Annotated in this window: 355 protein-coding genes, 6 tRNA genes and 1 pseudogene (1 of these 362 only partly in view); 250 read left to right on the top strand and 112 right to left on the bottom strand. The window is 72.4% G+C overall.

All coding sequences use genetic code 11. The features are described from left to right. Positions 1–302 carry the start of a TetR family transcriptional regulator gene (locus tag ACIOJE_RS00945; protein WP_400772504.1) on the bottom strand. 499 nt of this gene lie to the left of the window's left edge, so only the first 302 of its 801 coding nucleotides appear in the window; its start codon is at positions 300–302; the stop codon falls past the left edge of the window. Positions 303–485: 183 nt separating this feature from the next. Here ACIOJE_RS00945 and ACIOJE_RS00950 point away from each other — a divergent pair, with 183 nt between their 5' ends. Next, entirely contained in the window at positions 486–1,061 is a 576-nt protein-coding gene (locus tag ACIOJE_RS00950) for a GNAT family N-acetyltransferase (RefSeq protein WP_400772506.1), read from the top strand. A 34-nt stretch (positions 1,062–1,095) separates the two neighbouring features. Here the strand turns inward: ACIOJE_RS00950 and ACIOJE_RS00955 are convergent, their stop codons facing one another. Together ACIOJE_RS00955 and ACIOJE_RS00960 are read right to left on the bottom strand one after the other, a co-directional pair. Then, a complete protein-coding gene (locus ACIOJE_RS00955; protein WP_400772508.1) occupies positions 1,096–1,575 on the bottom strand; it encodes a macro domain-containing protein in 480 nt (159 codons plus the stop codon). A 9-nt stretch (positions 1,576–1,584) separates the two neighbouring features. Continuing rightward, positions 1,585–2,844, bottom strand: a complete 1,260-nt coding sequence (locus ACIOJE_RS00960; RefSeq protein ID WP_400772510.1) for an MFS transporter — start codon at positions 2,842–2,844, stop codon at positions 1,585–1,587. A 128-nt stretch (positions 2,845–2,972) separates the two neighbouring features. Between ACIOJE_RS00960 and ACIOJE_RS00965 the strand changes: the two genes are divergently transcribed. Further along, positions 2,973–3,932 carry a LysR family transcriptional regulator gene (locus ACIOJE_RS00965; RefSeq protein WP_400772511.1) on the top strand — a complete coding sequence of 320 codons (960 nt, stop codon included), beginning with the start codon at positions 2,973–2,975 and terminating at the stop codon, positions 3,930–3,932. 195 nt (positions 3,933–4,127) lie between these two features. Here ACIOJE_RS00965 and ACIOJE_RS00970 read toward each other — a convergent pair whose 3' ends face one another. Further along, positions 4,128–4,736, bottom strand: coding sequence for a YceI family protein (locus ACIOJE_RS00970; protein WP_400772512.1), 609 nt, complete (start codon positions 4,734–4,736; stop codon positions 4,128–4,130). A gap of 219 nt (positions 4,737–4,955) precedes the next feature. Between ACIOJE_RS00970 and ACIOJE_RS00975 the strand changes: the two genes are divergently transcribed. From ACIOJE_RS00975 to ACIOJE_RS01005, 7 genes are all read left to right on the top strand, one after another. Then, positions 4,956–8,168, top strand: a complete 3,213-nt coding sequence (locus tag ACIOJE_RS00975) for an SNF2-related protein (RefSeq protein ID WP_400772514.1) — start codon at positions 4,956–4,958, stop codon at positions 8,166–8,168. Beyond that, positions 8,165–8,464, top strand: a complete 300-nt coding sequence (locus ACIOJE_RS00980; protein ID WP_400772516.1) for a hypothetical protein — start codon at positions 8,165–8,167, stop codon at positions 8,462–8,464. Before ACIOJE_RS00975 ends, ACIOJE_RS00980 begins: the two co-directional genes overlap by 4 nt. 71 nt (positions 8,465–8,535) lie before the next feature. Further along, positions 8,536–9,429, top strand: coding sequence for an RNA polymerase sigma-70 factor (locus ACIOJE_RS00985; protein WP_280675615.1), 894 nt, complete (start codon positions 8,536–8,538; stop codon positions 9,427–9,429). Positions 9,430–9,463: 34 nt separating this feature from the next. Further along, positions 9,464–10,576 (top strand): MerR family transcriptional regulator, encoded by a 1,113-nt coding sequence (locus tag ACIOJE_RS00990; RefSeq protein WP_400772518.1) that lies wholly within the window; start codon positions 9,464–9,466, stop codon positions 10,574–10,576. 88 nt (positions 10,577–10,664) lie between these two features. After that, positions 10,665–11,129, top strand: coding sequence for a helix-turn-helix transcriptional regulator (locus ACIOJE_RS00995; protein ID WP_280675610.1), 465 nt, complete (start codon positions 10,665–10,667; stop codon positions 11,127–11,129). Positions 11,130–11,131: 2 nt separating this feature from the next. Next, positions 11,132–11,677, top strand: coding sequence for a hypothetical protein (locus ACIOJE_RS01000; RefSeq protein ID WP_400772520.1), 546 nt, complete (start codon positions 11,132–11,134; stop codon positions 11,675–11,677). 139 nt (positions 11,678–11,816) lie between these two features. Beyond that, positions 11,817–12,149 (top strand): DUF2516 family protein, encoded by a 333-nt coding sequence (locus ACIOJE_RS01005; RefSeq protein ID WP_400772808.1) that lies wholly within the window; start codon positions 11,817–11,819, stop codon positions 12,147–12,149. Positions 12,150–12,228: 79 nt separating this feature from the next. Here ACIOJE_RS01005 and ACIOJE_RS01010 read toward each other — a convergent pair whose 3' ends face one another. Next, the gene (locus ACIOJE_RS01010) at positions 12,229–13,701 is read right to left on the bottom strand and encodes a PP2C family protein-serine/threonine phosphatase (RefSeq protein ID WP_400772522.1); all 1,473 of its coding nucleotides are present in this window, start codon (positions 13,699–13,701) and stop codon (positions 12,229–12,231) included. A gap of 235 nt (positions 13,702–13,936) precedes the next feature. On the opposite strand from ACIOJE_RS01010, the gene ACIOJE_RS01015 reads away from it, so the two are divergent. Next, positions 13,937–14,500, top strand: coding sequence for an O-acetyl-ADP-ribose deacetylase (locus ACIOJE_RS01015; protein WP_280675604.1), 564 nt, complete (start codon positions 13,937–13,939; stop codon positions 14,498–14,500). A gap of 184 nt (positions 14,501–14,684) precedes the next feature. Here ACIOJE_RS01015 and ACIOJE_RS01020 read toward each other — a convergent pair whose 3' ends face one another. Continuing rightward, a complete protein-coding gene (locus ACIOJE_RS01020) occupies positions 14,685–15,515 on the bottom strand; it encodes a class I SAM-dependent methyltransferase (protein WP_400669210.1) in 831 nt (276 codons plus the stop codon). A gap of 215 nt (positions 15,516–15,730) precedes the next feature. Here ACIOJE_RS01020 and mshA point away from each other — a divergent pair, with 215 nt between their 5' ends. Together mshA and ACIOJE_RS01030 are read left to right on the top strand one after the other, a co-directional pair. Further along, a complete protein-coding gene (mshA, locus tag ACIOJE_RS01025) occupies positions 15,731–17,104 on the top strand; it encodes a D-inositol-3-phosphate glycosyltransferase (RefSeq protein ID WP_400772525.1) in 1,374 nt (457 codons plus the stop codon). 95 nt (positions 17,105–17,199) lie between these two features. Next, entirely contained in the window at positions 17,200–17,712 is a 513-nt protein-coding gene (locus ACIOJE_RS01030; RefSeq protein WP_400772527.1) for a YbjN domain-containing protein, read from the top strand. A 55-nt stretch (positions 17,713–17,767) separates the two neighbouring features. Here the strand turns inward: ACIOJE_RS01030 and ACIOJE_RS01035 are convergent, their stop codons facing one another. After that, positions 17,768–19,090 carry an MDR family MFS transporter gene (locus tag ACIOJE_RS01035; protein WP_400772529.1) on the bottom strand — a complete coding sequence of 441 codons (1,323 nt, stop codon included), beginning with the start codon at positions 19,088–19,090 and terminating at the stop codon, positions 17,768–17,770. Between the two features lie 150 nt (positions 19,091–19,240). Between ACIOJE_RS01035 and ACIOJE_RS01040 the strand changes: the two genes are divergently transcribed. After that, on the top strand, positions 19,241–19,999 hold the full coding sequence (locus tag ACIOJE_RS01040; protein ID WP_400772531.1) for a phosphoglyceromutase: 759 nt from the start codon (positions 19,241–19,243) through the stop codon (positions 19,997–19,999). Between the two features lie 273 nt (positions 20,000–20,272). Further along, positions 20,273–20,860: a lytic polysaccharide monooxygenase gene (locus ACIOJE_RS01045; RefSeq protein ID WP_400772533.1), complete on the top strand. Its 588-nt coding sequence runs from the start codon at positions 20,273–20,275 to the stop codon at positions 20,858–20,860. A gap of 109 nt (positions 20,861–20,969) precedes the next feature. Here ACIOJE_RS01045 and ACIOJE_RS01050 read toward each other — a convergent pair whose 3' ends face one another. Next, positions 20,970–21,149, bottom strand: coding sequence for a hypothetical protein (locus tag ACIOJE_RS01050; RefSeq protein WP_280675592.1), 180 nt, complete (start codon positions 21,147–21,149; stop codon positions 20,970–20,972). Between the two features lie 268 nt (positions 21,150–21,417). Next, positions 21,418–22,098: a phosphate signaling complex protein PhoU gene (phoU, locus tag ACIOJE_RS01055; protein ID WP_280675590.1), complete on the bottom strand. Its 681-nt coding sequence runs from the start codon at positions 22,096–22,098 to the stop codon at positions 21,418–21,420. Between the two features lie 307 nt (positions 22,099–22,405). Between phoU and ACIOJE_RS01060 the strand changes: the two genes are divergently transcribed. Both ACIOJE_RS01060 and ACIOJE_RS01065 read left to right on the top strand, forming a co-directional pair. Continuing rightward, the gene (locus ACIOJE_RS01060; RefSeq protein ID WP_400772535.1) at positions 22,406–23,779 is read left to right on the top strand and encodes a sensor histidine kinase; all 1,374 of its coding nucleotides are present in this window, start codon (positions 22,406–22,408) and stop codon (positions 23,777–23,779) included. Between the two features lie 2 nt (positions 23,780–23,781). Beyond that, a complete protein-coding gene (locus tag ACIOJE_RS01065; protein WP_031069385.1) occupies positions 23,782–24,477 on the top strand; it encodes a response regulator transcription factor in 696 nt (231 codons plus the stop codon). A 109-nt stretch (positions 24,478–24,586) separates the two neighbouring features. Here ACIOJE_RS01065 and ACIOJE_RS01070 read toward each other — a convergent pair whose 3' ends face one another. After that, positions 24,587–25,261, bottom strand: coding sequence for a DUF461 domain-containing protein (locus ACIOJE_RS01070; RefSeq protein WP_400772538.1), 675 nt, complete (start codon positions 25,259–25,261; stop codon positions 24,587–24,589). A gap of 427 nt (positions 25,262–25,688) precedes the next feature. Here ACIOJE_RS01070 and ACIOJE_RS01075 point away from each other — a divergent pair, with 427 nt between their 5' ends. The 7 genes from ACIOJE_RS01075 (at position 25,689) to ACIOJE_RS01105 (ending at position 32,967) form a co-directional block, all read left to right on the top strand. After that, the gene (locus tag ACIOJE_RS01075; RefSeq protein ID WP_030244332.1) at positions 25,689–26,171 is read left to right on the top strand and encodes a CarD family transcriptional regulator; all 483 of its coding nucleotides are present in this window, start codon (positions 25,689–25,691) and stop codon (positions 26,169–26,171) included. Positions 26,172–26,489: 318 nt separating this feature from the next. After that, positions 26,490–27,215 (top strand): 2-C-methyl-D-erythritol 4-phosphate cytidylyltransferase, encoded by a 726-nt coding sequence (gene ispD, locus ACIOJE_RS01080; protein ID WP_400669190.1) that lies wholly within the window; start codon positions 26,490–26,492, stop codon positions 27,213–27,215. Beyond that, positions 27,205–27,750 carry a 2-C-methyl-D-erythritol 2,4-cyclodiphosphate synthase gene (gene ispF / locus ACIOJE_RS01085; RefSeq protein WP_400772540.1) on the top strand — a complete coding sequence of 182 codons (546 nt, stop codon included), beginning with the start codon at positions 27,205–27,207 and terminating at the stop codon, positions 27,748–27,750. Before ispD ends, ispF begins: the two co-directional genes overlap by 11 nt. A 224-nt stretch (positions 27,751–27,974) precedes the next feature. Continuing rightward, complete coding sequence (locus ACIOJE_RS01090; protein ID WP_280675580.1) at positions 27,975–28,370, top strand: PPOX class F420-dependent oxidoreductase; 396 nt, start codon at positions 27,975–27,977, stop codon at positions 28,368–28,370. Between the two features lie 112 nt (positions 28,371–28,482). Further along, positions 28,483–29,892 (top strand): cysteine--tRNA ligase, encoded by a 1,410-nt coding sequence (cysS, locus tag ACIOJE_RS01095; protein ID WP_400772541.1) that lies wholly within the window; start codon positions 28,483–28,485, stop codon positions 29,890–29,892. Positions 29,893–30,027: 135 nt separating this feature from the next. Further along, on the top strand, positions 30,028–31,020 hold the full coding sequence (rlmB, locus tag ACIOJE_RS01100; RefSeq protein ID WP_280675576.1) for a 23S rRNA (guanosine(2251)-2'-O)-methyltransferase RlmB: 993 nt from the start codon (positions 30,028–30,030) through the stop codon (positions 31,018–31,020). 351 nt (positions 31,021–31,371) lie between these two features. Then, entirely contained in the window at positions 31,372–32,967 is a 1,596-nt protein-coding gene (locus ACIOJE_RS01105; RefSeq protein ID WP_400772542.1) for a DoxX family membrane protein, read from the top strand. A gap of 131 nt (positions 32,968–33,098) precedes the next feature. Here ACIOJE_RS01105 and ACIOJE_RS01110 read toward each other — a convergent pair whose 3' ends face one another. From ACIOJE_RS01110 to ACIOJE_RS01120, 3 genes are all read right to left on the bottom strand, one after another. After that, positions 33,099–33,890, bottom strand: coding sequence for an NDP-sugar synthase (locus ACIOJE_RS01110; protein ID WP_400669179.1), 792 nt, complete (start codon positions 33,888–33,890; stop codon positions 33,099–33,101). 123 nt (positions 33,891–34,013) lie between these two features. Further along, positions 34,014–34,493: a hypothetical protein gene (locus ACIOJE_RS01115; RefSeq protein WP_280675570.1), complete on the bottom strand. Its 480-nt coding sequence runs from the start codon at positions 34,491–34,493 to the stop codon at positions 34,014–34,016. A gap of 182 nt (positions 34,494–34,675) precedes the next feature. Continuing rightward, positions 34,676–35,767: a sn-glycerol-3-phosphate ABC transporter ATP-binding protein UgpC gene (locus tag ACIOJE_RS01120; RefSeq protein ID WP_280675568.1), complete on the bottom strand. Its 1,092-nt coding sequence runs from the start codon at positions 35,765–35,767 to the stop codon at positions 34,676–34,678. Positions 35,768–36,051: 284 nt separating this feature from the next. On the opposite strand from ACIOJE_RS01120, the gene ACIOJE_RS01125 reads away from it, so the two are divergent. Beyond that, positions 36,052–36,125: transfer RNA gene (locus ACIOJE_RS01125), tRNA-Thr, on the top strand. A gap of 234 nt (positions 36,126–36,359) precedes the next feature. Here the strand turns inward: ACIOJE_RS01125 and ACIOJE_RS01130 are convergent. The 5 genes from ACIOJE_RS01130 to ACIOJE_RS01150 form a co-directional block, all read right to left on the bottom strand. Then, positions 36,360–36,956 carry a hypothetical protein gene (locus ACIOJE_RS01130; RefSeq protein ID WP_400772544.1) on the bottom strand — a complete coding sequence of 199 codons (597 nt, stop codon included), beginning with the start codon at positions 36,954–36,956 and terminating at the stop codon, positions 36,360–36,362. A gap of 220 nt (positions 36,957–37,176) precedes the next feature. Continuing rightward, on the bottom strand, positions 37,177–38,073 hold the full coding sequence (locus tag ACIOJE_RS01135; RefSeq protein WP_280675564.1) for an aldo/keto reductase: 897 nt from the start codon (positions 38,071–38,073) through the stop codon (positions 37,177–37,179). Continuing rightward, positions 38,070–39,257, bottom strand: coding sequence for a cupin domain-containing protein (locus ACIOJE_RS01140; protein ID WP_280675562.1), 1,188 nt, complete (start codon positions 39,255–39,257; stop codon positions 38,070–38,072). The genes ACIOJE_RS01135 and ACIOJE_RS01140 overlap by 4 nt, the downstream gene beginning before the upstream one ends. A gap of 13 nt (positions 39,258–39,270) precedes the next feature. Beyond that, positions 39,271–39,411, bottom strand: a complete 141-nt coding sequence (locus tag ACIOJE_RS01145) for a hypothetical protein (protein ID WP_280675560.1) — start codon at positions 39,409–39,411, stop codon at positions 39,271–39,273. Between the two features lie 181 nt (positions 39,412–39,592). Further along, positions 39,593–40,087 carry an ATP-binding protein gene (locus ACIOJE_RS01150; protein WP_280675558.1) on the bottom strand — a complete coding sequence of 165 codons (495 nt, stop codon included), beginning with the start codon at positions 40,085–40,087 and terminating at the stop codon, positions 39,593–39,595. A 203-nt stretch (positions 40,088–40,290) separates the two neighbouring features. Between ACIOJE_RS01150 and ACIOJE_RS01155 the strand changes: the two genes are divergently transcribed. Together ACIOJE_RS01155 and ACIOJE_RS01160 are read left to right on the top strand one after the other, a co-directional pair. Beyond that, positions 40,291–41,604, top strand: coding sequence for a helix-turn-helix transcriptional regulator (locus tag ACIOJE_RS01155; RefSeq protein WP_400772546.1), 1,314 nt, complete (start codon positions 40,291–40,293; stop codon positions 41,602–41,604). Next, positions 41,601–42,419: a class I SAM-dependent methyltransferase gene (locus tag ACIOJE_RS01160; protein WP_400772548.1), complete on the top strand. Its 819-nt coding sequence runs from the start codon at positions 41,601–41,603 to the stop codon at positions 42,417–42,419. Before ACIOJE_RS01155 ends, ACIOJE_RS01160 begins: the two co-directional genes overlap by 4 nt. A gap of 48 nt (positions 42,420–42,467) precedes the next feature. On the opposite strand, the gene ACIOJE_RS01165 is transcribed toward ACIOJE_RS01160, so the two are convergent. After that, positions 42,468–43,619 (bottom strand): hypothetical protein, encoded by a 1,152-nt coding sequence (locus ACIOJE_RS01165; protein WP_400772550.1) that lies wholly within the window; start codon positions 43,617–43,619, stop codon positions 42,468–42,470. Between the two features lie 636 nt (positions 43,620–44,255). Further along, a complete protein-coding gene (locus tag ACIOJE_RS01170) occupies positions 44,256–45,041 on the bottom strand; it encodes a hypothetical protein (protein WP_400772551.1) in 786 nt (261 codons plus the stop codon). A 203-nt stretch (positions 45,042–45,244) separates the two neighbouring features. Between ACIOJE_RS01170 and ACIOJE_RS01175 the strand changes: the two genes are divergently transcribed. From ACIOJE_RS01175 to ACIOJE_RS01185, 3 genes are all read left to right on the top strand, one after another. Continuing rightward, entirely contained in the window at positions 45,245–46,549 is a 1,305-nt protein-coding gene (locus ACIOJE_RS01175; RefSeq protein ID WP_400772553.1) for an MFS transporter, read from the top strand. Between the two features lie 280 nt (positions 46,550–46,829). Continuing rightward, the gene (locus tag ACIOJE_RS01180; RefSeq protein ID WP_280675546.1) at positions 46,830–47,063 is read left to right on the top strand and encodes a hypothetical protein; all 234 of its coding nucleotides are present in this window, start codon (positions 46,830–46,832) and stop codon (positions 47,061–47,063) included. A gap of 137 nt (positions 47,064–47,200) precedes the next feature. After that, positions 47,201–47,746: a methylated-DNA--[protein]-cysteine S-methyltransferase gene (locus ACIOJE_RS01185; RefSeq protein ID WP_400772555.1), complete on the top strand. Its 546-nt coding sequence runs from the start codon at positions 47,201–47,203 to the stop codon at positions 47,744–47,746. Between the two features lie 91 nt (positions 47,747–47,837). Here ACIOJE_RS01185 and ACIOJE_RS01190 read toward each other — a convergent pair whose 3' ends face one another. Then, complete coding sequence (locus tag ACIOJE_RS01190; RefSeq protein ID WP_400772557.1) at positions 47,838–48,917, bottom strand: ATP-grasp domain-containing protein; 1,080 nt, start codon at positions 48,915–48,917, stop codon at positions 47,838–47,840. A 377-nt stretch (positions 48,918–49,294) separates the two neighbouring features. Between ACIOJE_RS01190 and ACIOJE_RS01195 the strand changes: the two genes are divergently transcribed. After that, on the top strand, positions 49,295–50,716 hold the full coding sequence (locus tag ACIOJE_RS01195) for a family 2B encapsulin nanocompartment shell protein (protein WP_280675541.1): 1,422 nt from the start codon (positions 49,295–49,297) through the stop codon (positions 50,714–50,716). A 270-nt stretch (positions 50,717–50,986) separates the two neighbouring features. After that, positions 50,987–52,036, top strand: coding sequence for a family 2 encapsulin nanocompartment cargo protein polyprenyl transferase (locus ACIOJE_RS01200; protein ID WP_400772559.1), 1,050 nt, complete (start codon positions 50,987–50,989; stop codon positions 52,034–52,036). A gap of 178 nt (positions 52,037–52,214) precedes the next feature. On the opposite strand, the gene ACIOJE_RS01205 is transcribed toward ACIOJE_RS01200, so the two are convergent. Continuing rightward, a complete protein-coding gene (locus tag ACIOJE_RS01205) occupies positions 52,215–53,255 on the bottom strand; it encodes an NAD-dependent epimerase/dehydratase family protein (protein WP_400772561.1) in 1,041 nt (346 codons plus the stop codon). A gap of 262 nt (positions 53,256–53,517) precedes the next feature. Here ACIOJE_RS01205 and ACIOJE_RS01210 point away from each other — a divergent pair, with 262 nt between their 5' ends. Further along, positions 53,518–54,621, top strand: a complete 1,104-nt coding sequence (locus ACIOJE_RS01210; RefSeq protein WP_400772563.1) for a DUF1254 domain-containing protein — start codon at positions 53,518–53,520, stop codon at positions 54,619–54,621. Beyond that, a complete protein-coding gene (locus ACIOJE_RS01215) occupies positions 54,618–55,952 on the top strand; it encodes a DUF1254 domain-containing protein (protein ID WP_280675528.1) in 1,335 nt (444 codons plus the stop codon). Before ACIOJE_RS01210 ends, ACIOJE_RS01215 begins: the two co-directional genes overlap by 4 nt. 31 nt (positions 55,953–55,983) lie before the next feature. Here the strand turns inward: ACIOJE_RS01215 and ACIOJE_RS01220 are convergent, their stop codons facing one another. Beyond that, on the bottom strand, positions 55,984–57,891 hold the full coding sequence (locus ACIOJE_RS01220) for a hypothetical protein (RefSeq protein WP_400772565.1): 1,908 nt from the start codon (positions 57,889–57,891) through the stop codon (positions 55,984–55,986). Positions 57,892–58,039: 148 nt separating this feature from the next. Here ACIOJE_RS01220 and radA point away from each other — a divergent pair, with 148 nt between their 5' ends. Beyond that, complete coding sequence (gene radA / locus ACIOJE_RS01225) at positions 58,040–59,539, top strand: DNA repair protein RadA (protein ID WP_400772567.1); 1,500 nt, start codon at positions 58,040–58,042, stop codon at positions 59,537–59,539. Positions 59,540–59,740: 201 nt separating this feature from the next. Next, positions 59,741–60,799, top strand: a complete 1,059-nt coding sequence (gene disA, locus ACIOJE_RS01230) for a DNA integrity scanning diadenylate cyclase DisA (RefSeq protein ID WP_063351299.1) — start codon at positions 59,741–59,743, stop codon at positions 60,797–60,799. 129 nt (positions 60,800–60,928) lie between these two features. Here disA and ACIOJE_RS01235 read toward each other — a convergent pair whose 3' ends face one another. Continuing rightward, positions 60,929–61,795 (bottom strand): hypothetical protein, encoded by an 867-nt coding sequence (locus ACIOJE_RS01235; protein WP_400772569.1) that lies wholly within the window; start codon positions 61,793–61,795, stop codon positions 60,929–60,931. A 288-nt stretch (positions 61,796–62,083) separates the two neighbouring features. Here ACIOJE_RS01235 and ACIOJE_RS01240 point away from each other — a divergent pair, with 288 nt between their 5' ends. Beyond that, positions 62,084–62,959 carry an A/G-specific adenine glycosylase gene (locus tag ACIOJE_RS01240; protein ID WP_400772809.1) on the top strand — a complete coding sequence of 292 codons (876 nt, stop codon included), beginning with the start codon at positions 62,084–62,086 and terminating at the stop codon, positions 62,957–62,959. A gap of 107 nt (positions 62,960–63,066) precedes the next feature. Here ACIOJE_RS01240 and ACIOJE_RS01245 read toward each other — a convergent pair whose 3' ends face one another. Beyond that, entirely contained in the window at positions 63,067–64,671 is a 1,605-nt protein-coding gene (locus ACIOJE_RS01245; RefSeq protein WP_280675520.1) for an MDR family MFS transporter, read from the bottom strand. A 207-nt stretch (positions 64,672–64,878) separates the two neighbouring features. Here ACIOJE_RS01245 and ACIOJE_RS01250 point away from each other — a divergent pair, with 207 nt between their 5' ends. Further along, positions 64,879–65,523, top strand: coding sequence for a TetR/AcrR family transcriptional regulator (locus ACIOJE_RS01250; protein ID WP_400772571.1), 645 nt, complete (start codon positions 64,879–64,881; stop codon positions 65,521–65,523). A gap of 10 nt (positions 65,524–65,533) precedes the next feature. On the opposite strand, the gene ACIOJE_RS01255 is transcribed toward ACIOJE_RS01250, so the two are convergent. After that, the gene (locus ACIOJE_RS01255) at positions 65,534–66,454 is read right to left on the bottom strand and encodes a M23 family metallopeptidase (protein ID WP_400772572.1); all 921 of its coding nucleotides are present in this window, start codon (positions 66,452–66,454) and stop codon (positions 65,534–65,536) included. A gap of 359 nt (positions 66,455–66,813) precedes the next feature. Between ACIOJE_RS01255 and ACIOJE_RS01260 the strand changes: the two genes are divergently transcribed. Next, a complete protein-coding gene (locus ACIOJE_RS01260) occupies positions 66,814–67,986 on the top strand; it encodes a threonine aldolase family protein (RefSeq protein ID WP_400772574.1) in 1,173 nt (390 codons plus the stop codon). Positions 67,987–68,082: 96 nt separating this feature from the next. Here the strand turns inward: ACIOJE_RS01260 and ACIOJE_RS01265 are convergent, their stop codons facing one another. The 15 genes from ACIOJE_RS01265 to ACIOJE_RS01335 all read right to left on the bottom strand — a co-directional run bounded on the left by ACIOJE_RS01265 (position 68,083) and on the right by ACIOJE_RS01335 (position 86,203). After that, positions 68,083–70,440, bottom strand: a complete 2,358-nt coding sequence (locus ACIOJE_RS01265) for an immune inhibitor A domain-containing protein (RefSeq protein WP_400772576.1) — start codon at positions 70,438–70,440, stop codon at positions 68,083–68,085. A 342-nt stretch (positions 70,441–70,782) separates the two neighbouring features. Beyond that, positions 70,783–73,302, bottom strand: a complete 2,520-nt coding sequence (locus ACIOJE_RS01270; protein ID WP_280675510.1) for an ATP-dependent Clp protease ATP-binding subunit — start codon at positions 73,300–73,302, stop codon at positions 70,783–70,785. A gap of 646 nt (positions 73,303–73,948) precedes the next feature. Next, positions 73,949–74,299: an Lsr2 family protein gene (locus ACIOJE_RS01275; protein WP_280675508.1), complete on the bottom strand. Its 351-nt coding sequence runs from the start codon at positions 74,297–74,299 to the stop codon at positions 73,949–73,951. Positions 74,300–74,391: 92 nt separating this feature from the next. Further along, positions 74,392–74,928: an amino-acid N-acetyltransferase gene (locus ACIOJE_RS01280; protein WP_280675506.1), complete on the bottom strand. Its 537-nt coding sequence runs from the start codon at positions 74,926–74,928 to the stop codon at positions 74,392–74,394. A gap of 10 nt (positions 74,929–74,938) precedes the next feature. After that, the gene (locus ACIOJE_RS01285; protein WP_280675801.1) at positions 74,939–75,376 is read right to left on the bottom strand and encodes a BlaI/MecI/CopY family transcriptional regulator; all 438 of its coding nucleotides are present in this window, start codon (positions 75,374–75,376) and stop codon (positions 74,939–74,941) included. A 264-nt stretch (positions 75,377–75,640) separates the two neighbouring features. Then, complete coding sequence (lysX, locus tag ACIOJE_RS01290; RefSeq protein WP_280675504.1) at positions 75,641–77,197, bottom strand: bifunctional lysylphosphatidylglycerol synthetase/lysine--tRNA ligase LysX; 1,557 nt, start codon at positions 77,195–77,197, stop codon at positions 75,641–75,643. 95 nt (positions 77,198–77,292) lie between these two features. Further along, positions 77,293–78,033, bottom strand: a complete 741-nt coding sequence (locus ACIOJE_RS01295; protein ID WP_280675502.1) for a hypothetical protein — start codon at positions 78,031–78,033, stop codon at positions 77,293–77,295. A 124-nt stretch (positions 78,034–78,157) separates the two neighbouring features. Continuing rightward, a complete protein-coding gene (locus tag ACIOJE_RS01300) occupies positions 78,158–78,946 on the bottom strand; it encodes a type III pantothenate kinase (RefSeq protein WP_280675500.1) in 789 nt (262 codons plus the stop codon). A 29-nt stretch (positions 78,947–78,975) separates the two neighbouring features. After that, positions 78,976–79,947 (bottom strand): carboxylating nicotinate-nucleotide diphosphorylase, encoded by a 972-nt coding sequence (gene nadC, locus ACIOJE_RS01305; protein ID WP_280675498.1) that lies wholly within the window; start codon positions 79,945–79,947, stop codon positions 78,976–78,978. 4 nt (positions 79,948–79,951) lie between these two features. After that, positions 79,952–81,625 carry an L-aspartate oxidase gene (locus ACIOJE_RS01310; protein ID WP_400772579.1) on the bottom strand — a complete coding sequence of 558 codons (1,674 nt, stop codon included), beginning with the start codon at positions 81,623–81,625 and terminating at the stop codon, positions 79,952–79,954. Positions 81,626–81,641: 16 nt separating this feature from the next. After that, positions 81,642–82,091, bottom strand: coding sequence for an aspartate 1-decarboxylase (gene panD / locus ACIOJE_RS01315; RefSeq protein WP_400772580.1), 450 nt, complete (start codon positions 82,089–82,091; stop codon positions 81,642–81,644). Positions 82,092–82,166: 75 nt separating this feature from the next. Continuing rightward, complete coding sequence (gene panC / locus ACIOJE_RS01320; RefSeq protein ID WP_400772582.1) at positions 82,167–83,072, bottom strand: pantoate--beta-alanine ligase; 906 nt, start codon at positions 83,070–83,072, stop codon at positions 82,167–82,169. Between the two features lie 145 nt (positions 83,073–83,217). Beyond that, on the bottom strand, positions 83,218–84,084 hold the full coding sequence (locus ACIOJE_RS01325) for a Rossmann-like and DUF2520 domain-containing protein (RefSeq protein WP_280675799.1): 867 nt from the start codon (positions 84,082–84,084) through the stop codon (positions 83,218–83,220). A gap of 199 nt (positions 84,085–84,283) precedes the next feature. Then, positions 84,284–84,973, bottom strand: a complete 690-nt coding sequence (locus tag ACIOJE_RS01330; RefSeq protein WP_400772584.1) for a response regulator — start codon at positions 84,971–84,973, stop codon at positions 84,284–84,286. 39 nt (positions 84,974–85,012) lie between these two features. Continuing rightward, the gene (locus ACIOJE_RS01335; RefSeq protein ID WP_400772811.1) at positions 85,013–86,203 is read right to left on the bottom strand and encodes a sensor histidine kinase; all 1,191 of its coding nucleotides are present in this window, start codon (positions 86,201–86,203) and stop codon (positions 85,013–85,015) included. A 164-nt stretch (positions 86,204–86,367) separates the two neighbouring features. On the opposite strand from ACIOJE_RS01335, the gene ACIOJE_RS01340 reads away from it, so the two are divergent. Together ACIOJE_RS01340 and ACIOJE_RS01345 are read left to right on the top strand one after the other, a co-directional pair. Continuing rightward, positions 86,368–87,384, top strand: coding sequence for an SAM-dependent methyltransferase (locus ACIOJE_RS01340; protein WP_400772586.1), 1,017 nt, complete (start codon positions 86,368–86,370; stop codon positions 87,382–87,384). Beyond that, positions 87,381–88,550 carry an NADH-quinone oxidoreductase subunit D gene (locus tag ACIOJE_RS01345; RefSeq protein ID WP_280675484.1) on the top strand — a complete coding sequence of 390 codons (1,170 nt, stop codon included), beginning with the start codon at positions 87,381–87,383 and terminating at the stop codon, positions 88,548–88,550. The genes ACIOJE_RS01340 and ACIOJE_RS01345 overlap by 4 nt, the downstream gene beginning before the upstream one ends. Positions 88,551–88,629: 79 nt before the next feature. Here ACIOJE_RS01345 and ACIOJE_RS01350 read toward each other — a convergent pair whose 3' ends face one another. Continuing rightward, positions 88,630–89,466 carry a hypothetical protein gene (locus tag ACIOJE_RS01350; RefSeq protein WP_280675797.1) on the bottom strand — a complete coding sequence of 279 codons (837 nt, stop codon included), beginning with the start codon at positions 89,464–89,466 and terminating at the stop codon, positions 88,630–88,632. A 462-nt stretch (positions 89,467–89,928) separates the two neighbouring features. Here ACIOJE_RS01350 and ACIOJE_RS01355 point away from each other — a divergent pair, with 462 nt between their 5' ends. From ACIOJE_RS01355 to ACIOJE_RS01380, 6 genes are all read left to right on the top strand, one after another. Then, a complete protein-coding gene (locus tag ACIOJE_RS01355) occupies positions 89,929–90,780 on the top strand; it encodes a glycerophosphodiester phosphodiesterase (protein WP_400772588.1) in 852 nt (283 codons plus the stop codon). A gap of 145 nt (positions 90,781–90,925) precedes the next feature. After that, on the top strand, positions 90,926–91,888 hold the full coding sequence (locus ACIOJE_RS01360) for a Ppx/GppA phosphatase family protein (RefSeq protein WP_280675480.1): 963 nt from the start codon (positions 90,926–90,928) through the stop codon (positions 91,886–91,888). A gap of 673 nt (positions 91,889–92,561) precedes the next feature. Then, entirely contained in the window at positions 92,562–93,365 is an 804-nt protein-coding gene (locus tag ACIOJE_RS01365; protein ID WP_280675795.1) for a sugar phosphate isomerase/epimerase, read from the top strand. Positions 93,366–93,411: 46 nt separating this feature from the next. After that, positions 93,412–94,179: a class I SAM-dependent methyltransferase gene (locus tag ACIOJE_RS01370; RefSeq protein ID WP_280675478.1), complete on the top strand. Its 768-nt coding sequence runs from the start codon at positions 93,412–93,414 to the stop codon at positions 94,177–94,179. 207 nt (positions 94,180–94,386) lie between these two features. Further along, positions 94,387–96,231, top strand: coding sequence for a dihydroxy-acid dehydratase (gene ilvD / locus ACIOJE_RS01375; RefSeq protein ID WP_400772591.1), 1,845 nt, complete (start codon positions 94,387–94,389; stop codon positions 96,229–96,231). Positions 96,232–96,367: 136 nt separating this feature from the next. Then, on the top strand, positions 96,368–96,898 hold the full coding sequence (locus ACIOJE_RS01380) for a hypothetical protein (protein WP_280675474.1): 531 nt from the start codon (positions 96,368–96,370) through the stop codon (positions 96,896–96,898). Between the two features lie 4 nt (positions 96,899–96,902). Here ACIOJE_RS01380 and ACIOJE_RS01385 read toward each other — a convergent pair whose 3' ends face one another. Both ACIOJE_RS01385 and ACIOJE_RS01390 read right to left on the bottom strand, forming a co-directional pair. Continuing rightward, positions 96,903–98,267, bottom strand: coding sequence for a hypothetical protein (locus ACIOJE_RS01385; protein WP_400772593.1), 1,365 nt, complete (start codon positions 98,265–98,267; stop codon positions 96,903–96,905). Between the two features lie 124 nt (positions 98,268–98,391). Beyond that, the gene (locus ACIOJE_RS01390) at positions 98,392–98,841 is read right to left on the bottom strand and encodes a hypothetical protein (protein ID WP_280675471.1); all 450 of its coding nucleotides are present in this window, start codon (positions 98,839–98,841) and stop codon (positions 98,392–98,394) included. Positions 98,842–99,025: 184 nt separating this feature from the next. Here ACIOJE_RS01390 and proC point away from each other — a divergent pair, with 184 nt between their 5' ends. From proC to ACIOJE_RS01405, 3 genes are all read left to right on the top strand, one after another. After that, positions 99,026–99,853, top strand: coding sequence for a pyrroline-5-carboxylate reductase (gene proC / locus ACIOJE_RS01395; protein ID WP_280675469.1), 828 nt, complete (start codon positions 99,026–99,028; stop codon positions 99,851–99,853). Positions 99,854–99,875: 22 nt separating this feature from the next. Continuing rightward, a complete protein-coding gene (locus tag ACIOJE_RS01400; RefSeq protein WP_400772594.1) occupies positions 99,876–100,526 on the top strand; it encodes an HAD family hydrolase in 651 nt (216 codons plus the stop codon). Between the two features lie 109 nt (positions 100,527–100,635). After that, on the top strand, positions 100,636–101,835 hold the full coding sequence (locus tag ACIOJE_RS01405) for an MFS transporter (protein ID WP_400772595.1): 1,200 nt from the start codon (positions 100,636–100,638) through the stop codon (positions 101,833–101,835). A 39-nt stretch (positions 101,836–101,874) separates the two neighbouring features. Here the strand turns inward: ACIOJE_RS01405 and ACIOJE_RS01410 are convergent, their stop codons facing one another. After that, positions 101,875–102,387: a hypothetical protein gene (locus ACIOJE_RS01410; protein ID WP_400772597.1), complete on the bottom strand. Its 513-nt coding sequence runs from the start codon at positions 102,385–102,387 to the stop codon at positions 101,875–101,877. A gap of 120 nt (positions 102,388–102,507) precedes the next feature. Here ACIOJE_RS01410 and ACIOJE_RS01415 point away from each other — a divergent pair, with 120 nt between their 5' ends. The 5 genes from ACIOJE_RS01415 (at position 102,508) to ACIOJE_RS01435 (ending at position 106,704) form a co-directional block, all read left to right on the top strand. Continuing rightward, complete coding sequence (locus tag ACIOJE_RS01415) at positions 102,508–103,704, top strand: acetoin utilization protein AcuC (protein WP_280675461.1); 1,197 nt, start codon at positions 102,508–102,510, stop codon at positions 103,702–103,704. A gap of 225 nt (positions 103,705–103,929) precedes the next feature. Next, entirely contained in the window at positions 103,930–104,139 is a 210-nt protein-coding gene (locus ACIOJE_RS01420; protein ID WP_063351305.1) for a helix-turn-helix domain-containing protein, read from the top strand. A 188-nt stretch (positions 104,140–104,327) separates the two neighbouring features. Further along, positions 104,328–104,426 carry a 30S ribosomal protein bS22 gene (locus tag ACIOJE_RS01425; protein ID WP_003948845.1) on the top strand — a complete coding sequence of 33 codons (99 nt, stop codon included), beginning with the start codon at positions 104,328–104,330 and terminating at the stop codon, positions 104,424–104,426. A gap of 150 nt (positions 104,427–104,576) precedes the next feature. Further along, the gene (locus ACIOJE_RS01430) at positions 104,577–105,689 is read left to right on the top strand and encodes an NAD-dependent epimerase/dehydratase family protein (protein WP_280675793.1); all 1,113 of its coding nucleotides are present in this window, start codon (positions 104,577–104,579) and stop codon (positions 105,687–105,689) included. A gap of 7 nt (positions 105,690–105,696) precedes the next feature. Beyond that, complete coding sequence (locus tag ACIOJE_RS01435; protein WP_280675457.1) at positions 105,697–106,704, top strand: lysophospholipid acyltransferase family protein; 1,008 nt, start codon at positions 105,697–105,699, stop codon at positions 106,702–106,704. 86 nt (positions 106,705–106,790) lie between these two features. On the opposite strand, the gene ACIOJE_RS01440 is transcribed toward ACIOJE_RS01435, so the two are convergent. The 3 genes from ACIOJE_RS01440 to ACIOJE_RS01450 form a co-directional block, all read right to left on the bottom strand. Further along, positions 106,791–108,107 carry a DUF5667 domain-containing protein gene (locus tag ACIOJE_RS01440; RefSeq protein ID WP_400772598.1) on the bottom strand — a complete coding sequence of 439 codons (1,317 nt, stop codon included), beginning with the start codon at positions 108,105–108,107 and terminating at the stop codon, positions 106,791–106,793. 270 nt (positions 108,108–108,377) lie between these two features. Continuing rightward, complete coding sequence (locus tag ACIOJE_RS01445) at positions 108,378–109,256, bottom strand: ECF subfamily RNA polymerase sigma factor, BldN family (protein WP_400772600.1); 879 nt, start codon at positions 109,254–109,256, stop codon at positions 108,378–108,380. Positions 109,257–109,743: 487 nt separating this feature from the next. After that, entirely contained in the window at positions 109,744–110,763 is a 1,020-nt protein-coding gene (locus ACIOJE_RS01450) for an HAD family hydrolase (RefSeq protein ID WP_400772601.1), read from the bottom strand. A gap of 119 nt (positions 110,764–110,882) precedes the next feature. Here ACIOJE_RS01450 and ACIOJE_RS01455 point away from each other — a divergent pair, with 119 nt between their 5' ends. The 7 genes from ACIOJE_RS01455 to hemB all read left to right on the top strand — a co-directional run bounded on the left by ACIOJE_RS01455 (position 110,883) and on the right by hemB (position 118,210). Next, positions 110,883–111,167 (top strand): glutaredoxin family protein, encoded by a 285-nt coding sequence (locus ACIOJE_RS01455; RefSeq protein WP_280675451.1) that lies wholly within the window; start codon positions 110,883–110,885, stop codon positions 111,165–111,167. Positions 111,168–111,329: 162 nt separating this feature from the next. Beyond that, complete coding sequence (locus ACIOJE_RS01460) at positions 111,330–112,076, top strand: 3'-5' exonuclease (RefSeq protein ID WP_280675449.1); 747 nt, start codon at positions 111,330–111,332, stop codon at positions 112,074–112,076. Between the two features lie 107 nt (positions 112,077–112,183). Continuing rightward, a complete protein-coding gene (locus ACIOJE_RS01465) occupies positions 112,184–113,071 on the top strand; it encodes a redox-sensing transcriptional repressor Rex (RefSeq protein WP_280675789.1) in 888 nt (295 codons plus the stop codon). Positions 113,072–113,102: 31 nt separating this feature from the next. Continuing rightward, complete coding sequence (locus ACIOJE_RS01470) at positions 113,103–114,464, top strand: glutamyl-tRNA reductase (RefSeq protein WP_280675447.1); 1,362 nt, start codon at positions 113,103–113,105, stop codon at positions 114,462–114,464. A 41-nt stretch (positions 114,465–114,505) separates the two neighbouring features. Continuing rightward, a complete protein-coding gene (hemC, locus tag ACIOJE_RS01475) occupies positions 114,506–115,516 on the top strand; it encodes a hydroxymethylbilane synthase (RefSeq protein WP_400772604.1) in 1,011 nt (336 codons plus the stop codon). Beyond that, positions 115,513–117,162 carry a bifunctional uroporphyrinogen-III C-methyltransferase/uroporphyrinogen-III synthase gene (locus tag ACIOJE_RS01480; protein ID WP_280675443.1) on the top strand — a complete coding sequence of 550 codons (1,650 nt, stop codon included), beginning with the start codon at positions 115,513–115,515 and terminating at the stop codon, positions 117,160–117,162. Before hemC ends, ACIOJE_RS01480 begins: the two co-directional genes overlap by 4 nt. A 67-nt stretch (positions 117,163–117,229) precedes the next feature. Continuing rightward, positions 117,230–118,210: a porphobilinogen synthase gene (hemB, locus tag ACIOJE_RS01485; protein WP_280675441.1), complete on the top strand. Its 981-nt coding sequence runs from the start codon at positions 117,230–117,232 to the stop codon at positions 118,208–118,210. Between the two features lie 61 nt (positions 118,211–118,271). Here hemB and ACIOJE_RS01490 read toward each other — a convergent pair whose 3' ends face one another. The 3 genes from ACIOJE_RS01490 to ACIOJE_RS01500 all read right to left on the bottom strand — a co-directional run bounded on the left by ACIOJE_RS01490 (position 118,272) and on the right by ACIOJE_RS01500 (position 119,523). Beyond that, positions 118,272–118,538 carry a hypothetical protein gene (locus ACIOJE_RS01490; protein WP_280675439.1) on the bottom strand — a complete coding sequence of 89 codons (267 nt, stop codon included), beginning with the start codon at positions 118,536–118,538 and terminating at the stop codon, positions 118,272–118,274. Between the two features lie 221 nt (positions 118,539–118,759). After that, positions 118,760–119,104: a rodlet layer protein gene (locus ACIOJE_RS01495; RefSeq protein ID WP_280675438.1), complete on the bottom strand. Its 345-nt coding sequence runs from the start codon at positions 119,102–119,104 to the stop codon at positions 118,760–118,762. Between the two features lie 74 nt (positions 119,105–119,178). Next, a complete protein-coding gene (locus tag ACIOJE_RS01500) occupies positions 119,179–119,523 on the bottom strand; it encodes a rodlet layer protein (RefSeq protein WP_280675437.1) in 345 nt (114 codons plus the stop codon). Between the two features lie 302 nt (positions 119,524–119,825). Here ACIOJE_RS01500 and ACIOJE_RS01505 point away from each other — a divergent pair, with 302 nt between their 5' ends. Next, positions 119,826–120,482, top strand: coding sequence for a hypothetical protein (locus ACIOJE_RS01505; RefSeq protein WP_400772607.1), 657 nt, complete (start codon positions 119,826–119,828; stop codon positions 120,480–120,482). A 78-nt stretch (positions 120,483–120,560) separates the two neighbouring features. Here ACIOJE_RS01505 and ACIOJE_RS01510 read toward each other — a convergent pair whose 3' ends face one another. From ACIOJE_RS01510 to ACIOJE_RS01525, 4 genes are all read right to left on the bottom strand, one after another. After that, on the bottom strand, positions 120,561–120,941 hold the full coding sequence (locus tag ACIOJE_RS01510; protein ID WP_280675434.1) for a hypothetical protein: 381 nt from the start codon (positions 120,939–120,941) through the stop codon (positions 120,561–120,563). A 120-nt stretch (positions 120,942–121,061) separates the two neighbouring features. Further along, positions 121,062–121,331: a chaplin gene (locus ACIOJE_RS01515; protein ID WP_280675432.1), complete on the bottom strand. Its 270-nt coding sequence runs from the start codon at positions 121,329–121,331 to the stop codon at positions 121,062–121,064. 108 nt (positions 121,332–121,439) lie between these two features. Continuing rightward, on the bottom strand, positions 121,440–121,682 hold the full coding sequence (locus tag ACIOJE_RS01520; protein ID WP_400772608.1) for a chaplin: 243 nt from the start codon (positions 121,680–121,682) through the stop codon (positions 121,440–121,442). A 233-nt stretch (positions 121,683–121,915) separates the two neighbouring features. Beyond that, complete coding sequence (locus tag ACIOJE_RS01525) at positions 121,916–122,167, bottom strand: chaplin (protein ID WP_280675428.1); 252 nt, start codon at positions 122,165–122,167, stop codon at positions 121,916–121,918. Positions 122,168–122,393: 226 nt separating this feature from the next. On the opposite strand from ACIOJE_RS01525, the gene ACIOJE_RS01530 reads away from it, so the two are divergent. The 5 genes from ACIOJE_RS01530 (at position 122,394) to ACIOJE_RS01550 (ending at position 128,102) form a co-directional block, all read left to right on the top strand. After that, positions 122,394–122,633, top strand: coding sequence for a chaplin (locus tag ACIOJE_RS01530; protein ID WP_280675425.1), 240 nt, complete (start codon positions 122,394–122,396; stop codon positions 122,631–122,633). Positions 122,634–122,868: 235 nt separating this feature from the next. Further along, positions 122,869–124,545 carry an RICIN domain-containing protein gene (locus ACIOJE_RS01535; protein WP_280675424.1) on the top strand — a complete coding sequence of 559 codons (1,677 nt, stop codon included), beginning with the start codon at positions 122,869–122,871 and terminating at the stop codon, positions 124,543–124,545. Positions 124,546–124,734: 189 nt separating this feature from the next. Next, positions 124,735–126,015, top strand: a complete 1,281-nt coding sequence (locus ACIOJE_RS01540) for a glycosyltransferase family 39 protein (protein WP_280675422.1) — start codon at positions 124,735–124,737, stop codon at positions 126,013–126,015. 62 nt (positions 126,016–126,077) lie between these two features. Next, the gene (locus tag ACIOJE_RS01545) at positions 126,078–126,566 is read left to right on the top strand and encodes a MarR family winged helix-turn-helix transcriptional regulator (protein WP_400772610.1); all 489 of its coding nucleotides are present in this window, start codon (positions 126,078–126,080) and stop codon (positions 126,564–126,566) included. A gap of 93 nt (positions 126,567–126,659) precedes the next feature. Continuing rightward, positions 126,660–128,102 (top strand): MFS transporter, encoded by a 1,443-nt coding sequence (locus ACIOJE_RS01550; protein ID WP_400772611.1) that lies wholly within the window; start codon positions 126,660–126,662, stop codon positions 128,100–128,102. An 82-nt stretch (positions 128,103–128,184) separates the two neighbouring features. On the opposite strand, the gene ACIOJE_RS01555 is transcribed toward ACIOJE_RS01550, so the two are convergent. After that, on the bottom strand, positions 128,185–128,814 hold the full coding sequence (locus ACIOJE_RS01555; protein WP_400668801.1) for a hypothetical protein: 630 nt from the start codon (positions 128,812–128,814) through the stop codon (positions 128,185–128,187). 292 nt (positions 128,815–129,106) lie between these two features. On the opposite strand from ACIOJE_RS01555, the gene hemL reads away from it, so the two are divergent. The 7 genes from hemL (at position 129,107) to ACIOJE_RS01590 (ending at position 136,124) form a co-directional block, all read left to right on the top strand. Further along, on the top strand, positions 129,107–130,435 hold the full coding sequence (hemL, locus tag ACIOJE_RS01560) for a glutamate-1-semialdehyde 2,1-aminomutase (RefSeq protein ID WP_400772613.1): 1,329 nt from the start codon (positions 129,107–129,109) through the stop codon (positions 130,433–130,435). A gap of 65 nt (positions 130,436–130,500) precedes the next feature. After that, on the top strand, positions 130,501–131,148 hold the full coding sequence (locus ACIOJE_RS01565; protein WP_400772813.1) for a histidine phosphatase family protein: 648 nt from the start codon (positions 130,501–130,503) through the stop codon (positions 131,146–131,148). Between the two features lie 176 nt (positions 131,149–131,324). Beyond that, on the top strand, positions 131,325–131,933 hold the full coding sequence (locus tag ACIOJE_RS01570; protein WP_280675410.1) for a TlpA disulfide reductase family protein: 609 nt from the start codon (positions 131,325–131,327) through the stop codon (positions 131,931–131,933). 35 nt (positions 131,934–131,968) lie between these two features. Further along, the gene (locus ACIOJE_RS01575; protein WP_280675787.1) at positions 131,969–132,703 is read left to right on the top strand and encodes a cytochrome c biogenesis CcdA family protein; all 735 of its coding nucleotides are present in this window, start codon (positions 131,969–131,971) and stop codon (positions 132,701–132,703) included. 2 nt (positions 132,704–132,705) lie between these two features. After that, on the top strand, positions 132,706–134,463 hold the full coding sequence (locus ACIOJE_RS01580; RefSeq protein WP_400772615.1) for a cytochrome c biogenesis protein ResB: 1,758 nt from the start codon (positions 132,706–132,708) through the stop codon (positions 134,461–134,463). 3 nt (positions 134,464–134,466) lie between these two features. Then, a complete protein-coding gene (gene ccsB / locus ACIOJE_RS01585; RefSeq protein ID WP_280675406.1) occupies positions 134,467–135,597 on the top strand; it encodes a c-type cytochrome biogenesis protein CcsB in 1,131 nt (376 codons plus the stop codon). A 122-nt stretch (positions 135,598–135,719) separates the two neighbouring features. After that, positions 135,720–136,124, top strand: coding sequence for a hypothetical protein (locus tag ACIOJE_RS01590; RefSeq protein WP_280675403.1), 405 nt, complete (start codon positions 135,720–135,722; stop codon positions 136,122–136,124). A 26-nt stretch (positions 136,125–136,150) separates the two neighbouring features. Here ACIOJE_RS01590 and ACIOJE_RS01595 read toward each other — a convergent pair whose 3' ends face one another. Next, positions 136,151–137,233: a ScbA/BarX family gamma-butyrolactone biosynthesis protein gene (locus ACIOJE_RS01595; protein WP_280675401.1), complete on the bottom strand. Its 1,083-nt coding sequence runs from the start codon at positions 137,231–137,233 to the stop codon at positions 136,151–136,153. A gap of 350 nt (positions 137,234–137,583) precedes the next feature. Between ACIOJE_RS01595 and ACIOJE_RS01600 the strand changes: the two genes are divergently transcribed. Then, positions 137,584–138,210, top strand: coding sequence for a ScbR family autoregulator-binding transcription factor (locus ACIOJE_RS01600; RefSeq protein WP_280675399.1), 627 nt, complete (start codon positions 137,584–137,586; stop codon positions 138,208–138,210). Positions 138,211–138,223: 13 nt separating this feature from the next. Here ACIOJE_RS01600 and ACIOJE_RS01605 read toward each other — a convergent pair whose 3' ends face one another. The 4 genes from ACIOJE_RS01605 to ACIOJE_RS01620 all read right to left on the bottom strand — a co-directional run bounded on the left by ACIOJE_RS01605 (position 138,224) and on the right by ACIOJE_RS01620 (position 141,821). Further along, positions 138,224–138,841 carry a ScbR family autoregulator-binding transcription factor gene (locus ACIOJE_RS01605; RefSeq protein WP_400772618.1) on the bottom strand — a complete coding sequence of 206 codons (618 nt, stop codon included), beginning with the start codon at positions 138,839–138,841 and terminating at the stop codon, positions 138,224–138,226. Between the two features lie 228 nt (positions 138,842–139,069). Then, a complete protein-coding gene (locus ACIOJE_RS01610) occupies positions 139,070–139,279 on the bottom strand; it encodes an acyl-CoA carboxylase subunit epsilon (protein WP_280675395.1) in 210 nt (69 codons plus the stop codon). 81 nt (positions 139,280–139,360) lie between these two features. Continuing rightward, positions 139,361–140,962 carry an acyl-CoA carboxylase subunit beta gene (locus ACIOJE_RS01615; RefSeq protein WP_280675393.1) on the bottom strand — a complete coding sequence of 534 codons (1,602 nt, stop codon included), beginning with the start codon at positions 140,960–140,962 and terminating at the stop codon, positions 139,361–139,363. A 451-nt stretch (positions 140,963–141,413) separates the two neighbouring features. After that, entirely contained in the window at positions 141,414–141,821 is a 408-nt protein-coding gene (locus tag ACIOJE_RS01620) for a PLD nuclease N-terminal domain-containing protein (RefSeq protein ID WP_280675391.1), read from the bottom strand. Positions 141,822–141,912: 91 nt separating this feature from the next. On the opposite strand from ACIOJE_RS01620, the gene ACIOJE_RS01625 reads away from it, so the two are divergent. The 3 genes from ACIOJE_RS01625 (at position 141,913) to ACIOJE_RS01635 (ending at position 144,959) form a co-directional block, all read left to right on the top strand. Beyond that, entirely contained in the window at positions 141,913–143,370 is a 1,458-nt protein-coding gene (locus ACIOJE_RS01625) for a menaquinone biosynthesis decarboxylase (RefSeq protein ID WP_280675389.1), read from the top strand. Further along, the gene (gene mqnP / locus ACIOJE_RS01630) at positions 143,367–144,263 is read left to right on the top strand and encodes a menaquinone biosynthesis prenyltransferase MqnP (RefSeq protein ID WP_400772621.1); all 897 of its coding nucleotides are present in this window, start codon (positions 143,367–143,369) and stop codon (positions 144,261–144,263) included. The genes ACIOJE_RS01625 and mqnP overlap by 4 nt, the downstream gene beginning before the upstream one ends. 174 nt (positions 144,264–144,437) lie before the next feature. Next, complete coding sequence (locus tag ACIOJE_RS01635; RefSeq protein WP_280675385.1) at positions 144,438–144,959, top strand: diadenosine tetraphosphate hydrolase; 522 nt, start codon at positions 144,438–144,440, stop codon at positions 144,957–144,959. A gap of 29 nt (positions 144,960–144,988) precedes the next feature. Here the strand turns inward: ACIOJE_RS01635 and ACIOJE_RS01640 are convergent, their stop codons facing one another. From ACIOJE_RS01640 to ACIOJE_RS01660, 5 genes are all read right to left on the bottom strand, one after another. After that, entirely contained in the window at positions 144,989–145,246 is a 258-nt protein-coding gene (locus ACIOJE_RS01640; protein WP_400772623.1) for a hypothetical protein, read from the bottom strand. Beyond that, positions 145,243–145,593: a hypothetical protein gene (locus ACIOJE_RS01645; protein ID WP_280675381.1), complete on the bottom strand. Its 351-nt coding sequence runs from the start codon at positions 145,591–145,593 to the stop codon at positions 145,243–145,245. The genes ACIOJE_RS01640 and ACIOJE_RS01645 overlap by 4 nt, the downstream gene beginning before the upstream one ends. A 50-nt stretch (positions 145,594–145,643) precedes the next feature. After that, complete coding sequence (locus tag ACIOJE_RS01650; protein WP_280675378.1) at positions 145,644–145,781, bottom strand: hypothetical protein; 138 nt, start codon at positions 145,779–145,781, stop codon at positions 145,644–145,646. Between the two features lie 91 nt (positions 145,782–145,872). Continuing rightward, positions 145,873–146,367: a hemopexin repeat-containing protein gene (locus tag ACIOJE_RS01655; protein ID WP_400772626.1), complete on the bottom strand. Its 495-nt coding sequence runs from the start codon at positions 146,365–146,367 to the stop codon at positions 145,873–145,875. Positions 146,368–146,558: 191 nt separating this feature from the next. Next, positions 146,559–147,356: a hypothetical protein gene (locus tag ACIOJE_RS01660; protein WP_400772628.1), complete on the bottom strand. Its 798-nt coding sequence runs from the start codon at positions 147,354–147,356 to the stop codon at positions 146,559–146,561. 245 nt (positions 147,357–147,601) lie between these two features. Here ACIOJE_RS01660 and ACIOJE_RS01665 point away from each other — a divergent pair, with 245 nt between their 5' ends. Beyond that, positions 147,602–148,456, top strand: a complete 855-nt coding sequence (locus ACIOJE_RS01665) for a hypothetical protein (protein WP_400772629.1) — start codon at positions 147,602–147,604, stop codon at positions 148,454–148,456. A 72-nt stretch (positions 148,457–148,528) separates the two neighbouring features. On the opposite strand, the gene gcvH is transcribed toward ACIOJE_RS01665, so the two are convergent. From gcvH to ACIOJE_RS01680, 3 genes are all read right to left on the bottom strand, one after another. Next, positions 148,529–148,924 (bottom strand): glycine cleavage system protein GcvH, encoded by a 396-nt coding sequence (gcvH, locus tag ACIOJE_RS01670; RefSeq protein ID WP_280675371.1) that lies wholly within the window; start codon positions 148,922–148,924, stop codon positions 148,529–148,531. Between the two features lie 116 nt (positions 148,925–149,040). Further along, positions 149,041–149,796, bottom strand: coding sequence for an alpha/beta hydrolase (locus ACIOJE_RS01675; protein ID WP_280675369.1), 756 nt, complete (start codon positions 149,794–149,796; stop codon positions 149,041–149,043). Positions 149,797–150,020: 224 nt separating this feature from the next. Beyond that, a complete protein-coding gene (locus ACIOJE_RS01680; RefSeq protein ID WP_400772632.1) occupies positions 150,021–151,247 on the bottom strand; it encodes an FAD-dependent oxidoreductase in 1,227 nt (408 codons plus the stop codon). 99 nt (positions 151,248–151,346) lie between these two features. Between ACIOJE_RS01680 and ACIOJE_RS01685 the strand changes: the two genes are divergently transcribed. From ACIOJE_RS01685 to ACIOJE_RS01695, 3 genes are all read left to right on the top strand, one after another. After that, positions 151,347–152,120 carry a TetR/AcrR family transcriptional regulator gene (locus ACIOJE_RS01685; protein WP_400772633.1) on the top strand — a complete coding sequence of 258 codons (774 nt, stop codon included), beginning with the start codon at positions 151,347–151,349 and terminating at the stop codon, positions 152,118–152,120. 93 nt (positions 152,121–152,213) lie between these two features. Next, positions 152,214–152,561 (top strand): DoxX family protein, encoded by a 348-nt coding sequence (locus tag ACIOJE_RS01690; RefSeq protein WP_280675361.1) that lies wholly within the window; start codon positions 152,214–152,216, stop codon positions 152,559–152,561. A 57-nt stretch (positions 152,562–152,618) separates the two neighbouring features. Next, positions 152,619–152,987, top strand: coding sequence for a VOC family protein (locus ACIOJE_RS01695; protein ID WP_280675359.1), 369 nt, complete (start codon positions 152,619–152,621; stop codon positions 152,985–152,987). A gap of 38 nt (positions 152,988–153,025) precedes the next feature. Here ACIOJE_RS01695 and ACIOJE_RS01700 read toward each other — a convergent pair whose 3' ends face one another. Beyond that, complete coding sequence (locus tag ACIOJE_RS01700) at positions 153,026–153,742, bottom strand: MOSC domain-containing protein (protein ID WP_400772634.1); 717 nt, start codon at positions 153,740–153,742, stop codon at positions 153,026–153,028. Positions 153,743–153,814: 72 nt separating this feature from the next. Further along, positions 153,815–154,558, bottom strand: a complete 744-nt coding sequence (locus ACIOJE_RS01705) for a cyclase family protein (protein WP_400772635.1) — start codon at positions 154,556–154,558, stop codon at positions 153,815–153,817. Positions 154,559–154,624: 66 nt separating this feature from the next. Between ACIOJE_RS01705 and ACIOJE_RS01710 the strand changes: the two genes are divergently transcribed. The 6 genes from ACIOJE_RS01710 to ACIOJE_RS01735 all read left to right on the top strand — a co-directional run bounded on the left by ACIOJE_RS01710 (position 154,625) and on the right by ACIOJE_RS01735 (position 160,548). Beyond that, positions 154,625–155,299, top strand: a complete 675-nt coding sequence (locus ACIOJE_RS01710) for a UbiX family flavin prenyltransferase (RefSeq protein WP_280675353.1) — start codon at positions 154,625–154,627, stop codon at positions 155,297–155,299. A gap of 119 nt (positions 155,300–155,418) precedes the next feature. Then, entirely contained in the window at positions 155,419–155,877 is a 459-nt protein-coding gene (locus ACIOJE_RS01715) for an Lrp/AsnC family transcriptional regulator (protein ID WP_030232219.1), read from the top strand. Positions 155,878–155,881: 4 nt separating this feature from the next. Next, a complete protein-coding gene (locus ACIOJE_RS01720; protein ID WP_280675348.1) occupies positions 155,882–156,850 on the top strand; it encodes a threonine/serine dehydratase in 969 nt (322 codons plus the stop codon). Positions 156,851–156,895: 45 nt separating this feature from the next. Continuing rightward, positions 156,896–158,059 carry an aminofutalosine synthase MqnE gene (mqnE, locus tag ACIOJE_RS01725; protein ID WP_280675346.1) on the top strand — a complete coding sequence of 388 codons (1,164 nt, stop codon included), beginning with the start codon at positions 156,896–156,898 and terminating at the stop codon, positions 158,057–158,059. A gap of 112 nt (positions 158,060–158,171) precedes the next feature. Further along, positions 158,172–159,398 (top strand): L,D-transpeptidase family protein, encoded by a 1,227-nt coding sequence (locus ACIOJE_RS01730; protein WP_400772636.1) that lies wholly within the window; start codon positions 158,172–158,174, stop codon positions 159,396–159,398. Positions 159,399–159,603: 205 nt separating this feature from the next. Further along, positions 159,604–160,548, top strand: coding sequence for a beta-ketoacyl-ACP synthase III (locus ACIOJE_RS01735; protein WP_280675342.1), 945 nt, complete (start codon positions 159,604–159,606; stop codon positions 160,546–160,548). Between the two features lie 227 nt (positions 160,549–160,775). Here ACIOJE_RS01735 and ACIOJE_RS01740 read toward each other — a convergent pair whose 3' ends face one another. Continuing rightward, positions 160,776–161,423 (bottom strand): TetR family transcriptional regulator, encoded by a 648-nt coding sequence (locus tag ACIOJE_RS01740; RefSeq protein ID WP_030055725.1) that lies wholly within the window; start codon positions 161,421–161,423, stop codon positions 160,776–160,778. Between the two features lie 435 nt (positions 161,424–161,858). Between ACIOJE_RS01740 and ACIOJE_RS01745 the strand changes: the two genes are divergently transcribed. Then, positions 161,859–164,273 (top strand): PQQ-binding-like beta-propeller repeat protein, encoded by a 2,415-nt coding sequence (locus ACIOJE_RS01745; RefSeq protein WP_400772638.1) that lies wholly within the window; start codon positions 161,859–161,861, stop codon positions 164,271–164,273. A 115-nt stretch (positions 164,274–164,388) separates the two neighbouring features. On the opposite strand, the gene galE is transcribed toward ACIOJE_RS01745, so the two are convergent. Beyond that, complete coding sequence (galE, locus tag ACIOJE_RS01750) at positions 164,389–165,375, bottom strand: UDP-glucose 4-epimerase GalE (protein WP_280675335.1); 987 nt, start codon at positions 165,373–165,375, stop codon at positions 164,389–164,391. A 189-nt stretch (positions 165,376–165,564) separates the two neighbouring features. Between galE and ACIOJE_RS01755 the strand changes: the two genes are divergently transcribed. Continuing rightward, on the top strand, positions 165,565–166,713 hold the full coding sequence (locus ACIOJE_RS01755; RefSeq protein WP_400772640.1) for a S1C family serine protease: 1,149 nt from the start codon (positions 165,565–165,567) through the stop codon (positions 166,711–166,713). A gap of 141 nt (positions 166,714–166,854) precedes the next feature. On the opposite strand, the gene ACIOJE_RS01760 is transcribed toward ACIOJE_RS01755, so the two are convergent. Further along, a complete protein-coding gene (locus tag ACIOJE_RS01760; RefSeq protein ID WP_280675783.1) occupies positions 166,855–168,024 on the bottom strand; it encodes a sensor histidine kinase in 1,170 nt (389 codons plus the stop codon). A 429-nt stretch (positions 168,025–168,453) separates the two neighbouring features. Here ACIOJE_RS01760 and ACIOJE_RS01765 point away from each other — a divergent pair, with 429 nt between their 5' ends. The 11 genes from ACIOJE_RS01765 to htpX all read left to right on the top strand — a co-directional run bounded on the left by ACIOJE_RS01765 (position 168,454) and on the right by htpX (position 179,623). Then, positions 168,454–168,795 carry an NADH-quinone oxidoreductase subunit A gene (locus tag ACIOJE_RS01765; protein ID WP_371522778.1) on the top strand — a complete coding sequence of 114 codons (342 nt, stop codon included), beginning with the start codon at positions 168,454–168,456 and terminating at the stop codon, positions 168,793–168,795. Next, positions 168,786–169,421, top strand: a complete 636-nt coding sequence (locus ACIOJE_RS01770) for an NADH-quinone oxidoreductase subunit B family protein (protein WP_280675331.1) — start codon at positions 168,786–168,788, stop codon at positions 169,419–169,421. Before ACIOJE_RS01765 ends, ACIOJE_RS01770 begins: the two co-directional genes overlap by 10 nt. After that, entirely contained in the window at positions 169,418–170,602 is a 1,185-nt protein-coding gene (locus ACIOJE_RS01775) for an NADH-quinone oxidoreductase subunit C (protein WP_400772642.1), read from the top strand. Before ACIOJE_RS01770 ends, ACIOJE_RS01775 begins: the two co-directional genes overlap by 4 nt. Further along, positions 170,599–171,558, top strand: coding sequence for an NADH-quinone oxidoreductase subunit NuoH (nuoH, locus tag ACIOJE_RS01780; protein ID WP_400772644.1), 960 nt, complete (start codon positions 170,599–170,601; stop codon positions 171,556–171,558). Before ACIOJE_RS01775 ends, nuoH begins: the two co-directional genes overlap by 4 nt. A 73-nt stretch (positions 171,559–171,631) precedes the next feature. Further along, the gene (locus ACIOJE_RS01785; protein ID WP_280675328.1) at positions 171,632–172,189 is read left to right on the top strand and encodes an NADH-quinone oxidoreductase subunit I; all 558 of its coding nucleotides are present in this window, start codon (positions 171,632–171,634) and stop codon (positions 172,187–172,189) included. Continuing rightward, entirely contained in the window at positions 172,186–172,923 is a 738-nt protein-coding gene (locus tag ACIOJE_RS01790) for an NADH-quinone oxidoreductase subunit J (RefSeq protein WP_400772645.1), read from the top strand. Before ACIOJE_RS01785 ends, ACIOJE_RS01790 begins: the two co-directional genes overlap by 4 nt. Continuing rightward, the gene (gene nuoK / locus ACIOJE_RS01795; RefSeq protein ID WP_280675324.1) at positions 172,923–173,294 is read left to right on the top strand and encodes an NADH-quinone oxidoreductase subunit NuoK; all 372 of its coding nucleotides are present in this window, start codon (positions 172,923–172,925) and stop codon (positions 173,292–173,294) included. Before ACIOJE_RS01790 ends, nuoK begins: the two co-directional genes overlap by 1 nt. After that, positions 173,291–175,330 carry an NADH-quinone oxidoreductase subunit L gene (locus ACIOJE_RS01800; protein ID WP_400772647.1) on the top strand — a complete coding sequence of 680 codons (2,040 nt, stop codon included), beginning with the start codon at positions 173,291–173,293 and terminating at the stop codon, positions 175,328–175,330. Before nuoK ends, ACIOJE_RS01800 begins: the two co-directional genes overlap by 4 nt. 62 nt (positions 175,331–175,392) lie before the next feature. Next, positions 175,393–176,973: an NADH-quinone oxidoreductase subunit M gene (locus ACIOJE_RS01805; RefSeq protein ID WP_280675320.1), complete on the top strand. Its 1,581-nt coding sequence runs from the start codon at positions 175,393–175,395 to the stop codon at positions 176,971–176,973. A 56-nt stretch (positions 176,974–177,029) separates the two neighbouring features. Next, positions 177,030–178,577, top strand: a complete 1,548-nt coding sequence (locus ACIOJE_RS01810) for an NADH-quinone oxidoreductase subunit N (RefSeq protein ID WP_400772649.1) — start codon at positions 177,030–177,032, stop codon at positions 178,575–178,577. Between the two features lie 182 nt (positions 178,578–178,759). Further along, complete coding sequence (gene htpX / locus ACIOJE_RS01815; RefSeq protein ID WP_400772651.1) at positions 178,760–179,623, top strand: zinc metalloprotease HtpX; 864 nt, start codon at positions 178,760–178,762, stop codon at positions 179,621–179,623. Between the two features lie 33 nt (positions 179,624–179,656). Here htpX and ACIOJE_RS01820 read toward each other — a convergent pair whose 3' ends face one another. Then, positions 179,657–181,108, bottom strand: a complete 1,452-nt coding sequence (locus tag ACIOJE_RS01820) for a PLP-dependent aminotransferase family protein (RefSeq protein WP_400772653.1) — start codon at positions 181,106–181,108, stop codon at positions 179,657–179,659. 28 nt (positions 181,109–181,136) lie between these two features. Between ACIOJE_RS01820 and ACIOJE_RS01825 the strand changes: the two genes are divergently transcribed. Then, the gene (locus ACIOJE_RS01825) at positions 181,137–182,012 is read left to right on the top strand and encodes a DMT family transporter (RefSeq protein WP_400772655.1); all 876 of its coding nucleotides are present in this window, start codon (positions 181,137–181,139) and stop codon (positions 182,010–182,012) included. A gap of 31 nt (positions 182,013–182,043) precedes the next feature. Here the strand turns inward: ACIOJE_RS01825 and ACIOJE_RS01830 are convergent, their stop codons facing one another. Further along, positions 182,044–182,508 (bottom strand): hypothetical protein, encoded by a 465-nt coding sequence (locus ACIOJE_RS01830; RefSeq protein ID WP_400772657.1) that lies wholly within the window; start codon positions 182,506–182,508, stop codon positions 182,044–182,046. A 263-nt stretch (positions 182,509–182,771) separates the two neighbouring features. Here ACIOJE_RS01830 and ctaD point away from each other — a divergent pair, with 263 nt between their 5' ends. The 3 genes from ctaD (at position 182,772) to ACIOJE_RS01845 (ending at position 185,962) form a co-directional block, all read left to right on the top strand. Further along, positions 182,772–184,430, top strand: coding sequence for a cytochrome c oxidase subunit I (gene ctaD, locus ACIOJE_RS01835; RefSeq protein WP_400772815.1), 1,659 nt, complete (start codon positions 182,772–182,774; stop codon positions 184,428–184,430). A 149-nt stretch (positions 184,431–184,579) separates the two neighbouring features. Beyond that, positions 184,580–185,005, top strand: coding sequence for a BlaI/MecI/CopY family transcriptional regulator (locus tag ACIOJE_RS01840; RefSeq protein ID WP_280675309.1), 426 nt, complete (start codon positions 184,580–184,582; stop codon positions 185,003–185,005). 3 nt (positions 185,006–185,008) lie between these two features. Then, on the top strand, positions 185,009–185,962 hold the full coding sequence (locus ACIOJE_RS01845; protein WP_280675307.1) for a M48 family metalloprotease: 954 nt from the start codon (positions 185,009–185,011) through the stop codon (positions 185,960–185,962). Between the two features lie 76 nt (positions 185,963–186,038). Here the strand turns inward: ACIOJE_RS01845 and ACIOJE_RS01850 are convergent, their stop codons facing one another. After that, entirely contained in the window at positions 186,039–186,740 is a 702-nt protein-coding gene (locus tag ACIOJE_RS01850; RefSeq protein ID WP_400772659.1) for an FMN-dependent NADH-azoreductase, read from the bottom strand. Between the two features lie 73 nt (positions 186,741–186,813). On the opposite strand from ACIOJE_RS01850, the gene ACIOJE_RS01855 reads away from it, so the two are divergent. After that, entirely contained in the window at positions 186,814–187,722 is a 909-nt protein-coding gene (locus tag ACIOJE_RS01855; RefSeq protein WP_400772661.1) for a sigma-70 family RNA polymerase sigma factor, read from the top strand. A 281-nt stretch (positions 187,723–188,003) separates the two neighbouring features. On the opposite strand, the gene mug is transcribed toward ACIOJE_RS01855, so the two are convergent. From mug to ACIOJE_RS01880, 5 genes are all read right to left on the bottom strand, one after another. Further along, entirely contained in the window at positions 188,004–188,570 is a 567-nt protein-coding gene (gene mug / locus ACIOJE_RS01860; protein WP_280675299.1) for a G/U mismatch-specific DNA glycosylase, read from the bottom strand. Then, positions 188,543–189,565, bottom strand: a complete 1,023-nt coding sequence (locus ACIOJE_RS01865; protein ID WP_280675297.1) for a phosphatase PAP2 family protein — start codon at positions 189,563–189,565, stop codon at positions 188,543–188,545. The genes mug and ACIOJE_RS01865 overlap by 28 nt, the downstream gene beginning before the upstream one ends. A 143-nt stretch (positions 189,566–189,708) precedes the next feature. Continuing rightward, the gene (locus ACIOJE_RS01870) at positions 189,709–190,788 is read right to left on the bottom strand and encodes an aminopeptidase P family protein (RefSeq protein WP_400772817.1); all 1,080 of its coding nucleotides are present in this window, start codon (positions 190,786–190,788) and stop codon (positions 189,709–189,711) included. 84 nt (positions 190,789–190,872) lie between these two features. Then, positions 190,873–192,225 (bottom strand): dipeptidase, encoded by a 1,353-nt coding sequence (locus tag ACIOJE_RS01875; RefSeq protein ID WP_400772664.1) that lies wholly within the window; start codon positions 192,223–192,225, stop codon positions 190,873–190,875. Positions 192,226–192,699: 474 nt separating this feature from the next. Continuing rightward, entirely contained in the window at positions 192,700–194,052 is a 1,353-nt protein-coding gene (locus ACIOJE_RS01880) for an MFS transporter (RefSeq protein ID WP_400772666.1), read from the bottom strand. A gap of 172 nt (positions 194,053–194,224) precedes the next feature. On the opposite strand from ACIOJE_RS01880, the gene ACIOJE_RS01885 reads away from it, so the two are divergent. Beyond that, entirely contained in the window at positions 194,225–194,878 is a 654-nt protein-coding gene (locus ACIOJE_RS01885) for an ArsR/SmtB family transcription factor (RefSeq protein ID WP_400772668.1), read from the top strand. Positions 194,879–194,920: 42 nt separating this feature from the next. Continuing rightward, complete coding sequence (locus tag ACIOJE_RS01890) at positions 194,921–195,412, top strand: hypothetical protein (protein ID WP_400772670.1); 492 nt, start codon at positions 194,921–194,923, stop codon at positions 195,410–195,412. Positions 195,413–195,683: 271 nt separating this feature from the next. On the opposite strand, the gene ACIOJE_RS01895 is transcribed toward ACIOJE_RS01890, so the two are convergent. Next, positions 195,684–197,033 (bottom strand): hypothetical protein, encoded by a 1,350-nt coding sequence (locus tag ACIOJE_RS01895; protein ID WP_400772672.1) that lies wholly within the window; start codon positions 197,031–197,033, stop codon positions 195,684–195,686. Positions 197,034–197,249: 216 nt separating this feature from the next. Between ACIOJE_RS01895 and ACIOJE_RS01900 the strand changes: the two genes are divergently transcribed. Both ACIOJE_RS01900 and ACIOJE_RS01905 read left to right on the top strand, forming a co-directional pair. Continuing rightward, positions 197,250–197,405: a hypothetical protein gene (locus tag ACIOJE_RS01900; protein WP_400772674.1), complete on the top strand. Its 156-nt coding sequence runs from the start codon at positions 197,250–197,252 to the stop codon at positions 197,403–197,405. Positions 197,406–197,506: 101 nt separating this feature from the next. After that, on the top strand, positions 197,507–198,571 hold the full coding sequence (locus tag ACIOJE_RS01905) for a hypothetical protein (protein ID WP_400772676.1): 1,065 nt from the start codon (positions 197,507–197,509) through the stop codon (positions 198,569–198,571). A gap of 110 nt (positions 198,572–198,681) precedes the next feature. Here ACIOJE_RS01905 and ACIOJE_RS01910 read toward each other — a convergent pair whose 3' ends face one another. Then, on the bottom strand, positions 198,682–199,638 hold the full coding sequence (locus ACIOJE_RS01910) for a hypothetical protein (RefSeq protein ID WP_400772678.1): 957 nt from the start codon (positions 199,636–199,638) through the stop codon (positions 198,682–198,684). A 187-nt stretch (positions 199,639–199,825) separates the two neighbouring features. Further along, entirely contained in the window at positions 199,826–200,299 is a 474-nt protein-coding gene (locus ACIOJE_RS01915) for an NUDIX domain-containing protein (protein WP_400772680.1), read from the bottom strand. Between the two features lie 285 nt (positions 200,300–200,584). Here ACIOJE_RS01915 and ACIOJE_RS01920 point away from each other — a divergent pair, with 285 nt between their 5' ends. The 4 genes from ACIOJE_RS01920 to ACIOJE_RS01935 all read left to right on the top strand — a co-directional run bounded on the left by ACIOJE_RS01920 (position 200,585) and on the right by ACIOJE_RS01935 (position 204,545). Then, positions 200,585–201,244, top strand: coding sequence for a phytanoyl-CoA dioxygenase family protein (locus ACIOJE_RS01920; RefSeq protein ID WP_400772682.1), 660 nt, complete (start codon positions 200,585–200,587; stop codon positions 201,242–201,244). Between the two features lie 64 nt (positions 201,245–201,308). Continuing rightward, positions 201,309–201,953 (top strand): L-threonylcarbamoyladenylate synthase, encoded by a 645-nt coding sequence (locus ACIOJE_RS01925; protein WP_400772684.1) that lies wholly within the window; start codon positions 201,309–201,311, stop codon positions 201,951–201,953. A 364-nt stretch (positions 201,954–202,317) separates the two neighbouring features. Beyond that, positions 202,318–202,689: a tyrosine-type recombinase/integrase gene (locus ACIOJE_RS01930; protein WP_400772686.1), complete on the top strand. Its 372-nt coding sequence runs from the start codon at positions 202,318–202,320 to the stop codon at positions 202,687–202,689. A gap of 488 nt (positions 202,690–203,177) precedes the next feature. Then, positions 203,178–204,545, top strand: coding sequence for an NACHT domain-containing protein (locus tag ACIOJE_RS01935; protein WP_400772688.1), 1,368 nt, complete (start codon positions 203,178–203,180; stop codon positions 204,543–204,545). Positions 204,546–204,565: 20 nt separating this feature from the next. Here ACIOJE_RS01935 and ACIOJE_RS01940 read toward each other — a convergent pair whose 3' ends face one another. Further along, on the bottom strand, positions 204,566–205,207 hold the full coding sequence (locus tag ACIOJE_RS01940; protein ID WP_400772689.1) for a hypothetical protein: 642 nt from the start codon (positions 205,205–205,207) through the stop codon (positions 204,566–204,568). Between the two features lie 130 nt (positions 205,208–205,337). Next, on the bottom strand, positions 205,338–205,826 hold the full coding sequence (locus ACIOJE_RS01945; RefSeq protein WP_063348915.1) for a YajQ family cyclic di-GMP-binding protein: 489 nt from the start codon (positions 205,824–205,826) through the stop codon (positions 205,338–205,340). A 217-nt stretch (positions 205,827–206,043) separates the two neighbouring features. Here ACIOJE_RS01945 and ACIOJE_RS01950 point away from each other — a divergent pair. The 10 genes from ACIOJE_RS01950 to ACIOJE_RS01995 all read left to right on the top strand — a co-directional run bounded on the left by ACIOJE_RS01950 (position 206,044) and on the right by ACIOJE_RS01995 (position 219,033). Further along, positions 206,044–206,124: transfer RNA gene (locus ACIOJE_RS01950), tRNA-Tyr, on the top strand. 435 nt (positions 206,125–206,559) lie between these two features. Next, positions 206,560–208,392 carry an APC family permease gene (locus tag ACIOJE_RS01955; RefSeq protein ID WP_400772690.1) on the top strand — a complete coding sequence of 611 codons (1,833 nt, stop codon included), beginning with the start codon at positions 206,560–206,562 and terminating at the stop codon, positions 208,390–208,392. A 389-nt stretch (positions 208,393–208,781) separates the two neighbouring features. Then, a complete protein-coding gene (locus tag ACIOJE_RS01960; RefSeq protein WP_400772819.1) occupies positions 208,782–210,779 on the top strand; it encodes an APC family permease in 1,998 nt (665 codons plus the stop codon). A 250-nt stretch (positions 210,780–211,029) separates the two neighbouring features. Then, a complete protein-coding gene (locus ACIOJE_RS01965; RefSeq protein WP_400772692.1) occupies positions 211,030–211,173 on the top strand; it encodes a hypothetical protein in 144 nt (47 codons plus the stop codon). Next, complete coding sequence (gene kdpF / locus ACIOJE_RS01970) at positions 211,170–211,259, top strand: K(+)-transporting ATPase subunit F (RefSeq protein ID WP_037971201.1); 90 nt, start codon at positions 211,170–211,172, stop codon at positions 211,257–211,259. The genes ACIOJE_RS01965 and kdpF overlap by 4 nt, the downstream gene beginning before the upstream one ends. Before the next feature lies 1 nt (position 211,260). Beyond that, entirely contained in the window at positions 211,261–212,925 is a 1,665-nt protein-coding gene (gene kdpA, locus ACIOJE_RS01975) for a potassium-transporting ATPase subunit KdpA (protein ID WP_400672167.1), read from the top strand. Next, a complete protein-coding gene (gene kdpB, locus ACIOJE_RS01980; RefSeq protein ID WP_400772694.1) occupies positions 212,925–215,039 on the top strand; it encodes a potassium-transporting ATPase subunit KdpB in 2,115 nt (704 codons plus the stop codon). The genes kdpA and kdpB overlap by 1 nt, the downstream gene beginning before the upstream one ends. 14 nt (positions 215,040–215,053) lie before the next feature. Then, complete coding sequence (gene kdpC / locus ACIOJE_RS01985; protein WP_280675244.1) at positions 215,054–215,683, top strand: potassium-transporting ATPase subunit KdpC; 630 nt, start codon at positions 215,054–215,056, stop codon at positions 215,681–215,683. 139 nt (positions 215,684–215,822) lie between these two features. Further along, positions 215,823–218,366 carry an ATP-binding protein gene (locus ACIOJE_RS01990; protein WP_400772696.1) on the top strand — a complete coding sequence of 848 codons (2,544 nt, stop codon included), beginning with the start codon at positions 215,823–215,825 and terminating at the stop codon, positions 218,364–218,366. After that, complete coding sequence (locus tag ACIOJE_RS01995) at positions 218,359–219,033, top strand: response regulator (protein WP_280675239.1); 675 nt, start codon at positions 218,359–218,361, stop codon at positions 219,031–219,033. Before ACIOJE_RS01990 ends, ACIOJE_RS01995 begins: the two co-directional genes overlap by 8 nt. Positions 219,034–219,287: 254 nt before the next feature. On the opposite strand, the gene ACIOJE_RS02000 is transcribed toward ACIOJE_RS01995, so the two are convergent. Continuing rightward, positions 219,288–220,559, bottom strand: a complete 1,272-nt coding sequence (locus ACIOJE_RS02000; RefSeq protein WP_400772698.1) for a hydrolase — start codon at positions 220,557–220,559, stop codon at positions 219,288–219,290. 286 nt (positions 220,560–220,845) lie between these two features. On the opposite strand from ACIOJE_RS02000, the gene ACIOJE_RS02005 reads away from it, so the two are divergent. The 8 genes from ACIOJE_RS02005 (at position 220,846) to ACIOJE_RS02040 (ending at position 225,814) form a co-directional block, all read left to right on the top strand. Further along, positions 220,846–220,918, top strand: a tRNA-Thr gene (locus ACIOJE_RS02005). A 43-nt stretch (positions 220,919–220,961) separates the two neighbouring features. Beyond that, positions 220,962–221,034 (top strand) — tRNA-Met (locus ACIOJE_RS02010). Positions 221,035–221,117: 83 nt separating this feature from the next. After that, positions 221,118–221,282, top strand: a complete 165-nt coding sequence (gene rpmG / locus ACIOJE_RS02015) for a 50S ribosomal protein L33 (protein ID WP_006604855.1) — start codon at positions 221,118–221,120, stop codon at positions 221,280–221,282. Positions 221,283–221,439: 157 nt separating this feature from the next. Next, positions 221,440–221,898, top strand: a complete 459-nt coding sequence (locus ACIOJE_RS02020) for a MaoC family dehydratase N-terminal domain-containing protein (protein ID WP_280675236.1) — start codon at positions 221,440–221,442, stop codon at positions 221,896–221,898. A 5-nt stretch (positions 221,899–221,903) separates the two neighbouring features. Further along, positions 221,904–222,326 carry a MaoC family dehydratase gene (locus ACIOJE_RS02025; RefSeq protein WP_280675234.1) on the top strand — a complete coding sequence of 141 codons (423 nt, stop codon included), beginning with the start codon at positions 221,904–221,906 and terminating at the stop codon, positions 222,324–222,326. Positions 222,327–222,440: 114 nt separating this feature from the next. Next, positions 222,441–223,040 (top strand): TetR/AcrR family transcriptional regulator, encoded by a 600-nt coding sequence (locus tag ACIOJE_RS02030; RefSeq protein ID WP_280675772.1) that lies wholly within the window; start codon positions 222,441–222,443, stop codon positions 223,038–223,040. Between the two features lie 210 nt (positions 223,041–223,250). Continuing rightward, positions 223,251–224,702: an MFS transporter gene (locus tag ACIOJE_RS02035; RefSeq protein ID WP_400772821.1), complete on the top strand. Its 1,452-nt coding sequence runs from the start codon at positions 223,251–223,253 to the stop codon at positions 224,700–224,702. 59 nt (positions 224,703–224,761) lie between these two features. After that, the gene (locus ACIOJE_RS02040) at positions 224,762–225,814 is read left to right on the top strand and encodes a UDP-N-acetylmuramate dehydrogenase (RefSeq protein ID WP_400772823.1); all 1,053 of its coding nucleotides are present in this window, start codon (positions 224,762–224,764) and stop codon (positions 225,812–225,814) included. Here the strand turns inward: ACIOJE_RS02040 and ACIOJE_RS02045 are convergent. After that, positions 225,811–226,884 (bottom strand): adenosine deaminase, encoded by a 1,074-nt coding sequence (locus tag ACIOJE_RS02045; protein ID WP_400772700.1) that lies wholly within the window; start codon positions 226,882–226,884, stop codon positions 225,811–225,813. The two genes, ACIOJE_RS02040 and ACIOJE_RS02045, sit on opposite strands and share 4 nt — an antisense overlap. Positions 226,885–226,992: 108 nt before the next feature. After that, positions 226,993–228,240, bottom strand: a complete 1,248-nt coding sequence (locus ACIOJE_RS02050) for a pyridoxal phosphate-dependent aminotransferase (RefSeq protein ID WP_280675226.1) — start codon at positions 228,238–228,240, stop codon at positions 226,993–226,995. A 284-nt stretch (positions 228,241–228,524) separates the two neighbouring features. Here ACIOJE_RS02050 and ACIOJE_RS02055 point away from each other — a divergent pair. From ACIOJE_RS02055 to ACIOJE_RS02160, 22 genes and pseudogenes are all read left to right on the top strand, one after another. Further along, a tRNA-Trp gene (locus ACIOJE_RS02055) sits at positions 228,525–228,597 on the top strand. A 147-nt stretch (positions 228,598–228,744) separates the two neighbouring features. Beyond that, the gene (gene secE, locus ACIOJE_RS02060; RefSeq protein WP_400772702.1) at positions 228,745–229,104 is read left to right on the top strand and encodes a preprotein translocase subunit SecE; all 360 of its coding nucleotides are present in this window, start codon (positions 228,745–228,747) and stop codon (positions 229,102–229,104) included. A gap of 211 nt (positions 229,105–229,315) precedes the next feature. Further along, positions 229,316–230,224, top strand: coding sequence for a transcription termination/antitermination protein NusG (gene nusG / locus ACIOJE_RS02065; protein WP_400772703.1), 909 nt, complete (start codon positions 229,316–229,318; stop codon positions 230,222–230,224). 165 nt (positions 230,225–230,389) lie between these two features. Continuing rightward, positions 230,390–230,824 carry a 50S ribosomal protein L11 gene (gene rplK, locus ACIOJE_RS02070; RefSeq protein WP_280675220.1) on the top strand — a complete coding sequence of 145 codons (435 nt, stop codon included), beginning with the start codon at positions 230,390–230,392 and terminating at the stop codon, positions 230,822–230,824. A 77-nt stretch (positions 230,825–230,901) separates the two neighbouring features. Then, the gene (gene rplA, locus ACIOJE_RS02075; protein WP_280675218.1) at positions 230,902–231,624 is read left to right on the top strand and encodes a 50S ribosomal protein L1; all 723 of its coding nucleotides are present in this window, start codon (positions 230,902–230,904) and stop codon (positions 231,622–231,624) included. Between the two features lie 170 nt (positions 231,625–231,794). After that, the gene (locus ACIOJE_RS02080) at positions 231,795–232,580 is read left to right on the top strand and encodes a hypothetical protein (protein ID WP_280675216.1); all 786 of its coding nucleotides are present in this window, start codon (positions 231,795–231,797) and stop codon (positions 232,578–232,580) included. Positions 232,581–232,705: 125 nt separating this feature from the next. Further along, a complete protein-coding gene (locus tag ACIOJE_RS02085) occupies positions 232,706–233,545 on the top strand; it encodes a hypothetical protein (RefSeq protein WP_400772706.1) in 840 nt (279 codons plus the stop codon). Between the two features lie 113 nt (positions 233,546–233,658). Continuing rightward, positions 233,659–234,039: a hypothetical protein gene (locus ACIOJE_RS02090; RefSeq protein WP_400772708.1), complete on the top strand. Its 381-nt coding sequence runs from the start codon at positions 233,659–233,661 to the stop codon at positions 234,037–234,039. 73 nt (positions 234,040–234,112) lie between these two features. Next, entirely contained in the window at positions 234,113–234,988 is an 876-nt protein-coding gene (locus ACIOJE_RS02095; protein WP_280675212.1) for a hypothetical protein, read from the top strand. A gap of 359 nt (positions 234,989–235,347) precedes the next feature. Next, positions 235,348–235,911 (top strand): 50S ribosomal protein L10, encoded by a 564-nt coding sequence (gene rplJ, locus ACIOJE_RS02100; protein ID WP_063348937.1) that lies wholly within the window; start codon positions 235,348–235,350, stop codon positions 235,909–235,911. Positions 235,912–235,999: 88 nt separating this feature from the next. Then, on the top strand, positions 236,000–236,383 hold the full coding sequence (gene rplL, locus ACIOJE_RS02105; RefSeq protein WP_280675210.1) for a 50S ribosomal protein L7/L12: 384 nt from the start codon (positions 236,000–236,002) through the stop codon (positions 236,381–236,383). A gap of 701 nt (positions 236,384–237,084) precedes the next feature. Next, positions 237,085–240,561, top strand: coding sequence for a DNA-directed RNA polymerase subunit beta (rpoB, locus tag ACIOJE_RS02110; RefSeq protein ID WP_400772709.1), 3,477 nt, complete (start codon positions 237,085–237,087; stop codon positions 240,559–240,561). A gap of 98 nt (positions 240,562–240,659) precedes the next feature. Then, complete coding sequence (locus ACIOJE_RS02115; protein ID WP_280675206.1) at positions 240,660–244,553, top strand: DNA-directed RNA polymerase subunit beta'; 3,894 nt, start codon at positions 240,660–240,662, stop codon at positions 244,551–244,553. A 144-nt stretch (positions 244,554–244,697) separates the two neighbouring features. Beyond that, positions 244,698–244,771, top strand: a tRNA-Met gene (locus tag ACIOJE_RS02120). A gap of 169 nt (positions 244,772–244,940) precedes the next feature. Continuing rightward, positions 244,941–245,615 carry a DUF4097 family beta strand repeat-containing protein gene (locus ACIOJE_RS02125; RefSeq protein WP_400772712.1) on the top strand — a complete coding sequence of 225 codons (675 nt, stop codon included), beginning with the start codon at positions 244,941–244,943 and terminating at the stop codon, positions 245,613–245,615. 82 nt (positions 245,616–245,697) lie between these two features. Continuing rightward, entirely contained in the window at positions 245,698–246,885 is a 1,188-nt protein-coding gene (locus ACIOJE_RS02130; RefSeq protein WP_280675202.1) for a sensor histidine kinase, read from the top strand. Continuing rightward, positions 246,882–247,562, top strand: coding sequence for a response regulator (locus tag ACIOJE_RS02135; protein WP_400772714.1), 681 nt, complete (start codon positions 246,882–246,884; stop codon positions 247,560–247,562). Before ACIOJE_RS02130 ends, ACIOJE_RS02135 begins: the two co-directional genes overlap by 4 nt. A 139-nt stretch (positions 247,563–247,701) precedes the next feature. After that, on the top strand, positions 247,702–248,340 hold the full coding sequence (locus tag ACIOJE_RS02140) for a hypothetical protein (RefSeq protein ID WP_400772716.1): 639 nt from the start codon (positions 247,702–247,704) through the stop codon (positions 248,338–248,340). A gap of 166 nt (positions 248,341–248,506) precedes the next feature. Beyond that, entirely contained in the window at positions 248,507–249,247 is a 741-nt protein-coding gene (locus tag ACIOJE_RS02145; RefSeq protein ID WP_400772717.1) for an SIR2 family NAD-dependent protein deacylase, read from the top strand. 162 nt (positions 249,248–249,409) lie between these two features. After that, a complete protein-coding gene (locus ACIOJE_RS02150; RefSeq protein WP_280675194.1) occupies positions 249,410–250,624 on the top strand; it encodes a cytochrome P450 in 1,215 nt (404 codons plus the stop codon). A gap of 29 nt (positions 250,625–250,653) precedes the next feature. Further along, positions 250,654–250,797: pseudogene (locus ACIOJE_RS02155) on the top strand (ADP-ribosylglycohydrolase family protein); the annotation flags it as partial. 46 nt (positions 250,798–250,843) lie between these two features. Then, positions 250,844–252,169 (top strand): serpin family protein, encoded by a 1,326-nt coding sequence (locus ACIOJE_RS02160; protein WP_400772719.1) that lies wholly within the window; start codon positions 250,844–250,846, stop codon positions 252,167–252,169. Here ACIOJE_RS02160 and ACIOJE_RS02165 read toward each other — a convergent pair whose 3' ends face one another. From ACIOJE_RS02165 to ACIOJE_RS02180, 4 genes are all read right to left on the bottom strand, one after another. Beyond that, positions 252,170–253,282, bottom strand: a complete 1,113-nt coding sequence (locus tag ACIOJE_RS02165; RefSeq protein ID WP_280675190.1) for an ADP-ribosylglycohydrolase family protein — start codon at positions 253,280–253,282, stop codon at positions 252,170–252,172. Between the two features lie 132 nt (positions 253,283–253,414). After that, the gene (locus tag ACIOJE_RS02170; protein WP_280675188.1) at positions 253,415–254,695 is read right to left on the bottom strand and encodes a DUF2786 domain-containing protein; all 1,281 of its coding nucleotides are present in this window, start codon (positions 254,693–254,695) and stop codon (positions 253,415–253,417) included. 101 nt (positions 254,696–254,796) lie between these two features. Continuing rightward, positions 254,797–256,431, bottom strand: coding sequence for a transporter (locus tag ACIOJE_RS02175; RefSeq protein WP_280675186.1), 1,635 nt, complete (start codon positions 256,429–256,431; stop codon positions 254,797–254,799). Beyond that, entirely contained in the window at positions 256,428–257,324 is an 897-nt protein-coding gene (locus ACIOJE_RS02180; RefSeq protein ID WP_400772722.1) for an ABC transporter ATP-binding protein, read from the bottom strand. The genes ACIOJE_RS02175 and ACIOJE_RS02180 overlap by 4 nt, the downstream gene beginning before the upstream one ends. 244 nt (positions 257,325–257,568) lie before the next feature. On the opposite strand from ACIOJE_RS02180, the gene ACIOJE_RS02185 reads away from it, so the two are divergent. From ACIOJE_RS02185 to ACIOJE_RS02220, 8 genes are all read left to right on the top strand, one after another. Continuing rightward, positions 257,569–258,126 (top strand): DUF1707 and DUF4190 domain-containing protein, encoded by a 558-nt coding sequence (locus ACIOJE_RS02185; RefSeq protein ID WP_400772724.1) that lies wholly within the window; start codon positions 257,569–257,571, stop codon positions 258,124–258,126. Positions 258,127–258,571: 445 nt separating this feature from the next. Continuing rightward, positions 258,572–258,943: a 30S ribosomal protein S12 gene (gene rpsL, locus ACIOJE_RS02190; RefSeq protein WP_014144289.1), complete on the top strand. Its 372-nt coding sequence runs from the start codon at positions 258,572–258,574 to the stop codon at positions 258,941–258,943. A 2-nt stretch (positions 258,944–258,945) separates the two neighbouring features. Then, complete coding sequence (gene rpsG, locus ACIOJE_RS02195; protein WP_030055803.1) at positions 258,946–259,416, top strand: 30S ribosomal protein S7; 471 nt, start codon at positions 258,946–258,948, stop codon at positions 259,414–259,416. Positions 259,417–259,455: 39 nt separating this feature from the next. After that, complete coding sequence (fusA, locus tag ACIOJE_RS02200) at positions 259,456–261,561, top strand: elongation factor G (protein ID WP_280675179.1); 2,106 nt, start codon at positions 259,456–259,458, stop codon at positions 261,559–261,561. Between the two features lie 234 nt (positions 261,562–261,795). Beyond that, positions 261,796–262,989, top strand: coding sequence for an elongation factor Tu (tuf, locus tag ACIOJE_RS02205; RefSeq protein WP_280675177.1), 1,194 nt, complete (start codon positions 261,796–261,798; stop codon positions 262,987–262,989). A 190-nt stretch (positions 262,990–263,179) separates the two neighbouring features. Then, on the top strand, positions 263,180–265,234 hold the full coding sequence (locus ACIOJE_RS02210) for a hypothetical protein (protein WP_400772726.1): 2,055 nt from the start codon (positions 263,180–263,182) through the stop codon (positions 265,232–265,234). 212 nt (positions 265,235–265,446) lie between these two features. Then, positions 265,447–266,403: a glycosyltransferase family 2 protein gene (locus ACIOJE_RS02215; RefSeq protein ID WP_400772728.1), complete on the top strand. Its 957-nt coding sequence runs from the start codon at positions 265,447–265,449 to the stop codon at positions 266,401–266,403. Then, entirely contained in the window at positions 266,403–266,837 is a 435-nt protein-coding gene (locus ACIOJE_RS02220) for a GtrA family protein (RefSeq protein WP_400772730.1), read from the top strand. The genes ACIOJE_RS02215 and ACIOJE_RS02220 overlap by 1 nt, the downstream gene beginning before the upstream one ends. 112 nt (positions 266,838–266,949) lie before the next feature. Here the strand turns inward: ACIOJE_RS02220 and rfbC are convergent, their stop codons facing one another. Together rfbC and rfbA are read right to left on the bottom strand one after the other, a co-directional pair. Continuing rightward, a complete protein-coding gene (gene rfbC / locus ACIOJE_RS02225; RefSeq protein ID WP_400772824.1) occupies positions 266,950–267,552 on the bottom strand; it encodes a dTDP-4-dehydrorhamnose 3,5-epimerase in 603 nt (200 codons plus the stop codon). A gap of 2 nt (positions 267,553–267,554) precedes the next feature. Next, positions 267,555–268,430, bottom strand: coding sequence for a glucose-1-phosphate thymidylyltransferase RfbA (gene rfbA / locus ACIOJE_RS02230; RefSeq protein ID WP_280675167.1), 876 nt, complete (start codon positions 268,428–268,430; stop codon positions 267,555–267,557). A gap of 83 nt (positions 268,431–268,513) precedes the next feature. On the opposite strand from rfbA, the gene rfbB reads away from it, so the two are divergent. The 6 genes from rfbB (at position 268,514) to ACIOJE_RS02260 (ending at position 273,818) form a co-directional block, all read left to right on the top strand. Beyond that, positions 268,514–269,491: a dTDP-glucose 4,6-dehydratase gene (gene rfbB, locus ACIOJE_RS02235; protein WP_280675165.1), complete on the top strand. Its 978-nt coding sequence runs from the start codon at positions 268,514–268,516 to the stop codon at positions 269,489–269,491. Then, positions 269,488–270,423 (top strand): dTDP-4-dehydrorhamnose reductase, encoded by a 936-nt coding sequence (gene rfbD / locus ACIOJE_RS02240; protein WP_400772732.1) that lies wholly within the window; start codon positions 269,488–269,490, stop codon positions 270,421–270,423. Before rfbB ends, rfbD begins: the two co-directional genes overlap by 4 nt. Continuing rightward, on the top strand, positions 270,420–271,757 hold the full coding sequence (locus tag ACIOJE_RS02245; RefSeq protein WP_280675162.1) for a hypothetical protein: 1,338 nt from the start codon (positions 270,420–270,422) through the stop codon (positions 271,755–271,757). The genes rfbD and ACIOJE_RS02245 overlap by 4 nt, the downstream gene beginning before the upstream one ends. Positions 271,758–271,825: 68 nt before the next feature. Then, the gene (locus ACIOJE_RS02250) at positions 271,826–272,515 is read left to right on the top strand and encodes a glycosyltransferase family 2 protein (RefSeq protein WP_280675159.1); all 690 of its coding nucleotides are present in this window, start codon (positions 271,826–271,828) and stop codon (positions 272,513–272,515) included. Then, positions 272,512–272,910, top strand: coding sequence for a DUF2304 domain-containing protein (locus ACIOJE_RS02255; protein ID WP_280675157.1), 399 nt, complete (start codon positions 272,512–272,514; stop codon positions 272,908–272,910). The genes ACIOJE_RS02250 and ACIOJE_RS02255 overlap by 4 nt, the downstream gene beginning before the upstream one ends. A gap of 5 nt (positions 272,911–272,915) precedes the next feature. Further along, positions 272,916–273,818 (top strand): glycosyltransferase family 2 protein, encoded by a 903-nt coding sequence (locus ACIOJE_RS02260; RefSeq protein ID WP_400772734.1) that lies wholly within the window; start codon positions 272,916–272,918, stop codon positions 273,816–273,818. Positions 273,819–273,914: 96 nt separating this feature from the next. Here ACIOJE_RS02260 and ACIOJE_RS02265 read toward each other — a convergent pair whose 3' ends face one another. Then, the gene (locus tag ACIOJE_RS02265; protein WP_400772735.1) at positions 273,915–275,672 is read right to left on the bottom strand and encodes a hypothetical protein; all 1,758 of its coding nucleotides are present in this window, start codon (positions 275,670–275,672) and stop codon (positions 273,915–273,917) included. A 391-nt stretch (positions 275,673–276,063) separates the two neighbouring features. Between ACIOJE_RS02265 and ACIOJE_RS02270 the strand changes: the two genes are divergently transcribed. From ACIOJE_RS02270 to glmM, 37 genes are all read left to right on the top strand, one after another. After that, on the top strand, positions 276,064–277,863 hold the full coding sequence (locus tag ACIOJE_RS02270; protein ID WP_280675150.1) for a hypothetical protein: 1,800 nt from the start codon (positions 276,064–276,066) through the stop codon (positions 277,861–277,863). Between the two features lie 390 nt (positions 277,864–278,253). Continuing rightward, the gene (rpsJ, locus tag ACIOJE_RS02275; protein WP_012785157.1) at positions 278,254–278,562 is read left to right on the top strand and encodes a 30S ribosomal protein S10; all 309 of its coding nucleotides are present in this window, start codon (positions 278,254–278,256) and stop codon (positions 278,560–278,562) included. A 14-nt stretch (positions 278,563–278,576) separates the two neighbouring features. Then, complete coding sequence (rplC, locus tag ACIOJE_RS02280; RefSeq protein ID WP_280675148.1) at positions 278,577–279,224, top strand: 50S ribosomal protein L3; 648 nt, start codon at positions 278,577–278,579, stop codon at positions 279,222–279,224. 4 nt (positions 279,225–279,228) lie between these two features. Beyond that, positions 279,229–279,906, top strand: coding sequence for a 50S ribosomal protein L4 (rplD, locus tag ACIOJE_RS02285; protein WP_280675146.1), 678 nt, complete (start codon positions 279,229–279,231; stop codon positions 279,904–279,906). Further along, on the top strand, positions 279,906–280,226 hold the full coding sequence (gene rplW, locus ACIOJE_RS02290) for a 50S ribosomal protein L23 (RefSeq protein WP_063348967.1): 321 nt from the start codon (positions 279,906–279,908) through the stop codon (positions 280,224–280,226). The genes rplD and rplW overlap by 1 nt, the downstream gene beginning before the upstream one ends. A 43-nt stretch (positions 280,227–280,269) precedes the next feature. Next, positions 280,270–281,106 carry a 50S ribosomal protein L2 gene (rplB, locus tag ACIOJE_RS02295; RefSeq protein ID WP_280675144.1) on the top strand — a complete coding sequence of 279 codons (837 nt, stop codon included), beginning with the start codon at positions 280,270–280,272 and terminating at the stop codon, positions 281,104–281,106. 11 nt (positions 281,107–281,117) lie between these two features. Beyond that, positions 281,118–281,399, top strand: coding sequence for a 30S ribosomal protein S19 (rpsS, locus tag ACIOJE_RS02300; RefSeq protein WP_030055821.1), 282 nt, complete (start codon positions 281,118–281,120; stop codon positions 281,397–281,399). 50 nt (positions 281,400–281,449) lie between these two features. After that, entirely contained in the window at positions 281,450–281,797 is a 348-nt protein-coding gene (gene rplV, locus ACIOJE_RS02305) for a 50S ribosomal protein L22 (RefSeq protein WP_030055822.1), read from the top strand. Continuing rightward, a complete protein-coding gene (gene rpsC / locus ACIOJE_RS02310) occupies positions 281,797–282,621 on the top strand; it encodes a 30S ribosomal protein S3 (protein ID WP_188306763.1) in 825 nt (274 codons plus the stop codon). Before rplV ends, rpsC begins: the two co-directional genes overlap by 1 nt. 5 nt (positions 282,622–282,626) lie before the next feature. Then, positions 282,627–283,046, top strand: coding sequence for a 50S ribosomal protein L16 (gene rplP, locus ACIOJE_RS02315; protein WP_030055824.1), 420 nt, complete (start codon positions 282,627–282,629; stop codon positions 283,044–283,046). Further along, positions 283,046–283,270, top strand: a complete 225-nt coding sequence (rpmC, locus tag ACIOJE_RS02320; RefSeq protein WP_063348970.1) for a 50S ribosomal protein L29 — start codon at positions 283,046–283,048, stop codon at positions 283,268–283,270. Before rplP ends, rpmC begins: the two co-directional genes overlap by 1 nt. Continuing rightward, positions 283,270–283,542: a 30S ribosomal protein S17 gene (rpsQ, locus tag ACIOJE_RS02325; protein WP_110670527.1), complete on the top strand. Its 273-nt coding sequence runs from the start codon at positions 283,270–283,272 to the stop codon at positions 283,540–283,542. Before rpmC ends, rpsQ begins: the two co-directional genes overlap by 1 nt. Positions 283,543–283,644: 102 nt before the next feature. Next, positions 283,645–284,016: a 50S ribosomal protein L14 gene (gene rplN, locus ACIOJE_RS02330; RefSeq protein ID WP_030393301.1), complete on the top strand. Its 372-nt coding sequence runs from the start codon at positions 283,645–283,647 to the stop codon at positions 284,014–284,016. A 15-nt stretch (positions 284,017–284,031) separates the two neighbouring features. Beyond that, positions 284,032–284,343 (top strand): 50S ribosomal protein L24, encoded by a 312-nt coding sequence (rplX, locus tag ACIOJE_RS02335; protein ID WP_030055828.1) that lies wholly within the window; start codon positions 284,032–284,034, stop codon positions 284,341–284,343. Beyond that, the gene (gene rplE, locus ACIOJE_RS02340; protein ID WP_030300393.1) at positions 284,343–284,912 is read left to right on the top strand and encodes a 50S ribosomal protein L5; all 570 of its coding nucleotides are present in this window, start codon (positions 284,343–284,345) and stop codon (positions 284,910–284,912) included. The genes rplX and rplE overlap by 1 nt, the downstream gene beginning before the upstream one ends. 4 nt (positions 284,913–284,916) lie before the next feature. Beyond that, positions 284,917–285,102: a type Z 30S ribosomal protein S14 gene (locus tag ACIOJE_RS02345; protein WP_030055830.1), complete on the top strand. Its 186-nt coding sequence runs from the start codon at positions 284,917–284,919 to the stop codon at positions 285,100–285,102. Positions 285,103–285,373: 271 nt separating this feature from the next. Continuing rightward, positions 285,374–285,781, top strand: coding sequence for a 30S ribosomal protein S8 (rpsH, locus tag ACIOJE_RS02350; protein ID WP_031063036.1), 408 nt, complete (start codon positions 285,374–285,376; stop codon positions 285,779–285,781). Between the two features lie 22 nt (positions 285,782–285,803). Beyond that, entirely contained in the window at positions 285,804–286,343 is a 540-nt protein-coding gene (rplF, locus tag ACIOJE_RS02355; protein ID WP_280675127.1) for a 50S ribosomal protein L6, read from the top strand. A gap of 3 nt (positions 286,344–286,346) precedes the next feature. Further along, positions 286,347–286,730 carry a 50S ribosomal protein L18 gene (gene rplR, locus ACIOJE_RS02360; protein ID WP_030232494.1) on the top strand — a complete coding sequence of 128 codons (384 nt, stop codon included), beginning with the start codon at positions 286,347–286,349 and terminating at the stop codon, positions 286,728–286,730. Between the two features lie 48 nt (positions 286,731–286,778). Then, positions 286,779–287,402: a 30S ribosomal protein S5 gene (gene rpsE / locus ACIOJE_RS02365; protein ID WP_030055834.1), complete on the top strand. Its 624-nt coding sequence runs from the start codon at positions 286,779–286,781 to the stop codon at positions 287,400–287,402. Further along, positions 287,402–287,584: a 50S ribosomal protein L30 gene (gene rpmD, locus ACIOJE_RS02370; protein WP_030055835.1), complete on the top strand. Its 183-nt coding sequence runs from the start codon at positions 287,402–287,404 to the stop codon at positions 287,582–287,584. The genes rpsE and rpmD overlap by 1 nt, the downstream gene beginning before the upstream one ends. Positions 287,585–287,586: 2 nt before the next feature. Further along, the gene (gene rplO, locus ACIOJE_RS02375) at positions 287,587–288,039 is read left to right on the top strand and encodes a 50S ribosomal protein L15 (RefSeq protein ID WP_255752515.1); all 453 of its coding nucleotides are present in this window, start codon (positions 287,587–287,589) and stop codon (positions 288,037–288,039) included. A 306-nt stretch (positions 288,040–288,345) separates the two neighbouring features. Further along, on the top strand, positions 288,346–289,656 hold the full coding sequence (gene secY, locus ACIOJE_RS02380) for a preprotein translocase subunit SecY (protein WP_280675123.1): 1,311 nt from the start codon (positions 288,346–288,348) through the stop codon (positions 289,654–289,656). Further along, positions 289,656–290,309 (top strand): adenylate kinase, encoded by a 654-nt coding sequence (locus tag ACIOJE_RS02385; RefSeq protein WP_280675121.1) that lies wholly within the window; start codon positions 289,656–289,658, stop codon positions 290,307–290,309. Before secY ends, ACIOJE_RS02385 begins: the two co-directional genes overlap by 1 nt. Positions 290,310–290,417: 108 nt before the next feature. Then, complete coding sequence (gene map, locus ACIOJE_RS02390) at positions 290,418–291,257, top strand: type I methionyl aminopeptidase (RefSeq protein WP_280675119.1); 840 nt, start codon at positions 290,418–290,420, stop codon at positions 291,255–291,257. A gap of 139 nt (positions 291,258–291,396) precedes the next feature. Continuing rightward, positions 291,397–291,822 (top strand): large conductance mechanosensitive channel protein MscL, encoded by a 426-nt coding sequence (gene mscL / locus ACIOJE_RS02395; RefSeq protein ID WP_400772740.1) that lies wholly within the window; start codon positions 291,397–291,399, stop codon positions 291,820–291,822. Between the two features lie 194 nt (positions 291,823–292,016). Next, positions 292,017–292,238, top strand: coding sequence for a translation initiation factor IF-1 (gene infA, locus ACIOJE_RS02400; protein WP_003956442.1), 222 nt, complete (start codon positions 292,017–292,019; stop codon positions 292,236–292,238). Between the two features lie 32 nt (positions 292,239–292,270). Beyond that, a complete protein-coding gene (gene rpmJ / locus ACIOJE_RS02405; protein ID WP_003956441.1) occupies positions 292,271–292,384 on the top strand; it encodes a 50S ribosomal protein L36 in 114 nt (37 codons plus the stop codon). A 178-nt stretch (positions 292,385–292,562) separates the two neighbouring features. Further along, positions 292,563–292,943 (top strand): 30S ribosomal protein S13, encoded by a 381-nt coding sequence (gene rpsM / locus ACIOJE_RS02410; RefSeq protein ID WP_148644398.1) that lies wholly within the window; start codon positions 292,563–292,565, stop codon positions 292,941–292,943. A gap of 72 nt (positions 292,944–293,015) precedes the next feature. Then, entirely contained in the window at positions 293,016–293,423 is a 408-nt protein-coding gene (gene rpsK / locus ACIOJE_RS02415; RefSeq protein WP_014136257.1) for a 30S ribosomal protein S11, read from the top strand. 145 nt (positions 293,424–293,568) lie between these two features. Continuing rightward, positions 293,569–294,591, top strand: coding sequence for a DNA-directed RNA polymerase subunit alpha (locus tag ACIOJE_RS02420; protein WP_030055844.1), 1,023 nt, complete (start codon positions 293,569–293,571; stop codon positions 294,589–294,591). A 127-nt stretch (positions 294,592–294,718) separates the two neighbouring features. Further along, entirely contained in the window at positions 294,719–295,198 is a 480-nt protein-coding gene (rplQ, locus tag ACIOJE_RS02425; protein ID WP_359897505.1) for a 50S ribosomal protein L17, read from the top strand. A 92-nt stretch (positions 295,199–295,290) separates the two neighbouring features. Next, on the top strand, positions 295,291–296,202 hold the full coding sequence (truA, locus tag ACIOJE_RS02430; RefSeq protein WP_280675108.1) for a tRNA pseudouridine(38-40) synthase TruA: 912 nt from the start codon (positions 295,291–295,293) through the stop codon (positions 296,200–296,202). A 41-nt stretch (positions 296,203–296,243) separates the two neighbouring features. Continuing rightward, positions 296,244–297,902, top strand: a complete 1,659-nt coding sequence (locus ACIOJE_RS02435; RefSeq protein ID WP_400772741.1) for an ABC-F family ATP-binding cassette domain-containing protein — start codon at positions 296,244–296,246, stop codon at positions 297,900–297,902. 245 nt (positions 297,903–298,147) lie between these two features. After that, positions 298,148–298,591: a 50S ribosomal protein L13 gene (rplM, locus tag ACIOJE_RS02440; protein ID WP_030055846.1), complete on the top strand. Its 444-nt coding sequence runs from the start codon at positions 298,148–298,150 to the stop codon at positions 298,589–298,591. 33 nt (positions 298,592–298,624) lie between these two features. Beyond that, complete coding sequence (gene rpsI, locus ACIOJE_RS02445) at positions 298,625–299,146, top strand: 30S ribosomal protein S9 (RefSeq protein WP_400772826.1); 522 nt, start codon at positions 298,625–298,627, stop codon at positions 299,144–299,146. A gap of 164 nt (positions 299,147–299,310) precedes the next feature. Next, positions 299,311–300,675: a phosphoglucosamine mutase gene (glmM, locus tag ACIOJE_RS02450; RefSeq protein WP_400772743.1), complete on the top strand. Its 1,365-nt coding sequence runs from the start codon at positions 299,311–299,313 to the stop codon at positions 300,673–300,675. An 85-nt stretch (positions 300,676–300,760) separates the two neighbouring features. Here the strand turns inward: glmM and coaA are convergent, their stop codons facing one another. Then, a complete protein-coding gene (gene coaA / locus ACIOJE_RS02455; protein ID WP_280675098.1) occupies positions 300,761–301,756 on the bottom strand; it encodes a type I pantothenate kinase in 996 nt (331 codons plus the stop codon). 99 nt (positions 301,757–301,855) lie between these two features. On the opposite strand from coaA, the gene glmS reads away from it, so the two are divergent. The 6 genes from glmS to ACIOJE_RS02485 all read left to right on the top strand — a co-directional run bounded on the left by glmS (position 301,856) and on the right by ACIOJE_RS02485 (position 308,806). Next, positions 301,856–303,712 carry a glutamine--fructose-6-phosphate transaminase (isomerizing) gene (glmS, locus tag ACIOJE_RS02460; RefSeq protein ID WP_280675096.1) on the top strand — a complete coding sequence of 619 codons (1,857 nt, stop codon included), beginning with the start codon at positions 301,856–301,858 and terminating at the stop codon, positions 303,710–303,712. A gap of 145 nt (positions 303,713–303,857) precedes the next feature. Continuing rightward, positions 303,858–305,333, top strand: a complete 1,476-nt coding sequence (locus ACIOJE_RS02465; protein WP_400772746.1) for an NAD(P)H-hydrate dehydratase — start codon at positions 303,858–303,860, stop codon at positions 305,331–305,333. Between the two features lie 172 nt (positions 305,334–305,505). Beyond that, positions 305,506–306,705 (top strand): alanine racemase, encoded by a 1,200-nt coding sequence (gene alr, locus ACIOJE_RS02470; RefSeq protein WP_400772748.1) that lies wholly within the window; start codon positions 305,506–305,508, stop codon positions 306,703–306,705. Continuing rightward, positions 306,702–307,901 carry an alpha/beta fold hydrolase gene (locus tag ACIOJE_RS02475; protein ID WP_400772749.1) on the top strand — a complete coding sequence of 400 codons (1,200 nt, stop codon included), beginning with the start codon at positions 306,702–306,704 and terminating at the stop codon, positions 307,899–307,901. The genes alr and ACIOJE_RS02475 overlap by 4 nt, the downstream gene beginning before the upstream one ends. Positions 307,902–308,007: 106 nt before the next feature. Beyond that, positions 308,008–308,505 (top strand): tRNA (adenosine(37)-N6)-threonylcarbamoyltransferase complex ATPase subunit type 1 TsaE, encoded by a 498-nt coding sequence (gene tsaE, locus ACIOJE_RS02480; protein WP_280675087.1) that lies wholly within the window; start codon positions 308,008–308,010, stop codon positions 308,503–308,505. A 106-nt stretch (positions 308,506–308,611) separates the two neighbouring features. Continuing rightward, positions 308,612–308,806, top strand: coding sequence for a hypothetical protein (locus ACIOJE_RS02485; protein WP_280675085.1), 195 nt, complete (start codon positions 308,612–308,614; stop codon positions 308,804–308,806). Positions 308,807–308,839: 33 nt separating this feature from the next. On the opposite strand, the gene ACIOJE_RS02490 is transcribed toward ACIOJE_RS02485, so the two are convergent. Then, on the bottom strand, positions 308,840–309,409 hold the full coding sequence (locus ACIOJE_RS02490; RefSeq protein WP_280675764.1) for a hypothetical protein: 570 nt from the start codon (positions 309,407–309,409) through the stop codon (positions 308,840–308,842). Between the two features lie 154 nt (positions 309,410–309,563). Between ACIOJE_RS02490 and tsaB the strand changes: the two genes are divergently transcribed. The 5 genes from tsaB to ACIOJE_RS02515 all read left to right on the top strand — a co-directional run bounded on the left by tsaB (position 309,564) and on the right by ACIOJE_RS02515 (position 313,062). Next, positions 309,564–310,220 (top strand): tRNA (adenosine(37)-N6)-threonylcarbamoyltransferase complex dimerization subunit type 1 TsaB, encoded by a 657-nt coding sequence (tsaB, locus tag ACIOJE_RS02495; RefSeq protein ID WP_400772752.1) that lies wholly within the window; start codon positions 309,564–309,566, stop codon positions 310,218–310,220. 23 nt (positions 310,221–310,243) lie between these two features. Beyond that, a complete protein-coding gene (gene rimI / locus ACIOJE_RS02500; RefSeq protein WP_280675762.1) occupies positions 310,244–310,723 on the top strand; it encodes a ribosomal protein S18-alanine N-acetyltransferase in 480 nt (159 codons plus the stop codon). Beyond that, positions 310,716–311,807, top strand: a complete 1,092-nt coding sequence (tsaD, locus tag ACIOJE_RS02505; RefSeq protein ID WP_280675081.1) for a tRNA (adenosine(37)-N6)-threonylcarbamoyltransferase complex transferase subunit TsaD — start codon at positions 310,716–310,718, stop codon at positions 311,805–311,807. The genes rimI and tsaD overlap by 8 nt, the downstream gene beginning before the upstream one ends. 11 nt (positions 311,808–311,818) lie before the next feature. Then, positions 311,819–312,064 (top strand): hypothetical protein, encoded by a 246-nt coding sequence (locus tag ACIOJE_RS02510; protein WP_400772753.1) that lies wholly within the window; start codon positions 311,819–311,821, stop codon positions 312,062–312,064. Between the two features lie 80 nt (positions 312,065–312,144). Beyond that, positions 312,145–313,062 carry a polysaccharide deacetylase family protein gene (locus ACIOJE_RS02515; protein WP_280675078.1) on the top strand — a complete coding sequence of 306 codons (918 nt, stop codon included), beginning with the start codon at positions 312,145–312,147 and terminating at the stop codon, positions 313,060–313,062. A gap of 17 nt (positions 313,063–313,079) precedes the next feature. Here ACIOJE_RS02515 and ACIOJE_RS02520 read toward each other — a convergent pair whose 3' ends face one another. Beyond that, positions 313,080–314,267 (bottom strand): SAM-dependent methyltransferase, encoded by a 1,188-nt coding sequence (locus ACIOJE_RS02520; protein WP_400772827.1) that lies wholly within the window; start codon positions 314,265–314,267, stop codon positions 313,080–313,082. A gap of 279 nt (positions 314,268–314,546) precedes the next feature. Here ACIOJE_RS02520 and groES point away from each other — a divergent pair, with 279 nt between their 5' ends. The 3 genes from groES (at position 314,547) to ACIOJE_RS02535 (ending at position 317,726) form a co-directional block, all read left to right on the top strand. After that, positions 314,547–314,852 (top strand): co-chaperone GroES, encoded by a 306-nt coding sequence (gene groES, locus ACIOJE_RS02525; RefSeq protein ID WP_014136232.1) that lies wholly within the window; start codon positions 314,547–314,549, stop codon positions 314,850–314,852. Positions 314,853–314,968: 116 nt separating this feature from the next. After that, positions 314,969–316,600 carry a chaperonin GroEL gene (gene groL, locus ACIOJE_RS02530; RefSeq protein WP_280675075.1) on the top strand — a complete coding sequence of 544 codons (1,632 nt, stop codon included), beginning with the start codon at positions 314,969–314,971 and terminating at the stop codon, positions 316,598–316,600. 130 nt (positions 316,601–316,730) lie between these two features. Beyond that, complete coding sequence (locus ACIOJE_RS02535) at positions 316,731–317,726, top strand: LysR family transcriptional regulator (RefSeq protein WP_280675073.1); 996 nt, start codon at positions 316,731–316,733, stop codon at positions 317,724–317,726. 159 nt (positions 317,727–317,885) lie between these two features. On the opposite strand, the gene ACIOJE_RS02540 is transcribed toward ACIOJE_RS02535, so the two are convergent. Continuing rightward, a complete protein-coding gene (locus ACIOJE_RS02540; protein WP_280675071.1) occupies positions 317,886–318,212 on the bottom strand; it encodes a WhiB family transcriptional regulator in 327 nt (108 codons plus the stop codon). A 561-nt stretch (positions 318,213–318,773) separates the two neighbouring features. Here ACIOJE_RS02540 and ACIOJE_RS02545 point away from each other — a divergent pair. The 4 genes from ACIOJE_RS02545 to ACIOJE_RS02560 all read left to right on the top strand — a co-directional run bounded on the left by ACIOJE_RS02545 (position 318,774) and on the right by ACIOJE_RS02560 (position 323,513). Beyond that, a complete protein-coding gene (locus ACIOJE_RS02545; protein WP_014136228.1) occupies positions 318,774–319,385 on the top strand; it encodes a response regulator transcription factor in 612 nt (203 codons plus the stop codon). Positions 319,386–319,723: 338 nt separating this feature from the next. After that, the gene (locus tag ACIOJE_RS02550; RefSeq protein WP_280675069.1) at positions 319,724–320,440 is read left to right on the top strand and encodes a sigma-70 family RNA polymerase sigma factor; all 717 of its coding nucleotides are present in this window, start codon (positions 319,724–319,726) and stop codon (positions 320,438–320,440) included. Between the two features lie 250 nt (positions 320,441–320,690). Beyond that, positions 320,691–322,193 carry an IMP dehydrogenase gene (gene guaB / locus ACIOJE_RS02555; RefSeq protein WP_280675067.1) on the top strand — a complete coding sequence of 501 codons (1,503 nt, stop codon included), beginning with the start codon at positions 320,691–320,693 and terminating at the stop codon, positions 322,191–322,193. Positions 322,194–322,385: 192 nt separating this feature from the next. Further along, the gene (locus ACIOJE_RS02560; RefSeq protein WP_280675065.1) at positions 322,386–323,513 is read left to right on the top strand and encodes a GuaB3 family IMP dehydrogenase-related protein; all 1,128 of its coding nucleotides are present in this window, start codon (positions 322,386–322,388) and stop codon (positions 323,511–323,513) included. Positions 323,514–323,571: 58 nt separating this feature from the next. Here ACIOJE_RS02560 and ACIOJE_RS02565 read toward each other — a convergent pair whose 3' ends face one another. Next, positions 323,572–324,135 (bottom strand): hypothetical protein, encoded by a 564-nt coding sequence (locus ACIOJE_RS02565; RefSeq protein ID WP_280675063.1) that lies wholly within the window; start codon positions 324,133–324,135, stop codon positions 323,572–323,574. Between the two features lie 255 nt (positions 324,136–324,390). Here ACIOJE_RS02565 and ACIOJE_RS02570 point away from each other — a divergent pair, with 255 nt between their 5' ends. Continuing rightward, positions 324,391–326,352 carry a serine/threonine-protein kinase gene (locus tag ACIOJE_RS02570; protein WP_400772756.1) on the top strand — a complete coding sequence of 654 codons (1,962 nt, stop codon included), beginning with the start codon at positions 324,391–324,393 and terminating at the stop codon, positions 326,350–326,352. Positions 326,353–326,395: 43 nt separating this feature from the next. On the opposite strand, the gene ACIOJE_RS02575 is transcribed toward ACIOJE_RS02570, so the two are convergent. After that, a complete protein-coding gene (locus ACIOJE_RS02575) occupies positions 326,396–326,938 on the bottom strand; it encodes an SHOCT domain-containing protein (protein WP_400772758.1) in 543 nt (180 codons plus the stop codon). Positions 326,939–326,995: 57 nt separating this feature from the next. On the opposite strand from ACIOJE_RS02575, the gene ACIOJE_RS02580 reads away from it, so the two are divergent. From ACIOJE_RS02580 to ACIOJE_RS02610, 7 genes are all read left to right on the top strand, one after another. After that, the gene (locus ACIOJE_RS02580) at positions 326,996–328,117 is read left to right on the top strand and encodes a protein kinase (RefSeq protein ID WP_400772760.1); all 1,122 of its coding nucleotides are present in this window, start codon (positions 326,996–326,998) and stop codon (positions 328,115–328,117) included. Positions 328,118–328,278: 161 nt separating this feature from the next. Further along, entirely contained in the window at positions 328,279–330,030 is a 1,752-nt protein-coding gene (locus ACIOJE_RS02585; protein ID WP_280675056.1) for a serine/threonine-protein kinase, read from the top strand. A 109-nt stretch (positions 330,031–330,139) separates the two neighbouring features. Then, positions 330,140–331,771 carry a succinic semialdehyde dehydrogenase gene (locus ACIOJE_RS02590; RefSeq protein ID WP_280675054.1) on the top strand — a complete coding sequence of 544 codons (1,632 nt, stop codon included), beginning with the start codon at positions 330,140–330,142 and terminating at the stop codon, positions 331,769–331,771. A 139-nt stretch (positions 331,772–331,910) separates the two neighbouring features. Beyond that, positions 331,911–333,716: a GMC family oxidoreductase gene (locus tag ACIOJE_RS02595; RefSeq protein WP_280675052.1), complete on the top strand. Its 1,806-nt coding sequence runs from the start codon at positions 331,911–331,913 to the stop codon at positions 333,714–333,716. A 218-nt stretch (positions 333,717–333,934) separates the two neighbouring features. Beyond that, a complete protein-coding gene (locus ACIOJE_RS02600; RefSeq protein ID WP_400772764.1) occupies positions 333,935–335,611 on the top strand; it encodes a hypothetical protein in 1,677 nt (558 codons plus the stop codon). Between the two features lie 1,093 nt (positions 335,612–336,704). Next, positions 336,705–338,300: a glutamine-hydrolyzing GMP synthase gene (gene guaA, locus ACIOJE_RS02605; protein ID WP_280675048.1), complete on the top strand. Its 1,596-nt coding sequence runs from the start codon at positions 336,705–336,707 to the stop codon at positions 338,298–338,300. A 227-nt stretch (positions 338,301–338,527) separates the two neighbouring features. Beyond that, a complete protein-coding gene (locus ACIOJE_RS02610) occupies positions 338,528–339,613 on the top strand; it encodes a Rieske 2Fe-2S domain-containing protein (protein ID WP_400772766.1) in 1,086 nt (361 codons plus the stop codon). Between the two features lie 53 nt (positions 339,614–339,666). Here ACIOJE_RS02610 and ACIOJE_RS02615 read toward each other — a convergent pair whose 3' ends face one another. After that, complete coding sequence (locus ACIOJE_RS02615; protein ID WP_400772768.1) at positions 339,667–339,876, bottom strand: hypothetical protein; 210 nt, start codon at positions 339,874–339,876, stop codon at positions 339,667–339,669. Continuing rightward, positions 339,873–341,309: a PspC domain-containing protein gene (locus ACIOJE_RS02620; RefSeq protein WP_400772770.1), complete on the bottom strand. Its 1,437-nt coding sequence runs from the start codon at positions 341,307–341,309 to the stop codon at positions 339,873–339,875. Before ACIOJE_RS02620 ends, ACIOJE_RS02615 begins: the two co-directional genes overlap by 4 nt. A gap of 134 nt (positions 341,310–341,443) precedes the next feature. On the opposite strand from ACIOJE_RS02620, the gene ACIOJE_RS02625 reads away from it, so the two are divergent. From ACIOJE_RS02625 to pcrA, 3 genes are all read left to right on the top strand, one after another. After that, positions 341,444–342,907, top strand: a complete 1,464-nt coding sequence (locus tag ACIOJE_RS02625) for a PspC domain-containing protein (protein WP_400772771.1) — start codon at positions 341,444–341,446, stop codon at positions 342,905–342,907. After that, positions 342,900–343,604 carry a response regulator transcription factor gene (locus ACIOJE_RS02630; RefSeq protein WP_280675039.1) on the top strand — a complete coding sequence of 235 codons (705 nt, stop codon included), beginning with the start codon at positions 342,900–342,902 and terminating at the stop codon, positions 343,602–343,604. Before ACIOJE_RS02625 ends, ACIOJE_RS02630 begins: the two co-directional genes overlap by 8 nt. A 114-nt stretch (positions 343,605–343,718) precedes the next feature. Then, a complete protein-coding gene (gene pcrA, locus ACIOJE_RS02635) occupies positions 343,719–346,340 on the top strand; it encodes a DNA helicase PcrA (RefSeq protein WP_400772773.1) in 2,622 nt (873 codons plus the stop codon). 12 nt (positions 346,341–346,352) lie between these two features. Here pcrA and ACIOJE_RS02640 read toward each other — a convergent pair whose 3' ends face one another. Further along, positions 346,353–347,159, bottom strand: a complete 807-nt coding sequence (locus ACIOJE_RS02640) for a M23 family metallopeptidase (protein ID WP_280675035.1) — start codon at positions 347,157–347,159, stop codon at positions 346,353–346,355. Between the two features lie 359 nt (positions 347,160–347,518). Between ACIOJE_RS02640 and ACIOJE_RS02645 the strand changes: the two genes are divergently transcribed. Continuing rightward, entirely contained in the window at positions 347,519–347,926 is a 408-nt protein-coding gene (locus ACIOJE_RS02645) for a cobalamin B12-binding domain-containing protein (protein ID WP_280675033.1), read from the top strand. Positions 347,927–348,033: 107 nt separating this feature from the next. Here the strand turns inward: ACIOJE_RS02645 and ACIOJE_RS02650 are convergent, their stop codons facing one another. Further along, positions 348,034–349,632: a DUF5691 domain-containing protein gene (locus ACIOJE_RS02650; RefSeq protein ID WP_400772775.1), complete on the bottom strand. Its 1,599-nt coding sequence runs from the start codon at positions 349,630–349,632 to the stop codon at positions 348,034–348,036. A gap of 36 nt (positions 349,633–349,668) precedes the next feature. Then, positions 349,669–350,967 carry an SWIM zinc finger family protein gene (locus ACIOJE_RS02655; protein WP_400772777.1) on the bottom strand — a complete coding sequence of 433 codons (1,299 nt, stop codon included), beginning with the start codon at positions 350,965–350,967 and terminating at the stop codon, positions 349,669–349,671. A 201-nt stretch (positions 350,968–351,168) separates the two neighbouring features. Here ACIOJE_RS02655 and ACIOJE_RS02660 point away from each other — a divergent pair, with 201 nt between their 5' ends. The 5 genes from ACIOJE_RS02660 (at position 351,169) to sucD (ending at position 358,387) form a co-directional block, all read left to right on the top strand. Beyond that, positions 351,169–352,251, top strand: coding sequence for an AAA family ATPase (locus ACIOJE_RS02660; RefSeq protein ID WP_400772778.1), 1,083 nt, complete (start codon positions 351,169–351,171; stop codon positions 352,249–352,251). A 126-nt stretch (positions 352,252–352,377) separates the two neighbouring features. Next, entirely contained in the window at positions 352,378–354,741 is a 2,364-nt protein-coding gene (locus ACIOJE_RS02665; RefSeq protein WP_400772780.1) for a DUF5682 family protein, read from the top strand. 101 nt (positions 354,742–354,842) lie between these two features. Further along, positions 354,843–356,006 (top strand): VWA domain-containing protein, encoded by a 1,164-nt coding sequence (locus tag ACIOJE_RS02670; RefSeq protein WP_400772782.1) that lies wholly within the window; start codon positions 354,843–354,845, stop codon positions 356,004–356,006. A gap of 304 nt (positions 356,007–356,310) precedes the next feature. Beyond that, positions 356,311–357,483 carry an ADP-forming succinate--CoA ligase subunit beta gene (sucC, locus tag ACIOJE_RS02675; RefSeq protein ID WP_280675021.1) on the top strand — a complete coding sequence of 391 codons (1,173 nt, stop codon included), beginning with the start codon at positions 356,311–356,313 and terminating at the stop codon, positions 357,481–357,483. Between the two features lie 19 nt (positions 357,484–357,502). Further along, positions 357,503–358,387: a succinate--CoA ligase subunit alpha gene (gene sucD, locus ACIOJE_RS02680; protein WP_400772784.1), complete on the top strand. Its 885-nt coding sequence runs from the start codon at positions 357,503–357,505 to the stop codon at positions 358,385–358,387. Positions 358,388–358,457: 70 nt separating this feature from the next. On the opposite strand, the gene ACIOJE_RS02685 is transcribed toward sucD, so the two are convergent. Beyond that, positions 358,458–359,891 carry a hypothetical protein gene (locus tag ACIOJE_RS02685; protein ID WP_400772786.1) on the bottom strand — a complete coding sequence of 478 codons (1,434 nt, stop codon included), beginning with the start codon at positions 359,889–359,891 and terminating at the stop codon, positions 358,458–358,460. 132 nt (positions 359,892–360,023) lie between these two features. Between ACIOJE_RS02685 and ACIOJE_RS02690 the strand changes: the two genes are divergently transcribed. Further along, positions 360,024–361,529, top strand: coding sequence for a DUF6350 family protein (locus ACIOJE_RS02690; RefSeq protein ID WP_400772788.1), 1,506 nt, complete (start codon positions 360,024–360,026; stop codon positions 361,527–361,529). Between the two features lie 218 nt (positions 361,530–361,747). Further along, positions 361,748–363,298 carry a ricin-type beta-trefoil lectin domain protein gene (locus tag ACIOJE_RS02695; protein WP_400772790.1) on the top strand — a complete coding sequence of 517 codons (1,551 nt, stop codon included), beginning with the start codon at positions 361,748–361,750 and terminating at the stop codon, positions 363,296–363,298. 181 nt (positions 363,299–363,479) lie between these two features. Here ACIOJE_RS02695 and ACIOJE_RS02700 read toward each other — a convergent pair whose 3' ends face one another. Beyond that, complete coding sequence (locus tag ACIOJE_RS02700; protein WP_400772791.1) at positions 363,480–364,115, bottom strand: hypothetical protein; 636 nt, start codon at positions 364,113–364,115, stop codon at positions 363,480–363,482. 367 nt (positions 364,116–364,482) lie between these two features. On the opposite strand from ACIOJE_RS02700, the gene purN reads away from it, so the two are divergent. Then, entirely contained in the window at positions 364,483–365,148 is a 666-nt protein-coding gene (purN, locus tag ACIOJE_RS02705) for a phosphoribosylglycinamide formyltransferase (RefSeq protein WP_400772793.1), read from the top strand. A 69-nt stretch (positions 365,149–365,217) separates the two neighbouring features. Further along, positions 365,218–366,795: a bifunctional phosphoribosylaminoimidazolecarboxamide formyltransferase/IMP cyclohydrolase gene (purH, locus tag ACIOJE_RS02710; protein WP_400772795.1), complete on the top strand. Its 1,578-nt coding sequence runs from the start codon at positions 365,218–365,220 to the stop codon at positions 366,793–366,795. A 131-nt stretch (positions 366,796–366,926) separates the two neighbouring features. Here the strand turns inward: purH and ACIOJE_RS02715 are convergent, their stop codons facing one another. Then, positions 366,927–367,550: a hypothetical protein gene (locus ACIOJE_RS02715; RefSeq protein ID WP_280675006.1), complete on the bottom strand. Its 624-nt coding sequence runs from the start codon at positions 367,548–367,550 to the stop codon at positions 366,927–366,929. A 484-nt stretch (positions 367,551–368,034) separates the two neighbouring features. On the opposite strand from ACIOJE_RS02715, the gene ACIOJE_RS02720 reads away from it, so the two are divergent. The 6 genes from ACIOJE_RS02720 to ACIOJE_RS02745 all read left to right on the top strand — a co-directional run bounded on the left by ACIOJE_RS02720 (position 368,035) and on the right by ACIOJE_RS02745 (position 373,602). After that, positions 368,035–368,889, top strand: coding sequence for a bifunctional methylenetetrahydrofolate dehydrogenase/methenyltetrahydrofolate cyclohydrolase (locus ACIOJE_RS02720; RefSeq protein ID WP_280675004.1), 855 nt, complete (start codon positions 368,035–368,037; stop codon positions 368,887–368,889). A gap of 35 nt (positions 368,890–368,924) precedes the next feature. Then, positions 368,925–369,350: a DUF3017 domain-containing protein gene (locus ACIOJE_RS02725; RefSeq protein ID WP_280675002.1), complete on the top strand. Its 426-nt coding sequence runs from the start codon at positions 368,925–368,927 to the stop codon at positions 369,348–369,350. A 204-nt stretch (positions 369,351–369,554) separates the two neighbouring features. Continuing rightward, complete coding sequence (locus ACIOJE_RS02730; protein WP_280675000.1) at positions 369,555–370,547, top strand: malate dehydrogenase; 993 nt, start codon at positions 369,555–369,557, stop codon at positions 370,545–370,547. A gap of 107 nt (positions 370,548–370,654) precedes the next feature. Beyond that, a complete protein-coding gene (locus tag ACIOJE_RS02735) occupies positions 370,655–371,980 on the top strand; it encodes a hemolysin family protein (RefSeq protein ID WP_280674998.1) in 1,326 nt (441 codons plus the stop codon). 75 nt (positions 371,981–372,055) lie between these two features. Continuing rightward, the gene (gene trpS, locus ACIOJE_RS02740; RefSeq protein ID WP_280675756.1) at positions 372,056–373,051 is read left to right on the top strand and encodes a tryptophan--tRNA ligase; all 996 of its coding nucleotides are present in this window, start codon (positions 372,056–372,058) and stop codon (positions 373,049–373,051) included. After that, complete coding sequence (locus ACIOJE_RS02745; RefSeq protein WP_280674996.1) at positions 373,048–373,602, top strand: 2'-5' RNA ligase family protein; 555 nt, start codon at positions 373,048–373,050, stop codon at positions 373,600–373,602. Before trpS ends, ACIOJE_RS02745 begins: the two co-directional genes overlap by 4 nt. 1 nt (position 373,603) lies before the next feature. Here ACIOJE_RS02745 and ACIOJE_RS02750 read toward each other — a convergent pair whose 3' ends face one another. Then, positions 373,604–376,114, bottom strand: a complete 2,511-nt coding sequence (locus ACIOJE_RS02750; protein WP_400772798.1) for a CDP-glycerol glycerophosphotransferase family protein — start codon at positions 376,112–376,114, stop codon at positions 373,604–373,606. Positions 376,115–376,474 lie beyond the last annotated feature (360 nt).

The raw sequence follows: 376,474 nt of genomic DNA on the forward strand, positions 1-376,474 counted from the left end.
TACGTCATTCGGTCATAGAATCCTTGAATCAAGAATTCCTTCGCCGAAAAATAATAGTAAGCATTTCCGACCGAAACGCCTGCCTCGGTGGCGATCGCGCGCATGGTGGTCTTCTCGTAGCCGCGCTCCTGGAACAGGCGCATGGCCGTCTCCAGGATCAGGGCCCGGGTCTGCTCGCTCTTGTCGGTCTTCGGTTGTGCCCGGCCGCCGGGCAGGGGCCCGCTTTCGGTGCCGGGTGCGGCCGTGGGCTCGGCCGCACCGCTCGTGCCGTCCGTTCGGTTCGTCGCTGCCAGGTCGTCCACGGGGACGAGCCTAACCGGAGACGAGGCTCCAGCCCGTGTCGGTGGATGTGGCACCGGGCGTCCCCTCCACGCCCGGTGCCGCACCCACCGCCCCCATGATTTCGAACACGTTCAAAGGCGTGGCAGAACTGTAGAGGCTTCGATTGAACATGTTCAACTCCAATGATGTGGGAGGCTCGTCACATGATCAGTTCCGTGCGGACCACCATCCGGCGCGGCGGCGCGCAGGACGCCGCGGCCGTCGCCGACCTGCACGCCCGCAGTTGGCGCACCACCTACCGCGGGATCGTCCCCGATGAGGCGCTCGGCGACGGGCTGCCGGTCCAGCGGCGCGAGCTGTGGGAGCTGCGCCTGACCGTCGACTACGGCGATCCGGCCGCCGAGCCCGAACTGCTGATCGCCGAACAGGCCGGGGAGATGGTCGGGTTCGTCTACCTCGTCCCGCAGCCGGACGGCCGGGTGCTGGTCGACAACCTGCACGTCCGCCCCGGCCGGACCGGCGGCGGCATCGGCCGCGCGTTGTTCGCCACGGCCCGCGCCCACGTCGCCGAACGTCATCCCGGGGCCGAGTTGTACCTGGAGGTGCTGCGCGGCAACACCCGCGCGGTCGCCTTCTACGAGCGCGAGGGCGGCGTGCGGACGGGTGCGCAGGAGGGTGTGTTCCCGGGCGGGTACGTGCTGCCCGAGTACGTGTACAGCTGGCCCGCCGAGCGCCGTGCGACGGACCCGGTGGGCGGAGCGGGCCGGGCGTCCGCCTAGGGCCTGCTGTCAGACCCCCGGTCCGCGACCGGCCCTAGTCGTGGTCGTAGACCGTCACCGACACCCCCCGCGCCACCAGCCGTGCGGCCACCAGCGGTTCGACCCGCTCCCAGCGGCCGCCGGCCAGCCCACAGCCGATCCGCGGCATGTGGACGGAGGCGCCGAGCTCCGCTGCCCGGTCACCCAGCGCGGCCAGCGCGGTGTCGATCGCCTCGTACCGGACCGGCACCCCGGTGGAGCGCCCCGTCCGGATGCCGCGCTGGCCGACCAGGTTGGCCACCCAGACGTACGGTTCGACCTGCACCACCTGCAGGGCGCCGAGACCGAAGTCGTTCCCCGCCCGCTCCCGGTGCCAGCGCCGGAACGCGGCCTCGGGCTCGGGCCAGCGTCTGGACAGCGCGAGCACGAAGCCCTTGCCCCAGCCGCCGAGGTCGTTGCAGACATGCGCGATCACCTTCACGCCCTTGCCCCGGGGCGCGGTGGCATCGCCTCGGACATAGGTGATTTCCGCCATGCCCGAACGCTAGACCGAGGTACTGACAGCCCGCTCGGCATTTTCCGCCGGGGCCCGCCGGGCGGGCGCGAGCGAACGGCGCCCGGCCAGGGCGATCAGCAGGGCGAGCACGGCCGCGGCGGCCGGCAGCACATAGCCGGTACCGGGGGCGGTGTGCTCGGCGACCGCGCCGGCGAGCGCCGCACCGCCCGAGATGCCGACCACGATGCCGGACACCGCGACCGCCATCCCCTCGTTGAACTGCCGCTGCGGCAACAGCTCCTGGACCAGTGTCATCCCGGTCACCATGGTCGGCGCGGTGGCCGTGCCGGCCGCGAACAGCACCGCCCCGAGCAGGCCGAGCCCGGCCCCGCCCAGTCCGGCGGCGAGCGGCAGCAGCAGCACGCCGGCCATCGCCGCCGTCCCGCACAGGAAGCGCAGGCCGGGCGCCCGACGCGGCGTCAGCAGCCCGAACAGCAGCCCCGCCGCGCAGGATCCGGCCGCGACCAGTGCCAGCAGCCCGCCGGCGGCGGCCTTGTGCCCGAGCGTGTCGGCGTACGCCACGGTGGTGATCTCGGTCGAGCCGAAGACCATGCCGGTGGCGAGGAAGGTGAGCAGCAGCACGCGCAGTCCGGGTACCCGCAGTGGCGAGCCGTGGCGGTCGCGCGCCGAGCGGGCGGGCAGCGGCGGTTCGGTGCGCCGTTGGGCCGCGAACAGCAGGGCGCCGGTGGTGCCGAGCGTCCCGGCGGCGAGCAGCCCGGCCTCCGGGGTGACCGCTGTGCAGAGCGCCATCGCGAGGACGGGCCCGGCCATGAAACAGAGCTCGTCCAGTGCTTGTTCGAGGGAGTTGGCCAGGTGCCGGGCGGCCGGGTCGGCCCGGTACAGGTGCGCCCAGCGGGCCCGGGCCATGCCGCCGAGGTTGGGCGCGGCCGCGCAGGCGGCCCAGCAGGCGTAGAGCGTCCAGTCGGGGGCGCCGAGCCGGACGCAGAGCAGCAGGGCGGCGAGCGGGGCGGCGTTGTAGAGCGCGGCCGGTACGGCCACCCGCGCCTGCCCGTACCGGTCCACCAGCCGCCCGAGCAGCGGCATCCCGATCGCGCCGGTGACCAGCCCGGTCGCCGAGACGGTGCCGGCCAGCGCGTACGAACCGCGCCGCTCGGCGAGCAGCACGACCAGCGAGACGCCGTTCATCGACAGCGCGAGCCGGCCGAGCAGCCCGGCGAGGGTGAAGGCGGCGGCGCCGGGGGCCGCGAACAGCCGCCGGTAGGAGGCGAAGAGGGCGCGCGAGGGCATCGGGCTCCTGGGGAGGGTGAAGGGGAAGGCCCCCAGCCTCGCCGCGTTGCCCGGTGGCCGTCCAACACCTGTTCCGCCGCATTCACAACAGGATGTTGTCGGAACGGCGTGTTGTTAATCTGCCGCCCATGCCCCGCGACCTGCACCCCCGCCTGCTCCGCGGCTTCGTCGCGACCGCCGAGACCCTGCACTTCGGCCGGGCCGCCGGGCGGCTGCACGTCGCCCAGCAGGCGCTCAGCCGGGACATCCGGACCCTGGAGGGGCTGCTCGGCGACGCACTGTTCACCCGTACCACCCGCAGCGTCGAACTCACCCCGGCCGGGCTGCGGTTGCTGCCCCGGGCACGCCGGCTCCTCGCCCTGCACGACGAGATCCTGGCGGGCGCCGCCCGGCCGCTGCTGCTGGACCTGAACAGCGACGTCACCGGCCCGGACCTCACCGCCGACCGGGTGCTCGAACGGGCCCGCGCCGCCTGGCCGGAGGGGGAACTGCTGGCCCGCTTCCACGGTGGCCTCACCGCGGCGGCCGCCGAACTGCTGGCGCACCGGCTGGACGTGTCCTTCGGCCGGTACGCGGGCCTGCCCGCCCAGCTGCGCGACCAACTCGCCCAGCGTCCGGTCCGGTTGGAGCGGATCTCGGTGATGATGGCGGACACCCACCCGCTGGCCGGCCGCCCCGCGCTGCGTCTCGCCGAGCTGGCCGGGCACCCCGTCGACGTCTGCGCCGGCAACCCGGCCACCACCGAGTGGACCGACCTCGGCGTCCGCCTGCTGCGCGAGCACGGCCTGACACCGGCCGCGCCGTACGTCCCGCCGGTGGGCGTGGACGAGACGGCCCGCTACCTCGCCCGGCACGGCGACCCGATGCTGACCACAGTCGGCGGGCCGAGGATCCCGGGGGTGGTGAACCTGCCGCTGGTGGAGCCGGTGCCGCTGAGCCTGGTCAGCCTGGTGCACCGGCCCGGTGAGCGCCACCCGGGGCTGGCCGCGCTGGTCGCCGCGGCCACCGGGCTCGGTGCGGCCGAGGGCTGGTTGCACCGGCCGTCGGGGAGCTGGCTGCCGGTGGCGGACGCGGCGCTGCTCGGCTGATCGGCGCGGTCGGCCGGCGAGGGTGCTGAGGGCCCCGGTGCGCGGAGCACGGGTGCCCAGGGTCTGGAAACGCGGCCCCCGGGGCGTGCGGGCGGACATGGCACCGCCCCTGCCGTCGGGGGTCGGCAGGGGCGGTGGGCGCGCGGACCGGGCCGTACGGCGGGTCCCGCTGGGGTGGCAGCCGTGGACGGCCGGTCAGGCCGCCTTGACGGCGGAGATGTCGAAGCTGAGCTTGACCTTCTCGCCGATCAGCACGCCGCCGGTCTCCAGAGCCGCGTTGTAGGTCAGGCCGAAGGCGGTGCGGTCGAGGACGGCGCTGCCCTCGAAGCCGACCCGCTCGGCGCCGTAGGCGTCGGTGGCGCTGCCGGTGTACTCCAGGTCCAGGACGACCGGGCGGGTGGTGTCCTTGATGGTCAGCTCGCCGTGCATCCGGTACGTGTCGCCGTGCCGGCGCTCGGCCGAGGTGCTGCGGAAGCGGATCTCCGGGTAGGCCTCGGCGGCGAAGAAGTCGCCGGTGCGCAGGTGCTCGTCGCGCTGGGCCTGGTTGGTGTCGATGCTGGCGACCTTGATCACCAGGTCGGCGGAGGAGTTGCCCGGGGTGGTGCCGTCCAGGTGCAGCTTGCCGTCGTACTCGGTGAAGCGGCCCTTCACGTTCGTCACCATGGCGTGACGGACCGAGAAGGCGACCTCGCTGTGCGTGGTGTCGATGGTCCAGTCGCCGGTCAGGTGGGCGAGGTCCGGGCCCGCCGGGGTCGCGACGGCGGTGGCGGGGGTGGCGGTCTTGGTGCGGTTGAAAAGGCCCATGGCTCCTCCTCGGGTTCGAAGCCATTTGTTTAGGCTTCAACTTGTTGGCTCCAGCGTAAGGCTCTTTCGTTCAAGTTTCAACCACAACCGCTGGGCGTGTTCCGCGGTGTTTTCGGGGGCGTGTTCCGGGGGCGTGTTCCGGACCGTTCGACGGACCCGCCCTGTCGGAGCGCCCGGTTAGGCTGCGAAGGACGGTTCCGCCGACCGGAAGGCCCCCACATGTTCGTCCTGCACGCGCTCTGGCGGGCGGACGGACGGCTGGCCCTCTGGGCCGAGGACGCCCGCGCCCACCCCGGCGCCACCGGATCGCGCCCCGACCGGTCGGCCCCGCGCGCCCACCCCTACGCCTGCCCGGCCGGCGAACTGGCCGCCGTGCTCGGCGGCATCGGGCCCGGCCTCGGCTGGCTCGCCGGCCAGGCCCCCGAGCGCTGGGCCACCCTGCTGCTGCCCACCGTCGGTGCGCTGCCCGCGCCCTCACCCGATCTGCCGGTCACCCCGGCGCGGGGCGCGGCCGTCCTGGCGCCCTGGCGGGTGCCGGCGCTGCTCTTCGACGCCGGGGCGGCCGCCCAGCTGCTCGGCGAGGTCTTCGACCCGTACTGGGCCGTCACCAGCACCGACCTGCCCGGCGCCGGGCGCGCCGAGGTCGTCCAGGGGCCCTCGCTGCGCTGGCTCACCGGCGTGCACGACCTCGCCTGGCGGACGGTCGGCCGGGGCCGGGTGCTGCCACTGCCGGTCCTGACGGACGGCCGCCCGCAGGCCCGCTGGCGGCCCGACCTCACCCCGGCCGCCCGTCGGGAGGCCGCCGAGCTGGCGGCCGGCTGCCCGCCCGTCCTGCTGGGGGAGTGGCCGGCCGGCGGCGGCACCGGCGAGGCCCTGCTGGACGCCGCGCTGGGAGCGCTGGTGGATGCCGAGGCCCGGGCCGCGCTGGTCGGCGCGCCCCCACTGGTCCCGGGCGGCGAGACCCGTGCCGCCGAGACCCGTGCCGCCGAGACCCGTGGCGCCGGAACCGTCGGCGCCGGAACCGAGGGCTCCCGAACCCGTCGTGCCGCCGAGCGCTGGCTGCACGCCCTGACCACCCCGGACGGCGGCCTCACCGACGTCCCCTCTGACGGCTTCGCCGAACTGCGCCGCCGGATCGCCGCCTGGTACGCCGCCGCCGAACCCACCGCGCCCGCGCTCCGGCTCTGCTTCCGCCTGCTGGAGCCGCTCGGGCCCGCCCCGGACGACCCCGAGGGCAGGCCCTCCGACGACGCCTGGCAGCTGGAGTTCCTGCTCCAGGCCGTCGACGAGCCCTCCCTGCTGGTCCGCGCCGCCGACCTGCACGAAGGCGGCGCCGCCCGCGCCGCGCTGGCCCGCAAGGCGCCGGACCCGGCCGATGTCCTGGTCTCCGAACTCGCCCGCGCCGCCCACCGCTGGCCGGCCCTGGACGGCCTGCGGCACCGCTCCCGCCCGGCCGCCCTCCCGCTCGACCGGGCCGGGGCGCTGGACTTCCTGCGCACCGCCGCGCCGGCCCTCGCCGAGGGCGGCTTCGGTGTGCTGCTGCCCGCCTGGTGGCGCCGCCGGCCCCGGCTCGGCCTCACCCTGCGGGCCACCACCCCGCCCGCGCCCGGCATGCTCGCCGTCACCGCCCAGGTGGACCGGGACGCCGTGGTCGCCTTCCGCTGGCAGGCCGCGCTCGGCCCGGACGGCGCGCCGCTCACCGAACAGGAGCTGGCCGAACTCGCCGCCGCCAAGCAGGGGCTGGTCCGGGTCCGCGGCACCTGGCTGGAGGCCGACCCGGCGCAGATCGCCGCCGCGCTCGCCTTCCTCGCCGACCGGCGCGACGGCGTGCTGGCCACCGCCGATCTGCTGCGGCTGGCCCTCGACCCGGAGGCGACCGTCGCCGGGCTGCCCGTCACCGGCGTCCGCGCGGACGGCCCGCTCGGCGACCTGCTCGCCGGGCGCGCCGCCCCGGCCCCCGCCCCCGCGCTGCCACCGGACTTCCGGGCCACCCTGCGCCCGTACCAGGAACGGGGCCTGGCCTGGCTGCGGTCGATGAGCGGGCTCGGCCTCGGGGCCGTGCTGGCCGACGACATGGGCCTCGGCAAGACCGTCCAGACCCTCGCCCTGCTGGCCGTCGAGCAGGCCGAGGGAGCGGTCGGCCCCACCCTGCTGGTCTGCCCGATGTCCCTGGTCGGCAACTGGCAGCGGGAGACCGAGCGCTTCGCCCCCGCCCTGCGGTGGCACGTCCACCACGGCTCCGGCCGGCTCGGCGCCGACCGACTCGCCGACGCCGTACGGGAGGTGGACCTCGTCATCACCACCTACGGGCTGGTCCAGCGGGACCTCGCCGCGCTGCGCGCGATCCGCTGGCGCCGGGTGGTCGCCGACGAGGCGCAGCACGTCAAGAACGCCGGCACCGCCCAGTCCCGGGCCGTCCGCGCCCTGCCCGTCACCCGCCACCGGATCGCCCTGACCGGCACCCCGGTGGAGAACCGGCTCGCCGAACTGCACGCCGTCCTCGACTTCGCCAACCCCGGCCTGCTCGGCCCGGCCGAACGCTTCAAGGAGCGCTACGCGATCCCGGTCGAACTGCACCGCAGCCCCGAACGCACCGCCGAACTCCAGCGCCGCACCGCCCCGTTCGTGCTGCGCCGGCTCAAGTCCGACCCGGCGGTGGCCGCCGAGCTGCCGGCCAAGCAGGAGATGACGGTCTGGTGCAGCCTCACCGCCGAGCAGGCCGGCCTCTACCAGGCCGTGGTGGCCGACCTGCTGCAGCGGGTCGAGGGCATCCGGGGCGTGGAGCGGCGCGGCACGGTGCTGGCCGCGATCGGCAAACTCAAGCAGGTGTGCAACCACCCGGCCCAACTGCTGCACGACGGATCGGCGTTGGGCGAGCGTTCGGGCAAGGTCGCCCGGTTGGCGGAGCTGCTGGAGGAGGCGCTGGCCGAGGGCGACCGGACGCTGGTCTTCACCCAGTACGCCGAGTTCGGCGAGATGCTCCGCCCGTACCTGGCCCGCCGGCTCGGCGAGGAGGTGCTCTACCTGCACGGCGGCGTCCCCCGGGGTCGCCGCGAGGAGATGGTGGAGCGCTTCCAATCCCCGGACGGGCCACGGGTGTTCCTGCTCTCGCTGCGGGCCGGTGGCACCGGTCTCAACCTGACCGCCGCCAACCAGGTGATCCACCTGGACCGTTGGTGGAACCCGGCGGTCGAGGAGCAGGCCACCGACCGCGCGTTCCGGATCGGCCAGCGCCGGGACGTCCAGGTCCGCCGCCTGGTCTGCGTCGGCACTGTCGAGGAGCGGATCGACGAACTCCTCGCCGCCAAGCGCGCGTTGGCCGAGGCGGTGGTGGGGGAGGGGGAGCGCTGGCTCACCGACCTGCCGGTCGAGGCCCTGCGCGAACTGGTCGCGCTCACCCGCGAGGACGCCGTCGCGGAGGAGGACGCATGACGGACGGACGGCGCATGACGGACGGACGACCCGTGCCCGACGACGGCCGCACACCCGACGGCGACCACGCCCCCGCCGTGACCACTCCCGCCGTGAACGCCCCTGCGGTGAACACCCCCGTCGTGAACGTCGCCGCCTACTGGGGTGGCGACTTCACCCTGCGCCCGGCCCCGCCCGAGCCGGCGGACGACCCCGACGAGCCCTCGCCGCACCGCCTCGGCCGCTCCGGCGTCACCGTGCGCGGCCGCGACCTGGCCGCCCTGCTCGCCCCCGCCTACGAGGCCTTCCGCAGCTGACGCGATGGGTGCAGCTGATGCGGCTGACGCGCCCCCAGCCGCGCCGATGCCCGTGCGGTAGCGTCGGAACGGTGACCGACATCCTCAGCGCCCCCGGCCTCGACGACTTCGAGCGGCACCGCCGGATGATCTTCGGCATCGCCTACCGGATGCTCGGCAGCATCGCCGACGCCGAGGACCTGGTCCAGGACACCTGGCTGCGCTGGAGCCAGGTCACCGGTCCGGTCGCCAACCCGGGCGGCTACCTGGCCCGGACGGTCACCAACCTCGCGCTCAACCGGCTCGACTCGGCCGCCGTCCGCCGTGAGGCCTATGTCGGCCCGTGGCTGCCCGAACCGCTGGTCGTCGAGCCGGACGCGACCGGCGACGTCGAGCGCGCCGAGACCGTCTCGCTCGCCCTGCTGGTGGTGCTGGAGAGCCTGTCCCCGCTGGAGCGGGCCGTCTTCGTGCTCAAGGAGGCCTTCGGCTTCTCCTACCGGGAGATCGCCGAGGCGCTGGAGCGCACCGAGGCCGCGTGCCGGCAGGTCGGCAGCCGGGCCAAGGCGCACGTCCAGGCCCGCCGGCCGCGCTACGACGCCCCGCCGGAGCTGCGCCGCCGCGCCACCGACGAGTTCCTCGCGGCCTGCGTCGGCGGCGACCTCAACCGGATGCTGGAGCTGCTCGCCCCCGACGTCACCGCCTGGACCGACGGCGGCGGCGTGGTCCGCGCCGCCCTGCGCCCGGTCACCGGCGCCGGCAACGTCGCCCGCTTCCTGCTCGGGGTGCTCGACCAGCTGGGCGAGGGCGTCGCAGCCCGGCCGGTCCTGGTCAACGGCCAGCCCGGGGTGCTGCTCACCCTGGACGGCGCGGTCGACGCCGTCTCGGTGTTCGACTTCGTGGAGGAGCCCGACGGCCGGCTCCGGATCGCGGAGCTGCGCACCGTCCGCAACCCGACGAAGCTCACCCACCTCACCGGCCGGGCTTGACCCTCGACCTGGTCGAGCCCGCAGAGTCACCGGCATGGAGAGCGAGCTGCACAGCATCGGCGAACTGGCCCGCGCCAGCGGCCTGGGCGTCGGCACCCTGCGCTACTACGACGGCGCCGAGGTGCTCACCCCCGCCTGGGTCGACCCGCAGACCGGCTACCGCTGGTACCGGCCCGGGCAACTCGCCGACGCCCGCCTGCTGGCCCGGCTGCGCCGGGTCGGCCTGCCACTGGCCGACATCCGCGCCGTGCTCGGCGCGGTGCCCGGCTCCGGCCAGGCCCGGCGGGTGCTCGACTCGCACCTGCGCCGGCTGGAGGACGGCCTCGCCGACGCCCGCCGCGAGCTCTCCCTGATCCGCGTGATGATCGACCAGAGGGAGCAACCGATGACCACCACCCCCGCCGAACTCCGCTGCACCGTCCCGGCCGAGGAGCTGGCCGCCGCCTTGGACGCGGTCCGCTTCGCGGTCGGCGTCGACCCCGAAGTCCCCTCGCTCGCCGGGGTGCTGTTCGAGCCGGACGGCCCGGTGCTGCGCCTGGTCGCCACCGACCGCTACCGGATGGCGCTCGCCGAGGTGCCCGCCGCCGAGGTTCCTGCCACCGCGGTGCCCGACCGACCGGTCGGCGGCACGATCGTCCCGACCGCCCTGGTGGACGCCCTGCGCGCGCTGCTCGGCGCGGGCACGCCCGAGGTCGCGCTGACCCTCGGCGGCGGCCTGGTCCGGGCCGAGACCGGCGGCCACCGGATCGAGGGCGCCGCCCTGGACTTCGACTACCCCGACTACCGGGCGCTGACCCGGCTCGACCCCGGGCACCGGATCGACCTGTCCGCCGCCGAACTGCGCGGCGCCGTCGAGAACGGCGTCACCCGCACCCTGCCCTCCGGCCCGAACGGCGCCGACTGCCCGGTCACCGTCCTCACCCTGGCGGCGGACGGCCGCCTCGCGGTCGCCGGCCCCGAGCCCACGCCCGGCGACCTGAGGGTGGCGGTCAACCGCGACTACCTCCTGGACGCCCTGCGGGCCGGCCGCCCCGAGCAGCTGGTGCTCGAACTCGGCGGCCCGATCGCCCCCTTGGCGATCCGCACCCCGGGCCGGGCCGGCACCTACTCCCTCCTGATGCCGGTCCGCGCACCCGAACTCACCTGATCCCCCGGTCGGGGCTCGGGCCGCCGCGCCGTTTGCTGCTGCTAGCGTCCTGCTTGCATGTGCAAGCGGGATGTTGCAGGCTGCTGGCATGGCCTCACTGAACGTCGGCTCGCTGGGCGAGTACATCCGCGAGCAGCGCCGCAACGCGCAGTACTCCCTGCGCCAGCTGGCGGAGGCCGCAGGCGTGTCCAACCCGTACCTCAGCCAGATCGAGCGCGGGTTGCGCAAGCCGAGCGCGGAGATCCTGCAGCAGATCGCGAAGGCGCTGCGGATCTCGGCGGAGACGCTGTACGTCCAGGCCGGGATCCTGGAGGAGCGGCGCGGTGAGGGCCTGGAGCTGCGGGCCTCGATCCTGGCCGATCCGCTGATCAACGAGCAGCAGAAGCAGGCGCTGCTCGCGGTCTACGACGCCTTCCTCAAGGAGAACGCCGCCCTGCGGGGTCCGGTGGCCGAGGGTGCGCCCGCGGCCGGTGCCGGTACCGGCGTTCCACCAGCCTCCGGCCCGACGACCGACGGCTCAGCCACCCAGAACACCCACCGGGAGGACCGGTAACCATGCCGATCACCGACGAGATCAAGAAGACCCTCAGCGACCCGACCCCGCTGTACGCCATCGCCGGCGCCGGGGATCTCGCGTACGAGAAGCTGCGCGAGGTGCCGGGCCGGGTGGAGGCGCTCGCCGCGGACCGCAAGGGCGCGCAGGAGAAGGCCACCGCCCGGTTCCAGGAGGCGCAGACGAAGCTGGTCGAGGCGCAGGCCAAGGTCGCCGAGACCGTCACGACGCTCCCCACCGACCTCAGGGCGCTGCAGGAGCGGGCCCAGGGTTTCGCCCTCCAGCAGGTCGGCCGCGCGGTCGAGCTGGCGGTGAAGGCCAAGGAGACGTACGACGAGCTGGCCGAGCGCGGCAAGGTCGTGGTGGACCGGGCCCGTCCGGGCGTGCCCGGCGAGACCGCGCCGCCGGCCGAGGTGCCGGAGTCGCTCGCGGCCGAGCTGGTCGAGGCCGAGCTGATCGAGGACGACGCCGACACCGGCGACGCGGGCACCCAGGGCGCCCCGAAGAAGGCCGCCCGCGCCCGGAAGGGCCCCGACCGCGCGGAGTGAGTGAAGGCGCGCCGGACGGGCACATCCGGTGACCGCGGAACGTTGACACGGAGCGGACGGCCCGCCGTGCCAGGATGGGCGGCGGCCGGTGCGCCGGAGCCGAGAGACAGAGGAGAGCACGATGGGCGGAGTGGCCCAGATTCTGGACTTGGCCTACCTGAACCCGATCTGGTGGCTGTCCGTGGCCATCCTGGGTTTCAAGCTGTTCGCCCTGCTCGACGCGGTCACCCGCCGTGAGGACGCCTACCGGGCGGCGGACAAGAAGACCAAGCCGTTCTGGCTGACAATCCTGGCGATCGCCTTCGGCTGGGACCTGTTGTTCGGGGTGAACTTCTTCACCGGCATCGGGACGCTCGCCGGGCTCGTCGCGTCGATCGTCTACATGGTGGACGTGCGTCCGGCGATCCGGGCGCTCACCGGCGGTGGCGGCCGCGGCGGTCGCAGCAACACCGGCCCGTACGGGCCCTGGTAGGCCGAACGATCCGACAACACCACGGCCCGGGCGGGGAGTTCACCCGCCCGGGCCGTGTCGTGTCCGGCACCCGGCCGGCTCAGCCGAGGATCAGCTGCACCGGGTTGCGCTCCAGCAGCAGCACCGCGACGTCGTCCGTCAGCGCGCCGCCGTTCAGCTCCTCGACCTCGGCGATGGCGCTGTCGACGAGCCGGCCCCGGGTGAGCCCGGCGGACTGGTGGTCGCCGATGAGGTCGGCCAGCCCGTCCTGGCCGAGGCGGCGGGAACCGGCCCCGACCCGGCCCTCGATCAGTCCGTCGGTGTAGAGCAACAGTCGCCAGCCGGGCTGGAGTTCGAGCTGGTGGGCGGGCCAGGCGGCCTGCCCGTCGTAGCACGGCAGCAGGCCGAGCGCCGGCCCGGCGAGGTCGGCGGGCAGGGTGACCGGCGGGTGGTCGCGGCCGAGCAGCAGCGGCGCCGGGTGCCCGGCCAGGTAGAGGCGGGCCTGCTCGCCGGCGCCGAGCGAGCCGAGGTCGCCGCTGGCGCCGCCGGGTTCGATGACGAGCATGCAGAGCGTCGCGAAGATCTCGTCGCTGCGCCGCTCGTGTTCCAGCACGTGCTGGAGGGTGGTCAGCAGGGCCTCGCCGGTGAGTCCGGCGAAGACGAGGGTGCGCCACGCTATCCGGAGGGCGACGCCGAGCGCGGCCTCGTCCGGGCCGTGGCCGCAGACGTCGCCGATCACGACGTGGACGGTGCCGTCGTCGGTGCGGACGGCGTCGTAGAAGTCGCCGCCGAGCAGGGCGCGGCGGCGGCCCGGGCGGTAGCGCCGGGTGAAGGAGAGGCCGGCGCCGTCGAGCAGTGGGGTGGGCAGCAGGTGGCGCTGGAGGCGGGCGTTCTCCTGGCCGCGCAGTTCGGCCTCGACCAGGCGGCGCTGGGACTCGTCGGCGCGCTTGCGCTCGACGGCGTAGCGCAGGGCGCGGGCCAGCAGCGGGCCGTCCGTCTCGTGCTTGATCAGGAAGTCCTGGGCGCCGGCCGCGACGGCGGCCGCGCCGAGTTCGGCCCCGGCGGCGTCGGTGAGCACCACGACGGCGGTGTGCGGGGCCCGGCGGAGCAACTCGTGCAGGCCCTCCAGGCCGTCGGAGTCGTCGGACGGGTGCGGCAGGTCGGCGGGCGCGGCGAGGTCGAGCAGCACGCAGCTGAACTCGCTGCCGCGGGAGCGCCCGCGCCGGGGGCCGTGCGAGGGCACGGCGAGCAGTTCGCCGGCCTGTTCCAGGCCGCGGGCCCAGTGGATCTCGATCGAGGTGCCGCTGTCGGCGACCGCGGCCTTGATCAGCTGGGCGTCGGAGGCGTCGTCCTCGATCACCAGCAGTTTGAGCGGCGCGGTGCCGCCGGCGGCGGGTGCGTCGGCCGCGGCCGGGAGGTTTCCGGTCCGGGGCCGGGGGTGAGGTATCGGGGGAGCGGTCGTCGCCGAGCCGGTCGCGTGCGGGCGGTTGCGGGCATGGCCAACGGGGGCACCGTGATGGGTGCCCGACAGGCTCGCGGCACCAGGTGCCCGCCCGTCTCCCGTTGCGGGCATCGGTGGTTCCTCCCTTTCCCCGAGTGCGTAACGGTCAGCGTCCGTCCGCAGTGCCCGCCTGGCACCGTGCGCCGGGGAACTTCTCGCGACCATAACGTGATCTCCGGGGATTTCTCTGGCCGACCGGCGCCGTTGTGGCTTTTGCCACGCCGGTGGCGGTGCGGTGATCGGACTCGGACGACGACTGTCATCCCGTCCCGGCGGCTGCCGGGCGGGGAGAGGAACGGGACGGGCGATGGTGACACGGATCACCCTGGTCGAGGGTGACATCACGGAACAGCAGGTGGACGCCGTGGTGAATGCCGCGAACTCCTCTCTGCTGGGCGGCGGCGGGGTGGACGGTGCGATCCATCGCAAGGGCGGGCCGCGGATCCTGGAGGAGTGCCGACGGCTGCGCGCCTCGCACTGGGGCGGGGGGCTGCCCACCGGGCGCTCGGTGGCGACGACGGCCGGACGGCTGCCGGCCCGGTGGGTGGTGCACACCGTCGGGCCGGTGTACCTGGCGGAGGAGTACGAGGAGCGGGCGGAGCTGCTGGCCTCCTGCTATCGCGAGTCGCTGCGCACGGCGGCGGAGCTGGGCGCGCGCACGGTGGCGTTCCCGGCGGTGTCGGCCGGGGTGTACGGCTGGCCGCCGGCGGACGCGGCCCGGATCGCGCTCGGCACCGTCGCGGAGGTGCTGGACGGCGGCGACGCGCAGGCGGGCGCGGAGCTGGCGGAGGTGCGGTTCGTGCTGTTCGGGGCGGAGATGTGCGGCGTGTTCGAACGGGCCTTGCGGGAGCTGCTCGGGCAGGGCGGGTGACGGCGGAGAAGGGCGAGCTGGGCAGGGCTGGGGCCGAGCGGCGGCGGTGGCGCCGTTCGGTGGCGTCCATCGTGGCGTGACGGGACGTCAACACGCCAGGGGTATTCGATAACTCGTTCGAGTGAATGCGCCGGGTCGCTCACCGCGCCGGCTCGCTCACCCGCGCCGGACCCCGCGACCCGGGCTACGGCGCGAGCGCCGCCCAGGGCACCGTGACCTCGCCCTGCCGCCACCGCCCGCGCGCGTCCACCAGCGGCCAGTCACCCGCCAGCGCCGTGCAGGCCGCCACCCAGCGCTGCCGCGCCCCGAACGCCCCGTACGGCGCGGCCGCCGCCCAGGCCCGGTCGAAGTCGGCGAGGAAGGCGTGTACCGGCCGGCCCGGCACGTTGTGGTGGATCAGCGCCTTCGGCAGCCGTTCGGCCAGGTCGGAGGGCTGGCCGAGGCCGCCCAGCCGGGCCGCGAAGGTCACCGTCCGGGGCCCCTCCGGGCCGAGCGCGACCCAGACGTGCCGTCGCCCGATCTCGTCGCAGGTCCCCTCGACCAGCAGCCCGTCCGGGGCCAGCCGGGCGCAGAGCCGCTGCCACACCCCGGCCACCGCCGACTCGTCGTACTGCCGCAGTACGTTGGCGGCCCGGATCAGCTGGGCCGGCGTGCCGCCGTCCAGCGGCACCTCGAAGCCGCCGCGCCGGAAGGTGAGCAGCGGCGGATCGGCGTACGGCAGCGCGGCCGCGACCCGCTCCGGCTCGATCTCGATCCCGACCACCCGGACGTCCGGGCGCACCGCGCGCAGCCGCCCGGCCAGCTCGACGGCCGTCCACGGCGCGGCGCCGTACCCGAGGTCGACCGCCACCGGCGGGCGCCCGGCGGTGCGCAGCGCGCGGCCGAGGGTGTGGGCGATCCAGCGGTCCATCCGCCGCAGCCGGTTGGTGTTGGTGGTGCCCCGGGTGACCGTCCCCACCGGCCGTCCGGTCCGCCCACGGGAGGACGCGGTCGCGGAGTCGAAGGAGGCAGCCATGCCTGGAAGGGTAGTCGGGCCGCTGCCGGCACCGCTGTGACCTGGGACGTCACCCCGCCCGGCATCTCGTCCGCCGGACCGGGAATGCCGGGCGCCGCCCAGGCGGTTGGCACTCTGGCGGTGATGTGTGCCCGGGACGGGGCAGCGCACACCGGACAACGGGCGGCCCGTGCGCGGGCCGCCGAGACGGGCCGCACAGAGGAGGCTTCAGCCAGGTGATCCAGCACCCCGTCCGTTCGGTACGCCGTGCCCAGCCCGCCCCGCCCGCGCGAGGCCGGCTGCAGTCGCTCGTGCCGGGCCGCCGCCGCCCGCGCCGGATAGCGATGCTGAGCGTCCACACCTCGCCGCTGCACCAGCCCGGCACCGGGGACGCCGGCGGGATGAACGTCTACATCGTCGAGCTGGCCAAGCGCCTGGCCGCGCTCAACATCGAGGTCGAGGTGTTCACCCGGGCGATCTGCTCGGACGACGCCCCCACCGTCGAGCTGGCCCCGGGCGTGCTGGTGCGGCACGTCACCGCCGGGCCGTACGAGGGCCTGGTGAAGGAGGACCTGCCGGCCCAGCTGTGCGCCTTCACCCACGGGGTGCTGCGGACCGAGGCGGGCCACCGCCCCGGCCACTACGACCTGGTGCACTCGCACTACTGGCTCTCCGGGCAGGTCGGCTGGCTGGCCGCGCAGCGCTGGGGGGTGCCGCTGGTGCACACCATGCACACCATGGCGAAGGTGAAGAACGCCGCGCTGGCCGAGGGCGACACGCCCGAGCCCGCAGCCCGGGTGATCGGCGAGACCCAGGTGGTCGAGGCGGCCGACCGGCTGATCGCCAACACCACCGAGGAGGCCGCCGAGCTGGCGCTGCACTACGCCGCCCGGCCGGACCAGCTGGCCGTCGTCCACCCCGGCGTCAACCTGGACGTCTTCCGCCCCGGCGGGTCGTCGGCGCGGGCCGCCGCCCGAGCCCGGCTGGGTCTGCCGCAGGACGCGGCGGTGCTGCTGTTCGCGGGCCGGATCCAGCCGCTGAAGGCCCCGGACGTGCTGCTGCGGGCGGTCGCCGAACTGCTGGCGCGCCGCCCGGAGTTGCGCGAGCACCTGGTGGTGCCGGTGGTCGGCGGCCCCTCCGGCACCGGGCTGGCCCGGCCGGAGAGCCTGCACAAGCTCGCCGCCCAGCTGGGCATCGGCGACGTGGTGCGGTTCCACCCGCCGGTCGGCCAGGCCGAGCTCGCGCAGTGGTACCGCGCGGCGACGGCCCTGGTGATGCCCTCGTACAGCGAGTCCTTCGGGCTGGTCGCGCTGGAGGCGCAGGCCTGCGGCACCCCGGTGGTGGCGGCCGCGGTCGGTGGTCTGCCGGTCGCGGTGCGGGACGGCGAGACCGGCACGCTGGTGCCCGGCCACGAGCCGGCGGCGTGGGCGCACGCGCTGGAGCCGTACGTCACCGACCCGGGCCTGGTCGCCCGGCGCGGCGAGGCGGCGGCCCGGCACGCGGGCGGGTTCGGCTGGGACACCGCCGCCGCGACCACCGCCGAGGTGTACGCGGGCAGCCTGGCCCGCCCGGCCGGCCGACTGGCCACCGCCCGGCGGCGACTGGCCTGACCGCCGCCCCGGACGATCCCCAGGGCCGGGCGCCGATGCCGGGGGCGCGTCACCGCTGGTGCGCGCCCCCGGTACCGCCGAGTAACGTCACCCCCATGGCAATCCGCACCAAGGACGAGGCCCTGACCCTCCTGCGCACCGCCCTGGACGACGCCGGAGCGGCCTGGGAGCCGGCCACCACCGACCCGTACACGCTGGTGGCGACGCTTCCGGGCACCCGCAAGCTGAGCACCACCTGCGCGCTGCGGGTCGGCGACCACACCCTGTCGGTGAACGCCTTCGTGATCCGCCGCCCGGACGAGAACCACGAGGCCGTCTACCGCTGGCTGCTGGAGCGCAACACCCGGCTGTACGGCGTCGCGTACGCGATCGACCCGCTCGGCGACGTCTACCTGGCCGGCCGCCTGCCGCTGGAGGCGCTCACCCCGGACGCCGTGGACCGGCTGCTCGGGACGGTCCTGGAGAGCGCCGACGAGCCGTTCAACACCCTGCTGGAGCTGGGTTTCGCCTCGGCGATCCGGCGCGAGTGGGAGTGGCGTACCAAGCGCGGGGAGTCCACCCGCAACCTGGCCGCCTTCGCCCACCTGGCCGCCCCCGCGGCCGACTGATCCGCGGCCGACCGACCGGGGCCGTCCGGCCGCGGTCGGCGGGCTGTCCCCGGTGTCAGGCGCCCGCCGGGGCCTTCCCCTCCACGGCGGGCACGGCCACCTCGGCGGCGGGCACCGCCACCTCCACGGCCTCCACGGCTTCGAACGGACCGCCGTCCGCCGCGGCCCCGGTGCGCCGCCCCAGCACCGCGTATCCGGCGGCGGCGACCGTGCCGCACACCCCGCACGCGCCCCACAGCACCCCGCCACCGGCGTGGTCCAGCACCACACCGCCCACGGCCGGGCCGAGGAACAAGGCGAGCGACCAGGAGAGCGAGTAGACGCCCTGGTAGCGGCCGCGCGCATGGGTCGGCGACAGTTCGGCGACCAGGCCCATCAGGGTCGGCGTGTAGAGGATCTCCCCGACCGTCCAGACCGCCACGGTGAGGGCGTAGAGCCACGCGGACGACCCGGCCAGGGCCGTCATCCCGAATCCCCAGCCGATGAGCAGCGCGGCCGCCGCCAGCATGGCCGTCCGGCTGCGGCCCTCGACCCACCGGGTGAGCGGGATCTGCAGCAGCACGATCAGCAGCCCGTTCAGGCCGATGACCAGGCCGTACTGGGAGGACGTGATTCCCTGCTCGCCCATGTCCACGGGGAGTGTGGTGGAGGCCTGCTGCATCACCAGGGCGAGCAGCAGGGTGAGCCCGACCACCGACATGAAGCGGCGGTCGCGGATCACCGTGACGAGGCCGACCGCCGGGGCGTCGGCATGTGCGGCCGGGGTATCGGGCTTGGTCTCCGGGATCTTGACGAAGATCACCACCGCGCAGAGCAGGGTGGAGACCGCGTCCAGCAGGAACAGCGTGAGGTAGCCCTGGGTGGCGATCAGGCCGGCGACGGCCGAGGAGAGGCCGAAGCCCAGATTGATCGCCCAGAAGTTCAGCGAGTAGGCGCGGACCCGGTCGGCGGCCGGGACGATGTCCGCGATGATCGCCGAGATGGCCGGGCGGGTGGCGTTGTTGCAGAAGCCGACCAGGAAGGCCACCACGGCGATCGAGACCTGGCCGTCCGTGAAGCCGAGCACGGCGGTGAACAGGGCGGTGCCGAGCTGGGCGCCGACCAGGGTCGGCCGGCGCCCGATCCGGTCGGTCAGCACGCCCGCGACGATCGACGAGACCGCCGCGCCGAGGCCGAACAGGGAGGCGACCAGGCCCGCGTAGGAGGCCGAGTACCCCCGGCTGCTGGTGAGGTAGAGCGCCAGGAAGGTGACCACGAAGGCGCCGAGCCGGTTGACCAGCGTCGAGACCCAGAGCCACCAGAACTGCCGTGGCAACCCGCCCGCCGTCTCCTGCACCATTCTTCGGATCCGGGGGTTGGTGACCAGCGTGAAGAGCATGTGGGGGGCTCCCGGGGGTGGGCGTCCGCTGAGCGGCATGGGCAGGTCCGGCCAGCCGACGCTTGTAAGTGGTGGATAAGCGGAGCACACATTACCCACGGGCAGAAGGTCCCGACCAGCGGTTTTCGGGCCTCCACTAAGCTGGGGGCCATGGCTGACACGACGTACCGACTCATCCTGCTCCGCCACGGCGAGAGCCAGTGGAACCAGAAGAACCTGTTCACCGGTTGGGTCGACGTCGACCTCAACGAGAAGGGTGAGAAGGAGGCCGCGCGCGGTGGCGAGCTCCTCGCCGCCGAGGGTCTGCTCCCCGATGTGCTGCACACCTCGCTGCTGCGTCGCGCGATCCGCACCTCGCAGATCGCCCTGGACAAGGCCGACCGCCACTGGATCCCGGTCAACCGCAGCTGGCGCCTGAACGAGCGGCACTACGGCGCACTCCAGGGCAAGGACAAGGCCCAGACCCTGGCCGAGTTCGGCGAGGAGCAGTTCCAGCTGTGGCGCCGCTCGTACGACACCCCGCCGCCGGTGCTGGCCGATGACGCCGAGTACTCGCAGGCCGGTGACGCCCGCTACGCGGAGATCCCGAGCGAGCTGCGTCCGCGCACCGAGTGCCTGAAGGACGTCGTCGAGCGGATGCTCCCGTACTGGTACGACGCCATCGTCCCGGACCTCGCCGCCGGCAAGACCGTCCTGGTCACCGCCCACGGCAACAGCCTGCGCGCGCTGGTCAAGCACCTCGACGGCATCTCCGACGAGGCCATCGCGGGCCTGAACATCCCGACCGGCATCCCGCTGGTGTACGAGCTCGACGCCGACTTCAAGCCCGTCGCCACGGGCGGCCGCTACCTCGACGCGGAGGCCGCCGCCGCCGCCATCGAGGCGGTCAAGAACCAGGGCAAGAAGTAGGCCGCTTGCCGCTACGGCCCCTCACCAGCGCTTTCGGTGCCGGTGGGGGGCCTTCGCGTGTCCACCCCACCCCTGCTTCAACTGGCCCGCCTGGTCGATGAGTTGACGGCCACGAGAATGGTTCAGACCATTGACGGGTGGCGGTGTCGGCTCCTACCGTGAGGTCACCGGACTGGCGCAGGCATGCCAAGGATCCCCCTGTCCCGGCCGCCGTACCCCACGCGCGCGTCTGCGCCCCGGCGCACTCTCCATCCACCCCCACGGAGGAGCACCATGCGCACACGCCACATCGTCGGGGCGGCGGTCGCCGCGCTCGCGATACCGCTCACCTTCGCGCTCCCGGCGCAGTCCCACGGGTACATCTCGACGCCGCCCAGCCGGGCCGCCCTGTGCGGCGCGGAGGTCGTCACCGACTGCGGTGAGATCCAGTGGGAGCCGCAGAGCGTCGAGGGCCCGAAGGGCTTCCCGGCCGCCGGCCCGTCCGACGGCACCATCTGCGCCGGCGGGAACTCGCGCTTCGCCGAACTGGACGACCCGCGCGGCGGCGCCTGGCCGACCACGCCGGTGACGGCGGGGCAGCAGCTCACCTTCACCTGGACGTTCACCGCCCGGCATGCGACCACGAGCTTCACGTACTACCTGACCAAGCCGGGCTACGACGCCAGTCAGCCGATCACCCGGTCGAGCCTGGAGCTGACGCCGTTCCTGACCGTCCCCTACAACGGCCGTCAGGTGCCGAGCACGGTCAGCCACACCGCGACCGTCCCGAGCGGGCGGACCGGCCACCAGGTGGTCGTCTCGGTGTGGGAGATCGCCGACACCGGGAACGCCTTCTACTCCTGCACCGACGTCCAGTTCTGACGGATCCCGCCGGGCTCACGGCCGGCGGAAGACCGGGGTGCACGCCCGTCTCCCGCGGCGGCCGTGCACCCCGGAACCCCCGGGGCCGCCGCCCTCGCGGCGGCCCGGCTCAGTGGCCGCCGCAGCAGCCGCCGTCCGCGCCGCCGCACTGGCAGGGCGCGCCGGACTGGCAGCCGCAGCCGCAGCCCGGGCCACAGCCGCAGCCGGCCGCGAGGACGGGCAGCAGCTTCGGGGAGGGCGGCGCGACGGTGTCGTGTGCCGGTGTCGGTCGGGTCGGGTTGGCCTTCATCGTGCTGAACCCTCCTTGTGACGGGCACACTTCGGTGCCTACAGCTTCGAGTGAAGCCGCCGATCGGAGGGAGCGTCAACAGGCGCGCAGTGGTGGGGCGTACGGGACATCGTGCGCCCCCACCACCCCCGTCACGGGTTTACCCGCCCTCGGAGTGAGCGGCCGCCCCTCGGAGCCCCATGCTCCGGGAGTCCCGGGACTCCCGGGACTCCCGAGGCCCGGAGACCCCGAAGCCCCGACCGGGCGACCGCACCGCACCGGCGGGAGGTCACTCCGCCGCCGCGGCCTCCGAGGCGGCCACGAACTCGGCCACGTGCTCGCCCGTCACCAGGTACACCACGCGCTTGGCGACCGACACCGCGTGGTCCGCGAAGCGCTCGTAGTAGCGGCCGACCAGGGTGATGTCGACGGCCGTCTCGATGCCGTGGTGCCAGCGGTCGTCGATCAGGTGCGACAGCAGCTCGCGGTGCAGGGTGTCGATCGCGTCGTCGTCCTGCTCCATCTCCAGGGCCTTGTCGACGTCCTTGGTGGCGATCACCAGACCGGCCTTGGCCACCAGGCGCTGGGCGAGCTGGCCCATCTCCAGGACGGTGGAGTGGAGGTCGCCGGGGACGGCGGAGTCGGGGTAGCGCATCCGCGCGACCTTGGCGACGTGCCGGGCGAGGTCGCCGCAGCGCTCCAGGTCGGAGCTCATCCGCAGCGAGGTGACGACGATGCGCAGGTCGGTGGCGACCGGCTGCTGGCGGGCGAGCAGGTCGATGGCGCGGTTCTCCAGCTCGTGGTGGAGATCGTTGATCTTCTGGTCGGCGGCGATCACGCTCTCCGCCAGCGCCAGGTCCGCGTCGAGGAGTGCGGTGGTCGCCCGGCCCAGTGCCGAGCCGACCAGCCGGGCCATCTCGACCAGGCTGTCGCCGATCGCATCGAGTTCCTCGTGGTACGCGTCGCGCATGCTCTCTCCTCAGTAGCTGTGTCGGTGGCGGTGCCGACCGGCCGGCCCGTCCGACCGTCGTTCCGGTGTTCGGGTGACCGCTGCTGGTGGCGCGAATCGTACGCGCACACCTGAGGCGGCGGCCGGTGGTCCGGCCCGCCACCCACTCCCACACGGGCTGCATGGCCAACCCTGCGCCGTCCGGGCGACGGTGCACGGCCGGTGTGGTGAATCGGCGGCCACGTGGAGGTGAATTCTCGGCAACGCGTGGCCGATGCCTTGATCGGCCCCTTGGGGAGTGCCCTGGCCATGCGCTTACGCTGGCCACATGGACGTGAACGTGGCCGCCGCCGCTGCCTGCGCCATAGCCGGGCTCGGCGTCGGCCTCACGGCCTCCATCGCCTTCCGCTGGAGCGAGCGCGAGCAGGCCAGGGGCAGGCACAGTGGCACCAACAGCAGACACCACGGTCGGCAACAGGGATTGGGCGCCGGCACCCCGGAGCCCCCGCTGCCGCCGGGGGTGGACACCGTACTCTCCGTCCTCCGCTCCTGCGCGATCGTGCTGGGCGAGGGCGACGAGGTGGTCAAGGCCAGCTCCGCGGCGTACGCGATGGGCCTGGTACGCGGCGGCGCGGTCGCCGTGGACCAGATGCTCTCGCTGGCCCGCGCCACCCGCCGGGACGGCGAGATCCGCCAGGTCGAACTGGAGGTGCCCCGCCCCGGCGTGGCCCGTGCGGGCGAGCCGCTCGCGGTCTCCGTCCGGGTCGCCCCGCTGGGCTCCCGGCTGGTGCTGGTGCTGGTCGAGGACCAGACCGAGCGCCGCCGGGTGGAGGCCGTCCGCCGGGACTTCGTGGCCAACGTCAGCCACGAGCTGAAGACCCCGGTCGGCGCCCTGTCGCTGCTCTCCGAGGCGGTCGCCGACGCGGCCGACGACCCGGAGGCGGTGCAGCGCTTCGCCGGCCGGATGCAGATCGAGGCGACCAGGCTGGCCAGCCTGGTCCAGGAGATCATCGACCTCTCCCGGGTGCAGGACGACCGGCTGATGGTGGACCCCGAGCCGGTCGCGGTGGACGAGCTGATCGCCGAGGCGATCGACCGCTGCCGCCAGCAGGCCGCCGCCAAGCAGATCCTGATCACGGCCGGCGGCATCGCCGGCCTCTACCTGCACGGCAACCGCGGCCAGCTCGCCGCGGCCCTGGGCAACCTGGTCGAGAACGCCGTCAACTACAGCACGCCCCGCACCAGGGTGGCGATCGCCACCCGCCGGATCTCCAGCGCCGCGGCGCTCGGGGAGGCGGACGGCGAGCTGATCGAGATCTCCGTCACCGACCAGGGCATCGGCATCTCCGAGAAGGACCGCGAGCGCGTCTTCGAGCGCTTCTACCGGGTCGACCCGGCCCGCTCCCGGGCGACCGGCGGAACCGGCCTCGGCCTCTCCATCGTCAAGCACGTCGCCGCCTCGCACGGCGGCACGGTCTCGGTGTGGAGCGTCGAGGGCCAGGGTTCGACCTTCACCATCCGCCTGCCGGCCGGGCAGGCGCCCGAGGCCGAGGACACCGACGACCTCGACCGTGACCGGCACGCCCAGACCCTCACCACGGACCGGACGGCCACCACGGGCCGCGCGGACCGTTCGCTCCCCACGGGGGAGCGGGAACACCCCCTGTCAGACACAACCCCCCAGCTTGCCCCGGAGGCCTGATCGTGACCCGAGTACTGGTGGTCGAGGACGAGGAGTCGTTCAGCGACGCCCTCTCGTACATGCTTCGCAAGGAGGGCTTCGAGGTGGCCGTCGCCGCCACCGGCCCCGACGCACTGGAGCAGTTCGAACGCAACGGCGCCGACCTCGTCCTGCTCGACCTGATGCTGCCGGGCCTGCCGGGTACCGAGGTCTGCCGCCAGCTGCGGGTGCGCTCCAACGTCCCGGTGATCATGGTCACCGCCAAGGACAGCGAGATCGATAAGGTGGTCGGCCTGGAGATAGGTGCGGACGACTACGTCACCAAGCCCTACTCCACCCGTGAACTGGTCGCCCGGATCCGCGCGGTGCTGCGCCGCCGCGGCGAGGACGGCGGCGCCGGCGACAACGGCGGCGGCCCGGGCGCCCTGGAGGCGGGCCCGGTCCGGATGGACGTGGACCGGCACGTGGTGACCGTGGACGGCGCCAAGGTCGACCTGCCGCTGAAGGAGTTCGACCTGCTGGAGATGCTGCTGCGCAACGCGGGCCGGGTGCTCACCCGCATGCAGCTGATCGACCGGGTCTGGGGCGCGGACTACGTCGGCGACACCAAGACCCTGGACGTCCACGTGAAGCGCCTGCGGGCCAAGATCGAGCCGGACCCGGGCGCCCCGCGCTACCTGGTCACGGTCCGTGGCCTGGGCTACAAGTTCGAGCCGTAAACCGCGGCCGCGGACAGACGCGGAAGGCCCCCGCCGGCAGTTGCCGGAGGGGGCCTTCGCGTTGCGTCCGACGGGCCCGGGAGGGGCCCGCCGGACGCGGGGTGGCGCGTCAGTGGGCGCCGGCGGACGCAGTGGCGCCCGCGGGGGTGGTGGCGGCACCGGACGGCGTGGCCGCACCGGTGGTGGCCGGGGCGGCCGGGGTGGTGCTGCCGGTGACCGGGGCGGTCGCGGCGGGGGTGGCGCCCTTGGTGGGCACGGCGGCCGGGGTCGCCGTCGGGCCGAAGCCCTGGTAGAGGCCCTTGTTGGGGCTCACACCGGCCTGGGCGTCGACCTTCTGACCGTCCTTGAAGGTGAACGAGGCCGGGACGAAGCCGCCGACCTGGACACCGACCGAGGCGACCTTGGCGGACGGGTTGCCGGCGCCGCCGATCGCCACGGCGCCGCCGGCCGGGACGACGATGGTGGACAGCGGGGCGCCCGCCGCGTCGGTGAACGCGGCGGTGGCACCGTTTCCGACGGTGATGGACTGCAGCTCAGCCGGGGTGCTGCCGGTGTTGGAGATGTTGACGGTCACGGTGGCGGGACCGGTGTGCTCGCCCGAGGACTCGTCCCCGGTGACGACCACGATGTTGTTCAGCCGGAGGTTCGTTCCGAGGGTTGCCGCCGCGTTGTCGGGCTTGACCTGCAGCGTGTCCGGCGTGTTGCCGGCGGCGCAGGAAGACAGCGAGGCGATGGCGATGGCGGCGATGGCGGCGATGCTGCCGCGTCGAAGGCTGCGGCTCACGGCGGCGGCTTCTCCTAAGTCACGTGTCGGTAGGTCAGGTCTCAGATTATCGACCTCACTTATGCGGTCCTCACGGGGTGGTCCCCGTGTCGCACTCCTGAGGCCCGTGGGGCGGCCGTCCGGCCGCATCCGTGGCGTGTCCAGATCACTCTCGGGACAGACTTCGACCAAGATCGAATAACGATGTGGATACGGCCCGATAAACGGTGAAAGCCCAAGATCCAATCACGGTTTCGCGGGTGTTGCACAAGGTTTCGCTGAGCGCCGGAACGGCCTCCGACCTGCGGGAAGCCTCTCTCGAACATCGGTCGCAGCACGTCATGGGGGTCCTTGTCAAGCCCCGAGACCGGCCCTGACCTGCGAAAACGCCCTTCGGGTGCGCCGAAAAGCGTGTTATTCTGGAAAGCCACGGAAGGGGTCCTGTCACATGACGTTCAAGGTTGGCGACACGGTGGTCTACCCCCATCACGGGGCTGCGCTGATCGAGGCCATCGAAATTCGCCAGATCAAAGGTGTGGACAAGACCTACCTGGTGCTCAAGGTGCAGCAGGGAGACCTGACGCTCCGCGTGCCCGCCGAGAACGCGGAGTTCGTCGGCGTGCGCGATGTAGTCGGCCAGGAGGGTCTGGACCGGGTCTTCGAGGTGCTGCGCGCACCGTACACCGAAGAGCCGACCAACTGGTCCCGTCGCTACAAGGCGAACCTGGAGAAGCTCGCCTCGGGTGACGTTATCAAGGTCGCCGAGGTTGTGCGCGACCTCTGGCGTCGTGAGCGCGAGCGCGGTCTGTCGGCCGGCGAGAAGCGGATGCTCGCGAAGGCGCGCCAGATCCTCGTCAGCGAGCTCGCGCTGGCGGAGAACACCAACGAGGACAAGGCGGAGACGCTGCTCGACGAGGTGCTTGCCTCGTAGTGCAGTCGGGCTACCGCCCACCGCTCACAGCGCCCGGTGTCGGCGCGCCGCTCCCAGGACGAAGCGTCCGGGGGTGGTGCAGTGGCACTTCGGGCGCTGAGGCGTGTCCGGACGACGCCCCCGGCCTGAGCCGGTCCAGGCCCACAGGACCACTCCGCCCCGCAAGACGCCTTGCAAGACCGATTCTGCGGGTTGTGCGGCGGACGGTGGACCGTGGTTCTTCGGAAGGGGCCCGTTGCGCCCGCCGGGCACGCCAAGGCCATACCCACTTCGCCGAAGGAGTGAAACCTGAACGCCGCAGCAGCAGTCGCAGCAGCAGTGGTGCCCGCCGCCGGACGCGGTGAGCGGCTGGGGCCCGGCGCCCCGAAGGCCCTGCGGGAACTGGGCGGTGTGCCGCTCCTGGTGCACGCCGTGCGGGCGCTGGCCCGCAGCCGGGCGGTCGGCCTGGTCGTGGTCGCCGCGCCCGCCGACGGGGTGGCCGAGGTGGTCGCCCTGCTGGACAGCCACGGGCTGGACGACAAGGACATCCGGGTGGTGGCCGGTGGCGCGACCCGCCAGGAGTCGGTCCGGCTCGGCCTGGCCGCGATCCCGGCCGAGGTGGAGGTCGTCCTGGTGCACGACGCGGCCCGCCCGCTCGTCCCGGTCGAGGTGGTGGACGCCGTGGCGGCCGCCGTCCGGGCCGGAGCCGAGGCGGTGGTGCCGGCGGTGCCGCTGGCCGACACGGTGAAGCGGGTCGAGCCGAGCCCGGGTCGCCCCGAGCCGGTGCTCGACACGCCCGACCGGTCCACCCTGCGTGCGGTGCAGACCCCGCAGGGCTTCGACCGGGCCACCCTGGTCGAGGTGCACGCCAAGGCCCTGGCCGAGGAGGCCGCGGGCGCCGCCGACACGCCGTCGGTCACCGACGACGCCGGCCTGGTGGAGCGCTACGGCGGCCGGGTCGTCGTGGTGCCCGGCCACGAGGAGGCGTTCAAGGTCACCCGTCCGCTGGACCTCGTGCTCGCCGAGGCCGTACTCGCCCGCCGGAGGGCCTCCGATGCCTACTGATCCGCTGTCCACTGACGTGTCGGCCACCGAGTCGCCCGCTCCTGAGCCGTCGGCTCCCGCACTGCCGCGCATCGGCATCGGCACCGACGTGCACGCCTTCGAGGCCGGTCGCCCGCTCTGGGTGGCCGGACTGGAGTGGCCGGACGCCGAGTTCGGGCTCTCCGGGCACTCGGACGCCGACGTCGCCGCGCACGCCGCCTGCGACGCGCTGTTCTCGGCCGCCGGAATCGGCGACCTGGGCGCGCACTTCGGCACCGACCGGCCGGAGTGGGCCGGCGCGTCCGGAGTGAAGCTGCTCGGCGAGGCGGCCCGGCTGGTGCGTGCGGCGGGCTTCGAGATCGGCAACATCGCGGTCCAGGTGATCGGCGTCCGGCCGAAGATCGGCAAGCGGCGGGCCGAGGCGCAGGCCGCGCTGTCGGACGCGGCCGGTGCGCCGGTGTCGGTGTCCGGCACCACCACCGACGGCCTGGGCCTGACCGGCCGGGCCGAGGGGCTGGCCGCGATCGCCACCGCCCTGGTGTACGAACGGCGTTGAGCCCGTCGGTCCGGGGCGGGCCGGAGGCCGGCCGGGACGGTCCGGTGCGGGGCCGGCGCCGGTCCGGTGCGAGGTCGGTGCGAGGTCGGGAATTAATCCACGGTGACGGGTGTTCAGGAGCCGGTGTCAGGGCCCGGATCGATACGGTTCGGTGCGGGCCCGGGCGCAGGCTCCGCCTGGCAGTGGCCCGACCTCCGACCCGACCGACCGGAAGAAGGTCTCCGATGACCACCCAACTCTCCGACCGCGCCAAGGCCTTGATCGACGGCAAGAGCTTCGCCGTGGTCTCCACCATCCAGCCCGACGGCAGCCCCCAGTCCTCGGTGGTCTGGGTGGAGCGCGACGGCGAGGACATCCTGTTCTCCACCGTCGAGGGCCGTCGCAAGCACCTCAACCTGCTGAAGGACCCGCGCATCTCGCTCGTGGTCAACCCGCCGGAGAGCCCGTACGAGTACCTGGAGGTGCGCGGCTCGGCCACCCTCACCACCGAGGGCGGCCGCGAGTTGATCAACCGGTTGGCCGCCAAGTACCGCGGTGAGGACGTCTACACCTTCGACGGACCGGAGGACGTGCGGGTGATCGTCCGGCTCACCCCGCGCAAGGTGGCCGGCGGCATCTGACCCCGGAGGAGCGGGTGCCTCCGACCGGACGCGGCGGGGAAACGCCCTTGTCGCGGTATTGACATTCGGGAATGTCGCGGGGCACCCCCTCCTGCCCACTACGCTTGACGCTGTGAGCATTCGCCTGTACGACACCAGCACCCGCCAGGTACGCGACTTCGTCCCGCTTGTACCGGGCTGTGTCTCGATCTACCTGTGCGGCGCTACCGTCCAGTCGGCGCCTCATATCGGGCACATCCGGTCCGGGCTCAACTTCGACATCATGCAGCGGTGGTTCGCCTACCGCGGCTACCAGGTGACCTTCGCCCGGAACGTCACCGACATCGACGACAAGGTGATCGCCAAGGAGCGCGAGCTCGGCACCCCGTGGTGGCAGATCGCCTACGAGAACGAGCGCGCCTTCAACGACGGCTACACCGCGCTCGGCTGCCTGCCGCCGACCGTCGAGCCGCGGGCCACCGGGCACATCCCCGAGATGGTCGAGATGATGCAGGGGCTCATCGCGAAGGGCCACGCCTACGCGGCGGACGGCAGCGTCTACTTCGACGTGAAGTCGTACCCCGACTACCTCGCGCTCTCCAACCAGAAGCTGGCCGACCTGCGCCAGCCCTCGGCCGAGGGCGAGACCGGCAAGCGCGACCACCGCGACTTCGCGATGTGGAAGGCCGCCAAGCCGGGCGAGCCGAGCTGGGAGACCCCGTGGGGCCGCGGCCGTCCCGGCTGGCACCTGGAGTGCTCGGCGATGGCCCACAAGTACCTCGGCCCGGCCTTCGACATCCACGGCGGCGGGCTGGACCTGATCTTCCCGCACCACGAGAACGAGATCGCCCAGTCCAAGGCCTACGGCGACGACTTCGCCAACTTCTGGGTGCACAACGCCTGGGTCACCATGGCCGGCGAGAAGATGAGCAAGTCGCTGGGCAACTCGGTGCTGGTCTCCGAGATGGTCCAGCGGTGGCGGCCGATCGTGCTCCGCTACTACCTGGGCGCCCCGCACTACCGCTCGATGATCGAGTACAGCGAGGAGTCGCTGCGTGAGGCCGAGGCCGGTTTCGGCCGGATCGAGGGCTTCATCCAGCGCACCATCGAGCGCTGCGGGACGGTCGACGCCGCACCCGAGGTGCCGCCGGCCTTCGCCGAGGCGATGGACGACGACCTGGGCGTGCCGCAGGCGTTGGCCGTCGTGCACACCGCCGTCCGCCAGGGCAACAGCGCCCTGAACGCGGACGACAAGGAGAACGCGGTGGCGCGACTCGCCGAGGTCCGTGCGATGCTCGGAGTGTTGGGTCTCGACCCGCTCGACCCGCAGTGGGCCGGGACGGAGCGCGGCGAGGCTGGGACACTGAAGAGCATGCACGGTGTGGTCGACTCGCTGGTCCGCCTGGTCCTGGACCAGCGGCAGGCGGCGCGGCAGCGTAAGGACTTCGCCACCGCGGATGCCATCCGCGACCAGCTCGGCCTCGCCGGGCTGGTGATCGAGGACACCCCGTCCGGCCCGCGCTGGACGATCAACAGCCAGTAACCCCATCTGACGATCGGGGTGAGGGTGGGCCGTACCGGACCGGTGCGGCCCTCCCGCATGACGTAGCGCATGCCGTCGGCCGCCGCCGGACAGAACGGGGCGGCCGGGCATGCCGAACAGACAGGATGTACAGCCATGGCCGGCAACAGTGCGCGCAGGAACCGCCGCAACCCCGGATCGAAGAAGGGCGCGTCTGTCGGTACCGGCGGGCACAGCCGCAAGGCGCTCCAGGGCAAGGGCCCGACCCCGCCCGGGGAGGAGCGCAAGGGCCACCCGAAGCAGCGCGCCGCCAACGCCGCGATCAAGCGCGAGCGGGACGCCAAGGCCCGCGCCGGCATGCGCCGGTCCGGCGGTGGCGGGCGCGGCGGCCGCGGCGGCGCGGGTGCCGCCGAGCTGGTCTTCGGCCGCAACTCGGTGGTCGAGGCCCTGAAGGGCGACGTGCCGGCCACCGCGCTGTACGTCATGCAGTTCATCGACACCGACGACCGCGTCCGCGAGGCCTTCCAGGCCGCCAACGACCGTGGCATCCCGCTGATGGAGGCCCCGCGCCCGCAGCTGGACCAGATGACCGGCGGGCTCAACCACCAGGGCCTGGTGCTCCAGGTCCCGCCGTACGAGTACGCGCACCCCGAGGACCTGCTGGGCGAGGCCGCCGACGCCGGCCAGGACGCGCTGATCATCGCGCTGGACGGTGTCACCGACTCGCGCAACCTCGGCGCCGTGGTCCGCTCCGCCGCCGCCTTCGGCGCACACGGCGTGGTCATCCCCGAGCGCCGCGCGGCCGGCATGACCGCCGGTGCCTGGAAGACCTCCTCCGGCGCCGCCGCCCGGCTGCCCGTCGCCCGGGCCACCAACCTCACCCGCACCCTGGAGGCCTACCAGAAGGCCGGCCTGATGGTGGTCGGCCTGGCCGCCGACGGCGAGGCCGAGCTGGGCGACCTGGAGCTGCTGACCGGCCCGGTGGTGATCGTCGCGGGCAGCGAGGGCAAGGGCCTGTCCCGGCTGGTCTCGGAGACCTGCGACATGCGGGTGCGGATCCCGATGTCCGGGCTGACCGAGTCGCTGAACGCCGGTGTCGCGGCGGGCATCGTGCTGTACGAGGCCGCGCGGCTGCGGGCCAAGCGCTGATCCCTGGCGCACCGGCGGCCGCCGCAGCACGGGCCGCCGCCGGAGCGCGGGTCGCCGCCGGGGGCGCAGGCCGTTGCCGCAGCACGGGTCGCCGCCGCAGCACACGCGGTGGCCGGTGCGCAGGGGATCTTCTGAATTCTCCGCAGTCCGAGTGAAAAGCGATCGGGCCCGACCGGGCTCGATCGCTTTTCTCATGATCATTTCAAGCAGGCGCCGGACATCCACTCGGGAGAGTGTCCTAAGCGGCCGTCACCCGGTTAGACGGGCGTGGACACCAGAACACCTCGGCGCCCCCTGTTCGGCGGCGGCAGCACCGGGATAGACGCGGGCCCCGGCCTTGACACGGTCAAGGTGCCGTCCGACCCCGCGCGCCTCAGCAACACGCAGGCGAGCTTCCGGCTCCGGCTCGGCGCCCCGGTGCCGCCGCTGATCGAGGCCCCGGCCGGACTGCTGTCCACCGGTGCCGCGTTCGGCGACCCGTACGCGAACCAGGGCCTGATCCGCCGTCCGCTGGTCACCCCGCAGGTCGTCGTGCCCGCCTCCGCCGTCCCGGCGATGGCGGGGGCCGCCGGGGGCGGTGCGCCGCGCCGCAAGGGCCGGGTCACCGCCGTCACCTGGACCGGGCAGGCGCCCCCCGGGGACCTCGCGGCCACCCAGCTGCTGGAGGCCGTCCGGCTCACCGGTTCCGCCTCCGGGGGCGTCGGCCTGGCCGAGTCGGACACCCGGGTGATCCCGACCTACTCGGGTGCCCGGACCGTCCCGCGCCAGCCCCGGACGGGTGCCGGCACCGCCACCTACGCGGGCGTCGGCCCGGTCGGCGCGCCGCAGGGCTGGACCCCGAGCGGCGAGCTGCCCGAGGTCTCCGCGACGGCCGCCGAGGGTCGGCAGGCCTGGTACCCCGGACGCCGGGTCGACCTCGGCCTGGTCCTGTTGCCGCTGCGCGCCGTCCTCGGCTCGCTGTCCGTCTACGCCGGGTTCAGCAAGCTCTGCGACCCGGTGTACTTCGACGGCGGCGAGCGCGGCTCGATGATGCGCTGGCTCGCCTCGCTGCACCCCTGGAAGGTCGCCGAGCCGCTGCTGGCCTTCGCCATGGCGCACCCGGTCGGTGCCGGCCTGGCGGTGTCGTTCACCGAGATCGTGGTCGGTGTGCTGACCGTCCTCGGCCTCTGGCAGCGGCTCGCAGCCGGGGCGGCGATGCTGCTCTCCGCCGCGCTGCTGTTCACCGTCAGCTGGCGGGCCGTACCGGTCTACGACACGCCCGACCTGATCTTCCTGGCGGCCTGGAGCCCGCTGCTGATCGCCGGCGCGCCGTTCGCCTCCCTGGACGGGCGGCTCAGCCTGGAGGCCTGGCGGCGGTACGGCGCGGACGCGCCCGCCGCGCTGCGCCGACGGGTGCTGCGCCGCGGCACGGTGGTCACCACGGTCGTCGTCGGGCTGACCCTGCTGCTCGGCTCGATGCTCGGCGCGGCGGTGCGCACCGGCGCCCGGCCGCACCAGGCGCCGGCCCGTCCGGCCACCGACTACGGCACGCCGGTCTGGCCGGGCGGCGCCCCGACCGGCACCCCGGGCGGCCAGGGCTCGTCCACCTCGCCCTCGCCCGCCGCCCCGCGACCGGCCACCCCCACACCGAGCCCGACCGCTCCGCCCTCCTCCGCCCCGGCTTCCCGGCCGACCGGTCCGACGCCGAGCGGCAAGGGGCACTCCACCAAGGCGGAGAGCGGGGCCGGTGCGAGCCCGGCCGCGTCGTCCGCCGGCGCGCCGCCGGCCGGCTCCTCGCCCGCCCAGCGCAGCACCCCGGCCCCCGGCGGCTCGGGGACGGCGTCCAAGCCGAGCCCGAGCTCCGGGGCGGGCTCCGGGCTGCTCGGCGGGGTGCTGGGCAGCGCCCCGCTGGCCGACCTGTCCGGCGGCGCCCGCTCCTCCCGCCCGGGGGCGCCTACGTCCACCTGAGGGGTCTGACGGTTCGCGGACGCGGTCGGCCGGGTGCTCCATGGCGGAGCACCCGGCCGATTGCCGTTGCCGCTCGCTGCTGCTGCTCGTGCCTCGAGGGGTTGCTGCTTTGCCGTTCGTGCCCGGGGGCGTCACTGCGGGGCGCGGCCGGCCCCGGCGGCGAGCTCCTTGGCGGCCTCGGTGAGGTCCTTCGCGGTGTCGATGGCGCGCCAGTACACGCCCTGCGGCAGCTGGTAGCCCGCCAGCCGCTTGCTGCGCGCCAGTTGCGGGAACGTGGTGCGTTCGTGGTCGCCCACGTCCGGCAGCAGCTCGGCGAACTCCGGGCTGAAGACGTACAGCCCGGCGTTGATCAGGAACGGCGAGGGCGGTGCCTCGATGAAGTCCAGCACGTTGCCGAACTGGTCGGTCTCCACCGCCCCCCACGGGATCCGCGGCCGGGCCAGCGCGAGCGTCGCGACGGCGTCCCGCTCGTGGTGGAAGGCGGCCATGTCGCGCAGGCTGAACCGGGTCCAGATGTCGCCGTTGGTGGCGTACCAGGGCTCGTCCGGGCGGGGCAGCGCCTTGGCCGCGTACTTGAGGCCGCCGCCGCGCCCGAGCGGCTCCTCCTCGACCACCGTGCGGACGCGCAGCGGCAGGTCCGCCTTGTCGAGCCACTCCTCCAGCACGTCGGCGAGGTGCCCGCAGGAGACCACCACGTCGGTGACGCCCTCGGAGGCCAGCCAGGCCAGCTGGTGGCCGAGGATCGGCGTGCCCGTTCCCGGGATCTCGACCAGCGGCTTGGGGCGGTCGTCCGTGTAGGGCCGCAGCCGCGAGCCCTGGCCGCCGGCCAGGATCACGGCCTGGGTGACGGGCGTCGTGGTCGGCCGGGGCGGATGGGGCGGCGGGGACGTGAGGTCGGCGGTGGGGCCGGAGTCAGCGGTCATGCCTGAACAATAAGGCGCCCACCGGGCCGGTCGGCCGGAGCCGTGGACGCCGGTGGGGGCCGCCGGTTGAGGTCGCGGGGGTCGGCCGGATCCGCCGCGGGGCAGCCCGAGCCGCTGACGTCGTCAGCCGGCGATGCCCGCCGCGAACGACCCGTCGCAGACCGGGCGGGCGAACGACCGGGCCCGCTGCACGTCGCCCTGGTACTTGCGCACCGCGGCCTTGCCCAGCTCGGTGGCGAGCGAGGTGCAGTACGGCGTCAGCGACGGCTGCTCGCGCATCGAGCGCTCCAGCAGGTCCAGCGCGGCGGACGGGTTCTTCGCCCGCAGCTCGTCCAGCAGCACCACCCGCAGCGACTCCTGCGGGGCGAGCCCGTCCGAGGACGTGCCCGCGGCCGCGTTGGTGGCGGTGTTGGGGGCGGCGTTGGTGGTGGCGGAACGCCCGATCCCGGCACCGTCACCGCTGGACGCCGCCACGACCTGCTGGTCGAGGCCGGTCGGCGGGGCCCACGGCACCCGGGTCACGGCGAGGGTGCCGGTGGTCACCAGGACGACCGGCAGGGTCAGGGCGACGGTCTGGCCGATACGGCGCACAAGCTGCTTCACCCTCAGGAGAGTAGCGGTGGGTGCGGGTGTGATCGCCCTCCGTTACACCATCGAGTGACACCGTGTCCGGTTTCGTCCCCACACCGTGTTGACGCGGGGGTGTACGGACGGAGCCCGCCGGACCGGGAGTGGTCCGACGGGCTCCGCGTGGTGGCTCGCCCGGACGACCGGGCACGCCGTGCTCAGCTGCTCAGGCGGGCACCCGAGCTGGTGGAGAACACGTGGGTCTCGTTGGCGATCGGCACGACGTGGATCGTCTCGCCGCGGGCCGGGATCTGCCGGCCGTGCACGCGGACGACCAGCTCCTTGTCCTCGCCGCCGATCTTGGTGGTGCCGTACACGAAGCCGTCCGAGCCGAGCTCCTCGACCACGTTCACGGTCACCGCGACGCCCTCGATGCCGCCCGCCGGGACGATCTCGAAGTGCTCCGGGCGGATGCCGACGGTCACCGACTTGTCGGTGCCGGCGCCGGCCAGGTCGTCACGCGAGACGTTGACCACCGAGCCGCCGAACTTCACGCCGCCGTCCACCAGCGGCACCTCGACCAGGTTCATCGCCGGCGAGCCGATGAAGCCGGCCACGAACAGGTTGGCGGGCTTGTCGTACATGTTGCGCGGGGTGTCGACCTGCTGCAGCACGCCACCCTTGAGCACCGCGACCCGGTCGCCCATGGTGAGCGCCTCGGTCTGGTCGTGGGTGACGTACACCGTGGTGATGCCCAGGCGGCGCTGCAGGCCGGCGATCTGGGTACGGGTCGAGACGCGCAGCTTGGCGTCCAGGTTCGACAGCGGCTCGTCCATCAGGAAGACCTGCGGCTGGCGCACGATCGCGCGGCCCATCGCGACACGCTGGCGCTGACCGCCCGACAGCGCCTTCGGCTTGCGGTCCAGGTACTCCGTCAGGTCGAGGATCTTCGCGGCCTCCTCGACCTTGGTGCGGATCTCCGCCTTGTTCACGCCGGCGATCTTGAGCGCGAAGCCCATGTTCTCGGCGACGGTCATGTGCGGGTACAGCGCGTAGTTCTGGAACACCATGGCGATGTCCCGGTCCTTCGGCGGCAGGTGTGTGACGTCCCGGTCGCCGATCCGAATGGAGCCGCTGTTGACGTCCTCCAGACCGGCCAGCATGCGCAGGCTGGTCGACTTGCCGCAGCCCGACGGGCCGACCAGCACGAGGAACTCGCCGTCCGCGATCTCCAGGTCCAGCGCGTCCACCGAGGGCTTGTCCGCCCCGGGGTAGACACGGGTCGCCTGCTCGTACGTGACAGAAGCCATGGTCGTACTCTCCTCCACCGGCAGGAACGTGCCGGACGATCCGAGTAAAGGGGGATTCGTTCGTCTCCATCAGCCCGCCCAGTGGTCTGAACCACCACACGAACCGACTTCCGGCGACGCTACCTGCGCTTCCGCGGCTTGTCAGCCCCCAGCCCGCCCGATTTCGGCATCGGTTCCATCACGCCCACCCCACTCCACCAACCCCCGGATATCCCCACACCCCACCACCCCGGCCCGGTAGACTGCCCCCGGTGCCGCCGTGATCCATCGCGGACGGTCACCGTGCCTCCTTAGCTCAGCTGGCCAGAGCACCGCTCTTGTAAAGCGGGGGTCGTCGGTTCGAACCCGACAGGGGGCTCTCGTTTCCACCCTAGATGAGCTGCAGTTTTGGCCTTCTGGGGGGCTTCGTCACCGGCCTCGGACGTCTCGTCCGGGGCCGTTTGCGTGAGCGGATAGCCCGGTGGGCTGGGGGAAGTTGTGGGGTAAGGAGTCCTTACCCCGGCCCACGCCCCTTGGGGCGGAGCACGTTGTCGCGTTGGATATCCAAAGGGCTACCCAACGCGCCGCCCTCGACCAGGGGGCCGAGGGCCGGTCATCTGGTGATCGCGGAGAGCCGCCTTCGCAGGGGCTCCTCCAGGTCGAGGTTGTCCCCTCGAGTAGTGGTCTGCAGCAGTTCAGTGATGACGACCAGTTCGGCGAACTGCCCGGCCGGCGTGTCGAGGATATGGGCGAGTTGGTGACGGACCTGGGCGGCGGTGTCCGGCACGAGGAGGCTGTACGAGTGCAACAGCGCCGCGTCGTACCCGGCAGGCGCGGTGCCCCAGCCTTCCCAGTCGAGGACCGTGAGGGTTGGGCCCGTGAGGTTGGCCCAGTGCAGGTCACCGTGGGCCGTCGTCCAGGTGGGCACTGCGGTGTCGATCGGGATGCCCAGGTACTGGGGCATGGCGCGGTCCAGGTATTCCTGCCGGACCGCCACCCGGTTGCTGGGAACGGTGGCAATGGCGTCGAGGGCGGTGCTGAGCCCGTCCCACCAGGCGTCGTCCAGATCGGGCGCTTCCCGGAGGATCGGCTCGTGGGTAGTGATGGTAGAGGTGGCGATTTTGTCGTACAGCTCCGCCAGGTAGCCGTGCCCGTCCTCGGTCCAGGTACGCCGCTCCCGCAGGCGCGGCCTGGGTACCGCAGGAGGCATGAGCCGTTCTGCCTCCTGCGGTCCCTCCCAGAGCTTCCCGCCGGCCCTGTCGGCCGGGGCGGACACCAGGCGGAGCCAGAGCTCGCCGGACGCCGTGGCAACCGGCCGGCTGAGGGTGCGCCCTCGCCAGCCCCATGTCTCGCGTGAGCCTATCGCCGTCGCGTCGAGCGTCGCTGCTGCTGTGGTGTGCATTCCGCGCATCCGCCTGGCGGTGTCCGGCTCAGGTTCCGAGTACATCAACGACCCTTCGGAGTACGTCCGGAGACAACGGCGGTTGGCCGACGGCTTCGGCGGCCCGCATCCAGTGTTCCGGGTTTCCCGTCGACAGGAGCACGCGCTTCACCCCTGGGGCTGAAGCAACGACTGCGAGGGCGGTCTCGGCAGGGGTCTTGCCAGGGGTGATCAGCTCGGACAGTTCCGGGGGTACCAGGCCAGGGATCTCGCCGCCGTGGAGCGGGGCGGAGGCGAACACCTCCAGTCCCGCAGCCAGGGCATCGGCCAGCGGGCCGTGTCCGTCGAGAGCCTGGGCGACGGGCGCAAGGTGGACGAGGGAGACCGGGAGCTGGATGGCCCACAGGTGATGATCCGGTCCGCCGGCCTTGGTCGCGAGTTCGATCAGCGTGGGTACGTCGAAGAGCCCGCTACTGAAGCCGCGCCAAGTCGCCACTCCGTAGGCGCTGATGATCTGTTGGCTGCACGCCTCCTCCAGGGCCAGGAAGGCGTTGGAGAGCCGGCCGGTGATCTCGCCGTCCGGGCAGGAGTGCTCGGGGTTGTGCACGAACACCAGGTCGGGTACCCGGCCGAGCATGAGCCTGCTCCGCGCGAGCTGCCAGGTGATGTAGTCCGGGGTGAGACAGTGCCCGCCCTCGGCGTCCGCCGGGGACAGGGCACCGGCTCGCACACCGATGTGCCCGGCGCCGGCCGGGACGAAGCCCACCTTGGTGGAGACGCACAGATCGGGGTAGGCAGCCAGAACCACGGCGAGCGACATCTCCGCCCGGCCGACTGCGTAGTTGGGCGCTGTGTCCACCCAGCCCGCACCACTGGAGGCGGCCATCAGCGCGGCCTCGGCCACATCGAGGCAGCGGTAGGTGCCAAGGCCCAGCCGGGCAGTCATCGTGGGCCTCCGACCGCGGCGGCCTGGCCGTCGACCAGCTCCGTCACGACAGCGGCCGCCTGGCCGAGAGTGATGTGTGCGGCCTGCGCGAGATCGGCCAGCCGGTGAGGTTCCCCGTCGGCGAGGAGCGCGAGCATCGGCTCGGCCTTGGCGGCAAACGTCCACTCCTCACCTCCGGCGGTAAACCGGACGGTGCCGTCGGGCATGGCCGCGAGCGCGGGCCGCGTGGTGACCAGGTGTACCTGCAGGTCGGCATCCGGTGGGGCCGCCGTGATGTGGGGCAGCGACGGTGCGAGCCGGGCTCGCTCGGTGGCGTCGCGAGCGGAGGAGAAGCGGGTGAGCAGGTCGTCGCTCTCCAGCTCGGTCGCGATGAGCTTGCCGATCGTGTCGAGGAAGGCGCGCTGCTCCTTGGCGGCCGCGAGGCGTGGGACATCCGCTCGGACGGCCTCGTGGGCACGCAGCATCTCCGACAGCCAGGTGATCAGATCGGCGCCGGTTGTGCTCTGCAGCCCGCACGTGACGTGCAGCGAGTGCTGGCCCTCGGAGGCGGCGACGGCGTGCCACCAGCCCCGAGGCAGATAGAGCACATCGCCGGCGGTGAGGACCAGATCGGCAAGGGGCTCTTCCGGCGGCGGCTCCGGTGTCTCGACGTCGCGGTGCATCGGCACCGTGCGGGTGGGGCCGTAGATACGCCAGCGCTTCGCGCCGTCGAGCTGGACGACAACCACGTCGTGATCGTCCCAGTGGACGCCGAAGCCTTCGATGCCGGTCCAGGAGGCGTACAGGTTGGCCTGCACGCCGGTCCGCAGCCGGCGCTCCAGCTGGCCGGCCAGAGCACCGATTCCGGGGTGCAGTTCGTCAACGGCGTCCAGGACCAGCGTGGCGCCCTCGGCGAGACGCTGGTGCAATTCGGAGGGTTGGAGCTGGTGCCAGATGGTGTTGCGCCGGGTGGTAATCGGCCGGGAGTACGTGTGCGCGGGCAGCTGCTCCCCGTTGGTGGCGAGTCGCAGGCGAGGGGGTTCGAACCGGTGGTGGGTCAGGATGGCGTTGAGGTCATCCCAGCTCATGAGTCCAGCGAGTGACGCGGCTTCACCGCGTGCGACCTTGAAGCTGCGGCCGAGCGTCTGGGCGAGGAAGTCATCCCCGCCCAGATGCTCAACCACCGAGAAGTGCTCGGCGGTCATCGTGATGCAGCCGTCAGTCGTTGGTGTCGGTACGGCCGGTGGAGCCGCCGTCCGACCCCTGCTCGCCGCGCGAGCGGGCCGCGGTGACCTTCGCACGGGCGACCAGCAGGCCGTCGCCCTCCAGGTCGGTGTTGGCCGTCAGGTTCTCGGGCATGAAGCACTCCTTCGGTTTCATGGGGCGGGCCGACTGCCCGGCCCCGTAGTGGGTGCAGCGATGGATCCGTTGCCAGGGCAAGCCGTTGGCAAGGAACCTCAGGTGCTTGTGCCGCGTGGCTGTTGACCAGCGCGGCCACCTGCATCCCCCCAAGCCCGCGTCGGGGCGGGAGGAAGTCTTGTCAGGCACTGGTCGGGACGACGTCCCGTGCCTCCGGGGCCGCGGCCCTCACCAGCACGGTGAGTCGCTCGTCGCCCGAGACGGCGGCGGTGGTGCCGACCTCGAACCAGATCCGTTTGCCAGCGGGGTCCGGCTCGGCGCCCCAGTTCGTCGCGAGCGCTGCCACCAGGAACAGCCCGCGCCCGTCGGTGGCGTCGAGATCGATCCGGCCGGCAGCCGGGAGTTCGTGGCCGACGTCCGTCACCTCGACGCGCAGCCGTTCACCGTCCCAGGACACGCACACGACGCACGGGGCGTGGGTGTGGGACACGGCGTTGGTGATCAGCTCGCTGGACAGCAACTCGACATCGCGGAGCGCGTCCTCGGCCAGCGGCAGGTCCCAACCGCGCACGGTCCGTATCACCCGCCGCCGGGCGTCCGGCACGGCCTCGGCAGTGGGTAGCACGCGAAAGCCGAACGGGGCGGGCGGAGTGGCTTGGCGAGTGGCGACGGACATGAGCGCGGACCTTTCACCGGGACGAGGTCGGCAGCGGGCCGATTCGCGCCGGGATTCACCCGGCAGGTATCTACGGAACCGTCTCCAACGCCGGTGAACCAGAGCAGAATTGAAGCGGCAACGAGGCATCCGTGCTGCAAACCTGGGCATGACCAGGCCTGTTATGGCTACAGACGAACTGACGTACTTCTGGAGGACGCGGGATGGCATCCAGGAGGTCCCGGCTGATACAGCGCAGGGAGGCTGTCGGCCACACCCAGGAATCCCTGGCTGAAGCCCTCGACGTGGACCGTACGACCGTGGGGCGATGGGAGAGCGGTAGGGGTGCCCCACAACCCTGGATGCGGCCGAAGCTCGCCCGCGCTCTGGAACTCTCGGTCGATCAGTTGGCCGACCTGCTGGCAGCACCCCCTGCAGTCGCCGAAGTAGTTCCACCGCCCAGCAGCGTCGGCGACGCCTCGACTCCCGTGCCTGCCCGGCGCACGGACCACGACAACGATCTCATAGTGGCGGTGGCAGCCGACTCGGCAGAGTCCGCGCTCTTCCTTCGCTTCGCGAGCGCCTCCAACGTGGACGACATGCTGCTCGAACAGATCGACGCGGACATCGCGAGGCTGGCAGGGGACTACGTGAGCAAGCCGGTGTCCGAGCTCTTTCACGACATCGGAACCCTCCGGCGAGGAGTGTTCGACTTACTCCAAGGCCGCCAACACCCTTACCAGACAAGCCATCTCTACCTGCAGGCCGGACGCCTCTGTGGCCTGGCCACCCATGTCGCCCTCGACCTCGGCCAGTACGCAGCTGCGGCTACCCATTCGCGAACGGCCTGGCGCTGCGCGGAGTCAGCCGGCCACAACGGTCTCCGGGCCTGGATCCGATCCGTCCAGTCCCTGATCGCCTACTGGCAGCAGGACCACCGCCAGGCCGCCGAGCTGGCCAGAGCCGGACTGCCGTACGCGGACAGCGGGACGATCGCCGCCCGCCTGCTCAGCCTCGAAGCACGGGCCACCGCCGCGCTCGGCGACAGCGCGAGCGCGCTACGGGCCGTGGAAGCGGCCGCGGTGGCGCGGAGCACAGCAGCCGCCGTGGATCTTCCCGGCGTGTTCACGTTTCCCGAGGCCAAGCAGTGGACCTACGCCGGCACCGCCCTCCTGGCCTTGGGCAGCCGGTCGTATGTGAACCGCGCCATCGAGGCGTCCTCCAGGGCCATCGCCTTGTATCAGTCCGCACCGCGGCAGGAGCAGTCCTCCGGTGACCTGCTGGCCGCCCGCCTCGACCTCGCCAACGCCCACCTCGCCCACGGCGATCTCGACGGCGTGCAGGAGAAGCTCTCGGTGGTGCTGGACGCTGCGCCGGACCGGCGAACAGCGAGCATCTCTGCCCGACTTCGGGCCCTGAGCACTCGTCTCGCCGAGCCCGCCCACGCAGGCTCCCCGATCGTCCTGAGCCTCCGTGAGAATGTCAGAGAAGCCTGCTCCCGACCCGCACTCACGAACCCGCCGGAGCTGCCACAGTGACGAGCAACACCGCACAGCAGGACGCCGCAGTCGCCGACAAGACGATCCTCGCGAACAGGGCCTACGCCGACGGACGCCACCTGGCCGCCCGCCAGTCCATCTACCGGTGGCAACAGCCGCAGTACGACCTGCCCGGGATCGTCGTCGAGGAGCTGGCCAACACCAGCGGCACCGTCATCGACGTCGGCTGCGGCAACGGCAAGTTCGTCAGCCGTCTGCACAGGGACCGCCCAGACCTTCAGGTCGTCGGGATGGACATCTCAGCGGGCATCCTCGCCGACGTCGAGAAGCCAGTCCTGGTGGCCGACGCCCAGGCCCTGCCCTTCGCCGGCGACAGCACCGACGCCGTGTTGGCCCTGCACATGCTGTACCACGTTGGCGACATTGAGGCGACTATCGAGGAGTTGGCCCGAGTCCTCCGTCCTGGTGGCGTACTAATGGTCTCGACCAACAGCGATATGGATAAGCGAGAACTCGGTCAACTCTGGGCCAGGGCTGCAGGCGAGGTACTGGGCATCCCCGAAGGACCAGCGCGAGTCTCCCTCAGTTCACGCTTCTCGCTGGAAAAAGCTCCGAGCTACCTTCGGGCGGCGTTCAAGGAGATCCGCGTTCGGGGATTGCCAGGCACCATTGACGTGACTGACCCGGCGCCGATTATCGCGCACCTAGCTTCCTATGAAGCGTGGGCCGAGCAGTGTGGTGTCCCTTTTCGTGAGACGGTCGACCGGGCCGCAGAGATCGCCGCTGGCGCCATCAAGGCGGACGGCTCATTCAAGATCACGTGCCGTGGTGGCATCCTGACTTGCAGGCGGTAAGGGGCCATGTCGGCAAAATGACATGGCGATTCCCTGGCGCCATTGCGATTATTCTGACTCATCCGGCCTCTTCCAAGGCGGAAAGAGTAGTCGTTCAAATGCTTTCTTTGCATCGCGGATGAAGTTGGCGTGGTTTTGGTAGTCGTAGTGCCACGCTTTGCCGCCTCTGCCTGTGCGGTGCCCGTATAGATTGTTCCAATCTCGACGCAGAGACTGCCAAGTGGCCCCGTCTGCTGGCTCGATAAAATGAGCCAGTCCGGTCGGGCCTGCCTGCAGTGGACGGCCTGTCCTGCCAGTCCGCCGCGGATGGTCGACGCGGGAGGCTACGTGCGGCCCGATATGTTGGGCGAGTCGGTAGTGCTTCTCTGACAGTGATTTGATAGGGCCTGAATGGAGCCGGGCCTTGAGTCGACTGTAAATGTCTGCCACTTGGTCGGGCGTGAGGAATGGATCAAGGGTCATTGTGACGCGGCTGCAAGCGGCTGTCGCGCCATGGCGAATAGATGCGGATCCCGTGTAAACGAACACCTCGGGTTGTCGTCCTGTGAGTACGAAGGTTGCCGCCTCTGATTGGCGCCACTGGTAGGCGCCCGCAATGTCCATGGAAATCTTGGCAAGATCCCCCAGTGTCCAACGAGAGTCCACCGTCAGAGCCAACTCGCGGTGGTTCGCAATGTACCAGAGATCGACGACGGGGTTTTCGCTTGGTCGGCGCGCAGTAAGAAGGGCCTCGATGTGTCGGGTTCCGTTGCTGTCGGAGGAATCGGCATTGAAGTGATCCATTATCCACTGATTCACGTCTTCCGGTGGGAGGAGTTGAAAGTCGGGGTAGTCGCCTCGCCCTGCTATCCAGGCTTCGTACTCTGGCGTGTCTTGGGGGACCAAATAGGAGCGGCGAAACCACTCCACCTTGGAGTCACTGTTTGCCCAGGCCGCGTAGATGGCAGAGAGTGCATCGATCCTCGCTGAAGCAGAAACCGTGGTTGGCCGCATCGATGGGGTTGGACCGTCCGCCCGAGTGGCAGGAGTGTGCCCGTATATGGCCATTCTCTGCTTGATGGCTGTGACAAGCTCCCGGCGGACCGCCGCACGGTCGGTGCGCTGGCTCATCGCCTCTCCGTCTCCGGCGAGGTCCTCCCACATGGCGTCGGACATCCGCCAACCCAATGCCTTCTCGACATCAGCACGGAGGTTTGTCATCTTGGCTCCCCTCAAGATGACAAACCATCCTAGGCCCGTCGACCGAAGAACGGGTGGGTAAGGAGATGTCGTGGGAATGGCCGCAGATCTGGTCTGCATGCACATGGCTGCAGGAGGGCAGTGGCTTCTCGGTGCAGTGGTTGTCACACCGGTGGCGCTCATCTGCGGCACCATCGTCATCTTGGTTCTATCGGTAGCCCGAAGCCATCGGCTTCTTGCTGTCAAGGCGCTGGCACCGGTGTTGGTGGCCCTCGTTGAACGGATCAGAAGGCAGCGTGGGGGAGCTCGCCCCAGGATTCGTGACTGACCATGGTGCTGTCGTAGGCCAGAGCGCACAACGTCGCGGGCGGACGTCCCTTCCTCGGTAGCGGGTCTGCGAGTTCTCTGCGTGAGCGGACGGGGCGGCAGGGGCCATCTGGAGGCGGATCACGTAATCGGCCGTGTGGCGCTGACCTGCAGGTTCAGCGCCACACGACATCAGGCGTCACACCCCGTCATGATCCGAGTTCGTCTTGTAAAGCGGGGGTAGTCGGTTCGAACCCGACAGGGGGCTCTGTGTGAGGAGTGGTTGGTGGGAGTGCCCCGGGTCGGGTCAGTCCGGGGCGTTTTCGTTGGTGGGCCGGGCCGGTGGCGTCTTCAGTGGGGTGGGCGGAGCTGGCGCAGGGTCCAGCCGGGGGTGTGGGTGGTGAAGAGTTCGGCGGCGCGGCGGTAGGAGAGGCGGGCGCGGCCGGTGTGGGGGCAGCGGTCGGTGGTGGGGGTGCCGGCGGGGGCGCGGCGGTCGGTGAGGAAGAGCGGGCCGGTGGTGCGACCGGCGGTGAGCAGGGGGAGTAGGCGGGCGGTGCCGGTCTGCCAGTGGACGGCGGCGCGGCCGGGCCGGGGGAGGGTGCGGCGGCAGGGCAGGTCGAGGTCGTCGATGTTCAGCGCGAGGACGGTTTCGATGGCGGCGCCGGACTCGTGGAGCAGGTGCCAGAGCGCCTGTTCGCGCAGGGGTGCGCGGAGGGCGAAGAGGGCGCGGAGGTCGTCGGGGGTCAGGGGGGTGGTGGCCGGTTCGGGCCGTGAGCGGGGGTGCAGGTCGGTGGTCGGGTCTCCGTCGAGCCAGTGTTGGGCCCGCCACCAGGCCACGGCGGCGCGCAGGGTGGAGAGTTCGCGGTTGAGCGTGCGCGGGTCGGTGTCGGCGCTGCGGCGGTCGGCGGCGGCGCGCAGGCGGTGGGCGGCGTCCGGGTGGTCGAGCAGGGCGAGGGGGAGGACGGGCGGCCGGGCGCGCCGCCGTTCGGGGCCGGTGGGGGCGGGGCGGTCGGCGAGGGCCCAGGCCCAGGTGTTCAGGGCGATCCGATAGATCCGGCGGGAGCCCTCGGCGAGCCCGGAGTCGGCCAGGTAGCGCTCGACGGCGACGGCGTACTCGACCGGGGGAAGCTCTGCCATGTCGGGACTCATTCCGCAGTAAATCGGCTGGGATCGGCCACCCAGAGCATACTCATCAGGTGCAGTAAATCGCAGGTGAATGGCCATGAATGGTGATGTTTACTGCGGCAGTTGGCGCGGTCGGAAATATTGAGGCCAAAAGGCTCAACTTTTCCCCGGAAACCCTTGAACGCCACTCCCGCCCGGAGGCAGACTTGCCGCCCATGGCAGTGGATACGGAACGGATCCCGGCCCGCCGGAGGCGGCTGGGAGACCGGCTCGCCGTGCTGGGCGAGCGCGACTTCACATGGTTCTTCGTCGGCTACTCGACCTCCCTCCTCGGCTCCTCGATGGCGCCGGTGGCGGTGGCCTTCGCGGTGCTCGACGGCGGTGGCAGCGGGACCGACCTGGGGTGGGTGATGGCGGCCCGGATCCTGCCGGTGGTGCTGGTGCTGCTGGCCGGCGGGGTGATCGCGGACCGGTTCGGCAGCCGCCGGGTGATGCTGGGCTCGGACGTCGTGCGCGGGCTCGTCCAGGCGGTGTTCGCCGCGCTGCTGGTGGCCGGGCGGGCGCCGCTCTGGGCGATGGTCGTGCTGGTGGCCTTGTGGGGGCTCGGCGAAGGGCTGTTCCTGCCGGCCCTCGGGGCGATCGTGCCCGACCTGGTGAGTCGGAAGGAGCTCCTGGCGGATGCGAACTCCCTGCTGGGGCTGTCCCGTTCGGTGACCACGGTGGCCGGGCCCACGGTGGCCGGTCTGGTGACGGCGGCTCAGGGTCCGGCGGCGGTGCTGCTGGTCGACGCGGTGACGTACGGCGTCGGCGCGTTCGCCCTGGCCAGGCTCAGGCTGCCCGCGCGGGTGGCGAACGCGGACGGCGGTGAGGAGTCGATGCTCGCCGACCTGCGGGCGGGCTGGTCGGAGTTCGCCTCCCGGCCGTGGTTCTGGATCACCACGGCGCACATGGGGCTGTTCAACCTGCTGGTCTGGGCGCCCTTCCTGGTCCTCGGCCCGCTCACCGCGCGGCAGGAGCTCGGCGGCGCCCGCGCCTGGGGCCTCGTGATGGGTGTGTACGGCGTCGGTGCGGTGCTGGGCGGGCTGTTGATGCTCGGGCGCCGGCCCGGCCGACCGCTCGTGGTGGCCACCGTGGCCACGCTGGGTTGGGCGTTGCCCTCCGGCGCGCTGGCGGCCGGCGCGCCGCTGCCGTGGGTGGTTGCCGGCGCGCTGGTGGCGGGCGGCGGTTCGGCGGTCTGCGGGACGTTGTTCAGCACGACGATGCAGCACTGGGTACCGCCGGAGGTGCTCGGCCGGGTCAACTCCTTCGGGGCGCTGGGCGCGTTCGTCCTGGGACCGCTCGGGCTGGCCGCGGCCGGTCCGGTGGCCGGTCGGATCGGGGTGGAGAAGGTCCTGCTGCTCGGCGTGGTCTGGCAACTCGCCTCCTGCGCCGTGGTGTTGGCGGTTCCGGCGGTACGGAACCGCCGCTGGGAGGGGGACGGTGGCCGGGAGGGCGAACATCACGGCGAGCGGGAGCGTTGACCGGACGGGCGAGCGCCCCAGGAAGCAGGACGGGCGAGCGTCCCAGGAAGGGCGAGCGTCCCAGGGAGAGGGGCGGCCGCGGCGAGGCCCGCCCCCGACCCGCCCCCCGAACGGCTCCGGGGCGCACCCCCGGCCCCCGGTGCGGCCCACCGCGCACCGGCCCCGGCCGGCCCCGGAGCGCTGCCCCGCCCGGCCGCCGCACCCCCACAGCCCTGTGGCGGGCACGGCGGCCGGGCCGGTCGTACCGTGGAGGGTGCGGGGGTGGACGGAGGAGGTTGCCATGCCCGGTTCGCTCACCATCAGCCACCACGAGTCCGCGGTCACCCTGGACCACACGGACGCCGAGCGCCTCGCCACCGTACTGGCGGAGCTGGCGTACCTGCTGGAGATCCCGGGGCCGAACCGGATCAACGACGCCCAGCTCACCCTGCTGTGCGAGGGCCGGGCGCCGGACCGCGCCGAGCTGTCGCACTGGTCCCGGGCGCTCGCGGCCGAGCTGAAGGGGCGGCTCTGACGGCCCCGGTGCCGGGCGAGGCCGACGAGGCGCCGCCCCGCCCGCCGTACGATGGCGCGCGGGGCGGACGGGTCGCGAACGCCCTGCGGGCGCCGGGATGGCCGGCGGCCGGCCCGGCGGAGGGTGGGGGCCCGAGCGTGCCGCAGTCCTGGTCGATGTCCTGGCTGACCGTGGAGACACCGCTACCCAGCGGTCCGATGCACATCGCCGTGACGCCGCTGGGCGTGGCGGCGGCCGGGTACGGCGGCCGGGACGGCGAGCTGCCGCCGTGCACCGACGCGTCGAAGACCGCCGCTGTCCGGGAGCGGATCGGCGCCTATCTGGCGGGCCGCAGCCACGAGTTGGGCCTGCCGATCGACTGGAGCCTGAGCTCCGGGCCGCACCGCACCGTGCTGCGCACGCTCTGGCAGGAGGTGCCGTACGGCCGGACCATCACCTACGGCGAACTGGCCGCCCGTAGCGGGGTGTTCGAGGACGTGGCCGAGCCCGGCCTGGCGGCGCGGACGGTCGGCCAGATGATGGCCGCCAACCCCGTCGCCCTGCTGGTGCCCTGCCACCGGGTGGTGGCGGCGGACGGGATCGGCGGCTTCGGCGGCGGCCGGGTGGGGATCGACGTGAAGCGCTGGCTGCTCATCCTGGAGGGGGTGCTGGAGCCGACCCTCGACTGGAACGGCCCGCTGTAGCGGCAGCCCGGGCGGGCGCTGCCAGGCAAGGCCCGCGGTCGTGCCCGCCCGGGCCGCCGCTGCCACCCGAGACCGGCCGTAGCGCCCCCGGCTACCGCTGCCGCACCAGGGAGACCACGCTCGGCGCCCGGCGCGGCCGCACCGGCTGGATGCCCGAGACCAGCGTGTACTCGACGCCGTGCACGTCCGGCTCCACCCCCGTGGGCTCCGGCCGTTCACCGAGCGCCAGCCGTACGGCCTCCCAGGGCAGGTTGAGGCCGCACAACCGCAGTTGGTGCAGCCCGGCGGCGGGCCGGGTGTTGACGTCGATCACCACCGGCCGCCCGGCCAGTTCGCGGAACTGGACGTTGGACAGGTACGCCATCCCGCTCGCCCGGACCAGCTGCCGGACCGGCTCCAGGTACCGCGCGTCGGTGGTGAAGCCCCGGCGCCGGCCCTCCTTGGTGCGGCCGACCACGGTGAGCGGGCGGCCGTCCCGGTCGGCGAGGCAGTCCACCGAGACCTCCGGCCCGTCCAGGTAGGGCATCACCAGCAGGTCGACCGGGTCGATCCCGGCATTCCCCGGACCCGGTCGGGCGGACAGGGCGGCGGCCACCTGCTCGACCTGGACCCGGTGGTCCCAGCCGTTCAGCCGCCGAGGCCCGTACGGCTCCCGGGTGAGCACCCGGAAGCCCGCTCCGCCCGCGCCGGTGGTGGGCTTGAGGCAGGCGGTGTGCCCGGCGGCCTCGATCCGGTTGATGGCGTCGAGCAGTTCGTCGGCGGTGCGGACCCGCCACCAGGGCGGGGTGGGCAGCCCGGCGGCGGCGATCGCGCGGTAGCCGTCGGCCTTGCTGGCGTACGTGGCGATCGCGGTGGCGGGGGGACAGAGCAGGGTGGTGCCGATCGCCTCGAACTCGGGCCCGGCGAGGGCGATGGCGAGTTGGTGGAGCTGCGGCAGGAAGACGGTTATGGAGTGCCGGGCGCAGTAGTCGAGCGCGTAGCCGACGTAGGCGTCGGCGGGCAGGTCGGCGGGTTCCAGGGTGCCGTGGTCGGCGGCGGCGAGCATCGGGGAGTCGGGGTCGGCGTGGGTCGCGTGGACCGTCACCGGGCGCGGGGCGGTGCGGAGTTGTTCGATGAAGAAGATGTTCTCGGCGTAGGTGCGGTTGAACCAGACGCGTGCGGGAGCTGTCAAGACTGCCTCCCCGGGCATGGAGTGACGGAAGGTCAGGGTCCGGTCCCGGCCGTGCTCGTCAACTGGCCTGGCGGCCCTGTGGGGTGGCACCTTAGCGGCCGGTTCCTCGGGCCTGGGCGGGAGGGGCATCGCGCGCGAGGGTGTCCGGAGGCGACCTCGGAGGGGGCGTCGATGGGGGAGGATGGGAGGCGACGCTCCGATGAGTTCGATTAATCAGTCGAACAAATATCGATCGGGTGATCCAGTCGTACTATTTGTTCGGCTATTCCGACCACTCGAATGAGTGATTGCGGCATACCGCCGAATGGGCGCACCATGAAGCTGCAACATGAATGTGCAAGGCGACACTTTCATCGGGCATGCGAAGGGCTCCCCTTATGTCGACCGAAACCAATGCCGGTGTTCCCGCCCCGGGCGGGCAGCCCGAGATCCGGCAGCAGCAGAGTCTGAGCACGGCGGGTGCGCGCAACCTCGCCACGACCACCAAGTCCGCGCCGCAGATGCAGGGCATCAGCCCGCGCTGGCTGCTCAGGATGCTGCCCTGGGTGCAGGTTTCCGGCGGTACCTACCGGGTCAACCGCCGCCTGCGCTACTCGGTCGGCCGAGGTCGGGTGAGCTTCGTCAAGACCGGTGCCGAGGTGCGGATCGTCCCGCCGACGCTCGCCGAGGTGCCGGTGCTGCGCGGCTTCCAGGACGAGGCCGTCCTGGAGGAGCTGGCCGGGCGCTTCGTGCAGCGGGAGTTCTCCGCCGGCGATGTGCTGGTCTCGGCCGGGACGGCGATCGACGAGGTCTTCGTCATCGCGCACGGCAAGCTCGACCGGATCGGCACCGGCAAGTACGGCGAGGAGACGGTGGTCGGCACCCTCGCCGACGGCGACCACCTCGGTGACGAGGCCCTCCAGCAGGAGGACGGCGCCTGGCCGTACACCGTCCGGGCCGCCACCTCCGGCACCGTGATGGCGCTCTCCTGGCCCGCCTTCCAGGAGCTCCACGACCGCTCCGAGGCGCTGCAGCTCCAGGTCATCGAGTACCTGAACGGCTTCCAGCAGGCGCAGAACAAGCACGGCGAGGCCGCGATCGACCTCTCCGCCGGCCACCAGGGCGAGTACGAGCTGCCCGGCGCCTTCGTGGACTACGAGCTCAGGCCCCGCGAGTACGAGCTGAGCGTCGCCCAGACCATCCTCAAGGTGCACTCCCGCGTCGCCGACCTCTACAGCCAGCCGATGAACCAGACCGAGCACCAGCTCCGGCTGACCATCGAGGCGCTGCGCGAGCGCCAGGAGCACGAGCTCGTCAACAACCCCGAGTTCGGCCTGCTGGAGAACGCCGCGTACGACCAGCGGATCCAGACCCACTCCGGCCCGCCCACCCCGGACGACATGGACGAGCTGCTCAGCCGCCGCCGCAGCACCAAGATGTTCCTCGCCCACCCCAAGGCCATCGCCGCCTTCGGCCGGGAGTGCAGCAAGCGCGGCCTCGTCCCGGGCACGGTCGAGGTCGAGGGCAGGCACGTCACCGCCTGGCGCGGGGTGCCGGTCTTCCCGTGCAACAAGATCCCGGTCATCGGCGGGAGCACCACCTCGATCATCGCGATGCGCGTCGGCGAGGACAACCAGGGCGTCGTCGGCCTGCACCAGACCGGAATTCCGGACGAATACCAGCCCAGCCTTTCGGTGCGGTTCATGGGAATCGACGACAAGGCCATCATTTCTTATCTGGTCAGCGCCTACTACTCCGCCGCGATTCTGGTGCCGGATGCGGTCGGTGTCCTGGAGAACGTGGACGTCGCGCAGCGCTAGGGCCGGACGGCCACGCAGCACCAGAGCCCGACAGCCGAGCAGTGCTGGAGCCGGACGGCCACGCAGCACCAGAAACCGGGCAGTCACCAGAACCCGGCAGTCGCCAGGACCGACCGGGCCGGTCGGAATCGAAGCCGCGCCGCCCGGCCGGGGAGCCCACACCCCGGCCGGGCGGCGTGCCGCGGCACGTCCGGAAGCCGGGCCGGCCATCCCACGGCCGGCACCTCACACCAGGCCGCCTCACGGCAGGCCGACAGGGGGAGAAGACCCATGACGAGTCCCACGCTGGAGCGGGATCACAAAGAGGGGCACGAGGCGGCGGACGTCCTCGCCCGGGCCCGCACCCTGGTCGACCCGGTCCTGCGGGCCGCCGTCGACTCGCTGCCGGGCGCGATGCGCAAGGTCGCCGGCTACCACTTCGGCTGGTGGGAGGCGGACGGCTCGCCCGCCGAGGCGCCCTCCGGCAAGGCGATCCGGCCGGCTATGGTCCTCGCCGCCACCCAGGCGCTCGGCGGTACGCCCGCCACGGCCACCGCCGCGGCCGCCGCCGTCGAGCTGGTGCACAACTTCACCCTGCTCCACGACGACGTCATCGACCGGGACGGGACGCGCCGCCACCGGCCCACCGCCTGGCGGGTGTTCGGCACCACCGAGGCCATCCTGGCCGGAGACGCCATGCACTCGCTGGCGCTGCGCCTGCTCGCCGAGGACGACCACCCGGCCGCCCGGAGCTCCGTACGCCGGCTCACCGACTGCGTGGTCGAGCTGTGTGAGGGCCAGCAGATCGACTGCGCCTTCGAGCAGCGCAGCGACGTCTCGCTCGCCGAGTGCCTGGCGATGGCGGAGGCGAAGACCGGCTCCCTGCTCGGTGCCGCCTGCGCGATGGGCGCCCTGTACGGCGGCGGGGCGGAGGAGGCCGCGCAGGCGATGGACGGCTTCGGCCGGGAGATCGGGCTGGCGTTCCAGCTGATCGACGACCTGATCGGGATCTGGGGCGATCCGGCGGTGACCGGTAAGCCGGTGGGTGCGGACCTGGTCGCCCGGAAGAAGTCGCTGCCGGTGGTCGCGGCGCTGGGCTCCGGCACCCCGGAGGGGGACCGGCTCGCCGCGCTGTACGCCCTCGAACGCCCGCTCAGTCCGGAGGAGTTGGCGCACTGCGCGGCGGCCGTCGAGGGCGCCGGCGGGCGCGGCTGGGCGCAGGGCGAGTCCTGCGAACGGATGGCCGCGGCGATGGCGCAGCTGGCCACGGCCGTTCCGGAGCCGTCCGCGGCCGACGAACTGCTGGCGCTCGCCGAGCTGGTGACCCGCCGCACCCACTGACCGGGCTCGTCGGGAGTGGGAAGTCGGCCGGCCCGACGTCCCACTCCGCAGGCGTCCGCCCCGCACCGGTGGACAGCCCTCAGGCGTCCGCCCCCGCACCTGCGGCCAGGCCGCAGGCGCCTGCCCCGCGCCTACGGCCAGGCCCCACCCGTGCCCGTCGAGCACCCGCCACCGGCCCTCAGTCGAACGCGGCCAACAGCCGCTGCTCCTTGGCCGGTTCGATGCCCTGCCGCACCTGGGCCTCCGTGCGCCCCTTCCGCCCCTCGGCGTCGGTGTCCTCGGCCGGGCCGCGGGTGCGCAGCCACTCCCAGGTGTCCCGCGCGGTCTCGGCGAACGGGCGGCAGTGCAGCCCGGCCGCCTCGGCCCGGGTGGTGTCGGCGAGCCAGACGCCCGCCATCTCGGGCAGGTCCGGTGCCCAGAGCGGGAGTTCGGTCCACGGGTCGACCTTGTCCGGCCCGTCGGCGAGCAGCGGCGCGTCCTCGACCCAGGCCAGGCGGGTGTCCGCGGCGCCGGCGATCTCCCGGCAGGTCTCCAGCCACTCCCCGAAGGTGAGCCGTCCGGGCGGCGCCGTGGTGATGTAGCGGCCCGCCGTCCGGGCGGTCAGCAGGTCGAGCCCGAAGGCGGCGAAGTCCCGGACGTCGATCACCTGCATGGTCCGCTCCGGGTCGCCAGGGGCCAGCACCTTCCCGCCGCGGGCCATCCGCTCCAGCCACCAGGGCAGCCGGCCGCCGTTCTCGTACGGTCCGATGAGCAGCCCGCTGTTGAGGACCAGCGACCGCTCGGCGCCGAAGTCCTCCAGCACCGCGCGCTCGCAGCCGGCCTTGAGGTGGGTGCCGAGCGGCTGGTCGGGCGGGGTGTCGGCGGGGCAGGGGTGCAGCGGCGAGTCCTCGGCGATGGTCCGGGCGGGCCAGTCGGTGAAGGCGTGCACGGAGGAGACGAGGGTGTAGTGGTGGGCGCGTTCGCGCAGCAGCCGGGCGGAGATCGCGGCCTGGGCGGGTTGTTGGGCGGAGGTGTCGACGACGGCGTCCCAGGTGCGGCCGTCGACCAGCCGGGCGAGGTCGTCGGCGCGGTCGCGGTCGCCCCGGACGGCCTCGACGCCGGCCAGGTCGTCGGCGCTGCGGCCGCGGTTGAAGGTGGTCACCTCGTGGCCTCGGGCGAGCGCCTCGGAGGCGTAGGCCCGTCCGAGGAAGGACGAACCGCCGAGCAGAAGGATCTTCATACCGGTCACCCTCTCCCGGCCGCCCCGGTCGCATGCCCGGATTCGCGCTGAGCAGAGCGGACGCCCGGGTATCGGCGGCAACGTCCGGCGTCCTGGCCGACGCCCCGCGCACCGGTCGACCCGACCCCGGCTCCCGGACGGTGGACCATTCGACATGCTGACCAGCCCCACCCCGCATAGCATCCCCTATGTACTGGTATGTCCTGGATTCCGGTGCGCTCCGGCGCCGCCGGCCTTCCGTGCACTGGGGAGAGCGACGAGCATGGCCAACCCGGCACTCGTGGACCCGGCCACCATCCGCGCGACCACCGCCGAGGCCTGGGTCCGCGGCTACCCGATCCTGCAGAACTACCGCACCCTGTACGCACAGGCGCTGGACGACGCGGACCCGGGGTACGTCGGCGGCTTCGGCGTCTTCCGCCACCGCCCGCCGCCGCCCAGCCCGGCCGCTCCCGGCATCCCCACCCCCGGCGGGGCCACCGCCGAGAGCGACACCGCGTACTCCCGGGCCTGGCTCGACCTGCGCACCGAACCGTGGGTGCTGTCCGTCCCGGCCGTGGACCGCCCCTACGTCCTCCCGCTGCACGAACTCGACACCGTGTACGCCGGGTTCATCGGCACCCGGACCACCGGCCGGGAGGCCGGCGACCACCTGGTGGCAGGCCCGGACTGGCGCGGCGAGGCCCCGCCCGGCGTCCGGGGCGTGATCCGCACCGCCACCCGGCTGGTCGGCATCCTCGGTCGCACCCGCCTCGCCGACCGCACCCCGGCGGACGTCGCCGACCTGAAGACCGCCCAGCAGCAGTACCGGCTGCGCCCGCTGCACGAGTACGCCGGAACCCCGGCGCCCGACCCCGCACCGGAGCCGGTCTGGCCGGTCTGGCGAGCCGAGGTGCTGGACACCGTCGAGTTCCTCGGCTTCCTCGACTTCCTGTTCGGCTTCTTCCCGCTCCGCGGGGCCGTCGAGCTGCCGCCCGCCGAGATCGACCTGCGCGGCCGCCTCACCGACCTCGGCATCGACGGGCGCGGCGAGTTCGAGCCCGCCACGCTGCCGATCGAGGTCCGCGCCGAGATCGAGCGCGGCATCGCCGACGGCCGCGCGCGGCTGGAGCGGGCCGCCGCCGGACCGGGCGCCCCGGCCGGGTTCTGGGGCACCCGTGAGCAGATCGGCGCGGACTTCCTCAGCCAGGCCCTGGGCGCGCGGCTGGGTCTCTACGCGCTGCCCACCGAGGAGTCCCGGCACGGCGGTTCGGCGGCGGACGGCACGAACGGCCCGGACCGCGGGGGCACCACAGGCAGTGCGGGCACCACAGGCAGCGCGGACCACACGGAGCCCGCGACGACCGGACGAAGGACACCCCGATGAACCAGCCCGAGCTGGAGGCCCTGGCCGCCGACGCCTACGTCTACGGCTACCCGCTCGTCGCCGGCCTCACCATGGTCGAGCGCTTCGCCCGGGGCGGCCTGGGCACCCTGCCGGCGGCGTCGTTCAACCACTTCAGCCACGCCACCCGGCTGGCCGGGCCCAAGGACCACTTCGTCTCGGTCAACAACGACACCGTCTACTCGATCGCCCAGCTCGACCTCTCCGAGGGCCCGCAGGTGCTGCGGGTCCCGGACACCGCCGGGGCCTACTACGTGCTGCAGGTCGTCGGCGCCTGGACGGACAACGTCGCCTACATCGGCAGCCGCGCCACCGGCACCGGTGCGCAGACCTGGCTGATCGTCCCGCCCGGCTGGCATGGCACCCCGCCCGACCCGACCCGGGTGATCGAGGCGCCGTCCACGGTGGCCACCATCGTCGGCCGCTTCGCCTGCAACGGCCCGGACGACCTCCCCCGGGTCAAGGCCCTCCAGAAGCGCCTCACCCTGGAGCCACTGGAGCCCGGCGGGCTGGTCGCCGGACTGCCCGAGCCCGACCCCGAGGTGCCCGAGCGGCTGGCCTTCTTCGAACGGCTGCGGGTCTGGATGCAGGCCTTCCCGCCGGCCGGCCCGGACGTCGAGTACCAGCAGCGCTTCGCCCCGCTCGGCCTGCTCGACGAGGGCATCTCGCCGTACCGCGCGACCACCGCCGACTGGACCCTCACGCTGGCCAAGGGCCTGGCCGCCGGCCGCGAACGGGTCGAGGACGCCACCCGCCCGCCCGAGGAGCACCCGCCCGGCGAGTGGCGCTCGGCGCTCCACCTGTTCGACTACAACATCGACCACCTGGGCCCCGGCACCCTGGACGACCCCGAGTGGCGCATCCCCGACCGCCGCGCCGGGTACCTCAGCCGGGCCGGTGCCGCCCGGGCCGGCCTCTGGGGCAACCACGCGTACGAGGCCTCGTACGCGACGACCTACGACGACTCCGACGGCCGCCCGCTCACCGGCGCGCACAGCTACACGCTGCGGTTCGACCAGCCGCCGCCCGTCGAGGCGTTCTGGTCCGTCACGATGTACGCACTGCCGGACTACTACCTGGTGGACAACCCGATCGGGCGCTACTCGATCGGCGACCGGACCCCGGGCCTGGTGTACGGCGAGGACGGCTCGCTCACGCTGACGCTCCAGCACGAGCAGCCCGAGGACGCGGTGGCGGCAGCCAACTGGCTGCCCACGCCGGTCGGCGAGTTCCGGCCGATCATCCGGCTCTACCACCCGAAGCCGGCCGTGCTGGACGGCAGTTACCGGGTGCCGCCGATCGACCGGAGCTGACCGCCGCCCGGCGCCCACCAGCGCCACCCGCTCAGTGCGCCGCCGGGGACGCGGTGCCCGTCGGGACGGCCGTGGAGGTGCCCGAGGACGGCGGCGAGGACGGGTGCGCGGACGCCGACGAGGACGGCGACGGCGACGGTGATGCCGACGACGACGGCCCGGCGGACGAGGACGAGGACGAGGGCGACCCCGACGGCGTCGCCGTGCCCGTGCCCGACGGGTGCGGCGTACCACCCGGCGTCGGACCCGCCGTGGCCGTCGCCGGGCCCGACGCCGTGGCCGTCGGCGACGCGCCCGACGCGCCCGGGTCGGCGGGGGAGGAGGCCGACCCGCCCCGGTTGTGCGGGCCGCCCTCCAGGGTGACCACCGCCTGCGAGGGCGGCAGCGCGATCCGCGCCGTCCAGTGCGTCGTGGGTGCGAGGTCCTCGTCCACGGTGACGATCACGGTGATCCGCTGGCCCGGCGCGAGGGTGCCGCAGTCGCGGCTGAGCCGCAGCCAGCCGGTGTCCGTCGTGGCGTGCCAACGGATCTCAGTGGTACCGGAGTTGGTGAGGGTGAGGACGGTCCGGCTGCCGTACTCGGCGGCTTCGACGGTGAGCAGCCCGGCCGGAGCCGGGTTGGCGACGCCCGGGCCGGCCCCGGGCGCGGAGGCCCGCCCGACCGTGGGGACCGGGGCGGCGACCAGGGTCGGACTGCTGATCGGGGTCGCGCCCCGGGCCGGCACCGGCACCACCGGCCCCAGGATGGTCAGCCGCGGAAAGCCGGGAAGCAACGTTTCTGCACCGGCCTCCTCGGCACTCACCGCCCCCGCACCCGCCAGCTCCATCCCCGGCATCCCCGGCATCCCCGGCGCCCCCGACAGCCCCGTGCCCGCCGGGGCACCCGCCGCCGGCCGCCGGCCGTCCGGCTGTCCCGCCTCCTCCACCCGCACCGTGGACACCGCGGCCGCCGCCCCCGGCCCGTCGCCCCGGTGCCCCGCCCACAGCGCGACCACCGGCGCCGCCAGGACGGCCGCGAGCACCCCGGTGGTCACCACCCGCCGCCGCACCGCCAGGGCCCGGCCCGCGTCTGGAGCCCGGTGCCGGGGGAAGCCGCTCTGGTCGAACCGCAGCCCCGGCTCGGCCGCCGGCACCGCCCCCGCCCGCCGCACCGCCCCGACCGCCGACGGCAGGTACGTCACCGCCCCCGCGTCCGAGGACGCCGCGGAGGACGCCACGGAGGGCACCGCGGCCGGGGCGGGCGCCGCCAGCAGCGGCAGCCCGGACCTCCCCGCCGAGCCCTCCGCCGCCTCGCCGGCCACCCGCTCCGCCGTCCCCCGGCAGGTCGGGCAGTCCACCACGTGCTGCACCAGCTCCCGACGCAGCGCCGGGCCCAGCACCCGGTCCCGCCAGGACTCCGCCCCGGCCCCGCCGAGCCGGTCCAGTTCCGGGCAGCTGCGCACACCGAGCACCAGCAGGGCCGCCCTGGTCCGGGCGACCTCCGCCCCGGCGGCGCCGAGCAGCGCCCGGGTCCGCTCGAACGGCAGGCCCAGCACCGCCGCCACCTCGTGCGGGGTCAGCCGGTGCCGGACGGACAGTTCCAGCGCCTCGCGCTGCTCCGGATCGGTGCCGGCCGCCTCCGGCCAGGCGAGCGAGGCCAGCTCGCGCCGCCGCCGGGCCGTCTCGGCCTCGGTCGGCTCCGCCGTGGTCTCCCGCCCGGCGCCGTCCGAGAGCCGCCGCAGGCAGCAGTGCCGGGCCAGCGAGAACAGCCAGGCCCGGACCAGCCCGGGCTCGGCCAGCCGGGCGCCGTGCTGCCGCGCCAGCTCGCGGACCTCGCGCAGGGCGCTGGCGGCCGCGTCGTGCTCGCACAGCACCGAGAGACAGTAGGTGAACAGGCCGTCCACCTGCCGGTCGTACGCCGCGAGCACGGCGGCCGGCGGCCCTTCAGTACGCGTTGTCACCCGTCCGACGGTAGAGACGGCGGGCGGCGCACCCCGGCCGTTCGCCGCGCATGTACTTCTTTCGGGTAACAGCATCGTCCATCTGTGTGGACGCCGCCGGCGCCCGGCCCGTCCGGTCTTGTCGGACCCAGGCACTACGGTGGGCCACATGGCTGCCCGTTCCAAGACCACCGCCAAGCCGCGCCCGGCGTACCGCTGCACCGAGTGCGGCAACCAGCTGCCCAAGTGGGTCGGCCGCTGCCCGGAGTGCAACGCCTGGGGCACCGTCGAGGAGTACGGCGCGGTGCCGATCCGGACGACCGCCGCGGGCCCGGTCAGCGCGCCCGCGCGCCCGATCGCCCAGGTGGACGGCCAGGTCGCGACGGCCCGTTCGACGGGTGTGCCGGAGCTGGACCGGGTGCTCGGGGGCGGGCTGGTCCCCGGCGCGGTGGTCCTGCTGGCCGGCGAGCCCGGCGTCGGCAAGTCCACCCTGCTGCTGGACGTCGCGGCCAAGGCGGCCAGCGAGCGGCACCGCACGCTCTACGTCACCGGCGAGGAGTCGGCCGGTCAGGTCCGGCTGCGCGCCGACCGGATCAACGCCCTCTCCGAGCACCTCTACCTCGCCGCCGAGTCCGACCTCGGCGCCGTGCTCGGGCACGTCGAGGCGGTCAACCCCGGCCTGCTGATCCTGGACTCGGTGCAGACCATCGCCTCCGCCGAGCTGGACGGCGCCCCCGGCGGCCCGGCCCAGGTCCGTGAGGTGGCGGCCGCGCTGATCCGGGCCTCCAAGGAGCGCGGGATGGCGACGCTGCTGGTCGGCCACGTCACCAAGGACGGCCAGATCGCCGGCCCGCGCCTGCTGGAGCACCTGGTGGACGTGGTGCTCAGCTTCGAGGGGGACCGGCACGCCCGGCTGCGGCTCATCCGCGGGGTCAAGAACCGCTACGGCGCCACCGACGAGGTCGGCTGCTTCGAGCTGCACGACGAGGGCATCGTCGGCCTGGCCGATCCGTCCGGCCTCTTCCTGACCAGGCGTGACAAGCCCGTCCCCGGCACCTGCCTCACCGTCACCCTGGAGGGCAAGCGGCCGCTGGTGGCGGAGGTGCAGGCGCTGATGGTGGATTCGCAGATCCCGTCCCCGCGGCGCACCACCTCGGGCCTGGAGTCGCCCCGGATCGCGATGATCCTGGCCGTGGTCGAGCGGCACGGCGGGGTGAAGCTCGGCAAGCAGGACATCTACACCGCGACGGTGGGCGGGGTGAAGCTGAGCGAGCCGTCCGCCGATCTCGCGGTCGCGCTCGCGGTGGCCAGCTCCTCCTCGGACACCCCGCTGCCCAGCAACCTGGTGGCGATCGGCGAGGTCGGCCTGGCGGGCGAGGTACGGCGGGTGACGGGGGTGCAGCGGCGGCTCGCCGAGGCGCACCGGTTGGGCTTCACCCACGCCCTGGTGCCGCCGGATCCGGGCAAGGTGCCGTCGGGCATGAAGGTGGTCGAGGTGGCCGACATCGGCGAGGCGCTGCGGGCCATCCCGGGTCGCCGCCGGGCCGCCGCCAAGCCGCGTGCTGAGGCACCGTCGGCGCCGCCGGCCCCGCGCGCGGCCCGGGTCATCGCGCACCCGGAGGAGCTGATGGAGGGCTGGGAGCCGCTCGACTCCGACGAACTGCGCTGACCCAAGCCCTGTCGATGCCGCACGCAGTTAGACTTTCCCCAGTCTCATTGGCCAGAGGGCAGTACCGAGCGGTACTGAGCGACAGAGCAACAGACCGCGGACCGGCGCACGGCGCGAGGCGCGCGGCACGGGGTCGACCGGAGGAGTCACGTGGCAGCCAGCGACCGGGGGGCGGACAAGGCCTCCCGTGAGGAGGCCCTGCTGCGGGCCTCCCTCAGTGCCATCGCGCCCGGCACGGGGCTGCGCGACGGCCTGGAGCGGGTGCTCCGGGCCAACACCGGCGGCCTGATCGTGCTCGGTTTCGACAAGACCGTCGAGTCGATCTGCACCGGCGGTTTCGTCCTGGACGTCGAGTTCACCGCGACCCGGCTGCGCGAGCTGTGCAAGCTCGACGGCGCGGTGGTGCTGGACAAGGACATCACCAAGATCGTCCGGGCCGGCGTGCACCTGATGCCGGACTCCACCATCCCCACCGACGAGACCGGCACCCGCCACCGCACCGCCGAGCGGGTCAACCGGCAGACCGGCTTCCCGGTGGTGGCGGTCTCGCACTCGATGCGGCTGATCGCGATGTACGTCAACGGCACCCGCCGGGTGCTGGAGGACTCGACCACCGTCCTGTCCCGCGCCAACCAGGCGCTGGCCACCCTGGAGCGCTACAAGCTGCGCCTGGACGAGGTGGCCGGCACGCTGTCCGCGCTGGAGATCGAGGACCTGGTGACGGTCCGGGACGTCACCGCCGTGGCCCAGCGGCTGGAGATGGTCCGGCTGATCGCCACCGAGATCGCCGGCTACGTGCTGGAGCTCGGCATCGACGGCCGACTGCTCTCGCTCCAGCTGGACGAGCTGATCGCGGGCGTGGAGCCGGAGCGCGAACTGGTCGCCCGGGACTACTTCCCGGAGCGGGCCGCCAAGAAGGGCCGGACGGTCAACGAGGTGCTGGCCGACCTGGAGGCGCTCACCCACGCCGAGCTGCTGGACCTTCAGACGGTCGCCAAGGCGCTCGGCTACTCGGGCTCCCCGGAGTCGCTGGACTCCGCGGTCTCGCCTCGCGGCTACCGGCTGCTGGCGAAGATCCCGCGCCTGCCCAACACGGTGATAGAGCGCCTGGTCGAGCACTTCGGGGGCCTGCAGAAGCTGCTCGCCGCCAGCATCGACGACCTGCAGACGGTCGAGGGCGTCGGCGAGACCCGGGCCCGCTCGGTCCGCGAGGGCCTGTCCCGCCTTGCCGAATCGTCCATCCTGGAGCGCTACGTCTGATCCGTCGCGCCACCGCGACGCCCCCCAAGCGCTCCCCCGGGGGCCGTCGCGCATCCCGGGCGGGCCCGGAAGACGCCGAAGCCCCCGACCGCAGCGCGGTCGGAGGCTTCGAAGCGGGTTGAGGAGGGCTCAGCTCTCCAGGCGGATCGAGGAACGCGCAGAGACCTGGCCGCCGGAGAGGCCGGTGAGGTCGGCGACCACCAGGTAGGTGCCCGCCGCGGGGGGCGTCGGGTCGGCGGTGGCGCACTGCGGCTTGCTGCGGCTGCGGTCCCAGGTGAAGGTCTCGGTCAGCCCGTTGTTGGCCGGGATCTGCACCCAGCTGCTGCCGCGGTCGGCCGGGCAGTCGCCGGAGGACCAGACCCGGTCGCCGTTGCTGGCGGTCACGGTGATCGCCGAGGCCGTCCGGCCCAGGTCCACCCGGCAGTTGGCGCCGGAGGCGTTCTTCACGGTGAGCGAGAGCCGCGGCTTGTCCTTGGGCTGGTACGAATTCTGTGCGCTGGCCAGTTCCAGGGTGACCTGGGAGGAGACACAGACCGGAAGCGCCATCACCTCGGGCGTGTTCACCACCGGGGCGCCGCCGGAACCACCGGAGCCACCCGCGCCACCCGAACCGCCGGCCGCCGCGCCGTTGCCCGTGCCACCGCCGGTGGCGGGAGCCGGGTTGGGGGCGCCGCCGGTGCCGCCGGTGCTGAGGCTGACCTCGCCGCCGCCGGATCCGGCCACCGGGCCTCCGCCGGTGCCGCCGCCGGGGCGCGCCGCGGGGCCGCTCGGGGACGCGCCGGGCGTGATGGACTGGGCGGGGGTCGGGGTCGGGGACTGGGGCGGAACGGCCTGCGCGGCCTTGCCTTGTGAGCCGCCGTCACCGCCTCCGCCCTGATCGGTCATCAGCCAGGCGATCAGGGCGACGACCGCCGCGACGGCGGCGAGCACGACGACGCGCCGACGCCAGTAGATCGAGGCCGGCAGCGGTCCCACGGGTTGACGCAGAGAGGGCACGCCCAAACTCTACGAGACTGTGTGTGCTGCATGACTCACCAACACCGCACAGTCGCCCCTTCCTTCACATGATCCGCCATTTGCGCCGTTCGAGGGAGCCCCGAAACGGTGATTTCGGCAGATCCACCGGCCGGTTCGCGGGCCGATCCGCCGGAAGATCCGGAGCATGCTCCTCCGATTCGTTCGAGTCCATCGGCATGGGAGGATCGGAGGGCCATGGCTGCCATCACCGTCACCCCCGCCCCCGTCTCCCCGGCAGGCGCCGCGCCGGACGCCGTCCGGCCGCCGATGCCCCTGCCGCTGCTGCACGCGACCGTCCTCGACTGGTACGAGGCCGGAAAGCGCGACCTCCCCTGGCGGACGCCCGCGGCCACGCCCTGGGCGATCATGGTGAGCGAGTTCATGCTCCAGCAGACCCCGGTGAAGCGGGTGCTGCCCGCCTGGGAGGCGTGGCTGACCCGCTGGCCCACCCCGGCCGACCTCGCGGCCGACGCGCCCGGCGAGGCGGTCCGGATGTGGGGCCGGCTCGGCTACCCGCGCCGTGCGCTGCGGCTGCACGCCGCCGCGGTGGCGATCACCGCGGACCACGGCGGCGAGGTGCCGGACGACCACGCCACCCTGCTGTCACTGCCCGGGGTGGGGGAGTACACGGCCGCCGCCGTCGCCTCCTTCGCCTTCCGCCAGCGGCACGTGGTGCTGGACACCAACGTCCGCCGGGTGTTCGCCCGCGCGGTGTCCGGCGTCGAGTACCCGGCCCAGGCCACCACCGCCGCCGAGCGCCGGACGGCGACCGCGCTGCTGCCCGACGACGCCGAGACCGCGGCCACCTGGGCGGTCGGCGTGATGGAGCTGGGCGCGCTGGTCTGCACCGCGCGCGGCCCGGAGTGCGGGGACTGCCCGCTGTTCGCCCACTGCGCCTGGCAGCGGGCCGGCCGCCCGCCGTACGAGGGCCCGGCCCGGCGCGGCCAGTCCTACGAGGGGACGGACCGCCAGGTGCGCGGCAAGCTGCTCGCGGTGCTGCGGGAGGCGCACGACCCGGTGCCGCAGGCCCGGCTGGACGCGGTCTGGCCGGACGCGGTGCAGCGGGCCCGGGCACTGGACGGCCTGGTCGCGGACGGCCTGGTGGAGCCCGTCGAACAGGGCGTCTACCGGCTGCCCCAGTAGCCGGACCGCCCCGGTAGCCGCACTGCCCCGACAATCAACGACGGTACGACGAAGGCGCCCCCGGAAGCGGTCTTCCGGGGGCGCCGTACGTCAGCGGAAGCGCCGGGTCAGACGGCCGCCGCCTCCAGCGAGGCCTCGGCCGACTTGTCCGCCTTGCCCGCGCCGGCACCGCGCAGCGGCACCTCGCGCATGAACACCGCCGCGGCGATCGCGACCACGGCCACGCCCGCGCCCCACAGGAACACGGTGTGCATGCCGTTGGACACCGCGTGGTGGTAGGCGTCCTGGATGTTCTCGGGGAGCTTGCGCAGGTCGGCCGGGCTCATCTGGCCCGGGTCCTTCATGCCGCCGCCGCCCGCCGCCGCGTGGTCGCCGAGCCGCTCCTTCATGGTGTCGGTGACCCGGTTGTTGAACAGGGCGCCGAACAGCGCGACACCGAAGGAACCGCCGATGGTGCGGAACAGGGTGGCGGTCGAGCTGGCCACGCCCATGTCCTTGAGCTCGACGCTGTTCTGCGCGACCAGCATGGTGATCTGCATCAGGAAGCCCATGCCGGCGCCGAGCACGACCATCCAGCAGGCGGAGGTGAAGCTGCTGGTCGTGGTGCCCATGGTGGAGAGCAGCACCATGCCGACGGCCATCACGATGGTGCCGATGATCGGGTAGATCCGGTACTTGCCGGTCTTGGTGACGGCCTGGCCGACCACCAGCGAGACGACCAGCATGCCGAACATCATCGGCATCAGCAGCAGACCGGAGTTGGTGGCCGAGGCGCCCTGGACGACCTGCTGGTAGAGCGGCAGGAACACGGTCGCGCCGAACATCACGAAGCCGACGATGAAGCCGATCACCGAGACCAGGGTGAAGTTCAGGTTCTTGAACAGGCTCAGCGGCAGCATCGGCTCCTGCACCCGCTGCTCGACGTAGCAGAAGGCGATCAGCGTCGCGGCGGCGAGCGCGGCGAGGCCCAGGATCTGCTTGGAGCCCCAGTCGTACTGCTGGCCGCCCCAGGTGGTGATCAGGACGAGCGAGGTGATGCCGGTGGTGAGCAGGATGGCGCCCAGGTAGTCGATCCGGGCCTTGTTGCGGACCTTCGGCAGCTTCAGGGTGACGACGACCACGGCGAGCGCGATCACGCCGAGCGGCAGGTTGATGTAGAAGGTCCAGTGCCAGCTCAGGTGGTCGGTGATGAAGCCGCCGACCAGCGGGCCGCCGATGGTGGCGAGCGCCATGACCGCGGCGAACATGCCCTGGTACTTGCCGCGGTCGCGCGGCGGGACCAGCGCGCCCATGATCGACATGACGCCGACCATCAGGCCGCCGGCGCCCAGGCCCTGGAGGGCGCGGAAGCCGATCAGCTCGTTCATGTTCTGCGACAGGCCGGACAGTGCCGAGCCCACCAGGAAGATCACGATCGAGGTGAGGAAGGTGCCCTTGCGGCCGTAGAGGTCGCCGAGCTTGCCCCAGATCGGGGTGGAGGCGGCGGTGGCCAGGGTGTACGAGGTGACCACCCAGGACAGGTGCTCGGCGCCGCCGAGGTCGCCGACGATGGTCGGCATCGCGGTGCCGACGATCAGGTTGTCGAGCATGGCCAGCAGCATGGTGACGACCAGGCCGACCATGACGAGGCGGATTTCGCGGGGTGACCGCGGCTGCTCCTCCTCGGCTGTCTTCTCCTCCGGTACCGGGCCGGTGGTCTTGGACTCTGACATGAGGTGGTGTCTCCCGGAGGGGTGTTTCGGACGGGCGGAGGCCGCGCAATGATGCACTTACTTGTCGCCCGGCTAGTTTGCGGGCCGTCGGCACGGTAAGTTGTTTCCTAGCCGGTCGTCAAGCCAGTTTCCCGCCCGGCTGCCTGGGCAGGGAGAATAGGCCCGGGGCGGACGCCACCGGGGTCCGCAGCAGTCATCGACGCAGTCATGAGGCAGGCCATGGGCACTCCGCACAGCCCCCGCAGCGACACGCGGGCTCGCATCATCGAGGTGTCCCTGGAGCTCTTCTCCGAGCAGGGCTACGAGCAGACCTCGCTGCGGGAGATCGCCGACCGCCTCGGTGTCACCAAGGCCGCGCTCTACTACCACTTCAAGACCAAGGACGACATCGTCCTGGGCATCGTCGAGCGGATGGCCGCGCCGATCGACGAGACCATCGAGTGGGGCCGGCAGCAGTCCTGGAGCCCCGGCATGCGCGACGAGCTGATCCGCCGCTTCGCGGACGGGATGGCCGAGCGGGCCCCACTGCTGCGCTTCTTCCACGAGAACCAGCCCGCGCTGCGCGACTCCCCGGCCGGGCTGGCGTTCCGGAACCGCATGGTCACGATGATCCAGCTGGTGCACGGGCCGGAGGCGGACTTCCGGGAGCGGCTGCGCGCCACGATGGCGCTGTTCACCGTCCACTCGGCGATGTTCCTGCTCAAGCAGGACACCTCGGGCTGCGGCCACGGTGACAGCGTCTGGGGCGAGCCGTTGCAGGCGGCCACCCTGGCGGAGGCGATCGGGGCGGCCCGGGAGGTCGCGCTGGAGATCGGCGGCCGGATCAGCCACCCGGCCCCCGCCCACTCCTGAGCGGACGGGCTCAGAAGTCGGTGACGCCGTGCCCCGCGAGGTACGCGATCGGGTTGACCACCGCGCCGTAGCGGTTGCTGGTGCGGATCTCGAAGTGCAGGTGGGGCCCGGTCGAGTTGCCGGTGCTCCCGGACCGCCCGATCTGCTCGCCCGCCGACACCTGGTCGCCCTTCGAGACGCCGAGCGAGGACAGGTGCGCGTACTGCGCGTAGTGCCCGTCCGCCAGTCGCAGCACCACCTCCTTGCCGTACGAGCCGTCCCAGCCGGCCGACACCACGGTCGCGTTCCCGACCGCCAGCAGCGGCGTGCCCGGGTCGACCGCGAAGTCCACCCCGGTGTGGTACCCGGCCGCGTACTCGGAGTTGGGCACCCCGTACGGATTGCTGGTCGGCGCGTCCGGCACCGGGGCCGACCACTCGGGCGCCGGTGCGGGTGCGGGGGCCGGCTGCGCTTCGGGCTCCGGCGCGGGGGCCCCGGGCGGCGGGGCGGCGGTCGGCAGCTCGACCGGCAGCAGGTTGGCGGCCACCGCCACGAACTCCTGCGCCGAGTCGCCGTCGTTCGGGAGCCGGTACGGGCTCGGCCCCGCCACCTGGACCATCCCCGGGCTGGGCACGGCGGCCTGCGGCGCGGTGAAGGCCGAACTGCCGGGGGTGGTGGGCAGGACGGTCTGCGCCGAGGCGCGGCCCGGCGCGGCCACCAGCAGGGCGCCGGCGAGCAGCGCCGCGGCCGCTCCGGCGGAGACCACCGCGCGGTCGCGCTCGGCCTGCGGCAGGCCACCGGGCAGCGGGTGCCGGGGCGTGGCGAGCACGCGCAGCGGCGCGGCGTGGGTGCGGACGGCATGGCCGAGCCGGGGCTGCCAGGCCGCCGCCCGGGCCGCCGTACGGGCGGCGAGTCGGTGCAGGGCCGACCTCGCGGGCGGGACAGGGGACATCGGTAGCCGTACCTCACGGTCGTACGAGGGCAGCACGAAGGGCCCGTTCGGGCGCGTGCTGAGCGGGGGACCACTCAGGTGTAACCGTCACCGAGCGGACGCCCAAACGGCGTGACCTACTACGGCGTGTAGTCAGTGTCGCGCCGGAGATTCAAGCTGACGGAGTAACGATCACGAAATCCGATCGTCCGCCACCGGCTCGGGGGGCCGCCCGCCCCGGTGGCCCGGCTACTACCGCCGGTCGTACCTCGCCGGGCCGGTGTGACCAGTGCCACGGCCCGCCGGGGTTTGGCCCGGCCGCCCGGCTTTCCGCCGTCCGCCCCGCTGACCTGGCGGGCCCGCTGCGGGACCATCGACGCATGTATGACAACAGGAGTGAAGACCTCGACGGCAATGACCGCCCGAACCTACCGGACCGCCGCTTCGCCGCCCTGCGCGGCTGCGAGCGGATCCTGTCCGGCGACCGGCCGCAGAGCATGCGCGAACGCCTCGCCGCCCTCGCGGGGGAGGGCGGCGACCACGATCTGGACCAGCGCCCGGACCACTACGGCGACGGCGTGGTCCGCACCCTGGAACGCCGGGTCGCCGAACTGCTCGGCGCCGAGGACGCGGCCTTCTTCCCCACCGGCACGATGGCCCAGCAGGTCGCCCTGCGGATCCACGCCGAGGCGGCCGGGCTGCGCACCGTCGCCACCCACCCGCAGGCCCACACCGACCAGCACGAGCGGCACGCGCTCGGCGTGCTGACCGGCCTGCGCAGCGTCTGGCCGACCACGGCCCCGCGCCAGCCCACCGCCGCGGAGCTGCGTTCCTTCGACGAGCCGTACGCCGCGCTCAGCCTGGAGCTGCCGCTGCGCGAGGCCGGGTTCGTGCTGCCCGACTGGGCGGAGCTGGCGGCCCTGTCCGGGGTGGTCCGGGAGGAGTGCGGCGCCGCCCTGCACCTGGACGGCGCGCGGATCTGGGAGTCGGTGTTCCGCCTCGGCCACTCGCTGCCGGAGATCACCGCGCTGGCCGACTCGGTCTACGTCTCCTTCTACAAGACGCTCGGCGGCATCAGCGGCGCCGCGCTGGCCGGCTCGGGGGGCTTCGTCCGCACCGCCAAGGCCTGGCGGCACCGGTACGGCGGCCAGCTCTACCAGCAGTGGCCGGCGGCACTCGCCGCGCTGGCCGGTCTGGACGGCCAACTCCCGCTGCTGGAGCGGTACGTGGCGCACGCCAGGACGGTCGCCGAGGCGCTGGAGGCGGCCTTCGCGGCGGTGCCCGGCGCCCGGGTGCACCCGGCCCCGCCGCACACCCACCAGTTCCAGGTCTGGTTGCCGTACGCCGCCGAGGAGTTGGACGAGGCCGGGCTCGGGCTGGCCGAGGAGACCGGGGTCGGCCTGTTCGGCGGCTGGCGAGAGCGCGATCTGCCGGGCCTGGCGATGACCGAGGTCACGGTGACCGCGTCCGCGCTGGACTGGACGGCGGCCGACGTCGTCGAGGCGGCCGCCGCCTTCCTGGACCGGTTGCCCGCCCGCGGCGCCAAGGCCTGACGAAGCGGCCGGCCCGCCCCCGCGCGATGCGGGGACGGGCCGGCCGTGGCGGGTTGGAACCGCCTGGTCACAGGTTGATCGTCAGTGCTCGACCGATCAGTTGTCGACCGGGCGGACCCGGATCCAGGTCTCCAGGTAGTTCGAGGACTCGTTCTCGACCTCGATGCTGGTACCCGTCTTCGGGACGATCACGCTGCTGTACGGGTTGTCGCTGGACCAGTACTCCTTCAGGTCCGAGAACTCGTCGACGCCCTTGGCCTTCGGGATGACCGTCTCGACGCCGTTCTTGTGCAGCGACAGCGCGCTGACCTTGCGCGAGCCGAAGGTCGAGTCGTAGCCCTGCATGCGCGGACGCATCAGGGTGCCGTCGCTCCACTTCAGCGGGGTCGGGTGCGAGTCGATCGGCAGGATCAGACCGTGGCCCTTGTGGGCGCTGACGTTGTTGTTGGGCTGCGACTCGTCCCAGAACCAGATCAGCAGACCGGGCTGGTACGGGTAGTACTCGACCCACTTCGGCCGGCTGTTGCCCCAGCCGAAGTTGTACGGGCCGGTCTTCAGGGTCTGGTCGAAGGAGACGTACTGGCGGTTCTCCGCGATGTAGTACTGCCCGTAGTCCTTGGTGTAGCTGCCGGCGAAGCGGGTGAAGCCCTTGGCCACCCAGCCGTTGTCACCGTTCTCGACGTCGTCGCTGAAGATCGTCGAACCGTCGGCGGTCACCGAGATGTCGTCGACGGCGAAGCCGCGGTAGTGCAGGCCCGAGTCGGTGGTGTTGTGGAAGCGGACCTTGACGGCCTTGCCGGCGTAGGCGTCCAGCGGGAAGGACAGGTCGCCCCAGGCGGCGGTGAGGCCGGACAGGGCCGCGCGGCCGCTGGCATCCTTCGGGAGCGGCTGGCCGTTCCAGGTACCGTCCAGGGCGGTCCAGTTGCTGCCGCCGTCGGTGGAGACCTCGGCGAAGGCGTAGTCGAAGTTCGCCTCCAGCTCGTACCAGGCCTTGGCGTTCAGGCTGGCCTTGGTCTTGCCGGTCAGGTCGACGTCCCGGGTGAGCGTGACGTTCAGGTTGTCGGCACTGCCGCTCCACCACTCGCTCTTGCCCGAGGCGGGCTTGTTGATGTCGGTGGGGATGGTCTTCTTCGGCAGCTCGACGACCAGCGCCTGCGGGAGGCTGCTGTTGTACTCGACCGGGCCGATGTGGTGGGTCGATTCGGTGCCGGCCTTGGCCTTGTCGAACTTCAGCCAGCCGAGCTTGAGCTTGCTCCAGGCGTCGAGGTCGTTCGGCATGTCGCCGATGGCGCCCTTGCCCTCGCCGAGCCAGGAACCGGAGGACATCAGCGACCAGAAGCCGACCGAGTTGTCGACGCCCGTGCCGGCGGTGTCGTAGAGGTCCGGCAGACCGAGGTCGTGGCCGTACTCGTGGGCGAAGACGCCGAGGCCGCCGTTCTCCGGCTGCATCGTGTAGTCGCCGATCCAGAGGCCGGAGTCGCCGACCTGGACGCCGCCGAGCTTGTTGTCGGCCGGGCCCGCCTGGCCGTTCAGGTTGCCGTAGGCGTACGAGCGGTGCGCCCACAGGGCCTTGCTGCCCTGCTTGCCGCCGCCGGCCGACTTGTCCTCACCGGCGTGCACGATCTGGAAGTGGTCGATGTACCCGTCGGGCTGGTTGAAGTTCCCGTCGTTGTGCGAACCGTAGCGGTCCCACTGGTCGTACGACGCCAGGGTGGCCTTGACCTGCTCCTTGGTCTGCCCCTTGGCCAGCTGGTCCTTGTACCAGATGTCCACGGCGTCGCGGATCAGGTCCTGGGCGCTGTCGCAGACGTTGGAGCCGCAGTAGTCCGAGCCGTACCGGGCCTCGTTCCACGGCACCCGCACCCAGTCCGAGACCACGCCGTCGACCGAGTAGCGGCCCGAGGACTGCTTCTCGTAGAAGGTCTTCAGCGAGGGCTTGTCCTTGGCGAAGTACAGGTCCTGGAAGTGCTGCTGGTTGTAGTCGGCCTGCCAGGCGGTCGAGTTGTCGTTGGCGCGGTCCGGCTTCTCGATCTCGTTGTGCTTCGGGCCGGGCTCACCGCCGTACATGACCTTGCCGTCGGCGGTCTTGGTGGTGTTGTCCACCTGGTCGCCGAAGTCGACCAGGATGGTGAAGATCTTGTCCGTGCGCTCGCGGCCGAGCTCCACGTACTTGTCCTTGCCCAGCTTGATGCTGGTGCTGCCGTTGTGGTTCTCGACCTGGGCGGTGCCGGCGATCAGCTGCTCGGTGGCGGCCTTCTGCTCGGCCTCGACCTTCTCGGTCAGCGGGCCCGGCAGGTTGTGCTCGATGTTGGCGGACTGGACGGCGTCGGCCGGGTCCCGGGGCGCGGGAGCCGAGCCTGCCGCGACGGCGGTGGCCGGGAACAGGCCCGCGCCGAGCGTGACTATGACCGCCGCGGCCGTGGCAGCCCCAGCGGTTCTCCTGATGTTCTTCAACGTTGTGACGTCCTCCCCGACCGGGGCCAGCTCTTGGCCAAAGCCCGGCAAACCAAAATGAAAGACAGGTGGACGTCATTTGATACAAGCGTGGACAGAAAAGATAGACCTTGACCATGACATGGCCACGGCGCTATCCTCCGCAACTCCCCATCAGCTGACCATATGTCAACAGGATGTCCGTTAAAGCTTACCGAGAAATGGGACGTACCCATACCAGCCAGCCTCCGACGGCACCCGCCCCCGCCTGCGGGAACCCCGGATCGGGGCGACCGGAACGCACCGAGCCCCCGGCGCGGACGCCGGGGGCTCGGTGGCTGTGAAGTTGTCTGTTAAATGTTGTTACTTCGTCAGGTCCGGACCTGACGAGGCAACCGCGGCCGGGGTGTCCGCGACGGCCGACTTCTCCTCACCGCGGAAGGTGAACTTGGCCTCCTTGCCCTCACCCTCGACGTCGACGACGACGATGTGGCCGGCCCGCAGCTCGCCGAAGAGGATCTTCTCGGAGAGGTGGTCCTCGATCTCGCGCTGGATCGTGCGGCGCAGCGGACGGGCACCCAGGATCGGGTCGTAGCCGCGCTTGGCCAGCAGCTTCTTGGCCTCGACGCTGAGCTCCAGGCCCATGTCCCGGTCCTTGAGCCGCTCGTCCACCTTGTCGATCATCAGGTCGACGATCTGGATGATGTCGTCCTCGGACAGCTGGTGGAACACCACGATGTCGTCGACGCGGTTCAGGAACTCGGGGCGGAAGTGCTGCTTGAGCTCGTCGCCGACCTTCGCCTTCATCCGCTCGTACCCGCTCTGGGTGTCACCCGTGGCCGCGAAGCCCAGGTTGAAGCCCTTGGAGATGTCCCGGGTGCCGAGGTTGGTCGTCATGATGATGACGGTGTTCTTGAAGTCGACCACGCGGCCCTGGGAGTCGGTCAGGCGACCGTCCTCCAGGATCTGCAGCAGCGAGTTGAAGATGTCCGGGTGGGCCTTCTCGACCTCGTCGAAGAGGACGACCGAGAACGGCTTGCGGCGGACCTTCTCGGTCAGCTGGCCGCCCTCCTCGTAGCCCACGTAGCCGGGGGGCGAACCGAAGAGCCGCGAGACGGTGTGCTTCTCGGAGAACTCGGACATGTCGAGCGCGATCAGCGCGTCCTCGTCCCCGAAGAGGAACTCGGCGAGCGTCTTGGACAGCTCGGTCTTACCGACACCGGACGGGCCGGCGAAGATGAACGAGCCGCCGGGGCGCTTCGGGTCCTTGAGGCCCGCACGGGTGCGCCGGATAGCCTGGGAGAGCGCCTTGATGGCGTCCTTCTGGCCGATGACGCGCTTGTGCAGCTCGTCCTCCATGCGCAGCAGACGCGAGGTCTCCTCCTCGGTCAGCTTGAAGACCGGGATGCCGGTGGCGGTGGCCAGGACCTCGGCGATGAGCTCCTCGTTGACCTCCGCGACGACGTCCATGTCGCCGGCCTTCCACTCCTTCTCGCGCTTGGCCTTGGCCTGCAGGAGCTGCTTCTCGTCGTCGCGCAGGGACGCGGCCTTCTCGAAGTCCTGCGCGTCGATCGCGCTCTCCTTCTCGCGGCGCACGTCGGCGATCTTCTCGTCGAACTCGCGCAGGTCCGGCGGCGCGGTCATCCGACGGATCCGCATTCGCGAGCCGGCCTCGTCGATCAGGTCGATCGCCTTGTCCGGCAGGAAGCGGTCCGAGATGTACCGGTCGGCCAGGGTGGCGGCGGCGACCAGCGCGGCGTCCGTGATGGAGACCCGGTGGTGGGCCTCGTAGCGGTCGCGCAGACCCTTGAGGATCTCGATGGTGTGCGGCAGCGACGGCTCGGCGACCTGGATCGGCTGGAAGCGGCGCTCCAGCGCGGCGTCCTTCTCCAGGTGCTTGCGGTACTCGTCCAGGGTGGTGGCACCGATGGTCTGCAGCTCGCCGCGGGCCAGCATGGGCTTGAGGATGCTGGCGGCGTCGATGGCGCCCTCGGCGGCGCCCGCGCCGACCAGGGTGTGCAGCTCGTCGATGAACAGGATGATGTCGCCGCGGGTGCGGATCTCCTTGAGCACCTTCTTCAGGCGCTCCTCGAAGTCACCGCGGTAGCGCGAGCCGGCCACCAGGGCGCCCAGGTCCAGCGTGTAGAGCTGCTTGTCCTTGAGCGTCTCCGGGACCTCGCCCTTGACGATCGCCTGCGCCAGGCCCTCGACCACGGCGGTCTTGCCCACACCGGGCTCGCCGATCAGGACCGGGTTGTTCTTGGTGCGGCGGGACAGCACCTGCATGACCCGCTCGATCTCCTTCTCGCGCCCGATGACCGGGTCGAGCTTGGCCTCGCGGGCGGCCTGGGTGAGGTTGCGGCCGAACTGGTCCAGGACCAGCGAGGTCGACGGGGTGCCCTCGGCGGGACCGCCGGCCGTGGCCGACTCCTTGCCGCCGCCGGTCTGGTAGCCGGAGAGCAGCTGGATGACCTGCTGGCGCACCCGGTTGAGGTCGGCACCCAGCTTGACCAGGACCTGGGCGGCGACGCCCTCGCCCTCGCGGATCAGGCCGAGCAGGATGTGCTCGGTGCCGATGTAGTTGTGGCCGAGCTGCAGCGCCTCCCGGAGCGACAGCTCCAGGACCTTCTTCGCCCGGGGGGTGAAGGGAATGTGACCGGACGGGGCCTGCTGGCCCTGGCCGATGATCTCCTCGACCTGCTGGCGTACGGCCTCAAGAGAAATCCCGAGGCTCTCCAGGGCCTTTGCGGCGACGCCCTCGCCCTCGTGGATCAGACCCAGGAGGATGTGCTCGGTGCCGATGTAGTTGTGGTTGAGCATCCGGGCTTCTTCCTGAGCCAGGACGACAACCCGCCGCGCGCGGTCGGTGAACCTCTCGAACATCGTTTATCGCTCCTCAGAGCGGTCGGGCAGTTCGGGGTCGGTCCCCGCCCTGTCCTTCCGCATGCTAGTCCCGCTCAGCGGCGCGGCCCACGGATTCACTCCCCGGTACGGGAGCGAGATGCTGCGCGACCAACCGACACCAATCCCAACCTGATGCTGGGAAACGGTGTTCCCACAGGTGGCCCGGATGCACCGGATACCGCTACGCCATCGGCGAACAAGAACCGCCGGGACGGAGCCGGGCCGTCTCCGGCCGGTCACGCATACTGCCCCTGGACAGGTCGACGAACCCGTCCACCTGCATTCATACCCGGTATCGGGGCGGTTCTCGCGCAGTTTCCGCGGTGGCGGTGTTCGCCTGGCGAGAAGTCGCGCCGCGGGAACGGCCGTTCAGTGCGGCCGGTGCGGCCGGTGCGGCCGGTACGCCACCCGGTGGTGTCGGCGTTACCGCTCCGCCTCTACAGCGTTGCACGGGTCGTGATTGTTCCGCCGCCCGGACGCCCCCCGGTCCCGGCGGCCCCGCGCCCCTGCGGGTGCGCGCCGCGGGGCGCGGAGGAGAGTCCTCCGCGCCCCGCGCGTGTGTCGTCGGCGCCCTGTGCGGCCGCCGGGGCCCCGCGCCCGCTCCGGCGTTCCGGTGGCGCCGGGGTCAGGACGCGTTGGCGTCCTCGTAGGCCTGGCGCACGTTGCTCGGCACCCGGCCGCGGTCGTTGACCTCCATGCCCTGCTCCTTGGCCCACGCGCGGATCTTCGCGGTGTCCGGCGCGCTGCCCGAGGGGCGCGGCGCGGTGCCGCGGCCCGGGCGCCGGGCGCCTGCGAGCCGGCCGCTCTGCTTGCGGCCCTTCTCCACGTACGGCGCCAGCAGACCGCGAAGCTTGTCCGCGTTGGCGCTCTTCAGGTCGATCTCGTAGGCAACGCCGTCGAGCGCGAACGTCACCGTCTCGTCCGCCGAACCGCCGTCGAGATCGTCTTCAAGAATGACCTGCACCCTCTGTGCCACGGGCTTCCCTTTCCGCTAAACGACCCATTGCCTAAGGAAAGGAAAGCGCCTTTCTCCGGAAAACACAAACCCTTGACCGGCGCGGGAGCGGTTCAGAGGTGCAGCAGCATGCGCGAGTTGCCCAGTGTGTTGGGCTTCACCCGCTCCAGGTCAAGGAACTCCGCGACACCTTCATCGTACGAGCGGAGAAGTTCCTCATAGACATCCGTAGCGATCGCCGCCGGGTCTGTCGTACCATCATCGGTTTCCTGAAGCTCACCGATCTCGACGAAACCGTGTTTCGCGAAGAACGGCACCTCGAACGTCAAGCAGAAAATCCGACGGACGCCGAGCCAGCGCGCCGTCTGCAGCAGCTTGTCCAGCAGCAGATGCCCGACCCCGAAGCCCCGGCAGGACGGGTCGACCGCGAGCGTGCGGACCTCGGCGAGGTCCTCCCACATCACGTGCAGGGCGCCGCAGGCCACCACCGTGCCGGTGTCGTCGCGTTCCGCGACCCAGAACTCCTGGACGGATTCGAACAGTGTGACTGTGGGCTTGTCGAGCAGAATGCCGTCGCGTGCGTAGGCGTCGATGAGCCCGCGCACGGCCCGCACGTCCGTGGTCCGCGCACGGCGGATGGTGACCTCCATGGCGGGGACGTTATCGCGTCGCGCCCGGCGCGGTCTCCCCGGTATCCGGCCCCGGCTCCGCGGAATCGGCGGGCGGCGGATCGGGCGGGAACAGAGCGGAGACCCGCAAGGCGTCCCGGAGTGCCTCGCGCTGCCCGGGGGACATCAGGCCGAAGAAGTGCACCAGGGCCGCCGCCGGATTGTCACTGGTGGCCCACGCGTCGTTCATCAGCGCCGCGGTGTACGCCTCGCGGGACGAGACCGGTTCATATCGATAGGCCCGGCCGACCCGCTCACGGCGCAGCCAGCCCTTTCTGTGGAGCTTGTCCAGGACGGTCATCACGGTGGTGTACGCGATTTCGCGTTCCGACCGCAGATCCAGGAGAACCTCGCGAACCGTCACCGGTCGGTTCCACCGCCACACCCGGGTCATGATGGCGTTCTCAAGTTCGCCGAGTTGCCGGACCATAGTGCGGCCAGGATAGGGAGTGAATGGGGCAAATCTTGTGAAGTGCGCCAAACCGGCGCGCCGCCACCCCCGGAATCGGGAATGGCGGCGCACCGTTCGTTCGGGCGGCTGACGGCGTCAGTCGCGGGTTCGCTCGCGGGTCAGTCGAGGTCTTCCTTGGCCTTCTGGGCTCCGCCCTGGCTGCGGATGATGGCCCGCACCAGGAATCCGAAGCCGATCGCCATGACCAGCGGCGGCACGATCGCGCTGACGTAGTCCATCAGGTCACTCCTCCTCGGTCTTCTCCGCCGTCACGGCGGAAGCCTTCGCCTCCGGCTTCACCAGCGGGAAGAGCACGGTCTCCCGGATGTTCTTGCCGGTCAGCAGCATGATCAGGCGGTCCACCCCGAGGCCGAGGCCACCGGTCGGCGGCATCGCGTACTCCAGGGCCCGCAGGAAGTCCTCGTCGATCTGCATCGCCTCGACGTCGCCGCCGGCCGCCAGCAGGGACTGCGCGGTCAGGCGGGCGCGCTGCTCGACCGGGTCGACCAGCTCGGAGTAGGCGGTGCCGATCTCGGTCCCGAAGATCACCAGGTCCCACTTCTCGGCCACGCCCGGCACCGAGCGGTGCTGGCGGGTCAGCGGGGAGACCTCGGTCGGGTAGTCCTTGATGAAGGTCGGCCGGACGGCGTTCTCCTCCAGCAGGCGCTCGACCATCTCCAGCACGATCTGGCCGTGGCCCCAGTCCTTCTCGAACGGGATGCCGTGGTCGAAGGCCAGCTTGCGCAGCTCCTCGACGCCGGTCTCCGGAGTGACCTCGACGCCCAGGTGGGCGGAGATGCCCGGGTAGACGGAGACCTCCTCCCACGGCTCGGCCAGGTCGATCTCGTGCTCCACGCCGTGCGCGTCCACGCCCTTGATGACCGTGGTGCCCAGCGCGTCCCGGGCCGCGTTCACGATCGTCTCGCGGATCAGCTCGGCCTGGGTGTCGTAGTCGCCGTACGCCTCGTACGACTCCAGCGAGGTGAACTCCGGGTTGTGGGTGGAGTCCGCGCCCTCGTTGCGGAAGTTGCGGTTGATCTCGAAGACCTTCTCGGCGCCGCCGACCACCAGCCGCTTGAGGTACAGCTCGGGGGCGATGCGCAGGTAGAGGTCGATGTCGTACGCGTTGATGTGCGTCTTGAACGGGCGCGCGTTGGCGCCGCCGTGCACCGGCTGCAGCATCGGGGTCTCGACCTCGATGTAGCCGCGGTCCTCGTAGGTGCGGCGGATCGAGCGGACCACCTTGCTGCGCAGGTGCAGGATCTCGCGGGCCTCGGGGTTGACGATCAGGTCGACGTACCGCTGGCGGACCCGGGCCTCCGGGTCGGTCAGGCCCTTGTGCTTGTCCGGCAGCGGGCGCAGGCACTTGGCGGTGAGCTCCCAGCGGTCCACCATCACCGACAGCTCGCCGCGCTTGGAGGTGATCACCTCGCCCTCGACGCCGACCTGGTCGCCCAGGTCGATGTCCGCCTTCCAGGCCGCCAGCCGCTCCGCGCCCAGCTTGTCCAGGGAGAACATCACCTGGAGGTCGCCGGTGCCGTCGCGCAGCGTGGCGAAGCAGAGCTTGCCGCCGGTGCGGGAGAGGATCACCCGGCCGGCGACGCCGGCCCGCTCGCCGGTCGCGGTGTCGGGCTCCAGGTCCGGGTGCTTGGCGCGCAGGTCAGCGATGGTGCTGGTCCGGGGGAAGCCGACCGGGTAGGGGTCGACACCGGCCGCCCGAAGCCGGTCCAGCTTCTCGCGCCGGACGCGCATCTGCTCGGGAAGGTCGTCGGTCGCGGGGATGGGGCTCTGATCGCTCACCCCACAAGGGTAGCCAGCCACACACCGTGCTCCGCCACGGGATAACGCAAGAGGGGAGACCGCGTCGGCGGTCTCCCCTCACGGGCGGGGGCGGCTCAGCCCGTGCCGGTGGCGAGTTCGATGTCGTCGGGGGCCGGGGTGGCGGGGGGCGTGGGGTGGGTGGGGGGCTTGGGGCGGCGGCCGAAGAGTTCGGCCGGGGTGGGCATCCGGCGCGTCCGGGGCGGGGTCTGGGGGGCGGCGGGCCGCTCGGCGGGGGAGTCGGTGCTGCTCATCGTGATCCGTCCTCCAAGAGGGGTGGGGAAACTGCTCGGGGGTGCGGCGGGGCTCGGTACGGCGACGAGGTGGCGGTGCTGCCCGGTGGTGAGGGCGAGCCGCTCGCGGACGGCGGCCTCGGCCAGCGCGTGGCAACGGCCGGCCAGCCGGGAGCGGCGGGCGCGTTCGCTGTGGCCGCAGGGCTGGCGGGTCAGCCCGCGCAGCGCGGTGAGGTCCTCGGGGCCGGGCAGGTAGCCGTCGGTCACGGCCTCCTCCAGACGCTCCAGGTAGCCGGGGGCGCTGCCGGGCAGGGCGGCCCGGTAGCGCCCGAGGTCGGCGAGCAGGAAGGCGCGCAGTCGGCCGCCCTCCTGGACGGCCTCGTCGATCGCCTCGGTCAGACGCAGCGCGTCCTGGACGTCCTCCGCCCACAGCTCGGCGCCCGGACCGGCGAACACCGGACGGTCGGGCCCCTGGAGGTGGACGGGGACGGCGGGGTGGAGGGCTTGGGCGAGGGCGCGGCGCAGCACGCGGACTTCGTCGGCGCTGAAGGCCATGCCGCCGCGCGATCCGTGTGGCGTAGGCATGGGCTGACACTACGTGAGGAATATCCGATTTGTCGGTAACGTCGCGCCGACGCCCCGCGTTCGGCCCGGTGGAATCGGCCGCCGGAGTGGGAGGACGTCCTGGGGCGGGGGTCCTGAGGCCTGCTCAGGTGGTGGGGCGGTTGCGCTCGTAGACCAGGCGCAGGCCGATCAGGGTGAGCCAGGGCTCGTGGACGTCGATGGTGGTGGCCTCGCCGAGGACCAGCGGGGCCAGGCCGCCGGTGGCGATCACCTGGACGTCGTCCGGGTCCTTGGCGAGTTCCTTGGCCATCCGGTCGACCAGGCCGTCGACCTGGCCCGCGAAGCCGTACAGGATGCCGGACTGCATGCCCTCGACGGTGTTCTTGCCGATCACGTTGCGCGGCCGGGCCAGCTCGATCTTGCGCAGCTGGGCGCCGCGGACGCCGAGCGCCTCCACCGAGATCTCGATGCCGGGGGCGATCGCGCCGCCCACGTAGTCGCCGCGGGCGTTGACGGCGTCGAAGGTGGTGGCGGTGCCGAAGTCGACCACGATGCACGGGCCGCCGTACAGGTGGTTGGCGGCCAGCGCGTTCACGATCCGGTCGGCGCCGACCTCCTTGGGGTTGTCCATCAGGACGTGCACCCCGGTCTTCACGCCGGGCTCCACGATCACCGCGGGGACGTCGCCGTAGTAGCGGCGGGTCACCTCGCGGAGCTCGTGGAGCACGGCGGGAACGGACGAGCAGATCGCCAGGCCCTCCACCGAGGCCTCCCGCACCGCGGTGTGGTTGCCCATCAACCCCTGCAGCAGCACCGCCAGTTCATCGGCCGTGCGGCGCGGGTCGGTGGAGATCCGCCAGTGTTCGACCACTTCCTCGCCGTCGAACAGGCCGAGCGTGGTCTGGGTGTTGCCGACGTCGATGGTGAGGAGCATGGGGCGCTTTCTGCGAGTCGGGACGAAGGTCAGGCGCGCAGGTCGAGGCCGATGTCCAGGATCGGCGCGGAGTGGGTGAGCGCGCCCACGGCCAGGTAGTCGACACCAGTCTGGGCGACCTCGCGCGCGGTGGCCAGGGTCAGACCGCCGGAGGCCTCCAGCTTCGCCCGCCCGGACACCAGCTCGACGGCCTCCTTGAGCTGCGCGACGGGGAAGTTGTCCAGCAGGATCAGGTCGGCGCCGGCCTCCAGCACCGGCGGGATCTGCTCCAGGGTGTCGACCTCGACCTCGACCGGCAGGTCGGGGTAGGCGGCCTTGACGGCCCGGAACGCCTCGGCCACGCCGCCGGCCGCGACCACGTGGTTGTCCTTGACCAGGGCGGCGTCGGACAGCGCCATCCGGTGGTTGGCGCCGCCGCCGCAGCGCACCGCGAACTTCTCCAGCGAGCGCAGGCCCGGGGTGGTCTTGCGGGTGTCCCGGACGACGGCGCCGGTGCCCTCCAGGGCGTCCGCCCAGGCGCGGGTCGCGGTGGCGATGCCGGACAGGTGGCAGAGCAGGTTGAGCGCGCTGCGCTCGGCGGTGAGCAGGTCGCGGGTGCGGGAGCGGACCGAGAGCAGCACCTGGCCGGCCTCGACCCGGTCGCCGTCCTGGACGTGCCGCTCGACCTCGAACTCCTCCTCGCAGACCAGCGAGACGACCGCCTCGGCGACCCGCAGGCCGGCCACCACGCCGGCCTGGCGGGCGGTGAAGTCGGCGGTGGCGACGGCCTCGGCGGGCACGGTGGCCACCGAGGTGACGTCCTCGCCGCCGGCCAGGTCCTCGGCCAGCGCCAGGGTGGCGATGTCCTCGACCTCGATCGGGTCCAGTCCGGCCTGCTCCAGCAGCTCGGCCAGCTGCGGGTCCAGGCCGGTCTCGTAGCCCTCGCCGTCCCCGCAGGCGCAGCCGTCGCCGCAGCCGCCCTGGTCGTCGGCCAGGGGGAGTTCCTCGTGGGAGTGGGTCATGGTTCTACTGCTCCTCAGGGGTGCTGACGGGGTCGCCGGAGGCGGTGAGGGTGGTGATCAGGTGGCGCCGCCAGTGGGCGTCGTCGCGCTCGGGGAAGTCCTCGCGCCAGTGGCAGCCGCGGGTCTCCTCGCGCTGCGCGGCGGCCGCGACCAGCGCGGTGGCGACCAGCAGCAGGTTGGCGGCCTCCCAGGTCTCCACCCGGGGGTCGGCCGGCTTCTCCTCGGCCACGTGGAAGTGGGCCTGCTCGGCGAGCAGGGCCAGCCCGGCGGCGGTGTCGGCCATCGAGGCGGCCGAGCGCACCACGCCCGCGCCGCGCGACATCAGCCGCTGGATCTCGGCCCGGGCCTCGGACGGCGGCAGCGGCACCGCCTGCGCGGCCCGCGCCGTGGCGACGTCCACCGTGCGCTCGGGCAGCTCGCCGGCCGTGTGCCGGCCGGCCAGGTCGGCGGCGATCCGCTCGGCGAAGACCAGGCCCTCCAGCAGCGAGTTGGAGGCCAGCCGGTTGGCGCCGTGCACCCCGGTGCAGGCGACCTCGCCGCAGGCGTACAGGCCCGGAACGCTGGTGCGGCCCCGAGGGTCGGTGCGGATGCCGCCGGAGGCGTGGTGGGCGGCCGGGGCGACCGGGATCGGTTCGGTGACCGGGTCGATGCCGTGCGCGCGGCAGGAGGCGAGGATGGTGGGGAAGCGGTGCTCCCACATCTCGGCGCCGAAGTGCCGCCCGTCCAGGTACATGTGCTCGGCGCCCTGCTCCTGCATGCGCCGGGTGATCGCCTTGGCGACGATGTCGCGCGGGGCCAGCTCGGCCAGCTCGTGCTGCCCGACCATGAAGCGGACGCCGTCCGCGTCGACCAGGTGGGCGCCCTCGCCGCGGACCGCCTCGGAGACCAGCGGCTGCTGGCCCTCGGCGTCCGGGCCGAGCCAGAGCACGGTGGGGTGGAACTGGACGAACTCCAGGTCGGTGACGGCGGCGCCGGCCCGCAGGGCCAGGGCCACGCCGTCGCCGGTGGAGACCGCCGGGTTGGTGGTGGCGGAGAAGACCTGGCCCATGCCGCCGGTGGCGAGCACCACCGCGCGGGCCCGGACGGCGCCGACGCCGTCGCGCTGGCCCTCGCCCATCACGTGCAGGGTCAGCCCGGCGGCGTGGCCCTCGGCGTCGGTCAGCAGGTCGAGGACGAGCGCGTGCTCGATCAGCTCGATGTCGGGGTCGGTGCGGACGGCGGAGACCAGGGCGCGCGATATCTCGGCGCCGGTCGCGTCCCCGCCCGCGTGGACGATCCGGCGGCGGTGGTGGCCGCCCTCGCGGGTCAGCAGGATCTCGCCGTCCTCGCCCCGGTCGAACAGGGCGCCGGTGGCGATCAGCCGGCGGACGGCGTCCGGGCCCTCGGTGACCAGGGTGCGGACGGCCTCCTCGTCACAGACCCCGGCGCCGGCCACCAGGGTGTCGTCCAGGTGCTGCTCGGGGGAGTCCCCCTCGCCCAGGGCGGCCGCGATGCCGCCCTGGGCCCAGCGGGTCGAGCCCTCGTCCAGCATCGCCTTGGTGACCACCATGGCCCGCAGGCCGGCCTTGCGGACGTTGAGGGCGACGGTGAGACCGGCCACCCCGGAGCCGACCACGACCACGTCGGTGGTGGCGGTCCAGCCGGGGGCGGGGGCGGTGAGGCGATGCGTGGCGGACATGACGTCAGTGGCTCCTTCAGCGCGCGGCGGTCGGGGCCGCGCCGTTGCCGTCACCGTACGCCTTGTCGCCGCGGAGCAGTCCGGTGCCCTCCGAGGCCTCGGCCGGGTCGCCGCCCAGGCCGGTGATCCGGTTCCGCTCGTCCACGAAGACGATCCGCGGCTCGTAGCCCTTGGCCTCGGCCGTGTCCATCTGCCCGTAGGCGATGAGTATGACGAGGTCGCCGGGGTGGACCAGACGGGCGGCGGCGCCGTTGATGCCGATCACGCCGGAGCCGCGCGGGCCGGCGATGGTGTAGGTCTCCAGCCGGGCGCCGTTGTTGATGTCGACGATGTGGACCAGCTCGCCGGGGAGCAGGTCGGCGGCGTCGAGCAGGTCCTCGTCCACCGTGACCGAGCCGACGTAGTGCAGGTCGGCCTGGGTCACGGTGGCCCGGTGGATCTTGGACTTGAGCATGGTGCGGAGCATGGGGTCACGCCTCCTGTGAGTGCATGCCTGGGGGAACGAGCTGCCGGACGACGGTGGGGACGGGGTCCTGGCGGACTAGCGGACGATGATGCGGACGTTGTCGATCAGGCGGGTGGTGCCCACCGTCGCGGCGACGGCCAGCACCGCCTCGCCCTGGAAGTCCTCCGCCGCCTCGGTGAAGGCGTGCGGGTCGATCAAGGCGAGGTAGTCAAGGGTGACACCCCCGGCCGCGTCCAGGACCGCCGAGGCGGCCTCGCGGACGGCCTTGGGGCCCTGGGCGGCCGCGTCCCGGCCGGCGAACAGGGCCTTGGAGAGGGCGAGGGCCTGCTCGCGCTCCTCGGCGGAGAGGTAGCGGTTGCGCGAGGAGCGCGCCAGCCCGTCCTCCTCGCGGGCGGTCGGCACCCCGACGATCTCGACGTCGAAGTCCAGGTCGGCGACCATCCGCTGGATGACCGCCAGCTGCTGGGCGTCCTTCTCGCCGAAGAAGGCGAAGTCCGGGTCGGTGATGTGCAGCAGCTTGGCCACCACCGTCAGCACGCCGTCGAAGTGGCCGGGGCGGGTGGCGCCCTCGAAGCGTTCGCCCATCGGGCCGGCCGACAGGCGCACCTGCGGCTCGCCGTTCGGGTACACCTCGTCGACGGAGGGCGCGAACACCACGTCGGCGCCGTTCTCCTCGGCCAGCCGCACGTCCTCGTCCAGGGAGCGCGGGTAGCGCTCCAGGTCCTCGGCCGGGCCGAACTGCAGCGGGTTGACGAAGACCGTCACCGCCACCCGGCCGTCCTGGCCGACCTGCTTGCGGGCGGCCCGGATCAGGGCGGCGTGGCCCTCGTGCAGCGCGCCCATGGTCATCACGACGGCGTTGTCGACCGGTCGCTCGTCCGGCCAGAACGCGGCCTCGAAGTCGTCCACGGTGTGGGTGACGACGGCCCGGTGGACCTTCGGCGCCCGCTGGGGCTTGCTTCGCTGGGCCTTGCCCGCCATTCCTGCACTCCTTCGCTCATCGGCTGCGCGAGGTTCCGCCGCCTTGTTGCGCTCCGTCCCGTGCGGTGACGCACCGGGCAGGGCTTGTCCGTCATGAGGCCGCTCCGGCGGCCGGGTGGGAAGCCCGGTCTCGGCCGGGGCGGAGTCACTGGCGTTTCTCCTCGTCGAGGGCGTCCAGCACGGCGGCCGCGGAGTCGGTCGAGAGGGTTCCGTTCGCCACCGCCCGCTGGGCGGTGGCGCGGGCCATCGCCCGGTAGGCCGCCGGGATGTCCGGGGACACCGTACTGAGCTGCGCCAGGTGGCGCCGTACGGTCCCCGCGTCGCCCCGGGCGACCGGTCCGGTGAGGGCCGCGTCGCCGGAGCGCAGGCTGTTGTCCAGGGCGGCGCCGAGCAGCGGGCCGAGCAGCCGGCCGGGCTCGGCGACGCCGGCGGTGCGCAGCAGGTCCATCGCCTGCGCGACCAGGGTGACCAGGTGGTTCGCGCCGTGCGCGAGGGCCGTGTGGTAGAGCGGGCGGACGTCCTCCGGCACCCACTCCGGCTCGCCGCCCATCTCCACCACCAGCGCCTCGGCGACCGGCCGCAGCTCCTCGGGGGCGGTCACCCCGAACGGGCAGCCGGCCAGCCGGTCCAGGTCGACGGAGGTGCCGGTGAAGGTCATCGCCGGGTGCAGCGCCAGCGGCAGTGCCCCGGCCAGGGTGGCGGGCTCCAGGATGCCGACGCCGTGCGCGCCGGAGGTGTGCACCAGCAGCTGCCCGGGACGGACGGCGCCGGTCGCGGCGAGGCCGGCCACCAGGTCGGCCAGCGCGTCGTCCGGCACGGTGAGCAGCACCAGGTCGGCGGCGGCCAGCACCTGCGGCGGGGTGACGATCCGCACCCCGGGCAGCAGCGCCTCGGCGCGGCGGCGGGAGGTGGTGGACACCCCGGAGGCGGCGACCACGGTGTGCCCGGCGAGGCGCAGGGCGGCGCCCAGCGCCGGGCCGACCCGGCCGGTGCCGACCACGCCGACGGCCAGCCGGGCCGGGCGGTTGCCGGGGTCGCCCGGGTCGCCGAAGCCGTCGGCGAGCGGGGCGAAGTCGCCGTAGGCGGCGCGGTCGGCACTGTCGGACGTGTTCACGGCCCGGCCCTCGTCCTTAACTCCTCGTTCCGGTCCTCTTCGGGTACCGGACGTACCGCGCCATTCTACGGGCGCTCAGCCGGTCCTCGACGGGTGCTCAGTCCGTCGCCCCGGCCCGGATCAGCCCGGCCTCGTAGGCGAGCACCACGGCCTGGACCCGGTCGCGCAGGCCGAGCTTGGCCAGGATCCGGCCGACGTGGGTCTTCACGGTGGCCTCGGAGAGCACCAGCCGGGCCGCGATCTCGCCGTTCGACAGACCCTGGGCGACCAGCAGGAACACCTCCCGCTCGCGCTCGGTCAGCGGGCCGAGGACGTCCTGGCCGGGTGCGTTCTGCGGGGTGGGCAGCACCTCGGCGAAGCGGTCGATCATGCGGCGGGTGGTGGTCGGCGCGACCACGGCGTCCCCGCCGTGCACCGCGCGGATCGCGGCCACCAGCTCGGTCGGCGGCACGTCCTTGAGCAGGAAGCCGCTGGCGCCGGCCTTGAGCGCGGCGAAGGCGTACTCGTCCAGGTCGAAGGTGGTCAGGATGAGCACGTGCGGGGCGTCGGGCAGCGGGCTGCCGTCCTCGGCCAGGCAGATCCGGCGGGTGGTCTGCACCCCGTCCAGGCGCGGCATCCGGACGTCCATCAGGATCACGTCCACCTGGGTGTGCCGCAGCCGTTCCAGGGCCTGGGCGCCGTCGCCCGCCTCGGCGGCGATCTCGATGTCGCCCTGCGACTGCAGGATCATCCGGAATCCGGTGCGCAGCAGTTCCTGGTCGTCGACGAGCATCACGCGGATGGTCAAGGTGGCTCCTTCGGGGGGCGTCGGGGCGACGGAGGGGGGTTAGTGGGCCGCCTTGAGCGGCAGGACGGCGCGGATCCGGAAGCCGCCGCCGGGGCGGGGGCCCACGTCGAGGCTGCCGCTGACCATGCCGACCCGCTCGCGCATGCCGATCAGGCCGTGGCCGAGGCCGTCCACACCGCCGGTGGCCAGTTGCTCGTCGGTGCTGCCGCGGCCGTCGTCCTCGACCAGGACGGCCAGCTCGCGCTCGCCGAAGTCGACCGCGACCCGGGCGTGCACGTCGGGGCCGCCGTGCTTGCGGACGTTGGTCAGCGCCTCCTGGACGATCCGGTAGACCGTCAGCTCGACGCCGCGCGGCAGCTCGCGCGGATGCCCGGAGGTCGCGTAGTCCACCTGCAGCCCGGCCGTGCGGACCTGCTCCAGCAGCTCGGGCAGCTCCTCGACGCCCGGCTGCGGCACGTACTCCTCGGCGGTGTCGGCGGTGCGCAGCACGCCCAGCAGACGGCGCATCTCGACCAGCGCCTGCCGGCCGGTGGACGCGATGGTGCTGAGCGCCTCCTTCGCCTGCTGCGGCGAGTTGTCCAGCACGTACGCGGCGCCGTCGGCCTGGACGATCATCACCGAGACGTTGTGCGCGACGACGTCGTGCAGCTCGCGGGCGATCCGGGCGCGCTCGGCGGCGACCGCCACCTTGGCCTGGGCGTCCCGCTCGCGCTCCAGCCGGGCGGCGCGGTCCTCCAGCTCGGTCAGGTAGGCGCGGCGCACCCTGGTCAGCCGGCCCCACGCCCAGCACAGGATGAACGGGGTGGTCATCAGCAGTGCGTAGACCGCCGCCTCGCTGAAGGTGTACGGGCGGGTGTGGAAGTCCCCGTTGCCGCTGGGGACGGTCTTCTCCGGGTGGATCCGCCAGAACGCCAGCGGCCCGGCGGCCAGCCCGGCGACCAGCGCCAGCCGGGACGTCCACTTCTGGCCGAAGGCGGCGCCGGTGTAGGCGAAGACCAGGTAGGCGAGGGAGGAGGCGGCCGGGTCGACGTCGGCGGCCACCTGGCCCAGTCCCACCCCGGTGGCGGCGGCCACGGTGACGTCGGGGAAGCGTCGGCGGACGACCATCAGGGCCGGCAGCAGCACCGCGATCAGGATCTGCGCGTCGAAGCGCCAGCCCTCGGGGAAGTTGTCGTTCGGCAGCAGGCCGAGGAACAGCACGATCGCTGCCCAGGCGGCGTCGACCACCATGGGGTGACGGCGGAGCCAGGCGTTGAGTCGATGCACAACTCCAGCGTAGGCAGTCACGCGGTGTGCCCAGGTCCGCCGGTAGGGCGATCCGTCCTACTCCGTAGGTCGGAGACGCACCGTACCGGTGGGGAGGGCCCGCCCGGCTCCGGGTAGCGTCGCGCGCTATGACTTGGATGCGGTGGGCGCCCGCCATGGCACAGGCCCTGTACGACCCGGACGGCGGCTTCTACCGCAGGCCGGAGGGCCCCGCCGGGCACTTCCGCACCTCGGTGCACGCCTCGCGACGGTTCGCCCGTGCGGTGGCCGGACTGCTGCTGGAGGTTGACGCGGCCCTCGGCCGTCCGGAGGAGCTGGCCTTCGTCGACGTCGGGGCCGGGCGCGGGGAGCTGCTCACCGGGGTGCTGGCCGAACTGCCCGCCGGGGTGCTGGCGCGGCTGCGCCCGTACGGCGTGGAGATCGCCGACCGCCCAGCGGGCCTGCCGTCCACAGCCCTGTGGACGGACGAGGTGCCGCGGGGCCTCACCGGGCTGCTGTTCGCCAACGAATGGCTGGACAACGTGCCGCTGGACGCGGGCGAGGTGGACGAGGAGGGGGTGCTGCGCTACCGGGAGGTGGACACCGCGACCGGCGAGGAGCGGCTCGGCGAGCCGGTCTCGGCGGCCGACGCGGCCTGGGCCGGGCGCTGGTGGCCGGCCCGCGAGCCCGGGGACCTGGTCGAGTTCGGCGCCCCCCGGGACGCCGCCTGGGCGCGGGCCGTCGCCGGGCTGGACCGCGGCCTGGCCGTCGCCGTCGACTACGGGCACACCGCCGACCGGCGCCCGCCGTTCGGCACCCTCGCCGGTTTCCGGGACGGCCGAGAGGTGGCCCCGGTGCCGGACGGCTCCTGCGACGTCACCGCGCACGTCGCCCTCGACTCCGCCGCCGTGTCCGGCCTCCACAGCCTGTGGACAACCCAGCGGGACGCGCTGCGCGCCCTCGGCGTGAGCGGCGCCCGGCCGCCGCTCGCGCTCGCCTCCACCGACCCGGCCGGCTACCTGCGGGCGCTCGGCGGCGCCGGCGAGGGCGCCGAGCTGACCGACCCGGCCGGACTCGGCGGCTTCGGCTGGCTCGTCCAGGCCGTCCGTACTCCGGTACCGGAAAGCTTGGAATCCATGCCGGGATGGCAGACTCTGACCTCATGAGGGAGACCACGGTCGGCATCGGGGCGGGAGCCGAGAACTTCACCGGCGAGGCGGGCACCACCGACATGGTGCTCAACATCGGCCCGCAGCACCCCGCCACGCACGGCGTGCTGCGGCTGCGGCTGGTGCTCGACGGCGAGCGGATCATCACCGCCGAGCCGGTGATCGGCTACATGCACCGGGGCGCGGAGAAGCTGTTCGAGGCCCGCGACTACCGGCAGATCATCATGCTGGCCAACCGGCACGACTGGCTCTCCGCCTTCGGCAACGAACTCGGCGTCGTGCTCGGCGTCGAGCGGATGCTCGGCATGGAGGTCCCCGAGCGGGCAGTGTGGATCCGCACCCTGCTCGCCGAACTCAACCGGGTGCTCAACCACCTGATGTTCCTCGGCTCCTACCCGCTGGAACTCGGCGGCATCACCCCGATCTTCCACGCCTTCACCGGCCGCGAGGACCTCCAGCACGTCATGGAGGAGGCCTCCGGCGGCCGGATGCACTACATGTTCAACCGGGTCGGCGGCCTCAAGGAGGACCTCCCGGCCGGCTGGCTCGGCCGCGTCCGCACCGCCGTCGCCACCGTCCGCTCCCAACTGCCGGTCTTCGAGGACCTCGTCCTCGGCAACGAGATCTTCCGCGCCCGCACCGCCGGCGTCGGCGTCCTCACCCGGGCGCAGGCCGAGGCGTACGGCGTCAGCGGCCCGATCGCCCGCGCCAGCGGCCTCGACCTCGACCTGCGCCGCGACGAGCCCTACCTCGCGTACGACTCCGACGAACTGCGGCAGGTGCTCACCGTGGTCACCCGCGAGGAGGGCGACTGCCTGGCCCGCTTCGAGTGCCTGCTGGAGCAGACGAGCAACTCGCTGGACCTCGCGGAGGCCTGCCTCGACAAGCTCGCCACCCTGCCGCCCGGCCCGGTCAACCAGCGGCTGCCCAAGGTGCTCAAGGCCCCCGAGGGCAGCACCTACTCCTGGACCGAGAACCCGCTCGGCATCAACGGCTACTACCTGGTCTCGCGCGGCGACAAGACGCCGTGGCGGCTCAAGCTGCGCTCGGCGTCCTTCAACAACGTCCAGGCGCTGACCGAGCTGCTGCCCGGGACGCTGGTCGCGGACATGGTGGCGATCCTCGGGTCGATGTTCTTCGTGGTCGGGGACATCGACAAGTAGCCGACACGGAGCAGCCGGGCCCGGTTCGGGCCCGGCTGCTCCCGGGTTGTGCGTGGGCTGTTGCGGTCCGTTGGTGGGGTCAGGCCTTCTTGGGCCGCTTGACCGGGTCCGCCGGGTGCGGGGCCACCTTGCGGTCGCCCTTGGTGGCGATCCGCTCCGCGCACAGGCCGGCCAGCACGTCGTACGCGGCCCTGCCCATCAGCTCGGTCAGCTCGGGGCGGTAGCTGACGTACACCGGGTCCGGCCCCTGGTGCGCCGCCGGGCTGCCGGTGCACCACCAGTGCAGGTCGTGGCCGCCCGGGCCCCAGCCGCGGCGGTCGTACTCGCCGATCGAGACCTGCAGGTAGCGGGTGTCGTCAGGCCGGTCGATCCAGTCGTAGGTGCGGCGGATCGGCAGCTGCCAGCAGACGTCCGGCTTCGTCTCCAGCGGCTCCCGGCCCTCCTTGAGCGCCAGCGCGTGCAGGGCGCAGCCGGCGCCGCCCGCGAAACCGGGGCTGTTCACGAAGATGCAGGCGCCGCCCACCCGGCGGGTCTGGCGGTCGCCGTCCTCGTCGAGCATGGTGACGCCGCCGTCGGAGGTGATCCGGCCCTTGGCGTCGGTGCCGTGCGCGAAGTTCTCCCACAGCTCGGGGGTCAGCCGCGCCGCGTGCCCGAGGACGCGCTTCTCGTCGTCCTCGTCCGAGTAGTGCGCGCCCAGCGTGCAGCAGCCGTCCGACTCGCCGCGGCCCTCGCGGATGCCGTGGCAGCCCTGGCCGAAGACGCACGACCAGCGGGAGGTCAGCCAGGTGAGGTCACAGCGGAACACCTGCTCCTCGTCGTCGGGGTCGGCGAACTCGACCCAGGCCCGCGGGAAGTCGAGCGGGACCTCGTCGCGCGGGATCCCGCCGAGCGGGGCCGCGCCGCGCAGGGTCGGCATCGCCAGGTCGACGGGGGCGGGGGAGGCCTTGGACTTCTTCTTGGACGTTTCTGCTGGTGCCACCCGGCAAGGGTAGAGCCTTCGGGGCGCTGCCGACCGCCCGCGGCCGGGGCGTTTACGGCGATTCGGCCGGGCCGGCTCCGGCGGAGCCGGCCCGGGCGGTCGACGCCTTGCAGCGGGCGCTACTCGGCGGCGGACGGGACGGTCTTCGACGACCCGGAGCACTGGTGGGCCGTCATCGTCGAGCAGCCGGGGGACGGACCGCCGTGAGCCGGGTGCCGCGACCCGTCCGGGTGATGTGGGGTGCGGCGCGGAGACGATGGCCGGCCGGGTCGGCGCAGGGTGAGGGGAACCGGGCGGCACTGCCGGGCGGTCAGATCGGTTTGATGATCCCGTACTGACTCGTATGTGATTCCTCCGACACCGAAGCAGGAACCGAAGCAGGAGCTGGAGCACCGAGCCGTGACCGCCTCGCCCCGCGCCGCCCAGACGGCCGTCCTCGCCGCCCTCGCGGTCCTGGCCGCCGGGTGCGCCTCCGCACCCGCGCTGCGGGCCCGGTCGGCCGCCGCCCCGCCGCTGTGCGACACCCCGGTGGTGGTGGGCCACCGGGGTGCCCCGCGCAACGCCCCCGAGAACACCATGGCCTCCTTCGAGACCGCCCTCGACCAGGGCGCCGACTGGCTGGAGACCGACGTCCAGACCACCCGGGACGGCGTCCCGGTGCTGATGCACGACCCCACGGTGGACCGCACCACCAACGGCAAGGGCGCCATCGGCGACCTGACCGCCGTCCAGATCGCCGCCCTGCGGGTGACCGTCGGCCCCGGCCCCGCCGAGCCCGTCCCGACCCTGCAGGAACTGCTCAAGCGCCTCTCCGACAGCAACGCCACCCTGCTGATGGAGATCAAGTGGCAGCGCGCCGAGGACGTCACCCGGATCGCCCGGATCGCCGCCGCCAGCAGCGCCCGGGTCGTCCTCTACTCGTTCTCGGCCGAGCACCTGCGCCAGGCCCACGCCGCCGCGCCCGCGCTGCCGGTCGTGCTGATCCAGGGCTCCGCGATCGCCGAGGACCCGGGCGACCTGCCGCTGCGCGGCATCGCCCTGGACGCGGCGCTGGCCAGCGCCTCCCGGATCGCCGCCGAGCGCAAGGCGGGCCGCGAGGTGTACGTCTGGACGCTCGACGACGAGGAGTCCTGGCAGTTGATGTCCGCCCGGGGCGCCGACGGCCTGATCACCGACACCCCCGGCCCGGCCCGCCGCTGGGTGGACGCCAACTGCCGTACCGAGCGCCGGGCCGGTCCGCGCGGCCACTGAGACGCACGGGTACGGCCGGTGAAACGGGCGGTACGGCCGGTGAAAGGGACGGCACGAGCGGCGAAGCGCACGGTACCGGCGGGACCAGCGTGAATACCGTCGTGACCGGTCTCGCCCGGGGCCGGATCGCGTAGCGTGGAGAGTTATGCGACTCGGTGTACTCGACGTAGGTTCCAACACGGTCCACTTCCTCGTGGTGGACGCCCATCCGGGTGCCGCCCCGTTGCCCGCGTACTCGCACAAGGCCGAACTGCGCCTGGCCGAGCTGCTGGACGACGACGGCGCGATAAGCGGGGCCGGCATCGAGCGGCTGGTCGGCCACGTCGCCTCGTCGCTGCGGGTCGCGGAGGACAAGGGCGTCGTCGACATCCTGCCGTTCGCCACCTCCGCCATCCGGGAGGCCGTCAACGGCGAGGAGGTGCTGCGCCGGGTCGCGGCGGAGACCGGGGTGGAGCTGCGGGTGCTGTCCGGGCAGGACGAGGCCCGGCTCACCTTCCTGGCCGTCCGCCGCTGGTTCGGCTGGTCCTCCGGCCGACTGCTCAACCTGGACATCGGCGGCGGCTCGCTGGAGATCGCCTGCGGCCTGGACGAGCAGCCCGACGTCGCCTGCTCGCTGCCGCTGGGCGCCGGCCGGCTCACCGCGCGCTGGCTGCCCGGTGACGTCGCCGACCCGGACGAACTGCGCGAGCTGAGGCGCCACATCCGCGCCGAGATCGCCACCGTCGTCGGCGAGGTCGCCCGGCTCGGCCCGCCGCAGCACGCGGTCGCCACCTCCAAGACCTTCAAGCAGCTGGCCCGGATGACCGGCGCCTCCCCCGCCGACGCCGGCCCGTACACCGACCGTCGGCTCACCCGCACCGGGCTGTCCGCCTGGCTGCCCCGGCTGTCCTCGATGACCGTCGACGAGCGGGCGCAGATCCCCGGCGTCTCCGAGGGCCGCGCCAAGCAGCTGCTGGCCGGGGCGCTGGTCGCGGACGCCGCGATGGACCTGTTCGGCCTCGACGAGCTGGACGTCTGCCCGTGGGCGCTGCGCGAGGGCATCATCCTGCGCCGCCTGGACGCCATGGACAGCCCCGCCGACCGCCGCCACCCGGCGCTCACGCCGTAAGGCCTGTCTGCACGTCGCCACGCAGGCGGGCGTTTGAGGACCGGCCCTGGGGCCGTGGGGGTCCGTCCGGGGGCTCCGGCCGGGGTCGCCCGGGATCCGTCCCCGTTCGGGGCGCGGTCCGCTTACGCTGTCTCCCGTGGTGCAACCAGCGGGTGAGGACGGGACGCGGGAGGGCCGCGCTCCCGGGGACGGGCAGCCGCGGCCGGACAGCCCGCGCCGCAAGCTGGGCAAGGCGGTCAAGGGCGCCACCGGGGCGCAGGCCGCCAAGGTCGCCAAGGCGGCCCAGCGCACCGGGCGGAAGGCCACCGCACGGAAGGCCGCCGAGAAGCCGGCCGAACCCGCAGCGAAGCGGCCCGCGCCGACCGACCCCGGCGCCAAGAAGGCCGCGTCCGCCGAGCGCGCACCGGAGAAGGCCGCGTCCGCCGAGCGCGCACCGGAGAAGCGCGCACCGGAGAAGCCCGCGCCGAAGCCGAAGAGGCCCGGCACGAAGCGGCCCGGAACGCGGAAGGCCGCCGCGACCGCCGCCCCCCGGGAGACCCGTACGGCCCGGGCCGCCGGCGCCGCCAAGGCCGCCGTCCAGTCGGTCCGCTCGGTCAAGGCCGCCCGGCGCGACGCCGCCCGCCCGCCGCTGCTGCGCACCACCGACCGGCTGGTGCTGCCCTCCCACCCGGCCCTGCACATCCCCGACACCAAGGTGGTCCTCTCCACCGCCTCGGTGTACCCGGCGAGCACCGCCGTCGCCTTCGAGCTGGCCGCCAAGCTCGGCTACGACGGGGTCGAGGTGATGGTCTGGAACGACCCGGTCAGCCAGGACGTCGAGGCCCTGCGCCGGCTGTCCGACGCCCACCAGCTGCCGATCCTGGCCGTGCACGCGCCCTGCCTGCTGATCACCCAGCGGGTGTGGACCACCGACCCGTGGACCAAGCTGGTCCGGGCCCGGGCGGCGGCCGAGAAGCTCGGCGCGAGCGCCGTCGTCGTGCACCCGCCGTTCCGCTGGCAGCGCCAGTACGCCCGGGACTTCGTGACGGGCATCAACCGGATGGCGGGCGAGACCGACGTCCGGTTCGCGGTCGAGAACATGTACCCGTGGCGCTACCGCGACCGCGAGGTGCTGGCCTACGCGCCGGGCTGGGACGTCACCGAGGAGGAGTACCGGCACTTCACCATCGACCTCTCGCACGTCGCCACCTCCCGGATCGACGCGTTCGAGATGGTCGAGCGGATGGGTGACCGGCTCGCCCACATCCACCTCGCCGACGGCAGCGGCTCCGGCAAGGACGAGCACCTGATCCCGGGCCGCGGCAAGCAGCCCTGCGCCGAACTGCTGGAACACCTGGCCCGGACCGGCTTCGACGGCCACGTGGTGCTGGAGGTCAACACCCGCCGCGCCGCGTCCCCCGCCGAACGCGAGGCCGATCTGGCCGAGGCACTGGCCTTCACCCGCTTGCACCTGGCCACCCCCTCGCGCGTACGCTGAGGAGCCGTGCCCGGCTGGGCGCGAACTTCCTTGCGGAGGGGGATAGATGACGGACGAGCAGGACTTCCGGAAGATCGCCGAGAGCTTCGGCGGGGTCGCCCCCGAGTACGACCGGGGCCGCCCCGGCTACCCGGACGAGCTGTTCGACGCGCTGGAGCGGCTGTCCGGTCGCGGCCTCAAGAACGTCCGGGTGCTGGACGTCGGCGCGGGCACCGGCATCGCCAGCCGGCTGCTGGCCGCGCGCGGCGCCGACGTCGTCGCGGTCGAGCCCAACGCGGGCATGGCCGCCCAGTTCCTGGCCTCCTCGCCGGGCCTGCCGCTGGTCCGGGCCGGCGGCGACGACCTGCCCTTCCACGACGACTCCGCCGACCTGGTCACCTACGCCCAGTCCTTCCACTGGACCCACCCCGAACGGGCCGTCCCCGAGGCGATCCGGGTGCTGCGGCCCGGCGGCGCCCTCGCCACCTGGTGGAACGTGCACGACGAGACCGTGCCCTGGCTCCGGGCCCGGGTCGAGCGGCTGAGCGCCGCGCTGCCCGGCTACCACGGCTACGGCCGGATCGCCGAATTCATCGGCCAGCTCGCCCCGGCCGGACTGACGGTCGACCGCGCGGTGCTGCGCTGGGAGCGGCGGATCACCGTCGAGCACGTGCTCACCGACCTCGTCTCCCGCTCGTTCATGGCCTCCCTCAGCCCCGCGGAGCGCGAGCCGGTGCTGGTCGCCGAGCGGGCGGCGATGACCGCCGAGTTCCCCGACGGCTGGGTGGTCGAGCCCTACGTCCTGGAGCTGGCGGTGGGGATCGCCCCGGCCTGACCCGATGGCACGGACGGCCCGCGCGTCCGGCCCGCGCCGGACGCGCACCCGCCCGTCCGGCCGGCACCGCCGACGGCCCGCCCGCCTGCCCGCATCGCGGACGGGCCGTCCGCCGCCTGGACGGCGGGCGTAGGCTCGGTAGCCACAGCGGCCCCCGCACCTCCTACCAGCGGGGCGCCGGCGAGAGCCCCGAAGGAGTGGAGCACAGTGCCCGAGCTGAGGTCCCGTACGGTCACCCACGGTCGCAACATGGCAGGCGCCCGGGCGCTTCTCCGGGCCGCCGGCGTAGCCCGTGAGGACTTCGGCAAGCCGATCATCGCGGTCGCCAACTCCTTCACCGAGTTCGTCCCCGGCCACACCCACCTGCAGCCGGTCGGCCGGATCGTCTCCGAGGCGATCAAGCAGGCGGGCGGCATCCCGCGCGAGTTCAACACCATCGCGGTCGACGACGGCATCGCGATGGGCCACGACGGCATGCTCTACTCGCTGCCCTCGCGCGACCTGATCGCCGACTCGGTCGAGTACATGGTCAACGCGCACTGCGCCGACGCGCTGATCTGCATCTCCAACTGCGACAAGATCACCCCCGGCATGCTGATGGCCGCGCTGCGCCTGAACATCCCGACCGTCTTCGTCTCCGGCGGGCCGATGGAGGCCGGCAAGGCCACCCTGGTCGACGGCACCGTGCGCAAGCTCGACCTGATCGACGCGATCTCCCAGGCGGCCAACGAGAACGTCTCCGACGAGGACATCGCGATCATCGAGGAGAACGCCTGCCCCACCTGCGGCTCGTGCTCCGGCATGTTCACCGCCAACTCGATGAACTGCCTCACCGAGGCCATCGGCCTCTCGCTGCCCGGCAACGGCTCCGTCCTCGCCACCCACACCGCCCGCCGCGCCCTGTACGAGCGGGCCGGGCGGACCGTCGTGGAGATCGCCGACCGGTACTACGGCCAGGACGACGCCTCGATGCTGCCCCGCGCGATCGCCACCCGCGCGGCCTTCGAGAACGCCATGGCCCTGGACATCGCCATGGGCGGCTCGACCAACACCATCCTGCACCTGCTCGCCGCCGCCCAGGAGGCCGAGCTGGACTTCGACCTGCGGGCCATCGACGCCATCTCCCGCAAGGTGCCCTGCCTGTCCAAGGTCGCGCCCAACGGCTCGTACTACATGGAGGACGTGCACCGGGCCGGCGGCATCCCCGCCATCCTCGGCGAGCTGTACCGCGGCGGGCTGCTCAACGAGGACGTCCACACCGTCCACGCCGACTCGCTCGCCGGGTGGCTCAAGACCTGGGACGTGCGCGGCGGTTCGCCCTCCGCCGAGGCCGTCGAGCTGTGGCACGCCGCACCCGGCTGCGTCCGCTCCGCCGAGGCCTTCTCCCAGTCCGAGCGCTGGGAGTCGCTGGACACCGACGCCGCCAAGGGCTGCATCCGCAGCGTCGAGCACGCCTACTCGGTCGAGGGCGGCCTCGCCGTCCTGCACGGCAACCTCGCCGAGGACGGCTGCATCGTGAAGACCGCCGGCGTCGACGAGTCGATCTGGACCTTCAGCGGCCCGGCGGTGGTCTGCGAGTCCCAGGAGGACGCCGTCGAGGCGATCCTGGCCAAGCGGATCAAGGAGGGCGACGTCGTCGTCATCCGCTACGAGGGCCCCAAGGGCGGCCCGGGCATGCAGGAGATGCTCTACCCGACCTCCTTCCTCAAGGGCCGCGGCCTCGGCAAGTCCTGCGCCCTGATCACCGACGGCCGCTTCTCCGGCGGCACCTCCGGCCTGTCCATCGGCCACGCCTCCCCGGAGGCCGCCTCCGGCGGCACCATCGCGCTGGTCGAGGACGGCGACACCATCGCCATCGACATCCCCGGCCGGACGATCTCCCTGGAGGTGCCCGCCGAGGTCCTGGCCGAGCGCCGCCGCGCCCTGGAGGCCGGGACCGGCTACCGCCCGAAGAACCGGGACCGCCAGGTCAGCCAGGCCCTGCGCGCCTACGCCGCGATGGCCACCTCCGCCGACAAGGGCGCCGTCCGCGACGTCACCAAGCTCGGCTGAGACCCACCGCGCAGCCGCAGGACACCCGCGGCGCACCCGCACCACCGGAGGAGCCGTCCCGCAGGCCGGGACGGCTCCTCCGTCGTACGCGGACGGCTCCTCCGTCGGACCGCGGCCCCGGGTGATAATCGTCCTCGTGAGCGAGCAGCCCCCCACCCCCGCAGCCAAGCCCGTCGGCGCCCCCGAGCCCGAGCCGATCCGCTGGTTCGGCACCAGTTGGGTGAACCGGGACAGCGGCTACTGGCCGCGCCGCGTCGCCGTGTCGGCCGGCGCCCTGGTCACGGCCGCCGCCGCCGTGTTCGTGCTGCGCCTCGGCGTTGAGGGCGTCGCCCTCTCCGACAACGGCGGCTACCTCAACGCGCTGCTGACCGCCGCCATCGTGGTCTGCTCGATGATGGCCGTGCGGCGCAGCTGGAAGGTGTTCACCGAGGGCAAGGACCAGCTGACCGGCTGGATGGCCGAGGACCGCTCGCTCGGTGCGGTCTGGATCATCGGCGGGGCCGGCGCCCTGCTCACCTACTTCGTCCGCAGCCTCGTGGAGGCCCCCGGCGAGGCGCTCAAGCGCTCCGCGTACGAGCGGGCCGTCGCCCAGTGCGAGAAGCGCCAGGCGGGCCGCAGCGGCCGGCCCGACGCCAAGGCGCCGGGCCGGGGCAAGCGCAAGCGCTGACCGGTCAGTAGCGGCTGACCGAGCCGCACTCCCCGCCGTCGGTCGACAGGTCCTCGCGGCGGTCGTACGGATCGGTCGCGGGGCCGGTCGGCCGGGTGCCCGGGGCTTCGGGCCGGTCCGTGGCGAACTGGTCGAACTGCGGGTGGTAGTAGCCGTCGTAGACGCCGCAGGCCGCGTTGGCGGAGTCCGATCCGCCGCCCTCGCCGAACACGAGCCTCTTCGGGTCCACCCGGTAACGGGCCGGGTCGTAGAAGCGGAAGGTGTCGACCCGGCGCACGACCGTGCGCGTGGTCCAGGTGTCCCCGGCCACGTCGTCCGCCGGCACCAGCAGGCCCACCGGCTTGGCCGTGCCGTCCTGGGGCGCGGCCGGCCTCGTCGGCTGCGGCACGCCCGCCGGTGGCGGGGGCGACGCGGCCCGCTTGGCGGCGTCCGGCCCGGGGCGCAGCGGGTACACGTAGCTGAAGTCGGTGTGCACCAGGACGCCCTTGTCCCCGTCGCCCTCGACGGTGATCCGGCCCTGCACCTTGACCACGTCGCCCACCAGGATCGCCTCGCGCTGGTCGAAGCGGCTGAACCAGCTGGTCGGGTCGGTGTCCTTGGACGGGTTCGTCAGCGCCTTGGTCGCACGGTCCCGCTCCTCCCGGTCCAGCAGCGCCAGGGCGGCGTCCGGCCGGCCGCCCGCCAGCACCTTCGGGTCCAGGTTGGCGGCGATCAGGTAGTTCTTGACCGACTGCAGTTGGGCGGCCACCTGGTCGGCGGAGAAGACGCCGATGGGCCGGGCGTCCGGGAGGACGAAGGCCTCGGTGCCGTTCGGCCAGCCCTCGGCGGGCGAACCGGCCCACGGGTGGTCCACGGTCGGCTGCTGGTCGTCGACCTTGGGCGGCGCGGTGGTCGGCTTGGCCGTCTCGGGCGCGACGGTGGGCACGGGGGTGTGGGCCGCGCTGCCACTGTCGCCGTGGCGGCCGGCGTACCAGCTGCGCAGCCCGTCGATGTTCAGCGCCGCGAGCAGCACCGCGATGGTCAGCGCGACGTACAGCGGCGCGCGCCACTCCAGCCGGCGGCGCGGGCGCGGGTTGCCCCAGGGGTCGACCGGCTGGGCCTTCGGCTTCCGGCCGAACCGGCGCCCGGCCTTCGCCGGGCCGTCGTTGACCGAGCGGCGGCCGCCCGGGTCGACCGGCGGGGTGTGCTTCCACCGGGCGGCCAGCATGCGGGTGCGCCCGGACTGTTCCTGGACGGTCGCGCCCCTGACGAACTCCTCGTCCAGGACGAGGTCGGCGAACGGGTCCTTCCCGCCCGCTTCGGACGGGTCGGACCCGCCCGGCTCACGGCCCGCTGCGGGGCGTGGTTCCGGATCTTCGGCTATCGGCATCGCGCCAGTATGCCGACGGGGTGTGACGATTCGTCGATCGGGGGCACACCTTGTGGTGAACCCGTGCGCAGGGCGCGGTGATCCGTCCTGATCCGTCCTGGTCCGGGCTGGTTCGCCGGGTCGCTCAGCCCTTGTCGCGGGCCTGCTTCACCGACCCCACGACCCCGGCGACGGCCAGCAGGATGCCGGCCGGCAGCAGCGCCAGGAAGAACGCGCCGAACAGGCCCGCGTCCCCGAGCAGCAGCTGCGCCAGCATGTCCAGCACCAGCAGCCCGCCGGCCGCCGGGAGGGCCGACTGCCACGGGTGCTCGTTCGCCCAGCGGCGCAGCCGCCGGTCGGAGGTGTCGCGGCGCAGCTGCCCGCCCAGGGTGCCGACCAGGAAGAAGAAGAACAGGGCCCAGCCGGCCGGTCCGGCCAGCATGCTCAGCGACCAGCTCCCGGTGATCGCGTCGATCCCCAAGGCGGTCGCCCCCACCACCGCACCGACCCCCGCGGCCGTCCGCCACGGGCCCACCGTCGCCGAGGCGGCGGCGAGTTGCCGGTTCTCACGTCGGGACATTTCGTCGTGTGCCATGACTCCACGGTGCTCCCACGCGGCGTCGGAGGCCATAGGGGAGAACCCCGAGATTCTCCCTAGGGACGAGACCGGACGGCCGGACGCGTGGAGGGGGCGCGCCCGTCGCCCACGGGCTGGACGGTCCCGGCGGGTGCCCCCGCGCGGTGCGAGGATGGCCGCAGTACCGAGGTAAGGAGCGGCCATGGGCGCCAGCGCAGCACACGGACAGAAGATCGCCTTCCTGGGCACCGGCAAGATCGGCGAGGCCCTGCTCTCCGGTCTGCTGCGGGCCGGCAAGGATCCGGCGGACGTCCTGGTGACCGCCCGCCGCCCCGAGCGCGCCGCCGAACTCGCCGCCCGCTACGGCGTGGTGGCCGCCTCCAACGCCGAGGCCGCCAAGCTCGCCGACACCCTGATCCTCGCCGTCAAGCCGCAGGACATGGGCACCCTGCTGGAGGAGCTGGCCCCGCACGTCGGCGCGGACCGGCTGGTGATCTCGGCCGCGGCCGGCATCCCCACCGCCTGGTTCGAGGAGCGGCTGGCGGCCGGCACCCCGGTGGTCCGGGTGATGCCCAACACGCCCGTCCTGGTGGACGAGGGGATGAGCGTCATCTCCGGCGGCTCGCACGCCACCGAGGAGCACCTGGAGCGCGCCGAGGAGATCTTCAGCTCGGTCGGCAAGGCGCTGCGGCTGCCCGAGGCCCAGCAGGACGCGGCCACCGCGCTCTCCGGCTCCGGCCCGGCCTACTTCTACTTCCTGGTCGAGGCGATGACCGACGCCGGCATCCTGCTCGGCCTGCCCCGGCAGGTGGCGCACGACCTGATCGTGCAGTCCGCGATCGGCGCCTCGGTGATGCTGCGCGACTCCGGCGAGCACCCGGTGAAGCTGCGCGAGGCCGTCACCTCGCCGGCCGGCACCACCATCGCGGCCATCCGCGAGCTGGAGAACCACGGGGTGCGGGCCGCGCTGCTGGGCGCCCTGGAGGCGGCCCGGGACCGCTCCAGGGAGCTGGCCTCCGGGGGCAGGTAGCCCACTCGGTAGGCTCGGCGGCATGGCCTACGACCTGGTGATCTTCGACAACGACGGCGTCCTGGTGGACAGCGAGCCGCTCTCCAACCGGGTGCTGGCCGAGTACCTGACCGAACTCGGCTACCCGACCACGATCGAGGACTCCTACCGGGACTTCATGGGCTGCGCCGCCCACCGCATCCACGACGTGATCGCCGAGCGGTACGACGGCGCGACGCTGCCGGAGGGCTTCGACGAGCTGTTCCACGGCCGGGTCTTCGACGCGTTCGGCGCCGAGCTGACGGCCGTCCGGGGCGCGGAGCAGCTGCTGAAGGAACTGCGGCAGCGCTCCGTGCCCTCCTGCCTGGCCTCCTCGGCGCACCACGTGTGGATCCGCACCGCGCTCGACGTCACCGGCCTGCGCGGGTACGTCGCCGAGGAGCGGATCTTCAGCGCCCAGGACGTCGGCGTGGGCAAGCCCGCGCCGGACCTCTTCCTGCACGCCGCCCACACCCTCGGCGTCGACCCGGCCCGCTGCCTGGTCGTCGAGGACAGCCCCAACGGCGTGCTGGCCGCCCGGGCCGCGGGCATGGACGTGTACGGCTACACCGCGCTCACCGACCCGGCGAAGCTGACCGCCGCCGGGGCCACCGGGCTGATAGCCGACCTCGCCGAGGTCTCCGCCCTGCTCTGACCCCGCACCCCGGGGCCCCGGAAAACCCCTGCGCAACCCCTCCCGCAATCGCGGTGCACCGCCTACGCTCTCGCCAACATCGTCGTACCGGCCAGTAGCGAGGTCCGCCATGAGTGCCGCGTCACCCGCGATCCCCCCGCCCGGCCTGCGCGCCGGGCGGGCCGCGCTCGCCGTCAGCTTCCTGCTCCAGGGCACCACCTTCGCGCTGCTGGTCACCTGCATCCCGGAGATCCAGCACCGGTACGGGTTGAGCGACGCGCTGCTGCCGCTGTTCCTGGCCGCGGTGCCGATCCTCGCCGGGGTCGGCTCGATCACCTCCGAGCAACTGGTCAAGCGCACCGGTGCGCGGGCCGTGCTGCGGGTCGTCCAGCCGCTCGTCTGCCTCAGCCTCGCGGGCGTCGGACTCGGCGACACGCTCTGGCAACTGGCCCTCGCGCTCGGCGCGTTCGGGCTGCTGGTGGGTGCGTTGGACGCGAGTATGAACATGCTCGGGGTGGGCCTGCAGCACCGCTACGGCCGCTCGATCATGATCGGCTTCCACGCCGCGTTCAGCCTCGGCGGCATCCTCGGCGCGGCCCTCGCCGGCCTCGGCTCGCACTACGACCTCGGCCTGCCGGTGCTGTTCGGCACGGCCGCGGCGGTGATCGCCCCGCTGGCCCTGCTGACCGGGACCCGCTTCGCCGGCCCGGCCGAACTCGGGGACGCCGTCCGGGAGGCCGCCGAGGCCGCCGCCCGGTCCATCCCCTGGCGGCCGCTGCTGCCGCTCTGCCTGGCGATGGTCTTCGCCTACATCGCGGACTCCTCGGTCTCCAACTACAGCGTCAAGTACCTCACCGACGGCCTGGGCAGCCCCGAGGACCTCGCCAAGCTCTCCTACCTCGGCTACATGGTCGCGATGCTGCTCGGCCGCGCCCTGGGCGACCGCGCGGTGCAGCGCTTCGGCGCCGTCCCGGTGGTGCGGGCCGGCGCCGGGCTGGCCGCGCTCGGCTTCGCGCTGGCCGCCGTCGCGCCCGCCGCCTGGGCGGGCATCGCCGGGTTCACCGTGCTCGGCTTCGGCATCTGCGCGATCATCCCGCAGGTGTTCGCGGCCGGGGGCCGGCTCTTCCCGGCCGACTCGGACGCCGCCGTGGCCCGGCTCAACCTCTTCAACTACGTGGGCTTCCTGATCGGTTCGCCGCTGGTCGGGGCGATCGCGGACGCGAGCTCCTACCGCTGGGCGCTGCTCGCCCCGATGCTGCTGGTGCTCGCCGTCCTGCCGCTGGCGGACCGCTTCGCCCCGGCGCCCGTGCTCGCTCCCGCCGCCGTGTGACGGCCGCGAGCACGGGCGCCGCTCGAACGGGTTCGGAGGTCAGCCGATGACGGTGGCCAGCTCGGGCAGGCCGTTGGCCCACAGCTGGTCCTTGGCGCCGCTCGCCTGGTCGTACTCGTAGTAGACGTACGGCGCCCAGTTCAGGGTGTACGGCCCGGTCCAGGTCGGGGCCGAGGTGATCTGGACGGTGAGCGCGACGGTGCGGGTCTCGCCGGGGGCGATCGGCGCCCGGAAGTGGAAGTTCGCGTTGTTCCCGTTGACGGCGCAGTCGGTGGAGTCGCCGGAGCACCCGGTGACCGTGAACGCGCCGGCCTCCTGGTTGGCGGGCCAGATCGGCTGGATGAACTCGTAGGCGAAGTAGATGTCGGTGCTCTCGGTGTTGGTGAGAGACAGCGTCAGGGTCAGCTGATCACCCGGCGCCGCCGTCTTCCGGTCGACGGCGAACGAGGATCCGCTGACCGCGGCGGAGGCCGGCTGGGCGGCAAAGAGCAGGCCAAGTCCCAGTAATGCGGCGAGAATGACACCAAGGCGTTGCACGCTGAATGGCTTCATGGCGGAGAGGATATGGAGGCGTGAAGGTTCTGTCTGCAGGGCCTTCCCGGCCGCCGCCCGGCCCGCCCCCGGCGCGCCCTGGCGGAGGCCCGGCAGCCGCCACCCGCTACGGTGGAGGCCATGCCCGAAGCCGAGCGTGACACCCCCTGCGGCCTGCACCTCTTCTGGGACGAGGCCGTCACCGCCTACGACTTCGGCCCCGGCCACCCGATGGACCCGACCCGGCTGGCGCTCACCATGCGCCTGGTCGAGACCCTCGGGCTGGACGCCGGGCCCGGGGTGACCGTCCGGGCCGCGCCGCCGGCCGGCGAGTCCACCCTGCGGCTGGTGCACACCCGGGAGTACGTGGAGGCGGTCAAGCACGCCGCGGCCCACCCCGACGAGTCGGACCCCCGGCACGGGCTCGGCACCGACGACAACTGGTCCTTCCCCGCCGTCCATTCGGCCTCCGCGCTGATCGCCGGCCAGTCCGTGGCCGCCGCCGAGGCGGTCTGGCGCGGCGAGACCCCGCACGCCGTGAACTTCGCCGGCGGACTGCACCACGCGATGCCTGACAAGGCCTCCGGCTTCTGCGTCTACAACGACCCCGCGCTGGCCGTCGCCCGGCTGCTCGAACTCGGCGCCGAGCGGGTCGCCTACGTCGACGTGGACGTCCACCACGGCGACGGCGTCCAGCAGGCGTTCTGGAACGACCCCCGGGTGCTCACGATCTCGCTCCACGAGCACCCCGCCACGCTCTTCCCGCAGACCGGCTGGCCCACCGAGACCGGCGGCCCGGACGCCCCCGGCACCGCCGCCAACCTGCCGCTGCCGGCCGGCACCGGCGACGCCGGCTGGCTGCGCGCCTTCCACGCCGTGGTGCCCGAACTGCTCGCCGCCTTCCGCCCGCAGGTCCTGGTCACCCAGCACGGCGCCGACACCCACCTGGAGGACCCGCTCGCCCACCTCGCCGTCACCGTGGACGCCCAGCGGCTGATCGCCGAGGAACTGCACGACCTCGCCCACCGGCTCACCGGCGGCCGCTGGATCGCCACCGGCGGGGGCGGCTACGCCATCGTGGACGTCGTCCCGCGGACCTGGACCCACCTGGTCGCCACCGCCGCCGGACGGCCCGTCGACCCGGCCACCGAGACCCCCGAGCCCTGGCGCGCCGAGGTCTACCGCCGCACCCGCCAACCCGCCCCGCTGCGGATGACCGACGGCGCCCGGCCGGTCTGGCGCGACTTCGACGCGGGTTACGATCCGGCCGACCGACTCGATCAGGCCATCCTCGCCACCCGCCGCGCGGTGTTCCCCCACTTCGGCCTACTGGCCTGAAACCGGCCCCCCGGGCCGGGCGCGGCGGGGCGGTGCGTACGCCGACTCCGGCGATCCGCCGAGTGACTACGTACTGCAACAGTCCTATCTCTCACCGTACGAGGACTGCACCTCCCCTCTTCCCACTGGTACCACCCATAACTACTCTGGGGATACACGTGTGCCGGTGGAGTCACCGGAGGGGAAGCCGGTGCCTTGCACACGGGTAAGGGTCGGGTGATGGTCATGAGTTCCGGCGAGCGCCCCCTGCAGGAAGTCGTCTTCCTGACCGTGGCGGAGGTTGCCTCGGTCATGCGGGTGTCCAAGATGACGGTGTACCGCCTGGTGCACAGTGGAGAGCTGCCGGCCATCCGGGTCGGGCGGTCCTTCCGGGTGCCCCAGCAGGCGGTCCACGAGTACCTCAAGGAGTCCTACGTGCGGCTTGAGAGCGCGTAGCTCCGGGCGGGCAGGGGTGGGGTCCGCACGTGGATCCCGCCCCTGTTTGCCGCAGATTCTCCGCGAGTTTCCCGGTCGCGGGGAGCACGATTACGGCCCAGGCGTCGGTGACGGTAGGCTAGGCCGTCCGTCAGTCGTATGGACTCCGTCTCTCACGGGCGAGAGTCTCAGTGAGCGAGGGTTGTTCCGTGGGCTCTGTCATCAAGAAGCGTCGCAAGCGTATGGCCAAGAAGAAGCACCGCAAGCTTCTGAAGCGGACTCGCGTTCAGCGTCGCAACAAGAAGTAAGCGTCCCCGGGCCGCGCCTGGCGCGCCCAGCGCTTCCACCGCCCGTCCAGGCCCTCGCGGCCTGGGCGGGCGGTGTCGTTTCACGGCCCGGTACGGCGGCGCGGTACGGTGCACGCAGGCCGCTCGGGTCAAGGGAATGGGGTGCACACCGTGGGCGTGGTCGTGCTCGTCACCGGCGTGGCACGCCATCTCGGTGCCCGCTTCGCCGCCGAGGTCCGCCGCCGTCCGGGCGTGGACCTGGTGGTCGGCGTGGACGTGCAGCCGCCCCGGCTGCCGGTCGAGGAGCCGGACGGCCCGGCCGCCGAGTACCGCTTCCAGCAGCTCGACCTGCGCCGCCCGGCGGTCTCCCGGGTGATCGCCGAGCACCGGGTCGACACCGTGGTCCACCTCAGCGTCAGCGCCACCGGGCTGGGCTCCACCAACCGCTCCGCGGTGAAGGAGTCCAACGTCATCGGCACCATGCAGTTGCTCGGCGCCTGCCAGAAGGCGCCCGGAGTGCGCCGGCTGGTGGTGAAGTCGACCACCGGCGTCTACGGCTCCGCGCCCCGCGACCCCGCGGTGTTCACCGAACGGATCCAGCCGAAGAACCCGCCCGGCGGCGGCTTCGCCAAGGACGCGGCGGAGGTCGAGGGCTACGTCCGCGGCTTCGCCCGGCGCCGTCCGGACGTCGCGGTGACGGTCCTGCGCTTCGCCAACATCGTCGGCCCGGGCGCGGACACCCCGCTCAGCGAGTACTTCGCGCTGCCCGTGCTGCCGACCGTGCTCGGCTACGACCCGCGGCTGCAGTTCGTGCACGAGGACGACGCCGTCGCCGTGCTCTGCCGGGCCGCCGGCGAGGCCGAGCCGGGCACCGCCAACACCGGGACCTTCAACGTGGCCGGGGAGGGCGTCCTGCTGCTCTCCCAGTGCGCCCGCCGGCTCGGCCGTCCCACGCTGCCGCTGCTGCTGCCCGCGGTCAGCTGGATGGCCGGGCTGGCCCGGCAGACCCGGCTGGTGGACGTCTCGCCGGAGCAGCTGCGGCTGCTCACCCACGGCCGGGTGGTGGACACCACCCGGCTGCGCGAGATCTTCGGCTACCGTCCGGCGTTCACCACCCCGGAGGCCTTCGCCGACTTCGCCGCCGCGCAGGGGTCCGGCCTGCTGCCACCCGAGCGGTTGGCCGCCGTCACCGACCGGCTGGCCGCCCTGCTCGGCCCGGAGCGGGCCCCGGCCGCCGACGCCCGCACCGCCCTTACCGACCGCCCCCGCCGACCGAGGAGCTGAACCCGCGATGAGTGCCGCAGCCGAGAACGCGCCGGGCGAGGCCAGGGTCATCCCGATCGAGTCCGCCCCCAGCTGGACCTCGCCCGACCGCCCCGGGCTGGCCGACCGGCTCGCCGACGCCGTCGGCGTGGCGCTGTCCGGGCAGCTCGGACCGGCGACCACCCGGGTGTTCGGCAAGGGCTGGGAGGGCCGGGCCGCGGACGGGCTGGCCTTCCTGCGCCGCCGGATCACCGGCGACTACGAGGTGGACGAGTTCGGCTTCGACCGGGAGCTCACCGAGGAGGTGCTGCTCTCGCTGCTGCGCCCGCTGGCCGAGAAGTACTTCCGGATCGAGGTGCGCGGGATCGAGAACATCCCGGCCGAGGGCGGCGCGCTGATCGTCGCCAACCACTCCGGGACGGTCCCGCTGGACGCCCTGATGACCCAGGTCGCGATCCACGACCACCACCCGCACCACCGGCACCTGCGGATGCTCGCCGCCGACCTGGTGTTCGTGCTGCCGGGCGTGAACGAGCTGGCCCGCAAGGCCGGCCACACGCTGGCCTGCAACGAGGACGCCCAGGCGCTGCTGGAGCGCGGTGAGGTGGTCGGCGTCTGGCCGGAGGGCTTCAAGGGGATCGGCAAGCCGTTCGCCGAGCGGTACAAGCTCCAGCGGTTCGGGCGCGGCGGGTTCGTCTCCTCGGCGCTGCGGGCGCGGGTGCCGATCGTGCCGTGCTCGATCGTCGGTGCCGAGGAGACCTACCCGATGATCGGCAACGTGAAGACACTGGCCCGGCTGCTGGGCCTGCCGTACGTGCCGATCACGCCGACCTTCCCGTGGCTGGGGCCGTTGGGCGTGTTGCCGCTGCCGACCAAGTGGACCATCCAGTTCGGGGAGCCGATCGCCACCGACGGGTACCCGTCGGAGGCGGCGGACGATCCGATGCTGGTCTTCGACCTGGCCGACGAGGTGCGCGAGACGATCCAGCACACGCTCTACAAGCTGCTGATGCAGCGGCGTTCGGTGTTCTTCTAGCGCTCGTCAGACGCGCCCTGGCCCTCGTCCGGCCGGAACGACGAAGAGCCCCGGCGTGGATCGCCGGGGCCCTCGACCTCGTCCGGTCAGCCGCCGAGGATCCGCAGCCCGGGCAGCAGGCCCGGGATCAGCGGGGGCACGTCGACGCCCTGCGGCTGGCCGCCGGGCGGGGCGCTGGGCGTGCCGGACGGCGGCCGCGGCGCCTGCTGCTGCGGGGCCGGCTCGGCGCTCGGCGAGGCCTTGGCCCCGGTGAGCCCGCTGGTGAGGTCCCCGACGAGCCCGTTGACGGCGTCCGGGGCGCTGGTGGGCAGGGTGCTGGGCAGACCGCCGCCCTTGGCTCCGGAGCCGTTGGGCGTGCTGGTGCCGGCGGGGGCGTGCTCGGTGCTGCCGGGGCGGTTGCCGCCGTTGCTCGCGCCACTGGCGCCGCCCTGGGCCGGGCCGGCGCCGGGCGCACTGCCGGTGCCGTTCGCCGGGGTGCCGGCGGGGGTGCCGCCGGTGGCCGGGCCGGCCGTGTCGCCGCCCGCCCCGGTGCCGGCCGGGCCACCGCTCTTGGCGGTGGGCTGGCCCAGGCGCAGGGGCGCGACGTCCTCGCTTATGTCGTCGAAGAGCTGGTCGACCAGGTGGGCCTGCTGGGTGAGCTGGACGGGCAGCTGGCCCACCAGTTCGGTCCAGCGGCCGTCCTCGTCCTGGGCGAAGCCCGCCAGGGCGCGCATCGGGTCGAGCGAGCCGTTGCTGCGGTAGACCGAGCGGAGCAGCTCGCGGCCCTTGAGGGCGTCGGCGTGCATGTCGTCCAGCGCGCGGCGGACCCGTTCGACGGTGCCCTGGCTGAGCACGTCGGCCGGGCCGGTGTGGCCGACCAGGGTCTTGGCCTCGCCGAGCCGGGTGGCGGCGTTGTCGAGCAGCAGCTCGCCGCGTTCGGAGTCGGAGTCCGCGAGGCCGAGCCGAAGCCCTTCGAGACCGCGCTTCATGCCGTACAGCGTGTCCCCGGGCAGGGCGTTGGAGCTGGCGGCGGCGGCGCCGGCGAGGCTGCCGACGGCGAGCCCGGCGACCAGTCCGCCGATCGCGAACCGGCGGCTCCAGCGGCCGCGCGGCGCCGTCCGGATCGCGCGGTGCCGGCGTTGGCGGGGCACTGCGGCGCCCGGTCCGCCGGCGAAGGCCTGCTCGAACGCGGCCATCAGTTGGGCGCGTTGGACGGTTCGTACCTCCCGGTCCAGCGCCGGCCCAGGCACCGCACACAGCGCGTCGGTCAGCCCGACCAGTTCTGCCATCGCGACCGAACCGGCGCCGGTGGCAGCGGTGTTGGCCGATCCAGCGTCGTCCTCGCCGCGCTGCGCCGCCTGGCGGACCTCCAGCGCCTCGGCGAAGGCCTTCGCCCGGCGGTGTTCCAGCACGTTTGCCGTCACGGGCCACACCTCCCTTCGTCGTTGTCGACACCCCGGCCTGCCGGACGGTTGCCTCGGCGGGCCAAAGCCACTCCATCGGGTGACAGGTCGCAATTCGGCTTGACCGCACGCCTGGTGGGGACTTGCACGCTGGCCAACGAGTGGCGAGGGCGGTGGGTTACGCGCGGCTGATCATCGGATCGACCGTTCACCCGGACGTGTCGATCGGGCACGGATGGTGACGTCCCGCCGGGACGCCCGCCGGCTATGCCGCCCCCGGTCACCGTCGCCTCACCGCGCGTCCGGCGGCAGCAGCCGGGCCAGGGTGCGCACGGCGCGGTACTGGAGGGTCTTGATGGCGCCCTCGTTCTTGCCCATGATCCGCGCGGTCTCGGCCACCGAGAGCCCCTGCAGGAAGCGGAGCGTGACGCACTCCTGCTGCTGCGGGTTGAGCCGGCGCACCGCGTCCAGCAGGGCGGCGTTGGAGAGCGACTCCAGCACCGACTCCTCCGGGCTGCGCTCGCACTCGTTGGAGTCGAGCATCTCGCCGGTGGTGACCTCCAGCCGGAAGCGGCTGGACTTGAAGTGGTCGGCGACCAGGTTGCGGGCGATGGTCACCAGCCAGGCGCCGAAGTCCCGGCCCTGCCAGGTGAAGGTGCCGATCCGGCGCAGCGCGCGCAGGAACGTCTCGCTGGTGAGGTCCTCGGCGGTGGCCCGGCTGCCGACGCGGTAGTAGATGTAGCGGTAGACGGTGTCCGCGTAGTGGTCGTAGAGCCGGCCGAAGGCCTCGCTCTCGCCGGCCTGGGCCCGTTCGACCAGCTCCATGATCGGGTTGTGCTCGGTCTCGTAGCCGGGGCTCGGCGCGGTCCGGGGCCGGCTGCGGCCGACGCCGGTGGTGCCGGTGCGGCCGCGCGAGCCGGTGCCGGTCGAGCCGGCGGCGGTGGTGCGCAGCGCCAGGCCGGCGCCGTGCGAGTGGCCGAACGGGGCTCCGGCGGGCACGAGTTGGGGCGAGGCGGCGAGCTGGCTGCGGAGCAGGGTGCGCAGCAGGCCCAGGCCGGTGGAGATCTGCCGGTCGGCGACCGGGCGGCCGCGGATGCCGGTGCGGGGGCGCAGGGGCGCGGACGACGGGCGGGAGGGTGCAGGCGCGTCGTTCCGGACGGGTGGGTACACGGGACTCCCAGAGGCAGAACTGTGGACGGATCACCTCCGCCTGCGCGGAGAGCACTCCCGCGCCGCCCGTTCGAGCGAGACGCGTGGTGACGTGCATCCAGGAGAGAATAACGCTTTGTGCAATGACAGCTACACCGTGTGGTCGAAGTGGTCGTTTGGGATCCATTCACCGCGCATATTCGTCGGACACTGACCGGACCTGTCATCGTTCATCCGGCCCAACGTGACCGATCGGGTGCTCAGGGTGACCAATTCGGTGGTCTGGCGGGTGGTTTCCCTGACTTGAGGCCCGGCAACCCCTGACTTTCCCGGTCTGACGAACGATCAGAACCGGTCACTGGCTGACAGGTTCGCTCACTAGGCCGGAAAGCCGTACGGGTAGCGGGAGTTCGCCCGTACGAGGGGGCAGGTCAGAGCCCCGGTTGACGTCCGGTCACCCGCCCAGGGGAGCCGGGGCGGCGGGGTGGACCGGGGCGGCGGGAGCCCGTCAGGCGCAGCGGCGGCGGCGGTTCAGCGCCACCCCGGCGGCGGCCGCACCCGCGAGCACCCCGAGCGCGGCGGCCGCCGGCAGCCCCACCCGGGCCGCCTTCCGCCCGGTCCGGAAGTCCCGGACCCGCCAACCCTGGGCCCGGGCGTGGCGGCGCAGCGCGCCGTCCGGGTTCACCACGTAGGGGTGGCCGACCAGCGAGAGCATCGGGATGTCGTTGGCCGAGTCGCTGTACGCGGCGCAGCGGTCGAGGTCCAGCCGCTCGCGCCGGGCCAGCGCGCGCACCGCGGCCGCCTTGGCCGGGCCGTGCAGCAGCTCGCCGACCAGCCGGCCGGTGTACCGGCCGCCGTCGGCCTCGGCGATGGTGCCGAGCGCGCCGGTCATGCCGAGCCGGCGGGCGATGATCCGGGCCACCTCCAGCGGGGCGGCGGTCACCAGCCAGACCCGCTGGCCGGCGTCCAGGTGCATCTGGACCAGGGCGCGGGTGCCCGGCCAGATCTTGTCGGCGACGACCTGCTCGAAGATCTCCTCGCAGATCGCCTCCAGGTCGGCGGTGGGCTTGCCGGCGACGATGCCGAGGGCGGTGTTCCGGGCGTCCGAGATGTGGTCCGGGTCCTCGGCGCCGTGCAGCCGGAACCAGGCCTGCTGCCAGGCGAACCGGGCGATGTCGCGACGGGTGAGGAAGCCGCGCCGGTAGAGGCCGACCCCGAGGTAGAAGATCGCGGCGCCGCGCAGGATGGTGTTGTCGCAGTCGAAGAACGCGGCGGCGCGCGGATCGTCCGGCTCGGGGGTGTGGTTCTCCGCCGGGGCCTTGGGCGCCTTCCCGGCCTTGCCCGCGGCGGGGGCGGCGGCGCTCTCCCCGGCGGTGCCGTCCAGGGGGCTGTCCGCCGCAGGGGCGGTGTCCGGCGCCGGCTCGGCCCGCAGCGCGGCCTCCGCCGCCTCGGCGGCGGCCTCGCCCGCCAGGGCGCTCCGCCCGGTGGTGGAACGCTTCGCCTGGGTGAGCCTTCGGAGCACGGCCATGCCACCGAGCATAGCCAGCCGGGCGCGGAGCGGCCGTGACGGCGGCGTGCCCGCGCGGTGAACACCGGGCGGCCCCGGGCCCCGGCGGGGCGGGTGCGGGGCAGGCGGACAATGGCCGGGTGAGCCCACTGCTGCGACGTGACAAGAGCCCCCGGCCCGCGCCGGCCGACCGCACCGTGACCCTGGTCGGCAAGCCCGGCTGCCACCTGTGCGACGAGGCCCGGGAGGTGATCGTCCGGGTGACGGGCGAGCTGGGCGCGACCTTCGAGGAGAAGGACATCACCCAGGACGAGGAGCTGTACCGGCGCTACTGGGAGCAGATCCCGGTGACCCTGATCGACGGCCGTCAGCACGACTTCTGGCGGGTCGACGAGCGCCGCCTGCGCGCCGCCCTCGGCGGCTGACGGGCTCGCGCGCACCCTCCACCGCCCCCGCCACTCGGCGGGGGCGGTTCGCCGAATCGTTGCCAAAGACACCCCGTTCCGGCTTGAGCCGGGGCCGGTTGGTCGGCTTACGATCGAACGCGTTTGCGCCCGTGGGGGGCTGAGCACACGAGGAGTGCCGCCATGCTTCCCCGCCCGACCCCTGGGACGCCCGAAGCCCCGCACGGCGCCCGGGGCTTCGCCGTGGTGGACGTGGAGGCGACCGGCCGCAGCCCGTGGCGGCACCGGGTGGTCGAGGTCGCGGTGGTGCTGCTGGACGAGCGGCTGCGTCCGGAGGGGGAGTTCGCCACCCTGCTCGACCCGCTGGGCCCGGTCGGCCCGACCCACGTGCACCGGATACGCCAGGCGGACGTCGAGGGCGCCCCGCGCTTTCGGGAGATCGCCCCGCGACTGCTGGAGCTGCTGGCCGGCCGGGTGCTGGTGGGCCACCACGTCAGCTGCGACCACGCCTTCCTGGATCGCGAGTTCGCCCGGATCGGGGTGTCGCTGCCGCCCGTCCCGCTGCTGTGCACGATGCGGCTGGCCCGCGCCCACCTGCCGGAGGCCGGCGGCCACGGCCTGGCGGCCTGCGTGGCGGCGGCGGGCCTGGGCTGGTACCCGGCGCACACCGCGCTGGGCGACGCCCGGGTGACCGCCGAGCTGCTGCGGCACTGCGTCGGCGTCCCGTCCTGCCCGCCGGACGACTGGGCTGGCCCGCTGCGCGAGGCGGCCCGGGTGCCGTGGCCGCGGCTGGGCCGGGCCCGGTCCCGCCCGTCCGGTACGCCGGTTCCGCTGGTGCGCCGGGAGACATTGTTCGGTCCGTGGCTTCCCGACGCCCCGGCCCCGGAGGTACTACTGACACAGGCCGGTGCTATGGGTTCGTCGGCGTGATGCGCATCACTGTGCGGGGACAAAACGGACACCATCTTTGTGCACACGTTCACAAACGCATAGCCTGGCTGCCAAAGCCCAGCTTCACCCACAGGAGCACCGTGGCAATCGGCCGATCACCACAGAGCAGTTCGCAGACGCCCGACCAGGGCGCCGCGCGCCGACCCTCGCGTGCCCGGGGCATCCCGGAGGCGACCGTCGCCCGCCTGCCCCTCTACCTGCGCGCGCTCACCGCGCTCTCCGAGCGCTCGGTGCCGACCGTCTCCTCCGAGGAGTTGGCCGCCGCCGCCGGCGTGAACTCGGCCAAGCTGCGCAAGGACTTCTCCTACCTCGGCTCCTACGGCACCCGCGGTGTCGGCTACGACGTCGAGTACCTCGTCTACCAGATCTCCCGCGAGCTGGGCCTGACCCAGGACTGGCCGGTCGTCATCGTCGGCATCGGGAACCTCGGCCACGCCCTCGCCAACTACGGCGGCTTCGCCTCCCGCGGCTTCCGGGTGGCGGCCCTGCTGGACGCCGACCCGAACGTGGTCGGCGGCAGCGCGGCCGGCCTGCCGGTGCGGCACATGGACGAGCTGGAGTCGATCGTCGAGAGCCAGCACGTCTCGATCGGCGTGATCACCACCCCGCCCGGCGCCGCCCAGCAGGTCTGCGACCGCCTGGTGGAGGCCGGTGTCACCAGCATCCTCAACTTCGCCCCGACCGTGCTGACCGTCCCGGACGGCGTGGACGTGCGCAAGGTCGACCTCTCCATCGAGCTGCAGATCCTGGCCTTCCACGAGCAGCGCAAGGCCGGCGAGGAGCCGGACCGCACCGAGTCGGTGCTGGACCGCGCCCCGGGCCCGGTCCGGGCGGCGGCGGCCAAGCTGCGCCGTGCGGCCGGCGGCAACGGCAAGGGCCGCGGCACCGCCGAGACGGCGGCCAAGGACCAGGCCGAGCAGGGCAAGTCCGGCAAGGGCGGGGATGGCGATCTCCCCGCGGTGATGCCCGCATGAGTACGGATAACCGTGGGACCAGGGGGCGGGCATGAGTCTTCTCGTCGTTGGACTGAGCCATCGAACGGCGCCGGTCGGCGTGCTGGAGCGCGCCGCGCTGACCGGTGAGGTGCCGACCCGGCTGCTGCACGACGCGGCCGCCACCGCGACCGTCGCCGAGGCCGCGCTGCTGAACACCTGCAACCGGATCGAGCTGTACGCGGACGTGGACAAGTTCCACGCCGGTGTCGCCGAGCTGTCTCTGCTGCTCGCCCACCACAGCGGGGTGGACCTGGAGGAGCTGACCTCCCACCTGTACGTCCACTACGAGGACCGCGCCGTCCACCACCTGTTCTCGGTGGCCTGCGGCCTGGACTCGATGGTCGTCGGCGAGGGCCAGATCCTCGGCCAGCTGCGCGACGCGCTGGCCACGGCGCAGGAGGAGCACACCGCCGGGCGCGGCCTGAACGAGCTGTTCCAGCAGGCGCTGCGGGTCGGCAAGCGGGCGCACAGCGAGACCGGCATCGACAAGGCCGGCCAGTCGCTGGTGACCTTCGGCCTGGAGCAGGTCGCGGTGGGCGCGGGCGAGATCGCCGGCAAGCGGGCGCTGGTGGTCGGCGCGGGCTCGATGAGCTCGCTGGCCGCCGCCACCCTGGTCCGCTGCGGCGTCACCGACCTGCTGATCGCCAACCGGACGCCGGCCCGCGCCGAGCGCCTGGTCGAGATCCTCGGCTCCGACGTGGCCCGCACCCTGGACCTGGCCAAGGTGCCGGAGGCGCTGGCCGACGTCGACCTGGTGATCTCCTGCACCGGCGCGGCCGGCGTGGTGATCAAGGCCGAGGACGTGGCCGCCGCGGTCGCCGCCCGCAGCGACGCCCAGCGGTTCCGCCGCGGGGCCGACCAGCCGCTCGCCCTGCTCGACCTGGCCATGCCGCGCGACGTCGACCACGCCGTGCACGAGCTGCCCGGCGCCCTGCTGGTGGATCTGGAGAGCCTCTCCCACGCGCACGCCGCCACCCCCGGCGCCGGCGACGTGGACCAGGTCTCCCGGATCGTCGCCGACGAGGTGACCGCCTTCGGCGCCGCCCAGCGGGCCGCCCGGATCGCGCCGACCGTGGTCGCGCTGCGGGCGATGGCCTCCGACGTGGTCGCCGCCGAACTGGTCCGGCTGGACTCCCGGCTGCCCGACCTGGACGAGCGCTCCCGCGCCGAGATCACCCAGACCGTCCGCCGCGTCGTCGACAAGCTGCTGCACGCCCCGACCGTCCGGGTGAAGCAGCTGGCCGCCGAGCCCGGCGGTGCCTCCTACGCGGACGCCCTGCGCGAGCTGTTCGACCTCGACCCGGCGGCCGTGCACGCCGTGTCGGGCACACCCGTCGGTGGCCCCCAGCCTTCGGGCGGGGGCGCCAGATGAACCGTCAGCCATCCCACGAGTACCACCGGGACGATCACCTCATGAATGGTCAACCGATCACGGAGCAGGCCCCGGCCGCCACCGCGACCCTGCGGCTCGGCACCCGGCGCAGCGCGCTCGCCATGGCCCAGTCGGGCATGGTGGCCCGCGAGGTGACCCGGGTCACCGGGCGCCCCGTCGAGCTGGTCGAGATCACCACCTACGGCGACACCTCCCGGGAGGCGTTGGCGCAGATCGGCGGCACCGGCGTGTTCGTCTCCGCGCTGCGGGACGCACTGCTGGAGGGCCGGATCGACTTCGCCGTGCACTCGCTCAAGGACCTGCCCACCGCCGCGCCGGAGGGTCTGGTGCTGGCCGCCGTCCCCGAGCGCGAGGACGTCCGGGACGCCCTGGTCGCCGCCGAGGGCCTGACCCTGGACGAGCTGGTGGAGAAGCTGGCCGGCGCCGGTCGCCCGGCCCGGATCGGCACCGGCTCACCGCGCCGGATGGCCCAGCTGAACGCCTGGGCCAGGGCCCGCGGCGCCGCGCTGGAGACCGTCGCGATCCGCGGCAACGTGGACACCCGGATCGGCTACGTCGCCAACGGCGAGCTGGACGCGGTGGTACTGGCCACGGCCGGCCTCAACCGGCTCGGCCGGTCCGCCGAGATCTCCCAGCACCTCGACCCGGAGCTGATGATCCCGGCCCCCGGCCAGGGCGCGCTCGCGATCGAGTGCACCGCCGCCGACACCGACCTGACCGCCGCGCTCGCCGCCCTGGACCACGCCCCCACGAGGGTCGCCGTGGCCGCCGAGCGCGCCCTGCTGGCCACCCTGGAGGCCGGTTGCTCGGCGCCGGTGGCCGCGCTGGCCACCTGGGTCCGGCCGAACGAACTGCGGCTGGAGGGCGTGGTCGGAGACCCCGACGGCGCCGCCCTGCTGAAGATGTCCGCCAACGGTCCGATCGTCCTCGACGAGACCGCCGAGCAGCACGCGACGGCCCTGGGCCGCACGCTGGCCGCCCGGCTGCTCGACGCGGGCGCGGCCACCCTGATGGGGGAGCGAGCCCGATGAGCCCCACCGCCGCCACCGAAACCCCGTTCCCGGGCGGCCAGTCCGCCACCGGACGGTGCACCTTCCTGGGCGCGGGCCCCGGGGACCCGGGGCTGCTGACCCTGCGGGCGGTCGAGGTGCTGTCCTCGGCCGACGTCCTGGTCGCCGACCCGCTGACCGCGGCGGCCGTGCGCACCCACTGCCCGACCGGCGTGCAGGTGCACACCCCGGCCGCCGAGGGCGCGGACTTCGACCTGGCCAGGCTGGTCGCCGAGGCCGTGCGGGCCGGCAAGCACGTGGTCCGCACCGTCGACGGCGACCCGGGCCTGGACGGCTGCGCCGCCGAGGAGATGCTCCGCTGCGCGGGCGACGGGATCCCCTTCGAGGTGATCCCGGGCGTCGCCCAGTCGGTCGGCGTCCCGGCGTACGCGGGCGTCCCGCTGCGCGGCGCGGCCGGCACCGACGTCCGCTTCGTGGACGGCACCGCGCTGCTCGCCGGCAGCCCGGTGGACCTGGGCGCGCCGGAGACCACCCTGGTGGTCCGGACCACCCTGGGCCAGCTGCCGGCCACCGCCAACGCGCTGGTCGCCAACGGCCGCAAGCCGGAGTCGGCGCTGAGCGCGACGCTCTCCGGCACCACCACCCGCCAGCGGACCTTCACCTCCACCCTGTCCGCCATCGCGGCCGACCTGAAGGCCGCCCGGGTGCTGCCCTCGCCGGTCTCCGCCCCGGTGGATCCGGCGACCTCGGTGATAGCCGTGGTGGGCGAGCAGGTCGCCCACCGGTCCTCGCACTCGTGGTTCGAGACCAAGCCGCTGTTCGGCTGGAACGTGCTCGTGCCGCGCACCAAGGAGCAGGCCACCGGCCTGTCCGAGCAGCTGCGCTCGTACGGCGCGGTGCCGCAGGAGGTGCCGACCATCGCGGTCGAGCCGCCGCGCACCCCGCAGCAGATGGAGCGGGCCATCAAGGGCCTGGTCACCGGCCGCTACGAGTGGATCGCCTTCACCTCGGTGAACGCCGTCCGCGCCGTCCGGGAGAAGTTCGAGGAGTACGGCCTGGACGCCCGCGCGTTCGCCGGGATCAAGGTCGCGGCGGTCGGCGAGACCACCGCCCAGGCCCTGGTGGACTTCGGCGTGAAGCCGGACCTGGTGCCCTCCGGGGAGCAGTCCGCGGCCGGGCTGCTGGAGGACTGGCCGCCGTACGACCCGGTCTTCGACCCGATCGACCGGGTGCTGCTGCCGCGCGCCGACATCGCCACCGAGACCCTGGTGGCCGGCCTGGTCGAGCTCGGCTGGGAGGTCGACGACGTGACGGCGTACCGGACGGTGCGCGCCTCGCCGCCGCCGGCCGAGACCCGCGAGGCGATCAAGGGCGGCGGCTTCGACGCGGTGCTGTTCACCTCGTCCTCGACCGTCCGGAACCTGGTCGGCATCGCCGGCAAGCCGCACAACGTCACGGTCATCGCCTGCATCGGCCCGGCCACCGCCAAGACCGCCGAGGAGCACGGCCTGCGGGTCGACGTGATGGCTCCGGCGCCGTCGGCGGCCGCGCTGGCCCAGGCCCTGGCAGACTTCGGAGCCAAGCGCCGCGACACCGCCACGGCCGCCGGCGAGCCGGTCTACCGGCCCAGCGAGCGCCGCCCGGGATCGCGCCGCAAGGCCCGCTGACACCCTCGGGACCGGGGGCGGCGATCCGTCGCCCCCGGCACTGCACAACCGTTCGGAGAGAGAAGCCGTGTCCGCTGAATTCCCGTACGTTCGCCCCCGCCGGCTGCGCCAGAGCCCGGCGATGCGCCGCCTGGTGGCCGAGACCCGGCTGCACCCGGCGGAGCTGATCCTGCCGCTGTTCGTCCGCGAGGGCGTCAGCGAGCCCGTCCCGGTGAGTTCGATGCCGGGCGTGGTCCAGCACACCCGGGACACCCTGCGCAAGGCCGCGGTGGAGGCGGCCGAGGCGGGCCTGGGCGGCCTCATGCTGTTCGGCGTCCCGGAGGTGCAGGACGCGATCGGCAGCGAGGGCACCAACCCGGACGGCATCCTCCAGCAGGCGATCCGGGACGTGGTCTCCGAGGTCGGCGACTCCCTGGTGGTCATGTCGGACCTCTGCCTGGACGAGTACACCGACCACGGCCACTGCGGCGTGCTGGCCGCCGACGGCAGCGTGGACAACGACGCCACCCTGGAGCGCTACGCCGAGATGGCGCGGGTGCAGGCGGACGCCGGCGTCCACCTGGTCGGCCCGTCCGGCATGATGGACGGCCAGATCGCGGTGGTCCGGCGGGCGTTGGACGAGGCCGGGCACCAGGACACCGGCATCCTCGCCTACACCGCCAAGTACGCCTCGGCGTTCTTCGGCCCGTTCCGCGAGGCCGTCGGCTCCTCGCTCAAGGGCGACCGCAAGAGCTACCAGCAGGACCCGGCGAACGCCCGCGAGGCGCTGCGCGAGCTGGAGCAGGACCTCGCCGAGGGCGCCGACCTGGTGATGGTGAAGCCGGCCATGGCCTACCTGGACATCCTGCGCCAGGTCGCCGACGCCTCGCCGGTGCCGGTCGCGGCGTACCAGGTGTCGGGCGAGTACGCGATGGTCGAGGCGGCCGCGGCGAACGGCTGGATCGACCGGGAGCGGATGATCATGGAGACGCTCACCTCGATCCGCCGGGCCGGGGCCGAACAGATCCTCACCTACTGGGCGGTCGAGGCCGCCGCGATGCTCAAGTAGCGTCCAGCGCACGGCGGAAGGCCGGGCCCCTCCCCCTGGGAGCGGCCCGGCCTTCCGGGTTCTACTTCCAGCCGTTGATGTGCGCGAAGCCCTCGCCGCCACCGATCACGTCGGTGGCGGTGGCGGCGCCGCCACCGAAGCCGCCGGCGATGACGTCGCTGGTGTGGCCGACGCCCCAGCCCGCGCCGGCCACGAACGGCTGGTCGCCCGAGGCGACGAACCCGCCGCCGCCCGCGAGACCGACGTGGGCGAACGCCGGGGTGGCGGCACCCGCGAGCGCCAGCGCGGCGGTGGCGGTCAGTGCGGCCTTGGCCAGCTTGCTCTTCATGGAAATGCCCTCTCTTTCGGAGCGCCGCGGAGGGCGCTCTGCCTCTGACGCGTGATCACATCCGGTCGTTCGCGCCGGCACCCCACGCGCCGGTCCCGAACGCCCGGTCACCCGGCCGGTCCGCACCCGTTCGGCGGCCGACCGGACACCTTGCCCGTAGCGCCCGGAGGGCCCGGGGAGGCGTACCTCCCCGGGCCCTCCGTCCGTGCGGTGCCCCTTGATCAGCCGATCAGGTGCGAGACGCCCGCGTCGCCCGAGGACTGGGTGTTCTGGCCGACGTTGCAGATCTGCTTCGGGGTGCTGTTCAGGATCGGCACCTCGATCGGAACCGCGGCACCGGCAACGGCGACGGCGATGTTGTGGACCTCGGGCAGGCAGATGTTCGGGTTGTCCAGGGTGTGGAAGTTCGGGCTGCCGTTGCCGTGGGTGCCGGTCTGGTTGGTGCCGCCGTTGCCCTGGACCGTGGTGGCGGCGCCGTCCGAGTCGACGATGGCGGAGGCCGAGCCCGCGGACATCGCGATGGCGGCGGCGGCCAGGCCGGCGGCGGCGAGGGACTTCTTGATCATTTCCGGTTTTCCTCTCGGGGATGAATCGGGGAGCGATACGAAGGGTGGTACGGGGGAGTACAGCTGGGGAACGGTCAGCCGACCAGGTGGGACACGCCGGCGTCGCCGTGGCTCTGGGTGCCCTGGCCCTGGGTGCAGTACTGCCTGCCACCGCTGTTGGCGATCGGGACCTCGACCGGGATGGCCAGACCGACCCCGCTCACGGCGATGTTGTGGATCTCGGGCAGGCAGATGTTCGCGTTGTCCAGGAAGTGGAAGTTCGGGCTGTTGTTGCCGACGGTGCCGGTGAAGTTGGTGCCGCCGTTGCCCTCGATGGAGGCGGCGGCGCCGTCCGCGTCACCGATGGCCGAGGCGGGCGCGGCGGCGGCGGCCAGCGCGGCGACGGCCAGGCCGGCGGCGGCGAAGGACTTCTGGATCATGGGGAGATCCCTCTCTGAAATGCTCTTGGTTTCCGTGCGTACAACGCGTAGAACGCTCAGACCCGGTCTGCAGTCACTGACGTCCAGATCAAAGAATGACGGCACGGAAGGTTACGGGGATTTCTGAAAAGAGTCCGTGAGGCGCGTCGTCGGATGGTTTACGGTCGGATTATTGGGCCGAACCGGTTAACCGCCGCAATCCGCACTCGCGGTCACTCGTTGAGGCAGATTGCTTTCCGGCTGTGCCCCGCAGCCCCTCCTTTCAGAGATCTCCAGTACGGACAGGCGGAACGGTGAAAAGCATGAAGTTCTCCAAGCGGGCCGGCGCGATGCTGTTGGCGGTCGGTGCGGGCATGCTCGCGTCCCAGGGAGCGGCCTCCGCCGCCCCGATCAGCCCCGACCGGGTCGGTGCCCTGGAGGACAAGCTGGCCACCCAGCAGGTCCCGGCGGACGTGCCGCTCACCCCGCTCGGCAGCCACCTCACGGCCGGCATCCCGACCTCGTTGGTCATGCCGCCGGCGCCCGGCCGCACCACCAGCACCGAGCTGATCCCGGACCGGCTGGTCCCCGAGCTGCACACCGGCAAGGTCGGCCCGAGCGCCAAGGCCCAGCTGCCGCTCCCGCTGGTCGACCAGGGCGCCGACCTCGGCCAGGTGCTGCTGGAGTCCCCGGCCGCGCCGCTGCACGCGGACACCCCCGGCCTGGCCCTCGGCAAGCCGCTCGCCCTCGTCCAGGACGGCACCGGCCAGCTGGCCGACGGCCGGCTCAAGGTGGACGAGGTGGACCCGCGGCTGGTCACCGGAACCGTGCAGGCCGTCCCCGGGGCCACCGCCAGCCTGGGCGACGACGACCACCGGATCTCGGTCACCGACGAGGTGGGCGACCTGGCCGCGCCGACCACCGCGACCACCACCGGCGTGGTGCAGCAGACCGGCCTGACCGACCTGACCCAGCTCTGAGCCCAGCGGCTCCGGGCGTGGCGGAGCCCGGCACCCCGGGTACGACCGGGGTGCCGGGCTTTCGTCCGGGCCGGCGGCTCAGCCCGGCAGGACGCCGGTCAGCCCGCCGACCAGCGGGAGGTCCCGGACGCCGCCGCCCGCGCTCAGCGGGCCGGTCAGCCCACTGGTGCCGACCGGGGCCAGGCCCTGGTCCGGCTGGACGGTCGCGCCGTTGTTGAGCACGTCGGCCGAGGAGTTCGCCCACGGGTCCAGGCGCAGGTCCTTGACCGGCGCGAGCCCGTAGCCGAGCCCGGAGGTCGTCCCGTTCAGCGCCTGGCCGACGTCCGTCTTCGCCAGCTTGGCCGGGCCCGACTCAGGGGCCGGGCCGGTCGCGGGGGCGGCCTGCGCGGAGCCTGCGCCGAACAGCATCGCGGCGCCGACGGCGGCGACCAGACCGGCCCCGCTCTTCTTCGAAACCATGCGGAATCACCCTTCGGTGGATCGGGGTCCAGGACGGCCGCCGGCCGCCCGGGGATGCCGAACAGCCCCCCGGCCGGTTGGTCGGGGGGCAGTTCGGCCGGAACGCGTGCCGATCCGGGATCAGCAGTCGTCCGCGGGCTTCGGGTGCGCCTCCACGTTGGCGCAGCTGTTGCCGAAGGCCGGGTTCAGCAGGCCGACGGCGTTGATGGAGTTGCCGCACAGGTTGACCGGGATGTGCACCGGGACCTGGATCTGGTTGCCGGAGACGACACCGGGGGAGCCGGCGGCCACGCCCTCCGCGCCCGAGCTGGCGGCGGCGGAACCCGCCGCGCCCAGCACCAGGCCGGCGGCGGCGGCGGACAGGACGGCGGCCTTCTTCACGTTCTGCATGGGGGTTGATCTCCTCGATCACACACGGGTGGAGCGCGCCGCACCCCGGCGCTGCGGGGCGCGGCACGGGCTCGGTGAATCAGCGTCGCCGGGTCGGCGACCGCCGGTTCAGCCGGCGTTGAGGCAGTTGTTGCCGAGCGCCGGGTTCAGGATGCTGACGATGCCGATGGAGTTGCCGCACACGTTGACCGGGATGTGCACGGGGATCTGGATCTGGTTGCCGGAGAGCACGCCGGGGGAGCCGGCGGCCACGCCCTGGGCGCCGGAGCTGGCGAACGCGCCTCCGGCGGCACCGAGGACCAGGCCGGTGGCGGCCAGGGACAGGGCGGCGGCCTTCTTGACGTTGCGCATGTCTTTCCTCCGATTTCTGCCCGACGGATGGGAAATGTCGGGGGCCGGGCGAGCACGAATACTCACCCGATGGATTCTGGGATTGCCGTGATGGTCACTCCGGCGGCGTACACCGGCGTGTTTCGCCCATGGCTCGGGCGTCGACGCAACCGCCGCGTTTCTCCAGCGCCCCGCCGACCTTTCCCGCACGGCCGGGAACGGTTCGGGCAAAGGCGCGACCAGGGAATTCCCGGTCAGGCGCTGAGGCAGTTGTTGCCGAACGCCGGGTTCAGGAGGCCCACCACGTCGACCGAGTTGCCGCACACGTTCAGCGGGATGTGCACGGGCACCTCCACCGAGTTGCCCGAGACCGCACCGGCCGAGCCGGCCGCGACACCCTCGGCGGACGCGCCGTGCAGGTGGTGGGCGGACGCGACGCCGGCACCGGCGGCGAGCAGAGCGGCGCCGGCCGCGGTGCCGACGACGCCGTGGGCGAGCTTGCGCATGAGCGGTACTCGATTCGTGTTGGAGGGGCCGGATGGTGTTCCGCCAGAGAGAACGAGGCGCCGCGCGAGGGGAAACGGTCCGGTCCGCTGATCACCCGAATGCCGGTCGCCGTCGCCGTTGGGCCAGACGGGTGGCAGTGTGCGTACCGTCGCAACCGGTCCGAGTGGGTCTCGTTCTAGATGTCGCACTCCCCGTGCATCTCTGTTGAACAGTCAGGAGGCTCGTATGAGCATCAAGAAGACCGCCGCCGTCGGCGCGGCCGTGGTGGGCATCGTGGCCGCCGGCGCCGGCACCGCGATGGCCAGCTCCGGCGCCGAGGGTGTCGCCGCGGGTTCCCCCGGTGTCATCTCGGGCAACCAGATCCAGGTTCCGGTTCACGTTCCGGTCAACCTGTGCGGCAACACCATCGACGCCGTCGGTCTGCTGAACCCGGCGTTCGGTAACCACTGCGCCAACCTGGGCTGAACCAGCTCCCGGTTCGGCCGGTGAGAGCCGCCGTTCCGCGCTTCCCTCCTGGGGCGCGGGGCGGCGGCTCTCAGCATGTCCGGAGCTGTGCCGTGGCGTCAGTGTCCGGCGTTGTCACAAGCCTTGTTGCATTACTTGTCAGTACCTAGGATGTGAGACCTGCTCACCTTTCTTGCTCCGCGCCGCTCGGCGCCCCCGGCCGGGCGGCTCCCACCCCCCCCGCAAGGAGTCGCGTGTGATCAGGTCCCGAATACCAGCGGCCCGGCGCCCCCGGACGGTGGCGCGCCGTTCCCCGTACGCCGCGCTGCTCGCCACCGGCGTCCTCGTCGCCACCCTCGGCCTGGCCGGCGCCCCCGCCGCGCTGGCCGACCCCGCCCCGACGGCCGGCGCCACCCGCCCGGCCGCGATCGTCGCCCTCGGCGACAGCGCCATCTCCGGGGAGGGGGCCGGCACCGACACCGGTGACGGCTACTTCCCGGAGACCGACAGCCCCACCAACTACTGCCACCGGCACCCGAAGTCGGAGATCTTCGTCACTGACATCCCCGGGGTCACCCCGATCGACCTCGCCTGTTCCGGCGCCCAGACCGGCGACCTGGTCAGCGACCCGGAGCTCGCCAAGATCACCGGCTCCGGCAGCGGCGACTTCGGTGAGCCCAAGCAGGACGTCAAACTCGCCGACACGGCGGGCAAGTACGACGTGAAGATGGTCGTCGTCACGATCGGCGCCAACGACGACTTCGACTTCAGCGGGATCATGATGAACTGCCTCGCGCAGTACTTCCCGATCCCCAAGAGCCAGGGCTGCCGCGACACCATCGGCAGCGACGAGATCGTCCAGCGCGCCAAGCGGGTCCAGCCGAAGGTGGTCGCGGCGCTCCAGAACATCCGGCAGACCATGCGGAAGGCGGGCTACGCCGACTCCTCGTACCAGCTGGTCTACCAGTCGTACTTCAATCCGATCACCCCGGACATCCGGCGCAACGACTACCTCGGCAAGATCACCGACGGCTGTCCGGCCTTCCCCGAGGATCTCGCCTGGGGCCACAACTGGGTGGTGCCGACGTTCAGTGACGCGCTGCGCGGGGCCGCCGAGCAGGTGCCCGGCGTGCGCTACCTCGACCAGCGGCGGGTCGCCTTCGGGCACGAGGTCTGCGCGGAGTGGACCAGCTCCCCGTACGAGTACACCAACGGGGACGTCATCAACCTCTCCGAGTGGGCACGCAACGGCTGCGACTCGCAGATCGGCATCCCCGGCCTGTGCATGAACATGATCCGCCAGTCGTACCACCTGCGGGTGGCCGGCTACCGCGGCGAGGGCGTCTGCCTCGGCCAGTTCTTCGCCAAGCCCGAACTGGCGCAGGCCTACTGCACGCTCAATCAGCAGAACACCACCGCCATCCAGCCCCTCACCCCCGGGCAGCCGTTCGGGGACGTCCCCGAGGACGGCTCCTGGTACCAGCTCACCAACGCGGCGTCCGGCACCGTGCTCGACCTCACCGGCGGCGGCACCTACGGCGACTCCACCGACGGCCGGGCCGCCATCACCTATCCGGCCACCGGCGGGCTCAACCAGTCCTTCGTCCTGGAGGCCAAGGACGGCGGCAGCTACGAGCTCGACTTCAGCGGCAACCGGGGCATGTGCCTGGACGCCAACGCCGCCTCCACCGCCACCGGCACCCGGATCCAGCAGTGGCGCTGCAACGGCGGCGGCAACCAGCACTGGGTCCTCAAGCCGGCCGGCGGCGGCCGCTACAAGATCGCCGACTCCCAGGACCCGACCAAGGTGATCGCCCCCGGCACCACCCTCGACGCCAAGGGCAACCCCTACGCCGAACTCGCCACCGACACCGGCGCCCCCGCCCAGCTCTGGCAGCTCACCAAACTCGGCATCGTCTACCTCCACAGCTGACCCGCCTCACCCCGTCGCCGCCCCCACCCGGGCGGCGACACCCCCACCCACCGGGTACGGCGGCGCCACGGGGTTTCGGGGATGGGCGGCCGTTCGCGGGGCTGGTGGGGGTGTGCCGTAGGCTCACCTGAAAAATCGCTGCGCCGTAGCCGCGCGGACCACCAGCGGGGCGGGGAGTACCCAGAGCAGATGAGCACGGCATCGAGCACCGAGTCGTCCAGCACCGATCCCGGTCTGCCCGCCGCGCCGGAGGCGGAGCGGCCCGAGCAGGCGGAGGGCCGGGCGCCCGGGCGGTTCGGCGCCCTGGTGAACCGCTTCGCGCCCGCGCTCGGCGCGTACGCGGTGGTCAAGGCCACCGGCCTGACGGTCTTCATGATGCTGCTGTCGCACACCGGGGACTACCTGAAGAAGCAGCCGGGCCGCGGCGGCGGCGCCCAGCCGTGGGACGTCCTGGGCACCTGGGACGGCGTCTGGTACCAGCGGATCGCCGAGAACGGGTACGACCCGCAGCTGATCCCGCTGCACGGCTGGCCGCTGGCCACCTACTACGAGAACTCGGCCGCCTTCTTCCCGCTCTACCCGTGGCTGATGCGGCTGGTCGGCGCGGTCACCGGGCTCGGCCCGTACGGCTCCGGGATCGTGGTCTCGGTGGTCGCCTCGCTCGTCGCGGCGGCGGGGATCTTCGCGGTCGCCGAGCGGCTCGGCGGCTTCCGGGCGGGCGTGATCGCCGCGGTGATCTGGGGCCTGTTCCCGGGTTCGGGCGTGGAGTGGGCGGTCTACTCGGACTCGCTGTTCGTCGCGCTGTCCGCCTGGGCCTGCTACTGCGTGATGACCCGCCGCTGGCTGGCGGCCGGCCTGCTGGCGCTGGTGGCCGGCCTCAACCGGCCGACCGCCGCCGTGCTGATCGCCGCCGTCTCGATCGCCGCGCTGGTGGCGCTGATCCGGCGCACCGACGGGGTGGCCAGGCCGCTGACCGCGATGCTGATCACCCCGTGGGGCCTGATCGGGTACGTCGCCTGGGTCGGCTACCGGATGGGCGACTGGGGCGGCTACTTCAAGCTGCAGCGGGGTGCCTGGAACCGGTACTTCGACGGCGGTGCCTCCACGGTCCGGACGGTCATGGACGTGATCACCGGGCACTGGGACTTCTGGCAGTCCAACCCCGTCCCGGACCTGATCGCGATCGCCCTGCTGATCGCCCTGCCCGGCCTGCTGGTGCTGCTGTGGCGCGCCCGGCCGCCGCTGGTGCTGGTGGTCTACACGGCGCTCACCATCGCCACCGCGCTGAGCAGCAACCAGATCTTCGGCAACATCTCGCGCTACCTGCTGCCGGCCTTCCCCCTGTTCATCGGCCTGGCGGTGGCGCTGCGCCGGGTGCGGACGTCCTCGCTGGTCGGGTTGTTCGCGATGCCGGTGCTGGCGGCGGGTTGGTACGCCGGGTATGCGCTGTTCGAGTTGGGCATTCCGTAGACCCGGCGTTGGTTGACAACGGGATCATCCGACAGTGGACGGCCGTTGCTAACCTCGGACGTATGACGACGACCCCGCCCCTGCGCCAGATCAGCGACCTCTCCGGCCTGCTGGACCACGCGAGCCACGTCCTGGCGACCCGGATGGCGGCCGCCTTCACCGAGCTCGGGATCACCCCCCGCGCGTACTGCGTGCTGTTCCACGCGCAGGAGGCCGAGCGCACCCAGATCCAGCTGGCCGAGCTGTCGGACCTGGACAAGACCACCATGGTGGTCACCGTGGACGAGCTGGAGAAGGCGGGCCTGGCCGAGCGCCGCCCGTCCGCGACCGACCGCCGGGCCCGGATCATCTCCGTCACCGAGGCCGGTGTGCGCGCCGTCGAGCAGGGCACCGCGATCGCCGACCGGGTGCACCGGGAGGTGCTGGAGTCGCTGCCGGGGTCGGAGCGGGAGGCGTTCGTGTCGGCGCTGACGCGCCTGGTGGACGGGCATCTGGCGGAGCCGGTGGAGAGCGAACGGACGGTGCGGCGGGCGCGTCGTGCCCGGGGCTGAGCCACGCCCGGAAGTTGCTCCTGAGATAGATAGTCCCGAACAAAACAATCTGATAGCGTCTCATCCGGTACTCGACGAACCGGGAGACCCGCCATGACCACGCACGCCCCGACCGCGCCCGCTCCGGCGCCCTCGGCCCTCGCCCGCTCCCGCACGCTCGCCCTGGTGGTGCTCTGCGCGGGAATGCTGATGATCGTCCTGGACGGCTCGATCGTCACCGTCGCCCTGCCGGCCATCCAGCAGGACCTCGGCTTCTCGCCCGCCGGCCTGACCTGGACCGTCAACGCCTACCTGATCGCCTTCGGCGGCCTGCTCCTGCTCGCCGGACGGCTCGGCGACCTGATCGGCCGCAAGAGGGTCTTCGTCACCGGCCTCACCGTCTTCACCGCCGCCTCGCTGCTGTGCGCGGTCGCCCCCGGCCCCGGCCCGCTCATCGCCGCCCGCTTCCTCCAGGGCGTCGGCGGCGCGCTGGCCTCCTCGGTCAGCCTCGGCATGATCGTCACGCTCTTCCCGGAACCGCGCGAACGCGGCCGCGCGATCGGCGCGTTCAGCTTCGTCGGCGCGGCCGGCGCCTCGATCGGCCAGGTGCTCGGCGGCGTGCTCACCGAGGCCCTCGACTGGCACTGGATCTTCCTGATCAACCTGCCGCTCGGTCTCGTCGCCACCCTGCTCGCCGTCCGGGTGCTGGACGCCGAACGCGGCCCCGGCCTGCGGGCCGGCGCCGACGCGGCCGGCGCCGCGCTGATCACCGCCGCCCTGATGCTCGGCGTCTACGCCATCGTCGGCACCGGCGAGCACGGCTGGGCCTCCGCCCGCACGCTCGGCCTCGGCGTGCTGGCCCTCGGCCTGCTGGCCGCGTTCCTGTTCCACGAGTCGCGGGCCGCGCACCCGCTGCTGCCGCTGCGGATGTTCCGCTCCCGCAACGTCTCCGGCGCCAACCTGGTCCAGATCCTGACCATCTCCGGGATGTTCGCGTTCCAGATCCTGGTCGCCCTGTACGCGCAGAACGTGCTCGGCTACGGCGCCGCCGCTACCGGCCTCGCGATGCTGCCGGCCGCGGTCGCCATCGGCGCGGTGTCGCTGCTGCTCTCCGCCCGGCTGAGCGCCCGCTTCGGCGAGCGCGCCGTGCTGCTCGCCGGCCTCGCCCTGCTGGTCGCGGCACTCGGTCTGCTGGTCCGGCTGCCGACCGACGCCGACTACGCCGTCCACCTGCTGCCGACCATGCTGCTCATCGGGGGCGGCGGGCTGGTGCTGTCCACGCTCGCGGTGCTGGGCATGTCGGGCGCCGGACCGGCGGACGCGGGCGCCGCCTCGGGGCTGTTCAACACCAGCCAGCAGATCGGCGGCGCACTCGGCGTCGCCGTCCTCACCACCCTCGCCAACGGCCGCACCGCCGTCCTGGCCGCCGCCGGACACTCCACCGCGGACGCCCTGACCGGCGGCTTCCGGCTCGCCTTCGCGACCGCCGCCGGCCTGCTCACCGCGGCGCTGCTGCTGGCGGCGGCGGTCCTGCGGCCGGCGGCCCAGCGCGGGTGACGCCGCGTCAAGTCTCCTTGCCTCGGCCAACGTTCAGCGGTCGGGGTGAAGGGCGTGCGGCTCGGGGCTCGAAGCCCGGAACTCAGGGCCAGACCAGGCAGTACAGCTGGTGCCCGGCGTCGTGCAGCCGGTTGGCGAAGTCCTGCCACTCGTGCAGCATGCTGTAGATCACGAAGGCGTCGCGCGGTCCGCGCCGGTCGGGGACGGTGGACCAGATGAAGGCCGCGGCGCCGAGCTCGGTCTCGTCGGCCTTGCGGAGCGGCTCGACGACGTTCTGCGGGAGCTGGACGACGGCGTAGTCGGGGTGCAGCACGACGAGTTCCAGCGGCGGCACCTGGTGCAGCGGGACGCCCTGGATGCCGGTGAGGACCATGGCGCTCATGGTCTCCGGCTTGATCTTGGTGGAGAGGTGGCCGTTGGGGGAGCCGCTGGTCTCCATCAGGTCGCCCAGCCGCCCGAGCGAGCCGAGTTCGCCGGCGTCCAGGCCGAGCCCGCCGGGGCCGAGGGCGGTGGGGACTCTGGCGGCGGTGGCGCGGTCGGGTGCGCCGAAGTACTTGTACGTCACCCCCACGCGTCCCTCACCCCGCCTCTCGCCGCCGCGGCGGCCACGACCCGTACCCGCTCCCGTACCCCCGCGTCCGGCTTCGGTGGGCCTGCGGGAGCCCCCCGCGGCCTCGTCGTAGCCGTCCTGCGCCTCGGACACTCGGACCATCCTCACCGGAATTCGCCGGAATCGACAGACCCCCGCACGTCCGGCATCCCGCCGGACGTGCTCCTTACCCGTCATGCGCCGCCGTACCCACCCGCGGTACGCGGCAGTCCTCTCCACACCCCTGCACACAACCGGAGCACCTGCGCACTCTGAGTACACAGTCTGACTGGTCCGTGCTCCGGAGCAGTCAGCGGCCCCTTCCCTATGGACAACCGTACAGACAACGGTGCCCGGATCATCGTTCCAGATGATCGGGTCCGACATGCAGAGCTCAAGGACACGATTTGAGACCATGTCTCCCGTGAGCTACCCCTACGAAGCCCCCAAGTCCCAGTCGCTGTTCGACCGCGCCTCCGTCGTGACGCCCGGCGGCGTCAACTCCCCGGTGCGCGCCTTCCGCGCGGTCGGCGGCACGCCGCGCTTCATGGTGTCCGGCACCGGCCCCTACCTCACCGACGCCGACGGCCGCGAGTACGTCGACCTGGTGTGCTCGTGGGGTCCGATGATCCTCGGCCACGCGCACCCCGCGGTGATCGACGCCGTCCAGCAGGCGGTCACCCGCGGTACCTCCTTCGGCACGCCCGGCCAGGGCGAGGTCGAGCTGGCCGAGGAGATCGTCGGCCGGGTCGCCCCGGTCGAGCAGGTCCGCCTGGTCTCCTCCGGCACCGAGGCCACCATGTCCGCGATCCGGCTGGCCCGCGGCTTCACCGGCCGGGCGAAGGTGGTGAAGTTCGCCGGCTGCTACCACGGTCACGTGGACGCCCTGCTGGCCGCCGCCGGTTCCGGCGTGGCCACCTTCGGCCTGCCGGACACCCCGGGCGTCACCGGCGCCCAGGCCGGCGACACCATCGTGCTGCCGTACAACGACCTGGCCGCCGTCGAGCGGGCCTTCGCCGCCCACCCGGGCGAGATCGCGTGCGTGATCACCGAGGCCTCGCCCGGCAACATGGGCGTCGTCCCGCCGCTGCCCGGTTTCAACGCGGGCCTGGCCCGGCTCTGCCAGGCGAACGGCGCGCTGTTCATCTCGGACGAGGTGATGACCGGGTTCCGCGTCTCCAAGGCCGGCTGGTACGGCCTGGAGGCGGCGAACGAGGGCTGGGCGCCGGACCTGCTGACCTTCGGCAAGGTCATGGGCGGCGGCTTCCCGGCCGCGGCCTTCGGCGGGCGCGCCGACGTGATGGCCCACCTGGCCCCGGCCGGCCCGGTCTACCAGGCGGGCACCCTGTCCGGGAACCCGATCGCCACCGCGGCCGGCCTGGCCCAGCTGCGCGGCTGCACCGACGAGGTGTACGCGACCGTCGACAAGGTCGCCGCCGAGGTCTCCGGCCTGGTGTCGCAGGCACTCGCCAAGGAGGGCGTGACGCACCGGCTGCAGACCGCCGGGAACATGTTCTCGGTGTTCTTCACCGAGGCCGCCGTCACCAACTACGACGAGGCCAAGACCCAGGAGGCGTACCGTTTCACCGCCTTCTTCCACGCGATGCTCGCCGAGGGCGTCTACCTGCCGCCGTCCGCCTACGAGTCCTGGTTCGTCTCGGCGAGCCACGACGAGCGGGCGATCGAGCGGATCGCCGCCGCCCTGCCGGCCGCCGCCCGCGCGGCCGCCGCGGCCACGGCCTAGTCCATCCCTGCGAGCCCCAGGAGTACTGAGAAGTGAGCGCCAAAGAGATCACCGTCGTCCATCTGATGCGGCACGGGGAGGTGCACAACCCGGAGGGCATCCTGTACGGGCGCCTGCCGGGCTACCGGCTGTCCGAGCTGGGCCGGGAGATGGCCGAGCGGGTCGCCGAGGACCTGGCCGGCCGGGACATCACCCACGTGGTGGCGTCCCCGCTGGAGCGGGCCCAGGAGACCGCCGGGCCGATCGCCAAGGCACTCGGCCTGGACGTCGCGGCGGACGAGCGGCTGATCGAGGCGGACAACATCTTCCAGGGCAAGACCTTCGGCGTCGGCGACGGCTCGCTGAAGAACCCGGGCTACTGGAAGTACCTCACCAACCCGTTCAAGCCCTCCTGGGGCGAGCCGTACCTCGACCAGGTGGTGCGGATGATGGGCGCGCTCGGCGCCGCCCGGGACGCCGCGCGCGGGCACGAGGCGGTCTGCGTCAGCCACCAGCTGCCGATCTGGGTCGTCCGCTCCTTCGTCGAGCGCCGCCGGCTCTGGCACGACCCGCGCCGCCGGCAGTGCTCGCTGGCCTCGCTGACCAGTTTCACCTTCGAGGGCGACAAGATCGTCTCGGTCGGCTACCGCGAACCGGCCCGCGACCTGCTGCCCGCACACCTGATCGGCAAGGGCGGCAAGGACAAGCCGGTGGGCAAGAGCTTCGGCGCCTGAGGCAGGCTCGCACGCCCGCGCGCACGTAGCGTAAGCGGTGCGTAAGTATGGGGTCAGGCCGCCCGGCGCACGCCGGGTGGTCTGGTCCAGCCGCAGGTCAGGGGTGGTGCGACGCGCTAGAGCGGACCCCCCCGAACCCGCCCGGACCTCCATGCGAAACTTTTCACATGTCTGCCATGACGCGCCCCCGTCCCCGTGTCGCAGCAGCCGCAGCCGCCACCGCCGCTGCCGCTGCGCTCGCCCTCACCGGCTGCTCCTCCTCGGGCTCGTCGAGCAGCGGTGAGAGCCAGGTCGGCTTCGTCACCGTCAAGGGGACCAACCTGTCGAAGGCGGACACCGGCAAGCGCGGGAACGCGCCGGACATCTCGGGGGAGACCCTGGAGGGCGGCCAGGCCAAGCTCTCGGACTACCGCGGCAAGGTCGTGGTGCTGAACGTCTGGGGCTCCTGGTGCGGGCCGTGCCGGGCCGAGGCGAAGAGCCTCCAGGCCGTCTCGGAGAAGTACCAGGACCAGGGCGTCCAGTTCCTCGGCATCAACACCCGGGACGCCGACAAGACCAACGCCGTCCGCTTCGAGCAGGAGCAGGGCGTCACCTTCCCGAGCGTCTTCGACCCGGCCGGCACCCAGCTGCTCAAGTTCCCCAAGGGCAGCCTCAACCCGCAGTCCATCCCGACCACCCTGATCGTCGACCGCGACGGCAAGCTGGCCGCCCGCGCCGTCGGCGGCACGACCGAGGACGCGCTGGAGTCGATCCTCCAGCCCGTGGTCGCGGAGCAGAAGCAGTGAGTGCCGCACTCCAACTCGCCGACACCACCTCGACCATGCAGAGCGGGGCCCTGCTGGTCGCGGCCCCGGTCGCGCTGGCGGCCGGGCTGGTGTCGTTCTTCTCACCGTGCGTGCTGCCGCTGGTGCCCGGCTACCTGTCGTACGTGACCGGATTCTCCGCCGCCGACCTCGCGGACGCCCGCGGTTCGAAGCGCGGCCGGATGCTGCTCGGGGTGGTGCTGTTCATCCTCGGCTTCACCGCGGTCTTCGTCTCCACCGGCGCCCTGTTCGGCTACTTCGGCCAGGAGCTGCAGGACTACAAGCGGACCATCAGCATCGTGCTGGGCTCGCTCACCATCGTGATGGGCCTGGCCTTCATGGGCCTGGTGCCCGGGCTGAGCATGCGCGAGGTCCGCTCGCACCGCCGCCCGGCGGTGGGCCTGCTGGGCGCGCCGGTGCTCGGCGTCGTCTTCGGCGTCGGCTGGACCCCCTGCATGGGCCCGACCCTGACCGCCGTGCAGAACCTGGCGCTCAACCAGGCCGACGCCCAGCGCGGCGCGCTGTTGACGACCTTCTACTGCCTCGGCCTGGGCGTACCGTTCATCCTGGCTGCGGTCGCCTTCCGCCGGGCGCTGGGTGCCTTCGGGTGGGTCAAGCGGCACTACCCGCTCGTCATGCGGATCGGCGGCGGCATGCTCGTCGTGGTCGGTCTGCTGCTCGTCACCGGGGCCTGGGACTCGATGATGAGCGAACTGCAGTCCTGGACCACCGACTTCCGGATCGGAATCTGACCGTGAGCAACACCACGACCGAGGCCGAGCTGCCCCTGGCGCCGGACGACGCGGCCGCCGAGCGGCTCAGCACCGCACCGGTCGAGTCCGAGGGCCCGACCGGCATAGGGATGTTCGGTTGGGCGCGCTGGATGTGGCGCCAGCTGACCTCGATGCGGGTCGCGCTGATCCTGCTCTTCCTGCTGTCGCTGGCCGCCATCCCGGGCTCGCTGATCCCGCAGTACCAGAACGGCCAGGGCCAGCTCAAGGTCGAGGCCTGGAAGGCGCAGCACACCACGGTCGCGCCGATCTACGAGAAGCTCCAGCTGTTCGACGTCTACAGCTCGGTCTGGTTCTCCGCGATCTACATCCTGCTGTTCGTCTCGCTGGCCGGCTGCATCGTCCCGCGCACCTGGCAGTTCGTCGGCGTGCTGCGGGCCCAGCCGCCGGCCGCGCCGCGCAACCTGACCCGGATGCCGGTCTACGCGGCCTGGCGCACCGAGGCGGACGCCGACGCGGTGAACGCCGCCGCCCACCGGCTGCTGCGCAAGCGCCGGTTCCGCGCCAACCTGTCCGGCGGCGCGGTGGCCGCCGAGAAGGGCTACCTGCGCGAGGTCGGCAACCTGCTCTTCCACATGTCGCTGTTCGCGCTGCTCGGCGGCTTCGCCTGGGCCAGCCTGGCGTCCGGCACCGGCGGCAAGCTGATGGTCGAGGGCGAGGGCTACTCCAACACCATCACCCAGCTCGACGACTTCAACGGCACGCGCTTCTACGGCAGCGACGACCTCGACCCCTTCTTCCTGAAGCTGGACGGCTTCACCGCCAAGTTCCAGGACAAGGGCGACCAGATCGGCGCCGCCCGGCAGTTCACCGCGAACGTCGAGTACGCGAAGGGCGAGGACACGTCGCGGCTGACGAAGGGCACGATCGAGGTCAACCACCCGCTGGAGATCGGCGGCAGCAAGGTCTTCCTGATCGGCCACGGCTACGCCCCGGTCATCACCGTCACCAACGCCAAGGGCGAGGTCGTCTACCACGGCGCCACGCCGTTCCTGCCGCAGGACAGCAACCTGACCTCCACCGGCGTGGTCAAGGTCTCCGACTACGGCGACAAGGACGGCGCGAAGACCCAGATGGGCTTCTCCGGCTTCTTCCTGCCGACCGCGCCGCTGAGCTTCGAGGGCACCGGCCCGGTCTCGCTCTTCCCCGGCGACGCCGCCCCCGAGCTGGTGCTGAACGCCTTCGCGGGCGACCTGGGCACCGACTCCGGCCTGCCGCAGAACATCTACCAGCTCAACACCCGCAAGCTGACCCAGCTGACCCAGGACGGCCAGCCCGCCAAGGCCCGGCTCAAGCCCGGCCAGGCCTGGGCGCTGCCGGACGGCTACGGCTCCGTCACCTTCGACGGCTACAAGCAGTGGGCCAGCTTCAACGTCTCGCACCGCCCGGGCAACTCGATCGCCCTGGCCGGTGCGGTGCTGGCGATCCTCGGCCTGATCGGCTCGCTGTTCGTCCAGCGCCGCCGGATCTGGGTGCGAGCCGTGGCCCTGCCGGGCGGCGGCACCCAGGTGGAGCTGGCCGGACTGGCCCGCAGCGAGTCGGCGAAGATCGCCGAGGAGCTGGCCGAACTCGCGGTGGACCTCCAGGACGACGCCCCGGCGTCGGAGGACGAGGACGACGCCGAGGACCCCGCGGCCGACGGCCCCGCAGCCGAGGCCGCTGCGGCTTCGGACACCCCCGCAGAACCCGCAGTCCCTGCCGACCAGAACTCCAAGGAGTAGACGGTGCATCTCGCCTCGGGGGTCGACCCACAGCTGGCCGACCTCTCCAACAAGCTGATCTATTCGGCGATGGTGGTCTACACGATCGCCATGTTCGCCCACATGTTCGAGTGGACCTTCGGTAGCAAGGGCGCCGTCGCCGTCCGCTCCACGGCGCAGTCGGGCAGCCTGGCCGAGACCGTCGCCGCGGCGGAGACCAAGGGCGCGAAGAGGGTCACCGTCACCGTGGCGGGGGCGGGCGGCGGCACCACCACGCTCACCCGCACCGCCCTGGCGGGCGAGGGCGCGACGGTGGTCACCAGCGGCCGCGGCGCGGACGAGGTGGACGGTCCGGGCGCGGCCGGCAACAGCCAGCGGGCCGACCTGGCCGGCCGGATCGCGGTCTCGCTCACCGTGCTGGGGGCGCTGCTGCACGCCGGCGGCATCGTCACCCGCGGCCTCTCGGTCTCCCGCTGGCCGTGGGGCAACATGTACGAGTTCTCCTGCGCCTTCGCCTTCGCCATGACGGCGGCGTACCTGGTGCTGCTGGCCTCGAAGAAGAACGTCCGCTGGCTCGGGCTGCCGGTCGTGCTCGCGGGCCTGCTGACCCTCGGCATCGCCACCACGGTGCTGTACACCGACTCCGAGCAGCTCGTCCCGGCGCTGCACTCGCCGTGGCTGGCGATCCACGTCTCCACCGCGATCTTCTGCGGCGGCGCCTTCTACGCGGCGTTCATCGCCACGCTGCTGTACCTCGGCAAGGACGCCTTCGACAAGCGCATCGCGGCGGGCCTGACCACCGGCCCGCTGGGCACCCCGGCGTCGATCTGGCGCCGCCTGCCCGCCGCGTCGACCTTCGACAAGCTGTCCTACCGGATCAACGCGCTGGTCTTCCCGCTCTGGACCTTCACCATCATCGCGGGCGCGATCTGGGCCGAGGCGGCCTGGGGCAAGTACTGGGAGTGGGACCCGAAGGAGACCTGGTCCTTCATCACCTGGGTCGCCTACGCCTGCTACCTGCACGCCCGTGCGACGGCCGGCTGGAAGGGCCGCAAGGCCGCGTACCTGGCGCTGGCGGCGTTCGCCTGCTGGCTCTTCAACTACTACGGCGTGAACATCTTCGTCACCGGCAAGCACTCCTACGCGGGGATCTGACCGGGGCGCACAGTCACCCACCGGCCCGGCTCTCCGCAGAAGGTAGCCGGGCCGAGGTGCGACAGGGGTAGTTCGTGCCGGCCGTCGGCCGGCACGGGGAGGAACGAGGAGGAAATCGCGCAATGGAGTGCGACGAGGTCATGCTGACCGTCCGAATCACCGCCGCCGAGCGCATGCTGCTCCGCCGGCTCGCCCAGGGGCACCGCAGCGACGTGTCCGAGGTGGTGGCCGACGGCCTGCTGGACATCATCCCCACGCTCAGCTCGCCGGGGGACGCCTACCGCCTGATCGGCGCCCTGGCCACGCCGGCGCCGTGCGCGCTGACGGTCTGGCTGCCGACCCCGCTGGCCGACCTGCTGGTGCCCGGTGCGGCGCGGATCGCGCAGGTCACCGAGATCCGGATCGAGTCGGCCAGCGCGATGCTGGGCGCGGCGCTGCGGCTCTGGCTGACCCAGGACCCGGTCCGGCTGGCCACCAACCTCAGCGTGATGCACGCCGGGCGGCCGTCGGCGCTGGTCGCCGCGTAGCGCCGGGCGCCGCGAGACAGGGGGCGTCAGCTGGCCAGCGGCAGGCGGGGGCTGCCGAGGCCCGGGCCGGCGGGGCGGCCGTCGAAGGGCTCCCGCCGGGCGGGTACCGTCGCCCCCTCGGCCGGGCGGTCGGCCGGTCCGTCGGCGGGCCCTTCGAGCGGCTCGGTGAGCAGCCGGCAGTCGGCCGCCGTCCGCCCGTCCTGGACCAGCAGCACCCGGACGGACAGCCGGCGGCCGTCCGGTGCCTGCTCGCGGACCGCCTGGACCAGGCAGGGCCGGTCCAGCTCGATGTAGCGGTCGAAGGAGGTCACCAGCTCGACCGGCACCACCGGTTCGGGGTGGCGCAGCCGCTGGGCGGCCTGCCGGGCGGCCTCCAGCACCAGCATCCCGGGCACGTGGTCCAGCTCGTGGTCGAACAGCACCGGGTGCCCGGCGTCGGTGCGCAGCAGCCAGGTGTCGGGCCGCAGGGTCGGGCTGAGCACGACGTCCGCCGGCTGCGCACGGCCGACGAGTTCGGGCGCGGTGGGCGCCGGCGGCCGGGGCGGGGTGGTGGCCTGCCGCGCGGGGCCGCGCAGCCGGGCGTAGGAGGAGGGGGAGATCACCCGCAGCTGGCCGGAGCCGTGGCCGACCGGGCGGCCGTCCCGGGATATCTCGATGTGCACCCGCAGCGAGACCAGCCGGCCGTCCCGCATCCGGACGTCCTGGCAGCCGACCGCGAGCATCAGTGAGGCCGGTTCGGAGGTGACGGCGAGGCCGCGCAGCCCGTCCGGGCCGAGGGCGTAGGAGAGGTCCTCCATGGCGAAGTGGTGGCCGCGCGGCACCCCGAAGCCGGCGTGGCCGATCAGCAGCCCGGCCTGCCGGATGGTCTCGGCCATCAGCACCGGGTCGTGGTAGCGGTCCCCGGGCAGGCGGTAGAAGCCGTGCAGCCGGGGCCACTGGGCGCCGAGCAGGAAGTCGTACGGGCCGGTGGCCTGCCAGCCGGTGAGGAACACCTCGGACACCGAGGCGCGGTGCACCAGGTGGCGGGAGACGGTCCGCTCGTGGAAGTCATAGCCGGGACCGGGGTGGGCGTACGGACCGTGGGCGTCCGGCTCTACGATCAATGGCATGACGGGCCCTACTCCAGGGTGGCGGTCGAGCGGCCGGTACGGACGCCCCTGACACAAAACATACAGACCACCCGGTTTCTCTTCTGCGCTAGGGGTGGCCTCTGCCGCGCAGCCCGGCGCGACCACGCTACCCGGCTCCTGGACTGGGGTAATGGCCGCCCGGGGGGCGGCAGGACCGGGGTAGGGGTGCTCCCCGCTGGACGGCTGGGTCAGCCGAGGGGCTAGATTAGATACCAACCATGCGGTTTCGGTCGGCACCGTCCGCATGCGAGGCGCTGCCCCCGACCAGTGGCGCGCTGACAGCAGCCGGGTGGGCGGGGAACGCGCCCGGCCGAGTCCGGAGGGGCCCAGTGGTCAAGCAGGAACGCGCGGGGCGGACCAGGCAGGCCGTGCTGCTCGCCGCGGCGGACACCTTCGCCGGCGTGGGCTTCGAAGCCGCCAGCCTGGTCGACATCAGCCGCCGGGCCGGGGTGAGCAAGGGGGCCCTCTACTTCCACTTCGTGTCCAAGCAGGCCCTCGCCGACGGTGTGCGCGCCGCCGCCGGGCGCGCGGTCGGCTCGGCCGCGCTGCGTGCCCTGCGCACCGGCGGACCGCCCCTCCAGGGCCTGATCGACTTCTCGCACGAACTCGCCCGGCTGCTGCGGGAGGACGTGGTGGTCCGGGCCGGCGTCCGGATCGGCCGCCAGGGACCGCCCCGGGCGGGCACCCCGGACGGCCTGCCCGGCACCGACGCCACCTGGCGCAGCCTCACCGCCGTCGTCCACCGCCTGCTGGAGCGCGCCGCCGAGGCCGGCGAGCTGCGCCCCGGGCTGGACCGGCGGGCCGCCGCCGAACTGCTCACCGCGGTGGCCGCCGGCCAGGTGCTGCTCGCCGCCGAGGAGGCCGACCGGCCCCGGCCGGAGGCCGTCGGCCGGCTCTGGGTGGCCGCGCTGCCGGCCCTGGTGGCGGCGGAGCACTGCGCCGGCTACCGGCTCTGAGCGACCCCGGGGATCAGGAGGGCGCGCGCTCGGCGACGCTCAGCCGGGCGAGCGCGTGCGGCTGGACCAGGCCGGGCAGCACCAGCGTCCACAGGTCGGACATCCGCTGGATCAGGTCCCGCCGGTCGGTCAGCACCTGGGAGCTCAGCTGGATCCCGGTGACGGCCCCGGTGATCACCCCGGCCGCCGCCGCCAGGTCGATCCCCGGGTGGAGGTCCCCGGCGTCCCGGGCGCGTTCCAGCAGTCCGCGGGCGACGTCCGACCAGCCCTGGTAGGCGGCGATCTGCGGCTGGGTGAAGCTGCCGTGCTCGATCGTCAGCCGGATGCTGCCGCGCACCAGCGGGTCGTCCTGGAGGGCGTGGGCGAAGGCGTAGCCGAGGTCGATCAGGGTCTGCACCGGGCTGTCCGAGGACGGCTGCCAGGTGGACAGCCAGGCGCCCTGTCCCTCGATGACGGCGAGCGCCAGCTCCTCCTTGGAGTGGAAGTGGAAGTAGAGCGCGCCCTTGGTGACTCCGGCCCGGTCCAGGATCTCGGACATCGTGGCGGCGGCATAGCCCCGCTCGTCGAACACCTCGGCCGCCGCGAGGAGTACCGCCTGGCGGGTCGCCAGCGCGCGGGCCTGCCTGGCCATCGCAGCCTCCCTGGATAGTTCTGGTCCATCGGCAGCGGCCGATCCTATGGGGGCCGACGGGGCGGCGGGCCGCATACCGTCCAGTAGGTATTCTACCGAGCCGTTTCGGGGCGCAACGGACCCCCGGTGTCCGGGGCGGCCGGTAGCGGCGCGTTCCGACCGCCGGGAAGGCCGGACGGCCGGTCACCCGGGTGGGGGTGACCGGCCGTCGCGGGTGGTTCCGGGCCGTCAGGCGGCCTGCTGCCAGCTGACCGGCGAGTAGTAGGCCGGACGGCGCTCCAGGCGCTGCCAGTTGGCGATCGGCTCGACCTGCGCGGTCGCGGCGTTCTGCTGCGCGACGGCCGCCCGGGCCATCAGCACGGCGGTGAGGGCGGCCAGCTCCTCGTCGGAGAGGGAGCCGCGGACGATACGGACGAGGGGTTCGGCGGAAGTGGTCATTGTCTGGTTTCTCCCCCGGTGTCTGTGGTGTGTGGTGTCGCTCTGAACTGCGTGCTGCGGGCCGCGCGTGGGCGCGGGCCGTTACATCGGCGGGTTGCCGTGCTTGCGGCTGGGCAGGTCGGCGTGCTTGGTGCGGAGCATGGCCAGGGCGGAGGCGATCACCTGGCGGGTTTCGGCGGGGTCGATGACGTCGTCGACGAGGCCGCGTTCGGCCGCGTAGTACGGGTGCATCAGTTCGTTCTTGTATTCCTTGATCTTCTGGGCGCGCATGGCGTCGGGGTCTTCGGCGGCGTTGATGTCGCGGCGGAAGATGACGTTGGCGGCGCCTTCGGCGCCCATGACGGCGATCTCGTTGGTGGGCCAGGCGTAGGACAGGTCGGCGCCGATGGAGCGGGAGTCCATGACGATGTAGGCGCCGCCGTAGGCCTTGCGCAGGATCAGCTGGATGCGGGGCACGGTGGCGTTGCAGTAGGCGTACAGCAGCTTGGCGCCGTGGCGGATGATGCCGTCGTGTTCCTGGTCGACGCCGGGCAGGAAGCCGGGGACGTCGAGCATGGTGACCAGGGGGATGTTGAAGGCGTCGCACATCTGGACGAAGCGGGCGGCCTTCTCGCTGGCGTTGATGTCGAGGACGCCGGCCAGGGACTGGGGCTGGTTGGCGATGATGCCGGTGACGTGGCCGTCGATGCGGGCGAGGACGCACAGGACGTTGGTGGCCCAGCGTTCGTGGACTTCGAGGTACTCGCCGTGGTCGACGATCTCCTCGATGACCTTGCGCATGTCGTAGGGGCGGTTGCCGTCGGCGGGGACGAGGTCGAGGAGGCTGTCGTTGCGGCGCTCGACGGGGTCGTCGCTGAGGACGGGGGGCGGCATCTCGCGGTTGTTCTGGGGCAGGAGCGAGAGGAGGTAGCGGACCTCTTCGATGCAGGACTGCTCGTCGTCGTAGACGAAGTGGGAGACGCCGGAGACGCCGGCGTGGACGTCGGCGCCGCCGAGGCCGTTCTGGCTGATCTTCTCGCCGGTGACGGCCTGGACGACGTCGGGGCCGGTGATGAACATCTGGGAGGTCTCGCGGACCATGAAGACGAAGTCGGTCAGCGCGGGGGAGTAGGCGGCGCCGCCGGCGCAGGGGCCGAGCATGACGGAGATCTGCGGGATGACGCCGGAGGCGCGGGTGTTGCGCTGGAAGATGCCGCCGTAGCCGGCGAGGGCGGTGACGCCCTCCTGGATGCGGGCGCCGGCGCCGTCGTTCAGGGAGACCAGCGGGGCACCGGCCGCGATGGCCATGTCCATGATCTTGTGGATCTTCTGCGCGTGGGCCTCGCCCAGTGCGCCGCCGAAGATCCGGAAGTCGTGCGCGTAGGTGAAGACGGTCCGCCCGTGCACGGTGCCCCAGCCGACGATCACGCCGTCGGTGTGCGGCTTCTTCGCCTCCAGGCCGAAGCCCTGGGCGCGGTGCCGGCGCAGCGGCTCGACCTCGTGGAAGGAGCCCTCGTCCAGCAGCAGCGCGATGCGCTCGCGGGCGGTCAGCTTGCCCTTCGCGTGCTGGGCCTCGGTGGCCTTCTCGCTGGGGCCCTGCTGCACCTTCTCGCGCAGTTCGTGCAGCTCGGCGACCCGCCCCCGGGCGTCGGCCGGGACCTCGGGGACCTCGCCGTCGACCTGCGCCTCATGCACAACCGTCATCTCGAACCACTCCAAGGGTGAGGGAACTGTCCGACAGCCAACGTCTGCTGTGCCCCCGGCTGCGAATCACTTTCTTCACTTATGACTCTACGAGGGGCCGTGCGTTGGTTTCGGCGTCGATTCCGTACAAGGTCGGGTCCGTTTAGATGTCAGGCCTGCACAGAAGCGGCCGGGCCGAGGCCGGAGCGCTGGGTGTCTGCTCGAATACCGGGGGTTGTCGGTCAGGTGATGGTCCGATGATCTGAGCATGAAGAAAAGCGCAGGTCAGGGCCGTCGTTCAGTAATGTAGGCCGGTCCTCTTGCGCTTTGCTCAAGCTCCGCTCAAGTCCGGCGGGGTGCCGGTGCCGATCCGTGCTAGCGGCCGTTCGGTCGTAGGGAAGCGCCAAAAATGCCGCAGCCCACCCGAGACCGTCCGGGTGGGCTGTCCGGGGGAGCTTCCAGGCCGATCCGATCAGCTTTTTCGGCCGTCCTCCGGCTCGTCCCCGCCCCGCAGCTCCTCCTCGCGGCGGCGCAGATCGGCCTCCCACCGCTTCAACATGTCCTCGTGGTCCTTGTCGCTCTTCTTCAACGAGGCGAGGAATTCGGGGTCGTCGTCCGGTGCGAGCGGGCGGCCGCCGCGCGCGGCGGGGTGGCCGGGGCGGCCGTCGGCGGCACCGGGCGCCCCGGTCCGCAGCAGCCCGCGCTGCTTTCCGGCCACCAGCCAGGCGATCGGGCCCAGCGGCGGGAACAGCAGCACGATGAGCACCCACACCGGCTTGGGCAGGTGCTTCACCTGGTCCTCGGGCGTGGTCAGGCAGTCGATGAACGCCCACACCCAGAGCGCGAGCGGAAGGATGATGGTCAGAAGAATTCTCAGCACGGTGGCGATCTCCCCCCGGCGGTGGTGGTGGCGGGCGTCTTCCCGGGGCCCTTGACCGAGCCAGGCTATCGGGTGGCGGATACTGACAGGCATGGCATACGACGATCTCCGCTCGTTCCTCCGGGCACTGGACCGTGAGGGCGACCTCAAGCGCATCAAGGCAGAGGTGGACCCGCACCTGGAGATCGGCGAGATCGTCGACCGGGTCCAGAAGGCCAAGGGCCCCGCGCTGCTCTTCGAGAACGTCAAGGGCTCGTCGATGCCGCTCGCGATGAACGTCTTCGGCACCGAGCGGCGCCTTGCCAAGTCGCTCGGCCTCAAGGGACCCGACGACGTCGCGGAGAAGATCGCCGGCCTGCTCAAGCCCGAACTTCCGCACGGCTTCACCGGGTTCCGGGACGCCTTCGGCAAGCTCGCCTCGATGGCGCACGTGCCGCCGAGGAAGGTCAAGCCCGGCGAGGCCCCGGTCCAGGAGGTCGTGCTCACCGGCGACGACGTCAACCTGGACGAGCTGCCCGCCCTGTTCACCTGGCCGCAGGACGGCGGGTCCTTCTTCAACCTGGGCCTCACCCACACCAAGGACCCGGACAGCGGCATCCGCAACCTCGGCCTCTACCGGCTCCAGCGGCACGACCGCCGGACCATCGGCATGCACTGGCAGATCCACAAGGACAGCCGCAACCACTACGCGGTGGCGGCCCGCAGGGGCGAGCGGCTGCCGGTCGCGATCGCCTTCGGCTGCCCGCCCGCCGTCACCTACGCGGCCACCGCGCCGCTGCCCGGCGACATCGACGAGTACCTGTTCGCCGGCTTCGTCGCCGGGGAGCGGGTGAAGATGGTCGACTGCAAGACCGTCCCGCTGCAGGTCCCGGCCGACGCCGAGGTGGTGCTGGAGGGCTGGCTGGAGCCCGGCGAGATGCTCCCCGAGGGCCCGTTCGGCGACCACACCGGCTTCTACACCCCGCAGGAGCCGTTCCCGGCGCTGAAGATCGACTGCGTGACGATGCGCCGCCGTCCGATCCTGCAGTCCATCGTGGTCGGCCGCCCGCCGACCGAGGACGGCCCGCTGGGCAAGTTCACCGAGCGGTTCTTCCTGCCGCTGCTGAAGATCATCATCCCGGACATCGTCGACTACGACCTGCCCGAGGCCGGCGGCTTCCACAACTGCGTGATCGTCTCGATCGACAAGAAGTACCCCAAGCACGCCCAGAAGACGATGCACGCCATCTGGGGCGCGCACATGATGTCGCTCACCAAGCTGATCATCGTGGTGGACGCCGACTGCGACGTGCACGACTACCAGGAGGTCGCCTGGCGGGCCTTCGGCAACGTCGACTACAGCCGCGACCTCACGGTGGTGGAGGGGCCGGTCGACCACCTCGACCACGCCTCCTACCAGCAGTTCTGGGGCGGCAAGGCGGGCATCGACGCGACCCGCAAGCTCCCCGAGGAGGGCTACACCCGGGACGGCGGATGGCCCGAGATGGTCTCCTCGGACCCGGCCACGGCCGAGCTGGTGTCCCGTCGCTGGAAGGAGTACGGACTGTGAGCACGGTTGCCGTCGAGACCCCGGGGCGTACGAAGGCCTTCCTGCGCCTGGTGATGATCGAGCACTCGGTCTTCGCCCTGCCCTTCGCCTACATCGCCGCGCTGACGGCCATGTTCCTCGCCGACCAGCGGGTGCACTGGGGCGAACTGTTCGTCGTCACCGTGTGCATGGTGGGCCTGCGCACCTTCGCGATGGCCGCCAACCGGATCATCGACCGCGAGATCGACGCCCGGAACCCGCGCACGGCTTCGCGCGAACTGGTCACGGGTGCGGTGTCGTTGAAGACCGCATACCTCGGTTCGGCCGTCGCGCTGGTGGTCTTCCTCGGCGCGGCGGCGATGCTCAACCCGCTCTGCCTGGCGCTCGCGCCGGTCGCCGTCGTGCCGATGGTGCTCTACCCCTACGGCAAGCGCTTCACCGACTTCCCGCAGGCCATCCTGGGGCTGGCCCAGGCCATGGGCCCGGTGGGTGCCTGGCTCGCGGTGACCGGGACCTGGTCGTGGGACGCCGTCGTGCTGGGCGTCGCGGTCGGCGTGTGGATCGGTGGCTTCGACCTCATCTACGCCTGCCAGGACGTCGAGTCCGACCGGCACGGTAAGGTGCGGTCGGTGCCGGCCCGCTTCGGCATCCCGGCGGCGATCTGGGGCGCGCGGGTGTGCCACGTCATCACAACGCTTCTGCTGGGGTGGTTCGCGCTCCTGACGGACGCCGGTGCGGCGTTCTGGGTCGGCCTGGTCGTCGTCGCGGGGGCGTTCATCTACGAGCACACCATCGTCAAGCCGAACGACCTGTCGAAGCTCAACCGCGCGTTCTTCCAGACCAACGGGTTCGTGGGCATCTCGCTGTTCGTCTTCGCCCTGCTGGACCTGATCATCCGCGGGCTCGGGATCTGATCTCCACAAGGTCGCTTTTTGTATCTATTCCGTCGCCATGAGTGTTTGTCGTCGGTCCCGACAACGGTCTCGTTGAGGGCCGCAGAGCGGAGGCCTGATGGACGATCCGTCCCTGGTGAGGAGCTGCAGGCTGGCCTACGATCCGGTCAGGGCTGCCGCGTTGCTCGATCTGACGTGACGTCCGACTGGCGCGCCGACCGCATCGGCAGTGCGCTGCGGGGCGAGAACCCCACCGTGCTGCGGCGATTGACAGCCGGCTTCGCCGTCATCGGAGACGTTCAGTTCCTGCCCGGCTATTCGGTCCTCCTGACCGATACGCCGGGCGCGGAACGTCTCACCGACCTGCCTCGCCCGCGCCGCCTGGCCTACCTCTCCGACCTCGACCGCCTCGGCGAGGCCGTCGAAGACGCGTGCCGCGCAGCCGACCCGGCTTTCCGCCGGGTCAACCTCGAAATCCTGGGCAACAAGGACCCGTTCCTGCACGCCCACATCTGGCCCCGCTACGACTGGGAGCCCGACCACCTCGTCCAGAAGCCGGTCTGGCTCTACCCGCCCGACCACTGGCGCGACCCACGCTTCGCCTTGGGCCCCGCTCACGTCCCGCTCCGCGCGGCCATCACCGCCGAACTCGACGAGGACGCCTGGCTGAGCCGGCCCGCCGACATGGCTGAGGCCGAAGGACACGAGGGATCATGACCCCGGTCGCCAGGCGAGCCTGGCCCGGATCAGGCGGCCGGCGGAGTCACTTGGCAGACGACGACGAGTTCGAGTCGGGGGACGACGTAGTAGGCGGCCAGGCCTCCGGCGACGTCGAGGTACTGCATGGGTTCGCCACTGCTCTCGTACCTGGTGCCATCCAGGTAAAGCGCCTCGGCCGCCCGGACCAACTCGGCGGCCTTCCTCTCGACGGCCGCGAGGAAACCGGCAGCCGCCCCGCCGGCGACGTGCTCCTCGCTGGGTAGGTACTCCCAGCTCCAGCTCACCCGTTCACCGCCGAGAACGCGGACCTGTAGATCGCGGCGACCTCGGTGGCGTGTTGGCGGCACTCCGCAACGGTTGCCGCGTGATTGGCGAGGTAGTTCGCCCGGTGGTAGGCGCGTGCAGTGGTCGGGACCCGCTCGATCTCCACCATGGCGGCCCAGTGGGCGACGAACGTGCGGATCGGGTTGATGCTGCCCGCCTCGATGGCCGCAGCCATGGCCCTGGTCTGCCCCTCCACCATCTCCGGAAGTCGGTCGGAAGCCACCACGGCGAGAGCGGCCTTGAGCGCGGCGGGTGATTTATCGGGCCGTGGGATGAGTTCGGCTCCGTCTGACACCGGCTGACTCACGGGGCTCTCCTCTCGTCTCGTCCGAGCCTACTCGTCGCCGGTGGACTGGCTCACCGGAACAACGTGGCGTGATCCGTGGGCCAGGTGTGGAAGCTGCGGGCGGGGTGGCCGGTGATGTCCTGGACCGTGGTGGTGGCCGGCTGCGGGCTGGGGGTGGGCTCGGTTCCGTCCGACTCAGGCCCACTCACGGGGTACCCCTCTCGTCTCGCGGTAGCTCGTGACCTTGTCGGCCGCAGCCGTCACCGAACGGCTGCGGCACGGTTGAAACGCGGGGCCCGGCTACCGCACGCGCACGTACTGGTCGCCCTTGAAGAAGTACAGGTCGCCGGTGCCACCGGGGACGCGGCAGGCGTCGTCGACCCCGTTGGCGAAGACGCCGTCGACCCCCCAGACCGACGCCAGGCTCTTGGGGCCATCGGTGATCTTCTCGTCGCGGACGCTGTAGAGCACGTACTGGTCGGCCTTGAACAGGTACAGGCTGGTGGGCTTGCCGGGCACGCTGCAGGCCGCGCTGATGCCGGGGGCGAACGTGGTGCCCTTCAGGCCCGGCCAGCCGTCCGCCAGGCTCTTGGGCCCGGAGGCGATCTTCTCGTCGCCGGTGCGGTAGCGCAGGTACTGGCCGCCCTTGAACAGGTAGACGTCGGTGGTGTTGTCCGGTACGAGCGAGGCGGCGTCGACGCCGGAGGCGAAGGTGGTGCCCTTCAGACCGGACCAGCCGTCCGTGAGGCTCTTCGGGCCGGAGGTGATCTTCTCGTCGCCGACGTGGTAGCGCACGTACTGGTCGCCCTGACACTCCTTTTGTAAAGAACCCGGAATAAGTACCCACCCTCCCCGTCGAGCTGCCGCAACCGGACGAGCGGCCCTGAAGGGCGGTCGCGGCGTCGCCCGGGAGGGCGGGAAGTCGACGGGGTCGAGTTCCTGCGAAGGCGGTGCCCCCCGTTCCCGTAGCCGCCTTCGCGGGGCGTTCAGCGGAACAGGGCCGCGTGGTCCGTGGCCCAGGCGCGGAAGCTGCGGGCCGGGGTGCCGGTGAGGTCCTGGACCGTCGTGGTGGCGGGCTCGGGGTCGGCGATGCGGGCGTGGACGAAGTCCAGTGCGCCGTCCGCGATGGCCGGGGGACGGCCGGTGGTGAGCATCCTGTGTCGGGCGGCTTCGCGGGGGATCTCCTCCCAGTGGGCCGGGCGGCCGGCGGCCTCACCGATGATCCGCACCTGCTCCGCCTGCGTGGGCGACTCCGGGCCGGTGAGCAGGTACCGGGCGCCGTCGTGGCCGTCCTCGCTCAGGGCCCGGACGGCGACCGCCGCGATGTCCCGCTCGTCCACGGGGTTCAGCCCGGCCGCACCGCCGTAGCCCTGCACGGCGGCCCCGGACCGGATGTCCTCCGCCCACTGCAGTGCGGTGGCGAACCCGTACGCCCGCAGCACCGTGTGCCGTACCCCGCTTCCGGCGAGCAGTGCCTCGACCTCGACCTCGCCCTCGGCGCGGACGGCCGCCGACGACAGGAACACCACCCGCCCGACATTCCGGGCCAGCACCCCCACCGCCTCCGCCGCCCCGTCCGCCGTCGGGAACGGCCACCCCAGCAGCACCGCGTCGACACCCTGGGCCGCCGCCTCCAGCGTCGCCGGGTCGAGCAGCTCCCGCTGCGCCGGCGTCCGTACCCGCACCCCGGCGGCCGCGAGCTGCAGCCCGACATGCCGCCCGACCGTTCCGGAGACGCCCACCGCCAGCACGGGCGACGTGTCGTCAACTCGCTTATCTGTCATGTCTAGAACGTAGGTGACAAGTATGAGACGCCCAATGCGTGCGGGTCTCCGGTTCATGCGCCATCGTCTACCCGGCGCGCGCCGACTTCCGTGCGCCCCTAGGCGCTTCGGAGCGCTGACTACCCGTCAATCTGGTTAACACCAAGCGCGATCAGCGTGTTACGTTCCGTGGCGCAAGCAGAAAAGAGAAGACCCCGGCGGTGGTGGAACACCCCGGGGTCTGGCACTAGGAGCTGACACTCCCCATGCGAGTTCATCGTAGCGTCCACACGAGCAACTTCGCCGTCTTTTCCAACGGCCTCGTCCAGGACCGTAGCCTCAGCCCCAACGCCCGAGCCATCCTCTTCGACCTCCTCTCTCGTCCTGACGGCTGGCGCGAGGACGCGAGGCACATCGCGGACACCACCGTGGGGGTGGGGCGCACGGCAGTCCGCCGGGCGCTCAAGGAGCTGGAAAATGCCGGGTACTACCGCGTCGACAAGGTTCGGATGCCCGACGGCACGGTCCGCTCTCATGCGAGCGTCTTCGACACGCCCCAGCTCGGACCGCCATCGAGTGCCCCACCCCCGGACTCCGGTGGGCCTGATGCCGGCCCCTCTGACACTCCTCCCGTAAAGAACCCGGAAGAAGTACCCACCCTCCCCGCCGAGTTGACCGAACCGGACCCGCAGGTCCGGGAAGCGGTCGCCACGCTCCACCGGGTGATCCGCCGGGAACCCCGCCTGCGCCTCGGTGAGGCCGAGGCCGCCGCCCTCGCGCCGCTCGTCGCCGAATGGCTGGCGAGGGGGCAGACGGACGCCGACCTCGCCCACGCCCTGCTCCCCGCCCTGCCGAGGCCTCTGCACTCCCCGGTCGGTCTGCTCCGCGACCGCCTGCGGCGCAAACTCCCGCCACCCCGCACGCCCGCCGCCGCCCCGCCCGCCCGTTCCGAATGCGCGGAGTGCCGCGATCCGGTGCCCCGCCCCGGCATCTGTCGCCCCTGCGCCGGCCTCGTCCCCCGAAAACCCGCCCCGGACCCGGCCACCGCCCGCACCGGGGCCGGCCGAGCCCGCACCGCCCTCCTCGCCGCCCGCAGACTCGCCCTGGCCCCCACGGTCTGACCCTGGGCGCATGCGCGGGAAGTCGGAACCGCCGACTTCCCGCGCACGTGGTCCGAGGGGGCCGGGGGGTGGCTACTCCGCCCCCTCGGCGATGAAGGCCTCGTACTGGGCGGCCGTGAGCAGCTGCTTCAGCTCGTCGGGCTTGGTCAGCGTGAGCTCGACCATCCAGCCGTCGCCGTACGGGTCCGTGTTGATCAGCTCGGGCTCACCGTCCAGTTCCTCGTTCACCGCGGTGATCGTTCCGGTGAGTGGCATGAAGAGTTCGCTCACCGCCTTGACCGACTCCACCGTGCCGAACGCTTCGTCGGAGTCGAGCTCCTTGCCCACGGTGGGGATGTCGACGAAGACGATGTCACCGAGCTGCTTCTGCGCGAAGTCGGTGATGCCCACCTGGGCCTTGTTCTTTCCGGTGGTCCGCACCCACTCGTGGTCCTTGGTGTACTTGAGGTCTGCCGGGACGTTGGCCATGGAGGTCTCCGCATCGTCGTCGGGACTGCGCTGACGGTTGGTCAGCCACGCGGAGGAGCCTGCTACAGATCCCCGCCCTTCGACGCGAAGCTCGCCCGGTCGGGTGAAGGCCGGTGTCAGTTGTGCAGGAAGGACTCCAGGGAGGTGGCCAGCGCCACCGGGGCCTCGTACATCGGGTAGTGCCCGCTGCCGCCGATCTCCTCCAGTTCGGCGTTGGGGTAGTGGGTGAGCCAGGTGCCGTGCATCACCTCGGCGGTGAGGGCGAGGTCGTGCGCGCCCACGATCACCTTGACCGGCACCGGGTTCCCGCTGATCCGCTGTTCCAGGTCGGCCGTCGCCCAGTCCCGGACGTACCCGCCGAAGGCCTCGCGGGTGGACAGTCGTAGCGACTGGTCGACCATCCGGTCCAGCCAGACCCGGCCGGCGCGCTGCCCGGTGACCAGGTCGAGGATGGCGAACCGCTTCTCCCGGTCCTCGGCGGCGCCGTAGAACAGCGCCTCGCCGGCGGCGTCCAGCGGGTACGCCCCGGCCGGCACCGGGGCCAGGCCGACCAGTTTGCGCACCCGCAGCGGCGCCTCGGCCAGCACTTGCTGGGCCGCCTTGCCGCCCATCGAGTGGCCGACCAACGAGAAGCGGTCCCAGCCGAGTTGGTCGGCGAGGGCGAGCGCGTCGGAGGCGATCTCGGCGAGTGTGTACTCCCCGGGGACGTCCTGGCGCTCGCCGTAGCCGCGGTAGTCGAGGAAGGCGTAGCTGAAGGCGCCGCCGTCGAGGTAGTCGAGGAAGGGGCCCCAGCCGGCGCTGGTGCCGAACCAGTCGTGCAGGACCAGGACGTGGTGGTCGCCGGTGCCGGTCAAGCGGTGAGGGATCGTCATGTCATCGGTCGTTCCCGGCAATCCGGCCTTCCGAACGGACGGCCGGCGCGATCTTCCGCTGTCGCTGTGCGTGGTCGGTGACGCCCACCCGGACCCGATCGCTCCCCAGGGGCCGCACCCACGCGTGGTCCCTGGTGCACTTGAGGTCTTTCGGGACGTCGGCCGTGGGGGGCCTGCCTCGGTTTGCCGGCGGGAGGCGTGGGCCGCCGGCGCGGATCATCCGATCAGGCGGCGCTTCGCCGGGCGAAGGCCGGGGCGTGCTCCGGGCGGGGGCCCAGGGCGATCAGGCGGGACGGGATCTGGCGGAAACCGGGGACGAAGCGGACGAGCATGGCGAGTTGGGTGGGCGGGCCGACCCGGCGGCCGGTGAGGATCGGGGTGAAGATGGTGCCGTGCAGGACCTGCTGCATCCGCTGCATGATCACGGTGGGCCGCTCTCGACGCCGCTGGACCCTGGCGAGCGCGGCGGTGGTCGGGCGGCCGTGCCGCAGTGGCTCGGCGAGCAGGGTGGCGGCCGCGACGGCGTCCTGGATGGCGAGGTTGATGCCCACTCCGCCGGCCGGGGACATCGCGTGGGCGGCGTCGCCGATGAGCAGCAGTCCGTCGGCGTACCAGCGGTGCAGCCGGTTGAGCTTGACGTCGAGCAGGTGGACGTCGTCCATGCTCGCCAACTGGTCGACCCGGTCGGCGTACTGGGGGAACAGCCGGGCGATGCGGGCGCGGAAGCGCTCGACGCCCTCGGCGCGCAGCCGCGGGTCGGAGCCCTTCGCGGCGAAGTAGGCGATCTGGAAGTAGTCGTCGCGGGTGAGGCTGAGCGCCAGCTCGCGCTCCCCGAAGCCGGGGACGATGTTGGGCGGGACGCCCTGCTCGTGGCCGTGCCGGGGCAGCCGGAACCACCAGACGTCGAACGGCACCGGGTACTCCTCGGGCACCAGCCCGGCCTCCCGGCGCAGGGTGGAGTGCCGGCCGTCGGCGGCGACGGTGAGGTCGGCGCGGAGTTCGCCCTCCTCGCCGTCCCGGGTGCGGTAGCGCACGCCGACGACCCTGCCGCCCTCCCGGAGCAGCCCGGTCGCCTCGGTGTTCATCCGCACGGTGAAGGCGGGCTCCCGCTTCGCCTCCTCGACCAGGAGGTTGAGCAGGTCCCACTGCGGGATCATCGCGATGTAGTTGTACGGCGCGGGCAGCTTCTCGTAGGCGCTCAGCGCGACCGGGCCGACGCCGGGCACCGGCATCACCATGTTGCCGAGCCGGCTCTGCGGCAGTGCCGCGAACTTCCGGCCCAGGCCGAGTTCGTCCATCAGTCGCACGGTGGACGCGTGGACGGTGTCGCCGCGGAAGTCGCGCAGGAAGTCCCCGTGCTTCTCCAGCACGGTCACCTCGATGCCGGCCCTGGCCAGCATCAGGCCCAGCATCATGCCGGCCGGCCCGCCCCCGGAGATGACGACGCTCATGGCTCTCTCCCTCCGAACCCTGGTGCGACCTCCGGTGTGGAACTCGCATATAGATAATCTCTGGAATCGTCTCAGGTGTCAAGCAGTATGATGTTCCACATGAAGGATCTGGTGGCCGCGGCCCTCACGGCGGCAAAGGAGCGGGGGCAGGACGTCGCGGACGTCCCGGTCACGGCGATCGCGGCAGCCGCCGGGGTCTCGCGCAGCACGCTGCTGCGCCGGCTCGGCGGCTCCCGGGCCGCGTTGGACGAGGCCGTCCGGCAGGCGGGCGTCGACCCGGGCGGACGGCCGCCGGTGCGGGAGCGCGCGATCGAGGCGGCGGCGTGGCTGGTGGCCGAACGCGGACTGGGTGAGATCACCCTGGACGCCGTCGCGGAGCGGGCCGGATGCTCGCTGCCCAGCCTGTACACCGTCTTCGAGGGGCGGGACGGCCTGCTCGCCGCCGTCTTCGAACAGTACGGCCCGCTGCCGGACGTCCAGGCGCTGGCGGCCGACCCGCCGCAGCGCCTGGAGGACGTCGTCCGGGCGCTCTACCGGGCCTTCGTCACGGCCTTCGAGCGCGAGCCGCAGATCGTCCCGGCGGTCTTCGCCGACCTGTTCAGCCGGCCGGACGGCCCCGCCGCGCGGATGATGGCGGCCACCGTGCCGCGGATGTACGAGGGCCTGGGCGGGCTGCTGCTGCCGCATGTCGAGGCCGGCCGGTTGCGGCCGCTGCCGCTGCCGCTGCTGGCCCAGCTGCTGCTCGGGCCGCTGATCAACCACATCCTGCTGCGGCCGGTGCTCGCACCCGCGTTCGGCGCCGACCTGCCCTCGGTGGACGAAGCCATCGAGCTGTTCGCCGACGCCTTCCTGCGGGCGGTCGCGCTGCCGTAGGGCCGGAAACCTCTTCGCCGGGGCCGTCACATCGGGGCGGTCGGCCGGGTCAGTGAAGTGACCGACCGGCCAGACCGTCTGAAGGAGCCTCACATGTCCGTCACCCTCGTCATCGTCACCGTCCTCGCGGCCCTGATGGCCGGAACCTCGGCCGGCGCCGTCTTCCTCCGAGCCGGGTTCGCCGTCGGCCCACTGGCCGAGTACGGCGTCCCGCGCGCCTGGTGGATCTGGCTGGGCGTGGCCAAGGCGGCCGGCGCCGTCGGCCTGCTGGTGGGCCTCGCCGTCCCGGTGATCGGCGAACTGGCCGCCGCCGGACTGGTGTTGTACTTCACCGGCGCCGTCATCATCGTGCTCCGGGCCCGCGACTACGCCCACGTCCCGTTCCCGGTGATCTACGCCGTCCCGGCCGCCGTCGCCCTGGTGCTCGGACTGGCCGCCTGAGCCCCTCCGGGGTGCCTGCGAGAATCACGGCCGCAGAACTCCTCGGAGGGGAAGACCGTGATCGGCAAGCTGCAGTGCCTCGTGCTCGACTGCCCGGACCCGGCCGGGCTGGCCCGCTTCTACGCGGGCCTGCTGGGCGGCGAGGTCGACCGGCCGGACCCGCGCTGGTCGCTCGGCGCGGGTTGGTCCACCCTGCACCTCGACGGCGGCACGGTGCTCTGCTTCCAGGGCGTCGCCGACCACCGCCCGCCGCGCTGGCCGGACCCGGAGCACCCCCAGCAGGCGCACCTGGACATCGACGTCGAGGACCTGGCCGCCGCCGAGCGCGCGGTGCTCGCGCTCGGCGCCGTCCGGCTGCGCGACGTCGGCCGCTGGCGCATCTACGCCGACCCCGCCGGGCACCCGTTCTGCCTGATCCGGGCGTAGCCGGCCCGCCGCACCGCGGGGGGCGGCGGCGCGGCCCGTCAGTCGAGGACCAGGCGGTCGCCGAGGCGCAGCCGTCCGGGGGCGGCGACCTCGGCGAGGGCGTCGAGCCGGCCGTCGTGGGCGTGCACGACGGCCTTGAGGATCTCGGGGGCGTGCGGCAGGCCCGGCTGGGCGGCGCCGGTCATCGCGCAGCGCTCGCTGGAGCGGACGAAGGCCAGCCGGGCGCCGTCGGAGGCCTCGGTGTGGGCCCGCCGGCCGAACCAGGAGTCCTCGACGAACGGCGGGGTGCCGGGCGGGGTGCGCAGCACCAGGTTGGGGCGGAACCGGCGCTCGTCGACCACGGCGAAGGGGACGGCCTCGCGGACCCAGTCCAGGGTGGCGGTGGTGAGCACGCTGACCGGCAGCTGGTCGAAGTGCGAGACGGCGTCCTCGCGGGCCAGTTCGACGTCCCCGCGCTGGAGGTAGGCGCGCAGGAAGGCGGTCGGGTCGGCGACCGGGCGGCCGAGCGGGTCGAACAGCTCGGGGCCGTCGATCCGGTGGCCGAGGCGGGCGGAGAGGCGGAGCAGGCCGTCCATCCGGCGGAAGCGGCGGGTGTTCTTGCCAGAGCCGAGTTTGCCGTCGCCGTCGCGGACGGCGTAGAGGCGGTCGCCGGCCAGGCCGCGCTCGTCCACCTCGACGGAGTCGAGCCGCTCGCCGCCGGTGGATTTCACGGGGTAGCGCCAGAGTCGCTCGATCACTCCGATGATCTCTGCCATGGCCGGACAGCGTAGCGGCGCCGCCGGGGGATGGTCTAGACCAAGTCCGGTGCGGTGACTGGCTGAAAACCGTCAGCCCAGCCGGGCCACCGCCCGCACCGGCGCGCCGTCCGCCGCCACCAGCCGCAGCGGGAACAGCGACACCTCCACCGGCCGTCCGGCCTCCTGGGCGTCCAGCAGCGCCCGCAGATCGGTCAGGTTCTCCGCGATCACCCCGCCGCCGGGCGCCCCCAGCAGCACCCGGTGCGCGGCGAGGGTCGGCTCGTCGGCGGCGGGCTGGTCGTGCTCGTCGGTGAGGTCCGCGAGCAGCGCGGCGACCGCCGGGTCGCCCGGGCCCGGGTCGGGGGTGGGGTCGACGCTCAGCGCGTCCACCCCGACGGTCCGCACCCCGGCGGCGACGATCGCCTCGGCGGCGGCCGCGGTCAGGGCGGGGTGGGCGAGGTACGCGTCGGTGCCCCAGTGCCGGGCCCAGCCGGTGGCGAGCAGCAGGACGGACCCCTCGCCGGCGCGCTCCAGGGCGGGCGCGAGCAGTTCGGGGGTGACGGCGGCCCGGGGCGCCAGTCCGCGCAGGTCGGCGAGCACCGCCGGGCCGGTGAACCGCTCCAGCGGCAGCCCGTCCAGGGTCGGCCAGGTGACGTCCACGTGGTAGGGCGCGTCCACGTGCGTCCCGGACTGCGAGCCGAGGTGCAGGGCCAGCACGTTCACCCCGGCGGTGGCGGTGGTGAGCGCGGGCTCCAGCAGGACGGCCGGGTCGCCGGGGTAGACCGGCATCGCGGTGGTCACCTGATGGGTGAGGTCGACGAGGGTCGCTGGCATGACCCCATCCTCCCAGGGGTGCCCGTGGATGAGGCCCGACCGGGTAAGGCCGGATAGAAATGGGCCATGGGAACAGTCAAGCGTCAGCCGTGGGTGGTCGGGGTCTCGGGTGCGTCGGGGACGCCGTACGCCGCCTCGGTGATCCGGGCGCTGCTCGCCGCCGGGGAGCCGGTGGACCTGATCGTCAGCCGCGCGGCCCGGCTCACCATCCTCGACGAGACCGGCATCTCCTTCCGGGACGCCCACTGGCGCGCCGACCTGGCCGCCTGGCTGGGCACCGACGAGGGCCTGGACGACGTCCGCTACTGGTCCGCCGGGGACTTCGCGGCTGGCCCGTCCAGCGGCTCGTACCCGGCCAAGGGCATGCTGGTGGTGCCCGCGACCACCGGCGCGGTGGCCGGGATCGCGCTCGGCCTGAGCAAGGACCTGCTGCAGCGGGTGGCCAGCGTCACCCTCAAGGAGCGCCGCCCGCTGGTCGTGTGCGTGCGTGAGACGCCACTCAACGGGGTGACGTTGAAGCACCTGGTGGAGCTCGACGCGCAGGGCGCCGTCGTCCTCCCCGCCTCGCCCGGCTTCTACGCCGGCGGCTCGACCGTGCGCGAACTCGTCGATTTCGTGGCCGGTCGGGTGCTGGACGCGGTCGGCGTCCCGCATTCCCTGTACCTGCGGTGGGAAGGGGAGTTGGGGGCGGCGGCCCGCCAAGGCGGCGGGAACGGCAGCGTGTCGGCTGAGGGGGAGTGAGAAGGCCGAGGGCGGGAGAGTATCTTCTCTGCGATATCCGGGTTGTTCCGCGCATGGCGCCTTTGAATCCGGATAATGATCTGTGGGTCTGGTGAGGTTCGGAAGGACGCGGACGGTATATGGACACGGTGGACAGACAGCTCATCCAGGCGCTCCGGGAGAACGGCCGCGCGTCCTACGCCGAGCTGGGCCGGCTGGTCGGACTCTCCGGCCCGAGCGTCACGGACCGGATCAACCGCCTGGAGCAGGCCGGTGTCATCACCGGCTACCGCGCGACGGTCAACCCGGCCTCGCTCGGCTTCGGCGTCACGGCCCTGATCGGTCTTCAGCTGACCGACGCCGCCGACCACGAGGACGTCGCGTTCCGGCTGAAGGACCTCAACGAGGTCGAGGACTGCTGGTTCATCGCGGGTGACGACTCGTACATGCTCAAGGTCCGGGTGGCCGACGTGGCGGGCCTGGAGTCGGTGGTCAAGCGGATCTCGGGCACGAAGGGCGTGGCCCGCACCCGCACCACCGTCGTACTCTCCACCAAGTGGGAGAACCGGGTGAGCGAACTCCCCCCCGAAGGAGAGTGACGTCGTGGCACTGGTCGGTCTGGAGGAGCTGCGCGCAGCCCGGCAGCGGATCGCGGGGGTCGCCGTGCGCACCCCGCTGGTTCCCGCCCCGTGGGCGGCCGAGGGCGAGCGCCGGCTCTGGCTGAAGCCGGAGAACCTCCAGCCGACCGGGGCCTTCAAGACCCGCGGCGCGTACAACCGGCTGGCCGCGCTCACCGAGGACGAGCGGGCCCGCGGCGTGGTCGCCCAGTCGAGCGGCAACCACGCGCAGGCGGTGGCGTACGCGGCGGGGCTGCTCGGCATCAAGGCCGTGATCGTGATGCCGGACACCTCCCCGGCGGTGAAGGTGGAGGCCACCCGGGGGTTCGGCGCCGAGGTGATCCTGGTGCCGCCGGGGGAGCGGGACACCCTGCCCGGCGAGCTGGCCGAGCGGCACGGCTACGTCTGGGTGCCGCCGTACGACGACCCGTTCATCATCGCGGGCCAGGGCACGGTCGGCCTGGAGATCGCCGAGGACGCCCCGGCCGGGCTGGACACCGTCCTGGTGCCGGTCAGCGGCGGCGGCCTGATCTCCGGGACGGCGGCCGCGCTCAAGCTCACCCGCCCCGGCATCCGGGTGGTCGGCGTCGAGCCGGAGCTGGCTGCCGACGCGCAGGCCAGCTTCCGGGCCGGTCGCCGGCTCGCCTGGCCGGTCGCCGACACCTACCGGACCATCGCGGACGGCCTGCGCACCCCGTCCGTCGGCGAGCTGCCCTTCGAGCACCTCACCGCGTACGTGGACGACGTCGTCACCGTCACCGAGGACGAGATCCGGGCCACCGTCGCCCTGCTGGCCCGCCGCGGCCGCCTGGTCGCCGAGCCCTCCGGCGCGGTCGCCCCGGCCGCCTACTTCCACCGCGCCGCCGAGACCGGGGGCCGGACGGTGGCGGCCGTGGTCAGTGGTGGCAACATCGACCCCGCACTGCTCGCGGAGCTGCTGTCGGCACGGGCGTAGGCTCGTTCCGGCAAGGAATCGAAGTCGGAGGAGGCGGGTCACCGCATGGACGCAGGGCTCAAGCGCGAGCTGGAGGCGAAGGTCTACGCGGGTGAGCGGCTGACCCGCGAGGACGGGATCGCGCTCTACGAGAGCGACGACCTGGCCTGGCTGGGCGGTCTGGCCCACCACGTGCGGACGCGGAAGAACGGCGACGTCGTCCACTTCAACGTCAACCGCCACCTCAACATGACCAACGTGTGCAGCGCGTCCTGCGCGTACTGCTCGTTCCAGCGCAAGCCGGGCGAGAAGGACGCCTACACGATGCGCATCGAGGAGGCCGTCCGGCTCGCCAAGGCGATGGAGGTCGAGTCCCTCACCGAGCTGCACATCGTCAACGGCCTGCACCCGACCCTGCCCTGGCGCTACTACCCGCGCTCGCTGCGGGAGCTGAAGGCGGCCCTGCCGAACGTCTCGCTGAAGGCCTTCACCGCCACCGAGATCCACTGGTTCGAGAAGATCAGCGGCCTGTCCGCCGACGAGATCCTGGACGAGCTGATCGACGCAGGCCTGGAGTCGCTGACCGGCGGCGGCGCGGAGATCTTCGACTGGGAGGTCCGCCAGCACATCGTCGACCACGACACCCACTGGGAGGACTGGTCGCGGATCCACCGCCTCGCCCACAGCAAGGGCCTCAAGACGCCCTGCACCATGCTGTACGGCCACATCGAGGAGCCCCGCCACCGGGTCGACCACGTGCTGCGGCTGCGCGAGCTGCAGGACGAGACCGGCGGCTTCCAGGTCTTCATCCCGCTGCGCTACCAGCACGACTTCCACGACTCCAAGGACGGCGTCGTGCGCAACCGGCTGATGGCCCGCACCGAGATGGCCACCGGCGCCGAGGCGCTGAAGACCTTCGCGGTCTCCCGGCTGCTCTTCGACAACGTGCCGCACGTCAAGGTCTTCTGGGTGATGCACGGCGTCACCACCGCCCAGCTGGCGCTCAGCCACGGCGCGGACGACATGGACGGCTCGGTGGTCGAGTACAAGATCACCCACGACGCGGACAACTTCGGCACCCCGAACAAGCTCGGCCGCGACGACCTGCTCGATCTGATCCGGGACGCCGGTTTCCGCCCGGTCGAGCGCAACACCCGCTACGAGATCATCCGCGAGTACGAGGGCCCGGACCTGACGCGCCGCGAGGCCCCGCAGGCCATGCGCCTCTGACGTCGTCTCCCGCCGCCCGGGCCGGTCCTCGGCCCGGGCGGCGGCTTTCTTCACGGCCTCCGCACCCGCCCCGGGTTTACCAACCGGTACACCGTTTGGCAGGATCGGCGGCATGTCCGGTTCTCATCGCGCCACCCCGTACCCGTCGTACGAGCCGATGCCGGAGCCGGCGTACGGAGCGCCGCAGCAGCCGTACGAGCCGTACCAGCAGCCGGTCCACCAGGACCACGGCGGCTACCAGCAGCACTTCCCGCAGCAGGCCCAGGACGGGTACGGCGGGTACTTCGACGCCTACGACCAGCCGTTCCAGGGGTACCCGCCCGAGTCCGGGCCCGGGCCGATGCCCGGCCCTGAGCCGCTGTACGACCCCGAGCCGCGGTACGAGCCGGAGCCCGGCTACGAGCCGCTGCCCGAGCCGCGTCCGGCCCCGGCCGCCGCGGCGCCCGTGGAGGGCCGGGCCGCCGCCCGGGGACGACGTCGCAAGCCGAAGCGGAAGCGGCACGGCAAGGCCGTGACCGCGGGCACCGCGCTGCTGCTCGCGGCCGCCGCCGGCTGGTACACCGTCGGCCAGGACACCGCCAAGCCCGGCCTCACCACCGCCGACGGGCCGGGCCCGGAGGGCGTCGCCGCCCCCGACCAGCCGTCCCCGGCCGCGGGCGGCGCCCAGCCCGCCGCGGCCCAGGCGGCCTCCGACCGGCAGACCGGGAGCCCGGCCGCCGACCGCAGCCAGGTCCGCACGGACGGCTCGGTCGCCGCGATACCCGGCCTCGGTGCCGACTTCGCCGCGAAGATACCCGCCGAGACCACCCAGGTGGTGCTCGCCTCCGGCCAGGACAAGAACGGCAACAAGAACACCGTCACCCTCTGGACCCGCACTCCCGAGGGCCGCTGGCTGGCCGGTGAGACCTGGCAGGGCCACAACGGCAACAACGGCTGGAGCACCGACCACAACGAGGGCGACCTGCGCAGCCCGATCGGCGTCTTCTCGCTCACCGACGCCGGCGGCCGCAACGCCGACCCGGGCAGCAAGTTCCCGTACGACAAGGACCCGAGCTTCGTGGTCTCCGGGACGGGCTTCTTCGGCGACCAGCTGGCCGGTTCCTTCGACTACGTGGTCGCGATCAACTACAACCGGGTGCCCGGGAACTCGCCGCTCGACCCGCGCCGGCCCCAGGGCGCGAAGAAGGGCGGCGGCATCTGGATCCACGTCGACCACGACGGCCCCACCCACGGCTGCGTCTCGATCCCCGAGGACAAGATGGCCCAGCTGATCCGCACCCTGGACCCGGCGGCCCACCCGGTGATCGTGATGGGCGACGCGGCCTCGCTCGCCGCCTGACCCCGGCGTCCCGGACGGCGTTCCAGCGGCGGCCCGGGCGGTGCCCGCCCCGCCGTGCGCCCCGTCGTGCTCCGCGTGGTGCGCCCCGGCCCACGCGGAGGCCAGTCGCCGCAACGCCCGTTGTCGGGCTCCTACAGATCACGGGGGCGGATCCTGTAGCCGGTCGCGCCCCGCTGACCAGCCGGTAACCCGGTTCCATGGCACTATGAGCGGTTCGCGCATTGTGGCACTCGGCCACTACCAGCCCCCCAAGGTCCTCTCCAACGACGACCTGGAGGCGCTCGTCGACACCAACGACGAGTGGATCCGCAGCCGGGTGGGCATCAGAACCCGGCACATCGCCGAGGGCGAGACCCTGGTCGACCTCGCCACCGAGGCCGCGCAGAAGGCACTCGCCGGCAGCGGTCGGACGGCCGACGAGATCGACCTGGTCGTGGTCGCCACCTGCACCGCGATCGAGCGCAGCCCCAACACCGCCGCCGCGGTGGCCGCCCGGCTGGGCGTCCGTGCGCCCGCCGCCTACGACATCAACACGGTCTGCTCCGGCTTCTCGTACGCCCTGGCCACCGCCGACCACGCGATCCGGGCCGGAGCGGCCCGGCGCGCACTGGTGATCGGCGCCGAGCGGATGTCCGACACCCTCGACTGGACCGACCGCTCCACCTGCGTGATCTTCGGTGACGGCGCCGGCGCCGCGGTGGTCGAGGCCCAGGAGGACGGTGCCGAGCCCGGCATCGGCCCGGTGGTCTGGGGCTCCGAGCCGGAGCGGGGTGACGCCGTGGTGATCACCGGCTGGGACCCGGTGATCAGCCAGCAGGGCCAGTCGGTGTTCCGCTGGGCCACCACCCAGCTCGCCCCGCTGGCCCGCCGGGCCTGCGAGCAGGCCGGGATCGACCCGGCGGACCTGAAGGGCTTCGTGCCGCACCAGGCCAACCTGCGGATCATCGACGCGATCGCCGCCAAGCTGGGCCTCGCCGACGCGGTGGTGGCCCGGGACGTGGTCGACTCCGGCAACACCTCGGCCGCCTCCATCCCGCTGGCCTTCTCCAAGCTGGTCGAACGCGGTGAGCTGTCTCCCGGCGACCCGGTCCTGCTCTTCGGCTTCGGCGGCGGCCTCGCCTACGCCGGCCAGGTGGTCCGCTGCCCGTGACGGCGTGGAGCCGGATCTCCTGAGTCCCCCACAGCGCCCCTGAGGGCCCTGGACGCGAACATGCCGGTGGGCGGGCACCCTGTGTAAGGGGCGCCCGCCCACCGGCATGTCTGGCGCGCGTGCGGTACGTCGGCGGACCTCCCCCGAGGACACGGCCGCCGTCCGTCGTACCCCGGAACAGGAGGCCGGGGCTGCGCGCGGAGCGGATGGTCGGTTGAACGGATGGTCTACTTGGGCGGCTTCTTGCCGGTGACGCCCAGGTACACCAGGGGAGCGAGGTTGGGCTTGAGGTCCTTGACCTTGACGCCCCAGGAAGTGAAGGCCTTCTGGTGCTCGGCCGCCGAGGCGAGCAGCGAGACCAGGGCCCCGGCGACGGCATTCGGGTCGAGTGATTTGTCGGCCTGACCCTTCGCCTGGAGTTCCTTGACGGCCTCCGCGAGCGGCTTGGCGACCGCGTTGAGGACCGTCATGCGGATCTTGAAGAACCGCTTGTCCCCTTCGGCGGCACCGAGCGTGACCACTCGGAGAATGGCGTCGTTCTTGCGCCAGAAGGCGAGGAATCCGTCGACCAGTTCTTCCGAAGTGGTCGGACCGGACTTCCCTGCCCAGGACTTTCCGGCCACCAGCTCTTTGAGGGTGTCGGCGTCCTTGGCCATTTCCTCGGCGATTTCGAGGACAGCGCCCTCGACATCCGGGAAGTACTGGTAGAAGGTCGCGGGGGAGGTACCCGCCATACGGGCGACGTCGATGACCTTGACGTCCCGATAGGGCGACGTGCTGAGCATCTCGCGGAGGCAGTCGAGCAGCTTCTGCCGCGTCTCCTGTCCGCGTCGCCCGGCGACGCGACCGTCGACGGTGCGAACTTGTCCTGTCATGCCGTCAGCTTACCGTGGCACGATCTTGGCGCGATTCGGTGATGCGACTATTACTCCGCACGGGGGTTGCTATAGGGGCATGAACCACTTCGGACGGATATTCACCGTGCTCCGGAGGTGCCGTTGAAGCCCCCCCGTGTGCTTTTGACCCCACAGCGTGACGGCGAGTCCGCTGAGGGGTGGTCGAGTGACAGAGCGTGACGATCGCCGGTGTCGAAAGATTCATACCGGGGTGGAGCGTCCGGGCGTCCGAACGCAAGCCGCAGCCGGAACGGGCGTCAGAATCCGGCCGTTCCGTCATCGCTGACCGGGCGGTGGCGTCCCCGGGGCTGCCGTCGGCTCTGGGCGGGGGAGGTTGGAGATGCGCCGGGCGGCATTGGAGAATCGGGTCCGGCACCACGCGGCGGGTGCGGGAAACGGGGAGGTGGCAGCGGAGTGGACCAGCTGACGGCGCACGATCCGAGGCGGATCGGGCCCTTCGAGGTGCTGGGGCGGCTCGGCGCGGGTGGGATGGGGCTGGTCTACCTGGCGCGCTCCGCCTCCGGTCGACGGGTGGCCATCAAGACCGTCCGGGGGGAGCTGGCCGAGGACGAGCTGTTCCGCGTCCGTTTCGCCCGTGAGATCGAGGCGGCCAAGACGGTCGGCGGCTTCTACACCGCGGCCGTGGTGGACGCGGACGCGGACGCCCGGGTGCCCTGGCTGGCCACCGCGTACATCCCGGCCCCCTCCCTGGAGGACCTGGTCGAGGAGTGCGGGCCGCTGCCGGTGGACGCCACCCGTTGGCTGATCGCGGGCATCGCGGAGGCGCTGCAGTCCATCCACGCGGCCGGGCTGATCCACCGCGACCTCAAGCCCTCCAACGTGCTGGTGGTCGAGGACGGCCCGAAGGTGATCGACTTCGGCATCGCGTCCGGCGTCTCCAGCACCCGGCTCACCATGACCAACGTCGCGGTCGGCACCCCCGCCTACATGTCCCCGGAGCAGGCCAAGGACAGCCGCAACGTCCGGGGTGCCAGCGACGTCTTCTCGCTCGGCTCGCTGATGGTGTTCTGTGCCACCGGGCACCCGCCCTACCGCGGCTCCAATCCGGTCGAGACGGTGTTCCAGCTGCTGCGCGAGGAGCCCGACCTGTCCGGGATGCCGCGCGAGCTGATGGACCTGGTCCGCGCCTGCATGCGGCAGGCGCCGGAGCACCGGCCCAGTCCGGCGCAGATCCAGGCCGAGCTGGCCCCGCACCTGTTCTCCCGGGACGACGCCGCCGGCGAGGTCGGCGACTGGCTCCCCGCGAACGCGCTGGAGCTGATCGAGCGCAAGCGCGGCCGCCGCCCGAGCGCGCCGCAGCGGGCCGTCCACCTGCCGGGCGGCGCGCCGCCGCCCCCGGCCGGGCCGCCGCAGGCCGGCCCGCTCCAGCACCAGCCGCCGCAGCCGCACCAGCAGGTCCCGGTGCAGCGCCCCGGCCTGGACGACCCGCGCACCCACCCGGGCGGCGGGCACGCGCCGCCGCCGTCCGGGCCGGTGCACACGGGGCCGCGGCCGGGCCCGGCGTCCGACGGCGAGATCCCGACCGCGAAGATCGCCTCCCCCAACAAGCACCGCGCGCCGACCGGCGGCGGGGCCGTCGAGGTGCGGCTGTCCGGAGCCTCGGTGCGGATAGGCCCCGGGCCGCGGGCCGAGCACGAGCAGCCCGGTCCGGGCACCGCTCCGGCCGAGACCGACTGGGTCCGCCGGATCACCCCGCCGCCGCCGACGCCGTCGGCCGCCCACTGGCGCCCCTGGCGGTTCCGGATGTCCAACGACGTCTGGGGCACCCCGGTGGTCGCCGACGGCACGCTGTTCGTCTCCAGCTTCGAGGTGCACGCGCTGGACATCGCCTCCGGCGAGCGCCGGTACAAGACCCGGGACGTCGCCTGGGCGCTCGCGGTGGACGCCGGCCGGGTGCACGCCGCTGACGGCCCGCACCTGTACACCGTGGACGTCGCGGACGGCACCGAGCGCTGGCGCACCTCACTGGACGGCTGGGTCTACTCGCTCTCCGCCGCCGACGGGGTGCTCTGCTGCGGCATCCGGGGCGGCGGCGTCCAGCTGCGCTCGGCCGCCAACGGCGCCGAGCTGTGGCGGGCCGACGACGCCCAGCAGGACTACGAGAACCCGCAGTCCGGGCCCGTCCTGGTGGCCGGCTCCGCCTACTACTACGGCGCCGGGCGGCTGCGCTGCATCGACCCGCGCGGGGCCGGCCTGCGCTGGTCCTTCCCGGTCGGCGAGGACGTGCCCTCGCACCCGGTCGAGCGCGGCGGCGTGCTGTACGTGACGGCCGGCACCCGGGTGTACGCGCTGGACGCGGCCAGCGGGGTCGAGCGCTGGCGCTTCGAGGCCCCGGTGGTGCTGTTCACCCCGCCCGTGCTGGACGCCGACGCGGTCTACGTGGCCGACTACCTCGGCACGGTGTACGCGCTGGACGCGGGCACCGGCCGGGACCGCTGGCGCGGGGTCACCGGCAGCCGACAGGGCGCCGAGCCGGTGGTGGTCGGGGACGGCATGGTGCTGGTCGGCAGCGGCGAGGTGCTGTACGCCTTCGAGGCGGCGAGCGGGCGGGAGCGCTGGCGCTACACCGCGCGCGGCGAGATCGTCGGCTCCCCGGCGGTGGCCGACGGCCTGGTGCACCTGGGCAGCCGGGACCACTCGCTGCACACCCTGGACCTGGCGAGCGGCCAGCTGCGCTGGGAGCTCGGCACCAAGGGCGAGCTGACCGGCTCGCCGGTGGCGGTCGGCGGCCGGGTCTTCGTCGGCTCCAAGGACCGCTGCGTGTACGCGCTGGACGCCTTCTACGGCACGGCCGTCCCGGCGCGTTGAACCGGTGCGTTGAACCGGAGCGCTGAAGCGGTGCGCTGAACCACTGCGGCGGCGGGGCGGGTGCCCCGCCGCCGCGGCGGCCAGGTCGGCTCGGGTCGGAGCGGGTCGGCTCGGGTCAGGCCTTGCGGGCCTCGGGGTGGCGGCTGCACCAGCCCTCCCACGCGGAGGAGACCATCTCCGCCACGCCGTGGCGCGCGTTCCAGCCCAGCTCGCGGCGGATCAGGTCGGCCGAGGCCACCACCCGGGCGGGGTCGCCGGGGCGGCGCGGGGTCACCTCGGGGGTGGTGTCGTAGCCGGTGACCTCACCGATCACCTCCAGCATCTCCTTGACGCTGACGCCCTCGCCGCGGCCGATGTTGAGCACCAGCGAGGTCTCGCCGGCCGGGTCGGCGGCCAGCCGCTTGGCGGCCGCGACGTGGGCCGAGGCGATGTCGGAGACGTGGATGAAGTCGCGGACGCAGGTGCCGTCCGGGGTGGGGTAGTCGCCGCCGAAGACCCGCGGCGCCTGACCGGCGGTGAGCCGCTCGAAGACCATCGGGATCAGGTTGAAGACCCCGGCGTCGGAGAGCTCGGGGGAGGCGGCGCCGGCCACGTTGAAGTACCGCAGCGCCACGGTGGAGATGCCGTGGGCCTTCCCGGCGGCGGCGACCAGCCACTCGCCGGCCAGCTTGGTCTCGCCGTACGGGCTCATCGGCGCGCAGGGGGTGGACTCGGTGACCAGGTCGACGTCCGGCATGCCGTAGACGGCGGCGGAGGAGGAGAAGAGGAAGCGCTTGACCCCGCCCTCGGCGGCGGCCTCCAGGACGGTCTGCAGGCCGATCATGTTCTCCCGGTAGTAGAAGAACGGCTGCTCGACGGACTCGCCGACCTGCTTCTTGGCGGCGAAGTGCAGGATGCCCTCGACCGCGTGCTCGCGGATGGCGGCGTCCAGGGCGGCCCGGTCCAGGGTGGAGCCCTTGACCAGGGCGACGCCGTCCGGCAGCCGGGAGGCGTCGCCGGTGCTGAGGTCGTCCAGGACGGCGACGCGCTCACCGGCGTCGAGCAGCTGGCGGACGACGTGCCCGCCGATGTATCCGGCACCGCCGGTGATCAACCAAGTCATGCGCTGATCCTAGGGTCCGTCGTCAAACTCCCGTCGTCCGCCCGAGGGCGGGAGCTCGACGACGGACCCCAGGGCGTTCGGGTTGCGTGGCGGATGTCGGGCGAGTCGAACAGTCGAATCGGACAAATCGGTGAAATGCTGACAAAGATTTCCGTGCTCTCAGCGTGGTGACGAATCGGAGGCAGCCAGGTGAGCCGAAAGAAGGAACACGCCCGTCCCCTGCCGGCCAGGCCCCGGCCGACCGGTCCCAAGGCGGCGCGCGGCCGGTGGCCCGCGGCCGGTGTGGTGGCCGTGCTGACCGCGCTGGCCCTGGCCGGGTGCAGCAGCTCCTCCTCGTCCTCGGCGCCGGTCGCGGACTCCTCGTCGGCCAAACCGGCCTCCTCGGAAGCCTCGCAGCCGGGCGGCGGGGACCAGTTGCAGAGCGCCTACCAGAAGGTGATCGCCGACGTGCTGCCCTCGGTGGTGCAGATCACCACCGGTGACAGCCTCGGCTCGGGGATCGTCTACGACGACAAGGGCGACATCGTCACCAACGCCCACGTGGTGGGCACCGCGACCACCTTCACCGTCACCCTCGCCAACAGCACCAAGTCGCTGGACGCCACGCTGGTCGGCAGCTATCCCGACTCCGACCTCGCGGTGATCAAGCTGAGCAGCCCGCCGAGCGGCCTCAAGCCGGCCTCCTTCGGCGACTCCGCCAAGGTCCAGCTCGGCCAGATCACCCTCGCCATGGGCAGCCCGCTCGGCCTCTCCAGCAGCGTCACCCAGGGCATCGTCTCGGCCATCGGGCGGACCGTCTCCGAGCCCCGGGGCGGCGGCTCGCCGGGCGCCACCATCGGCAACATGGTGCAGACCTCGGCCGCGATCAACCCGGGCAACAGCGGCGGCGCGCTGGTCAACCTGGACAGCCAGGTGATCGGCATCAACACGCTCGCGGCGACGGAGCCCCAGACCAACGGCGCGGCCGCGCCCGGCATCGGCTTCGCCATCCCGGCGTCCACCATCACCAACATCACCGACCAGCTGATCAAGCAGGGGAAGGTCACCAACTCCGGCCGGGCCGCGCTCGGCATCACCGCCCGGACCAGCTTCAACCAGCAGTTCCAGCCCTCCGGTGCGGTCATCGTGGCGGCCACCGCGGGCGGTCCGGCGGCCACGGCGGGGCTGCAGGCCGGCGACGTGATCACCAAGCTCGGGGACGTCACGGTCGACTCGCTGAACGCGCTCACCACCGCGCTCGCCTCGCTCACCCCGGGCAGCAAGGTCACCGTCACCTACACCAGGGACGGCAGCAGCAAGACGGCCGACGTCACCCTCGGCACGCTGCAGGCCGCCTAGGCCGCCCAGACCGCGCCTGGACCGGCGCGGCCCGGCCGACCGCGCGCCGCGCAAGGGTGCCGCCGGCCGGCCGCCGCACCGGACGGCGCCGGGACCTCGTCACTGCCTCGACGAGGTCCCGGCGCCGTGCCACGCCCGTGCTCAGCGGCGGGCGGTGTGGGTGTGCCAGGGCAGTTCGACGGTGACGCTGGTCGGGCCGCCCTCCGGGCTCTGCACCAGGAACACCCCGTCCACCGCGCGGATCCGCTCGGTCAGCCCGGCCAGACCGCTGCCCGGGTAGGGCGCCGCGCCGCCCTTGCCGTCGTCCTGGACCAGCACCATCAGCTGGTTGTCCGAGCGCCAGACGTCGACCGAGGCGGAGCGGGCGCCGGCGTGCTTGGAGACGTTGGTCAACAGCTCGCTGACGGTGAAGTACGCGATGCCCTCGACCGCCGAGTCCGGCCGCTCGGCCTGGCCGTCCGGACCCTTCAGGTCGACGTTCACCCTGACCCCGCCGGGGACGGTGCAGCGGGCGGCGACCGCGGACAGCGCCGCGTCCAGGCCGCGGTCGGTGAGCACGGCGGGGTGGATGCCCCGGGCCAGGTCGCGCAGTTCCTGCAGGGCCAGCTTCACTTCGCCGTGCGCGTTGTCGACCATCTTCGTGGCGGCCGCCACGTCGTCCTCGGTCTCGATCTCGCGCAGCCGCTCCTTGGCCATGCCCAGGTCCATGGCCAGCGCGACCAGGCGGGCCTGGGCGCCGTCGTGCAGGTCGCGCTCGATCCGGCGCAGGTCGGCGGCGGCGGTGTCGACCACGGTGCCGCGGTCGTCCTCCAGCTCGCGCACCCGCTCGGCCAGGGCGCCCGGGAAGAGCAGCGACTCGATCAGGATCCGGTCGGTCGCCGCCATCCCCCGGATCACCCAGGGCAGCACCGGCCACATCACGATGACCGCGACCAGGGTCAGGGTGAAGCTCAGGATGCCCCAGGGCAGCATCAGCACGTTGTAGAGCACCGAGCGCCAGTTCAGCAGGTCGGTCAGGTGGGCGATGGTGAAGCCGACCACCCCCGGTCGGCGCGGCCGCACCGGCTCCGGCTCGTGGATCTCGGAGCCGTACGCCGACCGGGCCCGACGGCGGCCCAGCCCGCCCATGACGCGGCAGCCGGCCAGCCCGGCGGCCAGCAGCGGCAGGCCGATCACGGTGACGGACAGCCCCAGGCCGACCGAGAGCATGGTGATGGCGAGCACGAAGCCGGCGATGCCGAGCGGCAGGTTGAGCAGCAGCTGTCCGGCCTGCCGCCACATCCGCGCGCCGTACAGCGGGGGGCGCTCCATTGACGCGTCCTGCTCCCTGATGGCGTCCGCGGCGCGGCGGTGCAGAGGCTTCATCTGGATCTACCGTCCCTCTTGATCGAGCTGGTGCACCAAGCTTCTCGAACCGGGGGCGGACGAGGCCATGGGGGTGATACATCTTCCGGAGCGGGGGTTATCCCTACCCCTGCCCTGGTCGTCGAGCCACTCCCGGGTGTCCACCGGGGTGTCCACCGGACGTCTTGCGGAGCGGGCAGGGTTCGGGCGGAGCGGAGTCCTCCCCTTAGACTCACGCATTGGCCATGGTTATGACTATGCAAGGAAACGTCGTAGAACTGCCTTGAGGGGCTGTTCACGGCCGAGGTGGAGGGCGAAGGCATGGAGGGGCAGCACGCGGCTGCCGTCGCGGCCGACCCGGCGGTCGGCGGCGGCTACTTCGACGCGTACGCCGCGATGGGTCTGCTGGCCGTCGTCGGGGTGCTCTTCGTCGCCGTGGCGTTCACCGCCAACCGACTGCTGCGGCCGGTGGTGTACTCGCCCGAGAAACTCCTCGCCTACGAGTGCGGGGTGGACCCGGTGGGCGAGGACTGGGCGCACACCCAGATCCGCTACTACGTGTACGCCTTCCTGTACGTGATCTTCGCGGTCGACGCGATCTACCTGTTCCCGTGGGCGACGGTCTTCGCCACCGCCGGGTACGGCGCCGGAACGCTGATCGAGATGTTCCTCTTCATCGGCTTCCTCGCGGTCGGCCTGCTCTACGCCTGGAAGAAGGGCGTTCTGGAATGGACGTGACGCACACCCACTCGCACGGCGCCCAGGGCGGGCCGGTCCCGCTCGGCCTCCCGGACCCGTCCCGCCCCGGTGCCGTCGAGCGCCGCGGCATCGGTCCGCTGGCCCGGCTGGCGCCCGATCCGGTCAAGGTCGTGCTCAACTGGGGCCGCCGCTACAGCCTCTGGTGCTTCAACTTCGGCCTGGCCTGCTGCGCGATCGAGTTCATCGCCGCGTCCATGGCCAAGCACGACTTCATCCGGATGGGCGTCATTCCGTTCGCGCCCGGCCCCCGTCAGGCCGATCTGATGATCGTCTCGGGGACGGTGACCGACAAGATGGCGCCCGCCGTCAAGCGCCTCTACGAGCAGATGCCCGAGCCGAAGTACGTCATCTCCTTCGGCGCCTGCTCCAACTCCGGCGGCCCGTACTGGGACTCCTACTCGGTCACCAAGGGCGTGGACCAGATCATCCCGGTCGACGTCTACGTGCCCGGCTGCCCGCCCCGGCCCGAGGCGCTGCTCCAGGGCATCCTCAAGCTCCAGGAGAAGATCGCCGCCGAGTCGCTGCCCGACCGCTACACCACGCCCGCGGCGGCGCTGCGCCGCCCGCTGGTGGCGGGGCCGTCGACCGAGGGAGGGGCCTCGTGAGCGAGCGAGCCGTCGAAGGGCGCACCGCCGAGCAGTACGCGGCGTCGGTCGGGGAGTGGGCGACCGGCGCCGAGGCTTACGGGCTGATCACCGTCGACGTCCCCGCCGAGCACTGGATCGAGGCGCTCACCAACGCCCGCGACGTGCTCGGCCTGGGCTTCTTCGACTGGCTGAGCGCCGTCGACGAGCTCGCCGAGGGCTTCTCCGTGGTCGTGCACCTCGCCTCCGCCGACGCCCCGGGCGTTCGCCACCTGGCGCTGCGCACCCGGGTGCCGCGGGACGGCGCCGCGCTGCCGACCGCAGTCCCGGTGTACGCGGGCGCCGCCTGGCACGAGCGCGAGACCCACGAGATGTTCGGCATCGACTTCCCCGGACACCCCTACCTCGCCACCCTGCTGCTGCCGGACGGCTTCGAGGGGCACCCGCTGCGCAAGGAGTTCGTGCTCGCGGCGAGGGTCGCCAAGGCCTGGCCGGGCGCCAAGGAGCCGGGCGAGTCCGACCACGGCGACGGGCCGGCCCGGCGCAAGATGCAGCCGGCCGGCGTGCCGGACCCGAACGAGTGGGGGCCGCTGAAGGGCACCCTGCCGCCGGTCGCCGAGCGGCCGGCGCGCGGTGCGCGGGCGGCGGGCGCGGCCGGGCGGACGCCCCGGGCGGCTGCCGCTGCCGCTGGTGCCGCCGCAGGTGAGGAGACGCCGGCGGTGCGGGCGGATCGGCCACGTCGGACCAGGTCGGTGGCGGAGGGGTCGGCGAGCCAGCCCGGCGCCGAGTCGGCCGCTGCCGGTGCCGCTGCCGCAGGCGAGGAGACGCCGGCGGTGCGGGCGGACCGGCCGCGTCGGACCAGGTCGGTGTCCGCCGGCTCGGTCAGCCAGGCCGCGGAGCCGGCGGCGGCCGAGGCCGCCGAGGTTGTTGCGCCCGCTGAGGCTGCCGCGCCGGTCGAGCCGAAGGCCGAGCGCCCGGCGCCCGCGCGGACCCGCTCCGCGGACGCGCCCTGGCACAACCCGGTGCCCGCGCACGACGAGCCCGCGTCGCCCGCTGACTCAGCCGCACCCGCGAAGCCCGCTGCGCCGGTCGAGCCCGCCGGGGCGCAGACGCCCGCCGAGCCGGCGGAACCCGCCGCGCCCGCGGGCGAGCAGGACGAGACCTCGGCCGGACCGGCCGGCCAGGACGGAGACGGCACGTGAACCTGCTCGACACGGTGCTGCGCTGCGTCGCCACCCTGGTCGTCTTCCTCGTCTTCCCGCTGGTCATCGGCCAGACCGAGCACAAGGTCATGGCGCACATGCAGGGCCGGCTCGGCCCGATGTACGCCGGTGGCTTCCACGGCTGGGCGCAGCTCGTCGCGGACGGCGTGAAGTTCGCGCAGAAGGAGGACATCGTCCCGGCCGGGGCGGACCGCCGGATCTTCCAGCTGGCGCCCGCCGTCTCGCTGCTGCCGTACCTGTTCGTGCTGCTGGCGATCCCGGTCGGCCCGAACGGCTTCGTCGGCCAGGCGATCGACGCCGGCCTGTTCTTCGTGCTGGCCGTGATGGGCGTCGGCGTGATCGGCAAGCTGATGGCCGGCTGGGCCTCGGCGAACAAGTTCTCGTTGCTCGGCGGCCTGCGCACGGCCGCGCAGCTGATGTCCTACGAGCTGCCGATGGTGCTGGCGGCGGCCTCGGTGGCGATGGCCGCCGGCACGCTGTCGCTGCCCGGGATCCTGGACGCCTGGGAGTGGTACTGGCTGCCCTGGCAGCTGATCGGCGCGTTCGTGTTCTTCACGGCCGGCCTGGCCGAGCTCCAGCGCCCGCCGTTCGACATGCCGGTCGCCGACTCGGAGATCATCTTCGGCGCGTACACCGAGTACACCGGGCTGCGCTTCGCGCTGTTCCTGCTGTCCGAGTACGCGGGCATCCTGGTGGTGTCGGCGCTGACCGCGGTGCTCTTCCTGGGCGGCTGGCACGGCCCGCTGTCGGACCAGCTCGGCTGGCTCTGGATGATCCTGAAGACCTTCGCGCTGGCCTTCGTGGTCATCTGGCTGCGGGTCACCTACCCGCGTCTGCGCGAGGACCAGCTGATGCGCTTCGCGTGGACCGGGCTGATCCCGCTCGCCCTCGTCCAGCTGGCCCTCACCGGCATCATCAAGGTGGCGATCTCATGAGCGAGCGAAGCGAGCGAATCATCATCAGGCGCGTGTGGGCGAATGCCCCTGCCGGGCGAAGCGAGGTGGGCGCATGAGTTTTCCCGGTGCCGGCCTGGCCAAGGGCTTGGCCGTGACTCTGCGGACGATGACGAAGAAGAGCGTCACCGCGCAGTACCCCGAGGTGCAGCCGGTGCTGCCGCCGCGCTCGCGCGGCGTCATCGCGCTGCTGGAGGAGAACTGCACGGTGTGCATGCTCTGCGCGCGCGAGTGCCCGGACTGGTGCATCTACATCGACTCCCACAAGGAGACGCTGCCGGCCGCCGAGCCGAACGCGCGGGCCCGCACCCGCAACGTGCTGGACCGGTTCGCCATCGACTTCTCGCTCTGCATGTACTGCGGGATCTGCATCGAGGTGTGCCCCTTCGACGCGCTGTTCTGGTCGCCGGAGTTCGAGTACGCCGAGACGGACATCCTGGAGCTGACCCACGAGCGGGACAGGCTCCGCGAGTGGATGTGGACCGTCCCGGCGCCGCCGGCGCTGGACCCGGCGGCCGAGGAGCCCAAGGAGATCGCCGCCGCGCGCAAGGCGGCGGACAAACTGGCGGCCGCCGCGGCCGCCGCCGCTTCGGAGGAGGGGGAGGCCCCGTGAGTGCCGCCACCCTGCTCGCGGCGACCGGCTCGTTGGAGCCGGCCGCCCGTTCGTTCCTGTCCCCGACCGGGGTGGAGATCGTCTTCCTGCTGGTCGGTGTCGCCGTGCTGGGCTCGGCCCTGGTCGCCGTCACCACCAAGCAGCTGGTGCACGCCGCGCTCTGGCTGGTGGTCGCGCTCGGCGGGCTGGCGGTGGAGTTCCTGCTGCTCACCGCCGAGTTCATCGCCTGGGTGCAGGTGCTGATCTACCTCGGCTCGGTGATCGTGCTGGTGCTGTTCGGACTGATGCTCACCAAGGCGCCGATCGGGCGCTCGCCCGACGCCGACTCCAAGAACCGCTGGGTGGCCCTGGTCGTGGCGCTTGCCTCGGCCGGGACGCTGGTGACGCTGGTCGTCGACGCCTTCCGGACCTCCTGGATCGACCTCGGCGCGGGGGGCGGCTCGGCCGCCGTCACCGGGGCGAGCCTGTTCCGCCACTGGGTGCTGCCCTTCGAGGCCCTCTCTGTGCTGCTGCTGGCGGCGCTGGTCGGTGCGATCGTGCTGTCGCGCGGGTCGAAGCGGCGGGTGCCGGTGCCCCGGGCGGGCCGGCTGCGCGCCGGTCGGCCGGTCGGGTCGAACGGGACCGTCGCCGCGACCGTGCCCAAGCCGGCCGCTCCGGCCGCTCCCGCCGCCCCCGCAGCTCCCGCCGCCGCCCCCGCCGCTCCCGCGTCGCCGACCACCGAGCAGGAGGGCTGATGCACCTCGCCTACCCCGTCGTCCTCGCCGCGCTGCTGTTCAGCGTCGGCGTGTACGGCGTGCTCGCCCGGCGCAACGCCGTCCTGGTCCTGATGTCCGTCGAGCTGATGCTCAACGCCGTCAACCTCAACCTGGTCGCCTTCGACACCTGGCTGCGCGACTCGCTGCACGCCGGCCAGGCGCTCACCCTGTTCACCATCACCGTCGCCGCCGCCGAGATCGGACTGGGGCTCGCCATCGTCCTGCTGCTGTTCCGGGCCCGGGGCACGGCGGACATCGACCGGGCCACCGCGCTCGGCGATCCGGCCGAGCCGTTCGCCGAGGAGGCGCCGGCCGGAGCCGAGGCACTGAAGGGCCAGGCCGCCGCATGAACCTCGCCCTGCCCGTCCTCGTCCCCGTGCTGCCCGCACTCGGTGCCGCCGCGACCCTGGCCCTCGGCAAGAAGGCGCCCGGGCTGGCCCGGCCGCTGGCCATCGTGCCGGTCGCCGTCTCGGCCGTGCTCGCCCTGGTCGTCGCCCTCCAGCTCGGCACCGGCCAGGCCCTCGACGCCGCCACCCGGCTCACCCCGACCGGCGGCCCGGACATCGCGCTCGGCCTCCACCTGGACGGCTTCAGCTCGCTGATCTCCGTGCTGGTCGGCCTGGTCGCCACCTGCGTGCAGGTCTACTCGACCGCGTACCTCAAGGAGGACCCGCGCTACCCGTCGTACGCGGCGCTGGTCTCGCTGTTCACCGCGGCGATGTTCCTGGTGGTCTACTCGGGCGACCTGATCGTGCTGCTGGTCGGCTGGGAGGTCATGGGCATCTGCTCGTACTTCCTGATCGGCCACCACTGGGAGACCGAGGACGCCCGCTCGGCCTCGCTGAAGGCCTTCCTGGTCACCAAGCTCGGCGACGTGCCGTTCCTGTTCGGCATCTTCCTGCTCGGCGCGGACGCCGGCAGCTTCCGGATCCCCGACGTGCTGGCCGCCGCCGGCGACGGGCGGCTCGGCCACCCGACGCTGATCGCCCTGCTGCTGCTCGCCGGGGTGGCCGGCAAGAGCGCGCAGTTCCCGCTGCACACCTGGCTCCCGGACGCGATGGCCGGCCCGACGCCGGTCTCCGCGCTGATCCACGCCGCCACCATGGTCGCGGCCGGCATCTACCTGGTCGCCCGACTGCTGCCGGTGTTCCTGCTGTCGGGTGCGGCGCTGGTCGTGCTCGCGGTGATGGCCGCCGTCACGATGATCGGCTCGGCGCTCTGCGCGCTCGCCCAGGACGACCTCAAACGGGTGCTCGCCTACTCCACCGTCGGCCAGCTCGGCTACATGGCCGGGGCGCTGGCCGCCGGCGACCGCGAGGCCGCCGTTTTCCACCTGGTCAGCCACGGCGCGTTCAAGGCGCTGCTGTTCCTGGCCGCCGGTGTGGTGATCCACGCCGCGCACACCAACTCGATCTCCGCGATGTCCCGGATCCCCGGGCTGCGCAAGCGCGTCCCGGACGCCTACTGGACGATGGGCATCGCGCTCGTCGCCCTGGTCGGGCTGCCGCCGTTCTCCGGCTTCTTCAGCAAGGAGGCGGTGCTGACCGCCGCCGAGCACGCCGCCAACGGCGAGGCGCTCACCAACGGGCTCGGCCCGGCCTCGGCCGTGCCGGAGGCCGCCGGGTGGATCGTGCTGATCTCGGCCGCGCTCACCGCGTTGCTCACCGCCGCGTACGCGACCCGGCTCTACCTGCTGGCCTTCCACAGCCCGGCCACTGGCGCGGCTGCGGCCATGGCTGCGGCGTCCGGCGCCGAGCACGAGGCGGACGCGCCGTACTCGCCCGAGCTCGACGAGGCCGACCCGGCCACCGCCGAGCCGGCCGCGATGCGCTGGCCGCTCTGGGTGCTGGCGATCCCGACCATGGGCTTCGGCATCGCCGGGCTGCGCTCGGACTGGCTGCCCGCGCTGCTGGACGGCGGCTCGCTGCGCCCCTCCGCGGTCACCGCCGTCATCGGCACCGGGCTCGCCGTGGTCGGCGTGCTCGCGGCCTACGGCGCCTGGCGTTCGGCGACCGCGCGGCTGACCGCCGGCCGACCCGTCCCGGCCGGCACCGGCCGGGTGCCCGAGCAGGCCGGAGCCCCGGCCGCCGAGGTGATCGTCGCCGACCCGGGCCGCACCCTGCTCGGCCCGCTGTTCGGCCCGGCCCGGCACGGCTTCGGCGTCGACCGGCTGTACCACGCGCTGTTCGTCCGCCCGGTGGCCGCCGTCGCCCGGTTGGTCCGCTTCCTCGACCGCGAGGTCGTCGAGACCTACGTGCGCGGCAGCGGGGCCGGCGCCAACCTGCTCGGCCGGGCCGTCCGGCTCGCGCAGACCGGCAACGCGCAGACCTACCTCAGCGCGCTGCTCGCCGGCGTCGTCCTGCTGGCCGTCCTGGTGGCGGTGTAGCGGATGCCGTACCTCCTCTCCCCGCTTCCCCCGATTCCGACCGCCGCCCCTAGGAGCCCCCGATGAACGCAGTCCTCATCGCCCTCCTGGTGCTGCCGCTGCTCGGCGCCGCGCTCACCCTGGCGCCGGTGTTCGGCCCGGAGCCGGCCGCCGCCGACCGGCGGGCGCTGCGGCTGAACAGCGTCGTCACCGGCGCGGTGTTCCTGCTCACCGTCGCCTTGGCGGCCGGGTTCGACCACGATGAGCCCGCCCGGATGCAGGCCACCACCGACGTGTCCTGGATCCCGGCCCTCAACGTGCGCCTCCACTTCGGCGTGGACGGCGTCTCGCTGCCGCTGATCGTGCTGACCGCACTGCTCACCTTCCTCTGCGCGCTGTACTCGGAGAAGCGGCTGCCGGGCGGGGACGCCCGGGGCGGAACCCCTGAGGGGCACCGTCCCTCGGCGAAGGCCTTCGTCGGGCTGTTCCTCCTCCTCGAGGTCGGCATGCTCGCCACCTTCGCGGTGCTGGACCTCCTGCTCTTCTTCCTGGCCTTCGAGATCGTGCTGATCCCGATGTACTTCCTGATCGCCCGCTGGGGGAGCGGCGCGAAGGCCCCCGCCGCCAACCGGTTCATCCTGTACACGCTGCTCGGTTCGGCCGTGATGCTGCTCGGCTTCCTGCTGATCGGCAGCAAGGCCGGCACCTTCGACATGCAGGCCCTGGCCGCCGCGCACGGCAGCGGACTGAGCCACACCACCCAGGTGATCGCCGCGCTGGCGATCATGGTCGGGCTCGCGGTCAAGGCCCCCGCCTGGCCGCTGCACAGCTGGCTCCCGGACGCGCACACCGCCGCCCCGACGGTGGGCTCGGTGCTGCTCGCCGGCGTGCTGCTGAAGATGGGCACGTACGGTCTGGTCCGCGTCCTCCTCCCGGTCGTGCCCGACGGCACCGCGACGCTCGCCCCCTACCTGGGCGCGTTCGCCGCCGTCGGCATCGTCTACGGATCACTGGCCTGTCTGGCACTGGCCCGCCCCGGCGCCAAGGGCGACCTCAAGCGCCTGATCGCGTACTCCTCCGTCGGCCACATGGGCTTCGTCCTGCTGGGCATCGCCTCCCTCACCCCGGTGGGCGTCAACGGCGCGCTGTTCGCCAACATCGCCCACGGCCTGATCACCGGTCTGCTGTTCTTCGTCGTCGGCGCCCTCAAGGACCGCTACGGCACGGCGGACCTCGACACCCTCGCCGGCGCCACCGGGGCCGCGCTGTACGGCCGGGCCCCGCGGATCGGCGCACTGCTCGCCTTCGCCGCCGTCGCCAGCCTCGGCCTGCCCGGCCTGGCCGGCTTCTGGGGCGAGCTGCTCGCCATGTTCGGCGCGTTCGACCCGGCGGACGGCCTGTCGCGCCCCGCGTTCGTCACCTACATGGTCCTGGCCGGTCTCGGCACCCTCCTCACCGCCGCCTACCTGCTGATCGTGGTCAAGCGCGTCTGCATGGGCGACCCCAAGCAGCCCGCCCCGGTGGACGGGCTCGCCGACCTGCGCCCGTACGAGGCCGTCAGCTGGACGCCGCTGGCCGCCCTCACCCTGCTCGCCGGCCTCTGGCCCGCGCTCCTGCTCGGACTCTCCGATCCCGCCGTCAAGCACCTCCTCGGGGGTGGCTGACCGTGCTCGGAGCCCAGATCGCCGCACTCGGACCTCACTCCACGGGGCAGCACACTGTGACCTCCCTCGCCGTAGCCAACCCGGGCAGCCTGATCCAGTCCGTGGACTGGGTGGCGATCGCGCCCCCGCTGATCGCCGCGGTGGCCGCCCTCGCCGTCCTGGTCACCGACCTGTTCCTGCCCGAGCGGCACCGGAAGTGGCTCGGCCGGCTCACCGCGGCCGGACTCGCCCTCGCCCTCATCGCGCTCCTCCCCCTCACCGGGGGATCACCCCGGGCGACCTTCTGCGTGCAGAACGTAGCAGGAGCCACTGACAACGCAGGCTGCTCGTACGTCGCCGACCACTTCGCCCTGGTGTTCCAGCTGCTCGTCCTCGGCGGCGCGCTGATCGCGGCGCTGCTCTCCGCGCACACCGTCGAGGACGAGAAGCTGCCCGGCGGCGAGTACTGGTTCCTGCTGCTCTCCAGCGCCACCGGCGCCGCCCTGCTGCCCGCCTCCCGCGACCTCGCCACCATGGTGATCGCCCTGGAGGTCGCCTCGCTGCCCGCCTTCGCCCTGGTGGCGCTGCGCCGGGACGGCCGGGGCGCCGAGGCCGCGCTCAAGTTCTTCGTCTCCTCCGTCACCGCCACCGCCGTGATGCTGCTCGGCATCGGCTTCGTCTACGCGGCCAGTGGCAGCCTGCACCTCGGCGCCGTCGCGCAGGGCCTGGAGCACGCCCCCGGACAGCTCAAGCCGCTGGCCGAGGCGGGCGCCGTGCTGACCCTGGTCGGGTTCGCCTTCAAGGTCGCCGCCGTCCCGTTCCACTTCTGGGTGCCCGACACCTACACCGGAGCCCCGCTGCCGGTGGCCGGCTACCTCTCGGTGGTCGGCAAGGCGGCCGGCCTGTCCGGCCTCGCGCTCGCCACCACCATCGCGTTCCGCCCGTACGCGCACACCTGGGGCCTGGCGCTCGCCGTGCTGGCCGCCGTCACCATGACGGTGGGCAACGTCGGCGCGCTGCGCCAGCGCTTCGACACCCGGTACAGCGCGGTGCGGCTGCTCGCCTGGTCCTCCGTCGGCCAGGCCGGCTACCTGCTGGTGCCGCTCGCCGCCGCCGGCTACGCGCCCACCGGGGTCGACCCGCTGGGCGCCACCGCCGCGTACGCGCTGATCTACGGCGTGGTGAACCTCGGCGCGTTCGGCGTGGTCGCGGCGGTCGGCCGCCGGGCCGGGACGAGCGTGGACGACTTCCGCGGCCTGTTCGCCCGGCGCCGCTGGACGGCCCTCGCGCTCGCCTTCTTCCTGCTCTGCCTGGCCGGGCTGCCGCCGGGCGTGATCGGCCTGTTCGGCAAGGTCGTGGTGTTCCGGGCGGCCGTCGACGCCGGGCTGGGCTGGCTGGCGGTCGTGATGGCCGTCAACGTGGTCGTCGCGCTGTACTACTACCTGCTCTGGACGGCCCGGCTGTTCGCCCCCGCGCCGGACACCGAGCCGGTGGGTGAGGCCGAGGCCGAACGCCGGCTGCCGGCCGGCCTGACCGCCACGCTGGGGCTCACCGCCTCGGTGGCCGTGGTCCTGTCGTTCGCCCCGCAGCTGGTCCTCCAGGTCGCCGGCGGCAGCCTGTTCTGAGCCCGCCGGGGCCGCCCGTGACGGGGGCCGGGCGGGCGCGGGGGCGGCGCGGCGCCGAGGCACCGGTGTCGCGGCGGTGCCGCGCCCGTCACAAGGGAACAAGGCCCGGGCCCCCACCCGTTGACCGGGCAAGAGGGACGAGGCAGAAAGGGCTTCCCCACCGCACCATTGGAGGGCCTGACGTGCATCGCCGGCACAACGGACTGAGGACCGCCGTCCTGATCGGCGGACTCTCGGCGCTCATCTTGGCGATCGGCAGTCTCTTCGGCCGGACCGGCTTCGTGATCGCCCTGCTGGTCGCCCTCGGGACCAATGCCTACGCCTACTGGAACAGCGACAAGCTCGCCCTGCGGGCCATGCGGGCCCGGCCGGTCAGCGAGATCGAGGCGCCGCAGCTGTACCGGATCGTCCGCGAGCTCTCCACCGCGGCCCGCCAGCCGATGCCCCGCCTCTACATCTCCCCGACCCCCGCCCCGAACGCCTTCGCCACCGGCCGGAACCCGCGCAACGCGGCCGTCTGCTGCACCGACGGCATCCTGCAGCTGCTGGACGAACGCGAGCTGCGGGGCGTGCTCGGGCACGAGCTGAGCCACGTCTACAACCGGGACATCCTGATCTCCTCGGTCGCCGGGGCGCTCGCCTCGGTGGTGATGTTCCTGGTGAACTTCGCCTGGCTGATCCCCTTCGGCCGCGGCGACGACGACGACGGGCCGGGCCTCTTCGGCATGCTGGCCATCATGATCCTCGGCCCGCTCGCCGCCGGGCTCATCCAGCTGGCGGTCAGCCGCTCCCGCGAGTACCAGGCCGACGCCGACGGCGCCCGGATCACCGGCGACCCGCTCGCCCTGGCCAGTGCCCTGCGCAAGCTCGAAGCCGGCACCCGCCGGCTGCCCCTCCGCCCGGAGCCGCAGCTCCAGACCGCCAGCCACATGATGATCGCCAGCCCGTTCCGTCCGGGCGAGGCCGGCGCGAAGCTCTTCTCCACCCACCCGCCGATGGCGGAGCGCATCGCCCGGCTGGAGCGCATGGCGGGCTACCGGCACTGAGGCCCCGCCGTCCTGGCGGCGGTGGCGGCTCCGTCAGCCGACCACCTCCTCGTAGGCGCGCCGGAGGCGGCGGACGCCCTCGGGCAGGCGGGTGGGGGTGTCGACCGCGGCGTAGCTGAGGCGGAGGTGGGGGGCCGGGGGCTCGGCCGGGTGGTACGGGCGCCCGGGGGTGACCAGGACGCCGGCGCGCAGGGCGGCCGCGGCGAGGGCCGCGTCGTCGGTGCCGTCGGGCAGCCGCAGCCAGAGGTGGTAGCCGCCGGGGCGGTAGGCGCCGAGCAGGCCGGGCAATTCGTGGTGCAGGGCGGCGACGGTGGTGGTGCGGCGGTCCCGCAGTTCGGCGGCGAGGGTGCGCAGGTGGCGGGCCCAGCCCGGGTCGCCGACCAGTTCGAGGGTGGCCTCCTGGAGCGGCCGGGGCACGAAGAAGCTGTCCACCACCTGGGTCGCCCGGAGTCGTTGCAGGGCCGGGCCGCGGGCGGTGAGGGCGCCGACCCGCAGGTTGGGCGAGGTGGGCTTGGTCAGCGAGCGCAGGTGCACCACGACCCCGTCCGGGTCGTCGGCGGCGAGCGGGCGCGGCAGTGCGGGGGCGTCGGCGTGGGCGAGCCGGCGGGCGAAGTCGTCCTCGACGACGAAGGCGCCCGCCGCCCGGGCAATCCGCAGCACCTCGGTGCGGCGCGCGGGGGAGAGCACCGCGCCGGTGGGGTTCTGGAACAGCGGCTGGCAGACGAAGGCCCGGGCGCGGGTGGCGTCGAAGGCGGCGGCCAGCAGGTCGGTGCGGACGCCGTCCGCGTCGACCGGGACGGGGACGGGCCGCAGCCCGGCGGCCCGGGCGACGGCGAGGGTGCCGGGGTAGGTCGGGGACTCCACCAGGACCGGACTGCCGGGGGCGACCAGCGCGCGCAGCGCGATGGTGAGCCCGCTCTGCCCGCCGGCGGTGATCAGGACGTCGCCGGCGCCGAGCGGCCCGCTGTTGCCGCCGATGTCGCGGGCGAACCAGCCGCGCAGCTCGGTGAGGCCGTCGGCGGGCGGGCGGTCCCAGGCGCCGGGGCGCCGGCCGGCCCGGGCGAGGGCGGCGGCGAGCAGCCGCTCGGGCAGCAGGGAGGCGTGCGGGTAACCGCCGTTGAGGTCGACGACGTCGGGCGGCGGCACGTTCAGGATGCCGAACAGCGGGTCGGCGGCGAGGTCGCGGGGGCCGGAGTCGGCGCTCAGCGCGATCTCCTGCCAGGAGAGGTCGCCGGGCCGGGCGGCGGACGCGGCGGCGGGCGAGCCGCCGGTGAAGGCCGAGGCCCGGAACACCCCGGCGCCCGGCCGGGAGACCACCAGGCCCTCGGCGGCGAGCAGCGCGATGGCCCGGGAGACCGTCACCGGGCTGACCTGGTGGCGTTCCACCAGGGCCCGGCTGGACGGCAGCTTTCGTCCTTCCGGGTAGCGCTCGACCTCCGGTCGCAACCTGTCGGCGAGTTCGGCCCCACTGCTACGCTCGTTCATGACGGCACAAGATAGCGCTACCCGCCCGATGGCGATAGCACCGCAGAGCCCCGCCTCCGGTACCGCCCTGGCCGCCCTCGGGGTGGCCGCCTTCTCGCTCAGCTTCCCCGCCACCGCGTGGGCCCTGACCGGCTTCGGCCCGTGGACCGCGACCGGGTTGCGCGGCGCCGTGGCCGGCCTGCTCGCCGCGCTCTACCTGGCCGCCGCCCGCGCGCCGCTACCGCCCCGGCGGCACTGGCCGGCCCTGCTGGTGGTGTCGGGGGGCTGCGTCCTGGGCTTCCCGCTGCTGACCACGCTCGCCCTGCGGACCTCCTCGACGGCCCACTCCGCGGTGGTCATCGGCGTCCTGCCGCTGGCCACGGCGGTGTTCGCGGCGCTGCGGACCGGGCGCCGGCCGTCCCGGGCGTTCTGGGCGGCGGCGCTGGCCGGGGCGGTGGCGGTGCTCGCCTTCACCCTGCTGCAGAGCCACGGCCGGCCGACCGTCGCCGACCTCCACCTGTTCGTGGCGCTGCTGGTCTGCGCGGCCGGGTACACGGAGGGCGGACGGCTCTCCCGCGACCTGCCGGGCGCCCAGGTGATCGCCTGGGCGGTGGTGGCCGCGCTGCCGGTGACACTGCTGACCACCGCGCTCGCCCTTCCCACCGAGCCGGTCCACCTCGGGGCGAAGGCGCTGGCCGGGCTGGCGTACACGGCGGCGGTGTCGCAGCTCGGCGGCTTCGTGCTCTGGTACCGGGGGATGGCGGCGATCGGGGTGCCGCGGGCCAGCCAACTGCAGCTTGCGCAACCGCTGTTGACGCTGGTCTGGTCGGTGCTGCTGCTGGGCGAGGACCTGCCGACGGCGGCTCCGGTCACGGCCGGGGTGGTGCTGGTCTGCATCGCCGTCACGCAGCGCGCCCGTACCTGAGGCGGGTACGGGCGCGCGGACCACCGGGTCGTCAGGACGGGGCGCCCGCCCCGGGGCGGTAGACGCAGAGCGCACAGATGATGAAGATGTCCAGCGCGATCACCACGAGCGACCAGAGCGGGTAGTACGGCAGCGCCAGGAAGCTCTCGAGGGCGCTCAGCGTGGTGAGGAAGATGCCGGCGAAGCGGGCCCAGGCGGCACCCTTGAGGAGGAACGCGCCGACCACCGCGACCAGGACGCCGATGATGATGTGGATCCAGCCCCAGCCGGTGAGATCGAACCGGAAGACGTAGCGGGGGGTGTGGACGAAGAGGTCGTCGTCGGAGACCGCCATGATGCCCCGGAAGACCTCCATGATGCCGTTCATCAGCATCAGCACGCCCGCGAACATCACCAGGCCGGGGGCCCAGTCGCTGAACTCGTTGCCCGGCGTCGGCCGCGGTGTGCCGGAGCCGGTGCGCCAGGGCTGCTCGGGGTTGGACGACGGGCTGGTCATGGGCTCCTCCAAGGGCCGAACGGGCCCAGGGGAGGACCGTACGGACTTCGACCGTCCGTCGGGCCGGGGCGCCGGGCAACCGGGTAGGGGCCGTTCGAGTGACGCGTCGTGCGCGGCCCCGGGCTGCCCCGGGTGGCGACTGGTAGTGGTTGTCCGACTACTGTCCGGCCCCGGTCCGGCCCCGAGCACGGAAGGCGCGCTGCGTGACTCTTCTGCCGAAGGACGTCGTCGAGCAGGCCCCGCACCCGTCGCGCGCCCCCCGGCTGGAGCACTGGTTCACCGCCCGGCGCCGCCGCCGAGGCCGGGCGCTGGTGGGCTGGCTGACCACCACGGACCACAAGCGCATCGGCACCCTCTACATGACCACCGCCTTCCTGTTCTTCCTGGCCGGCGGCCTGATGGCGATGCTGATGCGCCTCGAACTGGCGCGCCCGGGAATGCAGTTGCTCGACAACCAGCAGTTCAACCAGCTGTTCACCATGCACGGCACGATCATGCTGCTGATGTTCGCCACCCCGCTGTTCGCCGGCTTCGCCAACTGGATCATGCCGCTGCAGATCGGCGCGCCCGATGTGGCCTTCCCGCGGCTGAACGCGCTCGCCTACTGGCTCTACCTGTTCGGCTCGCTGATCGCCGTGTTCGGCTTCCTGACCCCGGACGGCGCCGCCGACTTCGGCTGGTTCGCCTACGCGCCGCTGAACAGCGCCGAGCACAGCCCCGGTCTCGGCGCGGACCTGTGGATCATGGGACTGGCCTTCTCCGGCTTCGGCACGATCCTGGGCTCGGTCAACTTCATCACCACGATCGTCTGCCTCCGGGCGCCCGGCATGACGCTGTTCCGGCTGCCGATCTTCGTCTGGAACATCCTGCTCACCGCCGTGCTGGTGCTGTTCGCCTTCCCGGTGCTCGCCGCCGCCCTGCTCTGCCTGGAGTCGGACCGCAAGTTCGGCTCGCACGTCTTCGACGCGGCCAACGGCGGGGCGCTGCTGTGGCAGCACCTGTTCTGGTTCTTCGGCCACCCGGAGGTGTACATCATCGCGCTGCCGTTCTTCGGCATCGTCACCGAGATCATCCCGGTGTTCAGCCGCAAACCGGTCTTCGGCTACTCCGGCCTGATCGGCGCGACCATCGCCATCACCGGGCTGTCGATCACGGTCTGGGCGCACCACATGTTCGTCACCGGACAGGTGCTGCTGCCGTTCTTCTCGATCATGACGATGCTGATCGCGGTGCCGACCGGGGTGAAGTTCTTCAACTGGATCGGCACCATGTGGCACGGATCGCTGAGCTTCGAGACGCCGATGCTGTGGACGGTCGGCTTCCTGGTCACCTTCCTGTTCGGCGGCCTCACCGGGGTGCTGCTGGCCTCGCCGCCGGTCGACTTCCACGTCTCCGACTCGTACTTCGTCGTCGCGCACTTCCACTACGTGGTCTTCGGCACCGTCGTCTTCGCGATGTTCGCCGGATTCCACTTCTGGTGGCCCAAGTTCACCGGGCGGATGCTGGACGAGCGGCTCGGGCGGATCCACTTCTGGACCCTCTTCGCCGGCTTCCACGCGACCTTCCTGGTGCAGCACTGGCTCGGCGCCGAGGGCATGCCGCGCCGGTACGCGGACTACCTCGCCTCGGACGGCTTCACCACGCTCAACACCGTCTCCAGCATCGGCTCCCTGCTGCTCGGCGCCTCCACCCTGCCGTTCCTCTACAACGTCTGGAACACCGCCCGCTACGGGGAGAAGGTGACCGTCGACGACCCGTGGGGGTACGGACGGTCGCTGGAGTGGGCCACCTCCTGCCCGCCGCCGCGGCACAACTTCGTCCGGCTGCCGAGGATCCGCTCCGAGTCCCCGGCCTTCGACCTGCACCACCCCGACATCGCCGAGCTCGACCGGCGGCAGAACGCGCGGGAACCGCTGCGCTGAGCGGGGGCGGGGCTTGCAGGGGTCGGGCGGTCGGCGGCGGAAAGCCCGGGCAGGCGTGCGCGGACCGGTTCGTGCGGGGCTTCCGCTCGTTAGGATGAACGCGTGCCCCGCCGGCTCCGGGGCGCGGCATCCGGAGGGAGTGGGCCGTCATGGCAGACGAGAGGCACGCCCCGGCGGCCGTGGAGGCGCCCGCCCGACGGCGTGGCCAGGGGGAGTTGGAGGCGCAGGTGCTGGCGGTGCTCCAACAGGCGCCCGGCCCGGCCACCGCGGGGTGGGTCCAGGAGCGCCTGGAGGGCGATCTGGCGTACACCACGGTGATGACCATCCTGTCCCGGCTGCACGCCAAGAACGCCGTCTCGCGGAGCCGTTCGGGACGCTCCTACCTGTGGCAGGCCTCCTCCGACGCGGCCGGGCTGGCGGCCCTGCGGATGCGCCGGATGCTCGACGGGGAAGCGGACCGGGACGCCGTCCTGGCCAGCTTCGTGACCGCGCTGCTCCCGCATGACGAGGACCTGCTACGGGCGCTGCTCGACGCCGCGTCCGCCGATCCGGCAGCGGCCGACCGTGAGAGCTGACCCGTGGGCTTCTTCGTCTTCCTCCCGCTCATCCTGCCGCTGACCGCGGTACCGATCGCGCGCCTCACCGAGCAGCACCTGCACCCGCGCGGTGCGGCCCGGCTGATGACCGTGATCAGCGCGGTGATGGCGGTGTGCAGCGTGCTCTGCCTCGGGCTGATCGGCGTGGTGGGCACCGCGCAGATCCCCGGCAACCCGCTCCCGGACAGTTGGTCCGACCCGGAGGTGCGGGCCGCGCTGCCGTACCACGAGACGGTCGGGACGGCCGCGATGTGGCTGCTGGTCCTGGTGTCCGCGGCCTGCGCCCGGACGGTCGGCCGGCACCTGCGGGTGCGGTCCCGGGCCCGGCGGGCGCTGACCGGGCTGCCGGCGGGGCCCGGGCCGGCCGGCGACCTCGCGGTGCTGCCGGACCGCAGCCCGTACGCGTACGCGCTGCCCGGCTCGCCGGGTCGGGTGGTGGTCTCCACCGGGATGCTGGCCGGGCTGCCCGAGGACGAGCGCGAGGCGCTGCTCGCGCACGAGCGGGCGCACCTGCGCCACCGCCACCACCGGTACCTGCTGACCACCCAACTGGCCGCCTGCGTCAACCCGTTCCTGCGGCCGCTGCAGCACGCGGTGGCGTTCAGCGCGGAGCGGTGGGCGGACGAGGAGTCGGCCCAGGAGGTGGGGGACCGCCGGATCACCGCGCGGGCGGTGGCCCGGGCGGCCCTGGTGTCGCACGCGACCCCGCCCGGTTTCGCGGCCTTCGCCGCCCCGACGGCCACGCCCGGCCCGGTACCGCGCCGGGTCGCCGCGCTGCTCGGCCCGGTGCCGACTTCCCGAAACTGGCCCCCGGCGAAGACCCGGGCGGGTCTGGCCGCGATGGTCGCCGCGGCCGGTACGGCGGCGTCGGCGCTCTGCGCGCTCAACGCCGCCGTGGCCCTGCTGGTGGTGCTGAAGGCCGTCACCCCGTTGTAGGCCGTCACCTGTAGGCCGTCACCCCGTTGCAGGTCGTCACCCGCCGCCGGCCCGCCGCAGGGTCGCTACAGGGCCGTCACCCCGCTGTAGGCCGCCCGGCGGCGAGGGCGTCCAGGGCGGCCTCGGCGTCCGCCAGGGACTTCACGGCGAGCGGCTGCAGCCCGGCCAGGGCGGGGACGTCGTCGGCGCGGGTGAGCTCCGCCGCGACGATGTGCAGGCGCTCGGGCGGGACGCCGAGATTGGTGAAGTAGGCCCGCAGGTAAGGGATCTGGAAGTCGAAACCCTCGCGCGGGGCGCCCGGCCCGTAGCCGCCGCCACGGGCGGCGGCGATCACCACCCGGGTGCGGCGCAGCAGGCTCTCGCCGGTGGCCGGGTCGGTGTAGCTGCCGGGGAAGCCGATCCGATCGATCCAGGCCTTGAGCGCGGCCGGGACGGCGAAGTTGTACATCGGCACGCCGAGCAGCACGGTGTCGGCGGCGAGCAGCCGGTTGATCAGCGGGTGGGTGAGGGACCACTCGCGTTCCTCGTCCGGGCCTTCGGCGAGGGCGGCGACGTCGGCGACCGGGACGGTCCCCTTGCGCTCGACGCGGCGGCCGAGGGCCGCGTACCCGGCACCGATCGGGGCGACGGGTTCGGCGGTGAGGTCCCGGTGGACGTAGCGGCCGGCGACGCCGTGCCGGGCACGCCAGGCGGCGGCGAACCGGGCGGTCAGCGCGCGGCTGACCGAGTCGCCGAGGCTGATGCTGGAGTCCAGGTGCAGCAGGGTGGTGGTGGTCACAGCGTTCTCCCGTCACTTCGGTGCTGGGCGGATCGTCAGCGGTGTGACGGGCCGGGCCGAGGAAAGGTGACCGATGGACCGGGACGAGGTGCTGGCGGCGAGGTTCGAGACCGAGCGGGGGCGGCTGCGGGCGGTCGCCCAGCGGATGCTCGGGTCGACGGGCGAGGCGGAGGAGGCCGTCCAGGAGGCGTGGCTGCGGCTGCACCGGGCCGGGCCGGACGAGGTGGACAACCTGCCGGGCTGGCTGACCACCGTGGTCTCCCGGCTCTGCCTGGACGTGCTGCGGGCCCGCGCGGTGCGCCGCGAGGAGCCGGTCGGCGACGCGCTGCCGGATGCGGCGGGGGCCGCTGCCGCGGCGGGCGACGGGACGGTGGGCGAGGGGACGGACCCGGAGCGGGAGGCGCTGCTGGTCGAGTCGGTGGGCCGGGCGCTGCTGGTGGTGCTGGACCGGCTGGGGCCGGCCGAGCGGGTCGCCTTCGTGCTGCACGACGGCTTCGCGGTGCCGTTCGAGCAGATCGCGCCGATCGTCGGCCGGACCCCGGTGGCCGCCAAGAAGCTGGCCAGCCGGGCCCGGCAGCGGGTGCGGGGGACGGCCGCACTGGCGCCGGAGCGCCTGGCCGGGCACCGGCGGGTGGTGGAGGCGTTCCTGGCCGCCGCCCGGGGCGGGGATCTGGACGCGCTGTTGGCGGTGCTGGCGCCGGACGTCGTGCGCCGGGCCGATCCGGCCGCGCTGCCGGCCGGTCGGTCCCTGGTGGCCCGGGGCGCGGCGACGGTGGCCCGGGAGACGACGGTGTTCGGCCGGCGGGCCCGGTTCGGCGCGGTGGCGCTGGTGGACGGGGTGCCGGGGATCGTGATCGCCCCGGGCGGGCGGTTGCGGCTGGTGCTGCGGGTGGCGGTGGCGGACGGCCGGGTGGCCGGCTACGAGGTGGTCGCCGACCCGGCCCGGCTGGCCGCCCTGGAGCTGGCCGTGCTGCCGGGGTGACCAGGGCGGGCCTCGCCGTCACCGACCTCGGGCCGCACCCGTCCAGCCGCTTCGTCGGGTACGTCACCACGCCCGGGCCGGCCGGGACGGCCGCCGTCCGGGCGCTGATCGGCGAACTGCGCGAGCTCCCGCTGCCGGACGGGCTGACGGCGGCCTGCCCGCTTGTCGGCCGCAGGGTGCGTCCCGACCGCCCGTCGGCCGCAGGGTGCGTCCCGACCGCTCGTCGGCCGCAGGGTGCGTCCCGACCGCCCGTCGGCCGCAGGGCGCGTCCCGACCGCCCGTCAGCCGTCGAGCGCGTCCCGGAGCCTGCGGAACTCGGCGGCCAGCGCGTCCAGCGTGTAGTGCGCGTTGAGCCCGCTCGGGTTGGGCAGCACCCACACCTCGGTCTCGCCGATGCCCTCCGGCTGGCGGCCGATCGCGGCCCGCCGCTGCCCGAAGGCCGTCCGGTAGGCGCCGATGCCGAGCACGGCCAGCACGCGCGGACGCAGCCGCAGCACGCGGTCGGTGAGCGCGGCGCCGCCCTCGCGCAGCTCCTCGCCGGTCAGCTCGTCGGCCTTGGCGGTGGCGCGCGCCGCGACGTTGGTGATGCCCAGGCCGAGCGCGGGCAGCTCGCCCTGCTCGTCCGGGCGCAACTGGCGCGCGGTGAAGCCGGAGCGGTGCAGGGCGGGCCAGAAGCGGTTGCCGGGGCGGGCGAAGTGGTGCCCGGTGGCGCCGGACCACAGGCCCGGGTTGATGCCGCAGAACAGCACCCGCAGCCCGGGCCCGGTGACGTCCGGGATGGTGGTGTCCTTGGCGGCCAGCAACTGCTCGGCGGTGGGCTTCACTGGGGGGTGGGGCTGAGTCGGCACTCGGCCAAGTCTGCCCTCCCCCGGGCGAGTCCGGTACGCCGGTCCCTCAGCAGGCGCAGGCCGAACACCACCACGGCCGCGTACGCCCAGCCCGCGAAGATGTCGACGATGAAGTGCTCGGCGCCGTACACCAGGGTGAACGCCATCGCGAGCGGATAGGCGACCAGCAGCGCCCGCAGCCAGGGGCGGGCCGTCGGCCAGAAGAAGAACAGCAGCATCGCCGGGTAGGCGGAGTGCAGCGAGGGCATCGCGGCGACGTCGTTGGCGAACTGGCTGCCGTTCTCGACCAGCGAGTCGGCCTGCGGCAGCCCGCTCGAGGAGATCACGTCCCACACCACCCGGGTGAGCCCCGGCAGGTGGCCCTCCTGGGCGACCAGCCACGGCGGGTCGGCGGGGTAGAGCAGGTACGTCGCGAAGCCCGCGAAGGTGAGCAGCAGGTAGCAGGCGAGCAGTTGCCGGAACCGGTCGTGCCGGCGCCGCCAGAGCACCGCGAGCAGGACGAAGACCAGGAAGAAGTGCGAGAGGTAGACGGCGGCGGCCGCGTAGTCGTACCAGTGCGGCGAGCCGGGCGTCCACAGCGCGTGCTGGAGCCGGACGGTCCAGGTCTCGCCGAAGCCGAGCACCTCGTCGGCGCGCAGCTGCGGCAGCCAGTGCGGGGCCCACGGGGTGTGCGCGCCGTAGCCGCGCAGCAGCGAGTACGTCCAGACCGCGGCCATCACCGGCACCCAGTCGCGCAGGACCAGCAGGAAGCTGCGCCAGCCGTGCCCGCTGTGGACGGCGGCGGTCAGCAGCGCGCCGATCAGCCAGCAGAACACCACGTCGTTGGCGGACGGCAGGCCCTCGGCCCGCAGGTACCAGACGAAGCCGAGCAGGTAGAGCGGCCAGGCCAGCAACCGCAGTCCCGCCAGGGCGGGGTGTCGGCGGGGCGGGGTCACGGGTCGCAGTCGCCCGGCCCGCACGGGCGGTGGTGGGGCCGGGCGGAGCAGCTTGGTCATGCGCACTGAAACTAGCAAGACAAGCTTGGAGGACTCTGGGTGGACGGTGACCGGATCTTAAGAATTGCCCCGGCCGGCGGAAGCCCCGACCGACCGGTCGGTGCAAGGCCCCGGCCGGCCGGGCGGGTGGTCGGTCGGGCGGTTCAGGAGACGATCCCCAGCTCGTGCGGGGTGTTGTTGAGCCGGCGTCCGCCGGTCGGGGTGACCGTGACGATGTCCTCGATCCGCACCCCGAAGCGGCCGGGCAGGTAGATGCCGGGCTCGATGGAGAAGCACATGCCGGGCACCAGCGGCCGCTCCTCGCCCTCGACCAGGTACGGCGGTTCGTGCGTGGTGATGCCGATGCCGTGGCCGGTGCGGTGGATGAAGTACTCGCCGTAGCCGGCCTCGGTGATCACCCGTCGGGCGATCCGGTCGATCTCCTGGCAGCTGATCCCGGGGCGGACCGCCTCGAACGCGGTCTGCTGGGCGAGCCGGACCACGTCGTGCACCTCCTGGACCTCCGCCGGCACCTCGGTGCCGACGTGCACGGTGCGGGTGGTGTCGGAGCCGTAGCCGTCCTTGAGGCCGCCGAAGTCCAGCACCACGGTGTCGCCCGGCTGGATCACCCGGTCGCCGGCCTCGTGGTGCGGGTTGGCGCCGTTCGGGCCGGAGCCGACCACGGTGAAGTCGACCTGGCTGTGCCCGTACTGGATGAGCAGCGCGCCGAGGTCGGCGGCGACGTCGGTCTCCCGGCGGCCGGCGAACCCGACCTCCAGGATGCCCCGGTAGGCGGCGTCCGCGGCGCCGCCGGCCGCGGCCAGCAGTTCCAGCTCGTCGGAGCCCTTGACCGCGCGCAGCATCGGCAGGGTCTCGGTGAGCGAGGTGAAGCCGGTGCCGGGCAGCGCCGCCTGGAGGCCGAGCAGGTGCATCGCCCAGGCGTTGTCGGAGATGCCGTACCGACCGGCCGGGTCGAGCAGCGGGCCGGCGGTGGCGTACGGGTCCTCGCCGTCGGACCAGTCGAGCAGGCACAGGGCCGGGGCGCCGGCAGCCTTCTCGGCGTCCGGGCGCTCCAGCTTGGGGACGACCAGCGCGGGTTCGCGCCCGGCGGTGAGCACCAGGGCGGTGAGCCGCTCGGTGATCGCGGTGGGCTGGTAGCCGCACAAGTAGACCAGGTCGGGGCCGGGGGCGATGACCAGGCCGGTCAGCCCGGCTGCGGTCGCGTCGGCGGTGGCCCGGGCCATTCGGGCGGTGTAGTCCTCGGTGGTGAAGGGGCGAGGCACGGTGGGGTCCTCCTCAGGGCCGGACGGGTTAACGCTGAAACTCCATCATGTTCGGGCGGAGTTGGCGAAGTGCCGCAGGAACAGGGCCTCGACGTGGGCCATGTGCTCGATCTCGCCGGGGTCGACGCTCTCGTTCGGCGCGTGGATCAGGCAGCGCGGCTCCTCGACGCCCATCAGCACGATCTCCGCCGCCGGGAAGGCGGTGGCGAACACGTTGCAGAGCGGGATCGAGCCGCCCTGGCCGAGGAAGGAGATCGGCTTGCCGTAGACCTCCCGCATCGCCTTGTCGAGCGCGGCGTACGCGGGCCCGCCGGTCTCCGCGCGGAACGGCGCACCGGCGCTCTCCCGCTCGACCTTCACCAGCACGCCCCAGGGCGCGGCGGCCTCCAGGTGAGCGATCAGCGCGTCCTGGGCGGCGCGCGCCTCGGTGCCGGGCGGTACCCGTAGGCTCACCCGGGCCCGGGCGGTGGCCGGGACGGCGGCGGCGGAGCCGACCACGGGCGGGCAGTCGATGCCGAGGACGGTCACCGCCGGGCGGGCCCAGAGCCGGTCGGCGACCGTCCCGGAGCCGGTCAGCCGGACGTCGTCCAGCACGCCGGCGTCGGCGCGGAACTGCGTCTCGTCGTAGCCGACGCCGCTCCAGGTGCCGGTGCAGTCCAGGCCGTCGATCCGGGTGCCGCCGACGGCGTCGCGCAGCGAGTCGAGCAGCCGGATCAGCGCGGCGAGCGCGTCCGGCGCGGGGCCGCCGAACATGCCGGAGTGCAGGTCGCCCTTGAGCGCCCTGACGGTGACCACCACGTTGGTGACCCCGCGCAGCGAGGTGGTGGCGGTGGGGACGCCGACGGCGGCGTTGCCGGTGTCGCAGACCAACAGGGCGTCCGCGTGCAACTCCCCGGCGTGCGGGGGCACGTACTCCTCCAGGCCGCCGGTGCCCTGCTCCTCGGAGCCCTCGACGACCAGTTTGAGGCCGACCGGGACGCCGTCGCCGAGCGCCCGCAGCGCGGTGAGGTGCATGACGATGTTGCCCTTGCAGTCGGCGGCACCGCGCCCGTACCAGCGGCCGTCCCGTTCGGTGAGTTCGAACGGCGGGGAGGCCCAGGCGGCGGCGTCGAGCGGGGGCTGGACGTCGTAGTGGCAGTAGAGCAGCACGGTCGGGGCGCCGGGCGGGGGCGGTCGGTGGCCGACCACGGCGTAGCTGCCGTCCGGGGTCTCCTCCAGGTGGACGTCGCGCAGGCCGGCCTCGGCGAAGGCGGCGGCGACCCACTCGGCGGCCTGGCGGCACTTCTCCGGCGGGTACTGGCGGGGGTCGGCGACGGACGGGATGGCCACCAGCTCGGCCAGGTCGGCCTTGGCGCGTGGCATCAACTCGGCTATTCGGTGAGCGAGTTCATCGGTCATCTGGGCTCCTGGGCGGGCGCCGGGTAGCGGGTCGAACCCAGCGCGGCGGACAGTTGCCCGGCCTTCTCGTCGGCCAGGTCGGTGGCGTGCAGCTGGGCGAATCCCGGGTGGTCGGGCCGGCCTGGCCGCCCGGGGCACCGGGGCCGCTCTGGTCGCCAGGGCTTCTCGGGTCACCGGATCCGCCGGAACCGCCCGGGTCACCGGATCCGCCGGAACCGCCCGGGTCACCGGATCCGCTGGAACCGCCCGGGGCGCCGGCCTCGTCGGGGCCGCCCTGGCCGGGTGGGGGCGCGTCCGTGGAACCCATCTGTCCTCCTCGGGTACGGCCCCGGTCGGCTGCGCGAGGTCCGGGCGCGAGGCGCCCCGGGCCCGGATGCCGCCTGGGAAGAGCCCCGGGGGCGGGCCGTACCCGGCCAGTTCACCCGGTTGCCGAGGCCGCCGCATGCGGCGTGCACCCGTGCGGGTGATCGCCGGTCAGGCCTGGGAGGGGGCCGGCGCGGTCGGCCAGACGGCGCGGCGCAGCGTCCGGCTCGCGGTCGCGGGCAGCAGGGCGACCGCGAGCAGGGCGGTGATCCCGGCCAGCGCGACGGAGGGGGAGAAGTGGTCCAGCAGCAGGCCGCTGCCGAGCGTCCCGGCGGGCATGCCCGCGGTCAGCAGCGTCATGGTCGCCGCGATCACCCGGCCGCGGAGCTCGTCCGGCACCTGCCGGAAGACCAGCAGATCCAGCATCACCCGCAGGGACGGAAGGCCGAGCCCCACCACGAACAGCCCGGCGAACACGGTGACCGCCCCGCCCGGCAGCAGCGGTGCCAGCGGCACCGGCACGGTGGCCCACGCCACCACCAGCAGCAGGGCGCCGGGCCCGGCCATCCGGTGCAGCCGGGAGACCAGGACCGCTCCGGCCAGCGCCCCGACCGCCTCGCCGGCCAGCGCCAGGCCGATCCCGCCGCTGCCCGTGCCCTGCTCCCGCAGCAGCACCATCACCGGCAGCACCAGGGCGGCCCCGGCGAGGTTGACCACCAGCAGGACGCCCAGGACGGAGCGCAGCAGCGGGGAGGCGGCGAGCAGGCGGAACCCGGCCAGGGCGCCGCCGGACTCGGGCTGCTGCTCCGCGGTTCCGGGCTCGTGGTTCGGTCGCGCGTCGGCGGGCCGGCCGGGGAAGCGCACCACGAGCGCGGACACCAGCGCGAGCAGGGAGGTGAACGTGGTCCCGAGGAAGGGCACGGCGCCGCCGAGCCCGTACAGGAAACCGGCCAGCGGCGGACCGGCCAGCGCGGCCCCGTTCAGCCGGGCCTCGTCCTGGGCGAGTGCCTGCGCCAACTGCTCCGGCGCGACCACCGAGCGCACCGCCAGCATCCGGACCGGGCCGCTGTACGCCATGGTCGCCCCGATGGCGGCGGCGACCAGCAGCAGGTGGGGCAGGGTCAGCCGGTCGAAGGCCATGGCCACCGGGACGCTCGTCGCTGCGAGCAGCCGGGCGGCGTCGGAGGTGATCAGCACCCGGCGGCGGTCGAGGCGGTCGGCGACGGCGCCGCCGTGGATGCCCAGCAGCAGGGTCGTGATCATCTGCACGGCGCCGAAGGCTCCGGCGGCGGTGGAGGAGCCGGTGAGCGCGAGGACCAGCAGGGGGAAGGCGGTGTCGCCGACCCGCATGCCGAGCGACGCGGCGGCCTGGCCGGCCCAGAGCGCCTGGAACCGCAGGTTCCGCCGCAGCGGGACGGGCGGTGCGGCGGTTTCCGCCTCCGCTTCCGCTGCCGTGTTCGCCGCCGTGATCGGCCGCGGCTCGTCGACCGTCGTCCTGTTCCCCGCCGCGCTGTTCCCCGCCATGCCCGCCCCATCGTTCGCGCTTTCGCCATCGTTCACGCTGTCGTGAATGATGGCGCGTCCGTGATTGGTTGCGCAAGAGTGATTGCTAACCGGAGCATGATTGCTCACTGGATCGTGATTGCTCACCGGAGCGTGATTGCGTGCGGCGCGGCCGATCTGCGAAGGTGTGCCCGTGGCCGAGCACGATCCGAGACCCGCCGACGGCGGCGAGCAGCCCGCCACCTGGGTCAAGGAACGCCAGGTGGCCGACGTCGCCGTCCTCAAGGCGCTGGCCGACCCGCTGCGGCTGGCCATCCTCGGCGCCCTGAAGTCCGCCGAGGACCGCCCGCAGACCGCCAAGGAGATCGCCGCCGCGCTCGGCGAGCCGCAGACCAAGCTCTACCGGCACATCAAGCAGCTGGAGAAGGCCGGGCTGATCATGGTGGCCGGCACCCGGCTCGTCTCCGGCATCGTCGAGAGCCGTTACACCGCCGCCCAGGAGTCGATCCGGCTCGCCCCGGAGATGTTCACCGCCGACTCACCGGCCCGCTCCGAGGCGTACGACGCCATCCTGGCCGCCATCGACCGGGTCCGCGGCGACTTCCGCGCCCAGGTCCTCGGCGGGCGGCTGGACTTCAGCTCGCCCCGGGACGGATCGGCCGGCCCGCCCGGCCTGTTCGCGCACTCGGTGCTGCGGCTCAGCCCGGACCGGCTGCTCCGGCTGCGGGCCCAACTCGCCGACCTCCTCGACGAACTGAACGAGGAAGCGCCCAGCACGGCCGAGGACGCGATGGACGTGACGCTCTTCACCCTGCTCTACGGCCTCCGGACGGGCACGGAATCATAAACTCCGAGCCGACTGTCGGTGCGGTGGGACACGATGTCCGACATGCCCTATGAACTCCAGGCGCTGATAGGAACATGTGAGCTGCTGGCGGTCGCGGCGGCGGAGGTCCCGGTGGCCCGGGTGGTGCCACTGGCGCAGGGGCTGGCCCTGATTCCGGTCACCCCCGCGGTGCTCTCCGCGCTCCAGTCCGACGGCGACACCCGCAAGGCCGCCGACGGGGCCGGCTTCGGCTGGCACCCGGAGGGCTTCGAGCTCCGGCTCGCCGCCTGGTCCAAGGCCGGCCCGATCGCCTGCGTCGAGGCCGACTACTTCGGCGGCAGCGGCACGCAGCGCGCCGCCGTCTGGGACGACGGCCGGATCACCCTCGGCCCGCTCACCAGCGGCGAGTTCGAGCCCTCCCCGCCCGAGGGCAGCCCGATCTCCCGCGCCCTGCGGCGGCTCGGCGCCCGCACCGAGCAGGGCCGGGTGGACGAGTTCGATTCCGTCGGCCTGTCCGCCCACCGCAGCACCGACGGCTGGGCCGCCGCCGACTGACCGGCCCACCCGCGGGAAGGGCCCCGCTCCCATCCCGGGAGCGGGGCCCTGCCGCACAACCCCCCAGGGGTCAGCGGTAGTTCACGTACTGCACGGGCACCTCGCTGGCCTGCGAGTTTTCGGCGATCATGGCGCTGACCTGGGAAAAAAATCTTGTCACGAGTTTTCACTGGTCAGCGCCGTTTTCCGCCCGCATGTGCCCTGGATGTGCCCTCGTTTCGCACCTGTTTTCAGTGCTGTGCGCCGACTGCGCCGCCACTGTAGCGGCAGGTCAGCCGCCGTTGGGCGAGCTGTTGCTGCTGCGATCGTCGAGGACGATGTGGGGCTGTTGCAGGTGTTCGTCGCCGCCAACCTCGCCGCCCGGCCGAGTGCTGTTGATGACGGCGGCGATGCGCTCGTAGCTGGTAACGGCCAGGGCCCACGTCTCGATGCCGGTGTCGCCGCCGACGCCGCTGTACGCGGTCTGCCGGAGTGCGTTGAGCAGTGCGATGGTGCTGCGGCCGGACAGGACCGTGTCCTCGTTGCCGTCGTTGAGGGGCTTCGAAAAGTGGTCGGTGCCCTCGACCTGGGCAGCCAGGAAGTCCCAGGTCTCGGGGTGGCAAGAGATCGCAACCGTCTTCACCGCTGCGGCCTTGCGAAGAGTGCTGACGTGGCTCTCCCAGGCGAAGGACTCCGGGATGAGGCCGGACACGTCGTCGGTCGGGCCGATTACGAGATTCTCGGCGGCCGTGGCCAGCTCAACGGCTTCGGTGGCCTCGGACTCGACCTCCGTGTCCTGCTCGGCATCAGGCTGGGGCCTCAGCAGGTCTGCGAGCTGAGCGGCGACCTCGGCCGCGATCAGTCGAGCCTGGTCCTCTGCGGGAGCGGAAGCGATTGCCGGCTCAGGTGCGACGTCTTCCGCGGTCTCCTGCTCCGGCTCCTGCCGAGCAGGAGCCGGGAAAGCCTGTTGGCGCTCGGCGAGCTGGGCGGCCACCTCAGCCGCGATCTGGCTGACCTGGTCCTTGGTGAGGATATGCGGGGCGAGCGGGAGGCTACTGGTAGCTGCGGGCTCGGTCATGGTTGTCTCCTCGCTGTCGGATTCTGTGGCCTCGCAGGTCGCGAAGGGGGAGGCTGCCTCTGCGGCCAGGTCGGATGCCGGGATTTCGGCGTTGGGCAGATCGCCGCCACCGTGGGAGTCTCCGCACTCACCGTCATCGACGGGCGGGAGGCCATCTTCGGCCGCCAGATCGCCGGTGGAATTCTGTGTCTCGGTTTCTCGGGTGATCTCCGCCGGTTGGCTCGCAGCCTTGGCGGAGTCGGCACTGGGTTGAGGCGATTCGGCCGGGCCTTCGCCAGTGGGAGAGCGGCGGCTGTTCTGAAGGGCGGTGAGCTCGGTTCGCAGGTTCCCCAGCTGGCGGTGGAGGCTGCGGTTGTCCTGGTGGGCACGGCTGGCCTCTTGCTGTTCCCTGGCGATTGCCTCGAAGAACTCGTCACGGTGTTCACTCAGGCCAGCCGCCAGCGTCGCGGTGAGTTCGGCCCGCAGGCTGTCGGTGTTGTTACGGATCTCTTCCAGGCCGGTCTGCAGGGTCTTTCCGACCTCTGCGCGCAGCAGTTCGACCTGGTGAGCAGTGCCCCTCGCCATGTCACCTCCCGATCTCGCGTGCCCCTGGGGGCCGCAGCGGGTACAGCGTGACGGCGCGGGGCGAGTGTGCGATGAGCGGATCGATGGGACTGTCGGGAACACGTCGATCACTGTCCGAAATCAGATCGTCACGTAGGTATGTCGTACTGTCAGTCAATCGGGTGGGGATGGTGATATGCGCTGCTGGCCGCGCCGTTTGTCCCTAAACTCCGGGCTATGCCCGTATCCAGCCGCTCCGAGCTCATCACCTACCTCGCGCAGCAGCAGCCCGAAGAGTTGCTCGGAACCCCGGAGTGCGACTGGATCGACTTCAAGAGTGCCGGGCACGGCGCCCCGTATGACCTGAGCAGTGCCAGGGGAAGTTCGAACTGAGCAAGGACGTCGCAGCGTTCGCCAACACCGGCGGTGGCCTGATCGTGTGCGGCGTTACGGCAAGGCAGAAGGCGAATGAGCTCGTTGAGGTCGCCACGAAGTTGACGCCGTTCCAGCAGACCCTCATCAAGATCGACCAGTACAAGGCGGCCATCGACGAACTCGTACGGCCGCTCATTAAGGTCAGCTACCACTGGTTCGCCCACCCGGATCGCGGCGACGACGCCGCCGGCCACTACTTTGTGCTGGACGTCGAGGGGCTTCCGGAGGGAGAGCGCTGGGCCCTCGTGCGCAGGGTCCTCAACGATAAGGACCAGTTCACCGAGGGGTGGACTGTTCCCGTACGGCACGACGACCGAACAGTGACGCTGTCGGCGGATGACGCGTACCGGCTCTTGAACGACGGCATGCGTAGTCGAATGACTCCGTCCTGGGCTGTTCCTGCTCCGACGCCGCCGGCTGACCCCGCACAGGCGCGCCGCAACCTGGAAACCCGCCTTGGGTGGGAAGACCTGCCAGTGCTGTTCTGGCAAAGCACGCCCCACGACTCCCCGGAGCTGGTCAACGGCCTGCACGGCCAGAACGGGATCCGAGGAGCGTTGCTCAACCAGGACGCTCTCCGGCCGCATGGCGGCTTCAACTTCTCCTCCGCCTATCAGGGGCCCGATCCGTACCGAGGCGGACTCCTCCTTGCGGACAGCCGCCGGGCCATCTCCGTTGCTCCGGACGGCACGGTGACCGCCGCCGCGGTGGCGACCGAGCAGATGCTCGGTTGGGGCATGGATCAGGGGGCTGGGGAGGCCCGCCGGATCAACGTCGTGGCCCTGTCCGAAATGATGTTGGAGTACTTCCGGCTCGTCGACCGGAAGATCCTGCCCGCAGTGGAAGGCCCTTGGCGGCACAGAGTCGTCGCCAGCCGCTTCGGGCATGCTCCGGCCCGCACGCTGGCTCCTGGGCCGAACTCCAGCTTCCCGTTCCTGGGAATGGTTCGTCCGGCGAGCGCCAACGACTGGAACAAGTCCTGGATCGCTCAGGGTGACCCCGAGAAAGACGCGTACGAGGGCCTCCAGCGTGTCTACGCGCTGTTCGGACTCGACGCGGACCAGAACCCGTACGTTCGTGACCGCAAGCTGAGCACGGATGTCCTCCAGACTGCCTTCCGGTAGCAGAAGGCCGCTCACCTCGGAGGCGTGCTAACGGAGCCCGCACCGCGCAGGCCCTGCGGAAGGCGGCTTTCCCGAAACGTCCCGTCCCGACCCGAGACGGTATCCGGCTATTAGGCAGCCGCAAGGCCGCTCAGGTCCAAGCTGGCGGTCTTCGCGGCGCGCAATGCTGCCCTGGCACGGGCCGCGCCGCTGCGGGTGGCAGCCTCGCCGCCACCGACCCCGGCCGGTCGCGCCCCGAGGCCCGCACAGGGGCCACAGATGCCCGGCTGGGGCGCCGGGTCGTGGCACTTGGCGCACTCGGCGTACCGGGCCGCTGCGGGCCGCACAGCGGGCTGGACGGGCGGCATCTTGTGCTCCAGGCGGTAGCGGAGCACCGCGACCGCCGAGTGCACCGGCGCGGGTAGGCCCGGCAGCAGGGCCTGGGCGAGGTCGGTGGGGGTGCTGCCGCGCTCCAGCCACTGCGCGACGAGGGGTGCGAGCTCCTCGGCTTCGGCTTGGCCGAGCCGCAGGCGCGGCTCGGGGCGGATCACCCGGAACAGCGTGGCGACCGCCTCGCGGATCTGCTCGTCCGGCATCGCCGCGGGCTGCTCGCCGGCCTCGTCCTCGTGGTCTTCCTCCCGCCCTCCCGTCTTCGCCCGCGGCTCGGTTGCGAGGACCGTCGCGTTGGCCTGCTCGGCGGGGAGGGAGGTTTCTTTCACTAGGTCCTTTACAAGGGCGTCAGCACCGCCGGTGGTCGCTTCACCGGAGACCGGACGGGTGGTACCCGGCAGCGCCAGCTGCGGGGTGTCGTAGACGTGGGTCTCGGTGATGATCGTGCCGTCCGGCATGCGGATCTTCTCGACCCGGTAGAAGCCGGCCGCGGTCAGTTCCTTCAGGGCCTTGCGGATCGCGCCGCGCCCCTGGGGACTGGTGTCGGCCATGTGCCGGCCGTCCTCGCGCCACCCGTCAGGGCGGGAGAGGAGGTCTGCGAGTAGGCCGCGGGCGGTGTAGGACAGCTGCCGGTACTGCAGCATGCAGTTGGGCAGCACGGTGAAGTTACGTACGTGTTCGGTACGATGTACTCGCATCGGGAGTTCGCGCTCCTGGTGCCAGACCCCGGGATGTTCGCGCATCGCCGGGGTCGCCTATTTTCGGTTGGATCACGGAACGTACCACAATGCCAAGGCAGATGAGCCGTGTTGGGGCGAGCGGGCTTGATCACACTCACTGGCTGCATCGGAGGAAGCCCCGTGCAGCCGGAGTGAGGTCGTGGATCTACGCGCGGGTCGCTCCGTGCTCCAGGTAGACGGTCGCGGACTGTGTCCTGGCGACGCAGGCGGCATGGACGCGGCGTGCGAGGCGTGGGATGAGGACTGCGTCGAGCTGGTCCGTGGTGTGGAAGGCGTACTCGCCGATCTCCACCTGGTCGACGGTGATGTTGTCGAGCTCGTCGGCGGGGAGGACGCCGCCGTCGAAGACGAAGAGGAGCTTGTCGCCCTCGGTGGGGTGGGGTGCCCAGTCGGCGACGAGGAGGCGGCCGATCGGCGGGGTGATGCCGAGTTCCTCCTTGACCTCTCGGGCTGCGCCCTCGCTCGGGGTCTCGCCGGCGTGCAGGTAGCCGCCGGGGATCTCCCAGCCGGGCTTGTAGGTCGGCTTCACGAGGAGGGCGCGGTCGTCCTCGTCGAAGAAGAGCACGCCGGCGGCGGTGCGGGGCTGGGCCACGACCTCGTGGGACTGGGAGTCGCTCATGGCGACGACTGTAGCCGCCGAGCCCGTCACGCGACGATCTGGAGCCGCTGTGCGACGCCCGCGAGCAAGTAGCTGAGTTTGCCGCGCTGTTGGCGGACCCAGTTGGTCACCAGGTGTCGGGGGATGAAGTGGTAGCGGACTTTGCTCGGGGGCCAGCTCCTCGGCGTCCAGTACGAGGGTGAGGGCCTCGTCCATGCGGTTCTGTGCGCTGTAGGCGCGGGCGATTTCGAGTGAGTGCCGCACTCGGCGTTCGAGCGGCAGGGTAGAGGAGTCCACGCGCGGCCCTTGGTCGAGGGCGATCTGGACGGCTGGTACCGCGAGTCGATGAACCCCGACCTCATCAATGCCTACACTCAACGGACCTTCGGACCGGAGCTCGGAAGCCACCCCGACCTGATCGCACTCTTCGTCGACTTCCCGGCCATCGAACTCGCCGGAGACCTGCTCGGCAGCCTTCGTCCCGTCTCCACTGTGCAGCTCCAGATCCGCATCCCCGAGGAACAACTCGAACAGGCCCAGCCGGAGAAGGCGATGCACGTGGATGGCGTCGCCTGCCCACACCTCGACGCCGACGAGTTGCGGACCTTCTCGCTGCTGGTCGGCGTGGTGCTGTCCGACGTCACCGACCCGCAGGGAGGCGCGCTGCGCTACCAACCGGGCGGGCACCTGGCCATGGCCGAGTGGTTCCGCACCGAGTGGTCCCTCGGCATCACCGAGCAGGTCCCGCCGGACCTCGACGCCCGGGCCGGCACCCCGCTCCTCGGGCAGCCGGGAGACCCGCTGCTGATGCACCACCTCGTCCCCCACGCAGTCGGCCGCAATCTCGGCCCGGAGCCGCGGATCATGGCGTACTTCCGGGTCGAACACTCCGACCACGGACGGAGGCGGCTCCAGGCGCTGCAAGACCCGTGGCTCGACTACCCGGGGCTGTCACAGGCTGCGTGAACGCCCAGCCGGGCCGGAAAGCGAACCCGGCCCGTCCACTCACTCCCAAGATGGAGGGACACCTGTGCGACCGATTCCACCAGAACAACTCAACGCCGCTGCCCGTGCCCTGGAGGCCGGCGAACTTGTCGTCGTGCCTACCGAACGCTGGTACATGATCTGCGCCGACGCCACCAACCCAGCCGCCTGCAACAGCATCTTCGACGGCAAGCAGAGGCCGCGCACCAAGTCCCTCGTGCTCGTCCTCCCCTCCCTGGCGGAGTGCGAGAAGCAGTTCGTCGTCCACCCCGAGGCCAGGCAGCTGGCCGAGGCCTTCTGGCCTGGCGACCTCGCCATGCTCCTTCCGTGGCGGAGCACGGAGGCCGACGCGCAACACCCCGCCGTCGGGTCGCCGGCGCTCACCACCAACTCGTCTGGCCCGCTCGGGGCCCTCGCGGTGGCGGCCGGCACGCCGGTGGCGGCGACGACCGTGAACATCTCGGGCGACGCGGGAGTCGACGCGCCCGGACCGGCGATCACGTTCGGGGAGGTCCAGGGCTTCCTGGACTTCAGCAGCGTCAAGGCGAGCGTAATCCTCGACGGGGGAGTCTCACCGGCCGCCCACCATCTCACCATCGTCGACTGCTCGACACCGGTCGCCCGCCTCGTCCGGGCCGGCCTCGTCCACGAGCGGGCGGTCTCGGCTGTGCTCGGACGCCAGATGTCATGACCGAGAGCGCGAGGGACGGCTACGGTTCGGTGCCAGTGTCCGGGCGGGCCCGCTCCGACTGGGCCTTCCTTTGCCGCTCCGCAGCGAGGCGCTCACTTGGGGTGTACGTGCAGTAGGGACAGCCGCCAACATCCTCGAAGGTCTGCCGCATGGCCAAGTGGCCGAGGTGGCATCGGACGACCTCGGCCTTCCGCCCTTCCTCACTCCAGAAGAGGGGAACGTCGTCTGGACTGCTGGGCATGTGATCACATCCCTTCGCACTGGCTGGAGCCACCGCCTCCAGCCGCAGTTTGAACCTACTCCTCCAGGTTCACCGCCCTCTCCTGGTCTGAGCGCCGACGGTGGAGCAACGCGCCACAGCCTGGTGGGCTCGGGCAGCAAGTCCGAGGGGCGGGTCGCCGACAAGGCCCTCCTGAAGCAGCACGAGGGCGCGCGCAAGATCTGGGAGCGCCATGGTCGGCCGGACGGCGCGGGGCTGACGCCCCACCAGGTGCCTGACGACGCGACGATGCACGACCTCCGGCATTTCTACGCCTCAGTGCTGATCAAGCACCGTGAGAGCGTCAAGACGGTGCAGAAGGGGCTCGGCCGCGCCAAGCCGTCGATCACGCTCAACACCTACACGCACCTGTGGCCGGACGAGGAGGACACAACGAGGGCGGCGATCGAGGCCGCCTTCAGCGCCGTGCCCTCGATGTGCTCGCAGGCTGCGAAGAGCTTGGGCCAAGTCGGCTGAGGCGAGGCCCTCTGAAGGTCGAGTATTTGATCGAGTGTCTCTGATATCGACTCTGCGATGACGGGCGGCCCGGATGGGACGCAACTGCTTGCTCCGGAACGGCCCTCAGCGAGACCGGAGTTCGGCAGACTGAAGGGGTGGAGAATCACATCGAGGGCGGGGAGTTCCACGGGTCTGTTGTCCAGACCCAGACGGTGGGTGAGTTGCACATCCACACGGGTTCCCCGCTGCCTGGCGACTGGCTGGAGGACTACCTTCGGGCTGCCGCTCAGGCCGCTTCCGAGCACCCCTATCCGATGGTGCTGCCTGGCGCCGCTCCACCATTGGCCCGGATCCATCGGCGGCGGATGGTGTACCCCCACCTGTCAGATGTCCACCTAACTGGGAGTGGGTACGCGCCAGTTCCGGCCGGTGAGGTGTTTGTCGGTGTCGCAGGTCCGTCTGTCGTAGTGGCTGAACCTGGCGGTGGCAAGTCGAGCCTGCTGAGAATGCACCTCGCCGAGGCGTGCGAGCGCTGGCTGCGTGGGGAACGCCATGAGCCTCTGCCAGTGCTGGTCCACGCCTCCGCCCTGGTTGTGGGGCCGCTGGCGGACTGCCTCGCCAGGACGGTCAACGCTGACCTCCCGGGACTGGTCGAAGTGGTGCCGGCGGAACTCTTCCGGAAGCCGCCAGCAGCCGGGGCATACTGGCTGGTCCTGGTCGACGGCCTCGACGAACTCCCCGAGCTGGGTGACCAGGAGCGGGTACTGCGGCAGGTCATCGCCTGGCAGCAGTCTCACTCAGACCGGTTCCGCTTCGTGCTCGCTTCCCGCCCGTTGCCTGACCGGCTTCTCCACCGCCTCGACGAGTCCGTTGCCGTCTACGAGTTGCAGGCCTTCGGGCCGAGGGAGATCGAACAGATCGCCGCTAGTTGGTTCCGGGCCTTCGGGCTTGTCAAGCCCAGGGCTGTGGCAGAAAGTTTCCTGGTCACTGTCCAGGATGCCGGCTTGGCCGCGCTGGCAGGCGCCCCGCTGATGATCGCGATGTTGTGCCAGCTGCATGTTGCCTCGCCCGCAGAAGGCCTCCCGGCCAACCGAGGCGCGCTTTACGAGCGCTTTGTTGAGCTGCTCCGCGAACGCCGCCGACCCGCTGGCCCGACGGCTCAGGCTCTCGTCGGGTGCGGGCCGATTGCTGTGGCTGCCGCCGACCGCGTACTCGGAGAACTCCCGGAACATCTCGGGGCCATCGCCTACGACGTGCTTTTCGCTGAGCATAGCGCTGCTGGTGTGCTGGATCTGCTAGCGAAGCGGGTCACCCCTCCGGCCCGTGTCCCGGAGGGGGAGTGGCGCGGCTTCTTGGCTTCGGCCCTGCTCGCCACCGGGCTGCTGACCGCGGCAGCAGGAGGCTACGTTACCGTGCACCGCAGCGTGCTTGAGTTTTTGGCTGCCCGTCACGCTACCCGGACTCCTGCCACCCGGGACGCGGAACTGCGTCGAGCGTTCCGATCTGTGCGGCATCGGCGACTGCAGGCTCCCAAGGGCCTTCGCCCACGGCTGGCGCGCTGGCAGTCGTGCTCTTGTCCTGATCTGCCGGACTCGTACGTGGGTTTCCTTATCGATGCCGCCCCAGAGCAGGCGGCCCGGTACCTTGATCGACTGGCAGCTGGGGGCGCCGGACCGTACGGCTGCTGGTTCGTTGTCGATCAGTCACGGCTTGGCACTGGCTTGCCAGTCGGCCTGGTGGCCGCCGCACTTCGGGAACTGCGCTTCGAGAGAGGCCGTTGGTCGCGCCCTTCGATGGAGCGGGTGGTGGCGGCGGTTGCCGCGGTGATCAGAGCCCCGGCGCCTAGCTCATACGGTGCGATGCGTGCTCGGTAATGCGGCCCTTTCGTGCACCGTCACGCGTTGCCAGCGGCGGCCTCGGTGGCTCTGCTGGCTGGGAGCGGCTGACGGGCACAGGCCATGATTCGGCCCGCGAGCCCCTGGTAGCTCGTCGCATTGCCGCAGAACCGTCGTACGGCGGCCAGCCCCAGGCTGGCCTGCCCGGTCGCTTCGATAGTCGCCCGGGAAGCGACGTAGAACTCCCACTGGCCGGTGTCGAGCGGGTCATACTCCGGATGGGTGAGCGCGGTGTGGAGAGCGAAGACGTAGATGTCGGCGTTGTAGGACTGTTCCGCCGACTCTCCGTCCTCGGGGGTCCAGGTCCGTCCGCGCAGTCGAGAGAAGCGGATCTCCGACAGCCGGCGCTGCCCCCAGGATTGGAGGTAGGCGCTCGTCTTCACTTCGATCCTGAGCCCGTCCGGTGTCAGCACGTCGAAGCTCTCCCACTCCGTGTTCCGCTGAACCGCGCCCACTGCCCGGTGGACCAGGAACTCCGCGAGCAGGCCCCTGGTCGTGTTGGTCCGCAGGTCGGGCATCGCGTAGCGCCAGAAGTCCAGCACTGTCCCGGCATCCGTGCCGCGGAAGGTCTCGCTGCCCTGCAACGGCGTCAGCTCGGTCGGGGTATGCCATTCGTCGGGGGCAGTGGGGTTGGAGGGCATTTCACCAGCCTGCCATTGCCGGAGCCGGGAGAGTACTCCGAGGGCACAGCGCTCAACGTCCTCAGCGCTGTGCCCCCGATATGCCCTCCTGGATAGGAGAGCTAGCGTTTCCGCGGGTCAGAGGGGCCGGCTAGCGGTAGTTCACGTACTGGATCGCGAAGTCCAGGTCCTTGCCCTTGAGCAGTGCCTGGACGGTCTGCAGGTCGTCGCGGCTCTTCGAGCTGACCCGCAGCTCGTCACCCTGGACCTGCGCCTTGACGCCCTTCGGGCCCTCGTCGCGGATGATCTTCGCGACCTTCTTGGCATCCTCCGTGGAGATGCCCTCCTTGATGTCCGCGAAGATCTTGTACTCCTTGCCGGACAGCTGCGGCTCGCCGGCGTCCAGGGCCTTGAGCGACAGTCCGCGCTTGATGAACTTGCCCTGCAAGACGTCCAGGATGGCCTTCACGCGCTCCTCGCCGTTGGCCTTCATCTCGATCTTCTCGCCGGAGCGGCTGATCTCGCCGCCGACGCCCTTGAAGTCGAAACGGGTGGCGATCTCACGGGAGGTCTGGTTGATCGCGTTGTCGACCTCCTGCCACTCGACCTTCGAGACGATGTCGAAACTGGAGTCGGCCATGGGTGTTGGTCTCCTTGATGCTCTGGCTTCACTGACACGGCCCGCCCCACCGGGCGTCCGCCTCCCCAGCCTATCCAGCGCCACCCCGCCCCCGCCCCCGACAGCCACGCGGTACCCCTTGATCATCACGTGACCAATCGAGTGGCGAAGCACCCCCCGGCATCGGGTATCGTTTACGAAGTCGAACGGGGCGCAAGCCCCCGGAGACGAACATCCTGGCTGGTTGCCCGAGCGGCCAAAGGGAGCAGACTGTAAATCTGTCGCGCAAGCTACGCAGGTTCGAACCCTGCACCAGCCACCGGATAGAGAACAGCCCCTGATCTGTGGAGACACGGATCAGGGGCTGTTGTCGTTTTTCCCGGCCTTTCGCCGCTCCGCTGCGGTGCCTTCCCCCGCGCCACCAGTGGGTGGACTTATTGCGCATTGCTTGCAATTACGGGCAGCAGGCAGCAGAGTGGGGGCCGGGGTGGGTGGGGCCGTTCAGCGTGATTGTGAGTGGTGTCCCGGGTGTGCGGTGGCGTGCGCCGGGGGGTTCTTCGCAAGAGCTGGTCGTCTTCCCAACCGGCGCCCGCCGGGACAGCGGCCCACCCACCCCCGCCACGGCTCTCCCGCGGTGCGTCAAGGGCACGTCAATGGCGCCTGGGGCGGCGTCAGGAACGCGTAGGGGCCGGGGGCGCGGCCGGGGTTCGGCCCGCAGGATCGGAGGACCAGCCGATCGCGGAGGTTCCGTCCGATGTCCAGCGCCATCACCACCCCGGCCGTCACGGCCGAACCCGAGCCGCCGAATACCGGCGCGGGCGACGAGCGGTACCGGCTGAGTGCGCTGGGCGGTCTGGCGGCGCTGTCCTTGGACGCGATGGCCTCGGTCGCGTACGGGCCGGAGTCGATCGTGCTGGTGCTGGCCGCGGCCGGCGCGTACGGGCTGGGCTTCACGCTGCCGGTGACGGTGGCGATCGCGGTGCTGCTGGCGGTACTGGTGGCGTCCTACCGGCAGGTGATCGCGGCGTTCCCGGACGGCGGTGGCTCGTACGCGGTGGCGAAGGAGCACCTGGGCCGGCGGACGGCGCTGACCGCGGCAGCCTCGCTGGTGATCGACTACATCCTGAACGTGGCGGTCTCGGTGACCGCCGGGGTGGCGGCGCTGACCTCGGCGGTGCCGAGCCTGTACGGCGACCGGGTCTGGCTGTGCCTGGGGGTGCTGGCCCTGGTGACGGCGGTGAACATGCGCGGCATCGCCGAGTCGGCGCGCTGGTTCATGGCGCCGACGGCCGTCTTCGTGCTGTCGATCCTGGCGATCATCGTGGTCGGCCTGTTCCGGGACGCCCCGGCGAGCACCGAGGCCGCCGCCGGCCACGCCTCGGCGCTGGCGGAGAACGCCACGACCGTCGGCGCACTGCTGCTGCTCAAGGCGTTCGCGGCCGGGTGTTCGGCACTGACCGGGGTGGAGGCGGTGGCCAACGCCGTCCCGTCGTTCCGGACCCCGCGGGTGAAGCGGGCGCAGCACACCGAGGTGGCGCTCGGCGCCCTGCTCGGCGTGATGCTGATCGGTCTGGCCGTGCTGATCGGCCGCTTCCACCTCCAGCCGGTGGAGGGCGTCACGGTGCTCGCCCAGCTCGCCGACGCCTCGCTCGGCCACGGCGCGGGCTTCTACGTCGTTCAGTTCGCCACCGTGGTGCTGCTCGGGCTGGCCGCGAACACCTCCTTCGGCGGGCTGCCGGTGCTGCTGCACCTGCTCGCCCGGGACAACCACCTGCCGCACGTGTTCGCGCTGCGGGCCGACCGCCAGGTGCACCGGCACGGCGTGCTGTTCCTCGCCCTGGTGTCGGCGGCGCTGCTGGTCGGCTCGGGCGGGGACGTGAACAGCCTGGTGCCGCTGTTCTCGATCGGCGTGTTCGTCGGCTTCACGATCTGCCAGGTCGGCATGGTCCGGCACTGGTACGTGCACCGGCCGGACGGCTGGCACGGGAAGGCCGCGCTGAACGGGTTCGGCGCGCTGCTCACCGGCGTTGCGACGGTGGTGGTCACCGGCACCAAGTTCACCGAGGGCGCCTGGGGCATCGTGGTGGCGCTGCCGCTGCTGGTGGTGCTGTTCGAGGCGGTGCACCGCAGCTACGCGGGGATCGGCGAGCGGCTGGAGCTGGGCCGGGTGCCCGGTGCGGTGACCCGCCAGCGCAGCCTGGTCGTCGTGCCGGTGACCGCGATCACCCGGCTCACCAAGGACGGCCTGTCCGCGGCGCTGTCGCTCGGCGACGAGGTGCTGGCGGTGACGGTGGTGCACGAGCAGTCCGAGGCGGAGGCGCTGCGCCGGGACTGGGAGCTGTGGCAGCCGGGCGTGCCGCTGGTGGAGATCCCGGAGGACCACCGCCGGCTGGGCCAGCCGATCGCCGCCTTCGTGAACCGGCTCGGCGAGGAGCGCGCCTACGACCGGCTGACCGTGCTGATCCCCGAGGTGGAGCCGTCCCGCTGGTGGCAGCGGGCGCTGCAGAACCGGCGCGGCGCCGTGATCGACCGCGCCCTGCGCCGGCACACCGACGCGGTGGTCTGCCGGCTGCGGATGCGGATGTGACCGCGGGCGGCGCCCCTGCGCCTCATAGCCCGGGTGCCGCCCGAGCGCCCCAGAGCCCGAGCGCCCCAGAGCCCGGCGCCTCAGAGCCCGGGTACCGCCCGAGCGCCCGAGCGCCCGAGCGCCCCGGCGGCCAGGGGCGAAGGCCGGCGCGGCCGGCCGGGATCCGATAACAACCTCATATCTTGACGCGGTCTTAACGGGGTGCCCTTAACGCCCTCGATACGCCCGGCACGTACCCGCCCGCAGTGGCTCTGACCTGCGGGAAGCCTTCAACGGCGGGACGTGCCGGGCCGGCGTCGCAACGGATTCCGTCGTGCCCGACCGAACTTACGCTCGCCAACGTGTTCAACGCTCCCCAGGCGCTCAAGCGCCTCGTGATCGGCCGGGCCATGCGCAGCGAGGAGCTCGGCGAGACGCTGCTGCCCAAGCGGCTGGCGCTGCCGATCTTCGCCTCCGACCCGCTCTCCTCGGTCGCCTACGCGACCCAGGAGATCCTGCTGGTGCTCACCGTCGGTGGCGCCGCCTTCCTGTACCTGACCCCGTGGGTGGCGGCCGGAGTCGTCGCGCTGATGGCGGTCGTGGTGATGTCCTACCGCCAGGTGGTGCACGCCTACCCGAGCGGCGGCGGCTCGTACGAGGTGGTGTCCCGCAACCTCGGGGCCAACTCCGGCCTGGTGGTGGCCGCCTCGCTGCTGGTGGACTACGTGATGACGGTCGCGGTGTCGGTGGCCTCCGGCGTGGACAACATCATCTCGGCGCTGCCCTCGCTGGCCGACCACCGGGTCGAGCTGGCCGTCGGCTTCGTGCTGCTGCTGATGGCGATGAACCTGCGCGGCGTCCGGGAGTCCGGCAAGGCCTTCGCCGCGCCGACGTACCTGTTCATCGGCGGCATCCTGCTGATGGTGGTCACCGGGCTGGTCCGGGTCGCGCTCGGCGACGCGCCGGTGGCGTCCAGCGCCTCGTACAGGATCCTCCCGGAGGACGGCAAGGACACCGTGGCCGGGCTCGGCCTGCTGATGCTGGGCCTGCGGGCGTTCGCCTCCGGCTGTACGGCGCTGACCGGGGTGGAGGCGATCTCCAACGGCGTCCCGGCCTTCCGGGCACCGAAGGCGCGCAACGCCGCGCGCACCATGGCCGTGATGGGCACCACGGCCGTGGTGATGTTCGTCGGCATCACCGCCCTCGCGCTGATCGCCAAGGTGCACATCACCGAGGGCGACGCCTGCCGGCTGACCGGCTTCCCCGACGACTGCGCGAGCACGCCCCAGCAGACCGTGATCGCCCAGCTCGCCGCGGCGATCTTCGGCGGCGACCACAGCGTGCTGTTCTACGCGATCCAGGCGGTCACCGCGCTGGTGCTGATCCTGGCCGCCAACACCGCCTTCAACGGCTTCCCGCTGCTGGCCTCGATCCTGGCCGAGCACCGCTACCTGCCCCGGCAGATGCACACCCGCGGCGACCGGCTGGCCTTCTCCAACGGCATCATCGCGCTCGCCGTGGTGGCCGGCGGGCTGCTCTGGCTGTACGACGCGAACGTCACCAGCCTGATCCACCTGTACATCCTGGGCGTCTTCACCTCCTTCACGCTGTCCCAGATCGGCATGGTCCGGCACTGGAACCGGGCGCTGGCCACCGAGGCCGACCCGGTCGTGCGCCGCTCGGCGCAGCGCTCCCGGGTGATCAACGCCTTCGGTGCGGTGGTCACCGCGCTGGTGCTGGTGATCGTGCTGCTCACCAAGTTCACCCAGGGCGCCTGGCTGGCCGTGGTCGCCGCGCTGGTGCTGTGGCTGATGATGCGCGGCATCCGCCGGCACTACGACGGCGTCGCCGCCGAGCTGGCGGTGGACGACCCGGAGGCCGAGTCGGTGCGGCCGGCCCGGGTGCACGGGATCGTGCTGGTGTCCAAGCTGCACAAGCCGACGCTGCGGGCGCTCGGCTACGCGGAGGCGTTCCGGCCGGACTCGCTGGAGGCGCTGACCGTGGCGGTGGAGCCGGAGGCCACCGGCGAGCTGGAACGGCAGTGGACGGAGGCCGGCGTCCGGGTGCCGCTGAAGGTGCTGGACTCGCCGTACCGGGAGATCACCAAGCCGGTGCTGGCGTACGTGCGGGAGCACCGCCGCGACAGCCCCCGCGAGGCGGTCGCGGTGTTCATCCCGGAGTACGTGGTCGGCCACTGGTGGGAGCACCTGCTGCACAACCAGTCGGCGCTGTGGCTGAAGAGCCGGCTGCTGTTCACGGCGGGCGTGATGGTGATCAGCGTGCCGTGGCAGCTGACCTCCTCCGGGCGGGCGGGCGGCCCGTCGCGCCGGGCACCGGGCGCGGTGCGCCGTGGTGAGCCGGCCCCGAAGGGCGGGTACGAGAAGCTCCCGGCGCCGGAGAGCGTCTGACGGCGTCCCCACCCCACGCACGAACGGAGGCCCCGAACGGCGGACCGCCGTCCGGGGCCTCCGGCGTCCCCGGGCCCCTCCCCGTGCCGTCCCGACCCCCGCGATATCTCGGCCCGATCACGACGGTCTCGGCCCGGTGAAGCGTGCGTCAAGGTCGCGTCAACGTCCCGCTGTCACCCGTATGGAGGGCGTCAGGGAGCCATAACGCGCCTCTGACGGCTGCTTTGCTGCATCTGCCGGTCGTCCGCCGGTGCCGCACGAAGCCTCCGGCCCGTTCGCGGCAATCTCCCGAAGCACGCTGGTGGAGCCCATGTCCGATCTCATCTACGTCGGTGTCACGGTCGCCGTGTTCGCCGTCATCGCCCTGATCGCGCGGGGGGTGGAGAAGCTGTGAGCGCGGAGAACATCGCAGGTCTGATCGTGGCCGTCGCGCTCGTCGGCTATCTCGTCGTGGCGCTGATCTTCCCGGAGAAGTTCTGACATGGGATCCACTCTCGCGGGCTGGCTGCAGGCCCTGGCCCTGGTCGGGGCCCTGGCCCTGTGCTACCGCCCCCTTGGCGACTACATCGCCAAGCTCCTCACCACCACCAAGCACCTCAGAGTCGAGCGCGGCATCTACAAGGTGATCGGCGTCGACGGCGACGCCGATCAGCGCTGGCCGGTGTACCTCCGCTCGGTGCTGGCCTTCTCGGCCGTCTCGGTCCTCTTCCTCTACGGCCTGATCCGCCTCCAGGGCTACCTGCTGCTGAACCTGGGCGTTCCGCAGATGGAGGGCCACCAGGCCTGGAACACCGCGATCTCGTTCGTCGCCAACACCAACTGGCAGTCCTACGCCGGTGAGTCCGCGATGGGTCACCTGGCGCAGATGGCGGGCCTGGCGGTGCAGAACTTCGTCTCCGCGGCCGTCGGCATCGCCGTCGTCGCCGCGCTGATCCGGGGCTTCACCCGCAACCGGACGGACCGGGTCGGCAACTTCTGGGTGGACCTCGTCCGGATCAACCTCCGGCTGCTGCTGCCGATCTCGATCGTCTTCGCCCTGGTCCTGGCCGCCTCCGGCGTGATCCAGAACTTCCACGGCTTCCACGAGGTGGCCACGCTCAGCGGCGAGGTGCAGAAGATCCCGGGCGGCCCGGTGGCCTCCCAGGAGGTCATCAAGCTGCTCGGCACCAACGGCGGCGGCTTCTTCAACGCCAACTCCGCGCACCCGTTCGAGAACCCGACCGGCTTCTCCAACCTGGTCGAGATCTTCCTGCTGCTGGTGATCCCGTTCGCGCTGCCGCGGACCTTCGGCCGGATGGTCGGCGACCACCGCCAGGGCTACGCGATCGTCGCCGTGATGGGCCTCTTCTGGATCGCCTCGACCGCCCTGATCACCTTCGCGGAGTCGCAGCACCAGGGCACCGCCCTGCAGGCCGCGGGCGCCGCGATGGAGGGCAAGGAGCAGCGCTTCGGCATCGCCGCCTCCGGCCTGTTCGCGGCGTCGACGACGCTGACCTCGACCGGCGCGGTGAACTCCTTCCACGACTCGTACACGCCGTTCGGCGGCGGGCTGACGGTCTTCAACATGATGCTGGGTGAGATCGCGCCCGGCGGTACCGGCTCCGGTCTGTACGGCATGCTCGTGCTGGCGATCGTCGCGGTGTTCGTCGCCGGTCTGATGGTCGGCCGCACCCCCGAGTACCTGGGCAAGAAGCTCGGCGGCCGGGAGATGAAGTTCGCCTCGCTGTACATCCTCACCACGCCGACGATCGTCCTGGTCGGCACGGGCGTGGCGATGGCCCTGCCGGGGGAGCGGGCCGGGATGCTCAACTCCGGCGCCCACGGCTTCTCCGAGGTGCTGTACGCCTTCACCTCGGCCGCGAACAACAACGGCTCGGCCTTCGGCGGCATCACCGTCAACACCGACTGGTACGACACCGCGCTCGGCCTGGCGATGATCTTCGGTCGCCTCCTGCCGATCGTCTTCGTCCTGGCGCTGTCCGGTTCGCTCGCCCAGCAGCAGCCGGTCCCGGCCACCCCGGGCACCCTGCCCACCCACAAGCCGCTGTTCGTGGGCCTGCTGTCGGGCGTCATCCTGATCGTCGTCGGCCTCACCTACTTCCCGGCCCTGGCTCTCGGGCCGATCGCGGAAGGTCTCTCCTCCTGATGTCCACCCCTACGCTCAACCCCGCACCGGCCGACAAGGCCGAGCCCGCCGCGCCGCACAGAGTGGCCAGCGGTCTCCTCGACCCGAAGCTGATCGTCGCGTCCCTGCCGGACGCGGTGAAGAAGCTCGACCCCCGGGTGATGGTCAAGAACCCGGTGATGTTCGTGGTCGAGGTCGGCTCGGTGGTCACCACCGTCTCCGCGATCGCCAGCCCGTCCGTGTTCGCCTGGGCCATCACCGTCTGGCTCTGGCTCACCACGATCTTCGCCAACCTGGCCGAGGCCGTCGCCGAGGGCCGCGGCAAGGCCCAGGCCGACACCCTGCGCAAGACCAAGACCGAGAGCGTCGCCCGCCGGCTCACCGACTGGCCCGCCACGCAGGCCGAGGAGGAGGTCCCGGGCACCGCGCTGCGGCTCGGCGACCACGTGGTGGTCGAGGCCGGGCAGATCATCCCCGGCGACGGCGACGTCGTCGAGGGCGTCGCGAGCGTCGACGAGTCGGCGATCACCGGCGAGTCCGCGCCGGTCATCCGCGAGTCCGGCGGCGACCGTTCCGCGGTCACCGGCGGCACCAAGGTGCTGTCCGACCGGATCGTGGTGAAGATCGCCTCGGAGCCCGGCAAGTCCTTCATCGACCGGATGATCGCCCTGGTCGAGGGCGCCGCCCGGCAGAAGACGCCGAACGAGATCGCGCTGAACATCCTGCTCGCCTCGCTGACCATCGTCTTCCTGGTCGCCGTGGTGACCCTGCAGCCGATGGCCACCTACGCGGGCGCCCCGCAGTCGATGATCGTCCTGGTCGCCCTGATCGTGGCGCTCATCCCGACCACCATCGGCGCGCTGCTCTCCGCGATCGGCATCGCCGGCATGGACCGGCTGGTGCAGCGCAACGTGCTGGCGATGTCCGGCCGCGCCGTCGAGGCGGCCGGCGACGTCAACACCCTGCTGCTGGACAAGACCGGCACCATCACCCTGGGCAACCGCCAGGCCGCCGAGTTCCTGCCCGCCCCGGACGTGTCCACCGAGGAGCTGGCCAGCGCCGCACAGCTGTCGTCCCTCGCGGACGAGACCCCGGAGGGCCGCTCGATCGTGGTCCTCGCCAAGACCGAGTACGGCCTGCGGGCCCGCGCCCAGGGCGAGTTGACGCACGCCACGTGGGTCCCGTTCACCGCCCAGACCCGGATGTCCGGCGTCGACCTGGACGAGGCCGAGGCGGTTCACCAGGTCCGCAAGGGCGCGGCCGGCGCGGTCACCAACTGGGTGACCGAGAACGGCGGTTCGGTCGGCAACGAGGTCTCCGCCCTGGTCGACGGGATCTCCGCGGCCGGCGGCACCCCGCTGGTGGTGGCCACCAAGGTCGGCGCCGAGCCGGCCCGCGTCCTCGGGGTGATCCACCTCAAGGACGTGGTCAAGGAGGGCATGCGGGAGCGCTTCGACGAGCTCCGCCGGATGGGCATCAAGACCATCATGATCACGGGTGACAACCCGCTGACCGCCAAGGCGATCGCGGAGGAGGCGGGCGTGGACGACTTCCTCGCCGAGGCCACCCCCGAGGACAAGATGGCCCTGATCAAGAAGGAGCAGGAGGGCGGCAAGCTGGTCGCGATGACCGGCGACGGCACCAACGACGCCCCCGCGCTCGCCCAGGCCGACGTCGGCGTGGCCATGAACACCGGGACCATGGCGGCCAAGGAGGCCGGCAACATGGTCGACCTGGACTCCAACCCGACCAAGCTGATCGAGATCGTCGAGATCGGCAAGCAGCTGCTGATCACCCGTGGCGCGCTGACCACCTTCTCGATCGCCAACGACGTGGCCAAGTACTTCGCGATCATCCCCGCGATGTTCGCCGGGGTCTACCCGGGCCTGAGCCACCTCAACATCATGGGCCTGCACAGCCCGCAGTCCGCGATCACCTCGGCGATCATCTTCAACGCCCTGGTCATCGTCGGCCTGATCCCGCTCGCCCTGCGCGGCGTGCGCTACCGCCCGTCCGACGCCAGCTCCCTGCTGCGCCGCAACATCGGGGTCTACGGCTTCGGCGGTCTGGTGGTGCCGTTCGTCGGCATCAAGCTGATCGACCTGATCGTCCAGTTCATCCCCGGCCTGAGCTGAGAGAGGAGAATCCGATGCCCAAGCCCCTGCCGACGACCGTCCGCACCCACTTCACCGCACTGCGGGTGCTGCTGGTGCTCACGGTGATCCTCGGGATCGCCTACCCGCTGCTGGTCACCGGGATCAGCCAGGTCGCCTTCAGCGAGAAGGCCAACGGCTCGATCGTGAAGTCCGACGGCAAGGAGGTCGGTTCCAGCCTGCTCGGCCAGAACTACAACCTCCCGAAGAAGAACCCCGACGACGCGAAGGAGGAGGCCCAGCCGGACCCGAAGTGGTTCCAGCCCCGGCCCTCCGCCAACAACTACGCCGGCGACAACTCGGGCGCCTCCAACCTCGGCCCGAACAGCGACGACCTGCTCAAGGCCGTCAACGACCGCCGCGCCGCGGTCGCCGAGTTCGACGGCGTCGACCCGGCGAGCGTCCCGGCCGACGCACTGACCGCCTCCGGCTCCAGCCTCGACCCGCACATCTCGGTCGCCTACGCCAAGGAGCAGGTGAACCGGGTCGCCAAGGCCCGGAACCTGTCGGCCGACACGCTGAACCAGCTGGTCGGCACGTACACCGAAGGCCGCTCGCTCGGCTTCCTCGGCCAGGAGGGCGTCAACGTCGTCCTGCTCAACCGGGCACTCGCGGAACAGAAGTGACAGGCCAACGGCTGGATCCGTGAAACGGGCCGACCCGGGCCGGGGCACCACCCCCGCGCCCGGGTCGGCCGCCGTACGTCCCGACCCCGGCACGAGGACGCCTGTCGGCCGCCCTCGCAGGAACGAAAGAGCAGTGCCCATGGCCCGCGACCTCACCCCCGGCACCGGCATCCGCGGCGGCCGGCTGAGGGTGTACCTCGGTTCCGCCCCGGGGGTCGGCAAGACCTACCGGATGCTGGACGAGGCCCGGCGCAGACAGGAGCGCGGGGCCGACGTCGTGGTCGGGTACATCGAGTGCCACGGCCGCCGCCACACCGAGGGCATGCTGGACGGCCTGGAGGTCCTGCCGCGCGTCCAGCGCTCCTACCGGGACGCCGAGTTCGACGAGATGGACCTCGACGCCGTGCTCGCCCGCCGACCGGCCGTCGTGCTGGTCGACGAACTGGCGCACACCAACATCCCCGGCGGCCGCCACATCAAGCGCTGGCAGGACGTCGACGAACTGCTGGCCGCCGGGATCGACGTCATCACCACTGTCAACATCCAGCACCTGGAATCGCTGAACGACGTCGTCCAGAAGATCACCGGCATCCCGCAGCGCGAGACCGTCCCGGACGAGGTGGTGCGCCGGGCCGACCAGATCGAACTCGTCGACATGGCCCCGCAGGCGCTGCGCCGCCGGATGGCCCACGGCAACGTCTACAGGGCGGAGAAGGTGGACGCCGCGCTCTCCAACTACTTCCGGGTCGGCAACCTCACCGCCCTGCGCGAACTCGCCCTGCTCTGGGTGGCCGGGCGGGTCGACGAGGGCCTGCGCGACTACCGGGCCAGCCACAACATCGACCGGGTCTGGGAGACCCGCGAACGCGTCGTGGTCGCCCTCACCGGCGGCCCCGAGGGCGAGACCCTGATCCGCCGCGCCGCCCGGATCGCCGACCGCACCGCCGGCGGCGACCTGCTGGCCGTCCACGTCACCCGCAGCGACGGCCTGGCCGGCGCCTCCTCCGGTGCGCTCGCCCAGCAGCGGCAGCTGGTGGAGACCCTCGGGGGCAGCTACCACGTCGTGGTCGGCGACGACATCCCCACCTCGCTGCTCGCCTTCGCCCGCGCCCACGACGCCACCCAGCTGGTGCTCGGCACCAGCCGTCGCGGCCGGATCAACCGCTTCCTCACCGGCCCCGGCATCGGCGAGACCACCGTGGACGCCTCCGAGGACATCGACGTCCACATGGTCACCCACGAGTTCACCGGCCGCGGCCGGCTGCCCTCGCTCGGCCGCCGCCACTCCCGGCGCCGCACCATCGCCGGCTACGTCGCCGGCCTCGTGGTGCCCTGGCTGCTGACCGCGATCCTCTCCCAGGCGCACGAGAGCATCAACCTCACCACCGACGCACTGATCTTCCAGCTCGGCGTGGTCATCGTCGCCCTGCTCGGCGGCGCCACCTCCGCCCTGCTGGCCTCGGTCGCCGCCTCGCTGCTGCTCAACTACTACTTCATCCCGCCGATCCACACCCTGACCATCGGCGAGACCAACAACATCGTCGCCCTGGTCGTCTTCGCCGCCGTCGCGCTCGCCGTCTCCACCGTGGTCGACCACGCCAGCCGGCTCACCACCCGCGCCGCCCGCGCCACCGCCGAGGCCGAGACCCTCTCCACCCTGGCCGGCAGCGTGCTGCGCGGCGCCGACGCCCTGTCCGCCCTGATGGAGAAGTCCCGGACGGCCTTCGGCATGCAGGCCGTCGCCCTGCTCTCCCGGGTCGACGGCGAGGTGCTCGCCCACTCCGAGACCGAGCACCAGGAGGACGCCGACGGGCAGAGCGAGACCACCGAGGTCCCGGTCGGCGCGGACGCCGTCCTGGTCCTCACCGGCCGCCGGCTGCCGGCCGCCGACCAGCGCGTGCTCACCGCCTTCGCCGCGCACGTGGCCGTCGCGCTGGAACGCGACCGGCTCGCCATGGTCGCCGCCGAGGTCGAGCCGATCAAGGCCGCCGACCGGATGCGCACCGCCCTGCTCGCCGCCGTCAGCCACGACCTGCGCACCCCGCTCGCCGCCGCGCTCGCCTCGGTCGGCTCGCTGCGCAGCCCCGACGTCGAGTTCTCGCCCGAGGACCAGGCCGAACTCCTCGCCACCGCCGACGAGTCGCTGGTCAAGCTCACCCGCCTGGTCGACAACCTGCTCGACATGAGCCGCCTCCAGGCCGGCGCGCTCACCCTGCACCTCACCGAGACCCACCTCGACGAGATCCTGCCCCGGGCCCTCGACAGCCTCCCCGACCCGTACGCGCCGGTCCAGCCGCTCGACCTGGACACCGCGCCGCCGGTGCTCGCCGACCCGCCGCTGCTGGAGCGGGTGCTCGCCAACGTGATCACCAACGCGCTGCGCCACAACGCCCCCGGCGCACCCGTCCTGGTGACCGCCAGCCACCACGCCGACCAGGTCGAGATCCGGGTGATCGACCGCGGCCCCGGCATCGCCCCCGAGGAGCGCGACCGGGTCTTCCTGCCCTTCCAGCGCCTCGGCGACACCGACAACACCAGCGGAGTCGGCCTCGGCCTCGCGCTCTCCCGCGGCCTGGCCGAGGCCATGGGCGGCAGCCTTGAGGTCGAGGACACCCCCGGGGGCGGTACCACCATGTTGCTCACCCTGCCCGCAGCCACTCGGGAGGACCCCGTGCATGAGTGAAATCCTGATTGTCGACGACGAACCCGCCCTGCTGCGCACGCTGCGGATCAACCTCAGCGCCCGGCAGTACGCCGTCCGGACGGCCGCCAGCGGCGGCGAGGCGCTGGACCGCGCCGCGCACTCCGTCCCGGACGCCGTGCTGCTCGACCTCGGCCTGCCGGACCTCGACGGCATGGACGTGCTGCGCGGCCTGCGCACCCGCAGTGCGATGCCGATCATCGTGCTCTCCGGCCGCTCCGGCGCCGCCGACAAGGTGGACGCCCTCGACGCGGGTGCCGACGACTACCTCACCAAGCCGTTCCTGATGGACGAGCTGCTGGCCCGGCTGCGCGCCGTACTGCGCCGACCGTCAGGCGGTGCCCCGCTGGGCCGCCCGGTGATCGGCGACCACACCGTCGACCTGACGGCCACCACGGTGACCGGCCCGCGGGGCGCGGTGCGGCTCACTCCGACCGAGTGGCGGATCCTCGCCCTGCTGGTGGCCAACCCCGGCCGGCTGGTGCCCGGGCGGCAGATCCTGCGCGAGGTGTGGGGGCCGGCCCAGGAGGCGCGCGGCAACTACCTGCGGGTCTACCTGGCCGGGCTGCGCCGCAAGCTGGAGCGCGATCCGGCCCGCCCGCGGCACCTGATCACCGAGCCGGGGATCGGGTACCGGTACGAGCCCTGAGCCCGCGTCGGCCGCAGCCGCGTCAACACCCCGTCAAGAGCGGGCCGAGGGCCGACAGGGGAGCGTCAAGGCCGACCGGCGGCGGTGCTCCGTGGGCGTAGCGTCAGTGCTGACCGAGCGGGCCCGGCTCCAATGTGGGGGAGGCCCGGGGCCGCTCCAGCCGCCGTCCAACGGCGGCCAGCAGGTGGGGGAGGGGCGCGCGACATCAGTCGCGCGCCCCTTGAACTTCCCCCGCCGACTCCTCCCGGCAGCCGTCAGCCCCCGCCGGTGCTCCCGGACTGCCGGGGCAGCGCCAGCACCACGGTGTCCGCGAACTCCCGCACCGCGCTGGTCCGGCTGACCACCCGGCCGCTGTGCACCACGAGCCGGCTGTGCCCGCCCGCGAGCGCCCCGGCCAGGCTGTCCCCGCGCACCGCCAGCAGCTCCGCCGGGAACCCGGCGTCCACCCGGACCGGCGGCAGCCCGAGCGCCGCCCGGGCCTGGTTCGCCACCGCGTCGTACGCCGCGGCCACATCCAGCTCCCCACCCGCCGCCAGCAGGTACGCCGACTCCAGCGGGTCCGCCCGGCCGACCGGGTTGGACGGGTCCCGCAGCGCGCCGCTGCCGGCCGCCAACGGCACCCGGGCCTCCGTCAACTCCCGTAGCAGGCCCGGTCGCGTCCCCGCAGAGCGGCCCTCCAGGCCGGTGCAGCCGCCGTTCTGCGGCAGGCAGACCACCCGCACCCCGCCGGTCGCCAGCACCGTGGACGCGCCCCGGGCCAGCGCCCCGCACGGCCCGAGCGACACCCGCGGCCGCAGCGGGGCCAACGCGCCGACCAGTCGCGCGAGTTGGGCCGGATCGCCGGCCGTGGTGTGCAGGTCCACCGGGCAGTCCGCCTCCCGGGCGGCCTCCAGCAGCACCTGGACGTACCCGGCCGGATCGGGGTCCAGCTCCGGGCAGCCGCCGGCCGCGGTGGCGCCCAGCTTGAGCGCGTCGCGCAGCTGGGCCCGGCCGTCCGCGCCGGCCCGGCCGGTGAGCAGTCGGGGCATCGCCACCGCCTGGAGCTCGGCCAGGCCGCGCAGCGCCTGCCGGGCGGTGAGCACCGCCTCCAGCCGGCGCAGCCCGTGCACGTCGCCGATCCGGACGTGGGTGCGCTGAGCGGTGGCGCCGTAGCCGAGCGAGGTGAGCGCGGCCTCGGTGACCCGGCGGGTGAGGTCGGTGGGGGTGTCCGGCGGCGGGGTGGGCAGCGCGGCGGAGAAGGCGGCGTCGTAGTGGGCGTGCGCCTCGGCGGGGGCCGGCAGCAGCAGGTAGCCCTTGAGGTCGATCCGGGCGCCGGTGGTGACGGTGGGCGCGCCGGGCAGGGCGGGCAGCGGGCCGAGGCTGCCGACGGTGCCGACGGCCTGGATCCGGTCGCCGCTGATCCGGACGTCCACCACCCGCCCGTCGGCCAGCCGGGCGCCGGTGAGCAGGAGGATCGGTCCGTGCCCGAGCGGGTTGGCCGCCGGGCCGGGCCCCGAGTGCGGCCCGTCGGCGGCTGCGCTGTCCATCGCCGGCTCCCTTCCCGCGCTGGCCCGTCCGGTCGGCCGGACCGTCCCGATCCCAGGTCGTCCTGATCTCCCGGGCCGTCCCGATCAACGAGGGTCGAGCCTATGGCGCGCGGGGGCGGGGCGCCGGGAGGCGGGCAATAGTCGTATCGGGTCGGGCCGCGCGGCCGGGGACCGGTCGAACGCGGGGCCTCGGATCGTTCGTCCGTGCACCTCGCCGACCTGCGGTCTTCACGTCGGGATACGGATTTCACCTCTGGGCGCGGAACGTGTAATCTCTTCCTCGTTCGCCCCTATAGCTCAGTCGGTAGAGCGTCTCCATGGTAAGGAGAAGGTCTGCGGTTCGATTCCGCATGGGGGCTCTGGTGAAAAGCAGTCAGTTGCCACTGTGCTGCGGATCACCGTGGCGGTGTAGCTCAGTTGGTAGAGCAAGCGGCTCATAATCGCTGTGTCACCGGTTCAAGTCCGGTCACCGCTACCCCGCGTAGTCGGTCGGGAGATCGCACTCCCGGTCGGCTACTCTTGTTGTGTTCTTATTCGTTGTCCAAGGAAGGCACTCCCGTGGCTGCCACCGATGTCCGCCCGAAGATCACGCTGGCCTGCGTGGAGTGCAAGGAGCGGAACTACATCACCAAGAAGAACCGGCGTAACGACCCGGACCGTCTTGAGATGAAGAAGCACTGCCCCCGCTGCAACTCGCACACCGCGCACCGCGAGACCCGCTGACCCTTTCGCAGGGCGTCGGGCCTGTGTGAATCAGGTCTTGAGCTCCGGGCCGCATCCCTCAGGGGGTGCGGCCCGGAGTTTTTCGCGTATGCACCCATGCGCACCCCGCCGACGGCAACGGCCGCCGGATCCACCGCGCTTCCGAGGAGCTGCCCCCATGGCACTCGACCCCTCCTTCATCGGGCGGACCTACCCGCCCACCGAGCCGTACGAGGTCGGCCGGGAGAAGATCCGCGAGTTCGCGATCGCGATCGGGGACGCCAATCCGGCGTTCACCGACCCGGAGGCGGCGAAGGCGCTGGGCCACCCCGATGTGATCGCCCCGCCGACCTTCCCGTTCGTGATCACCTACCGGGCGGCCGCCCAGGTGGTCGAGGATCCGGAGCTCGGCCTGGACTACAGCCGGGTGGTGCACGGGGACCAGAAGTTCTCGTACTCCCGCCCGGTGGTGGCGGGCGACCGGCTGACGGTCGCGGTGACCATCGACAACATCAAGTCGCTGGCGGGCAACGATGTGCTCACCGTGCGTGGTGAGGTGTCGGACGCGCTCGGCGAGCACGTGGTGACGTCGGTCATGACGCTGGTGGCCCGGGCCGCCGACGAGACGGGGGAGTGAGCACGATGGCGATCAGCTACGACGAGGTCGAGGTCGGCACCCAGCTGCCGGCGCAGTCCTTCCCGGTGACCCGCGACACCCTGGTGCGGTACGCGGGCGCCTCCGGCGACTTCAACCCGATCCACTGGAACGAGAAGTTCGCGCTGGAGGTCGGCCTGCCGGACGTCATCGCGCACGGCATGTTCACCATGGCCCAGGCGATCCGGGTGGTCACCGACTGGGTCGGCGACCCGGCGGCGGTGGTCGAGTACGGCGTCCGCTTCACCCGTCCGGTCCCGGTGCCGAACGACGGTGTCGGCGCGGTGGTCGAGGTCTCGGCCAAGGTCGCCAAGCTGCTGGACGACCGCAGGGTGCAGGTCGACCTGCTGGCCACCACGGGCGGACAGAAGGTGCTCGGGATGTCGAGGGCGGTCGTCCGGCTCGCCTGAGGCGCGTCCGGCCGCGGCGGGGCCCGTTCGGCGGGCTTCCCGCCGCGCCCGTCGGCCTTGCGAAGATAGTGATTGGCCACTAACTTGACTCCCATGGCGAGGGCGAGCATGCGGATGAGTGCGGAGGAGCGGCGCGAGAGCGTCATCCGTGCTGCCATGATCGAGTTCGCCAGGAGCGGCTACCGGGGGACCTCCACCGAGACGATCGCCCGCCGGGTGGGCGTCTCGCAGCCGTACCTGTTCCGGCTGTTCCCCAGCAAGCAGGCCATCTTCAAGGCCGCCGCCGACCGCTGCATCGAGGAGACCTGGCAGGTCTTCGACGAGGCCTCGGCCGGGCTGACCGGCGAGGCGGCCGGCGTGGCGATGTCCCGCGCCTACCTGGGGCTGGTCGGGGACCGCGAGCAGCTGATGATGCAGATGCAGCTCTACGTCTCGGTGTTCGCCGGCGAAACGGCGGACGAGGACGAGATCGGCGAGGCTGCCCGGGCGGGCTGGCTCGAACTGTTCGACCGGATCAGGATCCGGCTGGGCGGCGACACCGAGGACGCGACCGCGTTCATGGCGTACGGGATGCTGATCAACACGCTGGTGGCGCTGGGCTACCCCAGGGACCACCGGATCTGGGACGGCTTCGGGCCGCAGGACGAGCCGCAGGGCGAGGAATGCGACGGGGAGCACGACGGGGAGCGGGGCGAGCCGCAGGGCGAGTCCTAGGCCGGGGAGAGGCTGTGCGGCGGCGGCCGCGCGGCCCTTTTTCGGCCCACAGAAGTTATTGATCAATAACTATCCAGAGGGGAACTGGGGGACGTCATGTCGGAGAAACTGGAGAAAACGGAACGGCCGGCGGCGGCGGAGCGGCCCGAGGCGCCAGGCCTGGGGCGGACCGGTGTCTGGACGCTGGTGATCACCAGTGTCGCGGGCTTCATGGCCAGCCTGGACAACCTGGTCGTCACCACGGCGCTGCCGTCCATCCGCGAGGACCTCGGCGGCGGGCTGTCCGACCTGGAGTGGACGGTCAGCGCCTACACCCTGGCCTTCGCCGTCCTGCTGATGTTCGGCGCCGCGCTCGGCGACCGCTTCGGCCGCCGCCGGATCTTCCTGGTCGGGCTCACGCTCTTCACCGTCGGCTCCGCCGCGGCCGCCCTGTCACCGGACATCGGCTCGCTGATCGCCGCCCGCGCCGTCCAGGGCGCCGGCGCCGCGGTGTCGATGCCGCTCACCCTCACCCTGCTCACCGCCGCGGTGCCGGCGGCCAAGCGGGGACTGGCCTTCGGCATCTGGGCGGGCGTCAACGGCCTGGCCGTCGCCACCGGGCCGCTGGTCGGCGGGACGCTCACCGAGCACTTCTCCTGGCAGTGGATCTTCTGGGTGAACGTCCCGGTCGGCCTCGTCCTGGTACCGCTCTCCGCCCTCAAGCTCCGCGAGAGCCGGGGCGCCAGCCCGGCCCTGGACGTGGCCGGCACGGTCCTGGTCAGCCTGGGCCTGTTCGGCGTCGTCCTCGGCCTGATCCGCGGCAACCCGAACGGCTGGACCAGCCCGCTGGTGCTGGGCTCGCTGATCGCCGGCGTCGCGCTGCTGACCGCCTTCGTGCTGTACGAGCAGCGCTGGGCCAAGCACCCGATGCTGCCGATGCGGCTGTTCCGCAGCCGGGCGTTCTCCGCCGTCAACGCGTCCGGCCTGCTGATGTTCCTCGGCATGTTCGGCTCGATCTTCCTGATCAGCCAGCACCTGCAGACCGTGGGCGGCTACAGCCCGCAGGAGGCCGGCATCCGGATGCTCCCGTGGACCGGGATGCCGCTGATCGTCGCCCCGATCGCGGGCATCCTGGCCGACCGGTTCGGTGGCCGCCCGATCGTGGTCACCGGGCTCCTGCTGCAGGGCGCCGGCCTGGCGATGTACGCGGCGATCACCGGCGGCACCACGGGCTACGACTACGGCGCCGAGATCCCCGCCGTGGTGATCTGCGGCATCGGCATGTCGCTGTACTTCGCCCCGACCGCCGCCCTGGTGATGGACAGCGTCCGGCCGGAGGAGCAGGGCATCGCCTCCGGCGCCAACAACGCGCTGCGCGAGGTGGGCGGCGCGCTCGGGGTGGCCGTCCTCTCGGCGGTGTTCTCGGCGCAGGGCGGGTACACGTCCGAGCAGTCCTTCGTCGACGGGCTGGTGCCCGCGCTGTACGTCGGCGCGGGGGTGGTCGTGGTCGCGGCCGTCTGCGCGATGCTCCTCCCGCGCAAGGCGAGGCCCGCGGCGGCCGAGCCCGTGGACGCCACGGAGGCTGCGGCCAACAAGGCAGACAAGGCCGACAAGGCCGTAGCGGCCGCCGACGCCGAGCAGCCTGCGGCGGAGCCGGTCCCCGCCGAGGCGTCGAAGGTCTGACCGGCGGGTCGGGGGCGGCGCGCCGGTGCCCGGCGGGCCCGCCGCCCCGCCCCCGTACGCTGGTGGGCGTGCTGGTAGAAAACGACGCCCCCCTCGCCCCGCTGACCACGCTCCGGCTCGGCGGCCCGGCCCGCCGCCTGGTGACCGCCCACACCGACGACGAGGTGATCGCCGCCGTCCGCGAGGCCGACACGGCCGGTGAGCCGCTGCTGGTCCTCGGCGGCGGCTCCAACCTGGTGATCGGCGACGCCGGCTTCCCCGGCACCGTGCTGCGGATCGCCACCACCGGCTTCGCCCTGGACGGCACCGTGCTGGAGCTGGCGGCCGGCGAGGTCTGGTCGGAGGCGGTCACCCGCACGGTGCGCGAGCACGGCCTGGCGGGCGTCGAGTTCCTGGCCGGCATCCCCGGCTCGGCCGGCGCCACGCCGGTGCAGAACGTCGGCGCCTACGGCCAGGAGGTCGCCCAGTCGATCACCGAGGTGGTCGCCTACGACCGCACGGCCGGCGCGGTGGTCACGCTCACCAACGCCGAGTGCGCGTTCTCCTACCGGCACAGCTGCTTCAAGGCCGAACCGGACCGCTACGTGGTGCTGCGGGCGCGGTTCGCCCTGGCGGACCACGACGGCCTCTCCACCCCGGTCAAGTACGCCGAGGTGGCCCGGCACTTCGGCGTCGAGCAGGGCGAGCGGGTGCCGCTGGAGCGGGCGTACGACGCGGTGCTGGGGCTGCGCTCCGGCAAGGGCATGGTGCTGGACCCGGCGGACCACGACACCTGGTCGGCCGGCTCCTTCTTCACCAACCCGGTGCTCACCGCCGCGCAGTACGAGTCCTTCCGGACCCGCCCGGGCACCGAGAACGCCCCCGCCTACCCGGCGTCGGAGGGCTGCACCAAGACTTCGGCCGCCTGGCTGATCGACCGGGCCGGCTTCGGCAAGGGCTACGGCGACGGCCCGGCGACGCTCTCCACCAAGCACACCCTGGCGCTCACCAACCGCGGCTCGGCCACCGCCGAGGACCTGCTGGCGCTGGCCCGGGAGATCCGGGACGGCGTCCGCGAGGCCTTCGGGGTCGAGCTGGTGAACGAGCCGGTGATGATCGGGGTCAAGCTCTAGGGTCGGCCCCCGCTGGGGTCGGCCCCGTCCTGGGTGGCCACACCGTTCGCCAGCCAGGCGTCGACGTCCGCCAGCAACTCCTTGCGGACGGCCTCCGGTGCGCGCGAGCCGCGCACGGACTGCCGTGCCAGCTCGGCGAGTTCGGCATCGCTGAAGCCCAGGACGTCGCGGGCCAGGTCGTACTGGGCGGCCAGTCGGCTGCCGAACAGCAGCGGGTCGTCCGCGCCCAGCGCCAGCGGCACACCGGCGTCGAACAGCCGCCGCAGCGGCACGTCCTCGGGGCGCTCGTAGACGCCGAGCGAGACGTTCGAGGACGGGCAGACCTCGCAGGTGATCTGGCGGTCGGCCAGCCGTGCCATCAGCCGGGGGTCCTCGGCGGCGCGGACGCCGTGGCCGATCCGGCCGGCGCCCAGGTCGTCCAGGCAGTCCCGGACGGATTCGGGCCCGGCCAGCTCGCCGCCGTGCGGGGCGGCCAGCAGCCCGCCCTTGCGGGCGATCTCGAAGGCCCGGTCGAAGTCCCGGGCGAGGCCGCGGCGCTCGTCGTTGGAGAGGCCGAAGCCGACCACGCCGTGGTCGGCGTACCGGACGGCGAGCCGGGCCAGCGTCCGGGCGTCCATCGGGGACTTCATCCGGTTCGCCGCGACCAGCACCCGGATGCCCACCCCGGTGGCCTCGGCGGCGTGCTCCACCGCGTCCAGGATCAGCTCCAGCGCGGGGATCAGCCCGCCCAGCCGGGGCGCGTACGAGGTCGGGTCGACCTGGATCTCCAGCCAGCGGGAGCCGTCCCGCCGCTCGTCCTGCGCGGTCTCCAGGACCAGCCGGCGGATGTCCTCCTCGTCCCGCAGCACCGAGCGTGCGGTGTCGTACAGGCGCTGGAAGCGGAACCAGCCGCGTTCGTCGGTGGCCCGCAGTTTCGGCGGCTCGCCGGAGCTGAGCGCCTCCGGCAGTCGGACGCCGTGCTTGTCGGCCAGCTCCAGCAGGGTGGCGGGGCGCATCGAGCCGGTGAAGTGCAGGTGCAGGTGGGCCTTCGGAAGGTCCCTGACGTCTCGCGGATTCAACAGGCGTTCCATCCGCCGATACTGCCGCATCGGGCCCCCAAACGGGAACCGCCCTCCTTCCGTCCCCCGAAGGGGTGGAAGAGGGCGGTTCCCGGGTGAAACCGGCACGTCGGATTGACGTCAGTCGCGGGCCTCGCCGAGCAGCTTCTGCAGCCGGCCGATGCCCTCGACCAGGTCGGCGTCGCCGAGCGCGTAGGAGAACCGCAGGTAGCCGGGGGTGCCGAAGGCCTCGCCCGGGACGGCCGCGACCTCGGCCTCGTCCAGGATCAGCGAGGCCAGCTCGCCGGAGCTCTGCGGGCGCTTGCCGCGGATCTCCTTGCCCAGCAGGCCCTTGACGGACGGGTAGACGTAGAACGCGCCCTCCGGCTCGGGGCAGTACACGCCCTCGATCTCGTTGAGCATCCGCACGATGGTCCGGCGGCGGCGGTCGAAGGCGGTGCGCATCTCGTGCACCGCGGACAGGTCGCCGCTGACGGCGGCGATCGCGGCGCGCTGGGCGACGTTGGAGACGTTCGAGGTGGCGTGCGACTGCAGGTTGGTCGCGGCCTTGACCACGTCCTTGGGGCCGATCACCCAGCCCACCCGCCAGCCGGTCATCGCGTAGGTCTTGGCGACACCGTTGACCACGACGCACTTGTCGGCCAGCTCGGGCAGCAGGGCCGGCAGCGAGGTGAAGGCGGCCTCGCCGTACACCAGGTGCTCGTAGATCTCGTCGGTGAGCACCCAGAGGCCGTGCTCCAGCGCCCAGCGGCCGATCGCCTCGGCCTCGGCCTCGGTGTACACCGCGCCGGTCGGGTTGGACGGCGAGACGAAGAGCACCACCTTGGTGTTCTCGGTGCGGGCGGCCTCCAGCTGCTCGACCGAGACCTTGTAGCCGGTGGTCTCGTCGGTCACGACCGCCACCGGGACACCGCCGGCGAGCTGGACCGACTCCGGGTAGGTGGTCCAGTACGGGGCCGGGATGATGACCTCGTCGCCCGGGTCCAGGATCGCGGCGAACGCCTCGTAGATCGCCTGCTTGCCGCCGTTGGTGACGAGCACCTGGGAGGCGTCCACCTCGTAGCCGGAGTCGCGCAGCGTCTTGGCGGCGATCGCGGCCTTCAGCTCGGGCAGGCCACCCGCCGGGGTGTAGCGGTGGTTCTTCGGGTCGCGGCAGGCCTCGACGGCCGCCTCGACGATGTAGTCCGGGGTGGGGAAGTCCGGCTCGCCTGCGCCGAAGCCGATCACCGGACGGCCGGCCGCCTTGAGGGCCTTGGCCTTGGCGTCCACAGCGAGGGTCGCGGACTCGGCGATCGCGCCGACCCGGGCGGAGACCCGGCGGTCGGCGGGGCGGATGGAACGGTCGGGCTGCGGGGTGGAAGCGCTCATGCCTGCATCGTCGCAGAACCGGGACGGACCGGGCATCGCGGTTTCACCATCCGTACCGGTCCGTCCACATGGCGGCGCCCGCCGATCCGCCGGTGATCACGCGGGCCTGCCGGACATATGCCGGGCGACCAGGGCCCGCGGAAGAAGAGGTTCGACCAAACACCCCTCGACCACGTACACTCACTGCTCGACGGCCCGCCGAAAAAGACCGGAGCTTCCGCCAGCTGTGCAGACAGCGGGGGGAGATGCGGTAGGTTGGTCGCTACGGAGCCGCGAGGCCCCGTAGGGCAATAGCTCAATTGGTAGAGCACCGGTCTCCAAAACCGGCGGTTGGGGGTTCAAGTCCCTCTTGCCCTGCTGCTTGATCCGTTTTCAGCCCGTTCGCTCGACAGAGCGAGCGGGCTTGACGCGGAGAGGGCGCCGATCAGCACCGTTTTTAGCCGGACGTTCGTGCCCCATCGGGTGACGGGACGCTCGGCAGGACCCGGATTCAGGTGAGGACGAGTGACGGAGACCACGGGCTCCACCGCAACGCCTGAGAGCGGCAACCCCGAGGGGGCCGACGGCGCTGCCGAGACCACGCCTGCGGGGGGCGAGGAGAAGGCGCTCTCGCGCCGCGACCGCAAGCGGGCCGCCCGCGCGGGCGACAAGAAGGCCGGCAAGCGGGCCAAGAAGGGCCTGTTCGCCCGGACCGCCCTCTTCTACCGCCAGATCATCGCCGAACTGCGCAAGGTCGTCTGGCCCACCCGGAGTGAGCTCACCAACTACACGACCGTCGTCGTCGTGTTCGTCGTGGTCGTGATGGCCTTCGTGGCCGGCCTGGACTACGGCCTCTCCAAGCTGAGCCTCCTGGTGTTCGGCTGACCTGGCCGTCCCCCTTCGAAACAGCCTCCCGACCCGGGCCGATCCTCGGCCCGGGTCGTGCTGTCTGCGCCGGTTGTACGCGGCCGCTACCGTGGACTCGGTACTGTTGAAGTCTCCGAGTCCTCTTCCTGGCGCCCGCGCGAGCGGCAGCCCGCCGGAGGCGGCCCCGGAGCGCGCCACCTTCACCATCTCCAGGAAAGAAGCAGCCACCGTGTCTGAGTCCCCCCTGTACGACGCCGACGAGACCGTCCGCGAGGCGGATGTCGCCGCCGAGCTGGACGCGGCCGAGCTGGCTGACGAAGCCGAGTCCGCCGAGCAGATCGTGGACGCCGCGGACAGCGACGAGGACGAGGTCGAGGCGTACGACGAGGCCGAGGCCAGCGAGCCCGCCGAGGAGGCCGCGCTGCACGTGGAGAGCGACGTGGAGCCCGCCGTCGAGGAGGCCGCCGAGGAGGCCGAGGTCGAGGTCGAGGCCGAGGAGGCCGTCGAGGAGGCCGTCGAGGAGGCCGTCGAGGTCGACCCGGTCGCCAAGTTCCGCGAGGACCTGCGCTTCATGCCGGGCGAGTGGTACGTGATCCACACCTACGCCGGCTACGAGAACCGGGTGAAGCAGAACCTGGAGCAGCGCGCCGTCTCGCTGAACGTCGAGGAGTACATCTTCCAGGCCGAGGTGCCGCAGGAGGAGGTCGTCCAGATCAAGAACGGCGACCGCAAGACCATCCGCCAGAACAAGCTCCCCGGCTACGTCCTGGTGCGCATGGACCTCACCCCCGAGTCCTGGGGCGTCGTGCGCAACACCCCCGGTGTCACCGGCTTCGTCGGCAACGCCTACGACCCGTACCCGCTGACCCTGGACGAGGTCGTCAAGATGCTCGCCCCGGACGTCGAGCGCCAGGCGGCCAAGGAGGCCGGCAAGCCCTCGCCGGTCAAGCCGAGCGAGATCCAGGTGCTGGACTTCGAGGTCGGCGACTCGGTCACCGTCACCGACGGCCCGTTCGCGACCCTGCAGGCGACCATCAACGAGATCAACCCCGACTCGAAGAAGGTCAAGGGCCTGGTCGAGATCTTCGGCCGGGAGACCCCGGTCGAGCTCTCCTTCGACCAGATCCAGAAGAACTAGTCCCACGGTCTTCGGATCCGGGGCGGGGCCGAGGGCCCTGCCCCGGATCCGTTTTGGTCCAGCGACGCGAAGGCGTTAGCCTGGTTCGATGTGTGTGCTGGCGGCCGGGTGTCGCCCCGGTTCCGCACACACCAGCAATCACCTCTCGGAAGGACCCGGAGAGACATGCCTCCCAAGAAGAAGAAGGTCACGGGGCTTATCAAGCTCCAGATCAACGCCGGTGCGGCCAACCCGGCGCCGCCGGTCGGCCCCGCGCTGGGCCAGCACGGCGTCAACATCATGGAGTTCTGCAAGGCCTACAACGCTGCGACCGAGTCGCAGCGCGGCATGATCGTGCCGGTGGAGATCACGGTCTACGATGACCGTTCCTTCACCTTCATCACGAAGACGCCGCCGGCCGCGCGCCTCATCCTGAAGGCCGCCGGTATCGACAAGGGCTCCAGCGAGCCGCACAAGACCAAGGTCGCCAAGCTCACCAGCGCCCAGGTCCGCGACATCGCCACGACCAAGATGCCCGACCTGAACGCCAACGACCTGGACGCGGCGGAGAAGATCATCGCCGGCACCGCCCGGTCGATGGGCATCACCGTCGAGGGCTGATCAGCCCTTCTCGTCCCTGTGGTAGGGCCTGCGCAGGCCCGTGAGACCACGACTCCCATCACCATTCAGGAGCAGCAGTGAAGCGCAGCAAGGCTCTGAAGGCCGCGGACGCTCAGGTCGACCGCGAGCGCCTTTACGCCCCCCTCGAGGCCATTCGCCTCGCCAAGGCGACCAGCACCACCAAGTTCGACGGCACCGTCGAGGTCGCCATGCGTCTGGGCGTCGACCCGCGCAAGGCCGACCAGATGGTCCGCAGCACCGTGATCCTCCCGCACGGCACCGGTAAGACCGCTCGGGTCCTGGTCTTCGCGACCGGTGACCGTGCCGAGGCCGCGCGTGCTGCGGGCGCCGACATCGTCGGCTCCGACGAGCTGATCGACGAGGTCGCCAAGGGCCGTCTGGACTTCGACGCCGTCGTCGCCACCCCGGACCTCATGGGCAAGGTCGGCCGCCTCGGCCGCGTGCTCGGTCCCCGTGGTCTGATGCCGAACCCGAAGACCGGCACCGTGACCCCGGACGTCGCCAAGGCTGTCAACGACATCAAGGGCGGCAAGATCGAGTTCCGCGTCGACAAGCACTCGAACCTGCACTTCATCATCGGTAAGGCCTCCTTCACCGACGAGCAGCTGGTCGAGAACTACGCCGCCGCGCTGGACGAGGTGCTCCGCGCCAAGCCGTCCGCCGCCAAGGGTCGCTACATCAAGAAGACCGCCATCAGCACCACCATCGGCCCCGGCATCCTGGTGGACCCGAACCGCACCCGCAACCTCCTCGTCGAGGAGGACCCGGCCGCGGTCTGAGCCGATCGGCTCTGAAGCAGTCCGCACGGCGGGCCCGTACCCCCTTCGCCGGGGGTGCGGGCCCGCCGTCGTTTCCCTCGGGGACGGGGGCGGATGGGAACGGTTGCCCGAAGCGTCGTACGCTCTGCCGGTCAGATCATGTGCAGAACGTGTGACCGTCGGAGTGTGCCGTGCCGCCCACCCTTCGCCCCGCCGCCGCGGCGGCGGCCCTGCTGCTGCTCGGCGCCACCACCGGGTGCAGCCTGCTGGCCGTTCCGGGGACCCGGACCCCCGGCGGCGAGGCCGCGGCCGTGCCGCCCCGGCAGGTGGTGCTCGCCGCCGCCCAGGCGCTGGATGACGCGGGCGGCGCCCGGATCGACGTGGTCGAGGAGGGCCCGGCCGGCCGGCGCACCGCGAGCGGCACGCTGGTCTGGGGCCCCCGGGACGAGGCCGCGCTGACCGTCACCGACGAGCGGGGCACCGGGCAGCTGACCGCCCGCAACGGCGAGCTCGACCTCAGCTACCAGGGCGCCCAGCCCAGGCACGCGGACCGGGACAGTGCCGAGTCGCTCGACTCGCGGTCGGCCACCGGTCCGGGCGGCTACGCGGGCGGCTGGATGACCGGACTCGTCACCAACCCGGGCAGCCGCGCGTACGCGATCGCGCAGACCGGGAAGCTCGGATCGCTCGGCGGCGAGCAGCTGGCCGGGATGACCGTCGCGCACTACCAGGGCTCCGCGCCGGTGGCCGAATACTTCAGCGACGACAAGGAGTTGACCCCGGAGCGGCTCGCCGCGGTGGTCGACTGGTACCGGCAGCGGGGGGTGGCGGCGATCGGCTACGACGTCTGGGTCGGGCCCGGCGAGCGGCTGCTGAGGCTGCGGGCGACGGCCCGGGGGAGTGCCGGAACCACGGTGACCACGACGGATGTCTCGGCCCCCGGGGTGGGCGATGAGTCCCCTGCCGGGGACGGGTGACAGGACGGGGATATCCGGTGCGTGGGGCCTCTGGCGATCCGTTAGAGTCCGCGTGAGAAGAAGCTGAAAATCGGCTCTTCTTCGGATCGTTCGGATCTCATCGTTCGGATCTCACGGGGGACTTCATGCGTGCTGTGCGCCTCGCCTCGACCGTCGTCACGGCGACCGTGCTGCTCGGTGCCGCCACCGCCTGCGGCAGCAAGGGCGCCGCGGACGCCACGAGCGGCGGTGCCAAGGGCGGCGACGCGGTGGCCGCGGCGCTGACCGGAGACCCCAGGACCGCGCTGGCCGCCGCCGCGCTGGTGATGCAGAAGGCCGGCAACGGCAAGGTCACCATGATCGCCCCGGACGGCTCGACCCACACCGCCGGCAACGGCGACGCCGACTGGAAGGACCCGAGCCGCACGGCCGTCGACCTGACCGGCGAGGTGGAGACCAAGAAGATCCGGTTCCGGGTGATCGGGACCGACGGCTACCTCGGCGGCGGCGACACCGAGGCCGCGGCCATGGGCGGAAAGCACTGGCTCAAGCTGCCCGCCTCGAACGAACTCGGCGACGGCGTCCTGCTGATGAGCCAGCTGGTCAACCCGGTCGTCCAGCTCACCCTCGCCGCGCAGGGCGGCAAGCCCGTCAAGGTCGGCCAGGAGAGCCTCGACGGCGTCCAGGTCACCCACCTGCGGGCGGTCGAGGACGCCTCCGCCATGGTGGCCGGGATGCCGGCGCTGTCGGCCGACCAGCGCGCGGCCGTCCAGAAGTCCCTGGACGACGACGGCAAGACCCTCACCGTCGACTTCTGGCTCAACGGCCGACAGGAACTCGTCCAGTACCAGGAGTACGGCGACAAGAACGGCGAGCACGACGCCGTCACGGTCAAGTACTCCGACCTCGGCAAGGCGGCCAGGATCGAGGCCCCTGCCGCCACCGACCTGGGCAGCGACGCCGACATCCTCAAGCTGCTCGGCTGATCCCGCCGAGCCCGCGCATCGGAGCCGACGAGGCTCCATCCGTACCAACCGGCTGACGCCCCGGGTGCACACCGCACCCGGGGCTCTCAGCGGACCCGGTCGAGGGCGTCCGGATGCTGATCGCGACAGGCAAGGTGACCGAGGTGGGGCAGGAGCCGCTGAACGGCAAGGCCACCACCCACTACACCGGTGAACTCAGCGCCGACGAGATCGCCTCCATGGCCGGCAAGGGCGTGACCCAGGAGCAGCTCGACCAGGTCAAGCAGAAGCTGGCCACGGCCGGCCTCACCAGCGAGCGGATCGACGTCTGGGTGGACGCCGACCAGCTGGTCGTCCAGCGGACCGAGACCGGCAACACCAAGGCCGGCGCGTTCAAGGCCACCGTCCTCTACTCGGACTACGGCACCCCGGTCACCGCGCCGGCGCCGGACGCGTCCGACACGGTGGAACTGGCCGAGCTGGCGAAGCTCGGCAAGGGGGGCGCCACCAGCTGACCCGGGCCCGGGTGGCAAGGTGGCCGGGAGACAGGGCCGCCGGCGCGGCACGCGGGCGAGGAGGAACCAGACGATGGCGGGACGGCAGCGGTTGGCGGCACTGGCCGCGGTCGTCCTGCTGGCGAGCGGGCTGACCGGATGCGGCGGGGGCGGCGACGCGTCGTCCACGCCGTCCAGCAGCCCGGCTCCGACCTCGACCCCGACCAGCGCCTCGCCGACCGGGCCGGCCAAGCCCACCGACCGCTCGCCGCACGGTGTCCTGCTCTCCGCCCAGCTGGCCATGCAGACCGCCCGCCGGGCCAAGGTCAGCTACCGGCTGGGCGCGGACGCCGGATCCGGGCCGCTGTTCTGGCAGCCCAAGACGGCGCTCCAGATCAAGCGCTCCACTCCGGCCGACGCCGAGCAGCTGATCGTCGTGGACACCGTCGCCTACCAGGGCGGCGACGCCGCCACCGCGGCCCGCCAGGGCGGCCGGCACTGGGAGCGCTTCGCCGTCCCGCCCGACCCGGACGGCCACAAGGAGGTCCCGTACGCGGGGCTGATCGACCTGCTGAACCCGGTCGAGGCGCTGGCCGCCGCCACCGTCGACGGGGCGGACGCCCGCTTCGTCGGCGAGGAGAAGTTCGAGGACTCGACGGTCGAGCACTACCGGGTCACCACCACCGCCGAGCGCTACGCGGCCGCCCAGACCCAGCTGACCCAGTCCCGCCGGGACGGCCTGCGGGCCGCGCTGGCCCCCGGCGGCTCGCTCTCGCTCACCCTGGACCTCTGGCTCAACGACAAGGACCAGCTGGTCAGGCTGCAGCGTACCGGCAGCGGGGACAGCGGCCAGGCGGACGACTCGGTGCTCTACTCCGACTTCGCCGGCGCCCTGCTCTCGGTGCAGGCTCCGGCCGAGTCGGACACCGTGGACACCGGTACCCGGACGGTCTCCCCGCTGGCCCGCTGAGCCCCGTCCGCCCCGGCCGATCTCGGCCGGTCAGGGGCGATTTGCCCCGGACGGGCGAGTCCGGTTAGTGTTACCGAAGCCAAAGACCGCTGGTTGTCGCCGCGCCCCGCAAGGGATCCGGTGGCCGAAGGATCTGCGCTTCGTCGCAGTCAGCCCGCGCAGGTGTGTCTGGAGCTTCGACTTCCGGGTCCGCGTTCACGCGCATGCCCGTTGAGGTCGTACCGAGCCCCGTGCGCCTGCGCACCGGGGCTCATCTGCTTTTCCGCAGGGGCTTTCCTTCCGTCCGGTTGGTTCGAGGCGTGAATGGTCGACTTTCGCGGTCGGCCGGACTTCGACATCACGGAAGGAGGCGTAAGCCTATGGCAAGGCCCGACAAGGCTGCCGCCGTCGCCGAGATCACGGACAAGTTCCGTGGCTCCTCCGCGGCGCTGCTGACCGAGTACCGCGGTCTCTCGGTGAAGCAGGTTAAGACCCTGCGTCGCTCGCTCGGCGAGAACGCCGAGTACGCCGTGGTGAAGAACACGCTGACCAAGATCGCGGCCAATGAGGCCGGGATTTCGGAGCTCGACGACCTGTTCAACGGTCCGACGGCTGTCGCCTTCGTCACCGGTGACCCGGTGGAGTCGGCGAAGGCTCTGCGTGACTTCGCCAAGGAGAACCCCGCTCTCATCATCAAGGGCGGTGTCCTTGACGGTAAGGCGCTGTCCGCCGATGAGATCAAGAAGCTCGCGGACCTCGAGTCCCGCGAGGTGCTGCTCGCCAAGCTGGCGGGTGCCCTGAAGGCCAAGCAGTCCCAGGCTGCCGCGCTCTTCCAGGCCCTGCCGTCGAAGCTCGTCCGCACTGTGGACGCGCTGCGCGACAAGGTCGAGCAGGGCGGTGCCGGTACGCCGGCTCCCGCCGCCGAGGACGCCGCCGCCGAGTAATTCGGCAGGCTCACGCCTCGCTGCGGGCCCGTGCCCGCCCAACCCGTACATACGGCACCACCTGCCGATTTAGTGGAAGGACGCCATCATGGCGAAGCTGTCCCAGGACGAGCTGCTCGAGCAGTTCGAGGGCCTCACCCTCATCGAGCTGGCCGCCTTTGTGAAGGCCTTCGAGGAGAAGTTCGACGTCACCGCCGCCGCCCCGGTCGCCATTGCCGCCGCCGGCGTTGCCGGTGCCCCGGCCGAGGCCGAGGCCGAGCAGGACGAGTTCGACGTCATCCTCGAGGGTGCCGGCGACAAGAAGATCCAGGTCATCAAGGAGGTGCGCACCCTGACCTCCCTCGGCCTGAAGGAGGCCAAGGACCTCGTTGACACCGCTGGTGCCAAGGTCCTGGAGAAGGTTGCCAAGGACGTTGCCGAGAAGGCCAAGGCCGCCCTCGAGGGTGCCGGCGCCAAGGTCACCGTCAAGTGACTTCTCGCCCCCTCTGAGGGGGCCTGAGGCCGGGCCGATCACCCTTGTGGGTGGTCGGCCCGGCCTTTTCGCGTTCCAGGCCCAGGGCCGCCGTACGGCCGGGAACCACCGGTGTGGCCGAGAGCCCACTCGGCAGCGTCGGTGCGGGCGGGTATGGTGATCACCGTCATCGACGGTGGCCCCCACCACGGCTTCTGTAACGCCGGGGGCCGCCCGGCCGATGAACGGGTCGAGGTCCGCACCGCCTGCGGGCCCTTGACGAACCCGGCGAGGCGCGCGATTCTCAAGGCGCGAGTCCGCCCGGTTGGTTTGCCGCTGGATGCATAACCAGTGGCTCAGGCGGGAAATGACTCCACGTGAGTTATGGGGCCCGGGCAGTGCCCGGGCCGGTGCAGTACCCGGTGGGTGTTCGCGTCCGCCGGCTACCGGGAGGAGTCTCCGATTCGGTTTCCGAATCAGAGCTGGACAGCAGTGTGCCCTTTGGCTACACTGTCCCTTTGCGCTGCCTGTTAGCTGCTCCGTGACTCGTCGCCCGGAGTTTGCGTTGCCCTGAAGGGGTCTGGCATCGCCTCCGCAAAGCGGCTCTGACCTGGGGTTTCGATCCCCGGCAGAGGCCAGTGGCGAGGGAGGCGGGACCAAGCCCAGTTAGGCCCGGCTGGTACGCGCGTAGTGAGCTCCGAGCCCTCGGAAGGACCCCCCTCTTGGCCGCGCCGCGCAACGCCTCGAACAATTCCGCCGCATCCACCGCCCCGCTCCGCGTCTCCTTCGCGAAGATCAAGGAGCCCCTCGAGGTACCGAACCTCCTGGCCCTGCAGACCGAGAGCTTTGACTGGCTGCTCGGCAATGCGGCCTGGAAGTCCCGGGTCGAGGAGGCGCTGGAGAACGGTCTGGACGTCCCCACCAAGTCCGGTCTGGAGGAGATCTTCGAGGAGATCTCCCCGATCGAGGACTTCAGCGGGTCGATGTCTCTGACCTTCCGCGACCACCGTTTCGAGCCGCCGAAGAACTCCATTGACGAGTGCAAGGACCGTGACTTCACGTTCGCGGCCCCGCTCTTCGTCACGGCCGAGTTCACCAACAACGAGACCGGTGAGATCAAGTCTCAGACGGTCTTCATGGGCGACTTCCCGCTCATGACCCACAAGGGCACGTTCGTGATCAACGGCACCGAGCGTGTCGTCGTGTCGCAGCTCGTCCGCTCCCCGGGTGTGTACTTCGACTCCACCCTGGACAAGGTGTCCGACAAGGACATCTACTCCTGCAAGGTCATCCCCTCGCGTGGTGCCTGGCTGGAGATGGAGATCGACAAGCGCGACATGGTCGGCGTCCGCATCGACCGCAAGCGCAAGCAGTCCGTCACCGTGCTGCTCAAGGCGCTCGGCTGGACCAACGAGATGATTCTCGAGGAGTTCGGCGAGTACGAGTCCATGCGCAACACCCTGGAGAAGGACCACACCCAGGGCCAGGACGACGCGCTGCTGGACATCTACCGCAAGCTGCGCCCGGGCGAGCCGCCCACGCGCGAGGCGGCGCAGACGCTGTTGGAGAACCTGTACTTCAACCCGAAGCGCTACGACCTCGCCAAGGTCGGCCGTTACAAGGTCAACCGCAAGCTGGGCAACGCCGAGTCCCTGGACTCCGGCGTGCTCACCGAGCCCGACATCATCGGTGCGATCAAGTACCTGGTGAAGCTGCACGCCGGTGAGACCGAGTGGAACGACCAGACCGGTCGCGACATCGTGGTCGAGGTCGACGACATCGACCACTTCGGCAACCGCCGCCTGCGCAACGTCGGCGAGCTCATCCAGAACCAGGTCCGTACGGGTCTCGCCCGTATGGAGCGCGTCGTGCGCGAGCGCATGACCACCCAGGACGTCGAGGCGATCACGCCGCAGACCCTGATCAACATCCGGCCGGTCGTCGCCTCCATCAAGGAGTTCTTCGGCACCAGCCAGCTGTCGCAGTTCATGGACCAGACGAACCCGCTGTCGGGCCTGACCCACAAGCGTCGTCTGTCGGCCCTCGGCCCCGGTGGTCTCTCCCGTGAGCGCGCCGGCTTCGAGGTCCGTGACGTGCACCCCTCGCACTACGGGCGCATGTGTCCCATCGAGACCCCTGAAGGCCCGAACATCGGTCTGATCGGGTCGCTGGCCTCGTACGGCCGGGTCAACGCCTTCGGCTTCATCGAGACCCCGTACCGCAAGGTCATCGAGGGTGTCGTCACCGAGCAGGTCGACTACCTGACCGCCGACGAGGAGGACCGCTACGTCATCGCGCAGGCCAACGCCCCGCTGACGGCGGAGCTGACCTTCGCCGAGCCGCGCGTCCTGGTCCGCCGCCGTGGCGGCGAGATCGACTACATCCCCGGCACCGAGATCGACTACATGGACGTCTCGCCGCGCCAGATGGTGTCGGTCGCGACCGCCATGATCCCGTTCCTCGAGCACGACGACGCCAACCGCGCGCTCATGGGCTCGAACATGATGCGCCAGGCGGTGCCGCTGCTGAAGAGCGAGGCTCCGCTGGTCGGTACCGGCATGGAGTACCGCTGCGCCGTCGACGCCGCGGACGTCATCACCGCCGAGAAGTCGGGTGTCGTCCAGGAGGTCTCGGCCGACTACGTCACCGTGGCCAACGACGACGGCACGTACACCACGTACCGCGCCGCCAAGTTCACCCGCTCCAACCAGGGCACCGCCTTCAACCAGAAGGTGCTCGTGGACGAGGGCGCCCGGGTCGAGGTCAACCAGGTGCTGGCCGACGGCCCGTGCACCGACGAGGGCGAGATGGCCCTCGGCAAGAACCTGCTCGTGGCGTTCATGTCGTGGGAGGGTCACAACTACGAGGACGCGATCATCCTGTCGCAGCGCCTCGTCCAGGACGACGTCCTCTCCTCGATCCACATCGAGGAGCACGAGGTCGACGCCCGTGACACCAAGCTCGGCCCCGAGGAGATCACCCGGGACATCCCGAACGTCTCCGAGGAGGTCCTCGCCGACCTCGACGAGCGCGGCATCATCCGGATCGGCGCCGACGTCGTCACCGGCGACATCCTCGTCGGCAAGGTCACCCCGAAGGGTGAGACCGAGCTGACCCCCGAGGAGCGCCTGCTCCGCGCGATCTTCGGTGAGAAGGCGCGCGAGGTCCGCGACACCTCGCTGAAGGTCCCGCACGGTGAGTCCGGCAAGGTCATCGGCGTGCGCGTCTTCGACCGCGAGGAGGGGGACGAGCTTCCCCCGGGCGTGAACCAGCTGGTGCGCGTCTACGTGGCCCAGAAGCGCAAGATCACCAACGGTGACAAGCTCGCCGGCCGTCACGGCAACAAGGGCGTCATCTCCAAGATCCTGCCGGTCGAGGACATGCCGTTCCTGGAGGACGGCACCCCGGTCGACATCATCCTCAACCCGCTGGGTGTCCCGTCCCGAATGAACCCGGGACAGGTCCTGGAGATCCACCTCGGGTGGCTCGCGAAGCAGGGCTGGGACGTCTCCGGCCTCGCCGACGAGTGGGCCCAGCGCCTCCAGGCGATCGGCGCCGACACCGTCCAGGGCGGCACCAACCTCGCCACCCCGGTCTTCGACGGCGCCCGCGAGGACGAGATCACCGGCCTGCTGGACAACACCACCCTCACCCGTGACGGTGAGCGCCTGGTGAACTCCACCGGCAAGGCCCGGCTGTTCGACGGCCGCTCCGGCGAGCCGTTCCCGATGCCGGTCTCGGTCGGCTACATGTACATCCTCAAGCTGCACCACCTGGTCGACGACAAGCTGCACGCCCGTTCGACCGGTCCGTACTCGATGATCACCCAGCAGCCGCTCGGTGGTAAGGCGCAGTTCGGTGGTCAGCGCTTCGGTGAGATGGAGGTGTGGGCCCTTGAGGCGTACGGCGCTGCTTACGCGCTGCAGGAGCTGCTCACCATCAAGTCCGACGACGTCCTCGGCCGTGTGAAGGTCTACGAGGCCATCGTCAAGGGCGAGAACATCCCCGAGCCCGGCATTCCCGAGTCCTTCAAGGTTCTCATCAAGGAAATGCAGTCGCTCTGCCTCAACGTGGAGGTGCTGTCCTCGGACGGCCAGTCCATCGAGATGCGGGACTCCGACGAGGACGTGTTCCGCGCCGCCGAGGAGCTCGGCATCGACCTGTCCCGGCGCGAGCCGAGCAGCGTCGAAGAGGTCTGACGGAGGTTGGGCCGGCTGCCCGCGCAGCCGGCCCGCCCCCAGGCCCCCCTCAGACCACATGAACGACTCTCGACTTACGAAAGAGGGCTTGACGACCAGTGCTTGACGTCAACTTCTTCGACGAGCTCCGCATCGGCCTGGCCACCGCCGACGACATCCGCCAGTGGTCGCACGGCGAGGTCAAGAAGCCGGAGACCATCAACTACCGCACCCTGAAGCCCGAAAAGGACGGACTCTTCTGCGAGAAGATCTTCGGCCCCACCCGGGACTGGGAGTGCTACTGCGGTAAGTACAAGCGCGTCCGCTTCAAGGGCATCATCTGTGAGCGCTGCGGCGTCGAGGTGACCCGCGCCAAGGTGCGCCGTGAGCGGATGGGCCACATCGAGCTGGCCGCCCCGGTCACCCACATCTGGTACTTCAAGGGCGTGCCGTCCCGCCTGGGCTACCTGCTCGACCTGGCGCCGAAGGACCTCGAGAAGGTCATCTACTTCGCCGCCTACATGATCACCTGGGTCGACGACGAGCGCCGCCAGCGCGACCTGCCGTCCCTGGAGGCGCACGTCTCGGTCGAGCGTCAGCAGATCGAGAACCGCCGCGACTCCGACCTCGAGGCCCGTGCCAAGAAGGCCGAGACCGACCTGGCCGAGCTGGAGGCCGAGGGCGCCAAGGCCGACGTGCGCCGCAAGGTGCGCGAAGGCGCCGAGCGCGAGATGAAGCAGCTGCGCGACCGTGCGCAGCGCGAGCTCGACCGCCTCGACGAGGTGTGGGCCCGCTTCAAGAACCTCAAGGTCCAGGACCTCGAGGGCGACGAGCTGCTCTACCGCGAGCTGCGCGACCGCTTCGGCACCTACTTCTCCGGCTCGATGGGCGCGGCGGCCCTCAAGGACCGCCTGGAGACCTTCGACCTGGCGGAGGAGTCCGAGCGCCTGCGCGAGATCATCCGCACCGGCAAGGGCCAGAAGAAGACCCGTGCGCTGAAGCGCCTCAAGGTCGTCTCCGCGTTCCTGCAGACCACCAACAAGCCCAACGGCATGGTGCTGGACTGCGTCCCGGTCATCCCGCCGGACCTGCGTCCGATGGTGCAGCTGGACGGTGGCCGCTTCGCGACCTCCGACCTGAACGACTTGTACCGCCGCGTGATCAACCGCAACAACCGCCTGAAGCGGCTTCTCGACCTCGGCGCGCCCGAGATCATCGTGAACAACGAGAAGCGCATGCTCCAGGAGGCCGTCGACGCCCTGTTCGACAACGGCCGCCGCGGCCGTCCGGTCACCGGCCCGGGCAACCGCCCGCTGAAGTCCCTCAGCGACATGCTGAAGGGCAAGCAGGGTCGTTTCCGTCAGAACCTGCTCGGCAAGCGCGTCGACTACTCGGCCCGTTCGGTCATCGTCGTCGGCCCGCAGCTCAAGCTGCACCAGTGCGGTCTGCCGAAGGCCATGGCGCTGGAGCTCTTCAAGCCGTTCGTGATGAAGCGCCTGGTCGACCTGAACCACGCGCAGAACATCAAGTCGGCCAAGCGCATGGTCGAGCGGGCCCGCCCGGTCGTGTGGGACGTGCTCGAAGAGGTCATCGCCGAGCACCCCGTCCTGCTGAACCGTGCGCCCACCCTGCACCGCCTCGGCATCCAGGCCTTCGAGCCGCAGCTGGTCGAGGGCAAGGCCATCCAGATCCACCCGCTCGTCTGCACCGCGTTCAACGCGGACTTCGACGGTGACCAGATGGCCGTCCACCTGCCGCTCTCCGCGGAGGCGCAGGCCGAGGCCCGCATCCTGATGCTGTCCTCGAACAACATCCTGAAGCCGGCCGACGGTCGCCCCGTCACCATGCCGACCCAGGACATGGTGCTCGGTCTGTTCTTCCTGACCTCGGACCGCGACAACGTGAAGGGCGCCGGCCGCACCTTCTCGTCGACCGCCGAGGCGATCATGGCCTTCGACGCCCGCGACCTGGACGTCCAGGCCCCGATCGAGCTGCGCCTGCCGGCCGGCACCGTCCCGCCGCGCGGCTGGACCCCGCCGGTGGACGAGGACGGCCAGTCGACCTGGTTCGACGGCGAGCCGTTCCGCCTGACCACCACCCTGGGCCGCGCGCTCTTCAACGAGCTGCTGCCCGAGGACTACCCGTTCGTCGACTACGAGGTGGGCAAGAAGCAGCTCTCCGCGATCGTCAACGACCTGGCGGAGCGCTACCCCAAGGTCGTCGTCGCGGCGACCCTGGACAACCTGAAGGCGTCCGGTTTCCACTGGTCGACCCGCTCGGGCGTCACCGTCTCGATCTCCGACGTCGTCGTCCCGCCGAACAAGCCCCAGATCCTGGAGGGCTACGAGGCGAAGGCGGAGAAGGTCCAGCGTCAGTACGAGCGCGGCCTGATCACCAACGACGAGCGCAAGCAGGAGCTCATCGGCATCTGGACCCAGGCGACCAACGAGGTTGCCGAGGCCATGAACGAGAACTTCCCGAAGACGAACCCCATCTTCATGATGGTCGACTCGGGTGCTCGTGGAAACATGATGCAGATGCGCCAGATCGCCGGTATGCGTGGTCTGGTGTCGAACGCCAAGAACGAGACCATCCCGCGACCCATCAAGGCGTCGTTCCGTGAGGGTCTCACCGTGCTGGAGTACTTCATCTCCACCCACGGTGCCCGTAAGGGTCTGGCGGACACCGCCCTCCGTACCGCCGACTCCGGCTACCTCACCCGTCGTCTGGTCGACGTCTCCCAGGACGTCATCATTCGCGAGGAGGACTGCGGCACCGAGCGCGGCCTGAAGCTGGCGATCGGCTCCGTGGGTGCGGACGGCGTGCTGCGCAAGGCCGACGACGTCGAGACCAGCGTGTACGCCCGCATGCTCGCCGAGGACATCACCGTCGACGGCAAGCTGCTGGCCACCGCCAACACCGACCTCGGTGACGTGCTGATCGACGAGCTGATCCGCCACGGCATCGCCGAGGTCAAGACCCGCTCGATCCTGACCTGTGAGTCGGCCGTCGGCACCTGCGCCATGTGCTACGGGCGCTCGCTGGCCACCGGCAAGCTGGTCGACATCGGTGAGGCGGTCGGCATCATCGCCGCCCAGTCCATCGGTGAGCCCGGTACCCAGCTGACCATGCGTACCTTCCACACCGGTGGTGTGGCCGGTGACGACATCACCCAGGGTCTGCCGCGTGTCGTCGAGCTCTTCGAGGCCCGTACCCCCAAGGGTGTGGCCCCGATCTCGGAGGCCACCGGCCGGGCGCGGATCGAGGACACCGAGAAGACCCGCAAGATCGTCATCACCCCGGACGACGGCAGCGAGGAGATCGCCTACCCCGTCTCCAAGCGTGTGAAGCTGCTGGTCGGCGAGGGCGAGGCGGTCGAGGTCGGCCAGAAGCTGACCATGGGTGCCACCAACCCGCACGACGTTCTGCGCATCATGGGCCAGCGGGCCGTCCAGGTCCACCTGGTCGCCGAGGTCCAGAAGGTCTACAACTCGCAGGGCGTGTCGATCCACGACAAGCACATCGAGATCATCATCCGGCAGATGCTCCGCCGCGTGACGATCATCGAGTCGGGCGACGCCGAGCTGCTCCCGGGCGAGCTCGTCGAGCGCGGCCGCTTCGAGACCGAGAACCGTCGTGTGGTCTCCGAGGGCGGTCACCCCGCCTCCGGCCGTCCGCAGCTGATGGGTATCACCAAGGCCTCGCTGGCCACCGAGTCCTGGCTGTCGGCCGCCTCCTTCCAGGAGACGACCCGGGTCCTCACCGACGCGGCGATCCACGCCAAGTCGGACCCGCTGCTGGGCCTCAAGGAGAACGTCATCCTCGGTAAGCTCATCCCGGCCGGTACGGGTCTGCCCCGCTACCGCAACATCCGGGTCGAGCCGACCGAGGAGGCCAAGGCCGCGATGTACTCGGCCGTCGGCTACGACGACTACGACCTGTCGCCCTTCGGCGCCGGCTCCGGCCAGGCGGTCCCGCTGGACGACTACGACTACGGCCCGTACACCGGCTGAGTCGGAGTTCGGCTGTCAGGGCGGTCACCCCTCGCGGGGTGGCCGCCCTGCGGCGTTTTGCCCTGCGGCGTTTCCGCAGGTCACCCGGGTTTGGGAGGCCGGTTAGGTAATCCGGCTGAAGTCGCGTAGAGTCATGTTTACCGACGCGGGGTGGAGCAGCTCGGTAGCTCGCTGGGCTCATAACCCAGAGGTCGCAGGTTCAAATCCTGTCCCCGCTACACATCGAAGGGCCCGGAGGCATTCAGCCTCCGGGCCCTTCGGCGTTCCCGGGACCGGCCCTCCCCCGTGCGGGGGAGGGCGTGGAACCGCTCTGGTGGGGGAGGCGGGTGAGGGGGCGGTCGGGGAAGGCTGGTCGGCGGAAGACGGGGCTTTCGAAGGGGACCGGACATGAAGCGGATGCTGGGCGCGGTGGCGATCACGGGGGCGGTCCTGGTGGGGATGTCGGCCTGCCTGCCCGTCGGGGACGACCAGGAGCACCGGACGGTGGGCTACGGCGTCGCGGAGCCGGTCAGGGAGCTGGTGGTCGACGCGCACACCGGCGGGATCGTGGTGACCGGCGGCGGCGACGCGGTGCACGTGGTCGAGGAGCAGAACTACCGGGGCGACGTGCCGCGGACCACCCACGAGGTGAAGGACGGCGTGCTGCGGCTGACGTACGACTGCCGCGGCTGCGGCGTCGGGTACACCGTGCAGGTGCCGGCCGGGACGAAGGTGCGGGTGACCCAGGAGACCGGCGGGGTGCGGCTGGTCGGGCTGGCCGCCGAGGTGGAGGCCACGGTGGAGACCGGCGGGGTCGAGGCCACCGGGCTGACCTCGAAGGACGTCCGGCTGAGCACCGGGACCGGCGGGGTGCGGGTCGATTTCGCGGCCGCCCCCGAGAAGGTGGAGGCGAAGGCCTCGACCGGCGGGGTGCGGGTGGCGGTGCCGGCCGGGGAGGCGTACGCGGTGGACGCGCACGCCGGGGCCGGCGGGGTGGACGTCAGGATCCCCTCGCAGCCGGGTGCGGCGCGCAGCATCACGGCGCGGACCGGGACCGGCGGTGTGACGGTCAGTGCTCTCTGACCGGGCCGTTCCGGAGGCCCTGCCGGTAGGGCATGATCTTCTCCGCGGGGGCGGCGCCCCCGGCTACGGGGGAGGGGCGGCAGTGGTGCGAGCGGTGCGCTGGCGGAGCTGGTCGGCCGGGCTGAGTCCGTATGTGCCGGACTCGCTGCTGGCGGCGGCCGCGGCGGGGGTCGCGGTCTGGGCGGTGTACCAGGACACGACGGTCCGGTCCTGGTGGATCTATCTGCTCGCGGTGGCGACCGCGCTGCCGCTGCCCTGGCGTCGCCGGTGGCCGCTGGCGGTGCTGGTGCTGGCGACCGTACCGTCGCTGGTGATCTCGGTCGTGGCGCACTCGGCGAACCCCCAGGTGCCGCTGTCCGGGGTGATCTCCTTCTACACGGTGGCGGAGCGGTCCTCGGAGCGGGCGCGGTGGAGCGTGCTGGCGGTGGTGGTGGTCGGCAACGTGCTCGGCACCCACTCCCCGAACGGCGCGTTCTTCAGCCTGGTCACCTCCGTCGGCACCTTCGTGTTCGGCTCGCTGGTGCGCGCCCAGCGGCAGTTGGCCCGGGTGCAGGCGGAGCGGGCCCGGGAGACCGGCGAGCGGGCGGCGAGCGACGCGGCCCGGGCGGTCGCGGAGGAGCGGGCCAGGATCGCCCGGGAGATGCACGACATCCTGGCGCACGCCGTCTCGTTGATGATCATCCAGGCCGAGGCCGGGCCGCTGGTGGTGCACTCCAACCCGGACCGGGCGGTCCGCGCGTTCGACACCATCGCCGACGCGGGCCGTGACGCGATGGTCCAACTGCGGCGCGTCCTCGGGGTGCTGAAGGAGGAGGGGGCCGGTCCGGTGCTGGCCCCGCAGCCCCGGCTGGCCGAACTCGCCGACGTGGCCGAGCGGGTGCGCCGGGCCGGACTGGCGGTGGAGCTCGAACTGCCCGACGGGCCGGGCGCGGTACCCGCCGACCTGCAGGCGGCGGCGTACCGGATCGTGCAGGAGGCGCTGACCAACACGGTCAAGCACTCCGGCGCCGACCGGGCGGCCGTCCGGGTGCGGCGGGTCGGGGACGCCCTGGAGGTGGTGGTGTCCGACAACGGCCGCGGGCTGCCGGTGACCGCCGCCGGCCCGCCGAACGGCTGGTCCGGCGGTCGCGGGCTGGTCGGCATCCGGGAGCGGGCGGTGGCCTGCGGCGGGCGGGCCGAGGCCGGCCCCGGGCCGGAGGGCAGGGGCTTCCTGGTGAGTGCCCGGCTCCCGTTGGGGGCGGCGGGCGTGGTCGAGAAGGTGGGCGGATGAAGCCGATTCGGGTGGTCGTCGCGGACGACCAGGAGCTGGTGCGGGCCGGGTTCGGGATGATCCTGGACGCGCAGCCCGACATCGAGGTGGTGGCCGAGGCCTGCGACGGCGCGGAGGCGATCGAGGCGGTCCGCACCCACGGTCCGGACGTCCTGCTGCTGGACGTCCGGATGCCGGTCATGGACGGGCTGGAGGCGGCCCGCCGGGTCTGCGCCGAGTTCCCGTCCACCAAGGTGATCATGCTGACCACCTTCGACGTGGACGACTACGTCTTCGACGCGCTGTACGCGGGCGCCAGCGGCTTCCTGCTCAAGGACGTCCGGCGGGACGACCTGGCCCACGGGGTGCGGATGGTGGCCTCCGGGGAGGCGCTGCTCGCGCCCTCGGTGACGAGGCGGCTGATCAGCGAGTTCGCCGCCCGCCGCCCGGGCGCGCCCGAGCGGGCGGTGCGGCCGCCGTCCAAGCTGCTGGAGCAACTCACCCTGCGCGAGCGGGAGACGCTGCGGCTGCTGGCGCGCGGGCTGTCCAACGCGGAGATCGCGGCCGAGCTGGTGGTCAGCGAGCACACCGTGAAGACGCACGTCAGCAATGTGCTGAGCAAGCTGGGGCTGCGGGACCGGGTGCACGCGGTGGTGTTCGCGTACGAGGCGGGAGCGGTGGTGGCGGGGGAGGCGTAGGGCCCGGCGGGCGGGGCCACGGTCGGACCTCCCCCGTGCGGGGGAGGCGGCGGGTTCGCCGGTGCGGGCGATCCGGGACGAGGGGTGCGGCGGACAGCATCGGTGGCGTCGGAACGGACCACCGCAGGGAGATCGTCAGATGAACGCCACTCGGAACGCCCAGAGCACCTGGAACGCCCGGAACACCCGCCTCACCACCTACGCCGTCGTCGGCGCCCCCGTGCTGATGGCCCTGTACGGGGGGATCCGGCTGGTGCCGGGCTCCCGGGAGCCCGGCCTCGGCTGGACGGCCGGCCACACCGCGATGTTCGCCGGGCTGCTGCTGTTCGCCCCGGTCCTGCTCGCCCTGCACGGGCTGCTCGCCCGGCGCGGCACGACGGCCGGGCGGCTGGTGGCCGGGGCCGCGCTGGGGACGGCGTTCGCGGGCCTGGCGGCCTCGCTAGTGCAGATCGGGATCGACCTGTACGTCGGCCTGGCGGCGGCGGACAAGGCCGAACAGTCGCGGCTGTTCGACCGCGTCCAGGGCGTCCCGGGGGTGCTGCCGGCCGTCTACCAGGTCGGCCCGCTGCTGTTCTACGTCGGCCTGCTGGCGCTGCTGGTCGCCGCCTCGGTCGGCCCGGCCCGGACGCTGCGCTGGTGGAGCCCGGTGCTGATGCTGGTCGGCACCGCCGCCTCGGGGGTCGACCTGGCGCTGATCCCGCTGGCGGCCGTCTGCTACCTGGCGGCGCTGGCCCCGCTGGCCCGGCTCGGCGGTGCGGCCCGTCCGGCGCTGGCCTGACCGGACGGGCGGTGGGCACGGACGGGCGGCCGCTCCCGCAGGGGAGGAGCGGGCGCCCGTCCGCCCCGGCGCGTCCGGAGGATCGGCCCGCTGTGCGGCGGGAGTTGACGCGACGCAGTCGGATTTTCGGTGGCGGCCCGGCCGGCCCGCCCGTACCGTCCGGGGCATGAACGCGAAGCGTCCCCTGATCGCCGTGCTCACCGGCGCGGGCATCTCGACCGACTCCGGTATCCCCGACTACCGCGGCCCGCAGGGACTCTGGCAGCGCGACCCGTCGGCCCAGGAGCTGGTCACCATCGGCCCGTACCGCGCCGATCCCGAGGTGCGGCGGCGGGCCTGGCTGATGCGGCTGGAGACCGGCGCGCTGGCCGCCGAACCGAACGCCGGGCACCGGGCGCTGGTCGACCTGGAGCGCTCCGGGCTGCCGCTGCGGGTGCTCACCCAGAACGTGGACGGGCTGCACCAGCGGGCCGGCCTGCCCGCCCGCAAGGTGCTCGAACTGCACGGCACCGCGCGGGAGGTGCAGTGCCTGCGCTGCCGGGTGACCGGCGACATGGCGGAGGCGTTGGCCCGGGTCGAGGCGGGGGAGCCGGACCCGGCCTGCCGTGCGTGCGGGGGGATCCTGAAGCCGCGCACGGTGATGTTCGGCGAGAACCTGGACCCGGAGGTGCTCGGGCAGGCCGACTCGATCGCCCGCGCCTGCGACCTGTTCATCGCGGTCGGTACCAGCCTGCAGGTGTTCCCGGTGGCGGCGTTGCCGGACAACGCGGTGAAGCGCGGGGCGAGGCTGATCATCCTGAACGCCGAGCCGACGCCGTACGACGAGGCCGCCGACGAGGTGATCCGGGAGCCGATCTCCCGGGCCCTGCCGGAGCTGGTGCGGTGGCTGGTCGCCGAGAGGGCTTGAGCGAAGGGCCCTGGGCGGAAGGGGGCCCTGGGCGGAAGGGGGTGGGCTGAAACGAAGGGGGCATGAACGAAGGGGGCCTGAAATGAAGGGCCTTAGAGCGGACGAGCCGCATGCGTACGATGATCCTTCTGGCTCCCCCTCACGGCCTGGAGTGATCGACCGATGACGACGACGGCGAAGTTCGACCCCTGGTCGGCGGCGTTCGTGGCCCACCCGTACGACGCGTACGCCGAACTGCGCGAGCACGCGCCGGTGACGTACTTCGAGCCGACCGGGCAGTGGCTCGTCTCGCGCCACGAGGACGTCAGCGCGCTCCTGCGGGACCGGCGGCTCGGCCGTACCTACACCCACCGCTTCAGCCACCAGGAGTTCGGCCGGCCCGAGCCCGATCCGGCGCACGAGCCCTTCCACACCCTCAACGACCACGGGCTGCTCGACCTGGAGGCCCCCGACCACACCCGGATCCGCCGGCTGGTCTCCAAGGCCTTCACCCCGCGCATGGTCGAGGGCCTGCGGCCGACCGTGCGGCGGCTCGCCGGCGAACTCGTCGACGACCTGCTCGCGGCCGGCGGCGGTGACCTGATCGCCACCGTCGCCGAGCCGCTGCCGGTCGCCGTGATCGCCGAGATGCTCGGCGTACCGGAGAGCGACCGCCACCTGCTGCGGCCCTGGTCCGCCGACATCACCGGCATGTTCGAGCTCAACCCGACCGAGGAGGCCGCCCGCCGGGCCGTCACCGCGAGCACCGAGTTCTCCGACTACCTGCGCGCCCTCATCCGCGAACGCCGCACCGCCCCCGGCGGCGACCTGATCAGCGCGCTGATCCAGGCCCAGGAGGGCGCCGACGCGCTCAGCGAGCAGGAGATGATCTCCACCTGCGTGCTGCTGCTCAACGCCGGCCACGAGGCGACCGTCAACACCACCGGCAACGGCTGGTGGGCGCTGTTCCGCAACCCCGGTGAACTCGCCCGGCTGCGCGGCTCGGTCGACGAGCTGCTGCCCACCGCCGTCGAGGAACTGATGCGCTGGGACACCCCGCTGCAGATGTTCGAGCGGTGGGTCCTGGAGGACATCGAGCTGCGCGGCGTCACCATCCCGCGCGGCTCCGAGATCGCCCTCCTCTTCGGCTCCGCCAACCGCGACCCCGAGCGCTTCACCGACCCCGACCGCCTCGACCTCGCCCGCACCGACAACCCCCACATCACCTTCGGCGCCGGAATCCACTTCTGTCTCGGCGCCCCCCTTGCCAGACTGGAGCTCACCGAGTCCTACGGCACCCTCCTGCGCCGCGCGCCGGAGCTGCGGCTGACCCGCGAACCCGAGTGGAACCCGGGCTACGTGATCCGGGGACTCAAGGAACTGCTGGTCGAGGTCTAGAGCCGAGGTCTGGAGCCGAGGTCTCCTACTCCAGCGGGGACTGCGACCCCCTCGCCTGCCTGACCGGCGCCTTCGCCGGAGCCCACCACGGCGGGTCGGCCTGGCCGTCCGGCTGGGTCGGGCGGATCGAGCACCGGGACGAACTGCTCGCCCTCGGCGCGCTCTGGGACTGAACCGGGGCCCGGGGAACCGGGGCGGGGGGTGGCGCGTCGAAGGGCCATGACGAAGCGGAGTGCTGGAGGGCGGCGAGGCCTGCGCCGGGTGGCGGGGGCGGTGCTGGCCGGTGGGGTGCTGGTGGCCGGGTGCGGCAGTACGGCGGCCGACGGGCCCGCGGTGGTGCGGGCCTCGGGGTCGGCGAGTCGGGTGCCGGTGGATCCGGCGCAGGTGGCGGCGGTCTCGGCCGCCACCAACGCCTTCGGGCTGGATCTGCTGCACGCGCTGGCCGCGGCGCCGGACGGGGCGGGGCGCAATGTCGTCCTCTCGCCGTCCGGCCTGGCCACCGTGCTCGCCATGGTGCTGCCCGGGGCCCGCGGAGCCACCGCCGAGGAGCTGTCCAAGGCCCTGCACACCGACCTCACCCCGCAGCAGTACGCGTCGGCGGTGGGCGCGCTCGACCGTTCGGTCCCGGCCGGCGGCCGGCTCACCCTGCGGCAGGCGGACGACCTGTGGACGCAGCAGGGCCTGGCCGTCGCCCCGGAGTACCTGGACACGCTCGCCGCCGCCTTCGACACCGGCGTGCACCCCGTCGACTTCGCCAAGGACCCGCAGGGCTCCCGCAAGAGCATCAACGCGGCCGTGGAGAAGGCCACCGAGGGGCGGATCAAGGACCTCTTCGGCGAGCGGCAGATCACCGCCGACACCCGGCTGGCGCTCACCGACGCGCTCTACCTGAAGGCGAAGTGGGCCTCCGGGTTCAAGCCGGCGAACACCTCCGACCGGCCGTTCCACCGGCTGGACGGCTCCACCCCGTCCGTCGCCGCGATGAGCCAGACCGGCGTCTTCCGGTACGCCGAGGGCTCCGGCGGCATCGTCGGCGAGCCCTGGCAGGCCGTCGAACTCCCTTACGCGGACAGCACGTTGGCGATGGATCTGATCGTCCCCGCGCAGGGCGGGTTCGCCGCCTTCAACAAGGGCCTGGACCAGGCTCAGCTCGACCGGATCCTCGGCGGGCTCGGCGAGCGGACCGTCGACCTGACCCTCCCGCGCTTCCGCTTCGACACCGCCAACGACCTCGTCCCCGTGCTGCGTTCGCTCGGCGTGAGGGCGGCGTTCGACGGCGCCGACTTCGGAGGGATCACCAAGGAGCCGCTGGCGCTCGGCACGGTGGTGCAGAAGGCCACCGTCGAGGTGGACGAGGACGGTACGGTCGCGGCGGCCGGTAGCGGCGCGGGGCTCGCCGCGGCGGCGGCCCCGGCCGCGCCGGAGTCCGTCCAACTGCACATCGACCGGCCGTTCCTGTTCCTGATCCGGGACACCGACGGCGGACGGCCGCTCTTCCTCGGCCAGGTCACCGACCCGTCGGTCCAAGACCGCCCGTCCAAGTAGCTACCAGGCCGGGTAGCGCCCGCCGAGCGCCGGGTGGAGCGGGTCGCGGCTGCCGAACAGCACCAGCAGGTCGTCCGCGACCCGGAGCAGTTCGGCCCTGCCCTCGACCGCTCCGGCCCACTCGGCGGGCAGCGCCGCGGCGCCGTACGCGGCGCCGACCAGGTTGCCGCAGACCGCGCCGGTGGAGTCGCTGTCCCCGGAGTGGTTCACCGACAGCAGCAGCGCGGTGCGCACCGGGTCGGGGTCGAGGGTGGCCGCCAGCAGCGAGTACACCGCGATGGCCAGGCACTCCTCGGCGATCCAGCCGAGCCCGACCCGCTCCACGGCCTCCGCCGAGGGCTGCGACTCCTGGGCCACCCGGACGGCCCGGGCCAGCGCCTGCACCGTCTCCTTGGAGGACGGCAGCTCGCGGATCTGCTCCACGGTCTCGCCGACCGCCGCCCACGGCTCGGTCCCGTTCGCGAGCCGCTCGACCAGCGCCGCGAAGGCGCCCGCCGCGAGGTAGCCGGTCGGGTGCCCGTGGGTGAGCTGGGCGCACTGCACGGCCAGCCCGAAGGCCAGCTCGGTACCCAGCCGGGCCAGGCCGAACGGCGCCGAGCGCATCACCGTGCCGCAGCCCTTGGAGTGCGCGTTGATCGGCCCCGGCTGCCCGACCGGGGACGGCGACTCGAACACCGGGTGCTCGGACATCCCGCTCAGGCAGGCGTTGCCCGGCGCCCGCTGCGCGTACAGGAAGGGCTGCCGCAGCAGCCAGCCGTCGTACGGGCGGGGCTGCGGCGCGGTGTCCGGCGAGGGCTGGTACTGGGTCAGCAGCCAGCGGCGGTAGGCGCCGTGGACGGCCTCCGGCACCGAGCCGCCGCCGCCCGTCCAGCCGCGGACGAAGCCGCGGATCAGCCCCTCGGCGGTGAACAGGGTCATCTGGGTGTCGTCGGTGACCTCGGCCGGCCCGGGGCCGGCCGGCAGCCCGGCCACGCCGTCCGGCCCGTACCGCTGCTGGATCTGGTACAGCTGCTGGAACTCCACCGGCCAGCCCAGCGCGTCGCCGACGGCCCCGCCGAGCAGCGCCCCGCGCACCCGGTCCCGGTATCCCGACTCGACCGCCGACTCCGTCACGTGGTCCCCCTTGGTTCGTGGCGGACTACGTTCTATCAGGTCCGGCTGAAAGCGTGCTGCCGCGACGTGTCCGACGATTCCCGCCGGGCGTGCGGCGCCGCGGGCACGCGTAGGACGCGCCGAGGACAGGCCCTAGCTGCGGATCTCCCCGGCGCGTCCGTGCAGGGCGGCGCGGTCGGCGGCGGCCCGGCCGGCCGCCCAGCCCACGCCGTCGCTCACCCGTACGCGCTGCGAGACCAGCTTCGGGAACAGCCGGCCGACCTCCTGGTCCACCGCCTCGGAGCGGGCGGCGAGCGCGGGCAGCAGCCGCCCGTCCGGGACCAGCTGCTCCTCGGTGCCGTCCTCGCGCAGGTGCCGGCCGGCCGCGGCGGCGCTGGTGGCCCGTTCGGTGGCGGCCGTCAGCCGCTCGCGGATCCGCGCCGCGTAGGCGACCAGGAAGGACTGCCGGAACGCCTTGCTGCGCGAATCCCGCCGCGAGCCGACCTTGTTGAGCGCGTGCGTCGCCTGCACCAGCAGCGAGGTGTAGAGCAGCTCGACGCCGTCCAGGTCGCCGTCGAAGCCGACGACGGTGCAGAAGCCGAACTCCTTGGCCCACACCACCCGGCACCGGTTGGCCACCGCGACGGCGTCCAGCAGCATCGTCTTGGGTCCCTCGTACGGGTTGTCCACGCCGATCCGCAGCGCGGCCGGGGTGTCGCGGTCGGCGCCGGCGGCGGCCAGCAGTGCCTCGTCGATGCTGTGCTGGGCCATCAGCTGCTGGGCCTTGGCGGTGAGCGCCTCGGCCTCCTCCGGGTACTCGGTGGACTCGGCCTTCGCCAGCAGCGCCCGGATCCGGGACAGCATCCGGGGCTCGCCGGGCACCGGCCCGGGCCGGTGCGTCCGTGCCGGGGCCTGGCCCGGGGCCGGGCCGACCGGGGCGATCGGCGGCAGCCGGCCCCAGGTCCGCAGCAGTTCCAGGGCGGTGGTGGCGAGCGCGAAGCGGTCCAGCCGGTGCCGGTCGGCGAAGGCACCGAGGTACTGCTCGTCGCCGGGCCACCACACCTCGGCCTCCAGCTCGCGCAGCTGCTCCTGCCAGCGCCGGTCGAGGGCGGCCGCGGAGTGCCGGCGGTTCTCGGCCGCGATCAGGTCCGCCGCGAGGGCCAGGTGGACGGGCTTCAGCTCGCGCCGGACCACTCGGGCCAGGTCGGCCGGGCGCCACCCGGCGGACCAGCAGCGGCCGACGGCGGTGTCCGCGTACCCGAGCAGCGCCCGGCTGACCGCGGGCCACTGCCCGGCCGAGGCGGCGAGCAGCGATGCTCCGGTGTCCAGGGCGAGGTCCAGCGCTTCGTCCGAGGCCGTCAGCACCGCCCGCACCGCCTGCTCCAGCAGCGGGCCGGCGCCCCCGTCCCCGTCCTGCTGTGCGCGCTTGCCCACGGTGTGTCCCTGCTCTCCTCGACGGTCCGGCCGTTCCGCCCATGATGCCGGAGCGCCCGGCCCCTTCGACGGGACCGGGCGCTCGGGACGGGCCCGGGGGCTCAGCGCTCGACGGCCTTGGCCAGGATCTCCGGGGCGCGCTCCAGCAGCCTCCGGGCCGCGAAGCGGACGCCGAGGGCGGCGATCAGGGCGCCGTAGAGCGGGCCGAGCAGCAGGATCGGCCAGCTCGGGCTGCCGGAGTACAGCGCCCAGCCGAGGTAGCCGCTCACCGGCAGGGAGAGCAACGCCACACCGAGCAGCGAGCCGAACTGGTTGACCAGCAGCAGCCCGCCCTGCCCGGGGGCGGCGTTGCGCATCGGGTTGTTGTCGGCCGGCATGGTGTACGGCGCGAGCACGCTGAGCGTCGAGCCGAGGGCGACGCCGCAGCCGAGCAGGGCGAGCGCGAGGCCGAGTGCGGCGGGCAGCTCGGACCAGCCGTCGGTGACGGCGGCCAGGACGAACCCGAGCACCACCGTCACCGGGAGGGCGTACGACAGCACCGCGTAGGCCCGGCCGCGCAGTTCGTCCCGGGCGTCGGCCGGGGTGACCAGGGTGGCGGCGACCATCCAGAACGCCGAGCCGTCCATGCCGAACAGGTTGAGCATCTGCAGTCCGAGGAACATCCCGGTCATCGCCAGCAGGTAGACGCTCGACCAGCCCTGGACCACCGACAGCACGCAGATCACCAGCGTCATGCCGATGCTGGTGAACACCGCGGCCTTGGCCCGCGGCTCGCGCCAGGCGTACCGCAGGTGGCGCTGCATCACCGCGCCGGCCCGGCCCTCGGGCAGGAAGCTCCAGCCGCGCGAGCTCTGCACCCCGCGGGCCACCTCCAGGGTGGAGGAGTCGGCGGTGACCATCAGCTCCTGCAGGCTGCCGCGCCACCAGCGCAGCAGCAGCACGAGCAGCGCGCCGGCCGCGGCGAGCTGGAGCAGCGCCAGTCCGTACCGGCCCTCGCCGGCGGTGCGGGCCGCGTCCGCCGCGCTGACCGGTGGGAGCCAGCGCAGCACGGAGGCGATCGGCTTCAGCGGGCTGAGGTCGAGGGTGTCGCCGGGCCGCCCGAAGATGCTCTGCGAACCGATGTTGGCGACCTGGGCGAGCAGCGCGAACAGCAGGCCGCCGAAGATCGCGAAGTCCTTGCCGCGCCGGCTGGAGAGCATCCGGGCGTTCCCGGCGGCGACCGCCCGGGAGAGCGTGACCAGGCAGAGCACGGCCAGCGGGACGCCGACCAGGGCGGCCGCGGCGGCCGTGCCGCCGTTCGCGCCGGACAGCGCCGCGCCGGTCACCAGCACCAGGCTGACCAGCGGGCCGGGCCCGATCAGCGCGGCCAGCAGCGAGCCGCGCAGCAGCGGGCCGGGCCGCAGCGGGAGCATGGTGAGCCGGGTCGGGTCGGCGCTCTCGTCGCTGGAGAAGAGGAACAGCGGCAGCGCGGCCCAGCCGAGGGTGAGCACGCCGAGCAGCATCACCCCGGCGTCCCCGGAACCGGCGAAGCGCCCGTTCATCATGGCGAGGGCGAAGGCGATGCCGGCCGCGAAGGCCAGGCCGACGACGCCGCCGATGACGTACACGGCGGTCCGGCCGGGGCTGCGTCGCAGGCCGTTGCGCAGCAGCCGCAGCTTGAGCGCCACCAGGGCGCGGACCACCGTCCGCCCGTCCGGCACCGGGGTACGGACGGCTGCGGCGGCGGCGCTGCTCACTGCCCGCCCCCGAGCTGCCCGCTGGTGGCCTGCCCGCTGCCGAGCTGCCCGCTGGTGGCCTGCCCGCTGCCGAGCTGCCCGCTGGTGGCCTGCCCGCCGCCGAGCCAGCCGAGCGCCTGGCCGTCGTCCTCGCGGACGCCGATCAGGCCGAGGAAGGCCTCGTGCAGGCTGCGCCCGCCGCGCACGGTGTCCAGCGGGCCGTGGGCGATCACCCGGCCGGCGTTGACCACCGCGACCCAGTCGCAGAGCTGCTCGACCAGCTCCATGACGTGGCTGGAGAAGACCACCGTGGATCCGGCCGCCGCGTACCGCTTGAGCACGCCGCGGATGGTCTGCGCCGAGACCGGGTCGACGCCCTCGAAGGGTTCGTCGAGGAACAGCACGTCGGGGTTGTGCAGCAGCGCGGCGGCCAGGCCGATCTTCTTGCGCATGCCGGTGGAGTAGTCGGCGACCAGCTTGTCGGCGTCGCGGGCGAGGTCCAGGACGGCCAGCAGCTCCTCGGCGCGCCGGTCCACCTCGGCGCCGGGCAGGCCGCGCAGCCGCCCGTTGTACTGCAGCAGTTCGCGGCCGCTGAGCCGCTCGAACATCCGCAGCCCCTCGGGCAGGATGCCGATCCGGGCCTTGACCGCGACCGGGTCGGCCCAGACGTCGCCGCCGTGGATGAGGACGGTGCCCTGGTCGGGCCGGAGCAGGCCGGTGGCCATGGACAGCGTGGTGGTCTTGCCGGCGCCGTTCGGGCCGACCAGGCCGATGAAGGCGCCGGCCGGCAGCTCCAGGCTGAGTCCGGCGACGGCGGGTTGGCCGCCGAAGTGCTTCCACAGCCCCTGGATGCTGACGGCGGAGGGGGGAACGGATCCGGGTCGGTCGGACGGCGGCGGCGCTGACGCCTGCATGGCGGCCTTCTCTACTCGCTGGCGGGTGGGTTCCTCAGGACCAGCCTGTCATTGCCCCGACAGGCTGTCGTCCGAGTTGAGGATCCCCTGAGCGAATGGGCCGAACGGGTGAGGCGCGCCGTCAGGGCGGCGTGTTCCGGCGGGTGTCGGGCTGAAATTGGCACCTACTCAGCTGCGCCGTTCGTCCTGCACTATGAGGAACAGCGAGGGGTGCGGGGCCGCGTCGGGTGCCGGGAGGTGGCGGATGGCCGTTCAACCGTGGGGCGCGTCGGGCCCCGGCGACCCGGACCGGCGTCCGGACGGCGGCCGGACGCCCGCACCCGCCCCGCAGGCCGGGTTCCCCGCCGGGATGCGCGCCGGGCACGCGGACCGGGACCGGACGATCGACGTGCTGAAGGCCGCGTTCGCCGAGGGCCGGCTCTCCACCGAGGAGTACGAGCAGCGCCACGAGCAGGCGGCCGCCGCGCAGACCTACGGCCAGCTGGCCGGCCTGGTGGCCGATCTGCCCATCGGCCCGATGCCCGCGCCGATGGCCTTCGCCGCCCCGCCTGTCCCGGCGACCTTCCTCCCGCCGCCTCCGCCGCCGGCCCGCTCGATCAACGTGCTGGCGGTCACCTCGTTGGTGTTCGGCCTGACCGGCTTCTCGCTCCCCGCGGTGGTGGTCGGGCACGTCGCGAAGGCCCAGCCGAGCCGCCGCGACCGGGACGGCGACTGGATGGCCACCCTCGGCCTGGTCTTCGGCTACGCCGGCTGCGCGTTCTGGACGCTCGTGCTCCTGGTCCTGCTCCGGGTACCGGCCTGACCGGGCCGCTGCGCGGGAGGCCGGCTCGGGCACCACGGGGGCGGGCCGCCTCCGGTGGCGACGGGCGGCGGCCTGTGGTAGAGCGGGCGAGGGCGGCCCGACACCGGGTGGTCGCGTCCGGGACACTCCCGGGACATCCGGCCGAAGGTCACGACCTGCGGCGTTGCATTTGTTTTGACCGAGCCCCATGCGCTAGGTACGCTCTGACCTTGTGCCTGGGGTGTCCCCGGGTCCTTGTGCGTGCATGCACACCGGTCGCCGCGCCGAGCCGGAGCGCCTTCCAGCGCCCCGCGCGTTGAGCGCCGTCGCTGTACATCAGCTCATGGGATTCCGTGTCGGAATACGCCCAACACACCCGACCGCGTGGGTCGACCACGGGGCCGTGTGTGAGGGATCACCGCAGGTTAGTTCCACCAAGCCTTGGCACACAGAAAACGGAGAAACGGTGCCTACGATCCAGCAGCTGGTCCGAAAGGGCCGGCAGGACAAGGTCGAGAAGAACAAGACTCCCGCGCTGAAGGGTTCCCCGCAGCGCCGTGGGGTCTGCACGCGTGTGTACACGACCACCCCGAAGAAGCCGAACTCGGCTCTCCGCAAGGTCGCCCGTGTGCGCCTCACCAGCGGGATCGAGGTCACCGCTTACATTCCGGGCGAGGGCCACAACCTGCAGGAGCACTCCATCGTGCTGGTGCGCGGTGGTCGTGTGAAGGACCTTCCTGGTGTCCGCTACAAGATCATCCGCGGCTCGCTTGACACCCAGGGTGTCAAGAACCGCAAGCAGGCTCGCAGCCGCTACGGCGCCAAGAAGGAGAAGTAAGAATGCCTCGTAAGGGCCCCGCCCCGAAGCGCCCGGTCATCATCGACCCGGTTTACGGCTCCCCGGTCGTCACCCAGCTGGTCAACAAGATCCTGCTGCACGGCAAGCGCTCCACCGCCGAGCGGATCGTCTACGGCGCCCTCGAGGGCGTCCGCGAGAAGACCGGCTCGGACCCGGTCGTCACGCTGAAGCGCGCGCTGGAGAACGTCAAGCCGGCCCTCGAGGTCAAGTCCCGCCGTGTCGGTGGCGCGACCTACCAGGTTCCGGTCGAGGTCCGTCCGGGCCGCGCCAGCACCCTGGCGCTGCGCTGGATGGTCGGTTACTCCCGCGCCCGTCGCGAGAAGACCATGACCGAGCGCCTGATGAACGAGATCCTCGACGCCAGCAACGGCCTGGGCGCTTCCGTGAAGCGTCGCGAGGACACCCACAAGATGGCCGAGTCCAACAAGGCCTTCGCGCACTACCGCTGGTAGTCCGAACCCCGTCACTAGACAGAGAGAGAACGAGCCACCATGGCTGCAACCTCCCTTGACCTCGCCAGGGTCCGCAACATCGGGATCATGGCGCACATCGACGCGGGCAAGACCACCACCACCGAGCGGATCCTGTTCTACACCGGCGTCTCGTACAAGATCGGTGAGGTCCACGATGGCGCTGCCACCATGGACTGGATGGAGCAGGAGCAGGAGCGCGGCATCACGATCACGTCGGCCGCGACGACCTGTCACTGGACGGTCGACGGCGTCGACAACACCATCAACATCATCGACACCCCGGGTCACGTCGACTTCACCGTCGAGGTGGAGCGTTCGCTGCGCGTCCTCGACGGTGCCGTGACGGTGTTCGACGGTGTCGCCGGTGTCGAGCCCCAGTCCGAGACCGTGTGGCGGCAGGCTGACCGCTACGGCGTCCCGCGCATCTGCTTCATCAACAAGCTGGACCGCACGGGCGCGAACTTCTTCTTCTGCGTCAAGACCATCGTGGACCGCCTCGGCGCGACCCCGCTGGTCATGCAGCTCCCGATCGGCGCCGAGGCGGACTTCAAGGGCGTTGTCGACCTTGTCCGCATGAAGGCGCTGGTCTGGTCCGCCGAGGCCGCCAAGGGCGAGATGTACGACGTCGTCGACATCCCGGCCGAGCTGGTGGAGCAGGCGAACGAGTACCGCGAGGCGCTCCTGGACGAGGTGTCGAACGTCAGCGATGACGTGATGATGCTCGCCATGGAGGGCGAAGAGGTCCCCGAGGAGCTGCTGTACGAGGCGATCCGCAAGGGCACCCTGGAGTCGGCCTTCACGCCGATCTTCTGCGGTACCGCGTTCAAGAACAAGGGCGTTCAGCCCCTGCTCGACGCGGTCGTCAAGTACCTGCCGTCGCCGCTGGACATCGAGTCGGTCGAGGGCACCAAGCCCAACGACCCGGAGACCAAGATCTCCCGCAAGGCCTCGGACGACGAGCCGCTCGCCGCGCTGGCGTTCAAGATCATGTCCGACCCGCACCTGGGCAAGCTCACCTTCGTCCGGATCTACTCCGGTCGCCTGGAGTCCGGCACCTCGGTGCTGAACGCCGTGAAGGGCAAGAAGGAGCGCATCGGCAAGATCTACCGCATGCACGCGAACAAGCGTGAGGAGATCGAGTCGGTGGGCGCCGGCGACATCGTCGCCGTCATGGGCCTGAAGCAGACCACCACCGGTGAGACGCTGTCCGACGAGAAGAACCCGGTCATCCTGGAGTCCATGGACTTCCCGGCCCCGGTCATTCGCGTCGCGATCGAGCCCAAGTCCAAGGGTGACCAGGAGAAGCTGGGTGTCGCCATCCAGCGTCTCGCGGAGGAGGACCCCTCCTTCCAGGTCAACACGGACGAGGAGACCGGCCAGACCATCATCGCGGGTATGGGCGAGCTGCACCTCGAGGTGCTGGTCGACCGTATGAAGCGTGAGTTCAAGGTCGAGGCCAACGTCGGCAAGCCGCAGGTCGCGTACCGCGAGACGATCCGTCAGGCCGTCGAGCGCATCGACTACACCCACAAGAAGCAGACCGGTGGTTCCGGTCAGTTCGCCAAGGTGCAGATCGCGATCGAGCCGCTCGAGCAGGCCGAGGGCTACGAGTTCCTCAACCTGGTCACCGGTGGCCGCGTGCCGCGGGAGTACATCCCGTCGGTCGACGCCGGCTGCCAGGAGGCCATGGAGTTCGGCGTGCTCGCCGGCTACCCGCTGCAGGGTGTCCGCGTGAAGCTGCTCGACGGTCAGTCGCACGACGTCGACTCCTCCGAGCTCGCGTTCAAGATCGCCGGCTCGATGGCCTTCAAGGAAGGCGCGAGGAAGGCCAAGCCGGTTCTTCTCGAGCCGATGATGGCCGTCGAGGTCACCACGCCCGAGGACTACATGGGCGACGTGATCGGCGACATCAACTCTCGCCGTGGCCAGATCCGGTCCATGGACGAGCGTCACGGTGCCCGCGTCGTCACGGCGCTGGTGCCGCTCTCCGAGATGTTCGGCTACGTCGGTGATCTGCGCAGCAAGACCTCTGGTCGCGCGAGCTACTCGATGCAGTTCGACTCGTACGCCGAGGTTCCGAAGGCCGTGGCGGAGGAGATCATCGCCAAGGCCAAGGGCGAGTAAGGACCGGCACCAGCCGGCTCCCTACGAGGCCGCAGGACATCCCGACATTCGGGACGATTGCGAACCCTTAGGCTATTAGGAGGCGTCCCGGGAGAATCCGGTCGGGTTCTCCCGGGGGCCTCCGGCCCCCACCCCGCGGGACGGTGCGAGGTGCTTCGGCACCCCGGGCCCAATCCCGATCAAAGACCAACTGACGTCAGCACGGCGTACAGAACTGTCCTCAGGAGGACTGCAGTGGCGAAGGCGAAGTTCGAGCGGACGAAGCCCCACGTCAACATCGGCACCATCGGTCACATTGACCACGGTAAGACGACCCTTACCGCGGCCATCACCAAGGTGCTGCACGACGCGTACCCGGAGATCAACCCCTTCACGCCGTTCGACCAGATCGACAAGGCGCCGGAGGAGCGGCAGCGCGGTATCACCATCTCGATCGCGCACGTCGAGTACCAGACCGAGGCGCGTCACTACGCCCACGTCGACTGCCCGGGTCACGCGGACTACATCAAGAACATGATCACCGGTGCGGCCCAGATGGACGGTGCGATCCTCGTCGTCGCCGCCACCGACGGCCCGATGCCGCAGACCAAGGAGCACGTCCTCCTGGCCCGCCAGGTCGGCGTCCCCTACATCGTCGTCGCCCTGAACAAGGCCGACATGGTGGACGACGAGGAGATCCTGGAGCTCGTCGAGCTCGAGGTCCGCGAGCTCCTCTCGGAGTACGAGTTCCCGGGTGACGACCTGCCGGTCGTCCGCGTCTCCGCGCTGAAGGCGCTGGAGGGCGACAAGGAGTGGGGCGAGAAGCTCCTCGGCCTGATGCACCAGGTCGACGAGGCCATCCCGACCCCGGCCCGCGCCGTGGACCAGCCGTTCCTGATGCCGATCGAGGACGTCTTCACGATCACCGGTCGTGGCACCGTCGTCACCGGTCGTATCGAGCGTGGCATCCTCAAGGTCAACGAGACTGTCGACATCATCGGCATCAAGGAGACCAAGACCACCACCACGGTCACCGGCATCGAGATGTTCCGCAAGCTGCTCGACGAGGGCCAGGCCGGTGAGAACGTCGGTCTGCTGCTCCGTGGCATCAAGCGCGAGGACGTCGAGCGCGGCCAGGTCATCATCAAGCCGGGTTCGGTCACGCCGCACACCGACTTCGAGGCCCAGGCCTACATCCTGTCGAAGGACGAGGGTGGCCGTCACACCCCGTTCTTCAACAACTACCGCCCGCAGTTCTACTTCCGTACCACGGACGTGACCGGCGTCGTGACCCTCCCCGAGGGCACCGAGATGGTCATGCCGGGCGACAACACCGCCATGACGGTCGCGCTGATCCAGCCGATCGCCATGGAGGAGGGCCTGAAGTTCGCCATCCGTGAGGGTGGTCGTACCGTCGGCGCCGGCCAGGTCACCAAGATCATCAAGTAATTGATGCTCTGACACTTGACCTCTGGTCAGGGAGGGCTTGGTGGAGATCCCAGGATCTTCACCAAGCCCTCTGTCTTTGTGCGAAAAAGGATCAACTAGGATCGCGGCATATCGCCGGACTGAACCCGGGCGCAAGGGTGCCCGTGACAGGGGATGGGGTTTCTGGGTCTCGATGGAAAGACTCCGCACCATGGTGGCCGCGCGTACCTCGTCCGAGGAGGCCGCACCGGGTAGCACGCCCGGACCCGAACGCCCCGCCGCCGCAAGGACCGCCCGAAGCCTGCCGTTCCTGGCCGGCGCCCTGCTCGCGTCCTGGCTGGTCCCGACCGTGCTGATCCCGACCGGCCTCGGGATCGTGCTGCTGCCGCTGCTGGTCCTGGCCGTCGCCTCGGTGATCCGGGTCGGCGGCGTGCTGCTCGACCGGCTGGTCGCCGCGGCGTTGATCGTCGCCGGCGGCGTGCTCGTCACCGGCCTGCTCTTCTCGCTCTGGCCGTGGGGGCTTGACCCGGTCCCCACCTCCGGGGCGCTGTTCTCGATCGTGGCGCTGACCGGCTGGCTGGGCCGCCGCGCGCCCCGGCTGCCGCTGCGGTTCCGGCCCTCGGACCTGATGGTGCTCGGCGCCGGCTACGTGATGTGGCACTACCTGCACAAGCCGCTGGTCGGCAAGGGGCCGGGCTGGCGGCTGGAGTTCCTCACCACCTCCGAGGACCGGCTCAACCACTTCTCGTACTTCGTCGGCATCGAGCACGTCGGCGGCTACAACTTCCTGCACCAGGAGGCCGCCAAGGCCTACATGATGTCGGGGGAGGGGGTGTACCCGCAGGGGTCGCACTTCCTGCTCGCCTGGGTCGACTCGCTGGTCCGCTCCTCCGCGGACCTCGGCTCGACGCTCGACACCATGAACCGCTACCTGCTCTACGTCCTGGCGGCCTACGCGCTGCTCGGCGTGGCGCTGGTCTGGGCGGCCCGCTGGATCGGCGGACCGAGGCTGCGCGGCTGGCGCACCGCCGCAGTGTGCGGGACGGTCGCGGCGCTGGTGTTCTCCAGCAACTACACCGACCTGGTCACCCACGGCTTCGACTCGACGGTCATCGGCCTGCTCATGGTGGCCGTCCTCACCGCGTTCCTGGTGCGGCCCGCGCTGCGGACGCCGGAGTTCCTGCTGCTCGCCGGGTCCGGCCTGATCGCCGTCACCTACGTCTACAACCTGTTCGGCGCCGTCGCCGGGGTCGCCGTGGTGGCCACCCTGGTGGTCCACCGGCGGAGGTTCCGGCTCTCGCGCTGGCCGCTCTACGCGCTCCTCGCGGTGGTCGCGCTCGGGCTGGCCGCACTGCCGAGCGTGGTCTCCGTGCTGTCCGACCTCGACGTCGCCGGCACCTCCAACCTGGGCGGCCCGAGCGTCGGCGCCGACCGGACGATCCTGGTCGGCGGTCTGCTGCTGGCCCTGCTGGCCGCGGCGGCGCCGACCAACCGGCGCACCGGCACCGGCCGGGCGCACCTCGCGCTGGTGCTCGGCGCCGGGCTGGTGATCTGCGGCTTCGCCTGGTGGCAGATGCACACGATCGGGCACGTCTCGTACTACTTCGAGAAGCTGGCCGGCACCGGGGTGGTGATCGCGCTGGTCTCGATCGGCGCGGTCGGCCCGCTGCTGCGGACCACCTCGCCCGCCCGGGTGCCGGTCCTGCGGCGCCGGATCGGCGACGGCGTGCTCTCGGTGGTCGCGGTGGCGACGGCGCTCAGCCTGTTCGCCGGCGTCCAGTGGGGGATGGAGTCGTTCAAGGCGGGGCCCACCGCCTGGTCCCAGAACTCGTTGACGGCCTGGAGCCGGGGCGACTCCTGGAGCGACATCGGCCCGCGCGACGGCGCCACCGTCATGGCGGACCTCGACGGCATCTCCGAGCCGATGATGGTGCTGTACTCCAACGACGACTACAAGAACCTCAAGTCCACCTGGGTCACCGCGCTGCTGCGCGGGCGCGGCGGTGACATGCGGGCGCTCTACGAGGCGCACTGGGTGAACATCGGCGCCGAGCCCCGGAAGGAAGCGGAGCACCAGGCGGCGCTGGCCCACGTGAAGAAGGCCGCCGAGAAGCTCGGCGGGCCGATGACCGTGGTGGTCGCCGACCCGGCCACCGGGGACCTGCTGCGCAAGGAGCTGACCGGCTTCCAGCCGCGGATCACCGTGGTGGCCAAGCCGGGCAACAACTGGATCCACCCGTGGAACCGGAGCTTCCCCGGGGACTGATCCCCGGGCCCCGGCGAGGCCGGGGCGACCCGGCGCGGGGGCGCCGCCCGAGCAGGGTGGCGCCCCCCGCGGCCGTCCGGACCACCACCCCGGTGGCCGGACGGGATCTCACCCGGTGCTCATCGGGCCCCGCCGGGTCTCATCGGGGCCTCACCGCCGGCTGCTATTGTCGGCGGAAATCCAGCCTCACCAGCGGAAAGCGGGACCAACTCATGTCGACAGCGCCGCAGTTGTCGGTCGTCATGCCGATCTACAACGAGCAGGAGGCGCTTCCGCTGACCGTCGAGAGGCTGCGGCCGATCCTCGACGGGCTCGGGATCGACTACGAGGTGGTCGGCGTCGACGACGGCAGCACCGACGCCACCCCGGTGCTGATGCAGAAGATCCGGCAGGACTGGCCCGAGTTCCGGATCATCCGCTTCGCCCGCAACTCCGGCCACCAGGCCGCGCTCAAGGCCGGCCTGGACCGGGCGTTCGGCGACTACGTGGTGAGCATCGACGCGGACCTGCAGGACCCGCCGGAGAAGATCCCGGAGATGCTCTCGCTCGCCCGCGAGCAGAACCTCGACATCGTCTACGGCGTGCGCGGCGACCGCGGTACGGACAGCTTCTTCAAGCGGCGGACGGCCGGCGCCTACTACTGGCTGATGCGCAAGCTGGTCGGCAAGCGGATGCCCAGCCAGGCCGGCGACTACCGCCTGCTCAGCCGCGCCGCGGTGGACGCGCTCAAGGCGCTGCCCGAGCACCAGCCGGTCTACCGGCTGCTGGTGCCGTGGCTGGGCTTCCCCAGCGGCGAGGTGGTGTACGTCCGCGAGGAGCGGGTGGCCGGCGCGACGCACTACCCGCTGGCCAAGATGGTCCGGCTGGCCCTGGACAGCGTCACCAACTTCTCCGCCGCCCCGCTGCGGCTGGCCACCTGGCTCGGCCTGCTGAGCTTCGCGGTCTGCCTGCTGCTGGCGGTCTACACCACCATCTCGTTCGCGCTCGGCTCGACCGTGCCGGGGTGGTCCTCGCTCTTCATAGGGATGCTGTTCATCGGCGCCGTCCAGTTGATCTGCGTCGGCCTGCTCGGCGAGTACACCGGGCGGATCTACTCGGCGGTCCAGGCCCGCCCGGCGTACTTCGTCGGCTACGACTCGGCCGAGGAAGAACGACGGGACAACTCCTGATGAACATCACCGACGACCCGGCCCGGTCCGCGGAGACCGGCCGGGCGGCCCGTCGCCAGCTGCCGTCCTTCCTGGTCATCGGGGTTCTCAGCACGCTCTTCTACCTGCTGCTGTTCGTCGCCGCGCGCGGGTTCACCGGCGCGCAGGCCGCCAACCTGATCGCCCTCGCGGTCAGTGCGGTCGCCAACACGGCCGCCAACCGCCGCTTCACCTTCGGCGTCACCGGCAGCGAGGGTGCGCTGCGGCACCAACTGCAGGGCGCGGTGGCCTTCCTCATCGGGCTGGGCCTGAGCAGCGGCGCGCTCGCCCTGCTCGACCTGGCGGTGCCGAACGCCTCCCGGCCGGTCGAGGTGGCCGGGCTGGTCGTGGCCAACGGGCTCGCCACGGTGGTCCGGTTCGTGCTGCTCAAGGTCTGGGTCTTCCGGGGCCGTTGAGGGCTGCCCGGGCGCTGGGCCCGACACCGGCGGGTCCGGACATGCGAGGGCTCGGAAAGCCGAGGGCCCGGCCGCGTCGAACGCGACCGGGCCCTCGCGGGTCGTCCCCGGATCAGCCCTGGTGGGCCTTGCCGAGCCCGGCGCGGAACGCCTTGACGGCCTCGTAGTCCGGCAGCAGGCCGCTCGCCAGCGCCTCGGCGAGCGACGGCGCCTCGGCGTCCTTGGCGGACAGCTGCGGGGCCTCGGCCGGCCACTCGATGGCCAGGTCCGGGTCCAGCGGGTGCACGCCGTGCTCGCCGGTCGGGTTGTAGGTCTCCGAGCAGAGGTAGGTCAGCGTCGCGTCGTCGGTGAGCGCGCAGAACCCGTGGCCGAGGCCCTCCGAGATGTAGACGGCCTTGCGCTCGGTCTCGTCCAGGCGCACGCCCTCCCACCGGCCGAAGGTCGGCGAGCCGACCCGCAGGTCGACGATGACGTCCAGCACCGCGCCGCGCACGCAGGTCACGTACTTGGCCTGGCCGGGCGGGACGTCGGCGAAGTGGATGCCGCGGACGACGCCCCGGCTGGACAGCGAGAGGTTGGCCTGCGCCAGCTTCAGCGGGTGCCCGGCCACCTCGGCCAGCCGGTCGAAGCGGTACCACTCGGTGAAGTGGCCGCGCGCGTCGCCGTGCACCTGCGGGGTGAGCTCCCAGGCGCCCTCGATGGACAGCTCGCGGATCTTCATCGCGCGGCCTCCTCGTCCAGCAGCGCCACCAGGTACTGGCCGTAGCCGCTCTTCAGCAGGGGCTCGGCCAGCTCGCGCAGCTGCGCGTCGTCGATCAGGCCGGCCCGCCAGACCGCCTCCTCGATGCAGCCGATCTTGAAGCCCTGGCGCTCCTCGATGACCCGGACGAACTCCGAGGCCTGCACCATCGAGACGAAGGTGCCGGTGTCCAGCCAGGCGGTGCCGCGGTCGAGGATGGTCACGTGCAGGTCGCCGGCCTTGAGGTACGCCTCGTTGACGGCGGTGATCTCCAGCTCGCCGCGGGCGCTCGGCTTCAGGCCGCGGGCGATCTCCACCACGCGGTTGTCGTAGAAGTACAGGCCGGGGACGGCGTACCGGGACTTGGGCTCGGTCGGCTTCTCCTCGATGGAGATGACCTGGCCGTCCTCGTCGAACTCGACCACGCCGTACGCCGTCGGGTCGGCCACCGGGTACGCGAAGACCCGGCCGCCCTTGGCGTCGGTGTGCTCGGAGAGCCGGGTGCCCAGGCCGCTGCCGTGGAAGATGTTGTCGCCGAGGATCAGCGCCACGGGCTCGTCGCCGATGAAGTCGGCGCCCAGGACGAAGGCCTGGGCGATGCCCTCGGGGCGCTCCTGGACGGCGTACTCCAGGCGGAGGCCGAACTGGGAGCCGTCGCCCAGCAGGCGCTCGAACTGTTCCCTGTCGTTCGGGGTGGTGATGATCAGGATCTCGCTGATCCCCGCCATCACCAGGGTCGAGAGGGGGTAGTAGATCATCGGCTTGTCGAAGACCGGGAGGAGCTGCTTCGACACCGCCCGGGTCAGCGGCCAGAGCCGCGAGCCGGTGCCGCCGGCCAGAAGGATTCCACGCATGAGGTGCACCTTATTCGAGTCCGAAGGGACGGGTGAGGGCCGGGTCGGCGGGTCCCCGGCGCGACGGTAGACTACGGCGTACTATGCGCATCCTCGTGACCGGCGGTGCCGGCTTCATTGGTTCTGAATTCGTCCGCCAGCTTCTCGGCGCCGACACCACTGACCAGATCACGGTCTTCGACAAGCTCACGTACTCGGGCGTCGAGGCCAACCTGGAGCCGGTGGCGGGTCACCGCGGCTACTCCTTCGTCCGGGGCGACATCTGCGACGTCGACGCCGTCGACGCCGTGATGCCCGGCCACGACGTCGTGGTGCACTTCGCGGCCGAGTCCCACGTGGACCGCTCGATCGCGGGCGCCGGCCCCTTCGTGCTGACCAACGTGGTCGGCACCCAGGTCCTGCTGGACGCCGCCCGCAAGCACGGCGTCGGCCGCTTCGTGCACATCTCCACCGACGAGGTGTACGGCTCCATCAACGAGGGCTCCTGGACGGAGGAGTGGCCGCTGGTGCCGAACTCCCCGTACTCGGCCTCCAAGGCCTCCTCGGACCTGCTGGCGCTGGCCTACCACCGCACGCACGGCATGGACGTCGTGGTGACCCGCTGCTCCAACAACTACGGGCACTACCAGTTCCCCGAGAAGGTCATCCCGCTCTTCACCACCAACCTGATCGACGGCAAGAAGGTGCCGCTGTACGGCGACGGTGGCAACGTCCGCGACTGGCTGCACGTCTCGGACCACTGCCGGGGCATCGAGCTGGTCATGCGCGGCGGCCGCGCCGGCGAGGTCTACAACATCGGCGGCGGCACCGAGGCCACCAACAAGGAGCTCACCGGCCTGCTGCTGGAGGCCGCCGGCGCCGGTTGGGACATGGTCGAGCACGTGGCCGACCGCAAGGGCCACGACCTGCGCTACTCGATCGACATCAGCAAGATCCGCGAGGAGCTCGGCTACGAGCCGCAGGTCCGCTTCGAGGACGGCCTCGCCGCGACCATCGCCTGGTACCGCGACAACCGCGCCTGGTGGGAGCCGCTGAAGCAGAAGGCGGCGCTGCAGAAGTGAGCGCCACCGCCCCGGGCCAGGTCCGCTGGCTGGTGACCGGCGCGGCCGGCATGCTCGGCCGCGACGTGCTGAGCGTCCTGGCCGCCGACCCGCAGGCCGAGGTGACCGCCCTCGGCCGCGCCGACCTCGACATCACCGACGCGGCGGCCGTCCTGGCCGCCGTCGAGGGTCACGACGTCGTCGTCAACTGCGCCGCCTGGACCAACGTGGACGCCGCCGAGACCGAGGAGGCGGCCGCCACGGCCGTCAACGGCACCGGCGTGCGCAACCTCGCCGCCGCCTGTGCCAAGGCCGGCGCCCGGCTGCTGCAGGTGTCGACCGACTACGTGCTGCCCGGGGACGCCACCGAGGCGTACGCCGAGACCGCGCCCACCGGCCCGGTCAACGCGTACGGCCGCGGCAAGCTGGTGGGCGAGCAGGCCGTCGCCGAACTGCTCCCGGAGCGCGGCTACGTCGTGCGCACCGCCTGGCTGTACGGCGAGCACGGCAAGAACTTCGTCGCCACCATGCTGCGGCTCGCCGCCCAGCGCGAGACCCTGGACGTGGTGGACAACCAGCAGGGCCAGCCGACCTGGTCGCTGGCGCTGGCCCGGCAGCTGGCCGCGCTCGGCCGGGCCGCGCTCGCCGGGCGGGCCCCGGCCGGGGTCTACCACGGCACCGGCGCCGGCCGCACCACCTGGTGCGGGCTGGCCCGGGAGACGTACCGACTGAGCGGGCTCGACCCGGAGCGGATCCGCCCGACCACCTCCGCCGCGTACGTCACCCCCGCCGTCCGGCCCGCGTTCAGCGTGCTGGGCCACGACGGCTGGGCCGCCGCCGGCCTGAGCCCGCTGCCGGACTGGCGCGAGCAGCTCGCCGAGGCGCTCGGCACCCCCGCCTTCACCGAACTGGCCGCCGCGGCCCGGACATCCGAGAGCGACAGAGCGCAGTGACCAATCCGCTGACCAAGGTGGCCGCCGCGCTACCGCCGGGAACCCTGGCGGTGGCGGGCGGCACCGTCGTGCTCGGCGCGGCCTCGTACATCCACCTGGGTGTGGCGGGCCACAGCCTGTCCGTCGACGACATGGCGAACGTCTCCCTGCTGTGGACGATCGTGATGTCCGTCGGGATCGGCGTCTTCTTCCCGATCGAGCAGGAGCTGACCCGGATCGTCGCGGCCCGCGCCGCGCTCGGCCACGGCGCGGCCCCGGTGCTGCGCCGGGCCACCCTGCTGACCGGCGGGATCCTCGCCGCGGTGCTGCTGGTGCTCGGCCTCGGCTCGCGGAAGATCGCCGACGCGATGTTCCACGGCGACCGGTCGCTGGTGCTGGCGCTGGGCGGGGCGTTCCTCGGCATGGCGGTCTGCTACCTCACCCGTGGCGTGCTGGCCGGCCTCGGCAGGTTCGGCGCCTACGGCACCCAGCTCGGCATCGACGGCGGCCTGCGGATCGGGCTGGCCTTCGGCGCCGCCGTCGCCGGGGTGCACTCGGCGCTGGCGTTCAGCCTGATCCTGGCCGTCGCGCCGGTCGCGGCCACCCTGCTCACGTTGCCGCCGCTGCTGCGGGCGGTACGGCCCGGTCCGCGCGTCCCGTGGTCCGAACTCTGTTCCGGCCTGGGCCTGCTGATCTGCTCGACCCTGCTCTCCCAGGTTGTGGTGAACGCTGCGGTGGTGAGCACCAAGCTGCTCGCCCCGACGGAGTCGGCGCTGATCGCGGCGCTGCTCAACGCTCTGGTGCTGGCCCGCGTCCCGCTCTTCGTGTTCGGCTCGCTGCAGGCCTCGCTGCTCAGCGGGCTCTCCTCGGCGATCGCCGTCGGCGACCGGGCGGCCTTCAGCGGCATGCTCCGCCGGATCGGCCTCGTGGTCGGCGGGCTGGGCGTGCTCGGCGGGATCCCGGCGGTGGCCCTCGGGCCCTGGCTGATCCAGGTGCTCTTCGGCGCCAAGCCGGTGCTCGGCTGCCTCGACTTCTTCTGGATGTCCGCCGGCACCGTGGCGTACATGTTCGCGATGGTGCTCGGTCAGGCGTTGATGGTATTCAAGCGGCACAACCTGCAGCTGCTCTGCTGGGCGGTCGGTACCGCGGCCCTCGCCGGGGTCACCTTCATGCCCGGTGACGTGGCCACCCGCGTGGTCGTGGCGTACACCGCCGGATCGGTGGTCACGGTGCTCGGTATGCTGGCCGCGCTCAGGCGCAGCTTCCCCGGTTCGACGGCGAACCAGGCCGGTACCGCGCGGAGCACGTCGGAGCAGGCCGCGCCCACCATGACTGCCGGGGTGGTCGGCGAATGACCGTCTCACCCCCCGACATACAGATTGCCGCGCGCGAGCGCGCGAGACACCCCGAACATGGAGCCCCCGTGTCCCAGTACGACGATGTCTGGCTGGTGATCCCGGCCTACAACGAAGGCCAGGTGATCGCTGACGTTGTTGAGGGAGCGCGCAAGACGTTCCCGAACATCGTTGTGGTCGATGACGGCAGTGCGGACGACTCCGCCAAGCACATCATGTCCACGGGTGCGCACCTGGTGCGGCACCCGGTCAACCTCGGCCAGGGCGCGGCGCTGCAGACCGGCCTCGCCTACGCGCTCGCCCAGAACGGCGCCCAGTACTTCGCGACCTTCGACGCGGACGGCCAGCACCAGACGGCCGACGTCGAGAAGATGGTCGCCCTGCTCCGCACGGGCGAGGTCGACGTGGTCCTCGGCTCGCGCTTCATCGAGCAGAACGGCCAGGTGCCGTGGATCAAGCGGGTCGTCCTGCGGACCGCCGCGACGGTCAGCCCCACCGCCCGCAAGCTCAAGCTCACCGACTCGCACAACGGCCTGCGCGTGCTCAACCGTGAAGCCGCGGGCCGGTTGCGGATCACCATGAACGGCATGGCCCACGCCTCGGAGATCGTCAGCTTCCTGGCCGGCGCCGACCTGCGGGTGGCCGAGCTCCCGGTGGACATCCTGTACACCGACTACTCACGCGCCAAGGGTCAGTCCTTGATCAACGGCGTCAACATCATCTTCGACATCTCGCTTCGGGAGCGTGGCCGCCGATGAACTACTTCTGGATCCAGCTGGTTCTGATCGTGGGCGCGGTTTCCCTCGCGTTCATGTTCATCCGGCGCTGGGACCGCGCGAACACGCGCGCCTGGAAGCGCATCGCCTTCTCCGTCTTCGTGATCGCCAACATCTACGCGATCCTGCGCCCGAGCGACGTCACCTGGGTGGCCCACAAGTTCGGCGTCGGCCGCGGCACCGACCTGGTGCTGTACGTGATGGTCCTGGCCATGGGCTTCCTGACCCTGAACACCTTCCTGCGGTTCCGCTCGCTGGAGAAGAAGCTCACCGACCTGGCCCGCACCGTCGCGATCAACGAGGGCTCCCGGCTCAACGAGGAGCGCTTCGACCTGGACCTCCCGGTCTCCGTCCCGGTGAAGAGCAACGGAGCCTGACCGTCATGGCCACCTTCGAGTTCATGCTGCCGTACTACGGCGACGTGGCCCTGATGCAGGCCGCGGTGCGCAGCATCCTCAATCAGAGCGACCCGGTCCTGCGGCTGACCGTCATCGACGACGGCAAGGAGCCGGACGTCCCGGGCTGGTTCGCCGAGCTCGGCGACCACCGGGTGCGGTACCTGCGCAACGAGCAGAACCTCGGGATCACCAAGAACTTCCAGAAGTGCGTGGAGCTCTCCACGGCGGACCACGTGGTCATCATGGGCTGCGACGACCTGCTGCACCCGCACTACCTGGAGACCGTCCGGGCGATCCTCAAGGTCAACCCGGACCTGGGCATGGTGCAGCCGGGCGTCGAGGTGATCGACGGTGACGGCGTGGTCAGCTCCGGCCTGGCCGACAACGTGAAGGGCAAGCTCTACGCCCCGAACGTCAAGGGCCGGCGCCTGATGGGCGGCGAGGAGCTGGCCGCCAGCGTGCTGCGCGGCAACTGGCTCTACTTCCCGTCGATCTGCTGGCGGGGCGAGGCCCTGCGGGCGGTCAACTTCCGCGACGAGTACTCGGTCATCCAGGACCTCGCGCTGGTCGTCGACCTGCTGGAGCGCGGCGAGACGATGATGATCGACAACACCACCGTCGTCTTCCAGTACCGCCGCCACGCGGTCAGCGAGTCCTCGGTGCAGGCCTTCTCGGGCACCCGCTTCACCGAGGCGGAGCGCTACTTCAACGCGGTGGCCGAGCGGATGGACGCCCGCGGCTGGCCCAGGGCGGCGCGCGCCGCCCGGGTCCGCAGCGCCTCCCGCTTCCACGCGATCACGATGCTCCCCGGCGCCCTGCGCCGCGGCGAGAAGTCCGGCCTCAAGGTGCTCGCCAAGCACGCGTTCACCTCGGGCCAGCGCCACTAGCACCGCGTCCGCAGGGACGAAGGAGCCCGGCCCCACCGCTCAGGCGGTGGGGCCGGGCTCCTTTTCGGTACCGGTGCCGGGGCCGGCCCGCCCGGTTCAGCCCTCCAGCAGCGCCAGCACGTTGCCGACCACTCCGGAGGCCTTCGGCCGGACCGGGTACGGGTTGGCCGGGGAACAGCCCAGCGTGCCCTGGTCGGGCCCGTCGACCAGCCGCGTGGACAGATCACTCGGCTTCGAGCACTTGCCGTCCGGGGCGTACTGCGAGCAGTGCCCGTCGAAGCTCGCGGTGGTCTGCGCGTAGTAGGCGAGGTCGCCGCCGTCCCCCTTCATGTTCGGCATGAAGCGGTCGGCGGTGGCGGAGCCGGCCATCGCGTACAGCAGGCCGAGGGAGCAGAGCGCGCCGAGCGCGACCGCACGCGGGGTGAACCGGGCGAGTCCGCGGATCGGCACCGGCTCGTCGGCCTGGGCGCGGCGGGCGCCGAAGCGGCGGGCGGCCAGGTAGCAGGCGAGGCCGGTGAGCACGAGGGTGCAGTAGAGCAGTTGGGCGCTGGTGCGCGGGTAGAGCATCACCGCCTGGTTCTTCTCCATGTGGGAGGCGTACCAGTAGCGCATGATCAGGGCGCTGGCCGCACAGGCGGCGGTCACCAGGACGGAGGGGCGGTTGACGCCGAGGGCGAGCGCGACGCCGAGGCCGACGAGCAGCAGGATGGAGAAGAGGCCGACGCCGCCGAGCTCGCCGGGCAGCGGCCAGGTGCTCCAGGCGTCGCTGCCGGGCAGGTCGTCGCGCCACATCGCGAAGTAGGTCGGCTCGGCGTAGGTGTCGAAGTAGCAGTAACGGTCGACGGTGGAACCGGCCGAGGAGAGCAGGCGGACCAGGTAGCTTCCGGCTATCAGGAGGAAGACCCCGGTGGTGGCCAGGAGGGTGGCCCCGGCCGTCGCCAGCGCCCGGCCCCCGCCGTCCCGCCAGACCCGGACCACGATGACGACGGTCAGCACGATCACGCCGAGCGCCGACCAGATGAACCAGCCGGAGTACAGGATGAACAGCAGGCCGATCACCAGGCCGAGCCCGCCGCCCTGGACGGCGGCGCGCTTGCGGGGAAGCTCCGAGGAGCGCTGGAGCAGCTGTATGAACTTGCCGAGCACCGGGACGAGCGCGACCAGGACGAGGTTGGTGTACGGCTTGTACGGCTGCATCATCGGCAGCGAGGCGGTGACGCCGATGCCGAGCGCCCACAGCGGCGGGAGCATCAGTCGCCAGGCCAGGTACGCGAGCGGGCCGAGCAGGCCCATGAAGAGCAGCGAGACGATCTTCATCGCGTAGCCGACGTCGCCGTCGGTGAAGTACTCGGCGGTCCAGGCGATCAGGTGCGGGAACATCGGCGGGTAGGCGCCGTCGAGGGGCTTGCCCTGCATGAGGGCGCCGGCCCAGGCCTGCAGCGTGCCGGAGTCCCCGCCCTGCCCGTTGAGCGGCCACATGGTGTCGCGCAGGGCGAGCGAGACGCCGGCCGCGACGACGCCGGAGGAGAGCCCGGCGACGGCCGCCGCCCCGAACCGCAGCGGGGCGTCCGCCCAGCGGCGCATGGCCGGGACGCAGACCAGCAGGACGACGCCGAGCAGGAGCAGCAGTTGCAGCTGCAGCGCGGCCAGGCCGCTGACCTGGCCGATCCGGGTCATCGGGTTGAGGTCGACGAACCGGGCGAGGCAGGTCATCAGCAGCGAGGCCGCCAGGGCGACCAGACCCTCCAGGACCCAGAGCAGAAAGGCGCCGGGCGATGGTCTGTCCTTGACTCTTCGGCGTATCGGGGCCCGTCGGAGTTCGGTCGAGGTGGCCGCGGTCTGGAGGCTTGTCACTGCGAGGTCCTTTGTGGCCGGGCGATCGAGGAGGGACGAACTGAAGCCGAGCGTCCGGGACCGGTCGCTCATTTGCTCGACTGATTCTGCCAGGGGGTCAAACGCTTCCTGTGCACTGGTTGGACACATGTACGGACGTTCCATGGCGGTGGAACGGAGCAGTGCGCGCAAATCGGCGGAAACCCGCAGCGCCGGGCTCGCGCCGGGGGAGGAGACCGGGAGGAGGCCGCCGTGAGCGCCCCGGTACGGCCCGTGCCCGGGGCGGTTGTGGGGGCCGGTCGGGCGGACTCCGGCTGCCCGGTGGGGCCTTGGCACGCGGTACTGTCCTTCGAGGGCCCCGACCGCCCGTACCGCCCAGCAGCAGCCCGAAGTCCTACGGAAGTGAAGCGACATGACCGATCTGGCAACCGACCGGCTCCGCGGATCGGACGTGCCACCCGACGGGGCGGACCAGGCCCGCCCCGTCGACCCGGGGGCCGGCGACCGCTGGTTCGAGCGGCGCGGGGTGCTCGTGGCGGGGGAGATCCTGGTCAGCGTGGTGGCGGCGCTCGGCTTCACGCTGCTGTGCCGTCACATCAGCGTCAACCCGATGAACCGGATCGGGCAGGTCAGCGGCCTGGCCAAGATCCAGCAGTACGTGGCGATGGTCGGCCTGCCGATCCTGGCCGTCCTGGTCTACACCGCCTACCGGGGCGGGCTGCGCCGGCACGGCATCGTCCAGCGGCTGGTCTGCGCCGCGCTGGCGGGCCTGGCCACCGGCGTGGTGGCCGGCGGCGTGGTGGTCGCGCTGCGCGGCACCCCGTGGCCGCTCGGCGGGCAGGAGGGCGACCCGAGCGTCCTGATCGACATGGCGACGTCGATGATGCACGGCAAGGGCATCTCCGGCGTGTACCCGCCGCTGTTCCCGGCGGCGATCGCGATCTGGTCCAAGCTGCGTTACGGCGGGGTCGGCGGCGCCGGCTTCGCCCTGCACGACCTGCAGATCATCTGCAGCGCGCTGGTCGGCCCGATGAGCTACCTGGCCTGGCGGCTCATGCTGCGGCCGTTCTGGGCGCTGGCCATCGCGGTGCCGTCCGCGCTGGTCTTCCTGGACCCGATCCGCCCGTACAGCCACGTGACGATGATCGTCCTGCTGCCGCTGCTGGCGGCCTGCCTGCGCGAGCTGCGCCGGGCGGGGGAGCTGTCGACCCGGGCGCTCTGGCTGCGCGCCCTCGGCTTCGGCGCGGCCTTCGGCATCCTCTTCCTCTGGTACTCGGGCTGGTACCTCTGGTCGGCGCCGGGCGTCTTCCTGCTGACCCTGTTCGTCTTCCCGTGGCGGCGCGGCAAGCAGACCGTCCGCCGCGGGTTGCTGTTCCTGGGCGTCACCGTGGGCACCGCCGGGGTGATAGGCGCGCCGCTGCTGTACCAGATCGTCAAGCTCGGCGCGGACACCCCCGACCGCTACGCCTACATCGTCAACTACGTCGACCCGACGTACGTGCTCGGCTGGATGTCGGACCGCAACGGCGGGCTGACGTACCACAACTGGCCTCAGTCGGGCGAGCTGGCCGGCCAGACCGGCTTCGCCATCATGCTGGTCGCGGCGGTCGGCATCGGGGTGGGCCTGGGCCTGCGCAGCATGGTGGTCCGGGTGGCGGCGGCGGTGCTGGCCGGGGCCTGGTTGCTGCGGTTCTGGTTCGCCTCGCACATGGCGCACGAGCAGATGATCCAGCTGTACCCGCGGACCACCTGGATCATCATGTACTGCCTGCTGATCCTGGCCGTGGTCGGGCTGATGACCGGCCTGGAGCGCGGCGCCGGCTGGCTGGAGCGGCTGCTCCGTTCGAACGGCCGCGCGGCCTCCGCCGGGCCGGCGATCCCGCGCCGGGTCACCAAGCAGCTGGCCGCCGGTCTGATCTGCGCGCTGGCGCTGTTCGCGACGATGGGCGCCTCCTGGTCGGTCGACCGCTACATGCCGCAGGCGGAGTCCACCAACAGCATGGGCCTGGACGCCTGGCGGGCGCACACCATCAAGAAGAAGGACGGCACCTGTCCGAAGTTCTCGCCGGTGGCGAAGTGCGCGGACATCATCACCAAGGACTGGAAGCCGGAGACCGACAAGGGCTTCATCTGGTGCGCCAACGTGAGCACCGAGGACTGGCCGGCGGTCTGCGGCCGGCAGGCCCCCTGGGTGAACGAACAGAAGAAGTAATCCGCACGAGCGACCAGCGGGGCCGGTGAGGGGTACCTCACCGGCCCCGATTGGCATCCGGGCTGCTCCATGTGGCAGTATGTCCAAGTTGCTCGGTTGAGTGCCGATGCTGCGCGTCTCCCGCCGGGAGGACTGGAAGCGAGTCCCATGTACTCGTCGTTCCCGTGATGGCCGTTAAGCGTGAAGTCGACGCCACGGCAGCTGCGGGGCGAAAGTACGGGAATCTTCCGGGAAGCGTGTGCGGGGCCTCGGCCCGGCGCCCCCCAACCCCGAAGGTTTGAAGCCGACGAGTTTTTCGCCGGTTTTTTGCAAGCGCGAGTGCGACACGCCCGAGCGCGGGGGTCGGAGGGTGGTCGTGCAGTGACTAGGACAAAGGACTACTGAGTAGCCATGGCGGGACAGAAGATCCGCATCCGGCTCAAGGCCTACGACCACGAGGTCATCGACTCTTCGGCGAAGAAGATCGTCGAGACGGTGATCCGTACTGGTGCGCAGGTCGCGGGCCCGGTGCCGCTGCCCACTGAGAAGAACGTGTACTGCGTCATCCGCTCGCCGCACAAGTACAAGGACTCGCGCGAGCACTTCGAGATGCGTACTCACAAGCGTCTGATCGACATCCTCGACCCCACGCCGAAGACGGTTGACTCGCTCATGCGTCTCGACCTGCCGGCGGGCGTCGACATCGAGATCAAGCTCTGAGAGGCGCACCGAAGATGGCTAAGCAGATTAAGGGCATCCTGGGCGAGAAGCTCGGCATGACCCAGGTCTGGGACGAGAACAACCGGGTCGTTCCGGTGACCGTCGTCAAGGCTGGGCCCAATGTCGTGACCCAGGTCCACACCGCCGACAGTCCGGCCGGCTACGACGCCGTCCAGATCGGCTTCGGCGAGATCGACCCCCGCAAGGTGAACAAGCCCCTCGCGGGCCACTTCGCCAAGGCCGGTGTCACCCCGCGCCGCCACCTGGTCGAGCTCCGCACCGCGGATGCTTCCGAGTACACCCTCGGCCAGGAGATCACCGCGGAGCTGTTCGAGGCGGGTGTCCGGGTCGACGTGACCGGCACCTCCAAGGGCAAGGGCTTCGCCGGTGTCATGAAGCGCCACAACTTCCGGGGCCTCGGCGCCGGTCACGGTGTGCAGCGCAAGCACCGCTCGCCCGGCTCGATCGGTGGCTGTGCCACCCCGGGTCGCGTGTTCAAGGGCGTGAGGATGGCCGGCCGGATGGGCCACGAGCGTGTGACCACCCAGAACCTGACCATCCATGCCGTTGACGCGGAGAAGGGGCTGCTCCTGATCAAGGGCGCAATCCCGGGCCCGAACGGCGGCCTCGTCCTCGTCCGCACCGCGGCGAAGGGGCTGTGAGGATATGAGCACCATTGACATCCTGTCGCCCTCGGGCGACAAGACCGGCAGCCTCGAGCTGCCGGCCGAGATCTTCGACGCGAAGGTCAGCGTTCCGCTGATGCACCAGGTCGTCGTGGCGCAGCTCGCTGCGGCCCGTCAGGGCACCCACAAGACCAAGACTCGTGGCGAGGTCCGCGGTGGCGGCAGGAAGCCGTACCGCCAGAAGGGCACCGGCCGCGCCCGTCAGGGCTCGACCCGTGCGCCGCAGTTCGCCGGCGGTGGCGTCGTGCACGGTCCCGTGCCGCGCGACTACTCGCAGCGGACCCCGAAGAAGATGATCGCCGCCGCCCTGCGCGGTGCGCTCACCGACCGGGCCCGCCACAACCGCATCCACGTCATCACCGACGTGACCGCGACCGAGGCGCCGTCGACCAAGGCCGCCAAGAGCCTGTTCGGCAAGATCACCGAGCGCAAGAACGTCCTTCTGGTCGTCGAGCGCGCGGACGAGCTGGGCCTCAAGTCCGCTCGCAACCTGCCGCACGTGCACATCCTGGACGCCGGTCAGCTGAACACCTACGACGTGCTCGTCTCCGACGATGTGGTCTTCACCCAGGCCGCCTTCGAGCGTTTCGTGGCGGGTCCCGCCGCGTCCGCCAAGGCCGTGGCTGCTGAGGGCGAGCTCGAAGGGAGCGCCGCCTGATGGCTGCAGAGATCACGAGCAAGACGTTCACGGACCCCCGTGACGTCCTGGTGAAGCCGGTCATCTCGGAGAAGAGCTACTCGCTCCTCGACGAGAACAAGTACACGTTCGTCGTGTCGCCCGGTGCCAACAAGACCCAGATCAAGCAGGCCGTCGAGGCGGTCTTCTCGGTCAAGGTCGAGTCCGTCAACACGCTCAACCGTCAGGGCAAGCGCAAGCGCTCCAAGACGGGCTTTGGCAAGCGCAAGGACACCAAGCGCGCCATCGTGACGCTGGCTGAGGGCAACCGCATCGACATCTTCGGTGGTCCGGTCTCCTAACGGGGATCGTGATCGTCGATAAGGACGAGGACGAGAGAGCCAAATGGGCATCCGCAAGTACAAGCCGACTACGCCGGGCCGTCGTGGCTCCAGCGTGGCCGACTTCGTAGAGATCACGCGGTCCACGCCGGAGAAGTCGCTGGTTCGCCCCCTGCACAGCAAGGGCGGCCGTAACAACGCCGGTCGGATCACCGTTCGCCACCAGGGTGGCGGTCACAAGCGCGCCTACCGCGTGATCGACTTCCGTCGTCACGACAAGGACGGCGTGCCGGCCAAGGTCGCGCACATCGAGTACGACCCGAACCGCACCGCGCGCATCGCGCTCCTGCACTACGCGGACGGCGAGAAGCGCTACATCATCGCGCCGCGCGGCATCGCGCAGGGTGACCGGGTCGAGAACGGCGCTGGCGCCGACATCAAGCCGGGCAACAACCTGCCGCTGCGCAACATCCCGGTCGGTACCACCATCCACGCGGTGGAGCTGCGTCCCGGTGGCGGTGCCAAGCTGGCCCGCTCCGCCGGTTCCGGCATCCAGCTGCTCGCCCGTGAGGGTCGCATGGCGCACCTGCGCATGCCCTCCGGTGAGATCCGCCTGGTCGACGCGCGTTGCCGCGCGACCGTCGGCGAGGTCGGCAACGCCGAGCAGTCGAACATCAACTGGGGCAAGGCCGGCCGCATGCGCTGGAAGGGCGTCCGCCCGACCGTGCGTGGTGTCGCCATGAACCCGATCGACCACCCGCACGGTGGTGGTGAGGGTAAGACCTCTGGTGGCCGCCACCCGGTCTCGCCGTGGGGCCAGAAGGAGGGTCGCACCCGTCGCCCGAAGAAGGCGTCGGACGCTCTCATCGTGCGCCGCCGCAAGACCAACAAGAAGCGCTAGGAGCAGGTCAGATGCCGCGCAGTCTCAAGAAGGGCCCCTTCATCGACGGCCACCTTCTCAAGAAGGTGGACGCGCAGAACGAGGCGGGTACCCAGAACGTCATCAAGACCTGGTCCCGTCGCTCCGTGATCTTCCCGGCCATGCTCGGCCACACGATCGCGGTGCACGATGGCCGTAAGCACGTCCCGGTGTTCGTCACCGAGTCGATGGTCGGCCACAAGCTCGGCGAGTTCGCGCCGACGCGCACGTTCCGCGGTCACGTCAAGGACGACCGCAAGTCGAAGCGTCGCTAGTCGCCAGCGAGATTACCGACTCAATGACTTACACCAGCAAGGGGACAACCATGGAAGCCAGGGCCCAGGCGCGGTACATCCGCGTCACGCCCATGAAGGCCCGCCGCGTGGTGGACCTCATCCGTGGCCTGCCGGCCACGGAGGCCCAGGCCGTCCTGCGTTTCGCTCCGCAGGCCGCCACCGTGCCCGTCGGCAAGGTGCTCGACAGCGCCATTGCCAACGCCGCGCACAACTACAACCACTCCAACGTGGACGACCTCGTCATCAGCGAGGCGTACGTTGACGAGGGCCCGACCCTGAAGCGGTTCCGTCCGCGTGCCCAGGGTCGTGCCTACCGGATCCGCAAGCGGACCAGCCACATCACCGTGGTCGTCAGCAGCAAGGAAGGGACCCGGTAATGGGCCAGAAGGTTAACCCGCACGGGTTCCGCCTCGGCATCAGCACGGACTTCAAGTCCCGCTGGTACGCCGACAAGCTGTACAAGGACTACGTCAAGGAAGACGTCGCCATTCGTCGCATGATGACGAAGGGCATGGAGCGCGCCGGCATCTCCAAGGTCGAGATCGAGCGCACCCGCGACCGCGTCCGCGTCGACATCCACACCGCGCGCCCCGGCATCGTCATCGGTCGCCGTGGCACCGAGGCCGACCGCATCCGCGGCGACCTCGAGAAGCTGACCGGCAAGCAGGTCCAGCTGAACATCCTCGAGGTCAAGAACCCCGAGCTGGACGCCCAGCTCGTGGCTCAGGGCGTCGCGGAGCAGCTGTCCTCCCGCGTCTCCTTCCGCCGTGCCATGCGCAAGTCGATGCAGGGCACCATGAAGTCCGGCGCCAAGGGCATCAAGGTCCAGTGCTCCGGTCGTCTCGGCGGCGCCGAGATGAGCCGTTCGGAGTTCTACCGCGAGGGCCGTGTGCCGCTGCACACCCTGCGCGCGAACGTCGACTACGGCTTCTTCGAGGCCAAGACGACCTTCGGCCGCATCGGTGTGAAGGTCTGGATCTACAAGGGCGACGTCAAGAACATCGCCGAGGTCCGCGCTGAGAACGCCGCTGCCCGCTCGGGCAACCGCCCGGCCCGTCCCGAGGGTGGTCGTCCCGCCCGCGGTGGCGAGCGCCGTGGTGGCGAGCGCGGTGGCCGTGGCCGTCGCCCCGCCGCTGCCGAGGCCTCCGCGGCCCCGGTCGCCGAGGCTCCGGCTGCCGAGAACACCGGAACGGAGGCCTGACTCCAATGCTGATCCCCCGTCGGGTCAAGCACCGCAAGCAGCACCACCCCAAGCGCCGCGGCGCCGCCAAGGGTGGCACCGAGCTCGCCTTCGGCGAGTACGGCATCCAGGCCGTCACCCCGGCCTACGTGACGAACCGGCAGATCGAGTCCGCTCGTATCGCCGTCACCCGTCACATCAAGCGTGGCGGCAAGGTCTGGATCAACATCTACCCGGACCGTCCGCTCACCAAGAAGCCGGCCGAGACCCGCATGGGTTCCGGTAAGGGTTCGCCCGAGTGGTGGATCGCGAACGTGCACCCGGGTCGGGTCATGTTCGAGCTGTCGTACCCCAACGAGAAGGTGGCTCGTGAGGCGCTGACCCGCGCTGCTCACAAGCTCCCGATGAAGTGCCGGATCATCCGGCGCGAGGCAGGTGAGAGCTGATGTCGGCCGGCACCAAGGCTGCTGACCTCCGCGAGCTGGACAACGAGGGTCTCGTTGCCAAGCTCCGTGAGGCCAAGGAGGAGCTGTTCAACCTCCGCTTCCAGGCGGCGACCGGGCAGCTCGACAACCACGGACGGCTCAAGCTCGTCCGTAAGGACATCGCGCGGATCTACACCCTGATGCGCGAGCGCGAGCTGGGCATCGAGACGGTGGAGAACGCCTGATGACTGAGAACACCAACGAGACGCGCGGTTTCCGCAAGACCCGTGAGGGTCTCGTCGTCAGCGACAAGATGGACAAGACCGTCGTCGTCGCCGTCGAGGACCGCGTCAAGCACGCTCTGTACGGCAAGGTCATCCGCCGTACGAACAAGCTGAAGGCGCACGACGAGCAGAACGCGTGCGGCATCGGTGACCGGGTCCTCCTCGCGGAGACCCGCCCGCTGTCCGCGACGAAGCGCTGGCGCGTCGTCGAGATCCTCGAGAAGGCCAAGTAACGAAGTTGATGCGGTACGGCCGTATGTGCATCAGGCCCCTTGCGGGCGCTGGTGTGAGCAGCGGCCGGCCCCTCAGCTCTCGTTGACGATCAGGAGAAAGCTGTGATCCAGCAGGAGTCGCGACTGCGAGTCGCCGACAACACGGGCGCGAAGGAAATCCTTTGCATCCGCGTTCTCGGTGGTTCCGGTCGCCGCTACGCCGGTATCGGGGACGTCATCGTCGCGACCGTCAAGGACGCGATCCCCGGCGGTTCGGTGAAGAAGGGTGACGTCGTCAAGTGCGTCGTCGTCCGTACCGTGAAGTCGCGCCGTCGTCCGGATGGCTCGTACATCCGCTTCGACGAGAACGCCGCGGTCGTTCTGAAGAACACCGACGGTGACCCCCGTGGCACCCGCATCTTCGGCCCGGTGGGCCGCGAGCTGCGCGACAAGAAGTTCATGAAGATCATCTCGCTTGCGCCGGAGGTGCTCTAACCCATGGCGAACAGCATGAAGATCAAGAAGGGTGACCTGGTTCAGGTCATCACCGGCAAGGACCGCGGCAAGCAGGGCAAGGTCATCCAGGCCATGCCCGCCGAGAACAAGGTCCTGGTCGAGGGTGTGAACCGGGTCAAGAAGCACACCAAGCCGGGCCCGGGCACTCAGGGTGGCATCGTCACCGTCGAGGCCCCGGTGCACGTCTCCAACGTCCAGCTGGTCGTGGAGAAGGACGGCAAGAAGGTCGTCACCCGCGTTGGCTACCGCTTCGACGACGAGGGCAACAAGATCCGCGTTGCCAAGCGAACCGGTGAGGACATCTGATGTCTGAGACGAGTGTTGAGAAGGTGACCCCCCGTCTCAAGGAGCGTTACAACTCCGAGATCAAGGGTCAGCTGCAGGAGCAGTTCTCGTACGAGAACGTCATGCTGACGCCCGGCCTGGTCAAGGTCGTCGTCAACATGGGTGTCGGCGAGGCCGCTCGTGACAGCAAGCTGATCGAGGGCGCGATCCGCGACTTGACCGCGATCACCGGTCAGAAGCCGGCCGTGACCAAGGCCCGTAAGTCCATCGCGCAGTTCAAGCTGCGCGAGGGCCAGCCGATCGGCACGCACGTCACCCTCCGTGGTGACCGCATGTGGGAGTTCCTGGACCGTCTGGTCTCGCTGGCCCTGCCGCGAATCCGTGACTTCCGTGGCCTCTCCCCGAAGCAGTTCGACGGCCGTGGCAACTACACCTTCGGTCTGACCGAGCAGGTCATGTTCCACGAGATCGACCAGGACAAGGTCGACCGTCAGCGCGGTATGGACATCACCGTCGTGACCACCGCTCAGACCGACGACGAGGGCCGGGCGCTCCTGCGTGCTCTGGGCTTCCCGTTCAAGGAGGCGTGAGCCAATGGCGAAGAAGTCCCTCATCGCGAAGTCCGAGCGCAAGCCGAAGTTCGGCGTCCGGGCCTACACCCGGTGCCAGCGCTGCGGCCGTCCGCACTCGGTGTACCGCAAGTTCGGCCTCTGCCGTGTGTGCCTTCGTGAGATGGCGCACCGTGGCGAGCTGCCGGGCGTGACCAAGAGCTCCTGGTAGTCCAGGACCTCGCGGTAATGCCATAGCGAAGCAGGTGTGCCCGACCCCACAGCGCCCCCTTTTTTGGGGCTGCGTACGGAATCCCGTAAGGTAGTGGGGTCGGGCCCCCTGTCGCGGTAGCTCCATAGCTGCCGTCGACCCTCTTCGGAGGGCTCGCACCCAGTCTTACGACGCCGCAGGTCCCCTGCGTCTGTGCCCCCGCCGCACTCCTCGGAGTGCGGCGGGGGGACCTGGCGCGGAGAAACCACGGCGAGAGAGGCCTGAGGCCATCATGACCATGACCGACCCCATCGCAGACATGCTCACGCGTCTGCGTAACGCGAACTCGGCGTACCACGACTCCGTGGCGATGCCGGCCAGCAAGATCAAGGCGCACGTCGCCCAGATCCTGCAGCAGGAGGGGTACATCTCCTCCTACAAGGTTGAGGAGCCCGTTGAGGGCGAGGTCGGCAAGAAGCTGACCATCGAGCTCAAGTTCGGCCCCAACCGTGAGCGCTCGATCGCTGGCATCAAGCGGATCAGCAAGCCGGGCCTGCGGGTCTACGCAAAGTCCACCAACCTGCCGAAGGTGCTCGGCGGCCTGGGCGTGGCGATCATCTCCACGTCCTCCGGCCTCCTCACCGACAAGCAGGCTGCCAAGAAGGGCGTAGGCGGAGAAGTTCTCGCCTACGTCTGGTAATTCGGGAAACGGAGGTACAGCAATGTCGCGCATTGGACGGCTGCCCATCCAGGTCCCCGCTGGCGTGGACGTCACCATCGATGGCCAGGCGGTCTCGGTGAAGGGCCCGAAGGGCTCCCTCACCCACGTTGTCGCCGCGCCGATCGAGATCGGTAAGGGCGAGGACGGCACGCTGCTCGTCACCCGCCCCAACGACGAGCGTCTGTCGAAGGCCCTGCACGGCCTTTCCCGCACGCTGGTGGCGAACATGATCACCGGCGTGACCGCGGGCTACCGCAAGTCGCTGGAGATCAGCGGTGTCGGCTACCGAGTTCTGGCGAAGGGCTCCAACATGGAGTTCCAGCTGGGCTACAGCCACCCGATCCTGGTCGAGGCCCCCGAGGGCATCTCCTTCGTCGTCGAGTCGGCCACCAAGTTCCACGTGGACGGCATCGACAAGCAGAAGGTCGGCGAGGTCGCCGCGAAGATCCGCAAGCTGCGCAAGCCCGACCCGTACAAGGCCAAGGGCGTCAAGTACGCGGGCGAGGTCATCCGCCGCAAGGTCGGAAAGAGTGGTAAGTAAGCGATGAGCGTCTCTGTCAAGATCGGCAAGGGCAACGCCTACAAGAGCGCCGCTCGCAAGCGCCGCGCGATCCGCGTTCGCAAGCGCGTCGTCGGCACCGAGGTGCGTCCGCGCCTCGTCGTGACGCGCTCGAACCGTCACATGGTCGCCCAGGTCATCGACGACGCCAAGGGGCACACCCTGGCGTCGGCGTCCACCCTCGACGTGTCCATCAAGGGCGCCGAGGGCGACAAGACCGAGCTGGCCAAGAAGGTCGGGAGCCTGGTCGCCGAGCGCGCCAAGGCCGCCGGCATCGAGGCGGTCGTCTTCGACCGCGCGGGCAACCGGTACGCCGGCCGCATCGCCGCCCTGGCGGACGCGGCTCGCGAGGCCGGGCTCGACTTCTAAGCCGCTCGTCGACTCAGTCGACGGACGTAATCGAGAGAGGTAATTCCAATGGCTGGACCCCAGCGCCGCGGTAGCGGCGCCGGCGGTGGCACCGGCGGTGGCGAGCGGCGCGACCGTAAGCGTGACGACCGGGGCAACGCCCCCGCCGTCGAGAAGACCGCTTACGTCGAGCGCGTTGTCGCGATCAACCGTGTCGCCAAGGTTGTCAAGGGTGGTCGTCGTTTCAGCTTCACCGCGCTGGTCGTGGTGGGCGACGGTGACGGCACCGTGGGTGTCGGTTACGGGAAGGCGAAGGAGGTTCCGGCCGCCATCGCCAAGGGTGTTGAGGAGGCCAAGAAGAACTTCTTCAAGGTCCCCCGTATCCAGGGCACCATCCCGCACCCGATCCAGGGTGAGAAGGCCGCCGGCGTCGTGCTGCTGAAGCCCGCCGCCCCCGGTACCGGTGTTATCGCCGGTGGTCCGGTGCGCGCCGTCCTGGAGTGCGCCGGCATCCACGACATCCTGTCGAAGTCGCTCGGCTCGGACAACGCGATCAACATCGTGCACGCCACCGTGGCCGCTCTGAAGGGCCTCGTGCGCCCCGAGGAGATCGCCGCCCGCCGTGGCCTGCCGCTGGAGGACGTGGCTCCCGCCGCTCTGCTGCGGGCTCGTGCTGCAGGGGTGAGCGCCTGATGGCTCGCCTGAAGATCACGCAGACCAAGTCGTACATCGGCAGCAAGCAGAACCACCGCGACACCCTGCGTTCGCTTGGTCTCAAGCGCATGCACGACGTGGTGGTCAAGGAGGACCGTCCCGAGATTCGCGGGATGGCCCACACGGTCCGTCACCTGGTGACGGTTGAGGAGGTGGACTGATCATGGGCGACAACCCGATCAAGATCCACAACCTGCGTCCCGCCCCGGGTGCCAAGACCGACAAGATCCGCGTGGGTCGTGGTGAGGGCTCCAAGGGTAAGACCGCCGGTCGTGGTACCAAGGGCACCAAGGCCCGCTACCAGGTTCCGCAGCGCTTCGAGGGTGGCCAGATGCCGCTCCACATGCGCCTGCCGAAGCTGAAGGGCTTCAAGAACCCGTTCAAGATCACGTTCCAGGTCGTCAACCTCGACAAGCTGGCCGAGCTCTACCCGCAGGGTGGAGAGGTCACCGTCGAGGACCTGGTCGCCAAGGGCGCGGTTCGCAAGAACTCCCTCGTCAAGGTGCTCGGCACCGGCGAGATCTCGGTTGCGCTGCAGGTGACGGTTGACGCCGTCTCCGGCTCCGCCGCCGAGAAGATCACCGCCGCCGGCGGTACCGTCACCGAGCTCGTCTGAGCCCGCTGACTTCGGTGCGAGCCCCGTACCTCCTTCGGGAGGTGCGGGGCTCGCGCGTTTCTCCGGGCGCCCCGTTGACGGGCTCTCGTTCTTTTGTGTGGCAAAACCGGGCATCCCGTACCCCGTGAGTGGGGGAGGGGCCGTACGCGCTTCTTCCGAGTGGCTGCGCACTGTTAGAGTCCGTGGAGTTCCCTTGTAGGCTGCGCATAGGCTCGCCTGTGCCGTCCGTACGGGAGCCCGTACCGCCAAACTCCCATTCAGGACCGACCCTCCCGCCGACGACGTGCGGGAGGCGCAGGAGGCACCGTGCTCAGTGCGTTCGCGCGGGCGTTCCAGACGCCCGACCTGCGCAAGAAGCTGCTGTTCACGCTGGGCATCATGGTGCTGTTCCGGCTGGGCTCGCACATTCCGATCCCCGGCGTGAGCTTCACGGCCGTGAACGAGTGTGTGAAGGAGACCAAGAACAACGGCCTCTTCGGGCTCGTCAACCTGTTCAGCGGTGGCGCGCTCCTCCAGCTGACGATCTTCGCGCTCGGCATCATGCCGTACATCACCGCGAGCATCATCCTCCAGCTCCTCACGGTCGTGATCCCGCGACTGGAGGCGCTGAAGAAGGAGGGCCAGGCCGGCACAGCGAAGATCACCCAGTACACCCGCTACCTGACCATCGCGCTCGCCGTGCTCCAGGGCACCGGCATCGTGGCGACGGCCTCCAGCGGCGCGCTGTTCTCGGGCTGCCCCGTGGCCAACCAGATCGTGCCGGACACCGGCGTCTTCCGGATCGCCGTCATGGTGATCACGATGACCGCCGGCACCACGGTGATCATGTGGCTGGGCGAGCTGATCACCGACCGCGGCATCGGCAACGGCATGTCGCTGCTGATTTTCACCTCGATCGCCGCGCAGTTCCCGTCCTCGATGTGGGCGATCAAGAGCTCCGGCACCATCGGCGGCGGCTGGGTCGAGTTCCTGTCCGTGGTCGCGGTCGGCGTCATCGTCGTGATGCTGGTCATCTTCGTGGAGCAGGCCCAGCGCCGGATCCCGGTCCAGTACGCGAAGCGGATGATCGGCCGGCGGGCGTTCGGCGGCACCTCGACCTACATCCCGCTCAAGGTGAACCAGGCCGGTGTCATTCCGGTCATCTTCGCCTCGTCGCTGCTGTACATCCCGGCCCTGGTGGTCCAGCTGACCAACAGTCAGGCGGGCTGGGCCACGTGGATCCGGACGAACTTCGTCAAGGGTGACCACCCGATCTACATGGCCACCTACTTCCTGCTGATCGTCTTCTTCGCCTTCTTCTACGTCGCCATCTCCTTCAACCCCGAAGAAGTTGCCGACAATATGAAGAAGTATGGTGGCTTCATCCCGGGCATCCGGGCCGGCCGACCGACGGCCGAGTACCTGAACTACGTGCTGACCCGAATCACGTGGCCGGGTTCGCTCTACCTGGGCCTGATCGCGTTGATCCCGATGATCGCCCTGGTCGCCTTCGGACAGCAGACCAACTTCCCGTTCGGCGGCACCAGCGTGCTCATCGTCGTCGGCGTCGGACTCGAAACTGTGAAGCAGATCGAGAGCCAGCTCCAGCAGCGCAATTACGAAGGGTTCCTCCGCTGATGCGTATCGTCCTCGTTGGTCCTCCCGGGGCCGGGAAGGGTACTCAGGCGCACTTGCTCGCCAAGACCCTGTCCATTCCCCACATCTCCACCGGCGACCTGTTCCGCGCCAACATCGGTCAGGGCACCCCGCTGGGGCTCGAGGCCAAGAGCTACATGGACGCGGGCCGCCTGGTGCCGGATGAGGTCACCATCGGGATGGCCAAGGACCGCATGCTCCAGGATGACGCCGCCAACGGCTTCCTGCTCGACGGCTTCCCCCGCAACCTGGGCCAGGCCAAGGCGCTGGACGAGTTCCTCGCCGAGCAGGGCATCAAGCTGGACGGCGTGCTGGACCTGGAGGTCCCCGAGGACGAGGTCGTCCGCCGGATCGCCGGCCGCCGCCTGTGCCGCAACGACGGTGGCCACGTCTTCCACGTGGACTACAACCCGCCGAAGGTCGACGGCGTCTGCGACGAGTGCGGCGGCGAGCTGTACCAGCGCTCGGACGACACCGAGGACAAGGTGCGCACGCGCCTGGAGGTCTACCACACGGAGACCGAGCCGATCATCGACTACTACGCCCAGCAGGGCCTGGTGGCGACGATCTCGGCCCTCGGCAAGGTGGACGAGGTCACCCGGCGCGCGATCGAGGCGCTGAAGCAGGACAACTGAGTTTCCAGGCGACGCCGTACGGCCGCGCTCCCCGATCCCGGGCGGCGCGGCCGTACGGCGTCGTACGGTGGTAGGCAGTGGCAAACAGAACGTGGAAGGCGTGACCAGATGGTGGAGATCAAGACCCCCGAGCAGATCGCGAAGATGCGAGCGGCCGGGCTGGTCGTCGCCGAGGCGCTCAAGGCCTGCCGGGAGGCGGTCGCTCCGGGGGTGACGACCCAGGAGCTCAACGACATCGCGGACAAGGTCATCACCGGCCATGGCGCGACCTCCAACTTCCGTGCCCACCACGGCGGCCTGTGGTTCCCGGGGGTGATCTGCGCCTCGGTGAACAACGAGGTCGTGCACGGCATCCCCGGCGACCGGGTGCTCCAGGAGGGCGACGTCATCTCGATCGACTGCGGCGCCATCCTGGACGGCTGGCACGGCGACTCGGCGATCACCGTGGCGGTCGGCGAGGTCCGCCCCGAGGTCGAGATGCTGAGCCGGGTCACCGAGGGCTCGATGTGGGCCGGCATCGCCCAGATGAAGAAGAACAACCGCCTGGTCGACGTCTCCAAGGCGATCGAGGGCTTCATCCGCCGCCAGCCGCTGCCCCCCAAGGGCAAGTGGGGCATCACCGAGGGCTACGGCGGCCACGGCATCGGCACCGCGATGCACATGGAGCCGCACGTGCTGAACTACGTCGAGCGCGGCCGCGGCAAGGGCCCGAAGCTGATCCCCGGCACCGTGCTGGCGATCGAGCCGATGGTCTCGCTGGGCACCCCGCACACCACCGTGCTGGAGGACGACTGGACGGTCGTCACCGACGACGGCACCTGGGCCTCGCACTGGGAGCACTCGGTGGCCGTCACCGAGGAGGGCCCGCTGGTCCTGACCGCCTTCGACGGCGGCAAGGCGGAGCTCGCGAAGCTGGGCGTCACCGCTGCTCCGGACCCGCTCGGCTAGTCGGTCGGTGGCCGGCTGAGCGGCCGGCTTCGGCCGCTGACAAGGGATCAGAGCCCTGGAGGTTTGGACCTCCAGGGCTTTTGTCCTATTTTTATCGGCTGGCAGTGGCTTCAGCAGCTTCGATCGGCAGGAGAGAGCAGTGCTCAAGGGATTCCGCGACTTCATGATGCGCGGCAACGTGGTCGACATGGCGGTCGGTGTGGTCATCGGCGCCGCGTTCACCGCGGTGGTGACCGGCTTCGTGTCCGCCTTCCTGACTCCGCTGGTCGGTGTGGTGGTCGGCGCGGCCGGTGACTTCAGCTCGTACAAGGCGACGGTCGCCGGGGTGACCTTCCCGTACGGCCAGTTCCTGAACGTGCTGATCGCCTTCGTGATGACCGCAGCGGTGCTCTACTTCTGCGTCGTCCTGCCGATCACCAAGGCGACCGCGCGGTACCTGCCGAAGAAGCCGAAGACCCTCAAGCGGCCCTGCCCCGAGTGCCTGACCGAGATCCCCGAGGCCGCCCGCCGCTGCTCGGCCTGCACCGCCCACGTCGAGCCGCTGGCGGTCACCACCCGGGTGTGACCCGCTCGGGTGTGACGGCGGCCGCGTTCCGGGATCCCGTTTTGGCCCACCGGACGCGCTGGCGTAGGATGGACCGTCGGCTCACTCGTAGCGTGCTTCAGCGCGCCCTCTTCCCCTCGGGGACGGGGTGAACCCAGGTTCGCACGAGCGTTCCGCATACGGTAGCCGGTCCCGGAAGGTGGATCTCGCAGTTCATGGCTAAGAAGCAAGGCGCCATTGAGATCGAGGGCACCGTGATCGAGTCTCTGCCGAACGCGATGTTCAAGGTCGAGCTGCAGAACGGTCACAAGGTCCTCGCGCACATCAGTGGCAAGATGCGCATGCACTACATCCGCATCCTGCCGGACGACCGGGTCGTCGTGGAGCTCAGCCCCTACGACCTCACGCGCGGGCGGATCGTCTACCGCTACAAGTAAGAACGTCAGATCTAGACCCGGAGAACCTGAACATGAAGGTCAAGCCGAGCGTCAAGAAGATCTGCGACAAGTGCAAGGTGATCCGCCGTCACGGCCGGGTCATGGTGATCTGCGACAACCTGCGCCACAAGCAGCGCCAGGGCTGATCTCTCCCCAGCATTTCTCGTAGTACTTCGCGCGACGCGAAAACGTCATAAGCGGGCTACCCGATCCATCCTTGTGAAAGGGCGGACTGCCGCCCCCGGTCAGAGGCCGGGGCTCCCTCACCGTGAGGTGACGGAGTAGGTAGCACGCAAGACCTCTGAAGAAACACAGGAGCCTTGAATGGCACGCCTCGCCGGCGTTGATCTCCCCCGTGAGAAGCGGATCGAGATCGCCCTTACGTACGTGTACGGCATCGGCCGTACCCGCGCCCAGCAGACCCTGGCCGAGACCGGCGTCAACCCGGATGTCCGCGTTCGCGACATCACCGAGGAAGACCTCGTCAAGCTGGGCCAGTACATCGACGCCAACTACACGGTCGAGGGTGACCTCCGCCGTGAGGTGGCCGCCGACATCCGCCGCAAGGTCGAGATCGGCTGCTACGAGGGTCTGCGTCACCGTCGCGGCCTGCCGGTCCGCGGCCAGCGCACCCACACCAACGCGCGTACCCGCAAGGGCCCGCGTCGCGCGATCGCCGGTAAGAAGAAGCCGGGCAAGAAGTAGTCCGTCCCGTAACCGGACATCCCTCCGGCCCGCGGGTCAGCGGACCGACCACCTCAGTAGGAGAACAGACTTATGCCCCCCAAGGGTCGTCAGGCTGCCGGCGCGAAGAAGATCCGCCGCAAGGAAAAGAAGAACGTCGCTCACGGCCACGCGCACATCAAGAGCACGTTCAACAACACCATCGTTTCGATCACCGACCCCTCGGGCAACGTGATCTCCTGGGCCTCCGCCGGCCACGTCGGCTTCAAGGGCTCGCGCAAGTCCACCCCGTTCGCCGCGCAGATGGCCGCCGAGGCCGCTGCCCGTCGCGCGCAGGAGCACGGCATGCGCAAGGTCGACGTCTTCGTGAAGGGTCCGGGCTCCGGCCGCGAGACCGCGATCCGTTCGCTCCAGGCCACCGGCCTGGAGGTCGGCTCGATCCAGGACGTCACCCCCACCCCGCACAACGGCTGCCGTCCGCCGAAGCGCCGCCGCGTCTGACGCAGCGCCTTCGGGCTCGCGGGTAACGCTTTAAACCTCGTACGGGGTCCCACGTAGTGATTCGTCGCTGCTTGCGGGACCCCGTACGCTTGGTCCTGTCGGCATCAAATAGTGGGTGCCGAAGACAACTGGAGGAACACCCCTCATGCTTATCGCTCAGCGCCCCTCGCTGACCGAAGAGGTCGTCGACGAGTTCCGCTCGCGGTTCGTGATCGAGCCGCTGGAGCCGGGCTTCGGCTACACCCTCGGCAACTCCCTGCGCCGCACGCTCCTGTCGTCGATCCCGGGTGCCGCTGTCACCAGCATCCGCATCGACGGCGTCCTGCACGAGTTCACCACCGTGCCGGGCGTCAAGGAGGACGTGACCGACCTCATCCTCAACATCAAGCAGCTGGTCGTCTCCTCGGAGCACGACGAGCCGGTCGTGATGTACCTGCGCAAGCAGGGCCCGGGTGTCGTCACCGCCGCCGACATCGCCCCGCCGGCGGGTGTCGAGGTGCACAACCCGGAGCTGGTCCTCGCCACGCTGAACGGCAAGGGCAAGCTGGAGATGGAGCTGACCGTCGAGCGCGGTCGCGGCTACGTCTCCGCCGTCCAGAACAAGGCCTCCGGCCAGGAGATCGGCCGCATCCCGGTCGACTCGATCTACAGCCCGGTGCTGAAGGTCACCTACAAGGTCGAGGCCACCCGTGTCGAGCAGCGGACCGACTTCGACAAGCTGATCGTCGACGTCGAGACCAAGCCCGCCATGCGTCCGCGCGACGCCATGGCCTCGGCCGGCAAGACCCTGGTGGAGCTGTTCGGCCTCGCCCGCGAGCTGAACATCGACGCCGAGGGCATCGACATGGGCCCGTCCCCGACGGACGCCGCCCTGGCCGCCGACCTGGCGCTGCCGATCGAGGAGCTGGAGCTCACCGTCCGCTCCTACAACTGCCTCAAGCGCGAGGGCATCCACACCGTGGGTGAGCTCGTCGCCCGCTCCGAGGCCGACCTGCTCGACATCCGCAACTTTGGTGCGAAGTCGATCGACGAGGTCAAGGCGAAGCTGGCCGGCATGGGCCTGGCCCTCAAGGACAGCCCGCCCGGGTTCGACCCGACCGCGGCCGCCGACGCCTTCGGCGCCGACGACCTGGACGACGCGGGTTACGCGGAGACCGAGCAGTACTGAGAGACTTGACCGCGGAGGCGGTTCTCCGGAACCGCCTCCGTCGTCGTGAAAGTCGTGCGGGCACCGTGCTCGTACGCCCGCTGCGGTACCTGGTACGGCCGCAGTAGGAGATTCAAGGAGTAATTCCATGCCGCGTCCCACCAAGGGTGCCCGCCTCGGCGGCGGCCCGCACCACGAGCCGCTGCTGCTCGCCGGTCTGTGCCGGGAGCTCTTCCAGTACGGCCGCATCACCACGACCGAGGCCAAGGCCCGTCGGATGCGCCCGCTGGCGGAGAAGCTGATCACCAAGGCGAAGAAGGGCGACATCCACAACCGTCGCCTGGTGCGCAAGACCATCACCGACATCTCGGTGCTGCACACCCTCTTCACCGAGATCGCGCCGCGCTACGAGAACCGCCCGGGTGGTTACACCCGTATCACCAAGATCGGTCCCCGTCGTGGCGACAACGCCCCGATGGCCGTGATCGAGCTGGTCGAGGCGCTGACCGTCGCGCAGACCGCCGTCGGCGAGGCCGAGGCCGCCACCAAGCGTGCCGTCAAGGAGGCCGACGAGGCCGCCGCCGTCGAGACCAAGGCCGACGAGGCCGAGGCCGCCGAGCAGGCCTGACACCTCCAGGTGTGATGCGGGCCCGCTTCCCCAGCGATGGGGGAGCGGGCCCGTTCCCTTGTGCCGGGACCGATCGCGGGAGAAGAGAAGCAGTGGTCAACGATTGCGCCGAGCAGCCGCCGGTGAAGGACGGCCCGGCCGACGGGTACGTCCGGGTCCGGCTCGATCTCGCCTACCAGGGCGCCGAGTTCTCCGGCTGGGCCCGCCAGCGCGGCGGCCGCCGGACGGTCCAGGAGGAGATCGAGACCGCGCTGCAGATCGTCACCCGCAGCCCGGAGCTCTTCCCGCTGACCGTGGCCGGCCGCACCGACGCCGGGGTGCACGCCCGCGGCCAGGTCGCACACGTCGACCTGCCGGCCGAGCTGTGGGAGGCGCACCGCGAGAAGCTGCTGCGCCGGCTGGCAGGCCGGCTGCCCGGGGACGTCCGGATCTACCGGGTCGGCGAGGCCCCGGCCGGGTTCGACGCCCGCTTCTCGGCGATCTGGCGCCGGTACGCCTACCGGGTCGCCGACCACCCCGGCGGGGTCGACCCGCTGCTGCGCGGGCACGTGCTGTGGCACGACCGCCCGCTGGACGTCGACCGGATGAACGCGGCCGCCGAACTGCTGCTCGGCGAGCACGACTTCGCCGCGTACTGCAAGAAGCGCGAGGGCGCGACCACCATCCGCACCCTGCTGGAGCTGCACTGGGACCGTGTCCCGGTGGACTCCTACGCCGCCCAGGAGGGCACGCTCGCGGTCGCCACCGTCCGCGCCGACGCGTTCTGCCACAACATGGTCCGGGCGCTGGTCGGCGCGATGCTGCTGGTCGGGGACGGGCACCGGCCGGTGGAGTTCCCGGGCGAGGTGCTGGCCGGCGGGGTCCGCAACTCGGCCGTCAACGTGATCCGGCCGTACGGGCTCACCCTTGAGGAGGTCGGCTACCCGCCGGACGACCAGCTCGCCGAGCGGAACCGGCAGGCCAGGCGGATGCGCACCTTGCCTGGTCAGCCGCCCGTCGCGTAATCCGTTTTGGCCGGGCGCGTCGGCTTGGGACAATCGTCCGCATGGGACACGTCGAGATTTCGCACCTGGAGTACTACCTGCCGGACGGGCGGGTGCTGTTCGACGACGCGTCCTTCCGGGTCGGTGAGGGCGCGGCGGTCGCCCTGGTCGGCGCCAACGGGGCCGGCAAGACCACCCTGCTGCGGATGATCGCGGGGGACATCCAGCCGCACGGCGGCACGGTGACGATCAGCGGCGGGCTCGGCGTGATGCGCCAGTTCGTCGGCACCACCGGCCGCGAGGACCAGCAGGCCACCCCGGGCGCACTGCCGCCGGACGCCTCGGTCCGCGACCTGCTGGTGTCCGTCGCCCCCGGGCGGATCGCCGTCGCGGCCCGCGCGGTGGACGCCGCCGAGCTGGCGATGATCGCCCAGGACGACGAGAAGACCCAGATGGCCTACGCCCAGTCGCTCTCCGACTGGGCCGACGTCGGCGGCTACGACTACGAGACCGACTGGGACGTCTGCACCATGGCTGCCCTCGGGGTGCCCTTCGACAAGGCCCAGTGGCGTGGCCTGAACACCCTCTCGGGCGGCGAGCAGAAGCGGCTGGTGCTGGAGGCGCTGCTGCGCGGCCCCGAGGAGGTGCTGCTGCTCGACGAGCCCGACAACTACCTGGACGTCCCCGGCAAGCGCTGGCTGGAGGAGGCCGTCAAGGCCACCTCGAAGACCGTCCTGTTCATCTCGCACGACCGCGAACTGCTCTCCCGCACCGCCGACAAGATCATCAGCGTCGAGACCGGCGCGGCCGGCAGCAGCGTCTGGGTGCACGGCGGCGGCTTCGACACCTTCCACGAGGCCCGCAAGGCCCGTTTCGAGCGCTTCGAGGAGCTGCGCCGCCGCTGGGACGAGGAGCGCGCCAAGCTCAAGAGGCTGGTCGTCAACCTGCGCCAGGCCGCGTCCGTCAGCCACGAGATGGCCTCCCGCTACGCCGCCGCCCAGACCCGGCTGAAGAAGTTCGAGGACGCCGGCCCGCCGGAGGCGCCGCCGCGCGAGCAGAGCATCTCCATGCGGCTCAAGGGCGGGCGGACGGGCGTCCGCGCCGTCACCGTGGAGGGGCTGGAGCTCACCGGCCTGATGAAGCCCTTCGACCTGGAGGTGTTCTACGGCGAGCGGGTCGGCGTGCTCGGCTCCAACGGCTCCGGCAAGTCGCACTTCCTGCGGCTGCTGGCCGGCGACGAGAGCGTCGCGCACACCGGCAGCTGGAGGCTCGGCGCCCGCGTCGTCCCCGGCCACTTCCGGCAGACCCACGCCCATCCGGAGCTGTTCGGCCGGACGGTGCGCTCGATCATCGAGGAGGAGCACGCGCTCAGCCGCGGCGCCGCGATGAGCGCGCTGCGCCGCTACGAGCTGGACCGGCAGGAGGAGCAGAAGTTCGAGTCGCTGTCCGGCGGGCAGCAGGCCCGGCTGATGATCCTCAAGCTCGAACTCACCGGTGTGACGGCCCTGTTGCTCGACGAGCCGACCGACAACCTGGACCTGGAGAGCGCCGAGGCGCTGCAGGCCGGGCTGGAGGCCTTCGACGGCACCGTGCTGTGCGTCACCCACGACCGCTGGTTCGCCAAGACCTTCGACCGCTACCTGGTGTTCGGCGCGGACGGCCGGGTCTACGAATCGCCCGAGCCGGTCTGGGACGTGAGCCGGGTGGAGCGCGAACGCTGAGGGGTCGGCGGGGCCCTTCGGACGGTCGTCGCCGGCCGATTTTTGACCGCTTCCCGCCCGCCCGGTAACCTGGACGCTTGATGTGCGTATTGGCTCGCTCTATCTCACGTGAGAGGTCGGTACGCCGGAGACATCAGGTCGACGACCAGCGGTCCCCCTTGAATTGCGTCCAAGGTTGACCAGGCTGCTCTTCCGTCCGGGTGCTCCTGTCAGGACTCACTCACTGAAAAGCGAAGGCTACGACCGTGCGTACGTACAGCCCCAAGCCCGGCGACGTCCAGCGTCAGTGGCACGTCATCGACGCGACCGACGTCGTGCTGGGCCGCCTGGCTTCCCAGGCCGCCAACCTCCTCCGGGGCAAGCACAAGGCGATCTACGCGCCGCACGTTGACACTGGTGACTTCGTCATCATCATCAACGCCGACAAGGTGCACCTGTCCGGTAACAAGAAGACCCAGAAGCTGGCCTACCGCCACTCGGGCTTCCCGGGCGGTCTGCGGTCGGTGCGCTACGACGACCTGCTGGCGAACAACCCGGAGAAGGCCGTCGAGAAGGCCATCAAGGGCATGATCCCCAAGAACAGCCTGGGCCGTCAGATGCTCTCGAAGCTGAAGGTCTACTCGGGCGACCAGCACCCGCACGCTGCCCAGCAGCCGGTGCCGTTCGAGATCACCCAGGTCGCGCAGTAATTCGGCCACCAAGCCCCCCAACACTGAAAAGAGCTGAGGAACACCGTGGCCGAGACCACTGAAACCCTTGAGGTCGACTTCGACGAGGCCGCCGAGGCCGTCGAGGGCGAGTACACCTCCGAGGAGAGCTACACCTCCGAGTCGCTGGCCGGCCGCTTCGGCGAGGCCGTCCCCGGCGCCGGCCTGGGTCGTCGCAAGGAGGCGATCGCCCGCGTGCGCATCGTCCCCGGCACCGGCCAGTGGAAGATCAACGGTCGCACCCTGGAGAACTACTTCCCCAACAAGGTGCACCAGCAGACCGTGAACGAGCCCTTCAAGCTCCTGGAGCTTGACGGCCGTTACGACGTCGTCGCCCGCATCACCGGTGGCGGCGTCTCCGGTCAGGCCTACGCGCTGCGCCTCGGCGTGGCCCGTGCCCTGAACGAGGCCGACGTGGACAACAACCGCGCCGCCCTCAAGAAGGCCGGCTTCCTGATGCGTGACGCGCGTGCCGTCGAGCGCAAGAAGGCCGGTCTCAAGAAGGCCCGCAAGGCGCCGCAGTACAGCAAGCGCTAATCGCGTCCCTGGGGGTGCGGTCCGCCCTGGCGGCGCACCCCTGGTTGCGCGGACTGTCGCCCCGGAGTACCACGTGTACTCCGGGGCGACGTGTTACCCGGCTATCGTGCGGCGGCCGGGGACCATCGGTTGGGTTGCGAGCAGTGGTGATGGAGGACGGGACAGTGGGACGACTCTTCGGTACGGACGGCGTGCGCGGGGTGGCCAACGAGGGCCTGACGGCCGAGCTCGCGCTCGGACTGTCGGTCGCGGCGGCCCATGTGCTCGGAGAGGCCGGCGCCTTCGACGGCCATCGGCCGGTCGCGGTGGTCGGCCGGGACCCGCGCGCCTCGGGCGAGTTCCTGGAGGCCGCCGTCATCGCCGGCCTGGCGAGCGCCGGCGTCGACGTGCTCCGGGTCGGCGTGCTGCCCACCCCGGCCGTGGCGTACCTCACCGGCGCGCTCGGCGCCGACTTCGGCGTGATGCTGTCCGCCAGCCACAACGCGATGCCGGACAACGGCATCAAGTTCCTCGCCCGCGGCGGCCACAAGCTGGACGACCGGATCGAGGACGCGATCGAGGCCCACTACGGCACGCACACGCTCGGCGGCGAGGACTGGAACCGCCCGACCGGCGCGGCCGTCGGCCGGGTGCGCGAGTACACCGAGGGCTTCGACAAGTACGTCGCCCACCTGATCGGCGTCCTGCCCAACCGCCTCGACGGCATCAAGGTGGTCATCGACGGCGCCCACGGCGCGGCCGCCTACGTCGCGCCCGAGGCCTTCGCCCGGGCCGGTGCCGAGGTCGTCCACACCCTGGGGGCGGAGCCCACCGGCCTCAACATCAACGACGGCGTCGGCTCCACCCACCTGGACCGGCTGCGGACCGCCATGCTGGAGCACCGCGCCGACCTCGGCATCGCCCTGGACGGCGACGCCGACCGCTGCCTGGCCGCCGACGCGGACGGCAACGAGGTGGACGGCGACCAGATCATCGCGATCCTGGCCGTCGCCATGAAGGAGGCCGGCACGCTGCGCCGCAACACCGCGGTGGCCACCGTGATGTCCAACCTCGGCTTCAAGCTGGCCATGGAGCGCGAGGGCGTCGAGCTGGTGGAGACCGCCGTCGGCGACCGCTACGTGCTGGAGGCGATGAAGGAGCACGGCTTCGCGCTGGGCGGTGAGCAGTCCGGCCACGTCATCCTGCTCGACCACGCCACCACCGGCGACGGCACCCTGACCGGCCTGATGCTGGGCGCCCGGCTGGCCGCCACCAAGCAGCCGCTGGCCGACCTGGCCACCGTGATGACCCGTCTGCCGCAGCAGCTGATCAACGTCAAGGGCGTCGACAAGAGCCGGGTGAACACCAGCGCCGAGCTGGCCGCCGCGGTCGCCGAGGCCGAGGCCGAACTGGGCTCCACCGGCCGGGTGCTGCTGCGCCCCTCCGGCACCGAGCCGCTGGTCCGGGTCATGGTCGAGGCCGCCGACCCGGTGCAGGCCGAGGCCGTCGCGCAGCGGCTGGTCGAGGCCGTGCGGATGTACCTGGGCTGAGCCCCGACTGCGCCCGGGCCGAACCCCGGACACGACGAAAGGGCCCCCGCCGGGGGCCCTTTCGTCGTGTCGTCGTGTCGTCGTGTCAGAGCTTGCGCAGCAGGGCCCGGCGGACCTTGTGGTCCGCCCCCTTCTGCAGGATCAGGGTGGCCCGGCCGCGGGTCGGCAGCACGTTCTCCAGCAGGTTCGGCTTGTTGATGGTGCGCCAGACCTGGCGGCCGTACTCCATCGCCTCCTCCTCCGGCACCTCGGTGAAGCGGCGGAAGTAGGAGTTCGGGTCCTGGAAGGCGGTCTGCCGGAGCTTGCGGAAGCGGTCCAGGTACCAGTGCTCGATGTCGTCGGTACGGGCGTCGACGTAGATCGAGAAGTCGAAGTAGTCGGCCACCGCCAGGCGGGTGCGCCCGTCGGTGCCGGGCAGGGCCGGCTGGAGCACGTTCAGGCCCTCGACGATCAGGATGTCCGGACGCTCCACGGTGAGCCGCTCGCCCTGCACGATGTCGTACACCAGGTGCGAGTACACCGGCGCGGTGACCCGCTCCTTGCCCGCCTTCACGTCCGCGACGAAGCGCATCAGCGCCCGGCGGTCGTACGACTCCGGGAAGCCCTTGCGGGCCATCAGGCCGCGGCGGCGCAGCTCGGCGTTGGGCAGCAGGAAGCCGTCCGTGGTCACCAGCTCGACCCGCGGGTGCTCGGGCCAGCGGGCGAGCAGGGCCTGGAGCAGCCGGGCGGTGGTCGACTTGCCGACTGCTACAGAGCCGGCCACGCCGATGATGAACGGGGTGCGGGTGCGCTCGGTGTCCGGCGTGTCCAGGAACGTGCCCAGCGTGCCGCGCAGCTCGTGCGTGGCATGGATGTACAGGTTCAGCAGCCGGGAGAGCGGCAGGTAGACGTCGCGGACCTCGTCCAGGTCGAGGGCGGTACCGAGGCCGCGGAGCCGTTCCACCTCCTCGGCGGTCAGCGGCAGCGGCGTACGCTCGCGCAGTGCGCTCCACTCGGCCCGACTGAGGTCGACGTAGGGGGACGGCGACGGGCCGGGCGTGGCGGCGCCCCGCGTACAGAGTTCGGTCAGCACATGCTCCATTGTGAGCCGTGGCGGCGTTCACGGTGGTTGTGGTGTCGGTCACGCACTGTTCGCAGGAAGCGGGAAAAGGGTCCCAGAACCGCCCTTATGCTGGCACGCATGTGCGGAATTGTTGGATACGTGGGCGCGCAGTCCGCCCTCGACGTAGTAATCGCAGGCCTGCAGCGACTGGAGTACCGGGGCTACGACTCGGCCGGTGTCGCGGTGCAGGCGCAGGACTCCGACGGGCAGTGGAGTCTGGTCACCGACAAGCGGGCCGGCAAGCTCGCCAACCTGGAGAAGTCGCTCACCGAGACCCCTCTGCCCGGCGGCACCACCGGCATCGGCCACACCCGCTGGGCCACCCACGGCGGCCCGACGGACGCCAACGCCCACCCCCATCTGGACGACCACCTCCGGGTGGCCGTGGTGCACAACGGCATCATCGAGAACTTCGCCCAGCTGCGGGCCGAGATCGCCGAGCGCGGCCACACCCTCCGTTCCGAGACCGACACCGAGGTCGTCGCGCACCTGCTCGGCGAGGTCTACGAGGGTGACCTCGCCGAGGCCATGCGGGTGGTCTGCCGCCGCCTCGACGGCGCCTTCACCCTCGTCGCCGTGCACGCCGACGCGCCGGACGTGGTCGTCGGGGCCCGCCGCAACTCGCCGCTGGTGGTCGGGCGCGGCGAGGGCGAGAACTTCCTCGCCTCCGACGTCTCCGCGTTCATCGCGCACACCCGCGAGGCCGTCGAGCTGGGCCAGGACCAGGTCGTCGAGCTGCGCCGGGAGTCCGTCACGGTGACCAACTTCGACGGCACCCCCGCCGAGGTGCGTGAGTACCACGTGGACTGGGACGCCTCGGCCGCCGAGAAGGGCGGCTACGACTACTTCATGCTCAAGGAGATCGCCGAGCAGCCGAAGGCCGTCGCCGACACCCTGCTCGGCCGGATCGGCACGGACGGCCGGCTCACCCTCGACGAGCTGCGCATCTCCGACGCCGACCTGCGCTCGGTCGACAAGGTCGTCATCGTCGCGTGCGGCACGGCCTTCCACGCCGGCATGATCGCCAAGTACGCGATCGAGCACTGGACCCGCATCCCCTGCGAGGTCGAGGTCGCCTCCGAGTTCCGCTACCGCGACCCGATCATGGGCCCGGGCACGCTGGTCATCGCCATCTCGCAGTCCGGCGAGACCATGGACACCCTGATGGCCCTGCGGCACGCCCGCGAGCAGGGCGCCAAGGTGCTGGCGATCTGCAACACCAACGGCTCCACGATCCCGCGCGAGTCGGACGCGGTGCTGTACACCCACGCCGGCCCCGAGGTCGCCGTCGCCTCCACCAAGGCGTTCCTGACCCAGCTGGTCGCCTGCTACCTGGTCGCCCTCTACCTGGGCCAGGTGCGCGGCACCAAGTGGGGCGACGAGATCTTCGCCGTCATCAAGGAGCTGGGCGACGCGCCCAAGCAGGTCGAGCAGGTGCTGCAGACCATGGAGCCGGTGCGCGAGCTGGCCCGCTCCCTGGCCGACGCCCGCTCGGTGCTGTTCCTCGGCCGTCACGTCGGCTTCCCGGTGGCCCTGGAGGGCGCGCTCAAGCTCAAGGAGCTGGCGTACATGCACGCCGAGGGCTTCGCGGCGGGCGAGCTCAAGCACGGCCCGATCGCGCTGATCGAGGAGGGTCTGCCGGTCGTCGTGGTCGTGCCCTCGCCGCGCGGGCGGTCGATCCTGCACGACAAGATCGTCTCCAACATCCAGGAGATCCGGGCCCGTGGTGCCCGCACGATCGTGATCGCCGAGGAGGGCGACGAGGCGGTCGTCCCGTACGCGGACCACCTGATCCGCATCCCGGCCACCCCGACCCTGCTCCAGCCGCTGGTCTCCACCGTGCCGCTGCAGGTCTTCGCCTGCGAGCTGGCGACGGCCAAGGGCCACGAGGTCGACCAGCCGCGCAACCTGGCGAAGTCGGTCACCGTCGAGTAAGGCGCCCTGCGCCCACGGCGCCCCTGCGGTGGCTGCGTCCTCCCGCAGGGGCGCCGTGTCGTTTCCGCGGCGGTCGTCGGGCCGTGGCGCGGGCCCGGGGCACGCCCTAACGTCGGCGGTAGCCGACTGCTGAAGGAGCCTCCGCATGCGCCACGCCCATCGTGTCGAACAGGTCCGGGCCGCCGAGGCCGAACTGATGGCGCGGCTGCCGGAGGGGACGCTGATGCAGCGGGCGGCCGCCGGGCTGGCGGCGACCTGTGCCCGGCTGCTGACCCGCCGTCGGGGGCGGGTGTACGGCAGCCGGGTGGTGGTGCTGGCGGGCAGCGGGGACAACGGGGGTGACGCCCTGTACGCCGGGGCGGCGCTGGCCCGGCGCGGGGCGCGGGTGGCGGCGGTGCTGCTGGCGCCGGAGCGGGTGCACACGGGTGGGCTGGCCGCGCTGCGGGCGGCGGGTGGCCGGGTGGTGCTGGACCGGGAAGCCGGCCTGGCCGACTTCTCGCGTGCGGACCTGGTGCTGGACGGCATCGTCGGCATCGGCGGCCGGGGCGGGCTGCGCTCCGAGGCCCGGCCGTACGCGCAGGCCCCGCGGCGCGGCGTCGTGGTGGCCGTGGACCTGCCCAGCGGGGTGGACGCCGACACCGGCGAGGTACCGGGCGAGGCGCTGCGCGCGGACGTCACGGTCTGCTTCGGCACGTACAAGCCCGGCCTGCTGGTCGACCCGGGCGCGTCGTACACGGGGGCCGTCCAGCTGGTCGGGATCGGGCTGGAGCCGCCCGCGCCGGAGGTGACGGCCCTGCAGCACGCGGACGTGGCGGCGCTGCTGCCGCGGCCGGCCGTCGAGAGCGACAAGTACCGGCGGGGCGTGGTCGGGGTGGCGGCCGGTTCGGCGACGTACCCGGGCGCGGCGCTGCTGGCGGTCGCCGGGGCGCTGCGGGGCGGCGCGGGCGCCGTCCGGTACGTCGGCACGGCGGCCGAGGAGGTGGTGCGACGCTTCCCGGAGGTGCTGGTCACGGAGGGCGGCCCGGCCGGGGCCGGGCGGGTGCAGGCCTGGGTGGTCGGGCCGGGCGGCGGCGAGGGGGCGCGGCAGGCGCTGGCCGAGGCGCTGGCGAGCGACGTCCCGGTGCTGGTGGACGCGGACGGGCTGACCGAACTGGCCCGGCTCGGCCCGGGCGTGCTGGCCGGCCGGACGGCGCCCACCCTGCTCACCCCGCACACCGGTGAGGCCGCCCGGCTGCTCGCGGGCGCCGCCGGCAGCACGCCGCCGGCCGCCGAGGAGCTGGCCGCGACCCGGCTGGCCACCGCCCGCCGGCTGGCCGGCGACTACCGGGCGACGGTCCTGCTCAAGGGCTCCACCACGGTGATCGCCGACCCGGGCGGCGCCGTCCGGGTCAACCCGACCGGCACGTCCTGGCTGGCCACCGCCGGCAGCGGCGACGTCCTGGCCGGCCTGGCGGGCTCCTTGCTGGCCGCCGGACTGTCGCCGCTGGACGCCGCGTCCGTGGGCGCCTACCTGCACGGTCTGGCGGGCCGTCACGCGGCGGGCGACCCGGGCGCGCCGGTGACGGCGCTGGGGGTGGCGCAGGCGCTGACCGCGGTGTGGCGGGCGGTGCGGGAGCCGTAGCCGGGGCGGGACGGGCGGACGGGGCGGAACCGATCGGCCGTCCGGGGACGTCCGGAACAGGGTGACGAGCGGTGCGCCGCAGGTCGGCGCGGTGCCCGGGACCCGGGCGTCGGCCGCCCCCGCCGACGGCCCGTTCGGCGAGGACTCCGGGATGTCTGGGAGACTGACCCTGATGACAACTGCGAACACGACCGGCACGGCCACCCTGACCGACGGCGTACGGGCCGAGGCGACGATCGATCTGGCCGCCCTGCGTGGCAACCTCGCCGCACTGCGCGAGCGCGTCGGCAGCTCGGCGGTGATGCTCGCGGTCAAGGCGGACGCCTATGGCCACGGCGCGGTCGAGTGCGCCCGGGAGGCGGTCGCGAACGGGGTCGGCTGGCTCGGCTGCGCCACGCCCGAGGAGGCGCTGGCGCTGCGGGCCGCGGGCATCCGCCCGGAGCAGGCCCGCATCCTGTGCTGGCTGTGGACGCCGGGCGGGCCGTGGCGGGAGGCGCTGCGCGCGGACCTCGACATCTCGGTCAGCGGCCAGTGGGCGCTGGACGAGCTGCTGCCGGCCGTCCGGGAGACCGGCATCGCGGCCCGGGTCCATCTGAAGGCGGACACCGGTCTCGGCCGCAACGGCTGCCAGCCGCACGACTGGCCGCACCTGGTGGCCGCCGCCCGCCGCGCCGAGGCGGAGGGGCTGCTGACCGTGGTCGGCGTCTGGTCGCACTTCGCCGCCGCCGACGAGCCGGGCCACCCGTCGATCCAGGCCCAGCTGGACTCCTTCCGTGCCGCGCTGGTCCAGGCCGAGGCCGCCGGGCTGCGCCCGCAGGTGCGGCACCTGGCGAACTCGCCGGCCACCCTGCTGCTTCCGCAGTCCCACTTCGACCTGGTCCGCACCGGCCTGGCCGCGTACGGGCTGTCGCCGGTGCCGGAGGTCGGGTCGCCGGCCGACTTCGGGCTGCGCCCGGTGATGGCGCTGACCGCGCGGCTGGCGCTGGTCAAGCACGTCCCGGGCGGGCACGGGGTCAGCTACGGCCACCACTACGTGACGCCGGGCCCGACCACGTTGGGCCTGGTCCCGGTCGGCTACGGCGACGGCGTCCCGCGGCACGCCAGCGGCACCGGACCGGTGCAGATCGGCGGCAAGTGGCACACGGTCGCCGGCCGGGTGGCGATGGACCAGTTCGTCGTGGACCTGGGCGGCGACACCCCCGGGATCGGCGAGGAGGTGCTGCTGTTCGGCAACGGCGAGCACGGCGAGCCGACCGCCGAGGACTGGGGCCGGGCCTGCGGCACCATCTCGTACGAGATCGTGACCCGGATCGGCGCCCGGGTCCCGCGCCGCTACCTGGGCGGCAGCCAGATCGAGGGCCTGACCGCATGACGGCCGGAGCGGCCGAGGACGGCCCGGTCTCGGCGGTGGCCAAGGCGGCCGGCGCGGCCTCCGGGGTGAGCCGGGCGGGCGTGATCGGGATCTCGGTCGGCGTGTTGGCGGCCGGGGCGGCCGCCGGGGTGGCGATCGAGCGGCTGACCGTCGGCCGGGCGACCCGCCGCCGGGCCCGGGCCGAACTGGACGCCGAGGCCCCGTACGGCTCGCTGCGCGGGCGCCCGCGCACGGTGGCCGCGCCGGACGGCACCGAGCTGTACGTCGAACTGGACGGCACCGGCTGGTCCGAGCCGGACGGCGGCACCCCCGGCGCCGAGCCGCTGACCGTGGTGTTCTGCCACGGCTACTGCCTCAGCCAGGACAGCTGGCACTTCCAGCGGGCCGCGCTGCGCGAGGGCCTGCGGCTGGTCTTCTGGGACCAGCGCAGCCACGGCCGCTCCGAGCGCTCCCGCTCCTACCTGGCCGGCGAGCCGGCCAGCATCGACCAGCTGGGCGGGGACCTCAAGGCGGTGATCGACGCCGTCGCGCCGACCGGGCCGCTGGTGCTGGTGGGCCACTCGATGGGCGGCATGACGGTGATGGCGCTGGCCGACCAGCACCCGGAGCTGTTCCGCGAGCGGGTGGCCGGCGTCGCGCTGATCGGCACGCTGGCGGGGGACTGGAACGAGGTCAGCCTCGGCCTGCCGTCGGCCGGCGCGAAGCTGTTCAAGAAGGTCGCGCCCGGGATGATGCGGCTGCTGGGCCGCCAGGTCGAGCTGGTGGAGGCGACCAGACGGCTGGGTTCGGACGTCACCTCCGTCTTCTACCGGAAGTTCTCCTTCGGCGGGAGGGACGTCGACCCGGCCGTGGTGCGGTTCGCCGAGCAGCTGCTGGACGCCACCCCGATCGACGTGGTCGCCGAGTTCTACCCGGTGTTCGGCGCGCACGAGAAGTACGCGGCGCTCGCCGCCCTGCACGGACTGCCGACGCTGGTGCTGGCCGGTACGAAGGACCTGCTGACGCCGTCGGCGCACAGCGAGGCGATGGCCGAGCGGCTGCCCGGCGCGGAGCTGGTCCTGGTGGAGGGCGCCGGGCACCTGGTGATGCTGGAGCGCCCGGAACTGGTCGACGACGAGCTGGCGGCGTTGCTGCGCCGGGCCGCCGAACTCGCCGGCGTCGCGCCGCCGCCCCCGGCGGTCCTGGACCAGGCCTGAGCCCCGCCCTGAGGCCGCCCGGCACACGCCGGGTCGGCGATGTGGCACGGTAGCGGGGGCGGCCGGTGGTCGGAACGCCGGTACGGACGAAGGGCACGACACGCGCATGGGCTCGCACGCCACTCTCACCGTCCCCACCCCGGAGCGGATGGGCCGGCTCGGCCGGGAGCTGGCCGCGCTGCTGCGGCCGGGGGACCTGGTACTGCTCTCCGGCGAGCTGGGGGCCGGGAAGACCACGCTGACCCGGGGCCTGGGGGAGGGACTGCAGGTCCGCGGGGCGGTGACCTCACCGACCTTCGTGATCGCCCGGGTGCACCCGTCGCTGGTCGGCGGCCCGGCGCTGGTGCACGTGGACGCGTACCGGCTCGGCGGGGACCTGGACGAGATGGAGGACCTCGACCTGGACGTGTCGCTGCCGGAGTCGGTGGTCGTGGTCGAGTGGGGCGAGGGCAAGGTCGAGCGGCTGTCCGAGGACCGGCTGGAGGTGCGGATCGAGCGCGCTCTCGGCGACACCGCCGACGAGGACGACCTGGACCCGCGCCGGGTGGTGCTGACCGGCGTCGGCCCGCGCTGGACGGGCGTCGCGCTGGAGGCGCTCGCCTGAGCCGGTGCGCCCTTTTGCCGACGGGCTGTCGGTAAGTGTTGCGGGCGGGGTGCCGGGCGTGGTGGGATGGGTGCTGCGGTTAGGTCTGCCTAACTAGGGAGGCGCCATGTCGAGCACCACCCCCGCCCCGGAGCGCGCCGTGCACGGCGCCGGGGCCGGAGAGTCCGCCCGCCGCGCTCCGGGGGAGCCGATGCGGGCGCTGCTGGCCGCCTGCGCGGCCGCCGAGGCGGTGTCCACCCCGCCCGGGCCGGAGCCCCGGGAAGCCGAGGAACCGGAGACCGGAACGCCCCGCGCGGCCTAGCCTGCCCCGGGGCCCGTCCGGCGGGCCGGGGCGTCAGGCGATCACGACCACCTTGGTGTCCTTCGGCGCGAAGTCCCAGAGCAGCTGGCCCTCCGGGCGACCGCTGCGGATGCCGCCGGTCTTCGCCTTCGGGTCGACGGTCGGCGTGGCGCCGTCCACGGTCGCGCTGAAGCCGAACACCACGCCGTTCTGCTGCGCGAAGCGCACCACGTGCTCGACCTGCCGGCCGTCCGTCCCGGTGGTGCCGGCGGTGCGGCTGTAGACCGCGTAGCTGCCCGGGGCCGGTTCGACCGAGCCCGGGGTGACCGGGAAGGCGGCCGTGACCTGCGGGGTCTTCTTCGGGTCGACCAGCCAGACGTAGTGGCTGCCGATCGAGTAGACCACCCGCGTGCCGGTGCCCGAGGTGGTCGGCAGCGCCGGGACCGTCGGGGTGGCCGAGGCGCTCGGCGTCGCGGAGGCGGCCGGCCCGCTGGACGTCGTGGTGCTGGCGACCGGCTTGGCGCCGCCGGCCCGGTCCTGAGCGCCGTTGGCCTGGAAAGCCAGCAGGCTCACCACCGCCAGGGCCCCCAGGGTCAGCCCCGTGACCACCACACCAGGACCCATCTTCGCCACGTGCTGCTCCCGCCGCCGTCCCTTTACGTACCGCCCCATCGTGCCAGGTTCGCCCGGCGGGGGAGCGGCGCCCCGGATGTGTGTTCCTGGTCAGCACGCCCGAGCGATCAGCCGGTCGGCTCAACGTCGGTCTAACCTTGACCCCGTGCTGCTGCTCGCGTTCGACACCGCTACCCCCGCCGTCACCGCCGCCGTCCACGACGGCACGGCCGTCCTCGCCGAGACCCACCAGGTCGACGCCCGGCGCCACGGCGAACTGCTCCTGCCCGCGATCGACCGGGTCCTGCGGGCGGCCGGTGTGGACAAGCACCGGCTCACCGGCATCGCGGTGGGCGTCGGCCCCGGCCCGTACACCGGCCTGCGGGTCGGTCTGGTGACCGCCGCCGCGCTCGGCCACGCGCTCGGGCTGCCGGTGCACGGCGTCTGCACCCTGGACGCGATCGCCCACCAGGCCCGCGCCGAGGGCCTGGCCGGGCAGCCGTTCACGGTGGCCACCGACGCGCGCCGCAAGGAGGTCTACTGGGCCTCCTACGACGCCGACGGCCGGCGCACCGAGGGCCCCGGCGTGGACCGCCCGGCCGAGCTGACCCCGCAGCCGTGCTCGGTCGGCGCCGGCGCGCTGCTCTACCCCGAGGCCTTCCCCGGCGCGCACGGCCCCGAGCACGTGTCGGCCGGCGCCCTGGCCGCCTTCGCCGCCGCCGAGCTGGCCGCCGGGCGCGAGCTGCTGCCGAACGTCCCGCTGTACCTGCGCCGTCCGGACGCCCAGGTCCCGGCGGGCTACAAGGCGGTGCTCCCGGCGTGAACCACGGCACCACCCTGCGCCCGATGCGCTGGTGGGACATCGCGCCGGTGCTGGAGCTGGAGCTGGAGCTCTTCCCCGAGGACGCCTGGTCCACCGGGATGTACTGGTCCGAGCTGGCCGAGACCCACTCCGGCGGCACCCGCCACTACACCGTCGCCACCACCCCGGACGGCGCCGTCGTCGGCTACGCCGGACTGATGGTGATCGCCGGCGAGGGCGACGTCCAGACCATCGCCGTCGACCGGCGCCACCAGGGCGCCGGCCTCGGCGCGGCGCTGCTCACCGACCTGATCCGGGAGGCCGCCCGGCGCGGCTGCGCCGAACTGCTGCTGGAGGTGCGGGTGGACAACCCGCGCGCCCAGCGGCTGTACGAGCGCTACGGCTTCCAGCCGGTGGGCATCCGGCGCGGCTACTACCAGCCCGCCAACGTCGACGCGCTGGTGATGCGCCTCGACCACCCGAGCACTGACCCGAAGGACCTTAAGGACACCCGCCATGGCTGACGAACCGCTCGTCCTCGGCATCGAGACCTCCTGCGACGAGACCGGCGTCGGCATCGTGCGCGGCACCACGCTGCTGGCCGACGCGGTCGCCTCCAGCGTCAACGACCACGCCCGCTTCGGCGGCGTCGTCCCGGAGATCGCCAGTCGCGCGCACCTGGAGGCGATGGTCCCGACCATCCAGCGCGCCCTGGACACCGCCGGCGTCAAGGCCGCCGACCTGGACGGCATCGCCGTCACCGCCGGCCCCGGCCTGGCCGGCGCGCTGCTGGTCGGCGTCAGTGCCGCCAAGGCGTACGCCTGGGCGCTGGACAAGCCGCTGTACGGGGTCAACCACCTCGCCTCGCATATCTGCGTCGACCAGCTGGAGCACGGCCGGCTGCCCTCGCCGACGATGGCGCTGCTGGTCTCCGGCGGGCACTCCTCGCTGCTGCTCAGCGAGGACATCACCAGCGACGTCCGCCCGCTCGGCGCGACCATCGACGACGCGGCCGGCGAGGCCTTCGACAAGGTCGCCCGGGTGCTCGGCCTGGGCTTCCCCGGTGGCCCCGTGGTCGACCGCACCGCCCGCGAGGGCGACCGCAAGGCGATCGCCTTCCCGCGCGGCCTGAGCGGCCGGAACGACCCGGCGTACGACTTCTCCTTCTCCGGCCTGAAGACCGCCGTCGCCCGCTGGGTGGAGGCCAAGCGCCGGGCCGGCGAGGAGGTGCCGATCGCCGACGTGGCGGCGTCCTTCCAGGAGGCCGTCACCGACGTGCTCACCCGCAAGGCCGTCAAGGCGTGCAAGGACAACGGCGTCGACCACCTGATGATCGGCGGCGGGGTGGCCGCCAACTCGCGGCTGCGCGAGATGGCCCAGCAGCGCTGCGACCGGGCCGGCATCCGGCTGCGGGTGCCCCGGCCGGGCCTGTGCACCGACAACGGCGCGATGGTGGCCGCACTGGGCTCCGAGATGGTGTGGCGTGACCGCACCCCGTCCGCGTTCGACCTGTCCGCGGACTCCTCGCTGCCGGTGACCGAGGTGCACGTGCCCCACCCGGACTTCCACGGCCAGGCCTACGCGGCCCTCACCGGCGGCACCGAGTGACCGTCGCCGCGATGTGGGAGGCCCTCGCCGCCGCCGGGCGCGGGCCCGAACTCACCGCCTGGGTACGGGAGTTGGCGCTGCCCGCAGTGCGCGGATCGGCCGGGCTGGAACGTGCCGAGCTGTTCGGTGCGCCCGGCGAGAGGGTGCTGCTGATCACCTGGTGGAGCGGCGAGCCGGTGCCGGTCGCCGACCCGCCGGCCGAGCTGCTCGGCCGCCCGGTGCACCGCTGGTCCTTCACCAGCGAGCACGTCGAATAGGCCCTGGACGGGAACCGCCGCCGTGGCCGCTACCGTGCATAGCTGAGAAGAAGCTGGACGGGAACCGGGAGCGCGGTGCGGTGAACAGGGACGGTCGGAGCAGGACCAGGACGTACGCGGTGGGGGCGCTGGCCCTGCTGGCCCTGGCCACCGGATGCGGCGACAACGGCGGCGGCGCCGCGGCCCCGGCGGGCGGTGGCACCTCGGCGGCCGGACCCCGGCCCACCGGCGCCGCCGCGCCGACCAGCGCGGCCGGCACCCCCGCCCCGACCGCCCCGGCCCCGGCCGGCGCGGACGCGGCGGCCTGGGCGAAGTGGAACCTCAAGCCGCTGGCACCGGCCCCCGCGCCGCCCACCGACAAGCCCATCAAGCTCGAACGGACCGGCACCGTGCCGGTGTTCAGCGAGGTGAAGACGACCGACAAGGTCGTCTTCATCACCATCGACGACGGCGCCGAGAAGGACCCGAAGTTCGTCGAGATGCTGACCGAGCTCAAGGTGCCGATCTCGATGTTCCTGACCCGGGACATCGTCAAGAACGACTACGGCTACTTCAAGCCGCTCCAGGCGCTCGGCAACCACATCCAGAACCACACCGTGGACCACCCGGTGATGAGCAAGATCCCGGCGGAGAAGCAGAAGTCCGAGATCTGCGACGCGCAGTCCGCGCTCACCCAGCAGTACGGCACCGCCCCGCTGCTGTTCCGCCCGCCGTTCGGGGACGGCGCCAACACCCCGACGCTGAACAACTCGGTGCAGCAGTGCGGTCCGCGCGCGATCGTGCTCTGGCGCGAGTCGATGCAGATCCACGACATGCAGTACCAGGCGGCGGACAAGAAGCTGAAGTCCGGGGACATCATCCTGGCGCACTTCCGCGGCCCGAAGGAGCTCAAGGGCGCCACGATGACCCAGATGTTCGGCGACCTGCTGGCCCGGATCCAGGAGCAGGGCTTCTCGGTGGCCCGGCTGGAGGACTACATCCAGGCGCCCGCCTCGTAGCCCGGCCCGTACGGCCGTCAGACCGGCTGCCCCAGCATCATCAGGGGCCCGTTGTCGGTGCGGCTGAGGATCACCGTGACGGAGTTCGGCCCGGAGGGCTTGAGCTGGCGGCGCAGCTCCTCCGGGGTGATCGCCATCCCGCGCTTCTTGATCACCACCGTGCCGACCCCGCGCTCGCGCAGCAGCGCCTTCAGCCGCTTGATGTGGAACGGCAGCACGTCGGTGAGCTCGAAGGCGTGCGCGTACGGGGTGGCGACCAGCTCGTCCGAGGTCAGGTAGGCGATCTTCGGGTCGATCAGCCGGCCGCCCACCTGCTCGGCCACCTCGGCCACCAGGTGGGCCCGGATCACCGCGCCGTCCGGCTCGTACAGGTAGCGTCCGACCGGGCCGGCCGGCGGGTCGGGCAGGTCGCCGCCGGTGAGGCTGGCGGCCTGCGGCAGCAGGGTGGCGCGGTGCGGGCGGGCGGCCTCGGTGCCGAACCAGAGCACCGCCTCCTTGACGTCCCCGTGGTCGGAGACCCACTCCGCCTCGGCGTCCGCCGGGACGGCCTCGTGCGGGATGCCCGGCGCCACCTTCAGCGCGCCGATCGGGGTCCGGCGGCCGGCCTCGATCGCCCAGGAGAGCGGCGGGGCGTACGCCTCCGGATCGAACACCCGGCCGCGCGAGGTCCGCCGGGCGGGGTCGGTGAACACCGCGTCGTAGCCGGTGACGTCCACCTCGGCGACGTCCGCGCAGCGCACCCGGACCAGGTCGGCCAGGCCCAGGGCGGCCGCGTTGGCGGCGGTGGCCGCGCAGGCCGCCGGGTCCCGGTCGACGGCCAGCACCTCGATCCCGGCCCGGGCCAGCGCCAGCACGTCCCCGCCGATGCCGCAGCACAGGTCGGCCAGCCGCCGGACGCCCAGCTCGGCGAACCGCCGCGCCCGCCACTCGGCCACGCTGCGCCGGGTGGACTGCTCGACGCCGTTGGGCGTGAAGTACATCAGGTCGGCGTCCGCCCCGAACTTCGCCCGGGCCCGCTGCCGCAGCCGGGCCTGCCCGAACGCCGCCGACACCAGCTCGGCCGGGTGCTCCCGCCGCAGCCGGGTGGCCAGGGCCAGCTCCTCCTCGGGCGCGAACTCGCGCAGCTCGGCGAGCAGGGCCTGGCCCTCGGGAGTCAGCAGCGGCTGGAGGTTCTCGGTGTCCACGGGGCCATTCTGACCGGTCAGCGGCGGTGGGCCGTGGACGCCCCGGCGGGCGGCGGATCCGCCCCGCCGACAGGCGGGCCGACCGTACACGCGTACGGCCATCCGTCCGTGGCGCGGGTTCTCGGGCGCGCCGTTGGCACTCTGGTTGACTGAGTGCTAACACCGGCCTATGGTCGTCCTTGGCACTCCCCAGTGGGGGAGTGCTAACGCGAAGACGCGTGCCTGACCCCCGCGACGGCAGGCTCGCAAGTTCGCTCCTACCCGTTAGAAACCCCGTAATCTCCGAAGGGGAGCTCGGACGTGACCACCAGCAGCAAGGTTGCCATCAAGCCGCTTGAGGACCGCATCGTGGTCCAGCCGCTCGACGCCGAGACCACCACGGCCTCCGGCCTGGTTATCCCGGACACCGCCAAGGAGAAGCCCCAGGAGGGCGTCGTCCTGGCTGTCGGCCCGGGCCGCTTCGAGGATGGCCAGCGTCTGCCGCTCGACGTCGCCGTCGGTGACATCGTCCTGTACTCGAAGTACGGCGGCACCGAGGTGAAGTACCAGGGCGAGGAGTACCTCGTCCTCTCGGCCCGCGACGTTCTCGCGATCATCGAGAAGTAAGTCGTTCCGACCCGCCCCGGATCCGTGTCCCAAGTGACAGGGGCCCGGGGCGTGGTTGTTGGTTCACGTAGTTCGGCGGCCGGTGGGCCGGTCGTAGCCCCGAGGGAATAGGGAACATGGCGAAGATCCTGCAGTTCGACGAGGACGCCCGCCGCTCGCTGGAGCGCGGTGTCAACAAGCTGGCCGACACCGTCAAGGTGACCATCGGCCCCAAGGGCCGCAACGTCGTCATCGACAAGAAGTTCGGCGCCCCGACCATCACCAACGACGGTGTCACCATCGCCCGTGAGGTCGAGCTGGACGACCCGTACGAGAACCTTGGCGCGCAGCTCGTCAAGGAGGTCGCCACCAAGACCAACGACGTCGCGGGTGACGGCACCACCACCGCCACCGTGCTGGCCCAGGCCCTGGTCAACGAGGGTCTGCGCAACGTCGCCGCCGGCGCCGGCCCGGCCGCTCTGAAGAAGGGCATCGACAAGGCCGTCGCCGCCGTCTCCGAGCACCTGCTGTCCATCGCCCGTGAGATCGAGGGCAAGGACGACGTCGCCGCCGTCGCGTCCCTCTCCGCGCAGGACACCCAGGTCGGCGAGCTGATCGCCGAGGCGATCGACAAGGTCGGCAAGGACGGTGTCATCACCGTCGAGGAGTCGAACACCTTCGGCGTGGAGCTGGACTTCACCGAGGGCATGCAGTTCGACAAGGGCTACCTGTCGCCGTACTTCGTCACCGACGCGGAGCGGCAGGAGGCGGTCCTGGAGGACCCGTACATCCTGATCAACCAGGGCAAGATCTCCTCCATCCAGGAGCTGCTGCCGCTGCTGGAGAAGATCCTGCAGGGCGGTGCCTCCAAGCCGCTGCTGATCATCGCCGAGGACGTCGACGGCGAGGCGCTGTCCACCCTCGTGGTGAACAAGATCCGCGGCACCTTCAACGCGGTCGCCGTCAAGGCCCCGGGCTTCGGCGACCGCCGCAAGGCGATCCTCGGCGACCTGGCCACCCTGACCGGCGGCACGGTCATCTCCGAGGAGGTCGGCCTCAAGCTCGACCAGGTCGGCCTGGACGTGCTGGGCACCGCCCGCCGCGTGACCATCACCAAGGACGAGACGACCGTCGTCGACGGTGCCGGTGACACCGAGGCCGTGGCCGGCCGCGTCGCCCAGATCAAGGGCGAGATCGCCGCCACCGACTCCGACTGGGACCGCGAGAAGCTGCAGGAGCGCCTGGCCAAGCTGGCCGGCGGCGTCTGCGTCATCAAGGTCGGCGCCGCCACCGAGGTGGAGCTGAAGGAGCGCAAGCACCGCCTGGAGGACGCCATCTCGGCGACCCGTGCCGCGGTCGAGGAGGGCATCGTCGCCGGTGGTGGCGCCTCCCTGGTACACGCCGCCAAGGTGCTGAACGACGGCCTGGGCCTGTCGGGTGACGAGGCGACCGGTGTCGCGGTGGTCCGCAAGGCGCTGCACGAGCCGCTGCGCTGGATCGCCCAGAACGCCGGCCTGGAGGGCTACGTCATCACCTCCAAGGTCTCCGAGCTGGAGGCCGGCCAGGGCTACAACGCCGCCACCGGCGAGTACGGCGACCTGGTGAAGGCCGGCGTCATCGACCCGGTCAAGGTCACCCGTTCCGCCCTGGAGAACGCGGCCTCGATCGCCTCCCTGCTGCTCACCACCGAGACCCTCGTGGTGGAGAAGAAGGAGGAGGAGGCCGACAACGGTCACGGCCACTCCCACGGTCACGGCCACTCGCACTGACGCCTGACGGTGACCGGAGGCCCGGTCCGCGCCCCTCGGGGTGCGGCCGGGCCTCCGGCGCGCCCGGCGTTTGACCCTTCAACTATCAGTAGAATTTTGCCATTGGCAAAGATTGCCTTATAACTGAGGCATGATCGAGGCCCGCCACCTGCGCGTTCTGCGTGCCGTCGCCCGCACCGGCTCCTTCTCCGCCGCCGCTCGCGAGTTGGGCTGTACGCAGCCCGCCATCAGTCAGCAGATGAAGGCCCTGGAGAAGTCGGTGGACACCCCGCTGGTGGTCCGTTCCGGCCGGGGCATGCAGCTCAGCGAGGCGGGGCGGGTCCTGCTCAAGCATGCCACCGGGATCCTGGCCGGGCTCTCCGCCGCCGAGGAGGAGATCGCCGCGATCGCCGGGCTGCGGGCCGGACGGGTGCGACTGGTCTCCTTCCCGACCGCGAGCTCCACCCTGGTGCCGCCCGCGGTCGCCCGCCTGCGGGACAGCCATCCGGGGGTGTGCGTGTCGCTGGTCGAGGCGGAGCCGCCGGAGTCGCTGGCGATGCTGCGCGGCGGCGAGTGCGAGATCGCGCTGGCCTTCCGCTACCCGCAGTCCGACGGGGCCGCCGCGCTGCCGGCGCCCGCGCACGGGACGCCGCGCGAGGCCCGGGCCGAGGCCAACCTGGAGGCGCAGCAGCTGAGCGCCGGCTCCGACTGGTCCGATCTGGTGGTCACCCCGCTGCTGGACGACCCGCTGGTGGGCCTGCTGCCCGCCGCACACCGGCTGGCGGGGCGCGGCAGGCCGGTGGAGCTGGCGGAGCTGGCGGGGGAGCAGTGGATCGCGGGCTGCCCGCAGTGCCGGGGGCACCTGGTGGAGCTGTGCGCGGCGGCGGGTTTCGAGCCCCGGATCGACTTCGCGACCGACGACTACCCGGCGGTGGTCGGCCTGGTGGCGGCCGGGCTGGGGGTGGCGGTGCTGCCCCGGCTGGCGCTGGAGTCGGTGCGCCCCGACGGGGTGTCGACGGTGCCGGTGCGGACCGCCGCGGGGGCGCCGGCGGTGCGGCAGGTGGTCGCGCTGACCCTGCCGGATCTGGCCGAGGTGCCGGCCGTGGCGCTGATGCTGGAGCGGCTGGCGGGGGCGGCCGGACGCTGACGTCCGGCGGTCGGGCGGGCCCGGAGCCGGGCGGCCCGGAGGCCGGGCAGGCTCCGGAGGTCGGGAGGGGCCTTCGGGTGGCCCTGGGTCCCGAACCGGGCTGGACAGCCTGAGGCGCCGCGAAGAAACGTTTCTTCACGGCGCGCCACGGAGGCGGAGCTAGTGCTGCGCGACCGCCGGCGGGGTCAGCGGGACCTCCACCAGCCGGTGCCGCGAGCGCCCCAGCATCTCCTCGCGCTCGTCCTCGGTCATCCCACCCCAGACGCCGTACGGCTCGCGGACCGCCAGCGCGTGCGCCGCGCACTCGGTGATCACCGGACAGCGCATGCAGACCTCCTTGGCGCTGGCCTCACGCGAACTGCGCGCGGCCCCCCGCTCGCCTTCGGGGTGAAAGAAGAGCGAGCTGTCCACGCCACGGCAGGCTGCGGAGAGCTGCCAGTCCCAGAGGTCCGCGTTGGGGCCGGGGAGGCGGGAGAAATCTGCCATGGCTCATTCCCTTCAGAGGCTCGTCGGCCGTGGGCCGGCGCTCAGCGGGCTGCTGCTGGGCGGCGCGGCGGGGCGTCGATGCACTGGTGTGGACACCTGGAAATATGACTTACGGCAACTCCATGGACAAGTCACCCACAGAGTGGCACAACAGTCAATGACCATACGAAAGCTATAAAAGCGGGCAAAGTGGGCAATGAGTTCGCCGGGTGCGGGCGTGGCAATCGGGTGGCCGGGGGGCGCACGACACTCCGTACCGGTGTGCGGGTCGTACGCCGACCGCGCGCGAGCTGGGCAAAAGTGCGGCGTGTGCACCGCGATGCGGCTGATCGGTAACGGGTCGGCCACGTACAGTGGTGGAGATGGCCCTGAAGGCCGTAACTCATTCGAGTGACGGTCGTTGGAAGTGTGGAGGCGGTTAGCGGGCGCCGGACGTCGGGAACGATCGCGGGGAAGTTGAGGCGATCAGCACGGAGTCTGTCGCCGATCGGCCGTGTCGGAGAGGTTCGTACCAGCCAGGAGGCTCAACGTGACGCGGATCAGCTGCGGAGGACGACGGTCATGACTTCCGTTCTCGTTTGCGACGATTCCCCGCTCGCCCGCGAGGCGCTTCGCCGCGCGGTCGCGACCGTACCCGGTGTGGACCGGGTCACCACCGCGACGAACGGGGAGGAGGTCCTCCGCCGCTGGGTGGCCGACCGCTCCGATCTCGTTCTGATGGACGTCCGAATGCCCGGCCTCGGCGGGGTCGAGACGGTCCGGCGGCTGCTGTCCGCCGATCCGGGCGCGCGGATCATCATGCTCACCGTCGCCGAGGACCTCGACGGGGTCGCGCTCGCGGTGGCCGCGGGCGCCCGCGGGTACCTGCACAAGGACGCCTCGCGCGCCGAGCTGCGGGCCACCGTCACCCAGGCCCTCGCCGACCCGACCTGGCGGCTCGCTCCGCGCCGCCTGCGCAGCCCCGACATGGGCGCGGCGCCCACGTTGACGGCGCGTGAGATCCAGGTGCTGGAGGGCATGAGCCACGGGCGCAGCAACGCCGAGATCGGCCGCGAGCTGTTCCTGTCCGAGGACACCGTCAAGACCCACGCCCGACGGCTGTTCAAGAAGCTCGGGGCCTCCGACCGCGCCCACGCGGTGGCGCTGGGTTTCCGCTGGGGCCTGGTCCGCTGACCGTCGGTGGCGCCGCCGGCTGCGGCGCACCGCCGGCGGTTCCCGGGACGGACGCCGTACGGGCGTGTGACGTTACGGCCCCGAGGTTGCACCATGGAGGAGTGGAGCACCTCGGGGACCAGCGGACAGGCACTGCGGCGAACCACACGGTCGCAGGACACTCGGCGGACGGCGCGACAGGCGGGACCACCGACGGCGGCGGGGCGGGAGGCGGCACGGTGCAGGAGGGGCCGGTGGTGCGCGGCGGCACGCCGCACGGTGCCGCACCGCATAACGTTCCGGTGCACAACTCCGGACGCGGTGCCGCGTTTTCCCGCTCGACCAGGCACCATGGACCGATGCGTGACGACGTCGCCGGTGCGGCCGGCCAGGCGGACCCGGTGGAGGCCGAGCCCTCCGGCCCCGGTGGCGATCCGTCGTACGCCGACCCCGGTGGCCCCGGCGCGGAGTCCGGCCCCGGTCGCCCGCCGGTGCTCGGCGCCGGCGGCTCGCCGCTGGTGGGCGAGCTGGTCGCGGCCGCCGTCCGCGGTGAGGGCCCGGCCATCGACGCCCTGCTCGCCTACGTCCACCCGCTGGCGCTGCGCTACTGCCGCGGCCGGCTGGTCCGGCTGCCCGGCGGCGCCCGGCACCACGTGGACGACGTCGCGCAGGAGGTCTGCGTCGCGGTGCTGTGCGCGCTGCCCCGGTACAAGGACCAGGGGCGGCCGTTCGAGGCCTTCGTCTACGGCATCGCCGCGCACAAGATCGCGGATCTGCAGCGGGCCGCGATGCGCGGGCCCGGTTCGACGGTCGTCCCGCAGGACGACCTGCCGGAGGTGCCGGACGAGGCGCTCGGCCCGGAGGAGCAGGCGCTGCTGAGCAGCGACGCGGCCTGGGCCAAGGAACTGCTCTCCAACCTGCCGGCCCGTCAGCGCGAACTGGTGCTGTTGCGGGTCGCCGCCGGGCTCTCGGCGGAGGAGACCGGCGAGGTGCTGGGGATGTCGCCGGGCGCCGTCCGGGTGGCGCAGCACCGGGCGCTCAGCCGGCTGCGGGCGCTCGCCGAGGAGTCCTCCTGAACCCCTGACCGGCCGGAATGAGCCACGGGTGGCCGGTGTTGTCAAGGGCACACGAGGACACATTCGCGGTGCCAGTACGATGGGGTATCGGCGCCTGGGCGGGTTGCCAAAGTTTCGCGGGTGCGCGTGGGGTTCCCTTGGAGGTTCCTCCAAGGCCATCCGGCTTCGGCAGTCTGCGCGAGTGAGCGATTTACGCGCCCCCACCCTCAGGGCGTGAGCGGATTAGGCCGGCCACGGAAGGTACCCCCAAATGTCTTACAACGCCGCAGGCGTACCCGAGAAGTTCGCGATGCTCGGGCTCACGTTCGATGACGTCCTGCTGCTGCCCGGGGCCTCCGCGGTGCTGCCGAACCAGGTCGACACCTCCTCGCGGGTCTCCCGGAACGTGCGCGTCAACATCCCGCTGCTCTCCGCGGCGATGGACAAGGTCACCGAGGCGCGGATGGCGATCTCGATGGCCCGCCAGGGTGGCGTGGGCGTGCTGCACCGCAACCTGTCGGTCGAGGACCAGGCCAACCAGGTCGACCTGGTGAAGCGCTCCGAGTCCGGCATGGTCACCGACCCGATCACGGTCGGCCCGGACACCACGCTGGCCGAGGCCGACGCGCTGTGCGCCAAGTTCCGCATCTCCGGCGTGCCGATCGCCGACGAGGCCGGCAAGCTGCTCGGCATCGTCACCAACCGCGACATGGCCTTCGAGTCGGACCGCAGCCGCCAGGTCCGCGAGATCATGACCCCGATGCCGCTGATCACCGGCAAGGTCGGCATCTCCGGCGAGGACGCGATGGCGCTGCTGCGCCGCCACAAGATCGAGAAGCTCCCGCTGGTCGACGACGAGGGCCGGATCAAGGGCCTGATCACCGTCAAGGACTTCGTCAAGGCCGAGCAGTACCCGAACGCCGCCAAGGACGCCGAGGGCCGGCTGCTGGTCGGCGCCGCCGTCGGCGCCAGCGCCGAGGCGTTCGACCGGGCCCAGGCCCTGGTCGAGGCCGGCGCGGACTTCCTGGTGGTGGACACCTCGCACGGCCACAGCCACAACGCGCTGGCCTGGATCGAGAAGATCAAGTCGGCCGTCGGGATCGACGTGGTCGGCGGCAACGTGGCCACCCGGGACGGCGCCCAGGCGCTGATCGACGCCGGCGTGGACGGCGTCAAGGTCGGTGTCGGCCCCGGCTCCATCTGCACCACCCGCGTGGTCGCCGGCATCGGCGTCCCGCAGATCACCGCCATCTACGAGGCCGCCCAGGCCTGCCAGGCGGCCGGCGTGCCGGTCATCGGCGACGGCGGCCTGCAGTACTCCGGCGACATCGGCAAGGCGCTGGCCGCCGGCGCCGACACCGTGATGCTGGGCTCGCTGCTGGCCGGCTGCGAGGAGTCCCCGGGCGAGCTGATGTTCATCAACGGCAAGCAGTTCAAGTCCTACCGCGGCATGGGCTCGCTGGGCGCCATGCAGTCCCGCGGCCAGGGCCGCTCGTACTCCAAGGACCGCTACTTCCAGGCCGAGGTGGCCTCGGACGACAAGCTCGTCCCCGAGGGCATCGAGGGCCAGGTGCCCTACCGCGGCCCGCTGTCGGCCGTGCTGCACCAGCTGGTCGGCGGCCTGCGCCAGACCATGGGCTACGTCGGCGCCGCCACCATCGCCGAGATGGAGAGCAAGGGCCGCTTCGTCCGGATCACCTCGGCGGGCCTCAAGGAGAGCCACCCGCACGACATCCAGATGACCGTCGAGGCGCCGAACTACTCCAACCGCTGAGTCGTCCGAACCGTCGAGGGGCCCGTCGCCGCGCTCGTGGCGACGGGCCCCTCCGGTGCGTCCGGGGGCGGGGGTGCCGGGGGCGTCTGGGCAGGACGCCGCGGAGGCGAGCGCGCGAGTTCCAGGGTGCGGGATACTGGGGGCGGCCGGGGTGACCCGGCGGGCATGAGCAACAAACCAGAAGGGCTCGAAGTGACTGAGATCGAGATCGGGCGAGGCAAGCGCGGCCGACGGGCGTACTCCTTCGACGACATCGCTGTCGTCCCCAGCCGCCGTACCCGGGACCCGAAGGAGGTCTCGATCGCCTGGCAGATCGACGCCTACCGCTTCGAGCTGCCGTTCCTGGCCGCCCCGATGGACAGCGTGGTCTCGCCGCAGCAGGCCATCGCCATCGGCCGCCTCGGCGGCCTCGGCGTGCTGAACCTGGAAGGCCTCTGGACCCGCTACGAGGACCCGCAGCCGCTGCTCGACGAGATCGCCACGATCACCGACGAGGCCGCCGCGACCCGCCGCCTGCAGGAGATCTACGCCGCACCGATCCGCGCCGAGCTGATCAAGCAGCGGATCCAGGAGGTCCGCGACTCCGGCGTGGTCACCGCCGCCGCGCTCTCGCCGCAGCGCACCGCCGAGTTCTCCAAGGCCGTCGTGGACGCCGGCGTCGACGTCTTCGTCATCCGCGGCACCACCGTCTCGGCCGAGCACGTCTCCAGCGCCGCCGAGCCGCTCAACCTCAAGCAGTTCATCTACGAGCTGGACGTCCCGGTGATCGTCGGCGGCTGCGCCACCTACACCGCCGCCCTGCACCTGATGCGCACCGGCGCGGCCGGCGTGCTGGTCGGCTTCGGCGGCGGCGCCGCCCACACCACCCGCGGCGTCCTCGGCATCCAGGTGCCGATGGCCACCGCCGTCGCCGACGTGGCCGCCGCCCGCCGCGACTACATGGACGAGTCCGGCGGCCGCTACGTGCACGTGATCGCGGACGGCGGCGTCGGCTACAGCGGCGACATCCCGAAGGCCGTCGCCTGCGGCGCCGACGCGGTGATGATCGGTGCCGCGCTGGCCCGGGCCACCGACGCGCCCGGCAAGGGCTTCCACTGGGGCATGGAGGCCGTCCACGAGGAGCTGCCGCGCGGCAAGCGGGTGGACCTCGGCACGGTCGGCACCACCGAGGAGATCCTGACCGGTCCGTCGCACACCCCCGACGGCACCATGAACCTGTTCGGTGCGCTGCGCCGCGCGATGGCCACCACCGGCTACACCGAGCTCAAGGAGTTCCAGCGGGTCGAGGTGACCGTCAACCCGGCGCTCAACCACCGCTGAGGCACGTGTGGCGAAGGCCTCCGCCGGTTCGGGCGGGGGCCTTCGGGCTGTCCGGGGGTCAGCCGCGGTTGGCGGTGCGGCGGGTGAGGAGGAACCCGCCGACCAGGGCGATGCCGTAGAAGGCGAGGTCGAGCGCGCGCAGCTCGGCGCGCCAGTGCGCCAGGACGTCGTGCGGCAGTCCGCGCGGGCCCGGGCCGGCCGCGTGCACCCGGCGGACCTGGCCGGTCAGCTGGCCCAGCAGCAGCGCGCCGGCCGCGAGCACCGCGCCGAGCAGCGGCAGCACCCGGCTGCGGCCGCCGAGGCGGCCGAGCGGTAGGGCGACCAGGGCGGCGAGGGCGATGGCCAGCCAGCCGAGGCTGTCCGCGGCTCGGGCCGGTGCGCAGCCGTACGCCAGACCGCCGAGCAGCATGGCGAGGACGGCGAGGGCGACCGCCAGGGCGGTGCGGCGGCGCGGGCCCCTCCGGGGGGAGGCGGCGGCCGGGACGTATCCGGCCACCGGGACACCGGGCATACCGGGCGCGACGTAGCCCTCGGGGGTGTCCGGGGCGGGTGCGACCGAGTAGTGCTGGGCGGTGCGCGGCCGGCCCGACTGGCCGTCAGGGCCCGGTGCGGGTGCGGTCATGGGCATCGGATCCCCCCGGAAAGACGATGAGCTGCCGAACGGTAGCAGCGCCCCGGGCGGATCTTGGCGAGTTTTCGATCACAGATCGGGCACGGAGCGCCGGGCCGGATCCGGTATGTCCCGGCTTGCGTTCCGGGGGGCGGGTGGTCGCGGCCCCCGGGGACAGGGGATGATGGAGGCTTGGGCGTTCGGGCCTGAGGCCGGGCCGACACGCCGTCACCACGACTGCCGGCAGCACATGGGGGAACGTTCCGAATGACCCAGGCGCAGGGTTCCACCGGCCGCCTCCTGGCCGGCCGCTACCGGCTGAACGCGGTGCTCGGACGCGGCGGTATGGGCACCGTCTGGCGCGCCGAGGACGAGATGCTGGGCCGGACCGTCGCGGTCAAGGAACTGCGGATGAACGCCAGCGTCGAGGAGGAGGAGAAGCACCGGCTGATCGTCCGGACGCTGCGCGAGGCCAAGGCCACCGCCCGGATCCGGCACAGTTCGGCGGTCACCGTCTTCGACGTGGTCGAGGAGGACGACCGGCCGTGGATCGTCATGGAGCTGGTCGAGTCCCGCTCGCTGGCCGACGTCATCCGCGAGGACGGACCGCTCGCCCCCGCCCGGGCCGCCGAGATCGCGCTCGACGTGCTCGGCGTGCTGAGTGCCGCGCACGCGCTGGGCATCCTGCACCGGGACGTCAAGCCGTCCAACGTGCTGATCGGCGAGGACGGCCGGGTCGTGCTCACCGACTTCGGCATCGCCAGTGTGGAGGGCGACGCCTCGGTCACCTCCACCGGCATGCTGGTCGGCGCGCCCTCGTACATATCCCCGGAGCGGGCCCGCGGGCAGAAGCCCGGACCGCCGGCCGACCTGTGGTCGCTGGGCGGCACGCTGTACGCGATGGTCGAGGGCCGGCCGCCGTACGACCGGGGCTCGGCGCTGGCCACCCTGACCGCGGTGATGACCGAGGACCTGACCGCCCCCGTGAACGCCGGGGCCCTGCAGCCGGTGATCGAGGGGCTGCTGGCCAAGGACCCGGGCGAGCGGCTGGACGCCTCGCAGACCCGGTCGATGCTGAAGCGGGTCGTCGCGGAGGCCACCGCGAAGGCCGAGTCGACGACCGAGCACGCGGTGCCGATCGAGCAGCCGGCCGCCGCCGCGGAGCCGGAGGAGGCCCCGGCGGCAGCCGCGGCCAAGGCCGAGGAGGGCCGCAAGCGGTCCATCGGCGGGCTGCTGGGGACGGTCCGGGTGGGCAGCCGGGTCAAGGCCGAGGAGCCGGCCGCCGCGGTGGAGCCCGGCGCGGAGCCGGCGTCCGAGGCCGCGTCGGCGCCGGCGTCGGCACCGGATTCGGCTTCGACCCCGGCTCCGGCGACCGAGCCGATCCGGCCGGTGACCAGCGAGTGGACGCTGGGCGCCACTCAGGCGGCCGGTGCCGACCCGCGCAACGGCCGGCGGCGGCTGGCCGTGGTCACCGTGGTGCTGGTCCTGCTGCTGATCGCCGGCGTGGTCGCGGTGGTTCAGGCCGTCGGCAGCGGGGACGGCGAGTCGGCGAACGGCGCGGGTGCCACCGCGCCGGTGGCGGCCGGCAGCGAGACCGGGCCGAGCGGGACCCCGGCGGCGACCGGGACGGCGGCGGTGCCCGGGCCGGCCGCCGACACGCCCGGCACCGAGGCGCCCGACACCGCCGCGGCCACCACGCCGCCCGCCGCTCCGCCGCCCGCCCCCGCTCCTGTGCAGACCCCGACCCCGACCCCGACCCCGACCCCGACTCCGCCGGGGGCCGCCGTTCCGGCCGGCTACCACGAGTACAAGGACCCGAGCGGCTTCTCGGTCGTCCTGCCCGACTGGCTGCAGCCGTCCGGGTCGGAGAGCACCCGCCGCATCTTCAAGGGCAACGGCAGCACCCTGACCATCGAGTGGACCACCAGCCCCGGCCCCAGTGCCCTCGCCGACTGGCAGGACTCCGAGCCGGGCCTGCGTTCGAAGGTCACCAACTACCAGCGGGTCAACCTGGCGGCGCTCACCTACCGGCAGTGGACCAACGCGGCGGACTGGGAGTGGACCAGCGGCACGCCGCGCACGCACTCGCTCAACCGGGGCTTCGTCACCGGGAGCCCGGCCAAGTACGGCTACGCGATCTACTGGATCACCCCGGACGCGGACTGGGGCTCCCCGGCCAACTCCCAGGCCCGGGACGCGGCCTTCGCCAGCTTCCAGCCCGCGCCGTAGGACGTGGCACCAGGGCCTGCCGGGCCCCGGGGCCGGACCGGCCCTAGCCGATCAGGCGGGCCTTGGCCCGGGTGAACTCCTCGTCGGTGAGTGCGCCGGAGGCGTGCAGGGCGGCCAACCGCTCCAGCTGGCCGAGGAGTTGATCGCCGGCGTTCAGCTCGGCGGGGGCGGCGTCGGTCGGCGTCGGCTTGGTCGGCGGGGCGGTGCGGGCGCGCCGGGCGGCTTCCCGGAGCCGCTCGGCGAAGACGTCGGCCTTGGCCACGTCCTCGAACCGGTGCGAGCCGGTCAGCGCGACGACCGTGAGGACGTCGCCGTTGAGCTTGGTCCTGGTCACGGTCGCGTCCGTGACCGCCGTAAGCGGAACTGGGACTGGCGGTTTACCGTCCTTGAGGAAGAGCAGTCGGTGGGTGGTGAGGACGAGCACCCCCTTGCGGAAGTGGTCGGGATGGCGCCCGGCGGTGGAGGCGACCGGATTCTCGCCGTCGATGACGGCGGCCTCGACCGTGCGTACGGCCTCGGCCTGGTTGGCTTTGTTGTTGTTGCCCGCCACCTTGAAGGCGGTGTCGATCAGCTCGGTCCAGTCCATGGGACCGAGCGTAAAGGAGCCGCTCAGTAGGCTGCTCGGTGAGCGAGAGGAACTGGCATGCGAGGCGGCCCGGGTCAGTTGCTGGCGGGGCGGTACCGGCTGACGGACCGTCCCGAACCGCTGCGCGCCCTGGCGGTGGACGACCGGACCGGGGAGTCCGTGCTGCTGCGCGCCCTGGAGCTGCCCCCGCTGCTGACCGGCGGTCAGGACCTGGACGGTGAGGTGCCCGCGCAGGCCGACCGGCTGGTCCGCCGGGTGGCGGCGGTCGGCTCGGCCGCGCCGACCAGGCACCCCCGGCTGCTGCGCGGGGTCGGTGCCTTCGTCGAGGGCGAGCTGTTGTGGACGGTGGAGGAGCGGCCGGGCGCCATGACGCTGGCCGATCTCGTGGCCGCCGGTCCGGTGCCGCCCTACCGGGCTGCCGAGCTGGCGGCGGACCTGGCCGGCGCGCTGCGGGCGCTGCACGAGGACGGGCTCGTGCACGGGAACCTGACCGCCGAGTCGGTGCTGGTCTGCGAGGACGGCGCGGCGATGCTCGGCGGGCTGCTGGCGGGGGTGGCGCAGGAGGCGCTGGCCGAGGACCTCGGCGGGCCGGGCGGGCGCCGCCGGTACGACGTGCGGGCCACCCTGGTCGGACCGGTGGCGGAGCGTTGGCCGCTGGACGGTGGCCCGGCGGGCGACTGCTGGGCGCTCGGGGTGCTGGTGCAGCGGCTGGTCACCGGCCGCTCGCCGTTTCCGGACGGCGGCGTCCCGGAGCTGGTGACGGCGGTCCGGGACGGCCGGCGGGAGCCCTCGGCGGTCTGCGGGCCGCTGGCGCCGCTGGTCGAGCGGCTGCTGCAGCCCGACCCCTCGCGGCGCCCGACCGCGGAGCAGGTCCGCCGGGAGCTGTCGGCGCTGCTCGCGGGCGCGCCGGAGCCGGTCGACGAGGAGTGGGCGGCGCGGGCCCTGGTGCCGCGGCCGGACGGCCCGCTGGTGCCGCGCCGACGCGGGCGGGGCGAGCGTGGCAAGCGTGGCGGGCAGGGCGGCGGGCAGGTGGAGACCGCCGCGGGGGACGGGACCGGGCGGTCGGCCGAGGTGCGGCCGCCGCGGATACCCCCGGCGCTGCTGGGCCCGCTGTTGGTGGGGGGCGTGTTCGTGCTGCTGGTGCTGGGGATAACCGCGGTGGTGCTGTTCGCAGGCTGACGGCCCGGCTCCGTCCCGGTACGCCGGTCCGGCGGGTGGGCGTGATTACCGGGGTCGGCAAGGTACGCCTAATGTGTGCGTGGGACTTGTTCGAACAGTGGTCTGCACCAGGCCCCTCCGTCGCGGTGACGGCAGGCGGATGTGAGGGGGAGCGGTCGCCGATGGGCGTGCAGGACCGGCCGGAGACGGCCGAGGCGGAGCGGCTGCTGGCCGGGCGGTACGAGTTGGGCGACCGGCTCGGCCGGGGCGGCATGGGGACGGTCTGGCGGGCCTGGGACCGGATGCTCGACCGCGAGGTCGCGGTCAAGGAGCTGACCGTCAACCACCTGCCCGAGGACGAGCTGCAGATCCTGCACGCCCGGATGAAGCGGGAGGCCAGTGCGGCCGCCCGGATCAAGCACCCCGGCGTGATCACGGTGCACGACGTGCTGGAGCAGGACGGCCGGCCGTGGATCGTGATGGAGCTGGTGGACGGCCGCTCGCTCGCCGACGTGATCAGCCAGGACGGCACCCTGCAGCCGCGCGCCGTCGCCGAGGTCGGGAGCCAGGTGCTCGCCGCGCTGCACCGCGGCCACCAGCTCGGCGTCCTGCACCGGGACGTGAAGCCGGCCAACGTGCTGCTGGAGCGCGGCACCGGGCGGGTGGTGCTGCTGGACTTCGGCATCGCGACGTACGAGGGCTCGGCCGAGCTGACCCGCCCGGGCGACCTGGTCGGCTCGCCGGACTACCTGGCGCCGGAGCTCGCCCAGGGCGAGCGGCCCGGGCCGGCCTCGGACCTGTGGGGCCTCGGGGCGACGCTGTACGCCGCGGTGGAGGGCCAGTCGCCGTTCCGCCGGACCTCGCCGATCACCACGCTGGCCGCGGTGGTGGGCGAGCCGCTGCCGGAGCCGCGTCGGGCCGGGCCGCTGGGGCCGGTGCTGGCCGCGCTGATGTCCAAGGACCCGGCCGAGCGGCCGACCGCGGACGAGGCCGCCCGGATGCTGGCCGAGGTGCAGGTCGGGCACACGATCAGCCTGAAGTCGGTCGCGCCGGTGCGGATGCCCACCCAGTCGGTGCCGGTGGTGGACCGCGGCGAGCACCCGGTGGCGGAGGAGGACCGCGAGGAGGACGCGGCGGACACGGCGCAGGAGGGGGCCGAGGAACCGACCGCCGAGGCCGTCGTGGACACCGCCGGGGGCGTGGTGGCCGGGGCACCGGCGCTCGCCGCCGTGACCGCGCCGGTGGCGCACCCCATTGCGCCTGCGCGCGGACCGGCCAAGCGCCGCAACACCCTGAAGATCGTCGCGATCGCGCTGGCTGTCGGCCTGCTGGCGGCCGGGGCCACCTTCTTCGCCACCCGGCCCGGCGGCGGCCGCTCGGCCGACGACTCCGGCCCGACCGCCCCGACCTCCCCGGTCACCCCGGCCGCCTCCGCCACCTCGGACCCGAGCGGTGGTCCCGGCCAGGAGCCGGCCGCGCCCCCCGGCTACCACTGGGTGGACGACCCGGCCGGCTTCCGCTTCCCGCTGCCCTCGGGCACCCCGGCCTGGCAGCGCAGTGCCGCGTCCGACAACCAGATCTTCTACAGCCCCGATGGCAAGGTGCACTACCTGCAGTTCGCCGTCACCGTCGGCCAGTCGGTCAAGCCGCTGGAGCACATGCGGCAGATGGAGACCTCCGTCTCCAAGTCGCTGAAGGAGTACAAGCAGCACAAGCTGACCAGCGTCGCGGTGAACGGCCACGAGGCGGCCGTCTGGGAGTTCAGCTACGCCGCGCAGGGAGGTGGCCGCCGCCGGGCGATCGAGGCCGAGTTCATCGACGACGACGGCACCAGCTACGCGATCTACTCGTCCAGCCCGGAGAAGGGCAACGAGTGGAACGAGGCCGAACAGCGCTTCAACGCGGTGCTCCACTACTTCACGCCGACCCGCTGATCCGTCGCGCCCACCCGCCGGCCGGTGGGCGCCCGCTTTCGCCCGACTCCGGCAGATTCTTGTTACCGACGGGTACCGGACCGGCCGCCGAGCGCCTAGGCTGCGCCGTATGTCGGACCTCACAGCAGACGCAGTGGCCACCGAACACCCGGCGACCGGGAACCCGCCCGCCCCCGGCGGCGGCCGGACCGTCGCGGCGGCCGTCCCGCCGTCCCTGGTCACCCGGCTGGCCGCCGGCGTCACCGCCACCGGCGAGCCCAGCCTGGTGGAGACCGTCGCCCCGCTGACCGGTGAGCGGCTGGCGAGCCTGCCGCAGTCCACCCCGGCCGACGTCGAGGTCGCCTTCGAGCTGGCCCGCCGCGCCCAGGCGGCCTGGGCCGCGCTGCCGGTGCGCCGCCGCGCGGCCGTCCTGCTGCGCTTCCACGACCTGCTGCTCCGGCGGCAGGACGAGGTGCTGGACCTCATCCAGGCCGAGACCGGCAAGGCCCGGTTGCACGCCTTCGAGGAGGTGCTGGCCGTCGCGATGGCCGCCCGGCACTACGGACGGGCCGCGCACGGATACCTCAGGGACAAGCGGCACGGCGGGGCGCTGCCGGTGCTCACCCACGCGATCGAGGCTCGCCGCCCCAAGGGCGTGGTCGGCCACATCTCGCCCTGGAACTACCCGCTGGAGCTGTCCATCGGCGACGCCCTGCCCGCCTTCGTGGCCGGCAACGCCGTGGTCAACAAGCCGGACACGCAGACCGCGCTGACCGCGCTGTGGGCCCGCGAGCTGCTGGTCGAGGCCGGGCTGCCGGCCGACCTGTGGCAGGTCGTGATCGGCGACGGCCCGGTGATCGGCCCCGCCGTGGTGGAGCACGCCGACTACGTCTCGTTCACCGGCTCCACCCGCACCGGCCGCGAGGTCGCCCAGCGCGCCGCCGCCCGACTGGTCGGCGCCTCGCTCGAACTCGGCGGCAAGAACGCCATGCTGGTGCTCTCCGACGCCGACCTCGACCGGGCCGCCGCGGGCGCCGTCCGGGCCTGCTTCTCCTCCGCCGGGCAGCTGTGCATCTCGATCGAGCGGCTGCTGGTGCACCGCTCGGTGGCCGACGACTTCCTGGAGCGCTTCGCCGCCCGCACCCGGGCGCTGCGCCTGGGCGGCGGCCTCGCCTACGGCGCCGACATGGGCTCGCTGGTCTCGGTGCGCCAGCTGGAGACCACCACCCGGCACGTGGAGGAGGCGGTCAAGGCGGGTGCCACCGTGCTGGCCGGCGGCCGGGCCAGGCCCGACCTCGGCCCGTACTTCTTCGAGCCGACCATCCTCGACGGGGTGACCCCGGACATGGCGGTCTGCGGCGAGGAGACCTTCGGCCCGGTCGTCTCCGTCTACCGCTTCGACACCGAGGACGAGGCGGTGGCCGCCGCCAATTCCACGCCGTACGGCCTGAACTCCAGCGTCTGGACCAGGGACCTGCGGCGCGGGCGGGCGGTCGCGGCCCGGTTGCGCACCGGCACGGTCAACGTCAACGAGGCCTACGCGGCCGCGTACGGCTCGGTCGGCTCGCCGATGGGCGGCATGGGCGACTCCGGGCTCGGCCGCCGCCACGGCGCCGAGGGCATCCTGCGTTTCACCGAGGCGCAGACCATCGCGACCCAGCGGCTGATGCCGATCGCGCCCTCGTTCGGCCTGGACGACCGGCAGTTCGCCGCGGTGATGACCGGCGGGCTGCGGGCGTTGAAGGCGCTGCGGTTCAAGTAGCCGTCCCGGTGGAGGAGTACGACCCGGGGTACGGCCGGTCGGCCGCACCCCGGGGGTCCGACCCTGGGGTCAGGCCCGGGAGGAGGGGACAACTCGCCTCTCCCGTAGTCAGGTTCGCGTCTCGAAGGAGCAATGGCAGATGGTGGAGTCCGGCGGTGCGGCGGAGTTCGACTACGACGTGGTCGTGGTCGGCTCCGGCTTCGGTGGTTCGGTCGCCGCGCTGCGGCTGACCGAGAAGGGCTACCGGGTCGCCGTCCTGGAGGCCGGGCGGCGCTTCGACCGGGACGAACTGCCCAGGAACTCCTGGGACCTGTCGAACTACCTGTGGGCGCCGAAGCTCGGGCTGTACGGGATCCAGCGGATCCACCTGCTGGCCAACGTGCTGATCCTGGCCGGCGCCGGGGTCGGCGGCGGCTCGCTGAACTACGCCAACACCCTGTACGTGCCGCCGAAGGCCTTCTTCGAGGACCGCCAGTGGCGCCACATCACCGATTGGCAGGAGGAGCTGGCGCCGTTCTACGACCAGGCGCAGCGGATGCTCGGGGTTCGGCTCAACCCGACCGTCACCCCCTCGGACGTGCACCTCAAGGCGGCCGCCGAGCAACTGGGCGTCGGCGACACCTTCCACATGGCACCGGTCGGGGTCTTCTTCGGGGACGGCCAGGACGCCGGCGGCAGGGCCAAGGCGGCGCCCGGGGACGAGGTCGCCGACCCGTACTTCGGCGGCGCCGGGCCGGCCCGCAAGGCCTGCGTGGAGTGCGGCGAGTGCATGACCGGCTGCCGGCACGGGGCCAAGAACATGCTCACCGAGAACTACCTGTACCTGGCCGAGCGGGGCGGCGCCGAGATCCACCCGCTCACCACGGTGGCCCGGATCCGCGAGTGTGGCGGGGCCGACGGGAGCCGCGGCTTCGCGGTGGACGTGCGCCGCACCGACGCCCGCTCCCGGACCGACCGGGTGAAGGCGGGTGCGCGGACCATCACCGCCGCCCGGGTGGTGGTCGCGGCCGGCACCTACGGCACCCAGTCGCTGCTGCACCGGATGCGCGAGGCGGGGCACCTGCCCGGGATCTCCGCCCGGCTCGGCGAGCTGACCCGGACCAACTCCGAGGCACTGGTGGGCGCGCAGACCACCGACCGGCGCTACGGCTCCCGGGCGGACTTCACCAAGGGGGTGGCGATCACCTCCTCGATCCACCCGGACGCCAACACCCACATCGAGCCGGTCCGCTACGGCAAGGGCTCCAACGCGATGGGCGCGCTGTCGATCGCCCAGGTCAAGGGCGGCGGACGGGCCCCGCGCTGGCTGCGCTACCTGGGCGACTCGGTGCGCCACCCGGTGACCTTCGCCCGCTCGATGAACCAGCACCGCTGGTCCGAGAAGACGATCATCGGCCTGGTGATGCAGTCGCTGGACAACTCGATCACCGTCTCGCTGAAGAAGGGCCCGCTCGGCAGGAGCCGGCTCACCTCCGCCCAGGGCCACGGCGCCCCCAACCCGACCTGGATCCCGGCCGCCGAGCAGGGCGCCCAGGCGCTGGCCGAGCAGATCAACGGCTTCGCGGGCAGCACCGTCGGCGAGATCTTCGACATCCCGATGACCGCCCACTTCCTCGGCGGCTGCCCGATCGGCGACGCCCCCGAGACCGGCGTGGTCGACCCCTACCACCGGCTGTACGGGCACCCGGGGATCAGCGTGGTCGACGGCGCGGCCGTCTCCGCGAACCTCGGGGTGAACCCCTCGCTGACCATCACCGCGCAGGCCGAGCGCGCCATGTCGATGTGGCCCAACAAGGGCGAGGCGGACGGCCGTCCGGCCCCGGGCGAGGCCTACCGGCGGGTCGCCCCGGTGGCGCCCGCCCGGCCGGCCGTCCCGGAGGACGCGTTCGGTGCGCTCCGGCTGCCGCTGCTGCCCGTCCCGGAGGTCCCGAAGAAGCGCGGCTGAGCGGGCCGCGGCGGGCCAACCCGCCTGGCCCGGTGCCCGGTTGACATTCGTTCGGATCCGATGGGATAAACGGGCTTTCTGGGGGACCAGGAACTCGTCGAGCGGGGGGAAACCGGTCCATGGCCATCTGCGCGTCGTGCGGTGCGGCATCGGTGGAAGGGGCGCCCGCCTGCGCCTCGTGCGGACGGCCGTCGGCGCCGCCCCCGCCGACGGCCGCCATGCCGGTCGTACCGCCCGCTGCACCCCCTGCTGCACCGCCCCCGCCGGCGTACGGTCCGCCGCCCGGCTACGGCCCGCCGCCGCCCGGCCCCGGCTACCCGCCGTCCGCCGGCCCGCCCGCGCTGGGCAGCTGGGGCGCCGGACGGCCGTACGACCCGCAGGCCGGCCGGCCGACCGCGCTGAGCCGGCTGGTCGGTGCGGACTGGCGCCCGGCGCTCCTGACCGCCGTCGCGCCGACCGCGGTGCTGCTCCTGACCGCGCTGATCGTGGCGATCCCGAGCGACTACCAGTTCTCCTACCTGTTCCGGGCGCCCGAGTTCGGCGAGCGCTTCGGTGCCGCCCTGTCGCTGGCGCTGAACGCGCTCGGCGCGCCGTTCAAGCTGGGGTACACCACCCCGCTGAAGCGTGGCGACGCGGAGGGCTCGGACCTGCTGCTCCGGATGGTGCCGCTGACGGTCACCGTGCTGTGGATGCTGGCGCTCTGGCTCGGCGTACGGGCGGGGGCGCGCCGCCGCCGGGCCGCCGGCCTCCAGCTGAGCCGCGGCCAGGCCGCGGGCGAGGCGCTGCGTACCGCGGTGGTCCTGGCGGCGGTGACCGCGCTGCTCGGACTGGTCGGCGGGACGACCTGGCAGCCGCAGGCCGCCGGCGGGCGCTACTCCGGCCTCGTCGGCCGCGCCCTCGGGGTGACGTACACCGTGGACTCCGGCTGGCTGGAGGCGACCGGCTGGACCGCCCTGCTCGCCGCGCTGACGGCTTTCGCCGTCTACGGCACCGACGCGCTGCGCTGGGCCGCCTGGCGCAGCCGGGCGGTGCGCGGCTGGGCGGTGGCCGCGCTCACCGCCGGCCAGGCGCTGGCGCTGTCGCTGGGCCTGGCCTCGGTGACGGGCTTCGTGCTGGTCGCCGCCAACAGCGACAAGGGCTGGCAGACCGCGATCTCGCTGGCCTTCCTGCCGAACCTCGGCCTGGGCCTGCTCGGCCTGGGCTCGGGCGCGACCCTGCGCGGGTTCAGCGGGACGTCCGGCGCGGCGTCCGCGATCGACGGCGACTGGCGGGGTGGCCCCGACCGCATGGAGTTCTCCTTCTTCGACCTGCACGACCAGAGCGCCGACTGGCGCTGGACCGGCCTGCTGGCACTCGCCGCGGCCGGCGTCCTCGGCTGGTCGGCGTACCGGCGGCGGCTGGACGCGGCCGACCGGCTCCGGCTGGCGGCCGTCCACGCCGTGGTGCTCACCGCTCTGATGGCGGCGGGCGGCGCGCTGATGACCATCTCGACGTCCTCCGCGAACCCGGGGTGGGGCACCACCTACAACCAGCTGGGCGTGTCCCGGGAGACCTCGATCGGTCTGGTGTTCGTCAGCGTGCTGGTGGCCAACCTGGTCTGGGCGGCGATCGGCGCGCTGGTGGTGCCGTCGGTGCTGGCGGCCGTCGGCGGCCGGGGTGCGGCGGCCCCCCAGGGGGCCTACGGCCCGGCCCCGTACGGCGACGCCCCGTACGGCGCGGTGCCGCCGCAGCCGGGCGCGCCGTACCAGGCCGCCCCAGGGCCGCAGCCGTACGCGTCCGGGGCGGGGGTGAGCGACGTGGTCGGCTCGCACGACGCCCCGCCGGTGCCCTCGCCGGGCGCGGGGACTCCGGCCGAGGAACCGGTCGATCCGAGCGTCTGGCGCAAGCAGCCCTGAGCGCGGCGGTCCTGAGCGCGGCGGCCCTGCGCGCGGCGGTCCGGACCGCGTGAGCCCGGACAGGGCAAAGGGCCCCGCGGGGGAACGGGGCCCTTTGTCGCTCAGCACGCGGCGTCAGGGCTGCGCCGGTGCTGGGGTGACGGCGCCGGGGGAGGAGCGCCGTCGGGTCGGTCGGCTTCGGGGTCGCGCCCGCGCGGCCCGGCGTGGGTGGCCGGTGGCGCGGGGCGCGCACGCTCGCGGTGCGGCGGGTCGGCGCGCAGGTCTGCGCCGGGCCTTCGCTCACGGAGTGTGAGGGCACGTACGGCGTCGCCGCACAAGGCGGCGGCATCGGTCGGGGTCTCCGCAGTGCGCCTGCCGGCCGCCGGGAGAACCGCTTCCACGCAGCATCGTGCTGGACGGAGGGCTTGCTCTGCAACCGATTCGGCACAGTTCGGCACAGTCCATTTGGTGCGGGTGCGGACCCGAGGACGCCGTTCGGGCACGGGTGCACGCCCGGTTCAGGCCCGGCGGGCGATGGTGGGCAGGCGTCGACGCATGGCGTCGATGATCACGGTGTGTAGTGGTGTGAGTGGCTGCGGCGCACGGGGACGCGCGTAGCGGCGCGGGGACGGGACGGGGTGTGCGCCCGGGGTGTGCCCGGCTCGCGGCGGGGGTGCGACGGTCGGCCCCGGGCGTCCCCGGCGCCGGCCGTCCCACCTCTCGGTCCAGTCGCGGCCGGGGTCGCTGTCCCCTGCTGGCCGGCCGCGGCACCCGCGCACGGTCCCACGGCGCCGCGCTCCCGGCGGGCCGGGGCGGTGGCGCCACATGCGCTGGTGGACTGGGATGAAGCTCCACGCGTGGTCCTGCAGTCCGTACAGCGGCGCCCTTGGCCGGGGCGAAGGCGGCGCGCCTGGCGGGCGCGGCGCGGTCGTACGGTCGTCAGAAGCAACGAAAGACGGCCCCGCGCGGTCACGGTCGTTTGGACGGGCAGACGAGTGAAACCGGACAGCCCGGTAGAATCGGTGTCCAGACACCCCCACCCGTCGCCGCCGCGGCCCCCGCCGGGGAAGCGGTTCGGTGTGACACCTCTCGTACCGCTGCCGGAAGGCCGTCTGTGTCCTCTGCAATTCCCGTCCAGTCCGCGCCGGACAACGACACCGTCCTGGTGGTCGACTTCGGTGCCCAGTACGCCCAGCTCATCGCCCGTCGGGTGCGTGAGGCGCGGGTCTACAGCGAGATCGTGCCGAGCAGCATGCCGGTCGCCGAGATGCTCGCCAAGAACCCCAAGGCGATCATCCTCTCCGGCGGCCCGTCGTCGGTCTACGAAGAGGGCGCGCCGCAGCTCGACCGCGCGATCTTCGAGGCCGGGGTCCCGGTCTTCGGCATGTGCTACGGCTTCCAGCTGATGGCCAAGACCCTCGGCGGCACCGTCGACAACACCGGCTCCCGCGAGTACGGCCGCACCCCGCTGACCGTCAGCCGCCCCGGCTCCACCCTGTTCGAGGGCGTCCCGGCGCAGCACTCGGTGTGGATGTCGCACGGCGACGCCTGCTCCGCCGCCCCGGAGGGCTTCACCGTCACCGCCTCCACCGACGTGGTGCCGGTCGCGGCCTTCGAGAACGACGAGGCGCGCCTCTACGGCGTCCAGTACCACCCCGAGGTGCTGCACTCCGACCACGGCCAGCAGATCCTGGAGCACTTCCTCTACCGCGGCGCCGGCCTCGCCCCGACCTGGACCACCGGCAGCGTGGTCGAGGAGCAGGTCGCGCTGATCCGTGCCCAGGTCGGCACCAAGCGCGCGATCTGCGGCCTCTCCGGCGGCGTGGACTCCGCGGTCGCGGCCGCCCTGGTCAACAAGGCCATCGGCGAGCAGCTGACCTGCGTGTACGTCGACCACGGTCTGATGCGCAAGGGTGAGACCGAGCAGGTCGAGAAGGACTTCGTGGCGGCCACCGGCGTGCAGCTGAAGGTGGTCGACGCCGCGGAGCGCTTCCTGAACGCGCTGAAGGGGGTCACCGACCCCGAGGAGAAGCGCAAGATCATCGGCCGGGAGTTCATCCGGGTCTTCGAGCAGGCCCAGGCCGAGATCATCGCCGAGGCCGGCGAGCACGGCGAGTCGGTCGACTTCCTGGTCCAGGGCACCCTGTACCCGGACGTGGTGGAGTCCGGCGGCGGCACCGGCACCGCCAACATCAAGTCCCACCACAACGTCGGCGGCCTGCCCGAGGACCTGCAGTTCCAGCTGGTCGAGCCGCTGCGCAAGCTGTTCAAGGACGAGGTCCGGATGGTCGGCCAGGAGCTGGGCCTGCCGGAGGAGATCGTCCAGCGCCAGCCGTTCCCGGGCCCGGGCCTGGGCATCCGGATCGTCGGCGAGGTCACCCGGGAGCGGCTGGACCTGCTCCGCGACGCCGACGCGATCGTCCGCGAGGAGCTGACCGCGGCCGGCCTGGACCGCGAGATCTGGCAGTGCCCGGTCGTGCTGCTCGCCGACGTGCGCAGCGTGGGCGTGCAGGGCGACGGCCGCACCTACGGTCACCCGATCGTGCTGCGCCCGGTCTCGTCCGAGGACGCCATGACCGCCGACTGGTCGCGCCTGCCGTACGACGTGCTGGCCCGGATCTCCACCCGGATCACCAACGAGGTCCGCGACGTGAACCGCGTCGTCGTCGACGTCACCAGCAAGCCGCCGGGCACCATCGAGTGGGAGTGAGCACTCCCGCCGGCCGGTAGGGCTGTCCGACGGATCTCGTCGGACAGCCGCTGAGTCGGTGCCGAACGGCCGCGCCGTCGTTCCCGTATACAGGGGAACGGCGGCGCGGCCGTTCTCGGTGCGGCGGCCGCCGACCGGGTGGGACCTCCCACCGAAAGCGATCGGGAGCGGGCAGAATGCGGACCGGACCTGTCAGGAGTGGCGGGCCGTGAGGGAAGGTGTGAGCGATGTCGGAGGTCAGCAACTCCGCGGCGGTCGACGGTGGAGCGGTCGGTCTGGCCGACCGGGTGGCGCAGTGGAGGGCGTTCGCGTCCAGGTACCCGCTGCTGCCGCTGCGGCTCTTCCTCGGCGTCACCTTCGTGTACGCGGCCCTCGACAAGCTGTCCGACACGCACTACCTGGCCGGGGCGGGCGACCCGGCGTCGTTCGTCTCGCAGACCCAGGCGGCTAGGGCCGGCAGCCCGATCTCCTTCCTGCTCGGCGCCGCCCTGGACGCGCCCACCCTGTTCGCGCTGGCCATCGCCTTCGGTGAGCTGGCGGTCGGCCTCGGCACCCTGCTCGGCCTCTGGGGCCGGGCCGCGGCGCTCGGCGGCGTGATGATCAGCCTCAGCCTCTGGCTGACCGTCAGCTGGAGCATCTCGCCGTACTACCTCGGCAACGACCTCGCCTACCTGATGGCCTGGACGCCGCTGCTGCTGGCCGGCACGCCGTACCTGTCGGTGGACGGCTACCTCGCCCGGCGGGCCGGCCGGGACCGCGAGCGCGGGCTGGCCGAGGACCACGTCAAGCGCCGGGCGCTGGTGGACGGCGGGATCGCCGCCGTCGCGATCGGCGGCGCCGGGCTGCTCACCGGCTCGCTCACCCGGACCTTCGGCCGGGACGAGCGGGACCCGTCCACGCAGGCCTCGTCCCAGCAGGAACCGGCAAAGCAGGAGCCGGCGAAGCAGGAACCGCCCAAGCAGTCCGCGGCCCCCGCCAACACCGGCCAGGCGCCCGCCGGGTCGGCCCCCTCGGTGTCGGCCGCGAGCGTGCCGGTCGGCGGCTCGGCCCAGGTCAAGGACCCGGCCACCGGGGACGCGGTCTACATCGTGCAGCCCACGGCGGGCCAGTACTGCGGCCTGTCCTCGGTGTGCACCCACTCCGGCTGCGCCGTCGACGCCCCGAAGAACGGCCGGCTGTACTGCCCCTGCCACGGCTCCCGGTTCGACGCCGCCACCGGCGCGGTGGTCACCGGGCCGGCGGTCAAACCGCTGCCGAAGTACACCGTCACCAAGGACGGGGACAAGCTGAACCTCGGGCCGCTGCAGAGCTGAGCGCGGGGGCCGGCCCTTGTGAAGGCCGGTCCTGAACGGCCGGTCCTGGGCGGTCAGGGCTCGCGGTCGGTGCGGCCGCGCCGGGTGACCGCCGCGACCGCGCCGGCCAGGCCGCCGAGGCCGAGCCCGATGAAGGTGACCGGGATGACGATCCGGCCGTTCACCGTCTGGTCGTTGAGCGCCGCGACCAGGTAGACCACGGCGATCGTGGTGAACAGTCCGCCCGCGATCAGCGAGAACAGGTCGAGCGGGTGCTTCCTCACTGCTGGACCACCTTGATGTTGCCGATCCCGACCGCGAGTTCGAGGTCGAGCGTGCCCTTGGACGAGTGACCGCTGCCGGGTTGCAGCAGGTAGGTGTGGCGGCCGGTGCCGTCGTTGCGGTCACCGGGGATCGAGACGTCGCCGAGGCCCATCCGGGTCACCAGGTTCACCGTCGCGTCCGGCGGCAGGAGGACGGTCAGCTCGCCGGCGCCGAGTTCGACCTTGCTGGTGAGGGTGGTCCCGGCCGGGTCGAGCCCGGTCAGGTCCAGCCGGATCCGGCCGGCGCCGAGGGAGTACTTGGGCTGCAGGTCGGCCGTCGCGACGACGGTGAAGTCGCGCTGGCCGACGGCGTTCTGCACGGAGTCCGTCGAGCGGCCGACGAAGACCAGCGCCAGGGTGAGCAGCAGGCCCGTCATCGCGAGCTTGCGGGCCCGGCCGAACTTCGCGCCGAGCAGCAGCGTCAGACCGATCACCAGCAGCGCGGTGGCCAGCACGGTCGCACTCAGCACGGTGACGCCGGTGTGGCCGGCGGAGGCGGACCAGACCGCGGCACCCGCGCCGATCGCCAGCAGCAGGCCGAAGAAGCCGAGCGCGGACCGCTCCCGCGGGTGCCGGACGGCGGTGGGCCGCGGCCTGCGGGGCGGGCCGTCCTTGCGCAGTGGGTCGCCCGCGGGCAGGTCGGCGCGCCGCCACCAGGGCTGGGCCGGGCCGCCCGCCGGGGGCACCGGGGTGCCGAACGGCGGGGTGGTGGTGGCGCCGTAGGGGTTGCGCTCGGGGTGGCGCGGGTCCCACAGGTAGCCGGTCGGGCCGGGGGAGGGGGAGTCGGCGGGCACCGTTCCGGCGGCGCGCTCCGCGGCGTGCCGGGCGCGGGCGGCCTCGTCCTCCTCCGGCCAGGGCCACGGGTGCGGGCCGGCCGGGTCCGCGTCGGGGTAGTGGCGGTCGTACGGGCCGCCGCGGCGGCGTCCGCGCAGCCGGCCTCGGCGGCGCTCCGGGTCGTAGCGCACCGCCAGGAAGACCAGGCCCGCGAGCAGCAGCAGCGGGAACAGCTGGTCGTCCTGGCCCATCGAGGAGAAGAACACCCCGGTGCCGATCACCGTCAGCAGCACCGCGCCGACCGACTGGCCGTCGACCCGGCCGGTGAGCACCCGCTGGAGTTCGGTGCGCCCGTGCCGGCTGCCGCCCTTGCCGTCCGGCACCGACTCGGTGGGGACGATCAGCCAGGCCAGGCCGTACAGGAACAGCCCGAGGCCGCCGGAGAGGCAGAGCACCACGGTGACCACCCGGAAGACCACCGGGTCGATGTCCAGGTGTCGCCCGAGGCCGCCGCAGACGCCGGCCACCACGCGGTGGTGCTCGGTCCTGGTCAGCGGCGGGCGGTCCGGTTCCGGCGGGGCGGCGGGCCCGGCTTCCTGGATGCGGTGGTCCTCGGTCATGACCACCATCCTCCCGGCTGGCCCGGCCCGGCCCAACCGGTGCGAGCCCTGTCCGGACCCTGACTTGTCCCTGAGAACCGCCTAGGGACACACCCTGATGCGCCCGCGCACACGAGCGTGGAACCATCGGTGGCGTGGCAGCACCCGGTACCGACCCCCGCCCCCTCGCCCCCGACGCCGCGTCGTCGGCCGGCGCCGACCCGACCGCGCCCGACGGCGGGCGGCCGCCGTACCGCCGGCTCTACCGCAGCCCGCAGGGGCGGATGCTCGGCGGGGTCGCGCACGGTCTCGCGGTGCACCTCGGGCTGCCGGTGCGGTGGGTCCGGCTCGCGTTCGTGCTGCTCTTCTTCGCGCAGGGGATCGGGACCCTGCTGTACGCGGCGTTCTGGTTCGTGGTGCCGATCGGCATCGGCGAACCCGCGCAGCGCGGCGGCACCCACTGGATGTACGTCAACGGCGCCTTCGTCCCGGCCGGGGCGGGGCAGCAGCCGGGCGGGGCGCTGAGCAAGGGCCGCAGCGGCTGGCTCGGCCGGCTGCGCGAACTGCTCCAGCACGCGCTCCAGGGCGAGCCGGTCGCCGCGGTCCCCGCGGAGGGGGAGGGCGCCGCGCCCGCCGGCAAGACCGGCCAGGGCGGCCTCGGCCAGCTCGCCGCCCTGGTGATGACCGTGATCGGCCTGATCGCCCTGCTCAACGCGCTCGGCCTGCAGACCGCCAAGCCGTACACCTGGCCGCTGCTGGCGATCGGGGTGGGTGTCGCGCTGGTCTGGCGGCAGGCCGACGACTCGCGCTGGCAGCGCTGGTTCGGCCTGGAGGAGGGCGACAAGCGGCGCGGCGCCTACACCCGGGTCGGCGCCGGCGTGCTGCTCGTGGTGGCCGGCACCATCGCCTTCCTCGCCATGCAGGGCAGCGGTTCGACGCTCGGCTCGGTGGTCGAGGCCTCGCTCGCCGTGCTCGCCGGCGTCCTGGTGCTGCTCGGCCCGTACGGGCTGCGCCTGTGGCAGGACCTCGGCGCCGAGCGCACCGCCCGCATCCGCGCCCAGGAGCGCGCCGAGATCGCCGCGCACGTCCACGACTCGGTGCTGCACACGCTGACCCTGATCCAGCGTCGGGCCGAGGACCCCAAGGAGGTGCTGAGGCTGGCCCGTGCCCAGGAGCGCGAGCTGCGGCTGTGGCTGTACCGCCCGGAGGCCGCCGCCGAGGCCGCGCCCGACACCATGGCGGAGAGCCTGCGCGCCGTCGTCGCCGAGGTCGAGGACCGGCACGGCGTCCCGGTCGAGGTCGTGATCGTCGGTGACTGCCCGATGGGCGAGCGGATCGCGGCACAGATGCAGGCCGCGAGGGAGGCGACCGTCAACGCGGCCAAGTACGGTGGCGGGGGACCGGTCCAGGTCTACGCCGAGGTGGAGGGGAGGACGGTGTCGGTGTTCGTCCGCGACCACGGCCCCGGCTTCGACCCTGACACGGTGCCCGAGGACCGGATGGGCGTACGGGAGTCGATCATCGGCCGCATGAAGCGCAACGGCGGCACCGCACGGGTGCGGCCCGCGCCGGACGGCGGGACCGAGGTCGAGCTGGAGATGGAGAGAACGAATGACTGAGGCAGCGCCGATCGGGGTCCCCGCGGCCGAGGACTCCGGGCGTACCGCGCGGGTCGTCCTGGTGGACGACCACCGGATGTTCCGCACGGGGGTGCGGGCCGAGATCGGCCGCACCGAGACGACCGGCATCGACGTGGTCGGCGAGGCCGACGACGTCGAGTCGGCGGTCCGGGTGGTCGCCGAGACCCGGCCGGACGTGGTGCTGCTCGACGTCCACCTGCCCGGCGGCGGCGGTGTCGAGGTGCTGCGCCGCTCGGCCGGGCTGATGGGCGAGCAGGGCGGGGTCAAGTTCCTGGCCCTGTCGGTGTCGGACGCCGCCGAGGACGTCATCGGCGTCATCCGCGGCGGCGCGCGCGGCTACGTCACCAAGACCATCACCGGCACCGACCTGGTCAACGCGATCTTCCGGATTGCCGACGGCGACGCGGTGTTCTCGCCCCGGCTGGCCGGCTTCGTCCTGGACGCCTTCGCCGCCACCGACACCCCGCCGGTCGACGAGGACCTGGACCGCCTCACCCAGCGCGAGCGCGAGGTGCTCCGCCTGATCGCGCGCGGTTACGCGTACAAGGAGATCGCCAAGCAGCTCTTCATCTCGGTGAAGACGGTCGAGAGTCACGTCTCCGCCGTCCTGCGCAAGCTCCAGCTGAGCAACCGGCACGAACTGACCCGCTGGGCCACCGCCCGCCGGCTGGTCTGAGTCACGCCGGGAGCCGTGCGCTGAGCTGTGCCCGCGTGGTGGCCCGAGCCCGTTCGGCCCGAATTTCCCGGGCCGGGCGGGCTTGTCGGTGGGTGGCCATAGACTCGGAGTGCCATGAGTAGCCTCTTTGACGACCTCCCGCTCCCCGGTTTCGAGGCACCCGCCGCCGGGTCGAAGCAGCCCGCCGCCCCCCTCGACGAGGAGCCCCCGCCGTACGAGGACGACGCCCCGTACGAGGCCTACGAGGAGGCCATCCCGGAGGGGCTGTTCCAGACCGACCACGCCGCCGAGACCGCGCGCGACGCCTGGTACCGCAACGGCGCCGCCCGGACGGTGGTGGACCCGGCGCAGCTGCTGGAGGGCATGAACGACCCGCAGCGCGAGGCGGTGCTGCACGCGGGCTCGCCGCTGCTCATCGTGGCGGGCGCCGGCTCCGGCAAGACCCGGGTGCTGACCCACCGGATCGCCCACCTGCTCGGCGCCCGCGGCGTGCAGCCGGGCGAGATCCTGGCGATCACCTTCACCAACAAGGCCGCCGGCGAGATGCGCGAGCGCGTCGAGGCGCTGGTCGGCCCGCGGGCCCGGGCGATGTGGGTGTCCACCTTCCACAGCGCGTGCGTGCGGATCCTGCGCCGCGAGTCCAAGGTGCTGGGCTTCACGTCCAGTTTCTCGATCTACGACTCGGCCGACTCGCAGCGGCTGATGTCGCTGGTCTGCCGCGACCTCGACCTGGACCCGAAGCAGTTCCCGCCGAAGTCCTTCACGGCGAAGATCAGCAACCTGAAGAACGAGCTGATCGACGAGGAGACCTTCGCCGACCAGGCCGCCAACCCGATGGAGAAGAAGCTCGCCGAGGCGTACACGCTGTACCAGCGGCGGCTGCGCGAGGCCAACGCGCTGGACTTCGACGACATCATCATGACGACGGTGAGCCTGCTCCAGGCCTTCCCCGACGTCGCGGAGCACTACCGGCGCCGGTTCCGGCACATCCTGGTCGACGAGTACCAGGACACCAACCACGCCCAGTACATGCTCGTCCGCGAGCTGAGCGGGGGATCCGTCGCGGCCGCGCCGAAGCGCACGGTGGACGGGGAGTTCGTGAACCCGGCGGCCGGGCGGCTGGCCGAGGTGCCGCCGGCCGAGCTGTGCGTCGTCGGTGACGCGGACCAGTCGATCTACGCCTTCCGCGGCGCGACGATCCGCAACATCCTCCAGTTCGAGGAGGACTACCCGAACGCGACCACGATCCTGCTGGAGCAGAACTACCGCTCCACGCAGACCATCCTGAGCGCCGCCAACGCCGTCATCGAGCGCAACGCCAACCGGCGCGAGAAGAAGCTCTGGACGGCCGGCGAGCACGGCGAGCGGGTCGTCGGCTACGTCGCGGACGACGAGCACGGCGAGGCCCAGTTCATCGCCGACGAGATCGACCGGCTCACCGACGCGGGCGACGCCAAGCCCGGCGACGTCGCGATCTTCTACCGGACCAACGCCCAGTCCCGGGTGTTCGAGGAGGTGTTCATCCGGGTCGGTCTGCCGTACAAGGTGGTCGGCGGGGTGCGCTTCTACGAGCGCAAGGAGGTCCGGGACGTCCTGGCGTACCTGCGGGTGCTCTCCAATCCGGAGGACACCGTGCCGCTGCGCCGGATCCTCAACGTGCCCAAGCGCGGCATCGGCGAGCGGGCCGAGGCGATGGTCGACGCGCTGGCCGCGCGGGAGCGGATCTCCTTCGCCCAGGCGCTGGTGCGGGTCGACGAGGCGTACGGGATGGCCGCGCGCTCGGCCAACGCGGTGAAGAAGTTCAACACCCTGATGGCCGGGCTGCGGCAGGTCGTCGAGTCGGGCGCGGGCCCGGCCGCGGTGCTGGAGGCCGTCCTGGAGGAGACCGGCTACCTGGCCGAACTCCAGGCCTCCACCGACCCGCAGGACGAGACCCGGGTGGAGAACCTGCAGGAACTGGCCTCCGTCGCCCTCGAGTACGAGCAGGACCCGGGCGAGCGGCCCGACGCCGGTGAGGACGGCACCCCGCCGGTCGGCTCGCTCGCCGACTTCCTGGAGCGGGTCGCGCTGGTCGCCGACTCTGACCAGATCCCGGACGAGGACGAGGAGGGCCAGGGCGTCATCACGATGATGACCCTGCACACCGCCAAGGGCCTGGAGTTCCCGGTGGTCTTCCTGACCGGCATGGAGGACGGGATCTTCCCGCACATGCGGGCGCTCAACCAGGTCAAGGAGCTGGAGGAGGAGCGGCGGCTCGCCTACGTGGGGCTCACCCGGGCGCGGGAGCGGCTCTACCTGACCCGCTCGGTGCTGCGCAGCGCCTGGGGGCAGCCCGCGTACAACCCGGCCTCGCGGTTCCTGGAGGAGATCCCGGAGAACCTGGTGGAGTGGAAGCGGACGGGGGCGGCGCAGGCGCCGGCCGCGCGCGGCTTCTCCTCGGGTTCGTCCTGGGGCAAGTCCTCGTCGGGGGGCGGCGGTTCGCGCTCCTCGTCGGCTTCCTCGGCCTCCTCGAAGCCCAAGGCGGGCTGGGGGCAGTCGGCGCGGCGCGGCGGCCAGGTCGTGGAGCGGGACGTCGTCTCGCTGGCGGTCGGGGACCGGGTCACCCACGACACCTTCGGGCTGGGCACGGTGGTGGGCGTCACCGGCGTCGGCGACCGGGCGCAGGCCACGGTCGACTTCGGTTCGGAGGGCCGCAAGCAACTGCTGCTGCGCTACGCGCCGGTGGAGAAGCTCTGACGGGGAGGGTTTCTAGCGCGGGTCGAGCCCGTTCGAGAGGAACCACGGCAGCGGGTCGACCGGCCCGCTGCCGGCCGGGCGGATCTCGAAGTGCAGGTGCGGGCCCGTGCTGTTGCCGCTGCTGCCGACGAAGGCGATGACGTCGCCCTGCTTCACCGGTCCCTTGCGGACCTTGTACGCCCTCAGGTGGCAGTACCAGGCCTCGGTGCCGTCGGGCATCTTCAGTATCGACATGTAGCCGTACGACGGGTTCCACAGGGTGCGGATCGTGCCGTCGGTGACGGCCATGACCTGGGAGCCGCCGTCCACCGGGAAGTCGATGCCGGTGTGGCGGTTGGCCCAGTGGGTGCCGGCCTCGCCGAACAGTTCGCCGAGGCCGTGCTGGGCGACCGGCATGACCACCTTGGGCTTGGCGGGCTCGGCGGTCGGCTGTGCGGTCGGATCGTCGGTGGGCTGGGCGCCGGCCAGCGGCTGGCGGGCGTCGCCGCGGGAGGCCTGGGTCGGGCCGCCGGCCGCAACCGCCTGCTGCGCGGCCGCCTTGGCGGCCTCGGCGCCGCCGTCGGCCGGGTTGTCCGGGGCCTCGGCCGCCGTGTGCGGCGCGGTCCGGCCGGCCGCCTGGGCGCGCTGGTCGGTCTCGCCCTGCACGGTGACGGCCGCCGCGGCGGCGACCCCGAGCGCGGCCACCGACGGCAGCGCGACCCGCAGCAGGGCCGTCCGGGTGGCCGCCTTGGCGGCGCCGCGGCGCTCGGCGCGGGACTGTTCGCGGGCGGCGAGGCGCAGCTCCGCACGGGTCGGGCGGGCGGCTGCGTCGGGAGCCATCGGGGGCTGCCTCCTCGGTGGGCCTCGGGGCGCGTCGTCGGGCAGGGGGACCGGCAGGGGAAAGCGACGGGGGAAAGCGGGGGAAAACAGCCGAGACTGTAGCCGCAAGGCCGATGCCCCGGAAAAACCTCCGATTGTCAAGAGCTCGGCCGGGGGTCTGTGCGGAGGGCGGGCGGACGGGTATACCCACTGGTAGCAAGGCCGGTGGCTGTGACTTTGCCCTCCTCTTGGGAGGTGGCACGGCCAACCGGGCCGGGTGGCGCTAACCTCCCCTCAGGTTGGTTATTGACCGTTAACCGCGCCCATGGTCCGCAGGGTCCGGTCGGATGGTGGACGACGAGGTCCAGCAGGAGGCAGTGATGAGTGTGTCGGGGCCGATCCGTGTGGTGGTCGCCAAGCCGGGGCTCGACGGTCACGACCGGGGCGCCAAGGTCATCGCGCGCGCCCTGCGCGACGCCGGTATGGAGGTCATCTACACCGGGCTGCACCAGACGCCCGAGCAGGTCGTCGACACCGCGATCCAGGAGGACGCGGACGGCATCGGGCTGTCGATCCTCTCCGGCGCCCACATGACGCTGTGCGCGCGGGTGTTGGAGCTGCTGAAGGAGCGCGACGCGGCGGACATCAAGGTCTTCTGCGGCGGGATCATCCCGGACGAGGACATCGCCGAGCTGAAGGCGATGGGCGTCGCGGACATCTTCACCCCGGGCACGCCGACCCGGGAGGTCGTCGCCTGGGTCGAGGCCAACCTGCGGGCGGCCGGCTGAGGTTGACGGTACGGGCGGGCCGGTCCTCGGGGACCGGCCCGCTTCGTCGTTCCGGGGACCGGCCCGCCCCTTCGGGGACCGGCCCGTCGCTTCGTGGGTGCCGGTCGTCAGGCGTCGAGTTCGGCCAGCATCGCGGCCCGGAAGCGCAGCGTTCCGGCCAGCCGGGCGAAGGTCTCCGACCAGGCGGAGTCCGGGGCGGCCTCGGCGGCCAGCTCCTCCACGGCGGCCGCGGTCTCCGGGGCGAGCGCGCGCTCCGTCATCCCGAGCACCCCGCTGTGGCTCCACGGGTACGCGCCGGAGCCGGCGGCGCGGGCCAGGGCCGTCACCACGGCGGTGGACAGCGGCGGCGTCCACGGCGTGCCGCAGGCGCCGAGCAGTTGGAAGGCCTCGCCGAGGCCGTGCACCTCGATGAACGCGGCCGTCCAGGCGGCCCGTTCCCCGGGCGGGAGGACGGCCAGCAGCTTGGCCGGGGCGCCGGTGACGCGGGGAGCGCGGGCCCGTCCGGCGCCGCGGGCGGGTGGTGTGGGCGCCGGGCCGAGCAGGGCCCGGGCCCAGTCGGCGTCGTGCTGGCGGACGGCGGCGCGCGCCCAGGCCTCCCGCAGGTCGTCGGCCCAGCTGCTGCTGGTCTCGTCGATGCTGTCGCCGACCCGCAGGGCGAGCAGTTGCTCCGGGGTCAGCCCGGTGCTCTCCGGCCAGAGCCGCAGCGGCGCGGCGGCGACCACCTCGCCGAACCACCAGGCCCGTTCGCCGCGGCCGGTGGGGGACTTGAGCGGTATGCCGTCGCGCTGCATGGTCGCGTCGCACTCGGCGGGCGGGGTGACCAGCAGGTGCGTCCCGGCGTCGGAGAGACGGACGGCGGTGCTCGCCCGCTCGGCCATCCGCCGGGCGAGGGCCGAGCCGGGCAGGGTGGACAGCAGCTCGGCGGCGGTGGCGCGGACGTTCTTGCTGCGGTCGCCGAGGGCGGCCTCCAGGAACGGCTCGTCGGCGGGGGAGAGGCCGTCCTGCAGGGCGTCCAGGAAGAGCAGGCGGTCCTCGGCCCGCTCGGTGGACCAGGTGCCGCTCAGCAGTTCCAGGCCGGCGGCCGGATCGTGGCGGCGCAGCAGGGTGAGGTGGGTGACCCGTTCGGCGAACAGGCCCTCGTGCCACAGGTGGTGGTCGACGGGCTGCCCGGGCCGCTCGGCCGGGTCGGGGGCGGCGGTGCGCAGCACGAACCGCCAGTCGGGGTTCTGCTCGGCCAGCCAGCGGCCCAGCGGGCCGCCCAGCGCGACGGCGTCGGAGCGCAGCTCGCTGCGGGCACGGGCGGCGTCGAGCAGGCCGGGTATCAGCGCGCCGGGCGGGCGCAGGCCCCGGGCGCGGACGGTGGCGAGCCACTGCGGGAGCAGTTCGGCGAGGTTGGCCAGGGTGGCGCCGCCGCTGCCGGTCCGGCCGTCCAGCAGGACGGCGAGGCGGCGGGCGGCCGCCGCGGGCAGCTCCGGGCGGGGGTCCTCGGGCGCGGGCGGGCCGGGCGGTCCGGCGGCGGGCACGGGCAGGGCGCCGGCCCGACGGCGGACGGTCGCGAGGGCGGCCAGCTCCAGCAGGGCGGTGGCCGGATCGGCCGGGTCGACGGTGTCGGCGAGGGGGAGGGCGGTGACCGGGAGCGGGCGGCGGTCGGTGCCGAGCAGGGCGGTGGTGTGCAGGGTCTCCCACGGGTCCTGGGTGATCGTCAATCTCTGTGCTCCTGACGTGCGTTGGACCGGTCGGTCTTAGGCGGTGGTGAGGCCGATCGGGCGGTCGTGGCCGGCCCAGGCCGTGATCGGGGCGAAGCCCTGGTGGCCGTACTCGCCGAAGACCGTCAGCGGGCGGCCGGTGGAGACGGCGGCCAGCCGCCACAGCGCCGCCTCCGGAAGGGCCGAGGTGTGCACGGGCAGGGTGTGGTGGCCGTCCGTCAGGTACCAGCCGTCCGGGGTGCGGACCGGTACGGCGCCGGCGAGGACGGTCGGCCAGCTTTCCAGCCACGGGTCGTCGGCGACGGCGGTGCCGTAGCCGGCCACCGCCTCGGCGACGGTGAGGCCGGCGGGCGGGCCGGCCGGGCCGGGCTCGGGGGCGCCGTAGCGGGTGCCGAGGGCGGCGCGCAGCGGCCGGGCGCCGGGGTGGAAGGCCAGCTCGGCCTCCAGCAGGTGGCCGGTGGGCAGGGCGAGGTCGGGGGCCTGGCCGGGGCGGCCGAAGGCGAGCAGCAGGGCGGGGCGGCCGGTCTTGGCGCCGCGCAGCCAGACCCGGCGGGTGGTGAGCCGGTCGTCGGACGTGTCCCGGCTGCCGAGCGCCAGCCAGCGGTCGCGGACGGTGGGGCCGGCCAGGATCTCGGCGGTGTCGGTGGGGTAGCCGACCCGGGTGCGGACGGTGGCGGCCAGCTCGGGCGGCAGTTCGTCGACCCGGGTGGCGGCGGTGGCGAGCAGGTGGAGCATCGCGTACTCCTCCAGGAGCCGGTCCTGCGGGGTGGCGTCGAGTGCGCGGACCCGGGTGGCCAGGCCGGGGGCCTGGGCGTCGACCATCCGGGCGGCGACCTCCTCCCAGGGCCCGGCGGTGGACTGGTCGGCCAGGCCGTGCCGGACCCGGTCGGCCAGGCGCAGCCGGAGCTCGGCCGCGCCCGCCGCCACCCGGGCGCCGCGCCGCTCGGCCCGACGGCGGGCGGCGGCCGGGTCGGCCGGGGCCGCGACGCGCTTCTCGGCACGCTCCTCGCGGGCCTTGAGCCAGTCGGCCGCCCACTCGGCGGGTTCGGCGGCCGGGACGGCCTCCGGGGCGCCGCTCCACAGCAGGAGGAGCCCGAGCGCGTGCTTGCACGGGAACTTCCGACTGGGGCAGCTGCACTGGTAGGCGGGCGTGGCGAGTTCGATCACGGTGCGGTACGGCGTGCTGCCGCTGCCCTTGCACTCGCCCCAGAGCGCGGTGCCGTCGGTGCCCGCCCCGGACCAGGGCGCGGGCGAGGAGAGCTTGCCGGCCGCCTTCTGCGACGCGGCGTCAGGTGCCAGGGACAGGACGTGTTCGGTGCTCCAGCGTTCCTCCATGCGACCGACCGTAGGCGGCGGCACTGACATCGGCTGACCACCCGTCCGGCGCCGTCCCGGGGACGGGGCAAGGGGCCGGCGCGGACTGTCAGTGCCGAGGTGCAGGGTGGTTCCCACAGGCCGGGACGCCGACCTGGCTCCCCCCGATCACCCTGCCGCCGGGGCACCCGTGCGCCCGGCGGCCGACCCGAAGGAGCCCCCATGACCGACGTTCTGCGGCAGCATGCCGAGGACGCCTTCGCCGGTGAACTGGCCGCGCTGGCCGCGCAGGACGACCGTCCGCGCCCGGCGCGCTGGAAGCTCTCGCCGTGGGCCGTGGCGACGTACCTGCTCGGCGGCGAACTGGCCGACGGCACCCCGATCACCCCCAAGTACATCGGCCCGCGCCGGGTGGTGGAGGTCGCCGTCACGACCCTGGCGACGGACCGCGCGCTGCTGCTGCTCGGCGTGCCCGGCACCGCGAAGACCTGGGTGTCCGAGCACCTGGCCGCGGCGATCAGCGGTGACTCCACCCTGCTGGTGCAGGGCACCGCCGGCACCCCGGAGGAGGCGGTCCGGTACGGGTGGAACTACGCCCAGCTGCTCACCCACGGCCCGAGCCGGGACGCCCTGGTGCCCTCGCCGCTGATGCGGGCGATGGCGGACGGCAAACTCGCCCGGATCGAGGAGCTGACCCGGATACCGGCCGACGTGCAGGACAGTCTGATCACCATCCTGTCCGAGAAGACGCTGCCGGTGCCGGAGCTGGGCAGCGAGACGCAGGCGGTGCGCGGCTTCAACGTGATCGCCACCGCGAACGACCGCGACCGCGGCGTCAACGAGCTGTCCAGCGCGCTGCGCCGACGGTTCAACACCGTGGTGCTGCCGCTGCCGGGCTCGCTGGAGGAGGAGGTCGACATCGTCACCCGCCGGGTGAGCCAGCTCGGCCGATCCCTGGAGCTGCCCGAACTGCCGGGCGGGGCCGAGGAGATCCGGCGGGTGGTCACCGTCTTCCGCGAGCTGCGGGCCGGGATCACGGCGGATGGTCGGACGAAGGTCAAGAGCCCCGGCGGCACCCTCTCCACGGCGGAGGCGATCTCGGTGGTGACCAACGGTCTGGCCCTGGCCACCCACTTCGGGGACGGCGTGCTGCGTGCCGGGGACGTGACGGCCGGCATCCTCGGCGCCGTCGTCCGCGACCCGGTGGCGGACCACGCGGTGTGGCGCGAGTACGTCGAAGGGGTGGTGCGCGAGCGCGACGGCTGGAAGGACTTCTACCGGGCCGCCCGCGAGGAGGTGCGATGAACGAGCGAAGCGAGCGAGCCATCGGTGCCGGGCGTAGCGGGGTGGGCGCGTGAACGAGCGTAGCGAGCGAGCCATTGCGGGGTGCGCGTCGTGCGCAGCGGCTGCCGGGCGTAGCGGGGTGGGCGCATGACCTCGGACGTCGCGCTGCTCGGCATCCGTCACCACGGCCCGGGCTCGGCCCGGGCGGTGGCCGCCGCGCTGGAGGCGTGGCATCCGGACGCGGTGCTGATCGAGGGCCCGCCGGAGGCCGACGGCATCGTCCGGCTGGCCGCCGAGAAGGACCTGGTGCCGCCGGTCGCGCTGCTGGCCCACGCGGTGGACGACCCGGCGAAGGCCGCGTTCTGGCCGTACGCCGAGTTCTCCCCGGAGTGGGTGGCGATCCGGTACGGCGTCGAGCGCGAGCTGCCGGTCCGCTTCATCGACCTGCCCGCCGGGTACGGCTTCGGCCCCGCCGATGCCGAGGATTCCGTCGACTCCGAGGAGCCCGCCGAAGCGGTTGAACCCGCCGAGCCGGTCGTCGAGCCGGTCGCCGACCCGCTGGCGCTGCTCGCCGAGGCGGCCGGGCACGACGATCCGGAGCGCTGGTGGGAGGACGTGGTCGAGCACCGCGCGCCCGGCGCGGACGCGCTGGCACCGTTCGCCGCCGTCGCGGAGGCGATGGCGGCGCTGCGCGCGGAGGGCCTCGGCGAGTCCCGGCGGGACCGGCTGCGCGAGGCGTACATGCGCCAGCAGATCCGCGCCGCCCGCCGGGCCGGGCACGGCCGGATCGCCGTGGTGTGCGGGGCCTTCCACGTGCCCGCGCTGGCCGCGATGCCGACGGTCGCGCACGACCGGGCGCTGCTCGCCGAACTGCCGCGGAAGGTGCGGACGGACATCACCTGGGTGCCGTGGACGCACCGCCGGCTCTCCCAGGCCACCGGCTACGGCGCGGGCGTGCAGTCGCCGGGCTGGTACCACCACCTGTTCACCACCGAGGGCGACCCGGTGCCGCGCTGGCTCACCCGGGCCGCCGAACTGCTGCGTGCCGAGGACCACCCGGTCTCCTCCGCCCACGTCATCGAGGCGGTGCGGCTGGCCCGCACGCTGGCGGTGCTGCGCGGCCGTCCGCTGGCCGGGCTGACCGAGACCCTGGACGCCGTCCGCGCGGTGCTCTGCGAGGGATCGGACGTCGCCCTGGAGCTCGTCCGGGACCGCCTGGTGGTCGGCGACGCGCTCGGCGAAGTCCCGGACGCGGCACCGGCGGTGCCGCTCCAGCGGGACCTCGTCCGGCTGCAGCGCGCACTGCGGCTCAAGCCCGAGGCGGCGCCGAAGGACCTCGACCTCGACCTGCGCAAGGACACCGACGCGGCCCGCTCACGGCTGCTGCACCGGTTGCAGCTGCTCGGCGTCGACTGGGGGGTGCCGGCCCGTTCCTCCGTCAACTCGACCGGGACGTTCCGGGAGAGCTGGCGGCTGTGCTGGCAGCCGGAGTTCGCGGTCCGGATCGCCGAGGCCGCCCAGTGGGGCACCACGGTCGAGGACGCGGCGACCGGCAAGGCCGTCGGCACCGCCCGCGCCGCCGTCGAACTCGCCGAGCTGACCGGCCTGGTGGAGACCTGCCTGCTGGCCGGGCTGGCCGGCGCGCTGCCCGCCGTGATGCGGGTGCTCGCCGACTGCGCCGCCCTGGACACCGACGTCGCGCACCTGGCCGGGGCGCTGCCCGCGCTGGTGCGGGCGCTGCGCTACGGCGATGTGCGCGGCACCGACCACGGCGCGCTCGGCGAGGTCGCGGCCGGCCTGGCCGACCGGATCTGCGTCGGACTGCCGCCCGCCTGCGTCGGGTTGGACGCGGAGGGGGCGGCGGCGATGCGCGGCCGGCTCGACGAGGTGCACGGCGCGATCGGCCTGCTCGGCTCGGCGACCCGACCGGGGCCGGGCGACCCGACTGCCCCGGGCGAGTCGGCCGCCGCCGAGGGCCTGGCCGACCGCTGGGCCGCCGCCCTGCGCTCGCTGGCCCGCCGCGAGCCGACCGGCGGCCCGGCCACCGGCGCCCCCGGCCTGCTGCGCGGGCGCGCCGTCCGGCTGCTGCTGGACGACGGCCGGCTCGACTCCGAGGAGGCCGGCCGTCGACTGCGACTGGTCCTGTCCGTCGCCAACACCCCGGTGGACGCGGCCGGTTGGATCGAGGGCTTCCTCACCGGCGGCGGCGCCCTGCTGCTGCACGACCCGCGCCTGCTCGCCCTGCTCGACGAGTGGCTGACCGGAGTGCCCGGCGAGGTCTTCACCGACGTCCTGCCGCTGCTGCGCCGCACCTTCGCCGGGCTGGAGGCGGGCGTTCGCAGCACCGTCGGCAGCCGGGTCGCGGCCGGCCCGCTCGGCGAGGCCCCGGTGGCCCGGGCCTCGGGCGGTGCCCTCGACCGGGCCCGGGCCGACGCCGCGGTCCCGGTGGTGGCCCTGCTGCTCGGCGTCCGGCCCCGGATCCCCCGGCAGGCCGCCGGTCGCGACACCTGACGGCCGCACCGTCCGACGGTCGCACCACCTCACGGCCGCACCGCCTGACAACCGCGACACCTGACGACCGCACCACCCGACTACCCGTGAAGGAGGACCTGATGGCGACCACGACCGACGAACGGCTGCGCCGCTGGCGGCTGGTGCTCGGCGGCGAGGCCGACGGCACCGGCTGCACCCTGCGCGGCCGCGACGCCGCGATGGACGGCGCCCTCGCCGCGCTCTACCGCGGCGCGCCCGAGGAAGGCGGCCGGGCGGCCCGCGGCGGCCGGCGCAGCGCCGGGCTGGGCGGCTCGGCCCCGCAGGTGGCCCGCTGGCTGGGCGACATCCGCGAGTACTTCCCGTCCACCGTCGTCCAGCTGATGCAGCAGGACGCGATCACCCGGCTCGGCCTGGACCGCCTGCTGCTGGAGCCCGAGATGCTGGAGGCCGTCGAACCGGACGTGCACCTGGTCGGGACCCTGCTGTCGCTCAAGCACGCGCTGCCCGAGACCACCCGGGAGACCGCCCGGGCGGTGGTCGGCAAGGTGGTCGCCGATCTGGAACGCCGGCTCGCCGACCGCACCAGGGCCACCCTGGGCGGCGCCCTCGACCGCAGCGCCAAGGTCAACCGGCCCCGCCACCGCGACATCGACTGGGACCGCACCATCCGGGCCAACCTGAAGAACTACCTGCCCGAGCACGGCACCGTCGTCCCCGAGCGGCTGGTCGGCTACGCCCGTGCCCAGCGCGCGGTGAAGAAGGACGTCATCCTCTGCATCGACCAGTCCGGCTCGATGGCGCCGTCGGTGGTGCACTCGGCGGTGTTCGGCGCGGTGCTCGCCTCGATGCGGACGCTGGACACCCGGCTGGTCGTCTTCGACACCTCGGTGGTCGACCTCACCGAACAGCTCACCGACCCGGTCGACGTCCTGTTCGCCACCCAGCTCGGCGGCGGCACCGACATCAACCGCGCGCTCGCCTACTGCCAGTCGAAGATCACCCGGCCGTCCGAGACCGTCGTGGTGCTGGTCAGCGACCTCTACGAGGGCGGCATCCGGGACGGCATGCTCAAGCGCGTCGCTGCGATGAAGGCGGCCGGCGTCCAGTTCATCGCCCTGCTCGCGCTGTCGGACGAGGGGGCGCCCGCCTACGACCACGCCCACGCCGCCGCGCTGGCCGCCCTCGGCGCGCCGGCCTTCGCCTGCACCCCGGACGCCTTTCCGGAGATCATGGCCGCGGCGATCGAGAAGCGCCCGATCCCGGTGCCCGACCAGGGAGCGTGAGGATTCACCCGGACGTGCGAAACCCGCCGACCGGTGGACGGGGGCCCGCCACCCGCCCCCACAGGGTGTCTGTGACGGTTCTCACCACGGACGGGCAGGCCCCGGGCGAAACAGTCCCGTCGTACGGGGATAACCTGCCAGACGGACGTGACGCGCGTGTTGATTGACGTGTGCGCCCGTGGCTGTGTGGGCCGCAAGGCCGTACCTCTGCGTACCCGCACCGCCCCGACGACCCGCAGCGAAGATCCTGCCGTGGCACGCTCGTAGAGACACAATCCGCGACCACGAACAAGGACGAACACACGTGGACCTGTTCGAGTACCAGGCGAGGGACCTCTTCGCCAAGCACGGTGTACCCGTGCTTGACGGTGATGTCATCGAGACCCCCGAAGCCGCTCGCGCCATCGCCGAGCGCTTCGGCGGACGCGCCGTCGTCAAGGCTCAGGTGAAGGTCGGCGGCCGCGGCAAGGCCGGTGGCGTCAAGCTCGCCGCCGACCCGGCCGACGCCGTCGCCAAGGCCGAGGCGATCCTCGGTATGGACATCAAGGGCCACACCGTTCACAAGGTGATGCTGGCCCAGACCGCGGACATCAAGGACGAGTACTACGTCTCGTTCCTGCTGGACCGCACCAACCGCACCTTCCTGGCCATGGCCAGCGTCGAGGGCGGCGTGGAGATCGAGGTCGTCGCCGAGGAGAACCCCGACGCGCTCGCCAAGATCCCGGTCGACGCCAACGAGGGCTGCACCCCGGAGAAGGCCGCCGAGATCGTCGCCGCGGCGAAGTTCCCGGCCGAGGTCGCCGACCAGGTCGCCGAGGTCCTGCAGAAGCTGTGGAAGGTCTTCATCGCCGAGGACGCGCTCCTCGTCGAGGTCAACCCGCTGATCAAGTCCGGCGAGGGCAAGATCATCGCGCTTGACGGCAAGGTCTCCCTGGACGAGAACGCCGAGTTCCGCCAGCCCGAGCACGAGGCCCTGGAGGACAAGGCCGCGGCCAACCCGCTGGAGGCCGCCGCCAAGGCCAAGGGCCTGAACTACGTCAAGCTCGACGGCCAGGTCGGCATCATCGGCAACGGCGCGGGCCTCGTCATGAGCACCCTCGACGTGGTCGCCTACGCCGGTGAGAAGCACGGCGGCGTCAAGCCCGCCAACTTCCTCGACATCGGTGGTGGCGCCTCCGCCGAGGTCATGGCCAACGGCCTGGAGATCATCCTGGGCGACGCCGACGTCAAGTCGGTCTTCGTCAACGTCTTCGGCGGCATCACCGCCTGTGACGCGGTCGCCAACGGCATCGTGCAGGCCCTCGCGCTCCTGGAGAGCAAGGGCGAGGCCGTCACCAAGCCGCTCGTCGTCCGCCTGGACGGCAACAACGCCGAGCTGGGTCGCAAGATCCTGACCGACGCCAACCACCCGCTGGTGCAGCAGGTGGACACCATGGACGGCGCCGCGGACCGCGCCGCCGAGCTGGCCAACAAGTAAGGAAGGGGACTTTCACACCATGGCTATCTTCCTTACCAAGGACAGCAAGGTCATCGTCCAGGGCATGACCGGCTCCGAGGGCATGAAGCACACCCGCCGCATGCTCGCCTCCGGCACCCAGATCGTCGGCGGTGTCAACCCGCGCAAGGCCGGTACCACGGTCGACGTCGACGGCACCGAGGTGCCCGTCTTCGGCACCGTCACCGAGGCCATGGAGAAGACCGGTGCCGACGTCACCGTCATCTTCGTGCCGCCGAAGTTCACCAAGGACGCCGTCGTCGAGGCCATCGACGCCGAGATCGGCCTGGCCGTCGTCATCACCGAGGGCGTCCCGGTGCACGACACCGCCGCCTTCTGGGCGCACGCCGGCGCCAAGGGCAACAAGACCCGGATCATCGGCCCGAACTGCCCCGGCCTGATCAGCCCCGGACAGTCGAACGCCGGCATCATCCCGGCCGACATCACCAGCTCCGGCAAGATCGGTCTGGTCTCGAAGTCCGGCACCCTGACCTACCAGCTCATGTATGAGCTGCGCGACATCGGCTTCTCCTCGGCCGTGGGCATCGGCGGTGACCCGGTCATCGGCACCACCCACATCGACGCCCTCAAGGCGTTCCAGGAGGACCCGGAGACCGAGCTCATCGTCATGATCGGTGAGATCGGTGGCGACGCCGAGGAGCGTGCCGCGGCCTACATCGCCGAGCACGTCACCAAGCCGGTCGTCGGCTACGTCGCGGGCTTCACCGCCCCCGAGGGCAAGACCATGGGCCACGCCGGCGCCATCGTCTCCGGTTCCTCGGGCACCGCCCAGGCCAAGAAGGAGGCCCTCGAGGCCGCCGGTGTCAAGGTCGGCAAGACGCCGTCCGAGACCGCCCGCCTGGCGCGCGAGATCATCGCCGGCTGACCTCGTCCGGCTGCGCGTCGAGCGCCCCTGCCCCTCGTGGGCAGGGGCGCTCGCCCGTTTCCGGCCGTCGTCAGCGCGGCGGCGACCCGGTAGTGCAGGGCAGCGGCGACCACATCGGACAGGCCTCCGGACCCTGTGGCGGCGGCGGGGCAGCCGGCCCCCGGGTGGCCGCCGGCAGCTCCCACCGCCCGGCGGCCCGCGGCTGCGGCTCCACCACCACCGCCTCCACCCCCGGCGTCGGGCTGCACCACAGACTGCGGACACCGATCGGCGGCCCGCCACGCAGCACGGGCACACCCGGGTTGTCCGGGTTCGGCACCGGCCGGCACACCGCCGGCTCCGGCGGCTCCGGCGGCTGGAACAGCGTCTCCGGCCGGATCCCCACCAGCGTCGCCAGCGCCGCCCCGCCCACCGCCACCGTCAGCAGCGCCGCCGCCCCCGTCCGGCTCGCGGTCCACAGGCGGTGCCGGGCCTGCAGGGCCGGCACCGGTGGCCGGTGCGGCTCCGGGCAGCCCCGTACCGCCGCCTGGTGCAGCAGCGCGCTCAGCCCGTCCGCGAACCCCGGCGCCGCCGGATCCGGCCCCACCAGATCGGGCACCCACTGCGCCAGCGCCGTCCGGGCCGCCCACACCCGGCCCTCGGCCGCCGTGAGCGTCGACTCCACCTCCACCGCGACGGCCGCCGCCAGCAGCCCCAGTCCGTCGTGCAGCACCAGCGCCCGCCGCTGCGGTCGGGACAGCCGCCGCAACGCCGTCAGCAGCGCCCGGTCCCGGTCGGTCAGCCGGTCGTGATCGGGCAGCACCGCCTGCGACTCGTCCGCCGGCCGCACCCTGATCCGCCGGTGCGGCAGCTTCCAGGCGTGCGCCCGCCGGGGCCCGCCCCGGTGCCACGGGGACAGCGCCAGCTCGCAGGCCCGGGCCCGCACCCACCCCTCCGGATCCCCCGTCCCGGACACCGTCCCCCACCCGCGTCGCGCCGCCCCGAACGCCAGCCGCACGCAGTGCACCGCCCGGTGCCGGCAGGCGGTCAGCAGGAACACCTGCTGCACCAGCCGGGCGTGCGCCTGCTCGTACAGCTCCTCGAAGCTGCCGGCCGCCGGGACGGTCCGGTCGTGTCGCCCGGTGCCGCTGCCGGGTCGGGCGCGCTGCGCGGTGGCGCCGCCCGGGGCGGGCGCCGCGTAGGCCGTCGAAGGTGCGGTGCCGGGGGTCGGCGGGTGGGTGGTGAGGGCGACGGCCTCGGCCTCGGTGGCGGCGCCGAGCTTGCGCATGGCCCGCTGGACGTAGCCGCGGGCCGTGGCCGGGGTGACGCCCAGGGCGGCGGCGGTCTGGGGGAGGTCGCGGCCGGCGGCGAGGTGGGCGAGCGCCTTGGCCTCATGGGGCGTCAGTTTCCGCAGGAGGTGCGTCGCGTACTGATCGACGTGGGCGGCCTGGGATGTGCGGGGGCGGCGTTCGGGGGTGGGGGAGCCGGCGCCGGCGGGGTGGTCGGCGGTGGGTGGCGTGGTCATCAGACGCTCCGGGCCGGTGCGCCGGCGGCTTGGGGATAGGGTCTGAAAATGCGCATAAGCCAATAATCTGGGACACGGCGGCGGTTTGCCGCTTCACGGGGCATGGCGAGTCGCCTTGGCACCATGAGGCACATGACGCAGCTGATGGGCCGTCCGATCCTGGAAGTGTCGGGCGAGTTGGGCGGACGCCCTTGGCCGGCCGACCTGTTGGCGGGGGTGCGGACGGCGCTGGTCGGTCTGGCGGTGGTCGGGGTGCCGGTGCTGGCGCTCTGGGTGGCGACGCCGTACGCGGACAGCGGGGCGGCCAGTGCCACCCGGTTGGCGGGGGCGCTGTGGCTGCTCGGGCACGGTGCGCCGGTGCTGCGGGGGGACGCGGACGCCCCGCTGACCGTCACTCCGCTGCTGCTGGGCGTGCTGGCAGTGGTTCAGCTGTACCGGGCGGCCGCCAGGGTGGCGGCGCGGCGCGGGCCCCGGCCGCGCTGGGGCGGCCCGGCGGCGGTGTGGACGGGCTACTGCGCGGTGGCGGCGGCGGTGGTGCTGCACTGCGCGGGCGCCGGGCTGTTCCGGACCAGGGTGCTGCCGGACCTGGTGGTGGTGGGGCTGCTGGCCGGGCTGGCGACGGCGGCGGGCGCGCGTTCGGCCCGGGCCGCCGACCCCGCCGCCCCGCCCCTCCTCCCGGGGCGGCCGCTGCTGGACCGGCTCCCGGTGTCGCTCCGGCCCGCCGGCGCCGCGGCGGCGGTGCGCGGTTCGGCGCTGGCGGCCGGGGCGGGGCTGGTGGCGGCGGGCGGGGTGCTGGTGGCCGTGTCGGCGGTGCTGGACGCGATGGCCGGGGGCGGGCGGGGGATGGCGGTGCTCGGACGCGGGCCGGCGGCCCTGATCGGGCTGCTGCTGCTCGCGGTGGTGCTGCTGCCGAACGCGGTGCTCTGGGGGACGGCGTACGCGCTGGGGCCGGGGTTCGCGGTGGGCACCGGGACGGTGGTGGCGCCGGGCGGCACGGCGCTGGGCCCGGTGCCGGAGTTCCCGTTGTTCGCCCTGCTGCCGGCGGAGGGTCCGGGCGGCTGGCGGGTGGCGGCGCTGCTGCTGCCGGCGCTCGCGGGGGTGGTGCCGGCGGTGCTGCTGGGCCGGGCGGCGGCGGGCCCGCGCCGACCCGCCGAGGCCGGGGTCGGGGTCGAGGCCGGGGGCGGTGATGGGGACGGGGGTGGAGACGGAGCTGCGGGCGGGCCGTGGCCGCCTGCGGCGACGGTGGTGGCGGTGCTGGCCGCGGCCCTGCTGACCGGGGCCGCAGTGGTGCTGGCGGGCTGGCTGTCGGGCGGCGCGCTGGCGGGCGGCCGGATGGCCCGGCTGGGCCCGGCGCCCTGGTGGACGGGGTCGGCGGCGGTGGGCTGGCTCGCGCTGGTGGCCGTGCCGGGCGCGCTGCTGGTGCGCCGTCGGGCACTGCGCCTCGCCGCCCCGGAGGTGGTCCTGGACGCCGTCGAGGAGGCAGCGGAGGGGGTCGGAGCGGGAGCCGCCGGGGGCGCTCCGCCCGCCGCCCACGCCCGGCTGGCCGGGCAGCTGCGCCGGAGCGCGCTGATGCTGCGCGCCCGCGCGTACGCCGCGGTGCTGCGCCTGGGCGGTCGGACCCCGGAGTCGGGCGACTGAGGAGTGTCCGACCGTTCGCGTCCTCGCACGCCCGATGCGAACGACCGGTCACGTCTCGGCGCCGGACCGGCCCTGGCCGCGGGGGAGGAGTTCGTGACGCTCGCCGCCACCACCCTGGTCCGGCCCCGGACGCTGAACCTCGCGCGTACCTCCGACCGTGTCCGGGGTGGCGCCGCGTCCGCGGTCAGCCGTCCTTCTGCGCGACGGAGTTCGATGTCATGAGCAGGAACACCACCCACGCGAGGCACGGAGGCCCGGGAGTGCGCGCGGCTCTCGCGCGGCGCCGGGTCCCGATCGCGGCCACCGCGATCGCGGTGCTGGCCGGGTCTGTCCTTGCGCTCTCCGCCCGCGCCGCCGGCCCGACGGACTCCGGCCCGTCGGACGCCGCCGCCCCGGCATCCGCCCTCAAGGTCCAACAGTGGGTGTACCCGGGCCCCGTGGGTTCCGCGGTGTGCAGCGCGCCCTCGGAGTACGCCGACGGCAGGCTCGCCAAGGGCGTGCTGAAGCCGGAGTACTACACCATCGACGCCACCGGCGGCGCCGCCCTGTTGTCGGCCTCCGACCCGGACTACGCCTGCAACGGTTACAGCGCCGAGAACGTGGCCGATGTGAAGGCCCACTCGGCGCAGCAGTACATGACGGTCTCGCTGGCGAACCTGGAATCCGAGCGCAAGCTCACCGGTGACCCCGCGAAGACCGCCACGGCCGTGAAGACGCTCGCCGAGTTCGCCCAGCGAATCGGCTTCACCGGCGTCGACGTCGACTTCGAGAACTACTGGGCGTGGAGCGACCAGGACGCGTCGAACTACAACGCCTTCCTGCGGGCGCTGGCCGAGGGGCTGCACGCGCGCGGCCTCAAGCTCCAGGTGGAGGGCCCGCCGGACACCACCACCAGGTTCAACTACGGGCAGGTGCTGGCGCTCGGCGCCGACCAGGTGGTCATGATGGCCTACGACCAGGAGTACCAGTCCCCGGCCGGTGCCACCTGCCTGCCGTACGCGTCGTTCGACTGGATGCGCGACCTCCTGTCCGGTGCGCTGGCGCAGATCCCGGCGGACCAGCGCTCGCGGTTCGTCGCGGGCCTGCCCTCCGAGGCGTACACGGCGAGCGACCAGTGCCGCAGCATCGCGGGCAACCAGACGGTCGCCGACATGAAGAAGGCCCCGGGCTACTCCGAGGATCCCGCGGTCGTCGCGAAGCGCCGCGACGCGGCGTCGGGTGAGATCAGGTGGAGCTCGGGCGGCCGCTTCTACGACTACGTCGACCAGGTGGCGCTGGATGCCAAGCTGAAGGTCGCGACGGATCTGGGCATCTCCGACGTGTCGGTGTGGGCGCTGGGCGGCGGCAACGCCTGGTTCTCCCCGGGCGCCCTGGGCGGCGGTGGCGCGGTCCACGGCCTGGTGTCGAAGGCGAGCGGTCGGTGCGCGAACGCCCCGGCCGCGGGCAACGTGACGCGCCTGGAGGTCCGGGACTGCGACGGTTCCGCCGGTGAGGCCGTGACGGTGGAGGCGGACGGCACGCTGCGCGTGTACGGCAAGTGCGTGGACGCCTCGGGCCGCAAGACCACGGCCGGTACCCCGGTCATCCTCTACGCCTGCAACGGCGGAACCAACCAGCAGTGGTCCCACGAGCCCGACGGTTCCTTCGTCGGCGGCCAGTCGGGCCTCTGCCTGGACGTGATCGGCGGCGCCGTGCCCGCCCCCGGCGGGACCCAGCTGGAGCTCTGGCCGTGCACGGGCCGGACGAACCAGATCTGGACCCTCGTCTGACACCGGGGCCCGACCCGGGCTTCCCCTCGACGGCCCACCGCTACCGGGCGGTGGGCCGTCGGCGCGCCTGCCTCGCCTCGCTGGTCCGGCTCCGCCGTGTCGACCACCTCGGCAGGACCGCTCACGACCTCGCGGACCGGGCGCGACATCAGCCGGCCGGTCCGCGGATGCACGGGGCGCCCTACTCGGCGTTCCCGGTGAAGTCGACGTACCACTTGGGCGCGAACCGGTCGCAGTTGTCGGCGCCGACGGAGGTCAGCGAGTCCCGGACGCAGGTGACGTAGTCGTTGTAGTACAGCCCCAGGCCGATCACCGAGGCCGTGACCACGACGGTCATCGCGCCGGTGAGGATGCCGGCGAGCGCGGCCGGGGTGAGCGGGTTCGGGGCGGCGGGCTGCGGGGCGGCGCCGGTGACGGCGGCCGCGGCCGAGGGCTTGGGCGTCCGCAGCGCGCTGACGCCCCACAGGATGCCGAGCGCGCCGACGAACAGGGCGACCCAGTGGAAGCCGGCGAACAGGCAGACCAGCGCGAGCGGCCCGGCCAGGGCGGCGTTGCGGGCCCGGCGCTGGGCGGGGTCGGTGGGGTCGAGCTTGGGCGGCTGCGGGGCCGGGGGGCGGGGCCGGCCGCCGTCCTCGGGCCGGGCGGGGCCCCAGGGGTGCGGCGGGGGGAGCTGCGGGCGTTCGCCGGCGCCCTGGCCGCCGGTGCCGTCCGGGTGCTCACCGGGCCAGGGGTTGCGCGGCTGCCACGGCTGGTCCGGGGCATCCGCCGGCGGCGGCGCGAAGGGGTTGCGCTCGCCGGTGTCGTCACCGCTGCTCATGGTTCAGCCATTCCTTCTCGGTCGGAGGGGCGGTCTCCCGCGCCCCCTATGATCCCGCAGGCGTTCGCCGGGCCTTAGGCGGCCTGCCCGCTGTCCGGATCCCGTGCGGGCCAGCACCCCGGCAACTCCGCCGCGGGGGGCCGGAGGAGATCCCCGTCTCAACTACGCGCGTAGCGCCGCCGGGAGCGTGCGGAGGCCGTCCGACCAGCCGTTATCGTGGTGACGGTCAGCAGCTCTCATAGGTTCCCGGGGCCCGCGTCGCGGCGGGTTTTCCCGGTGTTCCCCCTTGCTCGACCTGCCGTTCGTAGTGGCCCCACCGCCGGTGGACGTACCAGCGGGCGGCGCCCGACCTACGGAGAATCGCGCAGTGGCCGCCGCCCCCGCTCAGCTCTTCCCGCCCCGTACGCCCGGACCGGCCCGCCTGGTGGTGCTGGTCTCCGGTTCCGGCACCAACCTGCAGGCGCTGATCGACGCCGCCGCCGATCCGGCGTACGGCGCCGAGATCGTCGCCGTGGGTGCGGACCGTGACGCCATCGCGGGCCTGGAGCGGGCCGAGAAGGCGGGCCTGCCGACCTTCGTCACCCGGGTCAAGGACTTCGCCGACCGGGCCGACTGGGACCGCGCGCTGACCGCCTCCGTCGCCGCCCACGAGCCGGACCTGGTGGTCACGGCGGGCTTCATGAAGATCCTCGGCCCCGCGTTCGTCGCGGCCTTCGCCGGACGGACCGTCAACACCCACCCCGCACTGCTCCCGTCCTTCCCCGGCGCCCACGGCGTCGCCGACGCGCTCGCGTACGGGGTGAGGGTCACCGGCTGCACCGTCCACCTGGTCGACGCCGGGGTGGACACCGGGCCGATCATCGCGCAGGGCGTCGTCGAGGTCGTCGACGCCGACCACGCCGATGGCGGCGAAGCGCTGCACGAGCGCATCAAGACTGTCGAGCGCAAGCTGCTCGTCGACGTCGTGGGCCGGCTGGCCCGCGAGGGCCACCGCATCGAGGACCGAAAGGTATGGATTCCGGCACATGAGTGAGCGGAGCGAGCGAATCATCGAGAATGGTGCCTGGCGCGCAGCGCCCACCGAGCGCAGCGAGGTGGGAGCATGAGTGCCAGCTCCACCACGCCCCCCGTTTCGGAGAACGTCCGTCCGATCCGTCGCGCGCTGATCAGCGTGTACGACAAGACCGGTCTGGAGGAGCTGGCCCAGGGCCTGCACGCCGCCGGGGTCGCCATCGTCTCCACCGGCTCCACCGCCGGCCGGATCGCCGCCGCGGGTGTCCCGGTGACCGAGGTCTCCGAGCTGACCGGCTTCCCGGAGTGCCTGGACGGGCGCGTGAAGACGCTGCACCCCCGCGTGCACGCCGGCGTGCTCGCCGACCTGCGGCTGGAGTCGCACCGCGCGCAGCTGGCCGAGCTGGGCGTCGAGCCCTTCGACCTGGTCGTGGTGAACCTCTACCCGTTCAAGGCCACCGTCGCCTCGGGTGCCACCCCGGACGAGTGCGTCGAGCAGATCGACATCGGCGGCCCGAGCATGGTCCGCGCCGCCGCCAAGAACCACCCGTCGGTGGCCGTGGTGGTCGACCCGGCCCGTTACGGCGACGTGCTGCAGGCCGTCCAGGGCGGCGGCTTCGACCTGGCTACCCGCAAGCGCCTGGCCGGTGCGGCGTTCGCGCACACCGCCGCGTACGACGTCGCGGTCGCCTCCTGGTTCGAGGCCGGCTACGCGCCGAGCGACGAGCGCTTCCCGGAGTTCCTGGGCGCCACCTGGGAGCGGCAGAACGTGCTGCGCTACGGCGAGAACCCGCACCAGGGCGCCGCGCTGTACAGCGACGGCACCGGCGGTCTGGCCGGCGCGAAGCAGCTGCACGGCAAGGAGATGTCGTACAACAACTACGTCGACACCGACGCCGCCCGCCGCGCCGCGTACGACCACGCCGAGCCGGCCGTCGCGATCATCAAGCACGCCAACCCGTGCGGCATCGCGATCGGCGCGGACGTCGCCGAGGCGCACCGCAAGGCGCACGAGTGCGACCCGGTCTCGGCGTACGGCGGTGTGATCGCGGTCAACCGCCCGGTCACCGTCGAGCTGGCCGAGCAGATCGCGCCGATCTTCACCGAGGTCGTCGTCGCCCCGGCGTACGAGGACGGTGCCGTCGAGGTGCTGGCCCGCAAGAAGAACCTCCGGGTGCTGGTCGCCCCCGGGGCCCCGGCCAACCGCCAGGAGGTCCGCCCGGTCTCCGGTGGCGTGCTGCTGCAGGACGCCGACCGGGTGCACGCCGAGGGCGACGACCCGGCGAACTGGACGCTGGCCACCGGTGCGGCGTTGTCCGGGGCGGAGCTGGCCGAGCTGGCCTTCGCCTGGCGGGCCTGCCGGGCCGTCAAGTCCAACGCGATCCTGCTGGCCAAGGGCGGCGCCTCGGTGGGCGTCGGCATGGGCCAGGTCAACCGGGTCGACTCCTGCAAGCTCGCGGTCGAGCGGGCCGGTGAGCGGGCCAAGGGCGCGTACGCGGCCTCGGACGCGTTCTTCCCGTTCGCGGACGGCCCGGCGATCCTGATCGCGGCCGGCGTCCGGGCGATCGTGCAGCCGGGCGGTTCGATCCGGGACGAGGAGGTCGTCGCGGCGGCCGCCGAGGCCGGGGTGACCATGTACTTCACCGGTGCCCGGCACTTCTTCCACTGATCGCGGCCACCGATCGCCCGGCGCCGCGGTGACCGGGTGACGGCAGGACGGAACGGCCCGGCTCCCCTCGTGAGGGGAGCCGGGCCGTTCCGTGCGAGCGCTCGGGCCGGACCGGTCAGTAGCGCGGCCGGTCAGTAGCGCGGCCGGGCGAACCAGGCGACGCCGTCCTTGACGCTCATCCCGACGATCATGGTGATCGAGACCGCGAGCCACATCAGCGTGAAGACGATGCCGATCGGGTTGGCGTTGTTGGCGAACGAGCCGGCCAGGCCCAGCAGGCCGAGCAGCGCGCCGAACGAGCCGTACACCAGGGCGGTGATGCGGACCGCGGGCCCGCCCTTGCCGAACTTCACGCCCAGCGTGATGGAGAACGCCGCGAACAGCACGCACAGGATGCCGACCACCACCAGCACACCGGCCGCCGCGTTGCCGAACCCGTTGAACGGGTCGCTGCCGTCGATCTCCTGGGCCCGGTTGGTGACCTCCTTGGCCGCCGCGGCGGCTATCAGGTAGACGCCCGCACCGATGATCTGCACGGCGCCGATGATGAACAGCAGCACCCGGGTGGTGACCACCAGGCCCGGCATGGACTGCGGGACGGCCGGCGCGAAGCCGTAGCCCGGCGTGGCACCGTAGCCCGGGGCGGCCTGCGGGTAGCCGTACCCGGCGGCCGGCGGGGCCTGCTGGGGGTAGCCGTAGCCCGGCGCCTGCGGCGGCTGGCCGTAGGGGTTGTTCGGGTCGGGCGGGTAACTCATCGATGCCTCCGGGCAGTTACGGGGACGTGGGGACGGGACGGAGGGCCCGGTTCCGGTTGGCGAGTCGGGTCGCCGACTGGACGGGACGCTAACGGAGAGGGGTGACAGCCCGGATCGGCACCGGGCACGGTCGGCTCAGACGCGTGGTGAGCGCGAAGAGAGCGGTGTGAGCGGAGTCGTCGACGGGCACGCCATGCGCGGGACGGCGCCGCGCCGGTCGGGCTGCTCGGTCTGAAGTGGTCGGCTCACGTGCTCTTTCCCCCGGGTACGCCCCACCGGGTGTCCGTCGGCCCGTCACCGGGCCGGGTCGCGGCAGGGAATGCCCGCATATCGTCAACCGGACGGCGGGGCCGTGTCCAGCCGGTTCCACGCGCCGGACCGAGACTGTGGCGCAACCGCAACGTGGTCCGGACCTTCCGTACCCGTCCCATGGGGAAGACGGGCCCTGGTACGGCACCTCGCCGCGATCCGGGAGAATGGGGTCATGACTGCCCAGATTCTCGATGGCAAGGCCACCGCCGCCGCGATCAAGTCCGAACTCGCCGCCCGTGTGGCGGTCCTCAAGGCGAAGGGCGTCACGCCCGGCCTCGGCACCGTCCTGGTCGGCGACGACCCGGGCAGCCGCTGGTACGTCAACGGGAAGCACAAGGACTGCGCCGAGGTCGGCATCGCCTCGATCCAGCGCGAGCTGCCCGCCACCGCCAGCCAGGAGGACGTTGAGAACGTCGTCCGCGAGCTCAACGCCGACCCGTCCTGCACCGGCTACATCGTCCAGCTGCCGCTGCCCAAGGGCCTGGACCAGAACCCGGTCCTGGAGCTGATGGACCCGGACAAGGACGCGGACGGCCTGCACCCGACCTCGCTCGGCCGGCTCGCCCTGGGCATCGAGGGGCCGCTGCCCTGCACCCCGCTGGGCATCGTCGAACTGCTGCGCCGGCACGGCGTCGAGATCAACGGCGCCGAGGTGGTCGTGATCGGCCGCGGCGTGACCGTCGGCCGCTCGATCGGGCTGCTGCTGACCCGCCGCTCCGAGAACGCCACCGTGACCCTGTGCCACACCGGCACCCGGGACCTCGCCTACCACCTGCGCAAGGCCGACATCATCGTGGCCGCCGCGGGCGTGCCGCACCTGGTCAAGCCGGAGGACGTCAAGCCGGGCGCGGCGGTGCTGGACGTGGGCGTCAGCCGCAGCGAGGGCAAGATCGTCGGCGACGTCCACCCGGGCGTGGCCGAGGTGGCAGGCTGGATCTCCCCGAACCCCGGCGGCGTGGGCCCGATGACCCGCGCGATGCTGCTCAACAACATCGTCGAGGCGGCCGAGCGCCGCGCCGGCCTCTGACCCCGCGACCGACACCACCACGAGGGACGGCGAGCATGACGGAACCGCGACCGGCACGGACCCGGCGCAGGCCGGTCAAGACCACCGGAACCCTGCCGCCCGAGGGCTCGTCCGCGGCCCTCGGACGCGACCACGCCCTGCCGGTCCGGCAGTGGCCGATAACGCTGGTCCTGTCGGTGGTCGGGGCCGGCCTCGCGGTCACCTGGTTCGCCGACTTCAAGGACGGTTTCAAGTACGGGCTGCTGATCCTCGGCTGCGGCGTGCTGCTCGGCGCCGTCCTGCGGCTGGTGCTGCCCGAGGTCGGGATGCTGGCGGTGCGCAGCCGCTTCACCGACGTGATCGTGCTGATCTTCCTGGGCGCGTCGATCGTGCTGCTGACCCTGGTCGCGCAGCCGAACCCGTGGCTGGAGATCCCGCTGCTCGACAACATCGGCCAGCTGATCGGCCGGCCCAAGCACTGACGCCGGGACACCCCCGACGGCCCCCGACCCGGAAGCCCCGGGCGGGGGCCGCCGTCCGTTGTGACGCATCAGCCAGGCCCGAGCCCCCGGCGTAGGCTCCCTTTGCGATAACCTGACGCCGGTCTCTCGATGTCGAGAGATCATCCTCGGCTCCAGTGCGCCGGTGTGCCTGGGGCACCTGGCGATCTGCTGGAGAAGGTAGAAATGACCCGCACCCCCGTCAACGTCACCATCACCGGAGCGGCCGGCCAGATCGGCTACGCGCTGCTCTTCCGCATCGCCTCGGGCCACCTGCTCGGTGCAGACGTGCCGGTGAACCTGCGCCTCCTGGAGATCCCGCAGGGCCTCAAGGCCGCCGAGGGCACCGCCATGGAGCTCGTCGACTGCGCCTTCCCGCTGCTGCGCGACATCACCATCAGCGACAACCCGAACGAGGCCTTCGACGGCGCCAACGTCGCGCTGCTGGTCGGCGCCCGTCCGCGCACCGCGGGCATGGAGCGCGGCGACCTGCTGCAGGCCAACGGCGGCATCTTCGGCCCGCAGGGCAAGGCCATCAACGATCACGCCGCGGACGACATCAAGGTCCTGGTGGTCGGCAACCCGGCCAACACCAACGCCCTGATCGCCCAGCGCAACGCCCCGGACGTCCCGGCCGAGCGCTTCACCGCGATGACCCGCCTGGACCACAACCGCGCGGTCGGCCAGCTCTCCAACAAGACCGGCGCGCTCGTCTCCGACATCAAGCGCGTCACCATCTGGGGCAACCACTCCGCCACCCAGTACCCGGACGTCTTCCAGGCCGAGATCGCCGGCAAGCCGGCCTTCGAGGCCGTCGGCAGCGACCTGGCCTGGCTGGAGAACGACTTCATCCCGACCGTGGCCAAGCGCGGCGCGGCCATCATCGAGGCCCGTGGCGCCTCCTCGGCCGCCTCGGCCGCCAACGCCGCCATCGACCACGTCCACACCTGGGTCAACGGCACCGCCGAGGGCGACTGGACCTCCATGGGCGTCGTCTCGGACGGCTCCTACGGCGTTCCGGCGGGCCTGATCTCCTCGTTCCCCGTCACCACCAAGGACGGCAAGTTCGAGATCGTCCAGGGCCTGGAGATCTCCGACTTCTCGCGCGCCCGCATCGACGCCTCGGTCAAGGAGCTGACCGAGGAGCGCGACGCGGTCCAGGAGCTGGGCCTCATCTGAGCCCGGCCGCAGCGGCTTTCCGACGGCCCGCCGCCTCCCTTCCCGGAGGCGGCGGGCCGTCGCCGTGTCCGTGTCCGGGCCGGTCCGGCGGCCTACACTGGCCCGCTGTGAACGAAACCCTCGGGGACGCCGCGCTCGTCCTCGTCTTCATCCTGCTGGGCGGGCTGTTCAACGTCGCCGAGATCTCGCTGATCTCGCTGCGCGAGGGCCAGATCCGGACGCTGGAGTCGCTCGGCACCCGGCGCTCGGCCCGGGCCGCGCACCTGGCCGCCGACCCCAACCGCTTCCTGGCCGCCGTCCAGGTCGGCGTGACCTGCATGGGCTTCCTGTCCGCCGCCTTCGGTGCGGACACCCTGGCCGGCAAGGTCGCCCCGCTGTTCGTCCGGGCCGGGCTCACCGAGGGCGTCGCCGACGCGGTCGCCCTGGTCGGCCTCACCCTGGTGATCAGCTACGTCTCGCTGGTGCTCGGCGAACTCACCCCCAAGCGGATCGGCCTGCAGCGGGCCGAGTCCATCGCGGTGATCGCGGCGCCGGTGGTGGACGTGATGTCGGTGGCGCTGCGCCCGGTGATCTGGCTGCTCGGCCACTCCACCAACCTGATGGTCCGCCTGCTGGGCGGCGACCCGGCCGCCGGCCGCGGTTCGATGAGCTCCGAGGAACTGCGTGGCCTGGTCGCCGCCAACACCGAACTCGGCAGCGACGAACGGGCGTTGATCGCGGACGTGTTCTCCGCCGGGGAGCGGCAGCTGCGCGAGGTGATGGTCCCGCGCACCGAGGTGACCTTCCTGGACGCCGAGCGCCCGCTGGCCGCCGTCCGGCACCAGGCGGACACCTCGCCGCACTCGCGCTACCCGGTGGTCGAGGGCAGCGCCGACGCCGTGGTCGGCTTCGTCCACGTCCGTGACCTGTACGGCGCGCGCGGCGAGCAGGCGGTCAAGGTCCGCGACCTGGCCCGCCCGGTCAAGCTGCTGCCCGGCACCAAACGGGTGCTGGAGGCGATGGGCGAGATGCGCCGTGAGGGACATCACCTCGCCATCGTGGTGGACGAGTACGGCGGCACCGCCGGGATCGTCACCCTGGAGGACCTGGTCGAGGAGGTGATCGGCGAGATCCGGGACGAGTACGACCGGCCGGAGACCGCCACCACCCGCCGGCTGGCCGGCGGCGGCATGGAGCTGGACGGCCTGCTCAACCTCGGCGACTTCACCGAGGAGACCGGCGTCACCCTGTCCGAGGGCCCGTACGAGACGGTGGCCGGCTGCCTGGTCGCCTCGCTCGGCCGGCTGCCCCGGGACGGCGACCAGGTGCGCGTGCCGGTCGAGGGCGGGGGCGGCGTGCTGCTGACGGTGGCCAAGCTGGAGGGCCGCCGGATCGCCCGGGTGAGGGTGAGTGCGGTCACACTGGCGGAGCCTCCAGGGGCGGACGTTTCCTGAGCGACCGGTGGAACTGGAACAATGGCCCGCATGGTCAACGCAGCGGTCACTGGTCCGGTCAAGGACCGTCCCCGGGTGCTCTCCGGGATCCAGCCCACCTCCGGCTCGTTCCACCTCGGCAACTACCTGGGCGCGGTGCGCCAGTGGGTCGATCTGCAGAAGGAGAACGACGCCTTCTACATGGTCGTCGACCTGCACGCGATCACCGTCGAGCAGGACCCGGCGACGCTGCGCCAGAACACCCGGATCTCCGCCGCCCAGCTGCTCGGCGCCGGCCTGGACCCGGAGCACTGCACCCTGTTCGTCCAGTCGCACGTGCCCGAGCACGCGCAGCTCGCCTGGGTGATGAACTGCCTCACCGGCTTCGGCGAGGCCTCCCGGATGACCCAGTTCAAGGACAAGTCGGCCAAGCAGGGTGCCGCCGGCACCTCGGTCGGCCTGTTCACCTACCCGATCCTCCAGGTCGCCGACATCCTGCTCTACCAGGCGGACGCCGTCCCGGTCGGCGAGGACCAGCGCCAGCACGTGGAGCTCACCCGCGACCTCGCGGAGCGCTTCAACACCCGCTTCCAGCCGACCTTCGTGGTGCCGAAGCCGTACATCCTCAAGGAGACGGCGAAGATCATGGACCTGCAGGACCCGGGCGCCAAGATGAGCAAGTCGGCCTCCTCGACCAAGGGCCTGGTGAGCCTGCTGGACGACCCGAAGGTGAGCGCCAAGAAGTTCAAGAGCGCCATCACCGACACCGGCACCGTCGTCTCCTACGACGAGGACGGCAAGCCCGGCGTCTCCAACCTGCTGCGCATCCACTCCGCGCTCAGCGGCCAGTCCATCGACCAGCTGGTCGCGCACTTCGAGGGCCGGATGTACGGTGCCCTGAAGACCGAGCTGGCCGAGCTGTTCGCCGAGTGGGTCACCCCGTTCCAGGAGCGCACCCGGGTCTACCTGGACGACCCGGCCGAGCTGGACCGGGTGCTGGCGATCGGCGGCGAGAAGGCCCGCGAGGTCTCCGCGCAGACCCTGGAGACGGTGTACGACCGGATCGGCTTCCTTCCGGCCGCCAAGCGGTGACTCCGCTGACAGGCCTGCCCGATGGTGACGACCTCCCCGAGGTCGTCACCATCGGCGTGTCCGTGAGCGTTCCGGACCCGTACGGTGCGGAGATCCAGGACGCCCGGGCCGGGCACGGGGATCCGCTGGCGCGGTCGATACCGACGCACGTCACCCTGCTGCCGCCGACCGAGGTGCCGGCCGCGGCGCTGCCGAAGATCGAGGAGCACCTGGCGGCGGTGGCGGCCGCGCACCGGCCGTTCCGGATGCTGCTGCGCGGCGCCGGCACCTTCCGTCCGGTCTCCCCGGTGGTGTTCGTCCGGGTCGAGGAGGGCGCGCAGGAGTGCCGCCTGCTGGAGGCGGACGTCCGCTCCGGCCCGCTGGCCCGCGAGTTGGCCTTCCCGTACCACCCGCACGTGACGGTCGCGCACGGCCTGCCGGACGACGCGCTGGACCAGGCGTACGCGCAGGCGCGCGGCTTCCGGGCGGCCTTCGCGGTGCCGGGCTTCGGCCTCTCCCGCTTCGACGCGGACGAGGTCTGGCGGCCCTGGCGGAGTTACCCGTTCTCCTGAACTACCGTACTGGCCTTCCGAGTTCGAGCATCCGGTCGACCACCCGGCGGGCCGCGCTGCCGTCGTCCAGGACGCAGTGCTCGGCCCGGAAACGGCGGTGGCGCTCGGCGTACCCGGGCGGCAGGTCCGCGCCGGTGTCGGCGAGTTCGCGCAGCGCGCCGAGCAGTTCAGCCGAGGTGGGGACGAGCGGGCCGGGGGCCTGCGGCTCGAAGTCGAAGTAGAAGCCGCGCAGGGTGTCGCGGTAGTGCTCCAGGTCGTAGGTGAAGAAGAGCACCGGGCGGCCGGTGATCGCGAAGTCGAACATGATCGACGAGTAGTCGGTCACCAGGACGTCCGCGACCAGCAGCAGTTCCTGCGGGTCGGGGTAGTCCCCACAGTCGTACAGGAAGCCGTCCCCGGCGCCCGGCAGCGGCTCGCGGACGTGCGCGTGCGGGCGGACCAGCAGCACGTGGTCCTCGCCGAGCAGGCGCCGGGCGTGGTCGAGGTCCAGCCGCAGGTCGAGCCGGAAGCCGCCGCCGTCGCCGCGCTGCTGGTCCTCCCGCCAGGTCGGCGCGTACAGCACGATCCGCTTGCCGTCCGGGACGCCGAGCCGTCGGCGGACGGCCGCGGCGGTGTCCGCGTCGGGGCGGGCGAGCACGTCGTTGCGCGGGTAGCCGGCCTCCAGGATCTCGCCGTCGTAGCGGAACGCGCGGCGCAGGATCGGGGTGGCGAACGGGCTGGGGGAGAGCAGCAGGCTCCACTGCGGGGTCTCCCGGGCGAGCGCCTCCAGGTAGCCGTGGTCGGCCAGCCAGGGGTTGTCGACGTCGTGGGCGATCCGCTTCAGCAGGGAGCCGTGCCAGGTCTGCAGCACCACCTGGCCGGGGCGGCGCTCCAGGAAGTCCGGGAAGTGCGTGTTGCCGACCAGGTACCGGCAGGTGGCCAGCGCGCGGTACCACTCCGGGCTCCAGATCCGGACGGCCCGGACCCCGGGCGGCAGCTCGGCCTGGGCGTCGTCGACCACCCAGAGGTGCTCCAACGGCGCGCCGCGGCGGGCGAGTTCGGCGTGCACCGCGCGCGGCGAGTCGGCGTAGCCGCGGCCGCCGAACACGTCGTACAGCACGGCCTCGCGCAGCGGTTCGCGGCGGGCGGCGGGGTAGTGGACGGAGCGCTGGCGGCTCTGCGTCCAGGCGCTGCGCTCGGTGGGGGTGAGCACCGGCGTGGAGTCCACCAGCAGGGTGTCGTGCCAGCGGCGCTGGAGCAGGATCCGCTTGCCGCCGACCGAGGTGGCGGCGGGCAGGGCGGGCAGCGCGGCGGGTGCGGCGAGCAGCGGGCGGCGCGGGCCGGGCCGCCCGGCGGGCGCCAGCACCGCCTCCCAGATGCCCTTGCGCAGCGGCAGGGCGGCGCCGTCCGAGCCGGTACGGGTGGCGGGCAGGCGGGCCCGGAACCGGCCGTCCGGGCCGGCCTCGACCGGTGTGCGGACCTCGCTCGCGGTGTCGGTGTGCCGCAGCACCAGCTCCAGTCGGTCCGCGGACCGGTCCGGGCAGTGGCCGGTGAGCTCGAAGCCGTCGGCCCGGACGGCGATCCGCTCGACCAGGCCGGCCGCCGGCTGGACGCAGAGCTGGAGCCGGCCGTCGGCGAGGTGCTTGAGGTAGAGCGTGCGGTCCGGGGTGTCGGGCAGCGGGTGCTGGCCGGCCACCGGGCCGCCGCGCTCGTCCGGGCAGAGCTGTTCGGTGCTGCCGTCGGGGCGCAGTAACTCGGCGTCCCAGTGCTCCAGTTCACCGCCGCCGCGCCCGTCGGCGGTGAACGGCCGGTACGGCAGGTGGACGGCGAAGGTGTTGCCGGTGCGGGCGACCGGCCGCTCGATCACGGCGTCGCTCTGGCGGTGGCGCAGCCGCAGCACGGTGCCGGCCGGGCAGGAGTCCGCGGCGCCGCGCAGGTCGAGGCCGTCGGCGGCGGGGGTGGCGTGGGTGAGCCGGATGCCGGGGCGTTCGAGCAGCAGCCGCAGCCGTCCGTCGGCGAAGTGCGGCTGGAGGCGGACGTCGTGGTCCACCCAGCGGGCCGGCGGGTACTCGCCGGAGCCGCACCAGTGCGGGGCGAGGGTGCCGTACCGGCGGCGCAGCCGGGTGGGGCGCGGGCGGGTGAACAGGGTGGTCTCGAGCTGCCAGTCGCCGAGCTGCCAGTCGGTGCCGTGGCGCAGCCGGCCGGGTTCGATCAGGGCGGTGAAGCCGGACCAGTCGTGGTTGAACTCGGGCTGGGCGCTGTCGTCGGTGACCTCGGGCAGCCGGCGGGGCCTGGACCGCAGGTGGACGGGCGGCCGGGACCCGTCGGGGTGGCGCAGGGTCAGCCAGGTCCAGGCGGAGCCGGGGCGGCCGGTGTCGAGGTCGTGCGGGCGGGCGAAACCGGTGAGCTCCAGGCCGCGGCGGGTCCAGCGGGCGCGCAGCAGGCCGAAGTCGACGTCCTCGTCGGGGGTGGGCTGGTCGGTGCTCACACGGGGGGCGGCGTGCGGAAGGACGAACCGTGTGAGCACAGGCATGGGAAGGCCCTTCGGGACGGGGGCGGTCCATGGCGGTGGACCGGGGCCGCCGGGCCGATTCCGATGGGGACCGGGGCCGAATTGATATCCCATACCGGGACGCCATCCGGGGTCAACTGTACGGACCGGAGAATTTCCCGTGAAATTCGTCAACGAAACACAAGTTCGAGTGCAATGCGGGCGTAAAGGGCGGGGATGTTCTCAGGAAATTCCCAGGAAAGCGCCGAGGCGCCCCCCGCGGGGGGGGGGGGGGGCCGCGGCGGGGGGGGGGGGGGGGGGGGGGGGCCTACCCCGCGACTACCTGCGGGGGGGCCACCCGGGGCCCCCCCCCGGGGCGGCCCTGGCCGCGTCCCCGTCGCC

The organism is Kitasatospora sp. NPDC087861, from assembly GCF_044742585.1.
Lineage (GTDB): Bacteria > Actinomycetota > Actinomycetes > Streptomycetales > Streptomycetaceae > Kitasatospora.

Coding starts and splice junctions, on each gene's coding strand:
- ACIOJE_RS01300 (WP_280675500.1), bottom strand. CDS start 78,946: ATGCTCCTCACCATCGACGTCGGCAACACCCAGACCACGCTCGGCCTG.
- ACIOJE_RS01910 (WP_400772678.1), bottom strand. CDS start 199,638: ATGCGAGTACATCGTACCGAACACGTACGTAACTTCACCGTGCTGCCC.
- ACIOJE_RS01285 (WP_280675801.1), bottom strand. CDS start 75,376: ATGGTCCGGCAACTCGGCGAACTTGAGAACGCCATCATGACCCGGGTG.
- pcrA (WP_400772773.1), top strand. CDS start 343,719: ATGAGTAGCCTCTTTGACGACCTCCCGCTCCCCGGTTTCGAGGCACCC.
- ACIOJE_RS01565 (WP_400772813.1), top strand. CDS start 130,501: ATGCGGCACGGGGAGGTGCACAACCCGGAGGGCATCCTGTACGGGCGC.
- rplO (WP_255752515.1), top strand. CDS start 287,587: ATGGGCGACAACCCGATCAAGATCCACAACCTGCGTCCCGCCCCGGGT.
- rplX (WP_030055828.1), top strand. CDS start 284,032: ATGAAGATCAAGAAGGGTGACCTGGTTCAGGTCATCACCGGCAAGGAC.
- ACIOJE_RS01200 (WP_400772559.1), top strand. CDS start 50,987: ATGACGAGTCCCACGCTGGAGCGGGATCACAAAGAGGGGCACGAGGCG.
- ACIOJE_RS01450 (WP_400772601.1), bottom strand. CDS start 110,763: ATGGCCGTGCTCCGAAGGCTCACCCAGGCGAAGCGTTCCACCACCGGG.
- sucD (WP_400772784.1), top strand. CDS start 357,503: ATGGCTATCTTCCTTACCAAGGACAGCAAGGTCATCGTCCAGGGCATG.
- ACIOJE_RS02700 (WP_400772791.1), bottom strand. CDS start 364,115: ATGAGCAGCGGTGACGACACCGGCGAGCGCAACCCCTTCGCGCCGCCG.
- ACIOJE_RS02150 (WP_280675194.1), top strand. CDS start 249,410: ATGACGACGACGGCGAAGTTCGACCCCTGGTCGGCGGCGTTCGTGGCC.
- ACIOJE_RS02695 (WP_400772790.1), top strand. CDS start 361,748: ATGAGCAGGAACACCACCCACGCGAGGCACGGAGGCCCGGGAGTGCGC.
- tsaE (WP_280675087.1), top strand. CDS start 308,008: ATGGGCTCGCACGCCACTCTCACCGTCCCCACCCCGGAGCGGATGGGC.
- ACIOJE_RS01335 (WP_400772811.1), bottom strand. CDS start 86,203: ATGGTGGTCGACGCCGCCTGGGCAGCGATCGTGCTGTTCCTCGGCCTG.
- ACIOJE_RS01175 (WP_400772553.1), top strand. CDS start 45,245: ATGGCAGTGGATACGGAACGGATCCCGGCCCGCCGGAGGCGGCTGGGA.
- ACIOJE_RS02640 (WP_280675035.1), bottom strand. CDS start 347,159: ATGGCTCCCGACGCAGCCGCCCGCCCGACCCGTGCGGAGCTGCGCCTC.
- ACIOJE_RS01785 (WP_280675328.1), top strand. CDS start 171,632: ATGAGTTTTCCCGGTGCCGGCCTGGCCAAGGGCTTGGCCGTGACTCTG.
- ACIOJE_RS02630 (WP_280675039.1), top strand. CDS start 342,900: ATGACTGAGGCAGCGCCGATCGGGGTCCCCGCGGCCGAGGACTCCGGG.
- ACIOJE_RS01295 (WP_280675502.1), bottom strand. CDS start 78,033: ATGCCTACGCCACACGGATCGCGCGGCGGCATGGCCTTCAGCGCCGAC.
- ACIOJE_RS01605 (WP_400772618.1), bottom strand. CDS start 138,841: ATGGCCAGGCAGGCCCGCGCGCTGGCGACCCGCCAGGCGGTACTCCTC.
- ACIOJE_RS02210 (WP_400772726.1), top strand. CDS start 263,180: ATGGTGGCCGCGCGTACCTCGTCCGAGGAGGCCGCACCGGGTAGCACG.
- ACIOJE_RS02620 (WP_400772770.1), bottom strand. CDS start 341,309: ATGACCGAGGACCACCGCATCCAGGAAGCCGGGCCCGCCGCCCCGCCG.
- ACIOJE_RS02690 (WP_400772788.1), top strand. CDS start 360,024: ATGACGCAGCTGATGGGCCGTCCGATCCTGGAAGTGTCGGGCGAGTTG.
- ACIOJE_RS01410 (WP_400772597.1), bottom strand. CDS start 102,387: ATGAAGCCATTCAGCGTGCAACGCCTTGGTGTCATTCTCGCCGCATTA.
- ACIOJE_RS01510 (WP_280675434.1), bottom strand. CDS start 120,941: ATGGTTTCGAAGAAGAGCGGGGCCGGTCTGGTCGCCGCCGTCGGCGCC.
- ACIOJE_RS01255 (WP_400772572.1), bottom strand. CDS start 66,454: ATGTCCCCTGTCCCGCCCGCGAGGTCGGCCCTGCACCGACTCGCCGCC.
- ACIOJE_RS01405 (WP_400772595.1), top strand. CDS start 100,636: ATGAGTGCCGCGTCACCCGCGATCCCCCCGCCCGGCCTGCGCGCCGGG.
- ACIOJE_RS01945 (WP_063348915.1), bottom strand. CDS start 205,826: ATGGCCGACTCCAGTTTCGACATCGTCTCGAAGGTCGAGTGGCAGGAG.
- ACIOJE_RS01340 (WP_400772586.1), top strand. CDS start 86,368: ATGACTTGGATGCGGTGGGCGCCCGCCATGGCACAGGCCCTGTACGAC.
- ACIOJE_RS01960 (WP_400772819.1), top strand. CDS start 208,782: ATGCGCAGCGAGGAGCTCGGCGAGACGCTGCTGCCCAAGCGGCTGGCG.
- ACIOJE_RS01570 (WP_280675410.1), top strand. CDS start 131,325: ATGACGCGCCCCCGTCCCCGTGTCGCAGCAGCCGCAGCCGCCACCGCC.
- ACIOJE_RS01935 (WP_400772688.1), top strand. CDS start 203,178: ATGCACCTCGCCGAGGCGTGCGAGCGCTGGCTGCGTGGGGAACGCCAT.
- ACIOJE_RS01520 (WP_400772608.1), bottom strand. CDS start 121,682: ATGCGCAACGTCAAGAAGGCCGCCGCCCTGTCCCTGGCCGCCACCGGC.
- ACIOJE_RS01280 (WP_280675506.1), bottom strand. CDS start 74,928: ATGGAGGTCACCATCCGCCGTGCGCGGACCACGGACGTGCGGGCCGTG.
- ACIOJE_RS02035 (WP_400772821.1), top strand. CDS start 223,251: ATGGCCAGCCTGGACAACCTGGTCGTCACCACGGCGCTGCCGTCCATC.
- rpmD (WP_030055835.1), top strand. CDS start 287,402: ATGGCTCGCCTGAAGATCACGCAGACCAAGTCGTACATCGGCAGCAAG.
- ACIOJE_RS01595 (WP_280675401.1), bottom strand. CDS start 137,233: ATGCCATTGATCGTAGAGCCGGACGCCCACGGTCCGTACGCCCACCCC.
- ACIOJE_RS02125 (WP_400772712.1), top strand. CDS start 244,941: ATGAAGCGGATGCTGGGCGCGGTGGCGATCACGGGGGCGGTCCTGGTG.
- rplD (WP_280675146.1), top strand. CDS start 279,229: ATGAGCACCATTGACATCCTGTCGCCCTCGGGCGACAAGACCGGCAGC.
- ACIOJE_RS01705 (WP_400772635.1), bottom strand. CDS start 154,558: ATGCCAGCGACCCTCGTCGACCTCACCCATCAGGTGACCACCGCGATG.
- rplR (WP_030232494.1), top strand. CDS start 286,347: ATGAGCGTCTCTGTCAAGATCGGCAAGGGCAACGCCTACAAGAGCGCC.
- ACIOJE_RS00995 (WP_280675610.1), top strand. CDS start 10,665: ATGGCCTCACTGAACGTCGGCTCGCTGGGCGAGTACATCCGCGAGCAG.
- ACIOJE_RS01990 (WP_400772696.1), top strand. CDS start 215,823: ATGGCCCGCGACCTCACCCCCGGCACCGGCATCCGCGGCGGCCGGCTG.
- ACIOJE_RS01310 (WP_400772579.1), bottom strand. CDS start 81,625: ATGTCCGCCACGCATCGCCTCACCGCCCCCGCCCCCGGCTGGACCGCC.
- ACIOJE_RS01385 (WP_400772593.1), bottom strand. CDS start 98,267: ATGCCGATAGCCGAAGATCCGGAACCACGCCCCGCAGCGGGCCGTGAG.
- ACIOJE_RS01420 (WP_063351305.1), top strand. CDS start 103,930: ATGAGTTCCGGCGAGCGCCCCCTGCAGGAAGTCGTCTTCCTGACCGTG.
- ACIOJE_RS01010 (WP_400772522.1), bottom strand. CDS start 13,701: ATGCCCGCAACGGGAGACGGGCGGGCACCTGGTGCCGCGAGCCTGTCG.
- ACIOJE_RS01865 (WP_280675297.1), bottom strand. CDS start 189,565: ATGACCAAGCTGCTCCGCCCGGCCCCACCACCGCCCGTGCGGGCCGGG.
- ACIOJE_RS01685 (WP_400772633.1), top strand. CDS start 151,347: ATGAAGGATCTGGTGGCCGCGGCCCTCACGGCGGCAAAGGAGCGGGGG.
- purH (WP_400772795.1), top strand. CDS start 365,218: ATGAGTGCCAGCTCCACCACGCCCCCCGTTTCGGAGAACGTCCGTCCG.
- rplV (WP_030055822.1), top strand. CDS start 281,450: ATGGAAGCCAGGGCCCAGGCGCGGTACATCCGCGTCACGCCCATGAAG.
- proC (WP_280675469.1), top strand. CDS start 99,026: ATGGGCGCCAGCGCAGCACACGGACAGAAGATCGCCTTCCTGGGCACC.
- radA (WP_400772567.1), top strand. CDS start 58,040: ATGGCTGCCCGTTCCAAGACCACCGCCAAGCCGCGCCCGGCGTACCGC.
- ACIOJE_RS02655 (WP_400772777.1), bottom strand. CDS start 350,967: ATGGAGGAACGCTGGAGCACCGAACACGTCCTGTCCCTGGCACCTGAC.
- ACIOJE_RS01350 (WP_280675797.1), bottom strand. CDS start 89,466: ATGCCGACCCTGCGCGGCGCGGCCCCGCTCGGCGGGATCCCGCGCGAC.
- guaB (WP_280675067.1), top strand. CDS start 320,691: ATGTCTTACAACGCCGCAGGCGTACCCGAGAAGTTCGCGATGCTCGGG.
- galE (WP_280675335.1), bottom strand. CDS start 165,375: ATGACTTGGTTGATCACCGGCGGTGCCGGATACATCGGCGGGCACGTC.
- ACIOJE_RS01545 (WP_400772610.1), top strand. CDS start 126,078: ATGACGACGACCCCGCCCCTGCGCCAGATCAGCGACCTCTCCGGCCTG.
- ACIOJE_RS02160 (WP_400772719.1), top strand. CDS start 250,844: ATGACGAAGCGGAGTGCTGGAGGGCGGCGAGGCCTGCGCCGGGTGGCG.
- ACIOJE_RS01040 (WP_400772531.1), top strand. CDS start 19,241: ATGGCTGACACGACGTACCGACTCATCCTGCTCCGCCACGGCGAGAGC.
- ACIOJE_RS02255 (WP_280675157.1), top strand. CDS start 272,512: ATGAACTACTTCTGGATCCAGCTGGTTCTGATCGTGGGCGCGGTTTCC.
- mqnE (WP_280675346.1), top strand. CDS start 156,896: ATGGACGCAGGGCTCAAGCGCGAGCTGGAGGCGAAGGTCTACGCGGGT.
- ACIOJE_RS01770 (WP_280675331.1), top strand. CDS start 168,786: ATGGACGTGACGCACACCCACTCGCACGGCGCCCAGGGCGGGCCGGTC.
- ACIOJE_RS02385 (WP_280675121.1), top strand. CDS start 289,656: ATGCGTATCGTCCTCGTTGGTCCTCCCGGGGCCGGGAAGGGTACTCAG.
- rfbA (WP_280675167.1), bottom strand. CDS start 268,430: ATGCGTGGAATCCTTCTGGCCGGCGGCACCGGCTCGCGGCTCTGGCCG.
- ACIOJE_RS01495 (WP_280675438.1), bottom strand. CDS start 119,104: ATGATCAAGAAGTCCCTCGCCGCCGCCGGCCTGGCCGCCGCCGCCATC.
- rplB (WP_280675144.1), top strand. CDS start 280,270: ATGGGCATCCGCAAGTACAAGCCGACTACGCCGGGCCGTCGTGGCTCC.
- ispF (WP_400772540.1), top strand. CDS start 27,205: ATGCCTACTGATCCGCTGTCCACTGACGTGTCGGCCACCGAGTCGCCC.
- rlmB (WP_280675576.1), top strand. CDS start 30,028: ATGGCCGGCAACAGTGCGCGCAGGAACCGCCGCAACCCCGGATCGAAG.
- ACIOJE_RS02540 (WP_280675071.1), bottom strand. CDS start 318,212: ATGGCAGATTTCTCCCGCCTCCCCGGCCCCAACGCGGACCTCTGGGAC.
- ACIOJE_RS01110 (WP_400669179.1), bottom strand. CDS start 33,890: ATGACCGCTGACTCCGGCCCCACCGCCGACCTCACGTCCCCGCCGCCC.
- ACIOJE_RS02570 (WP_400772756.1), top strand. CDS start 324,391: ATGACCCAGGCGCAGGGTTCCACCGGCCGCCTCCTGGCCGGCCGCTAC.
- ACIOJE_RS01665 (WP_400772629.1), top strand. CDS start 147,602: ATGCGAGTTCATCGTAGCGTCCACACGAGCAACTTCGCCGTCTTTTCC.
- ACIOJE_RS01260 (WP_400772574.1), top strand. CDS start 66,814: ATGTATGACAACAGGAGTGAAGACCTCGACGGCAATGACCGCCCGAAC.
- ACIOJE_RS01060 (WP_400772535.1), top strand. CDS start 22,406: ATGGACGTGAACGTGGCCGCCGCCGCTGCCTGCGCCATAGCCGGGCTC.
- ACIOJE_RS01045 (WP_400772533.1), top strand. CDS start 20,273: ATGCGCACACGCCACATCGTCGGGGCGGCGGTCGCCGCGCTCGCGATA.
- ACIOJE_RS01615 (WP_280675393.1), bottom strand. CDS start 140,962: ATGACGGTTGTGCATGAGGCGCAGGTCGACGGCGAGGTCCCCGAGGTC.
- ACIOJE_RS01900 (WP_400772674.1), top strand. CDS start 197,250: ATGCCCGTATCCAGCCGCTCCGAGCTCATCACCTACCTCGCGCAGCAG.
- ACIOJE_RS01760 (WP_280675783.1), bottom strand. CDS start 168,024: ATGGAGCGCCCCCCGCTGTACGGCGCGCGGATGTGGCGGCAGGCCGGA.
- ACIOJE_RS02730 (WP_280675000.1), top strand. CDS start 369,555: ATGACCCGCACCCCCGTCAACGTCACCATCACCGGAGCGGCCGGCCAG.
- ACIOJE_RS01940 (WP_400772689.1), bottom strand. CDS start 205,207: ATGCCCTCCAACCCCACTGCCCCCGACGAATGGCATACCCCGACCGAG.
- ACIOJE_RS02610 (WP_400772766.1), top strand. CDS start 338,528: ATGTCGGAGGTCAGCAACTCCGCGGCGGTCGACGGTGGAGCGGTCGGT.
- ACIOJE_RS01890 (WP_400772670.1), top strand. CDS start 194,921: ATGCCCTATGAACTCCAGGCGCTGATAGGAACATGTGAGCTGCTGGCG.
- hemL (WP_400772613.1), top strand. CDS start 129,107: ATGTCTCCCGTGAGCTACCCCTACGAAGCCCCCAAGTCCCAGTCGCTG.
- ACIOJE_RS01035 (WP_400772529.1), bottom strand. CDS start 19,090: ATGCTCTTCACGCTGGTCACCAACCCCCGGATCCGAAGAATGGTGCAG.
- ACIOJE_RS02145 (WP_400772717.1), top strand. CDS start 248,507: ATGAACGCGAAGCGTCCCCTGATCGCCGTGCTCACCGGCGCGGGCATC.
- ACIOJE_RS01590 (WP_280675403.1), top strand. CDS start 135,720: ATGGAGTGCGACGAGGTCATGCTGACCGTCCGAATCACCGCCGCCGAG.
- ACIOJE_RS01955 (WP_400772690.1), top strand. CDS start 206,560: ATGTCCAGCGCCATCACCACCCCGGCCGTCACGGCCGAACCCGAGCCG.
- ACIOJE_RS02345 (WP_030055830.1), top strand. CDS start 284,917: ATGGCGAAGAAGTCCCTCATCGCGAAGTCCGAGCGCAAGCCGAAGTTC.
- ACIOJE_RS01165 (WP_400772550.1), bottom strand. CDS start 43,619: ATGACAAACCTCCGTGCTGATGTCGAGAAGGCATTGGGTTGGCGGATG.
- ACIOJE_RS01245 (WP_280675520.1), bottom strand. CDS start 64,671: ATGTCAGAGTCCAAGACCACCGGCCCGGTACCGGAGGAGAAGACAGCC.
- ACIOJE_RS01830 (WP_400772657.1), bottom strand. CDS start 182,508: ATGACCAGCCCGTCGTCCAACCCCGAGCAGCCCTGGCGCACCGGCTCC.
- ACIOJE_RS01120 (WP_280675568.1), bottom strand. CDS start 35,767: ATGGCTTCTGTCACGTACGAGCAGGCGACCCGTGTCTACCCCGGGGCG.
- ACIOJE_RS01390 (WP_280675471.1), bottom strand. CDS start 98,841: ATGGCACACGACGAAATGTCCCGACGTGAGAACCGGCAACTCGCCGCC.
- ACIOJE_RS02180 (WP_400772722.1), bottom strand. CDS start 257,324: ATGCAGGCGTCAGCGCCGCCGCCGTCCGACCGACCCGGATCCGTTCCC.
- rplP (WP_030055824.1), top strand. CDS start 282,627: ATGCTGATCCCCCGTCGGGTCAAGCACCGCAAGCAGCACCACCCCAAG.
- ACIOJE_RS02090 (WP_400772708.1), top strand. CDS start 233,659: ATGCTGATCGCGACAGGCAAGGTGACCGAGGTGGGGCAGGAGCCGCTG.
- gcvH (WP_280675371.1), bottom strand. CDS start 148,924: ATGGCCAACGTCCCGGCAGACCTCAAGTACACCAAGGACCACGAGTGG.
- ACIOJE_RS02420 (WP_030055844.1), top strand. CDS start 293,569: ATGCTTATCGCTCAGCGCCCCTCGCTGACCGAAGAGGTCGTCGACGAG.
- rpsK (WP_014136257.1), top strand. CDS start 293,016: ATGCCCCCCAAGGGTCGTCAGGCTGCCGGCGCGAAGAAGATCCGCCGC.
- ACIOJE_RS01915 (WP_400772680.1), bottom strand. CDS start 200,299: ATGAGCGACTCCCAGTCCCACGAGGTCGTGGCCCAGCCCCGCACCGCC.
- ACIOJE_RS01875 (WP_400772664.1), bottom strand. CDS start 192,225: ATGACCGATGAACTCGCTCACCGAATAGCCGAGTTGATGCCACGCGCC.
- ACIOJE_RS02750 (WP_400772798.1), bottom strand. CDS start 376,114: ATGCCTGTGCTCACACGGTTCGTCCTTCCGCACGCCGCCCCCCGTGTG.
- ACIOJE_RS02595 (WP_280675052.1), top strand. CDS start 331,911: ATGGTGGAGTCCGGCGGTGCGGCGGAGTTCGACTACGACGTGGTCGTG.
- ACIOJE_RS01460 (WP_280675449.1), top strand. CDS start 111,330: ATGCTTCCCCGCCCGACCCCTGGGACGCCCGAAGCCCCGCACGGCGCC.
- tsaD (WP_280675081.1), top strand. CDS start 310,716: ATGGCTGACGAACCGCTCGTCCTCGGCATCGAGACCTCCTGCGACGAG.
- ACIOJE_RS02050 (WP_280675226.1), bottom strand. CDS start 228,240: ATGAGCGCTTCCACCCCGCAGCCCGACCGTTCCATCCGCCCCGCCGAC.
- ACIOJE_RS01625 (WP_280675389.1), top strand. CDS start 141,913: ATGGCATACGACGATCTCCGCTCGTTCCTCCGGGCACTGGACCGTGAG.
- rimI (WP_280675762.1), top strand. CDS start 310,244: ATGCGCTGGTGGGACATCGCGCCGGTGCTGGAGCTGGAGCTGGAGCTC.
- rpmJ (WP_003956441.1), top strand. CDS start 292,271: ATGAAGGTCAAGCCGAGCGTCAAGAAGATCTGCGACAAGTGCAAGGTG.
- ACIOJE_RS01675 (WP_280675369.1), bottom strand. CDS start 149,796: ATGACGATCCCTCACCGCTTGACCGGCACCGGCGACCACCACGTCCTG.
- ACIOJE_RS02140 (WP_400772716.1), top strand. CDS start 247,702: ATGAACGCCACTCGGAACGCCCAGAGCACCTGGAACGCCCGGAACACC.
- rplK (WP_280675220.1), top strand. CDS start 230,390: ATGCCTCCCAAGAAGAAGAAGGTCACGGGGCTTATCAAGCTCCAGATC.
- ACIOJE_RS01530 (WP_280675425.1), top strand. CDS start 122,394: ATGAGCATCAAGAAGACCGCCGCCGTCGGCGCGGCCGTGGTGGGCATC.
- ACIOJE_RS01030 (WP_400772527.1), top strand. CDS start 17,200: ATGGCAATCCGCACCAAGGACGAGGCCCTGACCCTCCTGCGCACCGCC.
- ACIOJE_RS01020 (WP_400669210.1), bottom strand. CDS start 15,515: ATGGCTGCCTCCTTCGACTCCGCGACCGCGTCCTCCCGTGGGCGGACC.
- ACIOJE_RS00950 (WP_400772506.1), top strand. CDS start 486: ATGATCAGTTCCGTGCGGACCACCATCCGGCGCGGCGGCGCGCAGGAC.
- ACIOJE_RS02600 (WP_400772764.1), top strand. CDS start 333,935: ATGCCGGTCGTACCGCCCGCTGCACCCCCTGCTGCACCGCCCCCGCCG.
- ACIOJE_RS01610 (WP_280675395.1), bottom strand. CDS start 139,279: ATGACCACTTCCGCCGAACCCCTCGTCCGTATCGTCCGCGGCTCCCTC.
- ACIOJE_RS02575 (WP_400772758.1), bottom strand. CDS start 326,938: ATGGACTGGACCGAGCTGATCGACACCGCCTTCAAGGTGGCGGGCAAC.
- ACIOJE_RS02270 (WP_280675150.1), top strand. CDS start 276,064: ATGACCGATCTGGCAACCGACCGGCTCCGCGGATCGGACGTGCCACCC.
- ACIOJE_RS01240 (WP_400772809.1), top strand. CDS start 62,084: ATGCCCCTGCCGCTGCTGCACGCGACCGTCCTCGACTGGTACGAGGCC.
- groL (WP_280675075.1), top strand. CDS start 314,969: ATGGCGAAGATCCTGCAGTTCGACGAGGACGCCCGCCGCTCGCTGGAG.
- nuoK (WP_280675324.1), top strand. CDS start 172,923: ATGCACCTCGCCTACCCCGTCGTCCTCGCCGCGCTGCTGTTCAGCGTC.
- ACIOJE_RS01880 (WP_400772666.1), bottom strand. CDS start 194,052: ATGGCGGGGAACAGCGCGGCGGGGAACAGGACGACGGTCGACGAGCCG.
- panD (WP_400772580.1), bottom strand. CDS start 82,091: ATGCTCCGCACCATGCTCAAGTCCAAGATCCACCGGGCCACCGTGACC.
- rpsG (WP_030055803.1), top strand. CDS start 258,946: ATGCCTCGTAAGGGCCCCGCCCCGAAGCGCCCGGTCATCATCGACCCG.
- map (WP_280675119.1), top strand. CDS start 290,418: ATGGTGGAGATCAAGACCCCCGAGCAGATCGCGAAGATGCGAGCGGCC.
- ACIOJE_RS01140 (WP_280675562.1), bottom strand. CDS start 39,257: ATGACCGCCGAGCACTTCTCGGTGGTTGAGCATCTGGGCGGGGATGAC.
- ACIOJE_RS00960 (WP_400772510.1), bottom strand. CDS start 2,844: ATGCCCTCGCGCGCCCTCTTCGCCTCCTACCGGCGGCTGTTCGCGGCC.
- ACIOJE_RS02720 (WP_280675004.1), top strand. CDS start 368,035: ATGACTGCCCAGATTCTCGATGGCAAGGCCACCGCCGCCGCGATCAAG.
- ACIOJE_RS00965 (WP_400772511.1), top strand. CDS start 2,973: ATGCCCCGCGACCTGCACCCCCGCCTGCTCCGCGGCTTCGTCGCGACC.
- kdpB (WP_400772694.1), top strand. CDS start 212,925: ATGTCCACCCCTACGCTCAACCCCGCACCGGCCGACAAGGCCGAGCCC.
- coaA (WP_280675098.1), bottom strand. CDS start 301,756: ATGGAGCATGTGCTGACCGAACTCTGTACGCGGGGCGCCGCCACGCCC.
- rplC (WP_280675148.1), top strand. CDS start 278,577: ATGGCTAAGCAGATTAAGGGCATCCTGGGCGAGAAGCTCGGCATGACC.
- alr (WP_400772748.1), top strand. CDS start 305,506: ATGACAACTGCGAACACGACCGGCACGGCCACCCTGACCGACGGCGTA.
- ACIOJE_RS01840 (WP_280675309.1), top strand. CDS start 184,580: ATGGCAGACGAGAGGCACGCCCCGGCGGCCGTGGAGGCGCCCGCCCGA.
- ACIOJE_RS02590 (WP_280675054.1), top strand. CDS start 330,140: ATGTCGGACCTCACAGCAGACGCAGTGGCCACCGAACACCCGGCGACC.
- kdpC (WP_280675244.1), top strand. CDS start 215,054: ATGCCCAAGCCCCTGCCGACGACCGTCCGCACCCACTTCACCGCACTG.
- ACIOJE_RS02565 (WP_280675063.1), bottom strand. CDS start 324,135: ATGACCGCACCCGCACCGGGCCCTGACGGCCAGTCGGGCCGGCCGCGC.
- ACIOJE_RS00980 (WP_400772516.1), top strand. CDS start 8,165: ATGACGGACGGACGGCGCATGACGGACGGACGACCCGTGCCCGACGAC.
- ACIOJE_RS01490 (WP_280675439.1), bottom strand. CDS start 118,538: ATGAAGAGCAAGCTGGCCAAGGCCGCACTGACCGCCACCGCCGCGCTG.
- ACIOJE_RS01730 (WP_400772636.1), top strand. CDS start 158,172: ATGTCCGGTTCTCATCGCGCCACCCCGTACCCGTCGTACGAGCCGATG.
- ACIOJE_RS01525 (WP_280675428.1), bottom strand. CDS start 122,167: ATGCGCAAGCTCGCCCACGGCGTCGTCGGCACCGCGGCCGGCGCCGCT.
- rpsM (WP_148644398.1), top strand. CDS start 292,563: ATGGCACGCCTCGCCGGCGTTGATCTCCCCCGTGAGAAGCGGATCGAG.
- ACIOJE_RS02545 (WP_014136228.1), top strand. CDS start 318,774: ATGACTTCCGTTCTCGTTTGCGACGATTCCCCGCTCGCCCGCGAGGCG.
- ACIOJE_RS01150 (WP_280675558.1), bottom strand. CDS start 40,087: ATGTCCGTCGCCACTCGCCAAGCCACTCCGCCCGCCCCGTTCGGCTTT.
- ACIOJE_RS01170 (WP_400772551.1), bottom strand. CDS start 45,041: ATGGCAGAGCTTCCCCCGGTCGAGTACGCCGTCGCCGTCGAGCGCTAC.
- ACIOJE_RS02085 (WP_400772706.1), top strand. CDS start 232,706: ATGCGTGCTGTGCGCCTCGCCTCGACCGTCGTCACGGCGACCGTGCTG.
- ACIOJE_RS01550 (WP_400772611.1), top strand. CDS start 126,660: ATGACCACGCACGCCCCGACCGCGCCCGCTCCGGCGCCCTCGGCCCTC.
- ACIOJE_RS02585 (WP_280675056.1), top strand. CDS start 328,279: ATGGGCGTGCAGGACCGGCCGGAGACGGCCGAGGCGGAGCGGCTGCTG.
- ACIOJE_RS01130 (WP_400772544.1), bottom strand. CDS start 36,956: ATGCCTCCTGCGGTACCCAGGCCGCGCCTGCGGGAGCGGCGTACCTGG.
- ACIOJE_RS02535 (WP_280675073.1), top strand. CDS start 316,731: ATGATCGAGGCCCGCCACCTGCGCGTTCTGCGTGCCGTCGCCCGCACC.
- ACIOJE_RS02475 (WP_400772749.1), top strand. CDS start 306,702: ATGACGGCCGGAGCGGCCGAGGACGGCCCGGTCTCGGCGGTGGCCAAG.
- ACIOJE_RS02580 (WP_400772760.1), top strand. CDS start 326,996: ATGCGAGGCGGCCCGGGTCAGTTGCTGGCGGGGCGGTACCGGCTGACG.
- rplF (WP_280675127.1), top strand. CDS start 285,804: ATGTCGCGCATTGGACGGCTGCCCATCCAGGTCCCCGCTGGCGTGGAC.
- glmS (WP_280675096.1), top strand. CDS start 301,856: ATGTGCGGAATTGTTGGATACGTGGGCGCGCAGTCCGCCCTCGACGTA.
- ACIOJE_RS01090 (WP_280675580.1), top strand. CDS start 27,975: ATGACCACCCAACTCTCCGACCGCGCCAAGGCCTTGATCGACGGCAAG.
- rfbB (WP_280675165.1), top strand. CDS start 268,514: ATGCGCATCCTCGTGACCGGCGGTGCCGGCTTCATTGGTTCTGAATTC.
- ACIOJE_RS01470 (WP_280675447.1), top strand. CDS start 113,103: ATGAGTCTTCTCGTCGTTGGACTGAGCCATCGAACGGCGCCGGTCGGC.
- ACIOJE_RS01400 (WP_400772594.1), top strand. CDS start 99,876: ATGGCCTACGACCTGGTGATCTTCGACAACGACGGCGTCCTGGTGGAC.
- rpmC (WP_063348970.1), top strand. CDS start 283,046: ATGTCGGCCGGCACCAAGGCTGCTGACCTCCGCGAGCTGGACAACGAG.
- ACIOJE_RS01180 (WP_280675546.1), top strand. CDS start 46,830: ATGCCCGGTTCGCTCACCATCAGCCACCACGAGTCCGCGGTCACCCTG.
- ACIOJE_RS02685 (WP_400772786.1), bottom strand. CDS start 359,891: ATGACCACGCCACCCACCGCCGACCACCCCGCCGGCGCCGGCTCCCCC.
- rplL (WP_280675210.1), top strand. CDS start 236,000: ATGGCGAAGCTGTCCCAGGACGAGCTGCTCGAGCAGTTCGAGGGCCTC.
- ACIOJE_RS01870 (WP_400772817.1), bottom strand. CDS start 190,788: ATGGCCCGGGCCACCGCCGACGCGACCGCAGCCGGGCTGACCGGCCTG.
- rplW (WP_063348967.1), top strand. CDS start 279,906: ATGGCTGCAGAGATCACGAGCAAGACGTTCACGGACCCCCGTGACGTC.
- ACIOJE_RS01015 (WP_280675604.1), top strand. CDS start 13,937: ATGGTGACACGGATCACCCTGGTCGAGGGTGACATCACGGAACAGCAG.
- ACIOJE_RS01700 (WP_400772634.1), bottom strand. CDS start 153,742: ATGGCAGAGATCATCGGAGTGATCGAGCGACTCTGGCGCTACCCCGTG.
- ACIOJE_RS02135 (WP_400772714.1), top strand. CDS start 246,882: ATGAAGCCGATTCGGGTGGTCGTCGCGGACGACCAGGAGCTGGTGCGG.
- ACIOJE_RS01370 (WP_280675478.1), top strand. CDS start 93,412: ATGACGGACGAGCAGGACTTCCGGAAGATCGCCGAGAGCTTCGGCGGG.
- ACIOJE_RS00955 (WP_400772508.1), bottom strand. CDS start 1,575: ATGGCGGAAATCACCTATGTCCGAGGCGATGCCACCGCGCCCCGGGGC.
- ACIOJE_RS02510 (WP_400772753.1), top strand. CDS start 311,819: ATGTGGGAGGCCCTCGCCGCCGCCGGGCGCGGGCCCGAACTCACCGCC.
- ACIOJE_RS02715 (WP_280675006.1), bottom strand. CDS start 367,550: ATGAGTTACCCGCCCGACCCGAACAACCCCTACGGCCAGCCGCCGCAG.
- rpsJ (WP_012785157.1), top strand. CDS start 278,254: ATGGCGGGACAGAAGATCCGCATCCGGCTCAAGGCCTACGACCACGAG.
- ACIOJE_RS01050 (WP_280675592.1), bottom strand. CDS start 21,149: ATGAAGGCCAACCCGACCCGACCGACACCGGCACACGACACCGTCGCG.
- ACIOJE_RS02725 (WP_280675002.1), top strand. CDS start 368,925: ATGACGGAACCGCGACCGGCACGGACCCGGCGCAGGCCGGTCAAGACC.
- rpsQ (WP_110670527.1), top strand. CDS start 283,270: ATGACTGAGAACACCAACGAGACGCGCGGTTTCCGCAAGACCCGTGAG.
- ACIOJE_RS01680 (WP_400772632.1), bottom strand. CDS start 151,247: ATGAGCGTCGTCATCTCCGGGGGCGGGCCGGCCGGCATGATGCTGGGC.
- rplE (WP_030300393.1), top strand. CDS start 284,343: ATGTCTGAGACGAGTGTTGAGAAGGTGACCCCCCGTCTCAAGGAGCGT.
- ACIOJE_RS02185 (WP_400772724.1), top strand. CDS start 257,569: ATGGCCGTTCAACCGTGGGGCGCGTCGGGCCCCGGCGACCCGGACCGG.
- ACIOJE_RS02465 (WP_400772746.1), top strand. CDS start 303,858: ATGCGCCACGCCCATCGTGTCGAACAGGTCCGGGCCGCCGAGGCCGAA.
- ACIOJE_RS01135 (WP_280675564.1), bottom strand. CDS start 38,073: ATGACTGCCCGGCTGGGCCTTGGCACCTACCGCTGCCTCGATGTGGCC.
- ACIOJE_RS01690 (WP_280675361.1), top strand. CDS start 152,214: ATGTCCGTCACCCTCGTCATCGTCACCGTCCTCGCGGCCCTGATGGCC.
- ACIOJE_RS01540 (WP_280675422.1), top strand. CDS start 124,735: ATGAGCACGGCATCGAGCACCGAGTCGTCCAGCACCGATCCCGGTCTG.
- ACIOJE_RS02030 (WP_280675772.1), top strand. CDS start 222,441: ATGAGTGCGGAGGAGCGGCGCGAGAGCGTCATCCGTGCTGCCATGATC.
- ACIOJE_RS01855 (WP_400772661.1), top strand. CDS start 186,814: ATGGACCGGGACGAGGTGCTGGCGGCGAGGTTCGAGACCGAGCGGGGG.
- ACIOJE_RS01575 (WP_280675787.1), top strand. CDS start 131,969: ATGCAGAGCGGGGCCCTGCTGGTCGCGGCCCCGGTCGCGCTGGCGGCC.
- ACIOJE_RS02485 (WP_280675085.1), top strand. CDS start 308,612: ATGTCGAGCACCACCCCCGCCCCGGAGCGCGCCGTGCACGGCGCCGGG.
- ACIOJE_RS01480 (WP_280675443.1), top strand. CDS start 115,513: ATGAGCCCCACCGCCGCCACCGAAACCCCGTTCCCGGGCGGCCAGTCC.
- panC (WP_400772582.1), bottom strand. CDS start 83,072: ATGGCGGGCAAGGCCCAGCGAAGCAAGCCCCAGCGGGCGCCGAAGGTC.
- ACIOJE_RS01205 (WP_400772561.1), bottom strand. CDS start 53,255: ATGAAGATCCTTCTGCTCGGCGGTTCGTCCTTCCTCGGACGGGCCTAC.
- ACIOJE_RS02095 (WP_280675212.1), top strand. CDS start 234,113: ATGGCGGGACGGCAGCGGTTGGCGGCACTGGCCGCGGTCGTCCTGCTG.
- ACIOJE_RS02490 (WP_280675764.1), bottom strand. CDS start 309,409: ATGGGTCCTGGTGTGGTGGTCACGGGGCTGACCCTGGGGGCCCTGGCG.
- ACIOJE_RS02260 (WP_400772734.1), top strand. CDS start 272,916: ATGGCCACCTTCGAGTTCATGCTGCCGTACTACGGCGACGTGGCCCTG.
- ACIOJE_RS00970 (WP_400772512.1), bottom strand. CDS start 4,736: ATGGGCCTTTTCAACCGCACCAAGACCGCCACCCCCGCCACCGCCGTC.
- ACIOJE_RS01895 (WP_400772672.1), bottom strand. CDS start 197,033: ATGGCGAGGGGCACTGCTCACCAGGTCGAACTGCTGCGCGCAGAGGTC.
- ACIOJE_RS01155 (WP_400772546.1), top strand. CDS start 40,291: ATGGCATCCAGGAGGTCCCGGCTGATACAGCGCAGGGAGGCTGTCGGC.
- ACIOJE_RS02670 (WP_400772782.1), top strand. CDS start 354,843: ATGGCGACCACGACCGACGAACGGCTGCGCCGCTGGCGGCTGGTGCTC.
- ACIOJE_RS01515 (WP_280675432.1), bottom strand. CDS start 121,331: ATGCAGAACGTGAAGAAGGCCGCCGTCCTGTCCGCCGCCGCCGCCGGC.
- ACIOJE_RS02045 (WP_400772700.1), bottom strand. CDS start 226,884: ATGGAACGCCTGTTGAATCCGCGAGACGTCAGGGACCTTCCGAAGGCC.
- ACIOJE_RS01145 (WP_280675560.1), bottom strand. CDS start 39,411: ATGCCCGAGAACCTGACGGCCAACACCGACCTGGAGGGCGACGGCCTG.
- rplQ (WP_359897505.1), top strand. CDS start 294,719: ATGCCGCGTCCCACCAAGGGTGCCCGCCTCGGCGGCGGCCCGCACCAC.
- ACIOJE_RS01555 (WP_400668801.1), bottom strand. CDS start 128,814: ATGGTCCGAGTGTCCGAGGCGCAGGACGGCTACGACGAGGCCGCGGGG.
- ACIOJE_RS02020 (WP_280675236.1), top strand. CDS start 221,440: ATGGCACTCGACCCCTCCTTCATCGGGCGGACCTACCCGCCCACCGAG.
- fusA (WP_280675179.1), top strand. CDS start 259,456: ATGGCTGCAACCTCCCTTGACCTCGCCAGGGTCCGCAACATCGGGATC.
- infA (WP_003956442.1), top strand. CDS start 292,017: ATGGCTAAGAAGCAAGGCGCCATTGAGATCGAGGGCACCGTGATCGAG.
- kdpA (WP_400672167.1), top strand. CDS start 211,261: ATGGGATCCACTCTCGCGGGCTGGCTGCAGGCCCTGGCCCTGGTCGGG.
- rpsC (WP_188306763.1), top strand. CDS start 281,797: ATGGGCCAGAAGGTTAACCCGCACGGGTTCCGCCTCGGCATCAGCACG.
- ACIOJE_RS01500 (WP_280675437.1), bottom strand. CDS start 119,523: ATGATCCAGAAGTCCTTCGCCGCCGCCGGCCTGGCCGTCGCCGCGCTG.
- nadC (WP_280675498.1), bottom strand. CDS start 79,947: ATGACCCACTCCCACGAGGAACTCCCCCTGGCCGACGACCAGGGCGGC.
- rpsH (WP_031063036.1), top strand. CDS start 285,374: ATGACCATGACCGACCCCATCGCAGACATGCTCACGCGTCTGCGTAAC.
- ACIOJE_RS02435 (WP_400772741.1), top strand. CDS start 296,244: ATGGGACACGTCGAGATTTCGCACCTGGAGTACTACCTGCCGGACGGG.
- ACIOJE_RS01995 (WP_280675239.1), top strand. CDS start 218,359: ATGAGTGAAATCCTGATTGTCGACGACGAACCCGCCCTGCTGCGCACG.
- hemC (WP_400772604.1), top strand. CDS start 114,506: ATGAATGGTCAACCGATCACGGAGCAGGCCCCGGCCGCCACCGCGACC.
- ACIOJE_RS02645 (WP_280675033.1), top strand. CDS start 347,519: ATGAGTGTGTCGGGGCCGATCCGTGTGGTGGTCGCCAAGCCGGGGCTC.
- ACIOJE_RS02665 (WP_400772780.1), top strand. CDS start 352,378: ATGACCTCGGACGTCGCGCTGCTCGGCATCCGTCACCACGGCCCGGGC.
- ACIOJE_RS01820 (WP_400772653.1), bottom strand. CDS start 181,108: ATGAACGAGCGTAGCAGTGGGGCCGAACTCGCCGACAGGTTGCGACCG.
- ACIOJE_RS01765 (WP_371522778.1), top strand. CDS start 168,454: ATGGGTCTGCTGGCCGTCGTCGGGGTGCTCTTCGTCGCCGTGGCGTTC.
- ACIOJE_RS00990 (WP_400772518.1), top strand. CDS start 9,464: ATGGAGAGCGAGCTGCACAGCATCGGCGAACTGGCCCGCGCCAGCGGC.
- ACIOJE_RS02550 (WP_280675069.1), top strand. CDS start 319,724: ATGCGTGACGACGTCGCCGGTGCGGCCGGCCAGGCGGACCCGGTGGAG.
- rpsS (WP_030055821.1), top strand. CDS start 281,118: ATGCCGCGCAGTCTCAAGAAGGGCCCCTTCATCGACGGCCACCTTCTC.
- ACIOJE_RS01435 (WP_280675457.1), top strand. CDS start 105,697: ATGAGTGCCGCAGCCGAGAACGCGCCGGGCGAGGCCAGGGTCATCCCG.
- ACIOJE_RS01195 (WP_280675541.1), top strand. CDS start 49,295: ATGTCGACCGAAACCAATGCCGGTGTTCCCGCCCCGGGCGGGCAGCCC.
- ACIOJE_RS01345 (WP_280675484.1), top strand. CDS start 87,381: ATGAGGGAGACCACGGTCGGCATCGGGGCGGGAGCCGAGAACTTCACC.
- ACIOJE_RS01000 (WP_400772520.1), top strand. CDS start 11,132: ATGCCGATCACCGACGAGATCAAGAAGACCCTCAGCGACCCGACCCCG.
- ACIOJE_RS02660 (WP_400772778.1), top strand. CDS start 351,169: ATGACCGACGTTCTGCGGCAGCATGCCGAGGACGCCTTCGCCGGTGAA.
- ACIOJE_RS01505 (WP_400772607.1), top strand. CDS start 119,826: ATGAAGTTCTCCAAGCGGGCCGGCGCGATGCTGTTGGCGGTCGGTGCG.
- rpsE (WP_030055834.1), top strand. CDS start 286,779: ATGGCTGGACCCCAGCGCCGCGGTAGCGGCGCCGGCGGTGGCACCGGC.
- ACIOJE_RS00975 (WP_400772514.1), top strand. CDS start 4,956: ATGTTCGTCCTGCACGCGCTCTGGCGGGCGGACGGACGGCTGGCCCTC.
- ACIOJE_RS01825 (WP_400772655.1), top strand. CDS start 181,137: ATGGCGATAGCACCGCAGAGCCCCGCCTCCGGTACCGCCCTGGCCGCC.
- ACIOJE_RS02000 (WP_400772698.1), bottom strand. CDS start 220,559: ATGGACAGCGCAGCCGCCGACGGGCCGCACTCGGGGCCCGGCCCGGCG.
- rplJ (WP_063348937.1), top strand. CDS start 235,348: ATGGCAAGGCCCGACAAGGCTGCCGCCGTCGCCGAGATCACGGACAAG.
- phoU (WP_280675590.1), bottom strand. CDS start 22,098: ATGCGCGACGCGTACCACGAGGAACTCGATGCGATCGGCGACAGCCTG.
- ACIOJE_RS01210 (WP_400772563.1), top strand. CDS start 53,518: ATGGCCAACCCGGCACTCGTGGACCCGGCCACCATCCGCGCGACCACC.
- ACIOJE_RS01800 (WP_400772647.1), top strand. CDS start 173,291: ATGAACCTCGCCCTGCCCGTCCTCGTCCCCGTGCTGCCCGCACTCGGT.
- ACIOJE_RS01660 (WP_400772628.1), bottom strand. CDS start 147,356: ATGACAGATAAGCGAGTTGACGACACGTCGCCCGTGCTGGCGGTGGGC.
- ACIOJE_RS01805 (WP_280675320.1), top strand. CDS start 175,393: ATGAACGCAGTCCTCATCGCCCTCCTGGTGCTGCCGCTGCTCGGCGCC.
- ACIOJE_RS02220 (WP_400772730.1), top strand. CDS start 266,403: ATGAACATCACCGACGACCCGGCCCGGTCCGCGGAGACCGGCCGGGCG.
- ACIOJE_RS01360 (WP_280675480.1), top strand. CDS start 90,926: ATGCGACTCGGTGTACTCGACGTAGGTTCCAACACGGTCCACTTCCTC.
- ACIOJE_RS01270 (WP_280675510.1), bottom strand. CDS start 73,302: ATGTTCGAGAGGTTCACCGACCGCGCGCGGCGGGTTGTCGTCCTGGCT.
- ACIOJE_RS01250 (WP_400772571.1), top strand. CDS start 64,879: ATGAGGCAGGCCATGGGCACTCCGCACAGCCCCCGCAGCGACACGCGG.
- ACIOJE_RS01075 (WP_030244332.1), top strand. CDS start 25,689: ATGACGTTCAAGGTTGGCGACACGGTGGTCTACCCCCATCACGGGGCT.
- ACIOJE_RS01740 (WP_030055725.1), bottom strand. CDS start 161,423: ATGACAGGACAAGTTCGCACCGTCGACGGTCGCGTCGCCGGGCGACGC.
- ACIOJE_RS01735 (WP_280675342.1), top strand. CDS start 159,604: ATGAGCGGTTCGCGCATTGTGGCACTCGGCCACTACCAGCCCCCCAAG.
- ACIOJE_RS01415 (WP_280675461.1), top strand. CDS start 102,508: ATGCCCGAAGCCGAGCGTGACACCCCCTGCGGCCTGCACCTCTTCTGG.
- ACIOJE_RS01715 (WP_030232219.1), top strand. CDS start 155,419: ATGGACACGGTGGACAGACAGCTCATCCAGGCGCTCCGGGAGAACGGC.
- ACIOJE_RS02215 (WP_400772728.1), top strand. CDS start 265,447: ATGTCGACAGCGCCGCAGTTGTCGGTCGTCATGCCGATCTACAACGAG.
- ACIOJE_RS01710 (WP_280675353.1), top strand. CDS start 154,625: ATGGGAACAGTCAAGCGTCAGCCGTGGGTGGTCGGGGTCTCGGGTGCG.
- ACIOJE_RS02025 (WP_280675234.1), top strand. CDS start 221,904: ATGGCGATCAGCTACGACGAGGTCGAGGTCGGCACCCAGCTGCCGGCG.
- ACIOJE_RS01215 (WP_280675528.1), top strand. CDS start 54,618: ATGAACCAGCCCGAGCTGGAGGCCCTGGCCGCCGACGCCTACGTCTAC.